At 69.1% G+C, this 458136-nt stretch carries 417 protein-coding genes, 5 tRNA genes, 10 pseudogenes and 1 riboswitch (2 of these 433 cut by a window edge); of the genes and pseudogenes, 176 read left to right on the plus strand and 256 right to left on the minus strand.

The features are described from left to right. Positions 1-662, plus strand: partial view of a Crp/Fnr family transcriptional regulator gene (locus OHA61_RS17370; RefSeq protein WP_017947815.1) — the 3' portion only. 13 nt of this gene lie to the left of the window's left edge; the window shows 662 of its 675 coding nt (coding positions 14-675); its start codon lies off the left edge, out of view; the stop codon is at positions 660-662. A 58-nt stretch (positions 663-720) separates the two neighbouring features. On the opposite strand, the gene OHA61_RS17375 is transcribed toward OHA61_RS17370, so the two are convergent. From OHA61_RS17375 to OHA61_RS17400, 6 genes are all read right to left on the minus strand, one after another. Further along, complete coding sequence (locus OHA61_RS17375; RefSeq protein WP_361907184.1) at positions 721-1605, minus strand: prohibitin family protein; 885 nt, start codon at positions 1603-1605, stop codon at positions 721-723. A 138-nt stretch (positions 1606-1743) separates the two neighbouring features. Further along, positions 1744-2574 carry an MBL fold metallo-hydrolase gene (locus OHA61_RS17380; protein WP_361907186.1) on the minus strand — a complete coding sequence of 277 codons (831 nt, stop codon included), beginning with the start codon at positions 2572-2574 and terminating at the stop codon, positions 1744-1746. A 40-nt stretch (positions 2575-2614) separates the two neighbouring features. Then, entirely contained in the window at positions 2615-3484 is an 870-nt protein-coding gene (locus OHA61_RS17385; RefSeq protein ID WP_406303788.1) for an NUDIX hydrolase, read from the minus strand. A gap of 96 nt (positions 3485-3580) precedes the next feature. After that, positions 3581-6442, minus strand: coding sequence for a PQQ-dependent sugar dehydrogenase (locus tag OHA61_RS17390; RefSeq protein WP_406303789.1), 2862 nt, complete (start codon positions 6440-6442; stop codon positions 3581-3583). Between the two features lie 403 nt (positions 6443-6845). Further along, positions 6846-7316, minus strand: coding sequence for a RidA family protein (locus OHA61_RS17395; RefSeq protein ID WP_361907192.1), 471 nt, complete (start codon positions 7314-7316; stop codon positions 6846-6848). Beyond that, positions 7313-7474, minus strand: a complete 162-nt coding sequence (locus OHA61_RS17400) for a DUF4177 domain-containing protein (protein ID WP_121891618.1) — start codon at positions 7472-7474, stop codon at positions 7313-7315. The genes OHA61_RS17395 and OHA61_RS17400 overlap by 4 nt, the downstream gene beginning before the upstream one ends. A 96-nt stretch (positions 7475-7570) precedes the next feature. Between OHA61_RS17400 and OHA61_RS17405 the strand changes: the two genes are divergently transcribed. Both OHA61_RS17405 and OHA61_RS17410 read left to right on the plus strand, forming a co-directional pair. Continuing rightward, positions 7571-8533, plus strand: coding sequence for an ArsA family ATPase (locus OHA61_RS17405; protein WP_406303790.1), 963 nt, complete (start codon positions 7571-7573; stop codon positions 8531-8533). After that, a complete protein-coding gene (locus tag OHA61_RS17410; protein WP_406303791.1) occupies positions 8530-9816 on the plus strand; it encodes an ArsA family ATPase in 1287 nt (428 codons plus the stop codon). The genes OHA61_RS17405 and OHA61_RS17410 overlap by 4 nt, the downstream gene beginning before the upstream one ends. A gap of 97 nt (positions 9817-9913) precedes the next feature. Here the strand turns inward: OHA61_RS17410 and OHA61_RS17415 are convergent, their stop codons facing one another. Beyond that, positions 9914-10258, minus strand: coding sequence for a WhiB family transcriptional regulator (locus tag OHA61_RS17415; protein ID WP_177149633.1), 345 nt, complete (start codon positions 10256-10258; stop codon positions 9914-9916). 394 nt (positions 10259-10652) lie between these two features. On the opposite strand from OHA61_RS17415, the gene OHA61_RS17420 reads away from it, so the two are divergent. Continuing rightward, a complete protein-coding gene (locus OHA61_RS17420; protein ID WP_406303792.1) occupies positions 10653-12884 on the plus strand; it encodes a transglycosylase domain-containing protein in 2232 nt (743 codons plus the stop codon). Positions 12885-12999: 115 nt separating this feature from the next. Here the strand turns inward: OHA61_RS17420 and OHA61_RS17425 are convergent, their stop codons facing one another. Next, on the minus strand, positions 13000-13464 hold the full coding sequence (locus OHA61_RS17425; RefSeq protein ID WP_406303793.1) for a GatB/YqeY domain-containing protein: 465 nt from the start codon (positions 13462-13464) through the stop codon (positions 13000-13002). A gap of 174 nt (positions 13465-13638) precedes the next feature. On the opposite strand from OHA61_RS17425, the gene mptB reads away from it, so the two are divergent. From mptB to OHA61_RS17450, 5 genes are all read left to right on the plus strand, one after another. Continuing rightward, positions 13639-15075, plus strand: a complete 1437-nt coding sequence (gene mptB / locus OHA61_RS17430) for a polyprenol phosphomannose-dependent alpha 1,6 mannosyltransferase MptB (protein WP_361907229.1) — start codon at positions 13639-13641, stop codon at positions 15073-15075. Between the two features lie 67 nt (positions 15076-15142). Continuing rightward, positions 15143-16459 (plus strand): glycosyltransferase 87 family protein, encoded by a 1317-nt coding sequence (locus OHA61_RS17435; protein WP_406307387.1) that lies wholly within the window; start codon positions 15143-15145, stop codon positions 16457-16459. Continuing rightward, the gene (locus OHA61_RS17440) at positions 16354-17280 is read left to right on the plus strand and encodes a metallophosphoesterase (RefSeq protein WP_406303794.1); all 927 of its coding nucleotides are present in this window, start codon (positions 16354-16356) and stop codon (positions 17278-17280) included. The genes OHA61_RS17435 and OHA61_RS17440 overlap by 106 nt, the downstream gene beginning before the upstream one ends. Before the next feature lie 89 nt (positions 17281-17369). After that, positions 17370-17443: transfer RNA gene (locus OHA61_RS17445), tRNA-Pro, on the plus strand. Between the two features lie 578 nt (positions 17444-18021). After that, complete coding sequence (locus tag OHA61_RS17450) at positions 18022-19206, plus strand: Fic family protein (protein ID WP_406303795.1); 1185 nt, start codon at positions 18022-18024, stop codon at positions 19204-19206. 115 nt (positions 19207-19321) lie between these two features. On the opposite strand, the gene OHA61_RS17455 is transcribed toward OHA61_RS17450, so the two are convergent. The 12 genes and pseudogenes from OHA61_RS17455 to OHA61_RS17510 all read right to left on the minus strand — a co-directional run bounded on the left by OHA61_RS17455 (position 19322) and on the right by OHA61_RS17510 (position 29084). Further along, positions 19322-20839, minus strand: coding sequence for a LacI family DNA-binding transcriptional regulator (locus OHA61_RS17455; protein WP_406303796.1), 1518 nt, complete (start codon positions 20837-20839; stop codon positions 19322-19324). A gap of 72 nt (positions 20840-20911) precedes the next feature. Then, positions 20912-21229: a helix-turn-helix domain-containing protein gene (locus tag OHA61_RS17460; protein ID WP_406303797.1), complete on the minus strand. Its 318-nt coding sequence runs from the start codon at positions 21227-21229 to the stop codon at positions 20912-20914. A gap of 147 nt (positions 21230-21376) precedes the next feature. Next, a complete protein-coding gene (locus tag OHA61_RS17465; RefSeq protein WP_406303798.1) occupies positions 21377-22627 on the minus strand; it encodes a DUF3631 domain-containing protein in 1251 nt (416 codons plus the stop codon). Between the two features lie 349 nt (positions 22628-22976). After that, a complete protein-coding gene (locus OHA61_RS17470; RefSeq protein ID WP_406303799.1) occupies positions 22977-23879 on the minus strand; it encodes a bifunctional DNA primase/polymerase in 903 nt (300 codons plus the stop codon). 89 nt (positions 23880-23968) lie between these two features. After that, positions 23969-24268 (minus strand): hypothetical protein, encoded by a 300-nt coding sequence (locus tag OHA61_RS17475; protein ID WP_406303800.1) that lies wholly within the window; start codon positions 24266-24268, stop codon positions 23969-23971. Positions 24269-24285: 17 nt separating this feature from the next. Then, positions 24286-24600, minus strand: coding sequence for a hypothetical protein (locus tag OHA61_RS17480; protein ID WP_406303801.1), 315 nt, complete (start codon positions 24598-24600; stop codon positions 24286-24288). Between the two features lie 220 nt (positions 24601-24820). Continuing rightward, positions 24821-27007, minus strand: a complete 2187-nt coding sequence (locus tag OHA61_RS17485) for a hypothetical protein (RefSeq protein WP_406303802.1) — start codon at positions 27005-27007, stop codon at positions 24821-24823. A 99-nt stretch (positions 27008-27106) separates the two neighbouring features. Continuing rightward, entirely contained in the window at positions 27107-27349 is a 243-nt protein-coding gene (locus OHA61_RS17490; protein WP_406303803.1) for a hypothetical protein, read from the minus strand. A gap of 28 nt (positions 27350-27377) precedes the next feature. Beyond that, positions 27378-27758, minus strand: a pseudogene (locus tag OHA61_RS17495) (RRQRL motif-containing zinc-binding protein). Next, positions 27758-28594, minus strand: coding sequence for a DUF2637 domain-containing protein (locus OHA61_RS17500; RefSeq protein ID WP_406303804.1), 837 nt, complete (start codon positions 28592-28594; stop codon positions 27758-27760). Before OHA61_RS17500 ends, OHA61_RS17495 begins: the two are co-directional and overlap by 1 nt. Next, positions 28591-28821 (minus strand): hypothetical protein, encoded by a 231-nt coding sequence (locus OHA61_RS17505; protein WP_406303805.1) that lies wholly within the window; start codon positions 28819-28821, stop codon positions 28591-28593. Before OHA61_RS17505 ends, OHA61_RS17500 begins: the two co-directional genes overlap by 4 nt. Next, complete coding sequence (locus tag OHA61_RS17510) at positions 28818-29084, minus strand: DUF6284 family protein (protein WP_406303806.1); 267 nt, start codon at positions 29082-29084, stop codon at positions 28818-28820. Before OHA61_RS17510 ends, OHA61_RS17505 begins: the two co-directional genes overlap by 4 nt. Before the next feature lie 727 nt (positions 29085-29811). Between OHA61_RS17510 and OHA61_RS17515 the strand changes: the two genes are divergently transcribed. The 6 genes from OHA61_RS17515 (at position 29812) to OHA61_RS17540 (ending at position 35290) form a co-directional block, all read left to right on the plus strand. Then, the gene (locus tag OHA61_RS17515; protein WP_406303807.1) at positions 29812-30585 is read left to right on the plus strand and encodes a GntR family transcriptional regulator; all 774 of its coding nucleotides are present in this window, start codon (positions 29812-29814) and stop codon (positions 30583-30585) included. Beyond that, positions 30582-31148, plus strand: a complete 567-nt coding sequence (locus OHA61_RS17520) for a GNAT family N-acetyltransferase (protein ID WP_406303808.1) — start codon at positions 30582-30584, stop codon at positions 31146-31148. The genes OHA61_RS17515 and OHA61_RS17520 overlap by 4 nt, the downstream gene beginning before the upstream one ends. A gap of 154 nt (positions 31149-31302) precedes the next feature. Beyond that, entirely contained in the window at positions 31303-31914 is a 612-nt protein-coding gene (locus OHA61_RS17525) for a hypothetical protein (protein ID WP_406303809.1), read from the plus strand. A 628-nt stretch (positions 31915-32542) separates the two neighbouring features. Continuing rightward, the gene (locus OHA61_RS17530; protein WP_406303810.1) at positions 32543-33082 is read left to right on the plus strand and encodes an SLATT domain-containing protein; all 540 of its coding nucleotides are present in this window, start codon (positions 32543-32545) and stop codon (positions 33080-33082) included. A gap of 492 nt (positions 33083-33574) precedes the next feature. Further along, positions 33575-34069, plus strand: coding sequence for a hypothetical protein (locus tag OHA61_RS17535; RefSeq protein ID WP_406303811.1), 495 nt, complete (start codon positions 33575-33577; stop codon positions 34067-34069). A gap of 171 nt (positions 34070-34240) precedes the next feature. Then, entirely contained in the window at positions 34241-35290 is a 1050-nt protein-coding gene (locus OHA61_RS17540) for a protein NO VEIN domain-containing protein (RefSeq protein WP_406303812.1), read from the plus strand. Positions 35291-35773: 483 nt separating this feature from the next. Here OHA61_RS17540 and OHA61_RS17545 read toward each other — a convergent pair whose 3' ends face one another. From OHA61_RS17545 to OHA61_RS17615, 15 genes are all read right to left on the minus strand, one after another. Continuing rightward, a complete protein-coding gene (locus OHA61_RS17545) occupies positions 35774-37084 on the minus strand; it encodes an MFS transporter (RefSeq protein ID WP_406303813.1) in 1311 nt (436 codons plus the stop codon). Between the two features lie 170 nt (positions 37085-37254). After that, entirely contained in the window at positions 37255-38541 is a 1287-nt protein-coding gene (locus tag OHA61_RS17550; RefSeq protein ID WP_406303814.1) for a hypothetical protein, read from the minus strand. A gap of 84 nt (positions 38542-38625) precedes the next feature. After that, a complete protein-coding gene (locus tag OHA61_RS17555; RefSeq protein WP_406303815.1) occupies positions 38626-38970 on the minus strand; it encodes a hypothetical protein in 345 nt (114 codons plus the stop codon). Between the two features lie 216 nt (positions 38971-39186). After that, positions 39187-40092 carry a LysR family transcriptional regulator gene (locus tag OHA61_RS17560; protein WP_406303816.1) on the minus strand — a complete coding sequence of 302 codons (906 nt, stop codon included), beginning with the start codon at positions 40090-40092 and terminating at the stop codon, positions 39187-39189. A gap of 37 nt (positions 40093-40129) precedes the next feature. Further along, the gene (locus OHA61_RS17565; RefSeq protein ID WP_406303817.1) at positions 40130-41695 is read right to left on the minus strand and encodes a pyridoxal phosphate-dependent decarboxylase family protein; all 1566 of its coding nucleotides are present in this window, start codon (positions 41693-41695) and stop codon (positions 40130-40132) included. A gap of 66 nt (positions 41696-41761) precedes the next feature. Then, complete coding sequence (locus OHA61_RS17570; RefSeq protein WP_406303818.1) at positions 41762-42709, minus strand: EamA family transporter; 948 nt, start codon at positions 42707-42709, stop codon at positions 41762-41764. Between the two features lie 43 nt (positions 42710-42752). After that, complete coding sequence (locus OHA61_RS17575; RefSeq protein ID WP_406303819.1) at positions 42753-43715, minus strand: quinone oxidoreductase family protein; 963 nt, start codon at positions 43713-43715, stop codon at positions 42753-42755. Beyond that, positions 43715-45202, minus strand: a complete 1488-nt coding sequence (locus OHA61_RS17580) for a methylaspartate mutase (RefSeq protein WP_406303820.1) — start codon at positions 45200-45202, stop codon at positions 43715-43717. The genes OHA61_RS17575 and OHA61_RS17580 overlap by 1 nt, the downstream gene beginning before the upstream one ends. Further along, positions 45199-45660 carry a cobalamin-dependent protein gene (locus OHA61_RS17585; protein ID WP_361907241.1) on the minus strand — a complete coding sequence of 154 codons (462 nt, stop codon included), beginning with the start codon at positions 45658-45660 and terminating at the stop codon, positions 45199-45201. Before OHA61_RS17585 ends, OHA61_RS17580 begins: the two co-directional genes overlap by 4 nt. Before the next feature lie 48 nt (positions 45661-45708). Then, positions 45709-46926, minus strand: a complete 1218-nt coding sequence (locus OHA61_RS17590) for a fatty acid desaturase (protein WP_406303821.1) — start codon at positions 46924-46926, stop codon at positions 45709-45711. Between the two features lie 23 nt (positions 46927-46949). Next, positions 46950-47108, minus strand: coding sequence for a hypothetical protein (locus OHA61_RS17595; RefSeq protein ID WP_406303822.1), 159 nt, complete (start codon positions 47106-47108; stop codon positions 46950-46952). Continuing rightward, positions 47109-47405, minus strand: coding sequence for a 2Fe-2S iron-sulfur cluster-binding protein (locus OHA61_RS17600; protein WP_406303823.1), 297 nt, complete (start codon positions 47403-47405; stop codon positions 47109-47111). A gap of 212 nt (positions 47406-47617) precedes the next feature. Next, positions 47618-48679, minus strand: a complete 1062-nt coding sequence (locus OHA61_RS17605) for an NAD(P)/FAD-dependent oxidoreductase (protein WP_406303824.1) — start codon at positions 48677-48679, stop codon at positions 47618-47620. After that, the gene (locus tag OHA61_RS17610) at positions 48676-49629 is read right to left on the minus strand and encodes a 2-dehydropantoate 2-reductase (protein WP_406303825.1); all 954 of its coding nucleotides are present in this window, start codon (positions 49627-49629) and stop codon (positions 48676-48678) included. The genes OHA61_RS17605 and OHA61_RS17610 overlap by 4 nt, the downstream gene beginning before the upstream one ends. A 154-nt stretch (positions 49630-49783) precedes the next feature. After that, entirely contained in the window at positions 49784-50383 is a 600-nt protein-coding gene (locus OHA61_RS17615; protein WP_406303826.1) for a TetR family transcriptional regulator, read from the minus strand. Positions 50384-50665: 282 nt separating this feature from the next. On the opposite strand from OHA61_RS17615, the gene OHA61_RS17620 reads away from it, so the two are divergent. Next, positions 50666-51760, plus strand: a complete 1095-nt coding sequence (locus OHA61_RS17620; protein ID WP_406303827.1) for an IS701 family transposase — start codon at positions 50666-50668, stop codon at positions 51758-51760. 105 nt (positions 51761-51865) lie between these two features. Here OHA61_RS17620 and OHA61_RS17625 read toward each other — a convergent pair whose 3' ends face one another. The 3 genes from OHA61_RS17625 to OHA61_RS17635 all read right to left on the minus strand — a co-directional run bounded on the left by OHA61_RS17625 (position 51866) and on the right by OHA61_RS17635 (position 54190). Next, a complete protein-coding gene (locus OHA61_RS17625) occupies positions 51866-52639 on the minus strand; it encodes an SDR family NAD(P)-dependent oxidoreductase (RefSeq protein WP_406303828.1) in 774 nt (257 codons plus the stop codon). Positions 52640-52727: 88 nt separating this feature from the next. After that, complete coding sequence (locus OHA61_RS17630) at positions 52728-53426, minus strand: HAD family phosphatase (RefSeq protein WP_406303829.1); 699 nt, start codon at positions 53424-53426, stop codon at positions 52728-52730. A gap of 74 nt (positions 53427-53500) precedes the next feature. Beyond that, positions 53501-54190 (minus strand): ScbR family autoregulator-binding transcription factor, encoded by a 690-nt coding sequence (locus OHA61_RS17635; RefSeq protein ID WP_361907261.1) that lies wholly within the window; start codon positions 54188-54190, stop codon positions 53501-53503. Between the two features lie 261 nt (positions 54191-54451). Between OHA61_RS17635 and OHA61_RS17640 the strand changes: the two genes are divergently transcribed. Beyond that, positions 54452-55405 (plus strand): ScbA/BarX family gamma-butyrolactone biosynthesis protein, encoded by a 954-nt coding sequence (locus OHA61_RS17640; RefSeq protein ID WP_406303830.1) that lies wholly within the window; start codon positions 54452-54454, stop codon positions 55403-55405. A 125-nt stretch (positions 55406-55530) separates the two neighbouring features. Here OHA61_RS17640 and OHA61_RS17645 read toward each other — a convergent pair whose 3' ends face one another. After that, positions 55531-56058, minus strand: a complete 528-nt coding sequence (locus tag OHA61_RS17645; protein ID WP_406303831.1) for a hypothetical protein — start codon at positions 56056-56058, stop codon at positions 55531-55533. A gap of 451 nt (positions 56059-56509) precedes the next feature. Between OHA61_RS17645 and OHA61_RS17650 the strand changes: the two genes are divergently transcribed. Next, positions 56510-57856: a chloride channel protein gene (locus tag OHA61_RS17650; RefSeq protein WP_406303832.1), complete on the plus strand. Its 1347-nt coding sequence runs from the start codon at positions 56510-56512 to the stop codon at positions 57854-57856. Between the two features lie 15 nt (positions 57857-57871). Here the strand turns inward: OHA61_RS17650 and OHA61_RS17655 are convergent, their stop codons facing one another. Then, positions 57872-58318: a hypothetical protein gene (locus tag OHA61_RS17655; RefSeq protein WP_406303833.1), complete on the minus strand. Its 447-nt coding sequence runs from the start codon at positions 58316-58318 to the stop codon at positions 57872-57874. A gap of 228 nt (positions 58319-58546) precedes the next feature. Between OHA61_RS17655 and OHA61_RS17660 the strand changes: the two genes are divergently transcribed. The 4 genes from OHA61_RS17660 (at position 58547) to OHA61_RS17675 (ending at position 62045) form a co-directional block, all read left to right on the plus strand. Further along, positions 58547-59077, plus strand: a complete 531-nt coding sequence (locus tag OHA61_RS17660; protein ID WP_406303834.1) for a potassium channel family protein — start codon at positions 58547-58549, stop codon at positions 59075-59077. 42 nt (positions 59078-59119) lie between these two features. Next, positions 59120-60331 carry a cation:proton antiporter gene (locus OHA61_RS17665; protein ID WP_406303835.1) on the plus strand — a complete coding sequence of 404 codons (1212 nt, stop codon included), beginning with the start codon at positions 59120-59122 and terminating at the stop codon, positions 60329-60331. A gap of 120 nt (positions 60332-60451) precedes the next feature. Further along, positions 60452-61027 (plus strand): TerD family protein, encoded by a 576-nt coding sequence (locus OHA61_RS17670; RefSeq protein ID WP_266479937.1) that lies wholly within the window; start codon positions 60452-60454, stop codon positions 61025-61027. Positions 61028-61340: 313 nt separating this feature from the next. Then, positions 61341-62045: a 4'-phosphopantetheinyl transferase family protein gene (locus tag OHA61_RS17675; RefSeq protein ID WP_406303836.1), complete on the plus strand. Its 705-nt coding sequence runs from the start codon at positions 61341-61343 to the stop codon at positions 62043-62045. On the opposite strand, the gene OHA61_RS17680 is transcribed toward OHA61_RS17675, so the two are convergent. Further along, positions 62039-62431: a nuclear transport factor 2 family protein gene (locus tag OHA61_RS17680; RefSeq protein ID WP_406303837.1), complete on the minus strand. Its 393-nt coding sequence runs from the start codon at positions 62429-62431 to the stop codon at positions 62039-62041. The genes OHA61_RS17675 and OHA61_RS17680 overlap by 7 nt on opposite strands. Before the next feature lie 43 nt (positions 62432-62474). Beyond that, positions 62475-63302, minus strand: a complete 828-nt coding sequence (locus tag OHA61_RS17685) for a class I SAM-dependent methyltransferase (RefSeq protein ID WP_406303838.1) — start codon at positions 63300-63302, stop codon at positions 62475-62477. 70 nt (positions 63303-63372) lie between these two features. On the opposite strand from OHA61_RS17685, the gene OHA61_RS17690 reads away from it, so the two are divergent. Further along, positions 63373-65214 carry a prolyl oligopeptidase family serine peptidase gene (locus tag OHA61_RS17690; protein WP_406303839.1) on the plus strand — a complete coding sequence of 614 codons (1842 nt, stop codon included), beginning with the start codon at positions 63373-63375 and terminating at the stop codon, positions 65212-65214. 109 nt (positions 65215-65323) lie between these two features. Continuing rightward, complete coding sequence (locus OHA61_RS17695) at positions 65324-66079, plus strand: SURF1 family protein (RefSeq protein ID WP_406303840.1); 756 nt, start codon at positions 65324-65326, stop codon at positions 66077-66079. A 96-nt stretch (positions 66080-66175) separates the two neighbouring features. Here OHA61_RS17695 and OHA61_RS17700 read toward each other — a convergent pair whose 3' ends face one another. The 7 genes from OHA61_RS17700 to OHA61_RS17730 all read right to left on the minus strand — a co-directional run bounded on the left by OHA61_RS17700 (position 66176) and on the right by OHA61_RS17730 (position 72522). Next, positions 66176-67219 carry a hypothetical protein gene (locus OHA61_RS17700; RefSeq protein WP_406303841.1) on the minus strand — a complete coding sequence of 348 codons (1044 nt, stop codon included), beginning with the start codon at positions 67217-67219 and terminating at the stop codon, positions 66176-66178. 71 nt (positions 67220-67290) lie between these two features. Next, positions 67291-67953 (minus strand): SigE family RNA polymerase sigma factor, encoded by a 663-nt coding sequence (locus tag OHA61_RS17705; protein WP_266479952.1) that lies wholly within the window; start codon positions 67951-67953, stop codon positions 67291-67293. A 340-nt stretch (positions 67954-68293) separates the two neighbouring features. Then, positions 68294-69364: an aspartate-semialdehyde dehydrogenase gene (locus tag OHA61_RS17710; RefSeq protein WP_406303842.1), complete on the minus strand. Its 1071-nt coding sequence runs from the start codon at positions 69362-69364 to the stop codon at positions 68294-68296. Further along, positions 69361-70632 carry an aspartate kinase gene (locus OHA61_RS17715; protein WP_266479957.1) on the minus strand — a complete coding sequence of 424 codons (1272 nt, stop codon included), beginning with the start codon at positions 70630-70632 and terminating at the stop codon, positions 69361-69363. The genes OHA61_RS17710 and OHA61_RS17715 overlap by 4 nt, the downstream gene beginning before the upstream one ends. A 247-nt stretch (positions 70633-70879) precedes the next feature. Beyond that, complete coding sequence (locus OHA61_RS17720; RefSeq protein ID WP_406303843.1) at positions 70880-71539, minus strand: DUF5063 domain-containing protein; 660 nt, start codon at positions 71537-71539, stop codon at positions 70880-70882. Next, positions 71532-72131, minus strand: coding sequence for a recombination mediator RecR (gene recR / locus OHA61_RS17725; protein WP_324982933.1), 600 nt, complete (start codon positions 72129-72131; stop codon positions 71532-71534). The genes OHA61_RS17720 and recR overlap by 8 nt, the downstream gene beginning before the upstream one ends. Before the next feature lie 55 nt (positions 72132-72186). Further along, on the minus strand, positions 72187-72522 hold the full coding sequence (locus OHA61_RS17730) for a YbaB/EbfC family nucleoid-associated protein (protein ID WP_324982938.1): 336 nt from the start codon (positions 72520-72522) through the stop codon (positions 72187-72189). A 285-nt stretch (positions 72523-72807) separates the two neighbouring features. Here OHA61_RS17730 and OHA61_RS17735 point away from each other — a divergent pair, with 285 nt between their 5' ends. Further along, positions 72808-73542 carry an SLATT domain-containing protein gene (locus OHA61_RS17735; protein WP_389372950.1) on the plus strand — a complete coding sequence of 245 codons (735 nt, stop codon included), beginning with the start codon at positions 72808-72810 and terminating at the stop codon, positions 73540-73542. Positions 73543-73706: 164 nt separating this feature from the next. Here the strand turns inward: OHA61_RS17735 and OHA61_RS17740 are convergent, their stop codons facing one another. The 4 genes from OHA61_RS17740 to OHA61_RS17755 form a co-directional block, all read right to left on the minus strand. Then, positions 73707-74648: a class I SAM-dependent methyltransferase gene (locus tag OHA61_RS17740; protein ID WP_406303844.1), complete on the minus strand. Its 942-nt coding sequence runs from the start codon at positions 74646-74648 to the stop codon at positions 73707-73709. Positions 74649-74721: 73 nt separating this feature from the next. Further along, entirely contained in the window at positions 74722-75372 is a 651-nt protein-coding gene (locus tag OHA61_RS17745; protein ID WP_266479968.1) for a hypothetical protein, read from the minus strand. A 161-nt stretch (positions 75373-75533) separates the two neighbouring features. Next, positions 75534-77972, minus strand: a complete 2439-nt coding sequence (locus OHA61_RS17750) for a glycosyltransferase (protein WP_406303845.1) — start codon at positions 77970-77972, stop codon at positions 75534-75536. Further along, the gene (locus tag OHA61_RS17755; RefSeq protein WP_406307389.1) at positions 77969-78658 is read right to left on the minus strand and encodes a GntR family transcriptional regulator; all 690 of its coding nucleotides are present in this window, start codon (positions 78656-78658) and stop codon (positions 77969-77971) included. The genes OHA61_RS17750 and OHA61_RS17755 overlap by 4 nt, the downstream gene beginning before the upstream one ends. Before the next feature lie 78 nt (positions 78659-78736). Here OHA61_RS17755 and OHA61_RS17760 point away from each other — a divergent pair, with 78 nt between their 5' ends. After that, complete coding sequence (locus tag OHA61_RS17760; protein WP_406303846.1) at positions 78737-79183, plus strand: hypothetical protein; 447 nt, start codon at positions 78737-78739, stop codon at positions 79181-79183. A 218-nt stretch (positions 79184-79401) separates the two neighbouring features. On the opposite strand, the gene OHA61_RS17765 is transcribed toward OHA61_RS17760, so the two are convergent. Beyond that, positions 79402-80757, minus strand: coding sequence for an aspartate aminotransferase family protein (locus OHA61_RS17765; protein WP_406303847.1), 1356 nt, complete (start codon positions 80755-80757; stop codon positions 79402-79404). Positions 80758-80924: 167 nt separating this feature from the next. Between OHA61_RS17765 and OHA61_RS17770 the strand changes: the two genes are divergently transcribed. The 3 genes from OHA61_RS17770 to OHA61_RS17780 all read left to right on the plus strand — a co-directional run bounded on the left by OHA61_RS17770 (position 80925) and on the right by OHA61_RS17780 (position 83695). Then, positions 80925-81518, plus strand: a complete 594-nt coding sequence (locus tag OHA61_RS17770) for a type 1 glutamine amidotransferase family protein (RefSeq protein ID WP_406303848.1) — start codon at positions 80925-80927, stop codon at positions 81516-81518. Beyond that, complete coding sequence (locus OHA61_RS17775; protein ID WP_406303849.1) at positions 81515-81979, plus strand: MarR family winged helix-turn-helix transcriptional regulator; 465 nt, start codon at positions 81515-81517, stop codon at positions 81977-81979. Before OHA61_RS17770 ends, OHA61_RS17775 begins: the two co-directional genes overlap by 4 nt. 69 nt (positions 81980-82048) lie before the next feature. Continuing rightward, positions 82049-83695, plus strand: coding sequence for a serine/threonine-protein kinase (locus OHA61_RS17780; protein WP_406303850.1), 1647 nt, complete (start codon positions 82049-82051; stop codon positions 83693-83695). Between the two features lie 26 nt (positions 83696-83721). Here OHA61_RS17780 and OHA61_RS17785 read toward each other — a convergent pair whose 3' ends face one another. The 4 genes from OHA61_RS17785 to OHA61_RS17800 all read right to left on the minus strand — a co-directional run bounded on the left by OHA61_RS17785 (position 83722) and on the right by OHA61_RS17800 (position 85463). Further along, the gene (locus OHA61_RS17785; protein WP_406303851.1) at positions 83722-83859 is read right to left on the minus strand and encodes a hypothetical protein; all 138 of its coding nucleotides are present in this window, start codon (positions 83857-83859) and stop codon (positions 83722-83724) included. A 38-nt stretch (positions 83860-83897) separates the two neighbouring features. Further along, positions 83898-84407, minus strand: coding sequence for a transmembrane transport protein (locus OHA61_RS17790; protein ID WP_406303852.1), 510 nt, complete (start codon positions 84405-84407; stop codon positions 83898-83900). Further along, positions 84404-84946 carry an RNA polymerase sigma factor gene (locus tag OHA61_RS17795; RefSeq protein WP_406303853.1) on the minus strand — a complete coding sequence of 181 codons (543 nt, stop codon included), beginning with the start codon at positions 84944-84946 and terminating at the stop codon, positions 84404-84406. Before OHA61_RS17795 ends, OHA61_RS17790 begins: the two co-directional genes overlap by 4 nt. Positions 84947-85076: 130 nt before the next feature. Continuing rightward, a complete protein-coding gene (locus OHA61_RS17800) occupies positions 85077-85463 on the minus strand; it encodes a hypothetical protein (protein WP_406307390.1) in 387 nt (128 codons plus the stop codon). A gap of 177 nt (positions 85464-85640) precedes the next feature. On the opposite strand from OHA61_RS17800, the gene OHA61_RS17805 reads away from it, so the two are divergent. Next, positions 85641-86477, plus strand: a complete 837-nt coding sequence (locus tag OHA61_RS17805) for a Scr1 family TA system antitoxin-like transcriptional regulator (RefSeq protein WP_406303854.1) — start codon at positions 85641-85643, stop codon at positions 86475-86477. Next, positions 86474-86710, plus strand: a complete 237-nt coding sequence (locus tag OHA61_RS17810; RefSeq protein WP_406303855.1) for a DUF397 domain-containing protein — start codon at positions 86474-86476, stop codon at positions 86708-86710. The genes OHA61_RS17805 and OHA61_RS17810 overlap by 4 nt, the downstream gene beginning before the upstream one ends. 40 nt (positions 86711-86750) lie before the next feature. On the opposite strand, the gene OHA61_RS17815 is transcribed toward OHA61_RS17810, so the two are convergent. Continuing rightward, a complete protein-coding gene (locus tag OHA61_RS17815) occupies positions 86751-87188 on the minus strand; it encodes a hypothetical protein (protein ID WP_406303856.1) in 438 nt (145 codons plus the stop codon). Beyond that, positions 87185-87451, minus strand: coding sequence for a hypothetical protein (locus OHA61_RS17820; RefSeq protein WP_406271286.1), 267 nt, complete (start codon positions 87449-87451; stop codon positions 87185-87187). Before OHA61_RS17820 ends, OHA61_RS17815 begins: the two co-directional genes overlap by 4 nt. Positions 87452-87745: 294 nt before the next feature. Here OHA61_RS17820 and OHA61_RS17825 point away from each other — a divergent pair, with 294 nt between their 5' ends. Together OHA61_RS17825 and OHA61_RS17830 are read left to right on the plus strand one after the other, a co-directional pair. Continuing rightward, the gene (locus tag OHA61_RS17825; RefSeq protein WP_406303857.1) at positions 87746-89272 is read left to right on the plus strand and encodes a substrate-binding domain-containing protein; all 1527 of its coding nucleotides are present in this window, start codon (positions 87746-87748) and stop codon (positions 89270-89272) included. Positions 89273-89290: 18 nt separating this feature from the next. Continuing rightward, the gene (locus tag OHA61_RS17830) at positions 89291-91351 is read left to right on the plus strand and encodes a serine/threonine-protein kinase (protein ID WP_406303858.1); all 2061 of its coding nucleotides are present in this window, start codon (positions 89291-89293) and stop codon (positions 91349-91351) included. Positions 91352-91370: 19 nt separating this feature from the next. Here OHA61_RS17830 and OHA61_RS17835 read toward each other — a convergent pair whose 3' ends face one another. Together OHA61_RS17835 and OHA61_RS17840 are read right to left on the minus strand one after the other, a co-directional pair. Further along, a complete protein-coding gene (locus OHA61_RS17835; RefSeq protein WP_406303859.1) occupies positions 91371-93131 on the minus strand; it encodes a serine/threonine-protein kinase in 1761 nt (586 codons plus the stop codon). 227 nt (positions 93132-93358) lie between these two features. Next, the gene (locus tag OHA61_RS17840) at positions 93359-94642 is read right to left on the minus strand and encodes an adenylosuccinate synthase (RefSeq protein WP_361902399.1); all 1284 of its coding nucleotides are present in this window, start codon (positions 94640-94642) and stop codon (positions 93359-93361) included. A 153-nt stretch (positions 94643-94795) separates the two neighbouring features. On the opposite strand from OHA61_RS17840, the gene OHA61_RS17845 reads away from it, so the two are divergent. Continuing rightward, positions 94796-95632, plus strand: coding sequence for a diacylglycerol kinase (locus tag OHA61_RS17845; protein WP_406303860.1), 837 nt, complete (start codon positions 94796-94798; stop codon positions 95630-95632). 31 nt (positions 95633-95663) lie between these two features. On the opposite strand, the pseudogene OHA61_RS17850 reads toward OHA61_RS17845, so the two are convergent. From OHA61_RS17850 to clpB, 23 genes and pseudogenes are all read right to left on the minus strand, one after another. Next, positions 95664-96008, minus strand: a pseudogene (locus tag OHA61_RS17850) (GbsR/MarR family transcriptional regulator); the annotation flags it as partial. 36 nt (positions 96009-96044) lie between these two features. After that, positions 96045-96818 carry a hypothetical protein gene (locus OHA61_RS17855; RefSeq protein WP_406303861.1) on the minus strand — a complete coding sequence of 258 codons (774 nt, stop codon included), beginning with the start codon at positions 96816-96818 and terminating at the stop codon, positions 96045-96047. Positions 96819-96977: 159 nt separating this feature from the next. Then, positions 96978-98180, minus strand: a complete 1203-nt coding sequence (locus tag OHA61_RS17860) for a cytochrome P450 (RefSeq protein WP_406303862.1) — start codon at positions 98178-98180, stop codon at positions 96978-96980. A gap of 51 nt (positions 98181-98231) precedes the next feature. Next, positions 98232-98891, minus strand: coding sequence for a response regulator transcription factor (locus OHA61_RS17865; RefSeq protein ID WP_324979054.1), 660 nt, complete (start codon positions 98889-98891; stop codon positions 98232-98234). Next, entirely contained in the window at positions 98888-100231 is a 1344-nt protein-coding gene (locus OHA61_RS17870) for a sensor histidine kinase (protein WP_406303863.1), read from the minus strand. The genes OHA61_RS17865 and OHA61_RS17870 overlap by 4 nt, the downstream gene beginning before the upstream one ends. Before the next feature lie 105 nt (positions 100232-100336). Further along, complete coding sequence (locus tag OHA61_RS17875) at positions 100337-101215, minus strand: alpha/beta hydrolase (protein ID WP_406303864.1); 879 nt, start codon at positions 101213-101215, stop codon at positions 100337-100339. Positions 101216-101417: 202 nt separating this feature from the next. Further along, positions 101418-102611, minus strand: coding sequence for a kynureninase (gene kynU / locus OHA61_RS17880; protein WP_406303865.1), 1194 nt, complete (start codon positions 102609-102611; stop codon positions 101418-101420). Continuing rightward, entirely contained in the window at positions 102604-103425 is an 822-nt protein-coding gene (locus OHA61_RS17885; RefSeq protein ID WP_389372973.1) for a tryptophan 2,3-dioxygenase family protein, read from the minus strand. The genes kynU and OHA61_RS17885 overlap by 8 nt, the downstream gene beginning before the upstream one ends. A gap of 100 nt (positions 103426-103525) precedes the next feature. Then, complete coding sequence (locus tag OHA61_RS17890) at positions 103526-104419, minus strand: DUF3152 domain-containing protein (protein ID WP_406303866.1); 894 nt, start codon at positions 104417-104419, stop codon at positions 103526-103528. Between the two features lie 117 nt (positions 104420-104536). After that, entirely contained in the window at positions 104537-104950 is a 414-nt protein-coding gene (locus tag OHA61_RS17895; RefSeq protein ID WP_406271245.1) for a DUF3151 domain-containing protein, read from the minus strand. A 567-nt stretch (positions 104951-105517) separates the two neighbouring features. After that, positions 105518-106999 (minus strand): MFS transporter, encoded by a 1482-nt coding sequence (locus OHA61_RS17900; protein WP_406303867.1) that lies wholly within the window; start codon positions 106997-106999, stop codon positions 105518-105520. Between the two features lie 27 nt (positions 107000-107026). After that, positions 107027-108208 (minus strand): MalY/PatB family protein, encoded by a 1182-nt coding sequence (locus OHA61_RS17905; protein WP_406303868.1) that lies wholly within the window; start codon positions 108206-108208, stop codon positions 107027-107029. Between the two features lie 54 nt (positions 108209-108262). Then, positions 108263-109285 carry a class II fructose-bisphosphate aldolase gene (gene fbaA / locus OHA61_RS17910; protein ID WP_324982054.1) on the minus strand — a complete coding sequence of 341 codons (1023 nt, stop codon included), beginning with the start codon at positions 109283-109285 and terminating at the stop codon, positions 108263-108265. Between the two features lie 225 nt (positions 109286-109510). Further along, complete coding sequence (gene pyrE, locus OHA61_RS17915; RefSeq protein ID WP_406303869.1) at positions 109511-110050, minus strand: orotate phosphoribosyltransferase; 540 nt, start codon at positions 110048-110050, stop codon at positions 109511-109513. A 36-nt stretch (positions 110051-110086) separates the two neighbouring features. Continuing rightward, positions 110087-110881, minus strand: coding sequence for an aldose 1-epimerase (locus OHA61_RS17920; RefSeq protein WP_406303870.1), 795 nt, complete (start codon positions 110879-110881; stop codon positions 110087-110089). Positions 110882-110903: 22 nt separating this feature from the next. After that, positions 110904-111797, minus strand: a complete 894-nt coding sequence (locus OHA61_RS17925) for an SRPBCC family protein (RefSeq protein ID WP_406303871.1) — start codon at positions 111795-111797, stop codon at positions 110904-110906. Between the two features lie 73 nt (positions 111798-111870). Continuing rightward, the gene (locus OHA61_RS17930) at positions 111871-113466 is read right to left on the minus strand and encodes a polyamine aminopropyltransferase (RefSeq protein ID WP_406303872.1); all 1596 of its coding nucleotides are present in this window, start codon (positions 113464-113466) and stop codon (positions 111871-111873) included. 53 nt (positions 113467-113519) lie between these two features. Further along, entirely contained in the window at positions 113520-114038 is a 519-nt protein-coding gene (locus OHA61_RS17935) for a DUF2617 family protein (RefSeq protein ID WP_266480028.1), read from the minus strand. 343 nt (positions 114039-114381) lie between these two features. Then, the gene (locus OHA61_RS17940) at positions 114382-114627 is read right to left on the minus strand and encodes a hypothetical protein (RefSeq protein WP_406303873.1); all 246 of its coding nucleotides are present in this window, start codon (positions 114625-114627) and stop codon (positions 114382-114384) included. 330 nt (positions 114628-114957) lie between these two features. Then, complete coding sequence (locus OHA61_RS17945; RefSeq protein ID WP_406307391.1) at positions 114958-117615, minus strand: SpoIIE family protein phosphatase; 2658 nt, start codon at positions 117613-117615, stop codon at positions 114958-114960. Positions 117616-117768: 153 nt separating this feature from the next. Next, complete coding sequence (locus OHA61_RS17950; protein WP_406303874.1) at positions 117769-118902, minus strand: aminotransferase class I/II-fold pyridoxal phosphate-dependent enzyme; 1134 nt, start codon at positions 118900-118902, stop codon at positions 117769-117771. Between the two features lie 247 nt (positions 118903-119149). Next, positions 119150-119695, minus strand: a complete 546-nt coding sequence (locus OHA61_RS17955; protein WP_324979451.1) for a YbjN domain-containing protein — start codon at positions 119693-119695, stop codon at positions 119150-119152. A gap of 115 nt (positions 119696-119810) precedes the next feature. Then, complete coding sequence (gene clpB, locus OHA61_RS17960) at positions 119811-122429, minus strand: ATP-dependent chaperone ClpB (protein WP_406303875.1); 2619 nt, start codon at positions 122427-122429, stop codon at positions 119811-119813. A gap of 123 nt (positions 122430-122552) precedes the next feature. On the opposite strand from clpB, the gene OHA61_RS17965 reads away from it, so the two are divergent. Then, positions 122553-122957: a pyridoxamine 5'-phosphate oxidase family protein gene (locus OHA61_RS17965; RefSeq protein ID WP_406303876.1), complete on the plus strand. Its 405-nt coding sequence runs from the start codon at positions 122553-122555 to the stop codon at positions 122955-122957. A 148-nt stretch (positions 122958-123105) separates the two neighbouring features. On the opposite strand, the gene OHA61_RS17970 is transcribed toward OHA61_RS17965, so the two are convergent. Beyond that, a complete protein-coding gene (locus OHA61_RS17970; RefSeq protein ID WP_142214562.1) occupies positions 123106-123426 on the minus strand; it encodes a (2Fe-2S)-binding protein in 321 nt (106 codons plus the stop codon). A 434-nt stretch (positions 123427-123860) separates the two neighbouring features. Here OHA61_RS17970 and OHA61_RS17975 point away from each other — a divergent pair, with 434 nt between their 5' ends. Beyond that, a complete protein-coding gene (locus OHA61_RS17975; RefSeq protein ID WP_324979456.1) occupies positions 123861-124844 on the plus strand; it encodes a helix-turn-helix transcriptional regulator in 984 nt (327 codons plus the stop codon). A gap of 79 nt (positions 124845-124923) precedes the next feature. On the opposite strand, the gene OHA61_RS17980 is transcribed toward OHA61_RS17975, so the two are convergent. The 4 genes from OHA61_RS17980 to dnaK are packed head-to-tail and all read right to left on the minus strand — an operon-like array spanning position 124924 to position 129102. Beyond that, complete coding sequence (locus OHA61_RS17980; protein WP_266480035.1) at positions 124924-125367, minus strand: heat shock protein transcriptional repressor HspR; 444 nt, start codon at positions 125365-125367, stop codon at positions 124924-124926. A 1-nt stretch (position 125368) separates the two neighbouring features. Beyond that, positions 125369-126553, minus strand: coding sequence for a molecular chaperone DnaJ (gene dnaJ / locus OHA61_RS17985; RefSeq protein WP_406303877.1), 1185 nt, complete (start codon positions 126551-126553; stop codon positions 125369-125371). A 30-nt stretch (positions 126554-126583) separates the two neighbouring features. Continuing rightward, complete coding sequence (gene grpE, locus OHA61_RS17990) at positions 126584-127246, minus strand: nucleotide exchange factor GrpE (RefSeq protein ID WP_406303878.1); 663 nt, start codon at positions 127244-127246, stop codon at positions 126584-126586. Continuing rightward, a complete protein-coding gene (dnaK, locus tag OHA61_RS17995; protein ID WP_406303879.1) occupies positions 127243-129102 on the minus strand; it encodes a molecular chaperone DnaK in 1860 nt (619 codons plus the stop codon). The genes grpE and dnaK overlap by 4 nt, the downstream gene beginning before the upstream one ends. A gap of 235 nt (positions 129103-129337) precedes the next feature. Between dnaK and OHA61_RS18000 the strand changes: the two genes are divergently transcribed. From OHA61_RS18000 to OHA61_RS18015, 4 genes are all read left to right on the plus strand, one after another. After that, positions 129338-129859 (plus strand): sugar transferase, encoded by a 522-nt coding sequence (locus OHA61_RS18000; RefSeq protein ID WP_406303880.1) that lies wholly within the window; start codon positions 129338-129340, stop codon positions 129857-129859. A 129-nt stretch (positions 129860-129988) separates the two neighbouring features. Next, positions 129989-132259, plus strand: coding sequence for a heterodisulfide reductase-related iron-sulfur binding cluster (locus OHA61_RS18005; RefSeq protein WP_406303881.1), 2271 nt, complete (start codon positions 129989-129991; stop codon positions 132257-132259). 316 nt (positions 132260-132575) lie between these two features. Beyond that, the gene (locus tag OHA61_RS18010; RefSeq protein WP_406303882.1) at positions 132576-133685 is read left to right on the plus strand and encodes an FG-GAP repeat domain-containing protein; all 1110 of its coding nucleotides are present in this window, start codon (positions 132576-132578) and stop codon (positions 133683-133685) included. 145 nt (positions 133686-133830) lie between these two features. Then, a complete protein-coding gene (locus OHA61_RS18015; protein ID WP_406303883.1) occupies positions 133831-134724 on the plus strand; it encodes a Yip1 family protein in 894 nt (297 codons plus the stop codon). A gap of 440 nt (positions 134725-135164) precedes the next feature. Here the strand turns inward: OHA61_RS18015 and OHA61_RS18020 are convergent, their stop codons facing one another. Beyond that, positions 135165-135662 (minus strand): phosphoribosyltransferase, encoded by a 498-nt coding sequence (locus OHA61_RS18020; protein WP_406303884.1) that lies wholly within the window; start codon positions 135660-135662, stop codon positions 135165-135167. A gap of 3 nt (positions 135663-135665) precedes the next feature. Beyond that, the gene (dcd, locus tag OHA61_RS18025) at positions 135666-136241 is read right to left on the minus strand and encodes a dCTP deaminase (RefSeq protein ID WP_324987674.1); all 576 of its coding nucleotides are present in this window, start codon (positions 136239-136241) and stop codon (positions 135666-135668) included. 537 nt (positions 136242-136778) lie between these two features. Between dcd and OHA61_RS18030 the strand changes: the two genes are divergently transcribed. Further along, a tRNA-Gly gene (locus tag OHA61_RS18030) sits at positions 136779-136852 on the plus strand. A gap of 51 nt (positions 136853-136903) precedes the next feature. Here OHA61_RS18030 and OHA61_RS18035 read toward each other — a convergent pair. Then, a pseudogene (locus tag OHA61_RS18035) lies at positions 136904-137077 on the minus strand (site-specific integrase); the annotation flags it as partial. A 56-nt stretch (positions 137078-137133) separates the two neighbouring features. On the opposite strand from OHA61_RS18035, the pseudogene OHA61_RS18040 reads away from it, so the two are divergent. The 3 genes and pseudogenes from OHA61_RS18040 to OHA61_RS18050 form a co-directional block, all read left to right on the plus strand. Then, positions 137134-137781, plus strand: a pseudogene (locus tag OHA61_RS18040) (DUF1152 domain-containing protein); the annotation flags it as partial. A 289-nt stretch (positions 137782-138070) separates the two neighbouring features. Next, positions 138071-138232, plus strand: a complete 162-nt coding sequence (locus OHA61_RS18045; RefSeq protein ID WP_406303885.1) for a hypothetical protein — start codon at positions 138071-138073, stop codon at positions 138230-138232. Positions 138233-138404: 172 nt separating this feature from the next. Beyond that, the gene (locus OHA61_RS18050; protein WP_406303886.1) at positions 138405-138584 is read left to right on the plus strand and encodes a hypothetical protein; all 180 of its coding nucleotides are present in this window, start codon (positions 138405-138407) and stop codon (positions 138582-138584) included. A 270-nt stretch (positions 138585-138854) separates the two neighbouring features. On the opposite strand, the gene OHA61_RS18055 is transcribed toward OHA61_RS18050, so the two are convergent. Continuing rightward, positions 138855-139541: a DUF6193 family natural product biosynthesis protein gene (locus OHA61_RS18055; protein WP_406303887.1), complete on the minus strand. Its 687-nt coding sequence runs from the start codon at positions 139539-139541 to the stop codon at positions 138855-138857. Between the two features lie 456 nt (positions 139542-139997). Between OHA61_RS18055 and OHA61_RS18060 the strand changes: the two genes are divergently transcribed. From OHA61_RS18060 to OHA61_RS18080, 5 genes and pseudogenes are all read left to right on the plus strand, one after another. Beyond that, on the plus strand, positions 139998-140198 hold the full coding sequence (locus OHA61_RS18060; RefSeq protein WP_406303888.1) for a dehydrogenase: 201 nt from the start codon (positions 139998-140000) through the stop codon (positions 140196-140198). A gap of 461 nt (positions 140199-140659) precedes the next feature. After that, positions 140660-142276, plus strand: a complete 1617-nt coding sequence (gene dacB, locus OHA61_RS18065; RefSeq protein WP_406303889.1) for a D-alanyl-D-alanine carboxypeptidase/D-alanyl-D-alanine-endopeptidase — start codon at positions 140660-140662, stop codon at positions 142274-142276. Between the two features lie 405 nt (positions 142277-142681). Next, a pseudogene (locus OHA61_RS18070) lies at positions 142682-143533 on the plus strand (DUF1152 domain-containing protein); the annotation flags it as partial. Between the two features lie 287 nt (positions 143534-143820). Beyond that, positions 143821-144756: a pentapeptide repeat-containing protein gene (locus OHA61_RS18075; protein ID WP_406303890.1), complete on the plus strand. Its 936-nt coding sequence runs from the start codon at positions 143821-143823 to the stop codon at positions 144754-144756. A gap of 294 nt (positions 144757-145050) precedes the next feature. Further along, positions 145051-145224 carry a hypothetical protein gene (locus tag OHA61_RS18080; protein WP_406303891.1) on the plus strand — a complete coding sequence of 58 codons (174 nt, stop codon included), beginning with the start codon at positions 145051-145053 and terminating at the stop codon, positions 145222-145224. 735 nt (positions 145225-145959) lie between these two features. On the opposite strand, the pseudogene OHA61_RS18085 reads toward OHA61_RS18080, so the two are convergent. Both OHA61_RS18085 and OHA61_RS18090 read right to left on the minus strand, forming a co-directional pair. Further along, positions 145960-146728: pseudogene (locus tag OHA61_RS18085) on the minus strand (transposase). A gap of 1 nt (position 146729) precedes the next feature. Further along, positions 146730-147422, minus strand: a complete 693-nt coding sequence (locus tag OHA61_RS18090) for an HAD-IA family hydrolase (RefSeq protein ID WP_406303892.1) — start codon at positions 147420-147422, stop codon at positions 146730-146732. 145 nt (positions 147423-147567) lie between these two features. Here OHA61_RS18090 and OHA61_RS18095 point away from each other — a divergent pair, with 145 nt between their 5' ends. The 3 genes from OHA61_RS18095 to OHA61_RS18105 all read left to right on the plus strand — a co-directional run bounded on the left by OHA61_RS18095 (position 147568) and on the right by OHA61_RS18105 (position 150502). Further along, on the plus strand, positions 147568-147915 hold the full coding sequence (locus tag OHA61_RS18095) for a hypothetical protein (RefSeq protein WP_406303893.1): 348 nt from the start codon (positions 147568-147570) through the stop codon (positions 147913-147915). Between the two features lie 135 nt (positions 147916-148050). Further along, on the plus strand, positions 148051-148260 hold the full coding sequence (locus OHA61_RS18100; RefSeq protein WP_406303894.1) for a hypothetical protein: 210 nt from the start codon (positions 148051-148053) through the stop codon (positions 148258-148260). Between the two features lie 1891 nt (positions 148261-150151). Continuing rightward, positions 150152-150502: a hypothetical protein gene (locus OHA61_RS18105; protein ID WP_406303895.1), complete on the plus strand. Its 351-nt coding sequence runs from the start codon at positions 150152-150154 to the stop codon at positions 150500-150502. Positions 150503-150748: 246 nt separating this feature from the next. On the opposite strand, the gene OHA61_RS18110 is transcribed toward OHA61_RS18105, so the two are convergent. Next, positions 150749-151144, minus strand: a complete 396-nt coding sequence (locus OHA61_RS18110; protein WP_406303896.1) for a DUF6188 family protein — start codon at positions 151142-151144, stop codon at positions 150749-150751. After that, the gene (locus tag OHA61_RS18115) at positions 151141-151428 is read right to left on the minus strand and encodes a hypothetical protein (RefSeq protein WP_406303897.1); all 288 of its coding nucleotides are present in this window, start codon (positions 151426-151428) and stop codon (positions 151141-151143) included. The genes OHA61_RS18110 and OHA61_RS18115 overlap by 4 nt, the downstream gene beginning before the upstream one ends. A 415-nt stretch (positions 151429-151843) precedes the next feature. Here OHA61_RS18115 and OHA61_RS18120 point away from each other — a divergent pair, with 415 nt between their 5' ends. Further along, positions 151844-152383, plus strand: a complete 540-nt coding sequence (locus tag OHA61_RS18120; protein ID WP_406303898.1) for an excalibur calcium-binding domain-containing protein — start codon at positions 151844-151846, stop codon at positions 152381-152383. 378 nt (positions 152384-152761) lie between these two features. Here the strand turns inward: OHA61_RS18120 and OHA61_RS18125 are convergent, their stop codons facing one another. Continuing rightward, entirely contained in the window at positions 152762-154522 is a 1761-nt protein-coding gene (locus tag OHA61_RS18125; RefSeq protein ID WP_406303899.1) for a protein kinase domain-containing protein, read from the minus strand. 776 nt (positions 154523-155298) lie between these two features. Here OHA61_RS18125 and OHA61_RS18130 point away from each other — a divergent pair. Further along, positions 155299-155817, plus strand: coding sequence for a hypothetical protein (locus OHA61_RS18130; RefSeq protein ID WP_406303900.1), 519 nt, complete (start codon positions 155299-155301; stop codon positions 155815-155817). A 375-nt stretch (positions 155818-156192) separates the two neighbouring features. On the opposite strand, the gene OHA61_RS18135 is transcribed toward OHA61_RS18130, so the two are convergent. The 3 genes from OHA61_RS18135 to OHA61_RS18145 form a co-directional block, all read right to left on the minus strand. Then, positions 156193-156753, minus strand: coding sequence for an alpha/beta fold hydrolase (locus tag OHA61_RS18135; protein WP_406303901.1), 561 nt, complete (start codon positions 156751-156753; stop codon positions 156193-156195). A 165-nt stretch (positions 156754-156918) separates the two neighbouring features. Continuing rightward, positions 156919-157578, minus strand: coding sequence for a hypothetical protein (locus tag OHA61_RS18140; RefSeq protein WP_406303902.1), 660 nt, complete (start codon positions 157576-157578; stop codon positions 156919-156921). A gap of 276 nt (positions 157579-157854) precedes the next feature. Continuing rightward, the gene (locus OHA61_RS18145; RefSeq protein WP_406303903.1) at positions 157855-158577 is read right to left on the minus strand and encodes a hypothetical protein; all 723 of its coding nucleotides are present in this window, start codon (positions 158575-158577) and stop codon (positions 157855-157857) included. Positions 158578-159533: 956 nt separating this feature from the next. Here OHA61_RS18145 and OHA61_RS18150 point away from each other — a divergent pair. Together OHA61_RS18150 and OHA61_RS18155 are read left to right on the plus strand one after the other, a co-directional pair. Further along, positions 159534-160397 (plus strand): hypothetical protein, encoded by an 864-nt coding sequence (locus OHA61_RS18150; RefSeq protein ID WP_406303904.1) that lies wholly within the window; start codon positions 159534-159536, stop codon positions 160395-160397. 268 nt (positions 160398-160665) lie between these two features. Continuing rightward, positions 160666-164127, plus strand: coding sequence for a hypothetical protein (locus OHA61_RS18155; protein ID WP_406303905.1), 3462 nt, complete (start codon positions 160666-160668; stop codon positions 164125-164127). Positions 164128-164278: 151 nt separating this feature from the next. Here the strand turns inward: OHA61_RS18155 and OHA61_RS18160 are convergent, their stop codons facing one another. Genes OHA61_RS18160 through OHA61_RS18170 form a run of 3 tightly spaced genes read right to left on the minus strand, consistent with a single transcriptional unit; the run spans position 164279 to position 167706 of the window. Further along, the gene (locus OHA61_RS18160; RefSeq protein WP_406303906.1) at positions 164279-166561 is read right to left on the minus strand and encodes an FtsX-like permease family protein; all 2283 of its coding nucleotides are present in this window, start codon (positions 166559-166561) and stop codon (positions 164279-164281) included. Continuing rightward, entirely contained in the window at positions 166558-167250 is a 693-nt protein-coding gene (locus OHA61_RS18165; RefSeq protein WP_406303907.1) for an ABC transporter ATP-binding protein, read from the minus strand. The genes OHA61_RS18160 and OHA61_RS18165 overlap by 4 nt, the downstream gene beginning before the upstream one ends. 54 nt (positions 167251-167304) lie before the next feature. After that, on the minus strand, positions 167305-167706 hold the full coding sequence (locus tag OHA61_RS18170; protein WP_361905312.1) for a hypothetical protein: 402 nt from the start codon (positions 167704-167706) through the stop codon (positions 167305-167307). Positions 167707-168716: 1010 nt separating this feature from the next. On the opposite strand from OHA61_RS18170, the gene OHA61_RS18175 reads away from it, so the two are divergent. After that, positions 168717-169220, plus strand: coding sequence for a sortase (locus OHA61_RS18175; protein ID WP_406303908.1), 504 nt, complete (start codon positions 168717-168719; stop codon positions 169218-169220). 93 nt (positions 169221-169313) lie between these two features. Continuing rightward, complete coding sequence (locus OHA61_RS18180; RefSeq protein WP_406303909.1) at positions 169314-169997, plus strand: class F sortase; 684 nt, start codon at positions 169314-169316, stop codon at positions 169995-169997. Between the two features lie 62 nt (positions 169998-170059). Here OHA61_RS18180 and OHA61_RS18185 read toward each other — a convergent pair whose 3' ends face one another. Beyond that, positions 170060-171133, minus strand: coding sequence for an alkene reductase (locus OHA61_RS18185; protein ID WP_406303910.1), 1074 nt, complete (start codon positions 171131-171133; stop codon positions 170060-170062). 120 nt (positions 171134-171253) lie between these two features. Between OHA61_RS18185 and OHA61_RS18190 the strand changes: the two genes are divergently transcribed. Next, on the plus strand, positions 171254-171601 hold the full coding sequence (locus tag OHA61_RS18190) for a MerR family transcriptional regulator (protein WP_406303911.1): 348 nt from the start codon (positions 171254-171256) through the stop codon (positions 171599-171601). A 35-nt stretch (positions 171602-171636) separates the two neighbouring features. After that, positions 171637-172179, plus strand: a pseudogene (locus OHA61_RS18195) (TROVE domain-containing protein); the annotation flags it as partial. A gap of 1190 nt (positions 172180-173369) precedes the next feature. Here the strand turns inward: OHA61_RS18195 and OHA61_RS18200 are convergent. Then, positions 173370-174923, minus strand: coding sequence for an FAD-dependent monooxygenase (locus OHA61_RS18200; RefSeq protein ID WP_406303912.1), 1554 nt, complete (start codon positions 174921-174923; stop codon positions 173370-173372). Between the two features lie 227 nt (positions 174924-175150). On the opposite strand from OHA61_RS18200, the gene OHA61_RS18205 reads away from it, so the two are divergent. From OHA61_RS18205 to OHA61_RS18215, 3 genes are all read left to right on the plus strand, one after another. Further along, positions 175151-177181: a PA14 domain-containing protein gene (locus tag OHA61_RS18205; protein WP_406303913.1), complete on the plus strand. Its 2031-nt coding sequence runs from the start codon at positions 175151-175153 to the stop codon at positions 177179-177181. 133 nt (positions 177182-177314) lie between these two features. Continuing rightward, on the plus strand, positions 177315-178139 hold the full coding sequence (locus OHA61_RS18210; protein ID WP_406303914.1) for a maleylpyruvate isomerase family mycothiol-dependent enzyme: 825 nt from the start codon (positions 177315-177317) through the stop codon (positions 178137-178139). A gap of 85 nt (positions 178140-178224) precedes the next feature. Further along, positions 178225-179001, plus strand: a complete 777-nt coding sequence (locus tag OHA61_RS18215; RefSeq protein WP_406303915.1) for a DUF72 domain-containing protein — start codon at positions 178225-178227, stop codon at positions 178999-179001. A 72-nt stretch (positions 179002-179073) separates the two neighbouring features. Here OHA61_RS18215 and OHA61_RS18220 read toward each other — a convergent pair whose 3' ends face one another. The 3 genes from OHA61_RS18220 to OHA61_RS18230 form a co-directional block, all read right to left on the minus strand. Further along, positions 179074-179289, minus strand: a complete 216-nt coding sequence (locus tag OHA61_RS18220) for a MarR family transcriptional regulator (protein WP_361905282.1) — start codon at positions 179287-179289, stop codon at positions 179074-179076. A gap of 284 nt (positions 179290-179573) precedes the next feature. Next, positions 179574-180095 (minus strand): ATP-binding protein, encoded by a 522-nt coding sequence (locus OHA61_RS18225; RefSeq protein ID WP_406303916.1) that lies wholly within the window; start codon positions 180093-180095, stop codon positions 179574-179576. A gap of 116 nt (positions 180096-180211) precedes the next feature. Further along, complete coding sequence (locus OHA61_RS18230; RefSeq protein ID WP_406303917.1) at positions 180212-180619, minus strand: RidA family protein; 408 nt, start codon at positions 180617-180619, stop codon at positions 180212-180214. A 307-nt stretch (positions 180620-180926) separates the two neighbouring features. Between OHA61_RS18230 and OHA61_RS18235 the strand changes: the two genes are divergently transcribed. The 3 genes from OHA61_RS18235 to OHA61_RS18245 all read left to right on the plus strand — a co-directional run bounded on the left by OHA61_RS18235 (position 180927) and on the right by OHA61_RS18245 (position 183822). Then, positions 180927-181847: a helix-turn-helix domain-containing protein gene (locus OHA61_RS18235; RefSeq protein ID WP_406303918.1), complete on the plus strand. Its 921-nt coding sequence runs from the start codon at positions 180927-180929 to the stop codon at positions 181845-181847. 283 nt (positions 181848-182130) lie between these two features. Continuing rightward, positions 182131-182715 carry a TIGR03086 family metal-binding protein gene (locus OHA61_RS18240; RefSeq protein ID WP_406303919.1) on the plus strand — a complete coding sequence of 195 codons (585 nt, stop codon included), beginning with the start codon at positions 182131-182133 and terminating at the stop codon, positions 182713-182715. A gap of 45 nt (positions 182716-182760) precedes the next feature. Then, the gene (locus OHA61_RS18245; protein WP_406303920.1) at positions 182761-183822 is read left to right on the plus strand and encodes a hypothetical protein; all 1062 of its coding nucleotides are present in this window, start codon (positions 182761-182763) and stop codon (positions 183820-183822) included. A gap of 51 nt (positions 183823-183873) precedes the next feature. Here OHA61_RS18245 and OHA61_RS18250 read toward each other — a convergent pair whose 3' ends face one another. Then, the gene (locus tag OHA61_RS18250) at positions 183874-185697 is read right to left on the minus strand and encodes a glycoside hydrolase family 15 protein (protein ID WP_406303921.1); all 1824 of its coding nucleotides are present in this window, start codon (positions 185695-185697) and stop codon (positions 183874-183876) included. A 182-nt stretch (positions 185698-185879) separates the two neighbouring features. Between OHA61_RS18250 and OHA61_RS18255 the strand changes: the two genes are divergently transcribed. Further along, entirely contained in the window at positions 185880-186620 is a 741-nt protein-coding gene (locus OHA61_RS18255) for a PP2C family serine/threonine-protein phosphatase (RefSeq protein ID WP_361905262.1), read from the plus strand. A gap of 402 nt (positions 186621-187022) precedes the next feature. Next, positions 187023-188933 (plus strand): protein-arginine deiminase domain-containing protein, encoded by a 1911-nt coding sequence (locus OHA61_RS18260; protein ID WP_406303922.1) that lies wholly within the window; start codon positions 187023-187025, stop codon positions 188931-188933. A 57-nt stretch (positions 188934-188990) separates the two neighbouring features. Here the strand turns inward: OHA61_RS18260 and OHA61_RS18265 are convergent, their stop codons facing one another. The 5 genes from OHA61_RS18265 to htpX form a co-directional block, all read right to left on the minus strand. Then, entirely contained in the window at positions 188991-191399 is a 2409-nt protein-coding gene (locus OHA61_RS18265) for a SpoIIE family protein phosphatase (RefSeq protein WP_406303923.1), read from the minus strand. A 285-nt stretch (positions 191400-191684) separates the two neighbouring features. Continuing rightward, a complete protein-coding gene (locus OHA61_RS18270) occupies positions 191685-192992 on the minus strand; it encodes a phytase (RefSeq protein ID WP_406303924.1) in 1308 nt (435 codons plus the stop codon). A 241-nt stretch (positions 192993-193233) separates the two neighbouring features. After that, positions 193234-194040, minus strand: coding sequence for a VOC family protein (locus OHA61_RS18275; RefSeq protein ID WP_389368569.1), 807 nt, complete (start codon positions 194038-194040; stop codon positions 193234-193236). Between the two features lie 101 nt (positions 194041-194141). Beyond that, the gene (locus OHA61_RS18280) at positions 194142-194744 is read right to left on the minus strand and encodes a hypothetical protein (protein ID WP_406303925.1); all 603 of its coding nucleotides are present in this window, start codon (positions 194742-194744) and stop codon (positions 194142-194144) included. 30 nt (positions 194745-194774) lie between these two features. After that, entirely contained in the window at positions 194775-195695 is a 921-nt protein-coding gene (gene htpX / locus OHA61_RS18285; protein ID WP_406303926.1) for a zinc metalloprotease HtpX, read from the minus strand. Between the two features lie 140 nt (positions 195696-195835). On the opposite strand from htpX, the gene OHA61_RS18290 reads away from it, so the two are divergent. From OHA61_RS18290 to corA, 3 genes are all read left to right on the plus strand, one after another. Further along, positions 195836-196195: an ArsR/SmtB family transcription factor gene (locus OHA61_RS18290; protein WP_406303927.1), complete on the plus strand. Its 360-nt coding sequence runs from the start codon at positions 195836-195838 to the stop codon at positions 196193-196195. 155 nt (positions 196196-196350) lie between these two features. Then, a complete protein-coding gene (locus OHA61_RS18295) occupies positions 196351-198504 on the plus strand; it encodes an NPCBM/NEW2 domain-containing protein (RefSeq protein ID WP_406303928.1) in 2154 nt (717 codons plus the stop codon). Between the two features lie 83 nt (positions 198505-198587). Beyond that, on the plus strand, positions 198588-199670 hold the full coding sequence (gene corA, locus OHA61_RS18300; protein ID WP_406303929.1) for a magnesium/cobalt transporter CorA: 1083 nt from the start codon (positions 198588-198590) through the stop codon (positions 199668-199670). Positions 199671-199685: 15 nt separating this feature from the next. Here the strand turns inward: corA and OHA61_RS18305 are convergent, their stop codons facing one another. Next, positions 199686-200102: a TIGR03668 family PPOX class F420-dependent oxidoreductase gene (locus OHA61_RS18305; RefSeq protein ID WP_406303930.1), complete on the minus strand. Its 417-nt coding sequence runs from the start codon at positions 200100-200102 to the stop codon at positions 199686-199688. Beyond that, entirely contained in the window at positions 200099-200887 is a 789-nt protein-coding gene (locus tag OHA61_RS18310; RefSeq protein WP_406303931.1) for an HAD-IIA family hydrolase, read from the minus strand. The genes OHA61_RS18305 and OHA61_RS18310 overlap by 4 nt, the downstream gene beginning before the upstream one ends. A gap of 70 nt (positions 200888-200957) precedes the next feature. Here OHA61_RS18310 and OHA61_RS18315 point away from each other — a divergent pair, with 70 nt between their 5' ends. Then, positions 200958-202253 (plus strand): phosphoribosyltransferase family protein, encoded by a 1296-nt coding sequence (locus OHA61_RS18315; RefSeq protein WP_406303932.1) that lies wholly within the window; start codon positions 200958-200960, stop codon positions 202251-202253. 28 nt (positions 202254-202281) lie between these two features. On the opposite strand, the gene OHA61_RS18320 is transcribed toward OHA61_RS18315, so the two are convergent. The 7 genes from OHA61_RS18320 to OHA61_RS18350 form a co-directional block, all read right to left on the minus strand. Next, positions 202282-203100, minus strand: coding sequence for an MOSC domain-containing protein (locus tag OHA61_RS18320; RefSeq protein ID WP_406303933.1), 819 nt, complete (start codon positions 203098-203100; stop codon positions 202282-202284). A 28-nt stretch (positions 203101-203128) separates the two neighbouring features. Beyond that, a complete protein-coding gene (locus OHA61_RS18325; protein WP_406303934.1) occupies positions 203129-203794 on the minus strand; it encodes a class I SAM-dependent methyltransferase in 666 nt (221 codons plus the stop codon). A 53-nt stretch (positions 203795-203847) separates the two neighbouring features. Next, positions 203848-204030: a hypothetical protein gene (locus tag OHA61_RS18330; protein ID WP_406303935.1), complete on the minus strand. Its 183-nt coding sequence runs from the start codon at positions 204028-204030 to the stop codon at positions 203848-203850. Positions 204031-204113: 83 nt separating this feature from the next. After that, entirely contained in the window at positions 204114-204653 is a 540-nt protein-coding gene (locus OHA61_RS18335) for a PadR family transcriptional regulator (protein WP_324990695.1), read from the minus strand. A gap of 20 nt (positions 204654-204673) precedes the next feature. Continuing rightward, the gene (locus tag OHA61_RS18340; RefSeq protein WP_406303936.1) at positions 204674-206713 is read right to left on the minus strand and encodes an FAD-dependent oxidoreductase; all 2040 of its coding nucleotides are present in this window, start codon (positions 206711-206713) and stop codon (positions 204674-204676) included. A gap of 129 nt (positions 206714-206842) precedes the next feature. Further along, entirely contained in the window at positions 206843-207274 is a 432-nt protein-coding gene (locus tag OHA61_RS18345; RefSeq protein WP_406303937.1) for a hypothetical protein, read from the minus strand. Further along, a complete protein-coding gene (locus tag OHA61_RS18350; RefSeq protein ID WP_389368579.1) occupies positions 207275-207424 on the minus strand; it encodes a hypothetical protein in 150 nt (49 codons plus the stop codon). It lies immediately after the preceding gene. 41 nt (positions 207425-207465) lie between these two features. On the opposite strand from OHA61_RS18350, the gene OHA61_RS18355 reads away from it, so the two are divergent. Beyond that, positions 207466-208257: a hypothetical protein gene (locus OHA61_RS18355; RefSeq protein ID WP_406303938.1), complete on the plus strand. Its 792-nt coding sequence runs from the start codon at positions 207466-207468 to the stop codon at positions 208255-208257. 29 nt (positions 208258-208286) lie between these two features. Here the strand turns inward: OHA61_RS18355 and OHA61_RS18360 are convergent, their stop codons facing one another. Continuing rightward, positions 208287-208415: a DUF6126 family protein gene (locus OHA61_RS18360; RefSeq protein ID WP_222123134.1), complete on the minus strand. Its 129-nt coding sequence runs from the start codon at positions 208413-208415 to the stop codon at positions 208287-208289. Between the two features lie 143 nt (positions 208416-208558). Here OHA61_RS18360 and OHA61_RS18365 point away from each other — a divergent pair, with 143 nt between their 5' ends. After that, entirely contained in the window at positions 208559-209641 is a 1083-nt protein-coding gene (locus OHA61_RS18365; RefSeq protein ID WP_389368581.1) for an LLM class flavin-dependent oxidoreductase, read from the plus strand. A 3-nt stretch (positions 209642-209644) separates the two neighbouring features. Beyond that, the gene (locus OHA61_RS18370) at positions 209645-210238 is read left to right on the plus strand and encodes an FMN reductase (RefSeq protein ID WP_406303939.1); all 594 of its coding nucleotides are present in this window, start codon (positions 209645-209647) and stop codon (positions 210236-210238) included. A gap of 112 nt (positions 210239-210350) precedes the next feature. Here the strand turns inward: OHA61_RS18370 and OHA61_RS18375 are convergent, their stop codons facing one another. The 3 genes from OHA61_RS18375 to OHA61_RS18385 all read right to left on the minus strand — a co-directional run bounded on the left by OHA61_RS18375 (position 210351) and on the right by OHA61_RS18385 (position 211951). Further along, positions 210351-210728, minus strand: a complete 378-nt coding sequence (locus tag OHA61_RS18375; protein WP_324990682.1) for a hypothetical protein — start codon at positions 210726-210728, stop codon at positions 210351-210353. Positions 210729-210875: 147 nt separating this feature from the next. After that, positions 210876-211091 carry a tautomerase family protein gene (locus tag OHA61_RS18380; RefSeq protein WP_406303940.1) on the minus strand — a complete coding sequence of 72 codons (216 nt, stop codon included), beginning with the start codon at positions 211089-211091 and terminating at the stop codon, positions 210876-210878. Positions 211092-211168: 77 nt separating this feature from the next. After that, positions 211169-211951, minus strand: a complete 783-nt coding sequence (locus OHA61_RS18385) for an SDR family oxidoreductase (RefSeq protein ID WP_406303941.1) — start codon at positions 211949-211951, stop codon at positions 211169-211171. 224 nt (positions 211952-212175) lie between these two features. Here OHA61_RS18385 and OHA61_RS18390 point away from each other — a divergent pair, with 224 nt between their 5' ends. Beyond that, positions 212176-212610, plus strand: coding sequence for a VOC family protein (locus OHA61_RS18390; RefSeq protein WP_406303942.1), 435 nt, complete (start codon positions 212176-212178; stop codon positions 212608-212610). Between the two features lie 151 nt (positions 212611-212761). On the opposite strand, the gene OHA61_RS18395 is transcribed toward OHA61_RS18390, so the two are convergent. Together OHA61_RS18395 and OHA61_RS18400 are read right to left on the minus strand one after the other, a co-directional pair. Continuing rightward, positions 212762-213571 (minus strand): MBL fold metallo-hydrolase, encoded by an 810-nt coding sequence (locus tag OHA61_RS18395; RefSeq protein WP_406303943.1) that lies wholly within the window; start codon positions 213569-213571, stop codon positions 212762-212764. 17 nt (positions 213572-213588) lie between these two features. Beyond that, positions 213589-213873 carry a hypothetical protein gene (locus OHA61_RS18400; protein ID WP_406303944.1) on the minus strand — a complete coding sequence of 95 codons (285 nt, stop codon included), beginning with the start codon at positions 213871-213873 and terminating at the stop codon, positions 213589-213591. Between the two features lie 127 nt (positions 213874-214000). On the opposite strand from OHA61_RS18400, the gene OHA61_RS18405 reads away from it, so the two are divergent. The 5 genes from OHA61_RS18405 to OHA61_RS18425 all read left to right on the plus strand — a co-directional run bounded on the left by OHA61_RS18405 (position 214001) and on the right by OHA61_RS18425 (position 219162). Beyond that, positions 214001-214708, plus strand: coding sequence for a TetR/AcrR family transcriptional regulator C-terminal domain-containing protein (locus tag OHA61_RS18405; RefSeq protein WP_406303945.1), 708 nt, complete (start codon positions 214001-214003; stop codon positions 214706-214708). Continuing rightward, a complete protein-coding gene (locus OHA61_RS18410; protein ID WP_406303946.1) occupies positions 214689-215750 on the plus strand; it encodes an endonuclease/exonuclease/phosphatase family protein in 1062 nt (353 codons plus the stop codon). The genes OHA61_RS18405 and OHA61_RS18410 overlap by 20 nt, the downstream gene beginning before the upstream one ends. 93 nt (positions 215751-215843) lie before the next feature. After that, entirely contained in the window at positions 215844-216788 is a 945-nt protein-coding gene (locus tag OHA61_RS18415) for an NADP-dependent oxidoreductase (protein ID WP_406303947.1), read from the plus strand. Between the two features lie 11 nt (positions 216789-216799). Then, a complete protein-coding gene (locus OHA61_RS18420) occupies positions 216800-217045 on the plus strand; it encodes a DUF2630 family protein (protein WP_324990664.1) in 246 nt (81 codons plus the stop codon). Positions 217046-217164: 119 nt separating this feature from the next. Continuing rightward, entirely contained in the window at positions 217165-219162 is a 1998-nt protein-coding gene (locus tag OHA61_RS18425) for an FUSC family protein (protein WP_406303948.1), read from the plus strand. A gap of 440 nt (positions 219163-219602) precedes the next feature. Here OHA61_RS18425 and OHA61_RS18430 read toward each other — a convergent pair whose 3' ends face one another. After that, positions 219603-220004 (minus strand): RNA-binding S4 domain-containing protein, encoded by a 402-nt coding sequence (locus OHA61_RS18430; RefSeq protein ID WP_324990660.1) that lies wholly within the window; start codon positions 220002-220004, stop codon positions 219603-219605. Between the two features lie 244 nt (positions 220005-220248). Between OHA61_RS18430 and OHA61_RS18435 the strand changes: the two genes are divergently transcribed. Then, a complete protein-coding gene (locus OHA61_RS18435) occupies positions 220249-221724 on the plus strand; it encodes an APC family permease (RefSeq protein ID WP_406303949.1) in 1476 nt (491 codons plus the stop codon). A gap of 13 nt (positions 221725-221737) precedes the next feature. Next, complete coding sequence (locus OHA61_RS18440) at positions 221738-222709, plus strand: hypothetical protein (RefSeq protein ID WP_406303950.1); 972 nt, start codon at positions 221738-221740, stop codon at positions 222707-222709. 6 nt (positions 222710-222715) lie between these two features. Here the strand turns inward: OHA61_RS18440 and OHA61_RS18445 are convergent, their stop codons facing one another. After that, positions 222716-224797, minus strand: coding sequence for a PhoX family protein (locus OHA61_RS18445; protein WP_406303951.1), 2082 nt, complete (start codon positions 224795-224797; stop codon positions 222716-222718). A 279-nt stretch (positions 224798-225076) separates the two neighbouring features. Here OHA61_RS18445 and OHA61_RS18450 point away from each other — a divergent pair, with 279 nt between their 5' ends. Further along, positions 225077-226747: a VWA domain-containing protein gene (locus tag OHA61_RS18450; protein WP_406303952.1), complete on the plus strand. Its 1671-nt coding sequence runs from the start codon at positions 225077-225079 to the stop codon at positions 226745-226747. Here OHA61_RS18450 and OHA61_RS18455 read toward each other — a convergent pair. Both OHA61_RS18455 and OHA61_RS18460 read right to left on the minus strand, forming a co-directional pair. Continuing rightward, positions 226744-227838, minus strand: a complete 1095-nt coding sequence (locus OHA61_RS18455; RefSeq protein ID WP_406307392.1) for a sensor histidine kinase — start codon at positions 227836-227838, stop codon at positions 226744-226746. The two genes, OHA61_RS18450 and OHA61_RS18455, sit on opposite strands and share 4 nt — an antisense overlap. Before the next feature lie 11 nt (positions 227839-227849). Further along, the gene (locus OHA61_RS18460; RefSeq protein WP_324991222.1) at positions 227850-228503 is read right to left on the minus strand and encodes a response regulator transcription factor; all 654 of its coding nucleotides are present in this window, start codon (positions 228501-228503) and stop codon (positions 227850-227852) included. A gap of 155 nt (positions 228504-228658) precedes the next feature. Between OHA61_RS18460 and metG the strand changes: the two genes are divergently transcribed. After that, positions 228659-230275, plus strand: coding sequence for a methionine--tRNA ligase (gene metG / locus OHA61_RS18465; protein ID WP_406303953.1), 1617 nt, complete (start codon positions 228659-228661; stop codon positions 230273-230275). Between the two features lie 95 nt (positions 230276-230370). Here the strand turns inward: metG and OHA61_RS18470 are convergent, their stop codons facing one another. Continuing rightward, positions 230371-231141: a L,D-transpeptidase family protein gene (locus OHA61_RS18470; RefSeq protein ID WP_361902273.1), complete on the minus strand. Its 771-nt coding sequence runs from the start codon at positions 231139-231141 to the stop codon at positions 230371-230373. Between the two features lie 406 nt (positions 231142-231547). Between OHA61_RS18470 and OHA61_RS18475 the strand changes: the two genes are divergently transcribed. Both OHA61_RS18475 and OHA61_RS18480 read left to right on the plus strand, forming a co-directional pair. Beyond that, on the plus strand, positions 231548-231739 hold the full coding sequence (locus OHA61_RS18475) for a hypothetical protein (protein WP_266480263.1): 192 nt from the start codon (positions 231548-231550) through the stop codon (positions 231737-231739). After that, positions 231736-232470 (plus strand): DUF2637 domain-containing protein, encoded by a 735-nt coding sequence (locus OHA61_RS18480; RefSeq protein WP_324991205.1) that lies wholly within the window; start codon positions 231736-231738, stop codon positions 232468-232470. Before OHA61_RS18475 ends, OHA61_RS18480 begins: the two co-directional genes overlap by 4 nt. A gap of 115 nt (positions 232471-232585) precedes the next feature. On the opposite strand, the gene aspS is transcribed toward OHA61_RS18480, so the two are convergent. From aspS to OHA61_RS18510, 6 genes are all read right to left on the minus strand, one after another. Continuing rightward, on the minus strand, positions 232586-234358 hold the full coding sequence (aspS, locus tag OHA61_RS18485; RefSeq protein ID WP_406303954.1) for an aspartate--tRNA ligase: 1773 nt from the start codon (positions 234356-234358) through the stop codon (positions 232586-232588). A 118-nt stretch (positions 234359-234476) separates the two neighbouring features. Next, positions 234477-235523, minus strand: a complete 1047-nt coding sequence (locus OHA61_RS18490; protein ID WP_406303955.1) for an AI-2E family transporter — start codon at positions 235521-235523, stop codon at positions 234477-234479. 121 nt (positions 235524-235644) lie between these two features. Further along, complete coding sequence (locus OHA61_RS18495; RefSeq protein ID WP_406303956.1) at positions 235645-236094, minus strand: DNA-binding protein; 450 nt, start codon at positions 236092-236094, stop codon at positions 235645-235647. Then, the gene (locus tag OHA61_RS18500; RefSeq protein ID WP_406303957.1) at positions 236088-236333 is read right to left on the minus strand and encodes a hypothetical protein; all 246 of its coding nucleotides are present in this window, start codon (positions 236331-236333) and stop codon (positions 236088-236090) included. Before OHA61_RS18500 ends, OHA61_RS18495 begins: the two co-directional genes overlap by 7 nt. An 80-nt stretch (positions 236334-236413) precedes the next feature. Beyond that, entirely contained in the window at positions 236414-237403 is a 990-nt protein-coding gene (locus OHA61_RS18505; protein WP_406303958.1) for a pirin family protein, read from the minus strand. 112 nt (positions 237404-237515) lie between these two features. After that, entirely contained in the window at positions 237516-237965 is a 450-nt protein-coding gene (locus OHA61_RS18510) for an SseB family protein (protein WP_142214650.1), read from the minus strand. Positions 237966-238089: 124 nt separating this feature from the next. On the opposite strand from OHA61_RS18510, the gene OHA61_RS18515 reads away from it, so the two are divergent. The 3 genes from OHA61_RS18515 to OHA61_RS18525 all read left to right on the plus strand — a co-directional run bounded on the left by OHA61_RS18515 (position 238090) and on the right by OHA61_RS18525 (position 241799). Beyond that, a complete protein-coding gene (locus OHA61_RS18515) occupies positions 238090-239916 on the plus strand; it encodes an acyl-CoA dehydrogenase (protein ID WP_361902262.1) in 1827 nt (608 codons plus the stop codon). Between the two features lie 144 nt (positions 239917-240060). Next, complete coding sequence (locus tag OHA61_RS18520) at positions 240061-241353, plus strand: M18 family aminopeptidase (protein ID WP_406303959.1); 1293 nt, start codon at positions 240061-240063, stop codon at positions 241351-241353. Between the two features lie 68 nt (positions 241354-241421). Continuing rightward, positions 241422-241799 carry a hypothetical protein gene (locus tag OHA61_RS18525; RefSeq protein ID WP_406303960.1) on the plus strand — a complete coding sequence of 126 codons (378 nt, stop codon included), beginning with the start codon at positions 241422-241424 and terminating at the stop codon, positions 241797-241799. 3 nt (positions 241800-241802) lie between these two features. Here the strand turns inward: OHA61_RS18525 and OHA61_RS18530 are convergent, their stop codons facing one another. Further along, positions 241803-243626, minus strand: a complete 1824-nt coding sequence (locus OHA61_RS18530) for an NHL domain-containing thioredoxin family protein (RefSeq protein ID WP_406303961.1) — start codon at positions 243624-243626, stop codon at positions 241803-241805. 41 nt (positions 243627-243667) lie between these two features. Between OHA61_RS18530 and OHA61_RS18535 the strand changes: the two genes are divergently transcribed. Together OHA61_RS18535 and OHA61_RS18540 are read left to right on the plus strand one after the other, a co-directional pair. Further along, on the plus strand, positions 243668-244168 hold the full coding sequence (locus OHA61_RS18535) for an LURP-one-related/scramblase family protein (protein WP_406303962.1): 501 nt from the start codon (positions 243668-243670) through the stop codon (positions 244166-244168). A gap of 153 nt (positions 244169-244321) precedes the next feature. Next, positions 244322-244894 (plus strand): dihydrofolate reductase family protein, encoded by a 573-nt coding sequence (locus OHA61_RS18540; protein ID WP_361902247.1) that lies wholly within the window; start codon positions 244322-244324, stop codon positions 244892-244894. A gap of 61 nt (positions 244895-244955) precedes the next feature. Here OHA61_RS18540 and OHA61_RS18545 read toward each other — a convergent pair whose 3' ends face one another. Next, positions 244956-245750 carry a carbon-nitrogen family hydrolase gene (locus tag OHA61_RS18545; protein WP_406303963.1) on the minus strand — a complete coding sequence of 265 codons (795 nt, stop codon included), beginning with the start codon at positions 245748-245750 and terminating at the stop codon, positions 244956-244958. A 163-nt stretch (positions 245751-245913) separates the two neighbouring features. On the opposite strand from OHA61_RS18545, the gene OHA61_RS18550 reads away from it, so the two are divergent. After that, the gene (locus OHA61_RS18550; RefSeq protein WP_324991183.1) at positions 245914-246738 is read left to right on the plus strand and encodes a maleylpyruvate isomerase family mycothiol-dependent enzyme; all 825 of its coding nucleotides are present in this window, start codon (positions 245914-245916) and stop codon (positions 246736-246738) included. A gap of 75 nt (positions 246739-246813) precedes the next feature. On the opposite strand, the gene OHA61_RS18555 is transcribed toward OHA61_RS18550, so the two are convergent. Then, complete coding sequence (locus OHA61_RS18555) at positions 246814-248115, minus strand: nitrate/nitrite transporter (RefSeq protein ID WP_406303964.1); 1302 nt, start codon at positions 248113-248115, stop codon at positions 246814-246816. Beyond that, positions 248112-248753, minus strand: coding sequence for a GntR family transcriptional regulator (locus OHA61_RS18560; protein WP_324991179.1), 642 nt, complete (start codon positions 248751-248753; stop codon positions 248112-248114). Before OHA61_RS18560 ends, OHA61_RS18555 begins: the two co-directional genes overlap by 4 nt. Positions 248754-248999: 246 nt before the next feature. Between OHA61_RS18560 and OHA61_RS18565 the strand changes: the two genes are divergently transcribed. Then, positions 249000-249923, plus strand: coding sequence for a serine hydrolase (locus tag OHA61_RS18565; protein WP_324991220.1), 924 nt, complete (start codon positions 249000-249002; stop codon positions 249921-249923). Between the two features lie 87 nt (positions 249924-250010). On the opposite strand, the gene OHA61_RS18570 is transcribed toward OHA61_RS18565, so the two are convergent. From OHA61_RS18570 to pdhA (OHA61_RS18580), 3 genes are read right to left on the minus strand one after another with little or no spacing between them, the layout of a single operon-like run. Then, entirely contained in the window at positions 250011-251405 is a 1395-nt protein-coding gene (locus tag OHA61_RS18570) for a dihydrolipoamide acetyltransferase family protein (protein WP_406303965.1), read from the minus strand. A gap of 14 nt (positions 251406-251419) precedes the next feature. Next, entirely contained in the window at positions 251420-252400 is a 981-nt protein-coding gene (locus tag OHA61_RS18575) for an alpha-ketoacid dehydrogenase subunit beta (RefSeq protein WP_406303966.1), read from the minus strand. 2 nt (positions 252401-252402) lie between these two features. Continuing rightward, positions 252403-253551 carry a pyruvate dehydrogenase (acetyl-transferring) E1 component subunit alpha gene (gene pdhA, locus OHA61_RS18580; RefSeq protein WP_324991173.1) on the minus strand — a complete coding sequence of 383 codons (1149 nt, stop codon included), beginning with the start codon at positions 253549-253551 and terminating at the stop codon, positions 252403-252405. Positions 253552-254112: 561 nt separating this feature from the next. On the opposite strand from pdhA (OHA61_RS18580), the gene OHA61_RS18585 reads away from it, so the two are divergent. After that, complete coding sequence (locus OHA61_RS18585; protein WP_406303967.1) at positions 254113-255120, plus strand: phosphotransferase; 1008 nt, start codon at positions 254113-254115, stop codon at positions 255118-255120. Positions 255121-255151: 31 nt separating this feature from the next. Here the strand turns inward: OHA61_RS18585 and OHA61_RS18590 are convergent, their stop codons facing one another. Then, the gene (locus OHA61_RS18590) at positions 255152-256669 is read right to left on the minus strand and encodes a protein kinase domain-containing protein (RefSeq protein WP_406303968.1); all 1518 of its coding nucleotides are present in this window, start codon (positions 256667-256669) and stop codon (positions 255152-255154) included. 359 nt (positions 256670-257028) lie between these two features. Between OHA61_RS18590 and OHA61_RS18595 the strand changes: the two genes are divergently transcribed. The 6 genes from OHA61_RS18595 to OHA61_RS18620 all read left to right on the plus strand — a co-directional run bounded on the left by OHA61_RS18595 (position 257029) and on the right by OHA61_RS18620 (position 264591). Next, complete coding sequence (locus tag OHA61_RS18595; protein WP_406303969.1) at positions 257029-258654, plus strand: protein kinase domain-containing protein; 1626 nt, start codon at positions 257029-257031, stop codon at positions 258652-258654. Positions 258655-258907: 253 nt separating this feature from the next. After that, a complete protein-coding gene (locus OHA61_RS18600; protein ID WP_406303970.1) occupies positions 258908-259453 on the plus strand; it encodes a hypothetical protein in 546 nt (181 codons plus the stop codon). Positions 259454-259538: 85 nt separating this feature from the next. After that, a complete protein-coding gene (locus OHA61_RS18605; protein ID WP_406303971.1) occupies positions 259539-260210 on the plus strand; it encodes a PadR family transcriptional regulator in 672 nt (223 codons plus the stop codon). A 131-nt stretch (positions 260211-260341) separates the two neighbouring features. Then, complete coding sequence (locus OHA61_RS18610; protein ID WP_406307393.1) at positions 260342-261082, plus strand: ABC transporter ATP-binding protein; 741 nt, start codon at positions 260342-260344, stop codon at positions 261080-261082. Next, on the plus strand, positions 261079-263940 hold the full coding sequence (locus tag OHA61_RS18615) for an FtsX-like permease family protein (protein ID WP_406303972.1): 2862 nt from the start codon (positions 261079-261081) through the stop codon (positions 263938-263940). Before OHA61_RS18610 ends, OHA61_RS18615 begins: the two co-directional genes overlap by 4 nt. Before the next feature lie 108 nt (positions 263941-264048). After that, the gene (locus tag OHA61_RS18620) at positions 264049-264591 is read left to right on the plus strand and encodes a bacterial proteasome activator family protein (RefSeq protein ID WP_142214670.1); all 543 of its coding nucleotides are present in this window, start codon (positions 264049-264051) and stop codon (positions 264589-264591) included. A 337-nt stretch (positions 264592-264928) separates the two neighbouring features. Here OHA61_RS18620 and OHA61_RS18625 read toward each other — a convergent pair whose 3' ends face one another. The 6 genes from OHA61_RS18625 to pdhA (OHA61_RS18650) all read right to left on the minus strand — a co-directional run bounded on the left by OHA61_RS18625 (position 264929) and on the right by pdhA (OHA61_RS18650) (position 271958). After that, positions 264929-265918 (minus strand): NAD(P)H-quinone oxidoreductase, encoded by a 990-nt coding sequence (locus tag OHA61_RS18625; protein ID WP_406303973.1) that lies wholly within the window; start codon positions 265916-265918, stop codon positions 264929-264931. A gap of 128 nt (positions 265919-266046) precedes the next feature. Next, the gene (locus OHA61_RS18630) at positions 266047-267393 is read right to left on the minus strand and encodes a molybdopterin molybdotransferase MoeA (protein WP_406303974.1); all 1347 of its coding nucleotides are present in this window, start codon (positions 267391-267393) and stop codon (positions 266047-266049) included. Next, a complete protein-coding gene (locus OHA61_RS18635) occupies positions 267390-268295 on the minus strand; it encodes an NTP transferase domain-containing protein (protein ID WP_406303975.1) in 906 nt (301 codons plus the stop codon). Before OHA61_RS18635 ends, OHA61_RS18630 begins: the two co-directional genes overlap by 4 nt. A gap of 92 nt (positions 268296-268387) precedes the next feature. After that, positions 268388-269818: a dihydrolipoamide acetyltransferase family protein gene (locus tag OHA61_RS18640; protein WP_406303976.1), complete on the minus strand. Its 1431-nt coding sequence runs from the start codon at positions 269816-269818 to the stop codon at positions 268388-268390. Continuing rightward, positions 269818-270822 (minus strand): alpha-ketoacid dehydrogenase subunit beta, encoded by a 1005-nt coding sequence (locus OHA61_RS18645; protein ID WP_361902200.1) that lies wholly within the window; start codon positions 270820-270822, stop codon positions 269818-269820. The genes OHA61_RS18640 and OHA61_RS18645 overlap by 1 nt, the downstream gene beginning before the upstream one ends. Beyond that, on the minus strand, positions 270819-271958 hold the full coding sequence (pdhA, locus tag OHA61_RS18650; RefSeq protein ID WP_324991150.1) for a pyruvate dehydrogenase (acetyl-transferring) E1 component subunit alpha: 1140 nt from the start codon (positions 271956-271958) through the stop codon (positions 270819-270821). Before pdhA (OHA61_RS18650) ends, OHA61_RS18645 begins: the two co-directional genes overlap by 4 nt. 205 nt (positions 271959-272163) lie before the next feature. On the opposite strand from pdhA (OHA61_RS18650), the gene OHA61_RS18655 reads away from it, so the two are divergent. Next, positions 272164-272685: an Lrp/AsnC family transcriptional regulator gene (locus tag OHA61_RS18655; protein ID WP_406307394.1), complete on the plus strand. Its 522-nt coding sequence runs from the start codon at positions 272164-272166 to the stop codon at positions 272683-272685. Positions 272686-272736: 51 nt separating this feature from the next. Here OHA61_RS18655 and OHA61_RS18660 read toward each other — a convergent pair whose 3' ends face one another. Continuing rightward, positions 272737-273330 carry a TetR/AcrR family transcriptional regulator gene (locus OHA61_RS18660; RefSeq protein WP_406303977.1) on the minus strand — a complete coding sequence of 198 codons (594 nt, stop codon included), beginning with the start codon at positions 273328-273330 and terminating at the stop codon, positions 272737-272739. Then, the gene (locus OHA61_RS18665) at positions 273327-274844 is read right to left on the minus strand and encodes a 3-hydroxyacyl-CoA dehydrogenase (RefSeq protein WP_406303978.1); all 1518 of its coding nucleotides are present in this window, start codon (positions 274842-274844) and stop codon (positions 273327-273329) included. The genes OHA61_RS18660 and OHA61_RS18665 overlap by 4 nt, the downstream gene beginning before the upstream one ends. Before the next feature lie 123 nt (positions 274845-274967). Between OHA61_RS18665 and paaN the strand changes: the two genes are divergently transcribed. After that, entirely contained in the window at positions 274968-276644 is a 1677-nt protein-coding gene (paaN, locus tag OHA61_RS18670) for a phenylacetic acid degradation protein PaaN (protein ID WP_406303979.1), read from the plus strand. A gap of 111 nt (positions 276645-276755) precedes the next feature. Here the strand turns inward: paaN and OHA61_RS18675 are convergent, their stop codons facing one another. The 3 genes from OHA61_RS18675 to OHA61_RS18685 are packed head-to-tail and all read right to left on the minus strand — an operon-like array spanning position 276756 to position 279423. After that, on the minus strand, positions 276756-277409 hold the full coding sequence (locus tag OHA61_RS18675) for a TrmH family RNA methyltransferase (RefSeq protein WP_324991143.1): 654 nt from the start codon (positions 277407-277409) through the stop codon (positions 276756-276758). Next, positions 277406-278599: an HTTM domain-containing protein gene (locus OHA61_RS18680; RefSeq protein ID WP_406303980.1), complete on the minus strand. Its 1194-nt coding sequence runs from the start codon at positions 278597-278599 to the stop codon at positions 277406-277408. The genes OHA61_RS18675 and OHA61_RS18680 overlap by 4 nt, the downstream gene beginning before the upstream one ends. Continuing rightward, positions 278596-279423 carry a DUF5819 family protein gene (locus OHA61_RS18685; protein ID WP_406303981.1) on the minus strand — a complete coding sequence of 276 codons (828 nt, stop codon included), beginning with the start codon at positions 279421-279423 and terminating at the stop codon, positions 278596-278598. The genes OHA61_RS18680 and OHA61_RS18685 overlap by 4 nt, the downstream gene beginning before the upstream one ends. Positions 279424-279537: 114 nt before the next feature. On the opposite strand from OHA61_RS18685, the gene paaA reads away from it, so the two are divergent. The 6 genes from paaA (at position 279538) to OHA61_RS18715 (ending at position 284375) form a co-directional block, all read left to right on the plus strand. Continuing rightward, on the plus strand, positions 279538-280503 hold the full coding sequence (gene paaA, locus OHA61_RS18690; RefSeq protein WP_324991140.1) for a 1,2-phenylacetyl-CoA epoxidase subunit PaaA: 966 nt from the start codon (positions 279538-279540) through the stop codon (positions 280501-280503). After that, positions 280500-280790, plus strand: coding sequence for a 1,2-phenylacetyl-CoA epoxidase subunit PaaB (gene paaB / locus OHA61_RS18695; RefSeq protein WP_324991138.1), 291 nt, complete (start codon positions 280500-280502; stop codon positions 280788-280790). Before paaA ends, paaB begins: the two co-directional genes overlap by 4 nt. Next, positions 280787-281503: a 1,2-phenylacetyl-CoA epoxidase subunit PaaC gene (gene paaC / locus OHA61_RS18700; protein ID WP_406303982.1), complete on the plus strand. Its 717-nt coding sequence runs from the start codon at positions 280787-280789 to the stop codon at positions 281501-281503. Before paaB ends, paaC begins: the two co-directional genes overlap by 4 nt. Before the next feature lie 5 nt (positions 281504-281508). Continuing rightward, positions 281509-282000, plus strand: a complete 492-nt coding sequence (paaD, locus tag OHA61_RS18705; RefSeq protein ID WP_406303983.1) for a 1,2-phenylacetyl-CoA epoxidase subunit PaaD — start codon at positions 281509-281511, stop codon at positions 281998-282000. Beyond that, positions 282001-283056 carry a 2Fe-2S iron-sulfur cluster-binding protein gene (locus OHA61_RS18710; RefSeq protein ID WP_406303984.1) on the plus strand — a complete coding sequence of 352 codons (1056 nt, stop codon included), beginning with the start codon at positions 282001-282003 and terminating at the stop codon, positions 283054-283056. It abuts the gene before it with no gap. Positions 283057-283181: 125 nt separating this feature from the next. After that, positions 283182-284375 (plus strand): acyl-CoA dehydrogenase family protein, encoded by a 1194-nt coding sequence (locus OHA61_RS18715; protein WP_406303985.1) that lies wholly within the window; start codon positions 283182-283184, stop codon positions 284373-284375. A 33-nt stretch (positions 284376-284408) separates the two neighbouring features. On the opposite strand, the gene OHA61_RS18720 is transcribed toward OHA61_RS18715, so the two are convergent. From OHA61_RS18720 to OHA61_RS18730, 3 genes are all read right to left on the minus strand, one after another. Continuing rightward, positions 284409-284753: a rhodanese-like domain-containing protein gene (locus OHA61_RS18720; protein WP_361902174.1), complete on the minus strand. Its 345-nt coding sequence runs from the start codon at positions 284751-284753 to the stop codon at positions 284409-284411. Between the two features lie 74 nt (positions 284754-284827). Then, positions 284828-285661, minus strand: coding sequence for a hypothetical protein (locus OHA61_RS18725; RefSeq protein ID WP_361902171.1), 834 nt, complete (start codon positions 285659-285661; stop codon positions 284828-284830). Positions 285662-285694: 33 nt separating this feature from the next. Continuing rightward, the gene (locus OHA61_RS18730) at positions 285695-287236 is read right to left on the minus strand and encodes a DUF2252 domain-containing protein (protein WP_406303986.1); all 1542 of its coding nucleotides are present in this window, start codon (positions 287234-287236) and stop codon (positions 285695-285697) included. 204 nt (positions 287237-287440) lie between these two features. Between OHA61_RS18730 and OHA61_RS18735 the strand changes: the two genes are divergently transcribed. Further along, positions 287441-287878, plus strand: coding sequence for a MarR family winged helix-turn-helix transcriptional regulator (locus tag OHA61_RS18735; protein ID WP_406303987.1), 438 nt, complete (start codon positions 287441-287443; stop codon positions 287876-287878). A 142-nt stretch (positions 287879-288020) separates the two neighbouring features. Here the strand turns inward: OHA61_RS18735 and OHA61_RS18740 are convergent, their stop codons facing one another. Together OHA61_RS18740 and OHA61_RS18745 are read right to left on the minus strand one after the other, a co-directional pair. Continuing rightward, positions 288021-288689 carry a response regulator transcription factor gene (locus OHA61_RS18740; RefSeq protein ID WP_324991120.1) on the minus strand — a complete coding sequence of 223 codons (669 nt, stop codon included), beginning with the start codon at positions 288687-288689 and terminating at the stop codon, positions 288021-288023. Positions 288690-288732: 43 nt separating this feature from the next. After that, complete coding sequence (locus OHA61_RS18745; RefSeq protein ID WP_406303989.1) at positions 288733-290427, minus strand: sensor histidine kinase; 1695 nt, start codon at positions 290425-290427, stop codon at positions 288733-288735. A 113-nt stretch (positions 290428-290540) separates the two neighbouring features. Here OHA61_RS18745 and OHA61_RS18750 point away from each other — a divergent pair. The 3 genes and pseudogenes from OHA61_RS18750 to crcB form a co-directional block, all read left to right on the plus strand. After that, positions 290541-290720: pseudogene (locus OHA61_RS18750) on the plus strand (chromosome condensation protein CrcB); the annotation flags it as partial. Further along, positions 290717-291064: a DUF190 domain-containing protein gene (locus tag OHA61_RS18755; RefSeq protein ID WP_324991116.1), complete on the plus strand. Its 348-nt coding sequence runs from the start codon at positions 290717-290719 to the stop codon at positions 291062-291064. The pseudogene OHA61_RS18750 and the gene OHA61_RS18755, both read left to right, overlap by 4 nt. Further along, positions 291061-291435, plus strand: coding sequence for a fluoride efflux transporter CrcB (gene crcB, locus OHA61_RS18760; RefSeq protein WP_266480392.1), 375 nt, complete (start codon positions 291061-291063; stop codon positions 291433-291435). The genes OHA61_RS18755 and crcB overlap by 4 nt, the downstream gene beginning before the upstream one ends. Positions 291436-291448: 13 nt before the next feature. Here crcB and OHA61_RS18765 read toward each other — a convergent pair whose 3' ends face one another. Next, positions 291449-292348, minus strand: coding sequence for an aminoglycoside phosphotransferase family protein (locus OHA61_RS18765; RefSeq protein ID WP_406303990.1), 900 nt, complete (start codon positions 292346-292348; stop codon positions 291449-291451). 409 nt (positions 292349-292757) lie between these two features. Here OHA61_RS18765 and OHA61_RS18770 point away from each other — a divergent pair, with 409 nt between their 5' ends. Then, complete coding sequence (locus OHA61_RS18770) at positions 292758-292883, plus strand: hypothetical protein (RefSeq protein WP_406303991.1); 126 nt, start codon at positions 292758-292760, stop codon at positions 292881-292883. A gap of 73 nt (positions 292884-292956) precedes the next feature. Continuing rightward, positions 292957-293634 (plus strand): flavodoxin family protein, encoded by a 678-nt coding sequence (locus OHA61_RS18775; RefSeq protein WP_406307395.1) that lies wholly within the window; start codon positions 292957-292959, stop codon positions 293632-293634. Positions 293635-293799: 165 nt separating this feature from the next. On the opposite strand, the gene OHA61_RS18780 is transcribed toward OHA61_RS18775, so the two are convergent. Together OHA61_RS18780 and OHA61_RS18785 are read right to left on the minus strand one after the other, a co-directional pair. After that, positions 293800-294225 carry a hypothetical protein gene (locus OHA61_RS18780; protein WP_406303992.1) on the minus strand — a complete coding sequence of 142 codons (426 nt, stop codon included), beginning with the start codon at positions 294223-294225 and terminating at the stop codon, positions 293800-293802. 109 nt (positions 294226-294334) lie between these two features. Further along, a complete protein-coding gene (locus tag OHA61_RS18785; protein WP_406303993.1) occupies positions 294335-294790 on the minus strand; it encodes an NUDIX domain-containing protein in 456 nt (151 codons plus the stop codon). 277 nt (positions 294791-295067) lie between these two features. Between OHA61_RS18785 and OHA61_RS18790 the strand changes: the two genes are divergently transcribed. Beyond that, positions 295068-295694: a TniQ family protein gene (locus tag OHA61_RS18790; protein ID WP_406303994.1), complete on the plus strand. Its 627-nt coding sequence runs from the start codon at positions 295068-295070 to the stop codon at positions 295692-295694. Between the two features lie 561 nt (positions 295695-296255). Here OHA61_RS18790 and OHA61_RS18795 read toward each other — a convergent pair. The 3 genes from OHA61_RS18795 to OHA61_RS18805 all read right to left on the minus strand — a co-directional run bounded on the left by OHA61_RS18795 (position 296256) and on the right by OHA61_RS18805 (position 303959). Further along, positions 296256-301178 carry a DNA repair ATPase gene (locus OHA61_RS18795; RefSeq protein WP_406303995.1) on the minus strand — a complete coding sequence of 1641 codons (4923 nt, stop codon included), beginning with the start codon at positions 301176-301178 and terminating at the stop codon, positions 296256-296258. Between the two features lie 84 nt (positions 301179-301262). Beyond that, positions 301263-303308 carry an SPFH domain-containing protein gene (locus OHA61_RS18800; protein WP_406303996.1) on the minus strand — a complete coding sequence of 682 codons (2046 nt, stop codon included), beginning with the start codon at positions 303306-303308 and terminating at the stop codon, positions 301263-301265. 39 nt (positions 303309-303347) lie between these two features. Beyond that, positions 303348-303959 (minus strand): hypothetical protein, encoded by a 612-nt coding sequence (locus OHA61_RS18805; protein ID WP_406303997.1) that lies wholly within the window; start codon positions 303957-303959, stop codon positions 303348-303350. Between the two features lie 265 nt (positions 303960-304224). Here OHA61_RS18805 and OHA61_RS18810 point away from each other — a divergent pair, with 265 nt between their 5' ends. After that, entirely contained in the window at positions 304225-305286 is a 1062-nt protein-coding gene (locus OHA61_RS18810; RefSeq protein WP_406303998.1) for a PucR family transcriptional regulator, read from the plus strand. A gap of 338 nt (positions 305287-305624) precedes the next feature. Then, entirely contained in the window at positions 305625-306311 is a 687-nt protein-coding gene (locus tag OHA61_RS18815) for a potassium channel family protein (protein ID WP_406303999.1), read from the plus strand. Between the two features lie 370 nt (positions 306312-306681). Here OHA61_RS18815 and OHA61_RS18820 read toward each other — a convergent pair whose 3' ends face one another. The 3 genes from OHA61_RS18820 to OHA61_RS18830 form a co-directional block, all read right to left on the minus strand. Then, a complete protein-coding gene (locus OHA61_RS18820) occupies positions 306682-307335 on the minus strand; it encodes a DUF4142 domain-containing protein (protein ID WP_406304000.1) in 654 nt (217 codons plus the stop codon). A gap of 256 nt (positions 307336-307591) precedes the next feature. Then, positions 307592-309166 (minus strand): chloride channel protein, encoded by a 1575-nt coding sequence (locus OHA61_RS18825; RefSeq protein WP_406304001.1) that lies wholly within the window; start codon positions 309164-309166, stop codon positions 307592-307594. 59 nt (positions 309167-309225) lie between these two features. Continuing rightward, positions 309226-309738: a nitroreductase family deazaflavin-dependent oxidoreductase gene (locus tag OHA61_RS18830; RefSeq protein ID WP_406304002.1), complete on the minus strand. Its 513-nt coding sequence runs from the start codon at positions 309736-309738 to the stop codon at positions 309226-309228. 231 nt (positions 309739-309969) lie between these two features. Between OHA61_RS18830 and OHA61_RS18835 the strand changes: the two are divergent. Together OHA61_RS18835 and OHA61_RS18840 are read left to right on the plus strand one after the other, a co-directional pair. Continuing rightward, a pseudogene (locus OHA61_RS18835) lies at positions 309970-310860 on the plus strand (PP2C family protein-serine/threonine phosphatase); the annotation flags it as partial. Between the two features lie 68 nt (positions 310861-310928). After that, positions 310929-311462 carry a MarR family winged helix-turn-helix transcriptional regulator gene (locus OHA61_RS18840; protein WP_406304003.1) on the plus strand — a complete coding sequence of 178 codons (534 nt, stop codon included), beginning with the start codon at positions 310929-310931 and terminating at the stop codon, positions 311460-311462. Between the two features lie 271 nt (positions 311463-311733). On the opposite strand, the gene OHA61_RS18845 is transcribed toward OHA61_RS18840, so the two are convergent. The 5 genes from OHA61_RS18845 to OHA61_RS18865 all read right to left on the minus strand — a co-directional run bounded on the left by OHA61_RS18845 (position 311734) and on the right by OHA61_RS18865 (position 315894). Then, positions 311734-312033 (minus strand): hypothetical protein, encoded by a 300-nt coding sequence (locus OHA61_RS18845; protein ID WP_406304004.1) that lies wholly within the window; start codon positions 312031-312033, stop codon positions 311734-311736. 51 nt (positions 312034-312084) lie between these two features. Beyond that, a complete protein-coding gene (locus OHA61_RS18850) occupies positions 312085-312570 on the minus strand; it encodes a CBS domain-containing protein (RefSeq protein WP_406304005.1) in 486 nt (161 codons plus the stop codon). Between the two features lie 405 nt (positions 312571-312975). Continuing rightward, complete coding sequence (locus tag OHA61_RS18855) at positions 312976-314274, minus strand: SLC13 family permease (RefSeq protein ID WP_406304006.1); 1299 nt, start codon at positions 314272-314274, stop codon at positions 312976-312978. Beyond that, positions 314271-314666: a hypothetical protein gene (locus OHA61_RS18860; protein ID WP_406304007.1), complete on the minus strand. Its 396-nt coding sequence runs from the start codon at positions 314664-314666 to the stop codon at positions 314271-314273. Before OHA61_RS18860 ends, OHA61_RS18855 begins: the two co-directional genes overlap by 4 nt. Beyond that, positions 314653-315894 carry a cation:proton antiporter gene (locus OHA61_RS18865; RefSeq protein ID WP_406304008.1) on the minus strand — a complete coding sequence of 414 codons (1242 nt, stop codon included), beginning with the start codon at positions 315892-315894 and terminating at the stop codon, positions 314653-314655. The genes OHA61_RS18860 and OHA61_RS18865 overlap by 14 nt, the downstream gene beginning before the upstream one ends. A gap of 424 nt (positions 315895-316318) precedes the next feature. Between OHA61_RS18865 and OHA61_RS18870 the strand changes: the two genes are divergently transcribed. Together OHA61_RS18870 and OHA61_RS18875 are read left to right on the plus strand one after the other, a co-directional pair. Then, the gene (locus OHA61_RS18870; protein WP_406304009.1) at positions 316319-317182 is read left to right on the plus strand and encodes a hypothetical protein; all 864 of its coding nucleotides are present in this window, start codon (positions 316319-316321) and stop codon (positions 317180-317182) included. A 76-nt stretch (positions 317183-317258) separates the two neighbouring features. Next, a complete protein-coding gene (locus tag OHA61_RS18875) occupies positions 317259-317633 on the plus strand; it encodes a hypothetical protein (protein WP_406304010.1) in 375 nt (124 codons plus the stop codon). 54 nt (positions 317634-317687) lie between these two features. On the opposite strand, the gene OHA61_RS18880 is transcribed toward OHA61_RS18875, so the two are convergent. Then, entirely contained in the window at positions 317688-318236 is a 549-nt protein-coding gene (locus OHA61_RS18880; protein ID WP_406304011.1) for a hypothetical protein, read from the minus strand. Next, positions 318233-319513, minus strand: a complete 1281-nt coding sequence (locus tag OHA61_RS18885; protein ID WP_406304012.1) for a molybdopterin-dependent oxidoreductase — start codon at positions 319511-319513, stop codon at positions 318233-318235. The genes OHA61_RS18880 and OHA61_RS18885 overlap by 4 nt, the downstream gene beginning before the upstream one ends. 1149 nt (positions 319514-320662) lie before the next feature. Between OHA61_RS18885 and OHA61_RS18890 the strand changes: the two genes are divergently transcribed. Then, positions 320663-320983: an MmcQ/YjbR family DNA-binding protein gene (locus tag OHA61_RS18890; protein WP_406304013.1), complete on the plus strand. Its 321-nt coding sequence runs from the start codon at positions 320663-320665 to the stop codon at positions 320981-320983. A gap of 147 nt (positions 320984-321130) precedes the next feature. Here the strand turns inward: OHA61_RS18890 and OHA61_RS18895 are convergent, their stop codons facing one another. After that, positions 321131-322345, minus strand: a complete 1215-nt coding sequence (locus OHA61_RS18895) for an RNA polymerase sigma factor (RefSeq protein ID WP_406304014.1) — start codon at positions 322343-322345, stop codon at positions 321131-321133. Between the two features lie 14 nt (positions 322346-322359). Then, on the minus strand, positions 322360-322719 hold the full coding sequence (locus OHA61_RS18900; protein WP_406304015.1) for a YciI family protein: 360 nt from the start codon (positions 322717-322719) through the stop codon (positions 322360-322362). Between the two features lie 1270 nt (positions 322720-323989). Here OHA61_RS18900 and OHA61_RS18905 point away from each other — a divergent pair. Beyond that, positions 323990-324439 (plus strand): hypothetical protein, encoded by a 450-nt coding sequence (locus OHA61_RS18905; protein WP_406304016.1) that lies wholly within the window; start codon positions 323990-323992, stop codon positions 324437-324439. 258 nt (positions 324440-324697) lie between these two features. Here the strand turns inward: OHA61_RS18905 and OHA61_RS18910 are convergent, their stop codons facing one another. Beyond that, on the minus strand, positions 324698-324922 hold the full coding sequence (locus tag OHA61_RS18910; RefSeq protein WP_406304017.1) for a multiprotein-bridging factor 1 family protein: 225 nt from the start codon (positions 324920-324922) through the stop codon (positions 324698-324700). A 261-nt stretch (positions 324923-325183) separates the two neighbouring features. On the opposite strand from OHA61_RS18910, the gene OHA61_RS18915 reads away from it, so the two are divergent. Then, positions 325184-326026 (plus strand): hypothetical protein, encoded by an 843-nt coding sequence (locus tag OHA61_RS18915; protein ID WP_406304018.1) that lies wholly within the window; start codon positions 325184-325186, stop codon positions 326024-326026. A 23-nt stretch (positions 326027-326049) separates the two neighbouring features. Continuing rightward, entirely contained in the window at positions 326050-327498 is a 1449-nt protein-coding gene (locus tag OHA61_RS18920) for a hypothetical protein (RefSeq protein ID WP_406304019.1), read from the plus strand. Between the two features lie 539 nt (positions 327499-328037). Here the strand turns inward: OHA61_RS18920 and OHA61_RS18925 are convergent. Then, positions 328038-328121, minus strand: a tRNA-Leu gene (locus tag OHA61_RS18925). A 312-nt stretch (positions 328122-328433) separates the two neighbouring features. Here OHA61_RS18925 and OHA61_RS18930 point away from each other — a divergent pair. From OHA61_RS18930 to OHA61_RS18965, 8 genes are all read left to right on the plus strand, one after another. Beyond that, positions 328434-329291, plus strand: coding sequence for an FhaA domain-containing protein (locus tag OHA61_RS18930; protein ID WP_406304020.1), 858 nt, complete (start codon positions 328434-328436; stop codon positions 329289-329291). Between the two features lie 10 nt (positions 329292-329301). After that, entirely contained in the window at positions 329302-329814 is a 513-nt protein-coding gene (locus tag OHA61_RS18935; RefSeq protein ID WP_361902149.1) for an FHA domain-containing protein, read from the plus strand. Between the two features lie 129 nt (positions 329815-329943). Next, on the plus strand, positions 329944-331443 hold the full coding sequence (locus tag OHA61_RS18940) for a PP2C family protein-serine/threonine phosphatase (RefSeq protein ID WP_389368640.1): 1500 nt from the start codon (positions 329944-329946) through the stop codon (positions 331441-331443). Between the two features lie 26 nt (positions 331444-331469). After that, positions 331470-332879, plus strand: coding sequence for an FtsW/RodA/SpoVE family cell cycle protein (locus OHA61_RS18945; protein WP_266480519.1), 1410 nt, complete (start codon positions 331470-331472; stop codon positions 332877-332879). Then, entirely contained in the window at positions 332876-334339 is a 1464-nt protein-coding gene (locus OHA61_RS18950; RefSeq protein ID WP_406304021.1) for a peptidoglycan D,D-transpeptidase FtsI family protein, read from the plus strand. Before OHA61_RS18945 ends, OHA61_RS18950 begins: the two co-directional genes overlap by 4 nt. Before the next feature lie 168 nt (positions 334340-334507). After that, complete coding sequence (gene pknB / locus OHA61_RS18955) at positions 334508-336469, plus strand: Stk1 family PASTA domain-containing Ser/Thr kinase (protein ID WP_406304022.1); 1962 nt, start codon at positions 334508-334510, stop codon at positions 336467-336469. A gap of 196 nt (positions 336470-336665) precedes the next feature. Continuing rightward, positions 336666-338312 carry an IS1182 family transposase gene (locus OHA61_RS18960; RefSeq protein WP_406307396.1) on the plus strand — a complete coding sequence of 549 codons (1647 nt, stop codon included), beginning with the start codon at positions 336666-336668 and terminating at the stop codon, positions 338310-338312. A 200-nt stretch (positions 338313-338512) separates the two neighbouring features. Beyond that, positions 338513-339547 carry a restriction endonuclease gene (locus tag OHA61_RS18965; RefSeq protein ID WP_406304023.1) on the plus strand — a complete coding sequence of 345 codons (1035 nt, stop codon included), beginning with the start codon at positions 338513-338515 and terminating at the stop codon, positions 339545-339547. A gap of 59 nt (positions 339548-339606) precedes the next feature. On the opposite strand, the gene OHA61_RS18970 is transcribed toward OHA61_RS18965, so the two are convergent. From OHA61_RS18970 to OHA61_RS18995, 6 genes are read right to left on the minus strand one after another with little or no spacing between them, the layout of a single operon-like run. Beyond that, a complete protein-coding gene (locus OHA61_RS18970; protein ID WP_324972626.1) occupies positions 339607-340281 on the minus strand; it encodes a class E sortase in 675 nt (224 codons plus the stop codon). A gap of 51 nt (positions 340282-340332) precedes the next feature. Continuing rightward, positions 340333-341547 (minus strand): class E sortase, encoded by a 1215-nt coding sequence (locus tag OHA61_RS18975; RefSeq protein ID WP_406304024.1) that lies wholly within the window; start codon positions 341545-341547, stop codon positions 340333-340335. Next, the gene (locus OHA61_RS18980) at positions 341544-342182 is read right to left on the minus strand and encodes an aminodeoxychorismate/anthranilate synthase component II (RefSeq protein WP_361902136.1); all 639 of its coding nucleotides are present in this window, start codon (positions 342180-342182) and stop codon (positions 341544-341546) included. Before OHA61_RS18980 ends, OHA61_RS18975 begins: the two co-directional genes overlap by 4 nt. Then, on the minus strand, positions 342179-342352 hold the full coding sequence (locus tag OHA61_RS18985) for a hypothetical protein (protein ID WP_406304025.1): 174 nt from the start codon (positions 342350-342352) through the stop codon (positions 342179-342181). Before OHA61_RS18985 ends, OHA61_RS18980 begins: the two co-directional genes overlap by 4 nt. Before the next feature lie 56 nt (positions 342353-342408). Continuing rightward, on the minus strand, positions 342409-343128 hold the full coding sequence (locus tag OHA61_RS18990; RefSeq protein ID WP_406304026.1) for a class E sortase: 720 nt from the start codon (positions 343126-343128) through the stop codon (positions 342409-342411). Between the two features lie 14 nt (positions 343129-343142). Then, positions 343143-343910 carry a DUF881 domain-containing protein gene (locus tag OHA61_RS18995; protein WP_324972613.1) on the minus strand — a complete coding sequence of 256 codons (768 nt, stop codon included), beginning with the start codon at positions 343908-343910 and terminating at the stop codon, positions 343143-343145. A gap of 142 nt (positions 343911-344052) precedes the next feature. On the opposite strand from OHA61_RS18995, the gene crgA reads away from it, so the two are divergent. Next, positions 344053-344310, plus strand: a complete 258-nt coding sequence (gene crgA, locus OHA61_RS19000) for a cell division protein CrgA (protein WP_142214706.1) — start codon at positions 344053-344055, stop codon at positions 344308-344310. 256 nt (positions 344311-344566) lie between these two features. Here the strand turns inward: crgA and OHA61_RS19005 are convergent, their stop codons facing one another. Together OHA61_RS19005 and OHA61_RS19010 are read right to left on the minus strand one after the other, a co-directional pair. After that, positions 344567-345463 carry a rhomboid family intramembrane serine protease gene (locus OHA61_RS19005; RefSeq protein WP_406304027.1) on the minus strand — a complete coding sequence of 299 codons (897 nt, stop codon included), beginning with the start codon at positions 345461-345463 and terminating at the stop codon, positions 344567-344569. A 131-nt stretch (positions 345464-345594) separates the two neighbouring features. Continuing rightward, on the minus strand, positions 345595-346128 hold the full coding sequence (locus OHA61_RS19010; protein ID WP_406304028.1) for a peptidylprolyl isomerase: 534 nt from the start codon (positions 346126-346128) through the stop codon (positions 345595-345597). Between the two features lie 273 nt (positions 346129-346401). Between OHA61_RS19010 and OHA61_RS19015 the strand changes: the two genes are divergently transcribed. Beyond that, on the plus strand, positions 346402-347082 hold the full coding sequence (locus OHA61_RS19015) for a DUF5324 family protein (RefSeq protein ID WP_406304029.1): 681 nt from the start codon (positions 346402-346404) through the stop codon (positions 347080-347082). 55 nt (positions 347083-347137) lie between these two features. Here the strand turns inward: OHA61_RS19015 and OHA61_RS19020 are convergent, their stop codons facing one another. Both OHA61_RS19020 and OHA61_RS19025 read right to left on the minus strand, forming a co-directional pair. Beyond that, entirely contained in the window at positions 347138-347539 is a 402-nt protein-coding gene (locus OHA61_RS19020; RefSeq protein ID WP_406304030.1) for a DUF6344 domain-containing protein, read from the minus strand. A 215-nt stretch (positions 347540-347754) separates the two neighbouring features. After that, positions 347755-347827 (minus strand) — tRNA-Ala (locus OHA61_RS19025). Between the two features lie 182 nt (positions 347828-348009). On the opposite strand from OHA61_RS19025, the gene OHA61_RS19030 reads away from it, so the two are divergent. Beyond that, positions 348010-348558, plus strand: coding sequence for a DNA-binding protein (locus OHA61_RS19030; protein WP_324972592.1), 549 nt, complete (start codon positions 348010-348012; stop codon positions 348556-348558). A 46-nt stretch (positions 348559-348604) separates the two neighbouring features. Then, on the plus strand, positions 348605-349960 hold the full coding sequence (locus OHA61_RS19035; protein ID WP_406304031.1) for a protein kinase domain-containing protein: 1356 nt from the start codon (positions 348605-348607) through the stop codon (positions 349958-349960). A gap of 16 nt (positions 349961-349976) precedes the next feature. Here the strand turns inward: OHA61_RS19035 and OHA61_RS19040 are convergent, their stop codons facing one another. The 3 genes from OHA61_RS19040 to OHA61_RS19050 form a co-directional block, all read right to left on the minus strand. Then, the gene (locus OHA61_RS19040) at positions 349977-351446 is read right to left on the minus strand and encodes a hypothetical protein (protein ID WP_406304032.1); all 1470 of its coding nucleotides are present in this window, start codon (positions 351444-351446) and stop codon (positions 349977-349979) included. Between the two features lie 347 nt (positions 351447-351793). Beyond that, positions 351794-351928, minus strand: a complete 135-nt coding sequence (locus tag OHA61_RS19045; RefSeq protein WP_003958712.1) for a DLW-39 family protein — start codon at positions 351926-351928, stop codon at positions 351794-351796. 163 nt (positions 351929-352091) lie between these two features. Continuing rightward, positions 352092-352928: a lipase family protein gene (locus OHA61_RS19050; protein WP_406304033.1), complete on the minus strand. Its 837-nt coding sequence runs from the start codon at positions 352926-352928 to the stop codon at positions 352092-352094. A gap of 293 nt (positions 352929-353221) precedes the next feature. Here OHA61_RS19050 and OHA61_RS19055 point away from each other — a divergent pair, with 293 nt between their 5' ends. After that, on the plus strand, positions 353222-353800 hold the full coding sequence (locus OHA61_RS19055; RefSeq protein ID WP_406304034.1) for a TetR family transcriptional regulator: 579 nt from the start codon (positions 353222-353224) through the stop codon (positions 353798-353800). Positions 353801-353981: 181 nt separating this feature from the next. Further along, positions 353982-354206 carry a hypothetical protein gene (locus OHA61_RS19060; RefSeq protein ID WP_406304036.1) on the plus strand — a complete coding sequence of 75 codons (225 nt, stop codon included), beginning with the start codon at positions 353982-353984 and terminating at the stop codon, positions 354204-354206. Positions 354207-354312: 106 nt separating this feature from the next. Here OHA61_RS19060 and OHA61_RS19065 read toward each other — a convergent pair. The 9 genes from OHA61_RS19065 to dnaA all read right to left on the minus strand — a co-directional run bounded on the left by OHA61_RS19065 (position 354313) and on the right by dnaA (position 366967). Continuing rightward, positions 354313-354386 (minus strand) — tRNA-Ile (locus OHA61_RS19065). A gap of 69 nt (positions 354387-354455) precedes the next feature. After that, positions 354456-355007, minus strand: coding sequence for a DUF3566 domain-containing protein (locus OHA61_RS19070; protein WP_406304037.1), 552 nt, complete (start codon positions 355005-355007; stop codon positions 354456-354458). Between the two features lie 87 nt (positions 355008-355094). Next, positions 355095-357704 carry a DNA gyrase subunit A gene (gyrA, locus tag OHA61_RS19075; RefSeq protein WP_406304038.1) on the minus strand — a complete coding sequence of 870 codons (2610 nt, stop codon included), beginning with the start codon at positions 357702-357704 and terminating at the stop codon, positions 355095-355097. Between the two features lie 41 nt (positions 357705-357745). Next, positions 357746-359812 carry a DNA topoisomerase (ATP-hydrolyzing) subunit B gene (gyrB, locus tag OHA61_RS19080; protein WP_328674309.1) on the minus strand — a complete coding sequence of 689 codons (2067 nt, stop codon included), beginning with the start codon at positions 359810-359812 and terminating at the stop codon, positions 357746-357748. Between the two features lie 609 nt (positions 359813-360421). Beyond that, positions 360422-360973 (minus strand): DUF721 domain-containing protein, encoded by a 552-nt coding sequence (locus OHA61_RS19085; protein ID WP_389368658.1) that lies wholly within the window; start codon positions 360971-360973, stop codon positions 360422-360424. Next, positions 360970-362130, minus strand: coding sequence for a DNA replication/repair protein RecF (gene recF / locus OHA61_RS19090; protein WP_406304039.1), 1161 nt, complete (start codon positions 362128-362130; stop codon positions 360970-360972). The genes OHA61_RS19085 and recF overlap by 4 nt, the downstream gene beginning before the upstream one ends. A 30-nt stretch (positions 362131-362160) precedes the next feature. Next, on the minus strand, positions 362161-363039 hold the full coding sequence (gene gnd, locus OHA61_RS19095; protein ID WP_324975316.1) for a phosphogluconate dehydrogenase (NAD(+)-dependent, decarboxylating): 879 nt from the start codon (positions 363037-363039) through the stop codon (positions 362161-362163). Positions 363040-363174: 135 nt separating this feature from the next. After that, a complete protein-coding gene (gene dnaN, locus OHA61_RS19100; RefSeq protein WP_142214717.1) occupies positions 363175-364305 on the minus strand; it encodes a DNA polymerase III subunit beta in 1131 nt (376 codons plus the stop codon). 862 nt (positions 364306-365167) lie between these two features. Beyond that, positions 365168-366967, minus strand: coding sequence for a chromosomal replication initiator protein DnaA (gene dnaA / locus OHA61_RS19105; protein ID WP_406304040.1), 1800 nt, complete (start codon positions 366965-366967; stop codon positions 365168-365170). A gap of 360 nt (positions 366968-367327) precedes the next feature. On the opposite strand from dnaA, the gene rpmH reads away from it, so the two are divergent. From rpmH to OHA61_RS19150, 9 genes are all read left to right on the plus strand, one after another. After that, complete coding sequence (gene rpmH / locus OHA61_RS19110) at positions 367328-367465, plus strand: 50S ribosomal protein L34 (RefSeq protein WP_006381191.1); 138 nt, start codon at positions 367328-367330, stop codon at positions 367463-367465. 18 nt (positions 367466-367483) lie between these two features. Next, a complete protein-coding gene (rnpA, locus tag OHA61_RS19115) occupies positions 367484-367855 on the plus strand; it encodes a ribonuclease P protein component (RefSeq protein WP_406304041.1) in 372 nt (123 codons plus the stop codon). Beyond that, positions 367852-368211, plus strand: coding sequence for a membrane protein insertion efficiency factor YidD (gene yidD / locus OHA61_RS19120; RefSeq protein WP_406304042.1), 360 nt, complete (start codon positions 367852-367854; stop codon positions 368209-368211). The genes rnpA and yidD overlap by 4 nt, the downstream gene beginning before the upstream one ends. A 3-nt stretch (positions 368212-368214) precedes the next feature. After that, positions 368215-369474 carry a membrane protein insertase YidC gene (gene yidC, locus OHA61_RS19125; RefSeq protein ID WP_406304043.1) on the plus strand — a complete coding sequence of 420 codons (1260 nt, stop codon included), beginning with the start codon at positions 368215-368217 and terminating at the stop codon, positions 369472-369474. An 18-nt stretch (positions 369475-369492) separates the two neighbouring features. Further along, complete coding sequence (locus tag OHA61_RS19130) at positions 369493-370005, plus strand: R3H domain-containing nucleic acid-binding protein (protein WP_266480585.1); 513 nt, start codon at positions 369493-369495, stop codon at positions 370003-370005. Between the two features lie 111 nt (positions 370006-370116). Next, a complete protein-coding gene (gene rsmG, locus OHA61_RS19135) occupies positions 370117-370833 on the plus strand; it encodes a 16S rRNA (guanine(527)-N(7))-methyltransferase RsmG (protein ID WP_324975336.1) in 717 nt (238 codons plus the stop codon). 265 nt (positions 370834-371098) lie between these two features. Then, complete coding sequence (locus OHA61_RS19140; protein ID WP_324975339.1) at positions 371099-372175, plus strand: ParA family protein; 1077 nt, start codon at positions 371099-371101, stop codon at positions 372173-372175. Beyond that, positions 372172-373272 carry a ParB/RepB/Spo0J family partition protein gene (locus OHA61_RS19145; RefSeq protein ID WP_406304044.1) on the plus strand — a complete coding sequence of 367 codons (1101 nt, stop codon included), beginning with the start codon at positions 372172-372174 and terminating at the stop codon, positions 373270-373272. Before OHA61_RS19140 ends, OHA61_RS19145 begins: the two co-directional genes overlap by 4 nt. Positions 373273-373580: 308 nt before the next feature. After that, the gene (locus OHA61_RS19150) at positions 373581-374198 is read left to right on the plus strand and encodes a GNAT family N-acetyltransferase (RefSeq protein ID WP_406304045.1); all 618 of its coding nucleotides are present in this window, start codon (positions 373581-373583) and stop codon (positions 374196-374198) included. A gap of 87 nt (positions 374199-374285) precedes the next feature. Here OHA61_RS19150 and trxA read toward each other — a convergent pair whose 3' ends face one another. The 7 genes from trxA to OHA61_RS19185 form a co-directional block, all read right to left on the minus strand. Then, positions 374286-374618, minus strand: coding sequence for a thioredoxin (gene trxA, locus OHA61_RS19155; RefSeq protein ID WP_142214727.1), 333 nt, complete (start codon positions 374616-374618; stop codon positions 374286-374288). Between the two features lie 50 nt (positions 374619-374668). Continuing rightward, positions 374669-375643, minus strand: coding sequence for a thioredoxin-disulfide reductase (trxB, locus tag OHA61_RS19160; RefSeq protein WP_361902081.1), 975 nt, complete (start codon positions 375641-375643; stop codon positions 374669-374671). 125 nt (positions 375644-375768) lie between these two features. After that, a complete protein-coding gene (locus OHA61_RS19165) occupies positions 375769-376662 on the minus strand; it encodes an anti-sigma factor family protein (RefSeq protein ID WP_406304046.1) in 894 nt (297 codons plus the stop codon). After that, positions 376659-377363, minus strand: a complete 705-nt coding sequence (sigM, locus tag OHA61_RS19170) for an RNA polymerase sigma factor SigM (RefSeq protein WP_406304047.1) — start codon at positions 377361-377363, stop codon at positions 376659-376661. The genes OHA61_RS19165 and sigM overlap by 4 nt, the downstream gene beginning before the upstream one ends. 26 nt (positions 377364-377389) lie before the next feature. After that, positions 377390-379090, minus strand: coding sequence for a serine/threonine protein kinase (locus tag OHA61_RS19175; RefSeq protein WP_406304048.1), 1701 nt, complete (start codon positions 379088-379090; stop codon positions 377390-377392). A gap of 118 nt (positions 379091-379208) precedes the next feature. After that, positions 379209-381359: a murein biosynthesis integral membrane protein MurJ gene (murJ, locus tag OHA61_RS19180; protein WP_406304049.1), complete on the minus strand. Its 2151-nt coding sequence runs from the start codon at positions 381357-381359 to the stop codon at positions 379209-379211. 45 nt (positions 381360-381404) lie between these two features. Beyond that, a complete protein-coding gene (locus OHA61_RS19185) occupies positions 381405-383786 on the minus strand; it encodes a DUF6049 family protein (protein ID WP_406304050.1) in 2382 nt (793 codons plus the stop codon). A gap of 178 nt (positions 383787-383964) precedes the next feature. Here OHA61_RS19185 and OHA61_RS19190 point away from each other — a divergent pair, with 178 nt between their 5' ends. Continuing rightward, a complete protein-coding gene (locus OHA61_RS19190; RefSeq protein ID WP_406304051.1) occupies positions 383965-385419 on the plus strand; it encodes a CCA tRNA nucleotidyltransferase in 1455 nt (484 codons plus the stop codon). A 107-nt stretch (positions 385420-385526) separates the two neighbouring features. On the opposite strand, the gene OHA61_RS19195 is transcribed toward OHA61_RS19190, so the two are convergent. From OHA61_RS19195 to OHA61_RS19210, 4 genes are all read right to left on the minus strand, one after another. Further along, positions 385527-386093 carry a hypothetical protein gene (locus tag OHA61_RS19195; RefSeq protein ID WP_406304052.1) on the minus strand — a complete coding sequence of 189 codons (567 nt, stop codon included), beginning with the start codon at positions 386091-386093 and terminating at the stop codon, positions 385527-385529. 48 nt (positions 386094-386141) lie between these two features. Next, positions 386142-387410 (minus strand): MFS transporter, encoded by a 1269-nt coding sequence (locus tag OHA61_RS19200; protein ID WP_324975373.1) that lies wholly within the window; start codon positions 387408-387410, stop codon positions 386142-386144. A 76-nt stretch (positions 387411-387486) separates the two neighbouring features. Further along, entirely contained in the window at positions 387487-388569 is a 1083-nt protein-coding gene (locus OHA61_RS19205; protein ID WP_361902058.1) for an inositol-3-phosphate synthase, read from the minus strand. 59 nt (positions 388570-388628) lie between these two features. Beyond that, a complete protein-coding gene (locus tag OHA61_RS19210) occupies positions 388629-389345 on the minus strand; it encodes a helix-turn-helix transcriptional regulator (protein WP_324984997.1) in 717 nt (238 codons plus the stop codon). A 368-nt stretch (positions 389346-389713) separates the two neighbouring features. Here OHA61_RS19210 and OHA61_RS19215 point away from each other — a divergent pair, with 368 nt between their 5' ends. The 3 genes from OHA61_RS19215 (at position 389714) to OHA61_RS19225 (ending at position 395166) form a co-directional block, all read left to right on the plus strand. Beyond that, positions 389714-392410 (plus strand): transglycosylase domain-containing protein, encoded by a 2697-nt coding sequence (locus OHA61_RS19215; RefSeq protein ID WP_406304053.1) that lies wholly within the window; start codon positions 389714-389716, stop codon positions 392408-392410. 118 nt (positions 392411-392528) lie between these two features. After that, complete coding sequence (locus OHA61_RS19220; protein WP_406304054.1) at positions 392529-394049, plus strand: glycosyltransferase family 87 protein; 1521 nt, start codon at positions 392529-392531, stop codon at positions 394047-394049. A gap of 124 nt (positions 394050-394173) precedes the next feature. Beyond that, a complete protein-coding gene (locus OHA61_RS19225) occupies positions 394174-395166 on the plus strand; it encodes an IS481 family transposase (protein ID WP_406303294.1) in 993 nt (330 codons plus the stop codon). A gap of 46 nt (positions 395167-395212) precedes the next feature. Here OHA61_RS19225 and OHA61_RS19230 read toward each other — a convergent pair whose 3' ends face one another. The 3 genes from OHA61_RS19230 to OHA61_RS19240 form a co-directional block, all read right to left on the minus strand. After that, positions 395213-396244: an alanine racemase gene (locus tag OHA61_RS19230; RefSeq protein WP_389368677.1), complete on the minus strand. Its 1032-nt coding sequence runs from the start codon at positions 396242-396244 to the stop codon at positions 395213-395215. Between the two features lie 97 nt (positions 396245-396341). Continuing rightward, positions 396342-397460, minus strand: coding sequence for a peptidoglycan bridge formation glycyltransferase FemA/FemB family protein (locus OHA61_RS19235; protein ID WP_266480621.1), 1119 nt, complete (start codon positions 397458-397460; stop codon positions 396342-396344). 108 nt (positions 397461-397568) lie between these two features. Next, on the minus strand, positions 397569-397886 hold the full coding sequence (locus tag OHA61_RS19240; RefSeq protein WP_406304055.1) for a hypothetical protein: 318 nt from the start codon (positions 397884-397886) through the stop codon (positions 397569-397571). Positions 397887-398144: 258 nt separating this feature from the next. Between OHA61_RS19240 and rpsF the strand changes: the two genes are divergently transcribed. From rpsF to rplI, 4 genes are all read left to right on the plus strand, one after another. Beyond that, on the plus strand, positions 398145-398435 hold the full coding sequence (gene rpsF, locus OHA61_RS19245; protein ID WP_215093090.1) for a 30S ribosomal protein S6: 291 nt from the start codon (positions 398145-398147) through the stop codon (positions 398433-398435). Positions 398436-398509: 74 nt separating this feature from the next. Further along, a complete protein-coding gene (locus tag OHA61_RS19250) occupies positions 398510-399103 on the plus strand; it encodes a single-stranded DNA-binding protein (protein ID WP_406304056.1) in 594 nt (197 codons plus the stop codon). A gap of 43 nt (positions 399104-399146) precedes the next feature. Next, the gene (gene rpsR / locus OHA61_RS19255; protein WP_003956534.1) at positions 399147-399383 is read left to right on the plus strand and encodes a 30S ribosomal protein S18; all 237 of its coding nucleotides are present in this window, start codon (positions 399147-399149) and stop codon (positions 399381-399383) included. An 18-nt stretch (positions 399384-399401) separates the two neighbouring features. Continuing rightward, a complete protein-coding gene (gene rplI / locus OHA61_RS19260; protein ID WP_142214744.1) occupies positions 399402-399848 on the plus strand; it encodes a 50S ribosomal protein L9 in 447 nt (148 codons plus the stop codon). Positions 399849-399986: 138 nt separating this feature from the next. Here rplI and OHA61_RS19265 read toward each other — a convergent pair whose 3' ends face one another. After that, complete coding sequence (locus OHA61_RS19265; protein WP_406304057.1) at positions 399987-401324, minus strand: MATE family efflux transporter; 1338 nt, start codon at positions 401322-401324, stop codon at positions 399987-399989. 442 nt (positions 401325-401766) lie between these two features. Between OHA61_RS19265 and dnaB the strand changes: the two genes are divergently transcribed. Further along, complete coding sequence (dnaB, locus tag OHA61_RS19270) at positions 401767-403233, plus strand: replicative DNA helicase (RefSeq protein ID WP_324985019.1); 1467 nt, start codon at positions 401767-401769, stop codon at positions 403231-403233. An 88-nt stretch (positions 403234-403321) separates the two neighbouring features. On the opposite strand, the gene OHA61_RS19275 is transcribed toward dnaB, so the two are convergent. The 4 genes from OHA61_RS19275 to OHA61_RS19290 form a co-directional block, all read right to left on the minus strand. Beyond that, on the minus strand, positions 403322-403909 hold the full coding sequence (locus tag OHA61_RS19275; protein ID WP_406304058.1) for a TetR/AcrR family transcriptional regulator: 588 nt from the start codon (positions 403907-403909) through the stop codon (positions 403322-403324). Between the two features lie 137 nt (positions 403910-404046). Further along, on the minus strand, positions 404047-405249 hold the full coding sequence (locus OHA61_RS19280) for an alpha/beta hydrolase family protein (protein ID WP_406304059.1): 1203 nt from the start codon (positions 405247-405249) through the stop codon (positions 404047-404049). Next, positions 405246-406085, minus strand: a complete 840-nt coding sequence (locus tag OHA61_RS19285) for an NAD(P)H-binding protein (RefSeq protein ID WP_406304060.1) — start codon at positions 406083-406085, stop codon at positions 405246-405248. Before OHA61_RS19285 ends, OHA61_RS19280 begins: the two co-directional genes overlap by 4 nt. Next, positions 406085-406507: a nuclear transport factor 2 family protein gene (locus OHA61_RS19290; protein WP_406304061.1), complete on the minus strand. Its 423-nt coding sequence runs from the start codon at positions 406505-406507 to the stop codon at positions 406085-406087. The genes OHA61_RS19285 and OHA61_RS19290 overlap by 1 nt, the downstream gene beginning before the upstream one ends. 319 nt (positions 406508-406826) lie before the next feature. Here OHA61_RS19290 and OHA61_RS19295 point away from each other — a divergent pair, with 319 nt between their 5' ends. After that, on the plus strand, positions 406827-408209 hold the full coding sequence (locus OHA61_RS19295; RefSeq protein WP_406304062.1) for a serine hydrolase domain-containing protein: 1383 nt from the start codon (positions 406827-406829) through the stop codon (positions 408207-408209). Between the two features lie 53 nt (positions 408210-408262). Here the strand turns inward: OHA61_RS19295 and OHA61_RS19300 are convergent, their stop codons facing one another. The 4 genes and pseudogenes from OHA61_RS19300 to OHA61_RS19315 all read right to left on the minus strand — a co-directional run bounded on the left by OHA61_RS19300 (position 408263) and on the right by OHA61_RS19315 (position 411172). After that, on the minus strand, positions 408263-409423 hold the full coding sequence (locus tag OHA61_RS19300) for a winged helix DNA-binding domain-containing protein (protein WP_406304063.1): 1161 nt from the start codon (positions 409421-409423) through the stop codon (positions 408263-408265). Between the two features lie 15 nt (positions 409424-409438). Continuing rightward, positions 409439-409891 (minus strand): GNAT family N-acetyltransferase, encoded by a 453-nt coding sequence (locus OHA61_RS19305; RefSeq protein WP_406304064.1) that lies wholly within the window; start codon positions 409889-409891, stop codon positions 409439-409441. A gap of 10 nt (positions 409892-409901) precedes the next feature. Beyond that, positions 409902-410267 (minus strand): annotated as a pseudogene (locus OHA61_RS19310) (MarR family winged helix-turn-helix transcriptional regulator); the annotation flags it as partial. A 44-nt stretch (positions 410268-410311) separates the two neighbouring features. Then, entirely contained in the window at positions 410312-411172 is an 861-nt protein-coding gene (locus OHA61_RS19315) for a GNAT family N-acetyltransferase (protein WP_406304065.1), read from the minus strand. A 178-nt stretch (positions 411173-411350) separates the two neighbouring features. Here OHA61_RS19315 and OHA61_RS19320 point away from each other — a divergent pair, with 178 nt between their 5' ends. Both OHA61_RS19320 and OHA61_RS19325 read left to right on the plus strand, forming a co-directional pair. Further along, on the plus strand, positions 411351-412001 hold the full coding sequence (locus OHA61_RS19320) for an HAD family hydrolase (RefSeq protein WP_406304066.1): 651 nt from the start codon (positions 411351-411353) through the stop codon (positions 411999-412001). Between the two features lie 303 nt (positions 412002-412304). Beyond that, positions 412305-414002 carry a globin domain-containing protein gene (locus tag OHA61_RS19325; protein WP_406304067.1) on the plus strand — a complete coding sequence of 566 codons (1698 nt, stop codon included), beginning with the start codon at positions 412305-412307 and terminating at the stop codon, positions 414000-414002. A gap of 27 nt (positions 414003-414029) precedes the next feature. Here OHA61_RS19325 and OHA61_RS19330 read toward each other — a convergent pair whose 3' ends face one another. From OHA61_RS19330 to OHA61_RS19350, 5 genes are all read right to left on the minus strand, one after another. Continuing rightward, positions 414030-414509 carry an NUDIX domain-containing protein gene (locus tag OHA61_RS19330; RefSeq protein WP_266480665.1) on the minus strand — a complete coding sequence of 160 codons (480 nt, stop codon included), beginning with the start codon at positions 414507-414509 and terminating at the stop codon, positions 414030-414032. Between the two features lie 52 nt (positions 414510-414561). Further along, positions 414562-415452 (minus strand): LysR family transcriptional regulator, encoded by an 891-nt coding sequence (locus tag OHA61_RS19335; RefSeq protein WP_406304068.1) that lies wholly within the window; start codon positions 415450-415452, stop codon positions 414562-414564. A gap of 311 nt (positions 415453-415763) precedes the next feature. Continuing rightward, positions 415764-416903 carry a cystathionine gamma-lyase gene (locus tag OHA61_RS19340; protein ID WP_406304069.1) on the minus strand — a complete coding sequence of 380 codons (1140 nt, stop codon included), beginning with the start codon at positions 416901-416903 and terminating at the stop codon, positions 415764-415766. Next, on the minus strand, positions 416900-417340 hold the full coding sequence (locus OHA61_RS19345; RefSeq protein WP_406307397.1) for a low molecular weight protein-tyrosine-phosphatase: 441 nt from the start codon (positions 417338-417340) through the stop codon (positions 416900-416902). The genes OHA61_RS19340 and OHA61_RS19345 overlap by 4 nt, the downstream gene beginning before the upstream one ends. A gap of 64 nt (positions 417341-417404) precedes the next feature. Continuing rightward, positions 417405-417782 carry a phage holin family protein gene (locus OHA61_RS19350; protein WP_266480674.1) on the minus strand — a complete coding sequence of 126 codons (378 nt, stop codon included), beginning with the start codon at positions 417780-417782 and terminating at the stop codon, positions 417405-417407. A gap of 51 nt (positions 417783-417833) precedes the next feature. Between OHA61_RS19350 and OHA61_RS19355 the strand changes: the two genes are divergently transcribed. The 3 genes from OHA61_RS19355 (at position 417834) to OHA61_RS19365 (ending at position 419280) form a co-directional block, all read left to right on the plus strand. Further along, positions 417834-418151: a cupin domain-containing protein gene (locus tag OHA61_RS19355; protein ID WP_406304070.1), complete on the plus strand. Its 318-nt coding sequence runs from the start codon at positions 417834-417836 to the stop codon at positions 418149-418151. A 127-nt stretch (positions 418152-418278) separates the two neighbouring features. Continuing rightward, entirely contained in the window at positions 418279-418491 is a 213-nt protein-coding gene (locus OHA61_RS19360) for a DUF5326 family protein (RefSeq protein ID WP_389368826.1), read from the plus strand. A gap of 354 nt (positions 418492-418845) precedes the next feature. Beyond that, a complete protein-coding gene (locus OHA61_RS19365; RefSeq protein ID WP_406304071.1) occupies positions 418846-419280 on the plus strand; it encodes an SsgA family sporulation/cell division regulator in 435 nt (144 codons plus the stop codon). A gap of 31 nt (positions 419281-419311) precedes the next feature. On the opposite strand, the gene OHA61_RS19370 is transcribed toward OHA61_RS19365, so the two are convergent. Then, complete coding sequence (locus tag OHA61_RS19370; RefSeq protein WP_406304072.1) at positions 419312-420640, minus strand: YibE/F family protein; 1329 nt, start codon at positions 420638-420640, stop codon at positions 419312-419314. Between the two features lie 70 nt (positions 420641-420710). After that, positions 420711-420845, plus strand: a riboswitch (TPP riboswitch). On the opposite strand from OHA61_RS19370, the gene thiC reads away from it, so the two are divergent. Beyond that, on the plus strand, positions 420839-422611 hold the full coding sequence (gene thiC, locus OHA61_RS19375; RefSeq protein WP_406304073.1) for a phosphomethylpyrimidine synthase ThiC: 1773 nt from the start codon (positions 420839-420841) through the stop codon (positions 422609-422611). Its footprint overlaps the riboswitch before it by 7 nt. Before the next feature lie 57 nt (positions 422612-422668). On the opposite strand, the gene OHA61_RS19380 is transcribed toward thiC, so the two are convergent. The 3 genes from OHA61_RS19380 to OHA61_RS19390 form a co-directional block, all read right to left on the minus strand. Next, positions 422669-423496 carry a hypothetical protein gene (locus OHA61_RS19380; protein ID WP_406304074.1) on the minus strand — a complete coding sequence of 276 codons (828 nt, stop codon included), beginning with the start codon at positions 423494-423496 and terminating at the stop codon, positions 422669-422671. Between the two features lie 146 nt (positions 423497-423642). Next, positions 423643-424719, minus strand: a complete 1077-nt coding sequence (locus OHA61_RS19385) for a metallophosphoesterase (protein ID WP_389368699.1) — start codon at positions 424717-424719, stop codon at positions 423643-423645. A gap of 174 nt (positions 424720-424893) precedes the next feature. Next, complete coding sequence (locus OHA61_RS19390) at positions 424894-426006, minus strand: LacI family DNA-binding transcriptional regulator (RefSeq protein WP_266480684.1); 1113 nt, start codon at positions 426004-426006, stop codon at positions 424894-424896. A 370-nt stretch (positions 426007-426376) separates the two neighbouring features. On the opposite strand from OHA61_RS19390, the gene hisC reads away from it, so the two are divergent. The 5 genes from hisC (at position 426377) to OHA61_RS19415 (ending at position 435081) form a co-directional block, all read left to right on the plus strand. Then, complete coding sequence (gene hisC / locus OHA61_RS19395) at positions 426377-427456, plus strand: histidinol-phosphate transaminase (RefSeq protein WP_324984922.1); 1080 nt, start codon at positions 426377-426379, stop codon at positions 427454-427456. Positions 427457-427828: 372 nt separating this feature from the next. Beyond that, entirely contained in the window at positions 427829-429337 is a 1509-nt protein-coding gene (locus OHA61_RS19400; RefSeq protein WP_406304075.1) for a cytochrome ubiquinol oxidase subunit I, read from the plus strand. Positions 429338-429359: 22 nt separating this feature from the next. Next, positions 429360-430361, plus strand: coding sequence for a cytochrome d ubiquinol oxidase subunit II (gene cydB, locus OHA61_RS19405; RefSeq protein WP_406304076.1), 1002 nt, complete (start codon positions 429360-429362; stop codon positions 430359-430361). Between the two features lie 15 nt (positions 430362-430376). Next, on the plus strand, positions 430377-433958 hold the full coding sequence (gene cydD / locus OHA61_RS19410; RefSeq protein ID WP_406304077.1) for a thiol reductant ABC exporter subunit CydD: 3582 nt from the start codon (positions 430377-430379) through the stop codon (positions 433956-433958). 79 nt (positions 433959-434037) lie between these two features. Continuing rightward, positions 434038-435081 (plus strand): M23 family metallopeptidase, encoded by a 1044-nt coding sequence (locus OHA61_RS19415; RefSeq protein ID WP_406304078.1) that lies wholly within the window; start codon positions 434038-434040, stop codon positions 435079-435081. On the opposite strand, the gene OHA61_RS19420 is transcribed toward OHA61_RS19415, so the two are convergent. Next, entirely contained in the window at positions 435078-435974 is an 897-nt protein-coding gene (locus tag OHA61_RS19420) for a Cof-type HAD-IIB family hydrolase (protein WP_406304079.1), read from the minus strand. The genes OHA61_RS19415 and OHA61_RS19420 overlap by 4 nt on opposite strands. A gap of 93 nt (positions 435975-436067) precedes the next feature. On the opposite strand from OHA61_RS19420, the gene OHA61_RS19425 reads away from it, so the two are divergent. After that, positions 436068-436967: an LLM class flavin-dependent oxidoreductase gene (locus OHA61_RS19425; protein WP_406304080.1), complete on the plus strand. Its 900-nt coding sequence runs from the start codon at positions 436068-436070 to the stop codon at positions 436965-436967. Between the two features lie 36 nt (positions 436968-437003). Here the strand turns inward: OHA61_RS19425 and OHA61_RS19430 are convergent, their stop codons facing one another. The 5 genes from OHA61_RS19430 to OHA61_RS19450 form a co-directional block, all read right to left on the minus strand. Beyond that, a complete protein-coding gene (locus tag OHA61_RS19430) occupies positions 437004-437588 on the minus strand; it encodes an RNA 2'-phosphotransferase (protein WP_324984897.1) in 585 nt (194 codons plus the stop codon). Between the two features lie 125 nt (positions 437589-437713). Next, on the minus strand, positions 437714-438667 hold the full coding sequence (locus OHA61_RS19435; protein WP_406304081.1) for a MerR family transcriptional regulator: 954 nt from the start codon (positions 438665-438667) through the stop codon (positions 437714-437716). Between the two features lie 92 nt (positions 438668-438759). Then, on the minus strand, positions 438760-439677 hold the full coding sequence (locus tag OHA61_RS19440; RefSeq protein WP_406304082.1) for a metal-dependent hydrolase: 918 nt from the start codon (positions 439675-439677) through the stop codon (positions 438760-438762). Continuing rightward, the gene (locus OHA61_RS19445; RefSeq protein WP_406307398.1) at positions 439674-441443 is read right to left on the minus strand and encodes an SDR family oxidoreductase; all 1770 of its coding nucleotides are present in this window, start codon (positions 441441-441443) and stop codon (positions 439674-439676) included. Before OHA61_RS19445 ends, OHA61_RS19440 begins: the two co-directional genes overlap by 4 nt. Positions 441444-441457: 14 nt before the next feature. Continuing rightward, positions 441458-442300, minus strand: coding sequence for a M24 family metallopeptidase (locus OHA61_RS19450; RefSeq protein WP_406304083.1), 843 nt, complete (start codon positions 442298-442300; stop codon positions 441458-441460). Between the two features lie 265 nt (positions 442301-442565). On the opposite strand from OHA61_RS19450, the gene OHA61_RS19455 reads away from it, so the two are divergent. The 4 genes from OHA61_RS19455 to OHA61_RS19470 are packed head-to-tail and all read left to right on the plus strand — an operon-like array spanning position 442566 to position 446099. Beyond that, positions 442566-443540, plus strand: a complete 975-nt coding sequence (locus OHA61_RS19455) for an ABC transporter ATP-binding protein (RefSeq protein ID WP_361902339.1) — start codon at positions 442566-442568, stop codon at positions 443538-443540. Next, on the plus strand, positions 443537-444454 hold the full coding sequence (locus tag OHA61_RS19460) for an ABC transporter permease (protein ID WP_406304084.1): 918 nt from the start codon (positions 443537-443539) through the stop codon (positions 444452-444454). The genes OHA61_RS19455 and OHA61_RS19460 overlap by 4 nt, the downstream gene beginning before the upstream one ends. Beyond that, positions 444451-445362 carry an ABC transporter ATP-binding protein gene (locus tag OHA61_RS19465; protein WP_324984880.1) on the plus strand — a complete coding sequence of 304 codons (912 nt, stop codon included), beginning with the start codon at positions 444451-444453 and terminating at the stop codon, positions 445360-445362. Before OHA61_RS19460 ends, OHA61_RS19465 begins: the two co-directional genes overlap by 4 nt. Positions 445363-445379: 17 nt before the next feature. Further along, the gene (locus OHA61_RS19470; protein ID WP_406304085.1) at positions 445380-446099 is read left to right on the plus strand and encodes an ABC transporter permease subunit; all 720 of its coding nucleotides are present in this window, start codon (positions 445380-445382) and stop codon (positions 446097-446099) included. Positions 446100-446536: 437 nt separating this feature from the next. Here OHA61_RS19470 and OHA61_RS19475 read toward each other — a convergent pair whose 3' ends face one another. The 9 genes from OHA61_RS19475 to OHA61_RS19515 all read right to left on the minus strand — a co-directional run bounded on the left by OHA61_RS19475 (position 446537) and on the right by OHA61_RS19515 (position 456228). Further along, positions 446537-447337: an HAD family hydrolase gene (locus OHA61_RS19475; protein ID WP_406304086.1), complete on the minus strand. Its 801-nt coding sequence runs from the start codon at positions 447335-447337 to the stop codon at positions 446537-446539. Further along, on the minus strand, positions 447334-448611 hold the full coding sequence (serS, locus tag OHA61_RS19480; RefSeq protein WP_406304087.1) for a serine--tRNA ligase: 1278 nt from the start codon (positions 448609-448611) through the stop codon (positions 447334-447336). The genes OHA61_RS19475 and serS overlap by 4 nt, the downstream gene beginning before the upstream one ends. 576 nt (positions 448612-449187) lie before the next feature. Then, on the minus strand, positions 449188-450123 hold the full coding sequence (gene pheA / locus OHA61_RS19485) for a prephenate dehydratase (RefSeq protein WP_406304088.1): 936 nt from the start codon (positions 450121-450123) through the stop codon (positions 449188-449190). Positions 450124-450255: 132 nt separating this feature from the next. Next, complete coding sequence (gene efeB, locus OHA61_RS19490; RefSeq protein ID WP_406307399.1) at positions 450256-451506, minus strand: iron uptake transporter deferrochelatase/peroxidase subunit; 1251 nt, start codon at positions 451504-451506, stop codon at positions 450256-450258. A 19-nt stretch (positions 451507-451525) separates the two neighbouring features. Further along, the gene (locus OHA61_RS19495) at positions 451526-453442 is read right to left on the minus strand and encodes a copper resistance CopC/CopD family protein (protein ID WP_406304089.1); all 1917 of its coding nucleotides are present in this window, start codon (positions 453440-453442) and stop codon (positions 451526-451528) included. Positions 453443-453464: 22 nt separating this feature from the next. Beyond that, positions 453465-453911, minus strand: a complete 447-nt coding sequence (locus tag OHA61_RS19500; RefSeq protein WP_406304090.1) for a copper chaperone PCu(A)C — start codon at positions 453909-453911, stop codon at positions 453465-453467. After that, positions 453908-454558, minus strand: a complete 651-nt coding sequence (locus tag OHA61_RS19505) for an SCO family protein (protein ID WP_406304091.1) — start codon at positions 454556-454558, stop codon at positions 453908-453910. The genes OHA61_RS19500 and OHA61_RS19505 overlap by 4 nt, the downstream gene beginning before the upstream one ends. A 32-nt stretch (positions 454559-454590) precedes the next feature. Beyond that, complete coding sequence (locus OHA61_RS19510) at positions 454591-455328, minus strand: YcnI family protein (protein WP_406304092.1); 738 nt, start codon at positions 455326-455328, stop codon at positions 454591-454593. A 96-nt stretch (positions 455329-455424) separates the two neighbouring features. Next, complete coding sequence (locus OHA61_RS19515; RefSeq protein WP_406304093.1) at positions 455425-456228, minus strand: hypothetical protein; 804 nt, start codon at positions 456226-456228, stop codon at positions 455425-455427. Positions 456229-456455: 227 nt separating this feature from the next. Here OHA61_RS19515 and OHA61_RS19520 point away from each other — a divergent pair, with 227 nt between their 5' ends. After that, positions 456456-456917 (plus strand): ATP-binding protein, encoded by a 462-nt coding sequence (locus OHA61_RS19520; RefSeq protein ID WP_361901923.1) that lies wholly within the window; start codon positions 456456-456458, stop codon positions 456915-456917. Positions 456918-456954: 37 nt separating this feature from the next. Here the strand turns inward: OHA61_RS19520 and OHA61_RS19525 are convergent, their stop codons facing one another. Next, positions 456955-458136, minus strand: partial view of an aminopeptidase P family protein gene (locus OHA61_RS19525; RefSeq protein ID WP_406304094.1) — the 3' portion only. Its footprint extends 276 nt past the window's final position; only the last 1182 of its 1458 coding nucleotides appear in the window; the start codon falls outside the window, past its right edge; it ends in the stop codon at positions 456955-456957.

Raw genomic sequence — 458136 nt, forward strand, 5'->3', positions numbered from 1 at the left:
TGCGGCGCGCCCCGCTCTTCGCGGCGCTCGATGACGAGCAGGCCGCGGAGCTCCGCGCCTCGATGAGTGAAGTGACGCTCGCCCGCGGCGACGCGCTCTTCCACGAGGGCGACCCCGGCGACCGCCTCTACGTGGTAACCGAAGGCAAGGTCAAGCTCCACCGCACGTCCCCCGACGGCCGCGAGAACATGCTCGCCGTCCTCGGCCCGGGCGAGCTCATCGGCGAGCTGTCCCTCTTCGACCCCGGCCCGCGCACCGCCACCGCCACCGCGCTGACCGAGGTGAAGCTCCTCGGCCTCGGCCACGGCGATCTGCAGCCCTGGCTGAACGCCCGGCCGGAGGTGGCCACCGCGCTGCTGCGCGCCGTCGCCCGCAGGCTGCGCAAGACCAACGACCAGATGTCCGACCTGGTCTTCTCCGACGTACCGGGCCGTGTGGCCCGTGCGCTCCTCGACCTGTCGCGCCGCTTCGGCGTGCAGTCGGAGGAGGGCATTCACGTCGTCCACGACCTGACCCAGGAAGAGCTCGCCCAGCTGGTCGGCGCCTCCCGCGAGACCGTGAACAAGGCGCTGGCCGACTTCGCGCAGCGCGGCTGGCTGCGGCTGGAGGCGCGGGCCGTGATCCTGCTGGACGTGGAGCGCCTCGCCAAGCGCTCGCGCTGAGTCATCTCGTACGGGAAGGGCCGCCCCCACCGGGAGCGGCCCTTCGCGCATGTCTGCGTCAGTTCTTGGTGCCGTCCACGATCAGCGGGTTGGCGCTGCCGCCGCCGCAGGGCACCGCGTACACCGGGTGCTTCGCCGCCGCCTCCTTGAAGGCGTCGATGCACTGGTTGGTCAGCACCTTGTCGGTGAGCGAGTCGTTCAGGATCTTGTTGGCCTTGGCGATGCCCTCGGCCTCGATCCGGCGGCGCTCGGCCTCCGCCTTGGCGGTGCGTGCCGCTTCCGTCGCCCGCTCGGTCGCCTGCTGCTGCTGGATCTTGCGGTCGATCTGGTCCTGGAGCCGGTCGGACGGCTTCACATTGCGCAGATTGACGGTGGTGACGTCGATCCCGCGCGGGGCGAGCCGCTCCTTGATCCGGTCGGCGATCTCGCTGTTGATCGTCTCCCGGGCCGAGCTGTAGCCCTCTTCGCTGGTGTGGCGGGCGAAGACGTTACGGACGATCTCCCGGCTGTCCGGGAAGACCAGGCGCTGCTGAATCGCGTCCTCGCTGCCCGCGAGCCGGTACAGCTCGACGGCCTTGGCGGGGGTCACCGCCCACTTCACGGTGAGCTCCACGTACATCACACCGCCCTGCGAGGAGCGCACCTCGACCACGTCCTTGTCGGAGAGGCTGAGGTCCACGGGGCGGGTGGAGAAGGTCGTGACGTTGGTGAACGGCGAGGTGATGTTCATCCCCGGCGTCATGGGCGAACCGACCTTGCCGAAGGTGACCGGGACGCCGACCTCATAGGCGCTGATGACATGCACACAGCTGGCGATCCCCGCGAAGAGGCCCGCGAGCAGGGCTCCGAGCGCGCCGAGCTTGAGCCCGCGCTTTTCGCTGCCGCGGCCGACGAAGAACAGCACGGCTGCCGCGATGACGAGCAGGATGAAGAGCACGAACACGCTGGTCCCCCCAGGAACGGTGTCGATAAGTAAGCGGAGCGTAAAGCACAGGCCAATGAAGCCGACGCCTGGGGGCCTGTCGGCGGTTTCCGCCCCGAACACAATTCAGATCAGGACAGGACTCAGTTCAGGACGGGTTCAGATCAGGCCGTGCTCGCGCAGATACTCCAGCTGCGCCCGCACCGACAGCTCCGCCGCAGGCCACAGCGACCTGTCCACGTCCGCGTACACCTGTGCCACCACATCGGCCGCGGTGACATGCCCGTCCTCGACGGCCGTCTCCACCTGGGCGAGGCGGTGCGCCCGGTGGGCCAGATAGAACTCGACCGCGCCCTGTGCGTCGTCGAGTACGGGCCCGTGGCCCGGCAGGACCGTGTGCACGCCGTCGTCGACCGTGAGCGAGCGCAGCCTGCGCAGTGAGTCGAGGTAGTCGCCGAGCCGCCCGTCCGGGTGGGCGACGACCGTCGTTCCGCGCCCGAGGATCGTGTCGCCGGTCAGTACGGCCCTGTCGGCCGGCAGATGGAAGCAGAGCGAGTCGGCGGTGTGGCCGGGCGTGGGGACGACCCGCATTTCGAGGCCGCCGACCCGGATCACGTTGCCCGCCGCGAGCCCCTCGTCGCCGAGCCGCAGCGCGGGGTCGAGGGCGCGGACCTTCGTACCCGTCAGCTCCGCGAACCGGGCGGCGCCCTCCGCGTGATCGGGGTGGCCGTGGGTGAGCAGGGTCAGGGCGACCCGCTTGCCCGCCTTCTCGGCGGTCGCGACGACGCTCTGCAGGTGGCCTTCGTCGTCGGGGCCCGGGTCGATGACGACGGCGAGTTCGGAGTCGGGCTCGGAGACGATCCAGGTGTTCGTGCCGTCGAGGGTCATGGCGGAGGCATTGGGCGCGAGGACGTTCACGGCGCGCGCGGTGGCGGGCCCCGAGAGCACGCCCCCGCGCGGCTGCCCGGGCAGAGCGGCTGCTTCGGTCATCGCGCACCTCCGGCACGCCGCCGTATCGCGGCGTTCTCCGTCATCGCGAGCCCTCCGTCGGGATGTGCTTGGTGAACTCGTCGTGCCCCGGCCAGCTCAGCACGAGCTGCCCCTGGTCGTCCAGCCGTGCCTGGGCCAGTACGGGAGTGAGGTCCTGCTCCCCGGCGGCGGCGAGCGCGTCCGCGGCCGCCCGGTAGGGCTCCAGCGCCCTCAGCGTGGCGATCGTGGGCGGCATCATCAGCAGATCGCCCTTGTCATAGCCCGTGGCCCCTTCGGCCGGGCGGATCCAGACGGTGCGGTCCGCCTCCGTCGACGCGTTCCGCGTCCGCTGGCCCTCGGGCAGGGCTGCCACGAAGAACCAGGTGTCGTAGCGCCGCGGCTCGAACTCGGGGGTGATCCACCGCGCCCACGCGCCAAGGAGGTCCGAGCGCAGCACCAGGCCCCGCCGGTCCAGAAAGTCCGCGAAGGAGAGCTCCCGCTCCACCAGCGCCCGCCGGTCGGCCTCCCAGTCGTCGCCCGTCGTGTCGCCGACGACCGTGCCGGGCGTCTCGCCCGCGAGCAGGACGCCCGCCTCCTCGTACGTCTCGCGCACGGCCGCGCACACGATGGCCTGGGCCGATGCCTGGTCCACTCCGAGACGGCCGGCCCAGGTCTCCAGCGAGGGACCCGCCCAGCGCACCAGATGGTCGTGGTCGCGCGGGTCGACGCCGCCGCCGGGATATGCGTACGCGCCTCCGGCGAAGGCCATGGAGGCGCGTCGGCGCAGCATGTGGACGGCGGGGCCGTCCGCGGTGTCGCGCAACAGCATCACGGTCGCGGCCCGCTTCGGCGTCACGGCGGTGAGTTCACCCCTCGCGAGTGCGCGAATCCGGTCCGGCCACTCCGGCGGGTACCACTGACCATTGGACATGGCCGGAGGCTATCCGCTCTCGTCGGGATGTTCGAGGGGCGGCCGTGCGTGCCGCCCCCCGAAACCGCCCCCGGGACCGGGCGTCGGTACCCGTGCTCAGGTGCCGGCGTTGGAGTTGCCGCGGAGCTTCACGTTCGCGGTACTCGCGTTCTTGATCGCCGTTTCGATCTGGGCCATCGACGAACCCGAGCCGATCCCCGGCACGGTCGTCGAGTTCACCGCGTACAGCGTGAAGGTGTACGGATGCGTCGAGCCTCCGGGGCACGGCCCGAAGAACTTCTGCGCGTTCGCCCCGCTGCCCATGGCCTTCTGCCTGGCGCCGTTCTGGCCGGGGACGTCGAAGCCGGATCCGAGACCCTCGGGGAGGGAGAGCCTGGCCGCCGGGATGTCCCAGATCGCCCAGTGCAGCTTGTTTCCGCTGCCTGCGACGTCGGCGAAGACGATGGCGTAGCTCCTCGCCCCGGAGCTTCCCGCGCCCCAGGCCAGCGGCGGCGACGGATCCTGGCCCGCCGTGCCGTCCCCGGCGCAGGTGTACTTCGCCGGGATGGTGGCGTTGTCGTTGAAGGCACTGCTGGTCAGCTTGAACTCGCCGGGCTGCGGACTGCCGCCCGAGTAGACGATGTCGATCAATAGGACCCGGTCGTTGCCCGCCGTGCCGTCCTTGTCGGTCGACGTGGTGAGCCAGATGTCGCCGTCGTGGTCGACCTCGACGGTGCGCAGCCGGTCGTAGGTGCCCTGGAAGTACGTCTTCTGCTCGACCAGGTTGGAGTTGGCGTCGATGCGCAGCCGGTAGACGCGCTCGCCGACGGTGGTGGCGACGAAGACGTGGTCGTTGATGATGGTCAGGCCGCTGGGTGAGGCCGAGGACGTGGGCCAGGTCTTCTTCGGTGCGATGTAGCCGGAGCAACTTCCGCTGGTGCCCTCGCAGTTGGGCCAGCCGTAGTTGCCGCCCTTCTGGATCAGGTTGACCTCGTCCATGATGCTGTTGCCGAACTCGGCCTGCCACAGGCGGCCCTGGGAGTCGAAGTCCAGTCCCTGCGGGTTGCGGTGGCCGAGCGACCAGACGGCGTTGCCGAAGGGGTTGTCCGACGGGACGGTGCCGTCGGGGTTGATACGAAGGATCTTGCCGTTGAGCGAGTTCTTGTCCTGAGCCCGGCTGCCGCTCTGGGCGTCGCCCATCGACGCGTACAGCTTGCCGTCCGGACCGAAGCGGAGCCGTCCGCCGTTGTGGAATCGGCTCTTCTCCATGCCCTGGAGCAGGATCTTGTAGTCGCTGAGCGCGTTGTTCTCGTACTTCATCCGCACGATGCGGTTGCCCTCGGAAGCGGAGTGGGTGAAGTAGAGATGGTGGTCCGTCGTGAAGCTCGGGCTGATCTCGATGCCGAGCAGACCGCCCTCACCGCCCGTGCCGACCACGCCCGGGACCTTGCCGATCAGCGTCTTCTGGCCCGACTTGGTGAGCCGGTAGACGTTGAAGGTGTTCCGCTCGGTGTAGATGCCGGAGCCGTCGGGGAGGAAGCCCATGCCCCAGGCCACGTCCACGCCGCCGGCGAGCGTGGAGACGGTGCCCGGGTCGGGGACGCCGCCCGGCTGGCTGCCGCCGGTCGTGACGGTGATCTCCGGTCCGAACCCGGACTTGTTGCCCTTCAGGTCGAAGGCCCTCACCTTGAATGTGTACGCGGTGTTGGCCTTCAGGCCGGCGATGGTCGTCGACGTGGAGTCTGAGGTTCCGGCGGCCGCGCCGTCGCGGTAGATGTCGTACCCGGTGACCTTCACATTGTCCGTGGAGGGGTTCCAGGCGAGGTCGACGCTGGTGGCGGTCTTTCCGGTGGAACGCAGGTTGCCCGGGACGCTCGGCGCCTCGCTGTCCGGCGGGGCGGGCAGGGTGGCGATGGTGACGGCGTTGCTCGCGGCCGAGACATTGGCCGCGGCGTCACGGGCGAAGACCGTCCAGTCGTACGAGGTCTCGGGGTTGAGGCCTTCCACGGTGGCGGCGAGCGCGCTGCCGTCGACGCTCTTCATCAGCTGGCCGTGCTGGTAGATGTCGTAGCCGGTGACCTTGACGTTGTCGGTGGACGGGTCCCAGGCCAGCGAGACGGTGCTCGCCGTCGGCTCCTTGTCCTTGCGCAGATTGGCGGGCGGGGTCGGCTTCTCGGTGTCGGCCGGGCCGCTCGCGGTCACGGTGAGCTTGTCCAGGTTGGGGCCGTCGCCCGCGGAGGTGGTGGCGCGGATCTTGTTGGAGCCCGCCTTGAGCGCCGCGTTGGCACTGACGGTCTTCCAGGTGGTCCAGGCGCCGGTGGCGGGGAAGGCGAGGTCGTCGGCGACCGAGGTGCCGTTCACCGTGATGTCCATCGCACGGCTCGCGGTGGAGCCGTTGGCGTAGCGGAAGTCCAGCTTGGCGGCCGCGGCCTGCGCGGAATCGACGGTGAACTCCACAGAGGCGCCCGCCACTGGCTGGAAGTTGACGAAGCCGGTGCCGGAGTACCCGGCGTGGTTGGACTCGACGGCGCCCTGGGAGATCGTCCCGGACTCGGCCTCGTAGTCGGTGCCTGCCTGGCCGTCGGCGGGAGTGACGTCGATGAAGTCCAGGTTGGGGCCGCCCTCGGCGGCGGTGGCGGCGGCGCGGACGGCGTTGGTGCCCGCCTTGAGCGTGACCGTGGTGGTCACGGTGGACCAGGTGGTCCAGGCTCCGGTGGGCTGGAAGGCCAGATTGGCCGCGGCGACGCTGCCGTTGACCGATATGTTCAGCGGGCGGTTGCCGGTGGTGCCGTTGGCGAAGCCGAGGGCCAGGGTGGCGCTGCCCGCGGCGGGGGCGTCCACGGTGAACTCGACATAACCGCCGGCCACATTGGTGTAGTTGACGAAGCCGGTGCCGGAGAAGCCGGTGTGGTTGGACTCGACGGCGCCCTGGGAGACGGTTGCCGATTCGGCTTCGTAGCGGACGGGTGCGGCGTTCACGGTCGTTCGGGCGGTGGGCTGGGCAGTGCTCAGGGCCGGAAGGGCCACGGTTAACGCTGCGGTGGCCGCGGCCACGAGGGCGGCGCAGACCGATCTGCGCGACCGGTGGGGGGTTGGTGCCACGGATCCCTCCTGCGTTCAGATGGTTAGGAAACGTTCCTAACCGTGGACAGGTCACACCCGCCGACGCGTCCACGTCAAGAGAGATGCAAGGGATTACCGAAGACGAGTGGGGCCCCGCATCCACCGGAAAACCGGCGGACACGGGGCCCCATATGGCACTTGACCAGGAGCTTCAGCTCCGTACAAGCTCCGCTCCGTGCTGAACGATCAGTCAGTCCCGCACGGCGCCTCAGGCTCGCACGGCACCTCAGTCCTCAGCAGTTCAGTCCTCGACAGTGCGTCAGTCCTGGACGAGCTCCACCTGGATCTCGACCTCGACCGGAGCGTCCAGCGGCAGCACCGCGACGCCCACCGCGCTGCGCGCGTGCACACCCTTGTCGCCGAACACCGCGCCGAGCAGCTCGCTGGTGCCGTTGAGCACGGCGGGCTGGCCGGTGAAGTCCGCGGCCGAAGCGACAAAGCCGACAACCTTCACGACGCGGGCGATCCGGTCCAGGTCGCCGACGACCGACTTCACGGCGGCCAGCGCGTTCAGCCCACAGGTGCGCGCGAGCTCCTTCGCCTCCTCGGGGGTGACCTCGGCGCCCACCTTGCCGGTGACCGGAAGCTTGCCCTCCACCATCGGGAGCTGGCCTGCGGTGTAGACGTACGCACCCGACCTGACAGCCGGCTGGTACGCGGCCAGCGGCGGCACGACCTCCGGCAGCGTCAGCCCGAGTTCGGCGAGCTTCGCCTCGACGACGCCGCTCACGACTGCTTCTCCCGCTTCAGATACGCCACGAGCTGCTCGGGGTTGTTCGGCCCGGGAACGACCTGGACGAGCTCCCAGCCGTCCTCGCCCCAGGTGTCCAGAATCTGCTTGGTCGCGTGCACGAGAAGGGGCACGGTCGCGTATTCCCACTTGGTCATGGAGCCGACTGTAGCCGCACCGGCCGCCCGCCTCGTGACGCAGCCCGCAGGCAGCCTCCTGCATGGGCGACAGCCCGACTGGTTAGGCTCGAATACGTGAGCAGGCTCCAGGTCGTCAGCGGCAAGGGTGGTACCGGTAAGACGACGGTGGCCGCCGCCCTCGCGCTGGCCCTCGCAACCGAGGGAAAGCGCACTCTGCTTGTGGAGGTCGAGGGCAGACAGGGCATCGCACAGCTCTTCGAGACGGAGGCGCTTCCTTACGAGGAGCGGAAAATCGCCGTCTCGTCGGGCGGCGGCGAGGTGTTCGCGCTGGCCATCGACGCCGAGCGCGCGCTCCTCGACTACCTCCAGATGTTCTACAAGCTGGGCAGCGCGGGCCGCGCGCTCAAGAAGCTCGGCGCGATCGACTTCGCGACGACGATCGCGCCCGGTGTCCGGGACGTACTGCTGACGGGCAAGGCCTGCGAGGCCGTACGCCGCAGGACCAAGCAGGGCCCGTACGTCTACGACTACGTGGTGATGGACGCCCCGCCCACCGGCCGCATCACGCGCTTTCTCAATGTGAACGACGAGGTGGCGGGCCTGGCCAAGTTCGGCCCGATACACAATCAGGCCCAGGCCGTGATGCGCGTACTCAAGTCCCCCGAGACCGCGGTCCATCTGGTGACGCTGCTGGAGGAGATGCCCGTCCAGGAGACCGCGGACGGCATCGCCGAGCTGCGCGCCGCCGACCTGCCCGTCGGCAAGGTCATCGTGAACATGGTGCGCCCCCACATCCTCGACGAGGAGGCGGTGCGCGACGCCGCGGGCGACCGGCGCGCGGACATCGCCAAGGCACTCACGGCGGCGGGCGTCGGCGGCTCGACGAAGCTCGTCACTCCGCTCCTGGAGCAGGCCGCCGACCACGCCCAGCGCGTGGAGCTGGAGCGCGAGCAGCGCGCGACGCTGGCCGGTTTCGGCCTGCCGACGTACGAACTCCCCCTGCTGAGCGAGGGAGTCGACCTGGCGGGGCTCTACCGGCTGTCGAAGGAACTGCGGAAGCAAGGGACCGGCTCATGACCCTGGACGCGGCGGCCGCTCTGGAAGTCGACCCGCTGATCGACGACCCCGCGACCCGCATCATCGTGTGCTGCGGCGCGGGAGGCGTCGGCAAGACCACGACCGCCGCGGCCCTTGGCGTACGGGCGGCAGAGCGGGGCCGCAAGGTCGTCGTCCTCACCATCGACCCGGCCCGCAGGCTCGCCCAGTCCATGGGCATCGACTCCCTGGACAACACCCCGCGCCGGGTCAAGGGCATCGAGGGCGAGGGCGAACTGCACGCCATGATGCTCGACATGAAGCGGACCTTCGACGAGATCGTCGAGGCCCACGCGGACGCCGAGCGGGCCCGGGCGATCCTGGAGAACCCCTTCTACCAGTCTCTGTCGGCCGGTTTCGCGGGCACGCAGGAGTACATGGCGATGGAGAAGCTGGGGCAGCTGCGCGCCCGTGACGAGTGGGACCTGATCGTCGTCGACACTCCGCCCTCGCGCTCGGCGCTGGACTTCCTTGACGCTCCCGGGCGTCTCGGGTCCTTCCTGGACGGGAAGTTCATCAAGCTGCTGATGGCGCCGGCGAAGATGGGCGGCCGGGCGGGGATGAAGTTCCTCAATGTCGGCATGTCGATGATGACGGGGACGCTCGGCAAGCTGCTCGGCGGTCAACTCCTGCGCGATGTGCAGACGTTCGTCGCCGCGATGGACACCATGTTCGGCGGCTTCCGCACCCGCGCCGATGCCACCTACCGGCTGCTGCAGGCGCCCGGTACGGCCTTCCTGGTGGTCGCGGCGCCGGAGCGGGACGCGCTGCGGGAGGCGGCGTACTTCGTGGAGCGGCTGGCGGCGGAGGAGATGCCGCTGGCCGGTCTGGTGCTCAACCGGGTCCATGGCAGCGGCGCCGCCCGTCTGTCGGCCGAGCGGGCGCTGGCGGCCGCAGAAAATCTTGATGAGGGCCGCATTGTGGATCAAAGGTCCGGGAAGACTGGTGTTCGTGACTCCACGGCCGCCTCTCCCGAATCCCAGCCCGTGGACAGCACCCCCGTGGACGGCACCACCCCCGAGCAACACACCGCCGCGGACCACACCACAGAACAGCTGACGGCGGGTCTGCTGCGCCTGCACGCCGAACGGATGCAAGTGCTCGCGCGCGAACAGCGCACGCGCGACCGTTTCACCGCGCTCCACCCCGAGGTGGCGGTGGCCCAAGTGCCCGCCCTGCCCGGCGATGTACACGATCTCGCGGGGCTGCGAGCCATCGGTGACCGGCTCGCGACCGGCGGTTCCGCTCCGGCCGGAGCTGTGTAATCAGTCGGACGCCCCGTACACAGGCACAGACGCCCTGAAGACAAGTGCCGTTTGAGAAGCGCCGTTTGGAAGCGCCGTTCAAACAAACAGCGGTGGGCTACCCCACCGCTGCGTACGTCTCGTATGTCTCGTCGTCGTCGAGGCCCACGGGCAGGATGCCCGCGCTGCGCTCGTACTCCGTACGCGCGGTCTCGAGCAGCCTGCGCCAGGAGGTGACCGTGGGACGCCTGCGCAGCAGTGCGCGCCGTTCCCGCTCGGTCATTCCACCCCAGACGCCGAACTCGACGCGATTGTCGAGCGCATCGGCCAGGCACTCGGTCCGCACCGGACAACCGGTGCACACCGCCTTGGCCCTGTTCTGCGCTGCCCCTTGTACGAACAGTTCATCCGGATCGGTAGTGCGGCAGGCTGCCTGCGCACTCCAGTCGGTTACCCAGCCCATGCCGGCGCCGTCCTCTCCCGAATCGAGGCTCCCCCACGGCGGCAGCGGCATATTCACCGCTGCCAGTTGAGGACGTTACGGAAGGTGGGCACAGCGCAACACCCCCTTCGGGCCCAATCTTGAATGGCCCGAACGGACTATGCGTACGCGGCAGATCACCCAGGGGAGTGAGCTGAGGGCATACGTCACTATCCCGACAAAACGGGACAGGTTAGTTGAGTCACAACGGACGTCGGGCGACGCATGAGGCGGATTCGGACAGCGGCCCGCCGGCTTCGGGTACAGCGGGAATCCGGGAAGGCCTTGATGCAGAACCGCACTGCTGTGACAGTTGTGAGCAGCTTAGGCCAAGGCATATACGCGTGTCCGGCGAATGAGAACGTAGGCTGCCCCCATGCCAAAGAAGCGCTCCGGCGGAGGTCTGACAGGGACCCAGCAGGCCGCCAAGTTCCTCGGTGTCAGCGTGCTCTCCGGAGCGGTGCTGGCAGGCATCGCCCTGCCCGCCGTCGGTGCGCTGGGCCTCGCGGCCAAGGGGACGGTCAAGGGATTCGACGAGATCCCGGCCAATCTCAAGACTCCGCCGCTGAGTCAGCGCACCACGATCCTGGACTCGCAGGGCGGGCAGATCGCGACGGTCTACTCACGCGACCGCACGGTGGTGTCGCTCAAGGACGTCTCCCCGTACATGCAGCAGGCGATCGTCGCGATCGAGGACTCACGCTTCTACGAGCACGGCGCGATCGACCTCAAGGGCGTCCTGCGCGCGCTCAACCGCAACGCCCAGGAGGGCGGCGTATCCCAGGGCGCCTCGACCCTGACCCAGCAGTACGTGAAGAACGTCTTCGTCGAGGAGGCGGGCGACGACCCCGACAAGGTCGCCCAGGCCACCCAGCAGACGATCGGCCGCAAGATCCAGGAACTGAAGTACGCGATCCAGGTCGAGGAAGAGCTGGGCAAGAAGAAGATCCTGGAGAACTACCTCAACATCACTTTCTTCGGGCAGCAGGCGTACGGCATCGAGGCCGCTTCCAAGCGCTACTTCTCCAAGTCCGCCAAGAACCTGAAGCTGGAGGAGGCGGCGATGCTCGCGGGCATCGTGCAGTCCCCCAGCCGCTACGACCCGGTCAACGACACACAGGAGGCGACCAAGCGTCGCAACACCGTGCTGCAGCGCATGGCCGACGTCCACGACATCACCCAGGCGGAAGCGGACAAGGCGAAGGCGGCTCCGATCGGCCTGAAGGTCAGCAAGCCGAAGAACGGCTGCATCACGGCAGTCAACGGCGCGGGCTTCTTCTGTGACTACGTACGCGAGGTGTTCCTGTCCGACCCGGTCTTCGGCAAGACCAAGGAGGACCGGGCCAAGGTCTGGAACCAGGGCGGCCTGACGATCAAGACGACGCTGGACCCGCAGGCCCAGAAGTCGGCCCAGAAATCGATCAAGGAACACGTCTACAAGACGGACGACGTCGCCACCGCGGTGACGATGGTCCAGCCAGGCACCGGCAAGATCGTGGCGATGGGCCAGTCGCGGCCGTACGGCTTCGGCAAGACCGAGACCCAGATCAACTACTCGGTCAACCAGGGCATGGGCGGCTCGAACTACGGCTTCCCGGTCGGCTCGACCTTCAAGCCCTTCGTGGCGGCGGCGGCGATAGAACAGGGCAAGCCGCCGACGCAGGTGTATCCGGCGCCGTACGAGATGCCCTACCCCTCGCAGGTGGCGACCTGCAGCGGAAAGCCGTGGGTCAACCTCGGGGACCAGCGGCTCAAGAACGAGAACGAGAAGGAGGTCGGCCCGTACGCCCTCCAGGATGCGATGGCGAAGTCGGTCAACACCTACTTCGTTCAGATGATCGCCGACATCGGTCTCTGCCCGGTCGTGGAGATGACTCAGAAGCTCGGAGTGGTGCAGGGCAACGGCAAGAAGCTCCCCGAGGAGCCCTCGGCGCTCACTCTGGGCTCCACCGGTATCTCGCCGCTGACCATGGCCAACGCGTACGCGACCTTCGCCAACCGCGGCACCTACTGCACGCCGACCGCGATCGAGTCGATCGCGACGGCCGACCGCAAGAACCTCGAGGTCCCGAAGTCCACCTGCGGCAAGGTCATGTCCGAGCAGACGGCGGACACCATCAACACCCTGCTGCGCGGAGTGATCGACTCCGGTACGGGCCAGCAGGCCGGTCTCCAGAGCCGTGACAACGCGGGCAAGACGGGTACGACCGACGAGCGCAAGAACGCCTGGTTCGTCGGCTACACCCCGAACCTCTCCGGCGCCGTCTGGGTCGGCAGCCCCACCCAGCTGGTGAAGATGGAGCGCATCTACATCGGCGGCGAGTACCAGGAGAAGGTCTTCGGCGGTCAGGTCCCCGGACCGATCTGGCGCGATGCGATGACCGGGGCCCTGGAGGGCAAGGAAGCGCTGCCGTTCGTCACCGTCCCGATCCCGGACCCGCCCAAGCAGAAGCCCGAGAAGCCGGACGGCGGCAAGCCAGGTGACCACCGGGGGCAGGACAACGGCGGGCAGGACCCGTTCCCCGACATCTCGATCCCGCCGGACCTGATCGGCGGCGGGAACAACCGCGGCCAGGGGAACGGCGGGACGGGTGGCGCATTCCCGTAAGAAGTCGTCCGCGGCAGTCGCGTACAAGTACTTCGCGCACAGGTAGTGGCGTACGAACCGAGGGGACCCGGCCGGGCGGCCGGGTCCCCTCGATCGTGGTGTGTCTCTGCGCGGCTCAGCCCGTGAGCAGCTGCTTCACCGCGGCGGCCACCCGGCCGCCCTCGGCGCGCCCTGCCACCTTCGGGTTCACGATCTTCATGACGGCCCCCATGGCCCGCGGTCCCTCGGCGCCGGCGGCCTTCGCCTCCTCGACGGCCTGCGCGACGATCGCGCTCAGCTCGTCGTCGGACAGCTGCTTGGGCAGGTACGCGTCGAGCAGCTCGCCCTCGGCCTTCTCCCGCTCGGCCGACTCGGTCCGCCCACCCTGCAGGAACGCCTCGGCAGCCTCGCGGCGCTTCTTCGCCTCCTTGGCGATCACCTTCTGCACCTCGTCGTCAGAGAGCTCGCGCGCCGTCTTGCCGCCGACCTCCTCCTTGGTGATCGCGGTGAGGGTCAGCCGGAGTGTGGAGGAGCGCAGTTCGTCGCGCGCCCTGATGGCGGCGGTGAGGTCTTCCTGGAGCTTGGACTTGAGGCTGGTCATGGGGTCCAGTGTGGCAGGTGGGTCGATGTCCTGGCCCGCGCATTTCGCGGCGGCAGTCCGGACGGGCCGCAGAACCCCTCGTGCGTATGTTTGTAAGACTGCCGACATATGGCGGCCGCACGATGGCGATGACGACGTCGCCTTTCGGACACCGCCCGTTGACACGCTGCCCAGATGCTGGTGCTCCCCGTCTCCGTCGACACCCGCCGCTGCCAACTGCTCGGCCTGGTGGGCTCGGCAGCGCTTGCCGCGGGCGGCGTGACAGCCGGCGCCCTGCCCGTACGGAATGCTCTCGCACCGGAGTCGGGCCGGGCCGCCCTCGGACTGGTCGCCGCGTACTTCGGACTCGTCCTGCTGGTAGCGGCCTGGGCGCTGCTGGGGCGGGCGGTCCGCGGACCCAAGCCGCCCGGGCGGCGCACGCTGCTGCTCACGCTCGGGCTGTGGGCGGCCCCTCTGCTGCTTGCGCCGCCGCTGTTCAGCCGGGACGTGTACAGCTATCTCGCGCAGGGCGCCATGGTCGACGCACAGATAGACGTCTACACGCACGGGCCCTCACGGCTCGGCGGACCGCTGCCCGCCGAGGTGGCGCCGCTGTGGCAGCACACCCCGACTCCATACGGACCGCTCTTCCTCGCCTGCGCCCGAGCCATCACCGACTTCACCCGCAGCGAGGTCTTCACCGGCGTGCTCGGGATGCGGCTCGTCGCCCTGCTCGGGGTCGCCGTGATGGTCTGCTGCCTGCCCGCGCTGGCCCGGCACTGCGGGGCGGACCCGGCAGCCGCGCTCTGGCTCGGGGCGCTCAATCCGCTGGTGCTGCTGCATCTTGTCGGCGGTGCCCACAATGACGCGATCATGCTCGGCCTGCTGGGCGCCGGTCTGGTGGCCGCCCTGGGGCGCTGGCCGATCGTCGCTGTCGTCCTGGTCACGCTCGCGGCCTTGGTGAAAGCGCCCGCCGCGCTCGGGCTGCTGGCCGTCGCCCTGCTCTGGGCCCGGCAACTGGACGGCCGTACCCCACGGGTGAGGGCCGCGGCGGCGGTCCTCGGGATCAGCGCCGCGACGACGGCGGTGACCACTGCCCTGACCGGCACCGGCTACGGATGGATAGGCGCCCTGGACACCCCGGTCTCGCCGCAGAACTGGTCGCTCACCTCCTCGCTCGGCCGCATGACCGGCGCACTGCTGGAGAACGCAGGCAGCGGGCTTGCCCAATTCGCCGCGCCCGCCTGGCACTTGGCGGGCCTCGGCGCCACCGCCCTGGCCGTACTGCTCGCATGGCGGCGCCACCACCGGCTGCGCCCTGTGTACGCACTCGGGCTGAGCCTGATCGCGGTGGCCGTACTCGGACCGGCGATAAGGCCCTGGTACGTGCTGTGGGGGCTGTTCCTGATAGCCGCGGCCGGACCCGACAGTTGGGTGCGCCGCACGGTCGCCGTCGCGAGCGGAGTACTTGCCCTGGCCGTACTGCCGAGCGGCTTCGCGCCCGAGGGACCGCAGGTGGCGCTGGCGACCTGCGGCGGAGTCCTCGCCGTACTCGCGCTGTGGTGCGCCCACCGCATGACGGAGCGCGCCGCGGCCCGCACCGGGACGGACCCGCTCGGAAACGCCGCATGACGAAGACGTCGGCCAGCCGCCGGACGAGGCCAGGGAGCACCACATGTCGATGACCAGATCCACGGCCATGACCTGGCCGACGACCACGCGCGGACGGCTGTCCCTCGTCGGGGGGCTGGCGGCCGCCGTCGGGCTCTTCCTGGCCACGGTCCCGCTGCACCGGGACTGGTTCGACCTCGGTGTGTACTACGGAACCGTCGAGTCGTGGACCGACGGCGGACGCATCTACGACTATCTGGTCCCGGGGACGCACTACGGCTTCACCTACCCGCCGTTCGCCGCCGTGTGCATGCTGCCGATGACCCTGGTCGACTGGCAGAGCGCCGTCGCGATCAGCGTGCTGCTCAACCTCGCGGCGGCGGGAGCGGTGCTGTACTGGTCGGCCGGAACCGTCGTGCGGCGGCAGGGCTGGAGCCGGTGGTTCACCTTCGCCGTCGCGGGCTGTCTGTTCGTCCTGCTGGAGCCCGTCCGCGACACCTTCAGCTTCGGCCAGGTCAATCTGCTGCTCCTGGCGCTCGTACTGTCCGACGCCTGGCTCCTGTCCACTGGCCGCGGCCGCTTCGCGGGCTTCGGCATCGGCCTGGCCGCCGCGATCAAACTCACCCCAGCCGTCTTCATCGGCTACCTGCTGGTCACGCGCCGCTGGCGAGCCGCCGCCACCGCCACGGGCGTCGCGACCGGCGCCACACTGCTCGCCATGTGGGTGGCGCCCGACGCCTCGCGGGTCTACTGGACCGAGGCGATGTGGAACACCGACCGGGTCGGCTCGCTCGCGTACGTCTCCAACCAGTCCTGGCAGGGAGTCGTCGCCCGGCTCTCGGAACCCGACGCCCCCAGCCGCACGGTCTGGGCGCTCGGCGTGATCGTGATTCTCTGCCTCTGGGCCTGGCGGGCCCGCCGGGCCGTGGCCGCCGGAGACGAACTCGCGGGCTTTGCTGTGACCGGCCTCACGGCCTGCCTCATCAGCCCGGTCACCTGGGTGCACCACCTGGTCTGGGTGTTCCCGGCACTGGCCGCCCTCATCGACGCGGGGCTGCGCCTCGAGAAGGGTGACCCGAGACGGCGCCGCCTGCTGCGCTGGGCGGGCGCGATCTACGTCATCCTGTGCAGCAGCGTCGTATGGCTGTGGAGCTGGGACGCGACGGGCATCGACGGCTTCCTCGGCAGCAACACGTACGTGTGGATCTGCCTCGGTCTGCTCATCGCGCTCCCCCTGCGGGAAGGGGCGGCCGCCGCCCGGCCGCTCCCCCACCCCGCCGGGTCTGCAACGATGGGCGCATGCGCGCACGCTACGGAGTACCCCTGGGAATCACGGCAGTCGGCGCGGCCGGCCTCGCCTACGCCGCCGGCTTCGAAGCCCGCTCCTTTCGCCTCCGACGGCTGACGGTTCCCGTCCTGCCGCAGGGGATGCGCCCGCTGCGCGTACTCCAGGTCTCCGACATCCACATGGTGTGCGGCCAGCGCAAGAAACGGGCATGGCTCCAGTCCCTGGCGGGCCTGCGCCCGGACTTCGTGGTCAACACCGGCGACAACCTGTCCGACCCGGACGGCGTACCCGAGGTCCTCGACGCGCTGGGCCCGCTTCTCGAATACCCCGGCGTCTACGTCTTCGGCTCGAACGACTACTACGGCCCCACGCTCCGCAACCCGGGCCGCTATCTGATCGAGAAGGCCCAGGGCCGACACGGCCTGAACGGCAACGCCGCGGCGGTCGGCGTGGTGCACAACCCGTGGGAAGAGCTGCGCGACGCCTTCGACACGGTGGGCTGGGTGAACCTGAGCAACACCCGCGGCAGCCTGAAGCTCGACGGCTACGAACTCGCCTTCACGGGCCTCGACGACCCGCACATCAAACGCGACCGCTACGACCGCGTCGCCGGCGGCCCGGACACCGCCGCCGACCTCTCCGTGGCCGTGGTCCACGCCCCGTACCTGCGCACGCTCGACGCCTTCACGGCGGACGGTTACCCCCTGATCCTGGCGGGCCACACCCACGGCGGCCAGTTGTGCATCCCGTTCTACGGCGCCCTGGTCACCAACTGCGACCTGGACACGGCCCGCGTCAAGGGCCTCTCGACCCACCAGAACGCCGGAAACGTCTCCTACCTGCACGTCTCGGCGGGCTGCGGCACGAGCCGCTACACCCCGGTGAGGTTCGCGTGCCCGCCGGAAGCGACACTGCTCACACTGGTGGCGCGGGACTGAGACGGCCCCGGGAGGTGCGCGAAAACCGGATTTCGTCCAGGGGCGCGGGTGGGCTAAAGTAATCGATGTCGCCGCGACAGCGGTGACATCGGGGTGTAGCGCAGCTTGGCAGCGCGCTTCGTTCGGGACGAAGAGGTCGTGGGTTCAAATCCCGCCACCCCGACAGCTGAAACACCAGGTCAGGCCCGGTCTTCCGTCGAGGAAGACCGGGCCTGAGTTGTCTCTGGGGCGCTGCTGGGAGAAATCTGGGAGAAGATCTTGCAGTCAGGTTCCCCTTGGCGGTTCCGGACGCTCCGTCAGTTCGCCAGCAAGACGTCACCGGGCAGAGCGATCGACGCCGCCACCGGCGAGCCACGACCCCCTGCAGCGAAGCCCAGCGCAGGCTGGCGGTGAGTGAAGCTTGCCTGACTGGCGGAGCGGACTTGAACACCGAAGCAACGGATGGCGCGCCGGTTCGCCACATCCACCTGCCATCGATGCAGACATGCTGGCGACCCTCACGCCTACCTCACCGTCCGCCACTTTCACCTTGCGTAACCACCCATCCGAAATCAATCACACTAAGTAACGTTCCATGAACCTTGAATTCCCCTGCTCTGATTTCAAGGTCACGCACAGCAAATACCTGACTCGATTCTGCTAAATCACCAGCTCAGGGGCCTAACTCCCCGTTCAGGCCACGCAAGAGCAACCTTGAAGTCGCAGCCATGAAATTCAAGGTTGTGGCAGTATCCTTGCATTGTGGATAAGGATCTCTTGGAAGGGTCGCCCATCGGGACCCTGGTGCCGATCAGTGGCTACGATCCCCGAGCGAGTCGGGAGTACCACACCAGCGCATATGTGCCCGACAACCTGCACAACACGGTCGAGCTGAGCGGCGCAACGCACACGGCTGTCGCAACGGCGGCCGCCGCGGTCGCAAGGGCTGACCAAGCTGCCCGGCAGCTTCCGAACCCGTTGCTGTTGGTTCGACCCTCGATCCGACGTGAGGCCGTCAGCACGTCTGCCCTTGAGGGGACGTACGCGGCGTTCACTGACGTTCTTGAAGCCGACTTCATGGATCGCGCGAACCTGTCTGCCTCGGTCTCCGAGGTTATGAACTACGTGCATGCAGCCGAAGAGGCCATCGCATGGGTGAAGGATCGCCCGATCACCCTTGCTCTCCTGCAGCACCTCCAGGGCCTCCTCGTGACGGGCACACCCAGCGAGACCCGTGACGCCGGCCGCATTCGCACCACACAGGTATTCATCGGTTTGAACAGCGCAAACGTGGAGGCCGCCCGCTTCGTTCCGGCACCACCAGATCACCGCCTGCGAGACGGCCTACTCGCGTGGGAGGGCTGGATCAACGGAACCCAAGAGATGCATACGCTGGTGAAGATGGCGCTCGGGCACTACCAGTTCGAGACGCTTCACCCGTTCAACGATGGGAACGGACGCCTTGGTCGGTTGGTGGTCGTCCTGCAGCTCATGGTTGCGGGTGAACTGCACCTCCCCATCCTCAACGTCTCGCCGTGGCTCGAAGTGCGACGCCAGGCCTACCAAGATCATCTGCTCCGCGTCAGCGTGACGGGCGACTTCAACCCCTGGGTCTCCTTCTTTTGTCAGGCCGTAGAAGCGCAAGCCCGCGAGGCAACACGACAGGTCAGCGGCCTGATCGAACTCAAGCAGTCGTTCATGGACCGGTTGCGCGAGCTACGAGCCAAGGGTGTGTCACTGGAGATCGCGGAAGACTTGATCGGCTATCCCATGCTGACCGTCCGCAATGCCGCTGATCGGTACAACGTGACATACCAGGCAGCCAACCAAGCGGTGGCGAAGCTTGTCGACCTGGGAATCCTTCAGCAGCGATCAGAGGGGAACTACGGTCGGATCTTCGGGTGCAACGATGTCTTGAGGATCATGCAACAACCTCCAGCGACGTAAAGCCCGCTTCAGGAACGCGAGTTCATGGAACGCGTCGCATCCAAGTGACATTCCAGGGCAGGCCCGGCCTCCCTCTTGAGGGAGGCCGGCCTCAAAGTTCCCAGCCGCCTCAGCGTCACGAACACTCGGCCAGGCGTGCCCGCAGAAGATCATCGAGCACCTCTACTGTCGAAGTGGAGCACATCTGCAGTCGGGCATCCAGCGCCCGCTCCCACTCGACCGTGAGATCTGCGAGCAGGTCCTCGCGCATCTGCCGAGTGATGTGCGAGTAGCGCGCCTGCACTGATCCGTCGATGTGCCCCATACGCTCATCCATCAGCTTCGGCGGAGTACGGAACCCCTCCATCCGCGTCTTGGCTGTGTGACGCAGCCCGTGAGGCGTCAGCCCTTTCGCGATCGGCACCCAGCATGCGTCTGCTCGAGCGTGTGCCCCTCTCCCCCGCGTCGGCACTCCGGGCCAGGGTTCGGCGAGCACGGGCACAGGCCGTGCCTCCTGCGGCGCCTTCTTCGGGTACCAGCCCGAGGCGGCGGGCGTGAAGAGCCACGTGGCGAATCCGTTCCTTCTCCAGTGCGCGGCCTGGTCGACGGCACCCCCGCCACGGGTGAAGCCGAGGGCAGCGATGGCTTCCCGCACACGGGTTCTGGTCTCCTCGGCTACCGCGTCGGGCCGGTTGAGCACGTTGGACACGGTGCCCGTGGAAACCCCCGCGCGTCTCGCCACGTCCACCACCTTCGCCCCCGTCTCCCCTGTCCGGGAGACGCCCTGTCCGCGAAAGAAGTACGTCCTGCCGTGGCACGGACAGGGCGTCGGTCGCGTACGAGCAAGGTGACCGGACCACAGGCGAACGAGGAACGGTGGGGCATCGACCGTGCGATAGCTGTCGTCTTTGGGAGGGCAGCGCTCGAACTCGCCCGAGTCGAGTTCGTACAGCTGCCATTCCACGCGGACAGCGGCGGGCCGAAGAAACTCGGTTTCCAGGCCCACAAGTTCGCCCCACCGCATGCCGGTGTAGCCCTTGGTGACCACGGCCACGAACTCATCGTCACGGCCTGAGAGGAGTGACGCGCGCTCGGCGATGAGCAGGATGCCGAGCGGGTCCGTGACCACCTTTTCCGGGCTTCGGTCGCGCGAGCGGCCGGCACGCTTGCCCCTGCCCCGGCGCTTGGTTGCTGCGTTGGAGCTGATGAGTCCCTCATCCACCGCGTCTTCAAGGACCAGGTGGAGTGTGCCGCGCCAGGTCTTCACGCTGGACGCGGCGTAGAGGGCGGCCCTTTCCTTCTTGTCCCAGGCGTCGACGTCGGCGCGCTCTATCGACGCGAGCGGGCGATCCTCGAATTCGGGGAGCAGGTGCTCTTCGAGGTGGCGGCGGTAGTTCTGCATCGTGGAAGCGGCTAGGTCCTGCGCCGCGTACCACTGTGAGGCGTACTCGCCGAACGTCATCTGTCCGGCGGCGGGATTCCTCCAGCCGCCTGAGCGGACCTTGGCCTCTTCGGCATCGGCAGCTTGCTTGGCTTCGCGCTTCGTGCGGAAACGGATGACGTTCCCGGCATCGTCAGCGACCGAGCCGTACTTGCCTGTTGAGATCTTGTAGCGGCCACGCCAATACGTGCCGCGGTTCTCTGCGAACCCCATGCTCCCTCTTGCAGAACAGGCCGAAGGGTGAGGGCCGGTGCGACCCTCACCCTTCGGCGATTTCCAGTTCAGTTAGGCGGCGTTCCGGGCGCGCCGGGGGCGTCGTGCGCGGAGCGGCGCGACTGGCGGACTCGATGCGGATTCGCTTCGCCGACGCATCGGAACGATGCTGGTCTGTGCTTGGCCCGGCTGCTCCGGACGCTCTTCGAGAATTCGGAAGATTTCCTCCACCTGCCCCTTCGTGAAGCGGTAACCGCCACCGCTACGCGTGAACGGGATGCGACGGCGACGCGCCTGCTCCTTCACCCACCACTCCGAGCAGCCGAGTGCGTCGGCAACTTCGGCAGCGGTGTAGGGCTGGGGAAGACGACTGTGCTGGCCCGAGGTCATAGCTCCTCTTCCGTGCGGTCGAGCAACGGAGGGGGCGCGTCTCCCGCCCCCTTCTCTCAGATCCGCTACATCCGCTACATCCGCTACATCGCAGGTCAGGGGCCTGTTTTGTGTAGCGGATGCGCGGGATGTAGCGGATAGGTGCCGCTACGCGGTTCGGTCGGCGGTCGCTGCTGTAGCGGCTTCGGCGGAGATGTAGCGGATGCGGGGCAGCTCATCCGCTACAAATTCACGCCCGTTGACCTGGGGTGTAGCGGATGTAGCGGATGTAGCGGCTTCTCGAGGGGGTGGGGGGCAGTACCGCGTCCACGCGTCGGCGAGATCGTCGGCGTAGTAGCCCTTGGGGACACCTTTGGAGGTGCGGATGCTGCGCGGCTTGATGGGCTTGTTCGCCGCCGTGACGTATTCGCCGAGCATCCGCGACAGGCTGCGGGAGTTGAGCGGCCTGCCGTCCATGTCGCCCCACGGGGCGTCTTCCATGGCGTTGAGGCATTCGAGGATGACAGCCGTGGGCATCCGGTCGGAGCCGCAGAACACGACGTCACGCAGGTCGGTGAGCAGTTGAATGCCCAGCGATGCCTTGTCGTCTTCCTTGGCGGCTGTTACCAGTTCCAGGCACGCGGCGCGTGCCCGCTCGGGCCAGGTGCCGCCCGCGGCTTCGGCCACGGCGAGCAGGGGTTCCCACACATCGGCGGGTCGGTCGGTGACCCCTTCGGGCATCTCGGGCCAGGCTCCTTCGAGCCTTTCGCGCACGGAGTCGGCCCACTGGGCGAGCCGGTCGCGCAGTTCATGGCCCTGGTGTTCGTGGACGCGCTGTCGGTAGGGCTCGACTTTCTCGTTCGGCGCGCGCTTGCGCATCCGCACGATCACGGAGCGGGTGAGGATCGTGTCCGGCAGGGAACCGAGTCCGGCCATAGCGACCGCGCAGTAGGAGGGGAACTCCTGCACGGTCTGGTTGGCTCCGTCGCCGACGCACCGCCACATGCCCACGCCCCGGCGGTGGCCTGCGTTGAGGAACCCGCGCAGCGGTTCGTTGTCTCCTGCCTTGGGGCCGAAGACGGTGTCCACCTCGTCAAAGAGGATGGTGGGGCGGTTGTCCCCGGCGACCGCGCGGAACATCGCGGACGCGGATGCTTGGGCGGCCACCATCCGGTTGGGCACCAGGGTTTCCACGACTTCCAGCGCTCGTGACTTCCCGCTGCCCGGCTCCGGGGACAGGAACGCGATCCGGGGTGTGGAGTCGAAGCAGTCGAGCAGGTGCGCGTGCGCGTCCCACAACGTCACCGCCACGTACGCGGCTTCGCGGGGGAAGATGTTGAACCGGCGGTGGAAGGCTTCCACCTCGTCCAGCAGCCGGGCCCCGTCGATGGGTGGGGTTGTGTTGTCGGGCCTGGTCATGCAGCGGCCCTCCCTTCGGAGTTGCGCAGCGGGCACATGGCGCGGTGAGCCGTGTGAGCCTCGATGAGGGCCACAACTTTGTGCCGGCCGACGGCGCTACGGTCGTGACCGCAGGCGCATTTCGAGGTGGCGGTGGGGATCGCACCGTTGGGTGCGGCGATGTGGAGCCACGCCACCGGGTACCGGCCGTCTGCCTGGTGCGAGTCAGGGCGGAGAGCTGAAAGGACGCCCTGTCGGGCGACGTCCTTCGGCGCACCACCGCCGGATGTGGCCGAGGTCGGCATGGCAACCGGCAGCACGGTCGCCGCTAACGGGCTGCTTTTCAGCTTCGCGGGACGCAGCGGGGCGCTCATGCAGCGTCCCGGGGACGGGCGTTGGCGATGGACCAGTTCAATGCGCTGCGCAGGGTCGAGCGGCACTCGTACGACTTGAGTCCGGCCGACTCCCCGGCAGACTGAAATGCCTGCTCGACCTCGTGGCGGGGGATGTCGCCCCATGCCACGAAGCGCCCCATGGCGCGGGCGGCTCGGAACAGTTCCGCCTCGCGGTCGCCTTCCATAGCAGCCTCGATGACGGCGCGTTCACGCTCCAGCGCGACTTCGGCGCGGCGGCTGGCGTTCTTGGGCGGAGTGATCGTGGACGCCGCGACGGGCCGCTTTGGGGGCGTGAGGGCGGCCAGCAGCCATCCGGGCAGCGGAGCGACGGGAACGCCACTGATTACCTCGTACGTGCCCGCGGGGGTGGTGCTGCCGGGTGCGACGACCTGTCCACCCCATGCCCGGGTGTCGATCTTCGGTCCGAGTTTGTCTTTACTGCTGGGCAGCCGGATGCCGGGCGGGGTGGTGAAGTACAGGTGCTGTCCGCCGCTCGCAGTCCGCACCGTGCGAGTGGTCGGCAGAGGCTGTCCGGCGCGCTCGCAGAGCGCTTCGAAGGTCGTCACGCCGTCAGGCGTGTCCGCACTGTCCGTGGGTTTGGGCAGGTCGAGGTCGACGACGACCAGCCCGGACGGGCCGGTCGCGATGCCGACGTTGAACGGGCCTGCGGCCCAGCAGCGTTCGATGCGCTCGCGGTCGGTCGTGGCGCGCTGCTCCCACTTCCGGTGCCCGCTCGCGCACTCACCGGTGCGGTTGCAGCGACGCTCACCGTGCAGCGCTGGCGGCTTGTCGCCGGGGCGCAGCGGAATGACGAACCAGCCGCGCTCGATGACGTCCAGCGCTGCGGACAGCAGCGCGGTTCGGGCTTGATGGGTCATGCTGGATGTCTCCAGTTCTCTACGGATGTGCTGGATTGCCGGGGCGGCCGCGAATCTTTGGCGAGACGGAGCGGCCGCCCCGGGCGTAGCTAGAAGGGCGGTGAGTCGCTGTAGACGCCCTTGATGCGGCGGTAGCGGGTGGTGTCCGCCCACTTGGGAAGCCACAGCTTCACCAGCGGCAGGAACGGCGCGCAGGGGCAGTCGTAGAAGCCCGGCTCTTCGCAGTACGGATTGCCGGTCGCCACCTCACCCCAGCCGCAGCAGGCCGGGCATTCGGGGTCCGGGGTGCGGTGCAGGCCCAGCATGGGGCGCGGGCCGATCGGTCGTTTGCCGGTCGGGTGGGAGTACCACGCCGGGTGGTAGCGCAGCGCGAGGCGGGGACGCCTCATAGGGATTTCTCCTCGGGTCACTTCTTGGCGGGTCGGGTGAGTTTGAAGGTGAGGCCGCCGATGCCGATGGGTCCGGCGGTGGTGGCGATGAGGGTTGCGGTGTGGATGGCCAACTCGAAGAGCGCGAGGATCGCGGCGATGGTGCCGGCCACTCCGATCGCGGCAGCGAGCCCGATGCCTAACGGGACCAGGACGGCGCGCGCAGGTCGGGCGGCCGGGGCGGCGGCTTGGACGATGACGATGATCGGCCGTCCCTCGCGTTCGGCCTGCCGGTAGACGTCGGCGGGTATGTGAGGGGCTAACTGCCCCGGCGGGTCACGGTGCTGGGTCATGGCTGCCTCCTGGGATGAGGCGGGCCCCTCTGCACGGACGCATGCGTGAGGGGCCCGCAGAACGGGTTTCGAGGCTGTGCAGGGGGTGCGTCGGGCGGATCCGTCGCTCGGGCCGTCTGTGCAGTTCAGGGTCGGTTTTCGAACCGTCGGAGGATCTGTCGGATCCGTCGGCGTTCCGACACTTGATCTGTCGGTGCCGACGGATGTTCCGACGGATGCTTCAGGCGCTGTGCGCGGCCTCACGCCGGTAGGTCGCAGCCGCGGTGAGGAGATCGGCCAGGTACACGCCGCGGGCCTTGCCCCACGAGCGGGCCCCGGCGTTGACTTTGGACAGGGCGCGGCCGAGGGTGACCGGGTTGAGGTCCGTGAACGTCGCCGGGTCGTGCTGCTTGAGTGCGGCCAGCAGATCGCCGGGGGTCATCGCGGTCTCTTCGGCGTCTTGCAGGACCTCGATGGATGCGGCCAGCAGCGGCGGCAGTTCCACCGCGTGGTCGGCGTCCTCGATGTCCTCGACGATGTGGATCCGCTTCTCGAACGCGTCCGCCCCCTGCGGCAGGGCCGCGGCGAGGTCGACGTCCGCGATGGTCAGCGAGTCGGTGTCGACGGCGACCAGTCCGGCCGCCCTGCGCTCCGCCCCGCGGGTCTCGAAGCCGTCGTCATCGAGGTAGTTAAACCGCTTCGGAACGGGCTCGACGTGGTCGCCGCCGCGGACGTAGGCCACGGACACATCGTTGAGGGTCTTCCCCTCCGCCGGACGCAGCTTGTGCGCCGCCCAGCCCTCCCCCAGTGCGCCGCCGTCGAAGAGCTGCGTCACATCCTGCGGCCGGCACGGCAGCGCCACCCGGTTCTGCACCGCGCCCGGGTCGGCCGAACCAAGGAAGCTCTTGGTCGCGCCCTGCGCGGCCACGACGAGGTTGACAGCGCTCTTCCGCCCGGTGCGGATGATCTCCGCAACCAGCGGCCACAAGCCCGCGGCCACCAGCGCCGGGTACTCATCGATGATCAGATAGATCGCCGGATGCGACGCTGAGGGTTCCCAGTTGCGGCCCATGTCCAGGGACTTGAACAGCTTCGGCCGGGTGATCGAGATCGCGAGCGCGTCCACCAGGATCTGGCGGGCGGCTTCCTTGTTCGTCGCCCGCCGCGCGATCCCATCCGAGATGGGGTCGAGTCCGGCCCCGGCGGAGCCGAGATCGATGTCCCACACCACGGCGTCCCGGCAGGCGGTCAGGTACTCCGCGACCGACAGCAGCGCATTCGACTTGCCGGACCCGGGACCGCCGACGAACACCGCGTTCGTCCGAAGGAAGTTCATCAGCAGCGGCCGCTGGGAGAGCTCGACACCCAGGTCGGCCTTGTCGTGGCAGGACACCGACTTGGGTGCGCGGTAGGGGATGGGCTGCTGCCCGTCCCAGGGGTTCTCCCCCAGCGCGCGCAGGGTGAACAGCGGGCGGGCTTTGGCTGACTGCTGGACCAGCAGCGAGCCGGGCCGGGCGATGAGCGCTGCTTCGAGGTCATCCAGCTTCGCGGTGACGTCGGCGGGTTTGGCCTTGTTGAGCTGCACCTTCGCCTCGAAACCCCAGGCATGCGCGATCACTTGCAGGTCGGCGACGTTCACGCCCAGGTCCTCTTCGAGGGCATCGCGCAGCATCCGGCCGAACGCACGCGGCGTCATGCCCGGGTCGAGGATCGAGCGCTCGGGGTCGTCGTAGAACGCGGCCTCGTCCTCGTTCAACCGGCGCCCACGCCACGCAGCCACGGACACCGTCAACAGGGTGGCCACCGCAAGGCCGAGGCCCTGTTCCAGGACGTAGCCACCGGTCTCCAGCGCGGCGAACGGCCCGTAGGCGGCAGCGCCGCGCAGCATCGTTGCCCGGCGGGACTGCTTCTTGAGCTTGGCGTGCTCCAGCGCGGCAAGGTCGGCCTCGTCCTTGGCCTTGGCCGCCTTCTTGGCGGCAATGTCGCGATCCATCAGCGTCCACCGGGCCTTGCGCTCCGCAGCGCGCGCCAGCTTGGCCTTGTGGTGCGCCCGGTCCGCCGCAGTCGTAACGCGGATGCCTTCAGTGCCGCGCACCCACTCATGCGTGCGCCGTATCCCCCGGAAGGCGCGGGGCAGGGTGCCGTGCGTCGTCATCTGACGCCGCGCGTTGCGGCGCGCGGCCCGCACCGACAGACGACGCAGGTAACGCAGACGCGCCCGGCGGCCGCCCTTCGACTTGATCCACGCTGGGATGAGCGGGGTGTCGGCGGTCGGGTCGTCGTCGAACGTGGCGAACGGCGGGAAGTCGGGGTGGCTGTCGGTCTTGTCGAGGACCGTGCCCTCGATGATCCGGGGCTCGGTGGTGCGGTAGGCGTCCAGGTCCACCACATTCGGGGTGGAGTTGGAGCGTGCAGCGTGCTCGGTCACGATGGGGTGTGCTCCTTCTGGGAGTAGCGAAGAGGGGCCCGGACGGCGCTTTGGCCGGCAGGCGTCCGGGCCCCGAAAGAATCGGGATGTTGGTGCAGGTCAGGCGGTGGGGCGCGGCAGAGCGCGGCAGTTCGAGGAGTGGGTCTGAGCCCAGTCCTTGAGGTCGTAGCTCACGCCGACGGAGGTGAGGTAGGACGCTTCGCAGCCGCGGCAGACGGCCGCGTGACGGTCCGGCAGAGCCCTGGTCGGCTGCGGCACGACGTCGACGGTCGCGCCTACGACGGTCAGGAACCGGAACAGCACATCGGCGGGCCACGCCTGCGGGATGGTCTGGCTGGTCACAGCGAATCTCCTTGACTGGATGGGATGTTCAGGCAGCGCGCTGTACGGCGGGATAGGCGCAGGTCACGCACATGCCGAGGGAGCGCGGGATGCAGTACCCGGCATCGATCCGGCAGGCGGGGCAGATGCGTTGTGCCGCCTTCGCCTTGGCGAGCGCTGCCCACCTGCCTGAGGTCATGGGGCGGACTGGTTTGGCGCAGTCGATGCGGTAGAGATGCGCAGTCAGCGGCTCACGGCGACGGCGCGGACGCAGCAACTACGCGGCGACCGGCTGCCCGCCGGGCCGCAGCCCACGGGCCCGCAACTGCCTGCGCGTGGCGTAGCCCTCGGGGGCATAGCGCCACGGGAACGTGGGGATGCCGAACCGCTCGCCTTCCGGGTCGAAGCAGTCCGTGAGCGAGAGCCGCATCACGCGGCCCGCTCAGCCCGCAAGGTGTCGCGCAGCCCCCGGGCCTTGTCCGCCGAGGTGCGGACTGACTTGCGGATGCCTTCGGCCGTCAACTGCTTGTCACTCCAGTCGACCGTGACCGACCGTGCCTCACTGAGCAGTTGTTCCGGAGTACGAGTCGGTCGGGGTGTGCGGGCCGCGTCGGGGACCCGACCAGTAGCCCGCCGGGGCGCGGCCGACTCGGAAGCCACCGCACCCAACGGGACAGCCTCGGTCGGCTCGTCCAGCGTCGCCGTGTCGACCGGTTCGGCCGACTCGATCGGCGGCAGTTCAGCCACGGTCGCGAGTGGTGCAGGAGTCGACCCGCGCAGGTCAGAGGTAGACCGTTCTGAATCGATCTGTGTCGATTTCTTCATATCTGTGGTGGTGTCGGGTCGGTGGTGCAGCACCTTCGCCACCAGGTCCGAGCCGAAGTAGATCGACCCGACCGGAAGCGACGTCGCCAGCAGCACCAGCGCGACGTTCGCCGGATCCCAGTCGGCCAGTCGACCCCACTCGACCGACCTGTCGTGCAGCTCCGGAACCAGCCCGTGCACGAAGTTCAGCACCAGCGACGCGAGCGTGTAACCGGCCAGCACCTTCAACGCAAACTTCCGCGCGGAGCCGTCCAACACCAGCGTGGCGACCAACGCCAGCGCCATCAGCCCGTCCACCACGAACGGATACAGCATCGCCGCCGTAGCATCGGCACCAACAGTCCTGGCCACATCGTGCAGAGCGTTCCACGAGACGCGGAACGCCATGCCGACCACCGCGACCAGCGCGGCGACCAGGAAGATCTTGCCTTTGCGGTTCATCGTGCACCCCCGTAGGGGCGTCGCCGGAACGTGACCGTGACCGGCTCGCGGACCGTGCCGGCCGCTGCGTCGAGGAGCAGCACCCCGACGACCAGGACGCCGACCGTGATCCGGCCGCCGACCGGCGGCGCGTAGCCCAACAGCCAGGCCACGCCCGCGATCGCCAGCCCGATCCTCGGCCGCGCCAGTAGTAACAGCGCCCGCTCGGTGTGGGTGATCGGCGTCATGCCCCCACCCCCGGCACACTCACCGCAGCCTGGTTCGCCAGGGCCCGCCGAGCCGCCAGCACCTTGCGCCGCGCCCGCCGGATCCGGCGCGCATCCAGCTCCGACGCCGGACGGTCCAGGGTGATGATCTGCGCATCCAGCAACTCGACTTCCGCCGTGATGAGCGGCATCTCCAGCTCGATCGCATCCAGCTCCACAGCCGACGGCTCGCGGTCCAACTCGACAGCGGTAACAACCGCCTGAACAGCACCGATGTACTCCATGGGTCGTGTCTCCTTAGTCAGTGGACGGCCCGAAAAAGCGCCCCCGGAGTTGCAGCTCCGGGGGCGCACGGGGTTGAGGCGCTCCGTATGAGCGCGGGGAAGGGTGTTGCCTCATCAAGCAGGCAGGCCGCCGCCAATCCGTCGGTGCCCTGCCTGCATGACGAGGGGCAGTCCAGTGCCCCACCATGCGGGGACTGCCTCTCGCAGGTGCGACATCCCGACAGGCCCTCTCCAGGTGCCCGTGTGTCGCCCTTATCGCCACCTAGCCAGCTGCTTCGGTCATCGCGCCCGTCTGCCCTTACGGGTACGGGGATGGTCCGCTCGCTCGGCACGGCCGCCCGGTTTCACCCGGGACGACCACCGGCTACGTGCTCGGGGATGTTCCGGCCTCCCCGACCGCCGTTCTGATCTGCCCTGCTCGCCCCGGACCCGACTAGCGGGTCCACCGGCTCAACCGCTGTCACCTCCCACATCACGTGTGGGGTCGTCACCAGCGGGACTCAGCAGATCTTCAGTTCTCAAACAACGACCAGCGCGGGGCCCCTGCGCAAGCGAGCCATCCCGAACCGGAATCACGCGCAGGTGGACATAGTTGAAGGTGTTGCACCACCTGCTCAACTTGTTGGTACAAGCTGATGCAGTGATGGTGCCCCCACGGATGGTGAGACGTCAAGGGATTGGGGCCCGCATGTACCAACAAGTTGCGCGAGTGCGTCATGATGGGGGCATGAGCATGCAGCCGAAGTACCGGCAAGTGGCCGACGCCCTCCGCCGAGAGATGGACAACGGAACCTTTCCGCCGGGGTCTCGGCTGCCGTCAGAGAGTGAGCTGTCCGCCCGCTTCGATGCGTCCCGGAACACCGTCCGGTCAGGGCTCAGCCTGCTCGTGGCGCAGGGGCTGATCTCGTCCAGTCAGGGCCTGGGCTATGAAGTGAGCAAGAACGAGGTTTTCGAGCTGAACGCCTCGCGGTTCGAGAACCTGAACTTTCCGCAGAACGGCGATGCCTACAGCACGGACGTAGTGAACGCGGGGCGTAGGCCGCATCAAACCTTCCGCGTCGAGTTGCGCCCCGCTCCCGAGTACGAGGCGGAGCGTCTGAACGTGGACGCCGGAGCAACCACGGTTCTCCGCTTCTGCCACAGGTACGTTGACGACGTGCCTTGGTCGACGCAGGCCACGCACTATCCCGAGTGGTTGATCAAGCTTGGTCCTCGTCTCACCGACCCCAACGACATTGATGAGGGCACCACCCGGTATCTGGCGAGTCTCGGCATCGAGCAAGTCGGCTACTTCGACGAGATCGCAACGCGGATGCCAACGCCGGACGAGGCTCGCCTGCTGGAGATTGGTGCCGGGGTCCCTGTGCTGCTCTGGACTCGCACGGGCTACTCGAAGGATCGGCCGATTCGCTGCACTGTCACCACGTTCCGGGGCGATTTGAACCGGATGAATTACGAGATCGGCGACCTGGCCGCCCGAAGTGAGAACGAGCCTCAGTGAGAATCATCCCAGCCCAGCCGGAAGACCTGTCTCAGCTGCTCGCCTTCCGAGAGGAGGCGGCAGCTTGGCTCAGCGAGCTAGGCAGTGATCAGTGGAGCCGTCCATATCCGGCTGACCGACTGCTGGCAACCATCAAGGCCGGGACCGTCTTCATGGTGCTCGATGGACAGGGGACGGCCGCGACCATCACGCTCACGCCCGAGGCGGAAGAGGGGCTCTGGACGGATGACGAACTGAGCGAACCGTCCATGTTTGTCAACAAGCTGACGGTCGCTCGCACCCATGCCGGCCGGAATCTCGGGGGGCGGCTTCTCGACTGGGCAGGGGATCGAGCGCATAGGGCATCGGCCAAGTGGCTCCGACTGGATGCTTGGACGACGAATGGGAGGTTGCAGGACTACTACCTGAGCCAGGGCTTCGTTCACGTCCGTACGGTCCTTGAAGGCGATGCGGTGAACGGCGGCCCGCGGGTCTCTGGATGGCTCGCACAGCGAGCGGCCCAACCAGTCGAGCACGGCTTTGCCGATCATACGCCCGCGCCGCCCCGCTTGGGCCGCTTGTGATTCCCCTCCGTGTGTGGAGAGCAAGGCTCGGGAAGCACCGTTCCGGGCCCTGCTTGCTCCGATCTCAGCCGGTCTCAACCTGAGACGCCAGCGCGTAGGTCAATCCCGGCATTCGGGGCCCAAGGCATGCCTCGGGTCGCTACCGTTCCCGGCCATGGACATCCCATGGGCTGAGATCGCCAGCACTTCCGCAGCCGCGCTGAGTGCCGTCGCGGCAGTAGGAGCCTGGAAAGCGGCGACACGCTCCAACAGCACCGCGGAGCGCGTAGAGGCCATTGAACGCGACCGGTGGCACGCGGACCTTCTGCCCCAATTCGACATTAGGATCGAACGGATCGAGGGCGACCGCGCCACGCTGGATGTGCAGCTCACTGGTCCGCTTCCTCTCTGCAGTCTCGACAATGTCGAGATCTCAATCGCAAGCAGCGACGATCAAGAGCGAGTCAACCGCCTGCCCCAGAGCCGCCCTACCCAAGACGACATCGATACCCAGGTGTGGGGTCCGTGGCGATTCACCCACGGGGCAGACGGTGCGGATGTCGGAGGCAACACGGTCGCGCCTATGTCCTTGCAGGTCGGCCGTGGTCGCCCATTTGCTATTGAACGGACTCGGCCGCCGTTCTGGATGGAGGGTCCGGAACTCGATGAAACTTGGCGGGAGCGCTGGAGGGAAAAGCCGCTCCGGCTGCACCTTCGCTGTACGCGGGGGGATGACAAGCCTTGGTCAATCCCGTACGCGGTTGACGAGGCCAGACTGCCGCAGTAGTCAGAGCCGCTGCGGAGAAAACTTGGACAGCTCTGGCTGCCGTATCCAGGCTGTCCGGGGTCGCTGTGCCAGCCACTGGACAGTGCCGCCCCAATCGTTGCCACCGCGCCTGCCAACGCACCCAGCACTGCTGCCACACCTGCATCCATGGCAGTAGTTTCCGCGACGACGTCCCCGAATGGAGCGGCATCGCCTGCGTGTTGGGCTGGTCAGCCGCGGTCTCAGTTGCCGTCTCGAACGGTGCTCGCTCCGAAGCAGTCCGTCGATGTCCGTCACCGTTCGCCACCCTTCGCTGACAAGCGGTGCAAGGTGCTTCTAGACCCTCGGTGGACACCTCCGGAATGTGATCGGATCACTCATGGGAAATCTGCCCAGCTAGACCCACGTACCGCGTCACACCGTGCGCGACCGCCACTCGTCTATCGAGATGGCGGTGTCGGTGTAGACGGGCCAGAAGTGGATGAACACCAACGTGAAGGCCAGTTGGTTGAGTTGTCATGTATCCCAGGATGCGTAACGACTTCGTTGGCGAGACACTGGGATGTACCAACGCGTTGGGGACTCCTCGTATGGGTCTCCTCGGGGTACAACGCGCAGCTGCGAATAACAGTACTGCGGTGGTGATCTCATGACTGACAAGCTAGACCACCTGCAACGGGCCCCCTTGGATGCCGATAAGACCCACAAGCGACTCGACGCATGGTGTCATGAAATGCGCATGAGTCACTTGTTTCATCAAGATGCAGCGGCGACGTTTGGAAAGCGCGGCCGCTACCTATCCGTCGGAACCCTCATCATCTCGACCGTCGTCGGCACGGCGATCTTCGCTTCGCTGGCGGCCTCCCCGGCAACGGGCTGGAAGGTCGCAGCGGGTGTACTGACCGGCATGGTAGCGGTTCTATCGGCTCTCCAAGCGCTCCTTAAATACCCAGAGTTGGCCGCGCGCCACCGACAGGCTTCCCTGGCGCTGTCCCAACTCGTACATCGTGTTGACATCGAGCTCACGAAACAATCCCCATCCGTCGACACGTTGGAGACAGTCCAAGACGATTGGCACAAGATCAACATCGATACGCCGGACATATCTCAGCGAGCGAGGGATCGGATAACAAAACAGGTGGATAGGCAAATCGAATCGCAAGAGCGAAAGGAGCGCGCCGAAGGGTAAGCCCGTCGCGATCAAACCGACGAAAATCCCTGCGCTGCCCAGCTAAGTGGATCCTGTCAAGCCTTTCGCGGTCCCGGCCTGATGCCACGGCGGGCGATGGCAGACGCAATGCCACGGGCAGGGACTTGGCTGCGTCGGACGTTGTGGGCCGTGGCCTCTGCCATCGAACAAGAGGGAACGGCCGACCCGGCCCCTGGCCGGAGTCGGTGACGTCCTGATCGCGCCCGCGGGCGCGAGTGTCGGGCGGTCGTGGTCTCTGTTGGTCGTGGTCTCTGTTGTGGTCTCGATTGCCGCTGGTTCCGCGACTATCCGCTGCCGCCCACTGGTGTCCGGCACCCCTTCTGAACAGGCACGGAGCGCCATTAGTGGACGTTCACGGATGCCCCCGAATCAAGATCGGACAACTCGTAATGTGTAGAGGTCAGTTAGGGCACGTGTCGTGCCATCCGAAGCGAGGCGTGCAGCGCGGCGGACATGGGCACCATGCACGCCATGGCCATTGACGAGAACCAGCAAGCAGCACAGCGACTCGCCGAGCAAACCCGCGAGTTAGGGCGCGCCTACGGACTCGAGCCGTTACGCCGGAGACTGCGCCGCATCTGCCGAGGGCGACTCGGTCAGAGCAAGGGCTGGCCCAATCCGCCCCAACTGACTACCCCATGGCAGGACACGATTTCGCCCACCCGTACTGGCTGGCGGCAGCGTGCCGCCAACCTGCACAGCGAGGTCGTGTTCGGCGTCGACTACAAGGTCTGCCGCCGCTGCAAGCTTGCTTGGGTCGAGGAACCGCACACCGACCCGGAGTACCAGGGCTGTGGACTCGCCAAAGCGGGCCTGGCCGCACTACGGACCGACTTTCCGCAGATGGCGTGGCACACCCTCGGCGGGCACCTCACCGACGCGCAAGCCTTCTGGAATTCGGTGAGTGCCGGCGTGACCGGCGGGTACACACAGCGCGATCTCTGTCCGCATGTAGAGCGTTACTGAGGCGAGTTGGATTACGCCAGCACCAACGCCCGATCACGAGACGGAAAATCGCGTTCGGGAAGCAGATGTCGCTTGCCCGGCCGCTCTAAAGAGAGGACCGCGTCCGAACCACTGGATTCCACCTGGCCTGACAGAATCATCGAAGGCCCGATGTTGAGAGTCAGGGGGACCATGGCCATAAACAAGTGGTGGAGACACGACCCGAACGAGCGGTATTGGCTGGAGATCACGAACCGCGAGGACATTGGTACCAACCTGCTCGCGCCCCAAGCCAACGATCGGGGTGAGGAGTACTGGTCCTATGCGCTCGTACGCGAGGTACGGCCCGGTGATCTCGTTTTGCACTGGGACAAGAACCACGGTCCTGGCGTGGTGGGGTACTCCCACGTTCGGCGTGAACCGTTTGCGTCCACAATCACCTGGCAGAGTCGGGGGACCTACGGTCGCCAGCGGAGCGCGTCCGGTCCAGAGCCCGCTTGGGAAGCTCCTCTCGGCGGGTACCGAAGGTTGCAGCGCCCCGTCACTCAGACGCGCCTCCGTGAGGTCGAGCCGACAATCCGAGCTCTGCGGGATCGCCTCACAGAAGCAGTCGCAGGCCCGCTCTACTTCCCCTTCGCGCTGTCGGATGCACGGCCTCTTCGTGCTGCACAGGGCTACCTGACCAAGCTCCCACGAGAATTAGTCGAAGAGCTGCCCGAACTGCGGGAGTTGCGCCAGACCGCTATCTCTGAGCCCCACGAGCCGGAAGCAGCCGACCTGCCGCCCACTTCGCTGCCCAAGCCGCGCAGGTCCACCGGTTACGGCCGGCAGCGCGATGCGAACCGGCGGCAGGCCGTCGAACGGTATGCGATGGATCTCGTGCTCAGCCACTACCGCTCACTGGGCTACGAGGTTGAGGACGTGGGTGATCACTCGCCGTGGGACGTCACCGCGCGCAAGAACGGGACCGAGGTTCACGTAGAGGTGAAGGGGAGCACCACCACCCGCGAGGCTATCGACCTGACCGAAGGGGAGGTGCGCCACGCGGAAGGTATCCCCACCTGCCTGGTAGTGATAGATCAAATCGAACTTGGTGACGATCTCCACTGCCATGGGGGACGTTGGCGTACGTGGAACGACTGGGCACCAGCACGGGAGGAGCTTGTTGCGACTGCCTACCGCTACCCGCTGCCAGAGGCAGGACACGGGGGGTCTCCCTTCTGCCCAATCGCCCCTGGATAGAGAGACTCTGAGGCTGGGAGAAATCCGGGAGAAGATCTTCTCCCGCCGTCTCGCGGCGACCTCGCCGTACCAACGCGCACCAACGCTCTGACCTGCACAACTAGCTTTCGGATCAGGTCTCGATCTTGCCGTGACCTTATTCGGGACGAAGAGGTCGTGGGTTCAAATCCCGCCACCCCGACAGCTTGAGCAACAGGTCAGGGCCGGTTTTCCTTCACGGGAAACCGGCCCTGACTCGTTCCTCGGGGCCTCTGGGGAGTGAACGGGGAGTGGATCAAGGAAATCCACTCCCCGAGCGTCACCCCTGGCGCGCTCTCAGCAAGGCATCGAGCGCACGCACCGGGGACCGAGGATGCATGGCCAACCGCGCCTCCACCGACTCCTCCCACTGCTCGGTCAGTTCATCCATGAGCCGATTCCTCATCCGTGCGGTGATGTCCTGAATCGCATCCCAGTGCCGGCCCGCTGCTCGGGCGCGGGCGGTCAGGCCGGGACGACCGGCTCCGAGTGCTCAGGGGTCTGCTGCGTCTCGGGCTGCTGCGCTCCCTTCGCCCCCAGCCCTCGCAGGTCCACCCAGCGCAGCGTGACCAGGGTCAGCAGGACGGGCAGGGTGCCGCCCAGGACAAAGAGCCAGATCATGAACTCACGGCTGGAGCCGATGCCGGCGAGGGCCGCCGAGACGGGGACCAGGGCCAGGGAACCCAGCCAGTCGATGCTGATGACCCGGCCCCGGACCGAGCTAGGCACCGAGGTCTGCACGAGCGTCGACCAGTAGACGTTGCCCGCCGTCGAGAAGAAGCCGTACACCGCGCCCAGCGGCAGCAGCAGCCAGAAGGACGGGGCGAAGACCATCAGGGCCAGCGGGGCGGCGCCGGCCGTCCATGCGAGGAGCATCCGGCGGGGGTAGTCGCGGGGCGGCTTGCGCGAGGCGAGGAGGAAGGAGCTCACCACGGCCGCGATGCCGGTGACGGCGATGAGCAGGCCGTAGTCGCGTGCGTCCCCGCCGAGGTCGTTGTGGATCAGGAACGGCAGCAGCACCTGGCGCGGGCCGGACTGGAGCAGCAGGACCACGCCGGACCACACGATCAGCACCCACAGCCAGCGCTCCCCGAAGAGGTAGCGCAGGGCCTGACGGTACGGGACGGGCTCACCCTCCGGCTCGGCCTCGCCGTCGCCCCCGCTGCCCTGGGCCCCTGCGACGGTCCGCGAGTTGATCGCGGCTGCGCACAGTGCGGCCACGGCGAAGCTCACGGCGTTGAGGGCGATGATGGCGAAGGAGTCGACCAGTGCGATGAGCAGGCCGCCGATGCCGGGCCCGACCATGCGGACGGCGAGCGAACGGACTATGGACTCCAGGGCGTTGGCGGCGTGCAGGTCGTCCTCGGGGACGAGGTCGGGGGTGAAGGCGTCGGCCGCCGGTCCGCTGATGGCCGCGGCGGCGCCGAGCACGAACGCGGCTCCGACCAGCTGCCAGATCTCCAGTTGCCCGGACACGTGGATGACGGCGAGCGTTGCGAGCGCGGCGAAGGCGGCCGCGAACGACCAGCCGATGACGTGCTTGCGCGGGTAGCGGTCGGCGAGGGCTCCACCGATCAGGACGCAGGAGATCAGGCCCACCGCCTCGGCGCCGACGACCATGGACAGACCCGAGTTGTCGGCCCCCAGCTCGATGGCGACCCATGGCAGGGCGACCATCCAGACCCCGTCCCCCAGCATGCTGATGAGGTAGGAGGCGAAGAGTAAGCGGTAGTTCCGGTGCCGCAAGGGCGCCAGGGGCTTGGTCAGGGACAACATGGGGATTCCCAACTGTGTGAGATGTTCGGTGGGTTGGGCATGCCGGAGCGGCCGGCGTCGACACGGCTGAGGCCGTGGGTGCTGCCACCGAATCGTGGTGGCCGCACCCACGGCGGGAGTGGGGAAGGGGTTCAGGGGGCGGGGGACGGGAGCGGGTTGCGGGGTGGGCGTCAGGAAGTCGTCGGGATCTTCCTCCTGAGCGCGATCCGGATATCCTTTCCGCCCTCGCCGGTGATCATCATCACGGACGGTGTCGAGTGTGTGATGGGCATCGCCCGGAGCTCCTTCTGGTCCGCGACGCGTGCCTCGTAGTACTCCTGGCCGGCGGGCACCGTGTTGGCGCGCAGCGCGGGGATCGGACGGCGGTCGACATTCCAGTCGATGACGTCGTTGCCGGGCAGGTACTCGCTGCCGTCCTCGGGGAGCAGCGTGCGGGGCCGGTTGATCGTGTAGACGTTCTCCAGGTGCTCGAAGGCGTGGCCGACACCCGGCGGCAGGAGCAGGTACCGCTCGGGGTCGGGGGTGAAGGTGAACGCGACGTCGGCGCCGTAGGTGGGCGAGTCGACCCGGGTGTCGATCAGGTTGATCGTCACCTCCTGGTCGCGCGGGCCGACGAAGGTCAGCCGGTCCTCCTGGCCGAGGTGGATGCCGTACGCATCGTGGGTGTAGCGGGTCTCGCCGTGGTCGATGAAGTAGAGCGGGTGGCGGTCGAGGAGGGCTGAGAAGCCCGATTCGGGTCCGCTGCGGATCACCGGGTGCCGTACCCATCCGACGCCGAACACCCCGTCGAAGGGCTCCCAGTTCTTCTTGCCGTCCGCGGGGAGCGGCCTGCGCAGCTCGACCCGACGGGTCGTGCCGTCGGCGAGCTTGACGTCGCGGGTGACCGGGTACTCGTACGCGATCTTCGGGATCATCGCCCGCTGCTGCGCCGCCACCATGTCGTACCAGAGTTCGCCGGCCGGGTGGGTGTTGGGCCTGTACAGCGGGAGGTCCTCGTCGGACACGTTCAGCGGCAGGTTGATGATGTCGGCGTCCGGCTGCCAGTCCAGGGTGCCGTGTACCCATTCCTTGGGGTCCGGGAGGAAGAGTTCGTAGGAGTTGACGGAGTTCACGAACTCCAGGCCGTCGAAGGTGTGGGCCACACCCGGCGGGATGTACAACGCGCGGGCGGAGGTCGGGGACCAGGTGTGCATCTCGCGCACGCCGGCGGTGGGTGAACCCTCGCGGCAGTCGATGAAATAGCCGGTGATCGTGCGGGTGCTGGGACCCATGAAGGTCAGCCAGTCGGCCTGGCCGAGGTGAATCCCGTAATGTCCGTAGCTGAATTCCGTCTCACCGTGAAAAACCAGGGTCGCGGGCCGCAGGGTGGGAAAGGGGACGACGTAGGAATCGTTCCCGTTCTCGATCTGCCAGTTCTCGCGCCAGCCCAGTCCCTCGATGGCGAACGACTCGTTCATTATTGTCCTTCCTTTCCTGAATTTGCGGCCGGGAGGGCAGGGGCGGGCGGGTTACGGCGCCCGCCCCGTGCCAGAGCCCCTGCCTCAGCCGAGGATCTCGACCTCGTAGCCGGCCGCCTCGGCCGCGGCGCGCAGGTCGGCGATGGAGGTGGTGGGCAGCTCCTCGAAGACCTCCGCGACGGCCGCCTGCTTGATGCCGGCCAGCGAGGCGGAGAGGCGGGACGCCTGGTCGCCGCCCTCGAACTTGTTGAACGCGAGGGTCGTCAGCAGGCTCTGCAGGGCCTCGTCACCGGAGGCGGCGGCCTCGCGGAGCTTGCCCAGCGTCACGTCGTCGACCGTGCTCCAGTCGGCGTCGAACTGGGCGCCGCTCGCGTACAGGCCGGTGAGCATCGTCTGGGCGGGGGAGGTGACGGTGGTGTTCGCGGTCATGGCGATCTCCTTGTTCGGGGTTCTCGGTCGTCTCTTTCACGGTTTCCGCCGGGCGGAATCCGGGCCGTTCCTCCCGGCTTTCGCTTTTCCGGCGGTCTGTGTTGATGGATCAATTTCATCATCGGCGCCGGGGTCGGTCAATGGATTCCCGATCGGCTCCGGAATTCACGGAATTCGGACATCCCGATGGCTTCTCGCGATTTCCGTTCCCGGAATTCAGGCGGCGATTTGGTCGCTTTCCTCGGCCATGAATTCGCTGACCTTGTCGATGAACAGGCGCATCTCCCTGGTCAGTCGCGTGCCCCGACGCCACACAAGCTGGGTGTGGACCTCGCAGGGCGGCCACCACGCCAGTGGCACGAGGGTGCCCTCGTCGATGCCCTCCTCCACCGCCACGGCGGGCAGCAGGGCGATCCCGAGGCCCGACGCCGCCCAGCGCTTCGCGGACTCCACGGTCCCGGACTCCAGCAGCGGGGTCGGTCCCCGACCGCCCCACAACTCCCGTTCCAGCAGCCTGCGGTAGCCCGGCCCGGCCTCGGGCGCGAGGACGCGCACGTCGCGCAACTGGTCCGCCGTCACCAGCCGGCGCCCGGCCGGAGCATGACCGGGCGCGGCCACGGCGACCACGGGCTCGGAGCGCAGTACGACGCCGTCCGTGCCGGCGTGCCCGGTCTCGACGTCCGTCAGCAGCCCGAGGTCGAGGCTCCCTTGCCGCAGCGCCTGCACGGTCTCCGCGCCGGCGCCGGGGCGCAGCACGACCTGGAGTCCCGGATAGCGGTGGTGGAAGAACTCCAGCAGGGGTGGCATGTGGTACGTGGCGATGCTCTCCATGGTGCCGACGAGCAGCCGGCCCGACGGCTCGGTGCCGCCCTTCGTGGCGTTGCGGGCCTCGTCGGCCAGGTGCAGCAACTGCTCGGCGTACGGCAGGAACCGCTGCCCGGCCTGGGTGAGCCGGACGCTGCGGCCCGAGAGCCGTTCGAACAGCTCGACGCCCAGGGAGTTCTCCAGGCCCCTGATCTGGCCGGTGACGCTGGACTGGGCGTAGTTGAGCTCCGCTGCCGCCCGGCTGAAGCTGAGCAGTGTGGCTGCCATCTGAAATGTCGTGAGCTGGCGGATGTCCACGTGGTCCTCCGGGGTTGAAGTCGCGCCGGCTGCTCGGTCAGTCGCTGTGCCCGCTCCCGACGCCGTCGGCGCCCGGGGCGGTGGTGGCCAGCTCCCGGGCGACGGCCGCGATGTCCGCGAGCAGGCCGTCGATGTCGTCCTCGGTCGTGGTCGGGTTGAGGAAGACGAGCTTGAGATGGACCTGGGGCTCGCCGTCCGGGCCGGGAACCTTCGTCCGGGCCAGCAGCGCACGTCCGTCGGCCATCAACTTCCGCCGGACGGCGGCGTTCCAGACGCTGTTCCAAGCGCTCGCGTCGGCGGCCGGCGCTGCCCCGGCGGGGGGCCGGCAGCGGAAGATCACCGTGCTGAGCAGCGGCTCCGCCACCAGGTCGAGGTCGGTCCCGGCCGCGATCCGGGCCGCGGCATACCGGGCCTGGCCGTGGCAGGCGTCCACCCAGGCGCCCATGCCCTCACGGCCGAGCGTCAGGAGCGAGGCTGCGATCTTGAAGGCGTCCGAGCGGCGGGTGGTCTGCATCGAGGTGCCGAGCAGGGCGGTGAAGCCGGCGGCCTCGTCGTCGGTGGGGTTGAGGTAGACGGCCTGCTGGCTCAGGCACCGGAGGTGCTGCTCGTCGCGCACCAGCAGGACGCTCGAAGAGGCCGGGGTCCAGCCGAACTTGTGCAGGTCGAAGGCGATCGAGTCGGCACGGTCCAGGCCGTCGAGGAGCGGGGCGAGCGTCGGGGAGAACAGCGCCCCGATGCCGTAGGCCGCGTCCACGTGCAGCCAGATGCCGCGGTCGGCGGCGATCGCGGCCAGCTCGGGCAGCGGGTCGAAGGATCCGTGGTCGGTCGTACCGGCTGTCGCGACGAGGGCCACCGGGACCTCGTCGGGGGCGAGGCCGTCGAGTATGCGTCGTGCCTCGTGCGGGATCATCCGGCCCCGGTCGTCCACCGGCACGATGATCACGGAGTCCCTGCCGAGGCCGAGGAAGCCGGCGGCGCGGGCGATGGAGAAGTGGGCGGCGGCCGAGCACAGGATCAGCGGCCGCACCCCCAGGCCGAGCAGGCCCGACTGCGACACTTCGCCGGGGCCGTGTCCGCCCACGCTCCGCAGCGCGTGGTCGCGGCTGAGCAGCAGGCCCATCAGGTTGGAGATGCTGCCGCCCGGGGTCAGGGTTCCCGAGGCCTGCTCGCCGAAGCCGACCCAGGAAGCCATCTCGCCGATCAGCCGTCGTTCCAGCTCCAGCGCGAAGGGACCGCTCTCCCAGGAGTGCAGCGACTGGTTCAGGACTGCGGCGAGCAGTTCGGCGGCGGCCGCCGCCGCCGTGGGGGCGCACTGCATGCGGGACACGGCGGACGGATGAGTGAGGTCGGCCGCCCAGTGCGCGTACGCGTCGAAGAGGTCGGTCACCCGCCGGGCGCTGGGCCGGTCGGCGAGGAAGTCGTCCCCGTCCAGTATTCGCCGTACCGCGGCGACCGCCGCCTGGGGACCGCCGGGCGCGACCGGGCCCCCGCGCTTGAGCGAGGCGTCGTGGAGCGCGCCGAACGCGGACTCCACCAGTTCCCTCAGCTGCTCGAGTCCCTCCGGGCGGCCGGCCAGAGCTGCGTTTCTGCCTGTGTCGATCACTGTTGCGGTCCTTGGTCTCATGAGGTGGGGGAGGTGGTGGCGAGGTCAGGGAGCAGGGAGCTCCGGTCAGGTGGTGACCAGGTCCTCGGTAGCCGAACGCGCCCCGCGGATCACGCCGATCGACGCGACGACCACCGCCGCGAGACCCAGCGCCTGGGGCAGCGAGATGGTCTCGTGCAGGACGAGGAGGGCGACGAGCGCGCCGATCGCCGGTTCCAGGCTCAGCAGCACCCCGAAGACGAGGGCGGACACCCGGCGCAGCGTCTCCATCTCGCAGGTGTACGGAACGAGCGACGACAGCATCGCGACGCCGAAGCCGAAGGCCAGCACCTCAGGACGGGCGAGCGCGGAGCCGCCCTCGGCGAGCCCCATCGGCAGGGCGCACACCGTACCGACGGCCATCGCGAGCGCCAGCCCGCCCCCGCCGGGCAGCAGCGCCCCGACCCGGGCGGACAGCGGCACGTAGGAGCCCCAGAAAACGGCACACAGCAGGGCGATCAGCAGTCCGGTGACACCGGCCGCGCCGCCCTGCCAGCCGAGCAGCGCGATGCCGCAGCCCGCGAGCACGGCCCACAGCCGGTCCCGGGCCCGGCGCGACGCCAGGGCGGCGACGGTGAGCGGGCCCGCCATGCCGACGGTGAGGGCGATACCGACGGGCATCCGGGCCATGGCCAGGTAGAAGCACATGTTCATGCCGGCGATGGCGATCCCGAGGACGGCCACCGTGCCCGCAGTGCGCCGGTCCAGGCGCAGCGAGGGGCGCCACCACAACAGGAGCACGACCGCGGCGAAGCCGAGCCTCATCACGGTCATGGCGGCGGGGCCCACCGTGCCGAACAGCTGCTTGGCGAAGGCCGCGCCCAGCTGGGTGCTCACCATCCCGATCAGCATCAGCAGCGGTGCCGGGACCACGCCGATGCCCCGGCGGGCGGTGTCACCGGCCGGTGCCACCGCCTTAACCGGTGCGGTCGCGGTCGTCACGGTGGTCGCGTTGGCGCTCACGTCGACGCTCATGCCGTCGTCCTTCCTTGCCTTGTCCTGTGTTCCGGGGGCGGTGTCACGGTGTGAGCAGGACCTTGCCGGTGGTGGCCCGGCTCTCCAGGAGCGCGTGCGCGCGTGCCGCTTCGGCCAGTTGCAGCCGGGCGAGCACGTCGGGGCGCACGACACCGGCGGCGACGTACCCGAAGAGGTCGGACGCCGCGCTCCGCAGCGACGCGGCGTCCGGGACGTGGTCGGCCAGTGTGGGCCGGGTCAAGTACAGGGACCCGGCGGTGCGCAGCAGCTCCACGTCGAACGGCGGGACGGGGCCGCTGGACAGTCCGCAGACGGCGAGCGTGCCGCGGCGGCGCAGGGACCTGACGCTGGCCGCGAACGTCGCCGCGCCCACCGAGTCGAAGACCGCGTGCGCGCCCTCGCCGCCGGTGAGGTCACGGACTCCGGTGTCGAACTCCTCGTACGGAAGGGCGTGGTGGGCACCCGCGGCGAGTGCCGTCTGCCGCTTCTCCTCGCTGGAGGCGACGGCGACGACGTTCGCTCCGCGGTGCGCGGCCAGCTGCACCAGGAGCTGTCCGAGGCCGCCGGCCGCGGCGAGCACCACGACGGTCTCGCCGGGCGCCACAGGATGCGTGGTGTGGCTCAGGTAGTGCGCGGCGAGTCCCTGGAGCAGTACCGCGGCCGCGTCGGTCAGGGCGACGCCGTCGGGGACGGGCACCAGCTTGGCGGCCGGGACGGCGGTGTATTCGGCGTAGGCGCCGAGCTGGGTGGCGTACGCGACGCGGTCGCCCGGTGCGAAGTCCTCGACGCCCTCACCCACGGCGGTGACGACCCCCGCGCCCTCCTGGCCGGGGACGAACGGGTACGCCGTGGGGTAGGTGCCGTTGCGGTAGTAGACGTCGATGAAGTTGAGGCCGACGGCCTCGTTACGGACGACGACCTGGCCGGCTCCCGCCTCGGGTTCGGGCAGGTCGGTGACGGTGAGGTGCTCGGGGCCGCCGGGCCGGCTGACGTGGAGGGCGCGCATCAGTTCCTCGATTCGATGGGTGCGGTGGGGGGATGGGCTGTCGCGGGCCGGGGACGCGGGGCCCGCCGGACGGTGGACTGCGGCTCGGGTTCGCCGAAGAGCCGGCGGAAGTAGTCGATGTCGTTGGTGAGTCCGGACATCAGGGTGTCGAGGCTCGGGTCGGTGCCGTCCACGGCGTGCAGGAGTTCCTCGTTTCGACGCAGCCGGTCCGTTCCGAAAGGCAGTTCGCCGGCGGACAGGTAGCGGATGGCGCCGGTGGCGTCGCGCCGCGGGATGACGTCGGAGCGGGCGTACCGGCTGGCGCTGAACGGTATGTCCAGCCGCCCCTCGGCGAAGGCCTCGACGATCGCCTCGATCAGGTCGGGGCGATCCAGCAGCGGCTCGACGAGGTCGGCGACCTCGGCGAGTATCCACTCCATCTCCGTGGCGACCTGGCCGTCGTCGGCCGAGAGGAAGTCCAGCAGCGGCGAGTTGGCCCGGTCCGCGAGCCGCAGACCGGCCAGGTTCGCCGCGGTGTCGGGGATGCCGAACGCCTCCTGGTAGGTCTTGGTGATCAGCTTGGAGGCGCCGCCGAGGCGGGCCACGAGCGCCCCGTAGAAGATGAGGTCCTCGGCGTTGCCGCGCTCGCGCGGGAAGACGCCCATGAACTCGTGCAGCACGGCGTGGACCTGGATGCCGGCCGGGAGGTAGCGCTCGGCGAGCACCGGGATGCTGCGCAGGGCGGCGACGTCCTGGACGAGGTGGCCGCCTTGCGGGTAGGCCACGGAGATGCAGCGCACTCCGGCCCGGGCAGCGAGTACCGCCTCCAGGACGCTGACGGCGAGGCTGATGGAGGGCGGTACGAGCACCGCGGTCAGGGTGCCGAACAGCTCCCGGTCGATGATCACGCCGTGCTCGGCCAGCTCGCCGCAGGCCCGGTCCACGTCCTGCCAGGCGCCGAGGGACTCGGCGAGGGGTACGGCCTTGGAGTACGGCAGGTTGTACGAGATGCCACCGCCCTCGAACGAGGTGATGCCGGAGGCGACGGAGACGTCGAAGAGGATCCGGGCGTCCGGCGAGCCGTGCCGGATCTCCAGTGGTGCGTCGACGAGTTCGTTGAGTTCCCGGCCGCGCTGCCAGCCATGTGCGACCAGTGGATAGCCGTTCAGGTCGGCGGGACGCAGGTTGAGCGTGCGCCGCGCCTCCCCGAACCGCTTGAGACGGGTGTGGGAGTCGATGGTGAGCGTCAGGATGTCGGGCCGGGCCTCGGCCTCCAGAGCGGCGAGGAGCTGCTTCATCTCCTCGTGCCCGCCGACACCGCAGCGCGGCTGGATGGCCACCCTGCCGTTGTCCTTGCACTCCTGCAGCACCTCGGCGGCGGTGGCCTTGCCGAGCGCGGCGATGTACGCGGCCGACTCGGCCGGTGTGGGCAGGGCGCTCGGGCAGGCCAGGAGGCCCTTGAAGGACCGCGTGCCGTGGCCGATCCGCGTCGGGGAGGTAACGCTCATGACGCCGACAGGCCGGAGAGCAGGGAACGGCCGCGGGAGTCGCACAGTTCGTCGAGTAGGGCGGGCAGTTCGGAGGGGTCGGACAGGATGTGGTCCACGCCCGCGGCGTAGAGGCGGTCGTGGGCCGAGGAGTCCTTGTGGCTGCCGACGGAGAGATTGCCGCCGACGATGACCGGGCAGGTGATCCGGCCGGACCGCTTGGCCTGGTCCAGATCCCGCAGGTCCTCGTGGACGTGGCCGTTGAGACTGCCGATCACGACGGCCTCGGCGTCGGGGTGCTGCTCGCACGCCTCGGCGAACTCCTCGACGGGGGTGCAGGTGCCGAGGTTGACGACGTCGAAGCCGAGGCCGCGCAGCGAGTAGGCGATGAGGTGGTTCGCGACCGCGTGGCTGTCGCTGGCCGCCACACCGAGGATGACCGTACGGCGTGCTGTGTGCTGGCTGGGCAAGATGCGCATCGAAGCTTCCTGGATCGGGATCGGGGTATCGGTCGCCTGGCGGGGCGGTCAGTCGTCGAAGGCGGCGAACAGCTCGCGCTTGCTCACCGACTGCAGCCGGCCGAGGTCGAACTCCTCGGGGTCGGCGGCGGCCAGCGAGTCGAAGACGTAGCTGATCGCCGGGACCAGGCCCCAGACCTCGTGGTACGGCGGCTGGTTCGGACCGCCGGCGGTGGCGTCCTGGTGGCGGGCGAAGATGTAGTTGGACCAGTCCGTGCTGCGCGGCTGACGGTGGTGGTAGTCGTGCACCACGGTGTCGCCGGTCAGGACGAGGTAGCGGGACGGGGCGTGCACGAACAGCAGCCGCAGGGTCCAGCGGGTCCAGGCCAGGGCCCGGCGCCCGGCCGGCAGTCCGGCCGACGGGGCCCGGTCGCCGATGAAGATGGCGTTGGTCAGCGATGCGAAGTACGCCCGGCTGCGCCGGTCCTCGACGCCAGGCTCCGGGAATGTGTGCTTCACGCACAGCCGCAGGGTGTTGCTGATCTGGAAGAGCGGGACCAGCGGCACGAACCAGACGACGAGCAGGGCTTGCCAGGTCCCGGTCAGCACGGTGGCGGTGACGGCCGTGCCGTACAGGGAGAGGGCGGAGACCTTCTCGCTGCGCGCCGACTCGTGCCAGAAGGACCGCACGCGGGAGATGGCGAAGGCGAAGTGGAAGCGCGGGGAGACCAGCTTGCCCAGCAGCCGGCGCCACATCTCGCGGCGGCTCATGCGCGGGCTCATCCCGAGGCTGACCAGGAAGGCCTGGACCGTGGGGTCCTTCAGGGTCATGTGGTCCAGCGCGTGGTGGTCGCTGACGTGTTCGCGGCTGTAGCGCTGGAAGTTCTGGATGATCAGCAGGCTCGATATGGCATGGCCGATGAACCGGTCGGCCCCTCGACGCCGGTACATGTTCCGGTGCGAGCACTGGTGGTAGATCATCATCCGGAGGTTGCGCATCCCGTGGAGCGTCATGGCCCAGCCGGGCAGGAGCAGCAGCAGGAAGGCCCCGCCGACGGCGAGTCCCAGCGTGCTGACCAGGACCCCCGCGACCATCGACGCCGTGGCCGTGACCAGGTGGAAGGACGGGGTCCAGCCGGGCGATGCCTGCCCCGGCAGGGCCTTGCCGGTGAAGATCGTCAGCGGGTACTGGAGGAACGCCGGAAGGGCGGTCATGGACTGGCGCGGGTCGGACAACTCGACGACGGGCAGGGAGGTGGACAGAGGCTGCCGGTTGATGACTGCCACAGGGACTCCTGGAGAGAGGGAACCTACGAGGGGGAGGAGTTCAGCCGTACACCGGCCGAACAGGGGACCGGCGCCGCCGCGCCGGTCATCGACATCAGGGCTCGGGCGTCCTGGTGGGTGAGGACGACCTCGAAGTAGTCGGCTTCCTTCGAGGGCCTGCCGATGTCGCGGATCACGTTCATTCACTGCTCCGAGACGCGAACGGTCGCGGAATCCAGGAGGCGGCACTGGCAGGCGAGTCGGTAATTGCCGTCGTCCTTGCCGAGGTCCTCCAGAAAGTCCGCTTCGTCGGGGTCCGCCTCCCCGAGCGAGTCGAATCCGTCGAGGACTTCGACGACGCATGCCCCGCAGGCACCCGATCGGCAGCCGAAGGGAATCAACTGGTCCGGCGTCTCGTATTCGATGTCCGTGAGCGGAGAGCCCGCCGGCAGCATGATTTCCACGCCTTCCGGCATGACGGTGAGTTTGTTGAGGAGCATCGGTGTCAAAGCCCCCTCCGGGCATGTCGGACATCCCGGCGTGCGCGGGATGAGGGTCGTCGGGCCGGTGTGGTGGCCCGTGGGTGCGGGCGCGTGGTGCGGGTGCGCCCGCCGGGACTGTGTGCCGGCCGGTACGCCGTAGCTGCGCCGACCAGTTCGCCGGTTCCACACCGGCTTCTACGTCGGTGTCCGCGGCGACGCTGCGCAGGGCGCTACGCGGCAGCCGCGGCCGGGAGGTCCGATACCGACCGCACCAACGGGGCGGCCGGAACCGTGGCTCTGCCGTAGGACGCGTCGGAGGAGTGCTCCGGCGCCAGCCGCTCGCCGGGCCGCAGGGCGACGGCGCCATGGTTGACCGCGGTACCGGCTTCCCCGAAGCCGACCGTGATCAGCGGTACGCGACCCGGATACGTGCACCCGTCGCCGACCGCGTAGACCTGGGGAAGGTTGGTGCGCATGGACTGGTCGACCCGGATCCTGCGCTGTTCGAGATCGATCCCCCATTCGGCGACGGGGCCGAGACCCGAGGTGAACCCGAGCGCGGCGATGAGCGCCTGCGCGGACAGGGTCAGCACCTCGTCGCCGCACCGGACGTCGACCTGTTCGAGCCGGTCCCCGCCGTGGCAGGCCACGACCTGGGCGTCGCTGATGACGCGCACGGGGGCGGCGTGCAACTGCCGCACGCTGTACTCGTGGGCGCGGAACGCGGCCCGCCGGTGGACGAGGGTGACGCTGCGGGCGATCGGCACCAGCGCCAGCGCCCAGTCCACGGCGCTGTCGCCGCCGCCCACGATCACCACGTCCCGCCCGGCGTGCGCCTCCAGCCGCGGCACGTGGTAGGCGACGCCCCTGCCCTCGTACGGCAATGAGCAGGGCAGCTTGCGCGGGACGAACCTGCCGAGCCCCGCGGCGATCACCACGGCCCCGGCGTCCACCCTGCTGCCGTCGTCGGCGGCGAGCGCCCAGCCCTTGTCGCGGGGCGTCAGGCCGACGGCCGTGCGGCCGAGCAGATAGGCCGTGTCGAACGGAGCGGCCTGCTGGACCAGGTTGTCGACCAGATCCCGGCCCTTGATGCCGGGGTGGCCGGCCACGTCGTAGAGCAGTTTCTCGGGGTACATGGCGGACACCTGGCCGCCGGGTTCGTCCAGCGCGTCGACGACAGCCGTCGACAGTCCGCGGAACCCGGCGTAGTACGCGGCGTACAGCCCGGCGGGTCCGGCTCCCACGATGGCGAGGTCGACCGTGACCTCGGCGGGGTTTGTGGGGGAGGTCATCGGGCGTCTCCTTCGCCGCGCAGCTCGGCGGCGAGGGCTTCGCGCAGGCCGAGGACGTCGTACAGGAATCCGTTCACCGGGGTCGGGGTGCCGAGGCGGGCGCCCAGGCGCACCACCGAACCCGTCCAGGCGTCGAGTTCGGACCGTCTGCCCGCGGCCATGTCGCGGTGCAACGACGTGGTACCGGCGCCGGGTTGTCGGTCGACTATGGCCAGCGTCGTGGCGACGATGTCGTCCGGCAGCCTGACCTCGGCCGCCTCGGCCAGGTGCTGGATCTCGGTCATCGCGGCCACGAGCATCCGCCGGGTGCCCGGCCGGGTCCGTAACGTGCCGATCGGCGCGTCCGTGATCGCGCCGAGGCCGCCGAGCGGTACCACGAACAGGAACTTGGCCCAGAGTTCGGCCCAGATGTCCTGCGGTTCGTCGGTCGTGACACCCGCGTCGGCCAGAGCCGTGCGCAGGCGCTCGACCCGGTCCGACGGCCGGTTGTCCCACTCGCCGAAGGCCAGTGAGCCGAGGCCGCCCACGTGGCGCACGTGCCCGGGCCCTTCGAGCTGCGTGATGATCCTGGCGCTGCCCGGCAGTACCGCGTCCTTGCCGACCGCCTGGGCGACCTCGGCCGGCGCCCGGACGCCGTTCTGGGTGGTCACGACCGCCGTTCCGGGGCCGACGAGCGGCGCCAACATGCCTAACGCATCCGGGAGTTGCCAGGTCTTGACACCGAGGAGGACGAAGTCCACCGCTCCGATGTCGCCGGTGTCCCCGGTCGCCCTGAGGCGGTCGGGGGCCACGTGGAACCCTCCGGTCGGCCCCTCCACGGTCAGTCCGTCGTGCCGGAGGGCTTCGAGATGGGCCCCCCGGGCGACGAATCGGACGTCGTGTCCGGCGGCTGCAAGGCGGCCACCGAAGTAGCCGCCGATACCGCCGGCGCCAACCACCGCTAGCTTCACGGACTCCCCCGTCCCTCTGATGGATGTGCACCTGTCAGTGCGCACCGGAGGGCGATGCCCGTTCCCGGTGGCTCAGAAGAACCATACAGAACGTTCGCTATGTTTTTCTACACCGCCAAGGTCCCCGATCCAGAACCGAACGAGCGGGAAGGTCTCAGGCCGGCTGGGCGGCGACGCCGCCCAGGGCCAGCTGCCAGATCTGTTCGAGCTGGTCGGCGACGCTTTCGACGTCTCCCCGGGGGGCCGGGATCATGCCCCGGATCTGCGACTCGGCGCCGGCCAGCAGATACGCAACCATGGCGGTCACCGTCTGCGGGCGCCCCACCGAGCGCAGCCCGCCGTCCTCACGGGCCCGCTCCAGCACCTGCTCCACCGCCGGGAGCCAGGCCTCGGCCCAGCGGTCCGGCTCGCCCGGCCGCTCCCTGGCCAGTCGCGCGGCCGAGCGTGCGACGACGTTCCGTTCCAGCAGCCCGGCGAGTCCGACCGTCAGCTCGATCACGGCCCGCAGTTCCGGCTCCCGGGACTCCATGACCTCGTCCACCAGGGACCGGGCGATCATCCACCCCTCCTCCTGAACCGCGTCGGCCAGACTGTCCTTGGAGGGAAAGTGAAAGGTCAGGGCCCCCATCGAGACGGCGGCCGTCTTGCAGATCCTGGACAGCCTGGCGCCCTCGTAGCCCACCTGGTCGATCTCCACCGCCGCGGCGTGGACGAGTCCTCTGCGCGTACGCACCGCCCTCTCCTGAACAGCCATCTGTCTCATTCCTCTTCGTCTGGGCCGAGCTACCCGTGCGGGGGAGCCGGACGGCAGGTGTGGTCAGGCCTGCGGTCAGCCTGAGGGCGTCAGCCGTTGCCGGACAACGGCGACGTGCCGAAGTTGTCACCCGCATCCTCTCAAAGAAAAGCGATCGTTCTGTATTCTTCTTGCTCCGGAGGCGTCCACAGTGCGCGGAGGGAGATCGCCATCAGACCCACCCACGAAGCGACTCGTCCAGAGACTTCGACGGAACTCGCCTCGTCGACCCGGGAGCTCGCCTTGTTCACGGAGGAGCTCTTCGGTCATCTGCCGCGCCGGGACCAGAGGCGCTGGGCTCACGCCTGCCTGGAGGGGCTGCTCACCGCACCCGGCCGCAAGTCGGTGCACGGGATGGCCGCGGTCCTGCCCGCACACGGCGGCTCCTGCGCCGCCACCGCCCAGTCGCTGCACCGGTTCATCAACTGCAGCCCCTGGCGGTGGGACCTGGTCTACGAGCGGCTGATCCGCTGGACCGAGCGGCGCGTGACCCCCAGGGCATGGACGGTGGGCACCGTACTGCTGCCCAAGCGTGGACTCTGCTCCGTCGGCGTGCACCGCTACCCGGACCCGGCCGGCCGACGTTCCGTCAACGCCCAGCTCGGGCTGGGCATGTTCCTGTCGACCGGCACCCTGGGCATCCCGGTCGACTGGCGGCTGCACCTGCACGAGCGCTGGTGCGACGACCACGCCTTGCGGCGCCGGGCCCGGATTCCCGAGACGGTCCGCCACCGTCCGCCCTGGGCCCACATCGTCGAACTGGCCGGGGCGTTGGCCGCCCGCACGGGCCTGGCTCCCGCACCCGTCGTTGTGGAACTGCCCCAGCACGGTGACACCGGCCTGCTCGCCGCCGGGCTGAGCCGACAGGGCCTCGACTTCATGATCGCCGTTCCCGCGTCCCTCGCCGTGCTGCCCTTGCACCCCGGCAACACGGCCACCCCGCTGCCCGCCTCGCGCCTGGTGACGCCGGGCGGATCCGGCACCCGGACGATCACGGGCGTCTCGGCCCTCGGCCGGGCCCGGTCCGTGCAGGTGCTCAGCGGACCGGTCCGGCTGGCGGGTGCGGGCGGTCGCAGCGGCAGGCACGGCTACCGGCTGATCGCCGAGGCGCGCGGCGATGCCGCCCGGCCCCCTCGGGTCTGGCTGACCAACCTCGTGCACCGCGGTCCCGCCGAACTGCTCGACCTGGTCGGCCCGTCGGCCTCGACGGTACGGCGCCTGGGGGAGTTCGGCATGCTGGACTTCGAAGGCCGCTCATACCCCGGCTGGCACCACCACATGGCCCTGGTGTCCGCTGCGTACGCCTACCACCGGCTCGACCGAGGCGCCCCGGGGTGACGTGAGCGCAACGCCGGGACGCGGAGCGACGGGCCACGGTCAGACCAGGGTGACACCACGGTCGTAAGGCGAGATGGCCGCCGTACGACCACGGTTGCCGTGCAACTACACGGCGGTCGAACCGCCGTCGACCGCCATCGCCGTGCCCGTGACGAACGAGGCACGGTCGCTGCACAGCCAGGCCGCAGCCTGTGCCACCTCCACGGGCTCGGAGATCCTCCGCTGCACGGAGTCGGCCATGAAGACCTGCTCCAGCTGCGGATGGGCGGTGAGCACGCCGTCCATCATCTCCGTCCTCGAGCTGCCCACGACGAGCGCGTTGAAGCGCAGCCTCTGCCGGCCGTAGTCCAGCGCGGCCGCCCGGGTCAGCCCGATCACCGCGTGCTTCGCCGCGACGTAGGCGGCGGACGCCCCGGTCGCCTTCGTACCGGCGACGCTGGAGGTGTTCACAACGGAACCGCCGGTGCCGGACGCGAGCATCGCCGGTATCTGGTGGCGCAGGCAGTTCCACACCCCGCGCAGGTTGACGTCGACGGTCTGTTCGTACGTCCTGTCGTCGATCTCGTGGAGCGGGATACCGGCGGTGGCGAAACCGGCGTTGTTGAACGCCGCGTCCAGCTTGCCGAACGTATCGACCGCGGCCGACACGCCCCGTTCGACGTCGTCGGAGGACACCACGTCACCGGCCACCGCCAGCGCCTGCCCGCCCGAGCCGCGGATCTCCTCGACGAGCTCCTCCAGCCGGTCCTTCCTCCTGGCCATCAGCACCACCGCCGCCCCTTCCTCGGCGAACAGCCGGGCCGCCGCCGCACCGATCCCGCTGGACGCACCGGTGATCATCGCCACCTTGCCACTCAGCAACTTCCGCCCACCGCTCATGTCCTGGCAGTCCCCTTGCTCGTCGCTTCCGAAGTGCTTCCGTGCAGCCGTGGAGTACGCGCATCCCACGACCCCTGCGGCTGAGTGCTCAGTCCGCCCACACCGTGCCGACCGCGGCCCGGGCGTCGACGGTCCGCAGCAGCGTCTCGTCGACGGCGTGCAGCGAGTCCACCAGGTACCGGACCCCGGCCTCCGCCATCAACTGCCGTTGGAAACTGTGCTCGAAACGGCTGGGGTGGCCGATGAACGGCATACCGAGCAGCCGTGCTGCCTCCGCGACCCTGGCCACGTCGTCGATGACCAGCACCCGGTCGTGCTCAAGGCCGAAGTGGTCGGTGGCGATCTCGTGGAGTCCGGGGCGAATGCCGTCGGTGCAGATGTAGCCGGGCCCGTCGAACAGTCCGGCGTGCCCGCCGAGAAACGTGTCGAAGTGGTCTTTGGCCAGTCCGCCGTAGCAGACGGTCGCCAGGCCCAACTCCCGTAGCCGTAGAACGAGTTCGAGAGCACCCTCGTTGACGTGCACCGGGTGCGTCGCCACGTACCGGGCCCGCTCCTCGAAGTACGCGTCGAGCGCCTCCTCGCCGCTCATGGTGCAGCCGACCGCCTCGGCGAGCAGCCGGCCGGCGACCGCGCGAGGCTGGGAGAAGATGCTGCGTTCCAGCTCGACCGTGTACGAGCAGCCCCGGCTCACCAGGAAGTGGTGGATGACCGGGCTGAAGGTGTCGTTGAGCATGACACCGTCGATGTTGACCGCGCCCAGGCGCAGGTGTGCGAGACCATGACCCATGTGAACCCCCTGTTGGTGCCGCGGGCCACCGCGGCCCACGTCGCGCGGCCCCAGTCGGCCGCGTCGGTGTTCCGTCAGACTTCGTTGCCGGCGGCTTCGGCTGCCGTTCCCCGGGACGCGCCGGCGGCCTGGATGACCGACTGCACACGTCCCGGATTCACTTCGGTGCGGGCGATGACGGCCGGGACCGCGATGCCCGGCAGGAGCAGCTGCCACATCCGCACCGCGCGGTCGGGGAGGTCCGCCCGGGCCTCACTGGCGACCGACGAGTACATCTGCATGCCCGTGCACGCCTCGACCACGAACTCGGCGAGTTCGGCGGGCTCGACACCGGCTTGCAACTCACCCTTGGCCGCGGCCACTTCGAGACACTCGGTCATGATCTGACTCCACTCCAGGTACGGAGTGATGTCCTTGACGCCGAAGGTGCCCTGCTCGCCGGTGAGGCGCACACCCGCCCGCAGGAGCGGGTCCGCCCGGAGTTGGTACGCCCACACCATGGTGATGTCGACCAGCCGCTGCAGTCCCTCGGACTTCAGCCACGGGATGATCGACTCGGGCTGGGCGTTCATGACCGCGCGGGCGAGGTCCTCCTTCGACGCGAAGTGGAAGTAGAGGGCCCCGGCGGTGACCCCGGCCTTCTTCAGGATGCGGTTGATGCTTGCGCCGGCGAAGCCGACCTCGTCGAAGACGTCTGCTGCCGCTCGAAGAATCGACTCGCGGGTCTGGATCGCACGCGCCTGCTTCGGCTGCTGCTGAGTCACCGCACCTCCCAATGAAAAAGAACGTTCCGTATGTTACTAGGCCCCTTCTCCGGTTGCCAGTTGCCTCGGAGTCCCTCATTCCACTTGCCCGAACTATCCATGAGTTTCACCATTTACATCGGTCGTCTTGGTGAATCATTGAGGGTCGCTTTGCCAATTCATGGCACAAAACAAAACGAACACTCTTTATTTTCTCCTCAGGAACGTCTGTTACACGCATCGCAACCGTGCACGGCAAACCTGCTCTAGGGGGACTTCCACTTGTCCATCGCGATCCAGAACCCAGCGACACACAGCTCGTTCGCCACAGCGATTCCTCGTGCGTACGTGCACAAGGCGGAGGAGTCCGAAGTCCTGCTGACCGGGTGGAACCCCGTCGGCCCGGACCGTCACCGCATCACCGCCCGCTGGCCGATCGCCCACCCGTTCTACGGACCTGTCGGTGGATTCCACGATCCGCTGCTCGTCGCGGAGTCGGTCCGACAGTGCGTGCCTCTGCTCAGCCACGTCGCCTACGATGCGCCCTTCGGCCACCGCCAGACCTGGAGCAGCTTCCGCTACGAGCTCGACCCCGCGGCCCTGGCGGTCACCGGAGCCGACGCCGAGGTCGAACTACGCGTCACCTGCTCGGATGTCGTCCGCCGGGGCGGCCGGCTGGCCTCGCTGAACATGCACGTCGAGATGTTCGTCGACGGCCGGCCCCTCGGCACCGTGGAGACCGGCTTCGCCAATCTGTCACCCGCCCTGTACACACGCCTGCGCGGCTCGTACGCCGATCTCGACAAGGCCGTCCGCCGTACCGTCCCGCTCGCGCCGCCGATGCCGTCGGCCCGGGTCGCCCGCGCCCGGCTCACGGACGTCGTCCTGTCCCCCACCAGCTCCCCGGCCCGCAACCAGCTGCGCGTCGACCTCGCCCACCCCGCTCTGTTCGACCACGCCGTCGACCACGTCCCGGGAATGCTGCTGCTGGAAGCCGCCCGCCAGGCTGTGCACGCGCAGACCTACCCCCAGCCGGTGATCGCCACGGCCATGGAAGTGGTCTTCACGCAGTACGTCGAACTCGACGCACCCTGCTGGATCCACACGGAGCCGCTCGCGGACGCCGGTGAACCCCTCGGCCCTGTGCGGGTGTCCGCCGTGCAGAACGGCGCCTGCGCCTTCAGCGCGGTGGTGACGCCGACGGCGGTCACTTCGTCCGTCGGCGTCCGGGACTAGGTTGTCACGGCGGACGAATCGGCCGGCTTGATCAGGGCGGGGCCGGTCGCCAATTGGCGACCGGTCCGCTCCCATCCTCTTTTTCTGGCTTGTCGCGTCGGCCGGCTGAGCCGACTTCGGGACTGTCAGACGGGCGTACCCGGAACAGCAGCGAACCCGGCGCCACACGCTGCCGCAATGTTCTCCGGGGTGAAGGGCGTTCCGACGACGACGTCGCACTGGGCGCGGTAGATCACACCGTTGCCGGCCAGGAGGGTGATGAACAGGTGGCCGGGGTCATCCGACTCGGTAACTGCCAGGGAGGTGTCCACCGTGCAACTGGGAGCACCGGCGACCAGCGCGAGATTGATCCAGACTCCCGGATTCCGGCTGTCGTTGAGGAAGGCGTGCCCCCAACGGTCGGTCGCCGCGCGGAACTCCGTCTCGAACAGGTCGCTGCCGCCGAAGTCGACGACGGCGGAGCTGACATCGCGGCCGACCGGTCCACAGTAGGACCCGCCGTTGAAGCTGGACACGATGCTGTCGGACAGTTCCTGGGCGAAGGAAACTCCTGAATCGCTGTCCGCAGCCGCGGGTGGGGCCGCGAGAACGCCGACGAGCAGGGCTCCGGACACTGCCGCAAAACCCCTGGCAGCCCAAGCGAGCTTCTTCATTCCTGTTTTCCTCTCCACGAGCGCGAGGTCCACCGGTCAGGCAGACGGAGAGACATTTCGTTCAGCTTTCACCAGCACGAACATTGCACACGGGCGGTTCCTGATGGACTTTCAGGAAGCATGCTGAATCAGCGAGATGCCTTTCCACCGCGATAGCGGCAGCGGCCTCATTTCGGGGACGAACGTTCCACGGGCAACGCGGGTGCATGCGCACCATTCCGAGTAGTCACTCATGGAGAGCAGGAAGGTGCTCCGAATGGTCCAGCGAAGGACACGCCGGTGTAGGCCGGGGGGCCGCAGGAGGTGACCGGGAGACCCGTCACCCCACCGCCGTCCCCGGAGTGCGCCCTAGATCTCGTCGGCGTTGACTGAGCCCACCCTGCCGCCGCGACAACCGCGTCGGCGACCTGCCGCACCTGGCCCGCCGGAGATCGAGGAGAGCGCACCCTCCATGTCCGCAGTCCCCGCGTCCCAAGGCCAGTCCGCACCCCCCGCGCCCGAGGGCCAAGGGCCCGGTCCCGGTCAGCTGGCGCTGCGTCAGACGCTGTTCAGCCCCGGGTACGTACGCCTGTTGCTGCTCTCCGTCGTCCTGGGTGTGCCCATCGCGCTCGCCTGTTTCTACTTCGTGAGCCTCCAGCACGAGCTGCAGCACTGGGTGTGGCAGTCCCTGCCGGAGGCGGCCGGATACGACCGGGCGCCCTGGTGGTGGCCCCTGCCCGCGCTGGTGCTGGCCGGGCTGCTTCTCGCGCCCGTCGTCACGCGCGCGCCGGGGCATGGCGGGCATGTGCCCGTCCACGGTATCGGCGGCCCGCCGCTCGGGCCGAAGGAACTGCCGGGCGTGCTCTTCGCCGCCCTGGCGACGCTGCCTTTGGGCGTGGTACTGGGTCCGGAAGCTCCCCTGATGGCGGTGGGCAGCGGCCTTGCCATGCTCATCCTGCGAGCGGTGCAAAGGGATGCGGACCCCAAGACCGTGCTCGTACTGGGCACCGCCGGCTCCACAACCGCGATCTCCACCATTCTCGGCGGCCCTCTGGTGGCCGCCGTGATGATGGTCGAGGCCGCCGGGCTCGGCGGCCCGCAGCTGGTGCTCCTGCTGCTGCCCTGTCTGCTGGCCAGCGGTGTCGGGGCGCTGGTCTTCACCGGCTTCGGGCAGTGGACCGGGCTGTCGACCGGGGCACTCACCCTGCCCGAGGTGCCGCCGGACGCGAGCCCGGACGCGGGGGACTTCCTGTGGGGGATTCCCTTGGCGGTGCTGATCGCGGCGATCCTCACCGCCGGGCACCGCCTCGGCTATCTGACGGCGGCCTGGACGCGGCGGAGCACCGCCGTCCGCACGATCGCCTGTGCCGCGGCCGTGGGCGTCTGCATCTCCGCGTACGCCCTGGTCACCGACCGCTCGCCGGAGGAGGCCGCCCTGTCCGGCCAGGCGACCTTGGGCACCCTGTCCGCAAACCCCCACGCCTGGTCCATCGGCGCGCTGGTCGCTCTGGTCCTGTTCAAGGGCCTCGCCTGGGGCGTCTGTCTGGGCAGCCTGCGCGGCGGCCCCATCTTCCCGTCGGTGCTGCTCGGTGCCGCCGTCGGAATCGCCTGCTCGGGGCTGCCGGGACTCGGTACGGCGCCGGGGCTCGCGCTCGGGATCGCCACCGCCACCTCGGTGGTCACCCGTCTCCCGGTCACCAGCGCCGTGCTCTCCTTCCTGCTGCTCGGCACTGACGCGGCCGACCAGATGCCGCTGGTCATCGTCTGCTCGGTTCTCGGCTTCGTCGTCTCCCAACTCCTCGAAGGGGAGCGGAAGTAGAGCGCGACGGACTGATCAGGCCCTGCTCGGCGCGTCGCTGCGGTACACCGCCAGCGCCCAGATGATGAACACGTCGATCGCGATCATGACCACCGACCAGATCGGCGAGTACGGCAGGAACATGAACTCGGCGATGAGGCTGAGCGAGGCCAGGAAGATACCCAGCACCCGCGCCCAGGTGGCGGCCTTGAACAGGCCCCCGGCGGTGATCGCGAGGCAGGCGCCGATAATCAGGTGGATCCAGCCCCAGCCGGTCAGGTTGATGCGGTAGACGTAGTTGCCGACCCGGCCGTACACATCGTCGTCGATGATCGCGGCGATGCCCTGGAGCACGCCGAGCACTCCGATGCACAGCATCAGCACGGCGGCGAATGCGAGACCGCCGGTCACCCACGGGCTGTTCGGTTCCCCTGGCTGCGGCCCCTTGTACGTCGGTGTTCCTATCGGCTGGTCCTGACTCATGGCGTGGTCCTCTGGTCGGTCCCTTACGCCGGTCGCGTCCGGGACTTCGAGCGTCGGCCCGGGCCCACCCCGCCGCCTTTCGGGAACGGCCGTCCGGGTGATTCGGGCGCAGGGCCCTCAGGCGCCGGCGCACCGTTCGGCCGCTGTCGGGTGGCGGCGGATCGCCGGGGCGGACGATCGTGGTGGGGGCGTGCTTCGGCGGGACGCGACCTCGGGCGGGAGGCTCACGTGGTGCACCGCACAACCGATCCTGGCCCGGTACGGGTCGTGGGGCCACCCCTGTGTCTCGTAGTCGCCACGACCGTCGCGTACTTCCTGCTCCCCCTCGACAAGTTCGGACCGCAGCGCCCCCTGCTCAGCTGGACGATCTTCTTTGTGGGGCTCGCCATCGTCACGTACCTGCTGCTGCGTCAGATCATGAACGCGTACGACGACAAGGCGGGCACTCACCCCGTCGTCGTCATTCCCGTCCTGATGTTCCTGGCGGTCCTGCTCTTCTCGGGGACGTACTACGCACTCGCCAAGGACCCGAACGCCTTCATGGGACTCAAGACACGCCTCGACGGCCTGTACTTCACCGTCGTCACGCTGGCGACCGTCGGCTACGGGGACGTGGTGCCGCAGAGCCAGACCGCACGACTGGTGACCATGTTTCAGATCCTGTACAGCTTCGTCGTCCTGACCGCCGCCGCGACCGCCGTGACGCGCCGGGTGCGCAGGCGGGCCGGGGAGCGGCTGGGACGCGACGATCTCACCTGACAGGTACGTCCGACGTGGCCGGGCTGGTGCTACATACGAGCCATGTCGCATCACGGGACACTCATCCTGATCATGGCGATCGCCGTCGTCGCGCCCCTGCTCGCCTACGGTGCCGCCCGCTGGGCCCCCGTTCCCCTGGTGATCTTCGAGATCGTGCTCGGCATCGCGGTCGGACCCGACGCGCTGGGCTGGGCCTCCCACAGCCAGTTCATCGACACCCTCTCCAATCTGGGCCTGTCCATGCTGATCTTCCTCGCCGGGTACGAGATCGACTTCAGCAGCGTGCGCGGCGACACCCTGCGCCGGGCGACCTGGGCGTGGGCGGTCTCGCTCGCCCTCGGCCTGGGCATCGCGTTCGCGCTCACCGGTGGGCAGACGGGCACGAGCTTCGTCATCGGCACGGCGCTCACCAGTACCGCGCTGGGCACCGTCCTGCCGATCCTTCGCGACAGCGGCGACCTTCAGGGCCGCTTCGGAACCGTCATGCTGGCCTTCGGGGCGGTCGGTGAATTCGGCCCGATCATCGCCATCAGCCTCTTGCTGAGCGGCCGGAGCCCCGGGAAGTCCGCCGTCGTACTGGTCGTCTTCGCGGCCATCACCGCGGCGGCGATCTTCTGGGCGCTGCGGCCGCGACGGCCATGGTTCTCCCGGATCGTCGCCGGGACCCTGCACAGCAGCGGTCAGTTCGCAGTCCGCTTCGTCATGCTGCTGCTCGCCGCGATGCTGGCGCTCTCGAACGCCTTCGGCCTCGACACCCTGCTGGGCGCCTTCGCGGCAGGCATCCTCACCCGGCTCGTCCTGCAGGGCTCGGTGCCCGAGAGCAGTGCGGAGATCCTCGGGAAGATCGAGGCGATGGGCTTCGGCTTCCTGGTCCCGATCTTCTTCGTCGTCACCGGTATCGACTTCGACCTCTCCTCACTGCTGGAAGGTGGCCGCTCGCTGGCACTCCTGCCGGTCTTCCTGCTGCTGTTCCTGCTGGTGCGCGGAGCTCCGGTGTACGCGCTCGCCCCCCGCGACCTGGTACGCCGCGACCGCGCGGCCCTCATGCTCTACGGGTCCACCTGCCTGCCTCTCGTGGTCGCGATCACCACCATCGGGCTGGACGAGGACGTACTGAAGGCGGGCGAGGCGGCGGCGCTGGTCGGCGCGGCCATGGTGTCCGTCCTTGTCTTCCCGCTGCTGGCACTGAGGATCCGCAGCGGGAAGGGGGCTGCCCGCCGGGCGGAGCGGGCCGAGGGCACCGAAGCGTGGTGAGGGCCATCCGGACGATGACATCGGGTGTACGGGAACCAGGGAGGGGGACCGCTCGTTGCCCCCTTGGGCAAAGGAATCGTCAAGAGGCGCGGCCCGCGCCGGATTGCGCAGGGGATTTCCATGGGTGTCAGCCTTTCCAAGGGCGGCAATGTCTCGCTGACCAAGGAGGCCCCGGGACTGACCGCGGTCGTCGTGGGCCTCGGCTGGGACGTACGAAGCACCACCGGCACGGACTTCGACCTCGACGCCAGCGCCCTGCTGGTCGACGCCAACGGCAAGGTCGTGTCCGACCAGCACTTCGTGTTCTTCAACAACCTCAAGAGCCCGGACGGCTCCGTCGAGCACACCGGTGACAACCTCACGGGTGAGGGCGAGGGCGACGACGAGCAGATCAAGGTCAACCTCGCGGGCGTGCCGACCGAGGTCGACAAGATCGTCTTCCCGGTCTCGATCCACGAGGGCGAGAGCCGCCAGCAGTCCTTCGGCCAGGTGCGCAACGCCTTCATCCGCGTGGTCAACCAGGCCGGCGGCGCCGAGCTCGCGCGCTACGACCTGAGCGAGGACGCCTCGACCGAGACCGCGATGGTCTTCGGCGAGCTGTACCGCAATGCCGCGGAGTGGAAGTTCCGCGCGGTCGGCCAGGGGTACGCCTCGGGTCTGCGCGGCATCGCGCAGGACTTCGGCGTCAATATCTGAGCGGCGTAGGCCTGTTCACCTGCTCAAGGGCCTGATCCTCGACGACACACACGGCGCGGGTCGGGCCCTTGGCGCGCCCCCGGGTCCGTCCGCCGCTTCAGCCGACGTACGCGACCGGGGCGTAGCGCCGCGGCCCGCGGAACGCACGGCCGGACCCGGATGGTCCGGCAGCCGACGCCCAGGGGTTCCCGGGTCCTCGAAGGTCATGGCGACTCCCGTTCCCGTACGGTCGACTCTGGAGCCGGCCAATTCAGCGGAACATCCGGCCCGTTGATCATGGTGACGGCGTCGAACCACAGCGGAGGACCACAGCATGCCGACCGACATCCCCATCAGCCGCCAGGCCCTGACGCTGCCGGGCGTGGAACTGCTGTGGTCCGGCCGGGTCTCCGACCACATCGCCGGCGTCCTCGCCGAGCGGCACATCCTCGACAGCGAGGAGTCCACTCGCCTGGCCGCCTTCGTGCGCGACGCCGACCGCGACTCCTACGCCGTGGCGCACGTGATGCTGCGCCGGCTGCTGGGTGAGTGGCTGGGACAGGCCCCCGAGGCGGTGACACTCTCGCGCGAGCCGTGCGCCCACTGCGGTGGCCCGCACGGGCGGCCCGTCGTCCCCGGCAGCCCCGTGCACTTCTCGCTCTCGCACACCAGTGGCCTGGTGATGATCGCCCTCGCCACGGCATCCGTCGGCATCGACGTCGAAGGCGTCCCCGACGACCCCGGAATCGTCACCGATGTCGCCTCGCAGCTGCACCAGAAGGAGCGTGCAGACCTCGCGGCGCTGCCCGCGGAGGGCCGCGCCGTCGCCTTCGCCCGCTGCTGGACCCGTAAAGAGGCCCTGCTGAAAGCGACGGGGGTTGGCCTGAACGAGGGCCTTGCCCTCACCTATGTCGGGGCCGGGGCCCAACCGGCCGTGAACGCCGAATGGTTGCTGGCCGACCTGTCGGCGGATCCCGGCTACACGGCGGCCGTCGCCGTACGCCGCACCACGCCCGCGCCGACGCCCGCCTCTCAGTAGCGCTCGACCAGGTGCTCGCGGCCCGGCGGCGGTTCGTACGCCTCGGGCCAGAAGTCCGTGACGGTCGTGACCCTGCCCTCCGCGTCACCGGTGAAGAAGGTGACCGCGTACATCTCCTCCAGGCCCACGGTGACGTGGATCCAGGTGACGGCCTGGTCGGAGTCGGCCACGATCCGCTGGATGCGCACGTGCCAGTCGCCCGGATACTCGCGGTTGAACCGGACGCACGCCTCCTTGCCGCGGATCTTCTCGCGGGTCTGCGGCAGGTCGTAGACCACGTCCTCGGCCAGCGTCGCGGCGAAGCCCGTCCAGTCGCGGGCTTCGGCCGAGGACCAGTACGTCTCAACTGTTGTGTGCAGCTCGGTCGCTGAGGTCGATCGGTTCATACGGCGAGTGTGCACCCGGCCACTGACAATCGGGTCTGGGTGATCACGTTCGCGAAGCCTTGAGCGAGTACATCAGCGGTATGCGGGGTCGGTCGGCCGGGAAGCGGTAGTAGCCGTCCTCGTGCCGCGTCAGGACGCCGAAGCGCTGGAACATCGAGACGTCGTGCTCGTGCAGGAACTCCAGTCGCAGGCCCGCGGCGCTGAGGGCGGAGACGACCTCGCCGACCGGGTGCTGCCACTCGACGCTGCGGTTGTGGACGGTGGGCGCGTCGAAGTCGGCGTAGGTACCGGGTGTCTGGTCGATCCAGGCGTCTCGCGCGAAGTAGTCGTGGACGATCCGCGAGCCCGACGCGTCGTCCAGGACATCGGTGAGCGGATGGAATTCGGCGAGATAGAGAAACCCGCCGGGTGCGATGAGGGACGCGGCGGTCTCCGCCCAGCGCATGATGTCGGGCAGCCAGTTCAGCGCACCGACGCCGGTGTAGACGATGTCGTACGAGGAGTCGGGGACGGCTTCGGCGGCGTCGTAGACATCGGCGGCGACGAACGCCGCGCGGTCCGGGCCGAGTCCGAGGTCTGCCGCGAGGCCGCGTGCCGTCTCGACGGCCGGCTCCGAGAAGTCCAGGCCGACGACCTGCGCGGCGCCGCGGCGTGCCCAGCACAGGGTGTCGAGGCCTATGTGGCACTGGAGGTGGAGGAGCGTACGGCCGGTCACGTCGCCGACCTCCGCGGCTTCGAAGTCGCGCAGAACGTCCTTGCCCGAGCGGAAGCCGTCCAGGTCGTAGAAGTCGCTCGCCACATGGATGGGGACGCGTTCGTTCCAGCGGGAGCGGTTGGCCTCGCGCCAGTCCGAGGGGGTCGGGGAGTACATGCCGTCGAAGTTATCCACAGGCTGCGGATGACGCGAACGGATTGTCGGGGGTCCGGCGCAGAATGGGGTCATGACTGAGATCACTGACTCCACGCCGGAGCTGCCGGGCACGCCGGAGCCGCCCAGCATGCCCGACTGGGAGAAGCGCTTCCGAGCGCCGCGCGTTTCCCTGCCCGACTGGGCGGAGGACGCACCGCACCGCGCGCTGTTCGTATCGAACGCGACGGGGACGTACGAGCTGTACGCCTGGGACCGGGCGACCGGCGAGCAGCGGCAGGCGACGGACCGGCCGAACGGCACGACGGACGGGGTGCTCTCCCCCGACGGCGCGTCGATCTGGTGGTTCTCGGACACCGACGGGGACGAGTTCGGTGTGTGGATGCGCCAGCCCTTCGGCGGCGGGGACGACGAGCCCGCCGCAGCGGGCCTTCGCCCCTCGTACCCGGCGGGGCTGGCGATCGGCAGGGACGGCACCTCGGTCGTCGGCCGCTCGACCGACGAGGACGGCACGACCATTCACGTCGCGCGGAAGGACGCGGTGCCGGTCGAGATCTACCGGCACCGGGAGTCGGCGGGGGTCGGCGATCTGTCGCACGACGGGACGCTGATCGCGATCGAGCACACCGAGCACGGGGACGCGATGCACTCGGCGCTGCGGGTGGTGCGCCTCGACGGGAGCCCGGTCGCCGAGCTGGACGACACAAAGGGGGGCACTGAGGAACTGGGGCTGGAGGTCCTCGGTTTTGCTCCGGTGGACGGGGACACCCGGCTGCTCATCGGGCATCAGCGACGCGGCCGCTGGGAGCCGATGATCTGGGACGTCGCATCGGGCGAGGAGTCCGATCTGGCGATCGACCTGCCGGGCGATGTGAACGCCGAATGGTATCCGGACGGCTCGGGGCTTCTCGTCGAGCACAGCTTCGAGGCGCGCGGTGAGCTGTGGCGGTACGACCTGGCGACGCGGGAGCTGGTGCGGATCGAGACGCCGGCCGGTTCGGTCTCGGGTGCGACGGCCCGGCCGGACGGGGAGGTGGAGTATCTGTGGTCCTCGGCCGCGCTGCCGCCACAGGTGCGCTCGACGTCGGGCGGTGTCGTGCTCGATCCCCCGGGCATGAAGGCGCCGGAGTCGGTGCCGGTGGAGGACGCCTGGGTGGAGGGGCCGGGCGGCCGGATCCACGCGCTGGTGCAGAGGCCGGCGGGTTCGACGGGCCCGCTGCCGACCGTCTTCGAGATCCACGGCGGCCCGACCTGGCACGACAGCGACGCCTTCGCGGCGGGCCCGGCGGCCTGGATCGACCACGGTTACGCGGTGGTGCGGGTCAACTACCGCGGCTCGACGGGGTACGGCAGGCAGTGGACGGACGCCCTCAAGCACCGGGTCGGGCTGATCGAGCTGGAGGACATCGCGGCGGTCCGGGAGTGGGCGGTCACCTCCGGGCTGGCGGATCCGCGGAAGCTGATCCTGGCGGGCGGCTCATGGGGCGGCTATCTGACCCTGCTCGGCCTGGGCACCCAGCCCGAGGCCTGGGCGCTGGGCCTGGCGGCGGTGCCGGTCGCGGACTACGTCACGGCGTACCACGACGAGATGGAGGCCCTGAAGGCGATGGACCGCACCCTGCTGGGCGGTACGCCGGAGGAGGTCCCGGAGCGGTTCGAGGCCTCCTCGCCGCTGACGTATGTGGACGCGGTCCGTGCCCCGGTCTACATCTCGGCCGGCGTCAACGACCCGCGCTGCCCGATCCGCCAGGTCGAGAACTATGTGGACCGGCTGGCCGCGCGCGGCACGGTGCACGAGGTGTACCGGTACGACGCGGGACACGGCTCGCTGGTGGTGGAGGAGCGGATCAAACAGGTGGGGCTGGAGATCGCCTTCGCGGCCGAGCACCTGGGTCAGGGGGTGGACCCGGGGTAGCGGAGACGGGGAGCGGGCTGCCGGAACAGGGGCGGGAACAAGGGCGGGCCGAGGGGCGGGAACGGGGGGCGGGCCGAGGGGCGGTCGGCACGTTCCGTACCGTGGGGGTGTGTACCGATTCCTGCTGACGCCCCGCTGGTGGGGGATCAATATCTTCGTCGTGCTGGCGATCCCCTTCTGTGTCTTCATGGGCTCGTGGCAGCTCGGCAAGTTCGAGGACCGCGTACACACGCATCAGCAGGCCAAGCAGAAGCCCGAGCCGGATGAGCAGAAGGCCGCGCCGCTCGACGAGCTGCTGCCCGTCGACCAGGAGACGTCGGGGCGGCAGGTGACGACCGGCGGGCGGTACGGCAAGCAGTTCCTCGTGCCGGACCGGGAGTTGGACGGTGAGCGCGGCTCGTATGTGCTGACGCTGCTCAAGACCGACGGCGGCCGGACGCTGCCGGTGGTCCGCGGCTGGCTGCGGCAGGGCGCGCCCGCCCCCGTGGCACCGGCCGGGCGAGTCACCGTGGCCGGCGCCCTGCAGGCCTCGGAGACCCCGGGCACTGACGGAGTTCACACGGCGGGCGGGCTGCCGGGCGGGCAGCTGGGGATGATCAGCGCGGCGTCGCTGGTGAATCTCGTGCCGGACAACGTGTACGACGCGTGGGTCACCCTCACGGAGGCGGACAGCGGGCTGAAGCCGGTCCCGGCGTCCGTGCCGGAGGGCAGCGGGCTGGACCTGAAGGCGTTCCAGAACCTGGGCTACACCGGGGAGTGGTTCGTCTTCGCGGGCTTCGTGCTCTTCATGTGGTTCCGCCTGCTGCGCCGCGAGGCGGAGGCGGAGCGGGATCGCGCGCTGGGCCTGGAGCCGGAGCCGGTGTAACCAGGGCCGTGGCACCGACAGCCCCGGCGGGGCTCCGCCGCGGGTCCGCCGCCGAGCCCTGACTGGCCGTTTCGCCGCAGGCCCCGGACCCGTCCGTCACCGACCGCTCAGCACACCCGTGCGGTAAACCGTGCCCGAGCACGCGTTGGGGATCGTCGTCTCCGCGCTGGGCGCGCCCACCGCCGTGGTGTGGCTCACCGCGACACTGCCGTCCGCCGTGCCCCCGCCCTCCGCGGGGACGAGCTGGGGCTGGGTGTTCTCAGAGGTCGTGCCCGTACCCGTACCGGTGCTCGCGCCCGACGAGCCGCCGTCCGACGGCGTGGGCTCGGGCGAGGATCCGGTGGTCGGGCAGCTGTCCTTCGGGACCCAGGCGAACTTCACCTCGTACGCCGTGTCCGGCTTCAGCAGCAGCGAGTCCGCCTCCATCGCGGGGTCCGGCAGTCCGGTCGCCGCGTCGCCCGTCGTGTGCCCGACGACCGTGATCTTGGCGGCATCGGCCGCGCCCAGCGCCTTGAAGCCGACCGTGCCGTCGCCGCTGACCGCGCAGTCGGTCTTGGAGACATTGGTGACGCGGAAGGTGCCGTACACCTTGCCTTCGGCATCCGGCGCCGCCTGTCCCGCGGTGACGCCGAGCTGGCCGGCCTGGCAGACCGGGGAGCTCGCGGGCGCGCTGACGGGCGGGTTGATGACGCCGCCCGCCGTGCCGTCCTTGGCGCCGGAGGGCTGCTGTCCCGGTGTCTGGGTCGCGCCGCCCTGGTTCTGCCCGGTGCCCTGGCCGCCGACGGAGGGGCTGTTCGTCCCCGCCTCGCCGTCCTCGGCGCCCGTCTCGGACCCGGTGCCGCCCTGCGCCTGTTCGCCGTGTCCGGCGTTGACGGGGTTGGCGCTGTCGCCGCCGCTGGAGGTCGCCACATGTACGAAGGCGGGGACGGCGGTGCCGATCAGCATCACCGCGGCCGCCGCACCGACCAGCGCCTGCCTTTTGCGGGCGCGCCGCGCGGGTACCGCCCTTCGCAGGTGGTCGAGGGCTCCTTCGGAGGGCTCGAGGTCCTGCACGGCCCCTTGCAGCAGCCGCCGCAGGGCAACTTCGTCCCCGCCGAGGGCTCCGAGGCCGCCCAGCTCATTTTCCGGCCCGTTGTTCACAATTCCGTTCCCAGTCCGGTCGTCAAACGGCCCGTCCGGCCCGTACCGCTCAAACCTGTGCCTGTGCCCGCTCATGCCGTGGCCTCCATGGCGACGCGCAGGGCCGCAATGCCCCGCGAGCCGTACGCCTTCACCGAGCCCAGGGAGATCCCCAGCGTCTCGGCGACCTGAGCCTCTGTCATGTCGGCGAAGTACCTCAGCACCAGCACCTCGCGCTGGCGGCGCTGGAGTCCGCGCATCGCCTTGATCAGCGCGTCCCGCTCCAGCTGGTCGTACGCGCCTTCCTCGGCGCTCGCCATGTCCGGCATCGGCTTGGAGAGCAGCTTCAGCCCGAGGATGCGGCGGCGCAGGGCCGACCGCGACAGATTGACCACGGTCTGGCGCAGATACGCCAGGGTCTTCTCCGGGTCCCGCACCCGGTTGCGGGCCGAGTGGACGCGTATGAACGCTTCCTGGACGACGTCCTCGCAGGATGCCGTGTCGTCGAGAAGCAGGGCCGCGAGACCGAGCAGCGACCGGTAGTGGGCGCGATAGGTCTCGGTGAGGTGATCGACTGTGGTACCCGCGGCCATGACGTCCTCAGCGCCCTCGCGCTGGGACGAGATGCGGGTGGTGCGTGGCGCGGGCATGGGGGCGATCACCGGCATGCCGCCGGACGGGCGGGGTCTGCGGAGCGGGCGCACTGCAGCGCCGCGGACCGGGACCACCCTGGTGATGTCGAGAACCTCTGCCACGCCTGTTGGACACGATTCCCCCCGTCAGGGTTGTACGCGTACGCCACCGTTTTTGACGGTGAACCAAATGCGCTCATGCGTACCCGCTCTTCCCCAATGCCCCTTTTCTTCGCGGCACCGTGAAGGGGCAACCGCAAAGACGCTTCCCGCCCAACTGCCGGTTGCAGGAAGGGGGAAGCGCATCGTCGAACATCTTCGCACCCCAGTTCAAGTGGTACAGACCTTCGACTTGACCACAGGGTGTTCACAGATCCTACAAAGCATTCCGCTTCCGCCGCCCCGAATAAGCCGCAAGCGGACAGAGAGGATGGACACAGAGGGCGGAGACGACCGAAAAGGATCAGCCGGAGCTGAGCGCAGGCCCGATCTCCGCCGCGACAGCCTCCGCGATCTGCGCGGAGTTGAGCGCGGCACCCTTACGCAGATTGTCGCCGCAGACGAAGAGGTCCAGCGCACAGGGGTCGTCCAGAGCCCGCCGCACCCGCCCCACCCACGTCGGATCGGTCCCCACCACATCGGCGGGTGTGGGAAAGTCCCCGGCCGCCGGATTGTCGTAGAGCACCACTCCGGGCGAGGTCGCCAGGATCTCGTGCGCCCGCTCCACTGTGACTTCGCTCTCGAAGCGCGCGTGCACGGCGAGCGAGTGCGTGGTGAGCACCGGCACGCGGACGAACGTCGCCGCCACCCGCAGCCCCGGCAGATCGAGGATCTTGCGCGTCTCTGCCCGCAGCCCCAGCTCCTCCGAGGACCAGCCGCCGTCATGGAGGGTCCCGGACCACGGCACCACGTTCAGCGCCAGCGGTGCCGCGAAGGGCCCGAGTTCGTCGCCCACGGCCCTGCGTACGTCTCCGGGTCCGGCACCCAGCTCCGTACCGGCCACCAGCGACAGCTGGGCACGCAGCGCCGCGACGGCGTCACGTCCCGCGCCGCTGACGGCCTGGTAGGAGGAGACGACCAGTTCGCGCAGCCCGAACTCGGCGTGTAGCGCGCCCACCGCCGGAACCATCGCGAGCGTGGTGTCGTGCGGACTCGCGACAATGCCGCGCGGGCGGACCCGTACGGCATGCGGATTGACTTCGGGGACGACCAGTGGCACATCCGGATCCAGCCGGAAGGCGCCCGAATTGTCCACGACGACCGCGCCGTTGGCCGCGGCGATCGGCGCCCACTGCGCGGACACCGCGTCCGGTACGAGGAAGAGCGCGACGTCGACACCCGTCAGGGCCTCTTCGCAGAGCGCGACGACCTCGGTCTCCTCGCCGCGCACGGCCAGCTTGCGGCCGGCCGAGCGCGGAGAGGCGACAAGCCGTATGTCGCCCCAGACATCCGCGTGCTGCGAAAGGATCTGGAGCATCACCGAGCCGACGGCCCCGGTCGCTCCGACGACCGCGAGCGTCGGCTTGCGGGTCATCGCCCGGTGCCTCCGTAGACGACCGCCTCGTCGGAGTCGGAGTCGAGACCGAAGGCGGTGTGCACGGCGCGCACGGCCTCGTTGACGTCGTCGGCGCGCGTGACCACCGAGATGCGGATCTCCGAGGTGGAGATCAGCTCGATGTTCACGCCCGCGTCGGAGAGCGCCTCGAAGAAGGAGGCGGTGACGCCGGGGTTGGTCTTCATGCCCGCGCCGACGAGCGAGATCTTGCCGATCTGGTCGTCGTAGCGCAGCGATTCGAAGCCGATACCGGCCTTCGCCTTCTCCAGGGCGTCGATGGCCTTGCGGCCGTCCGTCTTGGGGAGGGTGAAGGAGATGTCGGTCAGGGCGGTGGTGGCCGCCGAGACGTTCTGCACGACCATGTCGATGTTGATCTCGGCATCGGCGATCGTACGGAAGATGGCCGCGGCCTCGCCCGGCTTGTCCGGCACTCCGACGACCGTGACCTTGGCCTCGGAGACGTCGTGGGCGACTCCGGAGATGATGGCGTGCTCCACCTGCTGGTCCCCTTGCGGCTCGTTGCTGACCCAGGTGCCGCGCAGCCCCGAGAAGGACGAGCGGACGTGGATCGGGATGTTGTATCGGCGTGCGTACTCGACGCAGCGGTGCAGCAGCACCTTGGAGCCGGAGGCGGCGAGCTCCAGCATGTCCTCGAAGGCGATCCAGTCGATCTTCTTCGCCTTCTTCACGACCCGGGGGTCGGCGGTGAAGACGCCGTCGACGTCGGTGTAGATCTCACAGACCTCGGCGTCGAGGGCGGCGGCCAGGGCGACGGCGGTGGTGTCCGATCCTCCGCGGCCGAGGGTGGTGATGTCCTTCTTGTCCTGGGACACACCCTGGAAGCCCGCGACGATGGCGATGTTGCCCTCGTCCAGCGCCGTACGGATCCGGCCCGGCGTCACATCGATGATGCGCGCTTTGTTGTGGACGGAGTCGGTGATGACGCCTGCCTGGCTGCCGGTGAACGACTGGGCCTCGTGGCCCAGGTTTTTGATCGCCATCGCCAGCAGGGCCATGGAGATCCGCTCTCCGGCGGTCAGCAGCATGTCGAATTCGCGCCCGGCAGGGATCGGGGATACCTGCTCGGCGAGATCGATCAGCTCGTCCGTCGTGTCGCCCATCGCGGATACCACGACGACCACCTGGTGGCCGTTCTTCTTGGCATCGACGATTCGCTTGGCGACGCGCTTGATGCCTTCGGCATCGGCAACGGAGGAGCCTCCGTACTTCTGCACGACAAGGCCCACGTGCGCTCCTCGCTCAGTCCGTTTCGTTCCGCACTACTGCGGTCGGCTCAGTCTAACGAGCGGCCGGACTCCGACCCGGTGCTGTCACATGGTGAGATGTCCCGCTCACCACGTGATCATCAGGCAGGGTCACGGCCGCTCGGACCGACTCCTGCCCCGCCTGATGCGCGCTACGCGGGGTGTGGGCCGGGTCACACCCTGGGCTCGTTGCGGGAGGCCACTGCTCCCCGACCACCGCGGAGAGCGCTCAGGTGGCCGTACGCAGGCCCAGCGGGCCCGCGATCTCCTGCACCATCACCTTGCCGGCCTCCTCGGCCAGTGCGTCCTCGGCGAGGTCCTCGTCCGTGTCCAGGCCGTCCAGCTCCTCCAGCGGCTGGTCAAGCCTGACGTGGGCGACCAGCGACTGCAGCGCGCGCAGTGTCGCGGAGGCGGTCGGGCCCCAGTTGGAGAAGTACGAGAACTGCCACCACCACAGCGCCTCGCTGGTGCGGCCCGCGCGGTAGTGGGCCAGGCCGTGGCGCAGGTCGGTGACGATGTCCGCGAGGTTGTCGGAGATCCGGGAGGCGACCGGGGCCTTGCGCGGCTCGTACGGGTCGAAGACCTCGGAGAAGACGTCGACCGGGTCGAGCAGCACGGCGAAGCGCTCGCGCAGGTCGTCGACGTCCACGTCGGGGCCGGTGTCCGGTTCGTACCGCTCGTCCGGAATGATGTCCTCGTGCGCGCCCAGCCGGCCGCCCGTCAGCAGGAGTTGGGAGATCTCCAGCAGCAGGAAGGGCACCGCGCTGTCCGGCTCGTCGCCCTTCGCGACTTCCGTGGTCGCGACGATGAAGGACTCGATCGAGTCGGCGATCTGGACCGCGAAACTGTCCGGGTCCTGATTGACGGCGTGCAGATTGGCGTCAGACATCGAGAAGTCGTCTCCCCTCGAAGGCACGCCCCAGCGTGACCTCGTCGGCGTATTCCAAGTCTCCCCCCACGGGCAGACCACTGGCCAGTCTTGTGACCTTCAGGCCCATCGGCTTGATCATGCGCGCCAGGTACGTGGCGGTGGCTTCGCCCTCGAGATTGGGATCCGTGGCGATGATCAGTTCCGTGATCGTGCCGTCCGCGAGGCGGGCCAGCAGCTCACGGATCCGCAGGTCGTCGGGGCCGACGCCCTCGATGGGGCTGATGGCCCCGCCGAGCACGTGGTAGCGGCCCCGGAACTCCCGGGTCCGCTCGATCGCGACGACGTCCTTCGGTTCCTCCACCACGCAGATGACCGAGAGGTCGCGGCGCGGGTCACGGCAGATGTTGCACTGTTCCTGCTGCGCGACATTGCCGCACACCGCACAGAAGCGGACCTTGTCCTTCACCTCGAGCAGCGCGTGGGCGAGCCGGCGTACGTCGGTCGGCTCGGCCTGGAGGATGTGGAAGGCGATCCGCTGCGCGCTCTTGGGACCGACGCCGGGCAGCCTGCCCAGTTCGTCGATGAGGTCCTGAACCACGCCTTCGTACAACGGAACGCCTCTCGTGGAGTGCTGTGGTGCTTACGGTAGTTGGTGGGCCTGCGCCTTAGAAGGGCAGGCCCGGCATGCCGCCCAGCCCCTGGGCGAGCGGGCCGAGCTTCTCCTGCTGAAGCTGCTGCGCGTTCTCGTTCGCGGCCTGGACGGCGGCGACGACCAGATCCGCGAGAGTCTCGGTGTCGTCGGGGTCAACGGCCTTGGGGTCGATGACGAGGCCGCGCAGCTCGCCGGAGCCGGTGACGGTGGCCTTCACCAGGCCGCCGCCCGCCTGACCGTCGACTTCGGTCTGTGCCAGCTCTTCCTGGGCCCGCGCGAGATCCTGCTGCATCTTCTGGGCCTGCTGGAGGAGCTGCTGCATATTGGGCTGGCCACCACCGGGAATCACGGTCACTCCTGGCATTTCGACGACGATTGTTCGGTAAGCCGAGCCTACGTGCTCGCCGGGCGGCTCGCCCCACCCTGCGGTGACCAACTCTTTCGAGTGAGTGGGCGCGGACACCCCTAGCTGATCAAGGACCTCTTGTGGGCGGAAATACCGGTATTTCTGGCCCACAGCCCACCATTCGGCGGTAGGAAGGGCGTGCGCATGCACGCGCGCACCGTAATCACACGCAGTGTTACGTCGTACCACCTCGTTCCACCTCGTTCCACGTCGTAGAGGAGTGCACCGGTGAGCCAGCCGGACATGCAGCCCGGGGGGCCGGCCCGGGGCGAGCGCGGCGAGGCGCCGCGCCGTGATCTTGCCGGGAGGCCGTTTCCGCTCGGTGACTGGGGAGAACCGGCGGAGCGCCTCGACGAGCTGTACCGGTGGGTCGAGGCGGGCGCGCTGCGTACGGCTCAGTGGTATCTGGTGGACCGCGTGTGGAAACGCCGGGCGGCGCGGGTGCTGCGCATCGGCACGGCTCTGGGCGTGATCGCCGGGGCCGTGCTCCCCCTCCTGGAGGTGACGGGCGTACGGGACGGGACGTCGAGGTGGGGGTATCTGTCACTGCTGCTGGGAGCGGCCTGCCTGGCGTGCGACCGGTACTTCGGGCTGACGTCGGGCTGGATAAGGAACGTCGCCACGGCGCAGGCGGTGCAGCGCAAGCTGCTGGGCCTGCAGTTCGACTGGGCGTCGGAGTGCGTACGGGAGGTGCTGGGCCCGGCGGAGGGCACGGCGAGCGAGGCGACGGAGAGGTGCCTGGGGGTACTGCGGCGGTTCACGGAGGACGTCGCAGAGCTGGTGCGGGCGGAGACGGCGGACTGGATGGTGGAGTTCGGCTCGGGCCCGGCGCCGCTGGTGATGCAGTCGACGGGGGCGGCGCCGGGGCGGGGGGTCGAAGGGCACCCGTCGGGTCGGGTGCCGCTGCCGCCGGGGGCGCGGCCGAACATGCCGCGACAGCGACCGCCGGAGGCGCCGCGCTGAGGCGCGGCCTGCGGCCCCGTTCACGGACCTGGGGCTGCGCCCCCGACCCCGCGGGCCATCGGACTTCGTCCGGCGGGGCCCCACGACCCCGGGAAGCGGCGGATTCGCCGCACGGCGGCTCGGCTTCCGCCTCCCGGGGCCAAGCGAGACTTTGCGGACGCGACCTAACGGCGGGACGTGATCGCCCTCGTCACGATCGGGGGCAGCAGGTCCTTCGCCAGGCGGCGCGCGCGGGACGGGGGGCGGCGCGGGGCCGCGGCAGCCGCGACGGCGGGCACGGGCGCGGATGCGACCGGCTCGGGCTTCGGGGCCGGCGTGTGGCGGGACTTCGGGTGCGGCGGCACCTCCGCCTTGTTGCCCTTGATGCGGATCAGCGGCCGGCCGGCCACCTCCTCCACGCCGTGCCACAGGTCCGTACGGGACTCCAGCCACGTCAGCAGAGCCTCGCGCGCCGGTGCCGGGTCGCCCCACGTGCCGTACAGCTTCGTGCCCGTGATCACGATCGGCTTCAGGCCCGACGTCGCCACAGCGCCCCACACCGCGGCCGAGACCCCGGGGCAGTGTTCCGCGCGGAAGTCGTCGAAGGACACGATGCCCTCCGGCTGCAGCAGCGTCTTCGCCGCCTCGATGTCACCGTGCACATGCTCGTACAGATGCGACGCGTCGACATGCACGAAGCGGCAGCTCCCCGCGCTCACCCGCGAGGTGATCACGGAGGTCGGCGCCTGCACCATCGTGGGCAGTTCGTCGTGGAAGGACAGATAGTTGGCCTCGAACGCCCGCCTCGTCAGCGTCGAGTACGACCGGTCCATCTCGGCGCTGTTGGAGTCGTCCGGTGCCGGCGAGTCCCACAGGTCGCAGACCGTGAACTCCTCTCCCTCCCGCAGATAGTCGGCCGTGAAGATCGCGCTCTTGCCCAGATACGCGCCGAGCTCGAGCAGATCCCCTCTCCCGTCCGGATCCGTGTCCCGCTGATAGGACAGGAACCAGTCGAAGAGCAGCTGGTCCACGGGCCAGAACCAGCCCTTGACGTCCGCGAAGCGTGTGGGCCGGGGGAGCGCTTCGTCCGCGATCTCCCCCGTCGCCGGGGTACTCGTCTGTGACATGCACCGGTCCTACCGGGCGGACATGTCCCGGAGCTTAAGGACGCGCGTTCAGGGGATGTGCGCAGGATGTGCGTCAGCTGAAAATGATCATTGAGCCCTGACCGAGGCTTCGCGTCGCCGCCGCGTGCAGCCCGAGCCACACGTGCCGTTCCCGCGCGAACGGGCTCTCGTCGTACGGAATCGGCCCGGCCGGCTCCTCCAGCGACGTCGGCCGGTCCGGCGGCCGCGGTGCCTCGGGCGGGTTCGCCGGGTCGATGCCGATCGACGGCGCGACGAACTCCAGCTCTCGCAGCAGACCCTGGGTGGAGCCCAGCGGACCGCCCCCGGCGAGCAGTTCGTCGTTGAACAGCGGCGAGGTGAAGTCGACGGGAACGTACGCCCCAGCATGGTCGTAGTGCCAGACCAGGTGCGACTGCTGCGCGGTCGCCTCGAACATCTCCAGCAACTGCTCGTAGTCACCGCCCAGTTCGTCCACCGGGGTCACCGCGAGCCCGCACAGCTGCAGCAGGTAGGCGCGCCGCAGGAAGTGCAGCGCGTCGTAGTCGAAGCCCGCGACCGGCGCCACGTCCCCGGACAGGCCGGGCATGTAGGCGAAGACGGGGACGGTCGGCAGTCCGGCGTCGGTCAGTGCCTTGTCGTAGGCGGCGATCTCTTCGGCGAAGGGGTTGTCGGGGCTGTGGCACAGCACGTCGACGAGGGGGACCAGCCACAGGTCACAGGCCAAGGGAAGGCTCGCTCTCCAGGGTGTCGGGCACAGGGTCGGGCACAGGTCGTGCACAAGGTGGGGCAAAGGGTCGGTCGAAGGATCAGGCACAAGATCGGGGACAGGGTCGGGCACGGACGGGACAGCGTAGTGGCAGGGACACGTTCGGCGAAGGGTGCCGGTCAGCTGTCTGTCCGAACCGAGTCCTTCGGGTCCCGCACATCCCATACCCACACGCCGCCCACCCGCTTCCCCGGTCGCCCGAGCAGTTTCTCCACGGTCGCATACAGGGCCGCGTCGTTGTACTGCGGCTCCAGCACCACCAGTCCCGCCTTCCACGCCGCCAGGTCGTAGCGCGCCTGCGCCTGCCAGTTCGGTCCGATGGTGGGCACGCGCCCGCTGTTGCGCACCTCGCTAAGGAGGTTGGAGGTGTGCCGGGGCGTCGCTCCGTAGATACCGATGTGGTCCGGCCCCCACGGCCCGTTGAAATAGCCGCCCGCGACCCGGAAACCAAGGCCGGTCGCCGACTGCCAGTGCAGGGCCTCCGCGCTGCCGGCATTGGGCAGCGGCACCGTGACCACCGACTCGCCCTCGCCGAGGTACGAGCGGTACATGCCCTGCGTGATGAACTCCGGTACCTGCGAGCGCTCCCGCACCGGATACGGCGTCGGCAGCACCGGCAGCAGCGCCGCCGCCACCGCCGCGAGGCCCACCACCTGGCTGACCCGGTCCCTCGTCACCACGAGCCGGTCGGCGGCGAGCGCGATCAGAACGCCCAGCACCGGGGCACAGATCAGCGCCACCCGCGACTCGATGACCGACTCGAAGAGCGGCTGATGGGCCAGCGCACGCCACGGGCCGGTGAGCACGATCTCCGTGTACGGGATGCGGAACTTCGGCCCGAGCGAGAGGAACGCGGCCGCAAGACCCGTAAAGGCAAGCGCCTTGACCAGCGCGAGCCGCCACAGCCGCACCACGATCGCCGCCGCGAGCGCGATCAGCGGCCAGCCGTAGAAGGCGTTCTGCTCGGTGCGGTTCAGCGCGAGCGGGTCGGCGCTCTCGTCGGAGCCCGCAAGCGAACGGCCCGCGAACTCCAGAAGAGCCAGTGGGCTGTTGCCCGCGTTGTCGCCGTGCAGCACGCTCTTGTAGCTCTGCGGGCCGAAGAACTGCCAGCACAGCGGGAAGGCGATCAGCGGCAGACAGACCGCGACCGCGACGGCGAGCCCCCGCAGCAGCGGCCGGCGGGCCGCCTGCGCCACATCGCGGCGCGCGAGCGCGTACGAGAGCGCGAAGAGCAGCATGCCCACCGCCGCGAGCAGCAGCGGCTCCTCGCCGAGGAAGATCTGATACGTCGCGAACAGGCCCAGCAGCACCCCGTCGCGTACGACATCGCGCCCCTCGCACAGCCGCAGCGCCCGGTCGATGATCACCGGAATCATGAACAGCACAAGGAAGTTGGGGTGCGCGTTGCCGTGCGAGATCATCGGCGGCGCGAAGGCGGCGAATGCCGCGCCGAGTGCGGCGGCCCACCGGTTGGTCACCAGCCGCCGGGCGATGAGCCAGTACCAGGCGCTCGCGGTCGCCGCGAGCCCGAGCGTGAGCACCAGCGCCCAGGTGACGGTCGGGCCGAACAGCAGCGTGACGGGGGCGAGGGGCACGGACAGCCCGAACATGACGGTGTTCGCCATCAGGTTCACGCCGTCCGGAAACCCCTGGAGCGTGGTGAAGAGGGGATTTCGCAGATGCGCGACATTGTCGGCGGTGACCGCGAAGAACCACTCCCACTGGTTCTGGTCCTGCCCCGAGTCGGCGAGATAGCCCCGGTCGAGGTCCGCCCACAGATCCTTGTAGAGCAGTACGGAGGCGAGGACGAAGAGCCCGACGACGGCCAAGTCGACGCGGCGTACGGTACGGGCGCGCAGTCTGAGCAGCTCCAGCAGCACCCTGCCGTAGTCCAGCGGTCTGACCTTGGAGCCCTCCTGGTGCGACCAGTGCACCGGAACCTCCGTCACCGGCCAGCCCGCGCGCCGGAAGAAGCGCAGTATCTCGACGTCGATCCCCCACCCGTCGAGCCGCGAGTCGGCGAAGGCGGCACGCGCCTTGTCTCCGTCGAAAAGCTTGAAGCCGCACTGGGTGTCATGGATGCCGGGCACGGCGACGGCGCGTATGAGGCGGTTGCCCATCCGGCCCATCCATTCGCGCAGCGGGCGCTGGTGCACCTCGATGTGCGAGTCGGGGTGCGCGCGTGAGCCGATCGCCGCCGCGCTGTCCTCGGCCGCGAGTTGCTTGTCGAGAAGGTCCAGTTCCTCGATGGGTGTCGCGAGGTCGGCGTCCGTGATCAGGACACGCCGGCCGTACGAGGCGAGCACACCCAGGCGCAGGGCACTGCCCTTGCCGCGGTTGCCGTCGCCGCTGACGAGCTGGATGCGCGGCTCATCGGCCGCGGCCTCCTTGGCTATCTGGGCGGTGGCATCGGTGGAGCCGTCGTCGACGACTATCAGCTCCCAGTCGCCCCAGCGGCCGGGCTCCGCGCGCAGATGGGCGCAGATCGCGTCCAGGGTCGGACGCAGCCGCCCCTCCTCGTTGTACGCCGGGACGACGACGCTCAGATCCACGCTCACCGCTCCAGCCGATCCGCCCAGGCGAGCGCATGCTCGTCGTATGCGTCGACGGCCGCGCGTACGCCTTCGGCGTCGCCGGTCGTGACGGCGTCCACCAGCTCCTCGTGGCCGCTCCACAGCCACTGCCGCAACTCCTCGTCGCCGCGCAGACCGCGCAGATACGGGACGGCGAACACCCAGGTCTGGACGCGCAGCCGGTGCAGGAAGTCACAGATGTAGCGGTTGGCGACGAGGGCGCAGATTTCGCGCCAGAAACGCAGGTCGTAGCCGATGAGGATGTCCAGGTCCCCGGCGCGGGCCGCGCGGGCGGCCTCCTCGGCCCGGCGGCGTACGGACACCAGCGCCTTACCGGGCACCGCGGTGATGCCGCGCTTCTGCGCACGGTGGAGGACACCGTCCACGACGAGCGCGCGCGCCTCGACCATGCCGCGGTAGTCCTCGACCGAGAACTCATGGACCCTGAAGCCCCGGTGCTGGTCGGAGTCGAGCAGGCCCTGGGCCGAGAGATCGACGAGGGCCTCGCGGACCGGCGTGGCGGAGACGCCGTACTGCTCGGCGATCTGCTTGACGGTGAACTCCTGCCCCGGCTGCAGACGTCCGGCCAGGACCTCGTCGCGCAGTGCGTCCGCGATCTGTTGTCGCAGGGTGTTGCGGGTGACAGCGGAACTGCTGCCGTTGCCCTGCATCGTCGCCTTCTCCTTCGCCGGGGTCCCGGACACGATAGGTCAGACGTCACGAACCGGGTGCGGACAGGGGATTCTGACATGACAGACGTCTTCGAGGCGGCAACGGGTGACGGTCCGCGGCCCGATCTCACCGCAGGGGCCGCGGAAGTACGGGCCGCGGAGGTGCGCGCCGCGCTGGACGGTCTGCTCCAGATCCGGCGCCTGACGAACACGGCACCGGCGGCGTGGGAGCTCAGCCGGATGGTGCGCGCGGTCGCCCTCGTCCTGGAGGCGGCGGGCATTGCGCCCTCGGCCGTGGACGCGTCGGGGGCGAGGACGGCGACGGGTTATCGCGTGCGCGCGTCGGACAGGGCCGGAATGGTGTGCGTGGACTGGCTGGGGCCGCGGGGCGCCGGTGCGGCGCAGGAGGAGGAGCCGGAGCTGGCTCGGTGCGCGGCGGCGCTGGGGGCGATGGGGTGGGAGGCGCTGATGTACCGGGGGGCGCGGAAGAGGCGGTTCTTGGAGGTGGAGGCGGGGCGGGGGTGAAACCGCCTGCGGCGGGGCTGTTCCCCCACCCCGCCCCTCCCCGAACTGGGGGCAAGCCCCCAGACCCTCGACGGGGCTCCGCCCCGGAACCCCGTATGCGACCTTCGGCCGCATGTCCTCAAACGCCGGACGGGCTGAAATGTGCGGCCCAGCCGCACAAATTCAGCCTCGCCGGCGATTGAGGCGCGGGGGTCCGGGGGCAGCGCCCCCGGGTCGATTTACGCGGTGTGCTCGTCCGCGACCGACAGCGCCGCGTCCAGCGCCGCCAGGCCCTCCTTCGCCTCCGCCTCGGAGATGTTGCACGGCGGCACCACGTGCGTGCGGTTCATGTTCACGAACGGCCACAGGCCCTGGGACTTGCACGCCGCCGCGAACGCGGCCATCGGGGCGTTCGCCGCGCCCGTCGCGTTGTACGGCACCAGCGGCTCGCGCGTCTCCTTGTTCCGTACGAGATCGAGCGCCCAGAAGACACCAGTACCGCGCACCTCGCCGACGCTCGGGTGCCGCTCGGCGAGCTCGCGCAGCCCCGGGCCGAAGACGGTCGCGCCGATGTGGGCGGCCTGTTCGACGATCTTCTCCTCCGCCATCACATTGATCGTGGCGACGGCGGCGGCGCAGGCGAGCGGGTGCCCGGAGTAGGTGAGACCGCCGGGGTAGGGACGGGTCTCGAAGGTCGCGGCTATCTCGGCGGAGATGGCGACACCGCCGAGCGGTACGTAACCCGAGTTGACGCCCTTGGCGAAGGTCAGCAGGTCGGGTATGACACCGAAGTGGTCGGCGGCGAACCACTCGCCGGTGCGGCCGAATCCGGCCATGACCTCGTCGAGCACGAAGACGACCCCGTACCGGTCGCAGATCTCGCGTACGCCCGCGAGGTAGCCGGGCGGAGGCGTCATGATGCCCGCTGTCCCCGGGATGGTCTCCAGGATGATCGCGGCGATCGTCGCCGGGCCCTCGAAGGCGATCGTGTCCTCGAGGTGCTGGAGGGCGCGGGCGCACTCCTGCTCCTCGGTCTCGGAGTAGAACGGCGACCGGTAGAGGAAGGGCCCCCAGAAGTGCACGACACCGGAGGTGCCGTTGTCGGAGGGCCAGCGGCGCGGGTCCCCGGTGAGGTTGATCGCGGTCGCCGTACCGCCGTGGTACGAGCGGTAGGCGCTGAGGACCTTCGGACGGCCCGTGTGCAGCCGGGCCATCCGGATGGCGTTCTCCACGGCCTCGGCGCCGCCGTTGGTGAAGAAGATCTTGTCGAGGTCGCCCGGGGTCCGTTCGGCGATGAGGCGTGCGGCCTCGGAACGGGCCTCGACGGCGAACGCGGGCGCGAAGGTGGTGAGCCTGCCGGCCTGCTCCTGGATCGCGGCGACGACCTTGGGGTGCTGGTGGCCGATGTTCGTGTAGACGAGGCCGCTGGTGAAGTCGAGGTAGCGGTTCCCGTCGTAGTCCCAGAAGTACGAGCCCTCGGCACCGGCGACGGCGAGCGGGTCGATCAGGCCCTGGGCGGACCAGGAGTGGAACACATGCGCACGGTCTGCGGCCTTCACGGCTGCGCCGGCCTGGGGGTCGGGATGAGGGGTCATGCGGGCCAGCGTAAGGAGGGGCGGCCGGGGAGGGACATGGCCACGGTGTATGGCCGTGGCGCTGTTCCTGGGCACTGTGTCGCGTCAGCGGACCGGTCCCGCCCGCAGTCCATTGACAGCAGACTGTCGATATGACAGGCTGCTGTCATCGAGACAGGAGAGCCACCATGAGCACCCGCACCGTTCATCTCGCCGTCTACGACACCTTCGCCGACTGGGAAACCGGCCACACCACCGCTCACCTCACCCAGAACGGCTTCACGGTCCGCACCGTCGGCCCCACCACCGGCCCCGTCACCACCATGGGCGGCGTCCGCATCCAGCCCGATCTCGCCCTCGGCGAGCTCGACCCCGAGGACAGCGCCCTGCTCATCCTCACCGGCGCACACCTCTGGGACGCGGGCGACGACCTCGCCCCCTTCGCCGCCAAGGCGCGCGCCTTCCTCGATGCAGGGGTCCCCGTGGCCGCCATCTGCGGTGCCACCGCCGGGCTCGCCCGCGAGGGGCTGCTCGACGACCGCGATCACACCAGCGCCGTCTCCTTCTACCTCGGCGCCACCGGCTACAAGGGCGGCGACCACTACCGCGAGGCCGACGCCGTCACCGACCGCGATCTGATCACCGCGGGCCCCACCGAGCCCGTCGCGTTCGCGCGCGAGGTCTTCGCCAGGCTCGGTGTGTACGACGGCGAGAAGCTGGACGCCTGGTACCGGCTGTTCCACGACTCGGACGCCTCCGCCTTCGCGGTCCTCGACTCATGAGCCGCGTGGAGCAGGACCTGCTCAGCCGCACAGCCCTCGGTGTCTTCCGGCTGAACGGCCAATTCCTCGCCGTCTCCGAAGAGTTGGCGAAGCCCGCCGGGCTGACCGCGGCCTGGTGGCAGGTCCTCGGAGCCGTACTGCACGAGCCGCTGCCCGTCGCCGGGATCGCCCGCGCCATGGGCATCACGCGCCAGAGCGTGCAGCGGATCGCCGATCTGCTCGCCGAGCGGGGCCTCGCGGCGTACGAACCCAACCCCGCCCACCGCCGGGCCAAACTCCTGCGCCCCACCGACGACGGCCGCGCCGCGATCGCCCGGATCGACCCCGGCCACGCGGCGCTTGCCGCCCGTCTCGCCGAGGCGCTGGGGCCCGAGCAGTTCGCCGAGACCGCACGGATCCTGGAGCAGCTCTCCAAGGCCATGGACAGCCTCGGGCCGCTCCCGCCGGATCCTGATCTGTAAGCCCCGGTTCGGCGCGCACTATCCTCGGTCCGTCGGCAGCGAAGCGGTACGGGGGAAGGGCGCACGGCGATGGAGCCTCTGGCACCAGCAGATCCACGGCACATCGGCGAGTACCGTCTGCTGGCCCGCCTCGGCGCGGGCGGCATGGGCCAGGTCTACCTCGCGCGCAACGACCGCGGTCGCACCGTCGCCGTCAAGCTCGTACGCCATGAGCTCGCCGAGCAGGAGGAGTTCCGCGGCCGCTTCCGCCAGGAAGTACGGGCCGCTCTGCGCGTCGGCGGCGAGTGGACCGCGCCCGTCCTCGACGCCGACACCGAGGCGCCCGTGCCCTGGGTCGCCACGGGCTACATCGCCGGACCCGCCCTGCACAGCGTCGTCTCCGGCGACCACGGCCCCCTGCCCGAGCGTTCCGTCCGTATCCTCGCCTCCGGCCTCGCGCACGCGCTGCGCAACATCCACGCCGCCGGCCTCATCCACCGCGACCTCAAGCCGTCGAACATCCTCATCACCATCGACGGCCCCCGCGTCATCGACTTCGGCATAGCCCGCGCCCTGGAGACCGTCACCGACGGCGGTCTGACCCGCACCGGCGCGCTCGTCGGCTCGCCCGGCTTCATGGCTCCGGAGCAGGTACGCGGCGACCGCGTCACGCCCGCCTGCGACATCTTCTGCCTCGGCTCGGTTCTCGCGTACGCGGCGACGGGCCGAATGCCGTTCGGTTCGGCGGACAGCGGGGTGCACGCGCTGATGTTCCGTATCGCGCAGGAGGAACCGGACCTGGAGGGCCTTCCGGAGAGCCTGGCCTCTCTCGTACGGGACTGCCTGCACAAGGACCCCGAGGCGCGCCCGGCGATCGAGGAGATCCTGGAGCTCACCACCTCCGACGCGACCGCCGAGCCCTGGCTGCCGGGCTCGCTGATCGCCCAACTCGGCCGCCATGCGGTCCAGTTGCTGGAGGTGGAACAGCCGCAGGCCCCGGCGCCGGTCCAGCCGCCGACGATGACCGCGCCCGCCCCCAAGCCGCCCGGCCCGACGCCGCTGCCCACCCCGCCCCCGCCACTGCCCGCCTACGGCTACCCGCACGCCGCGGCCTCGGTGGCCCAGGCCCCACCGATGCCGTACCAGCCGATGCCCGCCCCCTACGGGCCCCCGCCCCCGCCTCGCAAGAAGGGCGGCACGATCGCCCTGATCGCGGTCGCCCTGCTCGTCGCGCTCGCGGCGGGCGGCTCGGTGTACGCGCTCATGGGCGACGACGGCAAGAAGTCCCCGGCGGACGCCAGGCCGGGCCCCACGACCTCCTCGCCGACGACCCCCGGCACGAACACGCCGTCCACGCCGCCCGGTTCCTCCCGGCCCCCGACCACACCGGGCACCCAGAAGGGCGGCGTCCCGGCGGAGTACGTCGGCACCTGGCAGGCATCCTTCGCCACGGCCGACGGCAACAACACCCGCACCATGACGATCACCCAGGGCACGACGGGCACCCAGGTCATGACCCTCTCGGGCACCGGCCCGAACTACGACTGCACCTGGTCCGCCACCCTCCAGGCCTCGGGCCCGCCCCTCGAACTCGGCCCGACCCAGGTCACATCGGGCGACCCGCAGCAGTGCGCACCGGGCCAGTGGAGCCGCCTGGACATGCCGGACAACACGACGATCGTCCGCGAACTGGTGGGCTCGGGCGGGGCGCCGCTCAGGTACACGAAAAGCAGCTAGCAGTGGTGTGTTGACGGCTCGAAGGCTCAGGTCAGTAGCAGGCCGATCCCGATCAGCAGTGCTGTGAGCGCCAGCGCGGCAACCAGGAAGACGGTGCGCTTGCCTGCGCCGCGGAGGCGTAGCGCGAGGGCCGGCGGGCCGACCGGGGTGATCTTGTTGTTCAAGGCGGTCTCCTTGACGATCTGGATGAATCCGGACGGACTCATTTCGGGGGTCGGGGGGCTTCTTGTCGCAGAGCGTCCCGCAGCCGCAGCAGCTCGCGACGGCGGGACCGAGCCCGGACCAGGACGAGTCCTGCTGCGGCGACGAGGGCGGCACCGGCCAGGGCAGTGGCCAGGGCCTCGGCCGCAGTAGCGCGTGCCGCGGCCAGTGCTGTCCCGGCCACGCCGGTCACCACGGTGACCACGAGCGAGAGCCGGGCTCCCAGCACCCGGTCCCGGGCGAACAGCGGTCGGCGCCTGCTCAGCACCCAGCCGGCGAAGGCGGCCCAGGCCAGCCCGACGGCGATCAGTCCGGCGAAGGCGGCCTGGGTGCGCGCAGGAAGCGGATGCGGCTCGGTGGCCCACAGCACCGCGATCAGTGCCGCCGCACACCCTCCCGCCAGTCCCACGGCCACGTGGCGCATCCGGGAGCCCAGCGAGACTTCCGCAGCCAGCATGCGCTCGAGTTCCTTGGGCACATCCCGCTGATCTGCGGGGTTCTGCTCGCTCATGCCTCGTATCCCCTCTCGGCGAGGACGCTCCGCAACATGCGGCGTGCGCGGTGCAGCCTGCTCTTGACCGTGCCGGGCGGTACGCCGAGCACCTCCGCGCAGGCAGCCAGAGACAGATCCTGGAGGTGGAACAGAATCAGCACCTCACGCTCGAGGGGCGGCAGCCCGTTGAGGCCGGCTTCTACCTGCATCGTGGTCAGCACGCCACTGAGAGAGTCGTCGACGACGGCGCCCGCCTCCTCGATGGACGTCTCCGAAGCCTGGTACGCCTGCCGCAGGTGGTCGGCGACCGCGCGCCGGGCGATGGTGAACAGCCACGGGGCGAACCGCTCCGGCTGCCGCAGCCGGGGCAGCCCACGCACCACGGCGACCCACGCCTCCTGGGCAAGATCGTCCGCGAGGTGCGGCGAGCCGACCATGCCCCGCAGATAGCGCCGCAACGGGGCATGCCAGACACGCACCAGCTCGCGGAACGCTTCCCGCTCCCCGAGCTGGCAGCGCACCACCAGCAGCCCGTCGCGTCGCCCGTCGCCGCCCACCGCACCTCCCTGTCTCGCGCCACCTATCACCGAGACAGTCGCTGTTCGAGGCAGAAAGGTTCACACGACCAGAGCGACCGGTAAGAAGCCTGCTTGCCAAGCCGTCGACCGCGTTGCCCGCTGCTACTGGTCAACTCAGCAGCGCGGACGCCGCGTTGAGCAACAGCAGGGGGTGCACGAACCGTCCGGCGCCGGTGGGCGGGAACCGCCAGGACAGCGGCCAGGTGCGCCCGCGCAGCGCGGGCACGGGTACATAGCTCACATGGGCCGGTCCCGAGTTGAGACGGGTCACGCCGCGCGGCCAGGGGCGGTGGGACGTACTCCCCGCCGGTACGAGGAAGTAGACCGACCGCCGCCCGTACGCCTCTATGACGACGGGGCCGGGGTCCCCGCCGGTCATCCGCTCCATCAGATCGGCGAGGCTGCGGCCGTCCTCGTCGTCGACGCGGACGGCGTCGAATTGCACGCCCGCCTTACGGAGCTGGAATCCGGAAGCAGGAATCCAATCGAGGTTCAGTTGGCGACTTTGCGTATCCACAAGGACAGTCTGTGTGACCTCGGCTAGCGTTTTCCATGGCCATGCGGAGGGCGTAGCAAAGGGGTTGACCTGCGCGAACTTCCTTGCAGACGGGTCGAATTCGGCGTGGACTGGTGGTGACCGGTTGAGTCCGGTTGAGTCGATTGGTGATCGCACATGGCACGAGCGGAGAACAAGGAAACGGCCGGTTCGGCGACGCGTTTGGTAGCGGATATCGCCCGCAGCATGCGTGCTCGGAAGGGGTTGACGCAGGAGCAATTAGGGAGCGAACTCGGCTTCTCGGCGGCGGCGGTGAGCGCGATGGAGACGTGTGCGCAGCCCGCCAGCGACGAGATGCTCGTGGAGCTGGAGCGGGTGCTCGGGGATGGGATGGGCATCTTCGAGCAGGCTCGGGAGTACGTACGGCTGGACAAGTACCCGGCGCAGTTCAAGGACTACGCGCTACTGGAGCAGCGGGCGTTGGGGTTGTCGCTCTACGCGACGCTGGTCGTGCACGGCCTGTTCCAGACGGAGGAGTACGCGCAGGCGCTGATCGGCGGAGGCTATCCGCCGCTCTCAGAGGAGCGGGTGGAGGAGCTGGTCGAGGTGCGGATGGTCCGGCGGGCGCTCTTCGAGCGGGATCCGGTGGCGCTGATCGAGCTGATCCTGGAGGAGTCCGTACTGAGGCGGACGATCGGCAGCGAGGAGGTCATGCGTGGCCAGATGCGGCACCTTGCGGAGTGTGCGCGGCGGCGTAACGTGACGCTTCAGGTGCTGCCGCTGGACGCCGGGCGCAGCGGCGAGTACGCGGGCGCACGCGGCGGGATGGAGCTGGTGGAGACCCCGGAGCATGACCGCCTCGTCTACCTGGAGATCCAGGGCGAAAGCCTGCTGATCAAGGACCCGGGAAAGGTGAGTACGTACACCCAGCGGTATGCGAAGATCCGGGCACAGGCCCTGGGTCCTCGTGAATCACTGGGCCTCATCGAGCGGTTGGCGGGAGACCAGCAATGAGCAGCACCCTGCGGTGGTTCAAGTCCAGCTACAGCGACGACAGCGGCGGTAGCTGCATCGAGGTGGCCTTCGACTGGCGCAAGTCCTCGTACAGCAGCCCTAGTGGTGGCGACTGCGTCGAGGTGGCCGCCTGCCCCGAGGCCATCCACATCCGCGACTCCAAGAACCCTGACGGCCCCACCTTCACGGTCACTCCCGACGCCTGGTCGTCCTTCGTCATCGGCGTCGCCTAGGCAGCGGGGCCCGGGTGCGAGCCGGGCCCCGCGCGCCGCCCTACTCGACGATCCTGATCGTCCGGATGCCCGTGCCCCGGTACCGCGACGGCGTCCGGGTCAGCACCGGACGGCCGCGAGGCCATTCGACGGACGGGCGCGCCAGGTGCAGCGCGTGCGCCCCGCTCCAGTCGTTCTCCGTCTTCTCCGGGTCGTCCGTGCGCGCGTCGGTGCGCAGTTGCTTGCCGACCGCCATGGCTCCGGCGAAGTCGAGCGCGGAGATGTCCACGGACGGCAGCGCGCCGATGTGCTCGGCCACACCCGCGCGTTCGGCCTCCGCGGCCGTCAGGCACAACGCGGGGATGTAGACGCGCTGCGCGGGGTTCTTCTCGGCCTCGGTGACGAGGCGCGAGGCCATGATGTTGCCCGCGCCGAGGGCGAGGGCCGCGGTGTCGTCGAAGACGATCGCGCGCGGCAGCGGGTACCGGTCCTTCTTCACTGGACCTCCCCGATGCGCCCGGCCTCCAGGTCGGCCCAGAGCTGCTCGCCGGCCTTCTCGTCCTCTTCCGTGTAGGGCCTGCCGAGGAAGTGCTCCTCGACGTAGGCCCTGGTCTCCTCGTACTGCTTCTGGAGCTCTTCCCTGGTGGGCGTGGCACCCGCGAGCTCCGCGACCAGGTCGCGCATGGTCATCCCGCGCTCGCGAGCAAGCTCCAGCAGACGGTCACGGACGGCGGGGTCGACCTTGATCGTGGTGTCAGCCATGATCACAGTATACCGGCGGTATACCGTCTCCGGGCGTTCGAGTGTGGCGGTCACGGGACTCCGTTCCTCGGGGTTCTGCCCCGATCGGGGCATGTGCCAAGTGACTATGCCTGCACGGAAGTTGTGCCACCCGGGCCTTCGGCACGGTTCACCCGTGGGGGTGAGAGACCCGCCCCGCTGAACCCCCGGCGAACATCCGGCGTCGGCCCCCTCAAACCCCTCCCCCTCCCCCCGCCCACCTCTTACGGTGGCCGCCCCGCCATGCGTGCGCGCAGACGACGAGGAGATGACCCCGTGGAGTGGCTCAGTCCCGAGAACGTCGTGGCCGTGCTCACCGCCGTGCTCGGCATCCTGGCCTCCGTGGCGGTGCTCTGGTACGAGCGCCGGGTACCGCGGCGCAAGCGCATCGGGTATCGCGTACAGCTGGACACCCCGATCGGCAGCGACGTGCGCGCCGGGCGGCCCAACTTCCGGCTCGGGCTGTTCAATGAGGCTCCGGAGATGTCCGACGCCACGCTCGTCCTGCTGCGCATCGAGAACGACGGCTCGCAGAGCATCGCCGACGAGGACTACACCGGACGTGAAGTCCACGGCCTGACCGCCGAGTTCACCGACCGGACCGTACGGGCCATCGCCGTCACCCAGCCGCCGGGCGCCGAGTATCTGATGGACCACTTCACCCCGGCCGCGGGCATGCGCCACTCCGGCAGCACGATCCATCTGCCGCGGGTCCCGCTCAACCGCGGCCAGCACTTCAAGCTGCTGGTGCTCCTCACCGGCGGCCCGATCGGCTGCGAGGTCAAGGTCACCGGCGGTATCCGCGACGGCGATGTGATGCCCAACCGCAGCACGACGCCCGACGACAAGGCTCCGCTGTTCAGCCGGGCGGCCCGCTGGATCACCGTGCTGCTGACCGTCTGCGTGGTCACACTCGCCACGATCATCGTCGTACGGGACGACACCCGGCCCCCGATCGGCTGTGCCAAGGGCACGCTGAGGCTGACCGGTTCGACCGCCTTCGCGCCCGTCGTGAAGGAGCTGGCGAAGAAGTACGAGAGGGACTGCGAAGGCTCCACCGTCATCGTCGACGCGCACGGCAGCACCGCGGGGATAAGAGCGCTCGCGGAGGCGGGCGCGCGGTCCACGAAGGGCGCCCCCGCGCTGATCGCCCTCGCCGACGGGCCCAAGCCCGGCGGCTATCCACAGCTGCGCGAGGACCGCGTCGCCGTCTCCGTCTTCGCGCTCGTCGTCAACGACAAGGTGCCGGTGCGGAATCTGTCGACCGACGACATCCGCAGGCTCTACCGCGGCGAGATCACCAACTGGAAGCAGCTGGGCGGACCGGCTCTGCCCGTACTGCTGGTCAGCAGGGACGCCAACTCCGGTACGCGCGAGGTGTTCCAGCGCCGGGTGCTGCTGCGCAACGAGCCCGCCAACTCCTCGCGCGACTGCGAGAGCAAGGACGACGGCGAGGCGAAGGTCCTGCGCTGCGAACTCGACAGCACGGAACAGGTACTGGCCACCGTGGCGCGGCTGCCGGGAGCGATTGGCTACAGCGAACTGCGCGCCGGGGCCGGGCTGAAGGGCCTGCACCGGCTGGACATCGACGGGGATCCGCCGTCGGTGGACGACATCGGCGAGAGCAAGTACCCGTACCGGGAGATCGAGTACGCGTACACCTACGGCCAGCCGCCGGCGGACTCACTGGCCTCCAGCTTCCTCGGCTACATGAGCCGGGGGAACGGGCAGGACGTCATCCGCACGCACGGCCATCTGCCGTGCGCGACGCCCAAGGGGCTGCGGATCTGCGGCGAGGGCTGACCTCGTAGGCTTTCGCGCATGGAACAGCTCGCGCCCCAGGATCCGCCCTCCATAGGTGAGTACAGTCTGCTCGGCCGCCTCGGCGAGGGCGGTATGGGCCGGGTCTACCTCGCGCGTTCCGCGGGTGGCCGGACGGTCGCCGTCAAGCTCATCAAGGCAGAGCTCGCCGGGCAGCCGGAGTTCCGTCTCCGCTTCCGGCAGGAGGTGGCAGCCGCACGCCGGGTCGGCGGGGAGTGGACCGCGCCCGTGCTGGACGCGGACACCGAGGCGGCGGAGCCGTGGGTGGCGACCGGGTATGTCGCCGGACCCTCGTTGCTGCACGTCGTACGGGAGAGGCCGCTGCCTCAGGAGTCGGTGCGGACACTCGCGTACGGGCTGGCCGGCGCGCTGCGGAGCGTGCACGGGGCCGGTCTCGTGCACCGGGACCTGAAGCCGTCCAACGTCCTTGTCACCATCGCCGGTCCCCGGGTCATCGACTTCGGCATCGCCCGCGCGCTGGAGAACGCGTCCGACGAACTGACGCAGACCGGCGTGGTGGTGGGGTCGCCGGGCTACATGTCGCCCGAGCAGATCCAGGGCGAGCGGGTCGGTCCCGCGGGCGACGTCTTCTCGCTGGGTTCGGTGCTGGCGTACGCGGCGACCGGGCGGCTGCCGTTCGGGCGTTCGGACACCGGGATCCACGCGGTCATGTTCCGCATCGTGAGCGAGGAGCCCGATCTGAGCGGCGTAAAGGGGGAGTTGCGGCAGCTGATCGCGGACTGTCTGGCCAAGGACCCGGCACAGCGGCCGACGCCCGAGCAGATCGTGGAGCGCACGCGCCCCGCCGATCCGGCCGCGCCCTGGCTGCCCGCGGCTCTGATCGCACAGCTCGGGCAGCACGCGGTCGCGTTGCTCGACGCCGATACGCCGTCGAGGGGCGCCGTCGCGCACCCACCGGCGTACGCCGCCGCCCCGGCACCCGCAACCCCCGCACACGCAACCCCCGCGCCCACAACTCCCGTGCCCGGAACCCCCTCGGGCGCCGCCCCCTACGGCCCCTGGGTACAGGCCCACCTCACGAGCGCCGACGCACCCGGCACCACCGGCACCACCGGCACCACCGGCACCACCGGCACCCAGGCGCGCAAGCGCTCCCGGCGGACCGTGGCGATCGCCGGTGTCGCCGTGGCAGCGCTGCTGGGCGCGTCCTTCACCGCCGTCACGCTCCTGCGCGCTGACGGAGACACGGTGAGCAGCCGACCTGGAGGCGGCGGGCCGACCACCGCAGCGTCCGGCGCGGCCGGGCAGGGCAAGGGCAAGGGCAAGGAGTCGCTGTCGTCGTCCGAGCCCGGGAGCGGGAGCGGCGCGAGCGCGGATGCGAAGGACCCTGCGGCCAAGGACCCGGCGGGCAAGAAGCCGGGAGCGCCGGGAAAGCCCGCCGGACCGGCCGCGCTGCCCGCCGCGTATGCCGGGTCCTGGACCGGCAGCGTCTACCGCGACGGCGCGGACACCGGGTCGGAGCGCCGGATCACCCTCTCCCCCGGCACGGTCGGCGACACGGTCGTCGCGAGCATCAGCGTGGGCGAGAGCTACCTGTGCAAGGGCACCGGCAAACTGCTTGCGGCGGGCGGCGGTTCGATCCGTATCGACACCGGAGTCACCGCGAGCACGCCCGCCGGAAAGTGTTCCGCCATCGGCGAGCAGACCCTGACGGCGCGCTCCGACGGCACCCTCGCCTGGACGGCGAGCGGCGGCCGGACCTCGACACTGCGCAGGGCTGGCTCCGACCGGATCCCGGGAAGCTTCCTGGGCTCGTGGGAGCGGTCGCTGAGCAGCTCGAAGGGTGCCCAGCGGCTGACCGTCAAACAGGGCGCCGTGGGCAGCAGCGCCGTCACCTTCACCACGACGACGGACGGCGCGACCTGCACGTCGGACGCCGAGCTGTTCTCGGCGGGGGACCGTGTCGTGATCGGTCCTTCGCGGGTGCTGAGCGGTGACTGCGCGGCAGCCGGGTCGTCGGTCCTGACGGTGAGCGGCGGCACGCTGACCCGGTCCTTCCTCGACACGGGCAACTCGCCGCGCGAGTACCGGCGTCCATAAGAACGGGTCGACAAGCAGCTCAGCCGCCCTCGGCCGGCATGACCCGGGTCACCTTGCCCTTGGGGTCGGCCTCGAGGTAGGCGCTTTCGTAGTCGTCGGCCAGGTAGACGGCGAGGTTCGGCGGCGTGTCGAACGTTTCGTTGCGCCCGTTGACGATCAGGTAGCGCGAGGTCGGCTTCTTCACGTTCAGGTCCTTCTCGGCCCTGGCCAGCAGAGCAGGGACGACGTCCCAGTCGAATTCGTCCAGGCTGAACGGGAGTTCGCCGCCCATGAGCGTGCTGCTGATGATGCCCTTGGTCGCCCCCTCGCCGGCGCGGTAGGTCCAGCTGTCGTAGCGCTTGTCGCTCCCCTTGACCATGACGGACACGGAGATGTGCTCCGGGTAGACGGTGAAGTCACCCGCCCTGTTGGTGCCTGTCTTCTCCTTGATCTCCTTGATCGCCATCCGGATGCCGGCGGGCGTGAGCAGGTCGACCTTCTCCGTCTTCTCCGGCTCCGACTCCTCCGGCGAGGCGGAGGTTGTGGAGGTCGGTGTCGGGGTCCGCGGGCTGGAGGTCGAGGAGTCACCCAGTGAGCCCGTGGCATCGCCCTGCCCGCCGCTGTCCGGCAGCAGGGACCACACCAGGACGCCGGCCAACACGGTCGCGGCGACGGACGACGCGATCGCGATCCGGCTCTTCGCACGGGTGCCCGTCCGGGGCGGTGTCTGCCGTGTAGGACCCATCGGGTAGGGGGTCGCCGGCCCCATGGGGCCCGGCACTGCATCATGCGGAGTCGCGGGTCCGAAGCCCATCGGCGGCCCGAACCCGGGCGGTGCGGGCGGCGGGGTCGCAGTTCCCGGCAGCGGGGTCGCCGATCCCGGCAGAGGGGTCGGTGCGGGCGACGGGGGCGTCAGCGGGTACGACGTGGTCCCCCCGGTCCCGCTCGGTGTGCCTGGCTCACCCTGAGCCACCTCCGCGAGCATCCGGTCGACGGTCTCAGGGTCCGGCCGCGCGGCCGGGTCCTTGACGAGAACGGCGGCCAGTACCCCTGCCAGCGCACCCGCCCGGCGAGGAGGCGGAAGCTCCTCCTTGAGCACGGCGGCCAGGGTCGCCAGCGTCGTCCCTCTGCGCAGCGGATGGTTCCCCTCGACGGCGACGTACAGCATCATCGCCAGTGACCACAGGTCCGAGCCCGGGCCGCCGTCGTCGCCGGAGATACGCTCGGGCGCCATGTAGTCGGGCGTGCCGATGATCGACCCGGTCATGGTCAGCGAGGTCGACTCCCGGATCGCCGCGATGCCGAAGTCGGTGAGGACGGGGCGCCCGTCGGGCCGCAGCAGGACATTGGCGGGTTTCACGTCACGGTGCTGGATGCCGACGTCGTGCGCGGCCCGCAGCGCGGCCAGCACGTCACGCCCCATCCGGGCCGCCTCGACCGGCGTCATCGGCCCCTTGTTCAGCCGGTCCTGGAGCGATCCGCCGGTGACCAGCTCCATGACGAGCCACGGATAGGTGTGCTCGGCGCCGTCCACAATGTGGTGGATGGTCACCACGTGGGGATGGTTGACCCGGGCGAGGGCCCGCGCCTCCCGCAGCACTCTCTCCCGCAGCATCGCAGCGGCCTCGGGGTCGTGCTCGGCGAGCCCGGGATCGGGCGGCCGCACCTCCTTGAGGGCCACGGCCCGGTCCAGCGCCAGATCCCGCGCCCGCCACACCATGCCCATACCGCCGCCACCGAGCCGGGCCTCCAGCTCGAAGCGCCCGTCGATGACCCGTCTTCCGGATTCCCCGTCGCTCATGGGCGGGAGCCTACGAGGTGCCGGTGACACAGCCCTGCGCAGGTGCCCCCATCGTTATCCGGCCGACGCGCTCTGCGCCGGCGTGCGTGGGTCGCACCGAGGAACTCGCGGAAAGCACCGGGCCGTTCACCACCAAGGTGACCTGGTGCAACGCCGAGGGCAGACAGGAGGCGCCCCGCACCATCCGGGGCGCCCCTTGTCCGTATCCCTGCTACGACAAATCCCTGCTACAGGAACGAGTTGATCTCGATCGTCTCGGTCCGGCCGGGGCCCACACCGATCGCCGAGATCGGTGCGCCCGACAACTCCTCCAGCGCCTTCACATAGTCCTGCGCGTTCTTCGGCAGGTCGTCGAAGGTCTTCGCCTTGGTGATGTCCTCGGACCAGCCCGGCAGGTACTCGTACACCGGCTTCGCGTGGTGGAAGTCGGTCTGGGAGTACGGCAGCTCCTCGACCCGCCTGCCGTCGATCTCGTACGCGACACACACCGGGATCTGCTCCCAGCCGGTCAGCACGTCCAGCTTGGTGAGGAAGAAGTCGGTCAGGCCGTTGACCCGGGTCGCGTACCGCGCGATGACCGCGTCGAACCAGCCGCAGCGCCGGTCACGGCCGGTTGTCACACCGCGCTCGTGGCCGATGCGGCGCAGCGCCTCGCCGTCGTCGTCGAAGAGCTCCGTCGGGAAGGGACCCGCGCCGACGCGCGTGGTGTACGCCTTGAGGATGCCGATGACCCGGCTGATCTTCGTCGGACCCACGCCCGCGCCCGTGCAGGCGCCGCCCGCGGTCGGGTTCGAGGAGGTGACGAAGGGGTACGTCCCGTGGTCCACGTCGAGCAGGGTGCCCTGGCCGCCCTCGAAGAGGACGACCTTGCCCTGGTCGATGGCGTTGTTCAGGATCAGCGTCGTGTCGGCGACGTACGGCTTGATCTGCTCCGCGTACTGGAGCATCTCCTCGACGATCTTCCCGGCCTCGATCGCGCGCCGGTTGTAGACCTTGGCGAGCAGCTGGTTCTTGGACTCCAGCGCCGCCTCGACCTTCTGCTCCAGGATCGACTCGTCGTAGAGGTCCTGGACGCGGATGCCGACGCGGTTGATCTTGTCGGCGTAGGTCGGGCCGATGCCGCGGCCGGTCGTGCCGATCTTCCGCTTACCGAGGAACCGTTCCGTCACCTTGTCGAGGGTGACGTTGTACGGAGTGATCAGATGGGCGTTACCGCTGATCAGGAGCTTGGACGTGTCGACGCCACGGTCGTTCAGCCCGCTCAGCTCGGAGAGCAGAACCGCAGGGTCGACGACGACGCCGTTGCCGATGACCGGGGTACATCCCGGCGAGAGGATTCCGGAAGGGAGGAGATGCAGCGCATACTTCTGGTCGCCCACGACAACCGTGTGGCCGGCGTTGTTGCCGCCCTGATAGCGCACCACATAATCGACGGATCCACCGAGGAGGTCGGTGGCCTTTCCCTTGCCCTCGTCACCCCACTGAGCACCGAGCAGCACAAGTGCGGGCACAGGCGTACACCCCTTCCGGGCGGGGCAAGACCAAGGTCAGGGGGCCTGAGCCGTGCCTGAGTCTTCGGACCGGTTGCCCCGGAATAGACGAAGCCCCTGGCGCAATAGCGCAAGGGGCTCTTGCACAAAGATGCTACCCGAGGAAGGACCGAGGTGTCGGCTCACGACCAGCTACTGGTGGTCATCGACCCGGTCGCCCGCCGGAATGACGGCGAGTCCGTGCGGATCGCGAAAGATGTGCTGTGTGGCGGGTCGGAGGCGAAAATCTGTCTCCCCGAGGGGCCGGAGGAATTCGCGCGGGCACTGGCCCGCAGGGGGTCGCGCAGGCCCGTCGTGGTGGGTGACGACCGGACGCTGCTGCGTGCGGTGGCACTGCTGCACCGCGACCGCTGGCTCGGCGACGGGGCACTGGCGATGGTCCCGGTGGGGCCTTCCGTAGAACTGGCGCATGCGCTGGGGGTGCCGCGGGGGGCGGTGGCGGCGGCACGCGCGGTGCTCGACGGGGCCGTACGGCGGCTGGATCTGCTGGTGGACGAGAGCGACGGGGTGGTGCTGGGGGATCTGGCGATCCCGGCGGCCGCGGTGCCGCCGGCGGTGCCCACGGCGAACGGCGCGCCGGGCGGGTCCGTGTGGGACACCTGCCGCTCGCTGGTGCGCACCCTGGTCCGGCCGGCACCGCCCGCTCCCGCGGTACGGACCCACCGGCTGCGGGTGGAGGCCGACGGGGTGCTGCTGACGGATCTGGACCGCCTGGTGGAGGCCGTGACGGTACGGGCGGGGGGCGGACGCGCGGAGGTGACGGTGCGGCACGGCGCCCACGCGGAACCGGTCATGGCGCGGGCCCTGACGGTGACGGTGTCGGGCGCGGACTTCCGCTACCGGGCGGACGCGCTGATCACGGGCCCGGTCCGGACCCGGACATGGACGCTGCGACCGGGTGCGTGGGGCCTGACCCTGCCGTCGACGGCGGGCGCGGCGGGGGGCGGGTAGGGCCGGGGCCGCACAGGCGGGAGCGGCGGGATCAGGCAGTGCCCCGCGCGTCGCGGTGCTCGCGCCAGCGTTCCATCATCGTCGCCAGTTCCTTCTGCACGAACGCGAAGAACTCCGCCGTCTCCCGCAGCCGGCGGCCCGCCGGTGTGTCCTCGCCCAGGCCCGCGATGCCGTCCCGCAGGGTGACCTCCCACCGCTTGAGGATCTGGTCGCGGTTGGTCAGCGCCTCGTACCACTGGTCACTGCTGACCCGGTAGCGGTCACGCCGCGAGCCCGGTTCGCGTTCGCGCGTGACCATGTTGACCTGGCTCAGATAGCGGATCGCGCCCGAGACCGCCGCCGGGCTGATCGTGACTCCGAGTGGCGCCGGGCTCATCGGCCTGACAAGCCGCCGGCCCGGCGCCCGAGCTCGTCAGCCGGTGCAACCCTCAATGGCCGCGCTGCAGTTGTTCGGGGTGTTGCCGGTGACGGCGGTGGCCAGCAGGGACACCGAACCGCTGCTGTTGTTGATGCCGCCATCGGTGTCGGCGCCGCCCACCGAGGTGTTCAGCGTCACCGCGGAGTAGTTCATCAGGACGGTGCCGCCGAGATTTGCGACGCCGCCCCCGGACAGAGCGGTGTTGTTCCGTACCGTGGACGCGTTCAGCGTCAGCGTGGAGCTTGAGAAGTTGGCGATACCGCCGCCGACATCGGCGGTGCTGGTGTGCACCGTGGAGGCGTTCAGCGTCATCGTGCCGGCGTTCAGGACGGCGCCGCCGTAGAAGTTCGCGTTGCTGTCGCGCACGGTGGAGGAGTTCAGCGTCACTGTGCCGTTGTTGAGGAGACCGGCGCCGTTGTCGGCGGAGCCGTTGGTGATGTCCATGGCGGTGATCTGCACATGGGCGCCCGTGCCGACGGACAGGGTCGTACCCGCGGCATTGCCGTCGAGAACCGCGCCGTTGAAGCCGATGAGGCTGAGGTCCTTGTCGACGGTGAAGTTGCCGGCGCAGGTCCCCGCAACCATGATCATCGACCCCGGGTCCGCGCTGTCGATCGCGGTCTGGAGGTTCTGGGCGGGGCAGTTCACGATGGCCTGGGCCGAGGCGGGGGCGGCCGAGACCACTCCCGCCGCGGCCGCGGTGACCGCGACGGTCACGGCCGGCGCCCAAAGGCGCCACGCTGCGCGAGTCGCTCGCATCTTGAGCATGCTGTTGTCTCCTGTTCGTCGGCCGGGTCGCCCGGCGCGAGGGCATGGGTGCCCCAGCCGGTCGACAACCGCAACCCGGGCAGCGCACCCGTCCCACGAACGGCCGGAGACGATGACCTGCGTGGGCTAAGAACAGGGCTATCTCTCGACGCGCTGCTCCTACAGCTCCACGCGCAGCTCCTCGAGACCGCGGATCACGAAGTTCGGCTTGCGCTCCGGCTCCGCCGCCGCACGCAGCGTCGGAGCCTGGTCCAGCAAGGCCCCCAGGGACGCCGCCAGTTCGATACGTGCCAGGGGCGCGCCGATGCAGTAGTGGATGCCCGCGCTGAAGGAGATGTGCGGGTTGTCCACGCGGGACAGGTCCAGGGTGTCCGGGTCGGCGAACACGTCCGCGTCGCGGTTGGCCGAGCCGAAGAGCAGTGCGACCTCGGAGCCGCGCGGGATCGTCGTACCGTCGATCTCGATGTCGTCCAGGACCCAGCGCTCGAAGAGCTGGAGCGGGGTGTCGTAGCGCATCAGCTCCTCCACAGCCGTGGACAGCAGGGAGCGGTCGGCACGCAGGGCCGCCAGCTGCTCGGGGTGGCGGAACAGCGCCCACCAGCCGTTGACGGTGGCGTTCACCGTCGCCTCGTGGCCCGCGTTCAGGAGCAGCACGCAGGTGGAGATCATCTCCTGCTCGGAGAGCCGGTCCCCCTCGTCGTGCGCGGCGATGAGGCCGGAGATCAGGTCCTCGCCCGGCTCCTTGCGGCGGACGGCGATCAACTCCCGCAGGTAGGCGGAGAATTCGACGGACGCCCGCACGGCCCGGTGCGCCGTCTCCTGCGACGGGCTCAGCTCGTACATCCCGCAGATGTCCGCCGACCAGGGCCTCAGCTGCTTGCGGTCGGACTCCGGGATGCCCAGCATCTGGGCGATGACGGCGACCGGCAGCGGCTCGGCGACAGCCGTCAGCAGATCGCCGCCGCCGTCCGCGACGAGCGCGCCCACCAGCTCGGAGGCCAGGGCCTGGACGTACGGGCCGAGCCGCTCGACCGTGCGCGGCGTGAACGCCTTCGAGACCAGGCGCCGGATACGGGTGTGGTCCGGGGGCTCCAGGTCCAGCATCCCGTTGTCGTTGAGCGTGTGGAACGGCTCGTGCTCGGCGGGCGGCGGCGTACGCCCGAACTCCTCGTGGGTGAAGCGGTGCAGATACGTCCGGCCGAGCCTCCGGTCCCGCAGCAGCGCGGAGACGTCGGCGTGACGGGGGACGAGCCACTGGCGGGTGGGCTCGTAGAAGTGGACGCGTCCGCCGGCGCGGAGCTCGGCGTAGGCGGGGTAGGGGTCGGCAAGGAATGCGGGTGACCAGGGGTCGAAGGCGGCCATGGCCCGACGCTAGCCGAAGGTACGGCCGCACCCCAGCCCCCGGGAAACGCCTTAGCCGGGCGTGACCAAGCGTGCCTCGTACGCGAACACCGCCGCCTGTGTCCGGTCCCGGAGCCCCAGCTTCACCAGCACCCGGCTCACATGCGTCTTGATCGTCGACTCGGCGACCACCAGATGCGAGGCGATCTCCGCGTTCGACAGACCCTGCGCGATCAGCACAAGGACCTCCGTCTCGCGTTCCGTCAGGTCGCCGATCTGCGCCAGCGCGGGCGGCCGCGGGGTCTGGGAGAGCTTGGAGAACTCCGTGATCAGGCGGCGCGTCACCGTCGGGGCGAGCAGTGCCTCGCCGGCCGCCACCACCCGTACGCCGTCGGCCAGTTGGCGTGCGGAGGCGTCCTTGAGCAGGAAGCCGGAGGCTCCCGCGCGCAGCGCCTGGTACACGTACTCGTCGAGGTCGAAGGTGGTCAGCACCAGCACCTTGGCATCGGCGTGCGCCGAGACGATCTCGCGGGTCGCCTCGATGCCGTTCAGCTCCGGCATACGGATGTCCATGAGGACGACGTCGGGGGCGAGCTCGGCGACCCTGGCGACCGCCTCGCGGCCGTTGACGGCCTCGCCGACGACCTCGATGTCGGGCATCGCGTTCAGCAGGACCGAGAAGCCCTCGCGGACCATGATCTGGTCGTCGACGATGAGGACGCGGATCGTCATGAGGTCTCCTCGGATGCGGTCTCGGCCGCGGCGACGGGAATGAAGGCGGTCACCTCGTAGCCGCCGTCCTGCGTGGGCTGCGCGGTCATCTCGCCGGCGAGCATCGACACACGCTCCCGCATGCCCGTGATGCCGTGCCCGGCCCCGGGCGAGGGCTTGACCAGGCCCCGGGGCGCGGTGTTCACGACCCGCAGGCCAAGGCCCCCGAGGACGTAGGAGATCTCGATCTTCGCCGTCGCTCCGGGCGCGTGGCGCAGTGCGTTGCTCAGTGCCTCCTGGATGATCCGGTACGCGGAGAGCTCGACGCCCTGTGGCAGCGTGCGGACCGCGCCGGTGATCGTCTTCTCCGTCTCCAGGCCCGCTTCACGGACATTCGCGAGCAGGCTGTCCAGGTCGCCGAGCACCGGCTGCGGTGCGTCCGGGGCCTGGTAGTCCTCGGCCCGTACGACTCCGAGGATCCGGCGCAGCTCGGTCAGCGCGGCCACCGCGTTCTCCCGGATCGTGGCGAACGCCCGCTCCAGCTCGGGCGGCGGGTTCTCCACCCGGTACGGCGCCGCCTCCGCCTGGATCGCCACCACCGACATGTGGTGGGCCACCACGTCGTGCAGCTCACGCGCGATGGTGGTGCGCTCCTCCAGCAGCGTGCGCTTGTCGCGCTCGACGGCCGTCACCGTCTGCTGGGCCGCGACTTCCTCCTTGGCCTCGCGGCGTACCTGCCACACGGTCACCACCAGCAGTACCAGCGCGGCGACGAAGAGCATCTCCGGAACGTTGGAGCTCATGCCGCGGGAGAGCACGACCTCGGCGAACAGGCCGTATCCGGCGGTGAGCAGCCACATCCAGGCCGCGGTCCGCGGCCGGGTCCGCAGCGCCACCACGGTCATCACCGCCAGATGCGAGACAAAGCCGCTGGGCGACCACGGCCAGTCGCCGTAGTAGCCGGAGGTGACCCCCAGGGGCGTCGCCGCCAGCGAGAGCCAGAACGCGCCGACCGGCCTGAGCAGCGTCATCACCACGGCGGCCGCCGGGATGAACCCGGTGAGCACCATCGCCGGTCCTACGCCCTCGCCGCCGTAGGCCAGGAGCAGCGTGAACATCGCCACGGCGCCGACCGCCGCATGCGGCATCCAGGCCGCGTAGTCGCGTAGCCGGCCCGGGAGCCGGCGGGTTATCGGCCCGTCCGTGCGCCGTCGCGGCAGCGGCCGGTAGGCGAAGGCATCGTGGAAGAGGTCCTGGCGGAGCCCGCTCAGGGCGCCCACGGCCAGGCGGTACTCGGGGCTGCGGTTCGTCTCGGTCACGTACAGAACGGTAAGCGGACGGACGGACGCGGTCGTCAGCATCGCTGCGGATCCTGCCGCGTCCGTCCTGAGTACTACCTGCGTCGACTCGCGGTACTTCCTGGTCAGGCGCGTCCTCCAGGCGGAACGTGTCCGCGTGCTCACGCGTTACCAGGCGAGTTGAGCGATCTCCTCCGCGACGACCGCGCACGCGTCGGCGGCGGGATCGATGAGGGGGAAGTGGCCGACCTCTTCGAGGAGGGTCAGCCCGACCGTCTCCCCCGCCTTGGCCGCGGCGTCGACGTACGACTCGGAGACTGCGTCCGGCACGACGATGTCGGTGCGGCCCTGCACGACGGTCGTGGCAATGCCCGTCGGCAGCAGCGCGGCCGGATCGGCGTGCGCGCTCCTCGCCTCGAACTCCGCCTCGCCGCCGAGGAGTTGGGTCACCGCACCGCCGCACACATCGAGCTCGACAGCCTTCGCGAAGTCCGCGATCGGGGCGAGCACGACGACCCCGCGCAGCGCGGGCGGCCGCTCCAGCCGCCACGGCGACCCGACGGGCAGCACATGCCGCGCGGCGGCCCACAGCGCGAGATGCCCGCCCGCGGAATGCCCGGTCACCACGATGCGCCGGACGTCTACCTGCGGCAGGGCGCTCCGCGCAAGGGCGGGCAGGGCGTCCATCAGCGCGGCGACATCGTCGAAGGTCTCCGGCCACCGCCCGGCGACGGGCCCGCTCCCGTGCTGCTGCGGAATCTCGCGCCCGCGCCGGTACTCGACGTTGGCGACGGCGAGCCCGCGGCGGGCCAAAAAGTCCGCGAAGGGGGTGACATGCCACCGGTCGTACGGTGCGCGCCAGGCGCCGCCGTGCAGCACGACGACGAGGGGCGCACCGGACTGCCCGCCGCGGGGTGCGTAGAAGTCGACGACCTGGTCGGGATGGTCCCCGTACGCGGCGGACTCGTCCGGCGCGACGACGGGATGCGAAAGCATCGAATCGAACTCGGCTGCGTCGCGGGCGGCGGGGTCGACGGGGTCCGGCATTGCGCTCCAGCCTTCCTGCGGAGTGGCGGAATTGACCTGACCAGCGGGGACGGTACCAGCCCGGCGGTGCCGGTCCTTCCGGTGTGGGGCTCGGCCGTATGCGGCCTTCGGCCGCATGTCCTCAATCGCCGGACGGGCTGAAGCTCAGCCCGTCCGGCGATTGAGGCGCGGGGGTCCGGGGGCAGCGCCCCCGGGAAAACCCTCAGCCCGCCAGAACCTCCGCCAGGACCGCCGCCGCTCGCTCCGCATCGCCGAAGCCCACGTACAGCGGTGTGAACCCGAAGCGCAGCACGTCCGGCCGGCGCAGATCCCCCACCACGCCCCGCGCGATCAGCCGCTCCATCACCGCGGGCGCGTCCGCGCACCGCAGCGCGACCTGGCTGCCGCGCGCGGCGTGCTCGACCGGTGTCAGCGAGGCGATCGTCCCCTCGGGCACGTACGCCTCGACGCACTCCAGGAAGAAGTCCGTCAGCGCCAGACTCTTCGCCCGTACGGAATCGATCGAGACCCCGTCCCACACATCCAGCGCCGCCTCCAGCGCCAGCATGGACAGGATGTCCGGCGTCCCGACCCGCCCCCGGACCGCGCCGGGTGCCGCCTCGAAGCCGGGCGTCATCGCGAACGGGTCCACGTGGGAGTTCCAGCCCGGCAGCGGGGAGTCGAACGCCGCCTGGTGCCGCTCGGCGACGTACAGATACGCCGGCGAACCCGGCCCGCCGTTCAGGTACTTGTACGTGCAGCCGACCGCCAGGTCCACGCCGTGTTCGTCCAGGCCGACCGGCAGCGCGCCCGCGCTGTGGCAGAGGTCCCAGACCGCGAGGGCGCCCGCCTCGTGGATCGCCCCGGTGAGCGACGGCAGGTCGTGGAGGCGGCCGGTGCGGTAGTCGACATGGTTGACCAGCGCGACCGCCGTGCTCGGCCCGAGCGCGGAGGCCAAGTCCCCGGGGGCGACGGGCACCAGGCGCTTGCCCGTCATCCGGGCCGCCGACTCGGCGATGTAGCCGTCCGTCGGGAACGTCGTCGCGTCGACCACGATGTCCGTACGGGAGTCGTCCCCGCACAGCCGTACCGCCCCGACAACCGCCTTGAAAACGTTGACACTTGTGGAGTCGCCGACCACCACCTGCCCCGGCCCCGCCCCCACCAGCGGCGCGATCCGGTCACCGATCCGCTCGGGCGCGGTCCACCAGCCGCTCTCGTCCCAGGAGCGGATCCGCAGCTCGCCCCACTGCCTGCTCACCACATCCGCGACCCGCGCGGGTACGTGCGCGGGCAGCGCGCCCAGCGAGTTCCCGTCCAGATAGACCGTCTCGTCGAGCGCGAACAGCTTGCGCGCACCGGCCAGCTCGTCGGCGGCGTCGAGCGCCGCGGCCCTGTGGGCCAGTGACTCAGACATGGCTGCGCGCCGTCCACAGCTCCGGGAAGACGTTCTTGCGGGCGCGCTTCTCCAGCCAGGCAACCCCGGCCGAACCGCCCGTTCCCGCCTTCGAGCCCATGGCCCGCCGCGTCGCCACCAGGTGGTCGTTGCGCCAGCGCCACACCAGCTCGCCGACATCGGTCAGGGCCTCGCCGATACGGACCATGTCGCTGTCCTGGTCCTCGCCGCCGTACACCGCGGCCCAGACCTTCTCGACCTCCTCCGACGGCTCGTACTTCTGCGACAGGTCCCGTTCCAGGACCGAGGAAGGCACCGGCAGCCCGCGCCGGGCGAACAGCCGCAGCACCTCGTCGTACAGGCTCGGCTCGTGCAGAGCCTTCTCCAGCTCGGCGTGCACGCGCGGCGCGCCCCGGTGCGGCACCAGCATCGACGCCGACTTCTCGCCGAGCAGGAACTCCATCCGCCGGTACATCGCCGACTGGAAGCCGGAGCCTTCGCCCAGGGCGCTGCGGTACGCGTTGAACTGCGCCGGCGTCAGGTGCGCCAGTGGCTTCCAGGAGGCGTTGAGCGATTCGAGCTCGTACGTGCTGCGCTTCAGGGCGGCGAGTGCGACGGGCAGATCGTCCTCGCGCAGGGCGCGCGCCGCCGTCTCCCACTCATGGACGATGACGGTGAACCACAGCTCCATCACCTGCGTGGTGACCAGGAAGACCATCTCTCCCGGATCGTCCGAGAGCGTCTTCTGGAGGTGGGTGAGAACGTCCGCCTGGACATAGTCCTCGTACGGAGTGGTGCCCGCGAAATCCAGATTCGGGGCCGCGTCATGTGACATCGCTGTCTCCTCGACGTGTCCGGGTAGCGGTCCGCCCCTTCCTGTTGGCACGGGAGCCCCGGTCCCCACCGGCATCATAAGCCGACGTTCGTTTCACGGGTCAGAGCTCCGGGCCTGTGATGTACGTCCCGTCCTCGTCGTAAGGCCAGGCATTGGAACGGCAGCCGTCCAGCCCCTTGATCTGCTGCATCATCACCGGCGCGAGCTTTCCGGGGCCCCCGCAGCCCAGGTGTCGGCGGAGGCCGATCTCGTGCCCGACCTCATGGTTGATGATCAGATGCCGGTACTCGGCGGGCGTGCCCTTGAAGGTCGGCGAGCCCAGCACCCAGCGGCGGAGATTCACCACGACACCGTCGGCGGTCTCGCAGTTCAGCTCGCCGTGGGTGTCGAGGCCCTGCTGGAGACAGAGGCTGTCGGCGGTGGCCGGGGTGGCGATCCTGATCACGAAATCGGCGTCGGCCTCGGACTCGACGAGCTGGAAGGAGCCCCGGCCGTGCGCGCCCCAGCCGCGCGGATGGGCGAGTATCTGCTCGATCTCGGCGGCGGCGTCCTTCGCGGGGATGTCGACGCCGTCCTCGACCTGGACGCGGTAGCGCCGCAGCGTGCCCGAGCCGGACGGGCGGCCCGCGCCGCGGGCGGTCGTGAAGGTGCCCGCACCCGAGACCGGGACCTTGGCGGACGGCTTCTGCTTCGTGGGCGGCTCGGCGGCCGGCGGGCGGTGTCTCGAGGGGGCCGAGGGGGTGGTGCGCGGCCCGGGGTCGGCGGCCTCAGGATCGATGGCCTCAGGATCGACGGCCTCGGGGCTCTGTGACGGCGGAAGGAGCGGCCGGACGGTGTCCTGGGCGGCCCCGGTCACGGCTTGTTCCCTTCCCTGCCAGTGGGCGAGGGCCGCGCCGCCGCCGAGTGCGAGGACGGCGAGGGCGGCGGCGAGCGGGAGTATGCGGAGGAGCCGGCGGCGGGAATCCTTGCGACGGGCGTCGGCGCGCTTGCCCAAAACAGACCCCTCCCCAGCGGTACCGGTGTGCGGGCGGACAGGCCGAAGGCCCGCTCCCACGATCAAGACAGGGGATACGGGCCTTCGGTTCCATGATCAGCGCAGCGTGTCCGCGCCTCAGCTCAGCGTGTCCGCCGCGGTCTGGGAGGAGTCCCGCAGGAACGTCGAGCAGCGCTCGTACTCCTCCTGCTCCCCGATCGCCTGCGCGGCGCGGGCCAGCGCGTGCAGGGCCCGCAGGAAGCCCCGGTTCGGCTCGTGCTCCCACGGCACGGGGCCGTGGCCCTTCCAGCCACTGCGCCGGAGCGCGTCGAGGCCGCGGTGGTAGCCGGTGCGGGCGTATGCGTACGACTCCACGACGCGCCCGTTCTCGAAGGCGTCGTCGGCGAGCCGGGCCCAGGCCAGCGAGGAGGTCGGGTACTTGGCGGCGACCTCGGCGGGCGCCGTCCCGGCCGCGAGCAGCTCACGCGGCTCGGGCTCGTCGGGCAGGTGGGTCGGGGGCGGTCCCCCGAGGAGGTTTTCATGGATGGACATGGCCCAAGTGTCACAGGTCCCCACGAGATCCGCGGCGGGGGCGCGGTGGGGTGCGGTTCTGCGCGGTCCGGGGTGCCCGGTGCGGTGGGGCGCGGGTCTTGGGCGGTCCGGGGTGCCCGGTGCCGCGGGTGCGGGTCCGGGGTTCGCCCGCGAAACCACCCACTGGACAGCAACCACCAACGCCCCCTGGCCCACGCCCACCACGACCGCTGGAAACGCGGGGACGACCCTGCACCGCCCCTCCCCAAGCCGAGGTGCCGGGGTGGGCGGGTTCGCCGCATCTCCTGCTCCGCGGCGGAGCCGCCGGAGCCCCGGGGGTGTGGGGGCGTCCGCCCCCACTTACTCCCCTCCCTCAAGGGGTCCGGGGCGGAGCCCCGGTTGCGGGATGGGGGTACCTCCCACGGCCGCCAAGCCGTAGGGGGAGGGCGGGGTGGGGAAAGGCCCCGCGCAGCGGCCACCCCCGCACCCCGCGGCGGGCTCGCACCGCGGACGCCAAGCCCCGAGCCCCGCGGCGCCGGGCCACAACGCGACCCGCACCCGGACCGCCGGCAGCCGCGCAGCCCCGGCTCAGGGCCCCGCGGACCCCGTCGCCCCTTCTTCCGCCTGTTCCAGCGGTGGCGCCGAGACCCCGCAGTTCACCCGGCACTGCGGCCGCGCCCGCGCCAGGACGTCCGCCGGTGCCGGCCTGCGTACCGTCGTCCACGCGATCAGCGCGCCCAGCACCAGCACCCCCGCACACATCGGCATCGCCCGCCGGAACGTCTCCCCGAACTGCTCCGCCGAGCGGTACGCCTCCGGCCCCATCCCCGCCAGCAGCGGCAGCGCCGCCACCGCGAGCAGTCCGGCCGCTCGGGCGGCCGCGTTGTTGATACCGCTGGCGAGCCCCGCCCGCGCGGTCTCCACGGACGACAGGACGGTCGCGGTCAGCGGCGCGACCAGCGTCACCATGCCCAGGCCCATGACCATCATGGCGGGCAGCACATCGCGTACGTACGAGGCGTCCTCGCCCACGCGCAGCATCAGCAGCATCGCGCCCGCGCACAGCAACGGGCCCACGGTGAGCGGGATGCGCGGGCCGATCCGCTCCCCCAACTCGCCCGATCTCGCGGAGAAGAGCAGCATCAGCACCGTCGTGGGCAGCAGCGCGGTCCCCGCGCCGAGCGCCGAGTAACCCGCCACCACCTGGAGTTGCAGGGCGGTTAGGAAGAAGAAGCCGGCGAAGGCCGCGTACACGCACACCGTCACCAGATTGGCCGCGGTGAACTGCCGCGAGGCGAAGATCGACGGCGGCAGCATCGGATCGGGCCGCGAGCGCTCGACGAGTACGAACGCGATGCCGACCACCACGCCCGCGACGCCCGCCCACACCTGCGGTGCGATGAGCCCGTACGTGATCAGCGCCAGCGCCGCCGCGCCGAGCACGGCCCCCAGTACGTCGAACCGGCCGTGCGCCTGCGGGTCGCGCGACTCCGGAACATGCCGCAGCGCGACGGGTACACACAGCGCGGCCAGCGGCACATTGATCAGGAACACCCAGCGCCAGCCGGGCCCGTCGACGAGCCAGCCGCCGAGGAACGGGCCGACCGCCGCGCCGACGCCGCCGAATCCCGACCACAGCCCCACCGCACGCGCCCGGTCGTCCGGGTGGAAGCTTGCCTGGATCAGCGACAGCGACCCCGGGGTGAGCAGCGCCGCGCCGACGCCTTGCAGGGCACGCGCGGCCACCAGGAGAACGTCGTTGGGTGCGAGGCCGCACAGCAGCGAGCCGATGGCGAACCAGATGACGCCGAGGATGAAGATCTTCCGCCGCCCGTAGCGGTCGCCGAGCGACCCGCCGAGCAGGATCAGACCGGCCAGGGTGAGCGTGTAGGCGTTGACGGTCCACTGGAGGACCGCCATGTCGGCGTTGAGGTCCTCACCGATGCGAGGCAGTGCGACATTGACGACCGTGGAGTCCAGCAGCGCCATGCTGGACCCGAGCACGGTCGTCAGAATCACCCAGCGGCCGGTGGCGGTGGAAAGCCTGATCTCGCCCGGGGCTCTGTCCATACCCGGATCATCCCAGCCGCCACCGGCTCAGACGAGTCGGTGGAGGGCACGGATCAGGGCGTCCACACCCCGCTCCGCCTTGGCGCGCGGGCAGCCGACGTTGAACCGTACGAAGCCCTCGACCCCGTATGTGGTGCCGGGCATGATCGCGACCTTCTCGCGCTGGATCAGCTCGCGCTGCAGCACCGCGTCGTCGATGCCCAGCGCCCGCAGATCGATCCAGGCGAGATAGCCCGCCTGCGGCGGCTGCCAGCCGAGCTCGGGGAAGGCGGAGCCCAGCCGTTCGGCGACCATGCGCAGATTCCCCGCCACATACGTGCCGAGCTCGTCCAGCCACGGCCCGCCCTCGCGATACGCGGCGATGTGCGCCGTCAGCGACAGCACGGCCGGCGAGGCGAGCCCTTCGCCGGTCTGCATCCGGCGCAGAAACGCCGCATGGTCGTCCGGGTCGCCGATGATCCCGTACGAGCCGCTCAGCGCCGGGAAGTTGAAGGCCTTGGTGGCCGAGGTGATCAGCGCCCAGCGGCCCGCTCCGAACCGCGTCCACGGCAGATGGCGCTGCCCGTCCGTCACGAAACCGGGGTGGACGAAGTCGGCGTGTATCTCGTCGCTGACGACGGCGACGTCGTACGCGGCCGCCAGCCGGGCCGTCTCGGCCAGCTCGGCCCCGGTCCACACCCGTCCTGTGGGGTTGTGGGGCGAGCAGAGAACGAGCACCTTGCTGTCGGCGCGGGCGAGCTGCCGCTCCAGTGCGGCCATGTCACCGACCGGCACCCCGCGCAGCTCCCGCCCGAGGCCCGATATCGCCTTCAGGAAGCCGTCGTACGTCGGGGTGTGGACGACGACCCCGTCGCCCGGATCGGACCACATCCGCAGCAGCTGGGAGAGCTGGTTGAGCACGGACGGCCCGTAGACGACCCGTCCGGTGTCGATCTCGGTGTCGTAGCGGCTGCTGAACCAGTGCGCCACGGCGGACAGAAAGTCCTCGTGCCGCCAGTCGGTGTAGCCGAAGACACCGTGGGCGACCCGGCGCTGGAGCGCTTCGAGGACCTCGGGCGGGGAGGTGAAGTCCATGTCGGAGATGGTGAAGGGCAGCAGCCCGTCAGCGCCGAAGCGGTCGGCGACCCCGTCCCACTGGATGCACCAGGTGCCGCGCCGGTCGACGGGGGTGTCGAAGTCATAGCTCACGATGAGTCCCTCCCGGGGCATGCCGCGGGCCCGGCACCCCGCGAGGGGGTGCCGGGCCCGGCGTGCGGACGTCGTTTACTTGAGCTTGGTGCCCGTGGAGCGCAGGGCCGCGCAGGCCTCGGCCACACGCTTGGCCATACCGGCCTCGGCGGCCTTGCCCCAGGTGCGCGGGTCGTAGGTCTTCTTGGAGCCGACCTCGCCGTCGACCTTCAGCACACCGTCGTAGTTCTTGAACATGTGGTCCGCGACGGGGCGGGTGAAGGCGTACTGGGTGTCGGTGTCGAGGTTCATCTTCACGACGCCGTTCTCCAGCGCGGTGGCGATCTCCTCGGCCGTGGAGCCGGAGCCGCCGTGGAAGACGAAGTCGAACGGGTCGGCCTTGCCGTACTTGGCGGCGACACCGGCCTGCAGGTCCTTCAGCAGCTCGGGGCGGAGCACGACGTTGCCCGGCTTGTAGACGCCGTGGACGTTGCCGAACGAGGCGGCCAGCAGGTAGCGGCCCTTCTCGCCCAGGCCGAGCGCCTCGGCGGTGCGCAGCGCGTCCTCGACCGTGGTGTACAGCTCGTCGTTGATCTCGTGGGTGACGCCGTCCTCCTCGCCGCCGGTCGGGGTGATCTCGACCTCGAGGATGATCTTGGCGGCGGCGGCCTGCGCCAGCAGCTCCTGGCCGATGGCCAGGTTGTCGGCGAGGGTTTCGGCCGAGCCGTCCCACATGTGCGACTGGAACAGCGGGTTCTGGCCCTGGGCCACGCGCTCGGCCGAGACGGCGATGAGCGGACGGACATAGCCGTCGAGCTTGTCCTTGGGGCAGTGGTCCGTGTGCAGGGCGACGGTGATGTCGTACTTGGCGGCGACGATGTGCGCGAACTCGGCCAGCGCGACCGCTCCCGTGACCATGTCCTTGTTGTGCTGGCCGCCCAGGAACTCGGCGCCACCGGTCGAAATCTGGATGATGCCGTCGCTCTCGGCCTCCGCGAAACCGCGCAGCGCAGCGTGCAAGGTCTGGGACGAGGTCACATTGATGGCCGGGTAGGCGAACTTGCCTGCCTTCGCCCGGTCGAGCATCTCGTTGTAGACCTCGGGAGTCGCGATGGGCATGTGTCCGCTCCTTGTGATGTGCGGGTGTGTGGTGCTGGCCCTGACCTGGGGGCGACGTCATCGTCGCGGCCTATCTTTCCAGACTCTTGGCGCGGCTCCACCCTGTGTGCGCCGTGGGCCTGCGCGAGGGGCCGACTGTTTCACGTGAAACAGTCGGCCCCTCATCATCACTGCAGGTCAGAGACCCTCTCGCGACCCAGGTCACGAGTTGCTCGCGGACAGGTCTCAGGCGAGACCGAGCTCGTCGAGCGAGTAGGCGTTGACATAGGGCAGCCCGGCCTCGGCGATGGCCGGCGCGGCCCCCCGCTCGACGATCACGGCGACCGCGACGACCTCACCGCCCGCCGCGCGTACCGCCTCGACGGCGGTGAGCGGCGAACCGCCTGTGGTCGAGACGTCCTCGACGACGAGGCAGCGGCGGCCCTTGACGTCGGTGCCCTCGATCCGGCGCTGCATGCCGTGCGCCTTGCCCGTCTTGCGTACGACATAGGCGTCGAGCCGCTGCCCGCGCGCCGCCGACGCATGCAGCATCGCGGTGGCCACGGGGTCGGCGCCCAGGGTCAGCCCGCCCACGCAGTCGTAGTCCAGGTCGGCGGTGGCATCGAGCATCACCTGTCCGACCAGCGGCGCGGCCTCGCCGTCCAGCGTGATCCGGCGCAGATCGATGTACCAGTCGGCCTCAATGCCCGAGGAGAGGGTCACTTTGCCGTGCACCACGGCCTTGTCCTTGATCTGCTGGAGCAGCTCACCACGTACGTCAGTCATGCCCGCCAGCTTAGGTCTTGCCCAGCCGGACAAGACCTACAGGCGCCGCCACGTCCAGGTCGTCGCGATCTCCAGGGGCTCGATCGGAGTGACGAGCTGAGGGTGGGTGTTGAGACCGTTGGGCGGGCCGGACTGCGGTTCCACGCAGACCGCCTCCGCCTGTTCGTCGTAGATCACGACCCATTCGGCGCGACTGGCCACGGTCAGCTCCAGCTGCTGGGGCCAGGTGAGGGTGACCGAGACCCCGTCGGGCATCCCGAAGCAGTCGTCCCAGGGCCCGGGCCGGGGCGCGATGCGCTGCCCGGTCGGCAGATGGTCCCCACCGCGCTGCTCCTGCCACGCGGCACTGAAGTCCACGCGTGCGTCCTCGCCGCTTCCGAGGTTGCGCCGGAACCAGGGGTGCCAGCCGGCCTGGGCCGGAAAGGAGGTGTCGTACGTCTCGATGCCCATCGCGAGCGTCAGCGAGTCCTCGGCCAGCTCGAAGGTCTGGGTGACACGTCCGGTGTACGGCCAGGGCTCGGCGAGGTCGTATGTGAAGGACGCCTCGCTCTTGGCCGTACGGGCGGTGCGCCAGGCGGTGTCGCGGCCGGTGCCGTGGATGGCGTGCGGCGGGGAGTTGAGCGGCAGTTGATGCGCGACATCGCCGTTGTGGAACAGGCCGTTCCTGACGCGGCCGCACCAGGGGACCATCGGAAAGCACCCGTACCGCTCGCCCTGGCGCAGCACCTCGGTGCCGCCGATGCTCAGGCTTGCGACACGGCAGCCATTCTGCGGACTGACGGTCAACTCGACGTCTCCGGCGGCCAGCCGGACGCTCTCTTCGCTACTCACACCACGACAGTACTGGCGGTGACTACTTGCGGCGGCGCAGCGCCCGGCCGACGACCACGGCGGAGGCGAGCGCGAGGGCGGCGGCGGGCGCGATCCAGCGCAGGGTGGCCGCGGCGGTACCGGCGTCGGGGGCGGGCGTGGGGGCGTAACGCCCGCGCGGCGGGGCGTGGTCGACCTCTTCGGCGCTGCGCCCGATCATGGTGCGGCGGGCGTGCGCCGCCTCGGCGGGAGGCTCGTCGGGGATGACGGGAAGCTCGTGCAGTTCGCCGAACTCCTCCGGCTCTTCGGGTCCGTCCACCTGTGCCTCGCCCTCGTCGAAATCGACCGCGTCGAACTCCTCCTCGGCGGCGGGGTCGAGGGAGGGCGGCGGCACGGGCGCATCGAGCACGGACGGCGCGGCATCCTCGTCCTGCTCCTCCACCGCCGTCTCACCCGCCGCCGCATCGTCGGCAGACGCGTCGTCGACCGGCGCGTCCTCGACCGCCGGGTCCTCCGCGGTCGTCGCGAGCCGGTCCGCGAAGCGGTCGAGGAGCCGGTGCGCGGCGGACGCCGTCGTCGCGTCCTCCAGCTCCGCCAGCCGGCCCTCGGCGCTCGACGTCCCCGTGAAGGTGAGCGTCGTGCCGCCCTCGGCGGGCTCCGGCCGGATCGTCAGGCTCACCTTCACCGAGCCGGTGCCGCGCGCCTCCACGCCGTCGCCCTCGACCGCGAAGACCTCGCCCCGTTCCACGATGCGCAGGGTGCCGCGGTAGGTGATCGTGTGCCCGCCGATCCGCACCTTCAGCCGGCCGGCCAGCGGGCCCGCGGACTCGTCCGCGTCCTGTTGGAGCCCAGGCACACAGCGGGCGACCCGGACGGGGTCCCTCAGTGCCTTTCGGACGGTCTCTGCCGGAACCGGAACGAACACCTCATGCTCCATGGGAGCCGAGCCTACTCAGACGCGCCCGCCACGTCTGCGTTTCGGTCCGTGTACGGCTCACTCGATACACCGCTCAGTCGGTGTACCGCGGGTGCAACAGCGTGGAGGGCGGCAGATCCGGCAGCCTCGTACGCTCCGCACACCAGGCCCCGGCCGCCAGCCCGGACGCGTCCAGCGCCCGCAGCCGCGGCGCCGAGGAGGCAAGCCCGAGCTGCGGCGCCCACCCCACGGCCGCCAGCAGGAAGCCCCAGCCGCGCGGCACGGCCGCCGCCCGGCCCGAGCGCCCGGCCCGGTGCGCGAAACCGGCGAGCGGCCCGGTGGCACAGTACGGACGGGTCCGGAACCCGGCGGCCCGCAGCGTCGCGTCGACCGTCCAGAAGGTGCGCGGGCCCGAGTCCGGCCGCCCCGCGTGCACGACGAGCCGCCCGCCGCCCGTCAGGACCCGCGCGGCAAGTCCGTAGAACTCCTGGGAGTAGAGCTTCGTGCTGCGTGTGATGCCCGGGTCGGGCAGGTCCGAGATCACCACGTCGTATGTCCCGCGCGGCACGCGCAGCCAGGTGAAAGCGTCAGCGATGACGACCCGCACCCGCGCGTCACGCAGGGCGTGCCCGTTCAGCGCGGCCAGCGCCGGGTCGCTGCGTGCCAGCCGGACGACGCCCGGGTCGAGTTCGACGACGGTCACCGACTCGACGTCCCGGTAGCGCAGCACCTCGCGCGCGGCCAGCCCGTCGCCCCCGCCCAGGATCAGCACCCGGGCGTGCGGCCCCAGCATCGCCGGGTGCACCAGCGCCTCGTGGTAGCGGTACTCGTCCCGCCCGCTGACCCGCAGCCGTCCGTCGAGGAAGAGATCCGGCGGCCCCGAACGGCTGCCGGTCAGCACGACCTCCTGGACGCCGGTGCGGACGGCGACGCGCACCTCGTCGCCGTAGACCGCCCGGCGTGCCGCCCGCTCGAAGTCGTCGGCCATGACGGTCGCGGTCGCCAGCACGGCGAGCACCGTCACATTGGCGACGAGCAGCCAGCCGCGCCAGCGCACCGTCAGATCCCGCCGGAACAGCCACAGCACGAGCGAGCCGCCCGCCACCGCATTGACGGCTCCCGTCAACAGCGCGCCCGTGAGCTGCCCCAGCCAGGGCAGCAGCAGAAACGGGAAGGCGAGCCCGCCGACCAGGGCACCCACATAGTCCGCGGCGAACAGGTCAGCGACCGTGCCCTCGGCGTCGCGCCGCGAGATGCGCTGGATCAGGGACATCAGCAGGGGGATCTCCGCGCCGATCAGCACCCCGATGGCCAGCGAGAAGCCCACCAGCACGAACCGGGACTCGCCGATCCAGGCGAAGGCGGCGTACAGCACCATCGCCGAGCAGCCGCCGACCAGGGCGAGCACCGTCTCCAGCACACCGAATCCGACCGCGGCCCGACAGCGCAGCCGCTTGGCGAGAAGCGAGCCGACACCCATGGCGAAGACCATCACCGACAGCACGACGGACGCCTGGGTGACGGAGTCGCCGATCAAATACGAAGCGAGCGCCACCAGTTCGAGCTCGTAGACAAGTCCGCAGGCGGCGCAGACGAAGACGGCGGTGAGCACCAGATACCGGCCGGCGTCGGGGCGCACGGGCAGCCGCACCGCACACGGGGGCGGTGAGGTCGGCGGCCGGTCGATCATGTTCGTAACGCTACGTCAGGGGTACGGTGCGGCTTGTCACCCACAAGGGTTCACTACAGCGTTGCAGGCATACGGGCACCGACCCGCGTTCGGGTGACTACGAGTTGGCCCTCCTGCGGATAGGCGTGCCATGTGCGCCACCGGACCTGGCCGTCGAGCCGCTGCGCGAGCATCGCCGTGAACGCGTGCGGTGATCCGGGAAAGGTTCCGGCCAGTCCATGGGGGTGATCGGCGACCAGTGCGAGGAGCTCTTGCGCGCGCCCGGCGAAGGAGCCGCTCGACAGCGTCTCGACGCGGGCAGCGAACTCGTACTCCCAGTCCCCGATCCGCTTGGCGACGCCGAGAGGGAGCGGGGTGCTGCTGCCCGGCATGCAGGCGACGGTCTCGGAGCAGCTGCCTTGTTCCTCCTCCAGCAGCACCTGGTGCGAGGCACCGAGCAGCCTCAACTGGAGCTTCGCTCCGGACAGTTCGAGGTCGAGGACGGCGAGGGCGGGCAGCGGCTCCCGGCCCAGCGCCCAGGCGAGGTCGTCGGCGCGGGTGTCTGTGTAGGCGGTATGGAGGGTCGTGAGCATGGGTCGGCTCCGCAAACACGCTTCGGCGGGTGGACACGTGGACCGGCAGCGCCCCTGAGGGGAGTTGAAGAAGATCCGGGAGGAGCGCCTGCTCGGGTCCACATCAGGTCCGAGGGCTGGATGGTTCCAACAAGGTTCCGACAGCGAGGGAATCATGAAGTAAGCGACGCTCACAGCATTTTTACCCAACTTGCAGGGGTTTCCATCCCCCCGGGGGCCTGACGGTTCAACTGTTCAACTACGAACGGCCACAAAGGTCACGTCGGAGATCATCAACAAGAAGGCACCCGGCGGGAGTTGCTCCGCCGGATGCCTTCAGTGGTCGCGAACCAGCTGCCCCGTGTCAGCTGCCTCCGCCACCGCATCCCCCGCCGCCCCCGCAGGACGAACCCCCGCCGCAGGAAGAGCCGCCCCCGCACGAGCCGCCGCCCGAGTCACCGCCACCGGCCCACCAGCTGCCGCCCCCCGCGGCGCCGCTCCGGCGCCCCCTGCCGCTCCCGGCCCGCTTGGCACCGGCGGCCATCGCGATGATCACGACGAACACGAACCCGATGATCAGAATCCCGATGAACGTCTGCACTGCACTCACCGTCCTTCCATCCCCCGAAGCGAGCTCCCCGCGTCGTCGCGTGACCGCTTCTTGCGTGTGAGGGGGATGCCCCCGGCCCCGGAAACCCAAAGCAGACTTGAGCAACTCCAGAGCTTCGCCGCGTCGTCACCGCGCAGGGGCCGGCGGACACCCCCGGAGCCGTGCCGTCTAGGTCCTGTCCGGTCGATCAGGCCGGATCAGTGAGCGGGGTCTGGTGCGGTGCATCGCAAGGCGGAGGATGGAGCCCACGCGGAGCGTAGGCGACTGACGACAACGCAGCGAGGTGCCGTGCCAGGGCACGCGAGCCCGGCAAGATCGGCCGGACAGGACCTAGACCGCGTAGTCGTCGCTCCCGTCGGACCGGGGCAGCGCCAGTTCAGCCCAGATGACCTTGCCCTCGGGGGTGTAGCGGGTGCCCCAGCGTTCGGCCATCTGCGCGACGAGGAACAGGCCGCGGCCTCCTTCATCCATCGTGGCCGCATACCGCAGATGGGGCGAGGTGCTGCTGCCGTCGGCCACCTCGCAGGTCAGGGTGCGATCGTGGAGCAGTTGCATCGTGACCGGCGCGGAGCCGTAGCGGATGGCGTTGGTGATCAGCTCGCTGAGCACCAGTTCCATGGCGAACGCGAGCTCGGACAGACCCCACTCGTCCAGCTTCTCGGCCACGGCGGCACGCATCCCTGCCACGGCGGCGGGATCCAGTGGCACGTCCCAGCAGGCGACGCGGTCGGGCGGGATCGCCCGGGTGCGGGCGATGAGCAGCGCCACGTCGTCCTTGGGCCGACTGGGCAGGAGGGCGTCCAGCACCGCCTGACAGCTCGCGTCCGGCGACCGGTCGGGATGGGACTCCAGGGCCTTGCGCAGCATCTCGATCCCCACGTCGATGTCCCGGGTGCGGTCCTCGATGAGCCCGTCGGTGTACAGGACGAGTTGCGTGCCCTCCGCCAGTTCCAGCTCGGCGGTCTCGAACGGCATACCGCCAAGTCCCAGCGGCGGCCCGGCCGGAAGATCGGGGAACGACACACTGCCGTCGAGGTGGACCAGCGCGGGCAGGGGGTGCCCGGCCCTCGCCATGGCGCAGCGGCGGGAGACGGGATCGTAGACCGCGTACAGACACGTGGCGCCCATGACCCCCGCACCCGCGGCCGCCCCCTCCTCCTCCTGGTCGATCCGCCCGACCACATCGTCGAGGTGGTTGAGGATTTCGTCGGGCGGCAGGTCGAGGGTGGAGAAGTTGTGCACCGCCGTGCGCAGCCGTCCCATCGTGGCGGCCGCGTGCAGGCCGTGGCCGACGACGTCCCCGACGACCAGCGCCACGCGAGAGCCGGGAAGCGGGATCACGTCGAACCAGTCGCCGCTCACGCCGGACAGCGCGGGCAGGTAGCGGTGGGCGACGTCGAGGGCGGTCTGCTCGGGCAGGGCCCGCGGCAGCAGGCTGCGCTGCAGGGCGACGGCCAGGGTGTGCTCACGGGTGAAGCGGCGGGCGTTGTCGATGCTGACCGCCGCCCGGGCGACCAGTTCTTCGGCCAGGGACAGGTCGTCCTCCTCGAACGGCTGGGGCTTCTCCGAGCGCCAGAAGTTGGTCATGCCGAGGATGACGCCCCGCGCCTGGAGGGGCACCGTGATGAGCGAATGGATGCCGTAGTCGACGATCATCCGTGTCCGCTCCGGGTCCTGGGCATGCCAGCCGGACGCGGCGGCCAGGTCGGGAACCAGCTCCGAGAGTCCGCTGCCGAGACCGCGTGCCTGTGGTGTGGAGGGGACGAAGTCGATCAGGCGGTCGAGTTCGTAGAGGGGATGGTCGTCCCGGATGCCGTGGACCGCGGTGCGGCGCATGTCCGCGCCCGTACCGTTCGGCTCCTCCCCTCGCAGGACCGGGTCGGCAAGATCGACGGTGACGAAGTCGGCGAACCGGGGGACCGCGACCTTCGCCAGTTCCTCGGCCGTACGCACCACGTCGAGGGTGGTACCGATGCCCAGACCGGCGTCGTACAGCAGTTTCAGCCGCTCGCGGGCCACCTCCGCCTTGCCGTACAGCGCCCGCAGCTCCGTGGAGTCACGCAAGGTCGCGACCGTCCCCTCGGGGCCACCGTGACTGTCCGTGGGCCGCTGGTTCACCGCAAGCAGCCGCTCCCCCGCCAGGTGCACCTCGTCCGTGGCCTCGCGGCCCGAGGTCAGGAGCTCCACCGTGGGGGGATCAAGGCTGGGCAGTTCCGAGATGTGCCGCCCCTCGGCGTCGGGAGGCAGGTCCAGCAGCCGTCTGGCCTCGTCGTTCGCGAGCAGCAGCTGACCGTCGTTGTCGACGATGAGCACTCCCTCGCGGACGGAGTGCAGCACGGCGTCGTGATGCTCGTACATACGGGTCATCTCGGCCGGGCCCAGACTGTGGGTCTGCCGCCGCAGCCGCCTGGTCACCAGCGCCGTCCCGCCTGTGGCAACGGCGAGCGCGGCTGCTCCGGCACCGAGGATGATCGGCAGCTGTCTGTCCACCACGCTGGTCACGTTCTTGACCTTCAGGCCGGCGGACACCAGGGCGACGACATTGCCCTTGAGGTCGTAGATGGGGACGGTCGCCTGTACCTCGTGGCCGAGCGGGCCATGGACACTCTCGGTGTACACGTGGCCGGCCAGCGAGGGCTCGATGGTGCCGACGAACCTCTTCCCGATCCGGCCCGGCTGGGGATGCGTGTAGCGGATCCCCTTGGTGTCCATCACCACGATGAAGTCGACACCGGCCGCCTTGCGCGCCACCTCGGTGAGGGGCTGCAGCACCTTGGAGGGATCAGGGGTCTTAAGCGCAGCCAGAACACCCGGTGAGTGCGCAAAGGTCTGCGCCACGGCAATGGAACGGCGCTTCGCCTCCCTGCTGCTGTCGTACCGGGACTGCAGCACAAGCGCGACCACCGCGGCCGCCACAAGCAGCACCACCACGGCCACCTGCAGGGTGAAGACCTGCCCCGCAACGCTCCGGGGGTGCTTGTCGGTCAGTGACCGAACCGGTGCGCTCCGGAATCGGTCGGAGCGTTTGACCACATTGCCTTTCTAACACCGCGAAGTGCTCTGCGGCCAAACATGCCCGGACCACGCCGCCCGGCGGGCGCGAGTGGCGGCCCTTCCGGGTGCGCCTCGGCCCGGCCGCGATCAGCGCGCGTTGATCAGCTGGTCGACGGCCTTGCGGATCGAGTCCTCGCGCTTGCAGAACGAGAAGCGGACCAGCCAGGCCGGAGCGTTCGCGCTCAGGTAGAACGCCGACGTCGGGATGGCCACGACACCCGCGCGCTCGGGCAGCTTCCGGCAGAACTCGACCCCGTCCTCGTAACCCCACGGCCGCACGTCCGCCTGCACGAAATAGCCGGCATCCGCACGGAAGGGCCGCAGTCCGGCCTTGGCCAGGCCGTCGCTCAGCAGGTCGCGGTTCGCGCGCAGCGTGTCCCGCAGACCGGCCGCCCATTCCTCCACCGAGCCCAGTGCCTGCGCCAGCGCTTCCTGGTACGGGGTACCCGAGGCGTACGTCAGGAACTGCTTGGCCGCGCCCACCGCGGCCACGAGCGGCGCGGGTCCGCAGACCCAACCGACCTTCCAGCCGGTCGTGTTGAAGGTCTTGCCCGCCGAGGAGACGACCACCGTGCGCTCCCGCATCCCCGGCAGAACGGCAATGGACCGATGGTGCGCGCCGTCGCTGTAGACGAGGTGTTCGTAGACCTCGTCCGTGATCACCGTCAGCGCGTGCTCACGGCACACATCCGCGACGGCTTCGAGCTCCTCGGCCCTGAAGACCATGCCCGTGGGGTTGTGCGGGGTGTTGAGGATCAGCACCCGGGTACGGGGGGAAACGGCCGCGCGCAGTGCGTCCACGTCGAGGGCGAACCCGTCGCCGTCCAGGACGAGGGGAACGGCGACCAGCCGGGCCCCGGCAAGGCGGGCGTCGGCAGCGTAGGCGTCGTAGCACGGGTCGAAGGCGATGACCTCGTCGCCGGGATCGCAGAGCGCCAGGAGGGCCGCGGCGAGGGCTTCCGTCGCGCCCGTCGTCACCAGCACCTCCCCCTGAGGCCGGTACTCGAGGCCGTACCGCCGCAGCTGATGAGCGGCGACAGCCTCGCGCAGGGCAGGGAATCCATGAGCCGGCGGGTACTGGTTGCTGCCCGCGAGCACCGCGTCCGCCACGCCCTTGAGCAGCGCGGGCGGACTGGCCAGCTCCGGCACCCCTTGCCCGAGATTCACGGCCCCGGTACTCCGCGCCAGCTCCGTCATCTCCGTGAAGATCGACGTGCCCATGCCATGTACCCGGGCCGCAGGACTCCATCCCGCCGAGCCCACGACGCCGCGCGTATCAGCCGTCCCTGCCGTGTTCATGCGATCCCGCTTTCCCGAGTGAGTCCATCAACCAGGAGATCCGGCCCTCACGATAGGCGTGAGCAGGCGCTGCGGCGGGCCGTCGCGCCGACAAAAGCCCGGCCGAGGGCGGCGGTCGTGGTGACCGTCGCACTGGCCGGGCTGTCGTTCGCCTGCGAGAGGTATCCGCTCAGGCCTCGTCGTCGGGCTTTTCGTCGGCGGGCTTCTCGTCCGCCGTCTCCAGACCGAGCTGCTCCGCGAGCCACTTGTCGAACTCGATGGCGGCACGGACCCAGCTGACCGTCGAGGAGACGAAGTGCTCCAGGCTGACGCCCGTGCCGATCAGCATCTGGGCCTCGCCGATGAGGCGGATGGTGGGGCCGTCCTCCTCTTCCTCGTGGAGGTGGGTGTAGACCTTGGGCCACAGCGTGCGGCGGTTCCAGTCGTCGACCGCGTCGAGGATCTTCGCCTTGTCCTCGACGGCGTGCGGACGGTCGTAGAAGGTCCGCACGGAGAAGACCTGCTGGTCGTCCTCGCCGCGGAACATGAAGTACGTACGGAATTCCTCCCACGGCGCCGCGAGGTCACCCTCGTCGTCGACGACGTACTTCAGTTCCATCTGGTCGAGGAGCTGCTTGACCAGGTCCTGGTCGGGAACGACGGGGCCCGCCGGTCCTGCGGCCTGAGGCTGGGGCTGGCCCCCGAAATTCGGAATCGAGGACGGATCGATGGTCACCGTGGATTTCCCTTCGTACGGTTCCTGCCATCCTCCCCCATCGCGGGCGGGGGCTGGCAACCCCCGCCCGACGGGTCCGCTCGTGGCGTAGTCCGAGCGACTCTTACGGCGGCCCTTACAGTGTCTTTCCGGCGGCCGGTCCGGTCTCGCCGGTGGCCGGTCCGACGATCAGGCCGTCCCCGAAACGGTCCACCCGCACGGTGTCGCCGTCCGTGATCTCGCCCGCGAGGATCTCCTTCGCGAGCCGGTCGCCGATCGCTCTCTGCACCAGGCGGCGCAGCGGGCGCGCTCCGTACGCGGGGTCCATGCCCTCGTCGGCCAGCCACTGCAGCGCGTCAGGAGTGACCTCCAGCGTCAGCCGGCGCTCGGCCAGACGCTTGGCGAGGCGGCCGATCTGCAGCTCGGCGATCCGGCTCAGCTCCTGCTTGCTCAGCGCGGAGAAGACCACCAGATCGTCGAGCCGGTTGAGGAACTCCGGCTTGAAGGAGGCCCGTACGACCTCCAGGACCTGCTGCTTCTTCTCCTCGTCGCCGGTCAGCGGCTCGACCAGATACTGGCTGCCGAGGTTCGACGTCAGGACCAGGATGGTGTTGCGGAAGTCCACCGTCCGCCCCTGGCCGTCGGTCAGCCGCCCGTCGTCGAGCACCTGCAGCAGGATGTCGAAGACCTCGGGGTGTGCCTTCTCCACCTCGTCGAGCAGGACGACGGAGTACGGGCGCCTGCGGACGGCCTCGGTGAGCTGGCCGCCCTCCTCGTAGCCGACATACCCCGGCGGGGCGCCGACGAGGCGGGCGACGGAGTGCTTCTCGCTGTACTCCGACATGTCGATACGGACCATCGCCCGCTCGTCGTCGAAGAGGAAGTCCGCTAGCGCCTTGGCCAGTTCGGTCTTGCCGACACCGGTCGGGCCGAGGAAGAGGAACGAGCCGGTGGGCCGGTCGGGGTCGGCGATCCCGGCGCGCGTCCTGCGTACCGCGTCGGACACGGCCTGGACGGCCTCGCTCTGGCCGATCAGCCGCTTGCCCAGCTCCTGCTCCATCCGCAGCAGCTTCTGCGTCTCGCCCTCAAGCAGCCGCCCGGCCGGAATACCGGTCCAGGAGGCCACCACATCGGCGATGTCGTCGGGGCCGACCTCCTCCTTGACCATGGTGTCCTTGGCGGCCTCCTGCTCCGCCTCGGAAGCCTCCTCCAGCTCACGCTCCAGGTCGGGGATCTCCCCGTACAGCAGCTTGGACGCGGTGTCGAAGTCGCCGTCGCGCTGGGCCCGTTCGGCCTGGCCGCGCAGCTCGTCGAGCTTCTCCTTGAGCTCACCGACGCGGTTGAGGCCCTGCTTCTCCTTCTCCCAGCGCGCCGTGAGACCGCGCAGCTCCTCCTCCTTGTCGGCGAGGTCGCGGCGCAGCTTCTCGAGGCGCTGCCTGGAGCCGGGGTCGGTCTCGTTCTTGAGCGCGAGCTCCTCCATCTTCAGCCGGTCCACGGCCCGCTGCAGCTCGTCGATCTCGACGGGCGAGGAGTCGATCTCCATCCGCAGCCGCGAGGCGGACTCGTCGACGAGGTCGATCGCCTTGTCGGGCAGGAAGCGCGAGGTGATGTACCGGTCGGACAGGGTTGCGGCGGCGACGAGCGCGCTGTCCGCGATCTGCACCTTGTGATGCGCCTCGTAGCGGCCCTTGAGCCCGCGCAGGATCGCGATCGTGTCCTCGACGGTCGGCTCGTCGACCAGCACCTGCTGGAAGCGCCGCTCCAGGGCCGCGTCCTTCTCGATCCGCTCGCGGTACTCGTCGAGCGTGGTGGCGCCGACCATGCGCAGTTCGCCGCGCGCCAGCATCGGCTTGAGCATGTTGCCCGCGTCCATGGCCGAGTCGCCGCCGGCGCCCGCGCCCACGACGGTGTGCAGCTCGTCGATGAAGGTGATGATCTGGCCGTCGCTCGCCTTGATCTCGGAAAGGACGGTCTTCAGCCGCTCCTCGAACTCACCGCGGTACTTCGCACCTGCGACCATCGCACCGAGATCCAGCGAGACGAGGCGCTTGTTCTTCAGGGACTCGGGGACATCGCCCTTGATGATGCGCTGCGCGAGCCCTTCGACGACGGCGGTCTTGCCGACGCCGGGCTCACCGATCAGCACCGGGTTGTTCTTGGTGCGGCGGGACAGCACCTGGACGACCCGGCGGATCTCCTGGTCCCGGCCGATGACCGGGTCGAGCTTGCCCTCGCGGGCGGCGGCGGTGAAGTCCGTACCGAACTTCTCCAGTGCCTTGTACTGCCCCTCGGGGTCGGGGGTTGTCACCCGGCGCCCTCCCCTTACCTTCTCGAACGCGTCCTGCAGCTTCTTCGCCGTGGCCCCCTGCCGGGCCAGCACCTCTCCGGCCTGCCCACCCTTGGCGGCGATGCCGATGAGCAGGTGCTCGGTGGACAGGTACTCGTCGCCCAGCTCCTCGGCCCGCCGGTCGGCGTCGGCGATGACCGCCAGCAGCTCCCGGTTGGGCTGGGGCGGGGCGACGGTCGAGCCGGTCACGCTGGGCTGGGCCGCGAGCACCCGCTCGGCCCCGGCGCGCACAGCCACCTGGTCCGCCTCGACGGCGGCCAGCAGATCGACGATGTTCTCGTTGTCCTCGCCCGCGAGCAGCGCGAGCAGCAGATGCGCGGGGGTCAGATCGGGATGCCCGGCGGACACCGCCCGACTGGTGGCGGCGTTGAGCGCATCCCGGCTCTTGTTGGTCAGCTCGGCGTCCACTGCGGTCTCTCCTCCTCGCTGGCAGGTGCCTTTTCCCTCACACTGACTGATTCAGCGTGCACAAAGTTGAGTCTATTCCACTCAACCTAGTGAACGGTAGCTGCCGCCGGTAGGTTCCGGGGCATGGCCATCGACCCGCGCAGCCCCGACGCGTCCTTCCTCACCTTCTGGCGTGAGTACCACATGTGCACACTGACGACCCCGCGCCAGGACGGCACCCCTCACGTCGTCGCGGTCGGCGTCACGTACGACCCGGAGGGCGGATTCGCGCGCGTCATCACCAACAAGCACAGCCACAAGGTCGCCAACATCCTGGCCGCGGGCCCGGACGGGGCGCCGGTCGCGGTCTGTCAGGTCGACAAGGGGCGCTGGGCGACCCTGGAGGGCCGCGCGAGGGTTCGTACGGAGCCCGAGCTCATCACGGACGCGGTGGAGCGTTACGCGGAACGCTACGGGCGCACACCGGCTCCGAATCCGGACCGGGTGCTGATCGAGATCGCCCTGACGCGGGCGATGGGCCGGGCCTAGAGCCGGGCTCACGTTTCCGTACCGGCCCCACCGGCTCTACCGGCCTTCCGTACGGGAAAAGCACAGCGGCGCCATCGCGTTTCAGGTCCACGATGGCGCCGCTGTGTGGGGGAAGCGCCTGAGCGATTTACAACGACGGGGGAACCGCTCAGGCACTGCGGGGGGTGGCGGTGGTGGTGTCGGGCTCGACCAACTGGTGATCGCGTTGATCGAGATTGACGAAAATCATGCCGTACCGGATGGCACAGCGGACGGGCTGCGGAGCTCCTCGGGGCCTGCGAAGGCACCGATACGCACGGACGTCTTCGTCCTCCTCGCGCGCCACGACGATCGGCTCTCCGAAGAGGGTGACCATCAACGAGTCGCCACGGTGGGGGATTGCCGTGACGAGGTCGATGAAATGCCACCCCGATCGATAAGCCGTAGCCATCTCACGCCGGAAGACCCGGTCGTCCGGTGGAACGGTCATGCGTCCGTGCGGGCCGGAGCGACACCCCATGAGGGCTCACCGGGCGTGCCCGCGGCGTCAGCCGGAGCGACACCCCATGAAGGCTCACCGGGAGCCAACGCGTCCGCCGGTGCCACGACGCCCCAGGAGGGCTCACCGGGCGTTCCGGCCACAGCGTCAGCGGGAGCGAAACCCCACGACGGTTCCCCAGGAGCTGCCGTCACCGCGCCGGCGGGAGAGCTACCCCAGGAGGGCTCACCGGAGGCCACCGCACCGAGCGCGGCCGCCGCTATGGCAAGAGCACAAAGAGCACGTAGCGTCCTAGACATGGGTGATCTCCACCTCTTTTGATCATTCCTCCTCCCCCGCGCATAAGACGATGTCTCACTCCGAACGCTTGCACCAGCGACGGCAGGCATCATGTTCCTGTAATGCAGGAGCCTGAGGGGGTGCATATGCCATCTAATGAGGGCGAAACGGGACACCCTCACGCAGACGGCGAGCTGTGCGAGGCGGGGAAAAGTCTCTACATCACCGCACTGCGCACCGGGCGTATAGCCCGGTCAGAGGCGGAATCAACACCCTGCCTCTTCGATCTCGCCCTGCTGCACCCGGATCCCGACGACGCTCAGTGGCTCCGACCGGTCCCGCCGACCACTGCGCTGACACAGCTGATACACCCCATTGAGCGGGAGATCCAAGAGCGCCGACGACGAACTGTCGCTCTGACCGATGCTCTTGAGCCATTCATGGCGTTCACCGCTCAGAACTCCACCGTCCCACAAGGGATTACCGTCCTCGAGGGCCTCAACCGCATCAACACAACCCTCGACCAGGTCACCGCAGACTGCACCGAGGAGCTTCTCACTGTCCAGCCCGGCAGCGGGCGACAGCCGCACATCCTGGAAAAGGCGCTGCGCCGTGTGGAGCCGCTCATCGACCGCGGCGTCCGCATGCGCACGCTCTACCAGCACACGGCCCGCCACCACCCCGCCACGCTCGCCTACATGGAGCAAGTGGGGCCCTCCGGCGTGGAGGTGCGCACCCTGGAGGAGATCATCGACCGGCTGATCATCGTGGACCGGAGAGTGGCCTTCATCCCGGCGAGCAGCGACCGGCTGTCCGCGCTGGAACTGCGGCACAAGGGCATCGTCGAGTATCTCGTCGGCGTCTTCGAGCAGTTCTGGCTGCACGGGATCGCGTGGGAGGAGCCGATCAGTTACGGACCGGACCTGGACGGCATCACCGGCATCCAGCGCTCGATCGCGAAGCTGCTGGTCGAAGGGCATGTCGACGAGGCCATCGCCCGCCGGCTCGGGATGAATGTCCGTACCTGCCGGGCCCATATCGCCAAGCTGGGCTCCTCGTTGGGCAGCGGCAGCCGGACCCAGCTGGGCTATCTGATCGCCCAGTCGGGAATGCTGGAACACCAGTCCTGAACCTGACCGAAACCCGTATACAGAAGGGGCGGTGGAGCAACTCGCGTTGCTCCACCGCCCCTTCGGACCGAGACATGGCCTATTCGGAACGCTTGGGTCGCCAGACCACCAGCGCGCTCGCCTGCTGCACATCCTGGTACGGCACGAGATCACGCCGGTAGGAGGCATGCACCTGGGCCTCGCGCTGCTGCATCGCCGCAGCCGCTCCCTCGACTGCGGCCGACAGCTCGACAACCCTTTGCTGAAGCGCAGCGACCTGGTTCTCCAGTTCGATGATGCGCTTGATTCCGGCCAGGTTGATGCCCTCGTCCTGCGACAACTGCTGGACGGTGCGCAGCAGTTCGATGTCACGGGCACTGTAGCGCCGGCCCCGTCCCGCGGTGCGGTCGGGGGAGACGAGACCAAGCCGGTCGTACTGCCGCAGCGTCTGCGGATGCAAGCCCGAGAGCTGGGCCGCCACCGAAATGACGTACACCGGCGACTCGTCGGTCAGTTCGTAGGGGTTGCGGCGACGACCGTCCATCTCATGCTCCCTTCGCGGCCTGGAACAGCTCGGCCCGCGGGTCCTCGTCCGCGGTGGCTTCGCGGTAGGCCTCCAGCGCTTCCTTCGCCTTGTCGCCCAGCTCCTTGGGGACCGCGACCTCGACGGTGACCAGCAGGTCGCCGCGGGTGCCGTCCTTGCGGACTGCGCCCTTGCCGCGGGCACGCATCGTACGGCCATTGGGTGTCCCCGCGGGCAGCTTCAGCGTGACCGGCGGACCGCCGAGCGTGGGCACCTTTACCTCGCCGCCGAGCGCCACCTCCGTATAGGTGACGGGCACGGTGACCGTGAGGTTGTCGCCCTTGCGGCCGAAGACCGGATGGGAGTCGACATGCACCACGACGTACAAGTCGCCCGCCGGGCCGCCCCGTTCGCCGGGAGCTCCCTTGCCGCGCAGCCGGATCCGCTGGCCGTCGGAGACGCCCGCGGGGATCCGGACCTGCATGGTGCGCGAGGAGCGGGCGCGCCCGCTGCCCTTGCAGACCTCGCAGGGGTCCTGCGCGATCAGCCCGCGGCCCTTGCAGTCCACGCACGGGTCGGTGAGCGAGAAGGAGCCGCTGCCGCCGCGCGAGACCTGGCCGGTGCCGACACAGGTCGGGCACACGCGGGGCGTGCCGTTCTTGTCGCCGGTGCCCGAACAGGCCTTGCAGGCGGCCGAGCTGGACATCCGCAAGGGGACCGTGGCCCCGTCGACCGCCTCGGTGAAGCTGAGCGTCACCTCGGACTCGATGTCCTGGCCGCGGCGCGGCTGGGTACGCGTACCCGGGCCGGCACCGCGGTTGAACAGCCCGCCGAAGACATCGCCGAGACCGCCGCCGAAGCCGCCGGCGCCCCCTTGCGTGCCGCCCTGGGCGCCGCCGAAGAGGTCGCCCAGGTCGAAGTTGAAGGAGCCGCCGGGGCCGCCCGGCGCACCGGCGCGGAAGCCACCGTTGCCGAAGAGGGCGCGTGCCTCGTCGTACTCCTTGCGCCGCTTGGGGTCGCCGAGGATGTCATGGGCCTCGGAGATCTCCTTGAAGCGCTCCTCCGCCTTGGCATCGCCCTTGTTGGCGTCCGGGTGGAACTCGCGGGCGAGCTTCCGGTACGCCTTCTTGATCTCGGCCTCGGTGGCGTCCTTGGGGACGCCGAGGACCTTGTAGTAGTCCTTCTCGACGAAGTCCTTCGTGCTCATCGACGTCCCTCCTCTCGCGCATTCACTGCGTCAGCCCTCGTCCGGGCCACCGCTCTCCTCGTCGTTCGCCGTCTCGTCCTTCGCGGCCGCGGGACCCGCGGGGGCCGCGCCCGGCTGGGGCTCGGCCACCGCGACCCGTGCGGGCCTGATGGTCCGTTCGCCGATGCGATACCCCGGCTGCAGGACCGCGACGCACGTGGTCTCGGTGACATCCGGTGCGTACGAGTGCATCAGGGCCTCGTGGATGGTCGGGTCGAAGGGCTCGCCCTCCTTGCCGAACTGCTGCAGGCCCATCTTGGCTGCGGCCGTCTCGAGAGACTCGGCAACCGACTTGAACCCGCCCACCAGCTCCCCGTGATCACGCGCACGGCCGATGTCGTCGAGCACGGGCAGGAGCTCGGTCAGCAGAGACGCCGTGGCGATCTCCTTGACCGTGATCCGGTCGCGCTCCACACGACGGCGGTAGTTCTGGTACTCGGCCTGGAGCCGCTGGAGGTCCGCGGTGCGCTCGTTGAGCGCCATGCGCACCTGGTCCAGCTGAGCCGTCAGGCCTGCGATCTTTGCTGCTGCGTCCCCTGCCGGGGCCGCCGGGCCCTCCTTCTCGGAGGACTCGGCGGACGCGGCGGCGTCGTCAGAGGTGGCGCCTGAGGGGACGTCGGGCTTCTCCTCGAAGCCCGGGGTCTCCTCCGTCACGCGGCACCGTCCTTCTTCGGCTTCTCGTCGTCGACGATCTCGGCGTCGACGACATCGTCCTCAGCCTGGGGCTGCTCGCCGGCCTGGGCGCCCTCGGCGCCGGGGGCCGCGCCACCCTCGGGGGCGGCGTTCGCGTACATCGCCTGGCCGAGCTTCTGGCTGACCGCGGCGACCTTCTCGGTCGCCGTGCGGATCTCGGCCGTGTCCTCGCCCTTGAGCTTCTCCTTCAGCTCGGTGAGCGCGGCCTCGACCTCGGTCTTGACGTCACCGGGGACCTTGTCCTCGTTGTCCTTGAGGAACTTCTCGGTCTGGTAGACGAGCTGCTCGCCCTGGTTGCGGGACTCGGCGGCCTCGCGGCGGCGGTGGTCCTCGTCCGCGTACTGCTCGGCCTCCTGGCGCATCCGGTCGACCTCGTCCTTCGGCAGCGAGGAGCCGCCGGTGACGGTCATCTTCTGCTCCTTGCCCGTGCCCAGGTCCTTCGCGGTCACGTGCATGATGCCGTTGGCGTCGATGTCGAAGGCGACCTCGATCTGCGGGACCCCGCGCGGGGCCGGCGGCAGACCGGTCAGCTCGAACATCCCGAGCTTCTTGTTGTACGCCGCGATCTCGCGCTCGCCCTGGTAGACCTGGATCTGCACGGACGGCTGGTTGTCCTCGGCCGTCGTGAAGATCTCGGAGCGCTTGGTCGGGATCGTGGTGTTGCGCTCGATCAGCTTGGTCATGATGCCGCCCTTGGTCTCGATACCCAGGGACAGCGGGGTCACGTCGAGGAGCAGGACGTCCTTGACCTCACCCTTGAGGACACCGGCCTGCAGAGCGGCACCGATGGCGACGACCTCGTCGGGGTTCACACCCTTGTTGGCGTCCTGGCCGCCGGTGAGCTCCTTGACGAGCTCGGCGACGGCGGGCATACGGGTCGATCCGCCGACCAGAACCACGTGGTCGATCTCGGACAGCTGGATGCCGGCGTCCTTGATGACGTTGTGGAACGGGGTCTTGCAGCGCTCCAGGAGGTCCGCGGTGAGCTGCTGGAACTGAGCGCGCGTGAGCTTCTCGTCCAGGTGCAGCGGGCCCTCGGCGGAGGCCGTGATGTAGGGCAGGTTGATGTTCGTCTCGGTGGAGGACGACAGCTCGATCTTCGCCTTCTCCGCGGCCTCGCGGAGACGCTGGAGAGCCATCTTGTCCTTGGACAGGTCCACGCCGTGACCGTTGGCGAACTGCTTCACCAGGTAGTCGACGACGCGCTGGTCCCAGTCGTCGCCACCGAGGTGGTTGTCACCGTTGGTGGCCTTCACCTCGACGACGCCGTCGCCGATCTCCAGCAGCGAGACGTCGAAGGTGCCGCCACCGAGGTCGAAGACGAGGATGGTCTGGTCGTCCTTGTCGAGGCCGTAGGCCAGGGCGGCCGCCGTCGGCTCGTTGACGATACGCAGGACGTTCAGACCCGCGATCTCACCGGCCTCCTTGGTGGCCTGACGCTCGGAGTCGTTGAAGTACGCCGGGACGGTGATCACCGCGTCGGTGACCTTCTCGCCGAGGTAGGACTCCGCGTCGCGCTTCAGCTTCTGCAGGATGAAGGCGCTCATCTGCTGCGGGTTGAAGGTCTTCCCGTCGAGCTCGATCTTCCAGTCGGTGCCCATGTGGCGCTTGACCGACCGGATGGTCCTGTCGACGTTCGTGACTGCCTGACGCTTCGCTACCTCGCCGACCAGCACCTCACCGTTCTTCGCGAAGGCGACGACGGACGGCGTGGTCCTGGCACCCTCGGCGTTGGTGATGACGGTGGGCTCGCCGCCCTCCAGAACGCTGACGACGGAGTTAGTCGTGCCCAGGTCGATGCCGACCGCACGTGCCATTTCAATTCCTCCAGCTGACTTGAGTGGATCTGGCTCAAGGATGCATGACCGAGTCGACGACGTCAACAGAGCTGAGTCGACCCCACTCAACTTTTATCCGGCACTTACCTGCAGCCCACCCCCCGACCTGCGCCCCAGGTCCGCCTCAGCGCGTGGCGCACCCCTTCACGGATGCCCCCATCTGGGAGAGTCATAGCCGCAAAAGCGGTCAATAGAAGTCAAAGGGCGTGCGTCCATGCCTGCGAAGCGAGCCATCGATCTGACGGGCAGCCTGATCCTGCTGCTGCTCCTGTCCCCCGTGCTGCTCGCCCTCACCGCCGCCGTCGCCTCGACCACCCGGGGCCCGCTCCTGACCCGCCGCGACAGGACGGGCCTGGGCGGGTCCACGTTTGCGATGCTGTCGTTCCGTACGACACCGGCCTCGCCCGCCGGACGGCTGCTGCGCCGCCACTTCCTGGACAATCTGCCGCAGCTGATCAATGTGGTGCGCGGGGAGATGTCGCTCGTGGGCCCCCGGCCGCTGGCGCCCGGGGAAGACGCCTCCGTGGCGGGGCGGGCCCGTCTCTGCGTACGCCCCGGAATGACGGGACTCTGGCAGATCAGCGGCCGCTCCGAGCTCCCCTGGGAAGAAATGGGCGTGCTCGATCTACATTATGTGGAGCAGCACTGGCTGGGACTGGACCTGTTGATCCTGGTCCGGACCCTGCCGGCCGCGATCGCCGGACGCCGCGCGGCCCGTCCGGTCAGGCTTGCCTGAGCGACACAGATCACCGGCTGCGCGTCTACAGTGCGGCGGAATAAGTGGGTACGCTCAGCACGGACTAATTAAGTTACCGCTTAGTAGACTGTCGAGATCCCCACCCTCGCAGGCCCGAGGAGCCCCCAAATGCAACTCGCCGCGATCATCGTGTCGCTGGTCCTGACCGTGGTCGGCGTTGCGCTCATCGCCCGAGCCGTCGCGCAGATCTACCGCTTCGTGAAGCTCGGTCAGCCGGTCCCGGCAGGCAGCCGCACCGACGAGCCGAAACAGCGCACGATCACCCTGGTCAAGGAGTTCCTCGGCCACACCCGGATGAACCGGTGGGGGATCGTGGGCTTCGCGCACTGGTTCGTCGCGATCGGCTTCCTGACCCTTCCGCCGACCCTTGCGCAGGCGTACGGCCAGCTCTTCGAGGCGGACTGGACGCTGCCGGTCATCGGCGGCTTCCTGCCGTTCGAGATGTACATCGAGTTCATCGGCATCATGACGGTCGTCGGCATCGTCGTGCTGATGGCGATCCGGCTGCTCAACCTGCCCTCGCGGGCCGGCCGCAAGTCGCGCTTCGCGGGCTCCAAGGCCTGGCAGGCGTACTTCGTCGAGTACGTCATCCTCACGATCGGCCTCGCGATCCTCGCCCTGCGCGGGCTCGAGGGCGCGATCCACCACGTCGAGAGCTACGAGCCGGCGTACTTCGTCTCGTACCCCCTGGTCCTGGCCTTCAAGGGGCTGAGCGTCCCCACGCTCCAGACGCTGATCTACTTCACCGCGATGATCAAGATCGGCACCTCGCTGATCTGGATGATCACGGTCTCGCTCAACACCAACATGGGTGTCGCCTGGCACCGTTTCCTCGGCTTCCCGAACATCTGGTTCAAGCGGAACGCCGACGGCTCCACCGCTCTCGGCGCCCTGCTGCCGATGACCAGCGGCGGCAAGGAGATCGACTTCGAGGACCCGGGCGAGGACGACGTCTTCGGCGTCTCCCAGGTCGAGCAGTTCTCCTGGAAGGGCATCCTCGACTTCTCCACGTGTACGGAGTGCGGCCGCTGCCAGTCGCAGTGCCCGGCCTGGAACACCGGAAAGCCGCTGTCCCCCAAGCTCCTGATCATGTCGCTGCGCGACCACGCGCACGCCAAGGCCCCGTATCTGCTGGCCGGCGGCGGCAAGACAATGGAAGGCGAGGAGAAGGCTTCGGCCGAGGCTCTCAAGGACGTCCCCGCGGCCGCTCTCGCGGAGGCCGAGCGCCCCCTGATCGGGACGCTGGAGGAGAACGGCGTCATCGATCCGGACGTCCTGTGGTCCTGCACCACCTGCGGTGCGTGCGTGGAGCAGTGCCCGGTCGACATCGAGCACATCGACCACATCGTCGACATGCGCCGCTACCAGGTGATGATCGAGTCCGCGTTCCCGTCCGAGGCGGGCACGATGCTCAAGAACCTGGAGAAGAAGGGCAACCCCTGGGGGCTCGCCAAGAAGCAGCGCGTGGAGTGGACCAAGGAGGTCGACTTCGAGGTCCCGATCGTCGGCAAGGACGTCGAGGACCTGAGCGAGGTCGACTACCTGTACTGGGTCGGCTGCGCGGGCGCCCTGGAGGACCGGGCCAAGAAGACCACCAAGGCCTTCGCGGAGCTGCTGCACATCGCGGGCGTGAAGTTCGCGATCATGGGCGGCGACGAGAAGTGCACGGGCGACTCCGCCCGGCGCCTGGGCAACGAGCCGCTGTTCCAGCAGCTCGGCCAGGAGAACGTGGCCATGCTGAACATGGCCTACGGCGAGGACGACGAGGACGAGACGACCAAGAAGCCCAAGTCGTCGAAGAAGATCGTCGCGACCTGCCCGCACTGCTTCAACACGATCGCGAACGAATACCCGCAGCTGGGCGGCGAGTTCGAGGTCATCCACCACACGCAGCTGCTCCAGCACCTCATCGACGAGGGCAAGCTGATTCCGGTGACGCCGGTCGAGGGTCTGATCACGTATCACGACCCCTGCTACCTGGGCCGCCACAACAAGGTCTACACGCCGCCGCGCGAGATCATGTCCGCCGTCCCGGGCCTGCGCCAGCAGGAGATGCACCGTCACAAGGAGCGCGGCTTCTGCTGTGGCGCCGGTGGCGCGCGCATGTGGATGGAGGAGCGGATCGGCAAGCGCATCAACACCGAGCGTGTGGACGAGGCGCTGTCGCTGAACCCGGACATCGTCTCGACCGCCTGCCCGTTCTGCCTCGTCATGCTGACGGACTCCGTCAACGGCAAGAAGAACGACGGCAAGGCGAAGGAGAGCCTGCAGGTCGTGGACGTCGCGCAGCTGCTGCTCGACTCGGTGAAGACGCCTCCGGCCGAGCCCGCCGGTGAGACGGAGTCGCAGGACGCACCGGAGCCCGAGCCGGTGAAGTAGTTTCCGGAAGACTGGAAGACTGCACTGCACAGAAGCGGCCGGATCTGCCTCGGGGGCAGAACCGGCCGCTTCTGTCTGCCAGTTGCCGAATGCGTACGCCGGTTGCCGCGGCTGCTCGGCACCGCGCAGCCCAGGCCGGTGAGCTGACGCCTGATCTGCCGTGTCTGTTGCGCTTTGCGGCTGCGACATCCACGAAGCTACGGATGCTCACCGGATAACCATTGGCCGGCGATCTCGCCGCAGCCATTGCCCTGAGGCGAACGCCGAACGAGCATCGTGAGGCGGCTGAGTACGAACGAGACGGACGAGGTGGGTTGTGCGGACAGGACTGGGGCCCGCAGCGGCGACGATCGCGGCCTGCGCCTGCGCCTGCGTGGTGCTGCTGGCGGGCTGCACGAGCACCCCCGAGCCCCAGCGACCCGCCCCCGCCAAGAACGGCGACACCGCCCCGCTCGCCGCCCGGGCGGGCGCCCTGCCCGTCCCTCGCGGCAAGGGCAGCCGCGTCCCCGCCGACTTCAACGGCGACGGCCACCGCGACCTCGTACTGAACGACCTGGTGAAGGCCCCCGGCGACAGCCACGGCGACGACGCGGGCATCGGCGTCGTCTACGGCACCGCGGGGCCCCGCACCCTCGACCCCTCCGTACGCCGCCTGCTCACCCCGCGGGCCAACGCCGCGCCCGTCGGCGGCACCCTGCCCGCCGCCTTCGACGCCGAGGCCGCCTGCGACCTCGACAAGGACGGCTTCTCCGACCTGATCGTGGCCACCGATCCGCCGTACGACGGCATCGGCCGCCCACCCGTACCGCTCCAGGTCCTCTTCGGCTCCCCGGCCGGACTCGCCGGCAAGGCGGTCGTCCTGCGCATCCCCGAGCAGGCCCGTTACGGAAACGAGTGGCCGGACCACCCTGTCTGCGGCGACTTCGACGGCGACGGCGCAACCGACCTCGCGGTCACCGCGTCCGCGGGCCGGGTCAGCTTCCTGCGCGGACCCTTCACCCGCACCGGCGCCCCGCGCGCGGCCACGGCCCCGGTCCAGGGCGGCGGCCCCGCCCTGTCCGCGCCCTCCCCTCGGCCCGATGTCAACGACGACGGCTACGACGACCTGGTGGTCTCCGCCCGCGCCCCCGAGCCGGGCGCGGCGGCCAAGGGGAAACTGCTGCTCGGCGGCCCGCAGGGCCCGGGCCGCGCGGGCGGCCGCTACGGCTTCACCGCCGTGTCCGTCCCGCCGTCCCCCGCCCTCCCGGCGGGCGAGACAAGCCCGGTGACCGACGTCCTGCAGTACGCGGACTTCGACGGCGACAAGCGCCCCGACATTCTCACGCGTACACACCGGGGCGAGCGGGCGGATGTGGTGGCGCTGTATCCGGCTTCGGCGCGGACGACTGCGCTGCTCACCTTCAGCACGTCGGTCTTCCTCCACTGAACCGGCTGCACCGACCCGGCTGCACTGAACCGCCTCCGAAGCCGCCCCCGGGATCCCCTAGGGGATGTCACAGGTCGGCAGCAAAGGCCTGTGGGTTCCCCGAGCGCGGGCACCTCACTCTCCGGGACCAGGTACGTTCGATTACGTGGCTGGATTCAGGATCGGACGCGGCCGGGACAACCGCACGTCGCAGCAGCAGCAACCGCAGCAGGCACCGCCGCCCCACCGGGGCGGTGGCGGCCATGCGGGGCCGCCGTATGCGCAGCAGCAACAACCGCCGCAATGGCCCCAGGCGGGCGGCGGCTACCAACAACAGCAGCAGCCCCAGGGCCCGTACGGCGAACCGGAGTACTTCGGCGACCCGTACCAGCAGCAGCCCCGGCACGGCGACCCGTATGCCAACTCCCCTGGCCACACGCAGGCGTTCAGCATCAACGAGGACCCGTACGGCAACGGCGCGACCTACCGCGCGGGCGCTTCGACAGCCGCGCCGACGGGCCCGCGGCTGCACTGGAAGCAGCTGCTGAGCGGCATCGTGCTGCGCCCGGGCCCGACGTTCTGGCAGATGCGCGACTACCCCGTGTGGGGCCCGGCGCTGATCGTCACGTTCCTCTACGGCCTGCTCGCGCTCTTCGGCTTCGACAAGGCCCGCGAGGAGACGATCAACGCGACGATCTCCACGGCCATTCCATACGTCCTGACGACGGCGGTGGCGTTCGTCATCGGCGGCCTGATCCTGGGCGCGGTGACCCACACCCTGGCCCGCCAGCTCGGCGGCGACGGAGCCTGGCAGCCGACGGTCGGCCTCTCCATGCTGATCATGTCCATCACGGACGCGCCACGCCTGGTCTTCGCGCTCTTCCTGGGCGGCGAGAACTCCCTGGTCCAGGTGCTCGGCTGGGCAACCTGGCTGGCGGCGGGCGCGCTGTTCACCTCGATGGTGAGCAAGTCGCACGATCTGCCGTGGCCGAAGGCGCTGGGGGCGTCGGCGATCCAGCTGATCGCACTGCTGTCGATCATCAAGCTGGGCACGATCTGAGAAATGCGCAGGGCCCCCGCCGATGACGAGGCGGGGGCCCTGCGCATGTCCGTCGCAGATCCGGTCGGGCGTCGAGAGCTACCAGCCACCGCCGCAGGCCGGCGCGTTCCCGTCCGAGGTGGACGTACCGCCCTCTGACACCGGACCCGGCCTGCGCGCCGTCGACGACTGGTTAGGCGAAGGCGAAGGCGAGGATGAGCAGCACAACGAGAAGGGCGAACGTCTCCCACCGGGTCGCGCGCCTGAGCGTACGCAGCGACATGGGTTTTGCAGACCGCGAGCTGGTTGATTGGCTGCAGTTGGCGTCATCGGACGTGTCATCGCTCATCCCGCCATGCTAGCCACGTCGCTTCTGGTGCTCCGCTCCACGACTCCGTGAGATGCCCCGAGGCCCAGCGGGCGGAGTCACGCCCGCCGCGCGTGTCACCGGGGCGGCCCGGTCAGGCGTCCAGAACCTGACCCGCGCGCCGGACGACGGGCGGCTCCACCGACCACGGGAAGTTGATCCAGTCATCCGTGCGCTTCCACACGTATTCGCACTTCACGAGGCTGTGCGACTTCTCGTAGATGACCGCGCTGCGCACCTCGGCGACATGGTCGACGCAGAAGTCGTGCACGAGCTTGAGCGTCTTGCCGGTGTCGGCGACGTCGTCGGCGATGAGGACTTTCTTTTGGGAGAAGTCGATGGCGTTCGGCATCGGCGCGAGCATGACCGGCATCTCCAGCGTCGTCCCCACGCCGGTGTAGAACTCCACGTTCACCAAGTGGATGTTCTTGCAGTCGAGGGCGTACGCGAGACCACCCGCGACGAAGACGCCGCCGCGCGCGATGGAGAGCACGATGTCCGGCTCGTAGCCGTCGTCGGCGATGGTCTGCGCGAGCTGGCGGATCGCGCCGCCGAACTTCTCGTAGGTCAGGTTCTCCCGGACATCAGCCATGGCTCACACCTGCGTCCGGTGGAAGTTCTGGAAGGACCGCGAGGCGGTCGGTCCCCGCTGCCCCTGGTACCGCGAGCCGTAGCGCTCGCTCCCGTACGGGAACTCGGCCGGAGAGCTCAGCCGGAACATGCACAGCTGGCCGATCTTCATCCCCGGCCAGAGCTTGATGGGCAGCGTCGCGAGATTCGACAGCTCAAGCGTGACGTGCCCGGAGAACCCGGGGTCGATGAAGCCGGCGGTGGAGTGCGTGACCAGCCCGAGCCGCCCCAGGCTGGACTTCCCCTCGAGCCGCGAGGCGAGATCGTCCGGCAGCGAGATGACCTCGTACGTCGAGGCGAGGACGAACTCCCCGGGGTGCAGGATGAACGGCTCGTCGCCCTCGGGCTCGACCAGCCTCGTCAGATCGGCCTGCTCGACGGCGGGGTCGATGTGCGGATAGCGGTGGTTCTCGAACACCCGGAAGTAGCGGTCCAGCCGCACATCGATGCTCGAGGGCTGCACCATGGTTGCGTCGTACGGGTCGATGCGGACCCGCCCGGCGTCGATCTCGGCCCGGATGTCCTTGTCTGAGAGAAGCACGTCCCGAGGATACGCAGAGCGCACGGGCCCACCCCAATCGGACGGCCCCGCGCGCTCCTCTCCGTGCCCTCTCTCCGTACCTCTCCCTGAGGTTCCGCTACGCCCCGCTACGTCTCCCGCTACCGCTTGGCGGGCTCCACGGGCACGACGCTGCGCAGCCGCGCACAACGCGGACACCGGATGAGCCGCCCGGGCCCGATCCGATCGGCGCCGAGCTGCTGCATCGGAAACGAAGCGGTACTGAAGACATGCCCCTCGGCACAGCGGACGACGGTGCGCTCCATCAAGTCCATCGAGTCCCTTCCCCAACCAAATGCGGACGAACGGCCACATTAGAGGATGAAGGGTACGGTGCCGCACGCGGCACTCCGCCGTTCAACGTTACGCCTCAACTCCCGCGCCCCGCAGCCGCATCCGACCTTCGAGAGGGTTCGGCGCCAGGGCCCCGGACAGCGCAAAGGCCCCGCGGCGAATTACACCGGGGGCCAGCGATGGGGTACAGTGTGCGACGATGCGGTGCCGGTCACGGCTCGCTGCGCGGGTGTAGTTTAATGGTAGAACATGAGCTTCCCAAGCTCAGAGCGCGGGTTCGATTCCCGTCACCCGCTCCATACGAAAGCCCCAGGCCAGCGGCCCGGGGCTTCTTTGTTGTCTAGACCGCGCTAAGCACCTTGCACCAGATCCGCACCAGAAGGCTTCTCCTTGCCCTTTTGCCGGGCGGCCCGCACCAGCTGGTCCAGCCCGCTCGCGACCTCCTGCTGACGCTCCACGTCCGAGTGCTGATAGATCAGCGCGGCCTTCTCCGACGACTGCCCAGCGCGGACTGTCGACGACCGGGGCCGCAACGACCATCGCCAAGTCGTACCGGCTACTCAAGGCCGTCATGGAAACCGCGGTGGATGACGAACTGATCCGGCGCAACCCGTGCCGCACCAACGGCGCGCTCGCAGCGTGCTGCCAAGTCAACGCCCCGGTACGCCTCCTGGTCGCAGGCCCCAGCCTGGACAGCGAGATCCCATCGGACGACCTACGCGACCGCATGGGCTCAACTCTCATGTCCCTCACGGCCGAACACGTCGACGCGGTCAGCTCGGTCCTCGAATGGCACCCCTCGGAAGCAACGGCCATGCTCGCCGCCACCGCCCGAGGAGTACGCGGCCTGTGCGAAATCAGGGACGCCGGCCTTCCGGTCCCCCTCACCGACGAGGGCCCCACCATCCACGAAGCCGACTTGGACGACGCCCTCACCCGCAACGAACTGGCCCGCGCCATCCTCGTCACGGAAACGCTCGACGAGGTGGAGCAGCACAGCCGAGAGATCTGTGGCTACTCCGAGATCGACTACGAGCGCAACAGGGCCAGTTGGCTGGGCGCTCTGCCGGAGCAGAAGCTCGACCCGGAGACGACGCTCGGCCGACTCGACCAGTTCGAAGCCCAGGCGCATGCCCGGGGAGTCACCCACACGACGTTCCGTCGCCCCACCGAAGCCCTCGACCTCAACGGCAAGCAGCGCCAGGACCTCCGAGCCCTCACGCGATGATCCCGGATCACCTCTGAGCCATGTGCCGATGCCAATCCCGCGCAAGGTGACATCAGCACCTGACATCAACATCAGCGAACACCGGCGGTTTCGGCCGATCACCACGGACCACCGAGGCCGGTGACCCAGCTGCATCCCCCGGCGTAGCAGGCATGTGGGACCGACCTGATAAGGATGAGGCCACAGGTTCAAATCCTGCTAGCCCCACCAGCCGGGGCCTAACTTCTTCCCGAGATGCAGCCACCGGGGATAGCCTTCCACTCCGTTCGAAGGCCACTGGAGGCTCCCTGTGCACACCGCCGTGTTCCTGCTGCGGGATGCGCTGGGCCTAGGTGGCGGTCTGGTGGTCAGCTGGGAGCTGACCCGCCAGGCTTCTGGACCGGGCTGGAGGAAGCTGCGGGCCGCCACTGCGGTTGCGGCTTTGATACTCGCCGCGCTGCTCGTCGTCTAGAGACCCCCCGATGCATGCCGTTGAGTTTCTTGCAGCGCTTCGACGTGGAACCACCCTGGTCGCCCCGTGCACACCCACCAAGCCGACCTGGCGCGCCTGGGTGGCCATCACCTCGCCAACCCGTGACCGGGAGCGCCCGGGACTGCGAAACCGTGAACTTGAACTGATCTGGGTGACCCGCGAATGGGATCCCGACTATGTCGCCAACGACCTCTGTTGGGCGGAGGTCGACGGCATGGCCACCCTGGAACGAACGACCACTACCGGGGAAGAAGAGCTCCTTGACCTTGCGGAGCGATACGGCGGCCCGGTCGCGTTCTGCTACCCCTGGCACACGGACTTCCCGGGCTGACCCTGGCTAGAGCTACACACCAGATGGTCAGCCGTGCCCCTGGCGTGCCCGATCAGGCAGGGAATCACGAGGAACAGAGGGTCCCGGTGAGCAGGTATGCAGACGGCCCCTGACCGATTCGGCTGGTCAGGGGCCGTTCACCTGCGGTGGGTGTGGGATTTGAACCCACGGTGACATCGCTGCCACGACGGTTTTCAAGATCGTGAGCTAGGCCTAGCGAAGCCTGACGACGTCGTACCCAAGGAGCCGCCTTCCGGTCACCCTCGGTGCTCAGCCGAGCGGCCGGAAACAGGCTGCCGCGATCTCAAGTGCCTCGTTCAGCGAGGTCACTTCCTGCCGGAAATTGCCCGGGAACATGGTCACTCGGTAGTCGCCTCCCGAAAGCGGGTTGATCTTCACGAGACCGGAGTCCATGTCGAAGGGCTTCCGGCTCAGCATCAAGCTCCCATGGCTCATGTCCGGATAGAACAGGCGCAGTTCAGGATGGTCGTGGGCCGCCTGAAGGAAAGGACGATCACTCAGGTGCCACGCACTGGATAGCAGTTCCCCCCACTTGGTAGGGACCGGATTGCCGTCTTCAAACGCCTGCGCCAGTTCGCTCCAGCTCATGAACGGGAAGTGCTCATGCAGCTCCCGCAGACCGCAGCCCCGGCGCCACAAGGCCGCAGCTTCTACCACGGCGACGAGCTCGTTCGTCCACCCCTCCGACAAGGGGAAGGTCCGGTGAAGCTGGAACCGCACATGGAACATCCCGTCTGTGCGAGGGGATACGATGATCGGCCCTCTGCCGCTGCCAGCCTCAACATCGTCGTACGAGCCAGCGACAGCCCGCACCTCGCCCAGATCGAGGCCCTGAGCCATCGCGATGAGTTGCATGCGCTGGACCAGGGCGCCCTGCTGCGTGCCATCGCGATCGGTCCCGCCCCTCGGCTCCGATCCTTGGTTACCTACGGTCATGCCTGCCCCCGCGAGTGCGATGTCCGAACAGCCACAATATGCCGTGCGGCAAATCCTGCCCGTGCCAGACTTTCAGTCGGCCGAGCCACGCCCGGGCCTGCGCGGCCGGCGCTGACAGGTCATCCGCTGGCCATCAACGAAGCCCGACCGTCGGTTAGGTCCCGGACGATTCTCCGAGCCGCCCCCAGACAGGCCGGGGATGCAACCATTCCTTGCAGAGCTGGAACCCCCGGAAGCCGACCGCGCGCTTGAGACCATAGTCGCGGGCGCTGACAACGGACCTGACAGATCGACCGCCGAGCGGTGAGTGTCTAACTGCGTGACAACACCGACGAGCAGCGGCGGACACGCACGAACACTGACGGACCAACAACACAGGTGAGAGGCATGCCCTCAGGTGGCACTCCCACCGAAGTTGCTTCGGGACGAAGCGGTCGCTTCGTTAGGGTGCGCAGCATGACCAACGACGCTGCGGCCTGTCCCGAGTGCGACCAGCCCATGGAGTCCGGCGGCTTCGTGCTCTCCAAGCGGGAGGACGATGGCCGGCGGACCTGCCGGACGCTGTGGAGGTGTGCCGGTCGGCATGTCTGGTGGGGCTGGGCCGACCGGCCGGATGAGCCTTTGGAGGTTTGCCCGGTGCCGGAGCTGTTCCGCTGACATCAACGGCCACGGACGGCAGCGACAACCCGAAGCCACGTGCGGCGCCTGTGCGCGAGGTGGACCTCAACCACGCCCGGGCGAGATCGAACTCCTAAAGCGGGTGTCGCAGGTTCGAATCCTGCCGGGGGCACAGCGTCTGACCAGCCCGTTCGTCCTTCCGGGACGGGTGCCCTGTTCGTCGTAGCCTGGCATTAACCATGAATAGGTTCCAGGACCACGGCGACCAAGACATCCAAGCGACGTCAGCGGGGCAGCATCCGGCCCGCTGAGGGCAAGCCGCCTGAAGTCCGAGCCCGGCCGCTGACCGACTGTCCCGACCGGCCGTTCGCTACGCATTTCGACGAATGCGCCGTGCCGTTCGGGTGACTACCGTTCGCGCCGCCCATTTCCGGCGCACATCGGGGTCCATACCTGACCCCATGGACAGGAAACTGCCGAGACGAACGGTACGTGTTGCAGTGCGAGGAGAGAACTTCGGATCCTTTCGGCGTCGCGTCGTCGCCGGATGCTGTGCCCTGCTGCTCCTGGCCCTGACGCCGGGCGTGGCAGCCCAGGCGGCCTCGTCGCCCGACGACGGCGGTTCCGACCGGCTGGACCCGCGGATCACGGAGATCATGCGGAAGTCGGACTACCCCAACGCCCAGTGGGGTCTGCTCCAGCGCGACCCGGACAGCGGGAGGGTGATCCACAGCCGGTTCGCCGAGCAGCTCTTCATCCCTGGGTCGGTGGCCAAGCTGTTCGGCGTGTCCGGGGCGTGGGACACCCTCGGCGGCGACCACCGCTTCCAGACCCCGGTCTACGCGGTCGGCGAGCGCCGCGGGAGCACCCTGAAGGGCAATCTCGACCTGGTCGCCCAGGGCGACCTCACCATGGGCGGCAGAACCCGCCCCGACGGCACGGTCGCCTATACCGACCTCGACCACACATACGCCAACAGTTTCCCCGGCGCCACGCTCACCCCGGAGAATCCGCTCGCCGGGATCAACCAGATCGCCCAGCAAGTACGGCGTTCCGGCATCACCCGCGTCGACGGCAACGTGATCGTCGACAACCGGCTCTTCCAGCCCGAGCCGATCTTCGTCCCGGTCCCGACCCCGCTGATCATCAACGACAATCTCATCGATTTGCTGACCACCCCCGGCGCCAGGCCCGGCGCGCCCGCGCGACTGGACTGGCGGCCCAAGGTCGCCCCGTACCACGTCACGTCGACGGTGCGGACCGTGGCGGCGGGCGAGCCGACCGACATCGAGGTGACGACCTCCGAGAATGGCACCCGGATCCAGCTGTCCGGCACCATCGCGGCCGACTCCGAACCGGCGCTGAAGGTTTCCGACATCGCCGATCCGGCGGCCTTCGGACGCACCGCGCTGATCGAGGCGCTCGGACGGGCCGGGGTGAAGGTCACCGCCAACCCGACGGGAGCCAACCCGGTCGACCGGCTGCCCGACGGGTACGACGGCCGGCCGCGGGTGGCCCAGTACACCTCCCCGCCCTACACCCAGTACGCCAAGCTCATCTTCAAGGTCAGCCACAACCTGGGCGCCAACCTCGCCATCTGCCTGATGGCCGTCGCGAAGGGCAGCCAGGACTGCATGGACGGCTTCCCGGTGCTGGCCGACTTCCTGGACCGCGCGGGCGTCGACCGCAAGCAGATCCAGCTCCTGGACGGCCGGGGCGGCAACCCCGTCGACCGGACCACGCCGAACGCCGTGGTGCAGATGCTGACGTACTGGCATCGCACCCCCGAGGCAGAGGTCTTCCGGAACGCGCTGCCCATCCTCGGCGTCGACGGCCTGCTGGCCGACAACTGCACCGACTGCCCCGCGCGCGGAAAGGTGTTCGCCAAGACCGGCGCCGCCGTCGGTCTTGATGCGCTCAACAACCGCCTGGCCGTCGGCGCCATCACGATCGCCGGCTACCTGGACAAGGGCAACGGCCGCTTCGACGTCTTCTTCGCCGGCGTCAACGGCGCCTCCACCCCGACGACCGACGTCAACGGCGTACTGAGCATCGCCAACGACCTCGCCACGATCTCCGCTTACCTGCAGGAGGCGGCGGCGCGGCGAGAAGACTGAAAGCACTGCATCGCGGCCGATTGAGGGGATCCGCACACCGCGTGGTACGACCGGCTGTGACACCCGCAAGACGGTGTTACAGCCGGTCGGCTTGCCGACCTCGGTAGCCGCAGGCGCCTCCGGCGCCCTCCCCCCTGTGAAGACATGGCTCGCCAGCCAGCGGTGGTGCCGCTCATTCACGGTCAGCGGGCCTGCACGGCGAGCGCACCAGATACGCACCAGATAGGGCAGCGTGCACCGGTCAACAACGGTCACAAGGCGAGGCTGGAGCACACCCCGATTCGTGTCGTTTCTCCTTGACCCAGCGCAGCGCGTAATCCTCGAAATTGACGGCACCAGCGTCTGGGTCCGCCAATCGCCCCGCCGGATCTCAGTCTGTTTCTCGGCGAGCCGATCGTCAGCGTCTCGACCCTCCCGCGGCTCGCCGCGGAACTCCCACAGACCTTCGCCCTGATCAACCCGCACCACGGTGCCGAGGGCATCACACGCCAGCTCGAAGAACTCATCCAGCACCTGGAGCCCGAGTCGATCGACCTCCTGGACGTCGGAGGCGACATCCTCGCGCGGGGCGACGAGCCGACATTGCGCAGTCCACTCGCGGACGCCCTCACGCTTGCAGCGTGCTGCCAAGTCAACGCCCCGGTACGGCTCCTAGTCGCAGGCCCAGGCCTGGACGGCGAGATCCCCGCCGACGACCTACGCGACCGCATGGGCCCCACTCTTCTGACCCTGACGGCTGAGCACGTGGAACCGGTCAGCTCGGTCCTGGAATGGCACCCCTCGGAAGCAACGGCCATGCTCGCCGCGACAGCCCGAGGAGACCGCGGCCTGTGTGAAATCAGGGACGCCGGCCTCCCGGTCCCGCTTACCGACGAGGGACCCACCATCCACGAAGCCGACCTGGACGACGCCCTCACCCGCAACGAACTGGCCCGCGCCATCCTCGTCACGGAAACGCTCGACGAGGTGGAGCAGCACAGCCGCGAGATCTGCGGCTACTCCGAGATCGACTACGAGCGCAACAAGGCCAGTTGGCTGGGCACCCAGCCGGAGCGGAAGCTCGACCCCGAGACGACGCTCCGCCAACTCGACCAGTTCGAGGCCCAGGCCGGCGACCGCGGAATCACCCACACGACATTCCGCCGCCTCACCGAAGCCCTCGAACTCAATGGCAAGCAGCGCCAGAACCTCAGGGCTCTCCTGCTCAGCAGCCGCCCGGAGCAGTACGCCGCCCCGCTCTGGCGCATCCCCGTTTGAGCGGACCAGCTCCGCACACCAGACACTGCGCTACCGCTGCCTCTCCTTGAGCGGGCGCACCGACCGAAGGACAAGGCGGCGCAGGCCGAAAGACGAAGTTGGAGTATTGAGAGTTGCGGCAGCTCGACCTGTGGGATGCCATGGGGAAAGTGACCGCGAACTTTGGCGTCGAAAGGCTCCGCCGGATCGCTCACCGGCGTAATGCTCGGCGACGCCGACGTCTGAGAGGCGATCGAACCGGGGCACCTCCACCCCAGACCAGGGACCGAGCACAGTGGGTGGGGCTCGTGGCGGTCAGCCTGCCGGGGCTGGCTGCACTGGCCGCGCTGTTGTTCACCTGGATGCAGGTAGGGCAGACCAGCAAGGAACTGCGGATCACCGAGCAAGGGCAGATCACCAACCGGTTCAACGCCGCGATTGGCAACCTGGGATCCACGTCTTTGGACGTACGACTAGGTGGGATTTACTCCCTGCAGCGGATCATGCAGGACTCCGTACGTGACCACCTCACAGTGGTGTCCGTGCTCGCCGCTTTCGTACGCCAGCACGCAGGAGCCAGTTCCGCGAGCGAGCAAGAACCGGTGGCAGAAAGCGCGGATGCTCACACGCCGACTACCGATGTCCGGGCGGCGATCGCCGTGCTGGCCAGGCGCAGCCCCGAGCGCGACGGGGGGACACCCGTCGATCTGGGCAAATCCGACCTTCGTGGCCTCCGCTTCACTGACAGGTTCCTCATCAGGCTTCCCCGAGCCAATCTGTCCGACGTGGACCTTCGCTGGGCGGACCTGGCCGGCGCAGACCTTCACGGGGCAGACCTGAGCAGCACGAACCTTGAAGTTGCGGACCTGACCGACGCGGACCTCAGGGGCGCTGTCATGTCCGACGCAAACCTCATCAACGCAAGCCTCACCGGCGCGGACCTTCGCAAAGCAGACATGACCTGCTCGGGCTTCATCCACGACACAGCGTCAGGCACGGAAACCCCAGCCTTCTGCACGAACCTTCAGTACGCCTTCCTTGACGGCACGGACCTCCGCAACGCTCACCTGACGGGGGCGGACCTCCGCAACGCCGACCTCACAGGGGCCGACCTCCGCAACGCCGACCTCAGCGGCGCCAAGCTCACAGGCGCGAACCTGAAAAACGCGAACCTCACCGGCACACGCGGACTACCGGCGAGCGTCAAGCGAGACCAGACACAGGTCCTGCCGACACCCGAGTAACAACTTTCTCTACGGGTTCAAGGCGCCGCGCAAGCGCGGCGCGCGCCGCAGCCCCCGGCCGCGGGCGTGCCACTGTCTTCGCCCGGCTGCCCCCGGCCGGGCGGCGGCGCACCGAGCGCGGACACCAAGCCGTCAGAGAGAGGCTGGCGGGGGCTGGGGGCGGTCGGCACGCCGAGCATCACTCGCGCCCCCTCATGCCCAGGTCGGGGGCGCAGCAGCTACCCTCTGCCCACACCAATGGGGAGGGGAAACGCCATGACCATGGGCATCGGTGTTGCGCGCGATAGAGAGTGGATGATCCGGAACGCGAAGGGGCGCAAGTTCAGCTACGACTCCGCTGCGGAAGCCTTCGAGGAGCTCCACGAATACGGGGAGGGCGCGACCGTATGGACGCGTGAGGTCTACCGCGGAATGTTCATCACCAAGTCCGTCGATGGCTGGCAGCAGATCAGCCCAACCACCGACTGACGTGCCCTTCCCGTGCCCGATGGACCGGGGAACCACGGGGAACACCGGGTTGTCACAGTGATCGGACGTACAGACGCCCCCTGACCGAATTTGCTGGTCAGGGACCGTCCATCTGCGGTGGGTGTGGGATTTGAACCCACGGTGACATCGCTGCCACGACGGTTTTCAAGATCGATCAGGGTTGACTCGCCCATTGTGACTCCGCCGGCCGAGGCGCCCGCGGCGCAAGATGTATGGTCACGCGCGTGAGAGCTCCCTGGATAACACGCAGTGGTACTTGGCTCGCGGCATGGGTCATGACCACGTTGGCGTTCTGGTTGCTAGGGAAGGTGACCGACGAACCGCGAGGCTGGGCGGAATCTGCGGCCTTCGCCTTGCTCTCGGTGGTGTTCGGGGATCTCGGCCCGCGATGGCGCCGCCAACCGTCGATCAAGGAAGCAGATCCGTGCCCGCTCTGCGTCCGCCAGCGATTAGCGGGGTCGGTCACCCCGTCAAGACCGTGTGCGGCGGCTGACATCAGCGGCTGACACCAACAAGCGCGAACAGTAGCGGTCGACGCCGGATCGCAATGGCCGATCAGCCGAAGCGTAGGACCGATGGGCCGACATCGACGGTCCTTCGCGATCGACCTGATAAGGATGAGGCCACAGGTTCAAGTCCAGCCGGGCTAAGGCTTGTCCCGCAAAAGATCTTCGAATCGAGCTGGATGGGTCGGCCGCTGTGGAACCCGTTCGTTTATCCGGCGAGGTTGAGGTTGTGCAGGCGGGCAATGCCGAGCGTGGCGTGGTGGACGCCGTCGCCCTTGAGGCGGCAGTCGCGGAGGATCTTCCAGGTCTTCATTCGGGCGAAGGTGTGCTCGACGCGGGCGCGGACCTGCTTGTGCGAGCGGTGGTGCTCCTGCTTCCAGTCGGGGAGTTCCTCGCCCTTGCGGCGGCGGTGGGGCCATGACGAGTCCGGTTCCCGGATAGCCGCCGTCGGCGATCGTCAACGTCCTCCCGACGGCGGCTTTGGCGTCGGATTGCTTCCACGCCCTGCAGTCGTTGCGGTTGCCCGGCAGGGGCCGGCTGACCACGACGACCCGGCGGGTATCGGCGTCGATGACGACCTGGTGGTTGGTGGAGTACCTGTAGTTCTTGGACTGTTCTGCGATCGTGTGGTCGCGGGTCGGGACCAGGGTGCCGTCCACGATGAGTACGGCGTCTCTCGCGAAGCGGCGCCGGGGCTGAAGCGCCAGGAGCGGACCGAGGTGGTCGATGATGCGGTCGGCAGCGGACTTGAAGATGCCGAACAGCGGGACGAGCTGGCGCATCGTCAAGTTTGTGCGCCAGTACGCCGTGACCAGCAGTGTCCTGTCTGCCAGCGGCAGGGTCCACGGCCTGCCCCGGCGGGTGGCGTCGACCCCCTCGCGACGCAGCGCCGTCACCAGTTTCATGAACTGGCGCGGGCTCAGCCCGGAGAACGGGACTATCCAAGACGGCTCCGACGCCGTGATCACACCAGCCACATCAAGATGATTCCACCGCGGCTGATCCCTCCAGCCGGTGAGGGCGAGGTCCGGACGCAAAGGCGAGGATGTCGCGGACCGCTTCGCGCAGGCTGCCGAAGTGACGATGCACGCCGTCCACCGCCGCAGGGCCGTTGACACCCCACACCGTCATCCCGGCACGCAGCCCGGACTCCACCCCGGAAGGGGCGTCCTCGATGACCAGACAGTCCTCCGGTTTGGCACCAAGTCGCGCGGCTGCCTGCAGATACGGCACCGGCGACGGCTTGCCTTCCTCCACAGCGGCCGCATCCACGAGGACCTCCGGGACCGGCAAGCCCGTCCGTGCGAAGCGTCCACGCACCCGGTGCTCATAGTTCGAAGTCACCAGTGCCCAGGACCCGGGCTGCAGAGCACTCAGCAGCTCCGAGGCGCCGCCAAAGGCCGTATAGGCGCCGGAGCGGACGTCCTCGTCCTCCAGCTCGTGCAGTGCGGCAAGGCACTCCCCGGGGTCCTGGTCCGGAGCGACCTGCGCGAAGGTCTCCATCGGCCTCGTCCGCAGCGCCACTCGGTAGACCTCATCGGGGTCCAGTCCGTATCGCTCTGCCCACGTTCGCCAAACCAGGCGCTGATTGTCCACAGCGTCGATCAACGTGCCATCGACATCAAACAGGACATACCTCATCGCACCAGACTGGCCGGGTTCACTGATCACGCTTGGATCATGCCATCAGGTCCCCAGCGGGCAGTTTGCGGAACAAGTCTTAGGTAGGCCGGTTCTTTCGGATCACACAGAATCAGCCTGCGTGTAAGGGTGGACCGAGCTGTCATCGGATCCGCGGATAAGGAGGCCAGCCAGGATGGGGTTCATCATCGAACTTCGGCGAGGGGTCTCCACAGCCCGGACGGGACGAAAGGCCGGGCCGCGGCCAGCAGTAGGGATTCTGAAGCGATACGTCGACGACGACGAGTTCTGGGCGGCCGTTGGGCGGCTCGGCCGGCATCGACTCCCCACTCTGGCCAACCTCGATCCGTACGGAGACACCATGCTGTCCGGTGAAACGGTGGACCGGATGGTGCGGGAACTGGAGGGCTCGGATCTCGCTCGACTGAGGGGCGCCGAGCATGACGTCATGACGACGCTGTTGGCCTGGGGCCTGCGGTGCCGTACAGACCGAGACCTACGGATCGCCTTCTCGGGCGAGTAGGCCGTCGGTCTTGATCAGAGGCTTCGCAGGTCCGACCGCGCCCGCATTCGGGGTCTTCCAAACTGGAGCTTGCGCTAAATCCGCACCTGCGCGTGCGATATCCTCACGGCCCCCGGTAGCCAAGTGGAGAACAGCATGACAGCGGCCGACAAGCGTCGACGCGACTGGCGGCCTGTGTGGTGGTTGTTCGCCACAGTCTGGTCTGGCGGGCACGTCATCTGGGACACCGCTGTCTGGCGGCGAGTGGTCTATGCCGCCTTGCTGGCATTCACAATCGCCGCCGTTGCTGAGCACACGGTTCGCTCTGTCCAGAAGCAGCGGTCGGAAGCTGACATCACCAAGTGACATCAACATCGCTGGACGGCTACAGAGCATGATGGCCCCCGGAATACTGGCCGTCAGGCGCGGGACATGGGTTCCGGCAGGTCGCTGTGAGCTTGGTTCGAACTACAAAGCAGATGTCCTTGCGCCGGCCTCGCGATCCCTCATCCAGGCAGGCGCTTGCCATTGGGGCCGACTTTCGCGGAGTTTCCTGATCTGTCGCAGCGTGAAAAAACGAAGCGGCCCAGCGAATGGCGTCATTTCCCGGCGCATAGCCTTCAAGCAAAGTTTAAGTTCTGGCTCGTTGTCGTACGGATAATATGCAGAGTTTGGAATCTCTGGATCGCTCGTGATAATTTTCTCCATCCAAGCCTCTTTCCGGTATGGACCTCCCAGTCGACGAGTGTGGGTGAAAAGAAGCCGGTAAGCCTCCCCTATCACCGCAGAGTCCATATCTAAGAGCGCCTGGTTATAGCGGATTCGTGAGAACACTTCAGTCTGACGCTGGACGATGGTAGCTCGTGTTTCACTAGCGCCATCAGGGCGTCGTCGAATTAGATACGGAAGCTCCTCGTAGTCCGAGATAGCCAACAACGCCTCAGCGTATGTCTTGGATTTCCGCTCGCGTCGAGCGGCATGCTGGTTAACCCAGTACCCAAGAATAGCTACGGCGGCCGTCGCAAAGCCAGTTATGAGTGTTACTCGGGCAGCAGCATCCATAAACTCAGCGCCTTGGCAAGCGGCGCCCCCCTTCGCCCTGATTGTGCAGATACTGCATTGCTGTGCAAGAGTCAGATTGCGCCACTCCATCTGCTGGCACGCCAAGCGGCAGACGCTTGGAGCGATCGGCCAAGGGCCTGCCAGTTGGCGTGTATAGAGCGCTAGCGACGGCTGCCCTCGTACGCTGGTCAGCACCCACCTACTGAGTGATCGATCAGTGATTCCCAAGCTGAGGGCTTCCGGGCGAGGCTGACAGGAGGACAGTTGTCCAGCGGGTTGCATCAGGGAGCAATGTTGGGAAAGTGGTGGCTAAGTGACGGCCACCACGTGGGGTGCTGGCTCACGACAAATCGAATCGCGGGAGCATTCGTCAACATTCCATCGACGTACTCATTCCAACATTCATAGTTGTCAGTTTCGGGTGCCAGCGACTTGATGAGTAGCCCATAGTCGAGCGAGTCGGCAAACATGTTTGCCAGCGTGAGGACCCGAAGTCTTTCATCTCCTTCATGCGGCACTGGGCGCCCTGCATAGAAGTAAGATATGTACTGTGGATTCTCAAACAGCATGCTGTCGATAGCGTGAAGCCTATCCAGGCTATTATGAACAGCAGATGCGGCAGATATTCCATTATTCAGCACTGTCTGCCTAGCGAGCTCTCGGGTCTGCCGCGCAGCGAAGAGGATGGAGAATATTGCAGCGAGTGAAGCGATAAGGCCGAATATTAACGCCGCCAACTCTGCCCCCGTGAAACTTCTTCTGTTAGTGGCTCACCTTCCCGATGCTGAAGGACTCCACGCCTAGGGATGGGGGCGGCTCGAAGCTCACCAGCGCACTCCAAGGGAGGGAAGCGCGGAAGAGGCGCGTCCGCGCTTCAAGCGCTTCTTGACGCTTCGATGCCCTTCGGGTAAGCGCTGTGACGAACATGATCAGGGCAAGGCCAGGTGCGAAGCAGACTTGGAGCGTTGAAGGGCGTACCCGCCCAGACGCAGGCGGACGGGCCACGTCTCATTTTCCGTCTCATTCAGACCCGTTCACGGCCATTTAGACGAGACCACGGACCAGCTCCGCTCAGCAGCCGTCCGCCTATGAACGCAGGCGGACGGCCCAGCACACAGCCCAAGACTCCACCAACACAGTTGGAAAGAGTCCGAGTGCCAGCGGTCATGTCAGTGGACAGCTGTAGCGTCCGCACATGGCAATCAGACCTTCCGCGACGTGGCGGGACGAGGTGTCGCAGAACGCAGACGCCGCAGAGCTTTACACCCCGGTGATGCTAGAGGCGACCGACGCCGCCCTGGCCGCGTTCGAAGATGAGGCTCGTTCTCTCGGCGAAGCATCGGACGAGCGCATACTCGCGGCTGTCGAGCGAGTGGTGGAACAGCTCAACACCATCGATGGCGAGCACGGTGCGTTCTGCACCATCGAACGCGAGGACCTGTGCGAGTACATAGACCAGGTTGTCACCGCGCAGGGCATCGACGTCTCAGATCTCCTCGCCCGCCAGGACATGGAGGAACTCACCGAGCGGTGGCGCGACTGGTAGGGCCATCTGCGCCGTGCCAGAAGCGTGCCAGATAGGGCGGCGATCACCGGTCAACCACGGTCACAATGAGGTGCCAGCGCCCAACTCGGTTCCTGTCTTTTCCACAGGTCAGCGGGCATGCCAGCTCGGAACGGCCGGCGATTCCCGAGCTCAGAGCGCGGGTTCGATTCCCGTCACCCGCTCCATATGGAAGCCCCAGGCCAGCGGCCCGGGCTTCTCCGTTGCCGACGCAAGGAACGGCGTCGGTCAGCGTTCCCAGCCGTCCTCGCCGCCAGGCCCAACCGTGACAGGGTCGACTCCGTGGCCAGCCAAGTGCCATGATTCGAACTCGGGGTGGGGGCCGATCCACAGTCCTGCACCGTCTTGAAACTCGATGGCCAACGCACCAAGTCTTTGCACATCGACAGCGGTGAGCGACTGCCCGAACAGCGCGAGCACTGGGGCAAGACGCGCGCCGCTCCCAGGGTCGAGCTCGTGCCACTCGCCAGCCGCATCACGCAGCAGGAACGGTGTCTCCAGAACCAACTCAGCGTCCAGTCGATACCCCTCGTCCTCAGCGAGGGCGCTAAGGCTCAGCCGCACCTGGTGATCAAATGACGTGCGCTCTACCCGGGAGCCGATCAAAGCCGTCGGAACCTTCACTCCGTCTCCCGGGCGGATGCGCTCAGCTCAGCCTTCCGCCGACGGACGTAGCACTGCAAGTCGCGCTTGATGGCCATGACGTCCTCGACCGGAATGCGGATGGGCGCGCAGTGCCGGCCGTCGCACGAGCGAGGAAAGCTGCCGTCGATGAGCGAGATACCGCTCAGCACCACACCACCGTCATCGTCGATCTCCGTGCACAGGACCGGATGGTAGGAGCAGTCTTCGTACACGTCTCCCACCCGGATGCCAGCCGGATTGCGGGGGTCTATCGCCTCGTCCATGTCGCCCAATGTGCCAGGGGTGACCTCGCAAGCGCCGCACGTTTCCGCGGGCACCCTCCGGCCGTGCCGGATCGGTCGGTGAACCACGGTCAACGACGGGTTCGACATCCGGCCATACATCCAGGCGTGAGCACCCAACGCCGCAGCTCACGCCGGTCGCACGCCACCCCTCGTGATTCCCAAGTTCAGGTGCCAGAGTGGTCGGCTGGGCAGTCAGAGTTCTTCTTGCATGCCATCTGTATCCGTTGGTGATTCGACGCCGGGCGGCGCAGTCTGAGGGGAGGAACATCTATGTCGTGGGGTGATGCCTTTGAGCCGCATTGCTCATGTGGGAATCATGTTGCTGATAGCTGGTGTCATCGGCGTGAGCGGCTGTGGGGGCTCGGACTCGGCGCCCTCACAGGGCACAACCACTGTGACCAACACCGTCACCGTTGAGCCAAAGTCGTCGGCGCCCGAGCCAACGACGTCGGCACCCACGTCCCCTCAGGAGCCGGCGCCAACGACGGCCGCTGACGCGTCCTCGATCGTCCGCCAATACTTCGCAGCCGTCAACGCTCGGGACTATCGACGGGCGTGGGACATCGGAGGCAAGAACTTCTCGGACTCCTACGCGTCCTTCGTGGACGGCTTTGCCGACACAGCCCACGACACGGTCCATATCCTCCGCACGAACGGCGCTACCGTCTCGGTCACGTTGGAGGCCACTCAGACCGACGGCTCGTTGAGGATCTTCGAGGGCACATACACGGTCCACGGCGGCACGATCGTAGGGGCTGACGTACACGAGGTGACTGCGCCCGAGCCGCAACCCAGCGAAGGCTCCCCCTACTACGAGAACTGCGACGAGGCACGAGAGGCGGGCGTCGCACCGCTGCATGAGGGCGAGCCTGGCTACGCGCCGCATCTGGACCGGGATGGTGATGGTGTGGCCTGCGAACCGTACGTTCCGTGAGCCCTACAGCCCTCAGTGACCGAGCTGTGCAGCTCGGGCAGCCGCACAGCAGCGAAGTACAGCAACCCCACCAACCAGCAGCGGCCGGTTGCGGTTCTCGACGCCTCTCTGTGCCCTCTATGACCGTCGCTGACCGATCCGGCCAGAGCTACGGATCAAAGGGTGGCCGCGCCCCTCCCGTGCCCGTTCGGTCGGGAAACAGCGGGGAACAGCGGCAGACAGACAGCAGGTCAGAATTCGGCAAGCGCAGAACCCGCACGCGGGACGACGTCAGCCAGCTGGTGCGGGCCGCCAAAGACCGCCTCTGAAGCGGTCCCGGGCCGTCGCGGGCTACCAGGGTGGCGGCTTGCGCCCCAATGCAGCATTGGTTGGGAACGCCTAGCAGCGGGGCAGGGTGCCGCTCTCCTTGGTGAGTTTGGTGCTGTGGGCCCAGCCTTCGGTGTTCGTCCCATCGATACGGGCGTAGATCCACTTGTTGCCGTAGGCGTTGGTGATGTAGCAGTGGTAGTAGAGCTTCACACCGGTCTTGACCACGGTCACGTACTGACATTCCGCGTACGGCCCGGTGTAGAGGTGGGACGTCTCGGCCAGGTAGCCATAGCCGTCGCTGCGGTTCTCGTGGGCCCAGCCGGTGCAGGCCGTCGACACCGGAGTGGGCTCCTTCACCGTCGGGCTGGGCTTGGTCTCTGGGGAGGCCGACGGGCTCTCGGTCGGCTTGTCGCCTTCGACGCCGGGCTTCTTCGTGGGCCCCAGCTCCTCGTCCTCGTGACCGTCCGGCTGCTCCGAGGTCGACGGCTTCGAGGACGTACCGGAAGAACCGGCCGACGACGGGGTGCTGCCCCCGGTCGACCAGCTGCTGTCCATGGGGGAGCCGACGCCGGGCGGCGTCGCCTGTGCGCCGTCCGTTGTCGTGCCGCCCTGTTGGGAGGTCAGGGCGTAGGTGATGCCGGCGCCTGCGGCGAGGAGCACGACGGCGGCTGCTGCCGCGACGACGGTGCGCTTGCTGTCGCGCCGTGCGGGACGGGCTGCCGTCCGGCTCGTCTCGGGAGCGGGGACTCCGGCGTGGCCCGCGGCCGGTGGGCCGTGCTGCGGCAGCGTGGGCGGCAGGTCGGGCTGTGCGTAGCCGGCGTGCGGAGGCTCAGGCTGCGGGGCGGGCTGGGGGAACAGCGGGGGCCCGAACCCGGGGGCCGGTGCGGCGGCGGCCGCAGCCCCGGGACCCACCGTGGGAGCGGGAGCGGGAGCGGGTGTCGGCGTCGGAGCGGCGGATGGGGGGTGCACCGTCCCGCCCGAGGCGACGCGCTCCAGCATGCCGCGCGCCTGTTCCGCGGTGGGCCGGTTCTCCGGCTCCTTCGCCATCAGCGCCTGGAGCACCGGCGTGAGCGGTCCCGCCCGGCGGGGCTCCGGCAGGGGCTCGGTGACGATCGCCGAAAGGGTGGACCACACGGACGTGCGGCGGAACGGCGAAGTGCCCTCCACGGCCGCGTAGAGCATCATGCCGAGCGACCAGATGTCCGACGCGGGACCGGGCTCCCTGCCCTGCGCGCGCTCAGGCGGCAAATAGTCGAGGGAACCGACTAGTTGACCGCTCTGGGTCAGCTTGGCCACGGCGTCGTCGCCGGAGGCTTCCATGCTGGCGATGCCGAAATCGGTGAGCACGACCCTGCCGCCGTGCTCGATCAGCACGTTTCCCGGCTTGACGTCCCGGTGGAGTACGCCGGCCCGGTGCGCGGCGTCGAGCGCGTCCATCAGCTTGGCGCCGATCGCGGCGGCTTCGTGCGGCTCCAGTGTGCCGCGCTCCCTCAGCACGTCGTCGAGCGAGGGCCCGTCGACGAGTTCCATGACGATGACCGGGAGGCCCTGCTCCTCGGTCACGTCGTGCACGGTGACCACTCCGCTGTGCCGGATACGGGCGGCGGCCTGCGCCTCCCGTTGCATCCGGGTCCGCACGTCGGCCAGTTCGGCCGCTGAGGTGTCGGTGAAAGCCCGCAGGACCTTGACGGCGACCTCTCGGTTCAGGAGCTCGTCCACCGCCCGGGCGACCACTCCCATGCCGCCGCGCCCGATCGTGGAGGTCACCCGGTAACGCCCGCCGAGTACCTTGCCCGTCAGCTCTCCGCCATGCGCTTCCCCCGCGGTCACCGCACGCTCCGTTCCGTGGTTGTTCGTGAACCATCAATCCGAAGTCCTCAAGGGTAGAGGCAGGGGCGTGAGGGGAAGGCGGCGGCCGTGCGCAGATACGTGGCTGCCCATCAGGGTTGTCGCCCATGGCGGGCGCGCGGCGGTCCCTGGCCGTGCGTCTCGGCCGGCGTCAGATGTCAGAGCCGGGTGCCAACTTCCGCCGTCCAAGGGAAAAGCGAAGACGACGGGCCCGGGGAAGCCCCACTGGCTCAGCAATGACGCAGGATGCGCCTGCACGGCGAGCGCACCGGATACGCACCAGACAGGGCAGCGATCACCGGTCAACCACGGTCACAAGGCGAAGCTGGAGCACAACACTCCGATTCGTATCGTTTCCACAGGTCAGCTGGGATGCCTGCTGACAGCGGCCCGTGATTCCCAAGCTCAAACCGCGGGTTCGATTCCCGTCACCCGCTCCATATGAAAGCCCCAGGCCAGCGGCCCGGGGCTTTGTCTGGCGACCTCGGGGCCCGGGCTTCACGAGCCCTCCTTCGGCCGAGCCGAAGCACTTCCGGCGATTTGGACGCGGCCGCCCCTGACCATGGCGACACGCTTGCGGTTCGCCTAAAGGTCGTGCGTCCCTCCGGTCCGCTCGAACCGGCGAGGGCCGCCGTGAGCTGTAAGGCCCGCGGGTCAGTGTCGCAACGCTCATAGCGTGCGCCCCTCTGCATCGCGGCGTATTCCGGAGCCGGACCCTCAGGTGGAAGCGTGACTCCGGTCGTGGCGACACTGGAAGCATGAAAGGCCGGACTTCATCGGAAGGTCCACCGCCGCGGACTGCAACCGCGAAGCGGGTCGACTACACGGGAGCCGTGTACGGCTCACTGCTTGCCGCCTCGGTGGTGGTCGGCGCCGGATCGCTCGGTTCGTTCCCGCGCTTGGAACTTGTTCTGTTGCTGCTCTGCACTGGTGTGGTGTTCTGGGCCGCGCATGTCTTCGCCCGTCTCTTCGGGGAGAGGATCGCGTACGTGCCAATGAGCGGCCAGGAGATCTGGCGGCTGTGTGTAGCCGAGTGGCCGATCGTCAAGGCAGCGGTCCCACCGGCCGCCGCGGTCGCCGTTAGTCCGCTGCTGGGGCTCGGACCGGAAGGGACCGTGTGGCTAGCCCTCGGCGTCGCGATCGCCGGTCAGGTCGGCTGGGCGGCGATGGCGGCGCTCCGCGCGGGCGCGACCGGCCGTCTGGTACTGGCCGCCGGGGTGGTCAACCTGGCCCTCGGCCTCCTCATAGTGGTCCTCAAAGTCGCCCTGAAGCACTGAGTGCGGTGCCGAAATTACCCAGCGCGGGTGAGGGCTGCTTCCCGGCTCGCGCCGGGCATGGAGGGGCTCGGCCGACGTGCCAGACCCGTGCCGGATCGAGCGGTCAAGCACGGTCAGTCGGGGAGTGTGGAGGTGCACGGCCAGTAAGCAGGCGCAGCGTCGCTGTAGATCCGCTGACCTGCGACGTTCGCTTGGAGCGCAGTGCCGGCCTTACAAGACAGTTGTCTGCGGTTCGAAACTCGAGCTACGGGGTTGGAGGCTGTCGCGCTCGATCAGGGAGCCGTCAGGCCCCATCGTGTAGATGCGTGGGCATCCCATTGCTTCCATGGCCCTCTTAAGGGCAGGGGCAGCGTTCGGGAGTGCGGTTGAAGGGGGTCAGGTTCTGTCGGGGCTGATCGCCTTGGCCACTTCGCTCAGATCGTTGTTCAGCTGGTGATCGCGCCCGGGCAGCCGGTGCACCTGAGCCTGCGGAATCACGCGGGCATAGAGGTCGGCATGCAACGGTAGGGCGGTCTCGTCCGCGAGCCCGTGGAACACATGCACCCGCGCGCCGGGCGGCAGCCTCGTGCCGAGGTCGCCGGGCAGCTCGAATTCGTCGCCCGGCCAGCCGCCCTGGCCGACGAACGGGGCGGCGATCAGCACGATCGCCGCAAGCCTGCGCTCCGGCGGCTGATCGGCGAGTGCACGGATGAGGATCGTGCCGCCCACCGAATGGCCGACCACGACCGCGCCGTCCGCCAGGTCCGCCATCTCGCGCCGGATCGCCGGGCTCCACCGGGCGTAACTGGGGTCACCCTCGTCGGGCATACGCGGGTAGCGGACTTCGTGCTCGCCCCCGAGCTCTCGCCTCAGGCTGTCGACCAGCTCGTCGTCCCATTCGTCGTGCGCGCCCGCGCCGCCGCCCTGGATGAACAAGATCTGCTGAGTCCCTGTCATGGCGATCGTCCTTCGCACCCTCGTAACGACCCGGTTGGTACCCGCTGCTGGCGGGCAGGGTACGGCTGGTCGAGCGCCACGACGGCCTCGCCACGCCCAGTCCAGGAACCCAGCCAGCGCCCATGCCACACAGCCGGGGCGGAGACCAGAAGAGCTCCTCACCGACTACGGCGTGAAGACCTGCTCCAGGCGGTGGATGGCGCCGTCCGCGCCGGTCTCATACCTGAACACCAGGCCGGAGTCGGGGTGCGCGTTGATCCAGTCGATCAGCTCTTGCACGCCGATCCGCTGGTTCTCGCTGCTGTCGGTGATGGGGTTGGTGGCGGTGACATACGCGGCCTGGTCGAGAGCCCAGCGGCTGTGCTCGCCTGTGACGACGAAGGGCGCGCCGTCAGTGTCCTTCCCCGGGCATCCCCAGGCACCGTGCTCAATGACCAGGTTCACCTTCCCGGTGCTGCCGTCGAGTTCCTCAACTCGGTAGACGGCGATCTCGTCGGGGTCGACGTGGTCCGGGCTCGGCGGCTCGCTGGCACAGTCAGCGGCGGGCGCGCTGGGCGCGGCTGATCCGGTGTGCTTGGCTCCTGGCTTGCCGGCGGGCGTGCCGCTACCGCCCGCACCGGGCGACGCGGTGGCCGTGGCGCCCGTGCTCGGCGTCGCGTCGGGCTTCCCGGCAGTCGTGCTCGGCGACGGAGTGGCTTTGGCTCCCGCGCTCGGCGCCGCGTCCGCCCCGGCGGCAGACCCGTCCTCCCTGCACCCGGTGAGCACAGCGGTCAGCGCGACGGCCACGAGCGCGAAGGCAACGGGTCTGAGGCGATTGGCATTCATCTGGACGTCCCCCTGTTAACAGGCGGCCCAATCGGCCGCACCCCGAAGCGGGACCGTAGCAACGGCCTCGTCGCACCGCAGCACTGGAACTCCTGGTGTCGCAAAGCCGGGACAAGGCCGTCACGGGGCAAGGACGGTGTGACGTGATGACGCCAGGCGGGACGCCGGTGTGCGTAGCTTCCCGGTTGTGACACCCGGCACGCCTCTTGCTTCTGACGTTGGTGTGAGGTTTGGAGCGTGGAAGTGATCGTCATGGACCGACCGCCGCGGCCTGCTCTAGAGCTCCGCGTCCCAGCGCGCCCGCAGTGATGCGCCACCAGCGACTCTGTCGTCGAGGAACGCAGACAACTCGTGGAGGGCATCCAAGGCGCGCTGGAGGTTCGGGCGACGCTCACCGTTGGCGACAGCGAGGTGGAACCAGATGAGGGGGTCGGCCCACACTCTCCGGTCTGGTTGTGACAGGAGGTCGCAGAACTCTCTGTAGCTTCTGAGTCGCCCTTCGGCTTCAAAGAGGACATCGGTGCCGATGCTGGACTGGGTTGCGTAATAGACGTCACAGGCTGCGAAAGCCACATGGACCTTCAGTATGAGGGCGGCCAGTGTTGTGTCGTCTTTGCCCGGCAGGCGCAGGAACGGTATGTCGTGACGGGTGCGCGTCATCTGAGCGAACAGGCAGGCAGTCATCCAGACGCTGGAAACCAGAGCGACGCCCTTTCCGGCGAACCACGCGGCATCCTTGCCGTCGATGTCCTGCGGTTCGTTGAGGACCTGAGCAGGTCGGTAGAACCCCCGCTGGTCAACGGAAGTGGCGTAGAGGGAGAGCCGGTGATGTGCTTCAGCGGTGTGCCACCTGAGGGGGTTGAGATACGACATGTTGTGGGTCTCGCGTTGAGCACGCTCGCCGTCTCGCCGTTGCTGCCGGCTGGTCAGCCACACGAGACCGGTGGAGACGGCGCCTGAGGTCAACGCGGAGACCAGTGCTACCGAGAGGGTGTCCACGCAACTGTCCCCTTCGAGTGCCCGGGTAGCGGTCTGAACAGGCTTGTCCTCAAGGATTCCGCCGGCACGGACGCCCCCTCAAGACCGCGGCTGCCAACAGGTATGTCCGTCTCACTTTCCGTCTCATTCAGCGCCGTTCGCGGCCGTGCAAGCGAGAGGAGATGCTGAGCCGAACTCACGAACTGGCCCCCTATGAACGCAGGTGAACGCCCCCTGCGCCCAACCCGCCACCCCACCACCACAGTTGGCAAGCGTGCGCCTGGCGCGGCTCCAGCCGGGCCGATTGCGTCGATGTGTGTTCCCCCTGTCAGACCCGGGACTGTACCGTCCCGCCCCATGGCTGAGAGACCTATGACGAGTTGGCGCGGCGGCGGTTTCAAGAGCGCTGCTCGACTTGACCGGCCGCGCCCGCAGGACCCCGCGGAACTCCCCAGCCCAGAGTTCGGGACGGAGCGGTCCTACGCCAATCCGGCGCAGATCCGCGGTCGGTTCCCTTAGGGTGCGCCGCATGACCAGCGCCGCCCCGGCCTGTCCCGAGTGCGGACAACCCATGAAGTCCGGTGGCTTTGTGCTCTCCGAGCGGGAAGACGATGGCCGGACCTGCCGGACGCTGTGGGGGTGTGTCGGTCGGCATGTCTGGTGGGGGCTGGGCCGACCGGCCAGATGAGCCTTTGGAGGCCTGCCCGGTGCCAGAGCTGTTCCGCTTACATCCAACGCTGACAACCGGGCAGGCACCGACGAAGGCGCTCCACCGACACGCAGTCGGACGCTCAGCCCGATTGCCCGCGCGTCCCCGAGTGTGAATCGGCGGACGAAAAGCGCCCCTCCAGATATGTCGATTACTCCTATCTGCTGACAATCGACGCGTTCTTATCGAGTAGGAGGATCGATCGACTGCGCGCGGGTCAAGCTCAGCCCTGGGTTCGGCCAAAGCGACTGAGACAGGGAGCAAGTTCATGAGTTCTGACACCAGGACCAGGTCCCCGCTGGGGCCTTTGCCCCGTCGAGGCAAGTGGAAGGCACGCGGCACGATCGTCTCCCTCGCGCTGGTACTGGCGGCCGGGGTTGTCAGTCCGGTCGCGGTCGCGGCTCAGAGCATGGGCGAACGCGTGAGCGGGGCGAGCGGCCCTGGCCGCGGAGACGATAGGTGCGAGGGCCTGTCGATCCTCGGCGACTGGGACCACTGCTGGGGAGCGACGGGTCCGACCGGTCCCGCTGGTCCGACAGGCGCGACGGGTCCAACGGGCCCGACCGGGGCGTTCGGGGCGACGGGCCCAACGGGTCCAACCGGAGCGACGGGAGCAACCGGGGCGACAGGGGCGACCGGCGCAACCGGAGCAACCGGAGCAACCGGAGCAACCGGAGCAACCGGGCCCACGCTCGATGTCGGCGCGAGTATCTTCGCCACAGCGAACCAGGCCATCCCGAGCAGCGCCGCGACTCAGATCACTTTCGATGCCTCCGCCTACGACACGGACGCGATGTTCGATGACGCGTCCGACAGCCTGGTGGTCAACACCCCCGGTCGCTACCTCCTCAAGGCAAGGCTTCTCTGGTCCATCACTCCTGCTGCGGCGAGCCGTCAAATGGGCATCTACGTCAACGGCGTTCTCCAGGCCTACGACGAGCAGGACACCGCAGACACCGGGGGCGCTCCTGGAATTTCGCAGGAGGTGTCCACGATCCTTGAGCTGAATGCCGGTGACGTCATCTCCCTCACGGTCTTCCAGAACACCGGAAGCCCCGCCACCTCTCTCTCCGCATCCAATGGAGGGGCCGTCGTAGCCCCGCAGCTCCAGGCGGAGTGGCAAGCGCCGTAGACAGGGCCCTGGCTCGATGGATTCTGTGACGGCCTGCCGATCCGCCCGACAGGCCGTCACATAGAGCGGGGCGACCCGGTGCCGGTCGGTGGCCCCACCAGTCGAATTCAGGTTCTCTGTGTGGGACTTGTGTACGATCATGGCCGCATCTTCACCATGTGCCGCACCGGACCAGCGAGGCGGCCATGTCCTTACCGTCCCGGGGGGGAACGGAATGTCACGTCATCCGCGTGCGACGACCGCCAGATCTGCGCCGCGCACCGCACTCATGCTCACGCTGCCCGTCCTGTTGTCCGTCCTGCTGTCCACTCTGCTTCCGGTGGGAGCAGCGTGGGCTCGGGACATCACGCCCACCGCCGCGAACGCCGCCGGCGACAACTGCACCCAGCTGCCGCTCAGCCCCTTCGGGGACCCGGGCAGCGCGGCCGGCAAAGCGACGATCCCTGCGCACGGCGGCCGCGCCTGCTTCGACTTCACCGCCGCGAAGGCGGGGCTGCACCGCGTCATACTCGGCAAGGTCAGCCCCGAGACCTACTCCCAGGTCTACGACGGCGACACCCAACTGAACTGCAGCCAAACCGATCGGAGCGACGCGGGCTGGTGCGACCTGCCCCATGCCGGCGCCTACACACTGAAGGTGGTCAATCAGGGGTGGCAGAACCTGATCGACACTCCTGTCGCCGTCGTGCCGCTGCACACCGCCGACTACTGTGCCCCGGAGGCTGGGACGGCCTGGGACGCCCCCATCGTGAAGGGCTCCGCCCCCAGCCCGGTGGCGATCATGTGCCAGCCCTTCACCGGCAAGGCCGGTGAGCGCATCACGGTCGACCTGCGCACCGACAAGCACTCCAGCGACAGTCAGTACTGGATCACCGACGCGTCCGGTGCCCGGATCTGCCCGCGCTCGAACGACGAAAACAGCGAAGGCTGCGTCCTGCCCGGCGACGGCCCCTACCGGGTCCTCGTCCGCATCGGCGACGTGGAGGGCGGCTTCCCCGCCGCGTACACCCTGAAGATCCGCCGCCTGTCCGACCCGGCCGGCTGCGCGCACGTCCCGCTCAACGCCTACGGCTCGGCGCCCACCACCGTGGATCCGGCTTCCGGTTGCAAGGTCTTCACCGCGCCCGCGGCCGGGCGATACGACGTGTACGGGGTTCATGACGGGAGCCGCTCCCCGCTGAAGGTGTACGACCGCACGGGCCGGACCGTCTGCGCGTCGGACGGCATCTGCACCCTGCCCGCCGCCGGCGACTACACCGTACTCACCGACGACGCCACCCTGGTCCTCGACCGGTCCGCCACCACCGGCTGCCAGGCCGTCGAACTCGGCACCCACCAGGGCACTCTGACCCACAGCGGCGAGGTGGACTGCCTGACCCTGCCGCTGCCCAAGGGCTCGGGAATGGCGGCGCTGAGGAGCGTGAGCGGCCAGATCCCGCGGATCGACGTCACAGTCGCCGATGCCACCGGCGCCCAGTTGTGCGACGTGACCACCCTCAGCTGGGGCACCTGCGGGCTGAACGGCACCGCTCCGTTCCGTGTCCTGGTCTCCGCCGCCGACCAGAAGACGCCGACCGGCCCCTACGGCCTCGCCCTCTACCGCACGGACAAGGCGAACGACTGCAAGGTGTTCCCGGCGGGCGACTTCACCTCCGACAGCGCCCACGCAGGCTTCAGCACGGGCGGCGGGGCCTTCTCGCACTGCCTGACCATCCCCGCAGGCGACCACAGTGCGGTGGAGAGCATCCAGCTCGAGGCCGCCCCGGGTACGACGGCCAGGACGTACCTCTCGGTCGTGGACCACTACAGCAGGCAGGTCTGCCGGGGCCCCGCTTTGCAGGGCATCCGGCTCACCTGCAACCTCGTGCCGGGCGTCGCGCACACCGTCCTGGTCAACGGAAGCGACACAGCCGGCACCTACACCCTGACCCGGCGGGACGTCACCTCCACCGCGAAGGGCTGCACCGCCAATCCCGCGACCCCGGTCGGCGGACCGTCCACGGGCGGCACCTTCGCCGCGGGGGACACGCTGCTCTGCCGCCAGGTCACCACCTCCGACGCCGAGGACACCCTGCACCTCGACATCCGCGACGCGCTCGGCACCGCGAGCCTCCAGGCTTACGGCGAGGACGGCAAGCTCGCCTGCAGCAGCTACCTCAACAAGGCCTGCGCAGTCACCGGTTCCACCCGCTACCAGGTCCTCGTCTCCGTGCCGAGGAGCCAGAAGGCCGACGACCCCTACCGCTTCGACGCACTGCGCATCGCCACCGCCGCCGGGCCGGCCCGGGAGTGCACGGCCGTCCCCAACGTCAGCTATGGGTACGGTCCGATCACCGGCACCCTCGACGAGCAGCACACTGCCGTCTGCGCGGTACTGCCGACCGCGTACAACGACCGCTTCAACGTGGCGATCAGTGACACCACGGGGGCCACCGACACCGCCGTGCCCGCGCTGTACGGCAAGAGTCTCGACAACGGCTGCACACTGATGCAGCCCACCGGCTACGAATGCTCCGTCAAAGAGCCGGAGACCAGGGCCGTCACCCCCAGCATCATGGTTCTGAGCCTGCCCAAGAAGGCCTCACACACCTCTTACCGGGCGGAACTCACCTGCTCCTCCGCCATCTGCGGCACGCAGCGGGTCGGCGTCTACTCGGTGACCCCGACCACCGCCGAGAGCGGCACGAAGGCCACCGTGCGCGTGATCGGTACCGCCTTGCACAAGGACGACAAGGTGGTGCTCAGTCGGGCCGACAGCAGGGTGGAGTCGACCAGCGCGTCGGTGTCGGCCGACCGCAGGACCCTGACGGCCGTCCTGGACCTGACCGGGGCCGCCCCGGGCGACTGGAACCTCAGCGTCATCGCCCACAACGCGGTGGAGTACGCACAGGGCACCTTCACCGTCACCCCGCCCACGCTGGCCAACACCGCGGCTCCCGCCATCGAGGGCACGGCCCAGGTCGGCGCCACCCTCACCGCGAACCCGGGCAGTTGGACGCCCACCCCGGCGTCGTACGGCTACCAGTGGAAGGCGGACGGCGAGGCCATCTCCGGGGCGACGGCGTCCACGTACACCGTGCCCGCCTCGCTGCTCGGCAAGAAGCTCACCGTCACCGTGACCGCCCATCTTCTCGGTGGGGAAACCGCCGTCACCTCGGCGGCCGTCACGGTCGCCAAGGGCGCCGCCCCTGTGGCGACGACGGCCCCGAAGATCAGCGGCACGGCGAAGGTCGGCGCCAAGCTCGGCCTCACACAGGGCGCCTGGACTCCGGCCGCCACGTCGTACGGCTACCAGTGGAAGGCCGACGGCAAGGTGATCTCGGGGGCGACGGCGGCCACGTACACCGTGCCCGCCTCGCTGCTCGGCAAGAAGCTGACCCTCACCGTCACCGCCCACCGCACGGGCCACGCCGACGGCACCGCCACGACCCCCGCGGCCACGGTCGCCAAGGGCAGCGCCCCGAAGGCCACCAAGGCGCCCACGATCTCGGGCACCGCCAGGGTCGGCTACACGCTCAGGGCCGCCCAGGGCACCTGGACACCCAGCCCGTCCTCGTACACCTACCAGTGGTACGCGGACGGCAGGGCGATCAAGGGCGCCACCGGTTCCTCTCTGAAGCCGGCCCCCGCCCAGCGCGGAAGGAAGATCACCGTGAAGGTGACCGCCCACCGCACCGGGCACACGGACGGAACCGCCACCAGCAAGCCGACGGCCACGGTCGCTCGCTGAGCACGCCGCACGGGGTGGGCCCCGCCGGTCATCCGGCGGGGCCCAGCCTTTCGCGTTCCGCGTCCCGGCTCGCATCGCAGGCCGAGAGACTCAGCCACGCTCTCAACCACGCCGGCGTGGCAGGGCGGTGTTGGTCACCGCATACGCGGGATCAGTCGCGGCGGATCAGCTCAGGGTTGATGCGCCGCCCGACCAACGGCAGTGTCCCCGCCACCGCCACCGCCACCACGCCCGCCGCCGCGAGTGCGAGCAGCGGGGTGCCTGCGAGGTCCCAGTACACCTCGCTGCCCCCGGTGATCAGATAGCTGGACTCGGCGAGCTTGCCCGTCACGAGCGCGAGCACGAGTCCGATGCTCAGCGGCAGCACGACCTGTAGGCACTGCACGGCCCGCATGGTCCTCGCCCGGGCTCCGATCAGCGTGATGGCCGTGACCTGCGCACGACGTTCCACGGCCCGGTCGGTCACCGAAACGACGAAGGCCGCGACCCCGATGACCAGGCCCATGATCATGCCGAGGGCCAGCAGGGTCTCGATGACGGCGATCTGCTCAAGGCCCTGGATGTTGACACCCACGAGCTCGATCTCGGCGATCGGGGCGACGGCCGCGATACCGTCGAGGACTTTGCGGACCTGGTCGGTTTCGGAGCTGCTGGTGAGGATCAGCCGCGCCGTCTCGGGTCGCGCGTCGGCGGGCATGGCGGACGGCGGGACCAGGAGAGTCGCACTGCCCACAGCTGACGGCGAGTAGGCGCTGTAGACGATGTGCTCGGAGGGAAACGTGATCTTCAGTTCCTTCTCCTTGCCCCTCTCGAAGCGGAAGGGGAAGGACGTGCCCGGGGTCAGATCCGATCCGACGCTCGAGTTGGGGTCGACGAGCCGCATCACCTTGCCGTCCTCGCAGCCCTCGGATCGCCTCACCATCTGGGCCAGTTGGGCACAGGTGGCGACGAGCGCGGTGGTCTGATCCGGGATCGTGGCGTCCGGTGACTGGAGGTCGACCCACGAATCCATCGTCAGGGCCCCTGCCCGTACGCCCGGTACGGCGGCCAGCTCGCCCTGTTGTCGTGCGGTGATCGCGGACAGGGAGAGGGAGTAGTCCTGAACCGGACCGGACGGACGGGTGACCTGCTTAAGCTGGATGAGGACGCCTTGGGCGAGCGAAGCGGCGAAGACGAGCAGCACAAGGCCGGTAACGACCCGCATGGTGCTGCCCGGTTCCACCTCGTTGCGCCGCATCGCCAGATTCAGCGTGAGGGACTGGGTGGTCCGCGCCACCCGGCGAGCGAGGCTGTACGAGATCAGGGGCAGCGTGAGTACCAGCCCCACGCCCGTCAGCAGCACGCCGGCCGGGATCAGCAGGGCGTTCGGGCCGATGCTGGAGGCCGGGCGTCCCATCGCGCCCGTCACGCAGTAGCCGGCCACGATGCCGAGTCCGGTCACGAGCAGCAGGCCACCCCACTTGGCGGGGTGCTTGGGGGCCGCGGTGCGCCGAACCGCCAGAGGATTTTCTGCCGCGCTGCGGGCACTGGCCCGGCCGACGAACCAGGCGAGGGCCGGGCAGCCCACCAGACAGACGACGACGGTGCTGACAGACAGGGCACCGTCGTCCGGATACCACCGCAGGCTGGGCAGGCCCGTCCGGGTCATCACCTGGTTGAGGAGCCAGTACTCGCCGAGGCCGAGGATTGCGCCGAGCAGTGCGGCGACGACCGTCTCGGCGGCGTTCACGCGCTGGGTGCCCTTGGCGCTGAGCCCGAGCAGCCGCAGAGAGGCGAGACGGCGTGTCCGGCTGGCGGCGGAGAGCCGGGCACACACGGACAGGAAGATGCCCAGGGGAAGCAGGACGAGGGTTCCCAGGGCGAAGCGGAGGATGGTGAGGGTGGAGGGTTCGACGGCCGGGAAGGGTGCGTAGCTGTACCCGAAGCCCTTGAGCGCGCGTCCCTCGTCGGCGATCCGGTCACGCGTGGTGCCGACGTAGGCGAAGAGCTCATCGGGGTGGGCGAGCCCGGCGGCGCTGATCCTGCCCTTCTCATGGCCCGGCAGGAGCCCCTTGATCGCGGGCTGGTCGCGCAGGAGGTCGTGCACCCGGGGGGAGACGAACACCTCGCCGGGGCCGGGCAGTTCACTCAGTCCGGGTGGGGTCTTGTCCGCGCCCTTCGCACCCTTGGCGACGAACACCCGGGTGAACGCCTTCGAGCCGTACGGATCCGAGCGCTGGAGGATCAGTGTGGAGCCGGTCGGCTGCGCCGAGGTGGTCTGGGGCTCCCGTGCGGCGGCCCGCCCGTCATGGGCATTCAGGATCGAGGGAATGGTCAGTACCAGCGCCAGGCAGCACACGCCGATGGAGCCACCGGCCGCCATCAGGAAGAAACGTATGCGGTTGCCGCGGCCGGCGCCGAGCAGCAGGCGCAGGCCGAGCAGGAACTCCCTCACGCCGCCCCCCGCGGGGCGAGGACGCCGTCGGACATCGTGTAGTGGCTGTCGGCCTGGGCGGCGACGGCGGGGTCGTGGGTGACCAGAATGACGGCGGTGTCCTGCGACCGCGCCAGGCCCAGGAATTCCTTCAGTACGGCCGAGGCGTTGGCGCTGTCCAGCGACCCGGTCGGTTCGTCCGCGAAGACCACGGCCGGTCGGTGGACCAGGGCTCGTGCCACGGCGACGCGCTGGCTCTGCCCGCCCGACACCTGGGACGGGCGGCGTTCACGCAGCTCGCCGAGCCCGAGCCGCTCCAGCACTTCTCCCGCCGCCGCGAGCGCGGGTTTCTTGCGCTGCCCGGCCAGGCGCAGCGGCAGGGCGGTGTTCTCCTCAACGGTCAACTCGGGGAGCAGCTCGCCGTACTGGAAGACGAAGCCGAAGCGCTCGCGGCGCAGCGTACTGATCTCGTCGTCGCTGAGGCTGCCGAGTGTCCGGTTCTCGAACCGCACCTGCCCGCGTGCGGCGGCCAGCACACCCGCCAGGCAGTACAGCAGCGAGGACTTGCCGGAACCGCTCTGCCCGGTGATGGCCACGACCTCGCCGCGGGCGACCGAGAGGTGGGCGTCACGGACGGCCAACTGCGTGCCGTAGGAGAGGTCGACTCCCGTGGCACTGAGTATTTCTGACGTACTGATGGCTTCCCCCAAGAAGCGAGCGGGCCCAGGTGTGCACCCCTGGGCCCGGCCTTACCGACTACCGCTCTACGGCTTGTAGTGCTTGGTCGGCGAGCAGTTGTCGGGGTTGAACGAACCCTTGTCACGGCAGACGCGGATGTAGGCGTCGTCCGTGTAGCGCTGGGCGCCGTCCCAGTTGAGCTGGTTGAGCGAGACGGACGACTTCTGCTTGCCGTTGTAGCGGGACCAGTCGTGGCCCTCGACCTTCACCTGCATGTAGACGTTGTGATCGTCACCGTGATCGGTGTCGTTCAGCTTGCCCGCCCACTGGAACGCGCCGTGGCTCTCGCCCGCGGGGTGGAACTTGTACTGGCCGCCCGTGAACGACGCGCCGCCCGTCGAGAGCGTCGGAATGCTGTGCCACGAGGCCGCGAACGCGGTTCCGGCACCCGCGGCGAAGAGCCCGGCCGTGAGTATGCCTGCTGCCAACTTACGCAATGTTTCTCCCGTTTTTGTTCGCCCTGGTGGTCGTCTTGCTTCCAGGGCCGCGGAGGAACTTAGCATGATCACAAAGGATGGGAGCGACGATTTGTTCGTGCACCACGCGTTTGTTCGATGCTCAACTGATCGGCTTTGAGGGCGACTTCGGACTACGAGGAGCCCACCTGCTCCGGCTGGTTCCTGCCATGAGCGCCCAGGGTCTATCGGCCTGGCCCGAGCCCCAACCCACATGCGGGCGGGTCCGGCCACCGCTGCCAGACCCGCTGAGGTGGTGACGATGTCGGCGATTCGCCGCCACCAACACAGTCGCCGCCACGGTCCCACTCGGCCCCATCAGCGGCGGCTCGGTCGGTGTCCTGGTCACCCCCGACGGCAGCCGCTCCGACACCGCCAACGACTCTGACGATGTGTCGGTCCAACGGCTCCACGGTTACCCTTCAGGACACCCTCCCGGCGGGACTCACCGCGGGCACGATCACCGGCTCCGGGGAGGGGCTACCGGTCCACCTTCACCTGCGCTCGCAGCAGCGTCCTGGCGGCTGGGAGCAGCTACCCGCCCGTCACCCCGATCGTCCGCGTCGCAACGCCACCTCCGGCACGGTCACGGAGGCGGCGACACCGCCACCGACCCGACCGCCATCAGCCCCGCAGATGCCTGATCAGGCCCTGACCCGTCTCCGGACGGCTCTGGGCTCTGACGCGTTTCCGGGGAACATCATGCGCACGTGCTGGGACATGCGTTTCCGGAAGATCGCAGCATCCTGGCAGAGCGCTCCCTAGCCCGTTCGCCGTCCCTGCGCCGATTGCTCCACCGTGACGGGCTCTGATCCGGTGACCTGCATAAATGATCAAGTGAGAGCCGCCACTACGCCTACCCGGGTGACACATGTGGCGATGCGTCATGTTGCGGAGCTGACGGACTGTCGGTTGCCTCGTGAGCGGAGCACAGCAGAGGCGCCGCGCAGACAGGCCGGACACTGCTCCGTTGGAGGATCCTCATGCGTTACACACGAGTTGGTGCAGGTATCGGCCTGGTTGTCGGTGCCCTTGCCCTGTCCGCCCCGGCCGCTGTCGCCGCCGATGGCTCAGGCATTCAGATCCGTCCGGGGAAGGCCTCCCCGGGCACCACGATCACCGTCAGTACGACCGCCTGTGGCAAGGAGACCTACGGCAAGGGCGAGTCGGAGGCGGGAGGAGCGTTCCACCTGTTCAAGGGTGACAGGGTGGGGGTGCTCACCGGCCAGTTCAAGATTCCGGAAGAGACCAGTCCCGGCGTCCACGGAGTCACGGTGAAGTGCCCGCCACGGATCAAGATCACAGATACGCATCTGATCACCGCCGGCTCCCCGGGCGGCCCGAGCGCCCCGAGCGGCCCGGTCGACGCCGGCTTCGGGGCCGACGACAAAGGTACTCAGCTCGCCCTGGGCAGTGTGCTGATTGCCGGAGCAGCCGCCGGGGGTGCGCTCAGGATGCGGCGCCGCCCGGGCGGCGTCCAAGCCTGACCGCCCAACTCCCGCCACACCGGCCCCCGGACACCGCATCGGCCCGGGGGCCGCGAGGTCCTCACCCCGCTGCGAAACAAAGGCTCAACCGCGATGGAAACCGGGCACCAGACCAGCGCTTCCCCACACCCCTTCATCCCCTCGGCCAAGCTTCTGGCTTGCGCACTGATGGCGGGCACCCTGCTCGTGATCAACGCGGCACGCGACGAGCAGCCACCGCAGCCTTCGGCCGCCCAGGCCTTCCCCACTTCTGTCCCCACCGCTGTACGGCCCGCTCCCAGCGTCGCCGCCCCGGCCGCGCCCCGCACCGTCCAGCCGCTGCCCCCGTCGGATCCGGTCCGGCTTCGGGTCCCCGCCATCGAGGTCGACGCGCCCATGACACGACTGGACCTCGACGCGGCGGGGGCGCTACGGCCCCCGCCCGCCGACAGCCCCGGCCTTGCCGGCTGGTACGGCGACGGCACGGCTCCCGGCGCGACAGGGACTGCCGTCACCACCGGGCACGTGGACACGCGCACCGGTCCGGGCGTCTTCTACAACCTCGGTGCCCTGACCAAGGGCGCCACCATCGAGATCAGCCGGGCCGACCAGCGCACGGCCGTGTTCACCGTCGATGCCGTGGAGGTCTACGACAAGAAGAAATTCCCGGACGAGAAGGTCTACGGCAGCTCCGACCGTCCCGAACTGCGGGTGATCACCTGCGGCGGCGGTTACGCCAAGCGCACTGGCTACCAGGGCAACGTCGTGGTCTTCGCGACGCTGAGCGCGGTGAAGTAGCACGCCGAGGGTGCCCGGTGCGGAGCCTCGGTGGGGTACGGGGGTCCGGTTTTGAGTCCGGCTCAGTGCTGGTAGCTGCGGTAGTCGACGTATCCGGTGTCGCCGCCCGAATACCACGTGTCCTTGTCCGGGGTGTCACGCAGCGGCAGTCCCGTACGAAGCCGCTCGACCAGATCCGGGTTGGCGAGGTAGGCGCGGCCGTAGCCGATCAGGTCCGCGCCCTGGGCGAGCCAGCGTTCGCCGAGCGCCTGGTCGGTCGGGGTCGGGCCGATCTGCCCGCCCGGGTTGACGATGAACGCGCCCGACCAGGCCTTGCGCAGCGTGATCATGAGGTCGTCGTCCGCGGTGACCAGGGCGTGGACGTAGGCGAGACCGAGCGGGGCGAGTGCGTCCAGCAGGGCCCCGTACAACTGCGGGACGTCGTCCTCGGCCATCTCCCAGACCTGGCCGCCGGGGGAGAGCCGGATGCCGACGCGGTCGGCGCCGATGGCGTCCGCGGTCGCCTCGGCCACCTCGACGGCGAAGCGGATGCGGCCGGTGACGGAACCGCCGTAGGCGTCGGTGCGCTGGTTGGCGTTGGAGGACAGGAACTGCTGGATCAGGTAGCCGTTCGCCCCGTGCAACTCGATGCCGTCGAACCCGGCGTCGATCGCACGGCGCGCGGCGTCCACGAACACCTGTACTTCGCCCTTGACCTCTTCGGTCGACAGTGCGCGCGGGACGGGGGCGGGCAGCAGCCCCTTGGGACCGGTGTACAGCTCTGCCTTCAGAGCGATCTCCGACGGGGCGACGGGATGGTGGCCGACGGTCTCGGGGTGCGCGACCCGGCCGGCGTGCATGAGCTGGGCGAAGATCCGCCCGCCGTTGGCATGCACGGCGGAGGTCACCGGCCGCCACGCGGCGACCTGCTCGTCGGTGTGCAGCCCGGGGGTGTTGGGGTTCGACTGGCCCCGCAGGCTCGGCTGCACGCCTTCGCTGACGATCAGCCCGGCGGTGGCCCGCTGGGCGTAGTAGGTCGCCGCCAGGGGGCTCGGGATCCCGTCGGCCGTTGCCCGGGCCCGGGTCATCGGGGCCATCACCACGCGGTTGGGGAGCCGGAGGTTTCCGAGCTGGTAGCTGTCAAACATGCTGGTCACAGTGCTGTCCTTTGCATTCGTGGAATGTGCGGGCCGTCCATGGGCAGCTCCGTGAGCTACGCTAAAACCTGACGCTGACGTCAGAGGCAAGTCATGTGGCCCGGATCACCAGGAGGCGCTGTGCGCATCGGCGAGCTCGCCGTGAGGACGTCCGCGAGCGTGCGGGCCCTGCGGTACTACGAGGAGCAGAATCTGCTGACCTCGCAGCGCAGCCCGAGCGGGCAACGGCTCTACCCGGAAAGCGCGGTCGACCGCGTGCTGCTGATCCAGCAGCTGTACGCCGCGGGGCTGTCGAGCAGGACGATCCTGGAGCTCCTCCCCTGTGTCTATACAGGAGTGAGCACGCCGGAATCGCTGGCGCTGCTGACGGCCGAGCGCAATCGCATCGACAAGCAGATCGGTGAACTGGCCAGCACCCGCGACAGGCTCGACACCATCATCACCGCGGCCAGGAGCAGCACATCCTGACACTGTGACAGCCGGCCGCTTACGCGAATCGCCTGATGGCCGTGATCCGCAATCTGCGTAACTTCGACCTTGTCGGTGTCAGCGACCGGGCGGCCGCCGACGTGGCCCGCCGGATCTCGGACCCGTATGAGGTGGCTCGCTCCCGGCAGTTCCCGTTCCGCTACCTGGCCGTCCACCGCAACGCGCCCTCGCCGCGCTGGGCGCAGTCCCTGGAATCGGCGCTCGGCCATTCGCTCGCCAACGTGCCCGCGCTGCCCGGCCGGACCCTGGTCCTGGTGGACCGCTCGGGCTCGATGTTCGACCTGCCCAGCGCCGGGAGCGAGCTCACCCGGAACTACCGCGAACACGACCGGGTGATCGTCGTCACCGACGAGCAGGTTCAGTCGACGCACTGTCGCGACCCGCTCCGGGCCGTGCCCCGGCACATTCCGGTCTACACCTGGAACCTGGCGGGCTACGCCTACGGCCACACCGCCGCGGGGCCGCACCGCCACACCTTCGGCGGTCTCAGCGACGCCGCATTCCGGCTGATCCCGCTCCTGGAATCCGGCCAGGACTCCAACTGGCCCTGGGAGTAGAACGCGACGCAGCGCCGTCGGCCGGTCCAACAGCGCACCCGGATGCGGTACGCCGCGCAGCCCCGCCTCTCATCCCGGCATTCGTGACGACATGTCCGGGAGTACCACGCACTACCGCCAGTAGATCTTTGCAGCAGCGTCACAAGGGCTGCGCATCACCTTCCGCGGGCGCCAGTAGCGTTACTGGCCGCTCGATCAGCATGCGAAGCGAAATGCGAACGCGAAACAGGTCGCCGGCGTCCCTGGCGGTGCAGTCAGCACAGGAAGATCGCAGATGGACTACTGCTACTCGTGCCGCCGGAATCTCAACGGTGCCCTCGTGTGTCCCGGGTGCGGTGCATACGCTCCGGACATAGCCCCGCCCGCCCATCGCCTCCACAGCTCGGTCGCCACTCCCGAAACGACGAGGCATGCCTGGGACGCGGAAGATGTCCCCGCTCCGGAGCGCCGCCCCGGCACCCCCGAGTCCGCTGCCGCACCCACCGGCAGCGGCGCGCCCGGGGACACAGCGGCGGACGCGTCCGGCACTGGTTCGTCCAGAGGCCACGAAGGCACCGACTCCACCGGGCAGGGCCGGGCGGCTCGGCGTCGGCAACTTGCGCGTTGGAAGAAGAACAAGCGCCGGGCCGTGGCCGCGACGGCGGTTGCCCTCGTCGGTGGCGGACTGACCGTTGCCGCGCTGCCGACCACCAGGCCATCCAGCAGCCACACACACGCGGCCTCACCGCCGGATCCGGTGACCGCGCCAACCCCTGGGACCGCAGCCACCGACTCGGCGTCGGAGCAACCGGACGCCCCGGGTTCGCGGCATCCCAGCACTCGCCCGCCGACAGCAACCGGCGGACAGCAGGACACCACGGCCGCCACGCCTCGCACTGCGCCTGCCACAGCGACGACGGGCCGACAGCTGAACACCGCGGCGAGGGCCCAACCCCTCGCGCCCCCCGTCGCAGCACCGCCCTCCGCAGCCGATCCTGCCCCGGCGACGCCCGCGGGCAACGCCCCCGACCCGGCCCCGGAGACGACGGCTCCCGCTTCCGCCGAACGCCCCGGCGCAGGCACAACGACGGTGAACCTCTTGCCGACAACGTCGACGGGCGATCCCACATCACCGGCGCAGGTGTGCCTGATCGCCTTGTGCATCGGCTGATCGGAAGCGCGGCCCGGCCGTACGGCGCCCGTGAAACCCGTCAGTTGGGGGCCGGTGCGGGCAGCCAGCGGTCCAGGTGGTGGCGGAGGCCGGACAGGTCGGTTCCGCCCGCGCGATAGGCGAGGTATCCGTCGGGGCGGACCAGGCCGTGCGCGGTGCCCGGCCAGGGGCCCTGGTCGCCGAGGTCGTGGACGGTGACCAGGCCGCTTCGGCCGAGAGCCGTCAGGTCCTGCGGCTCCCAGGCGTCACGCGGACCGCACAGCAGCACGTGGTAGCCGGGACCCGATGCCAGGGCCTGCAGACCGGCGGGGGTGTCGGGCAGCCGGTCACCCGCCCGGGGGCCGCCGCGGGGACGGCGGTTTCCCTCTTCGGTGAGGGGGCTGCGCCGGTAGTGGATGGCGAGCTCGGAGAGCGTACGGAACGCTCTGCCGCGCAGGGTGGTGAAGCGAAGCGCCAACGGCATCAGGCGCGGGGCGAGTTGGGTCCTCGCCCGACGGATGAACCGGTTACGGCTCGTGGCGATCGTGAAGGCGCGGTCGGTGAAGCGCAGCACGTTCCGGCCGACCGGCGCCCGTTCGCTCTCGTACGTGTCGAGAAGCGCCTCGGGAGCGGCGCCCCGGCAGGTGAGGGCGAGTTTCCAGCCGAGGTTGAGCGCGTCCTGAATGCCGGTGTTCATGCCCTGGGCGCCGGCCGGGCTGTGGATATGGGCCGCGTCGCCCGCGAGAAAGACACGGCCGGCGCGGTAGTGGGCGGCGCCGCGGTTCTGCAGCCGGAACTCGGTCATCCAGGCGGCATCCCGCAGGCGCAGTCCCTTCCCCGCCTCGGCCGCGGAGCCCGCCGCGCCCGCGTACCGGTCGGTGATCGCCTGCAGCTGCCCCAGGCTCACCTCCTCGTCCGGTGCATCCGGCGAGCGCATAGCGAGCATCCGCCAGGTGGCCGGTGATTCCAGTGGGAAGAAGAACAGCATCCCGGCCTCGGAGAGGTACGCATGGGCGGCGCCGCGTTCGAGACCGTCGACCTCCAGGTCCGCGAGCAGGAACGTCTGCGGGTAGGTGGAACCCACAAAGCCGATGCCCGCGAGGCCGCGTACGGTGCTGTGCGCGCCGTCGCAGCCGACGACGAAGCGGGCCCGGATCTCTTCGCGCTCCTCGTCACCGTGACTCAACCGGCAGGTGACGTACGTGTCCTGTGGCGACAGGTCCCGGAGCACTGTGCCGCGCTCGACGGCCACGCCGCGCTCGGCGAGATGCGCTCCGAGCACGGCCTCGGTCTCGGCCTGGGACAGAAACAGCGCGTACGGATACGGGGTGTCCGCGCACCCGATGTCGAACAGCGGAAGCCGCAGCACCCGGCCCGGCACATGCATCCGCACCTGCACTGCCCGGTTGCCGCGCGCGACCAGTTCGTCCGTCACACCGAACCCGGCCAGCGCCTCCAGAGTCCGCGGCTGGATGGCCAGAGCGCGTGACTCCCGGGCCCGGTCGAGATTGCGGTCGATGATGCGGAAGCGGGTGCCGTACGCCCGTAGCTGAGCGGCCAGGGCCAGTCCCGTCGGGCCGGCACCCACCACCAGTACATCCAGCGGTTCCGCCATGGAGCCACCGTAATCCGGTCTCAGCCGCAGCCGCAGCCCGGCCCGCAGGTGCAGGCCCCTTCGTGCGGGGCCCGCGGTCCGTCCGCGGCCCCACCGCCCTGTACGGGCAAGATCGCGCCACGTAGTATCCGGGCTCGGCGGAAGATCAGCCCCACCTGAACTGCCCGTTCGCTTCCATCCCACCGCGACACCTTCGTCTTCCGGGCTTGAAAGGGCTGTTCTTACCCGTGACCCCCAATCCCCGTCGGCGGCTTCGTGCCGCCGCCGCGCTGTCCGTCGTCTCCATGACGGCCTGCGGTCTGCTCACCGCCGTGGCGGCCACGCCCGCGTCGGCTGCCGTCAGCTGCCCGTCCCCATCCTTCACACGGCAGCTCTTCGCGAACACGACCTTCTCCGGTACACCGAAGAAGACCGACTGCGATTCCGTGATCGCCGAGAACTGGGGCACCGGAGCTCCCGCTGTCGGTCTGCCGAGGGACAATTTCGGCGTCCGCTGGTCGATGACCAGGGACTTCGGCTCGGGCGGCCCCTTCGCCCTCACGGCCTCGGCCCTTGACGGCATACGGGTCTACGTCGACGGCGTACGCAAGGTCGACGTCTGGAAGAACGTCTCCACGACGCAGACCAGGACGCTCAACCTCACCATCCCGTCCGGCAGGCACACGCTGCGCGTCGACTACGTCAACTGGACGGGCTCGGCGTACGTCAAGTTCGCCTATGTGCCGAGGACTTCGGCCATCGTCGACAAGGTCAAGCCGCTCGCGCCGGTCGGGGTGAAGGCGTCCCTCGACAACGCAACCGCCAAGGCCAATGTGTCGTGGTCCGCGAACAAGGAAATGGATCTCGCCGGTTACCGCGTCTACCGGCGGCTCGACGGCACCAGCACCTTCACCCTCGTCGCGACGACCACCGCGACCGCCTACGCGGGCATCACGCCCGAGGCGGGCCGCACCTACTACTACGAGGTGCGCGCCTACGACAAGGCCGGCAACGCCTCCCTCGGCAGCATCGATCAGCCGGTGACGACCATCGCCGTCACCACCCCGACCGGGCTAACCGCACGCGGCGAGGACGCCGGCATTCAGCTCAGCTGGAAGCCGGTCCCGGGGGCGGTCCGCTACTACGTGCTGCGCGACAACCTCAGCGGGGACGACCTGATCCGCACCACCACGGCTGCGAGCTTCACCGACACCACGGTCGCGCGATCCGACACATGGATGTACCGAGTGGCGGCGGTGGACGGGGCCGGCCGCGCCTCCGCGTACACGGCGGAGTACAACCCCGCCGCCGAAGCCCGCCGCCCCGTGGCGGCACCTCACGACGTCACCGCGGCACCCGGGCCCGGCGAGGCCGTGCTGACGTGGAAGATCAACCCCGCCACGGACGGCGACCACTACGGCTTCCATGTCTACCGTTCCACGACGCTCCCCGTGGACACCTCGGCCGAACCGGTGAGGTGCAGTACCACCTCGACACCGCTCGACGACGGCCGGTGGCAGTACACCTGCACCGACTCCTCGGCGGGCAACAGCACCACGAACCACTATGTGATCAAGGGGTACGACAACCGCTCCGTCGAGTCGGTGCCCTCCGCGACGGTGACCGTCACCACGCTCGACAGGGACCTGACGCCGCCCTCGGCGGTCACCGGGCTCACCGCCGAGGCAACCGCGTACGGCATCGTCCTGAACTGGGCCGCCAACACCGAGCCCGACCTCAAGCGGTACGTGGTCTACAGCGGTGAGCTGATCGGTGACGACGACGAGCGCGTCTGCTCCGGCTCGCCGTACGCGTACCTCGCTCCGGGCGACACGTCCTACACCCACGAGCGGCTGCCCGACGGGGAGGAAAGGTGCTACTTCGTCGACGCCGTGGACACCGTGGGCAACTCCAGCTTCGAATGGACCGGCACCGCCCATGCCGTAGTCGTCACCGAACTGGATCTGACGCCGTCCGTCGAGACTCCCGAGGGCTCCCCGCTCACACTCAGCGCGACGAGGAGCGACACCGAAACCGGCACCGCGGCAGAGCTCTCCTGGAACTCGGTCGCCGGCGCGTCGGGCTATCTGGTCCATCGCTGGAACCCGGCCACAGGCACGTACGAGAGGCTGACCGCCGAGCCGGTCACCGAGCTTTCGTACACGGACTCCGGCGTGGCGCCCGGCACCACGCACTTCTACCGGGTGACCGCGGTCTACTCCGACGGTACGGAGTCGGCCCCCGACGCGGACTGGGTGATTCTGCCGCCCGCGATGTGAAGCCGGGTGCACGTGGCATCAGTGGTGCTCAAGGTCTTGTCGCAGCTCTGCCTGCCTGGTTGTGTACCGCGGAGTTGTGTGGTCGCGGGCGATCCCATTCGGGATCGGTGACGAAGGGAGAGTCGTGGCACCGGTGGCTGGGCAGGACCTGCGAGGCACTCTGCCCGAGGGGCTCGGTGACGCCATACGCGGCACCGCCGAGGACATCGCCGCGCTGCTGCGCGGGGTTGCCGACACGGGTGTTCCGGTGCCCGGGTCGCAGTGGAGCCTCGGGGCGGCGGCTGCTCATCTGGCGCAGGCCAATGAGCTGATGGCCGACATCGCGGCAGGGCAGGAGCGCAGCCACGGGGACGGCACCCCGCAGAGCCTGGCCGCGGCCAATGAGCGCGCGCTCTCCGAGTTCGGCGAGCGTGCGGCCGATCCGCTGGCCGGGATGATCGTGGAGCAGGCCGCCGCATTCCTCAAGGCGATCGACGAGCGCGCCGGCGAGGGGGCCGTGGAGAAGGCGTTGTTCACTCCGCTGGGCCCGATGAGCCCGGCCGAGCTGGGTTCGTACCTGCTGACGCACATGCTCGGCCACGGCTACGACCTCGCCCGCGCGCTGGGCCGCCCGCACATGATCGACCGCGTCCGGGTCGAGCTGGCCCTGCCCTTCCTGATCAGGGCCATGCCGCGCGTGGTCGACGCCGCCAACAGCGCGGGGCTGAACGCCCGCTACACGATCCGCCTGTGGGGCGGCGCCCGCTTCGGCGTCACGTTCACCGACGGCCATGTGGCCGTGAGCCCGCAGCCGCCTGACCGCCCGGACTGCACGATCCTCACGGAACCGGTCACCTTCCTGCTGATGGCGCTCGGCCGCTGCGATCCGTGGGGCGCCATGGCCCGGGGCCGCGTCGTCGCCTGGGGCCGCAAGCCCTGGCTCGCTCCCCGCTTCCCGACCCTCTTCAGGGCGCCCTGAACTCACGGGCGCCGCGGGCTTCGCGACGGCCCGGCCGGAAGAATGGGGCGATATATCCCGCTCTCGCGCGGGCAGGGATCGGAGCATGCCCATGCTCGTCGGAACCTCGGGGTGGCAGTACAAGGACTGGCGCGGTGTGCTCTATCCGCCCAAGCAACCGCAGCGGCTGTGGCTGGAGGAGTACGCCCGGCAGTTCGCCACCGTGGAGAACAACAACGCCTTCTACCGGCTCCCGACCAAGGAGATCTTCGCCTCCTGGCGGGAGCGGACGCCGGAGGGGTTCGTCATGGCGGTCAAGGCCAGCCGCTATCTGACCCATCTGAAACGGCTGCACGACCCCCAGGAGCCGGTACGCCGGCTGATGGACCGCGCCGAGGGCCTCGGCGAGCGGCTCGGACCCGTCCTGCTGCAACTTCCGCCCAACTTCCGGGAGGACATCGCGGCTCTGGACGCCTGCCTCAACTGCTTTCCCCGCACGGTCCGGGTGGCCGTCGAATTCCGCCACAGCTCGTGGTGGGAGGCGGAGCGTGAGCTCCGGGCGGTACTGGAACGGCACGGCAGCGCCCTGTGCTGGGCGGACCGGGCGTCCCGTCCGGTGACGCCCCTGTGGCGTACCGCGTCATGGGGGTACGTGCGGTTCCACGGCGGCATCGCCGAGCCGCCGCCGCGCTACGGCCGCCAGGCGCTGACGTCGTGGGCCGGGCGGATCGCCGACGCCTGGCCGGACGAGGACGACGTGTACGTGTACTTCAACAACGACGTCGGCGGCGCGGCCGTGGTGGACGCCGCGAAGTTCGCACGGGCCGCGGCGGCGCTGGGCCGGACGGTGAGCCGGACGCCTCCGGCCCCGCCCGGGCCATGACCGGCTCCGGCTGAGGGCCGATCCGCCGCTCCGCGAGGCGTGAGCTCCAGCCCAACGGGCCGGACCCGCAGGTCAGTTGCCGATGCGGCAGGAGCGCCAGCTCCGGCGGCTGCGGCTGATCAGCCCGGCCTCTTCCAGCCGGCGGAGCTGGTAGGCCACCGACGACGTGCTCGACAGGCCGACGCTCTCACCGATCTCCCGGATCGTCGGGGCCTCGCCGTGTTCAGCTATCCAGCCCGTGATGCACCGCAGAATGCTCTCCTGCCGGGCGCTCAGGCGATCGACCACAGGTCTCCCCTTCCTCCTCCTGAGCGCGCACCTGGCGGCGCAGCTCCACCCGGGCCGCCGGCGACCGGCCCTGCTCGGTGGCCCAGAACGGATGCCGGGCAAGTCGGAGGGACAGATCCATCAGGCGGCGGCGCAGCACCGTGGCGTGGAGCTGATGCTCGGCGAGCAGTGCGTATGTCCGGTTCCAGGCGCGCTGGGCCTGCACGAGGTCGGGCGGGAAAGCAGCGTGGGGCATGGCTGGAATTCAATCATGTGTTCGATTTCCTGTGCACGTCCCAAGGGTCTCAACTCTTGACGGCCTCCGCGATCTGCAGGGCGGCCTGGGCGGGCGTGAGGTGCGTGGTGTCGACGACCTCGGCCTCGCCGTGCAGCCACGTGCGGGCCGCCTTGGCGTAGGGCTCGAGGTAACTGAGGCGCCACGGGGAGGGACCAAGAAGGGTGTCCCCCTCGATACGCCCGCGGAGGGTGTCCTGGTCAGCGTGGAGGACGAAGTGCCGTACCGGGATGGCGTGTTGGGCGAGGCCCGTGCTGATCTCGCGCCAGTACTGCTCGACCAGGACAGTCATGGGCATCACCAGAGTGCCGCCGGTGTAGTCGAGTACGCGGCGCGCAGTTTCGACGACGAGCGGCCGCCACGGCGGCCAGTGCTGGAAGTTGTCCGTCCGGGGCAGCCCCGGCGTGATGTCCATGAGTGTCTCGCCGACCTTCTCGGCGTCGAACACCCGCGAATCCGGGATCAGTTCCTGCACGAGTGCACTGGTCGTCGTCTTGCCTGCGCCGTGGGTGCCATTGAGCCATACGATCATGGAACCCAACGCTAGCGCCGTGCCGGCGGCGAAGCGGGCACGGCAGAAAACCGGTACGACTCCGGCGGGTGGCCGGCCCCGGGCTCCCGCGGAACCTCCCGCCGAAGAGCCCCTGTTCAGTCGAGGACCGCGGTGGCTTCGACCTCCACCAGGAGGTCGGTCTCGGCCAGCGCGGCGACCCCCACGCCGGTGAGCGGCGGTACCGGGGTGACCCCCAGTTTCGCGGCCACCCGGGCGACCCCCTCCAGGAACAGGGGCATCTTGTCGGGGGTCAGGTCGACCACGTAGACGGTCAGCTTCACCACGTCCGCGAAGGAGCCGCCGACCTCGGCCAGGGCGGTGGCGATGTTGAGGTAGCACTGCTCGACCTGGGCGGCGAGGTCACCTTCGCCGACTCGGCCGCCGTCGGCATCGCGGGCGACCTGGCCGGCGATGTGGACCAGCCTCGACCCGGTCGCGATCGACACCTGCCGGTAGATGTCGACCTTCGGCAGTCCTTCGGGGTTGACCAGGGTGATGGGCATGGCTGCCTGCTTTCTTGCCTGAGAGCCCGTTGGCTCGCTTCCACAGAACCCGGGAGGCAAACACTCTCCGGTGGATACTCGGAAACCGTAAGAGAGTGTGTGCCCGGCATGGAAGAACGCACTTTTCGGTGACTGGGGAACCTGAAGGTGACCGAGTGGGCCACGGGTGCGTGCCCAGCGCCGACGAGTCCCCTGACGCCCGGGCGTCGGCTCCCAACCCGGGCCGAGCAGCGCGGTCTTCGCGGTCTCCGTGCCTGTTACTCGCAGTGGCAGGCTAGAAGATGCGGGCCGGACCATACTCGACCGCATGAACGACACACGGCACGGCAAATCCCTCCTCGGGGAGTTCCTGTCAACGCGCCGGGGACAGCTGAAGCCGGCGGACGTGGGGCTCCCGGAGTACGGCGAGCGGCGGCGGGTCCCGGGGCTGCGGCGCGAGGAGCTGGCACAGCTGGCGGGCGTCAGCGTGGCCTACTACACCCGGCTGGAACAGGGGTTGTCGCTGAACGCGTCGCCGCAGGTCCTCGATGCGCTCGCCACCGCGTTGGGGCTGGACGAGGCGGAGCGGCGCCACCTGCGCGACCTGGCGGGTGAGGGGCGGCAGCAGACGCGCCGGCGCCGGCTGCCCGCCGAGCGGGTCACCCCGGCGGTACGGCAGTTGATGGACACCTTCGGTGATGCACCGGTGGTCGCCCTCGGCAGGCGTTCGGACGTGCTGGCCTGGAACCGCGCCGGGCACGGCCTGTTCGCAGGGCATCTGGACGCGGACAGCCCGGACCGGGTGGCCGAGCGGCCCAACACGGCCCGGCTGGTGTTCCTGGACGCCCACACGCGGGACCTGTACGTCGACTGGCCGAGGAAGGCCAGGGACGTGGTGGGCAAGCTGCGGCAGGCGGTCGGCGAATACCCGGACGACCCGCGCCTGGCGTCCCTGATCGGTGAACTGACCATGCAGAGCCCGCAGTTCGCCACTCTGTGGGCCGAGCACCGGGTCCGGGCCTGGGATCTTGCCGAGTACCGGATGCGCCATCCGCTGGTCGGGGAGATGGACGTTCTGCAGCACTCGCTGCCGGTGCCGCGGGGACAGGGCGTCCGGCTGGTCGTGACGACGGCCGAGCCCGGATCGGCCTCCGAGGCGGCGCTGCGGTTGCTCAACCAGACCCTCCACCCCGCCGGGGAGGTGTCGACGGCCGACAGCCCCAACACCCGTACGTCCTCGCACGCCTGATCCGATCGCCCACCTGATCCAACCGCCCGGCTGACGAACCGAACGAACCGCAGCCGGCCGGACGATGCGTCACGCCCGGACGAGCGCCCCGGCGGTTGCCCACTGCCGGTAACCGGGCCTCGAGTGACGTGAGCAGGCCACCTCGCCGTCGCCGTCGCCATCGCCGACGACTCTGCCGCTCCCTCTCGTCCCACCTCCGCAACAGGGGCACGACGTGCCCTTCGACAGACATGTCCACGGAACGCCCCGCCCTGCCCCTTTTGACCACGAATGGAGATCTCCCATGTCCAACACGCCCGTGACGGCTTTCACCGGCATCGTCGACACCGTTGCCCAGCTGGTCGAGGCCGTCGCCGAAGACCAGTGGACCGCGCCCACGCCCTGCACCGACTGGAACGTCTCGCAGCTGGTCGGCCACCTGGTGACGGGACAGCGGGTGTTCACCGACGTGATGGCCGAGCAGCCCACCTCGCAGGGCCCCGAGCAGCCGGCCGGCACCGAGTCCACGCCGGCCTCGCTGAAGGCGGCCGTCCGCGAGTCGGCCGACGCTCTGATGGCCGCCTTCGCGCGACCCGGGGCGCTGGAGCGCACCGTGCAGGCCCCGATCGGGGAGGTGCCGGGCGCCGTGGCACTTCACCTGCAGACCATCGAGCACCTGGTCCACGGCTGGGACCTGGCCCGGGCCACCGGCCAGAAGGCCCTGTTCGACGACATCGCGGTCGAGCGGGAGATCGAGTTCGCCCGCGGTCTGGTGGCGCAGCTGCCGCCCGCTCCGGACGGCCCGTTCGCCATGTCCCGCACCGCCCCGGCGGATGCGCCCGCGATCGACCACCTGGCCGCCCTGCTCGGGCGGGAGATCACCGGCTGATCTGCCTTTCGCGAAGAACACATCAACAGACGGAGGAAGATTTCCATGAAGCTCAAGCTCGCGCTCGCTGCCGCCGCTTTCACCGCAGTGCTGACCACCGGTACGGCCGTCATGACGGCCTCCGCCTCCACGGCTCCCGGCCAAGACAGCCACAGGATCGAGCAGACCGAAAACGCCGCGCACAACGTCATCAAGGCCAACGGCCCGGGGGTCTTCCCCCACTCGGTCGACTACAACCGCCAGTCGGAGAACTTCGTCGTCGGCTCGCTGAAGCACAGCACGATCTCCACCGTCGGCCTCGACGGAACCGTGCGCACCCTCGTCGACGACCCGAGCCTGGTGTCCGTCCAGGCGGTCCGCGTCGACCGCGACAAGCACCGGGTCCTGGCAAGCAACGTGGACTACGGCCTTGCCGACCGCTCGTCCAAGGACACCACCTTCCGCGTCGCCGGAGTGGGCAGCTACGACCTGGCCGGCGGACGGAAGCACTGGTACGCCGATCTGGCCGAGGTCGCCGCCGACGGCAAGCAGCACCTCATAGCCGACGTGACGGTGGCCCCCGACGGTACCGCGTACGCCGTCGACCAGCTCACCCCCACGGTGTTCCGCATCGACCGCAACGGCCACGCTTCGGTCCTCCTGCGCAGCGATCTCCTGAAGGGCACCGTCGACGTTCCCAACTTCCTGTCCGGCATCGGGATGACCGCGGTGGCGTGGACGCCGCACAACCACCTCATCATCGCCAAGGCCGACGGCTCCCTGGTCCGGGTACCGGTCAACCACCCCGAGCGGGCACGGAAGGTCGAGCTCTCCAAGCCGCTGGCCGCCCTCACCGCCGGCATCCGGGTGCTGCCCGACGGCTCCCTCGTCGCGGTCAGCAGCGGCCTCCTGACCGGCAAGCCCGCCCAGATCCAGCGGGTGCGCCCCTGCGGCGACTGGAAGTACGCCACGGTGAATGTCACCGACACCGTGACCGCCCCCGTCACCAGCGGCATCGCCGCGGGTCCCCACGGGTCGACCTTCGCCCTCAGCGGTGGGCTGCCCGACCTGCTCATGGGCAAGCCCAACAACGGATTCACCCTGACCCCCGTCAAGGTCAAGAACTGATCAGCAGTGACTGAGCGCTTCAGTCGGCGGTTTCGCCGACTGAAGCGCTCGTCATACCTCCGCCCGGTCGAGTTCCTCGTCCAGCGACATGGCCGCGGTGATCAGTGCCAGATGCGTGAACGCCTGGGGGAAATTGCCCAGTTGCTCGCCCGTGGGCCCGATCTCCTCGGCGAACAGGCCGACATGGTTCGCGTAGGTGAGCATCTTGTCGAAGGCGTACCGGGCCGGGGCGAGCCTGCCCGCGCGGGCCAGGGCGTCCACGTAAAGGAAGCTGCACAGCGAGAACGTGCCCTCGCCGCCGCGCAGTCCGTCCGGGGACGCTGCCGGGTCGTAGCGGTAGACCAGGCTGTCGGAGACCAGTTCTCCGTCCATCGCGTCCAGCGTCGACAGCCAGCGGGGATCCTTCGGCGATACGATCCCCACGGTGGGCATCAACAGCAGGGACGCGTCCAGGACTTCGTCCCCGTAGTGCTGGACGAACGCCCGGCGGTCACGGCTCCAGCCGCGGTCCATCACCTGCTTGAGCACGGCATCACGAGCGGCGGTCCAGCCGGGCACGTCGGCCGGCCGGGCGAGTTCCGTGGCCATCCGGATAGCGCGGTCGAAGGCCGTCCAGCACATCAGACGGCTGTACGTGAAGTCCTTCTGCCCGCCGCGGGTCTCCCAGATGCCCTCGTCGGGCCGGTCCCATGCGCCGGTCAGCCAGTCGAGCACTCCGGAAACGACCTGCCAGCCGTCATAGCCGGCGAGGAGGGCGACATTCTTCGTCTGTGCGAGCGCGTAGACGGCCTCGCCGTAGATGTCGAGCTGGAGCTGGTCGGCGGCCCCGTTGCCGACCCGTACCGGAGCCGAGCCGCGATAGCCCTCCAGGTGGCCGAGCACCTCTTCCTCGAGGTGAGGGTCGCCGTCCACTCGGTACATGATCTGCAGCGGCTCACCGGTGACGGTCTTGCCCGCCTTCAGACGCGCACCGAGCCAGAGGCGGAAGGCGTGGGCCTCCTCCTCGAATCCGAGGTCGACCAGGGCCTTCACGGACAGGGAGGCGTCGCGCACCCAGGTGTAGCGGTAGTCCCAGTTACGTTCGCCGCCGAGCTGCTCCGGCAGCCCCATCGTGACCGCTGCCACGGGCGCGCCGGTCGGCGCGTACGTCAGGAGCTTGAGCGTGATCGCGGAGCGGTGAACCATCTGCTGCCAGCGGCCCCGGTAGCGGCTGCGGCGGATCCACCCGTGCCAGAAGTCCCGGGTGTCCTCGAACGCCTGCCGTCCGTCGTGCTCGGTCAGCGGTGCCGGCTGCTCGCCACCGGCTTCGCACACGGTCAGCACCGCGGCGGCCAGCTCCCCCTGCCGCAGCACCACGGTCGACCGTATGTCCTCGCCGTCGCGCTCCAGCGTCACGGGTCCTATGGTCTGCAAGAAGGCCTCGGCGCCCGGCCCGCTGAAGTGAGCGACTCCGGACTCCAGGGTCAGCCGGTGCTCGGCACGGCCGTAGTCGAACCGCGGCTTGCACTCCAGAGCGAAGCGAACGCTGCCGCGCGTCACGCGCATCACGCGCACCATGCGGTGCCGGGCCGTGGGCAGTTCGGGGAGGTCCAGGGGCATGAAGTCGAGGACCTCGCCCACGCCGTCGGCCGTGAGGAAACGGGTGACCAGGATGGCCGTGTCCGGCAGATAGAGCTGCCGGACGGTGGCGTCGGGCGCATCGGCGGTGATCGCGAAATGGCCGCCGCGCTCAAGGTCGAGCAGCGCGGCGAACAGGCTCGGCGAATCGAAGCGCGGCGTACAGAACCAGTCGATGACGCCCTCGGACGAGACGAGGGCCGCGGTCTGCAGATCCCCGATGAGCCCGTGGTCCGCGATGGGCGGATATCTGCGCATGGTGATCCTTCCGCAAGGCCCCCACCCACCCCCACTACAACCCACGCTATGGCACCCCCGCGGGAGGGGCACTCCGGAGCCCTGCGGCAGGAACAGGGCCCGGCCCGCTGCCCCGGCGCGCCCCCCGCGTCACAATGGTGGTGAGGAGCACGCGCCTGCCCAGCGGAGAGGCGGGACCTTCAGTGCCGTACATAGCCGTGACCGCCCTGAGCCACGTCGGGCTGATCCGCGAGCACAACGAGGACAGTCTCGTCGTCGGGCCGTGGACGCTGTGCGGCACCGTGACCGAGAACCCCCAGACCCTGGTGTTCCCGCTCGGCACGCCGCTCGTCGTCGCGGTCGCCGACGGGCTCGGCGGGCAGCCCGCCGGTGAGGTGGCCAGTGCGCTGGTCGCCCGCCAACTCGCCTCGTTCGGGCCTTCCTTGGACGGTGAGGCGCCCCTGCGTGACGCGCTGGACGTGTGCAACCAGTCGGTGTACGCGGCTGCCGACGGCCGGCCCGAACTGGCCACGATGGGGACCACGGTTGCGGGTGCCGTCGTACTCGCGGAGTCGCTGCTGACATTCAACGTCGGGGACAGCAAGGTGTACGAGGCGACCAGGGACGGGCTTCGCCAGGTGAGTGTGGACGACAGCCCGCCGCCGGAGCCGGGGCGGCGCACGACGTCGGCCGTCACGCAGACGCTCGGCGGGCGCCTCGAGTTCGAGGCCGTCACGGCACATGTGAGGGCTTCGACGCTGTCGGCGGGCGATCGCTATCTGATCTGCACCGACGGGCTGACCGACCCGTTGCCGGACGAGGTGATCGACGAGCTGCTGCGGGTGCACGACGACGGGAGGGCGGCGTTCGAGCTGTGGAAGGCGGCAATTGAGGCGGGCGGGCCGGACAACATCACGCTGGCGCTGGTGCGGCTCAGCGAGTAGGGGCCGCGGCCTGCGGCGGGCTCCACGCGGCGGAGCCGCACATCGATACAGCCCCGCCCCGCCCCGCCACTTCCCGAGCTGCGGCTCCGCCCCAGACCCCGAATGCGACCTTCGGCCGCATGTCCTCACACGCCGGACGGGCTGAATATGCGGCCCAGCCGCACATCCAGCCGTCACGCCGTGCTTGGTGACCTTGGCCCGGCGCTTGCTGGTGATTCTGCACTTCGTGCACGACCCGCCGTATCGCAGCCTGATTCCTCGTCATGCCCCGGTCTGACACCGCCTCCTCCACCGGTCTCCCCTCGCCTCGCCTCCGGGATGATCCCTCGCTCCCACAGGCAACTCACCGCTCACTCCTGCCCTCTTCCGGATCGGAATCCGAACCTCGGGAAGGGACGCACCGTGAGTACGAGCCATGCGAGACACGCGGCACTTGCCATCACCGTTATCGGGGCCGTACTGGCGCCCGTGTCACCGGCGTTCGCCGTCGAGCCGCCGCCACAGGTGGACCTCCGGGCTGATGTGAACCGGGACGGGCAGGTGGATGTCAGCGGCGTCACGGACACCGACGGGGAGGACAGTTGGACCCCCGCGAGGGGCGCGGTCTTCCTGCCCAATATCGACGACGACAGCAAGCGGTGCGCCGTGAAAGGCCCCGGCGGGAAGCCGCTGCCGGACGCCAAACTCGCCGCCTGCAACGACGCTTCCGACGCCAAGGTGAACGGCGCCGACGATCTGGCCGACCTGGCGCGGGTGCGTTCCGTGCCGATGGCGAAGCTGCCCGCCACCGCGACAGGCGCGCTGCGGGTCGTCAGCGGCGGCAAGAACACCCGCGTCTTCCTCAAGCGCACCACCGGCTGGGCCCTGGTCACCGCGAAGACCCGGCTGTCCGCCGCCGAGCTGCGCTCCGGGGCGGAGCTCGGGGTCGAGAGCACCGACGTCATACGTGACAGCAAGGTCTGGGACGGACGGGCCGTGATCCGGCTGACCGTGACGTCCGGCGGGAAGAGCACGTCGGACGATGTCACCCTGCGGGTCGCCCCGCTGCTCACCCACCATCACCTGCAGAACGCCCAGCAGTTGATGGTCACCAAGGTGCCGGGGAAGGACGACTACGCGCGCAGGCAGCAGGCCTTCGTCGAGGGCCTTGCCGCGCAGGCCACGTCGGCAGGGTTGTCCAAGCCGCTGGTGACCTTCGAGAAGTACGGGGACGTCTGGGCACAGGACTTCGTCGAGCCCGGCTATGTGAGCATGGCCGGTCCCGGCGGGCGGCAGCAGGTCATGCGCGTGATGCTGCGCTCCGCGCAGGCGGACCGCACGGCGGGCCGGGAGCTGTTCGAGAAGCTGCGCGGCAACGGCGTGGGCGTGGTGCAGGTGTCCGGGGTCCGTGACTCGGAGGAGTGGACCCTCAACTCGATGGGGAACCTGGAGACCATCCCTCCGTACAGCCAGGGCGGCCGGTCCTTCCCCGCCGGGCGCATCATCATGGGTGAGCGCAAGGACAACGGCTCCAAGCCCGCACAGGCCATGCGTACGCTGCTGAAGTCCCAGGGCTTCCAGGACCCGCTGCTCCTGGACACCTCGTGGCTGCACGTGGGCCACGTGGACGAGTTCGTCCAGTTCCTCCCGGCCGACACCCCGCGTGGCTGGAAGATCGCGATCGCCGACCCGGATGCCGGGCTGCGGCTGCTGCGCGAGGCGAAGGCGGCGGGTCACGGCAAGACGCGCATGTTCTCGGTGCCTGGCAGCAAGTATCTGCCCGCCCCCAAGGAGACCATCGACCAGGCGATCGCCTCGAAGTGGCTGGTGGCCGACAACACCATGGCCGCGAAGCGGATCACGGCGAATCTGGCGGTGCTCATGCGCGAGACGGGCGCGACCGAAGCCGAGGTCGTGCGGGTGCCCGCCCTGTACACGCGGGGTACGGGCGAGGAGCGCGGTGACAGCATGCCGCGGCTGAGCCGGATGGGGGCCGGCCAGGCACCGGACGCGGTCCGCGAGTACGGGCAGCAGAAGGAACTCGCACGGCACCGCGAGGGCGGCGCCGCGGAAACCGTCATGACCAGCGCTTACGTTCCGGGGGCGGTCAACGGGATCGTGCTCGGCAGGAACCGCTATCTCGCTCCGCGGCAGTGGGGACCCGTCATCGGCGGCAAGGACATCTTCACCACCGCCGTGACCGCCGCGTACACGAGTGCGGGCATGAAGGTGTCGTACCTCGACGACTGGCACACGTATCACGTCGGCATGGGCGAGGTGCACTGCGGAACGAACACGCTGCGCGATGCCTCGGCCGCCTGGTGGAAGCCGTAACCCGTCGGACAGCAGGGGGGCGCACGTCCGTCACCGCGGGCGTGCGCCCCCCGCCGGTCAGGTCCCGCGCGGCGAGAGGGTGACGTCCGCCCACACCTGCTTGCCGCCGCTGAGCGGCACGGAGCCGTACGACGTCGACACCGCCTGGACGAGCAGGATGCCCCGGCCGCCGGTCGCGTCCCAGTTCACGTTCGATGGTTTGACAGGCGCGCGCGGAGAGGTGTCGCTCACCGCCACCCGAAGGCGCGCCGCCGCGAGGGTGAAGTCGAGGCGCACCTGGCCCTGGGTGTGGACCAGGGCATTGGTGACCAGCTCGGAGACGATCAGCAGGATGGCGTCGGCCTCCTCCGTCACCTGCCAGGAGCGCAGGGTGCGGGAGGTGAAGCGGCGCGCGTGGGCGACGGCGTCGGGCAGTCTCCACACGGTCCAGCTCACCCGCAGCGGCCGCACCCCGATCCCGTCGTAGCGCAGGAGCAGCAGGGCCACGTCGTCGTCGCGCCGGTTGGAGCCGCCGAGCAGCTCGTCGGCCATCCGCCCTGCGTTGGACGGGTCGGCGGCGGACAGCAGGTCGCACACGCGGCGCATGCCGTCGTCCAGGTGCAGGCTCGACGACTCGACCAGGCCGTCCGTCAGCAGGGCGAGCACCGCGCCGGGGGCCAGTGCGACCGCGGTCATCGGGAACTCCGCCTCGGCGAGTACGCCCAGCGGGGGCCCGCCCTCGATCGTCACCTCCCGGGTGTCGCCGTCCGGCGTCCGCAGCAGAGGCGGCAGATGCCCGGCCCGTACGCACCAGGCGTTGCCCTCCTCCATGTCGATGGCGACATAGCAGCAGGTGGCGAAGAGGTCGGTCTCCATGCCGACGAGCAAATGATTGGCGCGGGAGACCACCACGTCGGGCGGGTGGCCCTCCACCGCGTAGGCCCTGATGGCGGTACGCATCTGGCCCATGATCGTCGCGGCGCCCGCGTTGTGTCCCTGGACGTCCCCGACGACCAGCGCCACCTGGTTCTCGGAGAGCGGGATCACGTCGTACCAGTCGCCGCCCACGGCGAGGCCCACCGTCGCGGGCAGATAGCGGGCCACGGCGACGGCTCCGGACAGCCGGGGAAGCTTGCGGGGCAGCAGGCTGCGCTGGAGCATCGTCGCGAGCTCGTGCTCGGCGTCGAGCGCACGCGCGCGCATCAGGGCCTGTCCCACCAGGCCCGCGGTCGCGGTGAGCAGGGACCGCTCCTCGGTGCCGAAGGCGTGCGGCTCGTCCCATCCGACCAGGCAGGCGCCGACCACCCGGCCCTCGGCCGGGAGCGGCAGCACGGCGAGTCCGCCGGGTCCGACGCCGGCGAGGTTCGGCTCCAGGCTGGATCCCGCCGTCCACAGGCTCATCCGGCCCTCGCGCAGCGCGGCCTCCAGTGTGGGCAGGGCGCGGGCGGGCGCGTCGGGCCACTCGGAGCGCCATTCCGAACGCCACAGTTCCGGCCAGGCATCGGGTTCCGGCGGGTCGAGGACCGAGACCACCAGCCGGTCGCCCTCCAGTTCGGCGAGAGCCACCCGGTCGGCTTCCAGCGGGTCGCGCAGGGCGGACACCACCGCCCGGCTGACGTCCCTGACGGTCATCGCACCGGCCAGCGCGACGGACAGCCGCTGCACCTTGGAGACCTCGTCCGCGCTGGGCCGCAGATGCGCGGCGTCGGCGACGACTCCGAGGACCCGCTCGGGCCTGTCGCCGCGCTCCGCGAGCCGCCGGGCGCGCAGGCGCAGCCAGCGCAGCTCACCCGTGGGGCGGCGGATACGGAATTCCAGTTCCCGGCCGGTGGAGGTCATATGGCCCGGCTCGACGATGGACATGAGCGCGGGCAGATCGTCGGGGACGGTGTGTTCGAGCAGCGTCTCGACACGTCCGTCGAAGTCTTCCCTGGGGATGTCGACCAGATCGAGCACCCGGTCGTCCGCGTCGATCTGCCCTGTGTTGAGGACCAGGGTGAAGGAGCCGACGGAGAAGCGATCCAGAGCGGGTCCCAGAACCGCGCGGCGGCCCGTACGGCCGATGGCGTGACTGTTCGGTTCGCCACCCGCTTCGAGCCATGCGGCGACCTGGTCGGCGTAGAGCTCCAGGAAGTTGCGCCGTTCGGCGTCGAAGCCGTCGGCGACCTCGTCGACGACGACCAGGCAGCCGAGCGGACTGCCGTTCGCTCCGAGCGGCAGCGCGCCCAGCGAGACATGGGCGGGCAGGGTCTCGGGAGGGTCTTCGCCGTACGAGGCGAGTCCCGTCTCATTGAGCCACAGGGGGCGGCCGGTACGGAAGGCTTCCACGACGGGAGCCCGGCCGGACAGGGAGTAGCTGGGCGACAGCCCGTACAGGGCACCGGAGCCTCCGGCCGATTCCGCCAGCTGGAGGGTGTCGTGCCGTGTGCCCAGCACATAGACAGCGGCCAGCGCCGCCCCGCCGAAAACCTGGATCCGCTGAGTCACAGTCCGTAGCGCCCCCGTGCTCGCGCTCTCGTCGGACGTTTCATCATCCCTCGCCTCCGACCGGGCCCTGTCGGCCGCGCCGCGCTCGGAGGCGGCCCACCCACCTCGTCACGCGTCCTGGACCGGTCGGTTCCAGCCTAGGGAAGGCGCGCGACGTGTGCGGGGTTCCGCGAGTGTTCACCAGTTCCGAGCTTCCCGCCACCCCCCGGGGCACAACCGGCCCGGCCGGTCCCGCCGGACCGCTCCCGGCGGGGCGGCGGGACCGTCCGGTACCCGGTCCTTGACTCAGTCCTTGACGCTGTCCATGACATCGCCCAGATCCACGAACTTGAACCCGGTGGCCTCCCGCTCGCCCTGTGCCGGTGTGTCGTGGCCGTCCTGGACGACGAGCAGGCCGTGCGGGTACTTCCTGCCCAGCGGCGCGCCCAGCACGGCGGCGCCGTCGCACTCCTCGGACCCGTCGAGGATCCCCGTGGCCGCGGCGACCCGGAAGCCGCCCTCGTACTCGTTGTCGTCCTCCAGCTCGCGGTCGTACAGCGCGAAGGTGTTGTCGCCCTGGCTGGAGGCCATGAGGTAGCCGTCGCCGTCGCGCTCGGTGAGCAGCGTCAGACCTTCGACGTCGGCCGCGAGACGCTTGCCGCCGAAGCCGGGGTCGGCTCCCGCGGTGCACTCCTCGGTCTCCTCGTCGTACACGCCCGGGATGCCGAACTCGCGTACTTTGTCGACGAGTTGGGGCCGACCGGTCAGATCGGCGCGCATGCGCCAGATGCCGACGTCCTCCTGGCCTGCGTAGAGCGTGCCGTTGGCCGGGTCGACGACCATGCCCTCGACCTGGGGCAGCTCACCGGGTTCGGCGCACGGGGTCCAGGACGAGCCGTCGGGCAGCCGGAAGGTGGACGGCAGGTCGAGGGTGCGCAGCTTGCGGTAGCCGACGGTGCCGCCGGGCCGCGCGGTCAGCTCCAGCAGCGCGACTGCGGTCCGGTTGCGGCGGCTGACCAGGGCGTACGAGCGGCCGCTGGTCCTGTCTGTCCACGTGGCCAGGCCGTAGGCGGTCTTCTGGTCGTTGATCTCGTCCTGGCCCGTGGAGAACACCGGCTCGGCGGCGGGGTCGGTGACATCGGTGAGCGGTCCGCCGGGACGGTCGCGGTCGATGCGGTAGACGCGCAGCCGGTCGTTGCCGCGGTCGGTGGTCACGGCGACGTCTGCCTTCTGGGAGCTCAGCCGCAGCCCCTGGACCAGGTCGACGTTGTTGAACCTGCCCGGGGCGTCGTCGGGCCGCGGCCCGGCGGGCGCCGGGATCGACTGCACCTGGCGGGCGTCGAGATCGTAGACGCGCAGTCCGCCCTCCTTGGCGGTGGCGATCACCAGACTGCGGCCGGGGTCGGCGGCGTTGCGCCAGATCGCGGGGTCGTCGGCGTTGGCATTGCCGCCCGCCTCGTCGTCGTACAGCGTGGGCGTCTCCGCCCGGGGTGTGACGGCGGGCAGTGAACCGGAGGCTGGGGTACGCGCCTCGGCGGGCACGGCCGCGGCGAGTACCGCCAGAGACGTGACCAGCACGAGGGCGGCCGGCCGGACGGAACGGGGCCTGCTCACGAATGTGCTCCTCAGTGTCGGGAACATGACGATCAGTCACGTGAGCGTGTAACCGGGGGGTGGCGGCCGGGCGTCGGGCACGGGATGCCCGCGTGTGCGGGCCGTGAATTCGCCGCGACGGCGAAGCAGCCCCGGGGCAACGACGGCCCGGGGCTGCTGCGTTGAGCGGTCGGACGCGGTCGGACGCGGTCCGCCGCGATCAGCGGGTAGTGGGAAATGCGGGAGGTCCTGCGACCGCCGCTCAGGTCACGTCCGACATCTTCGGCATATCGCCGGCGGTCGTGGTCATGTCGATCACCGAGAACGCCGCGCCCTGCGGATCGGTCAGCGCCGCGAACCGCCCGAACGGGCTGTCCATCGGCCCGAACCGGAGCACCGCGCCACGTTCGGTCGCCTTGGCCACCGCCGCGTCGCAGTCCTCGACGGTGAAGTACACGTTGAGATACGCGGGCACCTCGGGCGGGAACTCCTCCCCCATCTTCATCCGCCCCAGGACCGTGTCGTCGCCGAGGTTGTAGACGGTGAAGTCCAGTTCCTTCATCTCCGGGTCCTCGACGCGCTGCACCTTGTACGGGAAGACGGCGCGGAAGAAGGCGTCCGCCTTCTCGGGCTCGCGCGTGAAGACCTCGGCCCAGGCATACGCGCCCGGTACGGCCTTCTCCTCGAAGCCCTCGTGGACACCCGCCTGCCACACCCCGAAGGCGACACCGCCCGGGTCGCGGGCCAGCAGCATCGAACCGAAGTCGCCGACCTGCATCGGCTCCATCAGCACCTCGCCCCCGCTGTCACGGATCTTCGCGGCCGTGGCGGCGGCGTCCGGCGACGCGAGATACAGACACCACGCCGACTGCCCCTCCGCGCCGGGCATCGGCGGTACGACAGCGGCCACCGCCTTGCCGTTGACGTAGGCCTGTGTGTAGTTGCCGTACTCCGACTGCGCCTCCCCGAACGTCCAGCCCAGCACATCTCCGTAGAAGCTCTTCGCACCCTCGACGTCGCTGAACATCGCGTCGGCCCAGCACGGCGTGCCCTCAGGTGGTGCGGCCATGGCTATGACCCTCTCTCCTGCTCGGTGGTTTATCCCCGTCTGTCACGCTAGCCAGTCCGGGACCAACCCGCGCGGTGAACGCCTGACCCGCCCGGTGAGATTCAGGTCCGCGGGGCCCCCAGGCCCGGGGCGCCCCACACCGGGAACCAGCGGGCCAGGTCCGTCTCGATGCGCAGGTCGTCGGTGAGCAGCGCCCTGGTCTGGAGTTCCAGGGCGTTGTCGCGCTTCTCGACCGCGCCGGGCAGCGGCGCGAAGGGGTAGAAGGTGCCGCGTTTGTAGAGGTAGACGAGGGCCAGCGGGCGATCGCCCGCCGCCTCGCGGAAGACCATCAGGGAGCAGAGCAGCTGCGGGCCGAATCCCGCCTCCTGGAGAAGGGTGTTGACCGCGTGGAGGTCGTTGACCAGTGAGGCCGTGTCGTCGGCCCGGTGGCGGGCGAGGAGCCAGGTGTAGCCGTACGCATCCTGGCTGAACTCCACCGGGACGCCGCCGCGACCGGTGTCCGCGTCCAGCAACTCCCGTACATCCTGCTGGAGTTGCGCGAAGGCGCCGCCCTCCACGCTGGCGAAGCACACCGATCCGATACCGGTCGGGGTGAAACCGGCGCCGGCCTGGAGGGTGATCGCGGCCCCGGGCAGGCCGAAGAGCTGGTCGAGATCGGGGCGTACGGGCTTGCTGCGGCCGAGGATGGTGTCGAGTAGTCCCACGAGGTACCTCAGTTCGTCGGCGTCCGTGTCTTACGGACGGGCCAGCTGCGCCGAGATCCTGGCCAGCTGGTCCAGGCGCTGCTCCAGCGTCGGGTGCGAGGAGAACAGGCGGCTCAGGCTCTGCTTCGAGGAGAACGCCGGCGCGAACCAGAAGGCGTTGTAGGGCTCCGCCTTGCGCAGATCCTCCGTCGGGATCCGCGCCATCTCGCCCGTCACCTTGGTGAGCGCGGACGCGAGCGCCGAGGGGCGGCCGGTGAGCAGCGCGGCGGCGCGGTCGGCGGACAGTTCGCGGTAGCGGGAGAGCACACGGGTCAGCAGGAAGCTGATCACGTAGACGACGGCGCTGACCACCGGCACAAGGATCACGGCGATGGCCGCGTTGGGGTCGCGGCTGCTGTCCGCCCGGCCGAAGCCGCCCCAGAGCGCGATACGGGTCATCACGCCCGCCAGGACACCCAGGAACGACGCGATGGTCATCACCGCGACATCGCGATGGGCGACATGCGACAGCTCGTGCGCGAGGACCCCTTCCAGTTCCTCCGGCTCCAGGCGGCGCAGCAGGCCGGTCGTGGCGCAGACGAGCGCGGTCCTCTCGTTGCGGCCGGTGGCGAACGCGTTGGGCACATCGCTCTGGGCGATCGCGACGCGGGGCTTGGGCATGTCGGCGAGCGCGCAGATCCTGTCGACGACGCCGTGCAGCTCGGGCGCCTGCTCGGGGGTGACCTCACGCGCGCCCATGCTGAAGGCCGCGATCCGGTCGCTGAACCAGAACTGCGCGACGAACACAGCGCCCGCGATCAGCAGGATGAGCGGCCAGGAGCCCGGCAGGATCGCCAGCAGGGCGCCCACGAAGACGACGTAGAGCAGCCCGATGAGGAACATGGTCGTCACCATGCGCGTGGTGAGTCCGTGATCCGGGGCGTAGCGCGAAAGAGGCCGGTTCGCTGGCATCTGATCACCCTCCGGGCGGTGCCGTTTCTCGTTGCCCCCTGAATAGATTGTGCTCCTTTCCCATCTATTTCCGGCATAAGTTCGCGGAGCCAAGACCCCGGCCCCCGGCACATTGTTTCGACATGTGTCAACATAGACATATGTCGAATGCGAAGGTGCTGCCCCTGCTGGAGCCGGACGGCGAGCCCTGCTGCCCGCCGCTGACCGAACGCCCCCTCACAGCCGAGGAAGCGGTCCGCACCGCCGCCATGTTCAAGGCCCTCGGCGACCCGGTCCGGCTGCGGCTGTTCTCGGCGGTCGCCTCGCACGCGGGCGGCGAGGCGTGCGTCTGCGACATCTCCGACGTCGGCGTCTCCCAGCCGACCGTCAGCCACCATCTGAAGAAGCTCAAGGACGCGGGCCTGCTCAGCTCCGAGCGGCGCGGCACCTGGGTCTACTACCGGGTCGAGCCGTCCGTGCTGGCCGCGATGGGCCACATCCTGGGCCGGTACGCCACCTGAGCACGCGGCGGCGCCACCTCGGGCACGGCACCGGCGGCGCGCCGGCGGTATCACGCGCGCAATCTCTTGACATGTTCCTGCCTCGACGCTGAGATGTGGTGACTTTCGTTCGTCCCCGTTTGTTTGTGCGCCATTGACCCCCTCTGGAGCCGCACATGCACACCGAACGACACACCACACGCCCGCTGAGAGAGCGCCTGACGGCCGTCACCGCCGCGTTCGCCCTCCTCACCGGCGGGGCCGCGGCCACGACACTCGCCGTCGTCACCGCACAGGTCGCGGCCGCGCCCCCGGCAGCGGCCGCCGACAACGGCCTCGCCCTGACGCCCCAGATGGGCTTCAACAACTGGAACTCCACCCACTGCCGGGCCGAGTTCAACGAGGCGATGGTCAAGGGCGTCGCCGACGCCTTCGTCTCGCAGGGGCTCAAGGACGCCGGATACACCTACGTCAACATCGACGACTGCTGGGCCCTGCCGCAGCGCGACGCGTCCGGCAACCTGGTCCCCGACCCGGTGCGCTTCCCCAGCGGAATCAAGGCAGTTGCCGACTATGTGCACTCCAAGGGGCTCAAGTTCGGGATCTACTCCAGCGCCGGTACAAAGACCTGTGACGTCCAGGGATTCCCCGGCGGGCTCGGGCACGAGCAGCAGGACGCCAACCTGTGGGCGTCCTGGGGCGTGGACTACCTGAAGTACGACAACTGCAACAACACCGGCGCCGACGCACGGCAGCGCTACAAGGCGATGGGCGACGCGCTCAGAGCGACCGGGCGGCCGATCCTCTACAGCATCTGCGAGTGGGGCGAGAACCAGCCCTGGAACTGGGCGGCGGGCGTCGGCAATTCATGGCGTACGACCGGGGACATCAGCGACTCCTGGTCCAGCATGATCGGCATCGCCCACCAGAACCAGGGACTCGCTCCGTATGCGGGCCCCGGGGCCTGGAACGACCCGGACATGCTGGAGGTCGGCAACGGCGGGATGACCGACACCGAATACCGCACCCACTTCAGCCTCTGGGCACAGATGGCCGCGCCGCTGCTGATCGGCAGCGACCTGCGCAGCGCATCCGCCGCCACCCTCGCGATCCTGAAGAACACCGACGTGATCGCGGTCGACCAGGACGCTCTGGGCAGGCAGGGGACCGTCGTGTCCAGTTCCGGCGGCCTGGTGGTGATGTCCAAGCCCCTGGCGGACGGAGGCCGTTCGGTGACCCTGACGAACGAGACCTCCTCGGCGCGAACGATCTCGACGACCGTCGACGCGATCGGGATCGGCGGTGCTTCCTCGTACGCGCTCAAGGACCTCTGGTCCAAGCAGACCAGCACGACCACGGGCGCCATCAGCGCTTCGGTGCCCGCCCACGGCACCGTGATGTACCGCGTGACGCCGGGCACTCCCGTACCGCCCCCGGCCGGGGTCAACCAGCTCAGTGATCTGCCGTGGACATCGGCGATAAATGGCTGGGGACCGGTCGAGCGTGACCGCAGCAACGGCGAACAGCGCGCCTCAGACGGCAGAACCCTCACCATCGGCGGGACGGCGTACGCCAAGGGCCTCGGCACGCACGCGGCGAGCGACCTCACGTATCACCTGGGCGGCACCTGCCGGTCCTTCAGCGTCGACGTCGGCGTGGACGACGAGTCGACGGCGGGCGGCTCGGCCGTCTTCCGTATCTACAGAGACGGCGCCCTGCTCGCGGACAGCGGGCTGCGGACGGCGAACGATCCGCCCAAGCGGATGGGCGCCGACCTCACCGGCGCTGCGAAACTGCGGCTCGTCGTCACCGACGGCGGCGACGGCATCAACTACGACCACACCGACTGGGCGGACGCCAGACTCGTCTGCGGCAACGGCCCGGCCGCAGGGACGCATGCGCTCAGCGACCTGTCGTGGACTTCCGCCGTCAACGGCTGGGGGCCGGTGGAAGGCGACCTGAGCAACGGCGAGAAGGCCGCCGGCGACGGCAGGACCCTCACCGTGGGCGGTACGACCTACGCCAAGGGCTTCGGCACCCACGCGGGTTCCACGATCACGTACTACCTCGGCGGCGGCTGCTCGGCCCTGGCCACCGGCGTCGGCATCGACGACGAGGCGGGCGGTACGAACGGCTCCGTGGTCTTCCGGATCTACCGGGACGATGTGCTGGTCGCCGACAGCGGCCGCGTCACCGGAGCCGACGCGGCCAGGCAGCTGACCGCGGATCTCACCGGCGGCCTGGAGGTCAGGCTGGTCGTCACCGACAGCGGCGACGGCATCGACTACGACCACGCGGACTGGGCGGCCCCCAGGCTGAGCTGCGGCTGACCCGGAGCGAGAGGCGGCACTCTGCGCCGAAGCGACCGATGGCACACTGGCGGACGATTGTCCGAAGGAGCCCAGCTGTGCCGATGATCCGCAATCTCCGCCGTGCGGTGCGCCGCGCCTACCGCAGGACGGTGGACCTCTCCCACCCGTCCCGCTCCCCCCTGGGCAGCACCGTCGTCAACTGCGTGATCTACGAGAACGGCGTACGGCAGCCCGACGCCGCCCCCGTGGACGAGGCCCTGCGGCGGGTCCGCAAGACGGGCCGCGGCTTCGTGTGGATCGGGCTGCACGAGCCCTCGCAGACGGAGATCGCCGGTATCGCCGAGCTGTTCGGCCTGCACCCGCTGGCCGTCGAGGACGCGGTGCAGGCCCACCAGCGGCCCAAGGTGGAGCGGTACGAGGACATGCTCTTCGCCGTCTTCAAGACCTGCCGCTACGTCGAGCACGAGGAGCTCACCGCCACCAGCGAGGTGGTGGACACGGGCGAGCTCATGGTCTTCACCGGGCCCGACTTCGTGATCACCGTCCGGCACGGCGGGCACGGCTCGCTCGGCCCGCTGAGGGAGGCCCTTGAGGCCACACCCGAGCAATTGGCCAAGGGCCCCTCCGCCGTACTGCACGCGATCGCCGACCAAGTGGTGGACGACTACCTCACCGTGGCGGACTCCGTACAGAACGACATCGACGCCGTGGAGACCGCCGTCTTCAGCGAACACGCGGGCCACGGCGACGCCGGCCGCATCTACCAGCTCAAGCGCGAACTGCTGGAACTCAAGCGCGCAGTGGCACCGCTGGACCGCCCGCTCCAGATCCTGGCCTCCCACTCGCTGCCGCCGTTCGGCCCGGACATCCAGCCGTACTTCCGAGACGTCGTCGACCACCTGAACCGCGTCGCCGAGCAGATCACGTCCTTCGATGCCCTGCTCGACTCGATCCTCCAGGCCCACCTCGCACAGGTGACGGTCGCCCAGAACGAGGACATGCGCAAGATCACGGCATGGGCGGCGATCATCGCCGTACCGACGATGGTGTGCGGCGTCTACGGCATGAACTTCGAGCACATGCCGGAGCTGCGCTGGACCTACGGATACCCGCTGGCCCTCGGCGTCATGGCGGTGGCCTGCTTCGTCCTCCACCGCAGCTTCCGCCGCAACGGCTGGCTCTGAGCGCCCCCCCGCCCGTCAGGTGGCGGCCCAGCCGGACCAGCGCGTCACGCTGATCACGACGACCGGCCCCTCGGGAGAACGGTCCCGGTACTGCACGTACTTGGCGCGCAGCAGCTCCATGACACCGGAGAGCCGCTCACCTTCCTCGACCACCTCGGCATGCCCGTCCGCCCGCGCCCACCACAGCCGGGACCAGTCGTCCGCGTAGTGATCGGCGAGTGCCGACACCTGATCGTTGGCGCGGATATTGCGCAGCCGCCGCAGATCGCGTGTGCTCTTGGGCTTGTGGTCGACCGCGAAGCACACCAGGTCGCCGTCCACGGCGAAGGTGAACGGCACCAGATGCGGTGCGCCCTCGCTGCCGACCGTGGCGAGCCGGGCGACCGGCGCCGCCGCGAACCGCGCTCGCGCATCCTCGGGAGCCAGCCTCATCGGCCCGCCCGTTCCAGCAGCGCGGGCAGGTCGGCGAAGGAGTCGAGGACATGGTCGGGGGTGCCCGGCGCCGACGCGTGGGTTTCCGGGAGGTACTTGCCCGTCTTGACCAGGACCCCGGTGATGCCGCAGCGCTGCGCCGCGAGGACGTCGGACTCGATGTCGTCGCCCACCATCAGGGCCTCGGAGGCGGTGACTTCGAGGTGTGCCAGCGCCGTGGCGAAGAACGCGTGGGCGGGCTTGCCGGTGACTGTCGCCTCGACACGGGCGGCTCGCTCCAGGCCGAGCAGGAAGGCCCCGGTGTCGAGGTCGAGGCCCCCCGAGGTGCGCCAGTAGAGGTTGCGGTGCATGGCGATCAGCGGGATGCCGCGCTGGAGTTCGCGGAAGGCGCGGTTGAGGCCGGCGTAGGTGAACTCGTCGCCCGCGCCGCCGAATACGACTACGTCGGGGGCCGTGTCGTCGGCGACGAGTGTCACGCCTTCGAGATCGTCCTGGACGTCGCCGCTGTTGAGGAACAGACAGTGGGCGCCCGGGTGGTGCTCGCGGAGGTACGCGGCGGTCACGGCGGGAGCCGTGAGGATGTCACCGGCGGTGACCGGGTAGCCGGCCGAGGCGAGTTTCGCGGCGATCGTGGCGCGGGTGCGTGAGGTGTTGTTGGTGACCAGCGCCAGCCGGAGGCCTGCGGCCCGCAGGCGCTCCATCGCCTCCACGGTTCCGGGCAGTGGCTTGAAGGACACGGTGAGTACGCCGTCGATGTCGATCAGAACGGCTCCGATGCGTTCCATACGGAGGACCGTATCGCCGCCTTGTAAAATAGCTACAAAACGGGCAATACGCGCGGGGGAGTGAACAACCGTGCTCTTCACCGACCGCATTGACGCAGGACGACAGCTTGCCGAAGCGCTACGGCACCTGCAGGGGGAGGAGCCCGTCGTTCTGGGCCTGCCCCGGGGCGGAGTGCCGGTGGCCTTCGAGGTGGCGCGGGCGCTCGGGGCGCCGCTCGACGTGATCGTGGTCCGCAAGCTGGGGGTTCCGTACCACCGGGAGCTGGGATTCGGGGCCATCGGCGAGGGCGGGGTGCGGGTCATCAGCGACGACATCGTCCGTATGAGCAGGGCGGGGCAGGACGAGCTCAAGTCGGTCGAGCGGGCCGAGGAGGCGGAGCTCGCGCGGCAGGCGAGGCGCTTCAGGGCGGACCGGCCGCGGCTCGCGCTGACCGGCCGGACCGTGATCATCGTGGACGACGGGATCGCGACCGGTGCCACGGCCGCGGCGGCCTGCCAGGTCGTACAGGCGCAGGGCGCCGGCCGCGTGGTGCTGGCCGTGCCGGTCGCACCGCCCGACGCCGTCGAGTGGCTGCGCGCCGAGGCGGACGAGGTGGTGTCCCTGTCGACGCCGCGCGCCTTCCGCGCCGTCGGCGAGTGGTACATGGACTTCTCGCAGACTCCCGACGAGGAGGTCGCCTCGCTGCTCGCACAGGCGTCGGCGCACGGCGCGTCGACAGGTTCCGAGGCCGAGGTGGATGTGGACGCGGGAGGGGTCGCTCTCGCCGGCGACCTCACCCTCCCGGCGGGTGCCGCGGCGGTCGTGATGTTCGCCCACGGCTCCGGCAGCAGCCGCCACAGCCCCCGCAACCGCTTCGTGGCGGGCGCCCTGAACCGGGCGGGCCTGGGCACCCTGCTCTTCGATCTGCTCACTCCCGCCGAGGAGTCGGACCGGGCCAACGTCTTCGACATCGAGACCCTGGCCCGGCGGCTCGCCGACGCCACCCGCTGGCTGCGGGGCCGCGAATCCCTCCCGATCGGCTACTTCGGGGCGAGCACCGGAGCCGCGGCGGCGCTGCGGGCCGCCGCCGTGACGGAATCCGGTGCGGACATCGGGGCCGTGGTCTCCCGCGGCGGCCGCCCCGATCTCGCCGGGCCGTCCCTCGGCGACGTACGCGCCCCCACGCTTCTCATCGTCGGCGGGCACGACGCCCTCGTCCTCGATCTCAACCGCCAGGCGCAGACGCAGCTGCACTGCGAGAACCGGCTGGAGATCGTGCCGGGCGCCACGCACCTCTTCGAGGAACCGGGTGCCCTGGACCGGGTAGCCGAGCTCGCCCGGGACTGGTTCACCTCGCACCTGGCGGCGCAGAGCGTGGCCGGCTGACCCCGTCGGCTCCGCCCGGTCGGACGCCTCAGCCTTCCCACTCGTCGACGACGACGTCATCGCCGAGAGCGAGTTCGCCCGTCCGTACCACCGAGAACTTCGAGCCGAACGCCACACCGCCCTCGGCCGCCCGCCGATAGCCCGCGAGCGTACGCAGCGGCTCCGGGCCCGCCTTCGCGCCGCTGCTCTGGTCGACCAGGGTGACCGCACAGCGGATCGCGAGCTTCGCGTAACCGAGCTCGGCGCTCCCGACGGTGATACGACGGGCCCGGTCCTCCGTATGCGGCTCGTCCCAGCCGTCGACCACGATGTTCGGGCGGAACCGGGTCATCGGCAGCGGGCCGGAGCCCTTCTGCGCGATCCGCCGGTTCAGCGCCTGAAGGGAGGAGACCGACAGCATGTGCACCGGGCTGCTGTCGGCATAGCCGGAGGTGCCGGGCGTCAACCCGTCCGTCAGGCGCCCGTGTTCCGGCGGCACGCACACGAGTCTGCTCGGTGTGCCCAGTACGCCGGAGAGCCATTCGGCGGCTGCCCGGCCCTGGTCGATGCCCTCGTACGCCGTACCGAACAGCTCCACCCCGACCCGCGCCGAAGCGCGGTCGACGTCGATACGAACGGCGTCAACACCCGGTGCGTGGAGCGTGAGTTGCCCGCCGTCGGCCGAGATCGCGGGGCGGACGACCGCAAGTCGTGGATCGCGCCGCTGGCTGCGGAATGCGCCGTTCTCGCCGACCACCATGAAGCTGCGGTCATGAGCGAGACCCGCCCGGGTCATCTGCGCTTCTGTCAGCGCAACGCCCGCGCATCCCTTGATCGGATAGGACGTCAGTTCCACCACTCGGGGCACGAGCGCCAGCGTACCGCCGGGCCCTCTCCTAGACCTGGGCTATGAGCGCGTACCGCTCGTCCGTCACCGGGCGTCCCCACAAATGCGGGTCGTCGCTGAGTGGTTCGATGCGCAGCGTGTCTACGAGCGGGCGCACCGCGGCCGCCAGTGCATCCGCGCCGACGCCGCCGTGCCACGGCAGGGTCTCGGCTCCGGCCACATACGGCACACCCCTCTGGCCCGCCTCGCGCCAGCGGCCCTCGATCAGGATCAGCAGACCGCCCGGGCGCAGGCGCCCGACCCATTCGCGCAGGGCGGCCTCCGGGTCGGGCAGGGTCCACAGCAGGTGCCGCGAGAGCAGGACGTCATAACGCTCGTCGCCCGTCGGCGGCAGCGCCGCGTCGCCGACCAGGAAACGCGCCGCGAACCCCGCCGTGCCCAGCTTCGCGCGGGCCTCGTCGACCATGCGGGGAGCCAGGTCGACCCCGGTGACCCGGTTGCCGGACTCGGCGAGGAGCAGGGACAGGGACCCGGTGCCGCAGCCGACGTCGAGTACGTCGAGCGCGTCCGCAGGACCGGACGGAACCCAGGAGCGCAGGCGCACGGCCCATGCGGTGCGGGTCTGTTCGGCGCGCAGACCGTGGTCCGGCTCGTCGTCGAAGGCGGACGCGGCGGCGTCCCAGTAGTCGGTGATCGAAGCAGTCGTCCCAGTCATGCGGACGATCGTGCCAGCCGGCACTGACAATGCCCGTTGCCGAGCCAGGCGAGCTAGGTCCGCGTGATGAACAGGGCCAACGTCAGTACGGCGACACCACAGCCGTACAGCGCGAGCGTCACGGAGCGCGCCTCGGCGGACGGGTCCGTACCTCCGGCGCGGGAGAAGCCGCGCACGGAGGTCACGATCAGAGCGAGAGCGGCCGCGACAAAGACGGTGAACATGGAATCGGTCACGCGGCGACCGTCTCACGGGTCGTCAGATGCCGCATGCCGGGCTACTCCGTCCGCAGGAGACCCAAGGCCAGTCGTCACAGGCGTCAGGCTCCCGTACGGAACCCCGCCAGCGCCTCCGTCAGCCACTTCGTCCAGAACGTCTCCAGCTCGATCCCGCCCCGCAGCACCACATGCCGCAGCCGGTCCTGCTCCGTCGCCTGCCGGTCGGGCGGGAAGTCGCGCTCTTCGATCGCCAGATACTCCTCCAACTGGCGCCGGTGCAGCCCCAGATGGCGTTCCAGCTCCGCCTCCAGGCCCGCGCTGCCCACCACACCCGCAGCGCGCAGCCGCAACAGCAGCGGGTCGCGCGCCGGTCTGGGGTCCTCCGACCTCGCGACCCAGGCCGTCAGCTCCGCGCGGCCCGCGGGCAGGACCTCGTACTCCTTCTTCTGCCCGCGGGTGGGCTGCGCGGCGGGAAGGGCCCGGATCTGGCCCGCCTGCTCCAGTTTCCCCAGCTCGCGGTATATCTGCTGGTGCGTGGCCGACCAGAAGTAGCCGATCGACCTGTCGAAACGGCGGGTCAGCTCAAGACCCGACGAGGGCTTCTCGAGCAGGGCCGTGAGGATCGCGTGCGGGAGGGACATGGCCCGATCCTAAGGATCCGCTACAGCGTCGCCGCCAGCCGCGTGCCCTGGTCGATCGCGCGCTTGGCGTCCAGCTCGGCCGCCACGTCCGCGCCGCCGATCAGGTGCACCGAGCGGCCCGCGGCGCTCAGCTCCTCGTACAGTCCGCGCTGCGGCTCCTGGCCGGCGCACAGCACGACGGTGTCGACCGGGAGCACGGTGGTCGTGCCGTCGACGCTGACATGCAGGCCCTCGTCGTCGATGCGCTCGTAGGTCGCCCCGGCCGTCATCGTCACCCCGCGGTGCTTGAGCTCCGTCCGGTGGATCCAGCCCGTCGTCTTGCCCAGACCCGCGCCGACCTTGCTGCTCTTGCGCTGCAGGAGGTGGACGGACCGCGGCGGCTTCGGGCGCTCGGGAGCCCTCAGCCCGCCCCGCGCGCTGTAGTCGGTGTCGACGCCCCACTGCCGGAAGTACGTCTCGGCGTCCAGGCTCGCGCCCTCGCCGCCGTCGGTCAGGAACTCCGCGACGTCGAAGCCGATACCGCCCGCGCCGATGACCGCGACCCGCTCGCCGACGGGGGCGCCGTCGCGCAGGACGTCGAGGTAGCTGAGGACGCTCGGGTGGTCGACGCCCTCGATCTCGGGGGTCCTGGGCGTGACCCCGGTGGCGACCACGATCTCGTCGTACGCGGCCGACGCGAGCTGGTCCGAGGTCGCGCGGACGCCGAGGCGGACCTCGACGCCGTGCAGTTCGAGCTGCGTACGGAAGTAGCGCAGCGTCTCGTTGAACTCCTCCTTGCCGGGGATCCGCTTGGCGACGTTCAGCTGGCCGCCTATCTCGTCCGCCGCGTCGAAGAGCGTCACCTCGTGGCCGCGCTCGGCCGCCGAGACCGCGCAGGCGAGCCCCGCGGGACCCGCGCCGATCACGGCGACGCGCTTGCGCAGCCGGGTCGGGGAGAGGACCAGCTCGGTCTCGTGGCAGGCGCGCGGGTTGACCAGGCAGGAAGTGATCTTCCCGCTGAAGGTGTGGTCCAGGCAGGCCTGGTTGCAGCCGATGCAGGTGTTGATGGTCTCCGCGCGGTCCGCCTGCGCCTTGGCGACGAATTCGGGGTCGGCGAGGAACGGGCGGGCCAGCGACACCATGTCCGCGCGGCCCTCGGCCAGCAACTGCTCGGCCACCTCGGGGGTGTTGATGCGGTTGCTGGTCACCAGGGGGACGGAAACGGAGCCCATCAGCTTCCTGGTCACCCAGGTGTACGCGCCGCGCGGCACCGAGGTCGCGATGGTGGGGATACGGGCCTCGTGCCAGCCGATCCCGGTGTTGATGATCGTCGCTCCGGCCGCCTCGATCTCCTTGGCGAGCGTGACCACCTCTTCGAGCGAGGAGCCGCCGGGGACGAGATCGAGCATGGAGAGGCGGTAGATCAGGATGAAGTCGGGGCCGACGCGCTCGCGGGTGCGGCGGACGATCTCCAGGGGGAGCCGGATCCGGTTCTCGTACGAGCCGCCCCAGCGGTCGGTGCGGTGGTTGGTGGCGGCGGCGATGAACTCATTGATGAAGTAGCCCTCGGAGCCCATGATCTCGACGCCGTCGTACCCGGTGGACTGCGCGAGCCGTGCCGCCCGTGCGTAGTCCTCGATCGTCTCCTCGACCTCGGCGTCGGTGAGGGCATGCGGGACGAAGGGGCTGATGGGGGCCTGGATGGCGCTGGGCGCGACGAGGTCCGCGTGGTACGCGTACCGGCCGAAGTGCAGGATCTGCATGGCGATCCGCCCGCCCTCGGCGTGCACGGCGTCGGTGACGGTCCTGTGCTGCTCGGCCTCGGCCTCGGTGGTGAGCTTGGCGCCGCCCTCGTACGGGCGGCCGCGGTCGTTGGGCGCGATGCCACCGGTGACGATGAGGCCGGCGCCGCCGCGGGCGCGCGCGGCGTAGAAGGCGGCCATCCGCTCGAAGCCGTTCTCCGCCTCTTCGAGGCCGACGTGCATGGAGCCCATGAGCACCCGGTTGGGCAGGGTGGTGAACCCGAGGTCGAGCGGGCTCAGCAGATGCGGGTACGGGTTCGGGTTCGGGTTCGGGCTCATGGGGGCGCCTCCTCGCGCAGGGGTCGACGGTCCAGTTGTAGCGACCCCGAAGCGATTATGCAACAAGGTGCAAAAGAGGGGGCGGGTGATCTCGGCTACTCGGTGGCGACAGTCCGACAAGTGTGCTGATCAGTCGTACGGGTGATGGTGGTCGTCCGGCCGGGTCGCGCGCCCGTAGCGTGCCGCTGTGGCGGGATGGAAGCAGTTGTGCGTACTGGGGATCGTGGCGATTCTGGGCTCGCAGGGGTGCGGCATCGCCTTGTGCGTGGACGTCGGGCCGCTGTCGGTCCACATCGGGAGCTGCACCCCGGCGCCCAGACCTGCACCGACACCTGCCCCCGCGCCCACGCCCCCGCGGCCCGTGCCGTCGACTCCGGCACCGCCCAGCACTCCGGCGGACCCGTTGCCCCCGCCGCCGTCGCCGCCCGATCCGGAGCCGCCCTCGCCCGTGCCCCCGGAGCCCTCCCCCTCGAAGGCACCCGTCGCGGATCCGCCTCCCTCTCCGGCTCCGGCTCCCGGGGTGAAGCCCGCAGCGCGGCCACCCGTCCACGCCGTACGCAACTACCGCCGGGCGGCCGGGAAACCGGCCGCCACCGGGACCCCGCTCACGGTCCTGATGCTGGTGACGACCACACCGGCAGTCCTGGCGGCCGCAGCGCTGCGGCCCCGCTCACGGTCCGCCTCCTCCGGGCGCGGCCGCTCCTGAACCACCGTCCCTCCCCGGCTCCCCACACACCCTCCGGAGAACTGTCATGTCGGAATGGCTGGTCCTGGTCCTCGCGATGGCCGCCGCGTGCGCCTTCGTCCTCGTCATCGTGCTGTTCAGGCAGTACCGGCTGAGCAGGGCGGGGGTGGCCGAGGAGGACGGCAGCGAGACACCCGACGTCCTCGAATACATGACGATGATGGTCGGCGTCGTGTACGCGATCGTGCTCGGGCTGGCCATCGCGGGCGTGTGGGAGGCGCGGAGTGCCGCGCAGGACGATGTGCGGCGCGAGGCGCAGGCCCTGCACGAGGCGTCCCAGCGGGCCCAGGTCTATCCGGCCGATGTCCGGGAGAAGCTGCATGCGGACATCAACCGGTATGTCACTCATGTCGTCCAGGTGGAATGGCCGAGGATGGTCGACCACAGCGAACTGCCCGACCGGGGCTCGGAGTTGCTCGCGGCGGTCCGTACCGACATCGCGGAGAGGGCGCCCGAGGGCGAACTGGAGGCGCAGGCCTACCAGCCGCTGCTCGACCAGATCGCGATCGCGGACGACGCGCGCAACGCCCGCGCGGAGAACGCCGGGGCGACGCTTCCGGGTGTGGTGTGGTTCGGCCTGATCACCGGGGCGTTGGTGACGGTCGGCCTGATCTTCACGCTGCAGATCGGCCGCACGCCGAGGGAGCTGCTGATGGCCGGTCTCTTCAGCGCGCTGATCGCGTTCCTGCTCTTCCTGGTCTGGGACTTCGACGCACCGTTCGGCCGCTCGGGCTCGGAGTCGGCGGACGCATTCCGCCAGCTGTTCGCGACGGCGACGGAGGCGGCGGGGCGGGGCTGAGCGGGACGGGCGGGGCGGGGCGGGTCCGCTTACTTCTGCGCGTGCTCCCCCACGTAGAACAGCAGGTACACGAACCCGGCGAACAGATGCGTCGCGAAGATGTACACGAAGACCCGCAGCGCAACCCCCCGCTCCTTCCAGCTCTCGCTCTCGCTCACCCGTCGCTCCTCGCGTCACCGTTGCGTCAGTCGCTCCGACACTCCGTCGCTCCAGAGTACGGGCGGCGGAATAGACGAAACCCCTCCTCCGTTCCAGCTGGCAGTTTAAGATTCAACCAACTGGACCCCTGGAGGCGAACACGATGCAGTTCGGGATCTTCACCGTCGGCGATGTGACCACCGATCCGACCAACGGCACCGCGCCGACCGAGCACGAGCGGATCAAGGCGATGGTCGCCATCGCGCTGAAGGCCGAAGAGGTCGGACTCGACGTCTTCGCGACCGGTGAGCATCACAACCCGCCCTTCGTGCCCTCCTCGCCCACCACCCTGCTCGGGCACATCGCCGCCCGCACCGAGAACCTCATCCTGTCCACCTCCACGACGCTGATCACCACCAACGACCCGGTGAAGATCGCCGAGGACTACGCGATGCTCCAGCACCTGGCCGACGGCCGGGTCGACCTGATGATGGGCCGCGGCAACACCGGGCCGGTCTATCCGTGGTTCGGGCAGGACATCCGTCACGGCATCCCGCTCGCCATGGAGAACTACGCCCTGCTGCACAAGCTGTGGCGCGAGGACGTCGTGGACTGGGAGGGCAAGTTCCGTACGCCGCTGCAGAGCTTCACCGCGACGCCGCGCCCGCTGGACGGCGTCCCGCCGTTCGTCTGGCACGGCTCCATCCGTTCTCCCGAGATCGCCGAGCAGGCCGCGTACTACGGCGACGGCTTCTTCCACAACAACATCTTCTGGCCGATGGAGCACACCAGGAAGATGGTCGAGCTCTACCGCAAGCGTTACGCGCACTACGGCCACGGCACCCCCGAGCAGGCCATCGTCGGTCTCGGCGGACAGGTCTTCATGCGCAAGAACTCCCAGGACGCGGTGGCCGAGTTCCGGCCCTACTTCGACAACGCACCGGTCTACGGGCACGGGCCCTCGCTCGAGGACTTCACCGAGCAGACCCCGCTGACCGTCGGCTCCCCGCAGGAAGTCATCGAGCGCACGCTCGGCTTCCGTGAGGCCGTGGGCGACTACCAGCGCCAGCTGTTCCTGATGGACCACGCGGGACTGCCGCTGAAGACGGTCCTGGAGCAGCTCGACATCCTCGGTGAGGAGGTCGTACCGGTGCTGCGCAAGGAGTTCGCGAACCTGCGGCCGGCGGGTGTGCCTCAGACCGCGCCGCTGCACCCAGCCGTCGCCGTAGCCACGAAGGAGGCCTGACCCATGACAACGCTGAAGCTGGTCGCCGTGTCGGCCGGGCTGAGCGTGCCGTCGTCGACCCGGCTGCTGGCCGACCGGCTGACTCAGTCCGTACGCGGCGGGCTCGGCGAGCAGGACGTCGATGTGCAGGTGCGCGTCGTCGAGCTGCGTGAGTTGGCCGTGCCGATCGCCAACAATCTGGTGACCGGGTTCCCGGCGCCCGCGCTCGCCGAGGCCATCGAGGCGGTGACGGAGGCGGACGGGCTGATCGCGGTGACGCCGGTGTTCGCGGCCTCGTACAGCGGTCTGTTCAAGTCGTTCTTCGACCTGATCGAGCCCGACGCGCTCACCGGGAAGCCGGTGCTGATCGCGGCGACTGGTGGAACGGCACGGCACTCGCTGGTGCTGGAGCACGCGCTGCGACCGCTGTTCGCCCATCTGCGGGCGCTGGTCGTGCCGACAGCGGTGTACGCGGCATCGGAGGACTGGGGCGGGACGGGCGACGCCCTCACCGACACCCTTCCGCAGCGCATCGAACGCGCGGGCGGCGAGCTCGCGGGCCTGATGACCGGCAGCGTCGGCGCGCGTGCGCAGGTGCCTGCGGCCCGTATCGCGTAAGCCGTCACCGTCCCGCGGGTGACGGCGAGAGCGGTGCGCGGCCGCCGGATCGGGTCCGGCGGCCGCGCGCCACATGGAGAACCGCAGGTCAGAGCCCCTGCAGGGGCACCGTCTAGTCCTCTCTCATATAGAAGAGGTAGAAGGAGACGGCCAGCATCACCGCGCCGAAGATGGCCCCTATCCCGACGGAACTCAGCACGCTCTCCCCGGTCAGGCTGTACAGGAAGCCAATGGCCACGCCGCACAGCGCCCCGTACGCCCCGGCGCGCAGCTCACGCGGCAGCAGATGCTGGGTCCGGCCCAGAACGAACGCCAGCGCCGCGAGAATCACGCCGGCGACGAAGGCGTAAAGGACATCGCCCCAGGTGACGTCACCCCAGGCGTGGCGGATGAACAGCACGTAGGTGCCGTAGGCGAGGCCCAGACTGACGGGCATCGCCCAGCCGAGAGAACCGTGGTGCCGTGCGGGCACCGCTGCGTGTGCGGCCATGGCGGAGAGCTCCTTCCCTCTCGTTCCCCCGCGTCCTCCTTTCAGGGCACACCCGCGCCCACCGCCTGGCAAGTCCGGCGACAGGCTCGGCCGACGGACGAGCGAGGGGTGTCGGGCCGCGCTTGGTCGAGCGGGCCGGTGCGGTCGTCAGTCCTCCGGGCTCTGCTGGAGCATGGCGAGGGTCAGGACGCTGCCGCCGATGCCCCAGCCGCCGTCGGTGACCTCCTCGACCAGGACCATGGTGTTGGCGCGCGCCCGCTCGCCGTAGATCTCGACGTACAGCTCGGTGGTACGGGTGACGATCTCCTCCTTCTGCTTCTCGTCGAGGGTGCCGGCGGGGACCTTGAAATTCGCGAACGGCATGGTTGTTCTCTCTCTATCGGGGGTTACAGGGAGCTGCCTGCGGTGAGCAGGTTGTCCGTGGACGGCGCCGGGGCGGGTCAGATGATGCCGCCGTTGGCGCGGATGACCTGGCCGTTGACCCAGTGGCCGGCGGGGGAGGCGAGGAAGGCGACGACCTCGGCGATGTCGGCGGGGGTGCCGAGCCGCTCCAGCGGGGGCTGGGCGGCGAGGCGGGCGATGGTCTCCTCGTCCTTGCCCTCGAAGAAGAGCTCGGTGGCGGTGGGGCCGGGGGCGACGGCGTTCACGGTGATGTCCCGGCCGCGCAGCTCGCGGGCGAGGATCAGCGTGAGGGCCTCCACAGCGCCCTTGCTGGCGCTGTAGGGACCGTATTTGGGGAAGGCCAGGCCCACCACCGACGTGGAGAAGGTGATGACGGCCCCTCCCTCGCGGACCGTGCGGGCGGCCTGCTGGGCGACGACGAACGTCCCGCGGATGTTGGTGCGGTGCACCGCGTCCAGCTCGGCCAGATCCAGCTCGGCGATGGAGGACAGGTACGCCCGGCCGGCGGCGTGGACGACGATGTCGACGCCGCCGTACTCGGACTCGGCGGTGGCGAACAGCGCGGCCACGGCGTGCTCGTCGGCGACGTCGGCCTGGACGGCGACCGCCCGGCCACCGGCCGCGGTGACGTCCTTGACGGCCGCCTCGGCCAGGTCACGGTTGCCCGCGAACCCGACGACGACGGCGAATCCGTCGGCGGCCAGCCGGCTCACCGCCTCGCGGCCGATACCGCGCGAGCCACCGGTGACGACGGCGACACGGACGTGGTCGGTGCCCTGACCGGCACCGGTGCTGCTCTCCAGGGACGTTTGGGGAGACATGGGGACTCCTGCATGGGGTGGGACGGCTACGAGGTGTGCGGATCGTGGGCGTGGGCTGCGGCGTCGCCGCCGTGGCGCCGCGCGGTGCCCTCAACGATCCGTTTGTGTTCCGACCCCAGCCAGGGCTGTGTCCACCCTGGGGTTGCCAACCCCGGTCTCAGACGCACGGCGGGGCCGTGAGCATGGCCGACCGGCTTGCAGAATCCCCCTGCTATCGTGCGCCGATGTCATCGATCAAGCAGTTCCAAGTCACCTTCGACTGCGCAGAACCTGAGCGCGTCGCTCGCTTTTGGTGCGAGGTGTTGGGGTACGTCGTACCGCCGCCCCCGGAGGGGTTTGCCACGTGGGACGAATTCGATCGCTCTCTGCCGCCCGAGCGCCAGGGCTCAGCATTCGCCTGCAGTGATCCCTCGGGCGTGGGCCCGCGACTGTACTTCCAGCGCGTCCCAGAAGGGAGGGTCGTCAAGAATCGGCTCCATCTTGACGTGCGAGTCGGCACTGGGCTCGTGGGTGAAGAGCGCCTCGCCACGCTCGAAGCCGAGTGCGCACGACTGGTCGCGCTCGGCGCGACACGGGTGCAACTGCTGCTTGCCGATGACCACAACGAGTCCTGCATCGCGATGCAGGACATCGAGGGCAACGAGTTCTGTCTCGACTGAGCATCCTCCGAGACGGCAAGGTGGGAACCGGCCCTCCAGGGGTAGCGGCCCGCCCGCGAGACCTACCGGACCGGACACTGAGAATGGGGCACGCATGGCCCCAAGCCTCTTCTGCCAGTGCGGATGCGCCCGTTGCGCGCGCCCCGGACCGTCACCTCACGTGGCCGAAACTCTCCGTGCTCAGCGTCGCGAACTCCTGCGCATCGTGCGAGGAGAAGATCCGGATCAGCCTCGGGTCCGCCCTGCGCAACTCCCTCAGGCGTTCCAGCTGCGTCAGGCGCTGGCCGTGGTTCTCCGCCACCAGACGCTGGTGCAGCGCCAGCGGGCGGGGGCAGCGCGGCCTGCGCAGGTCCATCTCGCCGTGGAAGAAGTACGCGTCGCCCGCGTGCAGCAGCCAGCGGTCCGGCTGCTGCACCGCCACCGCGCAGTGGCCCCGCGTGTGCCCCGGCAGCGGGACCATCAGGACGTCCGGGAAGCGCAGGACACGGGACGCCGCGAACCCGTGCCAGTTGGAGTCCGCCGTGTCGTGGACGGTCCAGTGCGGGCCGTGGATCCACTGCGCGGTGACGTAGCGGCCGGCGTCGCGGCGCGTGTCGCGGCGCATCGCCGCGCGGTACTCGTCGGCCATCACATGCACTCGCGCGTCGGGGAAGTCCGCGAGACCGCCCGCGTGGTCGAGGTCGAGATGCGTGAGCACGATGTCCTGCACGTCGCGCGGGTCGTATCCGAGCGCCCGTATCTGGTGGTACGCCGTGTGCGCCATGGCCAGTTCGGGCCGCACGGTCCGCCGGAAGAACGTGCCGAGCCGCCGCGGGTCGGCGACATCCGCCGTGCCGAGGCCCGTGTCGACGAGGACAAGGCTGCTGCCGGTCTCCACGAGCAGGCAGTGGGCGACCAGCGGGGCGCCGCCGACCGGATGCATCGGGGCGCAGTCGAGATGGTGGACGGTGGGCACAGACATGCGTGCGCGCCTCCGGCTTACGCGGGGAGTTGGAGGGACGGCACGAGGCCGAGCCGGGCGGGGACGGTCGCGGGGCCGAAGTGGACGCGCTCGCAGACCAGTTCATCGCGTCGGCCGGGCAAGGCCGAGCGGGTCGCCTCGTAGGAACCGGCCGCCGCCTCCGTGGGCCCGTCGAAGACCTGACCCCTGGCGACGATCTCGTACCGGGGGTGACCGAAGGTCATCCGGGTGTCGTCGTACGCGTGCCGGTTGCCGCTCGCCATGTGCGCGAGAACGAATGCCTCGCGCGCTTCCTTGCTCATCTTCCGGGCCCTCCAGGCCAGTCCATTCCGTACTTACGCCGTAAGTACGGGACCGAGAGAAGCACTTACGCTGTAAGTCGTCAAGGAGTAGGGCACGAGTCCGCGAAACCCACCCAGGAGCCCCCCGATGTCTGACGGAAGATCCCGTCAACACCCCACGGAGCGCAGCACATCCGCCCCTGGCGATGAGCGGGAACCCCGCGAGCCGCTGTCGCGCGAGCGGATCGTCGAGGCCGCGCTGAGGATCATCGACGACGAGGGTGTGGACGCGCTCTCCATGCGCCGGATCGCCACCACCCTCGGTGTCCAGGCCATGTCGCTCTACAACCATGTCGACAGCAAGGCTGACGTCCTCGACGGAGTCACCGAGTTCATCACCCATGACATGCAGCTCTCCCGCCGCTCCGGCGGCGGCTGGGAGGACGGCATCCGTTCGGTCGCGCACGCGTTCCGGCAGGCGTCCCTGCGCCACCCGCGCGCCTGCGAGCTCGTCCTCACCCGCCAGCTGTCCTCCCCCAGTGCACTCCCCACCATCAACTGCTCCCTCGCCGTCCTGCTCGACCACGGCTTCGACGAGGCCGACGCCGTGCACGCCCTGCGGCTGCTCATCGCCTTCCAAGTCGGCTCCCTGCTCCGGGAGTTCCATTCGCCCTCGGTGAAGGGGGAGGACGAGTCGGCGGTACGGGAGCGCACGGAGCAGCTCGCGAATTCGGGCTTCCCGGCGGTGGCGAAACTCGCGCCGAAGCTCGCGGTGATCGATCACGATGCGGAGTTCACCTTCGGGGTGGAGCTGCTGATCGACGCCCTGCGCCCGTATGCTCCGAAGGAGGACTGACCATCCCGCGGCTCGGAGGCCGGTTGTGAACAGCGCCATCCCGGCGGCGGCCCCGGACGCGGCGGACGCGCCCTTGGCCCCCTCGGACGGACGGCGCGCCGGTGCCTGGCTCGCGGGCCTGCTGCTCCTCGCTCCCAGCGTGGTCGTGGGCTGCCGCGTCGCGGACACCGACGGGATCACGCCCGTCCCCCAGCTGCTCGCCTTCCTGCCCTGGCTGCTGCTGCCCGCGGGAGCCGGGCTGCTGCTCGCCCTGCTCGCGCGCTGGCGCACCGGCATGATCTGGGCGGCTGCCGTACTCGCCGTCACGGGGTGGTTCGTCAGGCCGTACGACACCGGGCTGACCGACGATCCGCCGGGGCGTGTCGTCGCCCGCGTCACGGTGCTCACATCGAACATCAAGTTCGGGAACGCCACCGAGGGGCTGCTGGCCGCCATCCGCCGTGAGAAGCCCGACCTGGTCTTCGTCGAGGAATGCTCGCGCACCTGCTTGGACGCGCTCGCATCCCGGGTCTCGCGGACCGACTACCCGTACCGCAATGTGGTCGAGGGCGACTCGGCCTCCGGATCGGCGATCCTCAGCAAGTATCCGCTGCGCGCGGCGCCGGGGATCGACGGCGAGCTCGCGATGCCCGGCTCGGTCGCCGTCGTCGCCGGGCACCCGGTGAATGTGCAGCTCGCGCACCCCCTGCCGCCCATGCCCGGCATCGTCGGCGACTGGCGCCGCGAACTCGGCCGGGTGCGTTCGTACGCGAGCGGGGTGAAGGGCGAGGCGACGCTGGTGGCGGGCGACTTCAACGCCACCCAGGACCACGCCGCCTTCCGCCACATCCTCGACGCCGGTCAGCTGCGCGACAGCGCCACCCTCGTGGGCGCGGACCGCACCCCTTCCTGGCCCGCCGCGGTCCCCCGCCCGCTGGGCGCGCAGATCGACCATGTGCTTGTCAGCGAGGACTTCTCAGTCCGCTCGGCACGCTTCCTGGACCTGGCGGACACCGATCACCGCGCGCTGCTCGTCGGGCTCGAACTGCACGACGTGCGCTGAGTGCGTGCCCGCGTAAGAGTGGGGTCGTGGAAGTGTCGGTGAGACGCGGGGGCCGTCCGTCAGCGGGGGGCCGTTCGTCAGGAGGCGTTGCGGATGCGCGCTGTCGCGGTCAGGGCGTTCAAGGCCGAGGCCGAGCTGATCCAGGTGCCCAAGCCGGAGCCCGGCGAGGGCGAGGTGCTGGTGAAGATCGCGTACGCGGCTCTGAACCCCTTCGACTGGAAAGCCGCCGACGGAGCGCTCGCCGGCCGGGTCCCGCATGTCTTCCCGCTGGTCATCGGCTCGGACTTCGCCGGCAGGGTGGATGTGGTCGGCCCCGGCGACAGCCGCTTCCGGGTGGGTGACGCGGTCTTCGGCCAGGCGACCAGGCCGCCGGTCGGCACCGGTACGTACGCCGAGTACGTGGTCATGCCGCAGGACGCGGCCATCTCCTTCGTCCCCGACGGCCTCCCGCTGAAAACGGCGGCCGTGCTCCCCACAGCCGGGATGACCGCCGCGCAGGTGCTGGACGCGGCGAGGGTGGGCGCCGGGCAGTCCCTGCTGCTCATCGGCGCCGCGGGCGGCGTCGGCACGTTCCTGACCCAACTCGCCGCGGCCCGTGGCGTCCAGGTCCTGGCGGCCGTACGCGGCGACGAGCACGGCCGGATGTCCGCGCTCGGCGCGGCGGCGACCATCGACAGCACCTCCCGCGATCTTCCGGCCGCGGTACGGGAAGCCTGCCCGGACGGCGTCGATGCGCTGGTCGACCTGGTGTCGGCCGACGCGTCCTCCTTCGCGGCCAACGCCGCCCTCGTGCACGCCGGCGGCCGCGCGCTGACCACCCGCGGCGTGGCGGGCGAAGCCCGGCTTCCGGCCGGCGTCGAGGGCATCGACTTCCAGCAGCACCCCTCCGCCGCCCTGCTGGACACCCTGGCCGCGGCCGCCGCCGACGGCTCACTGACGGCGCCCGTGGACGCCGAACTCCCCCTGGAGAGGGCGCCGGACGCGCTCGCGCAGTCCCGTGCGGGCGGGGCACGCGGCAAGACGGTCTTCGTACTCTGAGAGCAGGAGCCATGGACAACGACCAGATACTCGGCAGCATCAGCGAACTCGTCGCCGAGGAACGCGCCCTGCGGGCGCGCACGTCCGAGGAGCACGGCCTCGACTCCGGCCAGCAGGCGCGGCTGCGCGACCTCGAGGTCCAGCTCGACCAGTGCTGGGACCTGCTGCGCCGGCGCCGCGCCAAGGCGGAGTTCGGGGAGGACCCGGACACGGCGAGGGTGCAGCCCGCCGACGAGGTGGAGGGCTACCTGGGCTGACCGCCCGCCTTCCCTCAGGGGAGCAGCGCAGGGGAGTTGCGCAGGGGAGTTGCGCAGGGGAGTTGCGCAGGGGAGTTGCGCAGGGGAGTTGCGCAGGCCGCCCACTTCGAGGTCTTTTGATGACCATGGGTGAAGACAAGGGCGGGACTTCCACGGGATCCTCCGGATCAGCGGCGCCGACGGGGCGCCTGTCCCCACCCGAGTGGCTGCTCAAGAGCCTGCTGCCGCAGTCGGCGCCCGTGCCCTGGGCCGCCGTCACCCGTGCCTCCGTCGCGCTCGCCGCGCCGCTCGCCGTCGGGCTCGCGATCGGGCAGCCCATGTACGGCGCGCTGGTGTCGATGGGCGCCCTGTCGGGCGTCATCGGCGACACCGCCGACGCGTACCGGATGCGGATCTTCAATATCGCCGTACCGCAGCTCTTCGGTGCGGTCGGCGTCACGCTCGGCACGCTCGTCTACGGACAGGGCTGGCTCGCGGTCGCCGCGCTGACCTTCGTCGCGCTGGTCTCCGGAATGATCTCGTCGATCGGCGCGGTGGCCTCCGTGTCCGGGCTGCTGCTCCTGCTCAACGCGGTGGTGGGCGCGGGGCTGCCGATGCCGGGGCCCTGGTGGAAGGCCCCGGTGCTGCTCACGCTCGGCGGTCTGTTCGTCCTCGTACTGTCGCTGCTGGCCTGGCCGTTGCGCGGACGCATGCCGGAGCGGACGGCGGTCGCCGCCACGTACCGCTCGGTGGCCGATCTCCTCGATGCGGCGGGCACGGCGGAATACGACGAGAAACGCCAGGCCGTCACCGAGTCCCTCAACACCTCCTACGACCTGATCCTCGCCCGGCGGGCCCGCGACCACGGGCGGAGCAGCCCGCTCGTACGGCTGCTCGCGCAGCTCAACGTGCTGATCCCGCTCGTCGAAGCGGCGGCAGCGGCGCACTTGTACGGGCGGGCCTCGCGGCAGCCCGAAATCGCCGCGGCCGTACGGGACTTGGCGGACGCGGTCGACCAGGGCCGGGGCGAGGCGCCCCGGCTGGAGCTGCCCGAGCCGGAAGGCCCCGCCGACCGCGCCGTCGAAGCCGCGCTGCGGCACGCCGCGGTCGTCGTCCACGAGGCGGACCCCGACCCCTACAACGTCGACGACCGGCTCGGCAGGCCCGCGGCCCTGCGCATCCGCGCCCGCCGCACGGCCCGCGACCTCCTGTTCTCCGAGCCGTCCTGGCGCTACGGCCTGCGGCTCGCCCTGTGCATCGGCCTCGCCCAGGCCCTGGTCTCGCTGGTGCCCGTGCCGCGCTCGTACTGGGTCGCCCTCACCGTCACCTTCGTACTCAAACCGGACTTCGGCTCGGTCTTCTCCCGCGCCGTCCTGCGCGCGCTCGGCACCGCGGGGGGTCTGGTCGTCGCGGCGGCCGTGCTCTCCCAAGTGCCGCGCGGCTGGTGGGACGTGCCGGTCATGATGGTCCTCGCGGCGCTCGTCCCGGCCTTCTCCGCGAAGGGCTACGCCTTCCAGACGGCGGCCATCACCCCCGTCATCCTGCTGCTCTCCGACTTCCTCAACCACCAGGGCTTCGACCTGGTCCTCCCGCGCCTGGTCGACAGCCTCATAGGCTGCGCGATCGCGCTCGTCGCGGGTTATCTGCTCTGGCCCGAAAGCTGGCACACCCGCATCGGCGACCGGCTCGCGGCGGCGGTGGAGGACACGGCGGGGTACGTGGCGTACGCCTTCGGGTCCGAGTCGGCGGCGGACCAGGCGGAACGGGTGCGCCGCCGCCGGCGGATCTACCGCGACCTGTCCTCCGTCCGCACGGAATTCCAGCGCGCCCTGACGGAACCACCGCCGACGGGGGCGCGGGCGGCGGCCTGGTGGCCGCTGGTCGTCGCCGTCGAACGCATCGTGGACGCGACGACGGCGGCGCGGGTGCGCGTGAACCACGGGGCGGAGCCGCCGGCGCGGGCGGAGGTGGCGGAGATCGAGCAGCAGCTGCGGGAGCTGGCGGAGGGCGTGCGGGCGAGTGAGGTGCTGGTGGAGGTCGAGGCGGAGCTGGAGGGGGGCGAGGAGGGGGTGCTGGGGGCGCTGCGGCAGGAGGTGAAGGCGGCGAGGGCGATCGCGTCGCCGGGGGGTTCGGGGTGACGGGGCCCCCTTCGCGGCCCCTCCTCAGGCCGAGGGGCTGATGCGCGGGGGTTCGCCCGCGAAACCCACCACCGGGCAGCAACCACCAACGCCCCCTGGCCCACGGCACCCACGAACCCGGCACAAGCCCCGTCGGGCTCGACTCCTCGGCGTCGGCGGCGATGAGGCGTTCGTAAGGGCACCCGGCGTTGGCCGCCAATCGCCTGTGGGGACGACCCTGCACGGCCCCTCCCCACCGGAACGGTAGGCCCGGGTCCACCGGTCGGCGCGAAGCTGCCGCAAGGGGTGTGGGGCGTCAGCCCCCACCAACCCTCTGGGGTCCGGGGCGGAGCCCCGGTTCGGGAAGGGGCGGGGAGGGGAAAAGGCCCCGCGCAGCGGCCCACCCGCACCCCCCACGGCACCGTGCCCCCCGACCGCCCAGAGCCGCACCCGCCCAAACGTCAGCGCACCGCGCCGCCCCCACCCCCCTGCAGGCGTTCCATCTCTCGCCGGTCCCTCTTCGTCGGGCGCCCCGCGCCCCTGTCCCGGATCGCCACCGGAGCCACGAATTCCCTCGGCGGGGGCGGCGGGCTGTTGTCCACGTAGCACTGGACCGCCACCGGCGGGCCCACCCTCTTGCGGACGGTCTTCGAGACGACCACCACCCGCTCCCGCCCGGCGTGGAAGACCCGCACCTCGTCCCCCGAGCGCACCGCATGCGCGGGCTTGACCCGGTCGCCGTTCACCCGGACATGTCCGGCCCGGCAGGCCGAGGCGGCCTGCGAGCGGGTCTTTGTGAGGCGGACCGACCAGATCCAGGTGTCGACCCGTACCGTTCCCTCGTCCGAAACGTCTGCAGTCATATACCGACTGTACGAGTCCGCCCGCGCCACCCGCACCGGCAATGACCTCCGGCGCCCACCGCGCCGGCCCCCACCCCCTCACCCCAGCGCACGCATCCGACTACGATGCGCACGTTCTCCCTTCACGGAGGCCTTCTCGCGGGCCTTCACTCTGCAGCGGGCATTCGTTTCTGACGTGCCGACACATGTCGTGTGACACAAGCACATCCGGCACCAGGCATCACCAGGGCATTCGGAGAGTCCCATGCGCACCCACTCCGGCAGAGGGCTTCAGCCCAATGTCCTCGGCACCTTCGACACGATCGTGATGGCCGTCGCGGGCAGTGCCCCCGCCTACTCGATCGCGGCCACCACCGCCGTACTCGTCGCCTCCGTCGGTCTCGCGGGACCCGCCGCGCTGCTCTACTGCGCGATACCCATGCTCGGCATCGTCCTTGCCTTCGGCAGGCTCGGCAGGATCGACGTCAACGCGGGCGCCAGCTACTCCTGGGTGGGCCGGACCGTCCACCCCTTCCTCGGCTTTCTGTCCGGCTGGGCCCTCGTCGTGTCCGCGACGATCTTCATGGTCGCCGGATCGCTGCCCGCCGGTGCCATGACCCTCGCGCTCTTCGACCCGGACCTCGCCCAGAACACCGCGCTCGCGACGGCCACCGGCGCCGCCTGGTTCCTGGCGATGCTGCTCGTCGTCGCCGGCGGAGCGCGGCTGACCGTGCGCGCGCAGCTGCTGATGTCCGGCGTGGAGCTGGCGATCCTGCTGTTCTTCGTCGTGGCCGCGCTGCTGCACAACGGCTACGCCGCCGCCTTCGACTGGTCCTGGCTGGGCTTCTCGCACTTCGACGGACCGGCGGGCTTCGCCTCCGGCGCGCTCGTCGCCGCCTTCTACTACTGGGGCTGGGACGTCACCAGCAATCTCAGCGAGGAGACCCGCGACAGCCGCCGCACGGCCGGACTCGCCTCGCTCGTCGGTCTCGGTGTCGTCTTCCTTCTCTTCGAGGCGTTCACCATCGCCGTGAACATGATCCTGACCAGCGAGGACATCCGGGCGGGCGGCGCCAATGTGCTGGGCGCGCTCGGGGACGCGATCTGGCCGGGCGTCGGCGGCAAACTGCTGGTCGTGGCGGTGCTGCTGTCCACCGTCGCCACCCTGGAGACCACCCTGATCCAGGTGACGCGCTCGCTGTTCGCGATGGGCCGCGACCGTACGATGCCCGCCGCGCTCGGCACCGTGCACCGTCGCTGGAACACCCCCTGGGTCGCGGTCGCCGTCGTCGGGGCGGTGGCGCTCGCGATGTTCGTCGCCTCCACCGCGCTCGGCTCGGTCGGCGACGTGCTCTCCGCCGCGGTCTCCGCGATCGGCCTGCAGATCGCGTTCTACTACGGCCTCGCCGGCATCGCCGCCGTCGTCGCGTACCGCAAGACCCTGCTCACCTCCGTACGGGACTTCGTCCTCGGCGGAGCGTGGCCGCTGCTCGGGGCGCTGTTCATGCTCTGGATTCTCATCGAGGCACTGAGCAGGCTGAGCGCGGCCTCGATCGCGATCGGCATCGGCGGTCTCGTCGCCGGTCTCGTGCCGCTGATCCACTACTGGCGGCAGGGGAGTTCGTACTACCGACCCGCCAGACTGGACGCGACGCGGGCCATCGCCGCCGAGGAGCGGTACGCCAACTCCGCCTCGCAGCACACCGACTACGCCGACCAGGCGCTGGCGACGGACTTCTGAGGGAGTGCCGAGAATGGCCTCGCACCGCCGACGTGACGGTTTCGTCCCGGACTTCGATCCCGCTTTCGGCGATCGGCCGCTCGCCGACGCCGTGCACGACATCGTGATCGGCCGCTGGCAGGGCGTACGGGATCTGCTGCGTGCCACCGGCGCCGACTGGCCGCTGCGCACCCACCGGCTGCGGCTCCTCGCGCACGCGGCCGCCGGCTCCTCCGCGGTGGAGGCCTGGCGGGCGGCGGAGCCCGGAAGCCCGGACGCGGAGGTGCTGCGGGCCGCGACCGAGGTCGTACGCGTCTTCCACCAGGCGATCGAGTCCGGCCGCAGGGCCGCGCTGGACCAGGAGCGGCTCGATGCGACGGTGCTGGCCTGCCTGCGCGCGGCCGACGCCGAGCGGGACGACCCGATGCCGTGGGTGTCGCTGCTGACGGTGGCCCGGCTGTACGAGACGGGCGTGTCGCGGCGCGAACTGCGCGGCTGGTGGGACGAGTTGCGGCGGCGCGACCCGCACAACATCGAGGGCCATGTGCAGCTGCTGCGCTACCACTCGGCGCGCTGGCACGGCACCCACGGCCGGATGTACGACTTCGCCCGCGACGCGGCGGGCGCGGCGCCGCCCGGGTCGCCGCTGCCGGTACTGGTGCAGATCGCCCGGGTGGAGGAGTACCGCCATGTCACCGAGGGCGCGACGGGTCCCGCGCCGGTACGGGACTTCGGCCGGCACTGGCACCACGAGCTGGCGGTGACCGAGGTACGGCGCACCTGGGACCGCTGGATCGGCGGCCGCGGGCGGGGCCCGGCGGCTCCGGAGGAGGTGGGCGAGCTCAACTATCTGGCGCACGCGGCCTGTTACGCGGGCCTGGCCGACGAGGCCCGGCAGCTGTTCGGGCTGCTCGGGCGGCAAGCGGCGCGGGTCCCGTGGTCGTACACGGGACCCGCGTCGGAGGAATTCCTGAGGTGGCGCGCACAGGTGCGCGCCACCTCGTGACAGGCGTCAGACGCCGATGTCGCAGCCGTCCTTGCGCCAGACGGCGACGACCGCCGGGCGGACGATCTTGCCCGGTCCGTCCGGCCAGACGCTCGCGGGCTTCTCGACGGACGCGCCGTCGATCTCACCCGGGTGCTGGACCGCGACGAGCACCCGGCGGTCCTGGACGAGCGGACCGCAGGTCTCGGCACCGGCCGGAACCGTCAGGAACTGCTTGAGCTCACCGCGGCGCTCGCCCTTGGTCGCCACGCCGAACAGGCCGTCGTGCGAGCCGAGCTGGTTGCCGTCCGTCGAGATCCACAGGTTGCCGTGCGGGTCGAAGGCGACATTGTCCGGGCAGGAGATGGGGCTGACCTTGTCCTTCGGGAAGCCCGCGAAGTACGTGGCCGGGTCGTTCGGGTCTCCCGCGACCAGGAAGAGCCGCCAGGCGAAGCCGTCGGACGTCGGGTCGTCCCAGTGCTCGGCGAGCTCCAGGATCTGGCCGTGCTTGTTGAGGTTGCGCGGGTTGGCCTCGTCCGCGCCGGCCTTGCCGGCCTTGCCGCGGTCGGTGTTGTTCGTCAGGACGACGTAGACGCGGCCGCTGCGCGGGCTCGGCTCGATGTCCTCCGGGCGGTCCATCTTGGTGGCGCCCACCTTGTCGCCGGCGAGGCGGGTGAAGACGAACACCTCCTCGGCACTCATGCCGGCGACGTGCGAGACGTTGCCGTCGGTGCCCGCCGTGGCCAGCGGAATCCACTGGCCGGAACCGTCGAACTCGCCGTCGCTCGGCAGCTTCCCGGTGCCGTCGATCTCGGCCGCCGGGGAGTCGCCGGTCAGCTTGGCGACGTACAGCGTGCCCTCGTCGAGGAGCGTCAGGTTGTGCTCACGGGCGGCACGCGTGCTGCCCTTCTTCATCCGCTTGCTCGACACGAACTTGTAGAAGTAGTCGAAGCGCTCGTCGTCGCCCATGTAGATGACCGGGCGGCCGTCGTCGGTCAGCCGCGGCTGCGCACCCTCGTGCTTGAAGCGGCCGAGCGCGGTGCGCTTGCGGGGCGTGGAGTCCGGGTTGTACGGGTCGAGCTCGACGACCCAGCCGAAGCGGTGCGACTCGTTGGGCTCCTGCGCCACGTCGAAGCGCTTGTCGAAACGCTCCCACTTGCGCTCGGTGGCGGCCGCGCCGATGCCGTAGCGCTTGTCGGTCGCGCTGGAGCCGTTGGCGAAGTACTGGTTGAAGTTCTCCTCGCCGTGGAGCGTGGTGCCCCACGGGGTGGTGCCGCCCGAGCAGTTGTTGAGCGTGCCGAGCACCTTGGTGCCCGTCGGGTCGGCGGACGTCTTCACCAGGGCGCTGCCCGCGGCGGGGCCGGTGAGCTTGAACTCGCTCGTCGCCGTCAGACGGCGGTTGAGCTGGTGACGGGTGACCGCGTTGAGCTTGCCCGTCCGGCGCTCCTCCTCGACCACGACGACGCCGAGGCCGTGCGCGGCCCAGGCGATCTCGACCTGCTCGCGGGTGGGGTTGGCCGGGTCGTACCCCTTGAACATCAGGATTTCGTCGGTGTACTCGTGGTTGGCCACGAGCACCTGACGGCCGCGCTCACCGTAGAGGGGGAGCAGCGAGAGGAAGTCGTTGTTGTAACCGAACTGGCCGGCCTGCGCCGCGGCGGTCTGCTTGTCGGCGTCGAACGCGGGGGCGCCGCGGAGGATCGGCTCGCCCCAGCGGATGACGACGTTCTGCGAGTAGCCGTCGGGGACGGTGACCTTGTCGTCCTTGTTCGGCGCGACGGCGGCGAAGCGGAGACCGCGGGCGCCATCCGTCCTGCCGTGGCTGTCGCCGAGACGGTCGGCGGCACCGACGGGTGCGGCGGAGGCCTGCTCACCACCGGCGCCGATGACGGTCGCGGCACCGGTGGCAGCGGCGACGGTCACGACGGCGGCGGCGCGGACCATCGAACGCCGCGACAGCGCGGTGGCTATGACATCGCCGACGTACTCGTTGTCACTGGTGTTCGGTACCTCATGGAAACAGGCGTCGCCGCAGCGAAAGCGGCAGGTGAGAGCGGAACGTCCGCCCCCGTGGGCGTTCGTGTTCAACAGCGGCAGCAGCTTGCGCACTTCGTCCTCCTCCGGCGCACCCGCGCCGACATGGTGTCGGAATATGTTCCGCCGCGACGTTAGGGGTAAACGTGCTCAATGTGGCAGCCGGGAAGTGAACGGCGAATGAATGCGGCCCGGCTGAGGCGGGGTTGACATGTGCGTGCGCTTGAGGGCCGCCCCTGCCGGAGATCGCCACGGGCGGCGGCTAACCTTACGTGTCCGCCGTGGTCAGGATGCGGAGCGTTCCGGCCACATGCGGACATTCTCCGCACTCAACTCATGCGAAAGGCCTCGCCCATGGGCATTCGGAGCTTGCTGCGCAAGGTGTTCGGACGCGAGCGTTCGGAGCGAGACGAGTCGACGGCAGCCTCCGTCCCGCCCCAGACCGAGCGTTCGCAGCCGCCGACCGCGACGGTCCCGTCGCCGTCCCCGGCGGAAAGGGCGGCGGCGGACCTGGTCTCGGCGGCGTTCGACAACCCGACCCCGAAGGTCCCGGCCCAGGCGGCCGGCGACCCGGCCAAGCCGCGGCCTGCGGCGCCGGTTACGGAATCGGCGACCCCGGACGCGGAGGTGACCCCTGCGGAGCCCGAGGCCGCGCAGCCTGCGGCGCCGGTTACCGAATCGGCGACCCCGGACGCAGAGGTGACGCCTGCGGAGCCCGAGGCTGCTCCGGCGGAGCTGGTCGCCCAGGCGGAGGGTGCTCCTGCCGAAGCTGGGCCGGAGGCCGCTCCGGCGGAGCCGGTTGCGGTGACCGAGCCGGTCGCCGAGGCCGAAACGGCCACAGAGCCCGAGGCAGAAGCCGAGCCCGAGCCGGTCGCCGAGGCGGAGGCTGCTCCCGCGGAGCCGGTTGCGGTGACCGAGACGCAGGCCGACGCCGATGACGTCACCCCGGCCCAGGACGAAGCGTCCGTACCCGTCACCGCGGCCGAAACCGCTACGGCGGAGCCGCAGAACGAGGCACCGGCCGACAAGGCCGACAACGCTCCCGCGGCCCCCGACGCCGAAGTTTCTCCGGCGGAGCCGGTTGCCATCGCCGAGCCGGTCGCCGCGGCCGAAACGGCCACAGAGCCCGAGGCAGAGACAGACGCCGAGCCCGAGCCGGTCGCCGTGTCGGCTGCGACCGATACCGAAGTCGCTCCGGCGGAGCCGGTTGCGATCGCCGAGCCGCAGGCCGACGCCGAAGGTGCGGCCACTGCCGAGAGCGACGAGCCCGTCACCGCCGCCGCGACCGAGGTCGCCCAGGCGGTCCCCGCCGACGAGCCGGTCGCCGCGGCAGAGCCCGCTGAGCCCACCACCCCGCCGGCCGCCCAGGCCCCCGCGCACACCCTCGCCCAGGTCAAGGCCCTCGCGCCCCAGCTCGTCGACCACTACAAGGCCGCCGGTGCCGCGCTCAAGAAGCAGCAGCTCACCGGGGTTCGCGCACGGGTGTATCTCGTGCTCGACCGGTCCGGGTCCATGCGGCCGTTCTACAAGGACGGTTCCGCCCAGCACCTCGGCGAGCAGGCCCTCGCCCTCGCCGCGCACGTCGACGAGAACGCGACCGTCAACGTCGTCTTCTTCTCCACCGAGATCGACGGCACCGGTGAGCTGACCCTCGCCGAGCACCAGGGCCGCGTCGACGAGCTCCACAACTCCCTGGGCCGGATGGGCCGTACGAACTACCACCTCGCCGTCGAGGAGGTCCTCGCCCTGCACGCCAAGGCCGACTCCACCCTGCCCGCGCTGGTGATCTTCCAGACCGACGGCGCGCCCGAGTCGAAGACCGCGGCCACCGCCGCGCTGTCGGAGGCGGCCGACAAGCCCGTCTTCTGGCAGTTCGTCGCGTTCGGCGAGCACGACGCGAAGGCTTTCGACTACCTCCGCAAGCTGAGCGCTGGCAACGCCGGGTTCTTCCACGCCGGGCCCGCACCCCGCGAGCTCCCGGACGCGGAGCTGTTCAGCGGTGTTCTGGAGGCCTGGCGCCCCTAAGGCACCACCGGCAGCGACACGGTGACGGCGAGCCCGCCCGCAGGGCCGGGCTCGGCCGTCACCGTGCCGCTGTGGGCCTCGGCGATCGAGCGGACGATCGACAGGCCGAGCCCCGCCCCGGGACCCATCCGGTCCCGCCCCTCGCCCCGCCGGAAGGGCTCGAACAGCGCCGGGATGTCCGCCGCCGCCACCACCGGCCCCGTGTTCGTCACGGTCAGCAGCCCGGACTCGACTCCGATGTCGACCGTCCCGTCCGGCACGTTGTACGCCACCGCGTTGGCCACCAGGTTCCCGACCAGCTGCGCCAGCAGCAGCCGGTTTCCGCGCACGACCCCTCCGGACACGGTCGCCGCCGCCTTCACCTCGTGGCGCGCCGCCTCCTGCGCCACGAGCTCGCCCAGGTCGACGTCCTCCCGCTCGGCCAGCCCCCGCTCGCTCCTGGCGAGCACGAGCAGACCCTCGATGAGCCGCTCGCTGCGCCGGTTGTTGTCGAGCAACACCCGCTTCACAGCGGCCAGTTCGTCCGGCGAACAGTCCGCGTCCAGCCCCACCTGGATCGCCGTACGCTGCGTCGCCAGCGGCGTACGCAACTCGTGCGAGGCGTTAGCGATGAACCGGCGCTGGCTGTCGAAAGCCTTCTCCAGCCGCGCCAGCAGCGCGTCCAGCGTGTCGCCGAGCTCCTTCAGCTCGTCGTCGGGACCGCTCGCCGCGATCCTCTCGTGCAGCGTCCGCTCCGACAGCCGCCGCGCCTTCGCCGTCATCGCGTGTACGGGCCGCAGCACCCGCCCCGCCGTCCACCAGCCCACCGCGACCGCGCACAGTGCGGTCCCCAGCAGGGCGAATACCGACCAGATCAGCATCTGCTGCCCCGCCGCGTCCCGGACGCTGTCGGTCAGCTGAACGACCGTGACGCCGTGCACGTCCTCCACCGGCAGCGCGGAAACGACACGCGCCCTGATCGCGGCGACCTCGGTCTCCGTACCGGCGCGGGAGAGCAGATTGACGATGCCAAGCAGCACCGCGCCGAGCACCAGGAAGACCCCGCCGTAGACAAGCGCGATCCTCGTCCGGATCGTCGAACCCGGGCCCATGCGGTGACGGTTCACAGGACGTACCCCACACCCTGCACCGTACGGATCAGCGCCGGTTCCCCCAGTTTGCCGCGCAGCTTGCTCATACAGACCCGCACCGCGCCCGTGAACGGATCCGTGTGCGCGTCCCAGGCCCGCTCCAGCAGCTCCTCCGCCGAGACCGTCGCCCCGTCCGCCTCCAGCAGGATCTGCAGGACGGAGAACTCCTTCGGTGACAGATCGAGATCCCGCCCGTCCCGCTCGGCCGTGCGCCGCACGGTGTCGACCCGTACCCCGTGCCGCTCCAGCAGCGGCGGCACCGGCCGGGCGCTGCGCCGCCGCAGCGCCCGAACCCGGGAGACCAGCTCGGGGAACTCGAAGGGCTTGCCCAGATAGTCGTCAGCCCCCAGGTCGAGGCCCTCGACCCGGTCCTCCATGGACGAGGAGGCGGTCAGCATCAGGATCCGGGTGCGGGACGCGGAGGCGACCAGCTCGCGCGCCACCTCGTCGCCGTGGACGCGCGGCAGATCGCGGTCGAGGACGACGACGTCGTAGTCGTGCAGCCCGAGATACGCGAGCGCGGCGTCCCCGCTGTAGACGGTGTCGACGGCGAATCCGGCCCGCCGCAGCCCCGTGGCGACCAGCTCGGCCAGGATTTCCTCGTCCTCGGCGACCAGTACCCGCATCGTGTCGTCCCCCAGCTCCCCCAGATCCCCTGGCTCCCCTTGCACCGCCCCTCCTCCCAGGATGCGCCCTTCCTAGGGGAGGGGATGTTTCGCAGACCTCTCCGCGCCGCTTATCGAGGTGAGTGGACCTACCGCGGGCCGTTAGGATTTCGACCATGGCGGCCACTGGATCCGAGAAGCAGGGGGCGAAGGCGTACTACGTCTCGACCCCCATTTACTACGTCAACGACGCTCCTCACCTGGGCCACGCCTACACGACCGTCGCAGGCGACGTGCTCACACGCTGGCACCGTCAGCGTGGCGAGAAGGTGTGGTACCTCACCGGCACGGACGAGCACGGTCAGAAGATCATGCGCACTGCCGAGGCGAACAACGTCACGCCCCAGGAGTGGTGCGACAAGCTCGTCGAGGAGGCGTGGAAGCCCCTCTGGGAGCATCTGAACATCGCGAACGACGACTTCATCCGTACGACGGAGAAGCGGCACACGGACCGTGTGGCGGAGTTCGTTCAGGACCTGTACGACAAGGACGAGATCTACAAGGGCGGGTACGAAGGCCCGTACTGCGTGGGCTGCGAGGAGTACAAACTCCCCGGTGACCTGCTGGACGGCGAAGGCGAGTTCGCCGGGCAGAAGCTCTGCCCGATCCACAAGAAGCCGGTGGAGATCCTCAAGGAGGAGAACTACTTCTTCAAGCTCAGCGAGTACGGATCGAAGCTGCTGGAGTTCTACGAGGCCAACCCCGGCTTCATCCAGCCCGAGTCCGCCCGCAACGAGGTCGTGAACTTCGTCAAGCAGGGCCTGCAGGACCTGTCGATCTCGCGCTCGACCTTCGACTGGGGCATCCCGGTGCCCTGGGACGAGAAGCACGTGATCTACGTGTGGATCGACGCGCTGCTCAACTACGCGACGGCCGTCGGCTACAACGAGAACCCGGCGAAGTTCGAGGAGACCTTCCCGGCGAACGTGCACCTGATCGGCAAGGACATCCTGCGCTTCCACGCGATCATCTGGCCGGCGATGCTGATGGCGCAGGGTCTGCCGGTGCCCGGCAAGGTCGCGTGCAACGGCTGGCTGATGGTCGGCGGCGAGAAGATGTCGAAGTCGAACCTGACCGGCATCAAGCCGCAGGACCTGACCTCGCACTTCGGCGTGGACGCGTACCGCTGGTACTTCCTGCGCGCGATCTCGTTCGGCCAGGACGGCTCGTTCTCCTGGGAGGACTTCACCGCGCGGTACACCAGTGAGCTCGCAAACGACTATGGCAACCTCGCGTCCCGTGTCGCTGCGATGGTCGGCAAGTACTTCGGCGGCGCGCTGCCGGAGGCGACTGCGTTCGGCGAGGCGGAGAAGGCGGTCCAGGAGGGTCTGGCCAGGGCGGTCACCGAGGCCGACCGGAAGATCGGCGAGGAGCTGGACTTCCAGGGCGGCATCCTGGCGGTCTTCGACTTCGTGAAGCAGGTCAACGGCTACATCACGGAGCAGGAGCCGTGGAAGGTCGCCAAGGACGACTCGCCCCAGGGCCAGGCCCGTCTCGCGACGATCCTGTACACGGCGGCCGAGTCCCTGCGCGCCGTCGCGGTGCTCCTCAACCCGGTCATGCCCGAGACCTCGCAGGCCCTGTGGGACTCGCTGGGCGCCGAGGCCCCGCTGGGTGCCCTCGCGGACCAGCGGATCCAGGACGCGGGCGAGTGGGGCAGGCTCCCGGCGGGTGCCACGGTGACGAAGGGCGCGGTGCTGTTCCCGCGCCTGGAGGACCCGAAGAAGGACTAGTGCCTTGGTGAAGGGGCCCGGGACCTGCACAGGTCCCGGGCCCTTTCGCTTGCGTACGGGGCGGCTCGGCCTCAGCGGCTCAAAGGCTCAGCGGCTCATCGCCTCAGCGCCGCCGCGTCGCCCATCACGACCACCGGCCGCTTCGCCGGGTCCAGCCACACCAGCAGCTCCTTCATCCGGTCCAGCTTCAGCGCCACGCAGCCCTGGGTCGGCCCGCCGTGGTCGACGTGGATCCAGATCCCGCCGCCCTTCTCGTCGCCGAGCGGCCGGGTCCAGTCCAGCGGGGTGGTACCCGGCTCTCGGTTGTAGTTGATGGCCACCACATGGTCGAAGGAGCCTCTCAGCGGCTCGCCCTCGAAGCCGGTGCCGGGCGCGTCGAAGGCCGCTTCCTGGTCGTAGGGGAGCCTGGTGCCCGGGTCGGGCAGCTTGCCGCCCGCGTCGGTGAGGCCGAAGACCCCGATCGGCGAGCGGTGGTCGGCGGCCTCGTGGTCGTCGGTCCAGCCGCGCAGGCCGTTGTGCGCCGGCCAGGGATCGGAGACTGCTTTCCAGCCCAGGCCGGGGATGCGCTCGTAGAGGGTGGCGGCGGACTGGTTGGAGTCGGGTCCCTGGCCGACCACCACGACCGCCTGCTGGGTCGCCTTGGAGATCTTGGCGCGGGTCAGCGGCCCGAGAAAGGGGATCTCCTGCGACCGGACCATCTGCATCTGGGGGCCGAGGTGCCCGGCAGCACCCGGCAGGGCGGCGGTCCCCGCGGATCTCCGCGCGGCCCCGGGTGCCGCCTCGCCGCCGGCGCCCGCGCAGCCGGTGAGCAGCAGACCTGCGACGGCCAGCGCGACCGCCGGGAACAGTCCTGTGCGGAGGGACATGTGCGGGCCTTTCGGTTCGAGAGCCTGAAGGTGCTGCTGCTCCTGGGTCGGGGTTCGGGGCGACGTCGGTCCCGGCGACATCAAATCGGATGTATGCGATCATTCGTTGCATTTCAGAAGGAGAATGCGCGAGGCGTCGCCAAGGACACAGAACCGGAGGCGCGGAAAACGCACGAGGATCACAATGGTGCGGCGCGGCGACGCCGCCGATCGGCGCGGCGCACCCCTCAAAGCCGTGACTGCCGCCCGTCTCCCTACCCAGGGTGAGGAGCGCATCGCCGGACCGCAACTTCCCGTAGGTATAACGCATCGACAATTGAACTGAAGAAGCGTTAAACGCATGATTATTCGGACATTGTCTTCAAGCTGGGCGTATCCAACGAATTTCTTCATCGTTGGGAGGGGCATGGCGACGATGAGCCCGCAGAACACAGCGGTGGCAGAGTTTTACGAGGAGCGGGATCCGGGCTTCGCGCGCGCGTCCGGATACGCGGACTGCTCAGATCTGCTCGACGACCTCTTTGGCGCCCTGGAGCAGATCCAGGCAGATTTCACCCGGCGTTTCGGCGCCGCCCCGGCGCCGATGAGGCGGGCATGAGCGGATATTGGCCCCGTCCCGACGACGGGTTGGGCACGGCTCCGTATCACTATCAGTTTCCGTCGGACGCCCTCGGCGCGGACGTACTCGACCCCACCATCCCCGACGGCCTGGACGTCCATCCGGACACCCACTGGGACTTCGAGAGCGATCTCACCCAGCTTCTCAAGGCCGCGGCCCCCGACCCCGTCGCACCCACCGTGCCGTCCGTCCCGCCCCTCCCCCGCAGGCGTGGTGCCCGTCGGCGTCCGAGTTTGCTGGTGCGCTGCGTCCGCCGGATCCGGGCGCCGCGGGTGAAGGTGCTGAGCCTGATCATTGCGGCACTGACCGCGGCCATCGTCGGCATGCTTAGCGTGCTCAGCGGGCTGATCGCCTACGATCCGCTGCGCCGCATGGCGTCCCCCGAAGCCCACGGGCTTGCCGGATGGTGGCCGCTGCTGGTCTACGGGCCGTGGCTGGTGGCGTCGTTGTCGATCCTGCGGGCCGCGCTGCACGACCGCCGCGCCGCACACTCCTGGGCCGTGGTGGTGCTCTTCTCCGCCGTCGCGATGTGTCTGTGCGTCGCCCACGCGCCGAGGTCGCCGATCCCGATGGCGGTGGCCGCGCTTCCGCCCGTGACCGCCCTGCTCTCCTTCCAGCAGCTGGTCCACCAGATCCTGCTCACCAGCCCCTGCCGACGCGCCTCCCGCCAGCGGCACGGGGGGCACGCCGCCCCCTGCTGCTCGGACTGAAGCCCACAGAGCCCCGGAACCTGCGGTTCCGGGGCTCTGTGGGTGCGGGCTGTGCGTTCCTGTGAACGCGCGAGGGGCCCCGAACCTTCCGGTCGGGGCCCCTCGCGCGTATCTGCTACTTGTCCTTGTCGGCGACCGGCTTGCGCAGCGCGATGTTCAGCTCGCGCAGCCGCGCCTCCTCAAGCTCGGTCGGCGCGCCCATCATCAGGTCCTGCGCGTTGCCGTTGAGCGGGAAGGCGATCGTCTCGCGGATGTTCGGCTCGTCGGCCAGCAGCATCACGATGCGGTCGACACCCGGGGCGATGCCGCCGTGCGGCGGGGCGCCGAACTGGAAGGCACGGAGCATGCCGGAGAACTCGTGCTCGACGGTCTCCTTGGAGTAGCCCGCGATCTCGAAGGCCTTGAACATGATCTCGGGCTCGTGGTTCCGGATCGCGCCGGAGGACAGCTCGACGCCGTTGCAGACGATGTCGTACTGCCAGCCCAGGATGTCCAGCGGGTCCTGGGTCTGCAGGGCCTCGAGGCCGCCCTGCGGCATCGAGAAGGGGTTGTGCGAGAAGTCGATCCTGCCGGTCTCCTCGTCCTTCTCGTACATCGGGAAGTCGACGATCCAGCAGAACCGGAAGACGCCCTCCTCGAAGTGACCGGCACGCTTGGCGGCCTCGACCCGGACCGCGCCCATGATCTTGGAGACCTCGTCGAAGTCGCCGGCGCCGAAGAAGATCGCGTGGCCGGGCGCGAGCGAGAGACGCTCGGTGAGGACCTTGACGTTCTCCTCGGTGAGGAACTTGGCGATCGGGCCGGTCAGCGAACCGTCCTCGCCGACGCGCACCCAGGCAAGGCCCTTCGCGCCGTGCTCGACGGCGAAGTCGCCGAGGCCGTCGAAGAACTTCCGCGGCTGCGAGGCGGTGTCCGGCACCGGCAGCGCGCGCACGTGCTTGCCCGCGAAGGCCTTGAACTCGGAGCCCTCGAAGACGTCCGTGATGTCGACGAGCTCCAGCTGGGCGCGCAGGTCCGGCTTGTCGTTGCCGTACTTGAGCATCGACTCGCGGAAGGGGATGCGGGGGAACGGCGAGGTGACGTGCCGGCCGTTTCCGAACTCCTCGAAGAGTTCGGTCATCAGGTTCTCGATCGGCTGGAAGACGTCCTCCTGCTCGACGAAGCTCATCTCGACGTCGAGCTGGTAGAACTCGCCCGGCGAACGGTCGGCGCGGGCGTCCTCGTCACGGAAGCAGGGCGCGATCTGGAAGTAGCGGTCGAAGCCCGAGATCATCAGCAGCTGCTTGAACTGCTGCGGCGCCTGCGGCAGCGCGTAGAACTTGCCGGGGTTCAGCCGGGAGGGCACCACGAAGTCGCGCGCGCCCTCGGGGGACGTCGCGGTCAGGATCGGGGTGGCCATCTCGTTGAAACCGAGCGCCGTCATCTTGTGCCGGATCGCGGAGATCACGGCCGTGCGCAGCATGATGTTGCGGTGCATGCGCTCGCGGCGCAGGTCGAGGAAGCGGTACTCCAGGCGGCGCTCCTCACCCACTCCGTCGTCGGTGTTGATCTGGAACGGCAGCTGCTGCGAGGCGCCCAGCAGCTCGACCTCGGCAACCTCGACCTCGATCTCGCCGGTGGGCAGCTCGGGGTTGATGTTCTCGGCGCCGCGCGAGACGACCTGTCCGTCGACGCGGACGACCGACTCCTTGTTGACCTTGTCGAGGGCCTCATAGGCGGCGGTGCCGGGGCGGGCGACGAGCTGCGTGATGCCGTAGTGGTCGCGCAGATCGATGAAGAGGATGCCGCCCAGGTCTCGGCGATTGTGCAGCCAGCCGCTCAGCCGGACGTCGGCGGAGACGTCAGAGGCGCGGAGCTCGCCGCAGGTGTGGGACCTGTACCGATGCATCGTCGTTCATCCAGTCTTAGCAATTTGAGAGGGGGTGGGCCCGTCAAGGTTACCGCCCGGCCCCCGTCCGGCTCATTGACATACGCATGCCACCGCTCGGCGCGCTGCGGCAGGCGCTCTACGCATCGTCCGCGCCGGCGGAATAGCGGGTGCGCAGCTCGCCGATCACGCCGAACGCGGCAGCGGTCAGCGGTACGGAGACCAGCATCCCGAGAATCCCGGCGACCCATGCCCCCGCGGTGATCGCCACCATCACGACGGCCGGGTGCATCTGGACCGTACGGCTCTGGATCACGGGCTGGAGCACATGCCCCTCCAGCACCTGCACGGCGATCACCACCCCCAGCGCCCACAGGGCGATCACGAACCCGCGGTCGGCGAGCGCGACAAGGACGGCCACCGTGCCGGAGAGGAAGGCGCCGAGGTAGGGGATGTACGCCGTGACGAAGACGAGCGCGCCCAGACCCACCGCTCCGGGGACGCGAAGGATCAGCAGCCCGACGGTGATGCAGACCGCGTCGATGAGCGCGATCAATGTCGTCCCGCGCATGAAGCCCTCGACGGCCCCGAAGGCCCGCCGCCCCATGGCCTCGGCGGCATCGCCCGTCGAGCCCGGGGCGAGGGACCGCAGCAGACCGGCCGCCTTGTGGGAGTCCCGCAGAAAGAAAAACATGAGCAGCAGCGCGAGCACGGAGGCGGCGATCACCTGCCCCACCACGCTCAGGCCGCTGATCACCCCGGACGCGGCCGTCCCCCCGAACTTGCCGAGCAGTTCCTTCGAGTTCTTGGCGAGATCGTCGAGCGAGGTCCCGGCGGCCCCGAAGCGCTCGGCGAGATCCCGGCCGGCCCGCCGCAGGGAGTCGACGATCTGGTCGCCGCTGTCGATCAGCGCGCTGACGACGATGTAGGTGGCCCCACCGATGACGACGACGACCGCCACACAGGTCAGCGCCGCGGCGACGGACCGGTTCACCTTCATCCTCACCAGCCGCCGGTGCAGCGGCCCGAGGAGGGCGGTCCCGAGCAGTGCGAGCAGCACGGGCGTGACGGCGGTCTTGAGTTCCACGACCAGCCATACGCCGACGGCGGCGACCCCGGCCACAAGGAGCGCGACCACGCACCAGGCGGCAAGCCGCCGCACGGGCTCGGGAAGAAGGGTCTGCACGCTCCCACGTGACCACAGCGCGCACACCCCGTCCCGCCCACCGGGGCCAGGAGGGTGACACCCCATCAGATTAGCAAGCGACCGGTCCGCGGCCCCGGTGGGCGAACGGCGCCTCAGCGGATCACACGCTGATGACCTTCACCACAGGGGAACCCGGCAGAGTCTCGGCCGCCTGGCAGAGCTTCGGAATGTGCGACGCATCAGAACTGACAAGCCGCACCGGGGGTGCGGAGAGGGCTGCCGTGGCGACAACCAGGGCGTCGACAAGGCGCTCGTGCCCATCCAGACCGGATGCGTCGAGCAGTTTCGCGGCTGCCCTTATGACGTCATCCGTCACTGGCTTCACATCAAGGCGGGACAGCAGGAACGCAAGCCGCTTGGCCGCGTCTCCGGTACGCCGCACTTCCAGGGGCGTCACGGCGGAGAGTGCGACGCGGCGGCCGTTCTGTTCGGCGACCTCGATCCGGGCACGCATTCCCTCGTCGCCGTCGACATGGAGCGAGAGGCCCTGAGCGTCCAGGAACAGGGTTCCGCCGCTCTGCACCTTGACCTTGAGGCGCTTGCTCACCATTCCTGTTCCGCCTGGTGCCGCGCCTCGTCGGACACAGGTCCGAACTCACGCCGGTCGGCCGCGATCACTTCGCTGAGCTTGTCCATGGCAAGCCAGTGCTCCAGCGCCTCGGCGACGACGGCCGAGAACCCGCGCTTGCCGATGCGCTCCTCCACCTCCTTGACCAGCGAGTTGGCCAGCGACACGGACCGCTTTGCGGCCCGCTCCGGTACATGCGGCGATGCCTGGCTCGAGCTCATGAACCAAACGTAACACCAGCGGTAGGAAATTTCACGGCCGAGGGACGGGTCCGCCGACCGGCGGACCCCGCCCTGGACCGTCAGCCCTGGGTCTCTCCCACGCCCGGCTCGCCCAGTCCGTGCACGGCCGGGATCGTGCCGAGGCGTCCGGCCTGGAAGTCCTCGACCGCCTGCCTCAGCTCCGCCTGGCTGTTCATCACGAACGGTCCGTAGTGCGCCATCGGCTCCCGGATCGGACGACCGCCGAGCAGCACGATCTCCAGGTCACCGGTGTGCGAGCCGTTCTGGGTGTCGTCCGCCCACACCGTGAGCGAGTCGCCGTCGCCGAACACCGCGGTCTGCCCCATCCGTATGGGCCGCCGCTCGGTGCCGACCGCGCCGCGCCCGGCCAGGACGTACGCGAGGCCGTTGAAGTCCTTGCGCCACGGCAGGTCGACCCGGGCGCCGGGCCGCAGAGTCGCATGGATCATCGTGATCGGCGTGTGCGTGATGCCTGGGCCCTCGTGACCGTTCAGCTCACCGGCGATGACCCGCAGCAGCGCGCCGCCGTCGGGCGAGGTGAGCAGCTGCACCTGGCCGCCGCGGATGTCCTGGTAGCGGGGGTCCATCATCTTGTCGCTGGCCGGGAGGTTCACCCACAGCTGGAGCCCGTGGAAGAGCCCGCCCGACATGACCAGCGACTCCGGCGGCGCCTCTATGTGCAGCAGGCCGGAGCCCGCCGTCATCCACTGGGTGTCGCCGTTGCGGATGGTCCCGCCGCCGCCGTTGCTGTCCTGGTGCACGAACGTTCCGTCAATCAGGTACGTGACGGTCTCGAAGCCGCGGTGCGGGTGCCAGGGCGTGCCCTTGGGCTCGCCCGGCGCATAGTCCACCTCGCCCATCTGGTCCATCATGATGAACGGGTCGAGGTACTGGTAGTTGATCCCCGCGAACGCACGCCGCACCGGGAAGCCCTCTCCCTCGAACCCGCTGGGCGCCGTGGAAACGGCGAGCACGGGGCGCGAGCGAGCATCGGCGCGCGCGGCTACGCGCGGCAGGGTGAGCGGGTTCTCGACAGTCACTGCAGGCATGACGTGGCCTCCTTGTGCGTCCAGTTTAGTTGAAGACTGAACTTCTTGCCACCTGGAACGCGAGACGCCCGGGAGGAATTCCCCCCGGGCGCCCTACAGGCAGGCCTGCCGCTCAGCCATACATCCGCCGCATCGCGAAGTCGACCATCTGCTCCACGGCCTTCGCGTCGAAGACCATGCGATGGTCGCCCTCCATGTCCAGAACGAAGCCGTACCCGGTAGGCAGCAGGTCGATCACCTCCGCGCCCGTGATCACGAAGTACTTGGACTCCTTGCCCGCGTACCGGCGCAGCTCCTTGAGCGACGTGAACATCGGGATGACCGGCTGCTGGGTGTTGTGCAGCGCCAGGAACCCGGGATTGTCACCGCGCGGGCAGTACACCTTCGAGGTCGCGAAGATCTGCTGGAAGTCCTCCGCGGACAGCGACGCCGTGGTGAAGGCCCGCACCGCGTCGGCGAGCGAAGGGGGCGACGGCTCGGGGTAGAGCGGCTGCTCCCCGTAGGAGGGCTGCTGCGGTACGTACTGCTGCTGAGCGCCCGGGGTCTGGTCGTAGCCGTACATGCACGCAAGAGTACTGAGTCACAGTTGCCCCGTTAGGGTTGCGTCTTATTACCGACGGGTAGCATCATCGTAGTTACCAACTGGTACGTGGATGAGAAACATCGATCCTTACGGAGCCGTCGCCATGGGGCACTACAAGTCGAATCTCCGCGACATCGAGTTCAACCTCTTCGAGGTCCTCGGGCGCGACAAGCTGTACGGCACCGGCCCGTTCGCGGAGATGGACGTCGACACTGCCAAGAGCATCCTCGAAGAGATCGCGCGTCTCGCCGAGAACGAGCTCGCCGAATCCTTCGCGGACGCCGACCGCAACCCCCCTGTTTTCGACCCCGAGACCAACACCGCGCCCGTCCCGGCGTCCTTCAAGAAGAGCTACCAGGCCTTCATGGACTCCGAGTACTGGCGCCTGGGCCTGCCCGAGGAGATCGGCGGCACCACCTCGCCCCGCTCCCTGATCTGGTCGTACGCGGAGCTGCTCCTCGGCTCGAACCCGGCCATCTGGATGTACTCCTCGGGCCCCGCCTTCGCGGGCATCCTCTTCGAGGAGGGCAACGAGGCGCAGAAGAAGGTCGCCCAGATAGCCGTCGAGAAGCGCTGGGGCTCCACCATGGTGCTCACCGAGCCGGACGCCGGCTCGGACGTCGGCGCCGGCCGCACCAAGGCCATCCAGCAGGAGGACGGCTCCTGGCACATCGAGGGCGTGAAGCGCTTCATCACCTCCGGTGAGCACGACATGGAGGAGAACATCCTTCACTACGTGCTGGCCCGCCCCGAGGGCCACGGCCCGGGCACCAAGGGCCTGTCGCTCTTCCTCGTGCCGAAGTTCCACTTCGACTGGGAGACCGGCGAGCTGGGCGAGCGCAACGGTGTGTACGCCACGAACGTCGAGCACAAGATGGGCCTCAAGGCCTCCAACACCTGCGAGATGACGTTCGGCGACCAGCACCCGGCCAAGGGCTGGCTGATCGGCGACAAGCACGACGGCATCCGTCAGATGTTCATGATCATCGAGTTCGCCCGGATGATGGTCGGCACGAAGGCCATCGCGACCCTGTCCACCGGCTACCTGAACGCGCTGGAGTACGCCAAGGAGCGCGTCCAGGGCCAGGACCTGGTGAACTTCGCGGACAAGAGCGCGCCCAAGGTCACCATCACGCACCACCCGGACGTGCGCCGCGCGCTGATGACGCAGAAGGCGTACGCCGAAGGCATGCGCGCCCTGGTCCTCTACACCGCGTCCGTCCAGGACGAGATCGCCCTCAAGGAAGCCGCGGGCGAGGACGCCAAGGCGCTCGTCGCGCTGAACGACCTGCTGCTGCCGATCGTGAAGGGCTACGGCTCGGAGAAGTCCTACGAGCAGCTGGCCCAGTCGCTGCAGACCTTCGGCGGCTCCGGCTATCTGCAGGAGTACCCGGTCGAGCAGTACATCCGGGACGCCAAGATCGACACCCTCTACGAGGGCACCACGGCCATCCAGGGCCAGGACTACTTCTTCCGGAAGATCGTCCGCGACCAGGGCCAGGCGCTGAACACCCTCTCCGAGGAGATCAAGAAGTTCCTCGCTGTCGGCACCGGCGGCGATGAGCTGGCCCCGGCCCGCGACGCGCTCGCCAAGGCCGCGGTGGACCTGGAGGCGATCGTCGGCACGATGACGAACGACCTCATCGCCACCGGCGAGGACGTCAAGAACATCTACAAGGTGGGCCTGAACACCACCCGCCTGCTGATGGCCTCGGGCGACGTGGTCGTCGGCTACCTGCTGCTGCGCGGCGCGGCGGTTGCGGCGGAGAAGCTCCAGACGGCCTCCGCCAAGGACGTGCCCTTCTACCAGGGCAAGATCGCGGCCGCGAAGTTCTTCGCCGCCAACGTCCTGCCGGGCGTCTCGGCCGAGCGCGCGCTCGCGGAGACGGTCGACAACTCGCTGATGGACCTGGACGAGGCGGCCTTCTAGTCGCGCCGGACCGTCTTTGATGTGGCCCGCCCCAGTTCCGGGGGCGGGCCACACTCATGGCCGGGCCCCGGGACCGGCGCGCCGCCGGCCCGGGCGCCCCCGATCGGCAGACGGGCGAGGCGTATCCCTCGTTAAGGTGACCCCATGAGCGCGAGAACCGCCCGCTTCGACCGCGGCCACACCGACGACCTGATGTCCTTCCTGGCGGCGAGCCCGTCGCCGTACCACGCTGTCGCCAATGCGGCCGCGCGGCTGGAGAAGGCCGGATTCCGGCAGGTGCTGGAGACGGATGCCTGGGACGGTACGCACGGCGGCAAGTACGTGCTGCGCGGCGGCGCGATCATCGCCTGGTACGTGCCCGAGGGCGCCGAGCCGCACACCCCGTTCCGGATCGTCGGCGCCCACACCGACTCGCCCAATCTGCGGGTCAAGCCGCTGCCGGACACCGGCGCGTACGGCTGGCGGCAGATCGCCGTCGAGGTGTACGGCGGGACGCTGCTCAACACCTGGCTGGACCGGGACCTCGGTCTCGCCGGCCGGCTCACCCTTCGCGACGGCAGCCACCGCCTGGTCAACATCGACCGCGCGCTGCTGCGCGTACCGCAGCTCGCCATCCATCTGGACCGCTCGGCCAACGACGGGCTGAAGCTGGACCGGCAGAAGCACCTTCAGCCGATCTGGGGTCTGGGCGAGGTCGAGGAAGGCGATCTGATCCGGTTCCTGGAGCACGAGTCGGGCCTCGCCGACGGCGATGTCACCGGCTGGGACCTGATGGTGCACTCCATCGAGCCGCCGTCCTATCTGGGCCGTGACCGGGAACTGGTCGCCGGGCCCCGGATGGACAACCTGCTCTCGGTGCACGCGGGCACGGCCGCGCTCGCCGCCGTCGCCGAGTCGGGTCAGCTGCCCTGCATCCCCGTCCTCGCCGCCTTCGACCACGAGGAGAACGGCTCACAGGCCGACACCGGCGCCGACGGTCCGCTGCTCGGCAATGTGCTGGAGCGTTCGGTGTTCGCGCGCGGCGGTGCGTACGAGGACAGGGCGCGCGCCTTCGCGGGCACGGTGTGCCTGTCGTCCGACACGGGCCACGCCGTCCACCCCAACTACGCCGAACGGCACGATCCGACGCACCACCCGCGGGCCAACGGCGGCCCGATCCTCAAGGTGAACGTCAACCAGCGGTACGCCACCGACGGCAGCGGCCGCGCGGTGTTCGCCGAGGCCTGCGAGCGGGCCGGGGTGCCGTGGCAGACGTTCGTGTCGAACAACGCGATGCCGTGCGGCACGACCATCGGCCCGATCACCGCGGCCCGGCACGGCATCCAGACCGTCGACATCGGCGTGGCGATCCTGTCGATGCACAGCGCGCGTGAACTGTGCGGCGCACAGGACCCCTATCTGCTGGCGAACGCACTCACCGCGTTCCTGGAGGCCTGAAGTCCCCTGACCGGGGGGCCAGTTGACTGTTCGCGAAACATCTGCGAAAGCAGCCGTACGCAACGGTGATGACCATGGTTCTCCAAGGTCATCACAAGGTGGTCTCCCACCCGGTCGGCCCCTCGCGCCGCACCCTGTTCCTCGCACTCGCCTCGGCGGTCGCGGTCCTTTTCGCAGGGTGCTGGTTCGTCATCCAGCGGCACAACGAGCGGCCGCCGTGGGCCGAGGACATCGCGTACGAATCGGGTTACGTCCAGGGCCGACGGATCCGGATGTACGACCCGAACGGCCAGGAGGTGAAGAAGCTCCTGGCCGGCGGGTGCGCAGAGATCCGGTCCGCCGGCTGGGGCGGGCGCAAGGCGACGTACGACCCCGGCCTGTGGGTCGACGGCTGCCTGGACGGCGCGGCGGGCCGCCCGCCCCTGCGACAGGGGCTCTTCTACTAGTCGCTACTCCTGGTCCATCCCGGCCAGTACGAGCGGCAGCCGCGTGACCCCGTCCGCGCTCACCCGGACCGGAACACCCCAGTCCTGCTGGTGCACATGGCAGGCCGGGTACTCGTTGGACGGGTCATCGTCGCAGGACGCCGCCATCGCCGACACATGCAGCACGCCCTCGGCGACCGCCGGATCGATCTCCAGATCGCGCGCCAGGTCCGTGCCCGCGCCCTCACCGGAGATCAGCAGCTCCGGCGGGGTCGAGGAAACGAGCAGGCGGGTCGACGGCCCGTACCGGGTGTCCAGCTTCTGGCCGGCCGGGGCCTGGAAGACCACGTCCAACCGCAGCTTGCCCGCGGCGACTTCGGTCGCGGCACGCTGGGTGCGGTGGGCGACGGCATCCACGCGTACCGCCTCGTCCGGCAGGCGCAGCCGGGTCAGCCGGTGCCGCGCGGACTCCACGACGACGATGTCCTCGCCCACCAGCACGGCGTCGCTCGGCTCCCGCAGATCGGTGGCCAGGGTGGTCACCTCGCCGCTGTGCCCCTCTTGAACGGGAGGTGTGTAGCGGCGCAGCGCGTGGTTGTACGTGTCGCTGACGGCCACCGAACCGTCGGGCAGCGCGGTCACGCCCAACGGATGCTGGAGCAGGGCCTGTCCGGCCGCACCGTCGCGGTGACCGAAGTCGAAGAGTCCGGTGCCGACGGCGGTGTGCACGGCGCCCTCGCGGTCGACGTACCGCAGCGCGCTCGTCTCCGAGTCGGCGACCCACAGCCGCTCCTCGGTCGCCGCGAGCCCGGACGGCTGGGCGAACCACGCCTCGGCGACCGGGCCGTCGACCAGGCCCTCGTTGGTGGTGCCCGCGGCGACGCGGACCGTGCCGTGCTCGGGGTCGTACGCCCACAGCTGGTGGACGCCGGCCATGGCGATCCACACCTCGCCCTGCCACCAGGCCACGTCCCACGGCGAGGAGAGGTCCACATCGCGGGCCGGGCCGTTCGTCGGCGAGCCCTGCCACCACTGCCTGCCGGTCCCGGCGACGGTGGTGGTCTCTGCGCTCTCCAGGTCGAGTACGCGCAGGGCGTGGTTGACCGTGTCGGCGACGACGACGCGCGCCCCGGGCAGCAAGGCGAGCCCCTGGGGTTCACTGAACCGCGCCCGCTCGGGGCCGCCGTCGACGAGCCCGCGCTCACCGTCGCCGTACCGCTGGAGGACCGTCTCGGCGTCGGCCGCCAGCCGCACCAGCTGATGGCGGGTGGTGTCGGAGACCAGAAAACCGCCGTCTGGCAGCACGAGCGCCTTGCCGGGGAAGCGCAGATGCGTGGCGACCGGCTCGGGCGCGACATACGGCCCGTCACCGCGCCGCAGCGTGCCCTTGGCGGCGTGCTCGGCCTCCAGCTCCTCGACGAGCTTCTCGATGGCGTGCGCATGCCCCTCGCCCGCGTGCTGGGCGACGACATATCCCTCGGGGTCGATGACGACGAGGGTGGGCCAGGCCCGTACCGCGTACTGCTTCCAGGTGGCGAGCTCGGGGTCGTCGAGCACGGGGTGATGCACCTGATAGCGCTCGACAGCGTCCACGACGGCCTGGTGCTCGGCCTCGTGCACGAACTTCGGCGAGTGGACCCCGATGATCACCACGGTGTCGCGGTGCTTCTCCTCGAGCTCGCGCAGCTCGTCCAGGACATGCAGACAGTTAATGCAGCAAAATGTCCAAAAATCGAGGATAACGATGCGTCCTCGCAGGTCGGCGAGGGTGTACTGGGTGTCGCCCGTATTGAGCCAGCCGCCCCTGCCGATGAGCTCGGGGGCCCGAACGCGTGCACGTGTAGCCATACCCCCATCCAACCGCACGAGACCGGGTACGCATTCCAGCCATGAAATACCTCGTACGCGACAAGATCTTCGCGATCGGTGACGACTACTGGATCGAGGACGAGCAGGGGCGCCGAGCCTTCCTCGTCGACGGCAAGGCGCTGCGGCTGCGCGACACGCTGGAGCTCAAGGACCCGAGCGGGCATGTGCTCATCACGCTGCGCAAGAAGCTGCTGAGCCTGCGGGACACGATGAAGGTCGAACGGGGCGACGCACCGCTCGCCACGATCCGCAAGAAACGGCTCTCGCTGCTGCGCAACCACTACCGGGTGACGCTCGTCGAGGGCACGGAACTGGATGTCAGCGGCCGGATCCTGCACCGGGAGTTCGTGATCGAGTACGACGGCGATCTGCTGGCGCACATCTCTAAGCAGTGGTTCCGGGTGCGGGAGACGTACGCGGTCAATGTCGTCCGGGAGGACGCGGATCCGGCGCTGATGATCGCGGTGGCAGTGTGCGTGATCCGCATGGCGGAGAGGGAGCGGGACGGCGACGACGACTAGCTAGGCCACGGAAGCGGCAAACGCGGCGGGCGATGAGTTTCTCCATGATCGGCAGTCAGAGATCATGACTGGTGCACCGCAGCCACGAGCGTAGGCGAAGCGTCACCGGCCGAACCCGCTGAGAACCAGACACGAGATTCCGAGGAACCTTTGATGCGTACCCTGATCAGCACCGCCTTCATCTCCCTCGACGGCGTCGTGGAGGCCCCTGGCGGCGAGCCCGGTTACCGGAACTCCGGGTGGACCTTCAAGGACATCGAGTTCCTCCCCGAGGCATTCGAGATCAAGGGGCGGGAGCAGAAGGAAGCCACCGCCATGCTGATGGGCCGGACCAGCTACGAGGCGTTCAGCCCGGTGTGGCCCGGCATGGAGGACTTCGCCGACTACAAGGTGATGCCGAAGTACGTCGTCTCCACCACCCTCACCGAGGACAACCTGGTGTCGAACTGGGGCGAGACGACGATCCTGCGCTCCCTCGACGAGGTCGCCGCCCTGAAGGAGACCGAGGGCGGGCCGATCATCGTCCACGGCAGCGCCTCCCTGAACCAGGCGCTCTCGGACGCCGGCCTGATCGACCGTTACCACCTGATCGTCTTCCCGCTGCTGCTCGGTGCGGGCAAGCGGCTCTTCAGCGCCACGGACAAGGACACGCAGAAGCTGAAGCTGGTCGAGCACGAGGTCTACGCCAACGGCCTGCAGAAGAACGTCTTCGACGTCGTCCGCTGACAAGGTTCGGGCACTCGCCCTGCCGTCGCGTCCCGGGGCTCGGGCCCCGGACCGCGGCAGGTTATGCGCGCGGCGCGTCCAGGCCCAGCCGGCGGTCCTTCAGCGCCGGGAACTGCTCGCGCGTCGTCGTCACCTTCTCCCCGGACAGCTCCACCTTCAGGACCTCCTCGCCCGGCCCCGCCTCCGCCAGGACCTCGCCCCACGGGTCGACCACAATGCTGTGGCCCGCCTGCTCGACCCCCGCGTGGGTCCCCGCGGTGCCGCAGGCCAGGACGTAGGCCTGGTTCTCGACCGCGCGGGCGCGGGCCAGCAGGGTCCAGTGTTCGCGGCGGCGGGCGGGCCAGCCGGCCGGGATGACGAAGGCCTGGGCGCCGGCGTCCACGAGGCCGCGGAAGAGTTCGGGGAAGCGCAGGTCGTAGCAGGTCGCCAGGCCGGCGGTGAGGCCGGGCAGCGGGACGGTGACGAGTTCGTCGCCCGCGCCCATCATCACCGCCTCCCCCTTGTCGAAGCCGAAGCGGTGGATCTTGCGGTAGGTGCCGACCAGTTCACCGGCGGGGGAGAGGACGAGGGAGGTGTTGTAGAGGGTGCCGTCCGCGGCCTTCTCGACGACGGAGCCCGCGTGCAGCCACACGCCCGCGTCGCTCGCCGCCTTCGCCATCACCTCGTACGTCGGCCCGGTGACCGTCTCCGCCTCCTCGGCGAAGGATTCGTAGGCGAAGGCGCCGACGGGCCACAGTTCCGGAAGGATCACCAGATCGGCGTCCTGCTGTTCGCGTACCAGCGAAGCGGCCCGCGCCCTACGAGAATTGACTGTTTCGTCCGGGTCTACTGCGATCTGGATGAGAGAGGCGCGCACACTACCACCGTCCTGGCATTCGAGCCGTCAACGCGGGCCTACGATCGTCACACGAAAGCACTGCCGGGGTGCCGTCCGGCAGCGTAACTTAACTGCCGAGCCTCCCACGCAGCCCAGCAGTCAGCAGCCCAGCCCGCGTACCGCAGAACCGCCGAGGGGTCCCGTGACCGTCCATCCCAGCCTCCAGACCTACGCCGACGCCTGGACCCACTCCATCGAATCGATAGCAGAGCTGGTGCAGCCGCTCGTGGAAGGCGAGTGGAACCGGCCGACGCCGTGTCCCGCCTGGTCGGTCCGCGATGTCGTGTCGCACGTCATCGGCATGGAGTGCGAGATGCTCGGCGATCCCCGGCCGATCCATACGCTGCCGCGCGATCTCTACCATGTGCAGAGCGAGTTCGCCCGCTACATGGAGATGCAGGTCGATGTGCGCCGGCACCACACGGCGCCGGAGATGACCTCGGAGCTGGAGTACACGATCATCCGGCGGGCCCGTCAGCTGCGCAACGAGAGCCGCGCCCCCGACACCATGGTCCGTGCCCCGCTCGGCGCCGAGCAGACCCTTGAACTCGCCCTGCGGATGCGCGCGTTCGACACGTGGGTGCACGAGCAGGATCTGCGGGTGGCGCTCGGCAGGCCGGGCAACCTCGACTCCCCCGGCGCGTACGTCGCGCGGGACTGTCTGCTCGAAGCCCTGCCGAAGGTCGTCGCCAAGGACGCGGGCGCGCCCGCGAATTCGGCGGTCGTCTTCGATGTGCACGGTCCGGTGGAGTTCCTGCGGACGGTCCGGGTGGACGCGGACGGCCGCGGCACGGTCGACGGCGCGCCCTCGCTCGGGCCCGTCGTGACCCTCGCCATGGACTGGGAGACCTACGTCCGCCTGGCGTGCGGGCGGGTGCGGGCGGCAGCGGTGCAGGACCGGGTCAAGGTCGACGGGGACGCGGAGCTGGGCGCGGCGATCCTGCGGGAGTTCGCGGTCACGCCGTAGCCGAGGAGCCGGGCGCGCGCGGCACCCGCCACGCGCGCGCTGCAGGTTCACGCCGGCCCCGGAGAGTCCGCGCCGTCACGCCGGTACGTGCACGGCCTCCACCCGGCTCGCCACCAGCCGCTCCCGCTCCCGCCGCACAGTGCGCGCCCGCAGGCGCAGGATCTGCCCGATCCCGACGGCCTCCAGCACGAACACCGACGAGAACGCGATCCGGTAGTTGTCGCCGGTCGCGTCCAGCAGCACCCCGACCGCGAGCAGTGTCGTCATGGAGGCCACGAAGCCGCCCATGTTGACGATGCCGGACGCCGTCCCCTGCCGCTCCGGGGGATTGGCGGGGCGCGCGAAGTCGAAGCCGATCATGGACGCGGGCCCGCATGCCCCCAGCACCGTGCAGAGGGTGATCAGCAGCCACATCGGGGCAGGATCGCCGGGGTACACGATGGTGGTGGCCCACACGAGTGCGGTCGCCCCAACCGTGCCGAGAGCAAGCGGGACCCGGGCCGCATGGTGGCGCGCGATGATCTGCCCGTACACCAGGCCCACCACCATGTTGGAGAGCACCACCAGGGTCAGCAGTTCGCCCGCCGTCTCCCGGGACAGGCCCTGTGCCTCGATGAGGAAGGGCATCCCCCACAGCAGCAGGAATACCATCGCGGGGAACTGGGTGGTGAAGTGCACCCACAGGCCGAGCCTGGTGCCGGGCTCCCGCCACGACTGGGCGATCTGCTTGCGTACGAAGGCAGATCCGGCGTGCCGGGCGGGCGGCGGCTCATGGCCCTCGGGGTGGTCCTTGAGGAAGAGCACGAGAGGTACGAGCACGACCAGTCCGGCCGCCGCGCTGCCCGCGAAGGTGGCGGTCCAGCCCAGGCCGTGGAGCAACCGGGCGACGACGATGGTCGAGACGAGGTTGCCCGCCATGCCGAAGAGCGCGGCGACCTGCGCGATGAGCGGTCCGCGCCGCGCCGGGAACCAGCGGGTGCCGAGCCGCAGCACGCTGATGAAGGTCATCGCGTCGCCGCAGCCGAGGAGGGCACGGGAGGCGAGGGCCGTCCCGTAGGAGGGGGAGAACGCGAAGCCCAGCTGCCCGGCCGTGAACAGCACCACGCCGATGGTGAGGACCTTCTTGGTGCCGAGGCGGTCGACCAGCAGGCCGACGGGTATCTGCATCCCCGCGTACACGAGCAGCTGGAGGATGGAGAAGGTGGACAGCGCGGAGGCGTTGACGTCGAAGCGGTCGGCTGCGTCGAGGCCGGCGACGCCCAGGGACGTACGGAAGATGACGGCGACGAAGTAGACGGCGACGCCGATGCCCCAGACCGCGGCGGCCCGCCGACCGCCGGGTGGATCCCCCGGCAGGGCGACGGCACTGGCGCTCACCGGACCTCGCCCCGCGCCAGGTTGCTGAACCAGCCGACGTGCCGGTGGACGAGGGCGGCCGCCGCGTCCGGGTCCGAGGCGCGCAGTGCCTCAAGGATCTCGCTGTGCTCGGCGACGTTCTTGGCGATCCGGTCGGGGTGGGAGTGCATGACGGCGACGCCCATCCTCAGCTGCCGGTCGCGGAGTTGGTCGTAGAGGCGGGAGAGGATCGCGTTGCCCCCGCTTCGGACGATCTCGGCGTGGAAGCAGCGGTCGGTGACGGCGACGGCGGCCAGGTCGCCCTCCTCGCCCTGTCGCTTCTGCTGTTCGAGGAGCTCTTCGAGGCGGGCGATCAGCTGCGGTGAGGCCGGTACGGCCTTGCGGGCGGCGTGCTCCTCGACCAGCATCCGGGTCTCGACCACATCGGCGATCTCCTGTGCGGAGACGGCGAGGACCAGGGCGCCCTTCTTCGGGTAGAGCTTGATCAGCCCTTCGACCTCCAGCTTGAGGAGCGCTTCGCGGACGGGGGTGCGCGATACGCCGACGGCGTCGGCCAGTTCGCCCTCGGTGAGAAGCGTTCCGCCCTCGTAGCGGCGGTCGAGGACGGCTTGCTTGATGTGGGTGTAGACGCGTTCTGCGGCAGGGGCGGCGGCGGGCATGCGCACAGCTTAGATACAACACAGGTGCATCAGGAAGCCTCGTCCACGATGCAGGACGGGCAAGGGGTTTGGGCGCCGGAAAAGAAGTACGCAACTTCCGTACATCCATTCCCTCCGCTCGCGAGTCTCACGTCGGGACCCTGTTTTCCCTGGGCCCCCATTGACTTTGAAAGTCACGGGACTTAACGGACTTTCGACGCAAACGCGACTATCGGAGCGTTCCCTTTGATACTCAAAAGCAAGGGCCTGCGCAGAGCCGCCGGCGCCGCCCTCGCCGGCGGCCTGCTGCTGGCGGCCTCGCCCCTCGCCACGACCGCACAGGCAGCGGTGCCGATCCCGACGATCAGCGCCAAGGGCGGCTTCCTGCTCGACCAGGCGGACGGCAAGCCGATCTACGGCAAGGCCAACAACACCCGCCGCCAGATGGCGAGCACGACGAAGCTTGTGACGGCCATCACGGTCCTCACCCAGCCCGGCGTGGACCTCAACAGGAAGCTCACCGTCAAGCAGGCGTACCGGGACTATGTCGTCCGGCAGGGCGCGAGCACCGCAGACCTGCGCACCGGTGACAAGCTGACCGTCCGCCAGCTGCTGTCCGCGATGATGCTGCCGTCCGGCTGCGACGCCGCGTACGCCCTCGCCGACGCCTACGGCACCGGGACGACGACCGCCGCGCGCACGTCTTCGTTCATCGGCAAGATGAACGCCAAGGCCAAGCAGCTCGGCCTGGTGAACACGCACTTCGACTCGTTCGACGGCATCTCCGCGGCGGGCGCCAACTACACCACCCCCTGGGACCTGGCGAAGTTCGCCCGCCACGCGATGAGTAGCGCGACCTTCCGCGATGTCGTCAAGGCCACGTCGTACAAGACCGTCGCGACGACGAGCACCGGCGCCACCCGCACGTACACCTGGTACAACACCAACGCGCTCCTCGGCTCGTACAGCGGGGCCATCGGCGTGAAGACCGGCACCGGCACGGCTGCCGGCCCCTGCCTCGTCTTCGCCGCCACCCGCGGCACGAAGACGTACGTCGGCGTCGTCCTCGCCAGCTCCAGCGTCACCGAGCGCACCAAGGACGCGGCGAAGCTGCTGGACTTCGGTTTCGGCTCCACCACCGCCCAGACGATGACGGTTCGGACGCTGCCGGCCGGCACTCAGCGCGACTGACGCACCGCTGAAAACACGAGGTCCCGTGACGCATCGCGTCACGGGACCTCGGTGTTCCGGCCGTCAGGCCGTCAGGCCGTCAGGCCGTCAGGCCCAGGTGATCAGCCGCTTGGGCTGCTCCAGGATCGCCGCGACGTCCGCGAGCACCTTGGAGCCCAGTTCCCCGTCGACCAGCCGGTGGTCGAAGGAGAGCGCGAGCGTGGTGACCTGCCTCGGCTTGACCTTGCCCTTGTGGACCCAGGGCTGGAGCTTGATCGCGCCGACCGCGAGGATCGCGGACTCGCCCGGGTTCAGGATCGGCGTACCGGTGTCGACGCCGAGGACGCCCACGTTGGTGATCGTGACCGTGCCGCCCTGCATGGCCGCGGGAGTGGTCTTGCCCTCACGCGCGGTGGAGACCAGCTCGCCGAGCGCCTGCGCCAGTTCGGGCAGGGTCTTGTCGTGCGCGTCCTTGATGTTCGGCACGATCAGACCGCGCGGCGTGGCCGCGGCGATGCCCAGGTTGACGTAGTGCTTCTGCACGATCTCCTGGGCGGCCTCGTCCCAGGCCGCATTGACGGCGGGGTTGCGCTTGATCGCGACCAGCAGGGCCTTGGCGATCAGCAGCAGCGGATTGACCCGCAGCCCCGCCATGTCCTTGTCGGCCTTGAGCTCGTCGACGAGTTTCATCGTCCGGGTCACGTCGAGCGTGATGAACTCCGTGACATGCGGCGCGGTGAAGGCGCTGCCGACCATCGCCGCCGCGGTGGCCTTGCGTACTCCCTTGATGGGGATACGGGTCTCCCGGGCGCCCGCCACGACAGGCGCGGGTGCGGGCTGCGCGACGAGCGCGGGCTCGGCCAGGACCGGCGCTGGCGCCGGAGCCGGGGCGGCCGCCGCATGGACGTCCTCCCGCGTGATGACCCCGTCGGGCCCGGTCGGGGTGACCGTCGCCAGATCGATGCCCAGGTCCTTGGCGAGCTTGCGTACCGGGGGCTTGGCGAGCGGGCGGGCCTGGCCGGCGACCACGCCGTGGCCGTTCATCTCGGCCTGGATCGCGGCGGCCGCGGGGGCCTGCTCCGGGACGGCGGACGTGCCCTTGCGGGCGCGGCGCTTGGTGGAGGTCTCGGCGACGCCGTAGCCGACGAGGACGGGCGTGCGGCCCTTCGGCTCCGCCTCCTCGGCGGGCGTCTCGGCAGGGGTCTCGACGACGGGAGCGGCCGGGGCCGCGTCACCGCTGCCGGGCGCCACGTCGATCGTGATGATCGACGTGCCGACGTCGACGGTCGTGCCCTCCTCGAAGCGGAGCTCGTGCACCACGCCGTCGTACGGGATCGGCAGCTCGACGGCCGCCTTCGCCGTCTCGACCTCGCAGACGACCTGGCCGTCCGTCACCGTGTCTCCGGGCTGGACATACCACTTGAGGATCTCGGCCTCGGTGAGTCCCTCGCCCACGTCGGGCATCTTGAACTCGCGGAAGCGGAGCGAAGTGTCTTGAGTCATGGTCACGGCACTCCTCAGTACGCGAGCGAGCGGTCGACGGCGTCCAGCACCCGGTCAAGTCCCGGAAGGTACTCCTCCTCGAGCCGCGCCGGCGGGTAGGGGGCGTGGTAGCCGCCGACCCTCAGCACCGGGGCCTCCAGGTGGTAGAAGCACCGCTCGGTGATGCGAGCGGCGATCTCCGCGCCGGAGCCGTAGAAGACCGGGGCCTCGTGGACGACGACGAGCCTGCCCGTCTTCTCCACGGAGGTCTGGATGGTGTCGAAGTCGATCGGGGACATCGAGCGCAGGTCGATGACCTCCACCGACTTGCCCTCGTCTGCGGCCGCGGCCGCCGCTTCCAGGCAGACCTTCACCATCGGACCGTACGCCGCGAGCGTGAGGTCCGAGCCCGCCTTGACGACGCGGCCCTTGTGCAGCGGGCCCGGGATGGCCTCGGTGTCGACCTCGCTCTTGTCCCAGTAGCGCCGCTTCGGCTCGAAGAAGATGACCGGGTCGTCGCTCTGGATCGCCTGCTGGAGCATCCAGTACGCGTCGGAGGAGTTGGACGGCGAAATGACCTTGAGGCCCGCGACATGCGCGAACAGGGCCTCGGGGGACTCGCTGTGGTGCTCGACCGCGCCGATGCCGCCGCCGTAGGGGATGCGGATGACGACCGGCAGCTTGATCTTGCCGAGCGCGCGGGCGTGCATCTTCGCGAGCTGCGTGACGATCTGGTCGTACGCGGGGAAGACGAAGCCGTCGAACTGGATCTCCACGACGGGCCGGTAGCCGCGCAGCGCGAGACCGATCGCCGTGCCGACGATGCCGGACTCGGCGAGCGGGGTGTCGATGACCCGGTCCTCGCCGAAGTCCTTCTGCAGTCCGTCGGTCACCCGGAAGACGCCGCCGAGCTTGCCGACGTCCTCACCCATGATCAGGACCTTGGGGTCGGTGTCGAGCGCCTTGCGCAGCGACTCGTTGAGCGCCTTGGCGAGGGGAAGCTTCTGTACGGCCATGATTAGTTGCCCTCCTCGGCGAAGGACGCCTGGTACGCGAGGAACTGGGCGCGCTCCTCGTCGACGAGGGCGTGCCCGTCGGCGTAGACATTCTCGAAGATCGCCAGATGGTCCGGGTCGGGCATGGCCCGCACCGCCTCACGCACCCGCTTGCCGAGCGTCTCGCTCTCCTCCTCCAGGGAGGTGAAGAACGCCTCGTCGGCGTGGCCGGCGTTCTCCAGATACGTACGCAGCCGCAGGATCGGGTCCTTGGCCTCCCAGGCCTGGCGCTCCTCGTCCGCACGGTACTTCGTCGGGTCGTCCGAGGTGGTGTGCGCGCCCATGCGGTAGGTGAACGCCTCGACCAGGGTCGGGCCCTCGCCGCGGCGGGCACGCTCCAGCGCGGAGCGGGTCACGGCCAGGCAGGCAAGGACGTCGTTGCCGTCGACGCGGACGCCGGGGAAGCCGTAGCCCTGGGCGCGCTGGTAGAGCGGCACACGGGTCTGCTTCTCGGTCGGCTCGGAGATCGCCCACTGGTTGTTCTGGCAGAAGAAGACGACCGGGGCGTTGTAGACCGCGGAGAAGGTGAACGACTCCGCGACGTCGCCCTGGCTGGACGCGCCGTCACCGAAGTACGCGATCACGGCGGAGTCGGCGCCGTCCTTGGCCACGCCCATGGCGTAGCCGGTGGCGTGCAGCGTCTGCGAGCCGATGACGATCGTGTACAGGTGGAAGTTGTTGGTGGTGGGGTCCCAGCCGCCGTGGTTCACACCGCGGAACATGCCCAGCAGATTGGTCGGGTCGACTCCGCGGCACCAGGCGACGCCGTGCTCGCGATAGGTCGGGAAGACATAGTCGTCGTCGCGCAGCGCCCGGCCGGAGCCGATCTGGGCGGCCTCCTGGCCCAGCAGCGACGCCCACAGACCGAGCTCGCCCTGCCGCTGCAGAGCGGTGGCCTCGGCGTCGAAGCGCCGCGTCAGGACCATGTCCCGGTACAGCCCGCGCAGCTCGTCCGGGGTCAGGTCGATCTCGTAGTCCGGGTGCTCGACGCGCTCACCCTCGGGCGTCAGCAGCTGTACGAGCTGGGGCTCAGAACTCTGCGGCTTCTTCGCGGCGCTCACGCGCTTGCTGCTGCGTCGCGGTTTGCGCGCGGCAGTGCTCTCCACGGTCACGTGCGTGCTCCTCCGTCGGTCCGGCCCCCGGGGTTGCCGGTGTGGCCAGTGCGGCTCGCCTATTTCCGTACCCGTGCACGGGGTGGGTGCCGCTCGGCCGGGAATCAGGCGTGACAGGTGCCCCGGCGAGCGCCTGCCAAAGGCACGTTACCCAGTGGGTCGCACTCCTGCGAAACCCCACTTGACCTGCGATTTTGCTTGGATTTCCAAGTAAATCGAGAAATGCGGGAACAACCACTGGTCACAGCCTTGCAGGCCGCCGGAACACCGGCACGTTATCCCGGGCACCCCGGACACGGGAAGAGTAGATGTGTGACACCCCTTTCGTACGCGAAGAGGGTGAAATCATCGTATTACTAGGCAATGAGCTGCCGGCAGCGCACGGGACATCGCGGCCGTCCGGCCGCCTGCGCGCCCGGCGCACGGCGCCACCGACGCCGTCCGGTCACGGGTCACCCGTTCGGGTTCGTATACACCGAGCCACGCTTGTCCACCGCACAGATGCTGGATTATCCCGAAGAGCATCCCGCCGGCCACGCTGCGTGATCTAACATCTGGCGAGTGCCGCGCTCATCTGCAACTGTCCCACCCGTCGGTGTATTGCTGCGCCGTTACGAGAACCCGGGCGAACCACTCTCCTGCGAGCCCGTCACACAGGGGCTCCTCAACCGCGGCTACCGGCTCGCCACCACCCGTGGCGCCTACTTCCTCAAACACCATCTCGACGGCGACCACGAGGCCATCGCCCGCCAGCACCGGGCCACCCAGCGGCTGCAGGAGCTCGGCGTCCCGGTCGCCCCGCCCGTCGAGGACGCGCACGGCGACACGGTCGCCGTGATCGGCGGACGGTGCTACGCCCTGCACCCCTGGATCGAGGGGCGGCACCGCGACGGCGCGCAGCTGACGACACCCCAGTCCCGTCGGCTCGGCTCCCTCCTCGGTCTCGTCCACACCTGTCTGGAGCGGGTCATGGAGGTGGACGCCACCCACCGCGGCCGGCACGAGAGCGCCGACCCCGAGGAGACCTTCGCCCTCATCGACGAACTGCTGGCCCTCGCCCGCGCCGCCCGCCCCCGGGACGCCTTCGACAATCTGGCCGAGCGCAGGCTTCTCGAACGGCGCGCGCTCCTGGAACGCCATGCCGACCGCAGACCGCCCCCCGCCTCCCCGGGCTGCTGGGTGCACGGCGACTTCCACCCGCTGAATCTGCTCTACCGGGGCGCGGAACCGGCCGCGATCGTCGACTGGGACCGGCTGGGGGTGCACCCGCGCGCGGAGGAGGCGGTGCGGGCGGCGGCGATCTTCTTCGTCCAGCCGGCCGGTGAGCTGGAGCTGGGCAAGGTGAGGGCGTACGCGCGCGCCTACCGCCGGGCGGCCGGCGCGGACGCGGCGGAACTGGCCGCGGCGGTGCACCGGGTGTGGTGGGAGCGGCTCAACGACTTCTGGATACTGCGCTGGCGCTACCAGCTGCACGACCGAAGGGCCGACCCGCAGTTTCCTGCGGCGTCGGCCCTGGCGGTGTGGTGGACGAGGGAGTACGAGGCGGTACGGGACGCGTTCGCCGGCTGAGACCCCGCGAACTCAGCACCCTGAGTGCCCGTCAGCCGGAGCCCGGGTCGGCCGGGTTCCCCGTCTGACCGTCCGTCGGATCCGCCGTCGTCGGCTGATCCGTCGGATCCGTAGGCTGATCCGTCGGCTCCGTCGGCTGGTCCGTCGGATCGGCCGTCGTCGGCTCCTCCGTCGGCGTCTGCGGATCGCTGGGCGTGAACGACGGCTTGTCCGAGGGTGTCCACGACGGCTGCTGCTCGTCGCCCGTCGGGTCCGTCTCCTCGCTCTGCTCCGTGTCCTCCTCCGTCGGCGTCGGCGTGGTGTCCGGCGTCGACGGGGTCTCGGAGACCGTCGTGGTGGGCTTCTGGTCCGAGCCGTTGCCGTTCGCCTTGTTCAGCGCGAACGCGACACCACCGGCGATCGCCAGTACGGCGAGCACCGCGAGAAGCCACGTCTTGCCCCGGCCGCCGCGGCGGTCCCCGCCGTGCCCACCGCCGTCGTACCCGCCGTCGTTCGGGTTCATCGGGGGCAGGATCGGACTCTGCGAGGTCTCGCCGTGCACCGGGCGGTGCACGGCGGTCGGCGCGGTCGTCCCCATCGCCGGCGTGAATCCGCCCTCGTGCATGTCGACGGGTCCGGTGTTCCAGGTACCGGTGTGGCTGCCCTGCTGCTGGAGCATCTGCAGCCCGTACTGCACCAGTCCGCGCATCTCCTCCGCGCTCTGGAACCGGTCGTCCGGGTCCTTCGCGAGCGAGCGCATCACCAGTCCGTCGAGCTCCGGCGGCACCACGTCCGAGACCTCGGACGGCGGCGACGGAATGTCCTGGACGTGCTGGTAGACCACCGACAGCGGCGTCTCACCGGTGAACGGGGGCCGCAGGGCGAGGAGTTCGTAGAGCAGACAGCCCGTCGCGTACAGATCGGACCGGTGGTCGACGGCCTTGCCCAGCGCCTGCTCGGGGGAGAGGTACTGCGGCGTGCCCATGACCATGCCGGTCTGGGTCATCGTCGACTGCGCACCGTGCAGAGCGCGCGCGATACCGAAGTCCATCACCTTCACCGCACCGGAGTTGGTGATGATGACGTTCGCGGGCTTGATGTCGCGGTGCACGATGCCGTGCTGGTGGGAGTACGCGAGCGCCTCCAGCACACCGGAGACGATGATCAGCGCCTGCTCGGGCGGCGGGGCTTCCGCGTTGACCAGCAAGTCGCGGATGGTGCGCCCCTCGACGAGCTCCATCACGATGTACGGGACGGTCTGCTTGCCGACCACGTCCTCGCCGGAGTCGTATACCGCCACCACCGCATGGTGGTTGAGGCCGGCGACCGACTGCGCCTCGCGCGTGAAGCGGGCCTTGGAGACCGGGTCCTCGGCGAGATCGGAACGGAGCAGCTTGACGGCGACCGTGCGGCCGAGCCGTACGTCCTCCGCCGCGAACACCTCGGCCATGCCGCCGCGTCCGAGGGGGTGGGTCAGGCGGTAGCGGCCGTCGCCGACCAGTCCGCCGATGCCCCAGTTGTCCGCCGCACCCGGCACTCCGCCGCCGCCTGCTTCGGGTTCGGGTGCCATCAGTCCTCGCCGTCGTATCTGTCCGCGTGCACTGTATGTACTGTGCGTGCGGGTGTTCGCTTAAGTCCTCAGGGTCCTCTGCCACGTCACGCTACAGCCTTCGCGGGGCGCGCCGGTTCGAGAGACCGGCCATCAAAACCTCTGCCGCCGCGGCCGCGCAAATTACATGCGGTTCCTGTAACGCTTCCGAGACTCTTGTTGTGCGTACGGTCACGGAACGGGCACCCGGCTTGACGTGTCTGCGCCCTCGGGCAGACTTGGCCCGTAAATACGGATCACGGGAACGCGGATCGCAGGCATCGCGGGCATTGCGGGCAAACGCGGGCATCGCGGCCTTCGCGCCGAGGGGGAAGCAGAGCATGAGCCACGACGGCGCACAGGGCCGCTATGCGGGAGGTTCGGTCGCCGGCGGGCGCTATCAGCTGCGCGACCTTCTCGGCGAGGGCGGCATGGCGTCCGTATATCTCGCGTACGACTCGGCGCTCGACCGCCAGGTCGCCATCAAGACACTGCACACCGAACTCGGACGCGAGCAGTCGTTTCGTGAGCGGTTCCGGCGCGAGGCGCAGGCCGTCGCCAAGCTGTCGCACACCAACATCGTCTCGGTCTTCGACACCGGCGAGGACGAGCTCGACGGTTCGCTGATGCCGTACATCGTCATGGAGTACGTCGAGGGCCAGCCGCTCGGATCCGTACTGCAGGCGGACATCGCGCAGTACGGCGCGATGCCCGCCGACAAGGCCCTGAAGGTGACGGCCGACGTGCTGGCCGCGCTGGAGACCAGCCACGAGATGGGCCTGGTCCACCGCGACATCAAGCCCGGCAACGTGATGATGACCAAGCGCAATGTCGTGAAGGTCATGGACTTCGGTATCGCGCGCGCCATGCAGTCTGGGGTCACCTCGATGACCCAGACCGGCATGGTGGTCGGTACGCCGCAGTATCTGTCGCCCGAGCAGGCGCTGGGCCGCGGTGTGGACGCGCGGTCCGACCTCTACTCCGTCGGCATCATGCTGTTCCAGCTGCTGACCGGCCGGCTGCCGTTCGACGCGGACTCGCCGCTGGCGATCGCGTACGCGCATGTGCAGGAGGAGCCGGTCGCTCCGTCCACGATCAACCGCTCCGTCACCCCGGCGATGGACGCGCTGGTCGCACGGGCACTGAAGAAGAACCCGAACGAGCGTTTCCCCAGCGCCGCCACGATGCGCGACGAGTGCGCGCGAGTGGCGAGCGCCGGACAGACGGGCGCGCCGGTGATCATCGGCGGAGCTCCGACGACGAGTGGCGCGGGGGTGGGTTCGGCGGTCTTCCCGCCGCTGGACCAGTCGACTCCGGCGCCGCAGAGCGTGCAGACGCCCTACCAGCCGGGCCCGTACGGCCCGCCGACGCCGGCACCCGCGCCGGCTCCGGCGCCGCACTACGGGTATCCGCAGACGCCGGCCCCGGTACCGGCGTACCAGGCGCCCGCTCAGGGGGTCTCGACGCCGCCTCCGTACTCCATCTCTCCGCAGACCGCGGTCCCTGGCGGCAGCGGCAGCGGCGGCAAGCGGAACATGCCGGTCATCGTGGGCGCCATCGTGGTGTCGCTGCTGGCCATCGGCGGCCTGATCACGGCAATCGTGCTGAACAACGGCGACTCGGGCGACGACAACGCCGGCGGGGACCCGAGTGCGAGCACGTCGGCGGATGCGGGCGGGGCTCTGGCACCGGACCGGACCCGGACGATCGACAAGACGAAGTGCTCGGACGCCACGGAGGACGGCACCGATCCGTCGAAGGTCCAGGCCCCTCAGCTGCTCTACAAGGACGTCCTCTCGGTGAAGGACTGTCTGCGGGCGGCCGGCTGGACCTGGAAGGTGGTCGAGGAGGACAACCCTCAGTACCCCAAGGACGCTGTGATCTCGCAGTACCCGAGCTCGGGCGAGGCCGTGGTGCCGAAGAGCCAGGAGTTCGAGCTCACGATTTCCACGGGCAAGGCCGGCTGACCCGGACTTCAGCGCTCCACATCGCTTCACATGGCTTCACGTCGCTTCACTGGAACGGCCCGGCACGCGTCATGCGTGCCGGGCCGTTCTCCTGCGTGCCGTCGCGATTTCTCTCAAGATTCCCCGTGATTCCCCCGTGCGCCCGCTCGGGATGCCGGAATTGCCATGGTATGTGACGCTGAGTCCGATATCTCGGCGACTCGGCACGGGAGGGGGTCACCCGGTGACTCCAGCGCTCCGCACACACTGTGCGATGACAGTCGCCTCGCTCCTCCTGCTGGCCGCGCCCGTCGCGTACGCCGAGGAGTCCGAGGCTCCCGAGCCGACTCCGGCGGCCACGCCCGCCGCCGCCTCTTCCCTCGCGGGCCGCCCGGCCGGTGAGGGGCGCCCGCGGCCGGGACGTACTCCCGAGAAGCACAGGACTCACGCGTCGCACGACCGGGACGACCCCGGGGCGGCGGATCGCGAGGACCGGCCGGGCCGTAGACCGTCCGAGTCGTCTTCCCCTTCGGCTTCCGCGTCACAATCCGCTTCCGCCGACCCGTCCCGTACGCGCCGGTCCGAGCGGAAGCCCCCTCCCGCGGAGGACGAGGAACTCACGACGGACGAACAGGAAGAGGCGGAGGCCTCCGCGTCGCCCGCGCCGATCCCCAGCGCGCCCGCGGCCGCACGTCAGCAGGCACCTCAGGCCCTCCCCCAACCCGTCGCTCAGCAGATTTCCCCGATGTCGCTGGGGATCGGAATGGCCCTCATGGGGCTCGGAATCGGCTTCCTCGGGGTGCGGCTGCGGCGTCGCTGAACGCGCCGTCCTCCTCAAGACGGATGCACAGGCTCCGCCTATCGATGGGTTGCCCTCGGGGGCATACCCGGTATACATACTGAGTATGTCCATCCGCCACGGGCTTCTCGCCCTCCTTGAGCACGGCCCGCGCTACGGCTCCCTGCTCCGTACGGAGTTCGAATCCCGCACCGGTGCCACCTGGCCGCTCAACGTCGGTCAGGTCTATACGACCCTCAGCCGCCTGGAGCGCGACGGCATGGTCGCCCAGAGCGGCGAGGACGAAGCCGGCCATGCGCTCTACGCCATCACTGAGGCCGGGCACACCGAGCTGAGGAACTGGTTCGCCACGCCCGTGGACCGCAGCAGCCCGCCCCGCGACGAACTCGCCATCAAGCTCGCCATGGCCGTGGGCGCGCCCGGCGTGGACATCCGCAATGTCATCCAGTCCCAGCGCCACCACACCGTGAAGGCGATGCAGGACTACACCCGGCTCAAGGCGCAGGCACTGGCCGCGATCGAGAGCGGGGGCTCGGCCGAGCGCGACGACGTGGCCTGGCTCCTCGTGCTCGAGCAGCTGATCTTCCAGACCGAGGCCGAGGCGCGCTGGCTCGACCACTGCGAGGTCCGTCTCATCAGGCTCTCCGCGACGGCCGATCGGGGAGCCGGACGCCCGACGGCCGCATCTCTGATCGGGTCGCCCGCGAAGCCCGCCTCGTCTTCGGCGCAGGGGCAGTCCGCGGCATCGGCGCCGGGGCGCCCCGCGCCGCCGACCTAGCGTCCTGACTCTTTCAGCCTCTTCCTCTTTCAGCCTCTTCGCTTCTCGACTTCTTCGTATAACCGCTGTCTTCGTACATCCGCTCGTTCGTTCGCCGTCCGCACAAGGGGGACCCCTTCATGTCCGACCGCATGTCACAGCAGTCACAACAGCCCGTACTGCAACTCCAGCAACTGACCCGCGTCCACGGCAGCGGCGCCACCGAGGTGCATGCCCTGCGCGGCATCAACCTCGACGTCTTCCCCGGCGAACTCGTCGCCGTCATGGGCCCGTCGGGCTCCGGCAAGTCCACGCTGCTGACCATCGCGGGCGGCCTCGACACCCCCACCTCGGGCCGGGTGATCGTCGAGAACACCGACATCACCACTGCCCACCGCAAGACGCTCGCCGCCCTGCGCCGCCGCAGCATCGGCTATGTCTTCCAGGACTACAACCTCATCCCGGCCCTCACCGCCGCCGAGAACGTCTCCCTGCCGCGCGAGCTCGACGGCATCTCGGCGCGCAAGGCCCGTACCGAGGCCGTCGCCGCGCTGGAGGAGATGGACCTCGGTCATCTCGCCGACCGCTTCCCCGACGAGATGTCGGGCGGCCAGCAGCAGCGCGTGGCCATCGCCCGCGCCCTGGTCGGCGAGCGGCGGCTCGTCCTCGCCGACGAGCCGACCGGTGCCCTGGACTCCGAGACCGGCGAGTCCGTGCTCGCCCTGCTGCGCGCCCGCTGTGACGGCGGAGCGGCCGGCATTCTCGTCACCCACGAGCCGCGCTTCGCCGCCTGGGCGGACCGAGTGGTCTTCCTGCGTGACGGCGCGGTCGTCGACCAGACCATCCGCAGCCAGGCCGACTCGCTGCTCTCGGGCCAGGCGGCGGAACTGTGAACAGCTGGTACCACTCCTGGCGAGCCGCGATCCGTATAGCCCGCCGCGACGCCTTGCGCTCCAAGGGACGCAGCTTCCTCGTCCTCGCGATGATCGCCCTCCCGATCCTCGGCGTGAGCGCCGCGGATCTGACTCTGCGCAGCGCCGAGTTGTCGACCGAGCAGAGCCTTGAGCGCAAGCTGGGCGCCGCCGACGCCCGGCTGTCCGACCCCGGTCTGGGCGGCGTGCCCATCAAGCAGACGCCCGACGCCGTCAGCTACGTGCCGGTGGGGGACTTCGAAGGAAAGCCGTGGCCCGAGGGCAAGACGGACATCAGCAAGGCGCTGCCGACGGGTGCCAAGACCCTTACGGACTCCCTGGGTTCGGGCAAGCTGCGCACCACGCACGGTCTGCTGAACACCGAGATCCGTGAGCTGAAGGCCTCGGACCCGATGGCCAAGGGCATCATGGTCGTCGACCAGGGCCACCTGCCCCAGAAGTCCGACGAAGTCGCCGCGACCACGCACTTTCTGGAGTCCAGTGGTCTGAAGGTGGGCTCCAAGCTCACGGCCCGCGGACTCGACAGCGAGTACACGATCGTCGGCTCGTACGAACTCCCCGACGCGCTGAAGACCGACCAGGTCAACGCGCTGCCTGGCGCGCTTCTCGCCCCGCTCGACAAGGCCCTCGACAAGGCCGAGCTGCCCGGCACCGAGACCAGCACCACGCATCTGGTGAGCGTCTCCGGTGGTTTCACGTGGAACATGGTCAAGGCGACCAACGCCAAGGGCGTGACGGTCAATTCGCGCGCCGTGGCCCTCGATCCGCCCGCCAAGGCCGATGTTCCGATCTACCAGGAAGAGGGCTGGCGCACCTTCGAGGACAGCGCGGCCGCCAATGCAGCCGAGTTCGCCGCGGTCGCCACCGTCGTCGGCCTTGCCATGCTGGAGATCTGCCTGCTGGCCGGGCCCGCCTTCGCGGTCGGCGCCCGCCGCTCGCGCCGCCAGCTCGGTCTGGTCGGCGCCAACGGAGGAGACCGCCGCCATATCCGGGCCATCGTCCTCGCCGGTGGTCTGGTGATCGGCTTCGCCGCGGCCGTGGTCGGCACGGTCCTCGGTCTGCTGCTCACCTTCGCGTTGCAGCCGGTCCTCGAGGACTACATGGGCGCTCGCTTCGGAAGCTTCGACGTACGGCCGCTCGAACTGCTCGGCATCGGTCTGCTCGCTGTGTTCACAGGCCTGATGGCCGCGATCGTCCCGGCGGTCACCTCGTCCCGCCAGTCCGTGCTGGCCTCGCTCACCGGCCGTCGTGGCGTCCGCAAGAGCAACCGGGTGCTGCCGGTGATCGGCCTGATCGCGGTTCTGCTGGGCGCGGGGATCGCGCTCTACGGCTCGCTGATGACGGACCAGGTCATCGTCGTCGCCGGAGGCAGCGCCATCGCCGAGCTGGGCGTGGTCGCGCTGACCCCCGCGCTGGTGGGCCTGTTCGGCCGGACCGGGCGCATCCTGCCGCTCTCGCCGCGCCTCGCGCTGCGTGACGCGGTACGCAACCGGGGCCGCACGGCTCCCGCGGTGGCGGCGGTGCTGGCCGCCGTCGCGGGCACGGTGGCCGTGGCGACGTACACCGCGAGCAACGAGGCCCAGGGCAAGGCCGATTACCAGGCACAGCTGCCGCACGGCGCGGTCGCCGTGATGCTCGACGAGGCCGGCGGCCGGGACGTCCCCGCTGTGCGCGCCGCCGTCCAGAAGCTGCTGCCCATCGATGTGCGGGCCGATGTGGACCGGATCTCGGTCGGCAAGTCCAGCTGCTCGATGTACAGCGGCAAGGAGGGCTGCGGCCGCTACGAGGTCATCGTGCCCAAGGCCAACCAGTGCCCGCTGTGGATGACCGACCCTGCCCATCCGAACGAGGACCCGACGGACAGGTTCAGCAAGGAGCAGCGCCGCAAGCTGGCAAAGGACTGGCGCTGCAAGGAGACCTCGGGCTCGGCCTATGCCGACGCGGGTGTGGTGATCGGTGACGCGAAGCTGCTGAACGTGCTCGAGATCAACGACGCGGCGGCGGAGAAGGCGCTGGCGGACGGGCAGATCGTCTCGTTCGACAAGCGCAATCTCGACGCCAAGGGAAAGATCAACATCCGCCTGATCACCGACACGAAGAAGGCCGACGAGGCCGCGGAGAAGGGCAAGGAGGCGCCGGGCGAAATCAAGTCGTTCACCGCGCACCAGGTCTCCGGACCCGCCAATTCGTACGGCGTCGCCATGATCGTGCCGCCTGCGGCGGTCAAGGCCGCGGGTATGACCACGGTGCCGCTCGGGGCGTACTACTCGACCGACAAGATGCCGAGCAGCGCGCAGCGCCAGCGGCTGGACAGCGAGCTCGACAAGACAGGCTCGGACATCAGTCTCCACGTCGAGGACGGCTACACCAGCGAGAACAGCATCATCCTGCTGTCGCTGACCGTCTTCGCCGGGCTCATCACCATCGGCGCTGCGGGTATCGCCACGGGCCTCGCCCAGGCCGATGCGGAGGCCGACCTGAAGACCCTGGCCGCGGTCGGCGCCCCGCCGCGGGTGCGCAGGACACTCAGCGGGTTCCAGTGCGGGGTGGTGGCCGCGATGGGTGTGCTGCTCGGCTCGGCGGCGGGTGTACTCCCGGCGGTCGGGCTGCGGCTCACCGAGAAGCGCGAGCAGATGAAGTTCCACGAGCAGGCACTCGACCAGGGCTTCGGCTCGGCCGACTCGGTGCCGTACGTGCCGATCATCGTGCCCTGGGCAACCCTGGCCGCGCTGCTCGTCGCGGTCCCGGTCGGCGCGGCGCTCTTGGCGGCACTGGTGACCCGCTCCCGCGGTGCGCTCTCCCGCCGAGAGGCGACCTGACGGTCGCATCCGGCCATATCCAGCGGTTTTGTGCCCCCGTACGAGGGTGGATCACCCTCGTACGGGGGCACACCGTGTGGTGACGCACATGTGCGAGAGAATGGCGGCATGGAGATGCCGAGGAATGAACGGTCGCAGGAGAGCCCCCATGTCCTTGTCGTGGGACAGGACGGAATGGCACTCGGCGGCGGTCACAGTGACGACGAGTCGCGCGAGGTCCCGGTGACGGAGATGGTCGAGCAGCCTGCCAAGGTCATGCGGATCGGCAGCATGATCAAGCAGTTGCTGGAGGAAGTCAGAGCGGCACCGCTGGACGAGGCGAGCCGGGTCCGGCTCAAGGAAATCCACGCCAGCTCCGTCAAGGAACTGGAGGACGGCCTCGCCCCCGAACTGGTCGAGGAACTCGAACGCCTCTCGCTCCCCTTCACGGACGAGGCAATCCCCTCGGAGGCCGAACTTCGTATCGCGCAGGCCCAGTTGGTGGGCTGGCTGGAGGGTCTCTTCCACGGCATCCAGACGGCGCTGTTCGCCCAGCAGATGGCGGCCCGTGCCCAGCTGGAACAGATGCGCCGAGCGCTCCCGCCGGGAGTGAGCCACGAGGACGACGAGGACGGCCAGCACGGCGCGATCCGCTCTGGCCCGTACCTGTAACTCGAACTCGCGAATCTTCGCGCGACACGACGGCGGACCGGGGTACGGATACCTCGGCCCGCCGGTCTTTTGCCCGCGGCCTGCCGGTGGGCGGGGAAGTCTTGCGCCGCGCCACGGCGGTTGCGACGAAGCCGCGATGCTGTCGGCCGCGCTAGGCGACGCCCCGCAGGAACCGTGCGCGGCGAAGTCCGGCACGCGCCCCGGGTCTGGTGCGGCGAAGCCCGGACACCTCGGGGGCACGGGGTACGCCGTACCCCCGACCTCAAGGGCCGGCGGGTGGGCTACCCCCGCCAAGCGGGAACCGCCCCCGCAGCGTGGGCCCGTGCCCCACCCGCCGTCACTCACCCGCAGGCGAGACCAACAGCACCTTCCCCACATTCGCCCCGGACTCCAGCACCCGGTGCCCCTCCGCCGCGTCCGCGAGTGCCACCCTCCGGTCCACCACCGCCCGCACCCGGCCCGCTTCAATCAGTGGCCACACGTGCTCCCGTACCGCTGCCACGATCGACGCCTTCTCGCCCAGCGGCCGGCCCCGCAGCGATGTCGCCGTCACCGCCGCCCGCTTGCCCAGCAGTGTCGCCAGGTTCAGTTCGCCCTTGACGCCGCCCTGCAGGCCGATCACGGCAAGGCGGCCGTTGACGGCCAGCGCCCGCACATTCCGGTCCAGATACTTCGCGCCGACGATGTCGAGGATGACGTCCGCCCCCGCCCCCTCCGTCGCCTTCCGCAGCTCCTCCACGAAGTCCTGCTCGCGGTAGTCGATGAGGATGTCCGCGCCCAGTTCCGCACAGCGGGCCAGCTTCTCGGGCCCGCCCGCCGTCACGGCGACCCGTGCCCCCACCGCCTTGGCCAGCTGGATCGCCATCGTGCCGATCCCGCTCGCTCCGCCGTGCACGAGCAGCGTCTCTCCGGGCCGCAGATGCGCGATCATGAACACGTTGGACCACACCGTCGAGGTCACCTCGGGCAGCGCCGCCGCCGTGACCAGGTCCATCCCCTGCGGCACCGGCAGCAACTGCCCCATCGGCACGGCGGCCTTCTCCGCGTATCCGCCGCCGGCCAGCAGCCCGCACACCTCGTCGCCCACGGCCCACCCCGAGACCCCGGGCCCCAGCGCGGCAATACGCCCGGAGCATTCGAGACCGGGATACGGGGACGCACCGGGCGGCGGGTCGTAGAAGCCCTGCCGCTGCAGCAGATCCGCACGGTTGACGGCGCTGGCCACGACGTCGACGAGGACCTCGCCCTCGCCGGGCACGGGATCGGGCACCTCTGCCCAGACAAGCGCCTCGGGACCACCAGGTTCGGGAATCGTGATCGCATGCATGGGCGCGAGGCTACTCCGCGTCCTGGCTGTTCAGTGCCGTTGAGGGGCGAGATCCTCGGCTCGCCGAGCCATGGCGTCCCGGCCGGGACGTTTCACGTGAAACGTCCTCCGTCGGCGATCGACGGCGCTCAGGAGGTCCACGGCAGGTCGAGGACCTCCAGCTCATCACCGGCCCGCGCCCCGCCCGGCGGCACGACGGCCAGACCGTCGGCGGCGGCGATTCCGCGCAGCATGGCGGGCCCGTTGTAGTGCAGCGGCACCAGCCGGTCGGCGCGGTGGACGAAGGGCACAAGGCGGGTGTCGTACGGGTGCCCATGCACCTCGTCACGTACCGGCGCGCGATACGGAACGGAGGTCGGCCGTCCCGCAAGTCCGCTCAACAGCGGCTCTGCGAGTGTCAGCAGCCCGGAGACCGCAGCCAGGGGATTGCCGGGCAGCCCCACCAGGTACCTGGGCGACATGTCGCCCTGCGGTGCGAGGCGAGCCAGCAGCATCGGATGGCCGGGGCGCACGGCCACCCCGTCCACCAGCAGCTCGGCGCCCGCCTTCCCCAGGACCGGGTGGACATGGTCGACGGGACCCGCGGCCGTGCCTCCGGTGGTGACGATGAGATCGGCGTCGGAGGTGGTGACAGCGCGGTGCAGGGCTTCGGCGTCGTCACCGAGGCGCCGGGTGGCGACGACATCGACGCCGAGGGCACCGAGCCAGGGCCCGATCATCGGCCCGAGGGCGTCGCGGATGAGGCCTCGGTGGGGGAGTCCGGCGTTGAGCAATTCATCGCCGAGCACCAGCACTTCGACGCGCGGCCGCGCAATGGTGACCAGCTCGTCGTAACCGGCGGCCGCGGCGAGACCCAGCACCGCAGGGGTCACCAGGGAGGCGGCGGGCAGGAGGTGGTCGCCGGACCGGCATTCCTGTCCTCGCGGCCGGATGTCCTGTCCCTGGACCACCTCGCGCTCGGCATGCAGCCGGCCCTCGTCCGCATCGGTACGGGCGTGCTCGCTGCGGATCACCGCGGTGGCCTCGGGCGGGATACGCGCGCCCGTGGCGATGCGTACCGCCGCGCCGTCGGGGAGCGGCGGGGTTTCGCCGTGCCCGGCGAGAAGCGAGCCGCCGCCGCGAATGGTCCACGGCCCGGGACCGGCGACGGCCCAGCCGTCCATGGCGGACGTGTCGAAGGAGGGCAGATCGCAGAGCGCGGTGAGCGGCTCGGCCAGCACCTGGCCGAGGGCATGTTCGAGCCGGACCCGCCGGGTACGGGGCCGCGCGGCGCGACCGATACGCGCGGCGAGAGCCCGTGCGTCGGACCACGAAGTCGCGCGGTGCCGCTCCGCGGCCGACTCGCCGATCGCTTCGGAGCAGGCGTCGGAGCCTGGAGCCGAACCGGAAGCGTCTTCGTGCCGCGTCCGGCGGGCGACGAGCGCGAGGGCTTCCTCGACACCGTCGGATTCGGCCTCGTGATCCCGACCGTTCATCCGGCGCCGCCCCCGTCCGGCTCGGCAGGCCCGGAAGCCTGGGCGGGACCGGCTCCCGGGGCCTCCTGTTCGGCCTCCTCCGCCCAGCGCGCGGCGAGCGCGGCCGCCTTGCGGGCGGCTTCGGCGACCTCCGCCGGGCCGCCGCTTCCTGCCTGGGCCGCCGCGTACCCCACCAGGAAGGTGGTGAGCGGTGCGGCAGGGCGGGCGACGCCGTGCGCGGCATCCCGCGCGAGGTCGAGCAGGACGCCTGTGTCGACGTCGAGTTCGATGCCGAGTTCGTCCTTGACTGCGGTGATCCATTCGTCCAGCACGTTCCCATGGTCCCTGATGCGGGCCCGAGCGGCGGAGATGTCCTCCCAGGTGTCGCAGTCGAAGGAGGCGAGCGGCTCCGCGTCGATCCGGGCGAGATCCAGCTCCTGCGTCAGCAGACGCAACGGCAGCCCGGTCAGACTGCCGTACTCGGTGGCGAGAAGGGCGAGTTCACGGCGCAGCGGTTCGGTGCGGTACGCGGCGACGAGGGGCTGGTCGCGTCCGCCCGCATCGGTGAGCAGCGCCGCCTCGCGCCCGCTCGTGCCCAGGGTGCCGATCAGCTGCCGTACGGTCCGCTCCCCCAGGAAGGGCAGATCGGCCGAGAGGACCAGGACGGCTCCTGCCTCGACCTGCCGCACCCCGGCGTCGAGCGCGGCGAGCGGCCCGCCACCGGGGGGCTCCTCGCGCGCCCACACCACGGGGCGCGCCGTAGCCCGGCGCCCCCCGACCACGACGGTGCGCCCCGCGTCACGGCACACCCCGAGCACCCGGTCGAGCAGGGCCCGACCGCCCACTCTCACCGCAGGCTTGTCGGCCCCGCCCAGCCGCTTCGCGGCACCCCCGGCGAGCACGATGGCGTCATAGGCGGTCATGCCTGAAGTATGGGCTGCGATCGCGTGGCCGGGCAGCCCCGGGTGATCTCATCTGTCCCCCGGGGCGTGCCCAGGCCGTCGTACGGCTGTCGCTACAGGCTGCGCAGCAGCACCGACGGGTGCTCGACGCAGTCGGCGACATAGCGCAGGAAGCCGCCCGCGGTGCCGCCGTCACAGACCCGGTGGTCGAAGGTGAACGAGAGTTGCACGACCTGGCGTACGGCCAGCTCGCCCTGGTGCACCCACGGCTTCGGCACGATCCGGCCCACCCCGAGCATCGCCGCCTCGGGGTGGTTGATGATCGGCGTGGAGCCGTCGACACCGAACACCCCGTAGTTGTTCAGGGTGAACGTCCCGCCCGTCAGATCGGCCGGAGTCAGCGTCCCCTGCCGCGCCGCCTCCGTCAGCCGCGCGAACTCGGCGCTCAGCGACTCGGCGGAGCGGCTGTGCGCATTGCGTACGACCGGAACGACCAGGCCACGCTCGGTCTGCGCCGCGAAGCCCAGGTGCACTTCGGGAAGCCGCACGATCTCCCTGGCGTCCATGTCCACCGTGGAGTTGAGCTCCGGGTGGCGGGCGAGCGCGGCCGTACAGATCCGGGCGAGCAGCGCCAGCAGCGAGATCTTCGGACCGCCCGCCGCGTTCATCGAGACCCGCGCTGCCATCAGCTCGGTCGCGTCCGCATCGACCCAGCAGGTGGCGTCCGGGATCTCGCGCCGGCTGCGGGACAGCTTGTCGGCCACGGCTCCGCGTACGCCGCGCAGCGGTATCCGCTCGCCGCGCGTCACAGCGGAGGCGGGTGCCGCGGCGACAGGCGCGGGCGCGGCCGGTGCCTCTGCGGTCCGCATGGCGTACTCGACGTCGGCACGCAGGATCAGGCCGTCAGGCCCGGAACCGGTCAACGTGCGCAGATCGACGGCGTGTTCACGGGCAAGACGGCGGACGAGCGGCGAGATGACGGGCACAGGTCCGCTCTGGACGGCCTCATCGACCGCCACCGCGCCCGCCGGCCGGCGCTCGGGCGCCGGAGCGGCGGCAGAAGCCTGAGCGGGAGCTGAACTGGGTGCGGGAGCGGGAGCGGGCGCCGCCGGAACGGACGCCAGAGGCCCGGCAGGCCGAATCCGCCGACGACGGGCCGCGGGCGCACCCGTCCCGTAGCCGACGAGCACATTGCCCGAAGACTCCTCCGCTGCCCCGGCAGAACCGGCGGCCTCAGCGGTACGGGTCGAGCCGGAGGAGCCGGAGGAGCCGTTACCGCCGGCCCCGCCCAGGTCCGCCGCTCCCACCGCAACCGTCAACAGCGGCGCCCCGACGGGAAGTTCCGTGCCTTCTTCGCCGAAACGCGCCGTCACCACGCCCCCGTAGGGACACGGCACCTCCACCATCGCCTTGGCCGTCTCGACCTCGACGACCGGCTGGTCGATCGCGACGACGTCGCCCACCGCCACCAGCCAGCGCACGATCTCCGCCTCGGTCAGGCCCTCGCCGAGGTCCGGCAGCTTGAATTCGAGCACCTGAGCCATCAGCTCCCCGCCTCCCACTGCAGCCGCGCCACCGCGTCCAGAACCCGGTCCACTCCCGGCAGATGGTGCCGCTCCAGCATCGGCGGCGGATACGGAATGTCGAAGCCGGCCACGCGCAGCACCGGGGCCTCCAGATGGTGGAAGCAGCGCTCCGTCACCCGCGCGGCGATCTCCCCTCCAGGGCCGCCGAAACCGGTGGACTCATGGACGACGACCGCACGCCCCGTGCGCCGCACGGACGCGCAGACCGTCTCGTCGTCGAAGGGCACCAGCGAGCGCAGATCGACGACTTCCAGATCCCAGCCCTCGGCCGCGGCCGCTTCGGCGGCCTCCATGCAGACCGGCACGGAGGGCCCGTACGTGATCAGCGTGGCGCTGCGCCCCGGCCGGCGCACCACGGCGCGGCCTATCGGCTCCACCGCGGACGGTGCTTCGGGCGACCACGCGGCCTTCGACCAGTACAACCGCTTGGGCTCCAGGAAGACCACCGGGTCGTCGGACGCGATCGCGGCCCTCAGCAGCCCGTACGCATCGTCGACGGTCGCGGGCGTGACGACGTGGAGTCCCGGAGTCGCCACGTAGTAGGCCTCGGACGAGTCACTGTGGTGCTCGACGCCACCGATTCCGCCGCCGTACGGCACGCGCACGGTGATCGGCAGCGGCATCCCGCCCCGGGTCCGGTTCCGCATCCGCGCGACATGGCTGATCAGCTGCTCGAACGCCGGGTAGGCGAAGGCGTCGAACTGCATCTCGACCACAGGCCGCAGCCCGTACATCGCCATGCCGACGGCCGTGCCGAGGATGCCCGCCTCGGCGAGCGGCGTGTCCGTACAGCGGTCCTCGCCGAACTCCTTGGCCAGCCCGTCCGTGACCCGGAAGACTCCGCCGAGCGTGCCGACGTCCTCCCCCATCACGTGGACGGTCGGGTCCTCGGCCATCGCGTCCCGCATCGCCCGCTGAAGGGCCTGCGCCATCGAGGCCGGCTTCACCGCTGCCGTGGTCATCGTGCTTCTCCCTCGGCGTCGAGCTCGGCCCGCAGCTGCGCGGCCTGCTCCCGCAGCTGGCTGGTCTGCTCGGCGTAGACATGCGCGAAGAGGTCCATGGGGTCGAGCACCGGGTCGGCGTTCATCCCCTCGCGCAGCGACGCGGCCATCGTCTCGGCCGCGTCGGCAGCGGCCCGTATGCCGTCCTCGTCAAGCAGTCCTCGCTCGGTCAACTCCCGCTCCAGCAGCCGGATCGGATCGTGCGCACGCCAGGCCTCGACCTCGCTCTCGACCCGGTAGCGGGTCGCGTCGTCGGCGTTCGTGTGGGCGTCCATGCGGTACGTCACGGCCTCGATCAGCGTCGGACCTCCGCCGCGCCGGGCCCTGGCCACGGCATCGGCGAGCACCTCGTGCACCGCGGCCGCGTCGTTGCCGTCGACGAGCCGGCCCGGCATTCCGTATCCCACGGCCTTGTGGGCGAGCGAGGGCGCGGCCGTCTGCTTGGCCAGCGGTACGGAGATCGCGAAGCCGTTGTTCTGGACCAGGAAGACGACCGGGGCCTGCCACACCGCGGCGAAGTTCAGTGCCTCGTGGAAGTCGCCCTCGCTGGTGCCGCCGTCGCCGACCATGGCGAGAGCGACGACGTCGTCGCCCTTGAGCCTGGCCGCGTGCGCCAGTCCCACGGCATGCGGCAACTGGGTGGCGAGCGGGGTGCACAGGGGCGCTATGCGGTGCTCGTGCGGGTCGTATCCGGTGTGCCAGTCACCGCGCAGCAGCGTCAGTGCCTGTACGGGGTCGAGCCCACGTGCCACGGCCGCGAGGGTGTCGCGGTAGCTGGGGAAGAGCCAGTCCCGCTCCTCGATCGCCAGCGCCGCCGCCACCTCGCACGCCTCCTGTCCGGTGCTCGACGGGTAGACGGCAAGCCTGCCCTGCTTGGTCAGGGCGGTCGCCTGGGCGTTGTACCTGCGGCCGCGCACCAGCTCCGCGTACAACCGCAGGAGCAGCTCGGGGTCCACGCCGGCGGCGGCGTCCGTGCCGAGCACGCGGTACGGCTCCGGGTCCGGGAGCAGGGGTGCGGGGTCGGTACGGGGCTTCCACGCCGGCGGCGGGGTGGGCCGGTAGGCGGCAGCGGCACCGGGCAGCTCCTGAACCGTCATGCTGCTCTTCCTCAACGCGAGCACCTCCTCACGGGAGCGACGACGAAGCGGCACGACAGTGTGGCCCGCCTCCCTACCGATTGTTCGGTCGTGGACGCATTTTGGCTACAGGCACCTTCAGCCTGTGGACAAACGGTTCTCCACAGCCTGAGATGGAGACAGGTCGTCCATGCTGAGAAGGCGGGGGGATATGGCAGCTGAACAAATGGCCGAGGGCGGGGACCGGACGGAGCAGACCACTCCGGCACGGCCCCTCGATCCCATCGACCGGGACATCCTTCGGATCCTCCAGACCGACGGCCGCGCCTCGATACGCTCCGTGGCCGAGCGTGTGCATGTCTCGCGCGCCAACGCGTACGCGCGCATCAACAGGCTCATCGACGACGGCGTGATACGCGGCTTCAGCGCCCGGGTGAACCACGAGCGCGCAGGTCAGGGCGCCTCTGCCTACATCACACTCAAGATCGTGCAGAACACCTGGCGCACGGTGCGCGAGCAGCTGCAGGCCCTGCCCGGAGCCGCCCACATCGCTCTGGTCAGCGGCGATTTCGACGTACTGCTCCTGGTCCACACCCCGGACAACCGCACGCTGCGCGAGCTCGTCCTGACCCGGCTCCAGTCCATCCCGGAAGTGCTCTCCACGCACACGCTGCTGGTCTTCGAGGAGACGGATCTCGACCCGGGGCCCGGTCCAGGCACGCCACCGGACGTGGAGCCGCTGCAGTAGAGCCGCTGCAGTAGACCTGCCCCTGTCGTGGAGCTCGGGAGGCCTGTAGCTCTAGGAGTCCGTACGCAGCCCGTCGAAGGCGAGCCTGACGACCGCCTCGGCGACCTCTTCGCCCTCATAGCCGCTGCCGGGATGCGGGCGGTACCACTCGACCAGCGAGTTCACCATGCCGAAGAGGAGCCTGGTCGCCAGCCGGATCTCCATGTCCGCACGGAGATCGCCGTCGGCCGCTGCGGCCTTGAGCAGATCGGCCACCCGCTGGTCGAAGTCGCGGCGCCGCTCCATGGCCCACCGCTCGGTCTTCGTGTTGCCCCGTACGCGCAGCAGCAAAGTCACATAGGGCAGCTCGGCCATCAGCACCTCGACAGTGCGCCGGGTGACGTACTCGACCCGCTCGATGGCCCGTCCGCGCAGCGCCCCCGGCTCGTCGAGGACGGCGAAGAGGGCGTCGAGCGCCCGGCTGACGGCCCGGCGTAGCAGTTCCTCCTTGCCCGTCACATGGTGGTAGATCGAGGACTTGGAGATGCCTGCCGCCTTGGAGAGATGCTCCATGGAGGTGCCGTCGTAGCCGCGCTCGTTGAAGATCCGGACTGCGACGGTCAGCAGCGTCTCCGGCGTGTAGGTGTCCCGCTTGGCCGTGGTCATGCGCCTGCCTCGTCCTTCTCCGGCCGCACATACGACTGCCGGTAGAGCCCCAGGGAAGGGGCGTAGCGCCCGGTGGGCACGCGCGCGTGGAGCTCGTCCAGCAGCTCGTGAGCCCAGGAGCGGCCGAGTCGGCGGCCCCATTCGACAGGCCCCAGCGGATAGTTGACGCCGAGCAGCATCGCCGTGTCGATGTCCTGAGGTGTGGCGACCGACTTGGCGACGGCGTCGGCGGCGAGATCCACGAGCATCGCGACCGTACGGGCCACGATCATCCCCGGGACGTCCCCGATGACGCTGACCTTCTTGCCGAGGGCCTGGAAGAGGCCGATCGACTGCCTGAGCGTCTCCCAGCCGGTGACCTCGGAGGCGGAGAGCGCGATCCGGGTCGCTGTCCGGTAGTCGAGGGCGAGGTCGAAGTAGACGACATCACGGAACTCCGCCGAGGTCTGCCCGTCGGCGAGCACCAGCTGTCCGCCACTGGGCAGCACGATCCTGGTGCCCTGGTCCTCTTCCGCCTCGCGGACGCTGATGCCCGCCTCCCGGATCATCCCGAGTAGCTCCCGGGCAGGCCCGAGGCCGCCCTCCACGGTGATGTGGGACGGCGGCTCGGTGGCCGGTGCGGTGTGCGGCTCGGGGCGCTGGGCGCCCTCCTCGTACGAGAACCAGCCGCGGCCGCTCTTGCGCCCGTGCAGGCCCGACTCGACGAGCCGGCGCTGGGCGAGCGACGGCGTGAACTTGGGGCTCTGGAAGAAGGACTCCCAGACCGAACGGGTCACGGCCTCATTGACGTCCTGGCCGATCAGGTCGGTCAGCTCGAAGGGCCCCATCCGGAAGCCGCCGCTCTCGCGCAGCACCGCGTCGATGGTGGCCGGATCGGCGCCGCGCTCCTCGTACACCGCGAAGGCCTCGGCGTAGAAGGGCCGGGCAATGCGGTTGACGATGAACCCGGGGGTGTCGGTGCAGCGCACCGGGGTCTTGCCCCATGCCTTCGCCGTCTCGTACGCGCGTGTGGCGGCCGCGTCCTCGGTGGCGAAGCCGCTGACCACCTCGACCAGCGGGAGCAGCGGCGCCGGATTGAAGAAGTGCAGACCGACGAAACGGCCCGGGTTCCTGAGAGCGCCCGCGATGGCGGTCACCGAGAGTGAGGAGGTGTTGGTGGCCAGTACGCAGCCGTCGGCGACGATCTCCTCGAGCGCCGTGAACAGGTCCTGCTTGACCGGGAGTTGTTCGAGGACCGCCTCGACGACGAGCGCGGCGTCGGCCAGCTCGGCCAGTTCCGCCGCGGGGTGCAGCCCGGCACGAGCGGCATCCCTTTCGGCCGCGTCCATCCGGCCCTTCTCGACCAGCCGGTCGAGGCGCGCGCCGATGGCGTTTGCCGCCTCGCCCGCCCTTCCGGGGACGGCGTCGTAAAGACGCACGGGGTGGCCTGCGACGAGGGCGACCTGCGCGATGCCCTGCCCCATGGTGCCGGTGCCGACCACGGCGACGGTCCGGCTCTGATCGATGGCGGTCATGGGAGTGATCCTCCCCGATGAGTTGTCCACAGGTTCGCCAGGCCCCCTTGTACCGACCGATCGTTCGGTTACTCTAACTCTGTCATTCCTTCCCTGCCCAGCTCGACGAGGAGTTGGTCCTTCATGCAGCTGACCGAGACCCACCGGCCCACGCTCGACCAGGCCCTCGAGGCGATCCGCACGCGCGCTTACTGGTCGCCGCACGCCGAGCACCCCAAGGCGTACGGAGAGAGCGCGCCGGCCGACGGCCTTGCCGCGTTCGAGGCTCTGCGCAACAACCGCTTCGAGCTGGACCAGCCGGGCACGGACGGCTGGACCGGCGGCGAAGTCTCGCCGTACGGCCCGGAGTTGGGTATCGAGTACCCGCACCCGGATCTGGACGTCCTGCTGCCGGCGATGCGCGCGGGCATGACCGCCTGGCGCGAGGCCGGGCCCGAGACCCGTGCCCTGGTCTGCCTGGAGATCCTCTCGCGGATCAGTGCCCGCACCCATGAGTTCGCGCACGCGGTGATGCACACCAGCGGGCAGGCCTTCATGATGGCGTTCCAGGCGGGCGGCCCGCACGCCCAGGACCGCGGCCTGGAGGCCGTGGCGTACGCCTACGAGGAGCAGACCCGCACCCCCGCGGCAGCCGACTGGTCCAAGCCGCAGGGCAAGCGCGACCCCCTGGAGCTGCGGAAGACCTTCACGACGGCCGGCCGCGGGATCTCCCTGCTGATCGGCTGCAACACCTTCCCCACGTGGAACGGCTACCCGGGGCTTTTCGCCTCCCTGGCCACCGGCAATCCCGTGCTGGTCAAGCCGCACCCCCGCGCGGTACTGCCGCTCGCGCTCACGGTGCGCGTGGCCCGCGAGGTGCTGGCCGAGGCGGGCTTCGATCCGAATCTCGTCGCTCTGGCAGTCGAGCGACCGGGCGAGGGCATCGCCAAGACCCTGGCCGTCCGCCCCGAGATCAAGATCATCGACTACACCGGATCCACCGCCTTCGGTGACTGGCTGGAGGCGAACGCCCGCCAGGCGCAGGTCTACACCGAGAAGGCCGGCGTCAACACGGTCGTTGTCGACTCCACCGACAACTACAAGGGAATGCTGTCCAACCTGGCCTTCTCGCTGTCCCTGTACAGCGGCCAGATGTGCACCACCCCGCAGAACTTCCTGATCCCGAGGGACGGGATCACCACGGACGTGGGCCCCAAGTCCTACGACGAGGTCGTCACCGACCTCGCGGCCTCCGTGGGCGGCCTGCTCGGCGACGACGCCCGGGCGAACGCCCTGCTGGGCGCGCTGGTCAACCCTGACGTGAAGGCGCGCCTGGACGCGGCGGCCGGACTGGGCGAGGTGGCGCTGCCCTCACGGAAGATCGCCAACCCGGAGTTCCCGGACGCGGTCGTCCGTACGCCGGTCATCGTCAAGCTCGACGGCGCCCGGAAGCTCTGGGAGGCAACCGACGCGGATGCCGTGTTCCTCTCGGAGTGCTTCGGCCCGGTGTCCTTCGCGGTCGCCGTGGACTCGACGGCCGACGCGCTGGAGCTGCTGCGGCGCACGGTCCGTGAGAAGGGCGCGATGACGGTCGGCGCGTACACGACCTCGGACGAGACCGAGCGCGCGATCGAGGACGTCTGCCTGGACGAGTCGGCGCAGCTCTCCCTGAACCTGACGGGCGGGGTGTACGTCAACCAGACGGCGGCGTTCTCCGACTTCCACGGCTCGGGTGGCAACCCGGCGGCAAACGCGGCCCTGTGCGACGGCGCCTTCGTCTCGAACCGCTTCCGTGTGGTGGAGGTCCGCCGCCAGGCCTGAAGCTCCTGAGCAGGCCGTGACCCGTGGGACGTACGGGTCACGGCCTTGCAAAGGGTCACGGCCGTGCGCGGTCCTCGGTTCAAGGCCTGCCGGATCCGCCTCGGCGGAGCACTACGGAGTGTGGATCTCCGCATACCGCTGTACCCAGGCATGCATCGCGATCGCGGCCGCCGCTCCCGCGTTGATCGAGCGCGTCGAGCCGAACTGTGCGATCGAGCAGACCATGCTCGCGTGCTTACGCGCCTCCTCCGTCAGCCCGGGTCCCTCCTGGCCGAAGAGCAGCACGCACCGCTGTGGCAGCTCGGTCCGCTCCAGCGGCACCGCCCCGGGCAGATTGTCGATCCCGATGATCGGCAGGTCTTCCTCGGCAGCCCACGCGGTCAGTGAGGCCGTGTCCGGGTGATGGCGCACATGCTGATAGCGGTCGGTGACCATGGCACCGCGCCGATTCCAGCGCCGCCGGCCCACGATGTGGATCTCCTGGGCGAGGAACGCGTTGGCGGTGCGCACCACTGAACCGATGTTGAAGTCGTGACCCCAGTTCTCCACTGCCACATGGAAACCGTGCCGTCGTGTGTCCAGATCGGCGACGATCGCCTCGCGCGTCCAGTACCGGTAGTGGTCGACCACATTGCGCCGGTCGCCCTCTGCCAGCAGGGAGGGGTCGTAGCACTCGTCCTGCGGCCAGGGCAGGGGATGCGGCCCGACGCCGACCTCGGGGCTGTAGGCGTCGTCGTACTGAATCGGTTCTTCGGTGGTGCTCACCCAACGAGCGTACGGGTCTGGTCCTGGCTCCCCCGCCGCTGCTCCGCCCCCACACCGCCCGCCCGGGAGAACAGCCGGCCCCTGCCGCGCGCCGCCCACCCGCCGAGCCGGACCAGGAAGCCGGTCGGCAGAAAGACGGCATCGGCGGCGATCATCGCCAGTGAGAAGAACGGCAGCCCCAGCAGCACGGCGATCGCCGCGTGCTCCATCATCATGGCCACGAGCAGGACGTTCTTGACGCGCCGGTTGAAGAGCGTGAAGGGGAAGGCGACCTGAACGATGACCGTGCCGTAGGTCAGCACCATCACCATCACGCCGCCGGAGGCGAGAAGGTCCGAAAGGGCCGGCCAGGGCGTGAAGTAGTCGAGTTTGAGCGGGTAGTACAGCGCGGTGCCGTCCTGCCAGCGCGAGCCCTGGATCTTGTACCAGCCTGCGGTGGCGTAGATCACACAGACCTCGGCCATGATCACGACGAGGGCGGCGTTGTGCGCGAGGTTGGCCACAACGTCCAGGAGGGCGCGCGGTTCGCCGCTCGGGAACCGGCCGGCCATCCACCACAGGCCCTGTCCCACCCAGAGCCCCCAGACAAGCAGCAGGACGTACCAGCCGGTCTGGTTCAGGAAGGTGGCTATCACCAGGGCGAATCCCAGCACGGCCCAGAGTGCCGGGCCGACGCGGTCACGCGGTGGTACACCCCGCCCATCCGGGGCGGCCCGTGCCGCGCGCCGCGCGTCCAGCGACCAGACCTGTCCGCAGCGCGTCAGAACCAGATAGATCGCCATCAGGTGGATTACGTTGTCCCCGCCGTCGCCCATGAAGATGGAGCGATTCTGCAGCGAGAGCACGCCGATCATGAAGAGCACGGACATGGTGCGGGTCCGCCAGCCGAGCATCAGCAGCGCGCTGGAGAGCACGGCGAGGCCGTACACGACCTCGAACCAGACGGTGTTGTCCGCCCACATCAGCGCGGTGAAGGCGTCATTGCCCGCGATGAGCTGCCGCGCCATGTCCCAGCTCCAGGAGCCGTCGGGGCCGTACATCTCCTGGCGGTTGGGCAGCTCGCGCAGCAGGAAGAGCAGCCAGGTGGCGGCGAAGCCGATCCGGATGACGGCGCTCTGGTACGGGCCCATGGCAGTGGAGGTGATGCGCTGGACGGCGCGGGCGGCCCTGCGGTCGGGAGTGTCGCTCACTGGCCCGCCTCCCCACGACCGTTGCGGACTCCCCCGGGCAGATCCGCCGCGGTGATCGTCCACCAGGGCAGAACGCGGTAGGCGGGGCGGGTGTCGATCTTCTCGTCGCTCCACTCCGGGGCCTTGACCGAGCGGGTCGAAGACCTGAGCTGGATGCGCTCGACGGAGCCGCCAAGGTCGCGCTTGTCGAGCCGCGTCATCACGATGCGGCGGACATAGCTCTCCGAGAGCTGGCCGCGCAGGCCGTTGCCGCGGTTCTGGCTGTCGTGGGAATTGACATAGAAGTCCCAGGCCCTGCGCAGCTCGTTCTGCTGGACATGGCTGGGGAGGGGATTGCCGCGGATCGCCTCGCCGTCATCGGCGGTGAGGTCGATCCAGCCGGAGTTCTCGCGGCTGCCGTCGGCGGCCGTGTACTCGACCATCACCTCGACGTCGACGTTCTGCTGGAGCGGGTTCGGGGCGAAGAGCTTCCAGTTCTGCTCGAACTCGGGATAGATCCAGCCGTCGACCGCTTCGCCATGCTCCTTGGTCACCGTATTGGGCGGCGCGACGTGCAGAAACACCATGGTCAGGTGGACGCAGGCGAGCGCGGCGATGATCGCGAGCGAGAGGGCGGCAGCCACTTGATACGGGAGGGAGAGCGCCGCGATGCCCCTGCCGGGCACAGAGCCCGGGCCGGGCATGGGCTGCGACTGAGGTGCGGGATCGGGCCGGCCGACAGCCTCCCGCCGAGCTGCCGGGACGGGCTCGGGGCCGTGGCCCGCAGGCGGCTCGGAGCTCAGGCCCCCGGCGCCTCTGGCGTCCTCGTCCTCGTAGGAGTCCATCCCGCCCCGATCCCCATCGGTCCACCTCAGTTATCCACAGGGTTGACACCCTACGGGCCGTCGACTCACCATTGAAGTCAATGAACCGAACGATCGGTCGGTAGGGGAGCCCGGATGACGGCAGTGACTGCGGATACCTACGAGGCGGTTTTCGACGCCGCCGTAGCCGCCGACGAGCGCATCGAACCGCGCGACTGGATGCCGGACGCCTACCGGGCGACGCTGGTGCGCCAGATGGCCCAGCACGCCCATTCCGAGATCATCGGCATGCAGCCCGAGGCGAACTGGATCACCCGTGCGCCCTCGCTGCGGCGCAAGGCGATCCTGATGGCCAAGGTCCAGGACGAAGCAGGCCACGGCCTTTATCTGTACAGCGCGGCCGAGACCCTGGGCACCAGCCGCGAGGAGCTGCTCGACAAGCTCCACGCCGGCCGCCAGAGGTACTCCTCGATCTTCAACTACCCGACGCTGACCTGGGCCGATGTCGGCGCGATCGGCTGGCTGGTGGACGGCGCCGCGATCACCAACCAAGTGCCGCTGTGCCGCTGCTCGTACGGTCCTTACGCCCGGGCCATGGTCAGGATCTGCAAGGAGGAGTCCTTCCACCAGCGCCAGGGCTACGAGCTGCTGCTCACCCTCTCCAGGGGCACGCCCGCCCAGCACGAGATGGCGCAGGACGCGGTGAACCGCTGGTGGTGGCCCTCGCTGATGATGTTCGGCCCGCCGGACGACGAGTCGTCGCACTCCGTGCAGTCCATGGCCTGGAAGATCAAGCGGCACTCCAACGACGAGCTGCGCCAGCGCTTCGTGGACATCTGCGTCCCGCAGGCCGAAACCCTCGGGCTCACCCTCCCCGACCCCGACCTGCGGTGGAACGAGGAGCGGGGCCACCACGACTTCGGCGCGATCGACTGGTCGGAGTTCCAGGAAGTCCTCAAGGGCAACGGCCCCTGCAACGAACAGCGGATCACGCAGCGGCGCAGGGCGCACGAAGAGGGTGCCTGGGTCCGGGAAGCGGCCGCGGCCTACGCAAGCAAGCATGAAGCACAGCACGTGAAGCCCGGGGAGGCGACGGCATGAGCAGCTCGACCGACTGGCCGCTGTGGGAGGTCTTCGTCCGCTCGCGGCGCGGGCTGTCCCACACCCACGCGGGAAGCCTGCACGCCCCGGACGCGGAGATGGCCCTGCGCAACGCCCGCGATCTGTACACCCGGCGCAGCGAGGGCGTGTCGATCTGGGTCGTCCCCTCCACCTCGATCACCGCGTCCTCGCCCGACGAGAAGGACCCCTTCTTCGAGCCGGCCGCCGACAAGCCCTACCGCCACCCGACCTTCTATGAGATCCCGGAAGGGGTGAAGCACCTGTGACCACCACGGTGAACGCCGCGGCACTGGCCCTCGGCGACGACGCACTGGTGCTCTCGCACCGCCTGGGGGAGTGGGCCGGCCATGCGCCGGTCCTGGAGGAGGATGTCGCCCTCGCCAATATCGCGCTGGACCTGCTGGGGCAGGCGCGGGTGCTGCTCTCCCTCGTCGGTGACGAGGACGAGCTGGCGTATCTGCGCGAGGAGCGGGCCTTCCGCAATCTCCAGCTGGTCGAGCAGCCGAACGGCGACTTCGCGCACACCATCGCCCGCCAGCTCTACTTCTCCGTCTACCAGCGGCTGCTGTACGGGCAGCTGGCGGCCGGCGACGGCGAGTTCGCCGGGCTCGCGGCGAAGGCGGTCAAGGAGGTCGCATACCACCAGGACCACGCCGAGCACTGGACGGCGCGGCTCGGCGACGGCACGGCCGAGAGCCATGAGCGGATGCAGCGCGCCTGCGATGCGCTGTGGCGGTTCACCGGCGAGATGTTCCAGCCGGTCGAAGGGATCGACATCGACTGGCAGGCACTGCAGTCCAGTTGGCTGGAGAGCGTCAGCGCCGTCCTGGAACGGTCGACGCTGACCGTGCCCGACGGGCCGCGAACCGGCGGCTGGGCCGCGGGGGCGGGCCGCCAGGGTCTGCACACCGAGTCCTTCGGGCGGATGCTGGCCGAGATGCAGCATCTGCACCGAAGCCACCCGGGGGCGTCGTGGTGACCGACGTGACCGACACGCGCCTCGAGGAGGAGCTGCGCAGGCTCGCCGGCTCCGTGCCGGACCCTGAGCTGCCGGTGCTGACCCTGGAGGAGCTCGGTGTGCTGCGCGGGGTTCAGATCCTCGGGCCCGGCAGAGTCGAGGTCGAACTGACTCCGACCTATACCGGCTGCCCGGCGATCGAGGCCATGACCTCGGACATAGAACAGATCCTGCACGAGAACGGGGTGCCGGACGTCTCGGTCGTCAGGGTTCTCTCCCCGGCCTGGTCGACGGACGACATCAGCGCGGAAGGGCGCCGCAAACTCGCCGAGTTCGGGATAGCACCGCCTCGTCCGCACGCTGCGGAGGGGCCGGTGGCGCTGACGCTCTCCGTGCGCTGCCCGCACTGCGGCTCCACCGACACCGAACTGCTGAGCAGGTTCTCCTCCACCGCCTGCAAGGCTCTGCGCCGCTGCGTCAGCTGCCGCGAACCATTCGACCACTTCAAGGAGTTGTAGATGTTCCATCCGCTCCGGGTGAGCGAGGTCGAACAGCTCACGGACGACTCGGTGGCGGTCACCTTCCAGGTGCCGCCCGAGCTGCGCGAGACCTTCCGGCACACCCCCGGCCAGCATCTGGCCCTGCGCCGCCTGGTGCAGGGCGAGGAGATCCGCCGTACCTACTCGATCTGCGCCCCGGCCGCCCCGGGACACGCTGATCCGATGCTGCGTGTGGGCATCCGGCTGGTCGACGGCGGCGAGTTCTCGACGTTCGCGCTCAAGGAGCTCGCAGTCGGCGACACCGTCGAGGTGATGCCCCCGATGGGCCGCTTCCTCCTCGCCCCCCGCCCCGGGTACTTCGCGGCGATCGTCGGCGGCAGCGGTATTACCCCGGTGCTGTCGATGGCGGCGACGCTGCTGGCGACCGAGCCGGAGGCCCGGTTCTGCCTGATACGCAGCGACCGCACCGCGGCTTCGACGATGTTCCTGGACGAGGTCGCCGAGCTCAAGGACCGCTTCCCCGACCGTCTGCAGCTGGTCACGGTGCTCTCGCGGGAGGAGCAGCAGTCGGGGCTGCCTTCCGGACGGCTGGACCAGGAGCGGCTGACCGGGCTGTTGCCGGCGCTGCTGCCGGTGGCGGACGTGGACGGCTGGTTCCTCTGCGGCCCCTTCGGCCTGGTCCAGGGCGCCGAGCGCGCGCTGCGCGGGCTCGGGGTGGACCGCAGCCGCATCCACGAGGAGATCTTCCATGTGGACGACGGCTCGGGGCCGAGCAAGGCCGCGGTGAGCGCCCCGGCCCATGCCGAGCTCACCGCGACCCTCGACGGCCGGTCCGGCAAGTGGCCCGTCCGGGAAGGGGAGTCGCTGCTCGAGACGGTTCTGCGGAGCCGCGCGGACGCGCCATACGCGTGCAAGGGCGGTGTCTGTGGCACCTGCAGGGCGTTCCTGGTCTCGGGCGAAGTGCGGATGGACCGCAACTTCGCGCTGGAGCAGGAGGAGACCGAGGCGGGCTATGTGCTGGCCTGCCAGTCCCATCCGGCCACACCGGAAGTGGAGCTGGACTTCGACCGCTGAGCCGGGGCGCGCCGAGCGGGCGCGCCCCGGTCCTCCCGCGCTGTGTTCTTTTTCCGGGACCTGCTCTATCTTGACGGTCCGTCAGATACGGATGAGGCAGCGCCGGTGCGTGGGAGGACAGGAACGTGGACTTCACCTTCACCGAGGAGCAGCAGGCGGCCGTCGAGGCGGCGAAAGCGGTGTTCTCGGGCGTCGCTCCCGACAGAGTACCGAGCCCCGCGCTCACCCCTGGCGCGGTGGCCGAGGCGTTCGACCGGCCGCTGTGGGCCAAGCTCGCGGGCGTGGATCTGCTGAGTCTGGTCCTGTCTCCGCGGTACGGCGGGGCGGGCCTCGCCCCCATCGCGCTCTGCCTGGTCCTGCGCGAGTCGGCGAAGGTGCTCGCGCGGGTGCCGCTGCTGGAGACGAGCGCGGTCGCCATGGCCGTCGAGCGTTATGGCAGCACCGAGTTGAGCGAGGAGATCCTCCCCCGGGTCGGCCGCGGTGAGCTGGTCCTCACCGTCGGGGCCAATGGCCGCACCGGTCACGACCCCGCCGAGCTCGCCGTCGCCGCCCGCCGGGACGCCGGGCACGGGAGCGGGGGCGGGGGCGGGGACAGGCACGATGACGGGGGCGGCTGGGTGCTCGACGGCGTGCAGACAGGCGTCCCCTGGGCCCAGTGCGCGGACCGCATTGCCATACCGGCGCACACCGATGACGGCCGGGCCGTTTTCGCCCTGGTCCGCCGGGACCATGACGGTCTCACTCTCGCCGAGCAGATCTCCACCAGCGGCGAACGTTTCGCCGAGGTCAGCCTGGATTCCGTACGGATCGGGAGCCGCGAGCTGATCGACGCCGAGGGCGCCTGGGAGTGGCTGCGCCAGCTCCTGGCGACCGGGACCTGTGCCCTGGCACTCGGACTGGGTGAGGCGGTGCTCTCGATGACCAGTGAATACACCGGAAAACGCGAGCAGTTCGGATTCCCGGTCGCGACATTCCAGGCCGTCGCCGTCCAGGCCGCCGACCGCTATATCGATCTGCGCGCGATGGAGGCGACCCTCTGGCAGGCGGCCTGGCGGCTGGGCCCGGCTCGGGGGAGTGCGGGTGCCGGCGGCCCACTGCCCGTGTCCGGCGATGTGGCGGTGGCCAAGATCTGGGCCTCGGAGGGCGTACGCCGTGTCGTACAGACAGCCCAGCATCTGCACGGAGGCTTCGGCGCGGACACCGACTATCCGCTGCACCGCTATCACGCCTGGGCCAAGCAGCTCGAGCTCTCGCTCGGCCCGGCAGCGGCCCATGAGGAGGCGCTGGGCGACCTGCTGGCAGCCCATCCCCTCGGCTAGGAACTCAGGTCGGCCAGGAACTCAGGCGGAAGCTCAGAGAACGAACGCCGGGCTGTCGTTGTCGGTGACCATCGGACGCCCGGCGCCGTCCCAGGCGAGCATGCCGCCCTCGACGTTCACCGCGTCGATGCCCTGCTGCACCAGATACTGGGTGACCTGCGCGGACCGCCCGCCGACCCGGCACATCACAAAGGCACGGCCCTTGTCCGCCACAGCCTCGGTCACCTCACCGAAGCGAGCCACAAAGTCGCTCATCGGCACATGCAGTGCGCCCTCGACATGCCCGGCCGCCCACTCGTCGTTCTCCCGGACGTCCAGCACAAGGCCCTCGGACGGTACCGCCGCGGCGTCCACCGAGGGCAGCGGGGCGAAATTCATGGGCTATGCCTTCTCTCGTACGTACGGCGGCGGGGTTCGCCGGTATCCAGGTCTCCCGGGACGCCTCAGAAAACCTACTGCACGAGTTTGGACAGTTCCGCCTCGCGCTCGGCGACCTGCGCGAGCAGCTGCTCGGCAATCTCCTCCAGCAGCCGGTCCGGGTCTTCGGGCGCCATCCGCAGCATCGCGCCGATCGCGCTCTCCTCCAGCTCCCTGGCGACCGCGGTCAGCAGCTCCTTGCGCTGCGACAGCCACTCGAGCCGGGCGTAGAGCTCCTCGCTCTCGCTCAGCCGCTGCTCGGCCGGCACGGGTCCGGCCTCCCACTCCGCGGCCAGCTCCTTCAGCAACGCCACGTCGCCGAGCCCGTACGCGCCGTTCACGCGTGTGATGAACTCGTCGCGCCGCGTCCGTTCCGCCTCGTCCTGAGCCAGGTCCGGATGCGCCTTGCGGGCCAGCTCGCGGTAGAGCTTGCGCGCCTCTTCGCTCGGCCGCACCCGCTTCGGCGCCCGCACAGGCTGGTCGGTGAGCATCGCGGCGGCCTCGGGGGAGAGGCCGTCAGTGTCCATCCAGTCGTGGAACAGCTCGTCGACGCCGGGCATGGGCATCACCATCGCCCGGGCCTCCTGCGCCTTGCGCAGATCCTCCGGGTCACCGGTGCGGGCGGCCGTGGCCTCGGCGATCTGGGCATCCAGCTCGTCCAGGCGCGCGTACATCGGGCCGAGCTTCTGGTGATGCAGCCGGGAGAAGTTCTCGACCTCCACCCGGAACGTCTCCAGCGCGATCTCGAACTCGATCAGCGCCTGCTCGGCCGCGCGCACCGCCTTCTCCAGCCGGGCCTCGGGCCGCGCCTGCGCGTCCTGCTCTTCGTCGTTCCGGGTCGTCGGGCCCCCGGGTGCATCCTGGGTCACCCGCCCAGCCTACGGGCGCGGCCGAGCGCCCTGTCACACCCCCAGCTCAGCGGCTATCCGCCCGCTCTTGATCGCCGACAGCAGATCCGCGTGGTCCGCCTCCGTACGGTCCGCGTAGATCATGGCGAAGCCGGCCACCGCCTCGTCCAGCTCTTCGTTCTTTCCGCAGTATCCGGCGAGCATCCGCGGGTCGGCGCTGTGCGCGTGCGCCCGGGCCAGCAGGGCTCCGGTCATCCGTCCGTAGTCGTCGACCTGGTCCGGGGCGAGGGCCGCCGGATCCACGCTGCCCTTGCGGTTCCTGAACTGCCGTACCTGGAAAGGTCGTCCGTCGACGGTCGTCCAGCCGAGCAGGATGTCGCTGACCACCTGCATCCGCTTCTGGCCGAGCACCACCCGGCGTCCCTCGTGCTCCACGTCCGGAACCGGGAACCCGGCAGCCGTCAGATACGGCAGCAGCACCGAGGACCGTGCCTCCTTGACCTGCAGCACCAGCGCATCGCCCCGGTGGTCGAGCAGCAGCATCACATATGACCGCGTACCCACACTCCCGGTCCCGACCACGCGGAAGGCCACATCATGGATCGAGTACCGGGCGAGCAGCGGCAGCCGGTCCTCGGACACCGTGTGCAGATACTCCTCCAGCGACGCGGCGACGGCCGCCGCCTCCGCGTCCGGCACCCGCCGCAGCACCGGCGGCGCGTCCACGAAGCGCCGTCCCCCGTCGCCCCCGGCGGACCCGCTGCCGGCCACAGCCTCGGTCGACTTGGCGGCGAAGCGCGCGCTCGTGTTGTTGCGGGCCTTCTCCGAAACCCGCTCCAGCGTGCCCAGCAGATCCCGCGCGTCCGTGTGGGAGACGAGCTCCTCGTCGGCGATGGCGTTCCACGCGTCCAGCGCGGGCAGCCTGGCGAGCAGCCGCATCGTGCGCCGGTAGGCGCCCACGGCGTCGAAGGCGGCCGCCCGGCAGACGGTCTCGTCCGCGCCCACCACGCGCCCGGCCAGGACCAGCGAGACGGCGAGCCGCTTGAGGTCCCATTCCCAGGGGCCGACGACGGTCTCGTCGAAGTCGTTCAGATCGATGACGAGACGGCCACGCGCATCGCCGTACAGACCGAAGTTCGCCGCGTGCGCATCGCCGCAGATCTGCGCGCTCACTTCGGTGACCGGAGTGCCCACCAGGTCGTGGGCCATCAGGCCGGCCGATCCGCGGAGAAAGGCGAACGGCGAGGCGGCCATCCGGCCCACCCGTATCGGAGTGAGCTCCGGCACCCGGCCCCGGCTGGACTCCTCGACGGCCTGGACGGCGTCGGGCCGCGCCCCCGGGAGTACGAGTGAGTCGTGCGAGGCCCGCGGAATCCGGTCCCGCAGCGCCTTCCCCGCCTCCTTCGGCGACCTGGCGCCATCCTGAGCACCGGGCGTCTGCTGCCCCGGACGCCGTGCGAATCCGGGCACCACCGGAATACGTGACCCCACGCCCGCCGCGTCCCCGGATGCCCCCGCCGCATCCCGCGCCCCGCCGGCTCCCGCTCCGCCGAACTCCGTCTGCCGCACCGGCGTCCCCGTCTCAGCCTCACCCATGACGCGCTGCCTCCCCCGTCGTCGTACACGTACACCTTCAACATCAACTGCTACTGACCGTACCGCCGCTCCCCGACGGCCGTCTCCCCCTGTGGATAACGTTCGCTGCCTCCACCGCCTGCGGAGATCAACCACAGCCGAGCTCCCAGAAGCCCCCTTCGCCTAAACGTTGTACTGTGCAACCGAGATCGAGGAGGGCGAACCATGTCAGCCACACGTGACGAGTCCGTCGACACCATCGAGCGTGAGCTCACCGCGTTCGCCCGCCGTGCCCGCCCCGCGGCCGCCCGACTCCACCCCGAACTGCCGCTGGTCTCCTACACGTTGCTGGCACACATCGACGGCCGGCAGGGCTGCCGCGCCACCGACCTCGCGGCGCACTACATGCTCGACAAGTCCACCGTCAGCAGGCAGGTCTCCGCCCTCGAAAAGCTCGGCCTTGTCGAGCGGCGGTCCGACACCGACGACCATCGCGTCCAGGTCCTACACCCCACCGCGGCAGGAACCGAACTGCTCTCCTCCACCCACGCGAGCCGCCGCGCCGCCTACCAGGAGCGCCTCGCCGACTGGCCGACCGAGGATCTGGCCCGGTTCGCCGCGTATCTCCTGCGCTACAACGCGGCCGGAGCAGACACCGCCTAGCCGGAGAGCATGCGCTCACTGACGCCCGGCGTTTCACGTGAAACAGGCAACACGGATGTTCCACGTGGAACGACGTCCCATCACGCCGCCGTCCGCGTGACAGCCGCCCCCCGACGGTCCCGGCGGCACGCGCCCCCTCCCATCACCCCGCGCCCAGCCCCGCATCCCGCGCCAGAAGCGCCGCCTGCACCCGGTTCTCGCACTCCAGCTTCGCCAGGAGCCGGCTCACATACGTCTTCACCGTGGCCTCGCTCATATGCAGGCGCCGCCCGGCGTCCGCGTTGGACAGCCCCTCCCCCAGCAGGGCGAGCACGTCCCGCTCGCGACTGCTCAGCCCGGCCACCCTCGTCCGCGCCTGCTCACCGCGCGCCGCCGCCCGCCCCGAGGCGAGCTGGTCCACCACATGCCGGGTCGCACCGGGCGAGAGATACGCATCCCCCGCCGCCGCCGCGCGTACCGCCCCGATCAGCTCCGCGGGTGCGGTGTCCTTCAGCAGAAAGCCCGCGCCGCCATGCTCCAGCGCCCGCAGCACGTTCTCGCGTTCGCCGAAGGTCGTCAGCACGATCACCCGTGCCGCCGGTGCCGCCCTGCGCAGCTCTCCCAGAGCCGTGAGGCCGTCCATCACCGGCATCTGGATGTCGAGAAGCACCACATCGGCACTGTGTGAACGCGCGAACTCGATCGCCTCGCGCCCGTTGGCGGCCTCCGCCACGACCTCGATCCCGCGGTCGGAGGTGAGGATCATCCGGATCCCGGCCCTGATGAGCGGCTCGTCATCAGCGATGACAACCCGGATCGGCGACTGTGTCACCTGCACCCCCCACACCCAGCGGCCCCCATGCGGCCAACTCCACTTATCGGCTGACCTCGTAGGACTTCTTCTCGATCAGCTTGCCGTCCTTGAAGCAGAACCGGAACACCGGCTCTGTGTCGAAGTTGTCTCCCACCTCCGAGGACATGAGCACCAGGCATTCGGATCCCGCAGGCTCCTGAGGGCCCTTGCCGCTCAGCCCGGTGGTCGTGATCGTGTCCCCGCTCGGCAGCCGGTCACGCACCTCGTCCTCGGCGGTCCCGATCTTCACCTTCTCGTAGTCGACGGGGTCGATCATCCCCTCACTCATCGAACCCACCAGGAAGAACAGCCCGAAGACACCCGCTGCCCCCAGTACCAGCAACGCCGCCAGAGCGATCCCGCAGCCCAGCGCCAGACCGCCGCCTCTGCTTCTGTTCTGTCCACCCCTCGCCAGCTCCCGCTCCGAAACAGTCCAGTCCATGACCGGACCACCGTTCCCTAGCGCGGCCTGCGGCGACTGCTGGCGGAAATCGTCCTCCGTCGCGACGAACGGCGCCGCTTCCACGACTCCGTACGGCAGCACCCCCGCAACCCGGAAACCCCCGCCGTCCGCCGGACCCGCGTGCACCATGCCACCGACCAGCCGTGCCCGCTCCCGCAGCCCGGTCAGCCCCTGCCCGCCACTGACCACCTCGCCGGGCGCAGGCGCCACCGCGGCCCCGCTGACGATCTCGAGGACGAACGAGTCCGGCTCGTATCTCAGCTCCACGCCTATCGCGGCCCCGGGCGCGTGCTTGTACGCATTGGTCAGCGCCTCCTGCACGATGCGGTAGGCAGCATGGTCGGCCGCTGCCGCAAGGGGCCGCGCCTCGCCCGAGCACCGCAGCTCCACGGCATTGCCCGCCGCACGCGCCGCCTCCACGAGCCCCGCGATACCGGCTGTCCCCCGCGCGGCCCGCCCCGACTCGTCCACCGGCGGCGGCGCCTCGACCCCGTCCCGCAGAATCCCGACGACCTCGCGCAGCTCGTGCATGGCGGTCACTGAAGCGTCCCGGAGCACGCCGACGACCTCCCGCTGCCGTGGTGTCAACCCGGGGTCCACCTCGAGCGCCCCGGTGTGTACGGAGATCAGCGCCAGCTGATGGCCAAGGCTGTCGTGCATGTCCTGGGCGATCCGCTGCCGCTCCAGGAGCCGCGCCTGCCCCGCCACCATCGCCCGCTCCCACAGGAGCTGGCTGTTGCGCTCCTGCAGGGCGTGCAGCAGGGTCCGGCGCTGCGTCCAGTAGCGGCTGGCCAGCCCCGGTACGACCGTCGTCGCCAGGAAGTAGAGAGTGGCGAGCAGCACCACCGTCATCTGCGCCTGCTGCGACCAGGCGTCCACGAGCGTGGTCCCGATGAAGAGGACGTACGCGACGGTGAACGCGGCCAGCGCCCGGCCGGCGCCCACGATCCTGCGCCCCGCCGACCACCCCACGACCATCAGCAGCGCCGCGAAGCCGCTCATGAGCGGCGCCAGCCCCCCGGTTATCACCAGGACCGGCGTCGGCATCCGGCGCCGCAGCAGGGACAGCAGCCCGGCCGACACACCGACGAGCAGCAGCCTCAGTCCCTCGCTGCCCAGCAGTTCCTCGGTCCCGGCAGCCATGAGGCCCAGCACCAGGGCGAGCACCAGCTCGCCGGCGGTCCGCCGCCTCGACCACAGCTCGGGCGCCGCCAGCCATGCCCAGCCCGCCCGTATCCTCGATGAAGCGTTCACGGTGGCACCCTAAACAGCGCGCCCCGGCGCCCACGCCCCCCTTTCGTCTTGCCGGGGAGCGACGAACGTCGCACGGTGCGAGGGGGCGCCCAGGTCCGGGCGCCCTGCGAGCAGGCGTGTCGGGCGGGTTCACAGCGTTCTCGACATACGCGGTGGATATTCGACGTCTGGCGGAAGGCGGCCAGGCCGGTACAGGCTGGCGTATCTGGGACCGACGCCGCTCGCGACGCTCGCGGGTGGTGTGGAGTGCGGTGTGGGTGGCGCGCCGCGTACTGGCGTGGAGGCAGGGATGACCAGGCTGACGGGCACGGCACTGCGCGTAACGATCTTCATCGGGGAATCGGATCTGTGGCACCACAAACCGGTGTACACGGAGATCGTGCACCGGGCGCACAAGGCGGGGCTGGCGGGCGCGAGTGTGTTCCGGGGAATTGAGGGGTTCGGCGCCTCCTCGTTGATTCACACCGTCCGGCTGCTGTCGCTGAGCGAGGATCTGCCGGTGGCAATCGTGATCGTGGATGACGAGGAACGCATCCGCGCCTTCCTGCCGCAGCTCGACGAGCTGGTCACGGAGGGGCTCGTGATCCTGGACGACTGCGAGGTCATCCGCTACGCGGGCAGGGAGACGTCCAAGTGAACTGGCTGCTGGTCGCGCTGGGGGCGGCGATCGGCGCCCCCTTGCGCTTCCTGACCGACCGGGCGGTGCAGACCAGGCACGACTCGGTCTTCCCGTGGGGGACCTTCGCGGTCAACGTCGTCGGCTGTCTCGTACTCGGTGTGCTGACCGGGGCGGTGACGGCCGGGGCGGCGTCCTCACACGTGCAGTTGTTCCTGGGGACCGGGCTGTGCGGGGCGCTGACGACGTACTCGACGTTCAGCTACGAGACGCTGCGGCTGGTCGAGGATGGGGCGAAGTTCTACGCGGCGGTCAATGTGATCGCCGGCGTGGTCGCCGGGCTGGGCGCGGTGTTCGCCGGTGTCCTGTTCGGCGAGGCGCTCTGGGACTGACGTCATGTCGGTGTCATTCGGCGGGACCGTGGTCGGTGAGGACTTCCTCGATGACATGTCGAGCGATGGTCGCCATCACCGGATTCGTGTGCCGGTAGTACCGCAGTTCCATGAGCGCTATCGACAGCGCCCAGCCGCGGCCTCGTGCCCAGGCCGCGTCATCAACATCCAGGGCGGCCCGGAAGGCGCCCCTCGTGTCGGCCGGCAACAGGTACCACGCCGAGATCAGGTCGACTGCGGGATCCCCCAGCCCCAGACACCCGAAGTCGATGACTGCGCTGAGCCGTCCGCGGGCCATCAGCAGATTGCCCGGCTGCAGGTCCGCGTGAAGCCAGACTGCCGGGCCGGACCACTCCGGAGCCCGCAGGGCCGCTTCCCAAGTGGTCGTCGCCGCATCGGTGTCGACGATTCCACGCAGTTCCGCGATCGCGGCACGTGTCGCGGTGTCCCGGTCGGCCAAGGGCTCACTTCGGTAGGAGGGAGGCCCGTCCGTGGGATCGATCCGGTGCAGCGCGGTGACGAACTCCGCCAGGTCCTGTGCGAGCAGGCCGGGTTCGGCGATGGACCCGACGCTCGGATTCTCGCCGTCGAGCCATCGGTACACGGACCAATGCCACGGATACGACAGAGCGGGCGTTCCCTTGCCCAGCGGAACGGGAATGTCGCAGGGAAGCAGCGGGGCAAGCCGTGGCAGCCACCGGTGTTCTTTCTCCACGTCATGGGCGGCCCCCGCGAGGCGGGGGAGTCGTACGACCATGTCCCGGCCCAGCCGGTACATGGCATTGGATGTGCCGGCGGAGTCGATCGGCTCGACGGGAAGGCCCGCCCACCGCGGAAACTGAGCGGCGATGAGCCGATGCACAAGAGCTGCGTCGGTGCTCGCCTCGTCGGCATGCATCTTGCTGGCGCACATAGGACCGTCCTGAAGACAGGGCCCGCACCGTGAGGCATGTCATGGTGTGGGCTCATTCACGTAAAAACCACCCGGTACGTACCAAACTCGGGCCGTCACGGGCCTCACCAACGAGAAACGGGCCCCCACCAGGACTTTCGTCTCTGGTGAGAACCCGTTTCGTCGGTTTCTCTCTGTGGGGAACCGACGAAATGCGCTGGTAGCGGTGATGCCCTCCCGCAGGGTACCGGTTCCCGCGAACGACTAGATCATTTCCCACCGCCCAGGTGGCCCGACTTTACAGAAGGGGCGGCGCGCCTGAGGTGCGGCGACTACCGCCAGATTTGCGTGCCCGGGCCGAGGTGACTGTCCATGAGCCCGAACCTAGGCCCGCCGCGAACGCACGGACCAGGCAACGGCGCCCGGCCGGGTGAACGCCCTCCAGCCGTCGCCCCGTGACACCTCGGCCGTCGGAGTGATCGTCATCCTCCTTCTGCGCGGATGCGGCGAGGCGGCGGGCCCAGCCCGCACCATGGAGAGCGTCGCACCGCTGTGAACGCCACGGCGGCAGGATCCAGGAGCACTCTGTGAATACCCAGCCGCCCCCTTCCTACGACGGCCTCCGTGCGATGTTCATCAACTGCACGCTCAAGCGCTCCCCCGACGTGAGCAACACCGAGGGCCTGATCGACAAGAGCCGCACGGTGATGGAGTCGAACGGGGTCGCCACCGAGCTCGTACGGGCCGTCGACCACGACATCGCCACCGGCGTGTGGCCGGACATGACCGAGCACGGCTGGTCCACCGACGCATGGCCAGCACTGTACGACCGGGTCATGGCCTCCGACATCCTGGTGCTCGCCGGACCGATCTGGCTGGGGGACAACAGCTCCGTCACGAAGCAGGTCATCGAGCGGCTCTACGCCGGCTCGTCACTGCTCAACGACCGTGGACAGTACGCGTATTACGGGCGGGTGGGCGGCTGCCTGATCACCGGCAACGAGGACGGCGTCAAGCACTGCGCCATGAACGTCCTCTACAGCCTCCAGCACCTCGGCTACACCATCCCGCCGCAGGCCGACGCGGGCTGGATCGGCGAGGCCGGACCCGGGCCCTCCTACCTCGACCCCGGATCCGGCGGCCCGGAGAACGACTTCACCAACCGCAACACCACCTTCATGACCTGGAACCTGATGCACGTCGCCGCGATGCTCAAGCAGTCCGGCGGCATCCCGGCCCACGGCAACCAGCGCTCCGAGTGGGACGCGGGCTGCCGCTCCGACTTCCCCAACCCCGAACACCGCTGACGACCCTGGGAAATGATGCCGGGTCTTCCTGGCCCGGTGTCCGGCTGAGGTAATCAGGTAGGTGGCCGCGCGAGCACCATTCAGTGCTGAGCCGGCGTCGGCTCGCCCCTTCGGCTTCCCGGCGGGTCACTGACCTCGTCAGGTCTCAGACGAAGGCCGGACCGGTCAGTCCTGAGTAAGGGTGTCGGCAGCCGGCCAGACGCCGTTGTCCGGCATCTCCAACCGCTCGGACAGGGACCGCCGCCACTCCGGCGGTGTGAACGGCTCGCCCCAGTAGTCGGTCACCCGGACGGCCTCCCCTGCCACCAGCTCAGCAACGGACACGTTCCGGTACACCCGGCCGTCGCCGTAATCCGTGCTCCACTCCACTACGAGGGTGTCGCCGCAGGCGTGCCGCCGGCCGACACCGAGCCTGAGGCCGACGAAGTAGGACTCCACGTCCGCGATGCGTGACCTGCCGCGGATGAGTTCGCCGCTCTGCGGCCACTGCCGCACGGCGCTCTCGGCCAGCGGAACTCCAAGGATCCGCTCAAGACGCGTCTGATACGCCCTCTCTTCCATGTCGTGGACAACCCGTGTGGTCCCCGTCACGTCACGGCCTGACCGGACCCGTGATCCCATTGGCCGCCGTCGTAGAGCAGGGTGGCCGCGAGATGAAGACGCTTGGCCTGGTCAGCTGACGCGCGGGCTGGCTACGACCTCACACCAGCGAGGTTTCGCCGTCGGGCAGCCAGCCCTCCCGGTAGCCGTCGACGAGGTCGAGGACCTGGGTCGGCTCAACCGCGGCCCGCTCCGACCGGAGCTCGGACACTGCCCACCAGCGGGCATCGGGCCCCAGCATCCGGCCGGGCTTGTCCTTCCAACTGTCTCTGGCGGGGAGCACGAGGACGACGTACCCGCGTTTGTCCACGTCGTCGACGGCGAACAACCGCCCAACCACTGGAGCTATGCGAACCGGGGGCAGCTGCAGTCGGCGACGCAGAAACCGCATCGCGGCACGGCGATACGTCGCACCGGCCCGCACAGGCACTCTCGGTACGGTCCAGCAGGGGCCTGCCGGCTCGTGGCGCCGCACCAGCAGGATCCGTCCCGTCTGCGGATCCAGGATCACCGGATATACGAAGTTGTACGGTCCGGGGCGTCGGGCGGTGGTCATAGGCCCACCCTGCAGATAGGTTATTCGAATCGCACCCCATCGGTGCCATACGGGTGGCGTGCGGCGGGCAGCCGTACGTAAACGGCGGCATGGCGACCGTCACTCACATCGGTGGTATGGCGCCGATCGGCGATTCGACGGCGCCTCCGCATCCAAGATCTCCTGCATGGGAGCAACCCCTTCACGGACGCGACGCGCGGCCATCCCCGGTCCGCGCGCGAACGATGCCGTCTTACAGCCCCTCGACGGCGAGTCGTTGGCCAGCTGGGTCAGCGCCATGGCCAAGCACCGCGCGGTCGAGCCTGCGGCGCTCGCGCGAGAGCTTCACCTCCACCGGGACGGCGCCTTGTCCATGGCGCAAATGCGGCTGTCCGAGCAGGTAGTTCGCCGACTGCACAGAAAAACTGGAGTGGATGAAGCCGCGCTCCACCAGATGACGCTCGCTCGCTACGCCGGCAACGCTCTCCCCCACCTCCCACTCGCCCCGTGGGCATACGCCTCTGCGGTTCAGCAGTGGCGCTCATCGGCCTGGCTCTCACCTCACCGCGCAAGGTGGTGTGCACCCTGTCTGCGGGAGGGCGACTTTCGCTGGCCACTGAGCTGGATGCTGCCGTGGACCTTCGTGTGCCTCCAGCATCGCGTTTTCATGGCGACCGAATGCATGCGATGCCTTTCGCCGGTGCGCTACGACCGGTACTCAACGCTGGCCCGGTCGTGCGATGCCAGGGTGGATGAGCGGTGGGAGAGGTACGGATACGACGAGAGGTGCGAGTTCCCGATCGGACTGCACAGACCGCTCCCGGTCACCGATGATTCGTTGCTCCTCCATCAGGAGAGGATCAACGCCTGCTCGACGGGCATCCGACGGTCGCCGACAGGCAGTTCGCTTCCCTCACGGCGGTGATGGTCATGCTCGTGACCCCGTCCATGATGCGCCGTTGCGGCGAAGATCCGGCACTCCTGTGCCATCTGCGGTCTCGCAGTGGGCTGGGCCTGGCACAGGAACGCGGGCTGTGGGCTGATCCGCTGCGGTTTGCCGCGGCTGCCTCGGTTACGCATCGGCTGCTGCGCTCCATTGCCTCACCTTCCGAGGTAGCCAGGCACATCACGGACCTGAGGTGCCTCGACCACCGAGAAGCACCGTGGCGCCTGGATGCCATGGAGTGGGCTTATGGATCGGCGCTGCGCCCCAACGCTTATGTCGACGAGCTCGTACGTCGAGGAGTGATCGCCGTCGGTTCCTTCAGCCGTTACTGACGTGGCCGAGGCCATCGTCGGCCGACGAAGAGCGAGCCGATCGCCGGACTCTCCCTGAGAGGGAAGAGTTCACAAGCCTTACGCAGCGCAAGTGGGCCACCAGATGGCTCGCGGATGAAGACGTCCGAGGCGTAGTCCCCCGATCATATTGCCCATGCTCTTGCGCATGGGCAGGGGCGCGACCTCGGCAAGCCCTATCCGCGGCAGGCTACGGGGCATTGGTCCGGGCTGCCTTCCGGGCGGGCAGCGTGTCGGTCGCGATCGGTTCAGCAGGGGCGGACGTTCGTGCCCGCGTGATGGCGGTTTCGACGGCTGCGACCCGATCCGCCAGAATGCCGAGCGCGGCCACCGCCCGGCCGAGGAGGTCGTCGCCGGATCCACCGATGGCCTGGGCTCGGTTGTATGCCGAGGTGATCGTGGCCCAGCGGGCGGCCTGTTCCTCGGTGATCGTCCCGCGCAGCTCGGCCAGCTTGAGCAGATTGGCCTCGGCTCCGGTGGCGAGGGTCTGTGCCTCACCCGTGTAGTGGTCGTCGATCACTGCGGCCAGCTCGGTTTCGTTCATGACCGGGGATACGCGCGCCGCGATCTTGTTCATGTTGCGGTACGAGCCCTGGAGCTGGAAGGGCGGTTCGGTGCGCGTGGCGTCGGACTGGGCGGCGGAGGCCATGTACGCCCCGTTGACCGCGAGAACCGTCTCACGGGCAGTGAGCAGATGCCGCAGGACGGCGAGGATCCGGTCGAGCTCGGCCGGTGCGTACGGGTGCGCGAGCAGGTCGCGGCGGACAGTGGGGTCTTCGGCCGCTAGACGGACGAGCACGTCGAGGTCGGCGCGGTCCCGTCCGGCGAGAGGAGCGAGGACCGGGTTGGAGGTGAGGGCGTTCTCGATGAAGCTGAACGCGAAGACGTCCTGCTTCCCGGTCAGGACGTCGCCGAGGTTCCAGACATCGGCGCGGTTGGCGAGCATGTCTGGGATGCGGAAGCGCTGCCCGGACTCGGTGTAGGGGTTGCCGGCCATGCAGACCGCAAAGCGCTTGCCGCGCAGGTCGTGGCCGCCCAAGGTGCGGGTGGCGTCGCAGAGCGGGATGAACTTCTGCAGCAGCTCCGGTGACGTGTGCTGGATGTCGTCCAGGTACAGCAGGACGTTGTTGCCCGCCACCAGCGCGAAGTTGATCTTCTCCACCTCCTGGCGGGCTGTGGCGTCCGGCGCCTCCGCCGGGTCGAGGGAGGTGGTGGTGCGGCCGAGAGCCGGTCCGTCGACCTTCACCAGAAGCAGGCCGAGGCGGTCGGCGACGTACTCCATGAGCGTCGTCTTGCCGTAGCCGGGCGGCGAGACGAGCAGCAACAGTCCACTGTTGTCGGTCCGCTTCGCGTCTCCCACGGCGCCGAGCTGCTTGGCGAGGTTGTCGCCGATGAGGGGCAGGTACACCTCGTCGACGAGCCTGTTGCGTACGAACGAGGACATGACGCGGGGGCGGTACTCGTCGAGGCGCAACCGGGTGCGCTCGGCGGTGACGAGCGTGCCGCGCAGCTTCTGGTACGCGCGGAAGCCCGGTGCGACCCGGTCGGCGAAGTCGGCGGTCCGGGCGAGGAACTCGTCGAGTCGGAGTTGCAGGGTGCGGTGGGTGATCCGCGGGTGCGTGCCGAGCAGGCCGCCGACGGCAGCCGTCATGGGTGCGTCCACGTCGTGGCGTGGCAGGGCGGGAGTGATCTCGACCGCGACGGCCTCGGCGAGGTCGCCGGGGTCGATGTTCTCGCCGCAGCCGGCCGCGTACGAGAGGAGCCAGCCTTCGACGAGCCGGTGCGCGGCGGCGGCGTCCTGGGCCGCAAGGTGGGCGCGTACGTCTTCGTCGTACGGGGACGAACCGACAGCCCGGCGGAACTTGTCGAGCAGGGTACGGGCCGCTGCACTCGTGGCGAAGGACTCCCCGGAGGACAGCTCCTCGACCAGGTACTCGGCCGCGATGCCATGCCCGTACGGCTGTGTGCCCGGCATGCGGGATGCGAATGCGGCCATCGCGCCGCCCAGTTCGGCCCCCAGTGCGTCGAGTGCCGGGGCGCTGCCGAACATCTCACGCGCCCGGATCAACGAGATCGCCTGACGGGTCCACGTCTCCCGTGTGGACGGTGTCGTCCCGTGCGCCCAGAACAGCTGGGCCGCTGCCCTGGCGGCAGCCGGGTAGCGCAGCAGTCCGGCATCCTCGCGCAGGCGCAGTATGACGCTGAGGATTGCCGTCGCGTCGTGGTCGTGGACACCGCGCTCGTATCCCTCGTCGTACGCCGCTTCCGCGGCCTGCCGTACGACGGCGGGCATGTCGCCTCCCGACAGTGCTTCGGCGCCGTGCTCGGCCAGCAACCTGGCTGCGAGGTACTCCGCCCGATAGACGTCAGGCGCCTCGGACGGCAGCGGCTGCGTCCAGTAAGGACGGGTGTCTGAGAACTCGGGGTCGGTGACGGCAGAGCGGTAGTCGGTGCCGGTCAGCGCGAACGCCAGCCCGTCCCCGTGCGGGACGAGGGTGAGTTCCGGCGCCTGTGTGGTGACGGCGAAGCGGTGACGGCCCAGCCGGATCGTTCCGCCGCCGTCCGCGAACAGCTCGGTGCGGTCGCGCAGTGCCCGTACCGCCTCCTGACGAGCGGTCTTCAGCCTGCCGTCCAGCTCCTCCGCCCGCGCCTGGTCGCCGAGTGTGCGCAGCTCCTCCGCGGTGTGGCGGACCTTGGCCACCATCGGGTCCGAGGCGAAGTACGTGTTGACCGCGTCGAGGCTGTCCACGGTGGATGCACGGCGCACGATCGCGTCCAGGACCCGAAGGGCGGAGTCGGCGAGCCGTTCCGCACGCCGGGCGCGGGCGTCCTGAAGTGTCTGCTTGCGCGCCGAGAACGCCTCGTAGACCTCGGTGCGCTTTTGAGCGATGTCGGTGAGGAAGTCGTCGTGGTCGGCGAAGCGCGACTCCAGGTTCTCCAGCTGGAGCAGCAGCCGGGCCAGCTGTGCGTCGCAGCTCTCGGGGGAGTCGGCGGCGGCCAGTGCGCCGGTCACCGACTGCCCGAGCAGCGCGAATTCGGCCGAGAATGCGGCGCGGCCCTCCTGGTCGAGGAGTTCCCGGCGGCGGCCGTGCAGGGTGGCTCGGGCGCGGTTGACACCGCCGAGGACCTCGGCGATCCGCTCCAGGATCGAGGTGCGCACGGTCGCGTCACCGATGTTCAGGCCCGCGACGACCCCGGTGAGCGTCTGCAGTCCGAGGGCCCGCTCTTCCAGGCGTTCCGCGACCGGCCGGGCCTCGGCGACGGTGGCGAGTGTCTCGGCGTCGGCGTAGAGCTGCTCGACCTCCGTGTGATAGCCGGCGAAGGCGTCCTCGCGCTGGAGGAAGGCCACCGCTCGCTGTGCGGCGGATGCGATGTCCGCTTCGACGTCGTGCGCGAGCGCCTCGATGCGCTCGGTGTCTGTGTAGCGCATCTCCTTGAGGGTCATCAGGTGCCCCTGGGATGCGCGCAGTTCGGTGATGCGAGCGATCCACTCTTCCGCGGAGGCGGGTGCCTCGCCGCGGATGCGCCGGACCAGTCTGCCGATCTGCGCGGCGGACTCATCGAGAGCGTCGGCCGCCCGGCGTGTCAGCGTCTGTACGGTCTCGAACTCGTCCAGGACCTGCCCTGCGGTGGCCCGCACGTCGTCCAGCAAAGAGCGCAGATCCCCGGCGTCCGTGTCGCCCAGCCAGTGGTACTGGTCGGCGGTGCGCGTACAGACCGCGACCAGAGCCTCGTACAACTCGCCAGTCGGGGTGGCTTCGGTGGCCTGCCGGGCGATGGCCAGGCAGTCGGAGATGCCACGGACCAGGTCGGCGTTGCCGATCCGGGCGAGCGGCCCGGAGCCGACGGGCCTGGCGGCCGCGTAGGTGTCGCAGACGTACGGGCTCCGCCAGAGCTGCACCAGGTGTACGCGGGCCGGCTCGTCGGAGTCGGGGGCACGCAGGACGGCGAGTGTGCCGTCGTCGAAGAGGTCGTAACCCCGGCAGGAAAGCGGGCTGGCGACCTCCTTGCGGATCAGGTTGTAGGGCAGCAGCAGGCTGCGGCCCTCGTCCCTGGAGTGGAAGGCATACAGCACGTCCTCGCCGTTCGGGGAGCGTACGGCGCGCTCGAACTCCCAGTCCGCAGCCGTCTGCGCATCGAAGGTCTTCATCGCGCCGGCGGCCAGGCAGTAGCCACCGGGGAAGACGATGCCCTCGTCGTCGGGCAGCCGGCGGCAGGACTGCCCGATGCCGTCGAGGCGCACCACGGACTTCGTGAGGGCGTTGAACACCAGATGGCGCGGGGTGTCCTCCTTGTAGGGGCGGATGCGCAGCAGGATCAGGGTGCCCACGTGGGCGTACGCGACCTCCGCGTCGGCGAGCGACTGCAGCGGCTCGTCGACCGGCTCGCTGTATATACCCTCGCCCGACTCCGTGTCGTTCTCGCTCTTCACCGTGAGGGTGCCGCCGACCGTCGCGACGAAGAGTTCTGCGCCGATGGAGATGTGCGGGTGCCGGCCGAGCACGTGGTCGTCGCGGGCGGTTTCCACCCATGTGACGTCGTGCGAGGGCAGGGAGGAGTGGTCGCGCTCCCCGCGGGCGTCCAGGAAACGTACCTCTCCGGCCGGAGTCAGCGCCCAGCGCAGGACGCGTATGTCCTCGGCCTTCTCACCGGTGCGGAACACGGCCAGAAGCCTGTCCTCGACGCGACGCAGCCTGGTCAGACGCGCGCCTTGGTAGTAGCGGCACAGGGCGGCGAATTCCTGTACGAAGTCCGCGTCGTCCAGAAGGCCGGGAGCGGCGTCTTCCGCCAGCCGGTTCAGGTCACGGTCGTAGAGCGTGAAGACGTCGCCGACCGATGTCCGGGGCGTCAGCGCGGCCAAGGCGCTGCACCCGAAGAGCAGTTTGTCGCCGACGACGACGATGTCGCGCGGCAGACAGGCTGTCTCGGTGCTGATGCGCTCGGTGCCGGTCAGAGCAAGCTCGGTGGAACCGAACTCCGCGATACGGGCCGCGTTGAGGGCTTCGGCGCGCCGGGCCAGCTCGATGGCCTGCGCAGCGAGCCGGTCGCGCAGCACCTCGTACGTACCGGCGTCCATGCCACCCGCCGTCGGCACCGTTGTCGCCGTCGCCATGGGAATACCCTTCCTGGTCCTCAAGAGTGGGCCTGTGGCCGCCGACCCCCGTTCGGCGGCCACAGGCCCGGTCGGTGCCCGCGCTCAGGCCCTGACGGACCCGTTGAGCGCGGTGAGCGGGGTGTCGGCGAGGCCGAGCTCGCCTGCCTTGTCGAGAAGCTGGCTCAGCTGGGCCGCAGGCGCGACACCGGTGTTCATCAGCTTCAGCAGCAGTGCAGAAACGGTCAGGTTCTGCACATCGGCCGTGGAGACGGAGCTCAGAATCTTCGTCAGGTCGTCGGTAAAGGACGCTGATCCGTCCAGCCACGGCCCGGCCAGCGTCTGAGCGGTGTGCGAGTGCTGGACGAAGCCGTCGACGCTCTTGCCCAGGGAGATGGACTGGACGAGGCGGTCGAAGAACACGGACTCGCCTCCGACGATGTTGATGTCGGCGTTCTCCAGCCCGGTGGCAAGCACCGTGGCCTGCGCTTCGGCGACCTGCCGCTGTACGTCAAGGCCCGCCAGCCGGATGTCCTTCTCCGCCTCCAGGCGCAGCCGGTACTCCTCGTGCCCGCGCGAGGCGTCGTCGAGTGCGGCCATCGCCGCAGCCTTCTCGGTCAGGCCCTCCGCCTCGGCCTTGAGCTTGTCCCCGATCGCCGCTGCCCCTGCCGCGCCCTTCGCCCGTACCCCTTCGGCCTCGGCCAGCAGCCGGGCCTGCGCAGCTCCGGCCTCCGCGCGGCCGGTCTTCTCGATGGCGTCGGCTTCCTTCTCGCGTACCTGCACTGCAGCGAGTCCGGCCGCCGCTGCCTCCGCCTGGATGCCTTCCGCAAGGCGGATCTTGGCGCGGGCGTCCATGTCGGCGGCCTTGCTGCGGGCCTCGGCGAGAGTGAGTTCCTCGGCCGCCCGGTGCACGGCGGCCTGCTCGGCGGCCTCGGCCGCCTTGATGTCCTTGACCAGCTGCTCCTGGGCCTCGGCCTCTGCGGCGATGATCACCGTCTGGCGCTCGCGCTCAGCCTGTTCGACTGCGCGCAGCTTCTTTATGGACTCCTCCTGCTCGGCGACCGTACGGTCCACCGCGACCCGCTCCCGGATGACCTCCGCGATGTCGCGCCGCTCCGCCTCGACCTCCTTGTCTGCGGAGATACGGGTCAGTTCGGTCTCCCGCTCCCGTGCAATGACTTCGAGGAGCCGGTCCTTCTCGATGCGCTCGTTCTCGATGGCGATGACACGTTCGCGGTTCTTCGCGGCGACGGCGACCTCGCGTGCCTGGTTCTCGCGCTGAATGCCCAGCTGCTCCTCCGTGCGAAGGAAGGCGCTCTGCGCACGCAGTCGCTCCTCCTCGACCACCCGGGCCGTCTCGGCCTCTTCCCGGGCCCGCACCGTCTCGATCTCGCGCTTCTGCTTGATCTCGGCGTCGGCCTGGCGGCGCTCCAGCTCCAGGATCGCCTCACGGGCGTCGACGTTCTGGCGGGTGAGCTCCTTCTCCTCGTGGCGCTGGAACTCATTGGTGCGCACGTGCTCGACCGCGGTCAGCTCGGTGATCTTCCGGATGCCCTGCGCGTCCAGGATGTTGGAGTTGTCGAGCTGGGTCATCGGGGTCTGCTCGAGGTAGTCGATCGCCGCGTCCTCCAGGCTGTAGCCGTTCAGATCGGTGCCGATGACCTGGATGATCCGGTCCCGGAACTCCTCGCGCTTGGTGTAGAGATCGGTGAAGTCGAGCTGCTTGCCCACCGTCTTGAGGGCCTCGGAGAACTTCGCGTTGAAGAAGTCCTGCAGCGTGGCCTGGTCGCTGGCCCGGGCCGTGCCGATCGCCTGAGCGACCTTGATGACATCCTCGACGGTCTTGTTGACCCGTACGAAGAACGAGATCCGGATGTCGGCGCGGATGTTGTCCTTGCAGATCAGCCCGTCCCGGCCGGTCCGTGTGATGTCGATGGTCTTCACCGAGATGTCCATGACCTCGGCCTTGTGCAGCACCGGCAGGACGACCTGTCCGGTGAAGGTGACGTCGACCTTGCGCATCTTCGACACGATCAGCGCCTTGCCCTGCTCCACTTTGCGGAACAGCCGACTGATCACGAGCAGCATGGCGATGGCGATGAGCAGGACAACGGCGACGAGCAGGCCGATGCCCATGGTGATGGCATCCATGAGAAGTCCTCGGGTGAGAGGTGGAGAGAGAGCGAAGGCTCAGGCGGCGGTGCAGGGGTCGAGCGCCGCGTCGTAGGGCGCGACCCAGAAGAATTCGCCGGCGTCGTCGTATGCGTACAGGAGCCCTGTGCTGCCCAGGGGCAGTGCCTCTGTGCCGGTCTGGCGGACCTGTACGACAGCCGTGGAGCCGTCCCGCGCGACGACCTCCGCCTGGCCGAAGGCCGCGTCCACCCGCCCAGTGCGGATGGTGCAGGTCAGCCCGACGAAGTCCCGTCGGGACGGCCCGGGTTCATCGGGGAACAGCTTCGCCAGCGGTCGCACGAGCAGCCGCGTCATGCGCCACGCGAAGATCAGGGAAGCGACGAGCAAAGCCGCGCCGAGCAGATGGAGCAGGGCGCCGGACATGCCCGCACGGGCGAGCAGTACGGAGCCGGTAAAGCTCGCGAACCACGCCAGGGCGATCACCAGCGAGACCGACACCGAAACAGGAACTCCGCCGAGACTCAGCGCGTCGGTGTCCACATCAGCGTCGAAGCTGTCGGAGTCGGCGGCGCCGAGCAGCACAAGCAGCCAGAAGCCGATCACGACCACGAGCGCCGAGGTGAACAGCACCGTGGGGAACCCGGCAGCAGCCTCAACGAACTCAGCCATCTGTCCTCCCCCTTCATGTGCGGACCACGAGTCACGTCCGCCGGACCATGGAGCTGAGTGCTCCTTTCCGGCTTCCGGCAGAAAATCTGTCCCTCTGCCCGGCTCAGCACATCCTGACAGCGCAGCAACCCCGTTCGCATTGCCGTACACCGGCAATCTTTATGGCTCCTTGATGCCGGTCACCGCCCCTCGGAGCATGCATGCCACCCTTGACCTCTGCGCGTCAGGAAGTCGTCATCAGCGCGTCAGGAAACGGGGAGGAACCATGGCGGAGCAAGGGATACCCGAGGAGTATCTGGAGGGGTATGCCCAGGTCCTGGCAGCTTCCTGCGCCACCGGGCGGAAACTGACCCGCGACGAACTGGAATCGCTCCGGACCCAGGGCGAGCGGGCAGCAGAGGCAGGCATCGGGCTGCGTTCCCTGGTCCGTGCCCACCTCTGTGCCGCCCAGGCCGTCCGACCCGAGCTGCCTTATTCCGCCGCCGACCATCTCCTTGCCGCCGTCGAGCAGGCCGTGGACGCCTTCGCGGAGGGGCATGAGCGGGCACAGCGTCTCGCGGTACGCCAGGAGGAGGCGGCCCGCCGGGAGTTCATTGACGACCTGTTGTACGGGCGCAGCGACCTCGGTCGCCTCGCCGAGCGCGCCGAACGCTTCGGACTGCTTCTCTCCCACGCCCACGCGGTCGCCGTGGCGCAAGGCGCCGAGCAGTACGACGACGGCTACCCCGTCACCCGGCGGATCGAGTCGTCCCTCGTCGCCCGCTTCGGAAACCGCCGCATCCTGCTCACCACGAAGGACGGCCGACTGATCTGCATCGCGCCGGGTGACCAGCCGGATGTACTCAGCTTCTTCGCCAAACAGGCCTACGCGGGGACGGACGGCGGCCGGGTGGCCATCGGCCGCCCCCATCCAGGCGCCGGCGGCGTCGTCCACTCCTACGAGGAGGCACTGAACGCCCTCGACCTGGCCTCACGTATGGACCTCGAAGGCCCCGTGCTGCACGCCGCCGACCTCCTGGTCTACCCGGTGCTCACCCGGGACCGGCAGGCCATGTCCGACCTCGTACTCAGTGTTCTCGGCCCGCTCCAACAGGCCCGCGGTGGTGCGCAGGTGCTGATCGACACGCTCACCGCCTACTTCGACACAGGCTGCGTGGCCGCCGAGGCGGCCCGGCGGCTCTCCTTGAGCGTGCGGGCGATGACCTACCGGCTCGACCGCATACACAAACTGACAGGAGCCGATCCCGGCGACCCCGTCCACCGCTACACCCTCCAGACAGCGGTCATCGGCGCCCGGCTGCTGGACTGGCCCAACAAGGATCTCTGAGCGCTCAGGCCGTCCGCATGCCCCGGCGGGGGCCTGAGCCCAGTGCACCTCTGGGCGCAGCGAGTTGCCAACCACTGAGGCGTGGCCTGCGCGGGACCGGGCGGGCTGCCGTGCATGCTGGGCACGCATACGCCACGTTCTGGGAGACGCGTATGAAATGGCTGGTCTCATTGGTCGGAGCAGCACTCCTCATGGTCGCGCTGCGAGACGTGTTCCACACTCTGTGGCACCCCACCCGTCACGGAGGGCTGAGTCGGTACGTCATGGCGGCATTGTGGAGACTGTCCCAGCGCCTCCCTCTTCGCAGAGGGGCGGCAGGGCTGGCCGGTCCGCTCGCCATGGTGACAGTCGTGGCCATGTGGGCGGGCACTGTCGTCGTGGGATGGGCAATGATCTACTGGCCGCACCTGCCGGACGCCTTCTCGTTCGCCGCGGGCCTGAAGCCGGCCGAGCACGGCGGGCCGGTGGATTCGCTGTACATCTCGCTGGTCACCGTGGCGACGCTCGGACTCGGCGACATCACCCCGGCCGAGCCATGGCTGCGCATCGTCGCACCCCTGGAGGCCCTCGTCGGCTTCGCTCTGCTCACGGCCACGGTCTCCTGGGTGCTGGAGATCTATCCGGCACTCGCCCGCAGACGCACACTGGCTCTGCGGCTGTCCCAGTTGCAGCGGAACGATCCCTCGCCGCCGCAGCTCGACTCCGCTCTGGGAGCGGCCGTCCTGGACAACCTCGCCGGGGAAGTGGCGCGCATCTCGGTGGACTTCCTCCAGTTCGCCGAGTCCTACTACTTCCACGAAGGCGAGGACCACACCTCACTGGCCGCCAGAGTCCGCTACGCCGCCGACCTCGCCGACCGAGGCGGTGCCGCCGGACAGGCGGAGGTACGGCTTGCCGCTTCCTTGCTCACCACCGCGTTGGAGGACCTTGCCCTCATCCTCGACCAGAGCTTCCTGCACACCGGTGACACAGTGGCCCACATTTACCGCGCGTACGCGGAAGATCACGGCAGAAGTCAGATCTGAGCGAGGAACCATTGATTCGCCGCCCTCGACATGGTGCGTGATAAAGAGCGGCGCGGACGGGCAGATGGGGATGCAGCTGGAGAGGTTTTCCTTCGACGGGTCGGGCCACAGGGCGAGCATGGCGGGCAGGACCAGATAGTTCCTGTCCATCAATCGCTCGCCCATCTTCCTTGACGTTGCTGGTCAGGATGACAGGACAGAGAGGGCCCGGGCCGATGGAAACGGCGTGCGTTGTTGAGCTGAGTCACCGTGCCAGTGCCGAGCTCCCGAGCAGAGGCCGTCCATCAGCCGGGCCCCCGTCGCGAATCATTGCACAGTGCAAAGGTGAGTGCACGTGTTCGTACGCGCCCAGCCCCGGTCGCCGTGGTGCCTACCGTGGTTTGACGGCGGTCTCGACCTCCTGGAAGGTCTTGGGGTCGACAAGCCCTGTGTCTTCAAGGACTTCGAGGTGGTCCAGGACGGTCTGGTTGGCCTGGCGTGCGTGACGGCGGATCAGGTCGTTCTGGGTGGCGGCCCTGACTTCGCCGATGGTGGCGAAGATCTTTCCGTGCGAGGCGCGCAGCAGGTTGGCGAAGAGGCGGTCGAATTCGTCGCCGTGGGCGTTGTCCAACTGGGTGACCCAGCCTTGCTGCTCTGGTGTGGCCTCGTTCGGGAGCGCGACCCCGAGGATCTGTGCGTCCTCGCGTACCAGTTGGTCGAGCTTGCTGTGGCCGTCGATCAGGTGCAGTCCAGCTCGCCTCACGGCATCGCTGGAGGCGTGCGTCTGCGCGAGCCGGCCGGCGGGTATCTCCCACAGCCCGGCCTGCCGCACCTTGATGAGGAAGGTCTTGTCCACCTCCGTCACCGGCTGCGGGCCCGCCTGGGACTGGCCGAGGGCGCCGGAGGTGGTGGTGTGGCCGCTGGCGTGCTGAACGACACCCGCTGTCGTCGGGTCAGCCGACGCTTCGCCGCTGATGCCCCGTATCGCGATCAGGACGGTGGCGACGGCGGCACAGGCCGCAGCGATGATCGCGATCGTCCGCATCGAAACCTTGGGCCGTGTTGCGCGTCGGTTCGGACACATGGTGCCTCCCGGTTCGGCATTGAGGACTGTTCCTTCATGTCGTCGGGAGCTCGTTGTGGCGGCTGGCACGGCACGCAGGAGTAGGTACGCAGGCGAGCACGGAGATGTTCAACGGGCTTTGAAATGGGCGCTCGTACGGCTCGGCACCGCTGCGATGCGTCTCCTTGATGTACCCAAAGCGAGTCAGGACACTCCGATGCCAGGCAACCCGCCCCGATCAGCCATGACAACACCCTTGCGAACCGGTACACCCAGCCAACGGACTCGCAGTCGCGTGGGCCAGGTCGCCTGCCGTGAGCGGTGCCGTGTCCGTGGAGCTGTCGAGGTGTGCGAGGGCCCCGGCCGCCGCGCGGGTGGTCAGCATGCCGAGGCAGCGCCCTTGAGCGTCCAGCACGGGCAGTGCGCCGTGCGGGGAGAGTCTCAACAGGCGTGCGGCTTCGATGACTTCGGTGGAGGCGGGCAGTGTCAGCACCGGCGGTGTCCTGGCGGATACGCCCGCCCCATATGCGCACCGCCGTGACCGCGTCGTGAAGTCGACACCCTGCCGACGCAGTTTGAGGGTATAGATCGTGTCCCGTGACAGCAGCCGGGCGGTGAGCAGGGCGAGGGCGATGCCCGCAGCCAGCGGCGGCACGATCGAGAACTGGCCCGTGAGTTCGAACAGGAGCGCCGCGGCCGTGAGGGGAGTGCCGGAGGTGGCGGCGAACACGGTGCCCATGCCGACCAACGCGTACGAGGTGACCGCACCCGCGGTGGAGGGCAGCAGCTGATTCAGGGCGGTTCCGTAGGCGGCGCCGAGTGTAGTTCCGACGAACAGCGTCGGCGCGAACACGCCGCCAGCGCCGCCGACGCCCAGGGTGAGGCCGGTGGCGAGAACTTTGCCCGCGAGCAGGAGCAGGAGAAACCTGGTCGCGTAGCCGCCCTCGGCTGCCTTTTCCAGCACCGGGTAGCCAGTCCCGTACATCTCGGGCAGGACCAGCAGCACGAGGCCGAGCAGTACGCCGCCGACGGCCGGGCGCAGCCATTCCGGGCCGCGCCAGGCCCAGTTGCACACGTCCTCGACCAGATAGAGAGCGTGCGTGAATCCGGTGCCGACCACGCCGGCGGCCAGACCCAGCACCGAGAGGAGCACGTACTGGTTGATGTGATCGGCGTGAAAGGGTGGCACGTTGAGGAGAGGGGCGTCACCGAATGCGACGTGGCCGATCGCGGCTCCGGCGGCGCCGGCCGTCGCCGTCGCGCAGAATGCTCTGACAGTGCGCACCCCGAGGATCAGCTCCATGGCGAAGAGTGCGCCGGCGAGCGGGGTTCCGAGGGTGGCGGCCACGCCGCCCGCAGCTCCGCAGGCCACCAGCATGCGCACACGGCCGTCGGCGACGCCTGTGAAGCGACCCAGCAGGGAGCCGAACGCGGAACCGATCTGGACGATGGGCCCTACGCAGCCGACCGAGCCGCCGGAGCCTATGGTGACGGCGGACGCCCAGGCCTTGACGCCCGTGACGGCGGGGTCGATCCGGCCACCGTTCCGGTCGACGGCGAGCATTACATCCGGCACTCCGTGGCCGCGGGAACCCTTGGCGAAACGAGCGACCAGGGGTCCGTACAGCAGCCCGCCCAAGACCGGGACGAGCAGCACGACGTACGGACCGAGCCAGGTCGCATGAGGGTGTGCTGTCCCGCCGTGGAGCGCGGGATCGGCGCGTCCGGACAGCAGTCGAGTCGTCGTCTCGATCAACCACCGGAAGACGACGGCGCCACCGCCGGCTGCGGCTCCGGCAAGGGGGACGAGCACGCATGCACCCCATGGCCGGGCGAAGCCCCGGGCCACGGAGTGCGGCCGTATCGTTCCCCTCACTCGGCGTGCCTCGGCGGGTTCGGGCCGGATTGCAGACGTAAGAAGGGGATCGACTCGCCGGCCCGGCGGAAGCCCTCGATGGAGCCGTCGACGGTGAAGCCCATGAAGCCGCAGAGCCGTTTGGCCAGACGGGGGTGGGCGGTTGCGTACCGGACCATGATCCAGCCGCCCTCCTCGGCGGATACGGAGTGCGCCGTGACGGCGTGATAGCGCCTGCCGACCTGGATCGTGGCCTGGGGAGTGTGGAGCAGGTTCCTGTACCAGTGCGCCGTGGGGCCGAAGCCGGAGGCCACGGTCCACGTCCCCTCTCGTGGGTCGTGTTCAACGACTTCGATGACGACCTCGCGGGCCGTCCCGGAAATGCGGCCCGTGTGGATGAGCAGAAGCAGGCGTTTGCCGAAGAGCGGCCCCAGGCCGATCCGGTACAGGTGCACGGGAAACCGGGCGACGCTGCGTTTCCAGCCTGTCAGTGGATGGGGCCGGTTCGGTTCGCTGCGCGGTGATGTCATGACTCTGCCTGTCGTGCGCTGTGGTGGGCGGGCTCGTCTGCTTCGGTTCGGTCACGGGTCGGCGGACACAATGCTTCAGCAGGGAAAGTTTTGCATAGGCTAAAGCTTGCCGGGGAGGGTAGCGACGCGGGACCGACGCCTCATTCAGTCCCCGGTTCTTGTCTGCGATGCCGTGCAAGGCCGCCGAGCGGAAGCCGCCCGCACCGCCTGTCACACCGCAGGAGTTCGCCGCGCACGGCCCTGATCGGAGGGCTGGCCCTCGTTGTGTGTCTGGGGCTCGGGTTGTACGCCAACTGCTCGTCGGCCGCCGGGGCTTCACCGCGCTGGCATCGGTTGCCGGGGTGACCGCCGCCGGGCTGCTGGCCGCGGTCATGCGGCAGAAACGGGAGGCCGAGCTCGCCGGTGTGCGCTCGATCGCGGAAGTCGCACAGCGCGTGCTGCTGCGGCCGGTTCCGCGCAGTGCCGGACATCTGCGCGTGGCCGTCTCATACACCTCGGCGGTCGCCGAAGCGCGCATTGGCGGGGACCTGTATGAGGTCGTCGCCTCACCGGACGGGGTCCGGGTGATCGTGGGGGACGTGCAGGGCAAGGGCCTGGAAGCCGTGGAGACCGCAGCCCTCGTGCTCGGCGCCTTCCGCGAGGCCGCACACAATGAACCCGACCTGCAACGGGTCGGGGCACGGATCGAACGGGCGGTGGACAGGGAGCTGCAGGGCGAGGTTCGTCACCGCTGTGCTGGCCGAGGTGAGCGGCGACCGAAGCGCCACCCTGCTCAACTACGGCCACCCCGCGCCTGTGGTCGTACGCCCCGACGGCGCGGTCCACTTCGCCGCACCACCCCGCAATACACTGCCCCTCGGCCTCGACATCCACGGCAAAGACGCACCGCAACCGTACGACAGATTTCACCCCCGGCGATCAGCTGCTGCTCTATACCGACGGCGTCACGGAGGCCCGGGACCGCAGGAATCGCTTCTGCCCCCTCGGCGAGCGAGTCGGCCTCTCAAGGACCCAGACCCCGAGACAGCTCTTCAGACGCTGCGCCGCGACCTCGTCCAGCACGTCGAAGGACCGCTCCACGATGATGCCGCCATGCTCTTGCTCAGATACCACAGGTGGTGACGGACCCGTTCTGGTCGGGACACCGGGGTGGAAGCCGAGGCATGGCCAGAGCACGGTAGAAAGGGGGCATGGCTGAGAAAGCGCAGCCCTCACAGGGCATGGATGACGTCGACGCGGTGACCCGTGCGGTGCTGACGGCGTCCCGGCTGCTGGTCGCCGTCTCGGCGCGCTCCCTGGCTGCAGTCGAGGACCGGGTGACGCTGCCCCAGTTCCGGCTGCTGGTGGTGCTGTCCACCCATGGCCCGGCCAAGCTCGTGGAGCTTGCCGAGCGCCTCGGAGTCAAGCCGTCGACCGCGATGCGCATGGTCGACCGGCTTATCTCGGCCGGCCTGACAGACCGGCAGACCAATCCCGACAACCGTCGTGAAACCGTGCTGCAGTTGACGCTCGAGGGCAGCACGCTCGTCGAGGACGTCACCGCCAGGCGCCGACAGGAGATCGCGTCGATCGTGGAGCGTCTCGCCCCGGAACAGCGCTCCGCGCTGATCGGTGCGCTGACCGCGTTCACCGAGGCCGGCGGAGAGCCGGCCGTACCGGCTGCGGCGGCCGGTGGCTTGTATCCGTTGGGCTGGACGGACATGGCCGCGCCGCAGGGCAGTTGAGCCATATTGCGGGCTCGCGTCAGGTGCAGGTCCCATTTCGCTTGCACCGTGCAAAGGTGGCGTAGAGCCGGGGCTGCTCTCTCTCACGGGGCCGTTCGCGGAAGCCCACAGGTCCTGCTGCTCTTGCTGCGGACCGAGTCGCTCGGGGTCGTAGTGGCTGAACGGGAGGAGGGAGGCACCCGGATACACGGCGTCATCAGCGCACAGCTACTCCTGGGGCGTATGGACCGGACCCTGCTGCAGCCCCTGGGAAGCCGCAATTGAGCCGGGGTCACGGCGCCAATTCCCTGGCACGGTTGTCCGCCCTCGCCGAGCGCCGGTGCGCCCGGATCTCGCCGTACGCGACAACCAGCGTCGCCATATTCAGAGGGAAGGCGACGGTTGATGCGATCACCGTGATTCCGGCGGCCCGCGTGAGGCTGGCGGCCAGCGCCGCGCACAGCAGCCCAGCGGGCAACAACCGGCGCCACGTGGGCAGGTCCCGTATGCGCCACACGCGTACGCAAAGGATCACATTGAGCGTCAGGAAAGCCACGGCCCAGGCGGCAAGCAGAACTAGGGACAAGGGCATCGGCGGATCTCCGAAGCAGAAGGAATGGTCAAAAGGGGAAGGTCCAACCGGTTACGCCCGGAGCGTGCCGCTGGAGCCGCCCGACGCGCGGAGGAGCTCGTGCAGCAGGTGGGCCGCTGTGATCACCCCGAGCAGATGGGTGCCGTCCTTGGCCTTCTCGGCCACGGCCACCAGCGGGCTGCGGACCCGTGCCATGAGCGCCGCCACCTCCAGCGCGGTGTCGTCGGGATCCGCGATGGGCGGCGGGGACGGGGTGCTGGGGAGGCAGTCGCCGACACTGCGTCCGGCCAGGGCCTGGCACAGGCGGTCCGCGTGCTTCTCGTCGACGACCGCGGCCAGCGTCGGGTCCTCGATCACGTACTCGGGCACCAGGACCTTGACCATCTGGGAGGCGGGCAGGATCGCCTTGGGTTCCCCGTGCTCGTCCAGCACCAGAAGCCCGGGGAGTTTGTGCTCGGCCATCAGCCGGGCCGCCTCCAGCGCGTCGCTGCCGACGCTCACCGATTCGTACTCAACTGCCAGGTCTCGTGCGCGCACGGCCGGCTCCTCGTCTGCTCGTCATGTCCCTGTTCCCAGCGTCGGTCATTGCCGGGCTCCCGGCGATGACCTTGACGCGACACATACAGCGCGCGTGCCCACCGGCCCTGTTCATTCCCGGCGGTCCCTCGTTCGGTCCGTGAGCCGGTCGACGATGAACGCGGTCAGCGTCCCGCCCAGCAGCGCCCACACGGAATGGCGCGGATCGCTTGTGCCGCATACGAGCGCTGACCCCAGGGCAGCGGCAGAGACGGCACCTGCCACCACGGCCGTTCTGTTCGACAGAAACCGCCATTGCTGTCGGGCGGTGCCAGGCCGGCGTATCTCACCGAGTGCAGTGCGGATGACGAGCGCGGCCGCGACGATGCTGCAGGCGAGGGCCGCCTGTATCCATGTGGTCATCGGTCAGGCCAGGGCGAAGTAGCGCAGCCAGACGTACCCGGCCGAGATCGCCACCGTGACGACGGTGACGACGAGTCCGTACTTGGTGAACTGCCAGAAGGAGATGGGGGTGCGGTTGCGCTCGGCGATGCCGAGGACGACGACGTTGGCGCTGGCGCCAATCGCGGTGGCGTTGCCGCCGAGGTCCGCGCCGATGGCCAGGGCCCACCACATGACATGGTTCGTGTCGCCGCCCATCGCCTCGACCAGGTCGCTCGTGATGGGCGCCATGGTGGCGACGTACGGGATGTTGTCGATGATGCCGGACAGCACGGCGGAGGCGCCGAGCAGCAGCATGGAGCCGCCCAGCTCGTTGTCGCCGATGGCGTCGGCGAGTGCCGTGGACACCTCGCCGATCACGCCGGTCTCGATCAGGCCGCCGATCATGATGAACAGCCCGGCGAAGAAGGCAAGGGTGGGCCACTCGACCTCGGTCAGCACCTCCCCGGTCTCCGCGGTGGACAGGGCGATGAGCAGGCCGGCGCCCAGCAGCGCGACGACGCTGGGCTCGTAGTGGAGCACCGGGTGCAGGACGAATCCGGCGACGACCAGGGTGAGCACGATCAGGCCCTGGACGAGGAGCCGGGGGTCGCGGATGGCTTCGCGCTCCTCCAGCTCCATCACCTCGGCCGCGCGGTCCTCGTCGTAGACGAAGGACTTGCGGAACAGGAAGCGGCACAGCGCGATCAGGACCACGATCAGCAGGGCGGACAGCGGCGCGAGGTGGACGAGGAAGTCGTTGAAGGTGAGGCCGGCCCGGCTGGCGATGATGATGTTGGGCGGGTCGCCGACGAGGGTCGACATACCGCCGATGTTGGAGGCCAGGACCTCGGCGATCAGGAACGGGGCGACGGGCAGGGCGAGCCGTTCGCACACCAGCAGGGTCACCGGAGCGACCAGCAGCACGGTGGTGACGTTGTCGAGCAGCGCCGAGGCCACCGCAGTGATGACGACCAGCATGGTCATCACCCGGAAGGGCCTGGCCTTGGCTCTCTTCACAGACCAGATGGCCAGGTACTCGAACATGCCGGTCTTCTTCAGCACGCCGACGATCATCATCATGCCCATCAGCAGGAAGATGACGTTCCAGTCGATGCCGCTGTGCTCGGAGTAGAAGGCGGACTCGTCGTCGGTCGCCCTGATCGCCAGCATCAGCCCGGCGCCACCGAGGGCGGCCGCCACCCGGTGGATCTTCTCGCTGATGATCAGGGCGTACGTGCCGACGAAGACGACGATCGCGGCCCAGCTCTGCCAGTCGTTCACGATCCTCCGATGAGTCGTTCCAACGGGCGGGCGGCCGTGATGGCGCCCACCAGCCGGGCCTGGTTCCCGTCGCGTTCGGTGACGGCGACCAGTGGGGTATGGGTCCGTGCCACGAGTGCTGCCACCTGCAGGGCTCCCGCGTCGGGCCCGACCACCGGCGGCGTGTACGGCGGAAGCCACTCGGTGACGGTCCGACCCGCGATCTTCTCAGTGACGTCGGCGAGGTGCCGGTCGTCGATCGCGGCTGCCCGCCGCGGGTCTTCCAGTAGCTGGTCCGTATCGAGCACGAGCAGCGCGGGCAGCTTGTGCTCGGTCAGCAGCCGTGCCGCATCCACCGCGCTGTCGTCCGTCGAGAAGGAGGGGTGGGGCTCTGCGAGGTCACGCGCGAGCATGGCCGACCTCCTTGCTGTGGTGAACTTCCGCTGCGTCGTTGTCGGCAGGGATGCCCGTCAGGTCCTCGACGTGGAAGAGGCGCGCGATCGGCACGTCCGTGCTGCTGTGGGCGATGATCGAGGCCGCGATGCAGACCGCGATGAGGGTGTACGCCTCCTGGCCGTGCGGGATGCCGGACTGCAGCACCAGCAGTCCGTAGACCACCGATGCGAAGCCCTTCGGCCCGAACCAGGCGGCGACCAGCTTCTCCCGTCGGTCGAATCGCGTCCCGATGAGCGAGATCAGCAGCGACGCCGGGCGGATGAGCACGATCGCCAGGACCGCGGCGACGTATCCGCCGAGGGACAGCTCGCCGAACAGTTGCGGGGTCAGCAGCGCGCCGAAGACCAGCAGGGCCGCGAACTTGGCCAGCTCGGCCAGCGCCTCGCCGAGCGGCTCGAACGCCGCCTTCGCCTCAGGAGACGCCGCGGTGAGGACCGCTCCGGCGGAGAAGGCCGCGAGGTAGGGGTTGGCGTGGGTGAGGTGGCACAGCCCGTACAGAATGATCCCGATGGCAAGCGGCAGCAGCGGCTGAAGCTTCGGCTCCGCGCCGAGCAGCCGGAACCGTACGAGGCTGGTGACGAACAGAGGCAGCAGGATGCCGAGGGCCAGTCCAAGACCCAGCTCAAGCCCGATCTTCGCGAGCGATGCCTCGGCGTGGCCCGCCGTGGGACCGGCCGCGGCGATGAGGATCAGGACGATGGGCAGGGCGAGGCCGTCGTTGATGCCGCTCTCGACATTGAGCAACTGCCGCAGCTTGGCGGGGACTTCCTTGCGGCCCACGATCGCCGAGGCGAACACCGGGTCGGTGGGCGCGAGCACCGCACCGACAAGGAACGACGTCGTCCAGTCCAGACCCACCACGTAGTGCGTGACCAGGGCCATGCCGACGAACGCCAGCGGCATGCCAAGGCCCAGTGCGCGTGCCGGGTTCTTCCAGTTGGCGCGGAGCTTCGGGAAGGAGACGTGCATCCCGTCGGTGAAAAGGACGGCGAACAGGGCGAGGTCCGCGGTGACGGCGACGATCCCACTGTCCGCTGTGATGTGGATCAGACCGAGAAAGCCGTCACTGACCAGAGCCCCGCCGACGAGGAAAAGCAGCGAGGTGGACAGGACCGTACGGGCAGCAAGCCCGGAGAGCAGCACCGCGATCAGCAGTGCGACTCCGAAGACAGCAACGAGCACCATGACGGTGTCCCCCGATCGGCAAAGAGAGCTCTCTCGAATTCGCCGACCAGGCTTCCCGGCACACCGCTGGGAACCATACCCGTTCCTTACGGAATCTTGACAGGTTCCAAGCTCGCATCCGCGGTGCACCTTCGTTGCCGGGCCACGGCAAGGAAGCCTCGCGGGCCGGCCGACGGAACGTCGTCAGCCCTGGCCGTCTGGCCATGACACGCGCGTAGCGGACGACGGAGCGCGCTCGGTCTCGCGGAGGTTGAATCGGTCGCAGAGGGTGACTCCGATCCCACCGCGACAACGAAGCCCCTGCGTGCCGATCTGGGCTGTGCGAAGCAAGAGCGTGACCAGCTCAAGGCGCAGGTCCAGCAGCTCGTCCGTGGATGGCGTGCGAAGCCTCTCACAAGGCCCTATTTCGGCGGATAATCTCTGTATGGTCCGGAAATTGCTCGATCCCTGTGAGGCTGGTGAGCGCGCCCTCACCTCGGGGGACTGGCCGGCGGCCAAGGAAGCCTTCGAGGCTGCCGTGGCCGGGGGCCACGGGTCACCGGAGGCTCTGGACGGCCTGGGGCAGGCCCTGTGGTGGCTCAAGGATGCCGACGGAGCGATTGAGGCCCGTACGCGGGCCTATGCCGAGCTTCGCAAGGACGGGCGTTTCGGCGAGGCAGTAAAGATCGCGGTATGGCTGGCGCGGGAGTACCGCGGCCTGTACCGCAACGATGTGGCGGCCGACGGCTGGCTGGCTCGGGCGCAGAGCATGGCCAACCGGTCAGACGGCGTTGCGGGACGGGGATGGGCCAGCGTCGCAGCGGCCGAAGCCCTCCGCGACGTCGGTCGTTCAGCAGCTCTGCTGTGCGATGCGGTGGGGCTGGCGCGCAGAGACGAAGATGCCGATCTGGAAATCGTGGCACTCGCCCGGCTGGGCGTGCTGGAAGTCGAAAAGGGCGCTGTCGACGGCGGTCTCGCTCACTTGGACGAGTCGATGGCTGCTGCGACTGCCGGGGAGGGGCGTGACCCGCAGAGTATCGGGGAGGCGTGCTGCGCCCTGATGGAAGCTGTCGATCTGCTGGGAGACGCGGAGCGCGTCGGTCGCTGGGCGGATGCCGTGGGAGCCTTTCGGCGCACGTACGGCCTTCCTGAGCCGGGTGCTCACGGGCAGCCCTACCTGCAGGTCGGCATGGCGGCACTGTCGGCGTTCTGTGGGTCGTGCTGTGCAGGCATCCATCTGGTCACCGGACGTTTGGATGAGGCCGAGCAGGAGCTGACCGCCGCGCTACCGACCGCTGCACCGGCCTGAGCGGTCGTGCACCGTCCCCGCTGCCTGAAGCGACGGCAATCGGAAGCGGGAGAGCGAAGAGAAAAGGAGGCCAAAAATGCCGAAGTCATCAAAGAAGACCGCCGCCGAGACCGTCCGAATCGAGGGCTACGAAGGCCACTTCGATGACCTCGAAGGCGGATACACGGTGGGCTTCGAAACCTACACTCAGACCGCAGATCTGGCCCCGTTCTTCAAGGGACTGCCTGACGATCGATGCCAGTGCTCCCACTGGGGCTACGTACTCAAGGGGAAGGTGGTGTTCAGGACCGCCGACGGCGAGGAGGCCTTCCTGGCCGGTGACGCCTACTACGTGCCGCCGGGCCACACCCCCGAGATCTTCGAAGGCACTGAGGTTGTCGAGTTCAGTCCGACAGACGAACTCAAGCGCACGCTCGAGGTGGTCGGCAGAAATCTCGAAGCCGGCGGGTGAGGCCGCGAGCCCACACTCGTCGCAGGTGTCCGGAAACGACTCGTCGTCCTCGTCCTAATCCGGCTCATCCGGTTCGTCCGACTCCATGCCGGGTGTGGATTCCCGGTTCGGCTCCGGCGCCCGCCTGGTCGGGCGGGAAGACCGCATACGGACCAGCAGCAGGAGAGCGGAGAGGCCGAACAGTGCGGCGCTGATCAGCAGCCAGCGGCCGAGGAACACGTCGTCGGGGAGGCCGGTGTATGCGGTGAAGATTTCCACCTGTCCCAGGATCAGGGGAAAGTAGGTCAGGAGCAGGACACCGGACAGGAAGACAGGCACTCGGACGTAGTTGATCCATCCCCGCATCGGCGGGTTGTCGTCGCCTTGAGCTGCAGGATCTGGGGGTCGGCCCAATACGGTCTGGGCGGCGCGGTCGGTGAGCGCATAGAGCGGGAGCAGGACCAGGTCGTGCAGGAGGGCCGCTCCGACGAACCACGCCACGACCATCCACGGTTGGTCCCCGTCCAGTAGCCGGATTCCCGCGTACCCGGTCAGGGCGAAGGAGCAGAGCACCAGGAGCAGGTGCAGGGGAGAGGCTCCGTAGCGGGCTCGAAAGCCGCTCATGCGCTCTCCCCGAAGGTCAGTCGGGTGACCCATTTGGTGTTGTGGACACCGGGGTTGGCCGGGATGATGACTCGCGCCGGATACCCGTGATCCGGCGACAGGTCGGCTCCGTTGACCCGCAGCGCCAGCAGCGAGCGCGCGTCGCGGACCTGGTTGTCGCGCAGCATGGCCGAGCGGAAGGCCCCGCTGCGCTGGGCGGATTCGACGAACACACCCGGTGCATAGTCGGCGAAGCCGACGAGTGCGGCGAGGTCGGCCAGCCGCACCCCGCTCCACTCCTGGTCGTCGGTGGACCACCCTTCCACGCAGGCGATGGGCAGCGCCGCACTGTGCTGCGGCAATGCCAGCACCTGGTCGCGGGTGAGGATCTTTTCGTGGCCCCCGCCCCGTACGACCAGCCGCCAGTCGGGTCCGATGTCGCGGGCACGAATTCCCACACCGGCGGCGGTCTTGTTGATCTGGAAACCGTTCGGACCCGGCCCGGGCTCCTGGCCGTGCGGGGCGAGAAGGGCGGTGGATCTGAGGGACCCGCCGATGCTCTGCCCGGCCGTCACTGCGAGCAGTAGCAGGGAGCCCGCACCCACCATGCCCAGAGCACCCCGCCGCGACATCGTCGGCGGAGCCGGGTTCGGTGTCACCAGGCCGGTCTCGTCCGCGGGTGCTGCTTGCGTGCGGTCGGCGGGCGTGCGCAGCTCGTCGCGGAGGCCGCCGCTGCGCAGTGTCCGGATCACCAGGGGCATGCGGAAGGCGATATGCACGATGAAGGCGCCGATGAACACCCAGGCCCCGTAGAAGTGCAGGACGTAGAAGGAGCCGGGGAAGATGTAGTCCAGCTGGATATTGAGCACACCGGTGGCGAATTCGAACAACACGCCACCCACGAGCAGCAGCAGCGAGAGCCGTTCAAGCACCTGGCTGAGTGATCTCACAGGGGGCCAGGCGAACAGCCGGGGGGTCACCGACCACAGCTTCGCGAGCAGCACCGGGATCAGCACGATGCCGAGCGTGACATGGATGCCCTGGTTGAGGCGGTAGAGCCAGTACGGATCGGTTGGCCAGGCGAAGAGATAGAAGCCCAACCACCCCTTGTCGGGGGTCTGGTCATTGCCCGCGAGATCCGGGTTGTAGGCGGCGTAGGAGAGCAGCCCGGTCACGAACAACACCGGGATACCGACGAGCAGAACTGCGCCGAATACGGATGTCAGCCACGGTCCCCGCAGAGGACTTCGCCAGAATCCCGGCCGGGACGGTCCGGCCGGTGGGCCCACCCGCAACATGTCCGCAGCCCGCGCCCTCGATGTCGTCGGCCTTGAGCCCGCCACCGGAGTCTGCGGGGAACGGTCCTCCCTTTCGTGCCCGTCGGATGGCTCGCCCGCGGAAAGACTGCGTTCCCGGCGGCCAGTCGCCTCCTGACCGGCAGACGACGGGGTGCCACTGATACCGCCCTTGTGCACGCTCGTCGCGTCACTTCGTTCCGCAGGCGTCTCGTCCGCCCCGCGCCGACCCGACTCGCCTGCGCTGGCGGCCGGCTCATCTGCCGAGGAAGGCTCCCCCTCATCGTGTGTGTTGCCCATGGGATCCCTTGCGCTCTTCACGGAACGGCAGACCACTGGCCAACACCGAACAGTAGGGCCAAATACCAGTGTTTGAGGGTATTTATTTGACGTCCGATCCTCGTGGCTCCCGCGCCGACCGACTGTGCTGGAGGCCGGGACAAAGGCAACGCGCGTCCGCCGCGACGACACCGGGCCCCCCGATCCGAGGACGCAGAGGCCCCGTGGGCCCATGTGCTTCCGGCCGCGTGTGGACGCGGCACTGCCACCTGTTCGCCCCGGTGTCCGGGCTTCGGGTAGTAGAACCGGCAGTCCCACTCGGCGCGCTGGTTCCCCCGGGCCGGGATGCCAAAGGGCCGTATGTACGCCGCCGAACCGGACTGCTTGAGCAGGGCGGCCAGATGCATCAGGATCCAGCGCATTCACCCGACTGGTGGCCAGTGCGAGATCGGAGCGTCGGCCTGTGTCTACGCTCGGCGCATGGACACCCACCCGCACTCCCGACCCGCAAGGCCCAGGAACTGCGACAGAAGATGTCGCGCACTTGATGGTGCGCTGCCTTCAGGTCGAGGGAGTGGAGTACGTCGGGATCCCCGCTGAGGGGAACATCCGCTTCGTCGACGCCCTGAATGGCTCCGGCATCCAGTGCATTCTCGTCCGCACGAGCAGGGCGCGTCTTCATAAGCGAGGCGCTCGGTGATGTCGGCGGCCGTGCTGATGCCGGAGCCCGACGGGGGAAAGGACTACGTGGGCCGGCTTGCGCGGGCAGCGACCGTAGCCTGTGTCCGCGTTCCCTGGCCGGCGGGCCGGTGGAAGCATCGCTTTCGGTCTTGCGTCTCCGCCACTGAAATCCACCACCCTGGGAGACCACCGATGTCCGACTGCCCTACCGACTTCTTCACAGATGTCACCACACCAGCACTCGCCCACCCGGATGTGACGACCGGCACGATGATGGGGTTCCCCTGCCTGCGGGTCTCCGGCGCCTTCTTTGCCTCCTGCGATCCCCGGTCAGGTGACCTCGTAGTCAAACTCCCCCACGAGCGCGTCGAACAGCTCATTGCGGACGGTGCCGGCCAGCCGTTCGCGCCGGCCGGGCGGACCTTCCGAGAGTGGGTCGTGATCCACGACCGCGATGCGACCCGTTGGGCTGAACTGATCGACGAAGCCCGGCTTTTTGTCAGCGAGCAGTAGCGGACAAAGGGATAAGGGGCGATCCCACGCCAACTCTTGCTCGAAACCAAGCCCATGGTTCCGCCCCTCCGGAGCACGGGGCACCGAGCCACGCCCTGACGGCAGGCAGCTATGCGCGCGATGCCCGCACGCTGCAAGCCGGTTCGCTCAGCGCGCAGCTCGGCCGCCGAGCCTGAGGAACTCCCGCTCTGCGTCCGTCGGCGCCATGGAGGCGGCGCGCTCGTAGGCGACCGCGGCCTCGCTGTTCCTGCCCAGCCGCCGCAGCAGATCGGCTCGCGTGGCGTGGAACGGGTGGTAGTTGTCCAGGTCCAGCTCTTCCACCAGAGCCAGTGCGGCGGCGGGGCCCTGCACCTCACCGACGGCGATGGCACGGTTGAGAGCCACGACGGGCGTGGGGGCGATGGCGAGCAACTGATCATACAGGGCGAGGATCTGCCACCAGTCGGTCTGCTCGAATGTCGCGGCGTCCGCATGTACGGCATTGATGGCGGCCTGGAGCTGATACGCACCGGGGTGGTCGCGGCGAAGGCACCGGCGGACGATCGCCTGGCCCTCCTCGATCAAGCCCCGATCCCATCGGCCGCGGTCCTGCTCGCCGAGCAGCACCAGGGAGCCGTCTGGCCGCATGCGTGACGAGCGACGGGACTCGGTCAGGAGCAACAGTGCGAGCAGGCCGGCCACCTCCGGCTCGTCGGGCATGAGCGTCGTCAGGATCCGTGCCAGCCGGATCGCCTCGGGGCACAGGCCCTGTTCGGCCGCTCCGGTCAGTCCGGCGTTGTAGACGAGGTAGACGACGGCCAGTACCTGGGGCAGGCGGTCGGGCAGCTCGTGATCCTCCGGTACGCGGTAGGGGATCCGGGCGGCCTTGATCTTGTGCTTGGCACGCACGAGGCGTTGCGCCATCGTCGGTTCGGCCAGGAGGAAGGATCGCGCGACCTCCGCGGTCGACAGGCCGCCGAGCAGCCGGAGGGTGAGAGCCACCTGCGCTTCCGTGGAGAGTGCCGGGTGGCAGCAGGTGAAGATGAGGCGAAGCCGGTCGTCCTGCACGGGTCCCGCCTCCTCGAGCGTGCCGTAATCGTCGTTGCCGGGCGAGAGCACCGCCGCCTCGCCGAGCAGTTCCCGTTCACGCGACTCGTGGCGCAGACGGTCAATGGCACGCCGGCGGGCGGTCGTGGTGATCCAGCCGCCCGGGTTGGGCGGCAGACCGCTGCCCGGCCAGGTGCGCAGGGCGACGGCGAACGCCTCCTGCACCGCATCCTCGGCGACGTCGATGTCACCGAAGACGCGGATCAGAGCAGCGACCGATCGGCCGGATTCCTCGCGGAAGATCCGGACGACCGCGGCCTCATCGACGATCGGCAAGATCAGGCTCCGGGCTACGCAGCGAAGCCCGCGAAGGGACGGACCTCGATCGGCGCCTTGATGGCCTCGGTGACTTTCGACGCCCAGGCGATCGCGGCGTCGAGGTCCTCGGCCTCGATAATGTAGAAGCCGCCAAGGTGTTCCCTGGCCTCCGCAAAGGGGCCGTCCGTGGTCAGCACCTTGCCGTCGGACATGCGCACGACGGTGGCGGTGTCGGGTCCGTGCAGTCGGCCGGAGAACACCCAGGCGCCGAGCGACTTCATCTCCTGCTCGATGATGCCGACCTGCTTGTGGGACTGCTGCATCTCCTCGTCGGTCATCGGAGCGCGGGCCTCGCCCTCGACGCTGTGGACCGACAGCATGTACTTCGTCATGGTGGTGCTCCTCGTGACGGTGCGGGCAGCTCCCGCCCTCACCCCAACTACGAACGGGCCTCGGCCCAGATCGACACGTGCTTCCAAGAAAAGCTCTTGCGGCCCAAGAAGAGCTCGTCAGCGGCGGATGAGTCGATCAGGACATCAGCCAACCGACCGGGTCTCTTCATCCTGGCACCTACCGCCTGACCATCCTCACCAACGGCACACCATGCGCCTGCTCACAGCTCCGCGCAGCCTGTCGCCGTGAGACCCCCGCTACCGACGGCACAGGCCGGCGGGTGCTCTCACCGCTCCCGCAACTGTGGCGCCAGCGATCACCCCTGGGCCGGTGCCGCAGTAGCCGGAGGTTGGGCAGGCACAAACGGTCTCTTCCTCGTGCTGGCAGTGTGCCGCACTGGCAGCCGTTCTTGCCCTCGCGTCTGGACGTCTCGCTCGACACCACTGAGGCTCGACACCACTGAGGTCTGTCGCGACTTTGTCAGCGTCGGCTGCTTTCGTCAGCCGCGCCGGTCACTACCCGGGACAGCCCTGTCTGTCAGTTTCCTTGCCGCGCGGGTGCACAGCTGCGCCCAGGCCTTCCCCTGTCCTCCCGTGGACAGCAACCTCCAAGCGTGGAAGACCGGTCTGTTCCCTTCCTTCAGAAGTAGCCAGGGGTACCTGATCCCCTGTCCCAGCTCTTGCCTGCACACCCCTGCCAGACGTTCCGAGGCTTGGGACAATGTGTGTCCTTGCTGCCGCTTCAACCCCTGGGGGTTGTACTGCCTCGGGCAGGCTGCGTAAGACGCCGCCGTCAGGTGAACCGCCGCCACGCGACAGGTCCACGGTTTCGTTGGCGCTCCGCCTCGCGCACAGGGGGCAGCACAGCCTTTCCCGGGCGTCGGCCCACATCTGGCCGCCGACCTGTCTATTCCGATGGCGTGTCCCGACAGGGGCTGTCTGTCCCAACCCTGCGTCGGCAGCACAGGTGCAGTCAGGCCCTGTAGCCCCGATTTCATGAATCGCGACGGCACGAGGGGACGGAAAGGTTTCCTTGGAATACCCGGACTGGCAAATGACAACTTCACCTCAAACCGTATTGACAACTCAATTTACCCAGGCGAGACAGTGAAACGTTTCGTCGCGTCAGACAAGGGATGTGATCGCGAGCGGTATTTTTTGGCCCGTTGGCACCAGCATCCCGACCGGGTAATTAGTCGTGTCGCTACTTCGGGTGAAGTACCCCTTGCGAGGCGAGTAAGTTGTGCTCTCTCATAGGTAGGGTTCTGCGGTGATCGAAACTCTTACCTGGGGTGAGCTCTCCAGTAATCCCGATAAGTACATCAAACTCGCAGAGGAGATGGAGGCCGAGATGCAGCGCGACAGCTACAAGTTGCGCAAGGTGCTCCGCTATCTACGAAACCTGAAGAAGCAGAAGGACATCGCCGAGTCGTGGGAGACATCAGGCATCCCCGACCAGCGTCAGCCCAAGGCTCCCCGCGAACAAGCCGAGGCCTCCGCTGCAGGCGGCCCCCAACCCCCCACCCGCAAGATGCGCATCCTGCGCCTCATGAGCCAAGATCCACAGCGGCAATGGAAGGCACTCGAAATGGCCCACGCCCTCAATGAGCCATCCAAGATCAAGAGCGTTCGCGTAGCCATGGATGAACAGGCCAGGGCAGGGGACCTGATCAAGCATCCGAATGCCTTCTACCAGTACGCCCCACCACAGCAGGATTGACCACGAGAATCCAGGAAGGCCGCCACCAAGGAGTCCAGTCCGAGGTGGCGGCCAACGGCGACGAACCCACCGAGAACTTTCCACAGAGCCGGATCAGGTCGTCGTGTTGCATTTTACGAGCGGCTGAGCTCCGCCGGTAGCGCACGACGAAATATGGTCCCGCCCTTCGCCCGAAGGGATGACCTGAACGTGTTCAGCCTCCAACAGCCCCTCCGCCCCCAGGTTCCGCCCGCAGCCAGCGTTTCTTGGGTGCCCACGTCATACATCCCGGCCAGGCCACAGATCACAGTCCAGCGCCTTTTCCAGGTTGGCAATGGTCAGCAGGTCGGGCCACGCCTCCCCGGCGATCGCCTTGGCGATCGTGTAGCGGGCGACGCCGCTGATCCGCGACAGCTGGGCAACCGACCAGCCTTTGCCGTCGAGCGCGGCTTTGAGCCTGGCAGCCATGGCTTGAGCGACCCGCGACCCGTGATGGTCGGTCATGAGGGCCTCAGGCCACGCACCGTCGGCGCAGTAGGCGCGCGGCGGCAGTCTGCGGGCATCTCCTTGGGGCATGAGATGAAGTCTGACCCATCCGGTCCTCCCCGGTCGCGCGCGGTCGCTGCTACGGATACATGTTATTCGAATAGCACCCCGCCTGCTGGGGTGCTGGTCTGGCGACATGTGATGGCTCAACGGATCGACTCGTATCGACCGAACGGTTCCCCCGCGGGGTGGAGCCGCGTCGGCGACGAGGTGCGCCGTGTGGTCCTGCTCGCTGACCCCGTGCTCCCGCACAAAGCGCGAGAACTCCTCGGCGCATTGGCACAGTTGGCGCTCTTCTGCTCGGGTGAAGGCCTGCCCGTCAACGCCGAGGTGTGGCTCCAGCGTGAGGTGATCGAACGCTTCATCGCGGTGGGCTGCCCGCACGTGGAGGAGAGCACCCGCGGCAACTACCGCTCCCGGCTCCTGCGGCTGCGCGAGGTCGTCTTCGGAGGGGACTGCGTCACGGGCGAACCCGCAAAGCTCTCCGGCTCAAGCCGAAACCGGCCCTACAGCCGCAGGGAGCTGGCGGACTTGTGGGGGTGGGCCAATGGCCAGCCGACCGATGAGCTGCGCTGGGGCTGCAAAACGCTCCTTGCCCTCGGTGCAGGCGTCGGCCTCGACTCTCCAGAAGTCATCCCCCTGCGAGTCCACGACGTCCGCTCCTCGCCCTACGAAAGCGGCGCGGTGGTCGTGGCCACCCGTGGCGAGCGAAAGCGCGAAATCCTCTGCCTTCGCCCCTGGGAGCCGGTACTGGCAGCGGCGGCCGAGCGGCTCACGGCACCCGGAACCGCCAGCTATCTGTTTCGCCCGAACTCCTACGGCCGGGGGACGAACACCGTGACGAACTTCCTGGCCCGGACCAAGCCCAGCCAGGGCGTTCCCCGCTTGGTCATGGGCCGCCTGCGCACAACGTGGCTGGTCGATCTGTTCAATGCCCGGCTCCCCATCACCGTGATCGTGGCCGCTGCCGGTGTCGACACCCTGCACGGCCTGTCCCGAGTCCTCCCGTACCTCGCAGGCATCCCCGCCGACGAGGCCGCCAGGCTCCTGAGAGGCGACTGATGGGCGGCAGCGCCCCAAGCGGCGTGCCCAAGGACCGACACGAGCGACTGCTGGCCATGCGTGCGGAACGCAGACTGCTCGCCGACCCCGACGTCGCGGCAGCCTGTGAAGAAGTCGACAACAGCGGCCTCGTCCCACTGCTGCAGGAGTTCGTCCACCTGGGCCGCGGCCGACCCCGCAACCTCTCCTTGCGCACACTGCTGATCGGCCTCCACCTGTGTACCCAGATCCATGGTGGAAGGGTCGTGCTGGAGCGGGTCACGGACATCCTCTTCTTCGGGATCAGCAGTGAGGCTCGCGAAAGCCTCGGCATCCCCGACTACCCCGACCACGACCAGGGCTTCGAAGCCGGCTACGCCGTCGTGCGGCGCCTCTTCCACGCGATGCGCAAGGCGATGGACCCCTCACCCCTGCCGGCCAACAAATGCCTCTCCCGCGAGAAAGCAGCACGGCTCACGGCAGCCGCAGACCCGGAGGCTCTCGCCGAACGAGAACACCGGCTCGCCCTGTTCACCGAGTTTCTCCTGGACGCATCCGTACGTCCCCTGAAGGACCTGCTCGCCGAGTTGTCGGACGGCTCCCTGGCCGTGGACGCCACCCCCATCCGTACCTTCTCCAAGGGGCGCAAGACCAACGGCCCCGAACTCGCCACCGACCCCGACGCCGGCTGGTACGTCCGCGAAGGTGACCACCGCGACCCGGACACCGCACCCGCAGCAGACGCCGTGCGACCGCCGACGAAGCGCGGCAAGAAGAGCAAGCCCACAAAAAAGGGCAGGAAGGGGAAGAAAACCTCGCTGAAGAAGAAGGCCAAGTACCTGTTCGGCTACGACGCCGCCCTCGCCGTCACCCGTGACGCCCGCTACGACGAGGTGCTCCTGGACGACAACACGCCCAACCCCGACGTCCTCCCCGCACTCGTCCTGGGCGTCTCCCTCGACAAGCCGGGCTGCCGCCCTGGCTACAACGGACTGAAGGTCCTGAGCCGACTGCGTCAGCGGGGCTACAAGCCGGGCTACGTCGCCGGGGACCTCGCGTACAACAACTCGGAGCCCGACGAGTGGCAGCTGCCCGTCCGCGCCCTCGGCTACAAGCCCGTGTACGACTACCGCATCAATCAGCTCGGCAAGCAGGCCGAAACCCAGGGCGCGATCCTGGTCGAAGGAACCTGGTACTGCCCCTCGATGCCCGAGCCCTTGATCGATGCCACCAAGGACCTCTGTGCCGAGCGCATCGACCGCGAGACCTGGATCCGGCTCATCGCCGCCCGAAAGTCCTACCGCCTCATGCCCAAAGAGAACGAGGACCCCGAAGGGCACCAGCGCATGATGTGCCCGGCCGCGGCCGGCAAGGTTCAGTGCCCCATCAAATCGAGATCAATGGGCCGCGGCATCCACCTTCCGCTCGTCGACCCCGAGCCGAGCCCCGCCGAAGGTCTGCCGCCAACGCAGCATCACGCTCGCCCCGGCTGAGGGAGCCAAGCACTGGCAGCCCCTCGAGTTCGGCGACGAGGAATGGCAGAAGGTCTACTTCCGCCTCCGCAACAGCGTCGAGGGCTACAACGGCTACGCGAAGAACCCCCTCGCCGAAGCCATCGAGGCCTCCGGCACCCGACGCATCCGCGGCATTGCAGCCCAGACCATCCTTCTCGCCTTCCAGCTCGCCCACGCCAACCGCCGGAAGATCAAGAACTGGGTGGAGACCCTCGCCCTCAACGGGGAGCGCCCGCGCAGACGCACGCACCACCGGCGCCGCACCAAGCCGCTGGGCAAATGGACACCCACGGGATTCCTGGCACCCACCGGCTAGAGATCAACGCCAGCGCACACCAACTGAAGATCATCAAACAAGCAGAGCCCGCACCGTGAGGCATGTCATGGTGTGGGCTCATTCACGTCGAAACGCCCCGTACACGCCGAACTCGGGCCAGCCGCGCCCCCGACCAACGAGAAACGGGCCCCCACCAGGACTTTCGTCACTGGTCGAGACCCGTTTCGTCGGTTTCTCTCTGTGCGCGAGGGGGGAGTTGAACCCCCACGCCCTTTCGGGCACTGGAACCTGAATCCAGCGCGTCTGCCTATTCCGCCACCCGCGCATTGGGTGTTGCCGCCCGCCCCACCTGCCGGTGTGAGCGCCTGGCGACATGCAGAAGATTAGCACGCTGCACTGGGTGGATTCACATCCGATTGTTTCGCAGACGGTGCCGGGGAACAGGGAACGGAAGGCGGCCGCCCCCGCTCCTCCTTGGAGCACCCCGTGTGCGGGACACTGTCAGGAGGCCGCCTCTACGATCCGTGTGAGAGGTGACACTCATCGACGGGGCAGACAAGGGGAACCAGCCGATTTCCCGACGCGTGGATACGATCAGTAAGCAGTACCAGGACGGCAACGACGGAGGAGGTGCCTCATGGGAGTCCTGAAGAAGTTCGAGCAGCGACTCGAAGGTCTGGTCAACGGCACCTTCGCCAAGGTGTTCAAGTCCGAGGTCCAGCCCGTCGAGATCGCCGGCGCCCTCCAGCGCGAGTGCGACAACAACGCGACGATCTGGAACCGCGAGCGGACTGTCGTCCCCAACGACTTCATCGTGGAGCTCAGCGCGCCCGACTTCGAGCGCCTGAGCCCGTACTCCGGCCAGCTCGGCGACGAACTGTCCGGACTGGTACGCGACTACGCCAAGCAGCAGCGCTACACCTTCATGGGGCCGATCAAGGTCCACCTGGAGAAGGCGGACGACCTCGACACCGGTCTGTACCGGGTGCGCAGCCGCACCCTCGCGTCGAGTACGTCACAGTCGCCCGAGCGCGCACCCGCCGGTCCCGGCCACGCCGCCGCCCCCCAGGGCGGCGTCCGCGGCGGCTACGGCTACCCGCCCACCGGAGCACCTCCCATGCCGGCCGCGCCCCCTCCGGGCGTCGGCCGACCCGGCCCCGCGCCCGTCGCGGACCGCCGCCCGGCACCGGGCCCAGGCCCGATGCCGAGCACTCAAGTACGACGTTGGATCGAGATCAACGGCACCCGCCATCAGATCTCCCGCCCGACGCTGGTGCTGGGTCGCAGCACCGACGCCGATGTGCGGATCGACGATCCCGGCGTATCGCGCCGGCACTGTGAGATCCGGACCGGAACGCCCTCGACGATCCAGGATCTCGGGTCTACCAACGGCATCGTGGTAGACGGGCAGCACACCACCCGCGCTACGCTCCGCGACGGCTCGCGGATCGTCGTGGGCAGCACCACCATCGTTTACCGGCAAGCCGAAGGGTGAAGCGGGGGCAATGTCAGAGCTGACCCTGACGGTCATGCGGCTAGGTTTCCTGGCCGTTCTGTGGCTGTTCGTTATCGTGGCCGTTCAGGTCATCCGCAGCGACCTGTTCGGTACGCGCGTCACGCAACGCGGTTCGCGCCGCAATGCCGACGCACGCCCCCAGCAGGCCCGCCAGAGTGCCGCGCCTCCGCAGCAGCGGCAGCAGGCGAGCGGCCGCCAGCGGCGCGGTGCGCCCACCAAACTGGTCGTCTCCGAAGGCACCCTCACGGGCACCACGGTGGCGCTGCAGGGCCAGACGATCAGCCTGGGCCGGGCGCACGACTCCACGATCGTGCTGGACGACGACTACGCGTCCAGCAGGCATGCCAGGATCTACCCGGACCGTGACGGCCAGTGGATCGTCGAGGATCTCGGGTCCACCAACGGCACATATCTCGACCGGACCCGACTCACCACCCCGACACCGATTCCGCTGGGCGCGCCGATCCGCATCGGCAAGACCGTCATCGAGCTGCGGAAGTAGTACGACAATGAGCGAGCGGAGCGAGCGAGCCGCAGCGGTCCCGACAGCGGACCGGGACGGGCTCCCGAGCGGAGGGTGGGCAGTGTGGCTCGAGACCGGCTGTACCCCGAGCCGACGGGCGAGGTGCGCATGAGTCTGTCTCTGCGTTTCGCCGCCGGATCGCACAAGGGCATGATCCGGGAGGGCAACGAGGACTCCGGCTATGCCGGCCCCCGCCTTCTGGCCATCGCCGACGGCATGGGCGGACAGGCCGCCGGCGAGGTCGCCTCGTCGGAGGTCATCTCCACGCTCGTCACACTCGACGACGACGTGCCCGGCTCGGACATCCTCACCTCGCTCGGCACTGCCGTACAGCGCGCCAACGACCAGCTGCGGCTCATGGTCGAGGAGGACCCCCAGCTCGAAGGCATGGGCACCACGCTCACCGCCCTGCTCTGGACCGGCCAGCGCCTCGGCCTCGTACACGTCGGCGACTCCCGCGCCTACCTGCTGCGCGACGGTGTGCTGACGCAGATCACGCAGGACCACACCTGGGTGCAGCGCCTCGTCGACGAGGGCCGGATCACCGAAGAGGAAGCCACCACCCACCCGCAGCGCTCCCTGCTGATGCGCGCGCTGGGCAGCGGCGACCATGTCGAGCCCGACCTCTCCATCCGCGAGGTCCGCGCCGGCGACCGCTATCTGATCTGCTCGGACGGACTGTCCGGTGTGGTCTCCCACCAGACGATGGAGGAGACCCTCGCCAGCTACCAGGGCCCGCAGGAGACCATCCAGGACCTCATCCAGCTCGCGCTGCGCGGCGGCGGCCCCGACAACATCACGTGCATCGTCGCCGACGTCCTCGACACCGACTCCAACGACACCCTGGCCGGGCAGCTCAACGACACCCCGGTCGTCGTCGGCGCGGTCGCCGAGAACCAGCTCCAGCTGAACGACGGCGGCGCCATGCAGACCCCGGCGGGCCGCGCGGCCGGCCTCGGCCGCCCCGTACCCCCGCAGCAGCCCGGCGGGGGCTTCGGCCCGCCCGGCAGCGGCGACGGCATGGGATACGGCGGGATGCCGCCCGAGGGCAGCTTCGGCGCCTACACCGACGACGACTTCATCAAGCCGCGCCGCGGCCGCAGGTGGCTGAAGAGAAGCTTCTACATCGTGCTCGCCCTGGGCGTCGTCGGCGCCGGCCTGTACGGCGGCTACCGCTGGACTCAGACCCAGTACTACGTGGGCTCCAAGGACGAGCACGTCGCGCTCTACCAGGGCATCAGCCAGGACCTGGCCTGGGTCTCGCTCTCGGACGTCGAGAAGGACCACCCCGAGATCGAACTCAAGTACCTCCCGCCCTACCAGCGCAAGCAGGTAGAGGCGACGATCACCGCCGACAGCCTCGGCAAGGCCCGCGCGAAGGTCGACGAACTCGCCGACCAGGCCGCGGCCTGCAAGAAGGACGAGCAGCGCCGCGACGCCGCGGACCGCGCCAGCACTCCGCCGCCCGGTGAGGGCGAGGCCGGTGGCACCACCGGCAAGCCCACCACCCAGAACGCACAGACCAAGCCGACCGCACCTACTCCCACTCCGGGCCCCACCCTCTCGGAGGAGGAGCAGAAGCTGGCCGCGAACTGCGGAAAGCAGTAATCGGCCGTAGGGGGCCTTTCTCCACCATGAGCGTTGTCACCAACACCACCACGATCGGCGCGATCGAAGCACCGAGCCGCCGCAACACCGAGCTGATGCTGCTCGCTTTCGCAGTCGTCATCCCGGTGTTCGCGTACATCAACGTGGGTCTCGCACTCGACGGCAAGCTGCCTGCCGGAGTGCTCGGCTATGGCATCGGCCTTGGCCTGCTCGCCGGTGTGGCCCATCTCGCGGTGCGCAAGTTCGCCAAGTACGCCGACCCGCTGCTGCTTCCGCTGGCCGCGCTGCTCAACGGCCTCGGACTGGTGATGATCTGGCGACTGGACCAGTCGCCCCGGCTGATCCAGCGCGCCGAGAAGCTCTTCGGGGGCTTCAGCCCGGACGCCCCCAAGCAGCTGTTGTACTCCGCGATCGGCATCGGCCTCTTCGTCGGCGTACTGATCCTGCTCAAGGACCACCGCATCCTGCAGCGCTACACCTACATCTCGATGGCAGCGGCCCTGGTTCTGCTGATTCTGCCGGTGTTCTTCCCGGCGGTGAACGGCGCCAAGATCTGGATCAGTCTCGGTCCCTTCACCATCCAGCCCGGCGAGTTCGCGAAGATCATCATTGCGATCTTCTTTTCCGGCTATCTGATGGTGAAGCGGGACGCCCTCGCGCTGGCCAGCCGCCGCTTCATGGGCCTGTATCTGCCCCGCGGCCGTGACCTCGGACCGATCCTCATGGTCTGGGCGATGTCGATCCTCATCCTGGTCTTCGAGACCGACCTCGGTACCTCGCTGCTGTTCTTCGGACTCTTCGTGATCATGCTGTACGTCGCCACCGAGCGCACCAGCTGGATCGTCTTCGGCCTGCTGATGTCCGCGGTCGGCGCGGTCGGCGTCGCCTCCTTCGAGCCGCACGTCCAGCAGCGTGTGGACTTCTGGCTCAACCCGTTCGCCGAGAAGACCTGGGCGCAGAGCGAACAGATCGGCCAGGCGCTGATGTCCTTCGGCTCGGGCGGCACCCTCGGCACCGGCCTCGGCCAGGGCGACTCCGACCTCATCGGCTTCGCCGCCAACTCCGACTTCATCCTCTCCACGTTCGGTGAAGAGATGGGCCTGGCCGGAATGATGGCGTTCCTGCTGGTCTACGGGCTGATCGTGGAGCGCGGCGTACGTACCGCCCTCGCCGCTCGCGACCCCTTCGGCAAGCTCCTCGCCATCGGCCTCTCCGGCGCCTTCGCCATCCAGGTCTTCGTCGTCGCCGGCGGTGTCATGGGCCTCATCCCGCTCACCGGTATGACCATGCCCTTCGTGGCGTACGGCGGTTCGTCCGTGATCGCCAACTGGGCGCTGATCGGCATCCTGATCCGTATCAGCGACACCGCGCGCCGTCCCGCGCCGGCTCCCGCTCCGTCCCCCGACGCCGAGATGACCCAGGTGGTCCGACCGTGAACAAGCCCCTGCGCCGGATCGCGATCTTCTGCGGGCTCCTGGTACTTGCCCTGCTGGTGCGCACCAACTGGCTCCAGTACGTCCAGGCCGACGATCTCAATACCAACTCGAAAAACCGCCGTGTCCTGATCGAGCGGTACGCCGCCGAGCGCGGCAACATCATCGTCGACGGCAAGCCGATCACCGGCTCCGTCGAGACGAAGGACACGGACTTCAAGTTCAAGCGCACCTACGTCGACGGCCCCATGTGGGCACCCGTCACCGGGTACGCCTCACAGGCATTCGACGCCAACCAGATCGAGAAGCTCGAGGACGGCATACTCACCGGCAACTCCGACCAGCTCTTCTTCGACCGCACCATGGCGATGTTCACCGGCGACAAGAAGAAGGGCGGCAACGTCGTCACGACGCTCAACGGCGCCGCCCAGAAGGCCGCCTACGAGGGCCTCGGCAACAAGAAGGGCGCGGTCGCGGCCATCGACCCGCAGACCGGCAAGATCCTCGCGCTGGCCTCCACGCCCTCGTACGACCCCGCCTCCTTCGCCGGCTACGGCGCATCGGACGAGCGGGCGTGGAACAAGCTGGAGAAGGACAAGAACAAGCCGAAGCTCAACCGCGCGCTTCGCGAGGTCTATCCGCCGGGCTCCACCTTCAAGGTGGTCACCGCGGCCGCCGCGCTGGAGCACGGCGTGATCGACGACATCAATGCGGCGACCGACACCCCCGAGCCGTACATCCTCCCCAACACCCGCAAGCCGATGGTCAACCACGCCAGCGGCTGCAAGAACGCCAGCCTCAACGACGCGCTCAAGGTCTCCTGCAACTCCGTCTTCGCCAAGCTCGGTGACCAGGTCAGCCGCGACAAGATGGTGGAGACGGCGCAGAAGTTCGGCTTCAACAACCCCGAGATCGACACCCCGGTGCGTGCCGCCGCCTCTGTCTACGACAAGGCGATGGACCGCCCCCAGAACGCCCTGTCCTCCATCGGCCAGTTCAACACCGCGACCACTCCACTCCAGATGGCCATGGTCACCGCGGCGATCGCCAATGACGGCAAGCTGATGAAGCCGTACATGATCGACCAGCTGGAATCGCCCAACCTGGACGTCATCAAGAAGACCGAGCCGCAGGAGATGAGCCGCCCGCTCTCCCAGAAGAACGCGCAGCTTCTCCAGGACATGATGGAGAACGTCGTCAAGGAAGGCACCGGCACCAACGCACAGATCGACGGGGTCACCGTCGGCGGCAAGACCGGTACCGCCCAGCACGGCGAGAACAACTCCAAGCGTCCCTACGCCTGGTTCATCTCGTACGCGAAGACCGACAGCGGCTCACCCGTAGCCGTTGCAGTCGTGGTCGAGGACTCCAGTGGCACCGCCCGCGACGACATCTCCGGTGGCGGTCTCGCCGCCCCCATCGCCAAGTCCGTGATGAAGGCCGTACTGGACAGCAAGAAGTGACGCGGATCACGTCCGGCGTCCATACCTGCACATTGCGATACCGGTCGGGTATCAGGTGACGGTCGCGGGCCGATCAGGTGGTGCGTGGCCGGTAGCGTATGCGCGAACAGCACACCGCCGGACCACACACGGGTGCGGTCGGGACTGACGGAGAGGGCTGGAACAGTTATGGAAGAGCCGCGTCGCCTCGGCGGCCGGTACGAACTGGGCTCGGTGCTCGGCCGTGGTGGCATGGCAGAGGTCTACCTCGCCCACGACACCCGGCTCGGCCGCACCGTCGCCGTGAAGACGCTGCGGGCCGATCTCGCCCGTGACCCGTCCTTCCAGGCCCGGTTCCGCCGTGAGGCCCAGTCGGCCGCCTCGCTCAACCACCCGGCAATCGTCGCGGTCTACGACACGGGCGAGGACTACGTCGACGGGGTCTCGATCCCGTACATCGTCATGGAGTACGTCGACGGCTCCACGCTCAGAGAGCTGCTGCACTCCGGGCGCAAGCTGCTTCCCGAGCGCACGCTCGAGATGACCATCGGCATCCTCCAGGCGCTCGAGTACTCCCACCGCAACGGAATCGTCCACCGCGACATCAAGCCGGCGAACGTCATGCTGACGCGCACCGGCCAGGTCAAGGTCATGGACTTCGGCATCGCCCGCGCCATGGGCGACTCCGGGATGACGATGACCCAGACCGCGGCGGTCATCGGAACCGCGCAGTACCTCTCCCCGGAGCAGGCCAAGGGCGAGCAGGTCGACGCCCGCTCCGACCTGTACTCCACCGGCTGTCTGCTCTACGAGCTCCTCACCGTCCGTCCGCCCTTCGTGGGCGACTCCCCGGTGGCGGTGGCGTACCAGCATGTACGCGAGGAACCGCAGCCGCCGAGCAACTTCGACCCCGAGATCACGCCCGAGATGGACGCCATCGTCCTGCGGGCCCTGGTCAAGGACCCCGACTACCGCTACCAGTCGGCCGACGAGATGCGCGCGGACATCGAGGCCTGCCTCGACGGCCAGCCGGTCGCGGCGACGGCGGCGATGGGCGCGGTCGGCTACGGCGGATACGCCCCCGAGGACCAGCCGACCACGGCGCTGCGCCAGGCCGACCCGGCGGGCCAGACATCGATGCTTCCGCCGATGAACCCGGACGACGGGGGCTACGGCTACGACGACCGCCCGGACCGGCGTCGCCAGAAGAAGTCGAACACCTCGACGATCCTGCTGATCCTCGCGGGCATCCTGGTGCTCGTCGGCGCGGTGCTGATCGGCAAGGCGGTCTTCGGCGGCGGTGACGGCGGCGGCGGCGATGTGCCGGTGCCGCAGCTCGTCGGCAAGTCGCTGCAGGAAGCCCAGACGCTCGGGACGAACGCCGGCGTCAAGGTCGCCCAATCGGGCACGGCGCGCTGTGAGCAGCCGAAGAACAAGATCTGCAGCCAGACGCCGGCCAACGGGAATATGCAGCAGGGCGAGACCGTCCAGGTCGTCGTCTCCGAGGGCGCACCCAAGGTCGAGATCCCGGACGTCACCGAGAAGTCCCGGGCGAATGCCGAGAAGGCTCTGACGGACAAGGGCTTCAGGGTCAAGATCGTGGAATCCGAGTCCTCGGACGAGGACCCGGGCACGGTCCTCTCGCAGGATCCCAGGGGCGGCACCCAGGCCGAGAAGGGCACTGAGGTCACCCTCACCGTGGCCAAGCAGGCCAAGGTCAACGTGCCTCCGGTCGTGGGTCGGCTGTTCGACGACGCCAAGAGCCAGCTCGAGACCCTTGAGTTCACGGTTGTGCGGGCGGACGTGGACTCCGATCAGCCGACGGGCACGGTCATCCGGCAGGACCCGTCGGGCGACTCGAAGGCCGCCAAGGGTGCCACGGTCACGCTGCAGGTCTCCAAGGGCCCGCAGCAGACCGCTCAGGTGCCTCAGCTGTTCAACAAGACCATCGGCGAGGCCAAGCAGCTCCTCGCTCAGGCAGGTCTGCAGCTCGGCGCCGTCAACGGTCCGAACGACGACAGGGCCCGGATCATTGTTCAGGACCCGGCGGCCGGTTCACCGGCGACTCCAGGCCAGCAGATCAATGTGCAGACCATTGACGGCGGCGGGGGCGGGAACAACGGCGGGAACGACGGCGGAATCTTCGGCTAGCCCCGGCCCGCAACAGCAGGAGGCCCCGGCACCCTTCATCGGGACGCTGACTCTGTCGGGGATCTTGGGGATCCCCGGCGGGGCAGCATGATCAACGGGCATGCTCGGCTCTGTTCAAGGACCGATGCAGTTGTCGAGGTGCCCGTTGTCGCTCCACGCCCGTTCTGGTGAGCAAGTCCCTTCTCTGACCGTGCAGATGGCACGGGCGAGCAACCCGGGCGGTACGACGGCGATGTGGGTGAGAGACCACCTGGGCGGGCTGTGGCGTGACGAGGACTTCGCCGACTGGTACTCGCGCGACGGCCGCCCGGGGCTCTCGCCCGCCCAGCTGGCCACCGTCTGTGTGCTGCAGTTCCTGCTCGGTCTGTCGGACCGGCAGGCGGCCGAGGCGGTTCGCTGCCGCATCGATTTCAAGTACGCGCTGGCCATGGAACTGGACGATCCCGGCTTCCACCACAGCGTGCTGGCCGACTTCCGCGAGCGTCTCACCGAGGGCGGCCGAGCCGACCGTCTCCTCGACCTCGCACTCGCGCGCCTGAAGGAGGCCGGTCTCGTCCGCGAGCGCACCACCCAGCGCACGGATTCCACCCACGTCCTGGCCGCGGTGCGCGACCTGACCCGGCTGGAACTGGTCACCGAGGCCGTCCGCGCCGCGCTGGAAGAGCTGGCCGGCACAGCTCCGCACCTGCTGGCCGGCCTGGTCGACGAGGAGTGGGGGCGCCGCTACGGCCGTCCGGTCCGTCTGGGCAAGAACCCCACCCGACCCAAGACCAGGATCCTTGCCACAGGCGGTGACGCCGTCCGGCTGCTGGAGCACGTCGGGGAGCATGGGGCGGATCGCCTGTCCGGTCCCCGGGTCCAGGCTCTGCGGCAGATTATGGTGCAGAACTACTACCGCGACGGGGCCGGCCGCCTGCGCTGGCGCACCGCCGAGGACGGCGGGCTGCCGCCCTCGGCCGTCGCAGTCGTCTCGCCCTACGACCCGACGGCCCGCTACGCGCGCCGCGGACATGTCACCCGTTGGAAAGGGTTCGTCGCGCATCTCACCGAGACCTGTGATCCCGACGGCGTCAACGTGATCACAGATGTGGCCACCACCGACGCCACCAGCTACGACGCGAAGGCTCTGCCCGGCATCCACACCCGGCTGAAGCACCGCGGGCTGCTGCCCGCCGAGCACCTGGTCGACGGCGGATACACCTCCCTGGTCCATCTGGAACAGGCAGTCCGCGAACACCAGGTCACGGTCACCGGACCACTGCCGGTCAACTCCACCCGCCAGCACCGCAAGAACGACGGCTTCGGCCGCGACGACTTCCATATCGACTTCGACCGCCAGCAGGTCACCTGCCCACAGGGCGAGACCAGCGCGGGATGGCACGGCCCCTATCCGACCTCCTCACCCACCGCGGCACCTCTGATCGTGGCACGGTTCACCAAGAGCCAGTGCCGCCCCTGCCCGGTCCGCACCCGCTGCACGACCACCACCGACAGCGCCCGAACCGTGGGCTTTCCCCCGCGAGAACTCCGCGACCTGCAACTCCGAGTCCGCGCCGAGCAACAGACACCCGAATGGCAGGGTCGCTATGCGGTCCGCTCCGGAGTGGAAGGCACCATCAACGAGCTCGCTCACGGACACGGCATGCGCCGCTGCCGCTACCGGGGACAGCAGAAAGCCCACCTACAGCACGTGTTCACAGCCATCGCCGCAAACATCGAGCGCCTCAGCCGACGGCCACCGACAGGAGAAGCACCTTCGTCCCGGCCGCCGACCGCCTTCCAGAACTTCCTGGACCAGCACGGGATCCCCCGGCCGAGGTCTTGGCGGTCCGCCAGAGACTGAGCAGACGACACCAAGATCCCCGACAGAGTCAGCGTCCAACACCGGTGGGCGGGGCCTCCTGCTGTATGCCATCTGCTGCGCGCACGCTTTCGACCATCGGTCGTTTCTTCAGATGTCCTGACTCGTTGGACGGATGGGGAGGGGACTCAAGCTGCTGCCCCGATCTCACCACCAACCAGGCGAGCAGAAAGGGCCGGAGCATGATCGACCAGACCGCGCTGCTGGAGTCGAAATCGCTGCGCACGAGCATGGCTGCCCACACAGAGGTACTCAACAGGGTGAAGGCCCTGTCGTTGCTACCGGACGGCATGCATGTGACGACGGCGATGGTCGCCGCGTACTTCCAGGTCGGCATCAACGCTGTCCGCTCCCTTGTGCTCGATCACCGGGAAGAAATCGAAGCCAACGGATACCGCGTCTTGTCAGGGGCAGAACTGAGTTCCTTCAAGGAACTCAGTGGGATCCAGTCGCACACACCATCTCTTGCACTCTTCTCCCGACGGGCCGTTCTCAACGTCGCCATGCTGCTCCGCGACAGCGAAGTCGCACGTCAGGTGCGTACGTACCTCCTCGACATGGAGTACATGGCACGCACTGCCGCCCCTGTGGACAACTCCGTCCACAGCCCCGCCGACTCCCTCGACGACCGCATCGACCGGCGCATCGTCGACATCCTCGGCACTGCCGTCGTCCCCCTGTTCAACGCCCTCATCGAGACCTCGGGCGAACACCGCAAGGAACTGATCGACCTGCGCCAGGACATCCAGCGCGTCGAACGCAGACTCTGCCTCCACCACACTCGGCTGCGCCGGCTCGAAGGCCCACGTGAAGACCGGCCACTCGCCGGAGTCATGGCCGCCATCGACGCCATGAACGGCTACGAGTTCGAAGAGCACATCGCCGCTCTACTGCGCCGCGACGGCTGCACCGACGTCGTCGTACGCGGGGGCGGCGGAGACCGAGGCGTAGACATCACGGGCCGGACCCCCGATGGGCGACCGCTCGTCGTCCAGTGCAAGAGATTCGCACCCCACAACTCGGTCACGAGCCCCGACATCCAGAAGTTCCTCGGGGCTGCCAAGGTGCTGCACAAGGCCGACGTCGCACTCTACGTGGCAACGTGCCCCTTCACCCGGGAAGCCCTCAACATCTCTGCCGAGGGCGGCATCACCGCCGTACACCGAGGTCTGCTGGAGGCATGGAGCGCGGGCACCGCGCTGAACGTGCTCAAGTAGAGCGAGCGGGACAGCGGATCCCAGGACGACTGACGTCCTCCGAGGGACCTCAGTCACAGTCAGCGCAGCTCCGCCGGCGGCGTACGGTCCGCGTCGACCTTCTGCGTGCGCACCAGCTCGCCCCACACGATGTAGCGGTAGTCCGACGTGTACACGGGCGTGCACGTCGTCAGGGTGATGTACCGGCCCGGCTTCGTCATGCCCGACTCCTTCGGGACCGGCTGCAACACGTTCACGTTGTACTTCGAGGTCTCCGGAAGCTCCTTGAAGACCTTGTAGACGTACCAGGTGTCCCGCGTCTCGAAGACGATCGGGTCCCCGTCCTTCAGCTTGTGGATGTTGTGGAACTTCGCTCCATGGCCGTCGCGGTGCGCCGCCAGCGTGAAGTTGCCCTTGCCGTCCCACGGGAGCGCCGACTTGATCGGGTCCGTGTAGTAGCCCGCGATGCCGTCGTTGAGGCTTTGGGAGTCGGTGCCCTTCTTCACCAGCACCTCGCCGTTGTTCATGGCGGGTACGTGGAGGAAGCCGATGCCGTCCTTGGTGTCGAGGGCGCCCGGGCTGCTCGCCCAGCCGTCGCGCATCTGGTCGCCCTGCTTGGAGGCCGCACGGTCGGCGAGGACGTTCGTCCACCACAGTGAGTAGACGACAAAGAGCCCCAGCACCACGCCCGCGGTGATCAGCAGTTCGCCGAAGACACTGATGACACCGGCGGCCCGGCTACGCGCACGTGACACTGCACCTTTTCCCGTCTTGAAGTCCCACCGCACCCACCGAGCGAACCGATTTCAGCCGACGAGCGCGTCGGGTTTGCCCTTGCTGCGCGGTCGTTCGTCGACCATCTTGCCCCACACGATCATTCGATACGTACTCGTAAATTCCGGCGTACACGTCGTCAGCGTGATGTACCTGCCCGGTCCGTCGAATCCGGCGCCCTCCGGCACCGGAGCGATCACACTCACATTCGACGGTGAGGTCTGCGGGAGGATGCTTGCCATCTTGTACGTGTAGTACGCGTCCTGCGTCTCGACGACGATCGGGTCCCCCGGCTGTAGACGGTTGATGTACCGGAACGGTTCTCCGTGGGTGTTGCGGTGACCCGCGACCGCGAAGTTGCCCGCCCTGTCCGAAGGCATCGCGGTCTTGAGCTTCCCCTCGCCGTAGTGGCCCACCATGCCGCGGTCGAGGACCTTGTGCTTGCTGATGCCCTCGGCGATCGGGACGACCACGTCCAGCTTGGGGATATGCATGATGGCGAAGCCCTGCCCGGGCTCGAACGCGCCCGGCTGGCGGCCCTTCGCCCAGTCGTCCTGGATCTTGTTCGTCTCCTGGCTGGCCTGCTGCCCCGCGCGTATGTTCGTCCACCAGAGCTGGTACGTCACGAACAGCAGCATCAGCACGCCGAAGCTGATGAAGAGCTCACCGATGGCGCGGCTCGCGATGACGGCGGGGCTGTCCTTCGCGGCACGCGCGGCGCGGCGGGCCTCGACGCGTGAGAGGGGTCTGGCAGGCGTCGCCGAGGACTCCGGGGCGGCAGCAGAAGCGGGCCCCGGGCGCCTGTGGCTGCGGGCCTTGGCAGCCCGGCGCCGCTCGGCACGGCCGGGACCCGCGGGCGTCTGTACCGCGCGCCGGGTGTCCTCCGTACGCAGGGCGACGGTCTCGTCGTCCGGTACTGGTATCGGCCCGGACATCTGCTGAGGGATCGCGACGGTCTCGTACAGCGCCGCCCCAGGTTCCGCTTCCGGTTGCGGCTGGGCGTACCAGTCCCCCTGATAGCCCTGCGGGTCGCCTGCGGAGTACTGGCGGTAGCCAGACCACTCATGAGACTGAGGCACCTCGGCCTCAGGGGCATGAGCCTGCCCCTCCTCCGGAATGTCCGCCGCCCCGAACCACGGCGCCCCCTGCTCCCCCGGCGGCATGGGGTCTCCCCAGGGCGGAGCCGTGGGGGAGGGATCCGTCAGCGGGTCGTACTCATACCCGTCCTCAGGACGCCGGGCGTTCACGCCACAGCCTTGCCCACCACCGGTGCGAGCCCCGCCGAACGCCCGACCGCCCCGGTGTCGCCGCACTGCTCGAGCCAGTTGGCGAGCATCAGGTGCCCGTGCTCGGTGAGGACCGACTCGGGGTGGAACTGCACACCCTCGACGGCCAGTTCACGGTGGCGCAGCCCCATGATGATGCCGTCCGCAGTCCGTGCCGTGACCTCCAGCTCGTCCGGGAGCTCCGCCGGCTCCGCGGCCAGCGAGTGGTAGCGGGTCGCGGTGAACGGCGAAGGCAGCCCCGCGAAGACACCCTTGCCCTCGTGCGTGACCGGCGAGGTCTTGCCGTGCAGCAGCTCGGGGGCGCGGCCCACCACACCGCCGTACGCCACCGCCATCGACTGCATCCCCAGGCAGACACCGAAGACCGGCACAGCGGTGTCGGCGCAGTGGCGCACCATCTCGATGCACACACCTGCCTGCTCGGGCGCTCCGGGCCCGGGGGACAGCAGCACCCCGTCGAAGCCGTCCTGCGCATGCCCCGGCGCCACCTCGTCATTGCGCACGACCTCGCACTCCGCACCCAGTTGGTACAGGTACTGGACGAGGTTGAAGACGAAGCTGTCGTAGTTGTCGACGACCAGAATGCGCGCGCTCATCGGGCCGCCCCCGCTCCGTCGACCGTCACATCGTTGAACGGAAGCAGCGGCTCCGCCCACGGGAAGACGTACTGGAACAGCACGTAGACGACCGCGAGCATCAGCACGAGCGAGAGAACTGCCCGCACCCATGCGTTGCCCGGCAGATGCCGCCAGATCCAGCCGTACATGCTGTCCCTTTCCGTTTGGTACCGCACCAGACTAAAGGGCGGCAGGGGCACATGGGTCAGCTGCGCAAAGCTTCCGGTTTGCCGTCGGTCACAGGCTGGGTGGCGTCCAGATGCGCCCAGGCGATCAGCCGGTGGCTGCTGCCCCACTCCGGATCGCAGGTGGTCAGCGTCAGATAGCGCCCCGGCCCGTCGAAGCCCGACTTCCTGGGGACGGGGTCGATGACACCGGTGTCGCTCGGGACGGTCCGGTAGGGCTCGCGGTCGACGCGGTAGGTGAACCAGGTCGTCCCGTCCGTCAGCACCACAGCGTCACCCGGCCGCAGCTGCGGGAAGTCCTTGAAGGGATCGCCGTACGTGCGCCGGTGGCCGGCGACCGCGAAGTTGCCGCTGCCGCCGAGGACCGTGGTCGAGGCGTAGTGCCCGAGGCCCTTCTTGAGGATGCCCGTCGAGGTGCCTTCCAGGACCGGCCAGTCCCAACTCCTGCCGAAGCGGGGGATGTACATGACCGCGAAGGGCTTGCCGTCGCGGTACTCCTTGGGAGCGGGAGGGGCGGGTGTCGTCGTGCGCTCCGGAGCCGGGGTGGCAGCGGGAGCCTGGAGTGGACCCTGCGACCACTCCTCCTGGAGCCTGTCGATCTGTCCGTCGGTCGCGTCGGCCGCCTTGATTCCGGTCCAGAACATCACGTACACGACGAAGAGCACGATCAAGGTGCCGGCGGTGATGCAGAGTTCGCTGAAGGTCCTGACGATCAGCCGTACCGATAGCGTCCGTCCCACCGTCCCCCCAGGGGCTACTGCACGGGCTTCGCGTAGTGGAGATCCACTGTGCCCGAGTAGCCGGGGAGAGTCACCGCCTTGCGTTCGTCGACTTTCCAGCCGAGCCCGTAGGCCTTCACATACAGCTGGTAGTTCTGGATCGCGGGGGACTCGGCGAGCGCCTTCTTGAGCGCGCCCCGGTCGCCGACGGCCGTGACCTTGTACGGCGGGGAGTAGACGCGGCCCTGGAGGATCAGCGTGTTGCCCACGCAGCGCACGGCGCTGGTGGAGATCAGCCGCTGGTCCATGACCTGGATGCCCCTGGCACCGCCCTGCCACAGGGCGTTCACGACGGCCTGCAGGTCCTGCTGGTGGATGACCAGGTCATTGGCCTGCGGCTCGGGGTAGCCGGGGGCTGCCTGGGCGTTCGGCGGGGCGTCGTTGAGGGTGACACTGACGGCCGGTCCGCTGACCGGCGAGGTGCCCGAGGCCTTCTCCAGGGCGGCGAGCCGGGCATCCTCGGCCTTGGTGGAGCCGTCGTCGCGCCGGGCGAGCGCGTCGACGTCGTCCCGTACCGCCGCGGTGGACTCGTCCAGGTCGGCATTCTTGGTGCTGCGCTGCTGGATCAGGTCGGAGAGCTTCAGCATCGACGCGTCCGTACGGATATTGGTGCCCTTGGCGGTGTTGAAGCTGGTCACGAAGATCAGCCCGGCGAGGGCGAACACGGCAGCCGTCAGGAGCCGGACAAACCGCCAGTCGAAGCGGTTGTCCGGACCTTGGGGGGAGTCGGCAGAATTGCTCAACGTACCCTTATCTCCTTAGGCGCCGCGGAAGCACTACGCTAACGGACGCCCGGGGGAGGCGGTGGTCCCCCTCGCTCCAGCCCCTGGCGTCAAGCCACAGTTCCCTGCGCGGTCACGCAGCGCATCGACAGGAGAGTCCCTCGTGCCGAAGTCACGTATCCGCAAGAAGGCCGACTTCACGCCGCCGCCGGCGTCGAAGCAGGCGACCAGCATCAAGCTGACCAGCCGCAGCTGGGTCGCACCGGTGATGCTCGCGCTGTTTCTGATCGGCCTGGCCTGGATCGTCCTCTTCTATGTCACTGAGGGCGACCTTCCGATCAAGAGCTTCGGCAACTGGAACATCGTTGCCGGCTTCGGCTTCATCGCCGCCGGCTTCGGCGTATCCACCCAGTGGAAGTAGCTTCTCCGCAGCCTCGCCGTCAAGCCCTGCCCTGAGGTTATCCACAGTGTTGTCCACAGTGGGGAAAAGTTCAGACGATCTGTGGATAACCCTCAAAGCATTGACGCCGGTGTGACTGCATCGGCCATCTTGATGAAGCGCCCCGCCCCTTGTCCCTGCTGGGAAAAGCCAGCTCAGCGACAAGGGGCACGCTTGTTCCCCACAGCATGCACAAGATCGACCACACGCTGTGGACAACTTTGGGGAAAGGTCTCGCTCAGGTGAGCGCGGCGGTCCTGGCCACCACGGTGACGATCACCGCGATCAGGATCAGTGCGCAGGTGCCGTACTGGACCAGTGCTCGGCGTTCGGCCGGCGCGTGCACCATGGCGTACCCGACCACGACACCGCCGACGAGCCCGCCGATATGGGCCTGCCAGGCGATGTTGAACGCCGGGTTGAAGGTGAAGATCAGGTTGATCACCAGGAGCGCGATGACCGGCCGCATGTCGTAGTTCATTCGCCGCATGAGCACCGCGGTCGCGCCGAAGAGGCCGAAGACGGCGCCGGAGGCACCGAGCGAGGGCTGGTTCGCGTCGGCGAGCAGATAGGTCAGCGCGCTGCCCGCCAGGCCGGAGAGCACGTACAGGGTGAGGTAGCGCGCGCGTCCGAGGGCGGCTTCCAGGGGGCCGCCGATCCACCACAGGCTGAGCATGTTGAAGGCGATGTGGATATAGCTGCCGTGCAGGAACATCGACGTCAGCAGCCGGTAGTACTGCCCTTCCGCGACGCCCTCGACATCTCCGAGCAGCGGGACGAAGGCGCGCCCGATCAGGTCGAACTGGTCGGTGAACCGGTCCCCGAGCGACAGCTGCAGCAGGAAGACGGCGAGGTTGATCGCGATCAGGAGCTTGGTCAGCAGGCGCGGATCCGCGGTGACCGTGCCGCCCGCGATGGTCCGCGGTCGGGTGGCGGACGGGGCGTGTCCCGTACCGGATCCCGAACGGACACATTCCGGACACTGGAATCCGACCGACGCGCTGACCATGCACTCCGTGCAGATGGGCCGCTCGCAACGGGTGCACCTGATGCCCGTCTCGCGGCCCGGATGCCGGTAGCAGCTTGGGCCGTGCGCGTCCTGCGGCTGCTGCCCACTGCCTGGCGCCTGGTCCATGAGGTCCCTCTGTCTCCCTAGCTCAACACACCGCCCCGCCCATCCATACGGATGAGCGGGGCGAATTGGTTCCCCTCGGGTCCCCGAGGATCCCGGAGCGCCGCGGGGGCGCCGCGGGGGCGCCGCGGGGCTCAGCCCTCGCGGGTCTCCACGACGACCGACTCGATCACGACATCGCTCACCGGGCGGTCGGTGCGCGGGTTGGTCTGGGCGGCGGCGATCGCGTCCACGACCTTCTTGCCGGTCTCGCTGCTGACCTCGCCGAAGATGGTGTGCTTGCGGGTCAGCCAGGCGGTGGGCGACACGGTGATGAAGAACTGCGAGCCGTTGGTGCCCGGGCCGGCGTTGGCCATGGCCAGCAGGTACGGCTTGTCGAAGCCGAGATCCGGGTGGAACTCGTCCTGGAACTCGTAGCCGGGGCCGCCCGTGCCGTTGCCCAGCGGGTCACCGCCCTGGATCATGAAGCCGCTGATCACGCGGTGGAAGACCGTGCCGTCGTACAGGTTGTCCGTGGACTTCTTGCCGGTCGCCGGGTGGGTCCACTCACGCTCGCCCTTGGCGAGCTCCACGAAGTTCTTGACTGTCTTGGGCGCGTGGTTCGGCAGAAGCCGGATCTCGATGTCGCCTTGGTTGGTCTTCAAGGTGGCGTACAGCTGCTCGGCCACGATCTGCCTTCCGTAAGTCTGCTCTGACGTCACACGATCCTCGCACGCGGGAGCAGTCCACGGATAAAAGGCGTCGAGTCGTCAACGAAGCGGCGCGTTGTGGGGCGAACCGTGGCATCGTCGTCCGCAAGGGCCCTACATGACCCGGATGCCCGCCCCGCATGCCGAGGCCGCACTCAACAGGCATGATTTCCAAACGGGTGGAAAGGCGAAACTATGCCTAACTGGAAGTAAAGCCCAGCCACCCAGAACGCCACCGAGGAGGAGGATCCCGTGACCCGCATGGACAGCGTGCGCGCCGCGACCGGTACGGCGAAGGACAGCGTGCTGCACGCCGCGGAAGTGGTGGCGCCCTACGCCGGTACGGCCAAGGACCAGGCCGCGCACTATGCGTACGAGGCCCGCGTACGGCTCGCGCCCAAAGTCTCCAAGGCCGCTACTCAGGCCCGTGTTCACTACGACGCGCGTGTCGCGCCGCATGTGCCGCCGAAGGTGGACGAGGCAGCGCACCGAGCCGCGGTTCAGGCTCGCAGGGCGGCTCGTCAGGCGGCGGATTACACCGTTCCGCGTGTGGAGCAGGCGGTGGCCGTCGCTCAGCCCGTACGGGAGGAGGCTCTGGCCCGCTCCGCTGCCGCACTGGCCGCACTGCGCGGACAGGTGACGGCGAAGGAGATTCAGAAGCTGGTGAGGAAGCACGAGCGGCGCTCAAAGGCCGCGCGGCTCGCCAAGGGTCTTGCGATCGTCGGTGTGCTGGTCGGTGGGGCAGTCGCGGCCTGGAAGTGGTGGGACAAGCAGGCCAACCCCGACTGGCTGGTGGAACCGCCCGCTGCCACGGAGGTCTCCGACCGAGCCCCGCTGTCGTCCGTCGACGGCAGTGAGCAGGGAGACCTGGACCCTGAGGTGCAGGCGAAGCAGGACGAGGCGGAGGCTGCTGACCGCGACGATCAGCGCTGATCGCTTGCCGCCCGTGGAGCAGATGGCGCCGGGAGGGGTGAGCGATCCCGGCGCCTCATGCCGAGGCGTGCGCCGTGTCGGCGACGCGGGCAGGGGCCGGGCTGTGCCCGATGTCCGTGATGTCGGCGCTGTCGGCGTCGGTCGCGGGCAGGTGCCGGGTGGACGGCGACGATCCATGGGCCTCGGCGCGGATGCGCTGCTTGATGGTGGGTGGCAGCGATCTGTCGCGCGCCACGGGGTTCCATCGGGTAGCGGGGCTCCATCGCGTACTGGGCGCGGGCACTGTCGGCCGGACGGCCTGGCGGCGTACCTGCTGGGGCAGGAGCGGCGCGTCGGGCGTCCGCACGGCCGGCCGGCGCGCGGCGGTGGTGGCGGTGGTCAGCCCCACCGAGGCAAGCAGCGCAAAGAACGCGGTGATGAACGCGGCCCACAGATTTCTGACCTTCATGGCGGCCATGACCCCTCGCTTTCGGGTTGAGCGATCTACATACCTTTCTCATGATGTGTACGCATCTCGGGAAGTGAGGGAGCGACGCCGCCGCTGCGCAGTTCTTCGGATGAACACCACCCAGACGGCCCATTCCACGGTGCGGGCGGGGCAGCGAGGCAGTACAAGGCAGTGAAAAGGGCGCTCCGATCTGTTCTCGACAGATCGGAGCGCCCTTGTCGTTGTGGAGCCTAGGGGAGTCGAACCCCTGACATCTGCCATGCAAAGACAGCGCTCTACCAACTGAGCTAAGGCCCCGGAAGGGTGGGTACGGCCGAGCAGAAGCGTGCCTCGGCCACCGCCGCAGACCAGAGTACCGGGTGACCCCCCGAATCCTGCAAAAGGATTGGGACTCCCGGTGGGCGACCACTCTCCGTAAGATGCTCGTCGAGGTTCGCAGCAGCGAAGCCCGCTTTGGGGAAAAGCGATGGGGAGACGCAATGGACGCCGCGCAGCAGGAAACAACCGCAAGAGCCAGAGAGCTGCAGCGCAGCTGGTACGGAGAGCCGCTGGGGGCCCTCTTCCGTCGGCTCATCGATGATCTGGGCCTGAACCAGGCCCGCCTTGCTGCGGTGCTCGGGCTGTCGGCTCCGATGCTCTCCCAGCTGATGAGCGGCCAGCGCGCCAAGATCGGCAATCCCGCGGTGGTCCAGCGGGTGCAGGCTCTGCAGGATCTGGCGAGTCAGGTCGCCGACGGCAGTGTCAGCGCGGCCGAGGCGACGGACCGGATGGAGGAGATCAGGAAGTCGCAGGGCGGCTCCGTGCTGACCGGCACCAGCCAGAGCACAAGCAGCTCCGGAGCGCCGACAGTTCGCCGTGTCGTACGCGAGATCCAGTCGTTGCTTCGTTCGGTTGCCGCGGCGGGCGACATCATCGATGCGGCGGACTCTCTCGCCCCGAGCCACCCCGAGCTGGCAGAGTTCCTCCGGGTGTACGGCGCCGGTCGCACGGCCGACGCCGTCGCCCACTACGAGTCGCATCAGAGCTGACCGAGGCAGCGGGCCTCACTGGGGAACGGGGAGCGGGCGCAGCGCAATGGGTGAGGTCTTCGCTGGTCGGTACGAACTCATCGACCCGATCGGTCGCGGCGGTGTCGGTGCGGTGTGGCGGGCCTGGGACCAACGGCGCCGTCGCTATGTGGCGGCCAAGGTGCTGCAGCAGAGCGATGCGCACACCCTGCTGCGCTTCGTCCGCGAACAGGCCCTGAGGATCGATCATCCCCATGTCCTCGCTCCGGCCAGCTGGGCCGCGGACGACGACAAGGTGCTGTTCACCATGGACCTGGTGAGCGGCGGGTCGCTGGCGCATGTCATCGGGGACTACGGCCCGCTGCCGCCCCGTTTTGTGTGCACGCTGCTCGATCAGCTGTTGTCCGGTCTGGCCGCGGTGCACGCGGAGGGGGTCGTGCACCGCGACATCAAGCCGGCGAACATCCTGATGGAGGCCACCGGGACCGGGCGGCCGCATCTGCGGCTGTCCGACTTCGGGATCTCGATGCGCAAGGGTGAGCCGCGGCTCACCGAGACCAACTATGTGGTGGGCACGCCCGGTTACTTCGCGCCCGAGCAGATGATGGGCGCGGAGCCGGACTTCACGGCCGATCTCTTCGCGGTCGGTCTCGTCGCGCTCTATCTGCTCCAGGGCAAGAAGCCCGACTCCAGGGCGCTGGTCGAGCACTTCGCCAACATCGGGACTCCTGGTGCCCCTCAGGGCATCCCCGAACCGCTGTGGCAGGTGCTCGCCGGTCTGTTGCAGCCCGATCCGCAGGTGCGGTTCCGTACCGCCACGGGAGCGCGGAAGGCGCTCACGGCGGCTGTCGAGATGCTCCCAGAGCCGGGCGCGGACGACGAGCCCGTCGAGATCTTCGACCAGATCGGCCCGCTGCCCGCCGGATTCGGCCCCGAGGGCCCGACCGGACCCGCACGGGACACGGCAGCGGCTGACCGGGCCGGGCAGGCTCACGTACAGCGGCCGCTCCCGCCGTCGCAGACGGGCAGCTTCCATCTGGCCCCGCCACCGCAGCAGCCGTCCGCCCAACTGCCTGATACGGCCCAGCCGTCCACTCCGCCCCCCATGCCGGCGGCCTCGGAGCCGACGCCCACGCCGACTCCCACTCCCGCGCCCGTACCGTCCCACAGCGCTTCCCCGGTGTACGCCCCCGCGCCCGAGCAGTCCGTGCAGTCCCCGACCGCTCCGACCGCCCCGGTGCAGTACGAGCAAGCTCTGACCCGTGCTTACACCGCGCAGAGCCCGCAGGTTCCGCACGCCCACGCGCCGGTTCCGACGGTGGCCCGCAAACGGCCGGGACCGCCCCCGAAGGTCGCGGTCCCGGTGCTGCTTGTCGCGCTGCTCTGCTTCGCGGTGGGCATCTGGGCGCTGACCCAGGCCTGATCCCGCAGCCCCTGAACTACCAGGTGGGCGGCGGGCCGTACTGCCCGGGAGCCTGGCTGGGTGCTTGTCCCGGAAGCTGGCCGTGCCCACCGGGCACCTGTCCGGGCACCTGCCCCGCCGCCGGTCCTTGCGCCGGGAACGGAGCGGCAGCATCCGTCACGGGAGCCAGAGGAGCCGCGTGAGCAGGTCCCTGCGCCGGCGCCCCGGCCGTCCGCCGCCGCGCCAGCAGGGTCCACGCGCCGAGTCCCAGCACCAGCACGGTCCCCGCCCCGATGCCCGCGGCGGCGACCAGCTGCATCGTGTCGCTCTTCGCCGCCTCCGGCGCGCTCTTCCCGCTGTCCGCGGCCTCCTGGTCGTCCTTGGTGACCTGAAAGTCCCCCGCGGGCCCGTCGTACGCCGGAGCGCCCCGCACCTTGCCCTCGACGTTCACGCGCAGCGTCAACGGGATGGCGTTCGTGCCGTACTCCTTGCCGACCTCCGGGTTGAGCGTGACCGAGAGGTAGTACCAGCCGGCGAACCGCATGGCGTTGGTGGAACTCGTGTAGTCGTATCGGTTCTCGTACGCCACCGGCGGCAGCGGGTCCAGCGCCAGCGACTTCTGCTTGCCGTCGTAGTACAGGCTCGACGCGTCATCGACGTATCCACGGGCCGGGTTGTGCAGGGACAGCACCAGGGCACTGCTGACGCTCTTCGCACTGTCGGGCGCCGTACTGCTGCCGAGGTCGGCGCTGGCGAAGAGCTGCTGTCCCCAGTCGACCGGCACCCGGTAGAAGAGCGTCTGGCCGGGGGTGATCGCGTCCTGCCACTCGCCCTGCTTCAGGCTCGTGGCATCGGTGAAGCTCGTGCCGCCCTGCCGCTTCCCGGGGCCGCCTGCGGGCGCCGGTGGGGACGCGGACGGCCAGTTCTCGGCCGGCGCGGTGGGGCCCTGGGCCTTCAGCCCGGACTCGGAGGCGAAACGGATCTCCACGTCCCACGGCTCGGGCGTGGAGGTGTCTGCCTTCGACCGCTGCAGGAGCACGTAGTACGCGCCCGCGTCCTGGCACCTGCTGCCGTCCTTGACGATCGTCCGGTCCGCGTACGCGGCGACCGGCCTGGCGTACGAGGCTGATCCGAACTGGGCGTCCCCGTCACCGCACTTGTACCCCGAGCGGTCCTCGATGCTCACCGAGAGCCTGTCCGCGGACGACACCTTCGTCGCCGGCTTGGGAACGGCGACGGCCGAGATGTAGGCGTTGGTCCTGGCATCGAGATCGACCCGGTAGTAGCGCTTCTCGCCGGGCTTGATCGTGTCCTTGTACGTCGATCCGGCGCTCAGGGGCGGCCCGTCACTGTTGACCGGGGCTCCCTTGACGGTCTTGGCCCCGCTGTCGAAGGCGTACGGATTGGGCTCGCCGGCCGCCCATGACTGCCCGGGCAGCGCCGCCACCGCGCACATCGCCGCCATGGCCGCCAGCGTCACCCGGCCCGTGCCGCGCTGCCTCTTCACGCGCTTCTCCTTGTCCGCCGTACCAGTACGAGCACCAGGCCCGCGATCAGGACGACCGCGCAGCCGGCCGCCGCGGCGGTCGCGGCGAGGGACCATCCTGCCCCGGCCGCCGCTTGGCTGTCTTCGCGGGCGGCCGAATCACCCTGGGAAAGCCATCGGGAAGGGCGTCGACGACCGTCCCTACTGCATGGGAGTTTGCTCTTGCAAGCTAGAGATTTGCTCAGGCGAACTCAAGGTCGAGATTGTCACGGTCACGCAACGGCACCGGACGGCCAGGAAAAGGGGGCAGCACTGAGCCCCGGCCGCTTCAGCGAACCGGGGCTCAGTGGTTTCAAGAATGCTGCGTCTCACACACCCGAACCTGCGGGCACGGAGTCGGTCGCCTCCGTCCACAGATCCTGCTCGGCGCGATCCGCCTGGATCTGGCGGTACACGAGGAGCCCGCCGATGGCGGCCAGTGCGACCAGGAGAAGCTTCTTCACCGCGCGACCTCGTCTTTCCTTGACGTATGAGGACTTCTGCCGCCCGACTATACACACCGACCGATACCGTTCGGTGACCTGCGTGCGACGTCCGCACGCCCCAACTCCGGCCCCGGACAAAGCGATCGGCCGGGCGGAGAAGCAGCCGGGCGGAGTTGGCGGCTCAGGCCCGTGGCCTCGGGATCAAGGAGAGACGTCGGGTGAGGAAAGTGACCGCGCCTGGCACTCCGTAGCTCTGCTCTGCGGCGTGGTCTTTGTCATCTTCAACGTAGAGGACATCGGCGCCGGCGGCCCGGTACCGGTGGACCAGCTGCCGTGCGGCGGTGACGGGTACCAATTCGTCGCTGACGCCGTGGTAGAGGTACACCGGGGCGGCCGGCGTGCCGGGAAGGCCGATGGGGCTGACGCTGTGGGCGAAGGAGTGGAACGCGCCGACGCTGAGGGAGCCTGGGGAGGCCTCGAACCTCGACAGCGGTGCGAAGTAGGGGCCGGACGCGACGGCGGCGCCGGCGCACTCGTTCTGTACGGCGTCGGCGTAGGCGAGCCCGGACGTGCCCAGGTACTGGTTGATGTCGGCCTGCGGATAGGAACGCCGCAGAGCCGCGAGCCCGAACGGTAGCCAGCCGGAGAAGGCTTGACCGCTGATGGTCTGCAGGCTCGCATTGAAGTCGGCGATGACGCCGCCCATGGCGATGCCCCTCAGCTCCAGCTCGGGGGCGTATTCGGGTTGCATTTGGGCTGCCGCGGCGGTGGCGAAGCCCCCGCCGGAGTAGCCCCACAGGCCGAGGGGGGCGTGGCTGCCTATCTGCGCAGGCGCGAAGGAGCGTGCCGCCCGGTGCCGTCGAGAATTCCGTGTGCTGCTGCGGCGGCGCCGAGGAATTCCGATGCCGGGCCCTCGTAGTCCGGCGGCCACTGGCACCGCCGCCACGGTGACTGTGCCGGCGGTCACCACAGCCAAAACGATCAGCCGGAAGAGACGCCATCGACGTACGTTTCGCATATCGAACCTCCTCGAATCGGTTTGCCTGCCGCAAGCGGGCGCTGCTGCGCTGGTTGGATTCGGACATGGCGCCGAGGTGAGGATGATGCGGCGGCTGACCAGGCGCTGGGCCATAAGGGCCGCGCGGTTGACGGTGCCGACGGCGATGCTGGGCGGTGGTTGCGCCGGTCCAGCGCCCGCAGGTTCTGGTGGCCGTACTCGAAAGCAGTCATGTTGGCACCGTACGACTAGATGTCATTCACTGACAATATGTCGCCTGCCGACTTCTTGGCATCGTGTGTATGATGTGGTCCATGAGTACGCTGCGGGAGCGCAACCGGAAGGCCGCCTACGCCGAAATCCGCGACACAGCCATACGGCTGTTCATGGATCAAGGTTTCGAGAACACGACGATCGAGCAGATCGCCGCCGCCGTCGGTATGTCGCCCAGGACCTTCTTCCGCTACTTCGCCACCAAGGAAGACATCGTCGTCGGCAACCTTGTCGGCCTCGGCGAGGTCGTCCTCTCGGCGCTGCAGGCCCGCCCGCCGCAGGAAGGCCCGTGGGAGGCGATGGTCGCTGCCCTCGCGGCGCTTGCCGACGCCCCTGAAACCCCACGCCACGCGCTGGAAACCGCCTTGCTGACTACGGCCAACCCGTCGTTGCGCGCCCGCCACCTCGAAAAACATGTGCGCTGGCAGGAACTGCTCGTACCCGAGATCGAACGCCGGATGGGCATCGAACCCGGCCCCGTGCCCGACCCGCGTGCCCACGCGATCGTCGGCGCCTGCCTCACCTGTCTCGACACCGCAATGGAGATCTGGGCACGCCGGAACGGCGAAGGCACCCTCGAAGAGATCTACCTGGAAGCATTCACCGCCATCCGCAGCTGACCGGACGCGGCCGGCCACCACCCCGAGCCGCCCGGCTTCGCCACCAACCGCACGGCCCCGACCACCTCAGACGCGTCGCCCGCTTCACCGCCGCCGCGAGCACTGCCGAGTTGCCCGTCTCCTGGCCTCCGCACTCCGCGGCTGAATCCTCGCCACTCCACCCCGAAACGGGAGGCCCAAGGTGAACCTCGCCGATCTGCTCAGCCGGAGTGCCGACGCCCACGGTCAGCGCATCGCCGCAGAACTCGGCGACCATTCGCTGACCTATGCCGAACTCGACACGCTCGCAGGCCGGGTGGCCGTGCTGCTCGCCGCACGCGGCGTCAGTCCCGGCGACCGCGAGCCCAAGGGCGCCACCGGCAAGATCCTCAAGCGCGAGATCGTGGCCTCCCGCCTTACTGAATGAGGCCCCTGGGAGGGCTGAGAGAAGTCGGAGAGACGATCAAGCCGGCCACAACGCAGAGAGGGCACCTCCCACTGGGGAGGTGCCCTCTGTGCATTCACTACTTCTGTGGGGCTAACAGGATTTGAACCTGTGGCCTCATCCTTATCAGGGATGCGCTCTAACCAACTGAGCTATAGCCCCGCCGCGCTGCGCGCTGACTCATGAAGATTAGCGCACGTCGGGGCCAGTCCCAAAATCGGTTGTCCTGTCTCACTCGTCCTCGGCGAGGGTCAGCTCGACGCCGCCCACGAAACCCGCGGAGAGGTTGTAGATAAAGGCCCCGAGGGTCGCCAGAGCTGTGGCCAGCACCACATCAATCACGGCGATGACCGAGGTGAAGATGAGCACCCGCGGCAGCGACAGGAACGACTGAAGGTCGAAGCCATTGCTCTCGTTGGAGCCGGTCGCCTCGCTGATCGTCCCGCCGACGGTGGAGAAGACACCCATCGCGTCCATGACCATCCACAGCACCGCCGACGCGATCACCGTGCAGATGCCCAGCGCGATGGAGAGCAGGAAGCTGACCTTCATCACCGACCACGGATCGGCCTTGGCCACCCGCAGCCGCGCCTTGCGCGTACGCGGCGTCGTACGGGCCCCGGTGCGCGGCCTGCGTACAGCCGCGCCCGGCTGAGGCGCGCCCCCGCCCTGGGGCGAGGGGTATGCCTGCGGCGGGTGGTACGGCTGCGCGGCCGGCTGCGGCGCCGGCTGCTCGCCCCCATACGTCTCGTGCGGGGGCATGGGCCCCCGAGTGTCCGTCACCGTAACCCCCTGGGAGTCCGCGGCAGGGCCACGGGCACCGTTCGCTCCGGATGCGGCCGATCCGGCGCCCGTGGCTCCACTCACGCTTTACTCCTCGTGCTCCCCTGCCGAGGGCTCACTGCCCTCGACTGCCGCCCCGGCCGCGTCGGCGCCGGCCAAATCGGTCGCTTCGACCTCGTCGGTCCCTTCGACCTCTTCGGCCTCGCGACCGGCCTCGGCGTTACGAGCGATGCCGACCACGGCATCGCGCTTGCCCAGGTTGATCAGTTGGACGCCCATGGTGTCACGGCCCGTCTCCCTGACTTCGTTGACTCGCGTACGAATCACACCGCCACCAAGGGTGATGGCGAGGATCTCATCCGTCTCCTCGACCACCAGCGCGCCCACGAGCGAACCACGGTCCTCCACAATCTTGGCGGCCTTGATACCGAGGCCGCCACGACCCTGGACGCGGTATTCGTCGACGGCGGTCCGCTTCGCGTACCCACCATCAGTAGCAGTGAACACGAACGTACCGGGCCGCACCACATTCATCGAGAGGAGCTGGTCTCCTTCACGGAAACTCATGCCCTTCACGCCCGATGTGGCACGCCCCATGGGACGCAGCGCGTCGTCGGTCGCGGTGAACCGGATCGACTGCGCCTTTTTGCTGATCAGCAGCAGATCGTCCTCGGCCGAGACCAGCTCGGCACCGATCAGCTCGTCGTCGCTGCCGTCCTCCGTCTCGCGGAGGTTGATCGCGATGACACCACCCGCCCGGGGCGAGTCGTAGTCCTTGAGCGGCGTCTTCTTCACCAGACCGCCCTTGGTGGCGAGCACCAGGTAGGGCGCGGCGTTGTAGTCGCGGATCGCCAGGATCTCGGCGATCTGCTCGTCCGGCTGGAAGGCCAGCAGGTTGGCGACGTGCTGACCGCGAGCGTCGCGGCCGGCGTCCGGCAGCTCGTAGGCCTTGGCGCGGTAGACCCGGCCCTTGTTGGTGAAGAACAGGAGCCAGTGGTGCGTGGTGGAGACGAAGAAGTGGTCGACGATGTCGTCTTCCTTCAGCTTCGTGCCGCGTACGCCCTTGCCGCCGCGCTTCTGCGAGCGGTAGTCGTCCGTCTTCGTACGCTTCACATAGCCGCCACGCGTGATGGTGACGACGATGTCCTCCTCGGCGATCAGGTCCTCGATGGACATGTCACCGTCGAAGGGCACCAGCTTGGAACGCCGGTCGTCGCCGAACTTCTCGACGATGACGTTCAGTTCCTCGCTGACGATCTGGCGCTGCTTCTCGGGCGAGGCCAGGATCGCGTTGTACTCATTGATCTTGGCTTGCAGCTCGTCGTGCTCGGCGACGATCTTCTGGCGCTCCAGGGCTGCCAGTCGGCGCAGCTGCATCTCGAGGATGGCGTTTGCCTGGATCTCGTCGATCTCCAGCAGGCCCATCAGGCCCTCGCGCGCGATCTCGACCGTGTCACTGCGCCGGATCAGCGCGATGACCTCGTCGATCGCGTCCAGCGCCTTGAGCAGACCGCGCAGGATGTGCGCCCGCTCCTCCGCCTTGCGCAGGCGGAACTTCGTGCGCCGGACGATGACCTCGATCTGGTGGTGCACCCAGTGGCGGATGAAGGCGTCCAGCGAGAGCGTGCGCGGCACGCCGTCGACCAGCGCCAGCATGTTCGCGCCGAAGTTCGTCTGAAGGTCCGTGTGCTTGTAGAGGTTGTTCAGCACGACCTTGGCGACGGCGTCGCGCTTGAGCACGATGACCAGGCGCTGGCCCGTACGGGACGAGGTCTCGTCACGGACGTCGGCGATGCCGCCGATCTTGCCGTCCTTCACCAGGTCGGCGATCTTCTGCGCGAGATTGTCCGGGTTGGTCTGGTACGGAAGCTCCGTGACCACCAGGCACTGCCGGCCCTGGATCTCCTCGACCTCGACGACCGCGCGCATCGTGATGGAGCCACGCCCGGTGCGGTACGCCTCCTCGATGCCCTTGCGACCCACGACCAGCGCGCCGGACGGGAAGTCCGGGCCCTTGATCCGCTCGACGAGTGCGTCGAGCAGCTCCTCGTGGGTGGCGTCAGGGTTCTCCAGCGCCCACTGGGCGCCCGCCGCGACCTCACGCAGATTGTGCGGCGGGATGTTCGTGGCCATACCGACCGCGATACCCGCCGAGCCGTTGACCAGCAGGTTCGGGAAACGCGCCGGCAGGACCGTCGGCTCCTGGTTACGGCCGTCGTAGTTGTCCTGGAAGTCGACGGTCTCCTCGTCGATGTCCCGGAGCATCTCCATCGACTGCGGCATCAGCTTGCACTCGGTGTACCGCATGGCGGCCGCCGGGTCGTTGCCGGGAGAACCGAAGTTTCCGTTGGAGTCCACCAGCGGCATACGCATCGACCACGGCTGGGCGAGACGTACGAGCGCGTCGTAGATCGAGGAGTCGCCGTGCGGGTGGTACGTACCCATGACGTCACCGACGACGCGGGCGCACTTGTAGAAGCCCTTCTCAGGCCGGTAGCCGCCGTCGTACATCGCGTAGAGCACGCGCCGGTGGACGGGCTTGAGACCGTCCCGTACGTCGGGCAGCGCACGCGAGACGATGACGGACATCGCGTAGTCGAGATACGAGCGCTGCATCTCCGTCTCGAGCCCGACGGGCTCGATCCGCAGCCCCTGCTCTTCTTCTTCAGTGGTGGCGGGAGTGTTCTCGTCGGCCATTGCTGGTCAAGATCCTTTCGAAGCGGTCAGCTGAGACCGACTCAGATGTCGAGGAAGCGGACGTCCTTGGCATTGCGCTGGATGAACGAGCGCCGCGCCTCGACGTCCTCACCCATCAGCACGGAGAACAGGTCGTCGGCCTGCGCCGCGTCGTCCAGGGTGACCTGGCCGAGTACGCGGTGGTCCACGTCCATCGTGGTGATGCGCAGCTCCTCGGCGTTCATCTCGCCGAGACCCTTGAAGCGCTGGATCGAGTCTTCCTTGATCCGCTTGCCGTTCTGCTTGCCGAGTTCGACGAGCGCGTCGCGCTCGCGGTCCGAGTACGCGTACTCGAAGTCGTCCCGGCCCCACTTGATCTTGTAGAGCGGCGGGCGCGAGAGATACACGTGCCCGGCCTCGACCAGCGGCCGCATGAAGCGGAACAGGAAGGTCAGCAGCAGGGTGTTGATGTGCTGACCGTCGACATCGGCGTCCGCCATCAGAATGATCTTGTGATAGCGGAGCTTCTCGATGTCGAAGTCCTCGTGGACTCCGGTACCGAAGGCCGAGATCAGCGCCTGGACCTCGGTGTTCTGCAGGATCTTGTCGATCCGGGCCTTCTCGACGTTCAGGATCTTGCCTCGGATGGGCAGGATCGCCTGGTACATCGGGTTACGGCCGGACTTCGCCGAGCCACCGGCGGAGTCACCCTCGACGATGAAGATCTCGCACTTGGTGGGGTCGTTCGACTGGCAGTCGCTGAGCTTGCCCGGCAGGGAAGCCGACTCCAGCAGGCCCTTGCGACGGGTCAGGTCACGGGCCTTGCGGGCCGCGACGCGCGCCGTCTGCGCCTGGATGGACTTGCGGATGATGTCCGCGGCCTCATTGGGATTGCGGTCGAACCAGTCGGTGAGGTGCTCGTGCACCACCTTCTGCACGAAGGTCTTCGCCTCCGTGTTGCCCAGCTTGGTCTTGGTCTGGCCCTCGAACTGCGGCTCGCCCAGCTTGACCGAGATGATCGCGGTCAGACCCTCGCGGATGTCCTCGCCGGAGAGGTTGTCGTCCTTCTCGCGCAGCAGCTTCTTGTCGCGCGCGTAACGGTTGACCAGGCCCGTCAGAGCGGCCCTGAAGCCCTCTTCGTGGGTACCGCCCTCGTGGGTGTGGATGGTGTTCGCGAAGGAGTACACGCCCTCGGTGTACTGCGAGTTCCACTGCATCGCGATCTCGGCCGAGAGCAGGCGCTCCTTGTCCTCGGCCTCGATGTCGATGACGGTCGGGTGGATGAGTTCGCCCTTGCGGGAGTTGAGGTACTTGACGAAGTCGACGATGCCGCCTTCGTAGTAGTACTTCACCGCGCGCGCGGGCGTCTCCTCGTCCGGCTCCTCGGGGGCGTCGGCACCTACGGTGGCCTTCGCCGACTCGCGCTCGTCCGTCAGCGTCAGGGTGAGGCCCTTGTTGAGGAAGGCCATTTCCTGGAAACGGCGGGAGAGCGTCTCGAAGGAGTACTCGGTCGTCTCGAAAATGTCCGGATCGGCCCAGAACGTCACCGTGGTGCCGGTCTCGTCCGTGGCCTCGTTCTGAGCGAGGGGCGCGGTCGGGACACCGAGCTTGTAGTCCTGCGTCCAGCGGTAGCCGTCGGTCTTGACCTCGACGGAGACCTTCGACGACAGGGCATTGACGACCGAGACGCCGACGCCGTGCAGACCGCCGGAGACGGCGTAGCCGCCGCCGCCGAACTTGCCGCCCGCGTGCAGAACGGTGAGCACGACCTCGACGGCCGGCTTGTTCTCGGACGGGACGATGCCCACGGGGATGCCGCGGCCGTTGTCGATGACGCGCACGCCGCCGTCGGCGAGGATCGTGACGTCGATCGTGTCGGCGTGACCGGCCATGGCCTCGTCGACGGAGTTGTCGACGACCTCCTGCACCAGGTGATGGAGTCCACGCTCACCGGTCGAGCCGATGTACATGCCGGGTCGCTTGCGGACCGCGTCCAGACCCTCAAGGACGGTGATCGCGCTGGCGTCGTACGAGGCGGTTACCTCGCCGTTCCCACCGGCAGGAGTGGACGGAATGTTCTCGTTGGGGTTGCCGGAATCGGCCACGAAGCGCCCTTTCTGGCACAGCACAAGCCGTTCTCCGGGCAGGCGGGAGCGGCTGCGTCGTTCGACATGTTCCGCGAGTGGGCGGGATTGTGCACCAGTCTACCGGTACGGCCGACCCGAATGGGGGTTTGCCGGTAGCTGCGTCCTCATGTGCCGCCCTGAACCGTGTCGGTCCGACTCCCCATATCTGGGAAGGGGCTCCAGGAGGCTCACACGGGCATTGAGCGCTTCGGGCTGTCAACCACTGGCTACGGTGAGGGACACCTCACCCGCAACGGGGGGTTTCGGGTGTTACGGGATGGGCCGCGTTGCACGGGCGGCGGCGGGTGGGGGCGGGGGCTCCGGGCGGGCCGGGCGGGGGCGTTGGCGGCTGCGGGTGGGGTGGGGTGGGGCGTGCCCCGGGATCGGGGCGGGCGGGAGCGGCCGCGGTGCGAAGCTGCCGCAACCGGGTGCAGGGCGGGGGCCCGAGCTCTGTCTCCGCAGCGGAGCCGCTGGAGCACCTCCCCCGGTTCAGGGGAAGGCGCGGGGACAAATCCGCCTTGAGCGAACACCGCACGCCCGAAGGCGTGCGGTGTTCGGCGCGACGCGAAAACCCCGCACCGGGGCCCGGGTGCGAGGCCCAAGGCGCGCACCTCACCCGTACGTGTCGCCCGGCCCCACACTCCCCGGCGCCCTGAGCGCCCCGTACGTCCTCGGCGGCCCACCCGGCCCCAGTACCTTGATCAGCCGTACCGTCCCGTGCCCCAGGTCCTCGTTCAGCCGCGCCACCAGCCGCGGCGCCAGCAGCCTCAGCTGCGTCGCCCACGCCGTGGAATCGCACTGCACCGTCAGCACCCGCTGGTCCGGGTCCTCCTCGTACCGCAGCGGCACACAGTGGTTCGCCAGGTCCGCGCCCACGATCTGCGGCCAGCGACCCATCACACCGCCCACCGCGGCCGGTGTCTCCCAGCCCCGCTCGGTGATCAGCCGGTTGATCGCCGCACCCAGAGGCAGCGGATCGCGCCCGTCCGCCCGAGCGCCCGATCGCAGCCCGCCACCCCGCCTGGCCTGCTTCTTCTGCTGTGCCGCGGCGCCGCGCGCCTTCGCCTGTTCCTTCGCGGCGCGCAGCGCGACCCGCGCCAGGTCGACGCCCGAGGACTCGGGCACCGCCGACGGCTCGGCCGCTTGACTCGGTTCCTCGCTCATACGCGCCCCACCGCCCCGTCCGCCACCAGGTACCGCGCCCCGGCCAGCACTGCCGGCACATCGTCGTCCACTGCCGCCGTCACCAGCACCTGCTCGCCCGGAGCGACCAGTTCCGCCAGCCGCTCGCGGCGCCGCACGTCCAGTTCGGCGAAGACATCGTCGAGGACCAGCACCGGCTCGTTGCCCTCGGCCCTGAGCAGGTCGTACGAGGCCAGGCGCAGCGCCAGCGCGTACGACCAGGACTCGCCATGGCTGGCGTACCCCTTGGCGGGCAGCTGTCCCAGCTTCAGCACCAGGTCGTCCCGGTGCGGCCCGACCAGCGTCACGCCCCGCTCGATCTCCTGCTTGCGCACCTCGGCCAGCGCGACGGTCAGCTGCTCACACAGGGCTTCCCGACCATGCGCCGCCGAGCCCTCTCCCACAGCACCTTCACCGACACCTGCCGCGGCTCCGGAGGAGGAACGGTACTCCAGAGCAACCGGCCCGCCTCCCGGCGCCAGTTGCTCGTACGCCTTGTCCGCCAGCGGCTGCAGCGCCGCGATCAGATCGATCCGCTGCGCCAGCAACTCCGCCCCGGCGCGCGCCAGATGCTGGTCCCACACGTCCAGCGTCGACAGGTCCATCCCGCGCCCGCCGTGCCGCCGCGCCATGGCCGCGGACTTCAGCAAGGTGTTGCGCTGCTTGAGCACCCGCTCGTAGTCGGAGCGCACCCCCGCCATCCGCGGCGAGCGCGCCGTGATCAGCTCGTCCAGGAACCGCCGCCGCTCGCCCGGATCGCCCTTCACCAGCGCCAGGTCCTCGGGCGCGAACAGCACCGTCCGTACTATCCCCAGCACATCACGCGGCCTGACCTGTGAGGACCGGTTGATACGGGCCCTGTTCGCCTTCCCCGGATTGAGCTCGAGCTCGACCAGCTGCGAGCGCTCGCCCTGGGTGACGGCCGCCCGGATCACCGCCCGGTCCGCACCCATCCGCACCAGCGGCGCATCCGACGAGACCCGGTGGCTGGCCAGCGTCGCGAGATAGCCGACCGCCTCGACGAGATTGGTCTTCCCCTGCCCGTTCGCCCCCACGAACGCGCTGACGCCCGGGTCGAGTGGGACCTCGACCCGGGCGTACGAGCGGAAGTCGGCCAGCGACAAATGCGTGACGTGCATGGATGTACGCCGACCTCCCCCGGCTTGGGACTACTTCTTGTTCTCGACCGCGTGGCCGCCGAACTGGTTGCGCAGCGCCGCGATCATCTTCATCTGCGGGGAGTCGTCCTGACGGGACGCGAAGCGCGCGAACAGCGAAGCGGTGATCGCGGGCAGCGGCACCGCGTTGTCGATCGCGGCTTCCACAGTCCACCGGCCCTCGCCGGAGTCCTGTGCATAACCGCGCAGCTTCTCCAGGTGCTCGTCGTCGTCCAGCGCGTTGACCGCCAGGTCCAGCAGCCAGGAACGGATGACCGTGCCCTCCTGCCAGGAGCGGAAGACCTCGCGTACGTCGGTGACCGAGTTGACCTTCTCCAGGAGCTCCCAGCCCTCGGCGTAGGCCTGCATCATGGCGTACTCGATGCCGTTGTGGACCATCTTCGCGAAGTGGCCGGCGCCGACCTTGCCCGCGTGGACGGAGCCGAACTCGCCCTCGGGCTTGAGCGCGTCGAAGACCGGCTGGACCTTCGCGACATGCTCGGCGTGGCCGCCGTACATCAGCGCGTAGCCGTTCTCGAGGCCCCAGACACCGCCGGAGACACCGCAGTCGACAAAGCCGATGCCCTTGATGCCCAGCTCGACCGCGTGCTTCTCGTCGTCCGTCCAGCGGGAGTTGCCGCCGTCGACGACCACGTCGCCCGGCTCCAGCAGCTCGGCCAGCTCGTCGATCGTGGACTGCGTCGCGGCTCCGGCCGGGACCATCACCCACACGACCCGCGGGCCCTTGAGTTTGCCCACAAGCTCGCCGAGGCTGTGGACATCGGCGAGGTCCGGATTGCGGTCGTAGCCAAGGACGGTGTGGCCTGCGCGGCGGATGCGCTCGCGCATATTGCCGCCCATCTTGCCAAGGCCGACGAGACCGAGCTCCATCACAGATTCCTTACGCGTTGTAGGCCGATTCGTACCCGGCTCCGAGCCTACGCCCGGGCGGTACGGACGGCCCGACGGGCCTGCTCACGCCGGAGCAGGCCCGTCAGGATCAGCCGTTCGGCCGTCTTCGCCGTCTCAGCCGGACAGCCGCACGGGCATGATCAGGTACTTGTACGCCTCGTCGGCCTCGGCATCCATGGCGGGCTTGCCGCTCAGCAGCGCGGGCTTGGTGGACGTCGTGAACGACAGCTGGGCGACCGGCGAGTCGATGGCGCTCAGGCCGTCGAGCAGGAAGGTCGGGTTGAAGGCGATCGAGATGTCGTCGCCCTCCAGGTTCGCGTCGACGCGCTCCACAGCCTGTGCATCGTCACTGGAACCGGCCTCCAGGATCAGCACGCCCTGCTCGAAGCTGAGCCGGACCGGAGTGTTCCGCTCGGCGACCAGCGCGACACGCTTGACCGCCTCGACGAAGGGTGCGGTCTCGATGACGGCGACCGAGTTGAACTCGGTGGGGAACAGCGTGCGGTACTTGGGCAGATCGCCTTCGAGCAGCCGGGTCGTGGTCCGCCGTCCGGCGCCCTCGAAACCGATGAGCCCCTCACCGGCACCCGAGCCGGAGAGCGCGAGCGTGACCGTGTCACCGCTGGTCAGGGCCTTGGCGGTGTCCAGCAGCGTCTTGGCGGGCACCAGCGCGACGGCGGACGCCTCCGGGTTCTCCGGCTTCCACAGGAACTCACGGACCGCGAAGCGGTAGCGGTCGGTGGAGGCCAGCGTGACGGTGTCGCCCTCGATCTCGATCCGTACGCCGGTGAGGACGGGGAGCGTGTCGTCACGGCCGGCGGCGATGGCGACCTGTGCGGCGGCGGAGGCGAAGACCTCACCGGGCACGGTGCCGGTCGCGGTCGGCATCTGCGGCAGCGCCGGGTACTCCTCCACAGGCAGGGTGTGGAGTGTGAATCGCGAGGAGCCGCAGACGACGGTCGCCCGTACACCGTCTGTGGAGATCTCCACGGGGCGGTTGGGGAGCGCGCGGCAGATGTCGGCGAGGAGCCGGCCGGAGACGAGCACGGTGCCGTCCTCGTCGACCTCCGCCTCCACCGAGACGCGCGCCGAGACCTCGTAGTCGAAGCTCGAGAAGCTGAGGGCGCCGTCCTCCGCCTTCAGAAGAAGGCCCGCGAGTACGGGCGCCGGCGGACGGGCCGGGAGGCTGCGGGCCACCCAGGCCACCGCCTCCGCGAGTACATCGCGCTCCACCCGGATCTTCACCGGAACCGCCTCCTGCTGTTGCTGGCTCGCCCTTGCTGGCCTTCGTCGTCGGCTGTGTCGCCGGGGACCAGTCTGACGTACGGCACCGACAGTCGGTGCGGGTCGGGGTCAAGTCGCGGCAAGAGGTGTCGCAGGCTCCGGGCTCGAGTTGTGCACAGGGCCTTCTTCGAAGCGAATTCCCCGGTAACTCTAAGTGGGAGTAGTAGTAGGGCCTGTGGAAACCGTGGATAACGTCATCCATGCAGGTCAGACCCGTTTTTTTGTCCACCGGGCCTGTGGGTGGCACCGGTGGACAACCCGGTGCTTCTGTGGACGCCCGAAAGTTCTGCACATCCGATGCACAGGCCAGGGGGACTTCTCCCCAGCGCTGTCCCCAGCTTTACCCACGTTCCCCACAGCCCAACCGACCACCTTGGTGTGACGCCTTTCACTCGACCCGGTGAGCTCGGGCGTTTCGTTGCCGAACAGTGGACAAGGGTGTGGAGAAGCCACGCGAAGCTGTGGGCAACGCGGTGCTGCCTGTGGGCCGCCGGTGGACAACTTTGATCACGCCCTGTGGACGGATCCTGCGTCCACAGACTGTGGAGCACGGTTGACCACAAATCCACAGCCGCCTGACCTGGTGTGATGAAATCTCGGCAACCGCCCCTGTGGATGCGGTCTGGACAACTTTCCAGTCCCCAGGCTGTGGACGGAAGATCGTCCCCAGATCTGTGGAGAACACCCTCCCATCGCCAGGTATTCGAACACCGGACATCCGCAGGACAGGTACGGAAACGGGTGCGGAACGCCGAAGGGCGCTCCGGAACGTCGTCCCGGAGCGCCCTCGAAGGCCTCTTGTGCTGGTGAGCCGCTGGTCGCGTCAGCCGTTCTTGATGCGGTTGGTGAGCTCGGTGACCTGGTTGTAGATGGACCGCCGCTCGGCCATCAGCGCGCGGATCTTGCGGTCGGCGTGCATCACGGTCGTATGGTCGCGGCCGCCGAACTGTGCGCCGATCTTCGGCAGCGACAGATCGGTGAGTTCGCGGCACAGGTACATCGCGATCTGGCGGGCGGTCACCAGCACCCGGCTGCGCGAGGATCCGCACAGATCCTCCACCGTCAGACCGAAGTAGTCGGCGGTCGCCGCCATGATGGCGCTCGCGGTGATCTCGGGGGCCGAGTCCTCGCCGCCGGGGATCAGGTCCTTCAGCACGATCTCGGTGAGCCCGAGATCCACCGGCTGCCGGTTGAGCGAAGCGAACGCCGTCACCCGGATCAGCGCGCCCTCCAGCTCACGGATATTGCGTGAGATGCGGGACGCGATGAACTCCAGCACCTCCGGCGGGGCGTTGAGCTGCTCCTGCACCGCCTTCTTGCGCAGAATCGCGATACGCGTCTCCAGCTCCGGCGGCTGTACGTCGGTGGTCAGACCCCACTCGAAACGGTTCCTCAGCCGGTCCTCCAGCGTCATCAACTGCTTGGGCGGCCGGTCCGAGGACAGCACGATCTGCTTGTTGGCGTTGTGGAGCGTGTTGAAGGTGTGGAAGAACTCCTCCTGCGTCGACTCCTTGCTCGCCAGGAACTGGATGTCGTCGACCAGCAGGATGTCCACATCGCGGTAGCGCTTGCGGAACGTGTCGCCCTTGCCGTCGCGGATCGAGTTGATGAACTCGTTGGTGAACTCCTCGGAGCTCACATACCGCACACGCGTCCCCGGATAGAGGCTGCGCGCGTAGTGCCCGATGGCATGCAACAGGTGCGTCTTGCCCAGTCCCGACTCCCCGTAGATGAACAGGGGGTTGTACGCCTTGGCCGGCGCCTCGGCGACCGCGACCGCCGCGGCATGCGCGAACCGGTTGGACGCGCCGATGACGAAGGTGTCGAAGAGGTACTTCGGGTTCAGCCGGGCATGGGGCTCACCCGGGCCGGGTGCCGGCGAGGGCTGCGCGCCCAGCGGTCCGGGAGCGCCCGTGGGAGTCCCGCGGTGCGGCGTCTGGTGGTCGGGCCGCTCGTGCCGCTCCGGGCGATGCTGCTCGTAGGGCTGGCGCTCGGGCGCCTGCGGCTGCCGGTAGTCGTGCTGGGGCTGGCGCGGCCGGGCGGTGGCGTACGGCTCGCGCCATTGCTCCGCGGAGGGGTCGCGGTCCTGGAAGCCGCCGAGCCTCGGCTGCTGCCAGGACAGGTCCTCCTGGGTGCGTGGCCAGGCGCCGGGTTCCGGGCGCTGCTGCTGTCGCTGCTGGTACTCGGGGTAGGCGGGGCGGACGTCGGGCAGGCCGTCGTCTCCTCCGGGCCGGTGCCCGTAGCTGTCGTAGGGGTCGCTCTGCCGGGAGTCGCGAGGATCGTCGTGCTGCGGGCCCTGGTAGCGGGGAGCCTGCTGGGCCGGGGGCTGCTGCGAGGCGGGGGGCTCGCCCACGGAGTCGTCCACCGTGATGGCGATCCGGATGGGGCGGCCGCACTCACGGCTCAGGGTCTCGCTGATCAGCGGAGCCAGCCGACCCTCGAGGACACGCTTGCCCCATTCATTGGGGACGGCGAGGAGCGCTGTGTCGGCCACCAGTGCGAGCGGCTGGCAGCGCTCGATCCACTGTTTGTCCTTGGGTTCGATGCCCTGCTGGCCCTCTGCGAGGAGCTGTTCCAGCACTCGTGGCCACACTGCGGCAAGATCGGCAGGTACGTCAGCCACAAGGCACGCTCTCTCGCAGGTCCCACGAATGTGTGGTTCTCGGGACGGGATGGGAAGACAGGCAGGAAAGGAATTGGAGTTCAGCCACGGTAGTCAGGGCGACCCGCGCGGTTCAAGTTGTTGTCCACAGCCTGTGCACAGTGGACCACGCCATCAGGCTGGTTTGACCGGATGGCGTAGCCGCGCGTACCGTAACCAGGTCGAGTTGTCGATGGCTGCTGCCGCCTGCCTCCGATGGGCAAAGATCACGGTCTGTGATCGTGAAGCGGTGCACTCGGGCGTAATCGCGAGCTACTCGTGGGCGCACGGTGACAGCCAGGCGATGTCCCGCCATCTACGAATCATTTCTGGAGCCCCCGAGTGAGCAAGCGCACCTTCCAGCCGAACAACCGTCGTCGCGCGAAGACCCACGGCTTCCGCCTGCGGATGCGTACCCGTGCCGGCCGCGCGATTCTCGCGAACCGCCGTGGCAAGGGTCGCGCCAGCCTGTCCGCCTGATCGCTAACAGGTCATGACGTGCTGCCTACCGAGAATCGGCTGAGGCGGCGCGAGGACTTCGCGACCGCGGTACGCCGAGGACGCAGGGCCGGTCGCCCGCTCCTCGTCGTCCATCTGCACAGCGGTGCCACGGACCCGCACGCGCCTGGGGAGAGCGCTCCCCCGACGTGTGCGGGTTTCGTCGTAAGCAAGGCCGTAGGCAGCGCAGTCGTCCGCAACAAGGTCAAGCGAAGACTGCGTCACCTGATACGTGAACGACTCACCGAGCTGCCCCCCGGTAGCCTGGTGGTCGTACGGGCGCTGCCCGGTGCGGGCGACGCCTCCTATGAACAGCTGGCCCGAGACCTGGATGCCGCCCTCCAGCGGCTGCTGGGAGGGGGCGCGCGATGAAGTACCCGCTGCTGGCTCTGATCAAGCTGTACCAGTGGACGATCAGCCCGCTGCTGGGCCCTGTCTGCCGGTACTACCCGTCGTGCTCCCACTACGGGTACACCGCCATCGACCGCCACGGTGCGGTCAAGGGCACAGTACTGACCGCCTGGCGCATCCTGCGATGCAATCCCTGGTCGCCGGGTGGCGTTGATCATGTGCCGCAGCGCAAGCGTCCGCGGTGGCACGAAATGCTGCGCGATGCCTTGCGTGGCAGCAAGGGCGGGCACTCCGCCGCCGATGTGCCTCCCCGGGGGTCGACCCCCGAACCCCCGAGTCCGGCAGCAGAGACCTCGCCCAATGCTCAAGGAGCCTGATTAGTGGACACGATTGCCAGTCTCTTCAGCTTTATCACCACACCTGTTTCGTGGGTCATCGTCCAGTTCCACTCGCTCTACGGGGCAATCTTCGGCCCCAACACGGGCTGGGCCTGGGGACTGTCCATCGTGTCGCTGGTGATCCTCATCCGGATCTGTCTGATTCCGCTCTTTGTGAAGCAGATCAAGTCGACCCGGAACATGCAGGCGCTCCAGCCGAAGATGAAGGCGATCCAGGAGCGCTACAAGAACGACAAGCAGCGTCAGTCCGAAGAGATGATGAAGCTGTACAAGGAGACGGGCACCAACCCGCTCTCCTCGTGCCTTCCGATCCTCGCGCAGTCGCCGTTCTTCTTCGCCCTCTACCACGTGCTTTCGAGCATTGCCTCGGGCAAGACCGTCGGCGTCATCAATGAATCGCTGCTGGACAGCGCCCGTCAGGCGCACATTTTCGGTGCCCCGCTCGCCTCGAAGTTCACGGACAGCACGGCGGAGGTCGCTGCACTCGGCGCCTCGCTGACCGATGTGCGCGTCGTCACCGCGGTCATGATCGTCATGATGTCGGCGTCGCAGTTCTACACGCAGCGCCAGCTGATGCAGAAGAACGTGGACCTGACTGTCAAGACGCCGTACATGCAGCAGCAGAAGATGCTGATGTACATCTTCCCGGTCATCTTCGCCGTGATGGGCATCAACTTCCCGGTCGGTGTCCTCGTCTACTGGCTGACCACCAACGTGTGGACCATGGGCCAGCAGATGTACGTGATCAACCAGAACCCGACGCCGGGCAGCAAGGCCCAGGACCACTACCTGCAGCGGCTGCTGAAGGGCGTCACCGCCCACAGCGAGGTCAAGTCGCGTCGCAAGCGGACCGTGATCCGGGCGATCGTCGCCAAGGGCCCGGACCGCAACGAGAACGAGCGCCGGTTCATCACGGGCCTCGCCAAGGCCGGCTTCGCCGCTCAGGCGGACGGCACGGTGATCAAGAGCGACGTCGCCGAGGCCGAGACCGAGGGCGGCGCCGCCCAGAGGCGGCAGCAGCCCAAGCGCCAGACCAAGGCGAAGCGGCAGTCCGCCAGTGCCCCGCAGGGCGCGCCCAAGAGCACCGATGCCGCAGACTCGGCCCCGAAGCCTTCGCTGCAGAAGGACACGCCTCAGGGCGCGAAACCGGGCAAGCCCGCCACGGGTACCCCACGCCAGCAGCCCAAGTCCGGGCAGCGCAAGGGCCAGCAGCGGCCCAAGCACCCCTCGTCCAAGAAGTAAGCAAGAAGGAGTCCATCCGTGACGGAAGGCACCATCTCCGCCGCCGCCGAGGGTGGCGACACCCTGACCCGCCTCGAGCAGGAAGGGGAGATCGCGGCCGACTACCTCGAGGGTCTGCTCGACATCGCCGATCTCGACGGTGACATCGACATGGACGTCGAGGCCGACCGGGCCGCGGTCTCGATCATCAGTGACTCGGGCAGCCGCGATCTGCAGAAGCTCGTCGGCCGTGACGGCGAGGTCCTGGAGGCACTTCAGGAGCTCACGCGGCTTGCCGTGCACCGGGAGACCGGGGACCGCAGCCGGCTGATGCTGGACATCGCGGGCTTCCGGGCCAGGAAGCGCACCGAGCTCGCCGAGCTCGGCGCCAAGGCCGCCGACGAGGTCAAGAGCACCGGTGAGCCGGTCAAGCTCGACCCGATGACGCCCTTCGAGCGCAAGGTCGTCCACGACGCGGTCGCGGCCGCGGGTCTGCGCAGTGAGTCCGAGGGCGAGGAGCCGCAGCGCTTCGTCGTCGTGCTCCCTGCCTGACCTCCATTGTTCCGTCGGCCCCGTCTGTTCGCAGGCGGGGCCGATCTTTGTCAGCCTGATAGTCAGTCCACAGTCGACAGTGCGACAGTGCGGTACGGAAGGACGGTTCCCGTGACGGAGGCAGCAGAGCTTCCCCAGGCGCCAGCAGAGGCCCGGACGGTTTTCGGAGACTTCTTTCCGGAGGCCGTGCGGTATGCGGAGCTGCTCGCGGACATCGGCGTGAAGCGTGGACTGATCGGTCCTCGTGAGGTGCCTCGGCTGTGGGAACGGCATCTGCTGAACTGCGCGGTGCTTTCCGAGGTAGTGCCGGAGGGCGTCACGGTCTGCGATGTGGGTTCGGGGGCCGGCCTCCCGGGCATTCCGCTGGCGCTCGTCCGCCCGGATCTGAAGATCACACTCCTCGAGCCGCTGCTTCGCCGGACGAATTTCCTTCAGGAAGTCGTCGAACTGCTGGGTCTTGAGCATGTGACCGTGGTCCGGGGCCGGGCCGAGGAAGTACTGGGCAAGCTGCCTCCGGTGCATGTGGTGACCGCACGTGCCGTGGCTCCGCTGGACCGGTTGGCGGGCTGGGGAGTTCCCCTGCTGCGGCCGTACGGAGAGATGCTCGCGCTCAAGGGCGACACCGCCGAGGAGGAGATCCAGGGGGCACGTGCCGCCCTGAGCAAGCTCGGTGTGGTGGAGACCTCAGTGCTGCACGTTGGTGAGGGGATCGTCGATCCGCTGTCCACTGTGGTCCGCGTGGAGGTCGGGGAGAGCCCTGGCGGTGTGCGCTTCGCTGCCAAGCGAGCCAAGGCTGCCCGGACCAGCCGCACTCGTCGGCGTCGCTGATCCATACAGTTCGTACTGCCTATGAGTAATGCTCCATACAAGCTTCCATACGTACGCATTTCGGAGTGTCGTGCGGGTGTAGTCCTGCGGCGCGTGCATCGTGTTTCACGTGAAACGTCGCTCACTGCTGCAGGGAATCATCAGTCGCGGCCGTGCTGCCGCCCCGATGCGGGACCGAAAGCCCCTCGTGAGGGCTACGGAGTTGTCCACAGAGGTGGATTCACCCACAGAACCACCTGCCTCGCTGGTTCACGACCCCGAAAGCATGGCAGGCTCTGTTCATCGCGAGCCTGAAGTCGAGGAGAGTGAATCCTTGCGGTCCGACGCCAACATCGCGGGACCGATGACCGACCCGGTCCCCGGTCCCCGTACAGAGTCACCGGGGGAGGATGTTTCACGTGAAACACCGCCCCCGATGGACGACACCCCCATCGGCCGTGCTGCCCAGCTGGCCGTGGAGGCGCTGGGGCGTGCCGGCGAGGGTCTGCCCCGACCTGAGCAGACACGCGTCATGGTTGTCGCCAACCAGAAGGGCGGCGTAGGGAAGACCACCACCACGGTCAACCTCGCCGCTTCGCTCGCCCTCCATGGCGCGCGTGTTCTGGTTGTCGACCTGGATCCACAGGGCAACGCCTCCACGGCGCTGGGGATCGATCACCACGCCGAAGTCCCTTCGATCTATGACGTCCTGGTGGAGAGCAAGCCGCTCTCCGAGGTGGTCCAGCCGGTCCCGGACGTCGAAGGCCTCTTCTGCGCCCCTGCCACCATCGATCTCGCCGGTGCGGAGATCGAACTGGTGTCGCTGGTGGCGCGGGAGAGCCGACTGCAGCGAGCCATCCAGGCCTATGAGCAGCCGCTGGACTACATCCTCATCGACTGCCCGCCCTCGCTCGGTCTGCTGACCGTCAACGCACTGGTCGCCGGTGCGGAGGTGCTGATCCCTATCCAGTGCGAGTACTACGCGCTGGAAGGTCTGGGGCAGCTGCTGAGGAACGTGGACCTGGTGCGCGGGCATCTCAACCCGACGCTGCATGTGTCGACGATTCTGCTGACCATGTACGACGGCAGAACCCGGCTCGCCTCACAGGTGGCGGACGAAGTGCGCAGCCACTTCGGCGAGGAGGTGCTCCGTACGAGCATCCCGCGCTCGGTGCGTATCTCGGAGGCCCCCAGCTATGGACAGACAGTGCTGACCTACGATCCAGGTTCCAGTGGGTCCCTGTCGTATCTCGAAGCGGCGCGTGAGATCGCACTGCGAGGGGTCGGGATCCACTACGACCCGCAGCAGGCCCATGTGGTCGGCCAGAACAGCCAGCAGAACATCTCGGAGGGGATCCAGTGAGCGAGCGACGTAGAGGATTGGGGCGTGGGCTCGGTGCGCTGATCCCTGCCGCTCCCCAGGAGAAGCAGGTGCCCCCTGCAGGGGATTCGAGCTCTCCGGGAGCGGCTCCGGTGCTGACCGCGGAGCGGGGTGTCGCGGCCGCCAAGGTGACGACGCTGCCAGCGGCTGCCGTTGCGCCGGATTCGATCACCCTGGCACCGGAGGAGCCGCAGGCCGTACCCCAGCCCGCGGAGCCGGCCGGGGCGCACTTCGCCGAGCTGCCGCTCGATGCCATTACGCCCAACCCGCGTCAGCCGCGTGAGGTGTTCGACGAGGACGCTCTTGCGGAGCTGGTCACGTCCATCAAGGAAGTGGGCCTTCTCCAGCCCGTCGTTGTACGGCAGTTGAGCGCGGAGCGCTACGAGCTCATCATGGGCGAGCGCCGCTGGAGGGCCTGCCGTGAGGCTGGTCTGGAGCGGATTCCCGCGATCGTCCGGGACACGGACGACGAGAAGCTTCTGCTGGATGCGCTGCTGGAGAACCTCCACCGCGCGCAGCTGAACCCGCTGGAAGAGGCTGCCGCCTACGACCAGCTGCTCAAGGACTTCAACTGCACCCACGACCAGCTGGCCGACCGGATCGGCCGCTCGCGTCCGCAGGTGTCCAACACTCTGCGCCTGCTGCGTCTGTCCCCTCCTGTCCAGCGCAGGGTCGCCGCCGGGGTGCTCTCGGCCGGTCATGCGAGGGCGCTGCTCTCGGTGGACGATTCCGAGGAGCAGGACCGGCTTGCGCACCGGATTGTGGCCGAGGGGCTCTCTGTGCGGGCGGTCGAGGAGATCGTCACGCTGATCAACTCGAGCCCCAAGAGCACGGCCAAGCCGAAGAGCCCCCGGGCAGGGGCCCGGCTGTCGCCGGCGCTCACCGATCTCGCGTCACGGCTCTCCGACCGCTTTGAGACCCGGGTGAAGGTCGACCTCGGTCAGAAGAAGGGAAAGATCGTCGTCGAGTTCGCGTCGATAGACGATCTGGAGCGCATTCTCGGCACCCTTGCCCCCGGTGAGGGTCGGGTCCTGGAGAAGGGCCTCGCCGAGGAGCCGGGCGAGGACGACGAGGGCTGAGGCTCTCGCCAGTGTTGTAAAGGGCGGGCCATGTTCCGGTGGGTTGACCGGACATGGCCCGCCCTTTGCTGTAGGCCTGTACCCGTGTCGGGGCTGGGTGGATACGATGCGTTCTGGTAGGGCGCATCCACCTTGATCCACCTCAGAGGGAGGGCGAGGGCAATGCGAACGGTGAGCCGCAGCCAACTGGTGACAGCGGGCTTGGGCCTGGGGGCAGTCGGAGGCTTTATCAGCAGCCTGCTCCAGGAGCGGAGCGCGCTGGCAGCCGCTCGAAGCGCGGCGGGTGACGGAAGCGAGGAACAGCCTTCATGGGGCGTCGGCTTGTACCGCTCACGCTGGACAACCTTTCGGACCTTCCCAAGCGCTGTCGTGCGTGTGTCTTCTGGGAGCTTGATCCGGTCAGTGGAGAAGCCGCGGTAAAAGCGGGAACCCCCGAGCTGGAGAAGGAGGCCTGGATCTCGGCCGTGCTGCTGGAGTGGGGCTCGTGCGGCCGAGTCGTCTACGTCGACGAGGTTCCGGTCGGCTTCGTCCTGTACGCGCCACCCGCCTATGTGCCGCGTTCCACGGCCTTCCCCACCAGTCCCGTCTCATCCGACGCCGTCCAGCTCATGACCGCCTGGATCAGTCCCGGCTATCAGGGGCAGGGACTTGGCAGGGTCATCGTGCAGACAGTGGCCAAGGATCTGCTGCGGCGGGGCTTCCGTGCGATCGAGGCATTCGGAGACGCGCGCTGGAAGGAGCCTGCTTGTGTGCTGCCCGCCGAGCATCTGCTGGCAGTCGGCTTCAAGACGGTGCGACCTCATCCGACGTATCCCCGCCTGAGGCTGGAACTGCGGACGACGCTCTCCTGGAAGGAAGATGTGGAGCTCGCCTTGGACCGTCTGCTCGGAGCTGTGCAGAAGGAGCCGGTGCTGCGGCCGCTCTGACCGTGAACACGAGAAGGGGCTCATCCCCGTTGAGGATGAGCCCCTTCATGTTTCACGTGAAACAGCGGCGCTGTGACTGCTCGCCGACTACTCGCCGATGAAGCCTTCGAGGTCGCGGACGATGGCGGCCTTGGGCTTGGCACCGACGATGGTCTTGGCGACCTCGCCGTTCTGGTAGACGTTCAGCGTCGGGATGGACATGACGCCGTACTTGGCGGCAGTGGCCGGGTTCTCGTCGATGTTGAGCTTCACGATCTCGATCTTGTCGCCGTGCTCGGCCGCGATGGCTTCGAGGGACGGCGCGATCTGGCGGCACGGTCCGCACCAGGCGGCCCAGAAGTCCACCAGAACGGGCTTGTCGCTCTTGAGGACATCCTCTTCGAAGGTGTCGTCGGTCACGTTCTTCAGGGCGCCGGCCACGGCGGCCTCCTTAACTCTTGCGGGGTGTGAGGGGGATGGAATGCAGAGGGTCAGACCGCGGAGGTCTTCGCCGGCTCGGCGGCCTTCTCGCCGTCGGCGAGAGCGGCGAGGTAGCGCTCGGCGTCGAGGGCGGCCGCACAGCCGGTACCGGCAGCCGTGATGGCCTGGCGGTAGGTGTGGTCGACGACGTCACCCGCAGCGAAGACACCGGTCAGGTTGGTTCGGGTCGACGGCGCCTCTACCTTCAGGTAGCCCTCGTCGTCCTGCTCGAGCTGGCCCTTGAAGAGCTCGGTGCGCGGGTCATGGCCAACGGCGATGAACAGCCCGGTGACAGGGAGCTCAGACGTCTCGCCGGTCTTGGTGTTGCGGAGCGTCAGAGCGGAAAGCTTCTGCTCGCCGTGGATCACCGCGACCTCGCTGTCCCAGGCGAAGGAGATCTTCGGGTTGGCGAAGGCACGGTCCTGCATGGCCTTGGAGGCACGCAGGGTGTCACGACGGTGGACGACGGTGACGGACTTGGCGAACCGGGAGAGGAAGGTCGCCTCCTCCATCGCGGTGTCGCCGCCGCCGATGACGGCGATGTCCTGGTCCTTGAAGAAGAACCCGTCACAGGTCGCACACCAGGAGACGCCGCGCCCGGAGAGCGCGTCCTCATTCGGCAGGCCGAGCTTGCGGTGCTGGGAGCCCGTGGTGACGATGACGGCCTTGGCCCGGTGGACGGTGCCCGCTGTGTCGGTGACGGTCTTGATCTCGCCGCTGAGGTCGACGGAGACGATGTCGTCCGGGACCAGCTCGGCGCCGAAGCGCTCGGCCTGCGCACGCATGTTGTCCATCAGGTCCGGACCCATGATGCCGTCGCGGAAGCCGGGGAAGTTCTCCACCTCGGTCGTGGTCATCAGTGCACCGCCAGCGGTGACGGCTCCCTCGAATACCAGCGGCTGCAGCGAGGCGCGCGCCGTGTAGAGCGCCGCCGTGTAGCCGGCCGGCCCGGAGCCGATGATGATCACATTACGGACGTCGCTCACGGGTTTCTTCCTCGTCTCTGCGGACTGCCTGCTGCCTACGGGGGCGGGTCTGTCACCCTCACCCCACCCAACGGATCCTACGGGGCTTGCATTCCCGGGATGCCCGTGCGGCGCGGCGGCGTGTGTCAGCGCAGAGGGTATGCGTTGGTGAGCAGGAGCTTCCCCGCAGATGCGGGCGCGGACTCGACGCAGGCCGCATCGATCACATACGCCTGGACCTGCTGGCTGTCCGTGGAGTGCGGCAGCACGACGAGGTAGGCGTCCTCGCCCTTGTACTCGCCTTTCTCGACGGCGATCGGGGCATCAGTGCGGTCGGTGCCCTTCTGGATGCAGGGCGGCACTGCCACGGTCGGCTTCTGCCTGGGCGATGGGGGATTGGCCTCGCTGTTGAGTGACGGGCCCTTCTCGATCCGCGGCTTCGGCTGATCTGAGCCGGCGGTGAGCAGTCCCTGGACATGGCCCTTGAGGTCGGAGTCCGAGAAGTCCTGGGAGGTGCCCGCTGCGGCGCTGACGCCTGCATCCTTCTTCGCCGAGTCGGCGTCGTTGACACCGGTGGACTGCAGGAGCAGGACGCTCATTCCGATGGCGGCTGTGCCGAAGACGGCGCCGAGGACGGCATTGCGCCGCCGCCGTCCGGGTCGCCTGCGGCCGGGCCCCGTGGCAGCGCGCGGGTGTCCCGAGGGGCGGTCGGCGGGAGCGGTCTCGGCCGGCTGAGGGGCAGGCGCTGTTTCACGTGAAACATGTGCCGTCTCTTCGGGCGCGGTGGAGTCGAGCAGAGCCTCGGCAGCCAGAGCGGCGTCGATGCGACCGGCGATGTCGGCGGGCATCCGATGAGCGCCCGGCAGCGTGCCGAGCAGTCCGCGGATTTCCTCAAGCGACTCGCGTACGTCGGCGCACAACGGGCAGCCGTCCAGATGCTCGCGCACATCGGCTGTACGGGACGGGGGGAGCAGCCCCTCGGTGAGGTCGGAGATTTCCGAGACGTCCGGGTGCCGACTCGTGTCGGTCGTCGATGTCACGCGCGCCCACCTCCGCCCTTCACAGCTGCAGGGTCATTCGGCCCTGCGTCCCTTTGTCCCGACGCCGGTGGGACGGATGTCCCCGGCGTCCGGTTCCTTCCCACGCTGAGCTGGGTGTTATCCCCGGCATCGCCGCGCAGATGAGTGAGCATCGGCAACAGTCGTGCCCGACCGCGAGCACACCGGCTTTTGACAGTTCCGGTCGGTACATCGAGGACACGGGCCGCTTCGGCGACCGGATAGCCCTGCATGTCCACCAGCACCAGTGCGGCCCGCTGATCGACGGGCAGTTTCGCCAGCGCAGCGAGGAGCTCGCGATGCAGATCCTGTCGCTCTGCCGGTGCCTCGGCGGACTCATGAGGCTCGAGAAGCTGCTCCAGGCGCTCCGTGTCGTCGACGGGGGAGGTCTTGCGTGAGGCCGCCTTGCGGGCGCGGTCGAGGCAGGCGTTCACGGTGATGCGGTGAAGCCAGGTGGTGACGGCGGACTGGCCGCGGAAGGTGTGGGCGGCCCGGAAGGCGGACACCAGAGCGTCCTGGACCGCGTCCGCCGCTTCCTCGCGGTCGCCCAGCGTGCGCAGGGCGACGGCCCAGAGCCTGTCGCGGTGGCGCCTTACAAGCTCACCGAAGGCATCCGGGTCCCCCGCGACATGGCGTGCCAGAAGGTCCTGGTCGCTTGCGTCGCCGAGTGTCGCGTCGTCCAACGGTGAGCCCCCTCCCCTGGTGCCGGTCAGCTGGTGATCTTGATCTCCGAGACCTTGCCTCGGAAGTTGCCCTCGTCGCTCTTCGGCAGATTGGTCAGCCAGACCAGAACGTACCGTGCCTGCACCGGCTTGCCGGGCTTGAGGGACACATTGGAACCGGATCCGGTTGCGACCTTCTTGAAGCCGTCGAGCGTTGTGGGCTCGGACGAGGCATCTTCGGCCGCTGTCCGCAGTTCCACGGAGGTGTCGCCTCCGAGGAAGGAGACGTCCACGGTGCCGACCTGCTGGACCTTGCCCAGGTCCAGGATGATGCCGACACCGGGCTTCAGATTCCCGAAGTCGCCGCTGCCCCGGTAACCGTCGGTGTTCCAGTAGGTCGATGGGTTGCCGTCGTAACTGTTCTTTATCCCGTCAGGCTTCTCGGAATTGTCCCCAAGCGGGTCGAAGTCACGCGCACTGGTGATGTCGACCGGCTTACCGGACTTGTCCTCGGTGTTCTTCTCGCCGCTGTTCGACTGTGAGGTGCCCGGGTCGACCGGGTCCTTGTCGCGGTCGATCAGCTTGTCGGCGATCTGCCAGCTGCCCAGTCCCAGTGCGGCGATGAGCAGCGCGGCCACGGTCCACTTGAGGACCCTGCCTGTGCGGCTCTGGAGCGGTGGCGGCGGGGCGGCCACCGGTTGGGTTGCCGCGGGGCCGGGACGGGGCGCAGGGCGGCCGTAAGCGCCCTGTTGGTACGTGGTCCGCTGGTAGTCGGGCGGGGAGGTGAAGGCAGGCTCCGGCGGGCGGATGCGGGGCATCGCCGCCACGGCCTTCGCCAGTTCGTCCGGTGTGGTGCAGGGCGGCTCCTGGCGGGAGGCCGTGGCGCCGTCGTTGACCAGAGCGCGCATGGCGAGCTCGGAGAGCCCGCGGTGCACGCCGGCCCGCACCTGGTCGGGAGCGATGAGCCCGACGCCCTTGGGCAGCCCGGAGAGACCGTACGCGTCGTTCTCGTACGGCCACCGCTGGGTCAGCGCCGCGTACAACAGGGCGCCGATGGCTTCGGTGTCGGCGCGCTGCGGTCCGTCGGCGGTGATTCCGCGCAAGGCCGCATTCACGGCGAGGCCGCGGATCCGGTACTGCCCGGTCGAGCTCCGCAGTACCGCTCCCGGGGTGAGCCGGAGGTGGGCCAGCCCCTCACGGTGCGCCGCGGCCATGGCCTGGGACAGCTGGTCGACGAGCTGGTAGGCGTCGTGCGGCTCCATGGGCCCCATGGCGAGCAGAGCGGTGAGCTCCGTCGCGTCAGGAAGCCACTCATGGACGACATAGACGAGGTCGTTCTCCTCGACGGCGTCGAGGACCTGTACGAAGCGCGGGTCGCCGAGAAGTGCCGAGGAGCGGGCCGCCGCGAGTACGGAGCGGGCCCGCGGGTGGTCGGCGGGGAGGAGATGCACGCCGACGGCGCGGCGCAGTTTCTCGTCGACCGCACGCCAGCTGCTGAAACCGTCCAGACGGGTGACGCACTCCTCGAGCCGGTAGCGTCTGGCGAGCTTGTGACCACTGTGCAGTTCGGGCGTGGCGATGGTGGGTTCGGTGCCCTGCCGTTCGCTGCCCGTGTCCGGTGCGGTCTTCTCCGCCGTGTCCTGGGATTCCGCCGCCCCGTCGGTCGTGGCCTTGCCCGCCTTCGCGGTCAGCGGATCATCTCCGCTGTTGTCGGCCACGTCGACGGCAGCCGTGCTACGTTCCGCCACCGTCGTTCCTGCCTCCCCATCCGTTGCGCATATCCAACAGCCATGCCAATTGTGCCCACAGTCGGCCGCTATGCACGACACACGGCGGCCGACGATGGTTGTGCGGGACGGCGCGCTCTTAGCGTCCGAGGCGCCCGCGCACCATGCCGACCATGGCGTTCAGTTCGTCGATACGCATCCGCTTCGCAGCGACGAAGAAGACGCCCAGCAGCACGATCCCACCGCCGAGCAGCGCGACGAGCGAACTCAGGGCCCCGCTACCCAGCCCCCTGAGGACGAAGTAGGCGACCGCTCCTCCGGCCGCAGCGGCGGGGACGGAAGCCATGCACAGACGTGCGTACGTACGCATGACATGGGCGCCGTCCAGATCGCCGCCGAGGCGGTTCTTCAGCCGGCGCCAGGCGATGCCCACGCCGACGGCGTAGGCGAGTCCGTAGGAGGCACCCATGCCGACCACGGCCCACTGGGCGGGCAGGAGCACGTAACAGAGCGCCGAGGCGGCCGCATTGACCGCGGCGACGATGACCGTGTTGTAGAAGGGCGTGCGGGTGTCCTCGTACGCGTAGAAGCCACGCAGCACGACGTACTGCACGGAGTACGGGATCAGACCGAGGCCGAAAGCCATAAGGATGAAGCCCATGCCCCGGGCGGCCTCAAGGCCGCTCGAGGAGAACAGCAGCGTAGACATCGGAACGCCGAGCGCCAGGAAGGCGAAGGCGACGGGGACGATCGCGACCGCCGAGTTGCGCAGCCCCTGGGAGATGTCGTCACGTACGGCACCCGGGTCGTTGTCGTGGGCGGCCCGAGAGATGCGGGGCAGCAGGGCGGCCATCACAGAAACGGTGATGATGGCCTGCGGCATGCCCCAGATCAACTGTGCATTGGTGTAGGCGATGAAGCCCGCGCCCTGCCTGCCGGAGGTCTCACCGGCAGCGGTGGCGAGCTGGGTGACGACCAGCACGCCCGCCTGGTTCGCGAGGACGAACAGCACCGTCCACTTTGCGAGCTTGACGGTCTTGCCGAGGCCGTGGCCCTTCCAGTCGAAGCGCGGACGGAACCTGAATCCGGTCTCCCTCAGGTACGGGATCATCGCGAGAGCCTGGACGGCAAGGCCGAGCAAGGTGCCGATACCCAGCAGTCGGACACCCTCCGGCGGGATCGACTGGACACCCATGTTCGACTCGGCGGAGGTGCCGTACACCCAGATGAAGAGGCCGAACGTGGTGATCATGACGATGTTGTTCAGGACCGGGGTCCACATCATCGCGCCGAACTTGCCGCGGGCGTTGAGGATTTGGCCCATGACCACATGTACGCCCATGAAGAAGATCGTGGGCAGGCAGTAGCGGGCGAAGGTGACAGCGACGCTGTTGGCCGCCTCGTTGCCGGCGATGGTGTCCGACATCAGCTGGATCAGCAGCGGGGCTGCGAAGACCGCGACGGCGACGATGGCGGCGAGCGACACCATGACGAGCGTCAGCAGACGGTTGGCGTACGCCTCTCCGCCGTCCTCGTCGTTCTTCATCGCGCGCACCAGCTGCGGGACGAAGACGGAATTGAGGCCGCCGCCGACGGTGAGGATGTAGATCATCGTCGGCAGGGTGTAGGCGACGGTGAAGGTGTCGCCGAGGAGAGCGGCACCGAGAGCCGCCGTGATCACCAGGCTGCGTACAAAACCGGTGAGGCGGGAGACCAGCGTGCCGGCCGCCATCACCGCACTGGACTTCAGCAGGCTGGAGGCTCTGCCGCCGGGCTTCCTGGGCGCGGGTGCCGCAGGGCTCGGTTCGGGGTCCGGAGCCGGCCCGCCCGAGTTCTGCTGGTCCCGGAAGAGGTGGGCGAAGGCGTCGGGCTCGGGCTCCTCCTCACCGGCCCGGGTCACCAGGTCGTCCACACCCGTGAACTGGGTGGTCCTGGCGTCGTCCCCGTACGGCAGGTGGCGGGAGGGACCGGAGGGCTCGGGCGGCGGGGTCTGCGCCCAGATACGGGGGTCCGGAGCGTACTGGGGGCTGGGCGGCTGCTGGTAGAGCGGCTGGGGCTCCTGGTAGGCGCCGGGGGGCGGTGGCGGGTGCGAGGCGCGGTCGTAGAGGGCCTCGGCCACCGGGTCCTGCGCGGACAGGTCATGTGCCCGGTACGGATCGGGGGCGTAGGCGTCCTGGAGGTACGGGTCCTGTGCATACGGGTCCGGGGCGGGCTGGGGCGGCGGAGGACCCTGGGCTGCCGGGTCTCCGCCCGCGCCCTGACCGCGGTCACCGTCGTACGGCGCGTTCATTGCCACCCCACCTCATCGTCCCCGGCCGACCGGCCACGACATCGCTCAACGGTCCACTTTCTCACCCGCGCCCGACGGGTCACCGCTTTCGGGTCCGGTGTCCGGTGTCGGGTCACTCGGCTGCCCGGGATCTGGGCTCTCGATGTCTTCGCCCGAGCCCTTTGTGCCGTCCGTGTGGTCCGCGTGGTCCGCGTCTGCCGATTCCTCCGGGTCGTCGGCAGCCTGGGGTCCCTCCGCGCCCTCCGCGGCCGCCTGGCGGGCAGCGGCGCGCTTGCGCTGGCTGTACATCCTGACCCCTGCGAGGACGAGCAGCAGGACCCCGCCGGCGATGACGAGCATCACAGTGGGGGTGACCTCGGAGACCTTCACCGTGAACATCATGGGGTCGCCGTACGGCTTGCCGTCCTCGGTGAAGAGTTGTGCCCTCATCTGCACCGGACCGTTGGCGTTGGCCGCCGCGGCGAACTTCACCGACTGGCTGTGGCCGCCCTCGACCTTGATCGGCTGCTCTGCGACGCCCTTGTCGTCGTCGAGGTTCAGGCGGGTGGGATTCTCCGACCTGAGCCGCAGCACCAGATGGTCGATCCCCTGGACCAGCCGGTTCTGCACCGTGACCGGAATCGTCGCACTGCGCCCCGAGAGCGTGATGAGTGACTTCTCGACGAGCTGTACCTCGTCGGTGAGGCTCAGCAGATAGCCCTGCACCTTGTCGCGGTACAGCTGGGCCTCCACCCGGTTGCCGCGCCACGATGTGGACATCTCGCGGTCGATGGCCCTGCCGAAGGGGGTCTCCACCCGGTCCTTCGCGGTGAGGATGACCTTGAAGTTGTCGAGGGTGTTCTGCGTGGCCCGGATGTCCTGGAACGCCTGGAGCGGCAACTCGTGCTTGCGCAGCCGATCGGGGTAGCGGGACGTGGCGGGCAGCTCGGTCGTGGCATCGGCGTCGGGGGCAGCACCCGCCGCCGCGATCAGATCGAGCGGCTGAGTCCAGCGCTGAGCGTCCAGTGCCTTCAGTGCGCGTGCCATGGTCTGCGCCTGGGACGCGGTCGGCTGGCGCTGCGGGGCTACGACGATGCTCCGCTGCTTGTCCGTGTCCTGAAGGGTCAGCGCCAGCGTCTGGGCGAGGAACTCCTGGACTGCGAGCGTGGAGTTCTCCGTCTTGATCATGTCGCCCTGGAACGCGATGGAGAGCCGCGTGTCGGCGACCACGGCCGTTGTTCCGCCGCCGATCGGGCGTGCGGCGGTGGGCGTGTACGACAGGTTGTCGCTCAGGCTGTCGCTTCGGGCGATCACCTTGTGGGCGCCTGCCGAGGTGGCTACATCCACGATCGACGAGTCGATCGCGCCGTCTACGGGCCAGGCGAAGTCGGTGGACGGCTTCACATGGATGATCGTCTCGACGGTCGTCTCGGCGACTTCGGTGGCCGGCTGCAGATGGCTCAGGGATCCGGAGACGTTCTTGCCCCGGTGTGCCAGAGACGCCAGATCCGGGTCGGCGAACGGCAGGGCGACGACCTTGCTGCCCCGGACGGCGGCCTCGACGGAACTCAGCCAGCGCTTGGCGAGCGCCTGGTTCTTGCCCGCGACGGTGGTGTTCCCGCTCTTGACCTGGTAGCTCCTGGTCATCGCATCGACTGTGGCCAGCAGGTCCGGATCGATGACCCAGGTGACGGGCAGCTGGCTGCCCAGAGAGACGAGCTGCTCCAGCCTGCCGCCCGGTGCAAGCTCCGTGGCCAGCGTCTCGTCCTCGAAGACCGGGGTCTGCTGCTCGTCCGATCCGGTCTCCGAGGTGAGATGGGTCGAGGAGATCAGCGGCCAGAGATAGGTGAACTGGGTCTTCTTCTCGCTCGCGTCGGGCTGCCAGGGCAGGAAGGTCCGCTCAACGCCCAAAACCTGCTCGAACGGCTGGGCCGCCGTCTGACCCGAGAGGTACACACCGAGCTGGTAGACACCGTCGTCGTCGAGGTTCAGCTCTTTGACCGGGACATGGAGTGTGAAGTCCCTGCCGACGCCGGAGACGAGCTTCGGCATCTTGATCGTGTATTTGGCGTCGACCTTTGAAGCATCGAGGTCCGTCGTATTGCCGGTCCGCTCGGCGGCGCGGTCGACGGCGATCCTGCCGGACAGCACAGGTCCGACCCGTAGATCGATCTCGGCGTCGGTGACGGTCTGCTTGCCCTTGTTGATCACGGTGCCGGAGATCGCGAGCGTGTCGGTCTTGCCGGGGGTGGCCGGCGTAAGAGTGTCGAGAGACACATCGACGCCGTGGGACCCGGAGGCGCTCTCGGCGGCCTGTGCGGCCGGTGTGACGGGACCGCACAGCAGTCCGGCCACAAGCGGTGCGCCCAGGAGCAGGGAGGCTGTGCGCCGCAGCCACCGGCGGGCAGGAGAGGGACTCATCCCCTGGAAGTCTGCCGCCTCGGCCACGCGCTCGCCCGTCCCTTGTCGTCTGCTGCCGGTGGTGGTTCTCGGTTCCTGCGTCCACGCATGGTAACGAGGTGCGCCGTGTCGAAGTGCCGCGGAGTGCCCCACAAGATCGGATGGGCCTTCGGGCGGCAATAAACAGGGACGCTCCGGCCGGCCGGGGCACGTACCCTTTTCTGTTGTGCCGAACGCCAATGAAGACAACCCCACTGCACTGAGTCAGGTGCAGCGCCGCGCGGTGAGCGAACTGCTGCGGGTGTCCCCTGTCGCCGACGACCTTGCCCGCCGCTTCAAGGAGGCCGGGTTCAGTCTTGCCCTGGTCGGCGGCTCGGTCCGGGATGCGCTGCTCGGCCGGCTCGGCAATGACCTGGATTTCACGACCGACGCCCGTCCCGAGGACGTACTCAAGATCATCCGGCCGTGGGCCGACACGGTGTGGGAAGTCGGGATCGCCTTCGGCACGGTCGGCTGCCAGAAGCAGGGCTACCAGATCGAGGTCACCACGTACCGCTCCGAGGCGTACGACAGGACGTCACGCAAGCCCGAGGTGTCGTACGGCGACTCGATCGAGGAAGACCTCGTACGGCGCGATTTCAGCGTGAACGCGATGGCCGTGGCGCTGCCGGAGAAGGAGTTCATCGATCCGCACGGAGGCCTGGAGGATCTCTCCGAGCGCGTCCTGAGGACTCCCGGTACCCCCGAGGAGTCCTTCTCCGACGATCCGCTGCGCATGATGCGGGCCGCTCGCTTTGCCGCGCAGCTGGACTTCGAGGTCGCGCCCGACGTCGTCGCCGCGATGAAGGGGATGGCGGACCGCATCGAGATCGTCTCCGCCGAACGCGTGCGCGACGAGCTGAACAAGCTGATCCTCTCCACCCATCCGCGCAAGGGGCTGGGGCTGCTCGTCGACTCCGGCCTGGCCGACCATGTGCTGCCCGAGCTGCCGGCGCTGCGGCTGGAGAGTGATGAGCACCACCGGCACAAGGATGTGTACGAGCACTCTCTGATCGTCCTGGAGCAAGCCATCGACCTGGAGGAGAACGGCCCGGATCTGGTCCTGCGGCTGGCCGCGCTGCTGCACGACATCGGAAAGCCGCGCACCCGGCGTTTCGAGCCAGACGGCAGGGTTTCCTTCCATCACCACGAGGTGGTGGGCGCGAAGATGACCAAGAAGCGGATGAGTGCTCTCAAGTACTCCAACGACATGGTCAAGGACGTCTCACGGCTCGTGGAACTGCATCTGCGGTTCCACGGCTACGGGACCGGCGAGTGGACCGACTCGGCGGTGCGCCGGTACGTACGCGACGCAGGGCCGCTGCTGGACCGGCTCCACAAGCTGACCCGCTCCGACTGCACCACGCGCAATAAGCGCAAGGCGAGTGCCCTGTCCCGGGCCTATGACGGGCTTGAGGAGCGCATTGCGCAGCTGAAGGAGCAGGAGGAGCTGGACGCGATCCGGCCCGATCTGGACGGCAACCAGATCCAGGAGATCCTGGGTGTTGGTCCCGGTCCCGTGATCGGCAAGGCATACGCGTTCCTGCTGGAGCTGCGCCTGGAGAACGGGCCGATGGAGCATGATGCGGCGGTCGCAGCGCTGAAGGAATGGTGGGCGACGGAGGCCGAGCGTGCGCGCTGAGCCTGAATCGGTGCCATGTTTCACGTGAAACATGGCACCGATCGAGGAGCGAGGGGTGATGTTTCACGTGAAACATCGCCCCTCGGCGTCTGTGGGTGCTTCGGCGACTACTTCTTGATCTCGTTCAGGCAGAGCACAAACTGCTTGCCCGAGCTGCGTCGGCCGCCGCGCGTCTGCTCGAAGTAGCCGACGTCCGACTTGCCCTCGCAGAGCTTTCGGTCGGTTGTGTCGGCGTGAACCTCGACCACCTTGTAATCGGCCTTCGCGTCACCGCACTTCACGACCTCGAGATCGGGAGTGATCGTGGAGCCGCTGTTGTGCATGCAGTCGCCGACCTCCGCGTTTTCGGCGTCGTCCTGGCTCGTGAAGTAGACGATCGCGAAGACTATGAGGGCGATGACGACGCCGATGATCTTCAGGATGTTCTTGATGCCGAGGCCCCGGCGTCCGGACGAGGGCGCCGGGGGCGGCGGCGCCCCCCACTGCTGCTGCGGCGGGTAAGGCTGCGTCGGCTGCTGCTGGGGGTACCCGTATCCCGCCTGAGGCTGCTGCGGGTGGGGCTGCTGCTGCGGATATCCGTAGCCGGGCTGCGGCGGGTACGGCTGCTGAGGCTGCTGTGCGTACGGGTCAGGCTGTCCGTAGGAGCCTGGGCCCTGCTGCGGCGGATAGGTCATGTGGGAGTCCCCCGATTGGCGTGTGCGTCGATCTTTGACGCGGGCACGCTATATCACCGCGCCGACATGCCTCCAACGGGCCATCGTTGCCGCCACCGCCGCATAGATGACCGCCACCACGACCACCAACTGAACCGACCGGCCGTCAGGGGGCAGCATCAGTGCGGCGATCGCAGCAGCGCCCACGAAGGCGACGTTGAACAGCACGTCGTACAGGGAGAACACCCGGCCGCGGTAGGCGTCGTCCACGGACGTCTGGATCACCGTGTCCGTCGCGATCTTCGCGCCCTGGGTGATGAGCCCCAGGATGAACGCGGCGACCAGTATCGGCGCGGGCTCGAACGGCAGCCCCAGGGCCGGTTCGAGGACGGCTGCCACTCCCGCGCACGCCACCACCCAGCCGAACTGGCCGAGTCGGCCGACGGCATACGGAGTCACCACCGCCGCTGCGAAGAATCCGGCGCCCGAGATGAGGATGGCCACACCGAGCAGGGCCAGGCCGTCCGACTCGTTCGCGTACCAGGCGTACCGGCACAGCATGAGCACCATGACGGTCAGGGCGCCGTAGCAGAAGCGCATCAGAGTCATCGCGAACAGCACCCGGGCGGCAGCGCGGCGCTCGGCCAGATGCCGGAGCCCGCCCGCCAGACCGCGTGCCGTCGACGCCAGCGCGGCACCCAGGCGGGGCTGGACCAACTGCGGGTCGGGGCCGAGAAGTTCACGCGCCATCCGCAGTGAGGCAAGCGCCGAGCAGAGATAGAGCACAGCGCCGAGCATCACGACTGCCGCATCGGAGTCCTCGGACACCAGGCGTACCGCGAAGGCGAGTCCGCCGCCCGCGGTCGCCGCGAGTGTGCCCGCTGTCGGTGAGAGGGAGTTGGCCATGACGAGTCGGTCCGCGTCGACGACCCGCGGCAGCGCCGCGGAGATACCGGCCAGCACAAAACGATTGACGGCTGTGACGGAGAGGGCCGAGGCGTAGAAGAGCCAGTCGGGTACGGAGAGGAGGATCAGCACAGCGGTGCCGCTCGCGAGGAGCGCTCGCAGGAGATTCCCGTACAGGAAGACCTGCCTGCGCTGCCAGCGGTCCAGCAGGACGCCCGCGAACGGGCCGATCACGGAGTACGGCAGCAGCAGCACCGCCATGGCCGAGGCGATGGCAGCCGGCGACGTCTGTTTCTCCGGGGAGAACACCACGTACGTGGCAAGCGCGACTTGATAGACGCCGTCGGCCGACTGGGACAGCAGCCGGACCGTCAGCAGCCGGCGAAAGTCGTCAAGGCGCAGGAGTACGCGCAGATCACGTACGACGGGCATGCGATCAAGCGTCACACACGCCGAGGGTCCCCGGGCGGATTACCCGGGGACCCTCGGCAGACGATCAGCTGAACGCTTAGCGCTCGACCTCGCCCTTGATGAACTTCTCGACGTTCTCGCGGGCCTCGTCGTCGAAGTACTGGACCGGCGGGGACTTCATGAAGTACGAGGACGCGGAGAGGATCGGGCCGCCGATGCCGCGGTCCTTGGCGATCTTCGCGGCGCGCACGGCGTCGATGATGATGCCCGCGGAGTTCGGGGAGTCCCAGACCTCGAGCTTGTACTCGAGGTTCAGGGGCACCTCGCCGAAGGCACGGCCCTCGAGGCGCACGTACGCCCACTTGCGGTCGTCGAGCCAGGCCACGTAGTCCGACGGACCGATGTGGACGTTGTCCTCGCCCATCTCGCGGTCACGGATCTGCGAGGTGACAGCCTGCGTCTTGGAGATCTTCTTGGACTCAAGGCGCTCACGCTCGAGCATGTTCTTGAAGTCCATGTTGCCGCCGACGTTCAGCTGCATCGTGCGGTCCAGGATGACGCCCCGGTCCTCGAAGAGCTTGGCCATCACGCGGTGCGTGATGGTGGCGCCGACCTGGGACTTGATGTCGTCGCCGACGATCGGGACGCCCGCCTCGGTGAACTTGTCCGCCCACTCCTTGGTGCCGGCGATGAAGACCGGGAGGGCGTTGACGAACGCGACCTTGGCGTCGATGGCGCACTGCGCGTAGTACTTCGCAGCGTCCTCGGAGCCGACGGGCAGGTAGCAGACCAGAACGTCGACCTGCTTGTCCTTGAGGATCTGGACGATGTCGACCGGGGCCTCGGCGGACTCCTCGATGGTCTGGCGGTAGTACTTGCCCAGGCCGTCCAGGGTGTGTCCGCGCTGCACGGTGACGCCGGTGTTCGGCACGTCGCAGATCTTGATGGTGTTGTTCTCGCTGGCGCCGATGGCGTCCGCCAGGTCGAGGCCGACCTTCTTGGCGTCCACGTCGAAGGCGGCCACGAACTCGACGTCAGAGACGTGGTACTCGCCGAATTGGACGTGCATCAGACCCGGCACCTTGCCGGCCGGGTCGGCGTCCTTGTAGAACTCGACGCCCTGCACCAGCGAGGCGGCGCAGTTGCCCACGCCGACGATGGCTACGCGAACCGAACCCATTCCGGTTGCTCCCTGTGTGATCTCGGTATTCCGGATGAAACCCTGCGGATCGCAGCGCTTCACTTGGCGGTGTCGTCGGACGGATCCGGCGAGGTGGAGCCTCCGGGGGGTGTGCCCCCCGAGGACTCGGCACCCCTGTGCCGGGGCAGGCCGCCCGTCTCTCCAGATGTGTTGTCCTGCTGAGCTGAGCTCTCGGGGGCGGGCTGTCGCTGATCCCGCCCCGCTCGCTCGCTCTCAATGAGCTCGTTCAGCCAGCGCACCTCGCGCTCCACGGATTCCATTCCGTGTCGCTGCAGCTCAAGCGTGTAGTCGTCGAGGCGCTCGCGGGTGCGTGCCAGCGAGGCGCGCATCTTCTCCAGGCGCTCCTCCAGCCGACTGCGGCGGCCCTCGAGCACCCGCATCCGCACCTCGCGCTCCGTCTGCCCGAAGAAGGCGAAACGAGCCGCGAAGTGCTCGTCCTCCCAGGTGTCCGGGCCGGTATGCGAGAGCAGTTCCTCGAAGTGCTCCTTACCTTCTGCCGTCAACCGGTAGACGATCTTGGCTCGGCGCCCTGCGAGTGAGGCGGCGAGCGCGTCTTCGGGAGCGCTTCCCGGCTCCTCGATCAACCAGCCGTTGGCAACCAGCGTCTTGAGGCAGGGGTAGAGCGTCCCGTAACTGAAGGCCCGGAAGACTCCCAGCGAGGTGTTGAGCCGTTTCCGCAGCTCATACCCGTGCATCGGGGCCTCACGGAGCAGACCGAGCACGGCGAACTCAAGGATGCCGGAGCGTCTGCTCACCGTTACCTCCCTCGCCGTCCCGGTCGCCTATGCCGTGCTGATGTATCGACTCGATACATCAGCACGATAGAACGGCGTTCCTCCTGCGACAAGAGGGGCCATGGTGAACGGCGTCACATCCTCAATTCATAGGCGGCGATATGCCTGATTTGGGCGGAACTTTGGCGCTGAGTGGGTTTTGACCGTGCGTAGTCTGTGCGCCATGTGCGCCATGCAGACCGCCGGGAACCATGTGACGCCTGTGTGCGTCCTCGTCGTGGATGCACAGCGGATGAGCCCTTCGCGGGGCTGGTCCGTATTCATTTCGGGGGGACCGGAACTCAACAGCCGCTTCCAGGCGTCTCGCCTGCCCGAGGAGTAGTCGTTCGATGAGCGAGCACCGACGCAAACCGCCGCAGCCGCAGGGTGGCGGGCGTGCCGGGTCCAGGCGCGCTGCCCAGCAGCCCCCCGGCCGCCGCGCAGCCCCGTCCCGGGGTTCCACTTCGGGATCACCTTCCGCTTCGTACGGCGAGGAGCGTCCGTACGGCAGCCGGGCCGAGGCCCGCCGGGCCGCGCAGCGCGGTGGCAGCCGCAGGCGCGTCGACGAAGGCCCGGGCGCCGGTCATGGAGGCCGGGGCGGCGGACGCCGCGGCGGAGGCGGTGGGGGGTATGACGGTCCGGGCCGCGGTCGTGGCGGACGGCCCTCCAAGAAGCGCCTGATCGACTATCCGCGCCACAACAAGTACGGATGGCGACGGTGGGTGCCGTCGTGGAAGCTGGTGACCGGGCTCACCCTGGGCTTCGTCGGAAGCCTGATGGCGGCGGCGACCATCGCGTACGCCATGGTGGAGATCCCGGACCCGCAGTTGACCGCCAAGGCGCAGAACAACGTCTACCTCTGGGCCGACGGCTCGCAGATGGCCGCCACTGGCGGTGAGATCAATCGCCAGATCATCCCCATCGAGCAGATCCCCAAGGACATGCAGGACGCGGTGATCTCGGCGGAGAACAAGACATTCGAGAATGACTCGGGCATCGACCCGATGGGCATCGCGCGGGCCCTGAAGAACATGGCCACGGGCGGGCAGACCCAGGGCGGCTCCACGATCACCCAGCAGTATGTGAAGAACGCCATGCTGGGCGACCAGTCCCAGACCCTGACCCGCAAGTTCAAGGAGCTGTTCATCTCCATCAGGGTCGGCACGGACCTGGAGAAGCCGGAAATCATGGCCGGCTACCTGAACACCTCGTATTACGGACGTGGCGCCTACGGCATCCAGGCCGCCGCACGTACGTACTACGGAGTTGACGCCAAGAAACTCGACGCCGGGCAGTGCGCATTCCTTGCCTCGCTTCTCAAGGGCGCCACCTACTACGACCCGGCCGGCTCGACGGACATCGACCCTGCTGCGACAGCTGATGCCAACAAGGCCAGGGCCGTAGAACGCTGGAACTGGATCCTCGACGAGATGGTGAAGGACCGCCGCCTTCCGCCTGAGAAGCGGCCCAAGCCCACTGCCTTCCCGATGCCGAACAAGCCCACGAAGAAGGCCCAGCTCGGCGGCCAGGTCGGATATCTGGTGGACCTCGCCAAGTCGTACTTCCTCAACAACAACGACCAAAACATCGACGCCAACATGCTCTCCCAGGGCGGTTACACGATCCGCACGACCTTCGAAAAGGACAAGGTCGACAAGCTCAAGGCCGCGGTCAAGAAGGTCCAGGACGCCAACATCAAGCCAAAGAAGCGCCCGGACACGGACACCCACGTCCAGTTCGGTGGTGCCTCCGTCGATCCGGAGACCGGAGCGATCGTTGCGATCTACGGCGGTGAGGACGCGACCAAGCACTTCACCAACAACGCCAACGAGACCGGTGCCCAGGTCGGATCGACCTTCAAGCCGTTCGTCCTTGCCGCGGCCATGCGGGACGGCGTGCGCGACCCCAAGCTGCAGGAGGAACAGGGCACGTCCGAGCGCCATATCGTCGACCCCGACAAGAGCAAGTACAGCGGCAAGAACAAACTCAAGATCAAGGACTACGACGGTTCCGTCTGGCGGAACGAGAAGCAGCAGGAGTGGCTCCAGACCAACGACGGCGGTGAGTCGTACGGCGACATCGACCTGCGTGAAGCCATGGTCCACTCCGCGAACTCGCCTTTCGTGCAGCTGGGCATGGACATCGGTATCAAGACGGTCAGGCAGGCGGCCGTCGACGCGGGTCTGCTCGAGTCCAGCCTGAACAAGTCGAATGTCCCGTCCTTCTCGATCGGTATTTCCTCCCCGAGCGCCATCCGCATGGCCGGTGCCTACGCGACCTTCGCAGCGAACGGCAAGCAGAACGACCCGTTCTCCGTCACCCGCGTCGAAAACGAGAAGGGGACGGTCTACGAGCACGAGGTGAAGCCCAAGCAGCGCTTCACCACCGCTGTCGCGAGCAATGTGACCGACGTGCTCAGGTCCGTCGTCGACGAGCCCGAGGGCACCGGTAGGAACGCCCGGATTCCCGGCCGTGAGGTCGCGGGCAAGACCGGTACGACCGACGGCAACAAGTCGGCTTGGTTCGTGGGCTACACGCCCCAGCTGTCGACCGCGATCGACATGTACCGCCTCGACGACAACGAGAAGAACAAGAAGCGCAAGTTCCTCGAGATGTACGGCACCGGCGGTCAGGACAAGATCCACGGTGCGTCCTTCCCGTCCGAGATCTGGCAGACGTACATGTCGGATGCGCTCAAGGGTCAGCCGTTCGAGACCTTCCCCGAGCCGGAGTCCATCGACGGTGAGGCCGTCTGGGGCGGCGGCGCCTCCAGCCCGCCGCCGTCGCCGACCGCCACCCCCTCCGGCACCCCGTCCTCGACGCCGTCGAACACGCCGTCCGGCTTCCCGTCCGGAAAGCCCAGCCCGAGCCAGTCCTGCGATCCATGGCGGGACTTCACCTGCGGCACCACAGGTGGCAATGGCGGCAACGGCGGAAGCACCACCGATCCCACCAGCACGCCGACGATCAGTCCGTCGACATCATCGCCAGGCACTAACGGCAACGGCGGCAACGGCAACGGAGGCTTCATCGGAGGCTCGGGGTAGCGGCCCGTGATCGGCTCCCAGTAACGCAAGGGCCGCCGCACCCGGTACGCACAGCATGTGCGTACCGGGTGCGGCGGCCCTGGCCGTGTCCCCGACTTCGTACGGCAGGATGTGCAGCATGCCCAGCGCAGAAGAGACGAGCGTGAACCAGGACCGGACGCAGCGGCCGGACGTACGGCCCACGCGGCGGGACTCCGTCGCCACGTCCGGCAGCGAGCTGATCGGCGGTCCGGCAGGCCGCTTCGCCCTGCGCGGCAGCGGTGGCTGGTTCACGCCCGTACGCGTCGTCGCGCTGGTGGCCATCGGGATGTTTGCGCTGGGCATGGTGCAGAAGATGCCGTGTTACAACTGGGCCTGGTTCAGGGGAGCCAGTTCCCAGTACACGCACGCCTGCTACTCCGACATTCCGCACCTCTACGTGGGGCGTGGTTTCTCCGAAGGGCTCATTCCGTACTTCGACCGGCTGCCCGGCGACATGCAATACCTCGAGTACCCCGTCCTGACGGGGCTGTTCATGCAGGTCGCCTCGTGGCTCAATCTGGCCGGCGGCTCCATTCAGAACCAGGAGCAGACGTACTGGATGGTCAATGCGGGCATGCTGATGATCTGCACCGTGGTCATCGCCGTCTGTGTGGCCCGCACCCACCGCCACCGCCCCTGGGACGCCCTGCTGCTGGCTCTGGCGCCCGCCTTCGCGCTCACCGCAACCATCAACTGGGACCTGCTGGCGGTGGCCCTCACGGCCGCCGCGATGCTGATGTGGTCACGGGGCCGGGCACTGGCCTTCGGCATCCTCATCGGGCTGGCCACCGCTGCCAAGCTCTATCCCGCACTGCTGCTGGGTCCGCTGCTGCTGCTGTGCTGGAGGGCCGGTAAATGGCGGGAGTTCGCCACGGCGGCTCTCGGCGCGGCAGGCGCCTGGCTGGTTGTGAACCTGCCAGTGATGCTGATGGCGCCCGAGGGGTGGAAGAAGTTCTACACCTTCAGCCAGGAGCGGCAGGTCGACTTCGGCTCGTTCTGGCTGATCATCACGCAGCGCACGGGCGAGCCGCTCGAAGTAGACTCGGTGAACACCTACGCGACGCTGCTGATGCTCCTGGCCTGCGTGGGAATCGCGGCGCTGGCGCTCGGGGCGCCCAGGCGGCCACGCTTCGCGCAACTCGTGTTCCTGGTCGTCGCGGCGTTCATCCTCACGAACAAGGTCTACTCGCCGCAGTACGTACTGTGGCTTATTCCGCTCGCCGCGCTGGCCAGGCCGCGCTGGCGGGACTTCCTGATCTGGCAGGCCTGCGAGGTCATGTACTTCCTGGGCATCTGGATGTATCTCGCGTACACCACGAGCACCAAGCACCAGGGGCTGCCGCCGGAGGGCTACCAGCTGGCGATCGCCCTGCATCTGCTGGGGACGCTGTATCTGTGCGCGGTGGTCGTACGGGACATCCTGATGCCGGAGCGGGACGGCGTACGGCAGGACGGGTCGGACGACCCGTCGGGCGGCGTGCTCGACGGGGCCGAGGATGTCTTCGTGGTGGGACGGGCGGCCCATCCGCCGCGGCATGCGGCGCACGCGGTGGATGGACCCAGGGTCGAGTGGGGGACGCAGCCCCAGACGCCCGGAGAGGCCCCCCCGTCGGCCTAGGTGTACTGCCCGGGCAGGTTGGTTGAGTTTGTGCGACGACACGGTCTGAATCTGTGAGATGGCGAAGGCCTCCGGTTGTGGAGTGGAGCTGTCTAGGAACCGCTCCGCCAACCTGGAGGCCTTCGTGTCTCACGCTAACGCTGCTTTGACTCCTCGTGCCCGTCTTCGCCTGGCGCGTCTGATTGTTGATGACGGGTGGCCGGTCGCTCGTGCGGCCGAGCGTTATGACGTGTCCTGGCCGACCGCGAAGCGGTGGGCCGTCCGTTACGCCGAGTCCGGTGCCCAGGCCATGGGCGACCGGTCCTCACGGCCGCACCGCAGTCCTGCCCGAACCACGCAGCCGCAGGTCCGCAAGATCGTGCACCTGCGCTGGAAGCAGCGTCTGGGCCCGGTCCAGATCGCCGGACGGCTCGGCATGCCTGCCTCCACCGTGCACGCGGTCCTGACCCGGTGCCGGATCAACCGGCTCTCGCACATCGACCGCGCCACCGGCGAGCCGGTCCGCCGCTACGAACACGACCATCCCGGCGCGATGCTCCACATCGACGTGAAGAAGCTCGGGAACGTTCCCGACGGCGGCGGCTGGCGCTACGTCGGACGCGTCCAGGGCCGCAGGAACCGCGCCGCGACCCCGGACAGGCCCCGCAACAAGTACCGCGGACCGCTGCTGGGCACCGCGTTCGTCCACACCGTCGTCGACGATCATTCCCGGGTCGCCTACGCCGAGATCTGCGACGACGAGAAAGCCGCCACGGCGGTCGGTGTCCTGCGACGCGCGGTCGACTGGTTCGCCGCCCGCGGCGTGAGGGTCGAGCGGGTGCTCACCGACAACGGCTCGGCCTACCGCTCCCGGCACTGGACACAGGCCTGCACCGAGCTGGGAATCACGCCGAAGAAGACCCGGCCCTACCGGCCACAGACCAATGGCAAGGTCGAACGCTTCCACCGCACCCTGGCCGACGGCTGGGCTCTTGGCCGCTTCTACTCCAGCGAATCAGCCCGCCGCAAAGCCCTGCCGGCCTGGCTCCATCACTACAATCACCACCGCCCCCACACCGCAACCAGCGGCAAACCACCCATCACCAGGTTGACCAACGTCCCTGGGCAGTACACCTAGGGCAGCCTCGGGCGGCCCGGGCCCCGGGCTACCGCTCTCGTACGGCCTAGCGGTCCACGAGGCGGTCGAACTGGGTCGTCGTGTGGCGCAGATGAGCCACCAGCTCGTCGCCCACCTTGGGCTCCTGGGAGTCCGCGGGCACGAAGAGGATCGAGACCTGCATGTGCGGGGGCTCGGCGAACCAGCGCTGCTTGCCCGCCCACACGAAGGGCGAAAGGTTCCGGTTGACGGTCGCGAGGCCCGCGCGGGCGACGCCCTTGGCGCGCGGCATGACTCCGTGCAGGGCTTTCGGCGCCTCCAGGCCGACGCCGTGGGACGTACCACCCGCGACCACCACCAGCCAGCCTTCGGATGCGGCCTTCTGCTGGCGGTACCCGAAGCGGTCGCCCTTGGCGACGCGGGTGACGTCGAGGACCGCGCCGCGGTACTCCGTCGCCTCGTGGTCGCCCAGCCACAGCCGCGTGCCGATCCGGGCCCGGAAGCGGGTCTGCGGGAACTGCTGCTGGAGTCGGGCCAGTTCCTCGGCGCGCAGATGGCTGACGAACATGGTGTGCAGCGGCAGCCGGGCCGCACGCAGACGGTCCATCCAGCCGATGACCTCCTCGACCGCGTCGGAGCCGTCCGTACGGTCGAGCGGCAGATGCAGGGCGAAGCCTTCGAGCCGTACATCCTCGATGGCGGCGTGCAGCCGGTCCAGGTCCTGCTCACTGACGCCGTGGCGCTTCATGGAGCTCATGCACTCGATGACGACCCGCGCGCCCACCAGCGCGTGCACACCGTCGACCGAGGAGACGGAACGGATGACGCGGTCGGGCAGCGGAACCGGCTCCTCACCCCGGCGGAAGGGTGTGAGGACCAGGAGATCGCCGCTGAACCAGTCCTTGATCCGGGCTGCTTCGTAGGTGGTTCCGACGGCCAGCATGTCGGAGCCGAAGCGGGAGGCCTCCTCCGAGAGCCTCTCGTGTCCGAAGCCGTAGCCATTGCCCTTGCAGACCGGTACGAGGCCGGGGAACTGGTCGATCACGGACTTCTGGTGCGCCCGCCAGCGCGCGGTGTCGACGTAGAGGGAGAGCGCCATGGCCGGCCCGGAACCTTTCTGGTGGCTGCGGTGTATCAGAGGTATGTGCGAGATCTACGAGATTACGGCGTCGCCCGTGAAGAGGGCGGCCGCATCGTCAGCGTCGCGACATGTAGATGTCGAGCGCCTTGTGCAGCAGCTTGTTGAGCGGGAAGTCCCATTCGCCGACGTACTCGACGGCTTCGCCGCCCGTGCCGACCTTGAACTGGATCAGACCGAAGAGATGGTCGGTCTCGTCGAGTGAGTCGCTGATGCCGCGAAGGTCGTAGACGGTCGCGCCCATCGCGTAGGCGTCGCGAAGCATCCGCCACTGCATCGCGTTCGAGGGCCGGACCTCGCGGCCGATGTTGTCGGAGGCGCCGTAGGAGTACCAGACGTGCCCGCCGACGACCAGCATGGTGGCCGCGGACAGGTTCACGCCGTCGTGCCGCGCGAAGTACAGCCGCATGCGGTTGGGGTCCTCGTTGTTCAGGACCGTCCACATGCGCTGGAAGTACGAGAGCGGGCGCGGCCGGAAGTGGTCGCGCACAGCAGTGATCTCGTACAGCCGCTGCCACTCGGCCAGGTCGTCATAACCACCCTGGACGACCTCGACGCCGGCCTTCTCGGCCTTCTTGATGTTGCGCCGCCACAGCTGGTTGAAGCCCTTGAGGACATCGTCGAGCGAACGGTTCGCCAGCGGCACCTGATAGACGTACCGCGGTTGTACGTCGCCGAAGCCGGCACCGCCGTCCTCGCCCTGCTGCCAGCCCATCTTCCGCAGCCGGTCTGCCACTTCGAAGGCACGGGGCTCGATGTGCGTCGCCTCGACATCGCGCAGGCGCTTCACGTCCGGGTCCTGGATGCCGGCCTTGATCGCCGGTGCGTCCCAGCGGCGGATGACCACCGGGGGTCCCATCTTCACGGAGAAGGCACCCTGCTGCTTGAGGTGGGCGAGCATCGGCTGCAGCCAGTCGTCCAGGTTCGGGGCGTACCAATTGATCACCGGGCCCTCGGGCAGGTACGCGAGGTAGCGCTTGATCTTGGGCAGCTGGCGGTACAACACCAGACCCACGCCCACCAGTTCACCGCTCCTGTCGAACCAGCCCAGGTTCTCCGACCGCCATTCGGTCTTCACATCAGCCCATGCCGGGACCTGGCAATGACTTGCCGAGGGCAGGGTCTGGATGTACGCCAGATGCTGCTCTCGGCTGATGGTCCTCAGGGTCAGGCTCATGCGGGGCGCTCCTCGGCAGGTGTGTCCCCATGGGTACAGGGGCTCCGGCTCTCGCGCCGAAGCCTACTGGGCCGTGGGAACGCCCCGCGTTGCCGTGGGAGAACGGGGCTAGTAGCCGATCAAGCCACCGAAGAGCCCGCCGTCTGCCATGGCGAGGTAGAAGCCGAAGGCGGAGGCGCCGAGTCCGACGATCAGGAGGAAGCGTTCACGGGTCGTGGCCGATATGAACTGGCCGTATGCGCCCGTGAGAACTCCGATGAGACCGGACCAGGAGCTGAGGATATGAAGGTTGTCGAACTGAGCGGTCGTGAAGGACACCGCGCCCAGCACCAGGGTCACCACCATCAGGGTGTCCTGGAGCGGATGGGGTTTGCCGTCCGTGGCGAAGAGAGAGCCTGTGGGATTCGGTCGCATTGTTTGTGCCATGAAGCACCTCCTGGCGGTCCGGAACGCGGCACACTGTGACGCCGCGCACACCCGATGCGTACAGGGTGCGGCCCGTGACCACCGGATTTCAACCGGAAGCACGTCTGCGGGTAGTCTGAACGGTCTGCACCGGTGTCTGTCCAGGCCAGAGACGATCCCCCGGGATTGTCAGTGGCGGCGGCTACCGTTGCTTACGCATCACGACCCTCCTGCCACGGAACGACCGTGGCCGCTGAGTCCAAAGGAGGTGGGTTCCACATGCGTCACTACGAGGTGATGGTCATCCTCGACCCCGAACTCGAGGAGCGCGCTGTCTCCCCGCTGATCGAGAACTTCCTCTCCGTCGTCCGTGAGGGCAACGGAAAGGTTGAGAAGGTCGACACCTGGGGCCGTCGTCGTCTCGCTTACGAGATCAAGAAGAAGCCCGAGGGCATCTACTCGGTGATCGACCTGCAGGCCGAGCCTGCGGTCGTCAAGGAGCTCGACCGCCAGATGAACCTGAACGAGTCGGTCCTCCGGACCAAGGTCCTCCGTCCCGAGACCCACTGAGCACCTAGCTCAGAGGTCATCGGGTTTCGAGTAGCAGCAAGCAGCCAGCAGCAATCCCGCCGAGAGGTTCACCCATGGCAGGCGAGACCGTCATCACGGTCGTCGGCAATCTCGTCGACGACCCCGAGCTGCGCTTCACCCCGTCCGGTGCGGCGGTCGCGAAGTTCCGCGTCGCGTCCACTCCCCGCACCTTCGACCGTCAGACCAATGAGTGGAAGGACGGCGAAAGCCTCTTCCTCACCTGCTCGGTCTGGCGTCAGGCGGCGGAGAACGTCGCCGAGTCGCTCCAGCGAGGCATGCGCGTTGTCGTGCAGGGCCGGCTGAAGCAGCGGTCCTACGAGGACCGCGAGGGCGTCAAGCGCACGGTCTATGAACTGGACGTCGAGGAAGTCGGCCCCAGCCTCAAGAACGCCACGGCCAAGGTCACCAAGACCACAGGTCGCGGTGGCCAGGGTGGCTACGGCGGCGGTCAGCAGCAGGGCGGCGGCAACTGGGGCGGCGGTCCCAGTGGCGGTGGCCAGCAGCAGGGCGGCGGCGGTGCACCCGCCGACGACCCCTGGGCCACCAGCACGCCGGCCGGCGGCGGCCAGCAGCAGGGCAGTGGGGGCAGCTGGGGCGGAAGCTCCGGCGGTTCCGGCGGCGGCTACTCGGACGAGCCTCCCTTCTAAGGGCTGCTCGTACCCCACTTCTTGATCACACAGGAGATACACCATGGCGAAGCCGCCTGTGCGCAAGCCGAAGAAGAAGGTCTGCGCTTTCTGCAAGGACAAGACCGTATACGTGGACTACAAGGACACGAACATGCTGCGGAAGTTCATTTCCGACCGCGGCAAGATCCGTGCCCGCCGCGTCACCGGCAACTGCACGCAGCATCAGCGTGACGTCGCCACGGCCGTGAAGAACAGCCGTGAGATGGCGCTGCTGCCCTACACGTCCACCGCGCGATAAGGGAAGGGTGACCGAATCATGAAGATCATCCTCACCCACGAGGTCTCTGGCCTCGGTGCTGCCGGCGACGTCGTTGACGTCAAGGACGGCTACGCTCGCAACTACCTGGTCCCGCGTGGTTTCGCGATCCGCTGGACCAAGGGTGGCGAGAAGGACGTGGCGCAGATCCGCCGCGCCCGCAAGATCCACGAGATCGCGACGATCGAGCAGGCCAATGAGATCAAGGCCCGTCTCGAGGCCGTGAAGGTGCGTCTGGCTGTTCGCTCCGGCGACGCCGGCCGTCTCTTCGGCTCCGTCACCCCGGCTGACATCGCCTCGGCGATCAAGACCGCCGGTGGTCCGGACGTCGACAAGCGTCGCGTTGAGCTCGGTTCGCCGATCAAGACCCTGGGCTCGCACCAGGTGTCCGTGCGTCTGCACCCCGAGGTCGCCGCGAAGCTCGGCGTCGAGGTCGTCGCCGCGTAACGCTGCGCTCGGCTGAGTAGTACGAAGGGCTGTACCCCGTGGGGTGCAGCCCTTCTGCTGTGCCGTGCTGCATGGTCAGCGGGTTTCACGTGAAACAGCCGGTTTCACGTGAAACATCGACGCTCAGGGGGTTGTGGTTCAGCGGGTCGCGCCGGTGACGATCCAGCGGCCGGAGCGCGCTCGCAGCCAGAGCGTCAGCATGCGGACCGTCATCATCAGCGTCATGGCCCACCACAGAGCGGTCAGTCCGCCGCCCAGCGCAGGAATGAGCAGGGCCACCGGCGCGAAGACCGCCAGGGTCAGCAGCATCGCCCCGGCCAGATAGGGGCCGTCGCCTGCTCCCATCAGTACGCCGTCGAGGATGAAGACCACGCCCGCGATCGGCTGGGAGACGGCGACGACCAGCAAGGCCGGGAGAAGGGTGTCGTGTACGCCCGAGTCACTGCTGAACAGCGGGATGAGGAGTGGGCGGGAGACCACGACCAGGATGCCGAGCACTACACCTGAGGCGATGCCCCACTGCACCATGCGGCGGCAGGCCTGACGGGCGCCCTCGGCGTCGCCCGCACCGAGATAGCGGCCGATGATTGCCTGTCCGGCGATGGCGATCGCATCGAGCGCGAAAGCCATCAGGCTCCACAGTGAGAGAACGATCTGATGGGCCGCGATTTCGGTGTCACCGAGGCGGGCGGCCACTGCGGTGGCGATCAACAGGACGGCACGCAGTGAGAGAGTGCGGACGAGGAGGGGGACGCCTGCCTGGGCGCTCGCCCGTATGCCGACGGCGTCGGGACGCACTGAGGCTCCGTGCTGTCGGGCTCCTCGTACGACGACGATCAGATAGGCGGCGGCCATGCCGGCCTGTGCGATGACGGTGCCCCAGGCGGAGCCGGCGATGCCGAGGCCGGAGCCGTAGACGAGTCCTACGTTGAGCGCAGCGTTGGCGGCAAAGCCGCCGATGGCTACGTACAGCGGCGTCCGGGTGTCCTGGAGGCCGCGCAGTACTCCGGTGGCGGCCAGCACGATCAGCATCGCTGGGATGCCGAGGCTGGAGATCCGGAGGTAGGTGGTGGCGTACGGGGCGGCGGTGTCGGAGGCCCCGAAAGCATGGACGAGCCAGGGCGCCGTGGGCAGGGCGACGGTGACAACGGCGACGCCGAGAAGCAGCGCGAGCCAGATGCCGTCAACGCCCTGGCGGATTGCGGCGGCGAGATCGCCGGCGCCGACGCGGCGGGCGACGGCGGCCGTGGTGGCGTAGGCGAGAAAGACGAAGACGCTCACTGCGGTCATGAGCAGTGCCGCCGCGACTCCCAGACCGGCGAGTTGCGGGGTGCCGAGATGGCCGACGATGGCGCTGTCGACCATCACGAAGAGCGGCTCGGCGACGAGGGCGCCGAAGGCGGGGACGGCGAGTGCGACGATCTCTCGGTCGTGGCGCCGCCGGAGAGCCTTCGGTGCCGTTGGAGCCTGAGTCATGGCGGCAATCTAATCTTCCACAGGTAAGAGATGCAACTGTCCTGCAGTCCTTACTGACGGTCAACGTGGGGGCTCGGCTGTGTGCCGTTTGTTCTGATCTTGGTCCAGTCGGCAAAGTTTTTCTCCCCCACAGCCGGTGGACGGAAAAAGGCCAGGTCAAAGCATGCGTGCCGGGATGGCTATGACTTTGTCCACAGTGCTGTCCCCCGGTCCGTGCACAGGTTCCGGAGGGTTCTCCACAGCATCTGGACCTTCGTCCACACGGCCTGTGGATAACCAGATTGGCTGACGGTGCAGAGGGGCCTACCGTGGACCGTCGCCCGACGCGCCCGAAGCGGAGTCTGGCCGTTCGTTTTGTCAGTGTCGTGCCGTAGAAAGAGTGGCACGGCGAGGTCCGCGGGGCGGACGGGAGGAGGTGGCCCGGGTGAGCATTTCCGAGCCCTTGGACGACCCCTGGGCAGCCGACGGCGGTCCCAGCGACCGTCTTCCCGTCTCCCGCCAGCGCCGCGGCGAAGGCCGTGGTGGCCGCGAAGACCAGCACGAGCGGGGCAGGGACACCGGGGGCTGGGACGGCGGTTCTCCCGGCTTCGAGCGCGTGCCTCCGCAGGACCTGGACGCGGAGCAGTCCGTCCTCGGCGGCATGCTCCTGTCCAAGGACGCCATCGCCGATGTCGTGGAGATCATCAAGGGTCATGACTTCTACCGGCCGGCTCACGAGACCGTGTACACGGCGATCCTCGACCTCTATGCCAAGGGCGAGCCGGCCGACCCCATCACCGTCGCCGCCGAACTGGTCAAGCGGGGCGAGATCACCAGGGTCGGTGGTGCGCCGTACCTGCACACCCTGGTCCAGTCGGTCCCGACCGCGGCCAACGCCTCGTACTACGCGGAGATCGTCCATGAGCGCGCGGTGCTGCGTCGTCTCGTGGAGGCGGGCACCAAGATCACGCAGATGGGATACGCGGCGGACGGCGATGTCGACGAGATCGTCAACTCCGCCCAGGCCGAGATCTATGCCGTCACCGAGCAGCGCACGAGCGAGGACTATCTGCCGCTCGGCGACATCATGGAGGGCGCGCTCGACGAGATCGAGGCGATCGGGTCACGCAGTGGCGAGATGACCGGTGTTCCCACCGGGTTCACGGACTTCGACTCACTCACCAATGGCCTGCACCCGGGCCAGATGATCGTCATCGCGGCCCGTCCCGCAATGGGTAAGTCCACGCTGGCGCTGGACTTCGCCCGCGCCTGTTCCATCAAGAACAATCTGCCGAGCGTGATCTTCTCCCTCGAAATGGGCCGCAACGAGATCGCGATGCGTCTGCTGTCCGCCGAGGCACGAGTGGCGCTGCACCACATGCGCTCGGGAACGATGACGGACGACGACTGGACCCGGCTCGCGCGCCGCATGCCGGATGTGTCGCAGGCCCCGCTCTACATCGACGACTCACCGAACCTCTCGATGATGGAGATCCGGGCGAAGTGCCGACGCCTCAAGCAGCGCAATGATCTGAAGCTGGTCGTCATCGACTATCTGCAGCTGATGCAGTCCGGTGGTTCGAAGCGCGCGGAGAGCCGTCAGCAGGAGGTCTCGGACATGTCCCGAAACCTCAAGCTGCTGGCGAAGGAGCTTGAGCTCCCGGTGATCGCGCTGTCGCAGCTGAACCGTGGTCCCGAGCAGCGTACGGACAAGAAGCCGATGGTCTCCGACCTGCGTGAATCAGGCTCAATCGAGCAGGACGCCGACATGGTCATCCTGCTGCACCGCGAGGACGCGTACGAGAAGGAATCACCGCGCGCGGGCGAGGCGGACCTGATCGTCGCCAAGCACCGTAACGGCCCGACGGCAACGATCACGGTCGCCTTCCAGGGGCACTACTCCCGCTTCGTGGACATGGCACAGACCTGACCGGGAGCAGTGTGCGATCCCGAACTGCGGCACGCGGTCCCCTCGTTCGCAGGGCTCCGCGACGGCCGAGTGCGCTGATCTTCACCGATCACGTGGCGTCGGGGCTGTTGCCGAGGACGTTGTCGATGTAGGCCGCGAGCGCGGAGCGCAGGGCTTCGGGTGCCATTTTCTGATCGTCGATCAGGTGGGCCACGAGGTCGGCACGGATGGCGGCCAGCAGTGCGTGCGCGGTGAAATCAGCGTTGCGTACGCCGGGCACGTGCTCCAGTGCCACGCGAAGGATTTCATGCCACCAGCCGTAGTGCTCGGCCTGGTAGGGGCTGCTGAGCCCGGCGTCCTCCGCGGCCGACATCAGGCGCCGGTTCTCGATCTTGAACTGCAGTGAGGCGTTGAGGAGGTCCAGCACCTGCTGCCGCGGTGAGGACTCGCCTGCGTCCTGTGCTTCTCGCACGGCTTGCTGCAGGGGTTCGAGGCGGGAGGCGATCACGGCGCCGATCAGGCCGGCACGGTCGCCGAAGCGGCGGAAGAGGGTGCCCTTGCCCACACCCGCGGCCGCGGCGATGTCGTCCATCGACACGCTGTGGGGGCTGCTGCTGTGGGCGAACAGGGCGTCGGCGGCAGCCAGGATCGCTTCTCGGTTGCGTTGGGCGTCCGCGCGCTCTGTGCGCTGGGCCACGGGTCCTCCTTGGTCTACGGCCTGTCCCGGCCCCCCGGAATGGTATCGGTGGGTTCGCGTGAGTGGTGGCTCGCGCCCGGCTGCCCTTCCCGCATGCAGGGGCGGGCAGCCGAGCGGTCCGCGTGGCGCGAAGCGGGTCAGATCGTGTCGTTGAGCCAGTCGAAGATGCGCGCTACCGAAAGACGGAGGGCGCCCGGGTGGCAGTGGGCGTCGGCGCCTTCTTCCTCGGTGAAGCTCAGGAGTGTCTTCGGTGCGGTGAGGTGCCGGTGCAGCTTGCGCGGATCGGATTCCTCGGTGGCGGAGTAGTACAGGTCGTTGGCCGCCTCGCACACCAGCACCGGGCAGGTGATGTTCGCGGCGCTCCCGTCCCTGAAGTTGTAGCGGGCGTACTCGGCCAGGAACTCCCGGTCCGTCGAGGTCCCTGTGACGTAGCGGCCGTGGTCGAAGGCCCAGCGCATGATCGGGCTCTGGACGCGGGCGGCGGCGATCATCCGGTCCAGTTCCTCGTCGTGCTCGGCTGCCGCGCGCCGGACGGCTTCTTCGTGCGACAGCGGGAGGTGAGCGGTCAGAGCGGAGACGGCGTCAAAGACACCGTCGACGGCGACGACGGCTGCCAGGCGCGGCTCGTAGGCCGCCGCGCGGGGCGCGAGGTAGCCGCCGAGACTGACGCCGAGCAGCGCGATGCGAGCCGGATCGACGCCCGGTTCCTTGGTGAGGAAGTCCAGGACGGGACCGACCACGTTCTCCCAGTCCGGACGGAAGGTCATCCCGTCCCGGTGGATGGCTGAGGGCTGCCCGGGGCCGTCGAAGGTCAGGACGTGGTAGCCGCGTTCCTGTCCGCCGAGTGCGCCGAAGAAGTGCAGTTCCTCGGCGGCGCCGTCGAATCCGTTGTGCATCACCAGTGCCGGCTTCGGGCCCTCGCCCGCCGCCCGGTAGAAGTAGCCGCGCAGGACGGTGTCCTGGTAGGGGATCTCCACGGGCGTGATGTCGGTGAAGTGGGCGACGGCGTCGCGGAAGCAGGCGACGCTGCGCTCGTAGGCGTGGTCGATGCGCGGGTCACCGGGGTTGCCGTGGAGGAAGAATTCGGCCGCCCGGTAGTAGCTGGAGGCGCGCAGCAGTCCGTCGCGGGCGCTGATGGGGTGGCTCTGACGCGCCTCGGTTTCCAGACGCTCGGCGGTGGACAGCCACGCGTCGTGCCAGCCGTCGTAGTCGCCGGGGGTGACGCGGGAGGCAGTGGCCACGACTTCGCCGACGTCCGAGCCGCCGTAGGCGGCGAGACCGAGGTTGCGCAGGGTCTCGAACCAGAACGCCGGGTCGTCGTGGAACATCAGCGGCTTCAAGACACCTCCCTTTCGACGAAGGCGCGGAAGGTGCCCGGGGGGCGGCCGGTGAGGCGCTGGACGGTGTCCGAGGTGCGGTCCTCGGCCCCTTCGGCGATGGCGACGTCCATGCCGGCCAGCATCGTGGCGAACTCCAGCGGAATCTCGGCCGCCCAGCGGTCGCGCAGCTGTTCAAATGTCAGCTGCCGGTGCACCACCGGCCGCCCGGTGACCTCGGCGATGGTCGCTGCGACGTCGGCGTAGCTCAGCGTCTGCGGCCCGGTGAGGATCAGGTCGGTGTTGGGGGCCTGTTCGTCGGTCAGGGCGCGTACGGCGACGGCGGCGATGTCCTCCGCGTCGATGAACCCGACGCGGCCGTCTCCCGAGGCCGACATGATGGCGCCCTCTTCTTCGATGCTGCGCGCGTGGGGGGTGGAGCCGGTGAAGTTCTGCATGAACCAGGAGGGCCGCAGCACCGCCCACTGTTCGAACAGGCCGGGCAGGGCCTGGTGGACCTGTCCCACTGCCGGACCGCCTGCGGGGATCGCCGATGAGCTGAGCAGCACCGCGCGGTGCACGCCGGCTGCGCGGGCCTGGCGGAGGAAGGGCAGCATGGCCTCGGCCGGGTCCGAGGAGCCGATGGGCGGGATGAGGTAGACGCGGTCGACGCCGTCGATGGCCTCGCCCCAGGTCGCGGGCTCGTTCCAGTCGAAGCGGACAGCCTGTGTGCCCTCCACCGGGGTGGCGCTTCGGCCGGCGGCCTTGACGCGGTGGCCCTCGGCGATCAGGCCGGCGGCGACACGGCGGCCGGTGGTGCCGGTGGCCCCGATGACCAGGGTGGCGCTGGGGGTGTTCATCATTTCGCGCCTGCGAAGTCGGCGCCGGGCTGCTGAACGGCCAGGGGGTTCCAGTAGTCGCGGTAGGAGGTGATGCGCTGGTCCTTGACCGTGACCACGGCTATGTAGGTCATGTCGAAGGGGCTGTCGGTCTCGACCAGGCGGCCGACCCCGCGCATCTCCACCACGATCGTCTCGGCGTCGGTGGTCTGGTGGATCTTCACGTCGGGGAAGTCGTGAAGGTCGACGTGGTCGGGGTAGTGGCGCATGTAGTCGCCGACCGCGGTCTTGCCTTCCAGCCGCTTGGGCCAGCCTTCGGGCGCGAAGGGGAACTCGAGGACGCCATTGTCGTCCCACAGGTCCACCCAGCCGGGGATGTCCTTCTCCAGTAGCAGTTGCAGGCCGTGGCGGTACAGCTCGGAAGGCGTCATGGGCATGGTCATGATCAAGATTTCCGTTTCCGCTCGAAGATGCAGCGATCCTGACGCGTCGGGACATCGCCTCTCGTCACGAGATGGGCGATACCTCCAGTAATGGTGGTTCCTCGCGACGGGTCATTCGAACTTATTCGGACCGACAGTCCGTATAGCTGGATCGTACGGACCGCCGGTCCGCTTTGCAAGCCTGGGCGGCCCGGTAGGTACCCCGACCAGCGGTCGGGCGGCAAGCGGCGCCACTGGGCTGGACGTCGTCACGTCCGCGCGCCGCGTAATGTCACGTCATGCGCTCGACGTGACGAGGCGGCCCAGATAGACCTGCCTCATGACCTCCTCTTATGACGAGCTCCTTCCAGCGACGCGGCGGGCGCTGTTTCATCGCATCGCCGTGGCCCAGTCCGAAGGGCGCGCGCCCTCCTTCGTCGCCGGGGTGCAGCGCGACGGACAGCTCGTGTGGTCGGGCTCCCGCAGCTCGGTCGACGGACATGCGCCGGACGCCGACACCCAGTACCGCATCGGCTCCATCACCAAGACCTTCACGGCCGTCCTGGTGCTGAGGCTGCGGGACGAAGGTCTGCTCGACCTGAACGACCCGCTGGAGCAGCACCTTCCCGGCACCGGGGTGGGGGATGTGACCATCGCTCAGCTCCTCGGTCACAGCGCCGGCCTGAGCGCGGAGACCCCGGCGCCGTGGTGGGAGCGCACGCCTGGATCGCTGCGCCCCGCACTCGCCGATGTCCTCGGAGAACAGTCGCGGATGCATCCTGTCGGGCGGCGCCACCATTACTCCAACCCCGGTTATACGGTTCTGGGTTCACTGATCGAGGCGGTACGGAAGTCGTCCTGGGAGGACGTACTGCGAAGCGAGATCCTGGAACCGCTGGGCCTGCGCCGTACGAGCGCGCGGCCCGAGGCCCCGCATGCCGGTGGCTGGGCGGTGCATCCCTGGGCCGATGTGATGCTCCCCGAACCTTCCGAGGACCTTGGCCTGATGGCCCCGGCCGGACAGCTCTGGTCGACCGCGGCCGACCTCTGCCGCTTTGCCGCTTTCCTGGCCGAGGGCGACGAGCGCGTGCTGAGCGCGGCGTCCGTGCGGGAGATGAGGACGCCGTCCGTGCCTGCCGAGGCCGGGGAGTGGGACAGCACCTATGGCCTGGGGATGCAGATCGTACGGAAGGACGGCCGCACCCTTGTCGGGCATACGGGCTCCTTGCCCGGCTTCCTTGCGGGTCTCTGGGTGAGCGTGGACGACGGCATCGCGGCCGTCGCGCTTGCCAACGCCACCTCGGGGCCGCTCGCCGCGGCCGTCGCCGCCGATCTCCTCCGGATCGTGGCCGAGGCTGAACCGCGTATCCCCGAGCCCTGGCGGCCGCTGCCGGAGGTCGACCACGCTCTGCTGGAGCTGACCGGGCCCTGGTACTGGGGGACTCAGTCCTTCGGGCTGCGTCTGGTCGCCGACCGAGGCCTGGAACTGCAGCCGCTCGCCGGCACCGGCCGCGGGTCGCGTTTCGCCGCGGAGGCGGATGGGACCTGGACTGGACTCCACGGTTACTACGCGGGGGAGACGCTGCGTGTGGTGCGGCTCGAGGACGGCTCGGTGAGCCATCTCGATCTGGCCTCGTTCGTCTTCACGCGTGAGCCGTATGAACCGGGGGCGGCTGTTCCGGGTGGCGTGGACAAGGAGGGCTGGCGCGGACTCAGGGTGTGAGACGGAGCTGATGTTTCACGTGAAACGGGAGCGAGAGGGGTCCCGGGCCCGCTTCAGGCCGTCAGCTCCCGCTCCAGCGGGGTGCGGAAGCGCGGCGTGATCCGGGCTTCGGCCACCCAGCCCGACAGTCGTGAGGCCTCCGCTGCGACGGCGGCGGAGGCCTCGGAGCCGGGGTCCGTCAGCAGCCGCCAGACGATCTCGCCGTCCGCGCGCTGGGCCCAGCCGCCGATGATCTGCCCGTTCCACCAGACCGTGGGTCCGACATTGCCCGAGCGGTCGAAGAGCGCCGCGCTGTGGTCCGCGGTCAGATGGAAGCGGCGGTCGGCCCAAGCCATCGCGCTCGGGTCGAGCGCGGGCAGCAGGGCGGCCCAGGGTTCCAGGGGTTCCTCGGGTGCCGTGTCGCCGGGTGCCACATAACCGGTGCCCTCAGCGAGGTCGACCTCCTCCGCCCCGGCGGCAACCAATGCCTTGCGTACGTCTGCGAGGCTCCACCCCGTCCACCACTTGAGGTCGGACTCGGTGGCCGGTCCGTACGACTGGAGCCAGCGTCGCGCCAGTTCGGCCCGTGCCTCGGTGGGCGACATCGTGGGCCAGGGGTCGCTTGCCGTCCAGCGGAACTGGCTGGAGGTCCAGGAGCCGCGCGGCCGGTCCCGCCGGATGCGGCAGTCCGCGGCGAGCAGCCGGATCACCCGGGTTGCGACGCCCTGCACCGTCTCGTACTTCTTGCCGGGGAAGACCGTGATCTTTGTCTTCAGTGCCGGCACGTCGGTGGAGAGCTGGCTGCCGGTGGCGGAGCCACGTGTGGCGATGGCGGCGAGCACCGATTCCTCGGCCTCGGCCAGCCATGTCTCGTCCAGACCGTTCGCGTCCTCCGTCAGGTGGCTGAGCAGTGTCCTGCGCTCCTTGACCGCGATGGCGCGAGCGGTGGAGGCGTCGACGTACGGGGCGAGTTCGGCGGAGACCGCGAAGAGCGTGCGCCGCATGGAGAGGAGCCGGACCAGCGTCACGTCCTCGTACAGAGACTGCTCCACTGCCTGGACGCTCGGGTCGGTGAGGCGTGCGCAGGCGGAGAGGAAGACGGTCGCGGCATCTGTGGCGTGCAGCGCGACGAGTGCGTCGGCGACCGCCACGGGTGAGTCGGCTCGTACGGACGGGGCCAGCCGATGGCGGCGGCCGAGCCGGATGCGGCGCTGCTCTTCACTGATCCGGTGCACGGTGAACTCCCTTGGTCAGAGGAGGAGTTTGAAACCTACATGGGAAGCCTCGAACCCGAGCCGCTCGTAGAAGCGGCGGGCGTCGGTGCGGGAGACATCAGAGGTCAGCTGGATCAACTGGCACTTCTGGCGGCGGGATTCGTCGATGGCCCACTCGATGAGCCGGGTGCCCAGACCGAGGCCGCGTTCGTCGGCGTGGATCCGTACGCCTTCGATGATCGAGCGGGTCGAGCCGCGCCGGGCGAGCCCCGGGATGATCGTGAGCTGGAGGGTCCCGACGACCTGGTCCGCGCGCACGGCCACGGCCTGGATCTGGTTCGGGTCCTGGCTCAGCCGCTCGAAGGCGGCGGTGTACGGGGCGAGGTCGTCCGGCGATTCGCGCTGCGCGCCCAGCGGGTCGTCGGCGAGCATCGCCACGATCGCCGGGATGTCGTCGAGAACCGCGGGCCGTATGTCCAGATCGCTCATGGTCCGCAGATTACGCGGGGACCCGCAGTTCCTCGACGGCCCGCACCAGGGAAGCGAGCTCAGGGTCCTTGGCTGCCTCGTCGAGGGCTTCGCGCAGCGCTGTGTCATTGGTCGGCCGTGCCTCGGCGAGCAGGGCCAGACCGGACTCGGTGACATCGGTGTAGATGCCGCGGCGGTCGGTGCCGCAGAGATGGCGGGTCAGCAGGCCGCGGTCCTCGAGCCGGGTGACGAGCCGGGTGGTGGCGCTCTGGCTGAGGACGACGGCGTCCGCCACCTGCTTCATCTGCAAATGGCCGCCGGGGCCGCTGTGCTGGCGGCTGAGGACATCGAGGAGGGAGTACGCGCGCATGCTCAGGCCGTGCTTGCTCTCCAGGGCGAACGCAATAGTCCGCGTTTGCAATTATCTGGTGCGTGCGGTGCCTAGCCCGCGGCAACCGACAGCGGCGCGAAGCGGCGAGTCCAGTCGCCGGGGAGGTCCGGGATGCGATAGGTCATCACGGTGTTGAAGGCGACCGTTTCCAGGCCGTGTTCCTTCACCCACGCGATGAGCTCCTCGTGCCGTACGTCGATGTCCGTACGCAGCGGCCGGTCCGTGCCCGCCCCCAGTGAGGCGACCAGGGCCTTCGCCGTCTCTGTGTCCCGGGCGATCAGCGGTCCGACGACATGGGTCTGCATATTGGGCCATGCCGCCGCGTATCCGGTGAGGACCCCGTCTTCCTCCGCGACGCGGAGCTGATCGGCGAAGGCCGGCAGCCGCGTGATCATGTGGGTGCGGTCGAGGCCGAAGACCTCGGTGTCGAGACGCACGATCCCGGGAAGGTCCTCAGCCGTCGCAGGCCGGGTGGTCACCCTTGCCTCTGGGACAGACTCCGGGGGCCTCAGGTAGCCGCGGACCATCTCGGCGCGGCCGGTCTCGACGAAACCCAGCTGCTCATAGAGGGGCTGCCCGTACGGCGTTGCGTGCAGCGTGAGCGGGATGTCCCCGACCCCGTTCACAACGTGCTGCATCAGGCGGCGCCCGACGCCCCGGCGGGCGTACCGCTCGGCGACGAGCATCATCCCGACCGCAGCGAGCCCGGGGCCGTAGGAGGTGACCACGCAGGCGGTCACCAGACCCTTGCCCTCCGGGTCGTCGATGCCGTACCCCGTACCGGCTGTGAGCAGCAGACCCCATTTGTGCTCCTCGCGCGGCCAGCCCCTGTCCTCGGAGAGATCCGCGCATGATGTGAGGTCGTCGGTGGTCAGACGGCGGATGGGCAGCTCGGAGAGCGGTGTCGACATAAGGGTCAGGCTGTCGGACGCAGTGATCGCTCGTCCAGCGCTTTCCGAGAAGTGGTCAGGCCGCGCAAGCGCCGACCGCGGAGGCCACGGTAGTCGTTTCACGTGAAACACCGTGCCGGGCGGGCAGGGGTATCGGGTCTGACAGCGGGAGTGGCCCCGCGTACTAACCTCGGCGTACATGGCGTACCGGAAGAGAAGCCCCAGGCTTCACATCTTCGATCTCGACGGCACTTTGATCCGTGGCTCGGCGGCGGCCGTGGAGATATCCCGGGAGCTGGGGCTGCTGGAGGAGATCGGCGAGCTGGAGCGAGAGCTGATCGCCGGAACGATAGGCCCGCCGGAGTTTGCGGTGCGTGTGCATGCGCTATGGGGCGGTCTCACGCAGGCTCATGTCTCGGCGGCGTTCGAGGCTGCACCCTGGCTCGACGGCATCCAAGACGTGTGGCGGGAGATCCGTGAGAGCGGCGACTACTGCGCCGTCATTTCACTCTCACCCTCCTTCTTTGTGGAGCGACTGCTGGGCTGGGGGGCTCATGCGGCACACGGATCACGCTTTCCCGACGTGCCGTTCACCCGGCCTGTGGAGCCTGCGGGCATTCTCAATGCGGCCGCGAAAGTGAAGATCGCGAATCGGCTCTGTGCAGAGTTCGGGGTAGGCCTGGACACATGTGTTGCGTATGGTGATTCCATGTCCGACGCGGAGATCTTCGCGGTAGTGCCCACAACGGTGGCGATGAATGCCGATCACCATCTGTTGGGTCTGGCCACGCATGCCTATACGGGGGGCGATCTGCGCGAGGCCTACGAACTGGTGCGATTCCGCCGTTAGTTCAGGAGCCCGGAGTTGGTCCGGGTGACCCGGAATTTGGACATGGGGGCAATGGAGCCTAACGAAAAAGCGGGTCCGGATGCCCGGACTTTCCGCTCTTTGTCCCCTGTGTTGGTGCTGCCTGGCATGCTGCGACTACGGGCGCTGCGGGCAATGTCACATTTCTTGCTCAGTCGTCCCGATTCAGCTTGCGGTCGTGGTTAGTGTGGGCTGGCAGTAGTCCTGAGCGAAGCGGGGAATGAAGCACGTTCCGAGCCGTCGGAAGTGCGGACCGACCGAAAGATGTTCGAGGCGAGGCAGACAATGGACGCTCCGACCACCACGTCGGCCGACAATGGCACTTCGGACGAGAGCAGCGGGGGCGGATGGTTCACCCCTCGTAAGCGGCCGGTCCAGGGCCGGACCGACCCTGGTGAGGAGACTTCCGCGGGTGACGCGGGTCAGGAGCGGACAGCGGCCCCGAGGCGTCCTGTCGCTTCCATACGCCCGGTCGGCTCCGTCACCTCTCGTCCCGCGCGACCGGCGGCGAGGGATGAGCCGGGGCCCACGACTCCCGTCCACGAGGCCCCGCCGGCCGGGGCGGCCGAGACCGCGGGCGGGCGTCAGGATCCCCGTGCCCGCGAAAGCCAGGCGGATCCTCGGGTGCCGAGCCCGCGTGAAGCGCCCCACTCCCATCAAGCACCTTGGCCCCGTGATCCGATCTGGCCCGACGAGAGCCCGCAGCGGCTCCATAGCGTGGGCCAGGCGGACCAGGCCCACGAACCCGCGGGACAGCCTCACGGCACAGCCGCCAGACCACAAGAAGCCGCGGAACGGCCCTACGAAGCCGTAGAACCGCGCGAAGCCCCCCGTGACACTCCCCACCCGCAGCCCGCCGCGCCCGCCGGCGACGCCTCGCCCGACGCGATCCTCATCCGCCGCACCATGGCGGAGATCGGGCCCGTCGCGGACAAGGTCACCTCGTACTTCTACGCCTTGTTGTTCGTCCGCCACCCCGAGCTGCGCAGCCTCTTCCCCGCCGCGATGGACGCCCAGCGTGACCGGCTCCTCAAGGCCCTGCTCACCGCCGCCGAGCACATGGACAACGCGGAGGTGCTCACCGACTACCTCCAGCACCTGGGCCGCGGCCATCGCAAGTACGGCACCGAACCCGCGCACTATCCCGCCGTCGGCGAGGCCCTGCTCGGAGCGCTGGCCCGGTACGCCACGTCGACCTGGGACGAGGCGACCGAGGCCGCTTGGGTGCGCACCTACACCACGATCTCGCAGATCATGATCGACGCGGCCGCCGAGAACGAGCGGACGGCGCCCGCATGGTGGCACGCCGAGGTGGTGTCGCACGATCTCCGGACCCCCGACATCGCGATCATCACCGTGCGCCCGGACCAGCCGTACGCGTTCGTGGCCGGGCAGTACACAAGCCTGGAAACGCCCTGGTGGCCGCGGATCTGGCGGCACTACTCCTTCGCCGGTGCGCCCCGCGCCGACGGTCTGCTCTCCTTCCACGTCAAGGCGGTCCCGGCGGGCTGGGTCTCCAATGCCCTGGTCCGCCACGCTCGCCCCGGCGACATGCTGCGGCTCGGGCCTCCTGCGGGATCCATGACGGTCGACCACTCCACCGACAACGGCCTGCTCTGTCTGGGCGGCGGCACCGGTATCGCGCCGATCAAGGCACTGGTTGAGGACGTCGCTGAGCACGGTGAGCAGCGCCCGGTGGAGGTCTTCTACGGGGCGCGTACCGACTACGACCTGTACGACATCGACACCATGCTCCGGCTCCAGCAGACGCACCCGTGGCTGTCGGTGCGCCCGGTGGTGGACGACCGTGCGCAGTTCCCGGACGCCGTGCGGGAGTTCGGCCCGTGGTACGAGTACGACGCCTATCTCTCGGGGCCACCCGGCATGATCCGCAGCGGCGTGGACGCGCTGCGCGGCATCGGTATCCCGTCCGCCCGGATCCGCCACGACTCCCTCGAAGAGCTGGTCGCGACGGGCGACTAGCGCACACGACAGCCGAGGAGGGCAGGGTCAGCCCAGGTCAGGGGCGTGCATCGCGCGTACACCCTCGATATTGCCGTCCAGGTAGTGCCGCAGCGACAGCGGTACGAGATGGACGGCGGCGATGCCGACCCGGCTGAACGGCACCCGTACGATCTCGTACTCCCCGCTGGGTTCGTCGATCTCCGGGCCGTGCCGTCGCGAGGGGTCCATGGACTCCAGCCGGCAGACGAAGAAGTGCTGCACCTTCACCCCGGTCACACCGCCGTCGGCGATGTGCTCGACGGTGTCGACGAAGCAGGGCACCACATCGGTGATCTTGGCGCCGAGCTCTTCGTCCACCTCCCGGTGGAGCGCGTCCACCACGGTGGCGTCCTCCGGCTCGACTCCGCCGCCGGGCGTGAGCCAGTAGGGATCAACGCCGGGCTTGGTGCGCTTGATGAGGACGAGATCGTCGCCGTCGAGCAGGATGGCGCGTGCGGTGCGCTTGACCACTGGCCGTTCGGTCATGGCTAGAAAATGGCCCGCCAGGCCCGTTCTGAAACTCCTGGCAGCCCTGCGATCACCAGTCGACCGCAGCACGCAGCAGCCACTCGTGCGCCCGCGCGATGTGCGGGAGTGCGAGTGTGCCGGTCCGGACGACGAGAAAGTACGTACGCAGCGGGGGTACGGGAGGGTCGAGCAGTGCCACCAGACGCCCGCTGCGCAGCTCCCCCTCGCACAGATAGCGCGGCAGCACGGCGAGGCCCGCGCCCGAGGCCGCGGTCTCCAGGACGGCCCGCAGGTCGGGGACGATCACGGCGCCCGCGGCGGCCGGCCGGGAGTCGAAGACGGCGGCCCAGTAGCGCGAGACGAACGGCAGGGATTCGTGGACCTCAACGACAGGCAACTGCGCGAGCACCACATGCCCGCCGCGCAGCACTCCGGGCCCCAGCCGGGCCGCCCAGCGCGGCGAAGCGACCAGGACGTGCTCCTCGTCGCAGAGCGGTGTCGCCGTGAGCAGCTCGCCGCGCGGACGGGCGGCGGCGATGGCCAGATCATGGTGTCCGGCGGCCAGACCTTCCAGCGTCTCCTCGGCGTTCCCGAACGAGGCTCGCAGCCCGAGGCCCTGGGAGATGAGCGGTGTGAGGGCGGGCAGGGCGCGCAGCGACACGAACTCCGGGGGACCCGCCAGATGCAGCGTCCGTACGCCCGACTCCTCGTCGAGACCGGTCTCGGTGATCTCCACCAGGGCGTCCAGATGAGGGGCGGCCCGGTGCGCGAGTTCGTCGCCGATGGTCGTGGGGGTCACACCGCGGGCCTGGCGCAGGAACAGCGGCCGCCCCAGCTGCTTCTCGAGCGTGCGGATCTGCCCGGTCACGGCGGGCTGGGACAGCCCCAGCAGCGCGGCGGCACGGGTGAAGGAGCCGGCCCGGTGCACCGTGACGAATGTGCGCAGCAGGGCCAGATCCATGCCAAGCCCCTCTCGACCGACGATGCCCGCGGACCGGACAACTATAAATAAGTCGATAGGTCGCTGTCGCTACTGTGATTGGACACTGACGCAGAGTCAACTAGCCTTGTTCGCGCGGTTCTTCGCGCAGGGAACCGAGGGCGGTCCGAGCCATGAGGGGGGAGGCTCGGACCGCTCGTTGTACGTAGCGCCGCTCAGCGCGCTGTTGTACTCCGGCGTACGCCCCCCGGTCCACGCCGCGCGCGCCTTCGTGCGCCCCCGCCCCGAGTGGCCGTCCTCAACCCGAACTGCCCGGAACCGGCGACTGCGCCCTACCGTGCCGCCTCGTCCAGCGCCCGCAGCACATCCGCCACCAGGTCATCCGCGTCCTCGGCGCCCACCGAGAAACGGATGAAGCCCTCCGGAACCGCGTCGCCACCCCAGCGACCGCGCCGCTCCGCAGTGGAACGCACCCCGCCGAAGCTCGTCGCGTCGTCGACCAGCCGCAGCCCGCCCAGGAAGCGTTCCGCATGCCCCCGATCCGGAAGCACGAACGAGACCACGGAGCCGAAGCGCCGCATCTGCCGCGAAGCGATCTTGTACGAGGGGTCCGACGGAAGCCCCGGATACCGCAGCCCGCTCACCTCGCCCCGGCCGCCCAGCGCCTCCGCGAGCGCCAGCGCATTCGCGCACTGCTGCTCGATGCGCAGGTGAAGCGTGGACAGGGAGCGGTGCGCGAGCCATGCCTCCATCGGGCCGGGAATCGCCCCGACCGCCTTGCGCCAGCGCCGTACACCCGCGACCAACTCCGGATCCCGGCACGTCACATGGCCGAGCAGGATGTCTCCGTGGCCCGTCATGCCCTTGGTGTCGCTGGCCACCGAGAAGTCCGCGCCGAGCTCCAGCGGCCGCTGACCGAGCGGCGTGGCGAGCGTGTTGTCGACCGCGACCAGCGCGCCGGCCGCGTGCGCCGCCTCCACCAGCCGCCGTACGTCGCACACGTCCAGCCCCGGATTGGACGGCGTCTCGATCCACAGCAGCCGCGCGCCGTCGAGCACGCCCAGTTGCGCGTCGCCGCCCGTCGGCGCGGTCCTGACCTCGACGCCGTAGGCCTCGAGACGTTCCCGCAGCAGCGGCAGCGCCTGATAGCCGTCGTCCGGGAACACCACCGCTTCCCCGGCCTTCAGCTGCGAGAAGAGCACCGCCGAGATCGCCGCCATCCCCGAGGCGAAGGCCACGGTCCCGACGGACTCCCCCGGCGCCTCGAGTTCGCCGATCGCCCGCTCCAGATGGGTCCAGGTCGGGTTCTCGTCACGGCCGTAGGTGTAAGGACCGGTGGGCTCGCCCGGGAGGTGGAAATGGGCCGCGAAGACCGGTCCGGGCAGGGTCGGTTCGTACTTCACCGGCTCGGGCAGCCCGGCCCGTACCGCCCTGGTGCCGTCCCCCAGACTCCCGCTGTCGCCCGCATTCATGCCGCACGCTCCTCGGCTGCCATCCGTACGACGTCGAGCAGCCCCTCGCTCGCCGCCTGCACCATCTCCAGGCACTCCTTGAAACCGTCTATACCGCCGTAATACGGATCCGGAACATCCAGGTCTCCGGCCGCGGACGGGTCGTACGACCGCAGCAGCCGCACCTTCGCGGCGTCCGCGGTCGTCGGCGCGAGCCGCCGCAGCTCCCGCAGATGCCCCTCGTCGAGCGCGATCACCAGATCGAGGAGCGGGAACCAGGAGGCGCGGAACTGCCGGGCGCTGTGCCCGGACTCGTAGCCGTTCGCCTCCAGCACGGCGACGGTGCGGCCGTCCGCACCGTCGCCCTCGTGCCAGCCTCCGGTGCCCGCACTGTCCACCTCGACCACCCCGTCGAGTCCGGCCTCGGCCACGCGTGCGCGGAAGACGGACTCGGCCATGGGCGAGCGGCAGATGTTGCCGGTGCAGACGAAGCAGACGCGATACGCAGAACTCACTCGGCGTTCAGTCCTTGTCCGGCAGAGCGACATTCATCGCCCACGAAACGACAGAGATGATCAGGCCGCCGAGTACGGCGGTCCAGAAGCCCTCCACATGGAAGTTCAGGTCGAACTGGTCGGCCAGCCAGGAGGTCAGCAGCAGCATCAGGGCGTTGATGACCAGCGTGATCAACCCGAGGGTGAGGATGAACAGCGGCAGGGTCAGCAGCTTCACGACAGGCTTGACGAGGAAGTTGACCAGACCGAAGAGCAGCGCCACCAGGACCAGGGTCCAGGCCTTCTTGCCGGTGCTGTCTCCGGTGAGGGTTATGTCCTCGAGCAGCCAGATGGCCACCAGCAGGGCTGCCGCATTGGCGATCGTCTTGACTAGGAAATTCATCATGTGTCTGATCGTGGCAGACGTGATCGGACCTAGGGCAGGGGCGGACGGACCATGAAGGCATTCCGACTGGATGAGCTGGAGGCGGAGCGCGCCGCCAACGACGGCGCATATCTCCAGTTTCTGCGCGAGCGGAACATGTCGGTCGGGCTGTACGCGCTGGATGCCGGTGATCTCGACCCCCAGCTGCCCCACCGTCAGGATGAGGTCTACTTCGTCGTCAGCGGCCGCGCCTCCATCACGGTAGGGATGGAGACGACCCAGGTCGGACGGGGCAGTGTGGTCTATGTCCCCGCCGGAGTGGACCACAAGTTCCACCACATCACCGAGGATCTGCGGGTCATGGTGGTCTTTTCTCCCCCTGAGAGCTGACCGGAACCCTGCCCTCTCCCTAGGGGTTCACTCAGGGGAGATCAAGGGCTCGCGGGCCCCCGGACGTCACCCCTCGCGCATAGCATCGAAGCCAGGAACCCAGAGAAACGAGGTAGGGACGATGGCTGTGCGGGAGATATTCGCGGGGATGCCGTGGTGGGTGAAGTGGGTCGCGGTGCCCGTCATCGCCCTCGTGCTGTTCGGCGGCCTGATTGCCAGCGTGATCGGCTTTGTGATCGGCCTGCTCTTCAAGGTCCTGCTGTTCGTCGCACTTGTCGGCGGACTCGTCTTTGTCGTCCGGAAGTTCATGTCGTCCTCCAGCTCGCGGAGCGACTGGTAGTGACCAAGAGGACATATTCGGACGGGTGTTAGCCCGGCCGGCAGGACACCCCGAGCGGCGGGCGCTGCGGCATCCGCAGGCTGCGGGCTCCCATCGGGACGGAGCCCCCGCGAGACAGCTCGTACGTGAGGCGGGCTCTCCGCTTCCCGTCGTCGCCGTCGCCGACACCCCTTGTACCCCTGCAGTCGACGAGTGGGTCGTTCTCAGCCCCTGGCGTCTCTATCAGTATCTGAAAACTCACTCCTTGTGATCTTCGAGCGCGTACTGGACGATTGCGTCAAGAGGGCCATGGGGATCTTTCCTGGCCTTTTTGCCGAGCTTTCCGTTCACTGCTTCATCCACTGCGGGGTACAGATGCGCGAGTCGGTCCAGGCCGAGGTCCTCATGAGTTTCCTTGTCTCCGAGGAGCTCTCCTTCCGGATCCCGGTGGAGATCCGGTACGAGACGAAGGATCCGTTCGCCGTGCGGATGACCTTCCACCTGCCCGGAGATGCGCCTGTGACCTGGACTTTCGGTCGGGAGTTGCTGGTGGACGGCATCAACGGCCCGAGCGGGGACGGCGATGTCCACATCGCGCCGACGCGTCCGGGGAAGCCGGCCGATGTGGCCATCCGGCTCCAGGTCGGCTGCGACCGGGCGCTGTTCCGCGTGAGTGCGGCGCCGCTCGTGGCCTTCCTCGACCGCACGGACAAGCTGGTGCCGCTGGGGCAGGAGCGTACGGTCGTCGACTTCGAGTGCAATCTCGACGAAGCCCTCGGGCGCATCCTCGCCGAGGAGAACGCGGGCTGAGCAGCGCCGCGGCACCTACGGCTTGGGCCCGCTACCTCTTACGGCGGCGGCCACTGCCGCCACGCATCGCGGCCCGGCCTGTCGCCGGGAGCGGACCAGGCCGGTCGGCGGAGACCACCAGCGCCGCCAGCGCGGTGGTCACAGGCACCGAGGCGACCAGGCCGATCGAACCGATGAGGGTCCGTACGATCTCCTCCGCCACCAGCTCGCTGCTGGCCACCGTCCCCACACTGCTCTGGGCGATCGAGAAGAGCAGCAGCAGCGGCAACGCGGCGCCCGCGTAAGCCAGTACGAGCGTGTTGACGACGGACGCGATGTGGTCCCGGCCGATGCGGATACCGGCCCGGTAGAGCGCCCGCCGGCCCATGTCCGGGTCCGCCTGATGCAGTTCCCACACCGCCGAGGTCTGGGTCACCGTCACATCGTCGAGCACACCGAGCGAGCCGATGATGACGCTCGCAAGCAGCAGACCGCTCAAGTCGATGTTCGGAAACAGGCCGTGGATAAGGCCGGTGCTGTCGTCTGTGTTGCCGCTCAGACTCGCCCAGCCGATGAACAGCGAGCCCAGCAGCCCGATCACCAGCAGCGAGATCAGGGTGCCGATCACCGCGACCGAGGTGCGCGCGCTCAGCCCGTGGCACAGATAGAGCGCGATCAGCATGATCGCGCTCGCGCCGACCACCGCGACGATCAGCGGATTGGAGCCCTGCAGGATCGCGGGCAGGATGAACAGGGTCAGTACGGCGAAGGAAGCAGCGAGCGCGATCAGCGCCATCACACCGCGCATCCGCCCCACCAGCACCACCGCAAGCGCGAAGATTCCGGCCAGCACTGCCAACGGGAACTCCCGGTCCACGTCGGTCACGGAGTACTGAAGATCACGGGGCGCGTCGGGGGCGTACGCCACCACCACACCCTGGCCCTCGCTCAACTGGCGGGTCGCATCCGGCTGGACGATCTCGACGAAGGTGCGGCCCTTGTCCTTGCCGGTGGTGACCTTGACCGTCGCCTTCTTGCACGTGCCCTGCTGGGCATTGACCGCCTCGCGTCCCTCCGGTGTGGAGGTGTCGCCGGTCGGCGGGACCTGCGCGGCGTTCACGTCCTTGCAGTCGACCTTCTCGACCCGAACCACCTTGCCCTGCTCGGTCTGCCGGTCGAAGCCGACACCGGTGCGCTCATGGCCGGGAGCGCCGCCCGGCCAGAGCACGACGAGGCCCACGACGACGGCCGCGGCGAAAGGAATCAGCACCGCGGCGATGACCTTGCGGAGGTGCTGCGAGACGGGTGCGGCGGGCCCATGGCTGTGCGAGTGGCCATGGGGCTCGGGCGTCTGCGGCGGGGGTGTCGGCGATGAGGTCACCGACCGATCATCGCAAGAACGACGGGGCCCACTGTTCAGCACGCCAGAAATGACGCTAGCGTGGTGGCACCTTTGCACACGCGGGAGCTCGGAGCACCGGGCTGAGAGGGCGCTGAAATCCGTACGAACCGTACGGAAGCGGCTGCGCCGACCGCCGAACCTGTTACCGGGTAATGCCGGCGTAGGGAGTAGGTCACGATGACCGTTCAGGATGCACGCACGCCTGCCTCGAATCAGCCCGAGGCCGGGAAGTCCATCGGCTGGCACAAGGGATACGTCGAGGGCTCGCGTCCCGACCTCCGGGTGCCGGTCCGCCAGGTGCACCTCACCAACGGCAAGGACGTGACGCTGTACGACACGTCCGGCCCGTACACCGATCCGAACGTCGAGACCGACGTGCGCCGCGGGCTTGCGCCGCTGCGGGAGAACTGGATCATCGGCCGTGGCGACACCGAGGAGTACGCGGGCCGCCCGGTCCGCCCGGAGGACGACGGGATCAAGCACACCTCGCCGAGGGGCGGTCTGCGCAACCTCGACGCGGTCTTCCCCGGCCGCCCGCGCCAGCCCCGGCGGGGACGCGACGGGCAGGCGGTGACGCAGCTCGCGTACGCCCGCCGTGGCGAGATTACGCCGGAGATGGAGTACGTCGCGATCCGCGAGAACGTCTCCCCCGAGGTCGTACGCGAGGAGATCGCCGCAGGTCGCGCGGTCCTTCCCGCCAACGTCAACCACCCGGAGATCGAGCCGATGATCATCGGCAAGCGGTTCCTGGTGAAGGTCAACGCCAACATCGGCAACTCCGCGGTCACTTCCTCCATCGAGGAGGAGGTCGAGAAGATGACCTGGGCGACGCGCTGGGGCGCGGACACGGTCATGGACCTCTCCACCGGCCGCAACATCCACACCACCCGTGAGTGGGTGCTGCGCAATTCTCCCGTCCCGATCGGTACCGTGCCGCTCTACCAGGCGCTCGAGAAGGTCGACGGCAGGGCCGAGGAACTGACCTGGGAGATCTACAAGGACACGGTCATCGAGCAGGCCGAGCAGGGCGTCGACTACATGACGGTCCACGCGGGTGTGCGGCTGCCGTACGTCCCGCTGACCGCCAACCGCAAGACCGGCATCGTCTCGCGCGGCGGCTCGATCATGGCGGCGTGGTGTCTCGCGCACCACAAGGAGTCGTTCCTGTACGAGAACTTCGAGGAGCTCTGCGAGATCCTCGCCGCGTACGACGTGACGTACTCCCTCGGCGACGGTCTGCGGCCCGGCTCGATTGCGGACGCCAACGACGAGGCGCAGTTCGCTGAGTTGCGCACGCTCGGGGAACTCAACTCGATCGCGAAGCGTTTCAACGTGCAGACGATGATCGAAGGACCCGGTCACGTCCCGATGCACAAGATCAAGGAGAACATCGACCTCCAGCAGGAGATCTGCGAGGAGGCCCCCTTCTATACGCTCGGCCCGCTCACCACGGACGTGGCCCCGGCGTATGACCACATCACCTCCGGCATCGGGGCGGCGATGATCGCCTGGTGGGGCACGGCGATGCTCTGCTACGTCACGCCCAAGGAGCACCTGGGCCTGCCCAACCGTGACGACGTCAAGACGGGCGTCATCACCTACAAGATCGCTGCCCACGCGGCCGACCTCGCCAAGGGGCACCCGGGCGCCCAGGAGTGGGACGACGCGCTGTCCGACGCCCGGTTCGAGTTCCGGTGGGAGGACCAGTTCAATCTGGCCCTCGACCCGGACACGGCACGGGAGTTCCACGACGAGACGCTCCCGGCCGAGCCGGCGAAGACCGCGCACTTCTGCTCCATGTGCGGCCCGAAGTTCTGCAGCATGAAGATCTCGCAGGACATCCGGCGCCGGCACGGCGGCTCGAAGCAGGAGATCGAGGAGGGTATGGCGGAGAAGTCGAAGGAGTTCGCCGCCGCGGGCAATCGCGTGTATCTGCCGATCGCGGAGTGATACCCCGCCGCTGGGTCGTGCGCCGCTGGGGCGTGTCCCCCCGGCACCGGCCGGGGATCACTCCGGCTGGTGCTCGGGGCCGCCGAAGTCCGGGCTTGTGAAGTCCGGGCTGGTGAAGGTGGGGCGCTGGCCCGACGTCGAGCCCTCGCTCGGGCTGGAGTAGTCCGGGCCGCTGTAGCCGACCTTCGGGATACGGCTCACATGGCGCGGCGGGGCCGCGGAGGTCGGGTCGGCGCTGGGGTCGGCGAGTGCTGCTGCCAGGAAGGGCAGGAGACCGCGCTCCAGCAGGGCGTGGCGCCAGGCCTCTTTGGCCCGGGACACTTCGTCGGGCAGTTCGCCCGTCGACTCCTCGGCCGGGAGTTGGGTCGCGCCATTGCGCAGCGCGGTCAGCAGCAGTCCTATCGCGGCGACCAGAATGGCGGCCGCCGTGAGGGCCGCGAAGAACCAGCCCGCCGCGACCAGGGTCGCCGCGAAGGACGGCGTGGGGCTGAGCATTTTCAGGATGTAGCCGACGAGCAGGAAGATCAGTGCGGCTGTCCCCGCGAGCACCGGGGCCAGTACGGCTATGACGGCGGCGAACCCGGCGCCGTTCTGGGACTCCCCGTCCTCGGCGGATGCCGGCACGGAGATCCGCGTGGAAGCGGCGGACGCGGGGGAACGCGCCTCCTCGCGGATCTTTGTGTAGTGCTCGTACTCGGCAGCGGCGGCGGTGGTTATCAGTGCCGTCGCGTTCAGGGCCATCGTGCGCAGCTGTTCGGCGTTCAGGCGCTGCCCCACGGCAGCGAGGTCCGGACGGTCATGGGCGTTGCGCAGCGCGTCGTCGAGGATGCGCTCGTACTCGGCGCGGTCCTCGGTCAGCAGGTGCGGAGCGCTGTTCATGTGCATCCCCCGATGCTCCGTAGGGCCGGGTTGCCCGCATCGATCGGGCGGTTGGGCAGAAACGGAGGAGAGCCTGCTACGGATAAGCCGATGGTAGAGCGGTTACGGCACGGGGTGACAGGGGCTTTCCGTAAATCGCCGCCGGGCTCTGCTCAATTGGACAGCGGAAGTTGGACGACAAGCAGCTTTCCGGCCATGGTCACGCCGCCGTCCATGGCGATCGCGAGCCCGTCCGCGTACACATGCGGGCCTTCGACAACCGGACGTGCTCCGTCCTCGCCGTCCTCGGTGCCCACCTCGCCGAGCAGATACGGAATGGGGCTGTGGCCGTGCACGACGCGGTTGCCGCCGTAGGCCGAGAGCAGTTCGCGTACGGCCTGCGGTCCCGCGTCGTCACGGAAGGCGAACCGCTTGGTGAATTTGCGGAACAGGTCCCAGCACTCGTCGGCGTCATTGCGGGTGAGGATCGCGTGCACCGTGTCGTTGACGTCTTCGATGCTGGAGCCGTACTCCAGATACGCGGTGGTGTCGGAGTGCATCAGCAGATGCTCGTCCTCCTCGATCACCGCGTCGAGCCGCGCCATCCACTGCAGATGGACGTCCTGGAGCCGGTCCATGTCGGACTTCTGGCCGCCGTTGAGCAGCCAGGCGGCCTGGAAGGTGGCGGTGCCGGCGCCGGAGTTGACCGGGGTGTCGCCGAATCTCTTGGCGCCGAGGAGCAGCAGCTCGTGATTGCCCATCAGGGCCTTGCAGTAGCCGCCGGCGGCCGCGGCCTCGGCGGAGAGCCGCATGACGAGGTCGATGACGCCGATCCCGTCGGGACCGCGGTCGGTGAAGTCGCCGAGGAACCAGAGGCGGGCATGGCCGGCCGCCCATTGGCCTTCGGCGTCGATGAGGCCCTGTTCGGTGAGGGCGGCGACGAGTTCGTCGAGATAGCCGTGGACATCGCCGACGACATAGAGCGGGCCGAGACCTTCGGGCGCGGGCGCCTCGTCGGGCGCGACCTGCACCTGGACGGTGTCGCCGGGTCCGCCGGCGCTGATCACCGGGAGGTCGCGCGCGGTGGGGGTGTAGCCGTCCGGGGTTTCGCCCTCGGGGACCGCGTTGCCGGGATGGCTCGACTGCGGTGACTGTTGTGACTGCACGGGCACCTGCGCATAGGGCGGCACGCGGAAATCGCGCAATGTCGCCGTCCGCACCACGGGTCCTTGACCGGCCCCCTGAGTCATCGACCCCTCCACCACCGTCGCGCCGCCGTTCACCTCTCGGCCCAGCCTGGTCGGGGTGGTCCGCGGTGTCGTGCGCCCATCATAGGAATGAGCTCCGCGCTGTGTGACGCACCAGGGGTGGTGAATCCATCAGCACCCCTGGTGCGCCGGTTGTTTCATCCCGATTTATCAGGTCTAGTCCGGTGAAGGCGATCGCGGGGCGCTCACGGTCGTTCGCGGAGGGCGGCGCTGCGAGGACGTCCGCACGATCAGTTCGGTGGGTATCACCTGTTCAACCGGCCGGTCTTCGTTGATGCCCTCGATGGCGTCGATGAGGAGCTGGACGACCGCTGTGCCGATCCTGCGCGGTTTGAGCGAGAGCGTGGTGATGGGCGGTTCGGTGGTGGCGTACACGGTCGATTCGCTGCAGCAGACGAGCAGCAGATCCTCGGGCACGCGCAGGCCGTACCGCCGGGCGGCGGCCAGCAGATCGGTGCCGTTGGGGTCGAAGAGCCCGTAGACCGCGTCAGGTCTGTCCGGGCGGGCGAGCAGCCGGTCGGCGGCGACTGCGCCGGCGCACGGGTCGTGGGCGGGGTAGGACTCGTAGACCGGATCCTGGCCCACGCGCTCGCACCAGTTCAGATAGGCGGTGGTGGACAGGCGGGTGTAGGTGTCGGTGGTGGTGCCGGTGAGCAGGCCGATCCGGCGGGCGCCCGCGTCGGCGAGATGGTCGAGCAGATCGAGTACGGCGGCTTCGTGGTCGTTGTCGACCCAGGCGGTGACGGGAAGGGTTCCGGCCGGCCGGCCGTCGGAGACGACGGGAAGGCCCTGGCGGACGAGTTCGGTGACGACCGGATCATGGTCTGAGGGGTCGATGACGACGGTGCCGTCGAGGGCGACGTTCGACCAGACGTCGTGGCGTGAGGTCGCGGGCAGGATGACAAGGGCGTAGCCGCGGGCGAGCGCGGCCGAGGTTGCGGCTCTCGCCATTTCGGCGAAGTACGCGAATTCGGTGAAGGTGAAAGGTTCATCCCCGTACGTCGTCACCGTCAGGCCGATCAGGCCTGATTTTCCGGTACGGAGGGTTCGGGCCGCTGCGGAAGGGCGGTAGCCCAGCCGGTCGGCGACTTCGCGGACATGTTGGCGGGTGGCGTCCGGGAGCCGGCCCTTGCCGTTGAGCGCGTCTGAGACAGTCGTGATCGAGACACCGGCTGCGGCGGCCACGTCTCGGATGCCCGCCCGACTCTGCCGGCTGCTCCGGCGGGATGTCTCCGTCCGGCTCACCTGGTGCTTCCCTGCTGCTGTCATGGCGAGCCGATAGTAGGGCTCGCATGGGCGGTTGAGCCGGTCGCATATGCACTCATTGACAGGCACGATTTTGCATGATCATCCACCCCCAACTGCCTTGGAAGTCAAGGGAGTTGGGGGTTGTGTCCAGGGCGTCTCGGGTACCGGGCCGCGCAGGCCTGTCGAATGGTCGATGTTTCGAAGAGGTCTCAACTCACCACTACGGGTGATGCGCGCCACGGAGTGAGCTACCGGCGCGCGCCGCGAAGGTGCGCGCTCCCCCTTTCCCGGCCACGGCCATTCGCAGTGGCCGGGAATCCTCATAAGGTGAGCAGTATTCGAACCTGCCCAAGGTGCGAGAAGCTACGAGAAGGCACGAGGAGGACCTGCGGTGAGCGAGACGAGCCCCAAGCTGCGCGCTGAGCTGGACGGCATCCCCACCTACAAGCCGGGCAAGCCCGCGGCTGCCGGCGGCCCGGTCGCGTACAAGCTGTCGTCCAACGAGAACCCTTATCCGCCGCTGCCGGGTGTGATCGAGAGCGCGATCGCTGCGGCGCACGGTTTCAACCGCTACCCGGACATGGCCTGCACCGGCCTGATGAACGAGCTGGCGGACCGCTTCGCCGTGCCGGTGACGCATCTGGCCACCGGCACCGGCTCGGTCGGCGTCGCGCAGTCCTTGCTCCAGTCCACCTCGGGCCCCGGGGACGAGGTCATCTATGCCTGGCGGTCCTTCGAGGCGTACCCGATCATCACCCAGATCAGCGGAGCGAAGTCGGTGCAGGTGCCGCTGACCGCCGGTGACGTGCACGATCTGGACGCGATGGCCGATGCGATCACCGACAGGACCCGGCTGATCTTCGTCTGCAATCCCAACAACCCGACCGGCACGGTGGTGCGCAGGGCCGAGCTGGAACGGTTCCTCGACCGGGTGCCGTCCGACGTCCTGGTAGTACTGGACGAGGCGTACCGCGAGTTCATCCGCGATGCCGAGGTCCCGGACGGCATCGAGATCTACCGCGACCGCCCCAATGTGGCGGTGCTGCGCACCTTCTCCAAGGCGTACGGCTTGGCGGGACTGCGGGTCGGCTTCGCGATCGCCCATGAGCCGGTGGCCGCGGCGCTGCGCAAGACCGCGGTGCCCTTCGGTGTCTCGCAGCTCGCGCAGGACGCGGCGGTCGCCTCGCTGCGCGCCGAGGACGAACTGCTCGGCCGGGTCGGCTCGCTGGTCTGCGAGCGCGCGCGGGTCTACGACGGTCTGGTCCAGCAGGGCTGGACGGTGCCGGAGACCCAGGCGAACTTCGTCTGGCTGCGGCTCGGCGAGCGCACGCTCGACTTCGCGGCGGCGTGCGAGAAGGCCGGTGTCGTGGTCCGGCCCTTCGCGGGTGAGGGCGTGCGGGTCACGATCGGGGAGACCGAGGCCAACGACCTCTTCCTGCACACGACCGAGGCGTTCCGCAAGGAGCTCTAGGGAGACACCGTCGGTCCTGTCCGGCCGGACAGGACCGACGTGCCCGGCTCGACCAAATAGACCTCGTCGCCGCAGGTCAGGGCGGTGGATGCAAGTGGCAGAGCCCCTGCGAGCGCCTTGCTCGTGGGGGTTTCGTCGAGGGTTGCGGTCAGGGTGCTCGGCGGGCCGAGAGATACGCATCCGCATGCGTCGCATTCAACAAGATGTTGAAGTTTCGGGGTCAGGTACCCCCGCCCGGCCGAATGGATTTCGTATGAGTCATAATTGCTTGTGAATGTGAACGCGTTCACAAGCTCGTCCTGATCGTCCCGAGATCGGTGGGATTGGAGGGGCAAGCTGCCGATCACTACGGCGATGTAAGGAGAAGACGACGTGGACCTGGCTCTGGCGCCCGAGACTCTGGCGCGATGGCAGTTCGGCATCACCACCGTCTACCACTTCCTCTTCGTTCCTCTGACGATCTCGCTTGCCGCGCTCACCGCCGGCCTGGAGACGGCATGGGTGCGGACGCAGAACGAGAAGTACCTCAAGGCCACAAAGTTCTGGGGCAAGCTCTTCCTGATCAACATCGCCATGGGGGTCGTCACCGGCATCGTCCAGGAGTTCCAGTTCGGCATGAACTGGTCCGACTACTCGCGCTTCGTCGGTGACATCTTCGGCGCCCCGCTCGCCTTCGAGGCGCTGATCGCGTTCTTCTTCGAGTCCACCTTCATCGGACTGTGGATCTTCGGCTGGGACAAGCTGCCGAAGAAGATCCATCTGGCCTGCATCTGGATGGTGTCGATCGGCACCATCCTCTCCGCGTACTTCATCCTGGCCGCCAACTCCTGGATGCAGCACCCTGTCGGCTACCGCATCAACAAGGAGCGCGGGCGGGCCGAACTCACCGACTTCTGGCACGTACTCACCCAGAACACCGCGCTCACCCAGTTCTTCCACACCATCTCGGCGGCCTTCCTCGTCGGTGGCGCGTTCATGGTCGGCATCGCCGCCTTCCATCTGGCGCGCAAGAAGCACATCCCCGTGATGCGGAGTTCTCTGCGGCTCGGGCTGGTCACCATCGTCGTCGCCGGACTGCTCACCGCTGTCAGCGGCGATTTGCTCGGCAAGGTGATGTTCAAGCAGCAGCCGATGAAGATGGCCGCAGCCGAGGCACTGTGGGACGGCGAGGCGCCCGCGCCCTTCTCGGTCTTCGCCTACGGCGACGTCGAAAAGGGCCACAACAAGGTCGCCATAGAGATCCCGGGCCTGCTGTCCTTCCTGGCCAACGACGACTTCACCTCGTTCGTCCCCGGCATCAACGACGTCAACAAGTCCGAGCAGGAGAAGTTCGGGCCCGGTGACTACCGGCCCAATATTCCCGTCGCCTACTGGGGCTTCCGCTGGATGATCGGCTTCGGCATGGCGTCCCTCACCATCGGCCTGATCGGACTCTGGCTCACCCGCAAAAAGTTCATGCTGCCGGCGAGCCTGCGGACGGGCGAGGACGAAGTGCCCCATCTGGTCCTCTTCAAGAGCAAGGCACTGAACCCCCGGCTCACCAAGTGGTACTGGATCATCGCCCTGTGGACGATGGCCTTCCCCCTGATCGCCAACTCCTGGGGCTGGATCTTCACCGAGATGGGGCGGCAGCCCTGGGTCGTGTACGGCGTACTGCGCACCCGTGACGCGGTCTCCCCCGGTGTCTCGCAGGGCGAGGTGCTCACCTCGATGCTCGTCTTCACCCTGCTCTACGCGGTGCTCGCCGTCATCGAGGTCAAGCTGCTCGTCAAGTACGTCAAGGCCGGACCGCCCGAGCTCACCGAGGCCGACCTCAACCCGCCCACCAAGATCGGCGGCGACGACCGTGACGCCGACCGGCCGATGGCCTTCTCGTACTGAGGCCCTGAGGAGCTGCTGAGGCATGGAACTTCACGACGTCTGGTTCGTACTCATCGCCGTCCTGTGGATCGGCTACTTCTTCCTGGAGGGCTTCGACTTCGGGGTCGGCGTCCTCACCAAGCTGCTCGCGAGGAACCGGACCGAGCGGCGGGTCCTGATCAACACCATCGGGCCCGTCTGGGACGGCAACGAGGTGTGGCTGCTGACCGCCGGCGGTGCGACCTTCGCCGCCTTCCCCGACTGGTACGCCACCCTCTTCTCCGGCTTCTATCTGCCGCTGCTGCTCATCCTGGTCTGCCTGATCGTGCGCGGAGTCGCCTTCGAGTACCGGCACAAGCGGGACGAGGAGCGCTGGCAGACCAACTGGGAGCATGCGATCTTCTGGACCTCGCTGCTCCCCGCTCTGCTGTGGGGCGTCGCCTTCGGCAACATCGTGCGCGGCGTGAAGATCGACGGACAGAAGGAGTACGTCGGCACCTTCTTCGATCTGCTCAACCCGTACGCGATCCTGGGCGGGCTCGTCACGCTGACCCTGTTCACCTTCCACGGCGCTGTGTTCGCCGCGCTGAAGACGGTGGGCGACATCCGGGTACGGGCGCGTGCCCTGGCCCTGAAGCTGGGGCTGCTCACCGCCGTCCTGGCGCTCGGCTTCCTGATCTGGACCCAGGCCTCGCACGGCGACGGCAAGAGTCTGGTCGCGATGCTCGTCGCAGTGGTGGCGCTCGTCGGCGCGATTGTGGCCATCAAGGCGGGGCGCGAAGGCTGGTCGTTCGCGCTCTCCGGTGTCACGATCACCGCCGCCGTCGCGATGCTGTTCCTCACGCTCTTTCCGAACGTCATGCCGTCCACGCTCAATGAGCAGTGGAGCCTGACGGTCACCAACGCCTCGTCGAGTCCGTACACCTTGAAGATCATGACCTGGTGCGCAGGCATCGCCACTCCGCTGGTGCTGCTCTACCAGGGCTGGACGTACTGGGTCTTCCGCAAGCGGATCGGTACGCAGCACATCGTCGATGCCCATTAGTGGGGGATGTTTCACGTGAAACCGATCGACCCGCGTCTGCTCCGGTACGCCCGGGCCACCCGCCGATTCCTGATCGCGGTGGTACTCCTCGGACTTGTCGGGGCGGCGCTGGTCGTCGCCCAGGCGATGCTGATCGCCGAGGTGGTGGTGGGAGCCTTCCAGAAGGGGCTCTCCACCGCCGGTCTCGCGACACCGCTGATCCTTCTCGCCGCGGTCGCCATCGGCAGGGCGGTCGTCTCCTGGCTGACCGAACTGGCCGCGCACCGGGCGAGCGCGGCGGTCAAGTCGGAGCTACGGGGGGGGCTGCTGGAGCGGGCCGCTGAGCTGGGACCGGGCTGGCTGAGCGGGCAGCGCACCGGGTCGCTGGTCGCGCTCGCCACGCGTGGCGTCGACGCACTCGATGACTACTTCTCGCGCTATCTCCCGCAGTTGGGGCTCGCGGTTGTGGTGCCGGTGGCGGTCCTGGCGCGGATTGTGACCGAGGACTGGGTCTCCGCGGCGGTCATCGTGGTGACGCTGCCGTTGATCCCGGTGTTCATGGTCCTCATCGGCTGGGCCACCCAGGCCCGGATGGACCGCCAGTGGCGGCTGCTGTCCCGGCTGTCGGGGCACTTTCTCGATGTGGTCGCCGGTCTGCCCACCCTGAAGGTCTTCGGACGGGCGAAGGCGCAGGCCGAGTCGATCCGTTCCATCACCGCGGAGTACCGCCGGGCCACGCTGCGGACGCTGCGGATCGCGTTCCTCTCGTCCTTCGCGCTGGAGCTGCTGTCGACTCTTTCGGTGGCGCTGGTCGCCGTGGGTATCGGAATGCGGCTCGTGCATGGGGAGCTGGATCTGTACACGGGTCTGGTGATCCTCATCCTCGCGCCCGAGGCGTATCTGCCCATCCGGCAGGTCGGGGCGCAGTACCACGCGGCGGCGGAGGGGCTTTCGGCCGCGGAGGAGATCTTCCAGGTTCTGGAAAGGGAGCCGCGGGCAAGCGGTACGAGGGAGACTCCGGGCACCCTGCGGCTGGAGCTGGACGGGGTGACCGTCCGCCATGCGGGGCGCAGTGAGGCGTCGTTGGACCGGGCGTCACTGGTGGTCGAGCCAGGGGAGACGGTCGCGCTGGTCGGGCCGAGCGGCGTAGGGAAGTCGACGCTGCTGAATGTGCTGCTCGGGTTCGTGGAGCCCTCGGCGGGGCGCGTGCGGGTCGGGGGCGTGGACCTTTCCACCCTGGACATGGAGCGGTGGCGGGAGCGGATCGCGTGGGTGCCGCAGCGGCCGTATCTCTTCGCGGGAACGGTCGCGGAGAACGTGCGGCTGGCGCGGCCGGACGCCGATGACGCGGCGGTGCAGGAAGCGCTGCGGCAGGCGGGGGCACACGACTTTGTGGCGGAACTCCCCCAGGGCGTGGACACGCCGCTCGGCGAGGACGGAGCCGGTCTCTCGGCCGGTCAGCGGCAACGGCTCGCGCTGGCCAGGGCGTTCCTCGCGGACCGGCCGCTGCTGCTGCTCGACGAGCCGACGGCGGCGCTGGACGGCGAGACCGAGGCGGGCATCGTCGACGCGGTACGGCGGCTGGCCTCCGGTCGGACGGTGCTTCTGGTCGTCCACCGGCCGGCGCTCCTCGCGGTGGCCGACCGGGTGGTGGAGGTGGGGGGTTCGCAGGGCTCCTTTGCAGTGCCGGGCCCGTCGGCTTCGCCGGAAGATGCCATTGACAGCACGGTCCGTCCCTCCGGGCCGGGTCCCTCGGCGGCTTCGCCGGACGGTCCCGGACAGCTCTCTGGGCGGGGCCCTGCCGGGAGCGGCACGCCCGGCTTCGCGCCGTCCGGGACCGGCGGGCTCGCGCGGGTGCGGGGGATGGCCGGTGAGCTGCGGGGGCGGTTCGGGCTCGCCTTGCTTCTGGGGAGCCTCGCGCTGGGATCCGCCGTAGGGCTCATGGCCGTCTCAGGGTGGCTGATCTCGCGGGCTTCGGAGCAGCCACCGGTCCTCTATCTGATGGTGGCTGTGACGGCGACGCGAGCCTTCGGTATCGGGCGGGCCGTCTTCCGCTACGCCGAGCGCCTCGTCTCACACGACGCCGTGCTGCGGATGCTTGCCGAGCTGAGGGTCACCGTCTACCGCAGGCTGGAACGCATCGCGCCGGCCGGCCTGCGGCAGACGCGGCGCGGGGATCTGCTGTCCCGGCTCGTCGCCGATGTGGACGCGCTGCAGGACTACTGGCTGCGCTGGCTCCTGCCCGCGGGCGTGGCCGTCGTCGTGGGTGCGGGATCGGTCGGATTCACCGCATGGCTGCTGCCCGAGGCCGGGGCCGTGCTTGCCGTCGGACTGCTCGTCGCGGGTGTTGCCGTACCGCTGATCAGCGGGACCTTCGCCCGGCGGGCCGAGCGGCAACTCGCCCCCGCACGCGGGTCATTGGCCACCCAGGTCGTTGATCTTCTCGGCGGGACCGCCGAGTTGACGGTGGCCGGAGCCCTGAAGGGACGGATCGAGCGGACGAGGGCGGCCGACAGGCGGCTGACGCGGATCGCCTCGCGCGGCGCCGCGGCCACCGCGCTCGGTGGCGGGCTCTCCGCCCTGGCCTGCGGGTTGACCGTCGTGTGCGCCGCCTTCGCCGGCGTGCAGGCGGTGCGGGACGGGCGGCTCGACGGGGTGTCCCTGGCCGTCGTGGTGCTCACTCCCCTCGCCGCCTTCGAGGCCGTCACCTCGCTGCCGCTGGCCGTCCAGTACCGGCAGCGGGTCAAGCGCAGTGCCGAGCGCGTCCACGAAGTCCTGGACGCGCCTCTTCCCGTACACGAGCCGGAGCACAGTGCCATGCCGCCCGCGACGGCGTTCCCGCTCGAAGTGCGGGGACTGAGGGCCCGGTACGCCGGGCAGCAGCGGGACGCGCTCGACGGCTTCGATCTCACCCTGACCGCGGGCAGGCGCATCGCCGTGGTCGGCACATCGGGATCGGGCAAGACCACCCTCGCGCAGGTGCTGCTGCGCTTCCTGGATGCCAGGGAGGGGACGTACACGCTCGGCGGTGTGGAGGCGGCCGCGCTCGACGGGGACGCGGTCCGGCGGTTCGTCGGACTGTGCGCGCAGGACGCCCACCTCTTCGACAGCTCCGTACGGGAGAACCTGAGGCTTGCGCGGACACAGGCGACGGAGGACGAACTCCGGCAGGCGCTGGACAGAGCCCGGCTGCTGGAGTGGGTCGACGCGCTCCCCGACGGTCTTGACACCCTCGTCGGCGAGCACGGCGCGCAGCTCTCCGGCGGCCAGCGGCAGCGGCTGGCCCTGGCGCGTGCGCTCCTGGCCGACTTCCCGGTGCTCGTGCTCGACGAGCCTGCCGAGCATCTCGACCTGGCCACGGCGGACGCGCTGACGGCGGATCTGCTGACGGCGACCGAGGGCCGCACGACGCTGCTGATCACGCACCGGCTGCAGGGTCTCGACGCCGTGGACGAGATCGTCGTCCTGGAGGCGGGACGTATCGTGCAGCGCGGCTCGTACGCGGAACTCGCCGCGGCCGATGGCCCCCTGCGCGGGATGCTGGAGCGAGAACGGGCCGCCGACCTGCTCTCCGCCCGGATCGGCGAGGCCGCGCACCCGGCTTTCTTCACGAAATAGGACTAATTGCTGGGCCGGTCGGGTGTACGACACCTCACGGGTCCCGGGAATCGTCCCGGCTCCGGGTGACGATCCGGGAATGTGCCTGAGACACCGCGACCGGCTGCTGCTCGTCCCGGTGCTGCTGTGCGCGCTCATCGCTACAGCTGTGGCCCCGGCCACGGCGTCCGACGGGCCGAGCGCCAGCGCCGAGGTGGCGCGGCTGTACGAGGACGCTGCCAAAGCCACCGCGACGTACGAACAGGGCAGGCGTGCGGCCGACGTACAACTCGCCGCCGCCGGCCTGCTGCAGGAGCGCCTGAACCGGCAGCGGACCGAATTCGCCGCGATCCACGACGCGGTGGGCGGCGTGGCCCGCGCCCAGTACCGCACCGGCGGCCCGCTCGCGCTCACCGCCGGGATGCTGCTCGCCAAGAACCCCGATGAGCTGATGCGCGGACAGCGGCTGGCATGGCAGGCGGAGAGGGCCGTGAACCAGCTGATCGGCCGGGCCCGGGCGGCCGAGCGGCGGCTGTCCGTCGCCGAGGCGCGGGCCAGGTCCGCCTGGCGCGAACTGGACGCACGCAAGGAGAAGCTCGCCGCGATCAAGCAGGGCATCGAGACAAAGCTGGAGGCCGCGCAGTGGACGCTCCAGGCGGAGGCGGACGAAAGCGTCGCGGCGGGAAAGTGCGCGGGTGCTGTAGATCTCAAGGAGACCGGGGGCGTGCCGCCGCCGGGCGCCGAGTGGGTGACGCCGGTGGAGCACTACGAGCTGTCGGCCGGGTTCGACAGTGCCGGTGAGCACTGGGCACACCGGCACACCGGACAGGATTTTGCGGTGGGGATCGGGACCCCGGTGCGCTCGGTCGGGGCGGGGCGCGTGCTCTCGGTGTCCTGCGGCGGCGCCTTCGGGATCCAGATCGTGGTGCAGCACCCGGGCGGCTACTACACGCAGTACGCGCATCTGGCGGCGGTCACCGTCGATCAGGGCGAGCAGGTGCGGACCGGGCAGTGGATCGCGCAGACGGGCACGACGGGGAATTCGACGGGGCCGCACCTGCATTTCGAGGTGCGGCTCACGCCGTATCTGGGGTCCGGTGTGGATCCGTTGGTCTGGCTGCGCGAGCACGGGGTCCCGGTCTAGCGGCTGTCGTTGCCCTCGTTGCCCTCGCTGTGCTTGTCGTGCTCCACGCGGCGGGCGAGTATCTCCTCGATGACGACCGCGACGCCGTCCTCGTTGTTGGCGACGGTCCGCCCGGACGCCGCGGCTATCACGTCCGGATGAGCGTTGCCCATCGCGTACGAGGTTCCCGCCCAGGTCAGCATCTCCACGTCGTTGGGCATGTCACCGAAGGCGACGACCTCGTCGGCGGAGATCCCGCGCTCGGCGCAGCACAGCGCCAGCGTGCTGGCCTTGCTCACACCCAGTCCGCTGATCTCCAGCAGTGCGGTCTGGCTGGAGCGGGTGAAGGACGCGAGCTCGCCGGCTGCCGTACGGGCCAGGGCGAGGAAGCCGTCGGGCGTCAGCTCGGGGTGATGGGCGAGCAGCTTGATCACTGGGGCTGCGGAGCCGGGCCCCTCCTCGCGGAGCAGCTTCTCGGCGACCGCGACGGTGGCGCCCGGGTCGACGTGGAACGGCGGATAGTCCGGCTCGTAGTGGATGCCGGTGGTCGTCTCGACCGCGAATGACGTCCCGGGGGCGGCATCGCGCAGCGTGCGTACGACATCGAGGGCCGTATCCCGCTCCAGGGGGCGGACCTCGATCACCTTCCCGCCGGCGTGCAGATCCACGACGGCGGCGCCGTTCGCGCAGATCGCCAGACCGTGGCGGTGGACGTGGTCGCTGACGACGTCCATCCAGCGGGCCGGGCGGCCGGTGACGAAGAAGACCTCTATCCCGGCCTCCTCGGCGGCGGCGAGTGCGGCGATGGTGCGGTCCGAGACGGACTTGTCGTCACGCAGCAGAGTGCCGTCGAGATCGGTGGCGATCAGCCGGGGAGCAGCGGGCAGGGCGCGGGGAGCGGTAGCTGAGGTCACAGATCCATTCTCCCGTACGCCGGCGCACGGGTGTGCGGGCGGGCGCACATGTGAGTGGGCACGGACCACTTCTGGGCCACGTAACCTCGAAGCATGCGTTTGAGTACCGTGATCCTTCCTGTCCGTCCCTGGCACCACGGTGGCCGCGATGAGTGGACCCGAGCCGAGCAGCTCGGTTTCCACACCGCGTACACCTATGACCACCTTTCGTGGCGTACCTTCCGCGACGGCCCCTGGTACGGCGCGGTCCCGACGCTGACCGCGGCGGCCGCCGCCACCGAGCGGCTGCGACTGGGCACCCTGGTCACCTCGCCGAACTTCCGGCATCCAGTCACCCTCGCCAAGGAGCTGATCTCGCTCGACGACATCTCCGGCGGCCGGATCACGCTCGGCATCGGCGCGGGGGGCACGGGCTTCGACGCGACGGTGCTGGGCCAGGAGGCCTGGACGCCTCGCGAACGGGCCGACCGCTTCGGTGAGTTCGTTCCCCTCCTCGACCGGCTGCTGACCGAGGACTCCGTGACGGACGAGGGGACCTTCTACTCGGCGGTGGAGGCCCGCAACATCCCCGGGTGTGTACAGCGGCCGCGGCTGCCCTTCGCGGTCGCCGCCACCGGGCCGCGCGGGCTGAGGCTCGCGGCGAAGCACGGGCAGGCATGGGTGACCACGGGTGACCCGAGGCTGTTCGAGACGGGCACGCGCGAGCAGTCCGTCGAGGCGATCCGCGGGCAGGTCGAGAAGCTCGGCAAGGCGTGCGCGGACATCGGGCGGGACGTGGCCGAGCTGGACAAGATCCTGCTCACCGGCTTCACACCGGAACCGGGCAGGTTGCTGGAGTCCCTCGACGCCTTTGTGGACTTCGCGGGCAAGCACTTCGAGCTCGGCTTCACGGAGATCGTGATCCACGCACCGATCCCGGACTCGGACTTCGCCGCCGACCAGGAGGTCTTCGAGCAGATCGCGACCGAGGGCCTCGCCCAGCTGCGCCGCTGAGCGCCCCGTCTCCCCGCCCCCGCTTCCCCGTCCGTCCTACGCGCCGGGGAAGCGCAGAAACTCCGGCGGTACGGCGTCGGCCAGCCAGACGCCGTTGGCGCTGACACGGAAGAGGTGGCCCGCCCGGTGCATCGCTCCGGCGTCCACAGACAGGACGACGGGACGGCCGCGGCGGGCGCCCACGCGGGTCGCGGTCTCGCGGTCGGGCGAGAGATGGACGTGGTGGCGCTTCATGGGGCGCAGGCCTTCGGCGCGGATCGCGTCCAGGCTGCGGGCGACGGTGCCGTGGTAGAGATACGCGGGCGGCTCGGCCGTGGGGAGGTCCAGGTCAACCTCGACGGTGTGGCCCTGGTTGGCGCGGATGCGCGTGCCGTCGATCGTGAAGCGCTTCTTGTCGTTGACGGCGACGACGTGATCGAGCTCGGCGCGGGTGAACCGGAAGCCGTGCGCCGCCGCGGCGCGCATCAGCTCCTCGACCGCCACCCAGCCGTTCTCGTCGAGGGTGATGCCGATGCGTTCCGGCTGGTGCCGCAAATGCTTCGAGAGGTACTTCGACACCTTGACGGTGCGTCGTTCGTCGGTCGCGCCGGTCGTGTCCGACTCGTCGGGTCTTTCGTTCATCCCGTCAGCGTGCCTCGCGTCGCGTCGCGGTGCCACTGAAAAAAATCGCTCTACAGGTTTGATCCACAGCCAACTGTAGTTATCCACAAGGGAATTGACACTTCTGTGGACAACGACGCCCTGTTTCAAGCCTTTTGGTCAAATTGCTTGGAATTATCGGCTTTTGATGCAAGAGCGTCCAATGTCCGGGCCTGCACCTCCCGTTCGGTCGCCGCCGCGATGAACGCCGCCGCGTGCTCCTGCCCAACCAGGCTGTGCACCGCCCGCATTGTCTCCGGCGGCAGGGCCACCGAACGCCGCTCACTGTCGGTGGGCGGTGGCCCCTCCGCACCCAGATGGTGCTGAAGATGGCGGGTGGCGAACGTCCGCATGGCCCGGGCCAGTTCGGCGTCCACCGTCTGCTGCGCGAGCGGCCGCAGCCGCCGCACCATCGACGCCGCTTGGGCCGCATCGGTCTCTGTAGGCGGACGATGGCCCAGATAACGCGCGAAGACATGCTCGGTGGTGAACTCCAGGAAACGGGAGGCGATGTGCTCGACCTGTCCGCGAAGTTCCCGCAGATGACCGGAGATCGCGGACAGCGGTACGCCCGCCGCATGCAACTCCGCTGCCACCGCCAGCTCTTGAGGGCTGGGTACGAGGAATTCGTCGTCCCGTCCCGGTATCCGCTCCAGCACTCCGAGCTCGACCGCTTCCGCCACGGCCTCCTCGTCCGGCTTCCCGCCGAATTTCTCGTCCAGCTCGGTACGGGTGATCCTGGCCGCCTCCTCGTCGGTCCACGGACCCTGCACCTCCGCGACCAGACCCAGTACCCCTCCCAGCCCCCGCCCGGCGTCCCAGGCCTCGAGCAGTTCCTTGATCGAAGCCAGGGTGTAGCCGCGGTCGAGCAGGTCGGCGATCTGCCGCAGCCGGGCGAGGTGCGAGGAGCCGTACACATTGGCCCGGCCGCGGCGCTCCGGCTTCGGCAGCAGTCCGCGGTCCTGGTAGGCGCGGATCGTGCGGACGGTGGCGCCGCTGTGGTGCGCCAGATCCTCGATCCGGTACTGGGTCACTGGCTGGGCCAATGGCTGCTCGGACAAGCCCGCCCCCTTGAGGACAGATCGAAACGACAGATCGGATGACAGGTCGAGGAGAGCCGACGAGCGGCTGAAGAGCGGCCGCAGAGCGCCGTCTATGACATGGCGGCCCGCCCCACCGCCCCCGCCGCGGCGCGGGCCGCGGGCGAGGTCGCGAGATATTCGACGGCCTTGCGCAGCGAGCCCTCCTGCGAGGGATGGTACGACCGCCGGAAGTAACGGGGTATGGCCGCGCCCAACTCCCGCCAGGTGGGCAGCAGCCCCTTGGCCACCGCGCGGTTGTGCTCGCGCAGGGAGTAGCGCAGCCGCCCGGCGAGCTGGGGATCGTTGCGGATCAGATAGGCCGTGCCCCAAGCCCAGAGCCAGAGCAGCATGGGCGCGGTGATCACCATGCCCTCGATACGGCGGGCATAGCGCGGCAGCCCCTCGCCCCCGCAGTGCTGGTACATGTCGAAGGCGACGGCCCGGTGCTCGACCTCCTCCGCGCCGTGCCAGCGCAGCAGATCCAGCATGATCGTGTCGGCGTCCGCCCGGTCCAGGCCCTCGGCGTGCAGCACCCAGTCGCCGAGGACCGCCGTGAACTGCTCGATCGCGGCGATGATCGCCAGCCGGAAGCGCAGCCATTCCTGGGTCGGTATCGGCGCCCCGAACGGCGGCTTCTCGCCGAGGAGTTTCTCGAAGAGGAAGTCGACGTGCTTGGTGAAACCCTCGGTGTCGAGCCGCTGGGCGGCGAGGTGGTCCAGTACATACGCGTGCTGGACGCTGTGCGTGGCCTCCTGGCCCATGAAGCCCTTGACGTCCTTCCTCAGCACCGGATCCCGTACCAGTGGCAGGGCCTCCTTGAAGACCTTGACGAACCACCGCTCCCCGGCCGGCAGCAGCAGATGCAGCACATTGATGACGTGCGTGGCCGTGGGCTCGTCCGGTATCCAGTGCAGCGGGGTCTCGTCCCAGTCGAAGGAGACCCGGCGCGGCTTGATGGGGTAGTGACCGACGTGCTCCTCGGCGCTCATAGCGGCGGCTCCAATCGGGCGATCGCCCGCAGTGTCCTGGGCGTGAAGCGGGACATGTAGTGGGCACCTCGTGCCTCGGGCGTCACCGGCACCACCGCCTGGTTCTTCACGACGGCCCGCAAGATCGCGTCGGCGACCTTCTCCGGCGGGTAGTTGCGCAGGCCGTACAGCCGGGCGGACTTCTTCTGGCGGCGCTTCTCCTCGGCCTCGTCGACCCCTGCGAAGCGCGCCGTGGACGTGATGTTGGTGTTGACGATGCCCGGGCAGATCGCCGAGACCCCGATCCCCTCTCCTGCCAGCTCGGCCCGCAGGCACTCGCTGAGCATCAGCACCGCCGCCTTGGACGTGCTGTAGGCGGGCAGCGCCTTCGAGGGCAGATAGGCCGCGGCCGAGGCGGTGTTGACGATGTGGCCGCCCTGTCCGCGTTCGGCCATCTGCCTGCCGAAGAGCCGGCAGCCGTGGATGACACCCCACAGATTGACGTCGAGGACCTTCTTCCAGTCCTTAGGACTGGTCTGGAGGAACGAGCCGGAAAGGCCTATCCCGGCGTTGTTGACCAGGACGTCCACCACGCCGTACTCGCCGGCGACCTTCTCGGCCAGCTTCTCCATCGCCTGCTCGTCGCTCACGTCGACCGTCTCGCCCCAGGCCTCGGGTGCGCCGATCAGCCGTGACATCTCCGCGGTCCTGGCCGCCCCCTCCGCGTCCCGGTCCACGGCGACGATCCGCGCCCCTGCCTCGGCAAAGGCGAAGGCCGTGGTCCGCCCGATGCCGCTGGCAGCGCCCGTCACCAGGACAAGCTGGCCACCGAACCGCTCGGCATACGGTCCACGGGCCACGCTCTCCCGCCCTGCCACCCCGGCCGCGCTGTCCTCGTTGGCGGTGACGAACTCGCTGATCCAGGCCGACAGCCGGTCCGGCCGGCTGCGCGGCGCCCAGTGCTTGGCCGGCAGCGAGCGGCGCCTCAACTGAGGTGCCCACTCGCCGAGTTCGTCGTAGAGCCGCTCGGACAGGAATATGTCGCCGGTCGGCGTGATCAGCTGGACGGGCGCATGCGCGTACGCGTCGGTGCGCGGGCGGCGCAGCCTGGCGCGGACGTTGTCACGGTAGAGCCAGGCGCCGTGTGCCGCGTCCTGCGGCAGCGAGGGGGTGGGGTAGTCGGCCGACGGCACCTTCTCCAGCCGCTGGAGGATCTTCGGCCACTGCTTGCCGAGAGGCCCGCGCCAGGCGAGCTCCGGAAGCACGGGCGTATGCAGCATGTACACGTACCAGGACTTGGCGCCCTGGCCGAGCAACTGGCCGACCCTGCGGGGTGTCGGCCGGCTCATCCGCTTCTTGATCCAGTGCCCGAAGTGGTCGAGCGAGGGACCGGACATCGAGGTGAAGGAGGCGATGCGGCCCTCGGTGCGCTTGACCGTCACGAACTCCCACGACTGCACCGAACCCCAGTCGTGGCCCACCAGGTGCACCGGCTTGTCCGGGCTCACCGCGTCCGCGACCGCCAGAAAGTCGTCCGTCAGCTTCTCCAGTGTGAAGCCGCCCCGCAGCGGAACCGGCGCGGTCGAGCGGCCGTGCCCCCGGACGTCGTACAGCACCACATGGAAGCGGTCCGCCAGCCGCCGCGCGACCGCCGACCAGACCTCCTTGCTGTCCGGATAGCCGTGCACGAGCAGCACGGTCGGCTGCGTCGCATCGCCCAGCTCGGCGACACACAGCTCGATCCCGCCCGTACGGACCCAGCGCTCCCGCGCACCTTCGAGACCCATGCCGGCTCCCTCGCTCACGAGTCCTCCGCCCAGCGCCGCACATGCGGCAGATCATCGTCCAGCCAGAACGCGCTCTGTTCGGGGTCCTTGGAGTCGGTGACCACCAGGATCTCCTCGAACTTCGCGCCCGTACCCCTGAATCCGAGGTGCGGCTCGACCGCCCACAGCCCCGGCCGGGGCGGATGGTCGGAGAATCTGTACGGGCTCCACAGCGGCGACCAGCCGTCCCGGTGACCGTGCAGGGCGTCGCTCGCCAGTCCCTTCAGCGACTGGGTGCCGAAGCCGAAGAGCCTCGGCGACCAGCGTCGCTCCTTTACCCGGTCGATCCGGTGGGCGATGACGCCGAAGGGATAGGCACGGTGGCGGTTGGCATAGCCCTGCCGGACCATGAGCCGGTCCACGTCCTCGTAGATCTCGCGCATCGAGCGCCGCTCCCGCACCTCGCGCAGGATCAGCTCGCGGTGGGCCTGAAGGTCGGCCAGCAGCTTGTTGTGCAGAGGGCTCGGACCGAGGCAGCCCGAATAGCCGATGTCCGCGGTGAAGCCCTTGTAGACGGGGGCCATGTCGAGGATGAAGGGCATGCCCGCCTCGAGGACGCGGTTGGTCGGGAAGAACTGCAGCGGTATGCGGAAGTTGACGAAGGCCGTGCGGTCCCCGAACCAGGCGAAGGGGAGGTGGAACCAGTCGCGCACACCCCGCTCCCGCAGCCACTCGCGCTGCATCCGCGCCGCCCCGCGCTCCGTCACGCCGGGCTTGAGCTGGGCCGCCACCGCCTCCGCGCATTCGTACGCGAGACGCTGCACCTCCCTGAACCCCCGCAGTTCCGCGGTCAGTTCGCTTGCCACTGCAGAGGTCATGCCACCTGCCCTCCCCATGCGATCCCCGCCTCGTAACTTGCCACTGATGAATGTGACAATGCCCGGCGGCTGCGTCAAGGCCCGTGCGCCGACCTGTGGACAACCTGGAAGCCAAAGAGTCACGGAGTTGTCCACATCGAGGAGCGGGGAGCCCCGCACTCAGGTAGCAGCCCCCTACGGGTCCGTACCTCTGGAGTCGGACACGGATCCAGCCGTCCAGGCTGACGCCCGATGTGTCGTGCGCCACTACCTTCGAAATGTGACTGTGATCGCGACCGAAAGCCTGAGCAAGCGGTTCCCCCGGGTGACCGCGCTTGACCGGCTCTCCTTGGACATCGGACCCGGTGTGACCGGCCTGGTGGGCGCCAACGGAGCCGGCAAGTCAACGTTGATCAAGATCCTGCTGGGTCTGTCCCCTGCCACGGAGGGCCGTGCCGCCGTGCTCGGCCTCGACGTCGCCACGAGCGGCGCCGCCATCCGGGAACAGGTGGGGTACATGCCCGAGCACGACTGCCTGCCGCCCGATGTCTCGGCCACCGAGTTCGTCGTCCACATGGCGCGCATGTCCGGGCTGCCGCCGACGGCCGCCCGCGAGCGCACCGCCGACACGCTGCGCCATGTCGGCCTGTACGAGGAGCGGTACCGCCCCATCGGCGGCTACTCGACCGGCATGAAACAGCGCGTCAAGCTCGCGCAGGCTCTCGTCCACGACCCGAAGCTGGTCCTCCTGGACGAGCCGACCAACGGTCTCGACCCGGTCGGCCGAGACGAGATGCTGAACCTGATCCGCCGCATCCACACCGACTTCGGCATCTCGGTCCTGGTCACCTCGCACCTCCTCGGCGAACTCGAACGCACCTGTGACCATGTCGTCGTCATCGACGGCGGCTCGCTGCTGCGCTCCAGTTCGACCAGCGACTTCACCCAGATCACCACGACCCTCGCGGTCGAGGTCACCGACACGGACACCCATCCCGACGGCACCGCGGTGCTCCGTGAGGCGCTCGCCGCCGCCGGAATCACGCTCCACGCGCGCGTGGAGGAAGGTCTGCCCGGAGCGGGTCACATCCTGCTCGTCGAGGCGACGGGCGAGGAGACGTACGACGTCGTGCGCGACACCGTCGCCGGGCTCGGCCTCGGTCTCGTACGGATGGAACAGCGCCGCCACCACATCGCCGAGGTCTTCCGCCCCGAAGGCCCCCAGAGCGCGGCCCAGCCCATGGAGGTGCAGGCGCGATGAGCACAGAGCTCACCGGAGTCCCGGGCAGCGGGGTCCAGAACGAGACCACCCGGATCCACAACATCGGATACCGCAACTACGAAGGTCCGCGGCTCGGCCGGGCGTACGCCCGCCGCTCGCTCTACTCGCAGTCGCTGCGCGGCGCGTACGGACTGGGCCGCTCGGCCAAGTCCAAGGTCCTGCCGATGATCCTCTTCGCAGTGATGTGCCTGCCTGCGGCGATCATCGTCGCGGTCGCCGTCGCCACGAAGCTCAAGGACCTGCCGCTCGACTACACCCGCTACGCGATCGTCACCCAGGCGGTCATCGGGCTGTTCCTCGCCGCGCAGGCCCCGCAGTCCGTCTCACGCGATCTGCGCTTCAAGACGGTTCCGCTGTACTTCTCGCGTCCCATCGAGCGCATCGACTACGTACTCGCCAAGTACGGGGCCATGGCCTCGGCGCTGTTCGTGCTCACCGCGGCGCCCCTGGTCGTCCTCTACATCGGTTCGCTGCTCGCCAAGATGGACTTCGCGGACCAGACGAAGGGCTTCGCGCAGGGCATGATCTCGGTCGCGCTCCTGTCCGTACTCTTCGGCGGCATCGGCCTGGTGATGGCCGCGCTCACCCCGCGCCGGGGCTTCGGCGTCGCCGCCGTCATCGCGACGATGACCATCACCTACGGCGCGGTCTCCACCGTCCAGGCGATCGCCTGGGAGACCGGATCGCCTGAAGTGATCAAGTGGCTCGGCCTCTTCTCGCCGGTCACGCTCATCGACGGCGTACAGACCGCCTTCCTCGGCGCCACCTCGGCCTTCCCGGGCGAGGCGGGCCCCGGGGCGGGCCCAGGCATGGTCTATCTGCTCGTCGTCCTCGCGCTCGTCGCCGGCTCGTACGCCGTACTGATGCGCCGCTACCGAAAGGTCGGGCTGTGACCACCATCAACATCGAGCACACCTCGCGGTGGTTCGGAAATGTCGTGGCCGTCAACGACGTGACCATGACCGTCGGCCCCGGCGTCACCGGACTGCTCGGCCCCAACGGCGCCGGAAAGTCCACCATCATCAACATGATGGGTGGTTTCCTGGCTCCCTCGACGGGAAGCGTCACGCTCGACGGTCAGCCGATCTGGCGCAACGAGTCGGTCTACCGGCAGATCGGCGTCGTACCGGAGCGGGAAGCCATGTACGACTTCCTCACCGGCCGCGAATTCGTCGTCGCCAACGCCGAGTTGCACAATCTGGGCAAGAAGGCCGCCCAGAAGGCGCTCGCCACGGTCGAGATGGAGTACGCGCAGGACCGCAAGATCGCGACGTACAGCAAGGGCATGCGGCAGCGCGTGAAGATGGCGTCCGCCCTCGTGCACGAGCCGTCCGTGCTGCTGCTCGACGAGCCCTTCAACGGGATGGACCCGCGCCAGCGCATGCAGCTGATGGACCTGCTGCGGCGGATGGGCGCGGAAGGCCGCACCGTGCTGTTCTCCTCGCACATCCTGGAGGAGGTCGAGCAACTCGCCTCGCACATCGAGGTGATCGTGGCAGGACGGCATGCCGCGTCCGGCGACTTCCGCAAGATCCGCCGGCTGATGACGGACCGGCCGCACCGCTATCTCGTACGGTCCAGCGACGACCGGGCGCTTGCCGCGGCCCTGATCGCCGACCCGTCGACGGCGGGCATCGAGGTCGACCTGGCCGAGGGCGCGCTGCGCATCCAGGCCGTCGACTTCGGCCGGTTCACCGAGCTGCTGCCGCGAGTCGCCCGCGAGCACTCGATCCGGCTGCTGACGGTCTCGCCCTCGGACGAGTCCCTCGAATCGGTCTTCTCCTACCTCGTAGCGGCCTGAAAGGAGCTGTGACGTCCATGTACAACCCCACAGTCGCCCGGCTCACCTATCGGGCCGTGCTCGGCAGGCGCCGCGCGGCGATCCTGTTCGTACTGCCCGGTCTGCTGCTGCTCATCGCGGTGGCGGTCCGAAGCTTCAACGGCCTGGACGACCAGGTCGCTTCCAACCTCCTCGGCGGATTCGCCATCGCCACGATGGTGCCGCTGATCGGAGTGATCGCGGGCACCGGCGCGATCGGGCCCGAGATCGACGACGGGTCGATCGTCTATCTGCTGGCCAAGCCGGTGAAGCGCCCGACGATCATCTTCACGAAGCTGATCGTGGCCATCGCGATCACCATGGCCTTCTCCGCGATTCCCACGCTGATCGCCGGATTCATCCTCAACGGCAACGGCCAGCAGGTCGCCGTCGCCTACACGGTCGCCGCGCTGGTCGCCTCGATCGCGTACAGCGCGCTGTTCCTTCTCCTCGGGACGGTCAGCCGCCATGCGGTCGTCATCGGACTCGTCTACGCGCTGGTGTGGGAGACGCTGTTCGGCAGCCTCGTTCCGGGGGCGCGCACGCTGAGCGTGCAGCAGTGGTCGCTGGCACTCGCCGAGAAGATCGGCGGGGAGGGGCTGATCGGCTCGGACGTGGGGCTGCCGCTCGCCGTGACGCTGCTGGCGGGAGTCACGGTGGTGGCGACCTGGTACGCCGGTCAGAAGCTGAGGGTGCTGAAGCTCGCCGGCGAGGAGTGATCCGGAAGGCCCTTCAGTAATCGGGCAGTTCGTCCTCGGCCCCCGTCCTCAGGGCGGGGGCCGACGCGTACCGGCAGGGCGCCGGAAAATCAGTGGCAGCGAACCGTCCGCCGGGGCACAGTAGTTGAGCCGGGCGCACGTCAGTGCGACCGACGCCACCGACCGGGAGAGGAGCGCGGCGATGACCGAGAGTACGAGTGCGAGTCCGTCGAGCTCCCCACAGGGCAGCGCCGGGCAGGCAGCGGAGTAGCCACCGACACTCCGCGAGGCCGCCCGCAGGCAGCTGCCCGGGGGGCGGCCGCTTCGAGCGCGCATCTGCGCGGGCCGCCCCCTCCCGGTTCGGGCCCTTCCCCGTGACCGCCCGACGCATGGGCACCGGGGCCGGGGTGTTGTGCCACCCGTTCCGCTCCAGCGGAACGAATGCCCACAACGGTGCGTCAGCCCAGCAACCGCTCCAGTACCACCGCGATGCCGTCGCGTTCGTTCGACGCCGTGATCTCGTGCGCCACGGCCTTCAGCTCTTCATGCGCATTGGCCATCGCCACACCGTGCGCCGCCCACCCGAACATCGGGATGTCGTTCGGCATGTCGCCGAACGCGATCGTGTCCGCGGCCCGCAGCCCAAGGCGCCTCGCCGCCAGCGACAGCCCCGTCGCCTTGCTCAGCCCCAGCGGCAGCATCTCCACGATGCCCGCGCCCGCCATCACCACGTTCACCAGGCTGCCCACCGTCGCCCTGGCCACCCTCGCCAGCGCGTCGTCGTCCAGCTCCGGATGCTGGATGTACACCTTGTTCAGCGGGGTCGACCACAGCTCGGCCGGGTCCTCGTACGCCACCACCGGCAGCGGGCCTCCCTGCACCCGGTACCCGGGTCCGACCAGCACTTCGCCGTCGAGCCCGTCGCGGCTCGCGGCCAGCGCCAGCGGGCCGACCTCCGCCTCGATCTTGGAGAGCGCGAGCGAGGCCAGTTGCCGGTCCAGCGTCAGGGACGTCAGCAGCCGGTGCTCGCCCGCGTGGTAGACCTGCGCGCCCTGGCCGCAGACGGCGAGGCCCTCGTAGCCCAGGTCGTCCAGGATGTGCCGGGTCCAGGGCACGGCACGTCCGGTGACGATGATGTGCGCGGCGCCCGCCGCGGTGGCCGCGGCGAGCGCGTCGCGCGTGCGCTGCGAGACCGTGTCGTCGTCACGCAGCAGCGTGCCGTCGAGATCGGTCGCGATCAGGCGGTACGGCAAGCTCACTTGGAGACCGGTTCAAGCACTTCACGGCCGCCGAGATACGGCCGGAGCACCTCGGGCACCCGCACCGAACCGTCCGCCAGCTGGTGGTTCTCCAGGATCGCCACGATCGTGCGCGGTACGGCGCACAGCGTGCCGTTCAGCGTCGCCAGCGGCTGCACCTTCTTGCCGTCGCGCATCCGGACCGACAGGCGGCGCGCCTGGAAGCCGTCGCAGTTGGAGGCGGAGGTCAGCTCGCGGTACTTGCCCTGCGTCGGGATCCAGGCCTCGCAGTCGTACTTGCGCGAGGCGGAGGCGCCCAGGTCGCCGGTGGCCACATCGATCACCTGGAACGGCAGCTCCAGGCCGGTCAGCCACTGCTTCTCCCAGTCGAGGAGCCGCTTGTGCTCGGCCTCCGCGTCCTCGGGAGCGACGTACGAGAACATCTCGACCTTGTCGAACTGGTGCACCCGGAAGATGCCGCGGGTGTCCTTGCCGTACGTCCCGGCCTCGCGGCGGAAGCACGGCGAGAAGCCGGCGTAGCGCAGCGGCAGCTTGTCCGCGTCGATGATCTCGTCCATGTGGTACGCCGCGAGCGGGACCTCGGAGGTGCCGACCAGGTAGTAGTCGTCCTTCTCCAAGTGGTAGACGTTCTCGGCGGCCTGGCCGAGGAAGCCCGTGCCCTCCATGGCACGCGGCCGGACCAGCGCGGGCGTCAGCATCGGGATGAACCCGGCCTGTGTCGCCTGCGCGATCGCGGCGTTGACGAGCGCGAGTTCGAGCAGCGCGCCGACGCCCGTCAGGTAGTAGAAGCGCGATCCCGACACCTTGGCGCCGCGCTCGACGTCGATGGCGCCGAGCGCCTCGCCGAGCTCCAGGTGGTCCTTGGGCTCGAAGCCCTCTGCGCCGAAGTCGCGGATCGTGCCGTGCGTCTCGAGGACGACGAAGTCCTCCTCGCCGCCGACCGGGACGTCCTCGTGGACGATGTTCCCGAGCAGGAGCAGCAGCCGCCTGGCCTCTTCGTCGGCCTCGTCCTGGGCCGCATCGGCAGCCTTGACGTCGGCCTTCAGCAGCTCGGCCCTCTTCAGCAGCTCGGCGCGCTCTTCGGGAGTGGCCCTGGGGATGAGCTTGCCGAGCTGCCTCTGCTCGGAACGCAGCTCGTCGAAGCGGAGGCCGGACGACCTGCGCCGCTCATCGGCCTGGAGCAGGGCGTCGACGAGCTCGACGTCCTCTCCACGGGCGCGCTGGGAGGCGCGAACACGGTCGGGGTCCTCACGGAGCAGGCGAAGGTCAATCACCCCACCAGGCTACCGGTGCCGACTCGCTCAACCTCACTCGATATTGCCTTGCGTGTCACTATGTCCGAATTGCCGGAATTTAGAAAGCCGCCGCCAATTCACCGGGCAGGCGTCAATAAACGCTCGACCACTCGCCGAAATGGGGCATCCAGCCGTTGTCTGAATTGACCCGTTTCCCTTGCGGGGGTGGGACTCGGGCCCATCTTGTCCACAGGGATGCGGACGGTCGCACAGTTATCCACAGGTTGTGTGCGAGATCTGTGGACCACGGAAATGATCATTTCCAATGTCGGGCGTGGGCCGGAGGATTCCCCTTCCAAACCCACCTCACACGCTCATTCGGGTGGGAATTCCTCGCTCCAAAGAGTTGATCAATGGAATTGAGGTGACACAAGCCACCGTGCGCACCTGTGGACGGAAGTGGGCGACTGGACCGATTTGTCGACCATGTCGTGTTGTGTTGTCGACTTGTCCCCAGGTCGAGAAGCGTGCCTGTGGATAACTTCTGTGGATAACGAAAATCTGCAGGTAGGACCGGGTCGGACCCCGGACCCCGACCCGGGACCCGGAGTTGGCTCAGGCCCGGCCGTCCTGGCAGCGCGCCAGCCAGTCGGACGCCGCTGTGAACTCCGCGTCCGACGTCCCCGCACGCAGCGCCCGTACGTCCCCGACCTCCACACCCGCCCGCGGATACGAACCGAGGAAGCGCACATTCGGACAGATCCGCTTCAGCCCCATCAGCGCCTCGCCCACCCGGCGGTCCGAGATATGGCCCTCCGCGTCCACGGCGAAGCAGTAGTTCCCGATCCCCGCACCCGTCGGCCGGGACTGGATCAGCATCAGGTTGACCCCGCGCACCGCGAACTCCTGGAGCAGTTCGAGCAGCGCGCCCGGGTGGTCGTCCCCCAGCCAGATGACCACCGACGTCTTGTCCGCACCGGTCGGCGCCGCGGGCCTGGCCGGACGGCCGACCAGCACGAACCGGGTCTCCGCGTTCTCGGCGTCGTGGATCTCGGTGACCAGCGGCTCAAGGCCGTAGGTGACCGCCGCGAACTCGCCCGCGAAGGCCGCGTCGTAGCGGCCCTCCTGCACCAGCCGCGCGCCGTCCGCGTTCGACGCGGCCGACTCCCACAGGGCATCGGGAAGATTGGCGCGCAGCCAGTTGCGCACCTGCGGCTGGGCGACCGGATGGCCGGTCACCGTCTTCACCTCGGACAGTTTGGTGCCCGGGCGTACCAGCAGCGCGAAGGCGATGGGCAGCAGCACCTCGCGGTAGATCATCAGCGGTTCGCCGGAGGCGAGCTCGTCGAGGGTCGCGGTGACGCCGCCCTCGACGGAGTTCTCGATCGGTACGAGGGCGGCCGCGGCGTCCCCGTTGCGTACCGCATCGAGTGCGGCGGGCACGGACACCATCGGGACGAGCTCCCGCGTGGCGGCCTCCGGAAGCGTGCGCAGGGCCGCCTCGGTGAAGGTGCCCTCGGGGCCGAGATAGGTATAACGAGTGGCTGACATACGTCATCCTCGATGGAGCGGCAGCGGCGGCGTCGGTGACCGCGCACGCCCCCGGCCGGGGGTTCGGGGTTGTCCCCCGATGTATGCAGCGCGCGTGGCCGACATACCGTCACCCTAATGGGCCCGGGGTCCTCAGGACTCCAGGAGCCGCTGTCCCACGTACTCGCCCTCCTGTGGCCCGCCCGGCACCGCGAACAGCCCGCTCGCCTCGTGCCGGATGAACGCCGACAGTGCATCGCCCCGGTCGAGCTTGCGCTGCACCGGAACGAAGCCGCGCAGCGGATCGGCCTGCCAGCAGATGAAGAGCAGCCCGGCGTCCGGCGTCCCGTCGGCGCCGATCCCGTCGTGGAAGGAGAAGGGCCGCCGCAGCATCGCCGCGCCGCCGTTCTGCTCGGGCGCGGAGATCCGGGCATGGGCGTTGTCCGGGATGACGAGCTTGCCGTCCGGGCCGGTCTTGTCGAGCGCGAGCTCGGTCGTCTCACTGCCGCCGCTGAGCGGAGCGCCGTCGGACTTGCGACGGCCGATGACCTGCTCCTGCTTCGTGAGCGGAAGCTGTTCCCAGTCGTCGAGCAGCATCCGGATCCGGCGTACGACGGCGTACGAGCCGCCGGCCATCCACGCGTACGTGGACCCCGAGGTCCCCGACGTCCCCGACGGCACGAAGATCCGCTTGTCGAAGTCGGGCTCGGACGGCTTCGGATTGCGGGTGCCGTCGATCTGGCCCATCAGATTGCGCGCGGTCATCGGCTTCCCGGTGGCCCCCGGCGAACGGTTGAAGCCGTCCATCTGCCAGCGCACCCGTGCCGCGTCCCCCGCCGCCTTCTGGATCGCGCGCAGCGCGTGGAAGGCGACCAGCGCGTCGTCCGCGCCGATCTGTACCCACAGATCGCCGTCCGACCGCTTCTTGTCCAGCTGGTCCGAGGAGAACGCCGGCAGCGGATCCAGCTGCGGCGGGCGCTGCGCCACCAGCCCCGTACGGTCGAAGAAGCTGCGGCCGAAGCCGAACGTGACCGTCAGCGAGGACGGCCCGGCGTCCAGCGCGACGCCCGTGTCGCCCTCGCCCGCCGCCCGGCCCGCCATCAGCTCGCTCGCGAGCGCGGACCAGCGGCGCAGCAGCGCGGCGGCTTCCTTGCGGCCGGCACCGGGAGCCAGGTCGAAGGCGATCACATGGCCGCGGGCCTGGAGCGGTGTGGTGATGCCCGCCTGATGGGTGCCGTGGAAGGGGATGCCGGTCGAGCCGAGCGTCGACAGCGCGGTCGGGTCGCCGCCGGAGGCCGCGGCATGTGCGGCGGCGCCGCCCGCGGCACCCAGCACAAGACCGGTGGCGCCGGCCGCACCCACGGTGCCCAGCAGCCGCCGTCTGGAGATGTCGTTGTCGCGCACAGGGTCACTCACGGGTGGGTCAGCCGATCTTGATGTTCTCGTCGGTGGTGGTCTGGTCGATGTCGGAGGTCCGCACGGTTACCTGGACCTGCCAGTCGCCGGGCATCGGGATCTGGACCGCGTCCGCGCTCCAGTGTCCCGTGGCGACGCGGTCGGGCGTGATCGGCAGCGGGCCGATCTGCTTCGCCTTGAGGGTGAAGGAGACCTTCACCTCGGGCACGTCCATCGGCTTCAGCTCCGGGCTGTAGATCCAGACGTGCATCACGTTGGCGCCGGAAGTGGCCGGGTCGAGGCTGAGCCGGACGGTGCCCTTGCCGTTCTTGCCGCCGGTGTCGAAGGGTAGCCTGATCTCGGTGGGGCCGTTCGGCACGGCCGCGGCGGCCTGCGAGCCCGAGGCGTTGGCGGCCTCTTCTTCCGTACGGCCCGGTTCGGTGGACGTCAGGATGGTGGTCACGGCCAGCAGGACCACCGCGATGCCCGCCTCGGCCAGTACGGAACGGTGCAGTCCGGAACGCACCGGGTCGGCGTCCCTGGCCTTGTCGCGGGCCTTCTTCTTCTGGGCCGTGGCCACTGCGGCCTTCTGCCGGGCGAGTTGGGCGGCGCGCTCGGCATCCTCGGCAACCTCGGCAACCGGGTCCGCCTCCTCGACGGCCTCCTCCTCGTCGGCCTCGGTCACCTCCGCCGACTCGGCGAGCTGCGCCGTCCACCGGCGCGAGATCCACGCGACGCTCACCAGGACGACGACCAGCCCCACCTTGATCAGAAGCAGCTGCCCGTACCACGTCCCGGTCAGCGCCGACCAGGAGCCGACCTGCCGCCAGGACTGGTAGATCCCGGTCGCCGCGAGCACGATCACACTGGCGAACGCCACCTTGGAGAACCGCCGTACCGCGGCCCGCTCGATCGACGGCGCACGGTAGAGCGCGGTCAGCAGCGCCGCGAGCCCGCCGAGCCAGGTCGCGACGGCCAGCAGATGAGTGATGTCCACGGGCATCGCGAGTCCCGGCTGAATGCCCGTCGACGCATGCTCCGAGAGCGCCCATGTCGCCGCGATCCCCGCCGCGACGACCGCGCCGCCGACGGCGAGACCGAAGGTCAGGTCCTTCTTCTCGCCCTCGTCCTCCCGCTTCGCGTACGCCCCGAAGAGCACGGCGATGAACAGCGCGGCCGCCCCCAGCAGCATCAGCCGGGAGCTGAGTGCGGCGCCGGTCTTGGTCTGCAGGACGTCCTGCAGACCGCCGAGGTCGAAGGCGTCCGCCAGTTTCCCGGAGCCCGTGTACGGGGTGCGCAGCAGCAGCGTCGCGAGAGTGGCCGCGGTGAGCGTCACCCACCCGCGTACGACCAGGCGTTGCAGCGGCCGTACGGAAGCGCCCCGCTGCCAGCAGGCGAGCACGAAGGCCGCGCCGCCTGTCAGCAGCACGAAGCCCGCGTACGAGGCGTAGCGCGCGATGTCGTAGAGGACGCCGACCACTCCGCCGCCGGCCTTCTGGTCGGGAACAACTGCGGTGGTCTTGGAGGGCGCTCCGATGGAGAAGGTGAAGGCACCGGAGACGGGATGGCTGTCGGCCGAGACGGCCTGCCAGGCCACCGTGTAGGTGCCGTCGGGCAGTCCGGGCAGCAGATCGACGCCGTAGATGACCTTGCCGCCGGTGCCGAGGTCGCGGACGGCGGCCTTGTCGGCGCGTTTGCCGCTGGGTTCGAGGACCCGGATCGAGTCCTTCCCCATGGCCACCTGCTCGGAGAAGGTGAGCGTGACGTCCTTGGGTGCGGTGGCGACCACCGCCCCGTCCTTCGGGTTGCTCCCGGTCAGCGCGGCGTGCGCCGACGCGGGGCTCGCACCGGCCAGGAGCGCACCGAAGAGCGTGCCGGCGAGCACGATCGCGGCGAGCAGCAGCCGGAGGGGGGACGGGCCGAAGCGCGGGGCGGTGGCTGTCATGGATTGATCAGTCCCTCGGTGCTCAGTGCTTCTTCGGGTTGTACGTGGGCTCCTTGACGGGAAGTTCGACCGTGATCGGGTCGGACTCCTCGAAGCGCAGCTCCACGGTGACCTTCTCGCCCTGCTTCGGCTGCTGCTTGAGCTTCATGAACATGATGTGGTTTCCACCGCGTTCGAGATCGAGCTCGCCGTCCGCCGGGACGTCGAAGGCCTTCACCTCCTGCATCGACTGGTTCTTCGACTCGTGGATCGTGATGTCGTCGGAGATGTCGCTGGTGATGGTGGTGAGCCTGTCCGCCCCGCCACCGCTGTTGTGCACGGTCAGAAAACCGGCTGCGATGTCGCCGACGGGCTGTGGCATGAACCCGCCGCTGACCTTCAACTCCGGTTTGGAGTCGGACGAGCAGCCCGCCAGCGCCAGCCCCGCGGTCAGGGCCATGACGGCAGCGAGGGACGTACGCCGGTTCACGGGCGCTCCCCGCGGATGATCTTCGGGAGGTCCTTGGCGTAGTCGTCCGCCGTGGTGCCCTCGCCGTAGAGCACATAGCCCTTGTCGGTCTTCGGGGAGAAGGCGATGACCTGAGCGCCGTGCATGGAGACGACCGTGCCGTCCTTCTCCTTCTTCGGCGGGTCGATGCCGATGCCGATCTGGCGTGCGCCGGCCTGGATGGTCGGGAAGTCGCCGGTGAGCCCGGTGAAGGACGGGTCTCCGGCGCTCGGCAGCCACTTGGCGAGCTCGGCCGGGGTGTCGCGCTCCGGATCGGTGGTGACGAACACGACCTGGAGCTTGTCCTGGTCGGCCTTGGGGAGCTGCTTCCTGGCGATGGCGATATTGCTCATCGTCAGCGGGCAGACGTCGGGGCAGTGCGTGTAGCCGAAGTAGATCAGCGTCGGCTTGCCCTTGGTCTGCTCACGCAGGTCGTACTTCTTGCCGTGGGTGTCCGTAAGGACGAGGTTCGGCTTGGTGAACGGCTGGTCGAGCACGGTCGCGGGCCGGTTCGCCCCGGCCGAGACATCGGCGACGGGGCTCTTGGCGGAGTCGTCGCCCGAGCAGGCGGAAAGGCTGAGCGCCGCGGCCACGACGAGCGTGGCCGCAAGCACGGTCTTCTTGCGCATGGAGAAATGTCCCAAGTGTGGTGTACGGACCGTCAGGAGGAGCGACGCCGGCCGGCCAGGACACCGAAGGCCACACCCGCGATGCCGACCAGGATGCCGACGACCGCCAGGATGCGGGCTGTCGTGTCGCTGCTGTCGGCGGACGCGGTCTCGGACTTCGTGTCCTCGTCGTGTCCGGCGTTCTTGCCGTCCTTCGCGGACGCGTCCTTCGCGCTCCCGCCGTGGTGGTCCTCCGTCGCGGCCGACAGCTTCAGGACGGGCGCGGGGGACTCGGGCTCCGGGGCGCCCTCCTTCGCCTCCTCGATCCAGCGCACGACCTCCTTGTTGTCGTACGTCTGCAGTGCCTTGAACACCAACTGGTCGGTGTCCTCGGGCAGTCGGCCTAGGGAGACGGGGAACTGCTGGAACTCGCCCGGAGCGATCTTCCCGCCGTCCGCGGTCCACGTGATCTTGGAAGGGGCCTCGGTGATCTGCTTGCCGTGCACCTCAAGAGGCTTGGCCAGCTTGGCCTTGGTGACCACGGCCTTCCAGCCGGGGACGGGCTGCGGCATGGCGGAGGCCATGGGGTGGTCGGCGGGGAGGCTGACTTCGAGTTTCACCGTCGCGGCGTTGTCGCGCTCGTTGGGGACCTTGAAGTTGACGGTCGCGTAACCGCCTTTGGCGGCCTCGCCCTGCGGCTGCACGCTGACGTGAGCGAAGGCGGTGCCCGAGAGGAGCAGCACGGAGGAAGCGGCGATTCCGGTCGCGACAGCGATACGGGAAACGTTCATGGGTGAGGACACTCCACAGTTCAGAAGAGGTGAGTGTGTGCCGGGCGCATACGGATGCGCGGACACCACGGCACCACTCCCGTCGAGTGGGCCGCGTCAGGCTGCCAGAGCGAGGCGGGCGGGAGGCCCGCGCCTGATCACCGTGTGCTGGAGTGCCTCACCGGCGAGGGGCACGGGAGGGGCGGAGGAGATCCGGGCAGTGCGCGGATCCACCGCGGGCACCACGGCCAGACCGGAACGCAGTGCCCGTACGAGACAGAGAGCGGCACGCAGCGAACGCAGCCGCCCCGCCTCGGCCACCTCATGGGCCGAGTCCGCCGACAGGCGGACCAGCCGCACCAGCGCCAGATCCCCGCGCCGCAGCAGCCAGCCGGTCGCGAGCGCGGCCAGCAGATGCCCCAGCAGCATGGGGAGGGAGGGCAGCAGCTCCGGCGAAGCGACGGCGGTCTGCGCCATGTGCTCATGGCCGAGGTGTCCGCCGGGTCCGCCCTGTCCGGGCGGGGTGATGCCGGAGGTGGTGACGATCCGCCGGGCGTCCGCGGGGCTGATCGAGGCGGCGCCCGCCCCGCACATCAGCTTCGCGGCCATCCTGATCAACGCGTCGTCCGCCGTCGGGGCGAGGCGCAGCTGATGCTGTCCGAGCCCGAACAGGGCGTGCAGGGAAAGCTGTCCGGCGGTGAGCGCGACGGCGATGGACGGCAGCGAGCGCACGCGTCCCGCGAACGGCGCGACCAGCGCGAACATTCCGATGAAGCCTGCCGCAAGCGTCCACCAGGGAATCGCGGCGCAGGCCGCCAGCGCATGTCCCGTCGCGGACAGCACAACGCAGACCGCGGTGAACACCGCGGCCCTCAGCAGCCGGGGACCGGCTCCGGCGCGCGCAACGGGAAGGGACGACATGGCCGGGTCATCATCGCACTGTGCCCACAGCGCCCATACGGCAGGTCCGGAAGATCCCTTTTCTGAAGCGCATCCCCGCGCACGAGGACCCAAGCACCGGCGCATACACCGCCACCCGAACCGTGCGCATCCGCCGAATGAGCGCAATCACATCAACTGTGTGCTTACGCACGGTGTCTTACGGCAATACGTATCGGTATGTCGAGCCGCAGCCAGGAGGCCGGAGCATGAGCATCTGGTGGTCACTGCACTTGCGGCGCGATGCCGCGAGCGTCCCGCTCGCCCGCCGCCTGTTGCTCGGCACGATGGAGACCGCGGGAGTCGATCCCGACATCTCCTACGATCTGTCGGTCGCCCTCAGCGAGGCCTGCGCGAACGCCGTGGAACACGGCGGCGGCCAGGGGGCCGGGGAGGCCTCGGCGGCCTACCGCGTAACCGCGTATCTGGACGGCGAGACATGCCGTATCGAAGTGGCCGATTCGGGGCCCGGCTTTCCCGTCCGGCGCGGTGGGCAGTGCGCACATACCGCGCAACCACCGCCCCCGACCGCCGAAAGCGGCCGCGGTCTGTGTCTTATCGAGCAGCTCGCCGACCATGTTCATGTCCGCAACCGGCCGGGCCGGGGTGCGGTGGTCAGCTTCGACAAGATCCTCAAATGGCGGGAGGGTGCGCTGCTCAAGGTCTCCTGAGCAGCGCGCCCTCCGGCGGGGATGTCCGGCGTACGGGTCAGCCCTTGAGCGAGGACATCCAGGCCTCGACCTCGTCGGCCTGCCGCGGCAGCGCCGCCGACAGATTGCGGTTGCCGTCCTCGGTCACCAGGATGTCGTCCTCGATCCGGACACCGATGCCGCGGTACTCCTGCGGCACGGTCAGGTCGTCCGCCTGGAAGTAGAGCCCGGGCTCCACCGTCAGACACATGCCCGGCTCCAGGGTCCCGTCGACATAGGCCTCGGTGCGCGCTGCGGCGCAGTCGTGGACGTCCATGCCGAGCATGTGGCCCGTGCCGTGCAGCGTCCAGCGGCGCTGCAGACCCAGCTCCAGCACCCGCTCCACCGGACCCTCGATCAGACCCCACTCGACGAGCTTCTCGGCGAGCACCCGCTGCGAGGCGTCGTGGAAGTCGCGGAACTTGGCACCCGGCTTCACGGCCGCGATGCCCGCCTCCTGGGACTCGTACACCGCGTCGTAGATCTTGCGCTGCAGTTCGTTGAAGCGGCCGTTGACCGGCAGCGTGCGCGTGATGTCCGCGGTGTAGAGGGTGTGGGTCTCCACGCCGGCGTCCAGCAGCAGCAGCTCGCCGGAGCGGACCGGGCCGTCGTTGCGCACCCAGTGCAGGGTGGTCGCGTGCGGCCCCGCGGCGCAGATCGAGCCGTAGCCGATGTCGTTGCCCTCGACGCGGGCGCGCAGGAAGAAGGTGCCCTCGATGTAGCGCTCGCTGGTCGCCTCGGCCTTGTCCAGGACCCTGACGACGTCCTCGAAGCCGCGCGCGGTGGAGTCGCACGCCTTCTGGAGCTCGCCGATCTCGAACTCGTCCTTCACGGCACGCGCCTCGGAGAGGTAGACGCGCAGTTCCTCGTCGCGCTCCGCGGTGACCTTGTCGGTCAGCGCCGCCTCGATACCGGCGTCGTGGCCACGCACGACGCGGACCGGGCCGCTCGCCTCGCGCAGCTTCTCCGGCAGCTCGCGCACGTCCTTGGCCGGGATGCCCAGCAGCTGCTCTGCCTCGGCCAGGGAGTGACGGCGGCCGACCCACAGCTCACCCTGGCCCGACAGCCAGAACTCGCCGTTCTCACGGTTGGAGCGCGGCAGCAGGTAGACGGTGGCCTTGTGCGCGCCGTTCTTGGGCTCCAGAACGAGGACGCCGTCCTCGGTCAGGTCGCCGGTGAGGTAGGCGTACTCGGTGGAGGC

Source organism: Streptomyces sp. NBC_00885 (assembly GCF_045207475.1).
GTDB lineage: Bacteria > Actinomycetota > Actinomycetes > Streptomycetales > Streptomycetaceae > Streptomyces.

Excerpts from the sequence above, each read along its gene's own strand:
- OHA61_RS17380 (WP_361907186.1), bottom strand. The coding sequence starts at position 2,574 with ATGACCGAAGCAGCCGCTCTGCCCGGGCAGCCGCGCGGGGGCGTGCTC.
- OHA61_RS17385 (WP_406303788.1), bottom strand. The coding sequence starts at position 3,484 with ATGTCCAATGGTCAGTGGTACCCGCCGGAGTGGCCGGACCGGATTCGC.
- OHA61_RS17400 (WP_121891618.1), bottom strand. The coding sequence starts at position 7,474 with ATGACCAAGTGGGAATACGCGACCGTGCCCCTTCTCGTGCACGCGACC.
- OHA61_RS17410 (WP_406303791.1), top strand. The coding sequence starts at position 8,530 with ATGACCCTGGACGCGGCGGCCGCTCTGGAAGTCGACCCGCTGATCGAC.
- OHA61_RS17415 (WP_177149633.1), bottom strand. The coding sequence starts at position 10,258 with ATGGGCTGGGTAACCGACTGGAGTGCGCAGGCAGCCTGCCGCACTACC.
- OHA61_RS17420 (WP_406303792.1), top strand. The coding sequence starts at position 10,653 with ATGCCAAAGAAGCGCTCCGGCGGAGGTCTGACAGGGACCCAGCAGGCC.
- OHA61_RS17425 (WP_406303793.1), bottom strand. The coding sequence starts at position 13,464 with ATGACCAGCCTCAAGTCCAAGCTCCAGGAAGACCTCACCGCCGCCATC.
- mptB (WP_361907229.1), top strand. The coding sequence starts at position 13,639 with ATGCTGGTGCTCCCCGTCTCCGTCGACACCCGCCGCTGCCAACTGCTC.
- OHA61_RS17435 (WP_406307387.1), top strand. The coding sequence starts at position 15,143 with ATGACCTGGCCGACGACCACGCGCGGACGGCTGTCCCTCGTCGGGGGG.
- OHA61_RS17440 (WP_406303794.1), top strand. The coding sequence starts at position 16,354 with ATGCGCGCACGCTACGGAGTACCCCTGGGAATCACGGCAGTCGGCGCG.
- OHA61_RS17455 (WP_406303796.1), bottom strand. The coding sequence starts at position 20,839 with ATGGGGTTCGCAGAGAACCGCGGCACGTATTGGCGTGGCCGCTACAAG.
- OHA61_RS17460 (WP_406303797.1), bottom strand. The coding sequence starts at position 21,229 with ATGACCTCGGGCCAGCACAGTCGTCTTCCCCAGCCCTACACCGCTGCC.
- OHA61_RS17465 (WP_406303798.1), bottom strand. The coding sequence starts at position 22,627 with ATGACCAGGCCCGACAACACAACCCCACCCATCGACGGGGCCCGGCTG.
- OHA61_RS17470 (WP_406303799.1), bottom strand. The coding sequence starts at position 23,879 with ATGACCCATCAAGCCCGAACCGCGCTGCTGTCCGCAGCGCTGGACGTC.
- OHA61_RS17475 (WP_406303800.1), bottom strand. The coding sequence starts at position 24,268 with ATGAGGCGTCCCCGCCTCGCGCTGCGCTACCACCCGGCGTGGTACTCC.
- OHA61_RS17480 (WP_406303801.1), bottom strand. The coding sequence starts at position 24,600 with ATGACCCAGCACCGTGACCCGCCGGGGCAGTTAGCCCCTCACATACCC.
- OHA61_RS17500 (WP_406303804.1), bottom strand. The coding sequence starts at position 28,594 with ATGAACCGCAAAGGCAAGATCTTCCTGGTCGCCGCGCTGGTCGCGGTG.
- OHA61_RS17505 (WP_406303805.1), bottom strand. The coding sequence starts at position 28,821 with ATGACGCCGATCACCCACACCGAGCGGGCGCTGTTACTACTGGCGCGG.
- OHA61_RS17510 (WP_406303806.1), bottom strand. The coding sequence starts at position 29,084 with ATGGAGTACATCGGTGCTGTTCAGGCGGTTGTTACCGCTGTCGAGTTG.
- OHA61_RS17515 (WP_406303807.1), top strand. The coding sequence starts at position 29,812 with ATGAGCATGCAGCCGAAGTACCGGCAAGTGGCCGACGCCCTCCGCCGA.
- OHA61_RS17525 (WP_406303809.1), top strand. The coding sequence starts at position 31,303 with ATGGACATCCCATGGGCTGAGATCGCCAGCACTTCCGCAGCCGCGCTG.
- OHA61_RS17530 (WP_406303810.1), top strand. The coding sequence starts at position 32,543 with ATGACTGACAAGCTAGACCACCTGCAACGGGCCCCCTTGGATGCCGAT.
- OHA61_RS17535 (WP_406303811.1), top strand. The coding sequence starts at position 33,575 with ATGGCCATTGACGAGAACCAGCAAGCAGCACAGCGACTCGCCGAGCAA.
- OHA61_RS17540 (WP_406303812.1), top strand. The coding sequence starts at position 34,241 with ATGGCCATAAACAAGTGGTGGAGACACGACCCGAACGAGCGGTATTGG.
- OHA61_RS17545 (WP_406303813.1), bottom strand. The coding sequence starts at position 37,084 with ATGTTGTCCCTGACCAAGCCCCTGGCGCCCTTGCGGCACCGGAACTAC.
- OHA61_RS17550 (WP_406303814.1), bottom strand. The coding sequence starts at position 38,541 with ATGAACGAGTCGTTCGCCATCGAGGGACTGGGCTGGCGCGAGAACTGG.
- OHA61_RS17555 (WP_406303815.1), bottom strand. The coding sequence starts at position 38,970 with ATGACCGCGAACACCACCGTCACCTCCCCCGCCCAGACGATGCTCACC.
- OHA61_RS17570 (WP_406303818.1), bottom strand. The coding sequence starts at position 42,709 with ATGAGCGTCGACGTGAGCGCCAACGCGACCACCGTGACGACCGCGACC.
- OHA61_RS17575 (WP_406303819.1), bottom strand. The coding sequence starts at position 43,715 with ATGCGCGCCCTCCACGTCAGCCGGCCCGGCGGCCCCGAGCACCTCACC.
- OHA61_RS17580 (WP_406303820.1), bottom strand. The coding sequence starts at position 45,202 with ATGAGCGTTACCTCCCCGACGCGGATCGGCCACGGCACGCGGTCCTTC.
- OHA61_RS17585 (WP_361907241.1), bottom strand. The coding sequence starts at position 45,660 with ATGCGCATCTTGCCCAGCCAGCACACAGCACGCCGTACGGTCATCCTC.
- OHA61_RS17595 (WP_406303822.1), bottom strand. The coding sequence starts at position 47,108 with ATGAACGTGATCCGCGACATCGGCAGGCCCTCGAAGGAAGCCGACTAC.
- OHA61_RS17600 (WP_406303823.1), bottom strand. The coding sequence starts at position 47,405 with ATGCTCCTCAACAAACTCACCGTCATGCCGGAAGGCGTGGAAATCATG.
- OHA61_RS17605 (WP_406303824.1), bottom strand. The coding sequence starts at position 48,679 with ATGACCTCCCCCACAAACCCCGCCGAGGTCACGGTCGACCTCGCCATC.
- OHA61_RS17615 (WP_406303826.1), bottom strand. The coding sequence starts at position 50,383 with ATGGCTGTTCAGGAGAGGGCGGTGCGTACGCGCAGAGGACTCGTCCAC.
- OHA61_RS17625 (WP_406303828.1), bottom strand. The coding sequence starts at position 52,639 with ATGAGCGGTGGGCGGAAGTTGCTGAGTGGCAAGGTGGCGATGATCACC.
- OHA61_RS17630 (WP_406303829.1), bottom strand. The coding sequence starts at position 53,426 with ATGGGTCATGGTCTCGCACACCTGCGCCTGGGCGCGGTCAACATCGAC.
- OHA61_RS17645 (WP_406303831.1), bottom strand. The coding sequence starts at position 56,058 with ATGAAGAAGCTCGCTTGGGCTGCCAGGGGTTTTGCGGCAGTGTCCGGA.
- OHA61_RS17650 (WP_406303832.1), top strand. The coding sequence starts at position 56,510 with ATGTCCGCAGTCCCCGCGTCCCAAGGCCAGTCCGCACCCCCCGCGCCC.
- OHA61_RS17655 (WP_406303833.1), bottom strand. The coding sequence starts at position 58,318 with ATGAGTCAGGACCAGCCGATAGGAACACCGACGTACAAGGGGCCGCAG.
- OHA61_RS17665 (WP_406303835.1), top strand. The coding sequence starts at position 59,120 with ATGTCGCATCACGGGACACTCATCCTGATCATGGCGATCGCCGTCGTC.
- OHA61_RS17670 (WP_266479937.1), top strand. The coding sequence starts at position 60,452 with ATGGGTGTCAGCCTTTCCAAGGGCGGCAATGTCTCGCTGACCAAGGAG.
- OHA61_RS17675 (WP_406303836.1), top strand. The coding sequence starts at position 61,341 with ATGCCGACCGACATCCCCATCAGCCGCCAGGCCCTGACGCTGCCGGGC.
- OHA61_RS17680 (WP_406303837.1), bottom strand. The coding sequence starts at position 62,431 with ATGAACCGATCGACCTCAGCGACCGAGCTGCACACAACAGTTGAGACG.
- OHA61_RS17685 (WP_406303838.1), bottom strand. The coding sequence starts at position 63,302 with ATGTACTCCCCGACCCCCTCGGACTGGCGCGAGGCCAACCGCTCCCGC.
- OHA61_RS17690 (WP_406303839.1), top strand. The coding sequence starts at position 63,373 with ATGACTGAGATCACTGACTCCACGCCGGAGCTGCCGGGCACGCCGGAG.
- OHA61_RS17710 (WP_406303842.1), bottom strand. The coding sequence starts at position 69,364 with ATGACCCGCAAGCCGACGCTCGCGGTCGTCGGAGCGACCGGGGCCGTC.
- OHA61_RS17720 (WP_406303843.1), bottom strand. The coding sequence starts at position 71,539 with ATGTCTGACGCCAATCTGCACGCCGTCAATCAGGACCCGGACAGTTTC.
- OHA61_RS17740 (WP_406303844.1), bottom strand. The coding sequence starts at position 74,648 with ATGTCACAGACGAGTACCCCGGCGACGGGGGAGATCGCGGACGAAGCG.
- OHA61_RS17755 (WP_406307389.1), bottom strand. The coding sequence starts at position 78,658 with ATGCAGGGCAACGGCAGCAGTTCCGCTGTCACCCGCAACACCCTGCGA.
- OHA61_RS17760 (WP_406303846.1), top strand. The coding sequence starts at position 78,737 with ATGACAGACGTCTTCGAGGCGGCAACGGGTGACGGTCCGCGGCCCGAT.
- OHA61_RS17765 (WP_406303847.1), bottom strand. The coding sequence starts at position 80,757 with ATGACCCCTCATCCCGACCCCCAGGCCGGCGCAGCCGTGAAGGCCGCA.
- OHA61_RS17770 (WP_406303848.1), top strand. The coding sequence starts at position 80,925 with ATGAGCACCCGCACCGTTCATCTCGCCGTCTACGACACCTTCGCCGAC.
- OHA61_RS17775 (WP_406303849.1), top strand. The coding sequence starts at position 81,515 with ATGAGCCGCGTGGAGCAGGACCTGCTCAGCCGCACAGCCCTCGGTGTC.
- OHA61_RS17780 (WP_406303850.1), top strand. The coding sequence starts at position 82,049 with ATGGAGCCTCTGGCACCAGCAGATCCACGGCACATCGGCGAGTACCGT.
- OHA61_RS17790 (WP_406303852.1), bottom strand. The coding sequence starts at position 84,407 with ATGAGCGAGCAGAACCCCGCAGATCAGCGGGATGTGCCCAAGGAACTC.
- OHA61_RS17805 (WP_406303854.1), top strand. The coding sequence starts at position 85,641 with ATGGCACGAGCGGAGAACAAGGAAACGGCCGGTTCGGCGACGCGTTTG.
- OHA61_RS17810 (WP_406303855.1), top strand. The coding sequence starts at position 86,474 with ATGAGCAGCACCCTGCGGTGGTTCAAGTCCAGCTACAGCGACGACAGC.
- OHA61_RS17820 (WP_406271286.1), bottom strand. The coding sequence starts at position 87,451 with ATGGCTGACACCACGATCAAGGTCGACCCCGCCGTCCGTGACCGTCTG.
- OHA61_RS17830 (WP_406303858.1), top strand. The coding sequence starts at position 89,291 with ATGGAACAGCTCGCGCCCCAGGATCCGCCCTCCATAGGTGAGTACAGT.
- OHA61_RS17835 (WP_406303859.1), bottom strand. The coding sequence starts at position 93,131 with ATGAGCGACGGGGAATCCGGAAGACGGGTCATCGACGGGCGCTTCGAG.
- OHA61_RS17855 (WP_406303861.1), bottom strand. The coding sequence starts at position 96,818 with ATGCTCAAGATGCGAGCGACTCGCGCAGCGTGGCGCCTTTGGGCGCCG.
- OHA61_RS17860 (WP_406303862.1), bottom strand. The coding sequence starts at position 98,180 with ATGGCCGCCTTCGACCCCTGGTCACCCGCATTCCTTGCCGACCCCTAC.
- OHA61_RS17865 (WP_324979054.1), bottom strand. The coding sequence starts at position 98,891 with ATGACGATCCGCGTCCTCATCGTCGACGACCAGATCATGGTCCGCGAG.
- OHA61_RS17870 (WP_406303863.1), bottom strand. The coding sequence starts at position 100,231 with ATGCTGACGACCGCGTCCGTCCGTCCGCTTACCGTTCTGTACGTGACC.
- OHA61_RS17875 (WP_406303864.1), bottom strand. The coding sequence starts at position 101,215 with ATGCCGGACCCCGTCGACCCCGCCGCCCGCGACGCAGCCGAGTTCGAT.
- kynU (WP_406303865.1), bottom strand. The coding sequence starts at position 102,611 with ATGTCTGAGTCACTGGCCCACAGGGCCGCGGCGCTCGACGCCGCCGAC.
- OHA61_RS17885 (WP_389372973.1), bottom strand. The coding sequence starts at position 103,425 with ATGTCACATGACGCGGCCCCGAATCTGGATTTCGCGGGCACCACTCCG.
- OHA61_RS17895 (WP_406271245.1), bottom strand. The coding sequence starts at position 104,950 with ATGTCCATCCATGAAAACCTCCTCGGGGGACCGCCCCCGACCCACCTG.
- OHA61_RS17900 (WP_406303867.1), bottom strand. The coding sequence starts at position 106,999 with ATGGACAGAGCCCCGGGCGAGATCAGGCTTTCCACCGCCACCGGCCGC.
- OHA61_RS17905 (WP_406303868.1), bottom strand. The coding sequence starts at position 108,208 with ATGCCCCGGGAGGGACTCATCGTGAGCTATGACTTCGACACCCCCGTC.
- fbaA (WP_324982054.1), bottom strand. The coding sequence starts at position 109,285 with ATGCCCATCGCGACTCCCGAGGTCTACAACGAGATGCTCGACCGGGCG.
- pyrE (WP_406303869.1), bottom strand. The coding sequence starts at position 110,050 with ATGACTGACGTACGTGGTGAGCTGCTCCAGCAGATCAAGGACAAGGCC.
- OHA61_RS17925 (WP_406303871.1), bottom strand. The coding sequence starts at position 111,797 with ATGGAGCATGAGGTGTTCGTTCCGGTTCCGGCAGAGACCGTCCGAAAG.
- OHA61_RS17930 (WP_406303872.1), bottom strand. The coding sequence starts at position 113,466 with ATGATCGACCGGCCGCCGACCTCACCGCCCCCGTGTGCGGTGCGGCTG.
- OHA61_RS17935 (WP_266480028.1), bottom strand. The coding sequence starts at position 114,038 with ATGCTCACGACCCTCCATACCGCCTACACAGACACCCGCGCCGACGAC.
- OHA61_RS17950 (WP_406303874.1), bottom strand. The coding sequence starts at position 118,902 with ATGGGCACGTCGATCTTCACGGAGATGACGGAGCTGGCGCGGAGTACC.
- OHA61_RS17965 (WP_406303876.1), top strand. The coding sequence starts at position 122,553 with ATGGCCATCGACCCGCGCAGCCCCGACGCGTCCTTCCTCACCTTCTGG.
- OHA61_RS17970 (WP_142214562.1), bottom strand. The coding sequence starts at position 123,426 with ATGACCGTTCCACCGGACGACCGGGTCTTCCGGCGTGAGATGGCTACG.
- OHA61_RS17975 (WP_324979456.1), top strand. The coding sequence starts at position 123,861 with ATGCCATCTAATGAGGGCGAAACGGGACACCCTCACGCAGACGGCGAG.
- OHA61_RS17980 (WP_266480035.1), bottom strand. The coding sequence starts at position 125,367 with ATGGACGGTCGTCGCCGCAACCCCTACGAACTGACCGACGAGTCGCCG.
- dnaJ (WP_406303877.1), bottom strand. The coding sequence starts at position 126,553 with ATGAGCACGAAGGACTTCGTCGAGAAGGACTACTACAAGGTCCTCGGC.
- dnaK (WP_406303879.1), bottom strand. The coding sequence starts at position 129,102 with ATGGCACGTGCGGTCGGCATCGACCTGGGCACGACTAACTCCGTCGTC.
- OHA61_RS18000 (WP_406303880.1), top strand. The coding sequence starts at position 129,338 with ATGCCTGCGAAGCGAGCCATCGATCTGACGGGCAGCCTGATCCTGCTG.
- OHA61_RS18005 (WP_406303881.1), top strand. The coding sequence starts at position 129,989 with ATGCAACTCGCCGCGATCATCGTGTCGCTGGTCCTGACCGTGGTCGGC.
- OHA61_RS18020 (WP_406303884.1), bottom strand. The coding sequence starts at position 135,662 with ATGGCTGATGTCCGGGAGAACCTGACCTACGAGAAGTTCGGCGGCGCG.
- OHA61_RS18055 (WP_406303887.1), bottom strand. The coding sequence starts at position 139,541 with ATGACCGTAGGTAACCAAGGATCGGAGCCGAGGGGCGGGACCGATCGC.
- OHA61_RS18060 (WP_406303888.1), top strand. The coding sequence starts at position 139,998 with ATGACCAACGACGCTGCGGCCTGTCCCGAGTGCGACCAGCCCATGGAG.
- OHA61_RS18080 (WP_406303891.1), top strand. The coding sequence starts at position 145,051 with ATGATCCGGAACGCGAAGGGGCGCAAGTTCAGCTACGACTCCGCTGCG.
- OHA61_RS18095 (WP_406303893.1), top strand. The coding sequence starts at position 147,568 with ATGGGGTTCATCATCGAACTTCGGCGAGGGGTCTCCACAGCCCGGACG.
- OHA61_RS18100 (WP_406303894.1), top strand. The coding sequence starts at position 148,051 with ATGACAGCGGCCGACAAGCGTCGACGCGACTGGCGGCCTGTGTGGTGG.
- OHA61_RS18105 (WP_406303895.1), top strand. The coding sequence starts at position 150,152 with ATGGCAATCAGACCTTCCGCGACGTGGCGGGACGAGGTGTCGCAGAAC.
- OHA61_RS18115 (WP_406303897.1), bottom strand. The coding sequence starts at position 151,428 with ATGGACGAGGCGATAGACCCCCGCAATCCGGCTGGCATCCGGGTGGGA.
- OHA61_RS18130 (WP_406303900.1), top strand. The coding sequence starts at position 155,299 with ATGAAAGGCCGGACTTCATCGGAAGGTCCACCGCCGCGGACTGCAACC.
- OHA61_RS18135 (WP_406303901.1), bottom strand. The coding sequence starts at position 156,753 with ATGACAGGGACTCAGCAGATCTTGTTCATCCAGGGCGGCGGCGCGGGC.
- OHA61_RS18140 (WP_406303902.1), bottom strand. The coding sequence starts at position 157,578 with ATGAATGCCAATCGCCTCAGACCCGTTGCCTTCGCGCTCGTGGCCGTC.
- OHA61_RS18150 (WP_406303904.1), top strand. The coding sequence starts at position 159,534 with ATGAGTTCTGACACCAGGACCAGGTCCCCGCTGGGGCCTTTGCCCCGT.
- OHA61_RS18155 (WP_406303905.1), top strand. The coding sequence starts at position 160,666 with ATGCTCACGCTGCCCGTCCTGTTGTCCGTCCTGCTGTCCACTCTGCTT.
- OHA61_RS18175 (WP_406303908.1), top strand. The coding sequence starts at position 168,717 with ATGCGTTACACACGAGTTGGTGCAGGTATCGGCCTGGTTGTCGGTGCC.
- OHA61_RS18180 (WP_406303909.1), top strand. The coding sequence starts at position 169,314 with ATGGAAACCGGGCACCAGACCAGCGCTTCCCCACACCCCTTCATCCCC.
- OHA61_RS18200 (WP_406303912.1), bottom strand. The coding sequence starts at position 174,923 with ATGGCGGAACCGCTGGATGTACTGGTGGTGGGTGCCGGCCCGACGGGA.
- OHA61_RS18215 (WP_406303915.1), top strand. The coding sequence starts at position 178,225 with ATGCCCATGCTCGTCGGAACCTCGGGGTGGCAGTACAAGGACTGGCGC.
- OHA61_RS18225 (WP_406303916.1), bottom strand. The coding sequence starts at position 180,095 with ATGATCGTATGGCTCAATGGCACCCACGGCGCAGGCAAGACGACGACC.
- OHA61_RS18230 (WP_406303917.1), bottom strand. The coding sequence starts at position 180,619 with ATGCCCATCACCCTGGTCAACCCCGAAGGACTGCCGAAGGTCGACATC.
- OHA61_RS18235 (WP_406303918.1), top strand. The coding sequence starts at position 180,927 with ATGAACGACACACGGCACGGCAAATCCCTCCTCGGGGAGTTCCTGTCA.
- OHA61_RS18240 (WP_406303919.1), top strand. The coding sequence starts at position 182,131 with ATGTCCAACACGCCCGTGACGGCTTTCACCGGCATCGTCGACACCGTT.
- OHA61_RS18245 (WP_406303920.1), top strand. The coding sequence starts at position 182,761 with ATGAAGCTCAAGCTCGCGCTCGCTGCCGCCGCTTTCACCGCAGTGCTG.
- OHA61_RS18250 (WP_406303921.1), bottom strand. The coding sequence starts at position 185,697 with ATGCGCAGATATCCGCCCATCGCGGACCACGGGCTCATCGGGGATCTG.
- OHA61_RS18275 (WP_389368569.1), bottom strand. The coding sequence starts at position 194,040 with ATGGCCGCACCACCTGAGGGCACGCCGTGCTGGGCCGACGCGATGTTC.
- htpX (WP_406303926.1), bottom strand. The coding sequence starts at position 195,695 with ATGCCAGCGAACCGGCCTCTTTCGCGCTACGCCCCGGATCACGGACTC.
- OHA61_RS18290 (WP_406303927.1), top strand. The coding sequence starts at position 195,836 with ATGTCGAATGCGAAGGTGCTGCCCCTGCTGGAGCCGGACGGCGAGCCC.
- OHA61_RS18295 (WP_406303928.1), top strand. The coding sequence starts at position 196,351 with ATGCACACCGAACGACACACCACACGCCCGCTGAGAGAGCGCCTGACG.
- corA (WP_406303929.1), top strand. The coding sequence starts at position 198,588 with ATGATCCGCAATCTCCGCCGTGCGGTGCGCCGCGCCTACCGCAGGACG.
- OHA61_RS18305 (WP_406303930.1), bottom strand. The coding sequence starts at position 200,102 with ATGAGGCTGGCTCCCGAGGATGCGCGAGCGCGGTTCGCGGCGGCGCCG.
- OHA61_RS18310 (WP_406303931.1), bottom strand. The coding sequence starts at position 200,887 with ATGGAACGCATCGGAGCCGTTCTGATCGACATCGACGGCGTACTCACC.
- OHA61_RS18325 (WP_406303934.1), bottom strand. The coding sequence starts at position 203,794 with ATGACTGGGACGACTGCTTCGATCACCGACTACTGGGACGCCGCCGCG.
- OHA61_RS18335 (WP_324990695.1), bottom strand. The coding sequence starts at position 204,653 with ATGTCCCTCCCGCACGCGATCCTCACGGCCCTGCTCGAGAAGCCCTCG.
- OHA61_RS18340 (WP_406303936.1), bottom strand. The coding sequence starts at position 206,713 with ATGAGCCCGAACCCGAACCCGAACCCGTACCCGCATCTGCTGAGCCCG.
- OHA61_RS18355 (WP_406303938.1), top strand. The coding sequence starts at position 207,466 with ATGTCGGAATGGCTGGTCCTGGTCCTCGCGATGGCCGCCGCGTGCGCC.
- OHA61_RS18365 (WP_389368581.1), top strand. The coding sequence starts at position 208,559 with ATGCAGTTCGGGATCTTCACCGTCGGCGATGTGACCACCGATCCGACC.
- OHA61_RS18370 (WP_406303939.1), top strand. The coding sequence starts at position 209,645 with ATGACAACGCTGAAGCTGGTCGCCGTGTCGGCCGGGCTGAGCGTGCCG.
- OHA61_RS18375 (WP_324990682.1), bottom strand. The coding sequence starts at position 210,728 with ATGGCCGCACACGCAGCGGTGCCCGCACGGCACCACGGTTCTCTCGGC.
- OHA61_RS18380 (WP_406303940.1), bottom strand. The coding sequence starts at position 211,091 with ATGCCGTTCGCGAATTTCAAGGTCCCCGCCGGCACCCTCGACGAGAAG.
- OHA61_RS18385 (WP_406303941.1), bottom strand. The coding sequence starts at position 211,951 with ATGTCTCCCCAAACGTCCCTGGAGAGCAGCACCGGTGCCGGTCAGGGC.
- OHA61_RS18390 (WP_406303942.1), top strand. The coding sequence starts at position 212,176 with ATGTCATCGATCAAGCAGTTCCAAGTCACCTTCGACTGCGCAGAACCT.
- OHA61_RS18395 (WP_406303943.1), bottom strand. The coding sequence starts at position 213,571 with ATGTCTGTGCCCACCGTCCACCATCTCGACTGCGCCCCGATGCATCCG.
- OHA61_RS18400 (WP_406303944.1), bottom strand. The coding sequence starts at position 213,873 with ATGAGCAAGGAAGCGCGCGAGGCATTCGTTCTCGCGCACATGGCGAGC.
- OHA61_RS18405 (WP_406303945.1), top strand. The coding sequence starts at position 214,001 with ATGTCTGACGGAAGATCCCGTCAACACCCCACGGAGCGCAGCACATCC.
- OHA61_RS18410 (WP_406303946.1), top strand. The coding sequence starts at position 214,689 with ATGCTCCGAAGGAGGACTGACCATCCCGCGGCTCGGAGGCCGGTTGTG.
- OHA61_RS18415 (WP_406303947.1), top strand. The coding sequence starts at position 215,844 with ATGCGCGCTGTCGCGGTCAGGGCGTTCAAGGCCGAGGCCGAGCTGATC.
- OHA61_RS18420 (WP_324990664.1), top strand. The coding sequence starts at position 216,800 with ATGGACAACGACCAGATACTCGGCAGCATCAGCGAACTCGTCGCCGAG.
- OHA61_RS18425 (WP_406303948.1), top strand. The coding sequence starts at position 217,165 with ATGACCATGGGTGAAGACAAGGGCGGGACTTCCACGGGATCCTCCGGA.
- OHA61_RS18430 (WP_324990660.1), bottom strand. The coding sequence starts at position 220,004 with ATGACTGCAGACGTTTCGGACGAGGGAACGGTACGGGTCGACACCTGG.
- OHA61_RS18435 (WP_406303949.1), top strand. The coding sequence starts at position 220,249 with ATGCGCACCCACTCCGGCAGAGGGCTTCAGCCCAATGTCCTCGGCACC.
- OHA61_RS18440 (WP_406303950.1), top strand. The coding sequence starts at position 221,738 with ATGGCCTCGCACCGCCGACGTGACGGTTTCGTCCCGGACTTCGATCCC.
- OHA61_RS18450 (WP_406303952.1), top strand. The coding sequence starts at position 225,077 with ATGGGCATTCGGAGCTTGCTGCGCAAGGTGTTCGGACGCGAGCGTTCG.
- OHA61_RS18455 (WP_406307392.1), bottom strand. The coding sequence starts at position 227,838 with ATGGGCCCGGGTTCGACGATCCGGACGAGGATCGCGCTTGTCTACGGC.
- OHA61_RS18460 (WP_324991222.1), bottom strand. The coding sequence starts at position 228,503 with ATGCGGGTACTGGTCGCCGAGGACGAGGAAATCCTGGCCGAGCTGGTC.
- metG (WP_406303953.1), top strand. The coding sequence starts at position 228,659 with ATGGCGGCCACTGGATCCGAGAAGCAGGGGGCGAAGGCGTACTACGTC.
- OHA61_RS18470 (WP_361902273.1), bottom strand. The coding sequence starts at position 231,141 with ATGTCCCTCCGCACAGGACTGTTCCCGGCGGTCGCGCTGGCCGTCGCA.
- OHA61_RS18475 (WP_266480263.1), top strand. The coding sequence starts at position 231,548 with ATGGCGACGATGAGCCCGCAGAACACAGCGGTGGCAGAGTTTTACGAG.
- OHA61_RS18480 (WP_324991205.1), top strand. The coding sequence starts at position 231,736 with ATGAGCGGATATTGGCCCCGTCCCGACGACGGGTTGGGCACGGCTCCG.
- aspS (WP_406303954.1), bottom strand. The coding sequence starts at position 234,358 with ATGCATCGGTACAGGTCCCACACCTGCGGCGAGCTCCGCGCCTCTGAC.
- OHA61_RS18495 (WP_406303956.1), bottom strand. The coding sequence starts at position 236,094 with ATGGTGAGCAAGCGCCTCAAGGTCAAGGTGCAGAGCGGCGGAACCCTG.
- OHA61_RS18500 (WP_406303957.1), bottom strand. The coding sequence starts at position 236,333 with ATGAGCTCGAGCCAGGCATCGCCGCATGTACCGGAGCGGGCCGCAAAG.
- OHA61_RS18505 (WP_406303958.1), bottom strand. The coding sequence starts at position 237,403 with ATGCCTGCAGTGACTGTCGAGAACCCGCTCACCCTGCCGCGCGTAGCC.
- OHA61_RS18510 (WP_142214650.1), bottom strand. The coding sequence starts at position 237,965 with ATGTACGGCTACGACCAGACCCCGGGCGCTCAGCAGCAGTACGTACCG.
- OHA61_RS18515 (WP_361902262.1), top strand. The coding sequence starts at position 238,090 with ATGGGGCACTACAAGTCGAATCTCCGCGACATCGAGTTCAACCTCTTC.
- OHA61_RS18520 (WP_406303959.1), top strand. The coding sequence starts at position 240,061 with ATGAGCGCGAGAACCGCCCGCTTCGACCGCGGCCACACCGACGACCTG.
- OHA61_RS18525 (WP_406303960.1), top strand. The coding sequence starts at position 241,422 with ATGACCATGGTTCTCCAAGGTCATCACAAGGTGGTCTCCCACCCGGTC.
- OHA61_RS18530 (WP_406303961.1), bottom strand. The coding sequence starts at position 243,626 with ATGGCTACACGTGCACGCGTTCGGGCCCCCGAGCTCATCGGCAGGGGC.
- OHA61_RS18535 (WP_406303962.1), top strand. The coding sequence starts at position 243,668 with ATGAAATACCTCGTACGCGACAAGATCTTCGCGATCGGTGACGACTAC.
- OHA61_RS18540 (WP_361902247.1), top strand. The coding sequence starts at position 244,322 with ATGCGTACCCTGATCAGCACCGCCTTCATCTCCCTCGACGGCGTCGTG.
- OHA61_RS18560 (WP_324991179.1), bottom strand. The coding sequence starts at position 248,753 with ATGCCCGCCGCCGCCCCTGCCGCAGAACGCGTCTACACCCACATCAAG.
- OHA61_RS18570 (WP_406303965.1), bottom strand. The coding sequence starts at position 251,405 with ATGACTCAAGACACTTCGCTCCGCTTCCGCGAGTTCAAGATGCCCGAC.
- OHA61_RS18575 (WP_406303966.1), bottom strand. The coding sequence starts at position 252,400 with ATGGCCGTACAGAAGCTTCCCCTCGCCAAGGCGCTCAACGAGTCGCTG.
- OHA61_RS18590 (WP_406303968.1), bottom strand. The coding sequence starts at position 256,669 with ATGGCACCCGAACCCGAAGCAGGCGGCGGCGGAGTGCCGGGTGCGGCG.
- OHA61_RS18595 (WP_406303969.1), top strand. The coding sequence starts at position 257,029 with ATGAGCCACGACGGCGCACAGGGCCGCTATGCGGGAGGTTCGGTCGCC.
- OHA61_RS18600 (WP_406303970.1), top strand. The coding sequence starts at position 258,908 with ATGACAGTCGCCTCGCTCCTCCTGCTGGCCGCGCCCGTCGCGTACGCC.
- OHA61_RS18605 (WP_406303971.1), top strand. The coding sequence starts at position 259,539 with ATGTCCATCCGCCACGGGCTTCTCGCCCTCCTTGAGCACGGCCCGCGC.
- OHA61_RS18610 (WP_406307393.1), top strand. The coding sequence starts at position 260,342 with ATGTCACAGCAGTCACAACAGCCCGTACTGCAACTCCAGCAACTGACC.
- OHA61_RS18620 (WP_142214670.1), top strand. The coding sequence starts at position 264,049 with ATGGAGATGCCGAGGAATGAACGGTCGCAGGAGAGCCCCCATGTCCTT.
- OHA61_RS18625 (WP_406303973.1), bottom strand. The coding sequence starts at position 265,918 with ATGCATGCGATCACGATTCCCGAACCTGGTGGTCCCGAGGCGCTTGTC.
- OHA61_RS18630 (WP_406303974.1), bottom strand. The coding sequence starts at position 267,393 with ATGAACGGTCGGGATCACGAGGCCGAATCCGACGGTGTCGAGGAAGCC.
- OHA61_RS18635 (WP_406303975.1), bottom strand. The coding sequence starts at position 268,295 with ATGACCGCCTATGACGCCATCGTGCTCGCCGGGGGTGCCGCGAAGCGG.
- OHA61_RS18640 (WP_406303976.1), bottom strand. The coding sequence starts at position 269,818 with ATGGCTCAGGTGCTCGAATTCAAGCTGCCGGACCTCGGCGAGGGCCTG.
- OHA61_RS18645 (WP_361902200.1), bottom strand. The coding sequence starts at position 270,822 with ATGACCACGGCAGCGGTGAAGCCGGCCTCGATGGCGCAGGCCCTTCAG.
- pdhA (WP_324991150.1), bottom strand. The coding sequence starts at position 271,958 with ATGACGGTTCAGGAGCTGCCCGGTGCCGCTGCCGCCTACCGGCCCACC.
- OHA61_RS18655 (WP_406307394.1), top strand. The coding sequence starts at position 272,164 with ATGGCCGAGGGCGGGGACCGGACGGAGCAGACCACTCCGGCACGGCCC.
- OHA61_RS18660 (WP_406303977.1), bottom strand. The coding sequence starts at position 273,330 with ATGACCACGGCCAAGCGGGACACCTACACGCCGGAGACGCTGCTGACC.
- OHA61_RS18665 (WP_406303978.1), bottom strand. The coding sequence starts at position 274,844 with ATGACCGCCATCGATCAGAGCCGGACCGTCGCCGTGGTCGGCACCGGC.
- paaN (WP_406303979.1), top strand. The coding sequence starts at position 274,968 with ATGCAGCTGACCGAGACCCACCGGCCCACGCTCGACCAGGCCCTCGAG.
- OHA61_RS18685 (WP_406303981.1), bottom strand. The coding sequence starts at position 279,423 with ATGGACTCCTACGAGGACGAGGACGCCAGAGGCGCCGGGGGCCTGAGC.
- paaA (WP_324991140.1), top strand. The coding sequence starts at position 279,538 with ATGACGGCAGTGACTGCGGATACCTACGAGGCGGTTTTCGACGCCGCC.
- paaB (WP_324991138.1), top strand. The coding sequence starts at position 280,500 with ATGAGCAGCTCGACCGACTGGCCGCTGTGGGAGGTCTTCGTCCGCTCG.
- OHA61_RS18710 (WP_406303984.1), top strand. The coding sequence starts at position 282,001 with ATGTTCCATCCGCTCCGGGTGAGCGAGGTCGAACAGCTCACGGACGAC.
- OHA61_RS18720 (WP_361902174.1), bottom strand. The coding sequence starts at position 284,753 with ATGAATTTCGCCCCGCTGCCCTCGGTGGACGCCGCGGCGGTACCGTCC.
- OHA61_RS18730 (WP_406303986.1), bottom strand. The coding sequence starts at position 287,236 with ATGGGTGAGGCTGAGACGGGGACGCCGGTGCGGCAGACGGAGTTCGGC.
- OHA61_RS18735 (WP_406303987.1), top strand. The coding sequence starts at position 287,441 with ATGTCAGCCACACGTGACGAGTCCGTCGACACCATCGAGCGTGAGCTC.
- OHA61_RS18755 (WP_324991116.1), top strand. The coding sequence starts at position 290,717 with ATGACCAGGCTGACGGGCACGGCACTGCGCGTAACGATCTTCATCGGG.
- OHA61_RS18765 (WP_406303990.1), bottom strand. The coding sequence starts at position 292,348 with ATGTGCGCCAGCAAGATGCATGCCGACGAGGCGAGCACCGACGCAGCT.
- OHA61_RS18775 (WP_406307395.1), top strand. The coding sequence starts at position 292,957 with ATGTTCATCAACTGCACGCTCAAGCGCTCCCCCGACGTGAGCAACACC.
- OHA61_RS18785 (WP_406303993.1), bottom strand. The coding sequence starts at position 294,790 with ATGACCACCGCCCGACGCCCCGGACCGTACAACTTCGTATATCCGGTG.
- OHA61_RS18790 (WP_406303994.1), top strand. The coding sequence starts at position 295,068 with ATGGCCAAGCACCGCGCGGTCGAGCCTGCGGCGCTCGCGCGAGAGCTT.
- OHA61_RS18795 (WP_406303995.1), bottom strand. The coding sequence starts at position 301,178 with ATGGCGACGGCGACAACGGTGCCGACGGCGGGTGGCATGGACGCCGGT.
- OHA61_RS18800 (WP_406303996.1), bottom strand. The coding sequence starts at position 303,308 with ATGGATGCCATCACCATGGGCATCGGCCTGCTCGTCGCCGTTGTCCTG.
- OHA61_RS18805 (WP_406303997.1), bottom strand. The coding sequence starts at position 303,959 with ATGGCTGAGTTCGTTGAGGCTGCTGCCGGGTTCCCCACGGTGCTGTTC.
- OHA61_RS18810 (WP_406303998.1), top strand. The coding sequence starts at position 304,225 with ATGGCGGAGCAAGGGATACCCGAGGAGTATCTGGAGGGGTATGCCCAG.
- OHA61_RS18815 (WP_406303999.1), top strand. The coding sequence starts at position 305,625 with ATGGTGACAGTCGTGGCCATGTGGGCGGGCACTGTCGTCGTGGGATGG.
- OHA61_RS18820 (WP_406304000.1), bottom strand. The coding sequence starts at position 307,335 with ATGCGGACGATCGCGATCATCGCTGCGGCCTGTGCCGCCGTCGCCACC.
- OHA61_RS18830 (WP_406304002.1), bottom strand. The coding sequence starts at position 309,738 with ATGACATCACCGCGCAGCGAACCGAACCGGCCCCATCCACTGACAGGC.
- OHA61_RS18840 (WP_406304003.1), top strand. The coding sequence starts at position 310,929 with ATGGCTGAGAAAGCGCAGCCCTCACAGGGCATGGATGACGTCGACGCG.
- OHA61_RS18845 (WP_406304004.1), bottom strand. The coding sequence starts at position 312,033 with ATGCCCTTGTCCCTAGTTCTGCTTGCCGCCTGGGCCGTGGCTTTCCTG.
- OHA61_RS18860 (WP_406304007.1), bottom strand. The coding sequence starts at position 314,666 with ATGCTCGCGCGTGACCTCGCAGAGCCCCACCCCTCCTTCTCGACGGAC.
- OHA61_RS18865 (WP_406304008.1), bottom strand. The coding sequence starts at position 315,894 with ATGGTGCTCGTTGCTGTCTTCGGAGTCGCACTGCTGATCGCGGTGCTG.
- OHA61_RS18870 (WP_406304009.1), top strand. The coding sequence starts at position 316,319 with ATGGTCCGGAAATTGCTCGATCCCTGTGAGGCTGGTGAGCGCGCCCTC.
- OHA61_RS18875 (WP_406304010.1), top strand. The coding sequence starts at position 317,259 with ATGCCGAAGTCATCAAAGAAGACCGCCGCCGAGACCGTCCGAATCGAG.
- OHA61_RS18880 (WP_406304011.1), bottom strand. The coding sequence starts at position 318,236 with ATGAGCGGCTTTCGAGCCCGCTACGGAGCCTCTCCCCTGCACCTGCTC.
- OHA61_RS18885 (WP_406304012.1), bottom strand. The coding sequence starts at position 319,513 with ATGTTGCGGGTGGGCCCACCGGCCGGACCGTCCCGGCCGGGATTCTGG.
- OHA61_RS18890 (WP_406304013.1), top strand. The coding sequence starts at position 320,663 with ATGTCCGACTGCCCTACCGACTTCTTCACAGATGTCACCACACCAGCA.
- OHA61_RS18900 (WP_406304015.1), bottom strand. The coding sequence starts at position 322,719 with ATGACGAAGTACATGCTGTCGGTCCACAGCGTCGAGGGCGAGGCCCGC.
- OHA61_RS18910 (WP_406304017.1), bottom strand. The coding sequence starts at position 324,922 with ATGACCGACCATCACGGGTCGCGGGTCGCTCAAGCCATGGCTGCCAGG.
- OHA61_RS18930 (WP_406304020.1), top strand. The coding sequence starts at position 328,434 with ATGGGAGTCCTGAAGAAGTTCGAGCAGCGACTCGAAGGTCTGGTCAAC.
- OHA61_RS18935 (WP_361902149.1), top strand. The coding sequence starts at position 329,302 with ATGTCAGAGCTGACCCTGACGGTCATGCGGCTAGGTTTCCTGGCCGTT.
- OHA61_RS18940 (WP_389368640.1), top strand. The coding sequence starts at position 329,944 with ATGAGTCTGTCTCTGCGTTTCGCCGCCGGATCGCACAAGGGCATGATC.
- OHA61_RS18945 (WP_266480519.1), top strand. The coding sequence starts at position 331,470 with ATGAGCGTTGTCACCAACACCACCACGATCGGCGCGATCGAAGCACCG.
- pknB (WP_406304022.1), top strand. The coding sequence starts at position 334,508 with ATGGAAGAGCCGCGTCGCCTCGGCGGCCGGTACGAACTGGGCTCGGTG.
- OHA61_RS18960 (WP_406307396.1), top strand. The coding sequence starts at position 336,666 with ATGGCACGGGCGAGCAACCCGGGCGGTACGACGGCGATGTGGGTGAGA.
- OHA61_RS18965 (WP_406304023.1), top strand. The coding sequence starts at position 338,513 with ATGATCGACCAGACCGCGCTGCTGGAGTCGAAATCGCTGCGCACGAGC.
- OHA61_RS18980 (WP_361902136.1), bottom strand. The coding sequence starts at position 342,182 with ATGAGCGCGCGCATTCTGGTCGTCGACAACTACGACAGCTTCGTCTTC.
- OHA61_RS18985 (WP_406304025.1), bottom strand. The coding sequence starts at position 342,352 with ATGTACGGCTGGATCTGGCGGCATCTGCCGGGCAACGCATGGGTGCGG.
- OHA61_RS19005 (WP_406304027.1), bottom strand. The coding sequence starts at position 345,463 with ATGGACCAGGCGCCAGGCAGTGGGCAGCAGCCGCAGGACGCGCACGGC.
- OHA61_RS19020 (WP_406304030.1), bottom strand. The coding sequence starts at position 347,539 with ATGGCCGCCATGAAGGTCAGAAATCTGTGGGCCGCGTTCATCACCGCG.
- OHA61_RS19030 (WP_324972592.1), top strand. The coding sequence starts at position 348,010 with ATGGACGCCGCGCAGCAGGAAACAACCGCAAGAGCCAGAGAGCTGCAG.
- OHA61_RS19035 (WP_406304031.1), top strand. The coding sequence starts at position 348,605 with ATGGGTGAGGTCTTCGCTGGTCGGTACGAACTCATCGACCCGATCGGT.
- OHA61_RS19050 (WP_406304033.1), bottom strand. The coding sequence starts at position 352,928 with ATGCGAAACGTACGTCGATGGCGTCTCTTCCGGCTGATCGTTTTGGCT.
- OHA61_RS19055 (WP_406304034.1), top strand. The coding sequence starts at position 353,222 with ATGAGTACGCTGCGGGAGCGCAACCGGAAGGCCGCCTACGCCGAAATC.
- gyrA (WP_406304038.1), bottom strand. The coding sequence starts at position 357,704 with ATGGCCGACGAGAACACTCCCGCCACCACTGAAGAAGAAGAGCAGGGG.
- OHA61_RS19085 (WP_389368658.1), bottom strand. The coding sequence starts at position 360,973 with ATGAGCGAGGAACCGAGTCAAGCGGCCGAGCCGTCGGCGGTGCCCGAG.
- recF (WP_406304039.1), bottom strand. The coding sequence starts at position 362,130 with ATGCACGTCACGCATTTGTCGCTGGCCGACTTCCGCTCGTACGCCCGG.
- gnd (WP_324975316.1), bottom strand. The coding sequence starts at position 363,039 with ATGGAGCTCGGTCTCGTCGGCCTTGGCAAGATGGGCGGCAATATGCGC.
- yidD (WP_406304042.1), top strand. The coding sequence starts at position 367,852 with ATGAAGTACCCGCTGCTGGCTCTGATCAAGCTGTACCAGTGGACGATC.
- OHA61_RS19140 (WP_324975339.1), top strand. The coding sequence starts at position 371,099 with ATGGCAGGCTCTGTTCATCGCGAGCCTGAAGTCGAGGAGAGTGAATCC.
- OHA61_RS19150 (WP_406304045.1), top strand. The coding sequence starts at position 373,581 with ATGGGGCGTCGGCTTGTACCGCTCACGCTGGACAACCTTTCGGACCTT.
- murJ (WP_406304049.1), bottom strand. The coding sequence starts at position 381,359 with ATGAACGCGCCGTACGACGGTGACCGCGGTCAGGGCGCGGGCGGAGAC.
- OHA61_RS19195 (WP_406304052.1), bottom strand. The coding sequence starts at position 386,093 with ATGACCTATCCGCCGCAGCAGGGCCCAGGCTCCTACGGACAGCCTGAC.
- OHA61_RS19200 (WP_324975373.1), bottom strand. The coding sequence starts at position 387,410 with ATGCCCGTCGTACGTGATCTGCGCGTACTCCTGCGCCTTGACGACTTT.
- OHA61_RS19205 (WP_361902058.1), bottom strand. The coding sequence starts at position 388,569 with ATGGGTTCGGTTCGCGTAGCCATCGTCGGCGTGGGCAACTGCGCCGCC.
- OHA61_RS19215 (WP_406304053.1), top strand. The coding sequence starts at position 389,714 with ATGAGCGAGCACCGACGCAAACCGCCGCAGCCGCAGGGTGGCGGGCGT.
- OHA61_RS19220 (WP_406304054.1), top strand. The coding sequence starts at position 392,529 with ATGCCCAGCGCAGAAGAGACGAGCGTGAACCAGGACCGGACGCAGCGG.
- OHA61_RS19230 (WP_389368677.1), bottom strand. The coding sequence starts at position 396,244 with ATGGCGCTCTCCCTCTACGTCGACACCGCGCGCTGGCGGGCGCACCAG.
- OHA61_RS19235 (WP_266480621.1), bottom strand. The coding sequence starts at position 397,460 with ATGAGCCTGACCCTGAGGACCATCAGCCGAGAGCAGCATCTGGCGTAC.
- OHA61_RS19240 (WP_406304055.1), bottom strand. The coding sequence starts at position 397,886 with ATGGCACAAACAATGCGACCGAATCCCACAGGCTCTCTCTTCGCCACG.
- rpsF (WP_215093090.1), top strand. The coding sequence starts at position 398,145 with ATGCGTCACTACGAGGTGATGGTCATCCTCGACCCCGAACTCGAGGAG.
- OHA61_RS19250 (WP_406304056.1), top strand. The coding sequence starts at position 398,510 with ATGGCAGGCGAGACCGTCATCACGGTCGTCGGCAATCTCGTCGACGAC.
- rpsR (WP_003956534.1), top strand. The coding sequence starts at position 399,147 with ATGGCGAAGCCGCCTGTGCGCAAGCCGAAGAAGAAGGTCTGCGCTTTC.
- rplI (WP_142214744.1), top strand. The coding sequence starts at position 399,402 with ATGAAGATCATCCTCACCCACGAGGTCTCTGGCCTCGGTGCTGCCGGC.
- OHA61_RS19265 (WP_406304057.1), bottom strand. The coding sequence starts at position 401,324 with ATGACTCAGGCTCCAACGGCACCGAAGGCTCTCCGGCGGCGCCACGAC.
- OHA61_RS19285 (WP_406304060.1), bottom strand. The coding sequence starts at position 406,085 with ATGAACACCCCCAGCGCCACCCTGGTCATCGGGGCCACCGGCACCACC.
- OHA61_RS19290 (WP_406304061.1), bottom strand. The coding sequence starts at position 406,507 with ATGACCATGCCCATGACGCCTTCCGAGCTGTACCGCCACGGCCTGCAA.
- OHA61_RS19295 (WP_406304062.1), top strand. The coding sequence starts at position 406,827 with ATGACCTCCTCTTATGACGAGCTCCTTCCAGCGACGCGGCGGGCGCTG.
- OHA61_RS19305 (WP_406304064.1), bottom strand. The coding sequence starts at position 409,891 with ATGAGCGATCTGGACATACGGCCCGCGGTTCTCGACGACATCCCGGCG.
- OHA61_RS19315 (WP_406304065.1), bottom strand. The coding sequence starts at position 411,172 with ATGTCGACACCGCTCTCCGAGCTGCCCATCCGCCGTCTGACCACCGAC.
- OHA61_RS19320 (WP_406304066.1), top strand. The coding sequence starts at position 411,351 with ATGGCGTACCGGAAGAGAAGCCCCAGGCTTCACATCTTCGATCTCGAC.
- OHA61_RS19325 (WP_406304067.1), top strand. The coding sequence starts at position 412,305 with ATGGACGCTCCGACCACCACGTCGGCCGACAATGGCACTTCGGACGAG.
- OHA61_RS19330 (WP_266480665.1), bottom strand. The coding sequence starts at position 414,509 with ATGACCGAACGGCCAGTGGTCAAGCGCACCGCACGCGCCATCCTGCTC.
- OHA61_RS19335 (WP_406304068.1), bottom strand. The coding sequence starts at position 415,452 with ATGGATCTGGCCCTGCTGCGCACATTCGTCACGGTGCACCGGGCCGGC.
- OHA61_RS19340 (WP_406304069.1), bottom strand. The coding sequence starts at position 416,903 with ATGAATGCGGGCGACAGCGGGAGTCTGGGGGACGGCACCAGGGCGGTA.
- OHA61_RS19345 (WP_406307397.1), bottom strand. The coding sequence starts at position 417,340 with ATGGCCGAGTCCGTCTTCCGCGCACGCGTGGCCGAGGCCGGACTCGAC.
- OHA61_RS19350 (WP_266480674.1), bottom strand. The coding sequence starts at position 417,782 with ATGATGAATTTCCTAGTCAAGACGATCGCCAATGCGGCAGCCCTGCTG.
- OHA61_RS19355 (WP_406304070.1), top strand. The coding sequence starts at position 417,834 with ATGAAGGCATTCCGACTGGATGAGCTGGAGGCGGAGCGCGCCGCCAAC.
- OHA61_RS19365 (WP_406304071.1), top strand. The coding sequence starts at position 418,846 with ATGCGCGAGTCGGTCCAGGCCGAGGTCCTCATGAGTTTCCTTGTCTCC.
- thiC (WP_406304073.1), top strand. The coding sequence starts at position 420,839 with ATGACCGTTCAGGATGCACGCACGCCTGCCTCGAATCAGCCCGAGGCC.
- OHA61_RS19380 (WP_406304074.1), bottom strand. The coding sequence starts at position 423,496 with ATGCACATGAACAGCGCTCCGCACCTGCTGACCGAGGACCGCGCCGAG.
- OHA61_RS19385 (WP_389368699.1), bottom strand. The coding sequence starts at position 424,719 with ATGACTCAGGGGGCCGGTCAAGGACCCGTGGTGCGGACGGCGACATTG.
- OHA61_RS19390 (WP_266480684.1), bottom strand. The coding sequence starts at position 426,006 with ATGACAGCAGCAGGGAAGCACCAGGTGAGCCGGACGGAGACATCCCGC.
- cydB (WP_406304076.1), top strand. The coding sequence starts at position 429,360 with ATGGAACTTCACGACGTCTGGTTCGTACTCATCGCCGTCCTGTGGATC.
- OHA61_RS19415 (WP_406304078.1), top strand. The coding sequence starts at position 434,038 with ATGTGCCTGAGACACCGCGACCGGCTGCTGCTCGTCCCGGTGCTGCTG.
- OHA61_RS19425 (WP_406304080.1), top strand. The coding sequence starts at position 436,068 with ATGCGTTTGAGTACCGTGATCCTTCCTGTCCGTCCCTGGCACCACGGT.
- OHA61_RS19430 (WP_324984897.1), bottom strand. The coding sequence starts at position 437,588 with ATGAACGAAAGACCCGACGAGTCGGACACGACCGGCGCGACCGACGAA.
- OHA61_RS19440 (WP_406304082.1), bottom strand. The coding sequence starts at position 439,677 with ATGAGCGCCGAGGAGCACGTCGGTCACTACCCCATCAAGCCGCGCCGG.
- OHA61_RS19445 (WP_406307398.1), bottom strand. The coding sequence starts at position 441,443 with ATGGGTCTCGAAGGTGCGCGGGAGCGCTGGGTCCGTACGGGCGGGATC.
- OHA61_RS19450 (WP_406304083.1), bottom strand. The coding sequence starts at position 442,300 with ATGACCTCTGCAGTGGCAAGCGAACTGACCGCGGAACTGCGGGGGTTC.
- OHA61_RS19460 (WP_406304084.1), top strand. The coding sequence starts at position 443,537 with ATGAGCACAGAGCTCACCGGAGTCCCGGGCAGCGGGGTCCAGAACGAG.
- OHA61_RS19470 (WP_406304085.1), top strand. The coding sequence starts at position 445,380 with ATGTACAACCCCACAGTCGCCCGGCTCACCTATCGGGCCGTGCTCGGC.
- pheA (WP_406304088.1), bottom strand. The coding sequence starts at position 450,123 with ATGTCAGCCACTCGTTATACCTATCTCGGCCCCGAGGGCACCTTCACC.
- OHA61_RS19495 (WP_406304089.1), bottom strand. The coding sequence starts at position 453,442 with ATGACAGCCACCGCCCCGCGCTTCGGCCCGTCCCCCCTCCGGCTGCTG.
- OHA61_RS19505 (WP_406304091.1), bottom strand. The coding sequence starts at position 454,558 with ATGCGCAAGAAGACCGTGCTTGCGGCCACGCTCGTCGTGGCCGCGGCG.
- OHA61_RS19510 (WP_406304092.1), bottom strand. The coding sequence starts at position 455,328 with ATGAACGTTTCCCGTATCGCTGTCGCGACCGGAATCGCCGCTTCCTCC.
- OHA61_RS19515 (WP_406304093.1), bottom strand. The coding sequence starts at position 456,228 with ATGTCGTCCCTTCCCGTTGCGCGCGCCGGAGCCGGTCCCCGGCTGCTG.
- OHA61_RS19520 (WP_361901923.1), top strand. The coding sequence starts at position 456,456 with ATGAGCATCTGGTGGTCACTGCACTTGCGGCGCGATGCCGCGAGCGTC.